421 protein-coding genes, 9 pseudogenes and 3 riboswitches (2 of these 433 running past the window's edge) are annotated in these 461,373 nt (G+C 55.5%); of the genes and pseudogenes, 205 read left to right on the top strand and 225 right to left on the bottom strand.

Annotated features, from left to right (window positions below; genetic code table 11):
* Together fliD and KO116_RS04300 are read right to left on the bottom strand one after the other, a co-directional pair.
* On the bottom strand, positions 1-277 hold the beginning of the coding sequence (gene fliD, locus KO116_RS04305; RefSeq protein ID WP_035561503.1) for a flagellar filament capping protein FliD. It extends 1,094 nt beyond the left edge of the window; only the first 277 of its 1,371 coding nucleotides appear in the window; it begins with the start codon at positions 275-277; its stop codon lies off the left edge, out of view.
* A 181-nt stretch (positions 278-458) separates the two neighbouring features.
* On the bottom strand, positions 459-1,787 hold the full coding sequence (locus tag KO116_RS04300) for a UDP-glucose dehydrogenase family protein (RefSeq protein ID WP_035561500.1): 1,329 nt from the start codon (positions 1,785-1,787) through the stop codon (positions 459-461).
* A 171-nt stretch (positions 1,788-1,958) separates the two neighbouring features.
* On the opposite strand from KO116_RS04300, the gene KO116_RS04295 reads away from it, so the two are divergent.
* Positions 1,959-2,330 (top strand): hypothetical protein, encoded by a 372-nt coding sequence (locus KO116_RS04295; protein WP_235272503.1) that lies wholly within the window; start codon positions 1,959-1,961, stop codon positions 2,328-2,330.
* 272 nt (positions 2,331-2,602) lie between these two features.
* On the opposite strand, the gene KO116_RS04290 is transcribed toward KO116_RS04295, so the two are convergent.
* Both KO116_RS04290 and KO116_RS04285 read right to left on the bottom strand, forming a co-directional pair.
* On the bottom strand, positions 2,603-3,841 hold the full coding sequence (locus KO116_RS04290; protein ID WP_035561497.1) for a type II toxin-antitoxin system HipA family toxin: 1,239 nt from the start codon (positions 3,839-3,841) through the stop codon (positions 2,603-2,605).
* A complete protein-coding gene (locus KO116_RS04285; protein ID WP_035561493.1) occupies positions 3,838-4,134 on the bottom strand; it encodes a helix-turn-helix domain-containing protein in 297 nt (98 codons plus the stop codon). The genes KO116_RS04290 and KO116_RS04285 overlap by 4 nt, the downstream gene beginning before the upstream one ends.
* Before the next feature lie 209 nt (positions 4,135-4,343).
* Here KO116_RS04285 and KO116_RS04280 point away from each other — a divergent pair, with 209 nt between their 5' ends.
* Positions 4,344-5,366 (top strand): serine hydrolase domain-containing protein, encoded by a 1,023-nt coding sequence (locus tag KO116_RS04280; protein ID WP_035561490.1) that lies wholly within the window; start codon positions 4,344-4,346, stop codon positions 5,364-5,366.
* Positions 5,367-5,404: 38 nt separating this feature from the next.
* On the opposite strand, the gene KO116_RS04275 is transcribed toward KO116_RS04280, so the two are convergent.
* The 16 genes and pseudogenes from KO116_RS04275 to KO116_RS04200 form a co-directional block, all read right to left on the bottom strand.
* Positions 5,405-5,998 carry an exopolysaccharide biosynthesis protein gene (locus KO116_RS04275; RefSeq protein ID WP_035561488.1) on the bottom strand — a complete coding sequence of 198 codons (594 nt, stop codon included), beginning with the start codon at positions 5,996-5,998 and terminating at the stop codon, positions 5,405-5,407.
* The gene (locus tag KO116_RS04270; protein ID WP_035561485.1) at positions 5,991-6,455 is read right to left on the bottom strand and encodes a tellurite resistance TerB family protein; all 465 of its coding nucleotides are present in this window, start codon (positions 6,453-6,455) and stop codon (positions 5,991-5,993) included. Before KO116_RS04270 ends, KO116_RS04275 begins: the two co-directional genes overlap by 8 nt.
* Before the next feature lie 21 nt (positions 6,456-6,476).
* The gene (locus KO116_RS04265) at positions 6,477-7,427 is read right to left on the bottom strand and encodes a hypothetical protein (protein ID WP_035561483.1); all 951 of its coding nucleotides are present in this window, start codon (positions 7,425-7,427) and stop codon (positions 6,477-6,479) included.
* 62 nt (positions 7,428-7,489) lie between these two features.
* A pseudogene (locus tag KO116_RS04260) lies at positions 7,490-8,502 on the bottom strand (nucleoid-associated protein).
* 47 nt (positions 8,503-8,549) lie between these two features.
* Positions 8,550-9,311: an ABC transporter permease gene (locus tag KO116_RS04255; RefSeq protein WP_008959452.1), complete on the bottom strand. Its 762-nt coding sequence runs from the start codon at positions 9,309-9,311 to the stop codon at positions 8,550-8,552.
* On the bottom strand, positions 9,308-10,243 hold the full coding sequence (locus KO116_RS04250; RefSeq protein ID WP_035561476.1) for an ABC transporter ATP-binding protein: 936 nt from the start codon (positions 10,241-10,243) through the stop codon (positions 9,308-9,310). Before KO116_RS04250 ends, KO116_RS04255 begins: the two co-directional genes overlap by 4 nt.
* Before the next feature lie 83 nt (positions 10,244-10,326).
* A complete protein-coding gene (locus KO116_RS04245) occupies positions 10,327-10,605 on the bottom strand; it encodes a peptidylprolyl isomerase (RefSeq protein ID WP_035561473.1) in 279 nt (92 codons plus the stop codon).
* 48 nt (positions 10,606-10,653) lie between these two features.
* Complete coding sequence (locus KO116_RS04240) at positions 10,654-11,742, bottom strand: serine hydrolase (protein ID WP_045812227.1); 1,089 nt, start codon at positions 11,740-11,742, stop codon at positions 10,654-10,656.
* Between the two features lie 72 nt (positions 11,743-11,814).
* Positions 11,815-12,939, bottom strand: coding sequence for a heparan-alpha-glucosaminide N-acetyltransferase domain-containing protein (locus tag KO116_RS04235; protein WP_035561470.1), 1,125 nt, complete (start codon positions 12,937-12,939; stop codon positions 11,815-11,817).
* A gap of 351 nt (positions 12,940-13,290) precedes the next feature.
* The gene (locus tag KO116_RS04230) at positions 13,291-13,677 is read right to left on the bottom strand and encodes a hypothetical protein (protein WP_035561467.1); all 387 of its coding nucleotides are present in this window, start codon (positions 13,675-13,677) and stop codon (positions 13,291-13,293) included.
* Between the two features lie 252 nt (positions 13,678-13,929).
* On the bottom strand, positions 13,930-14,700 hold the full coding sequence (locus KO116_RS04225; RefSeq protein ID WP_035561463.1) for an SDR family NAD(P)-dependent oxidoreductase: 771 nt from the start codon (positions 14,698-14,700) through the stop codon (positions 13,930-13,932).
* Positions 14,701-14,742: 42 nt separating this feature from the next.
* Complete coding sequence (locus tag KO116_RS04220) at positions 14,743-15,906, bottom strand: Gfo/Idh/MocA family protein (protein WP_035561460.1); 1,164 nt, start codon at positions 15,904-15,906, stop codon at positions 14,743-14,745.
* Between the two features lie 58 nt (positions 15,907-15,964).
* Entirely contained in the window at positions 15,965-17,017 is a 1,053-nt protein-coding gene (locus tag KO116_RS04215) for a sugar phosphate isomerase/epimerase family protein (RefSeq protein ID WP_035561456.1), read from the bottom strand.
* A gap of 73 nt (positions 17,018-17,090) precedes the next feature.
* Entirely contained in the window at positions 17,091-18,056 is a 966-nt protein-coding gene (locus tag KO116_RS04210; RefSeq protein ID WP_035561454.1) for an ABC transporter substrate-binding protein, read from the bottom strand.
* 75 nt (positions 18,057-18,131) lie between these two features.
* Positions 18,132-19,157: an ABC transporter permease gene (locus KO116_RS04205; RefSeq protein ID WP_035561643.1), complete on the bottom strand. Its 1,026-nt coding sequence runs from the start codon at positions 19,155-19,157 to the stop codon at positions 18,132-18,134.
* On the bottom strand, positions 19,150-20,661 hold the full coding sequence (locus KO116_RS04200) for a sugar ABC transporter ATP-binding protein (RefSeq protein ID WP_035561451.1): 1,512 nt from the start codon (positions 20,659-20,661) through the stop codon (positions 19,150-19,152). The genes KO116_RS04205 and KO116_RS04200 overlap by 8 nt, the downstream gene beginning before the upstream one ends.
* Positions 20,662-20,824: 163 nt before the next feature.
* Between KO116_RS04200 and KO116_RS04195 the strand changes: the two genes are divergently transcribed.
* Complete coding sequence (locus KO116_RS04195) at positions 20,825-22,054, top strand: ROK family transcriptional regulator (RefSeq protein ID WP_035561640.1); 1,230 nt, start codon at positions 20,825-20,827, stop codon at positions 22,052-22,054.
* On the opposite strand, the gene KO116_RS04190 is transcribed toward KO116_RS04195, so the two are convergent.
* Positions 22,051-23,796 carry an IlvD/Edd family dehydratase gene (locus tag KO116_RS04190; protein ID WP_035561448.1) on the bottom strand — a complete coding sequence of 582 codons (1,746 nt, stop codon included), beginning with the start codon at positions 23,794-23,796 and terminating at the stop codon, positions 22,051-22,053. The genes KO116_RS04195 and KO116_RS04190 overlap by 4 nt on opposite strands.
* Positions 23,797-24,022: 226 nt before the next feature.
* On the opposite strand from KO116_RS04190, the gene KO116_RS04185 reads away from it, so the two are divergent.
* The 5 genes from KO116_RS04185 (at position 24,023) to KO116_RS04165 (ending at position 29,664) form a co-directional block, all read left to right on the top strand.
* Positions 24,023-25,042, top strand: a complete 1,020-nt coding sequence (locus tag KO116_RS04185; protein WP_035561446.1) for a TRAP transporter substrate-binding protein — start codon at positions 24,023-24,025, stop codon at positions 25,040-25,042.
* A gap of 83 nt (positions 25,043-25,125) precedes the next feature.
* On the top strand, positions 25,126-25,737 hold the full coding sequence (locus KO116_RS04180; protein WP_035561443.1) for a TRAP transporter small permease subunit: 612 nt from the start codon (positions 25,126-25,128) through the stop codon (positions 25,735-25,737).
* A complete protein-coding gene (locus KO116_RS04175; RefSeq protein ID WP_008959428.1) occupies positions 25,737-27,038 on the top strand; it encodes a TRAP transporter large permease in 1,302 nt (433 codons plus the stop codon). The genes KO116_RS04180 and KO116_RS04175 overlap by 1 nt, the downstream gene beginning before the upstream one ends.
* Before the next feature lie 34 nt (positions 27,039-27,072).
* A complete protein-coding gene (gene araD1, locus KO116_RS04170; protein ID WP_035561437.1) occupies positions 27,073-28,059 on the top strand; it encodes an AraD1 family protein in 987 nt (328 codons plus the stop codon).
* A gap of 30 nt (positions 28,060-28,089) precedes the next feature.
* Positions 28,090-29,664 (top strand): aldehyde dehydrogenase (NADP(+)), encoded by a 1,575-nt coding sequence (locus KO116_RS04165; RefSeq protein ID WP_035561434.1) that lies wholly within the window; start codon positions 28,090-28,092, stop codon positions 29,662-29,664.
* A gap of 19 nt (positions 29,665-29,683) precedes the next feature.
* On the opposite strand, the gene KO116_RS04160 is transcribed toward KO116_RS04165, so the two are convergent.
* The 4 genes from KO116_RS04160 to KO116_RS04145 form a co-directional block, all read right to left on the bottom strand.
* Entirely contained in the window at positions 29,684-30,613 is a 930-nt protein-coding gene (locus KO116_RS04160; RefSeq protein WP_035561431.1) for a Gfo/Idh/MocA family protein, read from the bottom strand.
* Positions 30,614-30,683: 70 nt separating this feature from the next.
* Positions 30,684-31,454, bottom strand: coding sequence for a FadR/GntR family transcriptional regulator (locus KO116_RS04155; RefSeq protein ID WP_035561428.1), 771 nt, complete (start codon positions 31,452-31,454; stop codon positions 30,684-30,686).
* 31 nt (positions 31,455-31,485) lie between these two features.
* Complete coding sequence (locus KO116_RS04150; RefSeq protein WP_035561426.1) at positions 31,486-32,430, bottom strand: DMT family transporter; 945 nt, start codon at positions 32,428-32,430, stop codon at positions 31,486-31,488.
* A gap of 17 nt (positions 32,431-32,447) precedes the next feature.
* Entirely contained in the window at positions 32,448-34,250 is a 1,803-nt protein-coding gene (locus KO116_RS04145) for an IlvD/Edd family dehydratase (RefSeq protein WP_035561423.1), read from the bottom strand.
* A 305-nt stretch (positions 34,251-34,555) separates the two neighbouring features.
* Between KO116_RS04145 and KO116_RS04140 the strand changes: the two genes are divergently transcribed.
* Positions 34,556-35,632 carry a TRAP transporter substrate-binding protein gene (locus KO116_RS04140; protein ID WP_035561420.1) on the top strand — a complete coding sequence of 359 codons (1,077 nt, stop codon included), beginning with the start codon at positions 34,556-34,558 and terminating at the stop codon, positions 35,630-35,632.
* Between the two features lie 650 nt (positions 35,633-36,282).
* Here KO116_RS04140 and KO116_RS04135 read toward each other — a convergent pair.
* A complete protein-coding gene (locus tag KO116_RS04135) occupies positions 36,283-37,179 on the bottom strand; it encodes a substrate-binding domain-containing protein (RefSeq protein ID WP_235272501.1) in 897 nt (298 codons plus the stop codon).
* 366 nt (positions 37,180-37,545) lie between these two features.
* Here KO116_RS04135 and KO116_RS04130 point away from each other — a divergent pair, with 366 nt between their 5' ends.
* The 14 genes from KO116_RS04130 (at position 37,546) to KO116_RS04060 (ending at position 51,992) form a co-directional block, all read left to right on the top strand.
* Positions 37,546-38,634 (top strand): Gfo/Idh/MocA family protein, encoded by a 1,089-nt coding sequence (locus KO116_RS04130; RefSeq protein ID WP_035561415.1) that lies wholly within the window; start codon positions 37,546-37,548, stop codon positions 38,632-38,634.
* A gap of 138 nt (positions 38,635-38,772) precedes the next feature.
* Positions 38,773-39,953 (top strand): IS3 family transposase gene (locus tag KO116_RS04120; protein WP_144408557.1). Its coding sequence is split into 2 segments (ribosomal slippage): positions 38,773-39,040 and positions 39,040-39,953, totalling 1,182 coding nucleotides; the frame shifts between segments, so codons are not numbered across the junction.
* Positions 39,954-40,029: 76 nt separating this feature from the next.
* A complete protein-coding gene (locus KO116_RS04115; protein WP_235272500.1) occupies positions 40,030-40,830 on the top strand; it encodes a sugar phosphate isomerase/epimerase family protein in 801 nt (266 codons plus the stop codon).
* An 84-nt stretch (positions 40,831-40,914) separates the two neighbouring features.
* Positions 40,915-42,093 carry an aldose 1-epimerase family protein gene (locus KO116_RS04110; RefSeq protein WP_035561404.1) on the top strand — a complete coding sequence of 393 codons (1,179 nt, stop codon included), beginning with the start codon at positions 40,915-40,917 and terminating at the stop codon, positions 42,091-42,093.
* Positions 42,090-42,878, top strand: a complete 789-nt coding sequence (locus KO116_RS04105) for an SDR family NAD(P)-dependent oxidoreductase (protein ID WP_035561402.1) — start codon at positions 42,090-42,092, stop codon at positions 42,876-42,878. Before KO116_RS04110 ends, KO116_RS04105 begins: the two co-directional genes overlap by 4 nt.
* Positions 42,879-43,250: 372 nt before the next feature.
* Complete coding sequence (locus KO116_RS04100; RefSeq protein WP_035561400.1) at positions 43,251-44,234, top strand: TRAP transporter substrate-binding protein; 984 nt, start codon at positions 43,251-43,253, stop codon at positions 44,232-44,234.
* A 26-nt stretch (positions 44,235-44,260) separates the two neighbouring features.
* On the top strand, positions 44,261-44,809 hold the full coding sequence (locus tag KO116_RS04095; RefSeq protein WP_035561398.1) for a TRAP transporter small permease: 549 nt from the start codon (positions 44,261-44,263) through the stop codon (positions 44,807-44,809).
* Positions 44,810-44,812: 3 nt separating this feature from the next.
* Positions 44,813-46,090: a TRAP transporter large permease gene (locus tag KO116_RS04090; RefSeq protein ID WP_035561396.1), complete on the top strand. Its 1,278-nt coding sequence runs from the start codon at positions 44,813-44,815 to the stop codon at positions 46,088-46,090.
* Between the two features lie 12 nt (positions 46,091-46,102).
* Entirely contained in the window at positions 46,103-47,299 is a 1,197-nt protein-coding gene (locus KO116_RS04085) for a CaiB/BaiF CoA transferase family protein (RefSeq protein WP_035561394.1), read from the top strand.
* Positions 47,300-47,349: 50 nt separating this feature from the next.
* Entirely contained in the window at positions 47,350-48,402 is a 1,053-nt protein-coding gene (locus tag KO116_RS04080) for a LacI family DNA-binding transcriptional regulator (protein ID WP_052703723.1), read from the top strand.
* An 18-nt stretch (positions 48,403-48,420) separates the two neighbouring features.
* On the top strand, positions 48,421-48,870 hold the full coding sequence (locus KO116_RS04075; RefSeq protein WP_035561392.1) for a MaoC family dehydratase: 450 nt from the start codon (positions 48,421-48,423) through the stop codon (positions 48,868-48,870).
* Positions 48,871-48,898: 28 nt separating this feature from the next.
* Positions 48,899-49,669: an enoyl-CoA hydratase/isomerase family protein gene (locus KO116_RS04070; protein ID WP_035561389.1), complete on the top strand. Its 771-nt coding sequence runs from the start codon at positions 48,899-48,901 to the stop codon at positions 49,667-49,669.
* Positions 49,670-49,701: 32 nt separating this feature from the next.
* Positions 49,702-50,859 carry a CaiB/BaiF CoA transferase family protein gene (locus KO116_RS04065; protein WP_035561386.1) on the top strand — a complete coding sequence of 386 codons (1,158 nt, stop codon included), beginning with the start codon at positions 49,702-49,704 and terminating at the stop codon, positions 50,857-50,859.
* Positions 50,856-51,992 carry an ABC transporter substrate-binding protein gene (locus KO116_RS04060; protein WP_035561384.1) on the top strand — a complete coding sequence of 379 codons (1,137 nt, stop codon included), beginning with the start codon at positions 50,856-50,858 and terminating at the stop codon, positions 51,990-51,992. The genes KO116_RS04065 and KO116_RS04060 overlap by 4 nt, the downstream gene beginning before the upstream one ends.
* A 171-nt stretch (positions 51,993-52,163) precedes the next feature.
* Here the strand turns inward: KO116_RS04060 and nanR are convergent, their stop codons facing one another.
* The 8 genes from nanR to KO116_RS04020 form a co-directional block, all read right to left on the bottom strand.
* Positions 52,164-52,886: a transcriptional regulator NanR gene (gene nanR, locus KO116_RS04055; protein ID WP_035561380.1), complete on the bottom strand. Its 723-nt coding sequence runs from the start codon at positions 52,884-52,886 to the stop codon at positions 52,164-52,166.
* Positions 52,887-52,950: 64 nt separating this feature from the next.
* Positions 52,951-54,027 carry an Ldh family oxidoreductase gene (locus tag KO116_RS04050; protein ID WP_035561377.1) on the bottom strand — a complete coding sequence of 359 codons (1,077 nt, stop codon included), beginning with the start codon at positions 54,025-54,027 and terminating at the stop codon, positions 52,951-52,953.
* Positions 54,028-54,089: 62 nt separating this feature from the next.
* Positions 54,090-55,469, bottom strand: coding sequence for a TRAP transporter large permease (locus KO116_RS04045; RefSeq protein WP_035561374.1), 1,380 nt, complete (start codon positions 55,467-55,469; stop codon positions 54,090-54,092).
* Between the two features lie 38 nt (positions 55,470-55,507).
* Positions 55,508-56,041, bottom strand: a complete 534-nt coding sequence (locus KO116_RS04040; protein ID WP_035561371.1) for a TRAP transporter small permease — start codon at positions 56,039-56,041, stop codon at positions 55,508-55,510.
* Positions 56,042-56,150: 109 nt separating this feature from the next.
* Positions 56,151-57,152 carry a sialic acid TRAP transporter substrate-binding protein SiaP gene (locus KO116_RS04035; RefSeq protein ID WP_035561368.1) on the bottom strand — a complete coding sequence of 334 codons (1,002 nt, stop codon included), beginning with the start codon at positions 57,150-57,152 and terminating at the stop codon, positions 56,151-56,153.
* A gap of 159 nt (positions 57,153-57,311) precedes the next feature.
* Positions 57,312-58,508 carry a four-carbon acid sugar kinase family protein gene (locus KO116_RS04030; protein ID WP_035561365.1) on the bottom strand — a complete coding sequence of 399 codons (1,197 nt, stop codon included), beginning with the start codon at positions 58,506-58,508 and terminating at the stop codon, positions 57,312-57,314.
* A complete protein-coding gene (gene pdxA, locus KO116_RS04025) occupies positions 58,505-59,506 on the bottom strand; it encodes a 4-hydroxythreonine-4-phosphate dehydrogenase PdxA (RefSeq protein ID WP_035561362.1) in 1,002 nt (333 codons plus the stop codon). Before pdxA ends, KO116_RS04030 begins: the two co-directional genes overlap by 4 nt.
* Positions 59,503-60,267 (bottom strand): SDR family NAD(P)-dependent oxidoreductase, encoded by a 765-nt coding sequence (locus KO116_RS04020; protein WP_035561360.1) that lies wholly within the window; start codon positions 60,265-60,267, stop codon positions 59,503-59,505. The genes pdxA and KO116_RS04020 overlap by 4 nt, the downstream gene beginning before the upstream one ends.
* A 237-nt stretch (positions 60,268-60,504) precedes the next feature.
* On the opposite strand from KO116_RS04020, the gene KO116_RS04015 reads away from it, so the two are divergent.
* From KO116_RS04015 to KO116_RS04005, 3 genes are read left to right on the top strand one after another with little or no spacing between them, the layout of a single operon-like run.
* Positions 60,505-61,668, top strand: coding sequence for a fumarylacetoacetate hydrolase family protein (locus KO116_RS04015; protein WP_035561357.1), 1,164 nt, complete (start codon positions 60,505-60,507; stop codon positions 61,666-61,668).
* A gap of 31 nt (positions 61,669-61,699) precedes the next feature.
* The gene (locus KO116_RS04010; RefSeq protein ID WP_035561354.1) at positions 61,700-63,001 is read left to right on the top strand and encodes an L-fuconate dehydratase; all 1,302 of its coding nucleotides are present in this window, start codon (positions 61,700-61,702) and stop codon (positions 62,999-63,001) included.
* Positions 63,001-64,428 carry an FAD-binding oxidoreductase gene (locus KO116_RS04005; protein ID WP_035561351.1) on the top strand — a complete coding sequence of 476 codons (1,428 nt, stop codon included), beginning with the start codon at positions 63,001-63,003 and terminating at the stop codon, positions 64,426-64,428. Before KO116_RS04010 ends, KO116_RS04005 begins: the two co-directional genes overlap by 1 nt.
* Positions 64,429-64,456: 28 nt before the next feature.
* Here the strand turns inward: KO116_RS04005 and hpaI are convergent, their stop codons facing one another.
* The 5 genes from hpaI to KO116_RS03980 form a co-directional block, all read right to left on the bottom strand.
* Positions 64,457-65,227, bottom strand: coding sequence for a 4-hydroxy-2-oxoheptanedioate aldolase (hpaI, locus tag KO116_RS04000; RefSeq protein WP_035561348.1), 771 nt, complete (start codon positions 65,225-65,227; stop codon positions 64,457-64,459).
* A 16-nt stretch (positions 65,228-65,243) separates the two neighbouring features.
* A complete protein-coding gene (locus KO116_RS03995) occupies positions 65,244-66,539 on the bottom strand; it encodes a TRAP transporter large permease (protein ID WP_035561344.1) in 1,296 nt (431 codons plus the stop codon).
* Positions 66,536-67,078: a TRAP transporter small permease gene (locus tag KO116_RS03990; protein ID WP_035561340.1), complete on the bottom strand. Its 543-nt coding sequence runs from the start codon at positions 67,076-67,078 to the stop codon at positions 66,536-66,538. The genes KO116_RS03995 and KO116_RS03990 overlap by 4 nt, the downstream gene beginning before the upstream one ends.
* Before the next feature lie 106 nt (positions 67,079-67,184).
* The gene (locus tag KO116_RS03985; protein WP_035561336.1) at positions 67,185-68,165 is read right to left on the bottom strand and encodes a TRAP transporter substrate-binding protein; all 981 of its coding nucleotides are present in this window, start codon (positions 68,163-68,165) and stop codon (positions 67,185-67,187) included.
* A 321-nt stretch (positions 68,166-68,486) separates the two neighbouring features.
* Entirely contained in the window at positions 68,487-69,386 is a 900-nt protein-coding gene (locus KO116_RS03980) for a LysR family transcriptional regulator (RefSeq protein WP_035561333.1), read from the bottom strand.
* A 151-nt stretch (positions 69,387-69,537) separates the two neighbouring features.
* Between KO116_RS03980 and KO116_RS03975 the strand changes: the two genes are divergently transcribed.
* Both KO116_RS03975 and KO116_RS03970 read left to right on the top strand, forming a co-directional pair.
* Positions 69,538-70,743 (top strand): CaiB/BaiF CoA transferase family protein, encoded by a 1,206-nt coding sequence (locus KO116_RS03975; protein WP_035561330.1) that lies wholly within the window; start codon positions 69,538-69,540, stop codon positions 70,741-70,743.
* Positions 70,744-70,754: 11 nt separating this feature from the next.
* Positions 70,755-71,684, top strand: coding sequence for a hydroxymethylglutaryl-CoA lyase (locus KO116_RS03970; protein WP_035561328.1), 930 nt, complete (start codon positions 70,755-70,757; stop codon positions 71,682-71,684).
* A 27-nt stretch (positions 71,685-71,711) separates the two neighbouring features.
* Here KO116_RS03970 and KO116_RS03965 read toward each other — a convergent pair whose 3' ends face one another.
* The 6 genes from KO116_RS03965 to speB (KO116_RS03940) form a co-directional block, all read right to left on the bottom strand.
* A complete protein-coding gene (locus KO116_RS03965) occupies positions 71,712-73,184 on the bottom strand; it encodes an aldehyde dehydrogenase family protein (protein ID WP_045812070.1) in 1,473 nt (490 codons plus the stop codon).
* 12 nt (positions 73,185-73,196) lie between these two features.
* Entirely contained in the window at positions 73,197-73,931 is a 735-nt protein-coding gene (locus KO116_RS03960) for an MBL fold metallo-hydrolase (protein ID WP_035561326.1), read from the bottom strand.
* Positions 73,928-75,238 carry a purine-cytosine permease family protein gene (locus KO116_RS03955; protein ID WP_035561323.1) on the bottom strand — a complete coding sequence of 437 codons (1,311 nt, stop codon included), beginning with the start codon at positions 75,236-75,238 and terminating at the stop codon, positions 73,928-73,930. Before KO116_RS03955 ends, KO116_RS03960 begins: the two co-directional genes overlap by 4 nt.
* The gene (locus KO116_RS03950) at positions 75,228-76,886 is read right to left on the bottom strand and encodes a 5-guanidino-2-oxopentanoate decarboxylase (RefSeq protein WP_035561320.1); all 1,659 of its coding nucleotides are present in this window, start codon (positions 76,884-76,886) and stop codon (positions 75,228-75,230) included. Before KO116_RS03950 ends, KO116_RS03955 begins: the two co-directional genes overlap by 11 nt.
* A 10-nt stretch (positions 76,887-76,896) precedes the next feature.
* Positions 76,897-78,279: a YjiH family protein gene (locus KO116_RS03945; RefSeq protein ID WP_035561317.1), complete on the bottom strand. Its 1,383-nt coding sequence runs from the start codon at positions 78,277-78,279 to the stop codon at positions 76,897-76,899.
* A 139-nt stretch (positions 78,280-78,418) separates the two neighbouring features.
* Positions 78,419-79,369: an agmatinase gene (gene speB, locus KO116_RS03940; RefSeq protein ID WP_035561314.1), complete on the bottom strand. Its 951-nt coding sequence runs from the start codon at positions 79,367-79,369 to the stop codon at positions 78,419-78,421.
* 220 nt (positions 79,370-79,589) lie between these two features.
* Between speB (KO116_RS03940) and KO116_RS03935 the strand changes: the two genes are divergently transcribed.
* The 3 genes from KO116_RS03935 to KO116_RS03925 all read left to right on the top strand — a co-directional run bounded on the left by KO116_RS03935 (position 79,590) and on the right by KO116_RS03925 (position 83,009).
* On the top strand, positions 79,590-81,014 hold the full coding sequence (locus KO116_RS03935; RefSeq protein WP_035561311.1) for a sigma-54 interaction domain-containing protein: 1,425 nt from the start codon (positions 79,590-79,592) through the stop codon (positions 81,012-81,014).
* A 96-nt stretch (positions 81,015-81,110) separates the two neighbouring features.
* Positions 81,111-81,323, top strand: coding sequence for an ATP-binding cassette domain-containing protein (locus tag KO116_RS03930; protein WP_035561308.1), 213 nt, complete (start codon positions 81,111-81,113; stop codon positions 81,321-81,323).
* 303 nt (positions 81,324-81,626) lie between these two features.
* The gene (locus KO116_RS03925; protein ID WP_235272499.1) at positions 81,627-83,009 is read left to right on the top strand and encodes an aminotransferase-like domain-containing protein; all 1,383 of its coding nucleotides are present in this window, start codon (positions 81,627-81,629) and stop codon (positions 83,007-83,009) included.
* A 240-nt stretch (positions 83,010-83,249) separates the two neighbouring features.
* Here the strand turns inward: KO116_RS03925 and KO116_RS03920 are convergent, their stop codons facing one another.
* From KO116_RS03920 to KO116_RS03885, 8 genes are read right to left on the bottom strand one after another with little or no spacing between them, the layout of a single operon-like run.
* Positions 83,250-84,557, bottom strand: coding sequence for a TRAP transporter large permease (locus KO116_RS03920; RefSeq protein WP_035561302.1), 1,308 nt, complete (start codon positions 84,555-84,557; stop codon positions 83,250-83,252).
* Positions 84,550-85,128: a TRAP transporter small permease gene (locus KO116_RS03915; RefSeq protein ID WP_045812069.1), complete on the bottom strand. Its 579-nt coding sequence runs from the start codon at positions 85,126-85,128 to the stop codon at positions 84,550-84,552. The genes KO116_RS03920 and KO116_RS03915 overlap by 8 nt, the downstream gene beginning before the upstream one ends.
* Positions 85,129-85,166: 38 nt before the next feature.
* Complete coding sequence (locus KO116_RS03910; RefSeq protein WP_035561299.1) at positions 85,167-85,568, bottom strand: dehydratase; 402 nt, start codon at positions 85,566-85,568, stop codon at positions 85,167-85,169.
* A gap of 5 nt (positions 85,569-85,573) precedes the next feature.
* Positions 85,574-86,029: an FAS1-like dehydratase domain-containing protein gene (locus KO116_RS03905; RefSeq protein ID WP_035561296.1), complete on the bottom strand. Its 456-nt coding sequence runs from the start codon at positions 86,027-86,029 to the stop codon at positions 85,574-85,576.
* A gap of 49 nt (positions 86,030-86,078) precedes the next feature.
* On the bottom strand, positions 86,079-87,230 hold the full coding sequence (locus KO116_RS03900; RefSeq protein WP_035561292.1) for a C4-dicarboxylate TRAP transporter substrate-binding protein: 1,152 nt from the start codon (positions 87,228-87,230) through the stop codon (positions 86,079-86,081).
* A gap of 47 nt (positions 87,231-87,277) precedes the next feature.
* The gene (locus tag KO116_RS03895) at positions 87,278-88,507 is read right to left on the bottom strand and encodes a CaiB/BaiF CoA transferase family protein (RefSeq protein WP_035561289.1); all 1,230 of its coding nucleotides are present in this window, start codon (positions 88,505-88,507) and stop codon (positions 87,278-87,280) included.
* Positions 88,504-89,454 (bottom strand): hydroxymethylglutaryl-CoA lyase, encoded by a 951-nt coding sequence (locus tag KO116_RS03890; protein ID WP_045812068.1) that lies wholly within the window; start codon positions 89,452-89,454, stop codon positions 88,504-88,506. Before KO116_RS03890 ends, KO116_RS03895 begins: the two co-directional genes overlap by 4 nt.
* Positions 89,454-90,737, bottom strand: coding sequence for a hydroxymethylglutaryl-CoA reductase, degradative (locus KO116_RS03885; RefSeq protein WP_035561627.1), 1,284 nt, complete (start codon positions 90,735-90,737; stop codon positions 89,454-89,456). Before KO116_RS03885 ends, KO116_RS03890 begins: the two co-directional genes overlap by 1 nt.
* Positions 90,738-91,179: 442 nt before the next feature.
* On the opposite strand from KO116_RS03885, the gene KO116_RS03880 reads away from it, so the two are divergent.
* The 7 genes from KO116_RS03880 to KO116_RS03850 all read left to right on the top strand — a co-directional run bounded on the left by KO116_RS03880 (position 91,180) and on the right by KO116_RS03850 (position 98,472).
* Complete coding sequence (locus tag KO116_RS03880; RefSeq protein WP_035561287.1) at positions 91,180-92,310, top strand: ABC transporter ATP-binding protein; 1,131 nt, start codon at positions 91,180-91,182, stop codon at positions 92,308-92,310.
* A gap of 29 nt (positions 92,311-92,339) precedes the next feature.
* Entirely contained in the window at positions 92,340-93,620 is a 1,281-nt protein-coding gene (locus tag KO116_RS03875; protein WP_035561284.1) for an ABC transporter substrate-binding protein, read from the top strand.
* 60 nt (positions 93,621-93,680) lie between these two features.
* A complete protein-coding gene (locus tag KO116_RS03870; protein WP_035561281.1) occupies positions 93,681-94,565 on the top strand; it encodes a carbohydrate ABC transporter permease in 885 nt (294 codons plus the stop codon).
* The gene (locus KO116_RS03865; RefSeq protein WP_035561278.1) at positions 94,562-95,404 is read left to right on the top strand and encodes a carbohydrate ABC transporter permease; all 843 of its coding nucleotides are present in this window, start codon (positions 94,562-94,564) and stop codon (positions 95,402-95,404) included. Before KO116_RS03870 ends, KO116_RS03865 begins: the two co-directional genes overlap by 4 nt.
* A gap of 62 nt (positions 95,405-95,466) precedes the next feature.
* Positions 95,467-97,299: a DNA helicase RecQ gene (recQ, locus tag KO116_RS03860; protein ID WP_035561274.1), complete on the top strand. Its 1,833-nt coding sequence runs from the start codon at positions 95,467-95,469 to the stop codon at positions 97,297-97,299.
* 94 nt (positions 97,300-97,393) lie between these two features.
* Positions 97,394-97,795 carry an MbcA/ParS/Xre antitoxin family protein gene (locus KO116_RS03855; RefSeq protein ID WP_035561271.1) on the top strand — a complete coding sequence of 134 codons (402 nt, stop codon included), beginning with the start codon at positions 97,394-97,396 and terminating at the stop codon, positions 97,793-97,795.
* Positions 97,792-98,472, top strand: a complete 681-nt coding sequence (locus KO116_RS03850; RefSeq protein WP_035561267.1) for an RES family NAD+ phosphorylase — start codon at positions 97,792-97,794, stop codon at positions 98,470-98,472. The genes KO116_RS03855 and KO116_RS03850 overlap by 4 nt, the downstream gene beginning before the upstream one ends.
* 3 nt (positions 98,473-98,475) lie before the next feature.
* On the opposite strand, the gene mtnA is transcribed toward KO116_RS03850, so the two are convergent.
* On the bottom strand, positions 98,476-99,501 hold the full coding sequence (gene mtnA, locus KO116_RS03845) for an S-methyl-5-thioribose-1-phosphate isomerase (protein ID WP_035561264.1): 1,026 nt from the start codon (positions 99,499-99,501) through the stop codon (positions 98,476-98,478).
* 102 nt (positions 99,502-99,603) lie between these two features.
* On the opposite strand from mtnA, the gene mtnB reads away from it, so the two are divergent.
* The 5 genes from mtnB to KO116_RS26030 all read left to right on the top strand — a co-directional run bounded on the left by mtnB (position 99,604) and on the right by KO116_RS26030 (position 102,707).
* Positions 99,604-100,191, top strand: a complete 588-nt coding sequence (gene mtnB, locus KO116_RS03840) for a methylthioribulose 1-phosphate dehydratase (RefSeq protein ID WP_052703722.1) — start codon at positions 99,604-99,606, stop codon at positions 100,189-100,191.
* Positions 100,192-100,205: 14 nt separating this feature from the next.
* A complete protein-coding gene (mtnC, locus tag KO116_RS03835) occupies positions 100,206-100,892 on the top strand; it encodes an acireductone synthase (protein ID WP_035561261.1) in 687 nt (228 codons plus the stop codon).
* A 35-nt stretch (positions 100,893-100,927) separates the two neighbouring features.
* Positions 100,928-101,476 (top strand): 1,2-dihydroxy-3-keto-5-methylthiopentene dioxygenase, encoded by a 549-nt coding sequence (locus KO116_RS03830; protein WP_035561258.1) that lies wholly within the window; start codon positions 100,928-100,930, stop codon positions 101,474-101,476.
* Positions 101,477-101,652: 176 nt separating this feature from the next.
* Entirely contained in the window at positions 101,653-102,087 is a 435-nt protein-coding gene (locus KO116_RS26035; protein WP_052703721.1) for an IS110 family transposase, read from the top strand.
* 17 nt (positions 102,088-102,104) lie between these two features.
* Positions 102,105-102,707 (top strand): IS110 family transposase, encoded by a 603-nt coding sequence (locus tag KO116_RS26030; RefSeq protein ID WP_144408555.1) that lies wholly within the window; start codon positions 102,105-102,107, stop codon positions 102,705-102,707.
* A gap of 343 nt (positions 102,708-103,050) precedes the next feature.
* Here the strand turns inward: KO116_RS26030 and mtnK are convergent, their stop codons facing one another.
* Together mtnK and KO116_RS03815 are read right to left on the bottom strand one after the other, a co-directional pair.
* Positions 103,051-104,313, bottom strand: coding sequence for an S-methyl-5-thioribose kinase (gene mtnK, locus KO116_RS03820; protein ID WP_035561255.1), 1,263 nt, complete (start codon positions 104,311-104,313; stop codon positions 103,051-103,053).
* A 114-nt stretch (positions 104,314-104,427) separates the two neighbouring features.
* A complete protein-coding gene (locus tag KO116_RS03815; RefSeq protein ID WP_035561252.1) occupies positions 104,428-105,360 on the bottom strand; it encodes a LysR family transcriptional regulator in 933 nt (310 codons plus the stop codon).
* Between the two features lie 89 nt (positions 105,361-105,449).
* Here KO116_RS03815 and KO116_RS03810 point away from each other — a divergent pair, with 89 nt between their 5' ends.
* Together KO116_RS03810 and KO116_RS03805 are read left to right on the top strand one after the other, a co-directional pair.
* Positions 105,450-105,878: a DMT family transporter gene (locus KO116_RS03810; RefSeq protein ID WP_008959383.1), complete on the top strand. Its 429-nt coding sequence runs from the start codon at positions 105,450-105,452 to the stop codon at positions 105,876-105,878.
* A 26-nt stretch (positions 105,879-105,904) separates the two neighbouring features.
* On the top strand, positions 105,905-106,381 hold the full coding sequence (locus tag KO116_RS03805; RefSeq protein ID WP_035561247.1) for a DMT family transporter: 477 nt from the start codon (positions 105,905-105,907) through the stop codon (positions 106,379-106,381).
* Here the strand turns inward: KO116_RS03805 and KO116_RS03800 are convergent.
* On the bottom strand, positions 106,317-107,564 hold the full coding sequence (locus KO116_RS03800; protein WP_035561244.1) for a GGDEF domain-containing protein: 1,248 nt from the start codon (positions 107,562-107,564) through the stop codon (positions 106,317-106,319). The two genes, KO116_RS03805 and KO116_RS03800, sit on opposite strands and share 65 nt — an antisense overlap.
* A 195-nt stretch (positions 107,565-107,759) precedes the next feature.
* Here KO116_RS03800 and KO116_RS03795 point away from each other — a divergent pair, with 195 nt between their 5' ends.
* Positions 107,760-108,044, top strand: a complete 285-nt coding sequence (locus KO116_RS03795; protein WP_035561241.1) for a YrhK family protein — start codon at positions 107,760-107,762, stop codon at positions 108,042-108,044.
* Between the two features lie 43 nt (positions 108,045-108,087).
* Here KO116_RS03795 and KO116_RS03790 read toward each other — a convergent pair whose 3' ends face one another.
* The 3 genes from KO116_RS03790 to KO116_RS03780 all read right to left on the bottom strand — a co-directional run bounded on the left by KO116_RS03790 (position 108,088) and on the right by KO116_RS03780 (position 109,873).
* Positions 108,088-108,369, bottom strand: a complete 282-nt coding sequence (locus KO116_RS03790) for a DksA/TraR family C4-type zinc finger protein (protein ID WP_035561238.1) — start codon at positions 108,367-108,369, stop codon at positions 108,088-108,090.
* 98 nt (positions 108,370-108,467) lie between these two features.
* Entirely contained in the window at positions 108,468-109,043 is a 576-nt protein-coding gene (locus KO116_RS03785; protein ID WP_035561236.1) for a YgjV family protein, read from the bottom strand.
* Positions 109,044-109,120: 77 nt separating this feature from the next.
* Positions 109,121-109,873, bottom strand: a complete 753-nt coding sequence (locus KO116_RS03780) for a DeoR/GlpR family DNA-binding transcription regulator (RefSeq protein ID WP_035538847.1) — start codon at positions 109,871-109,873, stop codon at positions 109,121-109,123.
* 134 nt (positions 109,874-110,007) lie between these two features.
* Between KO116_RS03780 and KO116_RS03775 the strand changes: the two genes are divergently transcribed.
* Genes KO116_RS03775 through KO116_RS03755 form a run of 5 tightly spaced genes read left to right on the top strand, consistent with a single transcriptional unit; the run spans position 110,008 to position 115,346 of the window.
* Positions 110,008-111,012 carry an ABC transporter substrate-binding protein gene (locus KO116_RS03775; protein WP_035561233.1) on the top strand — a complete coding sequence of 335 codons (1,005 nt, stop codon included), beginning with the start codon at positions 110,008-110,010 and terminating at the stop codon, positions 111,010-111,012.
* 2 nt (positions 111,013-111,014) lie between these two features.
* Positions 111,015-112,745 (top strand): ABC transporter permease, encoded by a 1,731-nt coding sequence (locus KO116_RS03770; RefSeq protein WP_035561230.1) that lies wholly within the window; start codon positions 111,015-111,017, stop codon positions 112,743-112,745.
* Positions 112,733-113,824: an ABC transporter ATP-binding protein gene (locus tag KO116_RS03765; RefSeq protein WP_035561227.1), complete on the top strand. Its 1,092-nt coding sequence runs from the start codon at positions 112,733-112,735 to the stop codon at positions 113,822-113,824. The genes KO116_RS03770 and KO116_RS03765 overlap by 13 nt, the downstream gene beginning before the upstream one ends.
* Positions 113,821-114,912 carry an MBL fold metallo-hydrolase gene (locus KO116_RS03760; protein ID WP_035561224.1) on the top strand — a complete coding sequence of 364 codons (1,092 nt, stop codon included), beginning with the start codon at positions 113,821-113,823 and terminating at the stop codon, positions 114,910-114,912. Before KO116_RS03765 ends, KO116_RS03760 begins: the two co-directional genes overlap by 4 nt.
* Positions 114,900-115,346 carry a phosphatase domain-containing protein gene (locus KO116_RS03755; protein ID WP_035561221.1) on the top strand — a complete coding sequence of 149 codons (447 nt, stop codon included), beginning with the start codon at positions 114,900-114,902 and terminating at the stop codon, positions 115,344-115,346. The genes KO116_RS03760 and KO116_RS03755 overlap by 13 nt, the downstream gene beginning before the upstream one ends.
* Here KO116_RS03755 and KO116_RS03750 read toward each other — a convergent pair.
* The 3 genes from KO116_RS03750 to KO116_RS03740 all read right to left on the bottom strand — a co-directional run bounded on the left by KO116_RS03750 (position 115,343) and on the right by KO116_RS03740 (position 118,304).
* On the bottom strand, positions 115,343-116,506 hold the full coding sequence (locus tag KO116_RS03750; protein WP_035561218.1) for an MFS transporter: 1,164 nt from the start codon (positions 116,504-116,506) through the stop codon (positions 115,343-115,345). The two genes, KO116_RS03755 and KO116_RS03750, sit on opposite strands and share 4 nt — an antisense overlap.
* Entirely contained in the window at positions 116,497-117,501 is a 1,005-nt protein-coding gene (locus KO116_RS03745) for a GlxA family transcriptional regulator (RefSeq protein ID WP_035561216.1), read from the bottom strand. Before KO116_RS03745 ends, KO116_RS03750 begins: the two co-directional genes overlap by 10 nt.
* A gap of 119 nt (positions 117,502-117,620) precedes the next feature.
* On the bottom strand, positions 117,621-118,304 hold the full coding sequence (locus tag KO116_RS03740; protein ID WP_035561213.1) for a GntR family transcriptional regulator: 684 nt from the start codon (positions 118,302-118,304) through the stop codon (positions 117,621-117,623).
* A 156-nt stretch (positions 118,305-118,460) separates the two neighbouring features.
* Between KO116_RS03740 and dctP (KO116_RS03735) the strand changes: the two genes are divergently transcribed.
* The 19 genes from dctP (KO116_RS03735) to KO116_RS03645 all read left to right on the top strand — a co-directional run bounded on the left by dctP (KO116_RS03735) (position 118,461) and on the right by KO116_RS03645 (position 138,788).
* Complete coding sequence (gene dctP / locus KO116_RS03735; protein ID WP_035561210.1) at positions 118,461-119,456, top strand: TRAP transporter substrate-binding protein DctP; 996 nt, start codon at positions 118,461-118,463, stop codon at positions 119,454-119,456.
* A gap of 100 nt (positions 119,457-119,556) precedes the next feature.
* The gene (locus KO116_RS03730) at positions 119,557-120,078 is read left to right on the top strand and encodes a TRAP transporter small permease subunit (RefSeq protein ID WP_035561208.1); all 522 of its coding nucleotides are present in this window, start codon (positions 119,557-119,559) and stop codon (positions 120,076-120,078) included.
* 2 nt (positions 120,079-120,080) lie between these two features.
* Complete coding sequence (locus KO116_RS03725) at positions 120,081-121,415, top strand: TRAP transporter large permease (protein ID WP_035561206.1); 1,335 nt, start codon at positions 120,081-120,083, stop codon at positions 121,413-121,415.
* 11 nt (positions 121,416-121,426) lie between these two features.
* Positions 121,427-122,794, top strand: a complete 1,368-nt coding sequence (locus KO116_RS03720) for a malonyl-CoA decarboxylase (protein WP_035561202.1) — start codon at positions 121,427-121,429, stop codon at positions 122,792-122,794.
* Positions 122,791-124,320 carry a malonate--CoA ligase gene (locus KO116_RS03715; protein ID WP_035561199.1) on the top strand — a complete coding sequence of 510 codons (1,530 nt, stop codon included), beginning with the start codon at positions 122,791-122,793 and terminating at the stop codon, positions 124,318-124,320. Before KO116_RS03720 ends, KO116_RS03715 begins: the two co-directional genes overlap by 4 nt.
* Before the next feature lie 143 nt (positions 124,321-124,463).
* Positions 124,464-124,922 (top strand): DUF2170 family protein, encoded by a 459-nt coding sequence (locus tag KO116_RS03710; RefSeq protein ID WP_235272498.1) that lies wholly within the window; start codon positions 124,464-124,466, stop codon positions 124,920-124,922.
* A gap of 83 nt (positions 124,923-125,005) precedes the next feature.
* The gene (locus KO116_RS03705; RefSeq protein WP_035561193.1) at positions 125,006-125,701 is read left to right on the top strand and encodes a PspA/IM30 family protein; all 696 of its coding nucleotides are present in this window, start codon (positions 125,006-125,008) and stop codon (positions 125,699-125,701) included.
* A gap of 45 nt (positions 125,702-125,746) precedes the next feature.
* Positions 125,747-126,469: a DUF2491 family protein gene (locus KO116_RS03700; RefSeq protein WP_035561188.1), complete on the top strand. Its 723-nt coding sequence runs from the start codon at positions 125,747-125,749 to the stop codon at positions 126,467-126,469.
* Between the two features lie 56 nt (positions 126,470-126,525).
* A complete protein-coding gene (locus tag KO116_RS03695; protein ID WP_035561186.1) occupies positions 126,526-126,939 on the top strand; it encodes a DUF350 domain-containing protein in 414 nt (137 codons plus the stop codon).
* Positions 126,940-126,953: 14 nt separating this feature from the next.
* A complete protein-coding gene (locus tag KO116_RS03690; protein WP_035561183.1) occupies positions 126,954-127,562 on the top strand; it encodes a DUF1190 domain-containing protein in 609 nt (202 codons plus the stop codon).
* Positions 127,563-127,581: 19 nt separating this feature from the next.
* Positions 127,582-128,748: a glutathionylspermidine synthase family protein gene (locus KO116_RS03685; protein WP_035561180.1), complete on the top strand. Its 1,167-nt coding sequence runs from the start codon at positions 127,582-127,584 to the stop codon at positions 128,746-128,748.
* 217 nt (positions 128,749-128,965) lie between these two features.
* Positions 128,966-131,008: a methyl-accepting chemotaxis protein gene (locus KO116_RS03680; RefSeq protein WP_035561176.1), complete on the top strand. Its 2,043-nt coding sequence runs from the start codon at positions 128,966-128,968 to the stop codon at positions 131,006-131,008.
* A gap of 12 nt (positions 131,009-131,020) precedes the next feature.
* The gene (gene cheB, locus KO116_RS03675; RefSeq protein ID WP_035561173.1) at positions 131,021-132,088 is read left to right on the top strand and encodes a chemotaxis-specific protein-glutamate methyltransferase CheB; all 1,068 of its coding nucleotides are present in this window, start codon (positions 131,021-131,023) and stop codon (positions 132,086-132,088) included.
* A complete protein-coding gene (locus KO116_RS03670) occupies positions 132,085-133,512 on the top strand; it encodes a CheR family methyltransferase (protein WP_035561170.1) in 1,428 nt (475 codons plus the stop codon). Before cheB ends, KO116_RS03670 begins: the two co-directional genes overlap by 4 nt.
* Position 133,513: 1 nt before the next feature.
* Positions 133,514-135,622: a hybrid sensor histidine kinase/response regulator gene (locus tag KO116_RS03665; protein ID WP_035561167.1), complete on the top strand. Its 2,109-nt coding sequence runs from the start codon at positions 133,514-133,516 to the stop codon at positions 135,620-135,622.
* A 54-nt stretch (positions 135,623-135,676) separates the two neighbouring features.
* Positions 135,677-136,033, top strand: a complete 357-nt coding sequence (locus tag KO116_RS03660) for a response regulator (RefSeq protein WP_035561165.1) — start codon at positions 135,677-135,679, stop codon at positions 136,031-136,033.
* Positions 136,034-136,107: 74 nt separating this feature from the next.
* Positions 136,108-137,787 carry a diguanylate cyclase gene (locus KO116_RS03655; RefSeq protein ID WP_035561162.1) on the top strand — a complete coding sequence of 560 codons (1,680 nt, stop codon included), beginning with the start codon at positions 136,108-136,110 and terminating at the stop codon, positions 137,785-137,787.
* Positions 137,777-138,337 carry a chemotaxis protein CheW gene (locus tag KO116_RS03650; RefSeq protein ID WP_035561160.1) on the top strand — a complete coding sequence of 187 codons (561 nt, stop codon included), beginning with the start codon at positions 137,777-137,779 and terminating at the stop codon, positions 138,335-138,337. The genes KO116_RS03655 and KO116_RS03650 overlap by 11 nt, the downstream gene beginning before the upstream one ends.
* Before the next feature lies 1 nt (position 138,338).
* A complete protein-coding gene (locus tag KO116_RS03645) occupies positions 138,339-138,788 on the top strand; it encodes a hypothetical protein (protein WP_045812067.1) in 450 nt (149 codons plus the stop codon).
* Here KO116_RS03645 and KO116_RS03640 read toward each other — a convergent pair.
* The 11 genes from KO116_RS03640 to KO116_RS03590 form a co-directional block, all read right to left on the bottom strand.
* The gene (locus KO116_RS03640) at positions 138,763-139,968 is read right to left on the bottom strand and encodes a molybdopterin molybdotransferase MoeA (RefSeq protein WP_035561154.1); all 1,206 of its coding nucleotides are present in this window, start codon (positions 139,966-139,968) and stop codon (positions 138,763-138,765) included. The two genes, KO116_RS03645 and KO116_RS03640, sit on opposite strands and share 26 nt — an antisense overlap.
* Positions 139,961-140,482 carry a molybdenum cofactor biosynthesis protein B gene (gene moaB / locus KO116_RS03635; RefSeq protein ID WP_035561152.1) on the bottom strand — a complete coding sequence of 174 codons (522 nt, stop codon included), beginning with the start codon at positions 140,480-140,482 and terminating at the stop codon, positions 139,961-139,963. Before moaB ends, KO116_RS03640 begins: the two co-directional genes overlap by 8 nt.
* Positions 140,483-140,487: 5 nt before the next feature.
* The gene (locus KO116_RS03630) at positions 140,488-140,820 is read right to left on the bottom strand and encodes a DUF1244 domain-containing protein (protein ID WP_007112728.1); all 333 of its coding nucleotides are present in this window, start codon (positions 140,818-140,820) and stop codon (positions 140,488-140,490) included.
* A 103-nt stretch (positions 140,821-140,923) separates the two neighbouring features.
* Entirely contained in the window at positions 140,924-142,024 is a 1,101-nt protein-coding gene (locus KO116_RS03625; RefSeq protein WP_035561149.1) for a formate dehydrogenase subunit gamma, read from the bottom strand.
* Positions 142,025-142,035: 11 nt separating this feature from the next.
* The gene (fdh3B, locus tag KO116_RS03620; protein WP_008959355.1) at positions 142,036-142,650 is read right to left on the bottom strand and encodes a formate dehydrogenase FDH3 subunit beta; all 615 of its coding nucleotides are present in this window, start codon (positions 142,648-142,650) and stop codon (positions 142,036-142,038) included.
* Positions 142,651-142,756: 106 nt separating this feature from the next.
* On the bottom strand, positions 142,757-145,609 hold the full coding sequence (locus KO116_RS03615; protein WP_035561146.1) for a molybdopterin-dependent oxidoreductase: 2,853 nt from the start codon (positions 145,607-145,609) through the stop codon (positions 142,757-142,759).
* A gap of 24 nt (positions 145,610-145,633) precedes the next feature.
* Positions 145,634-145,834 (bottom strand): twin-arginine translocation signal domain-containing protein, encoded by a 201-nt coding sequence (locus tag KO116_RS03610; RefSeq protein WP_052703719.1) that lies wholly within the window; start codon positions 145,832-145,834, stop codon positions 145,634-145,636.
* Positions 145,835-145,916: 82 nt separating this feature from the next.
* On the bottom strand, positions 145,917-146,531 hold the full coding sequence (locus KO116_RS03605; protein WP_035561143.1) for a TorD/DmsD family molecular chaperone: 615 nt from the start codon (positions 146,529-146,531) through the stop codon (positions 145,917-145,919).
* A 4-nt stretch (positions 146,532-146,535) separates the two neighbouring features.
* Positions 146,536-148,263 carry a 4Fe-4S dicluster domain-containing protein gene (locus KO116_RS03600; RefSeq protein WP_035561138.1) on the bottom strand — a complete coding sequence of 576 codons (1,728 nt, stop codon included), beginning with the start codon at positions 148,261-148,263 and terminating at the stop codon, positions 146,536-146,538.
* A gap of 198 nt (positions 148,264-148,461) precedes the next feature.
* Positions 148,462-149,088, bottom strand: a complete 627-nt coding sequence (locus tag KO116_RS03595) for a DUF3306 domain-containing protein (RefSeq protein WP_035561135.1) — start codon at positions 149,086-149,088, stop codon at positions 148,462-148,464.
* The gene (locus KO116_RS03590) at positions 149,088-149,525 is read right to left on the bottom strand and encodes a DUF3305 domain-containing protein (protein WP_035561132.1); all 438 of its coding nucleotides are present in this window, start codon (positions 149,523-149,525) and stop codon (positions 149,088-149,090) included. Before KO116_RS03590 ends, KO116_RS03595 begins: the two co-directional genes overlap by 1 nt.
* Before the next feature lie 177 nt (positions 149,526-149,702).
* Here KO116_RS03590 and KO116_RS03585 point away from each other — a divergent pair, with 177 nt between their 5' ends.
* The 5 genes from KO116_RS03585 to KO116_RS03565 are packed head-to-tail and all read left to right on the top strand — an operon-like array spanning position 149,703 to position 154,511.
* Positions 149,703-150,572, top strand: a complete 870-nt coding sequence (locus KO116_RS03585) for a formate dehydrogenase accessory sulfurtransferase FdhD (protein WP_035561129.1) — start codon at positions 149,703-149,705, stop codon at positions 150,570-150,572.
* The gene (mobA, locus tag KO116_RS03580) at positions 150,569-151,180 is read left to right on the top strand and encodes a molybdenum cofactor guanylyltransferase MobA (RefSeq protein ID WP_008959347.1); all 612 of its coding nucleotides are present in this window, start codon (positions 150,569-150,571) and stop codon (positions 151,178-151,180) included. The genes KO116_RS03585 and mobA overlap by 4 nt, the downstream gene beginning before the upstream one ends.
* Complete coding sequence (gene moeA, locus KO116_RS03575) at positions 151,177-152,448, top strand: molybdopterin molybdotransferase MoeA (protein ID WP_035561125.1); 1,272 nt, start codon at positions 151,177-151,179, stop codon at positions 152,446-152,448. Before mobA ends, moeA begins: the two co-directional genes overlap by 4 nt.
* The gene (gene moaA, locus KO116_RS03570) at positions 152,445-153,485 is read left to right on the top strand and encodes a GTP 3',8-cyclase MoaA (RefSeq protein ID WP_045812066.1); all 1,041 of its coding nucleotides are present in this window, start codon (positions 152,445-152,447) and stop codon (positions 153,483-153,485) included. Before moeA ends, moaA begins: the two co-directional genes overlap by 4 nt.
* A gap of 3 nt (positions 153,486-153,488) precedes the next feature.
* On the top strand, positions 153,489-154,511 hold the full coding sequence (locus tag KO116_RS03565) for a CobW family GTP-binding protein (protein ID WP_035561120.1): 1,023 nt from the start codon (positions 153,489-153,491) through the stop codon (positions 154,509-154,511).
* Here the strand turns inward: KO116_RS03565 and KO116_RS25655 are convergent.
* Together KO116_RS25655 and KO116_RS25650 are read right to left on the bottom strand one after the other, a co-directional pair.
* Positions 154,508-155,002 (bottom strand): annotated as a pseudogene (locus KO116_RS25655) (EAL domain-containing protein); the annotation flags it as partial. The gene KO116_RS03565 and the pseudogene KO116_RS25655 sit on opposite strands and share 4 nt — an antisense overlap.
* 194 nt (positions 155,003-155,196) lie before the next feature.
* Entirely contained in the window at positions 155,197-155,484 is a 288-nt protein-coding gene (locus KO116_RS25650; protein WP_035561116.1) for a hypothetical protein, read from the bottom strand.
* A gap of 203 nt (positions 155,485-155,687) precedes the next feature.
* On the opposite strand from KO116_RS25650, the gene KO116_RS03550 reads away from it, so the two are divergent.
* Entirely contained in the window at positions 155,688-156,590 is a 903-nt protein-coding gene (locus tag KO116_RS03550; protein ID WP_035561112.1) for a LysR family transcriptional regulator, read from the top strand.
* A gap of 39 nt (positions 156,591-156,629) precedes the next feature.
* Here the strand turns inward: KO116_RS03550 and KO116_RS03545 are convergent, their stop codons facing one another.
* Positions 156,630-158,147 carry an NCS1 family nucleobase:cation symporter-1 gene (locus KO116_RS03545; RefSeq protein WP_035561110.1) on the bottom strand — a complete coding sequence of 506 codons (1,518 nt, stop codon included), beginning with the start codon at positions 158,145-158,147 and terminating at the stop codon, positions 156,630-156,632.
* Positions 158,148-158,700: 553 nt separating this feature from the next.
* On the opposite strand from KO116_RS03545, the gene KO116_RS03540 reads away from it, so the two are divergent.
* The 5 genes from KO116_RS03540 to KO116_RS03520 all read left to right on the top strand — a co-directional run bounded on the left by KO116_RS03540 (position 158,701) and on the right by KO116_RS03520 (position 164,816).
* Positions 158,701-159,567 carry a nitrilase-related carbon-nitrogen hydrolase gene (locus KO116_RS03540; protein ID WP_035561107.1) on the top strand — a complete coding sequence of 289 codons (867 nt, stop codon included), beginning with the start codon at positions 158,701-158,703 and terminating at the stop codon, positions 159,565-159,567.
* 32 nt (positions 159,568-159,599) lie between these two features.
* Positions 159,600-161,039 carry a dihydropyrimidinase gene (hydA, locus tag KO116_RS03535; RefSeq protein WP_035561104.1) on the top strand — a complete coding sequence of 480 codons (1,440 nt, stop codon included), beginning with the start codon at positions 159,600-159,602 and terminating at the stop codon, positions 161,037-161,039.
* Between the two features lie 39 nt (positions 161,040-161,078).
* A complete protein-coding gene (locus KO116_RS03530; protein WP_035561102.1) occupies positions 161,079-162,458 on the top strand; it encodes an NAD(P)-dependent oxidoreductase in 1,380 nt (459 codons plus the stop codon).
* Positions 162,455-163,798, top strand: coding sequence for an NAD-dependent dihydropyrimidine dehydrogenase subunit PreA (gene preA, locus KO116_RS03525; protein ID WP_035561099.1), 1,344 nt, complete (start codon positions 162,455-162,457; stop codon positions 163,796-163,798). The genes KO116_RS03530 and preA overlap by 4 nt, the downstream gene beginning before the upstream one ends.
* A gap of 166 nt (positions 163,799-163,964) precedes the next feature.
* Positions 163,965-164,816: an ABC transporter substrate-binding protein gene (locus KO116_RS03520; protein WP_035561097.1), complete on the top strand. Its 852-nt coding sequence runs from the start codon at positions 163,965-163,967 to the stop codon at positions 164,814-164,816.
* A gap of 8 nt (positions 164,817-164,824) precedes the next feature.
* On the opposite strand, the gene KO116_RS03515 is transcribed toward KO116_RS03520, so the two are convergent.
* Both KO116_RS03515 and KO116_RS03510 read right to left on the bottom strand, forming a co-directional pair.
* Complete coding sequence (locus KO116_RS03515; protein ID WP_035561094.1) at positions 164,825-167,869, bottom strand: efflux RND transporter permease subunit; 3,045 nt, start codon at positions 167,867-167,869, stop codon at positions 164,825-164,827.
* 1 nt (position 167,870) lies between these two features.
* Positions 167,871-168,965 carry an efflux RND transporter periplasmic adaptor subunit gene (locus tag KO116_RS03510; RefSeq protein ID WP_052703718.1) on the bottom strand — a complete coding sequence of 365 codons (1,095 nt, stop codon included), beginning with the start codon at positions 168,963-168,965 and terminating at the stop codon, positions 167,871-167,873.
* 180 nt (positions 168,966-169,145) lie between these two features.
* Between KO116_RS03510 and KO116_RS03505 the strand changes: the two genes are divergently transcribed.
* The 4 genes from KO116_RS03505 to KO116_RS03490 all read left to right on the top strand — a co-directional run bounded on the left by KO116_RS03505 (position 169,146) and on the right by KO116_RS03490 (position 173,172).
* A complete protein-coding gene (locus tag KO116_RS03505) occupies positions 169,146-169,769 on the top strand; it encodes a TetR family transcriptional regulator (RefSeq protein ID WP_035561609.1) in 624 nt (207 codons plus the stop codon).
* A gap of 70 nt (positions 169,770-169,839) precedes the next feature.
* The gene (gene codB / locus KO116_RS03500; protein WP_035561090.1) at positions 169,840-171,105 is read left to right on the top strand and encodes a cytosine permease; all 1,266 of its coding nucleotides are present in this window, start codon (positions 169,840-169,842) and stop codon (positions 171,103-171,105) included.
* Between the two features lie 16 nt (positions 171,106-171,121).
* Positions 171,122-172,378, top strand: coding sequence for a cytosine deaminase (gene codA / locus KO116_RS03495; protein ID WP_035561087.1), 1,257 nt, complete (start codon positions 171,122-171,124; stop codon positions 172,376-172,378).
* A gap of 32 nt (positions 172,379-172,410) precedes the next feature.
* A riboswitch (FMN riboswitch) is annotated at positions 172,411-172,570 on the top strand.
* A gap of 104 nt (positions 172,571-172,674) precedes the next feature.
* The gene (locus KO116_RS03490) at positions 172,675-173,172 is read left to right on the top strand and encodes a 6,7-dimethyl-8-ribityllumazine synthase (protein ID WP_035561084.1); all 498 of its coding nucleotides are present in this window, start codon (positions 172,675-172,677) and stop codon (positions 173,170-173,172) included.
* A gap of 48 nt (positions 173,173-173,220) precedes the next feature.
* Here the strand turns inward: KO116_RS03490 and KO116_RS03485 are convergent, their stop codons facing one another.
* On the bottom strand, positions 173,221-173,670 hold the full coding sequence (locus KO116_RS03485; protein WP_035561082.1) for a GNAT family N-acetyltransferase: 450 nt from the start codon (positions 173,668-173,670) through the stop codon (positions 173,221-173,223).
* A gap of 104 nt (positions 173,671-173,774) precedes the next feature.
* On the opposite strand from KO116_RS03485, the gene KO116_RS03480 reads away from it, so the two are divergent.
* From KO116_RS03480 to KO116_RS03470, 3 genes are all read left to right on the top strand, one after another.
* Complete coding sequence (locus KO116_RS03480) at positions 173,775-174,380, top strand: DNA-3-methyladenine glycosylase I (RefSeq protein ID WP_035561079.1); 606 nt, start codon at positions 173,775-173,777, stop codon at positions 174,378-174,380.
* Between the two features lie 144 nt (positions 174,381-174,524).
* Positions 174,525-175,190: a phosphatidylcholine synthase gene (gene pcsA / locus KO116_RS03475; RefSeq protein WP_035561075.1), complete on the top strand. Its 666-nt coding sequence runs from the start codon at positions 174,525-174,527 to the stop codon at positions 175,188-175,190.
* A gap of 34 nt (positions 175,191-175,224) precedes the next feature.
* Positions 175,225-175,917 carry a uracil-DNA glycosylase family protein gene (locus KO116_RS03470; protein WP_035561073.1) on the top strand — a complete coding sequence of 231 codons (693 nt, stop codon included), beginning with the start codon at positions 175,225-175,227 and terminating at the stop codon, positions 175,915-175,917.
* Between the two features lie 16 nt (positions 175,918-175,933).
* Here the strand turns inward: KO116_RS03470 and KO116_RS03465 are convergent, their stop codons facing one another.
* Positions 175,934-177,382: an aminotransferase-like domain-containing protein gene (locus KO116_RS03465; protein WP_035561070.1), complete on the bottom strand. Its 1,449-nt coding sequence runs from the start codon at positions 177,380-177,382 to the stop codon at positions 175,934-175,936.
* Positions 177,383-177,546: 164 nt separating this feature from the next.
* On the opposite strand from KO116_RS03465, the gene KO116_RS03460 reads away from it, so the two are divergent.
* Together KO116_RS03460 and KO116_RS03455 are read left to right on the top strand one after the other, a co-directional pair.
* Positions 177,547-177,759: a DUF1127 domain-containing protein gene (locus KO116_RS03460; protein ID WP_035561067.1), complete on the top strand. Its 213-nt coding sequence runs from the start codon at positions 177,547-177,549 to the stop codon at positions 177,757-177,759.
* Positions 177,746-178,618, top strand: a complete 873-nt coding sequence (locus KO116_RS03455; RefSeq protein ID WP_035561064.1) for a PhzF family phenazine biosynthesis protein — start codon at positions 177,746-177,748, stop codon at positions 178,616-178,618. The genes KO116_RS03460 and KO116_RS03455 overlap by 14 nt, the downstream gene beginning before the upstream one ends.
* A 71-nt stretch (positions 178,619-178,689) precedes the next feature.
* Here the strand turns inward: KO116_RS03455 and KO116_RS03450 are convergent, their stop codons facing one another.
* From KO116_RS03450 to KO116_RS03440, 3 genes are all read right to left on the bottom strand, one after another.
* Positions 178,690-179,088: an Hsp20/alpha crystallin family protein gene (locus KO116_RS03450; RefSeq protein WP_035561059.1), complete on the bottom strand. Its 399-nt coding sequence runs from the start codon at positions 179,086-179,088 to the stop codon at positions 178,690-178,692.
* Positions 179,089-179,125: 37 nt separating this feature from the next.
* On the bottom strand, positions 179,126-179,587 hold the full coding sequence (locus KO116_RS03445; protein WP_035561055.1) for an Hsp20/alpha crystallin family protein: 462 nt from the start codon (positions 179,585-179,587) through the stop codon (positions 179,126-179,128).
* A 208-nt stretch (positions 179,588-179,795) separates the two neighbouring features.
* Positions 179,796-180,848: a class I fructose-bisphosphate aldolase gene (locus KO116_RS03440; RefSeq protein WP_035561606.1), complete on the bottom strand. Its 1,053-nt coding sequence runs from the start codon at positions 180,846-180,848 to the stop codon at positions 179,796-179,798.
* A gap of 254 nt (positions 180,849-181,102) precedes the next feature.
* Here KO116_RS03440 and KO116_RS03435 point away from each other — a divergent pair, with 254 nt between their 5' ends.
* From KO116_RS03435 to KO116_RS03420, 4 genes are read left to right on the top strand one after another with little or no spacing between them, the layout of a single operon-like run.
* Entirely contained in the window at positions 181,103-182,161 is a 1,059-nt protein-coding gene (locus KO116_RS03435; RefSeq protein ID WP_035561054.1) for a FecCD family ABC transporter permease, read from the top strand.
* Entirely contained in the window at positions 182,158-182,955 is a 798-nt protein-coding gene (locus tag KO116_RS03430) for an ABC transporter ATP-binding protein (RefSeq protein WP_035561052.1), read from the top strand. The genes KO116_RS03435 and KO116_RS03430 overlap by 4 nt, the downstream gene beginning before the upstream one ends.
* A gap of 35 nt (positions 182,956-182,990) precedes the next feature.
* Positions 182,991-184,136: an ABC transporter substrate-binding protein gene (locus KO116_RS03425; RefSeq protein ID WP_035561050.1), complete on the top strand. Its 1,146-nt coding sequence runs from the start codon at positions 182,991-182,993 to the stop codon at positions 184,134-184,136.
* 44 nt (positions 184,137-184,180) lie between these two features.
* Positions 184,181-186,301 carry a TonB-dependent siderophore receptor gene (locus tag KO116_RS03420; RefSeq protein WP_035561046.1) on the top strand — a complete coding sequence of 707 codons (2,121 nt, stop codon included), beginning with the start codon at positions 184,181-184,183 and terminating at the stop codon, positions 186,299-186,301.
* Here the strand turns inward: KO116_RS03420 and KO116_RS03415 are convergent.
* The gene (locus tag KO116_RS03415; protein ID WP_045812065.1) at positions 186,273-187,235 is read right to left on the bottom strand and encodes a LysR family transcriptional regulator; all 963 of its coding nucleotides are present in this window, start codon (positions 187,233-187,235) and stop codon (positions 186,273-186,275) included. The two genes, KO116_RS03420 and KO116_RS03415, sit on opposite strands and share 29 nt — an antisense overlap.
* A 159-nt stretch (positions 187,236-187,394) precedes the next feature.
* Here KO116_RS03415 and KO116_RS03410 point away from each other — a divergent pair, with 159 nt between their 5' ends.
* The 7 genes from KO116_RS03410 to speB (KO116_RS03380) are packed head-to-tail and all read left to right on the top strand — an operon-like array spanning position 187,395 to position 193,425.
* A complete protein-coding gene (locus KO116_RS03410; RefSeq protein WP_035561043.1) occupies positions 187,395-188,222 on the top strand; it encodes a transporter substrate-binding domain-containing protein in 828 nt (275 codons plus the stop codon).
* 49 nt (positions 188,223-188,271) lie between these two features.
* Positions 188,272-188,928: an amino acid ABC transporter permease gene (locus tag KO116_RS03405; protein ID WP_035561039.1), complete on the top strand. Its 657-nt coding sequence runs from the start codon at positions 188,272-188,274 to the stop codon at positions 188,926-188,928.
* Positions 188,929-188,941: 13 nt separating this feature from the next.
* A complete protein-coding gene (locus tag KO116_RS03400) occupies positions 188,942-189,637 on the top strand; it encodes an amino acid ABC transporter permease (protein ID WP_052703717.1) in 696 nt (231 codons plus the stop codon).
* Positions 189,624-190,442 carry an amino acid ABC transporter ATP-binding protein gene (locus KO116_RS03395; protein WP_045812064.1) on the top strand — a complete coding sequence of 273 codons (819 nt, stop codon included), beginning with the start codon at positions 189,624-189,626 and terminating at the stop codon, positions 190,440-190,442. The genes KO116_RS03400 and KO116_RS03395 overlap by 14 nt, the downstream gene beginning before the upstream one ends.
* 40 nt (positions 190,443-190,482) lie before the next feature.
* Positions 190,483-191,202: a DUF1989 domain-containing protein gene (locus tag KO116_RS03390; RefSeq protein WP_045812063.1), complete on the top strand. Its 720-nt coding sequence runs from the start codon at positions 190,483-190,485 to the stop codon at positions 191,200-191,202.
* 20 nt (positions 191,203-191,222) lie between these two features.
* Positions 191,223-192,512 (top strand): M20 family metallo-hydrolase, encoded by a 1,290-nt coding sequence (locus KO116_RS03385; RefSeq protein WP_052703716.1) that lies wholly within the window; start codon positions 191,223-191,225, stop codon positions 192,510-192,512.
* Positions 192,513-192,522: 10 nt separating this feature from the next.
* Positions 192,523-193,425 carry an agmatinase gene (gene speB, locus KO116_RS03380; RefSeq protein WP_235272497.1) on the top strand — a complete coding sequence of 301 codons (903 nt, stop codon included), beginning with the start codon at positions 192,523-192,525 and terminating at the stop codon, positions 193,423-193,425.
* 174 nt (positions 193,426-193,599) lie between these two features.
* On the opposite strand, the gene KO116_RS03375 is transcribed toward speB (KO116_RS03380), so the two are convergent.
* The gene (locus tag KO116_RS03375; protein WP_035561036.1) at positions 193,600-194,571 is read right to left on the bottom strand and encodes a membrane protein; all 972 of its coding nucleotides are present in this window, start codon (positions 194,569-194,571) and stop codon (positions 193,600-193,602) included.
* 126 nt (positions 194,572-194,697) lie between these two features.
* Between KO116_RS03375 and KO116_RS03370 the strand changes: the two genes are divergently transcribed.
* Complete coding sequence (locus KO116_RS03370; RefSeq protein WP_035561033.1) at positions 194,698-195,156, top strand: Lrp/AsnC family transcriptional regulator; 459 nt, start codon at positions 194,698-194,700, stop codon at positions 195,154-195,156.
* Between the two features lie 16 nt (positions 195,157-195,172).
* Here the strand turns inward: KO116_RS03370 and KO116_RS03365 are convergent, their stop codons facing one another.
* The 5 genes and pseudogenes from KO116_RS03365 to KO116_RS03345 all read right to left on the bottom strand — a co-directional run bounded on the left by KO116_RS03365 (position 195,173) and on the right by KO116_RS03345 (position 200,332).
* Positions 195,173-196,105: a nucleotidyl transferase AbiEii/AbiGii toxin family protein gene (locus tag KO116_RS03365; RefSeq protein WP_035561030.1), complete on the bottom strand. Its 933-nt coding sequence runs from the start codon at positions 196,103-196,105 to the stop codon at positions 195,173-195,175.
* Positions 196,092-196,631, bottom strand: coding sequence for a type IV toxin-antitoxin system AbiEi family antitoxin (gene abiEi, locus KO116_RS03360; RefSeq protein ID WP_035561028.1), 540 nt, complete (start codon positions 196,629-196,631; stop codon positions 196,092-196,094). The genes KO116_RS03365 and abiEi overlap by 14 nt, the downstream gene beginning before the upstream one ends.
* Positions 196,632-196,702: 71 nt before the next feature.
* Positions 196,703-197,323 carry a TetR/AcrR family transcriptional regulator gene (locus KO116_RS03355; RefSeq protein ID WP_035561025.1) on the bottom strand — a complete coding sequence of 207 codons (621 nt, stop codon included), beginning with the start codon at positions 197,321-197,323 and terminating at the stop codon, positions 196,703-196,705.
* 94 nt (positions 197,324-197,417) lie between these two features.
* Positions 197,418-198,914: pseudogene (locus KO116_RS03350) on the bottom strand (CoA-acylating methylmalonate-semialdehyde dehydrogenase).
* 44 nt (positions 198,915-198,958) lie between these two features.
* On the bottom strand, positions 198,959-200,332 hold the full coding sequence (locus KO116_RS03345) for an aspartate aminotransferase family protein (RefSeq protein WP_082072544.1): 1,374 nt from the start codon (positions 200,330-200,332) through the stop codon (positions 198,959-198,961).
* Positions 200,333-200,526: 194 nt separating this feature from the next.
* On the opposite strand from KO116_RS03345, the gene KO116_RS03340 reads away from it, so the two are divergent.
* Positions 200,527-201,807, top strand: coding sequence for a Zn-dependent hydrolase (locus tag KO116_RS03340; protein WP_035561021.1), 1,281 nt, complete (start codon positions 200,527-200,529; stop codon positions 201,805-201,807).
* 35 nt (positions 201,808-201,842) lie between these two features.
* On the opposite strand, the gene menE is transcribed toward KO116_RS03340, so the two are convergent.
* Genes menE through frdA form a run of 7 tightly spaced genes read right to left on the bottom strand, consistent with a single transcriptional unit; the run spans position 201,843 to position 208,450 of the window.
* Positions 201,843-203,240, bottom strand: a complete 1,398-nt coding sequence (gene menE, locus KO116_RS03335) for an o-succinylbenzoate--CoA ligase (protein WP_035561017.1) — start codon at positions 203,238-203,240, stop codon at positions 201,843-201,845.
* Positions 203,237-204,181, bottom strand: a complete 945-nt coding sequence (gene menC, locus KO116_RS03330; protein ID WP_035561013.1) for an o-succinylbenzoate synthase — start codon at positions 204,179-204,181, stop codon at positions 203,237-203,239. Before menC ends, menE begins: the two co-directional genes overlap by 4 nt.
* Positions 204,181-205,041, bottom strand: a complete 861-nt coding sequence (gene menB / locus KO116_RS03325; RefSeq protein WP_035561010.1) for a 1,4-dihydroxy-2-naphthoyl-CoA synthase — start codon at positions 205,039-205,041, stop codon at positions 204,181-204,183. Before menB ends, menC begins: the two co-directional genes overlap by 1 nt.
* Before the next feature lie 47 nt (positions 205,042-205,088).
* A complete protein-coding gene (frdD, locus tag KO116_RS03320; protein WP_035561585.1) occupies positions 205,089-205,469 on the bottom strand; it encodes a fumarate reductase subunit FrdD in 381 nt (126 codons plus the stop codon).
* Between the two features lie 17 nt (positions 205,470-205,486).
* A complete protein-coding gene (locus KO116_RS03315; protein WP_035561008.1) occupies positions 205,487-205,882 on the bottom strand; it encodes a fumarate reductase in 396 nt (131 codons plus the stop codon).
* A 16-nt stretch (positions 205,883-205,898) separates the two neighbouring features.
* Entirely contained in the window at positions 205,899-206,666 is a 768-nt protein-coding gene (locus KO116_RS03310) for a succinate dehydrogenase/fumarate reductase iron-sulfur subunit (RefSeq protein ID WP_200897129.1), read from the bottom strand.
* On the bottom strand, positions 206,663-208,450 hold the full coding sequence (gene frdA / locus KO116_RS03305; RefSeq protein ID WP_035561005.1) for a fumarate reductase (quinol) flavoprotein subunit: 1,788 nt from the start codon (positions 208,448-208,450) through the stop codon (positions 206,663-206,665). Before frdA ends, KO116_RS03310 begins: the two co-directional genes overlap by 4 nt.
* Positions 208,451-208,718: 268 nt before the next feature.
* Between frdA and KO116_RS03300 the strand changes: the two genes are divergently transcribed.
* Positions 208,719-210,188 (top strand): anion permease, encoded by a 1,470-nt coding sequence (locus KO116_RS03300; protein WP_035561002.1) that lies wholly within the window; start codon positions 208,719-208,721, stop codon positions 210,186-210,188.
* A gap of 6 nt (positions 210,189-210,194) precedes the next feature.
* On the opposite strand, the gene menH is transcribed toward KO116_RS03300, so the two are convergent.
* From menH to KO116_RS03285, 3 genes are read right to left on the bottom strand one after another with little or no spacing between them, the layout of a single operon-like run.
* Entirely contained in the window at positions 210,195-210,959 is a 765-nt protein-coding gene (gene menH / locus KO116_RS03295) for a 2-succinyl-6-hydroxy-2,4-cyclohexadiene-1-carboxylate synthase (protein WP_035560998.1), read from the bottom strand.
* Positions 210,949-212,685, bottom strand: a complete 1,737-nt coding sequence (menD, locus tag KO116_RS03290; RefSeq protein ID WP_035561579.1) for a 2-succinyl-5-enolpyruvyl-6-hydroxy-3-cyclohexene-1-carboxylic-acid synthase — start codon at positions 212,683-212,685, stop codon at positions 210,949-210,951. The genes menH and menD overlap by 11 nt, the downstream gene beginning before the upstream one ends.
* A gap of 5 nt (positions 212,686-212,690) precedes the next feature.
* Positions 212,691-214,016: an isochorismate synthase gene (locus tag KO116_RS03285; RefSeq protein ID WP_035560995.1), complete on the bottom strand. Its 1,326-nt coding sequence runs from the start codon at positions 214,014-214,016 to the stop codon at positions 212,691-212,693.
* Positions 214,017-214,248: 232 nt separating this feature from the next.
* On the opposite strand from KO116_RS03285, the gene KO116_RS03280 reads away from it, so the two are divergent.
* Positions 214,249-215,175, top strand: coding sequence for a 1,4-dihydroxy-2-naphthoate polyprenyltransferase (locus tag KO116_RS03280; protein WP_035560992.1), 927 nt, complete (start codon positions 214,249-214,251; stop codon positions 215,173-215,175).
* Here the strand turns inward: KO116_RS03280 and KO116_RS03275 are convergent.
* From KO116_RS03275 to KO116_RS03240, 8 genes are all read right to left on the bottom strand, one after another.
* Complete coding sequence (locus tag KO116_RS03275; protein ID WP_035560989.1) at positions 215,125-216,441, bottom strand: sensor histidine kinase; 1,317 nt, start codon at positions 216,439-216,441, stop codon at positions 215,125-215,127. The genes KO116_RS03280 and KO116_RS03275 overlap by 51 nt on opposite strands.
* Complete coding sequence (locus KO116_RS03270) at positions 216,428-216,817, bottom strand: response regulator transcription factor (RefSeq protein ID WP_200897127.1); 390 nt, start codon at positions 216,815-216,817, stop codon at positions 216,428-216,430. Before KO116_RS03270 ends, KO116_RS03275 begins: the two co-directional genes overlap by 14 nt.
* A 14-nt stretch (positions 216,818-216,831) precedes the next feature.
* The gene (locus KO116_RS03265; RefSeq protein WP_035565389.1) at positions 216,832-217,848 is read right to left on the bottom strand and encodes an IS30 family transposase; all 1,017 of its coding nucleotides are present in this window, start codon (positions 217,846-217,848) and stop codon (positions 216,832-216,834) included.
* A 37-nt stretch (positions 217,849-217,885) separates the two neighbouring features.
* The gene (locus KO116_RS03260) at positions 217,886-218,212 is read right to left on the bottom strand and encodes a response regulator (RefSeq protein ID WP_045812220.1); all 327 of its coding nucleotides are present in this window, start codon (positions 218,210-218,212) and stop codon (positions 217,886-217,888) included.
* Positions 218,212-221,361 (bottom strand): efflux RND transporter permease subunit, encoded by a 3,150-nt coding sequence (locus tag KO116_RS03255; RefSeq protein ID WP_035560881.1) that lies wholly within the window; start codon positions 221,359-221,361, stop codon positions 218,212-218,214. Before KO116_RS03255 ends, KO116_RS03260 begins: the two co-directional genes overlap by 1 nt.
* Positions 221,354-222,523: an efflux RND transporter periplasmic adaptor subunit gene (locus KO116_RS03250; protein WP_035560878.1), complete on the bottom strand. Its 1,170-nt coding sequence runs from the start codon at positions 222,521-222,523 to the stop codon at positions 221,354-221,356. Before KO116_RS03250 ends, KO116_RS03255 begins: the two co-directional genes overlap by 8 nt.
* Positions 222,520-223,881, bottom strand: a complete 1,362-nt coding sequence (locus KO116_RS03245; protein WP_035560875.1) for a TolC family protein — start codon at positions 223,879-223,881, stop codon at positions 222,520-222,522. The genes KO116_RS03250 and KO116_RS03245 overlap by 4 nt, the downstream gene beginning before the upstream one ends.
* 266 nt (positions 223,882-224,147) lie before the next feature.
* Positions 224,148-224,450, bottom strand: coding sequence for an antibiotic biosynthesis monooxygenase family protein (locus KO116_RS03240; RefSeq protein WP_035560873.1), 303 nt, complete (start codon positions 224,448-224,450; stop codon positions 224,148-224,150).
* A gap of 137 nt (positions 224,451-224,587) precedes the next feature.
* Between KO116_RS03240 and KO116_RS25645 the strand changes: the two genes are divergently transcribed.
* The 4 genes from KO116_RS25645 (at position 224,588) to KO116_RS03225 (ending at position 227,297) form a co-directional block, all read left to right on the top strand.
* Positions 224,588-225,478: a deoxyribodipyrimidine photo-lyase gene (locus tag KO116_RS25645; RefSeq protein WP_235272496.1), complete on the top strand. Its 891-nt coding sequence runs from the start codon at positions 224,588-224,590 to the stop codon at positions 225,476-225,478.
* Entirely contained in the window at positions 225,406-226,182 is a 777-nt protein-coding gene (locus KO116_RS25640) for an FAD-binding domain-containing protein (protein ID WP_327050452.1), read from the top strand. Before KO116_RS25645 ends, KO116_RS25640 begins: the two co-directional genes overlap by 73 nt.
* 150 nt (positions 226,183-226,332) lie before the next feature.
* Entirely contained in the window at positions 226,333-226,512 is a 180-nt protein-coding gene (locus tag KO116_RS03230; protein ID WP_035560870.1) for a hypothetical protein, read from the top strand.
* A 557-nt stretch (positions 226,513-227,069) separates the two neighbouring features.
* Entirely contained in the window at positions 227,070-227,297 is a 228-nt protein-coding gene (locus KO116_RS03225) for a hypothetical protein (RefSeq protein ID WP_035560866.1), read from the top strand.
* A gap of 280 nt (positions 227,298-227,577) precedes the next feature.
* On the opposite strand, the gene KO116_RS03220 is transcribed toward KO116_RS03225, so the two are convergent.
* From KO116_RS03220 to KO116_RS03200, 5 genes are all read right to left on the bottom strand, one after another.
* Positions 227,578-228,471 (bottom strand): hypothetical protein, encoded by an 894-nt coding sequence (locus tag KO116_RS03220; RefSeq protein ID WP_035560863.1) that lies wholly within the window; start codon positions 228,469-228,471, stop codon positions 227,578-227,580.
* An 83-nt stretch (positions 228,472-228,554) separates the two neighbouring features.
* Positions 228,555-229,259, bottom strand: a complete 705-nt coding sequence (locus KO116_RS03215; protein ID WP_035560860.1) for a hypothetical protein — start codon at positions 229,257-229,259, stop codon at positions 228,555-228,557.
* A 91-nt stretch (positions 229,260-229,350) separates the two neighbouring features.
* Entirely contained in the window at positions 229,351-229,962 is a 612-nt protein-coding gene (locus KO116_RS03210; RefSeq protein WP_045812062.1) for a hypothetical protein, read from the bottom strand.
* Positions 229,963-230,329: 367 nt separating this feature from the next.
* Positions 230,330-231,601, bottom strand: coding sequence for a 4-aminobutyrate--2-oxoglutarate transaminase (gabT, locus tag KO116_RS03205; protein WP_035560858.1), 1,272 nt, complete (start codon positions 231,599-231,601; stop codon positions 230,330-230,332).
* Positions 231,602-231,612: 11 nt separating this feature from the next.
* The gene (locus KO116_RS03200; RefSeq protein WP_035560855.1) at positions 231,613-233,064 is read right to left on the bottom strand and encodes an NAD-dependent succinate-semialdehyde dehydrogenase; all 1,452 of its coding nucleotides are present in this window, start codon (positions 233,062-233,064) and stop codon (positions 231,613-231,615) included.
* A gap of 139 nt (positions 233,065-233,203) precedes the next feature.
* Between KO116_RS03200 and KO116_RS03195 the strand changes: the two genes are divergently transcribed.
* The 9 genes and pseudogenes from KO116_RS03195 (at position 233,204) to KO116_RS03160 (ending at position 241,531) form a co-directional block, all read left to right on the top strand.
* Positions 233,204-234,622, top strand: a complete 1,419-nt coding sequence (locus KO116_RS03195) for an aminotransferase-like domain-containing protein (protein ID WP_035560850.1) — start codon at positions 233,204-233,206, stop codon at positions 234,620-234,622.
* A 113-nt stretch (positions 234,623-234,735) separates the two neighbouring features.
* Positions 234,736-235,428 (top strand): transglycosylase SLT domain-containing protein, encoded by a 693-nt coding sequence (locus KO116_RS03190; protein WP_045812061.1) that lies wholly within the window; start codon positions 234,736-234,738, stop codon positions 235,426-235,428.
* A gap of 11 nt (positions 235,429-235,439) precedes the next feature.
* Positions 235,440-236,180, top strand: coding sequence for a sulfite exporter TauE/SafE family protein (locus tag KO116_RS03185; protein ID WP_035560847.1), 741 nt, complete (start codon positions 235,440-235,442; stop codon positions 236,178-236,180).
* A 70-nt stretch (positions 236,181-236,250) separates the two neighbouring features.
* Positions 236,251-237,438 carry a M24 family metallopeptidase gene (locus KO116_RS03180; protein ID WP_035560844.1) on the top strand — a complete coding sequence of 396 codons (1,188 nt, stop codon included), beginning with the start codon at positions 236,251-236,253 and terminating at the stop codon, positions 237,436-237,438.
* A 133-nt stretch (positions 237,439-237,571) separates the two neighbouring features.
* Positions 237,572-237,943, top strand: a complete 372-nt coding sequence (locus KO116_RS03175) for a hypothetical protein (RefSeq protein ID WP_035560841.1) — start codon at positions 237,572-237,574, stop codon at positions 237,941-237,943.
* Between the two features lie 173 nt (positions 237,944-238,116).
* The gene (locus tag KO116_RS03170) at positions 238,117-239,511 is read left to right on the top strand and encodes a YfcC family protein (RefSeq protein WP_144408554.1); all 1,395 of its coding nucleotides are present in this window, start codon (positions 238,117-238,119) and stop codon (positions 239,509-239,511) included.
* Positions 239,512-239,517: 6 nt separating this feature from the next.
* Positions 239,518-239,862 (top strand): annotated as a pseudogene (locus KO116_RS26255) (DUF1028 domain-containing protein); the annotation flags it as partial.
* Between the two features lie 134 nt (positions 239,863-239,996).
* Entirely contained in the window at positions 239,997-240,218 is a 222-nt protein-coding gene (locus KO116_RS26250) for a DUF1028 domain-containing protein (RefSeq protein WP_082072542.1), read from the top strand.
* A 53-nt stretch (positions 240,219-240,271) separates the two neighbouring features.
* Complete coding sequence (locus KO116_RS03160) at positions 240,272-241,531, top strand: allantoate amidohydrolase (RefSeq protein WP_045812060.1); 1,260 nt, start codon at positions 240,272-240,274, stop codon at positions 241,529-241,531.
* 20 nt (positions 241,532-241,551) lie between these two features.
* On the opposite strand, the gene KO116_RS03155 is transcribed toward KO116_RS03160, so the two are convergent.
* Positions 241,552-242,307 carry a FadR/GntR family transcriptional regulator gene (locus KO116_RS03155; protein WP_035560830.1) on the bottom strand — a complete coding sequence of 252 codons (756 nt, stop codon included), beginning with the start codon at positions 242,305-242,307 and terminating at the stop codon, positions 241,552-241,554.
* A gap of 182 nt (positions 242,308-242,489) precedes the next feature.
* On the opposite strand from KO116_RS03155, the gene KO116_RS03150 reads away from it, so the two are divergent.
* The 3 genes and pseudogenes from KO116_RS03150 (at position 242,490) to KO116_RS03140 (ending at position 244,895) form a co-directional block, all read left to right on the top strand.
* Positions 242,490-243,608: an alkene reductase gene (locus KO116_RS03150; protein ID WP_035560826.1), complete on the top strand. Its 1,119-nt coding sequence runs from the start codon at positions 242,490-242,492 to the stop codon at positions 243,606-243,608.
* A 132-nt stretch (positions 243,609-243,740) separates the two neighbouring features.
* A pseudogene (locus tag KO116_RS26245) lies at positions 243,741-244,207 on the top strand (TspO/MBR family protein).
* 88 nt (positions 244,208-244,295) lie between these two features.
* Positions 244,296-244,895, top strand: coding sequence for a cell division protein ZipA C-terminal FtsZ-binding domain-containing protein (locus KO116_RS03140; protein WP_035560820.1), 600 nt, complete (start codon positions 244,296-244,298; stop codon positions 244,893-244,895).
* 6 nt (positions 244,896-244,901) lie between these two features.
* Here KO116_RS03140 and KO116_RS03135 read toward each other — a convergent pair whose 3' ends face one another.
* On the bottom strand, positions 244,902-246,491 hold the full coding sequence (locus KO116_RS03135; RefSeq protein ID WP_035560816.1) for an ABC-F family ATPase: 1,590 nt from the start codon (positions 246,489-246,491) through the stop codon (positions 244,902-244,904).
* A gap of 97 nt (positions 246,492-246,588) precedes the next feature.
* A complete protein-coding gene (locus tag KO116_RS03130; RefSeq protein WP_035560812.1) occupies positions 246,589-247,443 on the bottom strand; it encodes a sirohydrochlorin chelatase in 855 nt (284 codons plus the stop codon).
* A gap of 130 nt (positions 247,444-247,573) precedes the next feature.
* Here KO116_RS03130 and KO116_RS03125 point away from each other — a divergent pair, with 130 nt between their 5' ends.
* The gene (locus tag KO116_RS03125) at positions 247,574-248,146 is read left to right on the top strand and encodes a gamma-glutamylcyclotransferase (RefSeq protein WP_035560809.1); all 573 of its coding nucleotides are present in this window, start codon (positions 247,574-247,576) and stop codon (positions 248,144-248,146) included.
* 2 nt (positions 248,147-248,148) lie between these two features.
* Here the strand turns inward: KO116_RS03125 and KO116_RS03120 are convergent, their stop codons facing one another.
* Both KO116_RS03120 and KO116_RS03115 read right to left on the bottom strand, forming a co-directional pair.
* Positions 248,149-248,676: an HPP family protein gene (locus KO116_RS03120; RefSeq protein ID WP_035560806.1), complete on the bottom strand. Its 528-nt coding sequence runs from the start codon at positions 248,674-248,676 to the stop codon at positions 248,149-248,151.
* 123 nt (positions 248,677-248,799) lie between these two features.
* Positions 248,800-249,093 (bottom strand): hypothetical protein, encoded by a 294-nt coding sequence (locus KO116_RS03115; protein ID WP_008959277.1) that lies wholly within the window; start codon positions 249,091-249,093, stop codon positions 248,800-248,802.
* 187 nt (positions 249,094-249,280) lie between these two features.
* Between KO116_RS03115 and KO116_RS03110 the strand changes: the two genes are divergently transcribed.
* Both KO116_RS03110 and KO116_RS03105 read left to right on the top strand, forming a co-directional pair.
* Positions 249,281-250,951 (top strand): acyl-CoA dehydrogenase family protein, encoded by a 1,671-nt coding sequence (locus tag KO116_RS03110; protein WP_035560801.1) that lies wholly within the window; start codon positions 249,281-249,283, stop codon positions 250,949-250,951.
* 103 nt (positions 250,952-251,054) lie between these two features.
* Positions 251,055-251,156: riboswitch (glycine riboswitch) on the top strand.
* A riboswitch (glycine riboswitch) is annotated at positions 251,157-251,261 on the top strand.
* A 56-nt stretch (positions 251,262-251,317) separates the two neighbouring features.
* Complete coding sequence (locus KO116_RS03105; protein WP_035560799.1) at positions 251,318-252,583, top strand: D-amino acid dehydrogenase; 1,266 nt, start codon at positions 251,318-251,320, stop codon at positions 252,581-252,583.
* A 41-nt stretch (positions 252,584-252,624) separates the two neighbouring features.
* Here the strand turns inward: KO116_RS03105 and KO116_RS03100 are convergent, their stop codons facing one another.
* From KO116_RS03100 to KO116_RS03085, 4 genes are all read right to left on the bottom strand, one after another.
* On the bottom strand, positions 252,625-253,392 hold the full coding sequence (locus KO116_RS03100) for an amino acid ABC transporter ATP-binding protein (RefSeq protein ID WP_035560796.1): 768 nt from the start codon (positions 253,390-253,392) through the stop codon (positions 252,625-252,627).
* Positions 253,385-254,050 (bottom strand): amino acid ABC transporter permease, encoded by a 666-nt coding sequence (locus KO116_RS03095; RefSeq protein ID WP_035560793.1) that lies wholly within the window; start codon positions 254,048-254,050, stop codon positions 253,385-253,387. Before KO116_RS03095 ends, KO116_RS03100 begins: the two co-directional genes overlap by 8 nt.
* A gap of 22 nt (positions 254,051-254,072) precedes the next feature.
* Positions 254,073-254,714 carry an amino acid ABC transporter permease gene (locus tag KO116_RS03090; RefSeq protein ID WP_035560790.1) on the bottom strand — a complete coding sequence of 214 codons (642 nt, stop codon included), beginning with the start codon at positions 254,712-254,714 and terminating at the stop codon, positions 254,073-254,075.
* 65 nt (positions 254,715-254,779) lie between these two features.
* Positions 254,780-255,637, bottom strand: a complete 858-nt coding sequence (locus KO116_RS03085) for a transporter substrate-binding domain-containing protein (protein ID WP_035560787.1) — start codon at positions 255,635-255,637, stop codon at positions 254,780-254,782.
* Between the two features lie 196 nt (positions 255,638-255,833).
* Here KO116_RS03085 and pdxR point away from each other — a divergent pair, with 196 nt between their 5' ends.
* Positions 255,834-257,321 (top strand): MocR-like pyridoxine biosynthesis transcription factor PdxR, encoded by a 1,488-nt coding sequence (gene pdxR, locus KO116_RS03080; RefSeq protein WP_035560784.1) that lies wholly within the window; start codon positions 255,834-255,836, stop codon positions 257,319-257,321.
* An 8-nt stretch (positions 257,322-257,329) separates the two neighbouring features.
* Here pdxR and KO116_RS03075 read toward each other — a convergent pair whose 3' ends face one another.
* Entirely contained in the window at positions 257,330-258,679 is a 1,350-nt protein-coding gene (locus KO116_RS03075; protein ID WP_045812059.1) for an aspartate aminotransferase family protein, read from the bottom strand.
* Between the two features lie 268 nt (positions 258,680-258,947).
* Here KO116_RS03075 and KO116_RS03070 point away from each other — a divergent pair, with 268 nt between their 5' ends.
* Positions 258,948-259,709 (top strand): SDR family NAD(P)-dependent oxidoreductase, encoded by a 762-nt coding sequence (locus tag KO116_RS03070; RefSeq protein WP_035560777.1) that lies wholly within the window; start codon positions 258,948-258,950, stop codon positions 259,707-259,709.
* A gap of 296 nt (positions 259,710-260,005) precedes the next feature.
* Here KO116_RS03070 and KO116_RS03065 read toward each other — a convergent pair whose 3' ends face one another.
* From KO116_RS03065 to ltnD, 10 genes are all read right to left on the bottom strand, one after another.
* Positions 260,006-260,884 (bottom strand): NAD(P)-dependent oxidoreductase, encoded by an 879-nt coding sequence (locus KO116_RS03065; protein ID WP_035560773.1) that lies wholly within the window; start codon positions 260,882-260,884, stop codon positions 260,006-260,008.
* 30 nt (positions 260,885-260,914) lie between these two features.
* Positions 260,915-262,375, bottom strand: a complete 1,461-nt coding sequence (locus tag KO116_RS03060) for an aldehyde dehydrogenase family protein (protein WP_082072540.1) — start codon at positions 262,373-262,375, stop codon at positions 260,915-260,917.
* A gap of 51 nt (positions 262,376-262,426) precedes the next feature.
* Positions 262,427-263,704 carry a TRAP transporter large permease gene (locus KO116_RS03055; RefSeq protein ID WP_035560770.1) on the bottom strand — a complete coding sequence of 426 codons (1,278 nt, stop codon included), beginning with the start codon at positions 263,702-263,704 and terminating at the stop codon, positions 262,427-262,429.
* Positions 263,701-264,264, bottom strand: coding sequence for a TRAP transporter small permease (locus tag KO116_RS03050; protein WP_035560768.1), 564 nt, complete (start codon positions 264,262-264,264; stop codon positions 263,701-263,703). Before KO116_RS03050 ends, KO116_RS03055 begins: the two co-directional genes overlap by 4 nt.
* 71 nt (positions 264,265-264,335) lie before the next feature.
* A complete protein-coding gene (locus tag KO116_RS03045) occupies positions 264,336-265,349 on the bottom strand; it encodes a TRAP transporter substrate-binding protein (RefSeq protein WP_144408553.1) in 1,014 nt (337 codons plus the stop codon).
* 104 nt (positions 265,350-265,453) lie between these two features.
* Positions 265,454-266,416 (bottom strand): D-erythronate dehydrogenase, encoded by a 963-nt coding sequence (denD, locus tag KO116_RS03040; protein WP_035560764.1) that lies wholly within the window; start codon positions 266,414-266,416, stop codon positions 265,454-265,456.
* Positions 266,417-266,494: 78 nt separating this feature from the next.
* Complete coding sequence (otnI, locus tag KO116_RS03035; protein WP_045812058.1) at positions 266,495-267,280, bottom strand: 2-oxo-tetronate isomerase; 786 nt, start codon at positions 267,278-267,280, stop codon at positions 266,495-266,497.
* 43 nt (positions 267,281-267,323) lie between these two features.
* Positions 267,324-267,983 carry a 3-oxo-tetronate 4-phosphate decarboxylase gene (gene otnC, locus KO116_RS03030; protein ID WP_035560758.1) on the bottom strand — a complete coding sequence of 220 codons (660 nt, stop codon included), beginning with the start codon at positions 267,981-267,983 and terminating at the stop codon, positions 267,324-267,326.
* Entirely contained in the window at positions 267,980-269,278 is a 1,299-nt protein-coding gene (otnK, locus tag KO116_RS03025; RefSeq protein WP_035560755.1) for a 3-oxo-tetronate kinase, read from the bottom strand. Before otnK ends, otnC begins: the two co-directional genes overlap by 4 nt.
* A gap of 1 nt (position 269,279) precedes the next feature.
* The gene (gene ltnD, locus KO116_RS03020; protein WP_035560751.1) at positions 269,280-270,215 is read right to left on the bottom strand and encodes an L-threonate dehydrogenase; all 936 of its coding nucleotides are present in this window, start codon (positions 270,213-270,215) and stop codon (positions 269,280-269,282) included.
* 154 nt (positions 270,216-270,369) lie between these two features.
* On the opposite strand from ltnD, the gene KO116_RS03015 reads away from it, so the two are divergent.
* Complete coding sequence (locus KO116_RS03015) at positions 270,370-271,449, top strand: LacI family DNA-binding transcriptional regulator (RefSeq protein ID WP_035560946.1); 1,080 nt, start codon at positions 270,370-270,372, stop codon at positions 271,447-271,449.
* A 13-nt stretch (positions 271,450-271,462) separates the two neighbouring features.
* On the opposite strand, the gene KO116_RS03010 is transcribed toward KO116_RS03015, so the two are convergent.
* The 6 genes from KO116_RS03010 to KO116_RS02985 all read right to left on the bottom strand — a co-directional run bounded on the left by KO116_RS03010 (position 271,463) and on the right by KO116_RS02985 (position 277,342).
* Positions 271,463-272,863 (bottom strand): amidase, encoded by a 1,401-nt coding sequence (locus KO116_RS03010; protein ID WP_035560747.1) that lies wholly within the window; start codon positions 272,861-272,863, stop codon positions 271,463-271,465.
* 20 nt (positions 272,864-272,883) lie between these two features.
* Complete coding sequence (locus KO116_RS03005; RefSeq protein WP_035560744.1) at positions 272,884-273,351, bottom strand: RidA family protein; 468 nt, start codon at positions 273,349-273,351, stop codon at positions 272,884-272,886.
* Between the two features lie 40 nt (positions 273,352-273,391).
* Positions 273,392-274,666: a TRAP transporter large permease gene (locus KO116_RS03000; RefSeq protein WP_035560741.1), complete on the bottom strand. Its 1,275-nt coding sequence runs from the start codon at positions 274,664-274,666 to the stop codon at positions 273,392-273,394.
* 15 nt (positions 274,667-274,681) lie between these two features.
* The gene (locus tag KO116_RS02995; protein WP_035560738.1) at positions 274,682-275,203 is read right to left on the bottom strand and encodes a TRAP transporter small permease; all 522 of its coding nucleotides are present in this window, start codon (positions 275,201-275,203) and stop codon (positions 274,682-274,684) included.
* Positions 275,204-275,265: 62 nt separating this feature from the next.
* Positions 275,266-276,267: a TRAP transporter substrate-binding protein gene (locus tag KO116_RS02990; RefSeq protein WP_035560735.1), complete on the bottom strand. Its 1,002-nt coding sequence runs from the start codon at positions 276,265-276,267 to the stop codon at positions 275,266-275,268.
* 79 nt (positions 276,268-276,346) lie between these two features.
* Positions 276,347-277,342: an asparaginase gene (locus tag KO116_RS02985; RefSeq protein ID WP_035560732.1), complete on the bottom strand. Its 996-nt coding sequence runs from the start codon at positions 277,340-277,342 to the stop codon at positions 276,347-276,349.
* Positions 277,343-277,618: 276 nt separating this feature from the next.
* Here KO116_RS02985 and KO116_RS02980 point away from each other — a divergent pair, with 276 nt between their 5' ends.
* Positions 277,619-278,317 (top strand): FadR/GntR family transcriptional regulator, encoded by a 699-nt coding sequence (locus KO116_RS02980; protein ID WP_235272493.1) that lies wholly within the window; start codon positions 277,619-277,621, stop codon positions 278,315-278,317.
* A gap of 37 nt (positions 278,318-278,354) precedes the next feature.
* Here the strand turns inward: KO116_RS02980 and KO116_RS02975 are convergent, their stop codons facing one another.
* The gene (locus KO116_RS02975; RefSeq protein ID WP_035560727.1) at positions 278,355-279,248 is read right to left on the bottom strand and encodes a LysR substrate-binding domain-containing protein; all 894 of its coding nucleotides are present in this window, start codon (positions 279,246-279,248) and stop codon (positions 278,355-278,357) included.
* A 184-nt stretch (positions 279,249-279,432) separates the two neighbouring features.
* On the opposite strand from KO116_RS02975, the gene KO116_RS02970 reads away from it, so the two are divergent.
* Positions 279,433-279,768, top strand: coding sequence for a hypothetical protein (locus KO116_RS02970; RefSeq protein WP_035560725.1), 336 nt, complete (start codon positions 279,433-279,435; stop codon positions 279,766-279,768).
* 68 nt (positions 279,769-279,836) lie between these two features.
* Here the strand turns inward: KO116_RS02970 and KO116_RS02965 are convergent, their stop codons facing one another.
* Entirely contained in the window at positions 279,837-281,972 is a 2,136-nt protein-coding gene (locus KO116_RS02965; protein ID WP_035560722.1) for a PhoX family protein, read from the bottom strand.
* Positions 281,973-282,181: 209 nt separating this feature from the next.
* Here KO116_RS02965 and hemP point away from each other — a divergent pair, with 209 nt between their 5' ends.
* From hemP to KO116_RS02935, 7 genes and pseudogenes are all read left to right on the top strand, one after another.
* Complete coding sequence (gene hemP / locus KO116_RS24475) at positions 282,182-282,352, top strand: hemin uptake protein HemP (protein WP_082072539.1); 171 nt, start codon at positions 282,182-282,184, stop codon at positions 282,350-282,352.
* Positions 282,353-282,471: 119 nt separating this feature from the next.
* Positions 282,472-284,445, top strand: coding sequence for a TonB-dependent receptor domain-containing protein (locus KO116_RS02960; RefSeq protein WP_035560720.1), 1,974 nt, complete (start codon positions 282,472-282,474; stop codon positions 284,443-284,445).
* A gap of 31 nt (positions 284,446-284,476) precedes the next feature.
* The gene (locus tag KO116_RS02955; protein WP_045812057.1) at positions 284,477-285,532 is read left to right on the top strand and encodes a ChuX/HutX family heme-like substrate-binding protein; all 1,056 of its coding nucleotides are present in this window, start codon (positions 284,477-284,479) and stop codon (positions 285,530-285,532) included.
* On the top strand, positions 285,529-286,413 hold the full coding sequence (locus KO116_RS02950; RefSeq protein ID WP_052703712.1) for a heme/hemin ABC transporter substrate-binding protein: 885 nt from the start codon (positions 285,529-285,531) through the stop codon (positions 286,411-286,413). The genes KO116_RS02955 and KO116_RS02950 overlap by 4 nt, the downstream gene beginning before the upstream one ends.
* Positions 286,410-287,450: a FecCD family ABC transporter permease gene (locus KO116_RS02945; protein WP_082072538.1), complete on the top strand. Its 1,041-nt coding sequence runs from the start codon at positions 286,410-286,412 to the stop codon at positions 287,448-287,450. The genes KO116_RS02950 and KO116_RS02945 overlap by 4 nt, the downstream gene beginning before the upstream one ends.
* A gap of 53 nt (positions 287,451-287,503) precedes the next feature.
* A pseudogene (locus KO116_RS02940) lies at positions 287,504-288,205 on the top strand (ATP-binding cassette domain-containing protein); the annotation flags it as partial.
* 111 nt (positions 288,206-288,316) lie between these two features.
* Positions 288,317-288,691: a YbaN family protein gene (locus KO116_RS02935; protein ID WP_035560713.1), complete on the top strand. Its 375-nt coding sequence runs from the start codon at positions 288,317-288,319 to the stop codon at positions 288,689-288,691.
* A 7-nt stretch (positions 288,692-288,698) separates the two neighbouring features.
* Here the strand turns inward: KO116_RS02935 and KO116_RS02930 are convergent, their stop codons facing one another.
* The gene (locus KO116_RS02930; protein ID WP_035560710.1) at positions 288,699-289,205 is read right to left on the bottom strand and encodes an Lrp/AsnC family transcriptional regulator; all 507 of its coding nucleotides are present in this window, start codon (positions 289,203-289,205) and stop codon (positions 288,699-288,701) included.
* 203 nt (positions 289,206-289,408) lie between these two features.
* Between KO116_RS02930 and KO116_RS02925 the strand changes: the two genes are divergently transcribed.
* The 3 genes from KO116_RS02925 to mgtE all read left to right on the top strand — a co-directional run bounded on the left by KO116_RS02925 (position 289,409) and on the right by mgtE (position 292,173).
* Entirely contained in the window at positions 289,409-290,425 is a 1,017-nt protein-coding gene (locus KO116_RS02925) for a 1-aminocyclopropane-1-carboxylate deaminase (protein ID WP_035560707.1), read from the top strand.
* 129 nt (positions 290,426-290,554) lie between these two features.
* Positions 290,555-290,749, top strand: coding sequence for a hypothetical protein (locus KO116_RS02920; protein ID WP_035560704.1), 195 nt, complete (start codon positions 290,555-290,557; stop codon positions 290,747-290,749).
* Between the two features lie 68 nt (positions 290,750-290,817).
* The gene (mgtE, locus tag KO116_RS02915) at positions 290,818-292,173 is read left to right on the top strand and encodes a magnesium transporter (protein WP_035560701.1); all 1,356 of its coding nucleotides are present in this window, start codon (positions 290,818-290,820) and stop codon (positions 292,171-292,173) included.
* 64 nt (positions 292,174-292,237) lie between these two features.
* Here mgtE and KO116_RS02910 read toward each other — a convergent pair whose 3' ends face one another.
* From KO116_RS02910 to KO116_RS25625, 10 genes are all read right to left on the bottom strand, one after another.
* Positions 292,238-293,362, bottom strand: a complete 1,125-nt coding sequence (locus tag KO116_RS02910; protein ID WP_035560698.1) for a Gfo/Idh/MocA family protein — start codon at positions 293,360-293,362, stop codon at positions 292,238-292,240.
* Positions 293,363-293,437: 75 nt separating this feature from the next.
* Positions 293,438-294,940 (bottom strand): CoA-acylating methylmalonate-semialdehyde dehydrogenase, encoded by a 1,503-nt coding sequence (locus tag KO116_RS02905; RefSeq protein ID WP_035560696.1) that lies wholly within the window; start codon positions 294,938-294,940, stop codon positions 293,438-293,440.
* A gap of 12 nt (positions 294,941-294,952) precedes the next feature.
* Positions 294,953-295,864: a myo-inosose-2 dehydratase gene (gene iolE, locus KO116_RS02900; protein ID WP_035560693.1), complete on the bottom strand. Its 912-nt coding sequence runs from the start codon at positions 295,862-295,864 to the stop codon at positions 294,953-294,955.
* Positions 295,865-295,895: 31 nt separating this feature from the next.
* Positions 295,896-297,743: a 3D-(3,5/4)-trihydroxycyclohexane-1,2-dione acylhydrolase (decyclizing) gene (gene iolD, locus KO116_RS02895; protein WP_035560689.1), complete on the bottom strand. Its 1,848-nt coding sequence runs from the start codon at positions 297,741-297,743 to the stop codon at positions 295,896-295,898.
* 1 nt (position 297,744) lies between these two features.
* On the bottom strand, positions 297,745-299,703 hold the full coding sequence (locus KO116_RS02890; RefSeq protein ID WP_035560686.1) for a bifunctional 5-dehydro-2-deoxygluconokinase/5-dehydro-2-deoxyphosphogluconate aldolase: 1,959 nt from the start codon (positions 299,701-299,703) through the stop codon (positions 297,745-297,747).
* Positions 299,704-299,803: 100 nt separating this feature from the next.
* Positions 299,804-300,601, bottom strand: a complete 798-nt coding sequence (locus KO116_RS02885; RefSeq protein ID WP_035560684.1) for a TIM barrel protein — start codon at positions 300,599-300,601, stop codon at positions 299,804-299,806.
* Positions 300,602-300,610: 9 nt separating this feature from the next.
* Positions 300,611-301,501, bottom strand: a complete 891-nt coding sequence (locus KO116_RS02880; RefSeq protein WP_035560681.1) for an ATP-binding cassette domain-containing protein — start codon at positions 301,499-301,501, stop codon at positions 300,611-300,613.
* Position 301,502: 1 nt separating this feature from the next.
* Positions 301,503-302,633: an ABC transporter permease gene (locus KO116_RS02875; RefSeq protein WP_035560679.1), complete on the bottom strand. Its 1,131-nt coding sequence runs from the start codon at positions 302,631-302,633 to the stop codon at positions 301,503-301,505.
* A 54-nt stretch (positions 302,634-302,687) separates the two neighbouring features.
* Positions 302,688-303,407 (bottom strand): substrate-binding domain-containing protein, encoded by a 720-nt coding sequence (locus KO116_RS02870; RefSeq protein WP_235272491.1) that lies wholly within the window; start codon positions 303,405-303,407, stop codon positions 302,688-302,690.
* The gene (locus KO116_RS25625; RefSeq protein ID WP_235272489.1) at positions 303,380-303,631 is read right to left on the bottom strand and encodes a hypothetical protein; all 252 of its coding nucleotides are present in this window, start codon (positions 303,629-303,631) and stop codon (positions 303,380-303,382) included. The genes KO116_RS02870 and KO116_RS25625 overlap by 28 nt, the downstream gene beginning before the upstream one ends.
* A gap of 238 nt (positions 303,632-303,869) precedes the next feature.
* Here KO116_RS25625 and KO116_RS02865 point away from each other — a divergent pair, with 238 nt between their 5' ends.
* The 4 genes from KO116_RS02865 (at position 303,870) to KO116_RS02850 (ending at position 307,508) form a co-directional block, all read left to right on the top strand.
* Positions 303,870-304,733: a MurR/RpiR family transcriptional regulator gene (locus KO116_RS02865; RefSeq protein WP_035560676.1), complete on the top strand. Its 864-nt coding sequence runs from the start codon at positions 303,870-303,872 to the stop codon at positions 304,731-304,733.
* Positions 304,734-304,776: 43 nt separating this feature from the next.
* Positions 304,777-305,772, top strand: coding sequence for an inositol 2-dehydrogenase (gene iolG / locus KO116_RS02860; RefSeq protein WP_035560674.1), 996 nt, complete (start codon positions 304,777-304,779; stop codon positions 305,770-305,772).
* 86 nt (positions 305,773-305,858) lie between these two features.
* A complete protein-coding gene (gene iolB / locus KO116_RS02855) occupies positions 305,859-306,665 on the top strand; it encodes a 5-deoxy-glucuronate isomerase (protein ID WP_035560671.1) in 807 nt (268 codons plus the stop codon).
* 102 nt (positions 306,666-306,767) lie between these two features.
* The gene (locus KO116_RS02850; protein WP_035560934.1) at positions 306,768-307,508 is read left to right on the top strand and encodes a sulfite exporter TauE/SafE family protein; all 741 of its coding nucleotides are present in this window, start codon (positions 306,768-306,770) and stop codon (positions 307,506-307,508) included.
* Between the two features lie 48 nt (positions 307,509-307,556).
* Here KO116_RS02850 and KO116_RS02845 read toward each other — a convergent pair whose 3' ends face one another.
* The 13 genes from KO116_RS02845 to KO116_RS02785 form a co-directional block, all read right to left on the bottom strand.
* The gene (locus KO116_RS02845; protein ID WP_035560666.1) at positions 307,557-308,450 is read right to left on the bottom strand and encodes an EamA family transporter; all 894 of its coding nucleotides are present in this window, start codon (positions 308,448-308,450) and stop codon (positions 307,557-307,559) included.
* Positions 308,447-309,265: a phosphonoacetaldehyde hydrolase gene (phnX, locus tag KO116_RS02840; protein ID WP_035560663.1), complete on the bottom strand. Its 819-nt coding sequence runs from the start codon at positions 309,263-309,265 to the stop codon at positions 308,447-308,449. Before phnX ends, KO116_RS02845 begins: the two co-directional genes overlap by 4 nt.
* A complete protein-coding gene (locus tag KO116_RS02835) occupies positions 309,265-310,413 on the bottom strand; it encodes a 2-aminoethylphosphonate--pyruvate transaminase (protein ID WP_045812056.1) in 1,149 nt (382 codons plus the stop codon). Before KO116_RS02835 ends, phnX begins: the two co-directional genes overlap by 1 nt.
* A 64-nt stretch (positions 310,414-310,477) precedes the next feature.
* The gene (locus tag KO116_RS02830; RefSeq protein WP_035560655.1) at positions 310,478-312,172 is read right to left on the bottom strand and encodes a putative 2-aminoethylphosphonate ABC transporter permease subunit; all 1,695 of its coding nucleotides are present in this window, start codon (positions 312,170-312,172) and stop codon (positions 310,478-310,480) included.
* The gene (locus KO116_RS02825) at positions 312,169-313,314 is read right to left on the bottom strand and encodes a putative 2-aminoethylphosphonate ABC transporter ATP-binding protein (RefSeq protein WP_035560652.1); all 1,146 of its coding nucleotides are present in this window, start codon (positions 313,312-313,314) and stop codon (positions 312,169-312,171) included. The genes KO116_RS02830 and KO116_RS02825 overlap by 4 nt, the downstream gene beginning before the upstream one ends.
* 44 nt (positions 313,315-313,358) lie before the next feature.
* Positions 313,359-314,402: a putative 2-aminoethylphosphonate ABC transporter substrate-binding protein gene (locus tag KO116_RS02820; RefSeq protein WP_035560649.1), complete on the bottom strand. Its 1,044-nt coding sequence runs from the start codon at positions 314,400-314,402 to the stop codon at positions 313,359-313,361.
* 108 nt (positions 314,403-314,510) lie between these two features.
* Positions 314,511-315,221, bottom strand: a complete 711-nt coding sequence (locus tag KO116_RS02815; RefSeq protein ID WP_035560648.1) for a UTRA domain-containing protein — start codon at positions 315,219-315,221, stop codon at positions 314,511-314,513.
* Positions 315,214-315,945, bottom strand: a complete 732-nt coding sequence (locus KO116_RS02810) for an HAD family hydrolase (protein ID WP_035560645.1) — start codon at positions 315,943-315,945, stop codon at positions 315,214-315,216. The genes KO116_RS02815 and KO116_RS02810 overlap by 8 nt, the downstream gene beginning before the upstream one ends.
* A gap of 89 nt (positions 315,946-316,034) precedes the next feature.
* Positions 316,035-318,710: an EAL domain-containing protein gene (locus tag KO116_RS02805; protein ID WP_035560643.1), complete on the bottom strand. Its 2,676-nt coding sequence runs from the start codon at positions 318,708-318,710 to the stop codon at positions 316,035-316,037.
* A 127-nt stretch (positions 318,711-318,837) separates the two neighbouring features.
* The gene (locus KO116_RS02800; protein ID WP_035560640.1) at positions 318,838-320,142 is read right to left on the bottom strand and encodes a TRAP transporter large permease; all 1,305 of its coding nucleotides are present in this window, start codon (positions 320,140-320,142) and stop codon (positions 318,838-318,840) included.
* A 44-nt stretch (positions 320,143-320,186) separates the two neighbouring features.
* Positions 320,187-320,750, bottom strand: coding sequence for a TRAP transporter small permease (locus KO116_RS02795; protein WP_035560637.1), 564 nt, complete (start codon positions 320,748-320,750; stop codon positions 320,187-320,189).
* Between the two features lie 81 nt (positions 320,751-320,831).
* On the bottom strand, positions 320,832-321,815 hold the full coding sequence (locus tag KO116_RS02790) for a TRAP transporter substrate-binding protein (protein WP_035560634.1): 984 nt from the start codon (positions 321,813-321,815) through the stop codon (positions 320,832-320,834).
* A gap of 36 nt (positions 321,816-321,851) precedes the next feature.
* Entirely contained in the window at positions 321,852-322,835 is a 984-nt protein-coding gene (locus KO116_RS02785) for a LysR family transcriptional regulator (protein WP_035560631.1), read from the bottom strand.
* Positions 322,836-323,195: 360 nt separating this feature from the next.
* On the opposite strand from KO116_RS02785, the gene KO116_RS02780 reads away from it, so the two are divergent.
* Genes KO116_RS02780 through KO116_RS02770 form a run of 3 tightly spaced genes read left to right on the top strand, consistent with a single transcriptional unit; the run spans position 323,196 to position 325,608 of the window.
* The gene (locus tag KO116_RS02780; RefSeq protein ID WP_035560627.1) at positions 323,196-323,948 is read left to right on the top strand and encodes a 5-oxoprolinase subunit PxpA; all 753 of its coding nucleotides are present in this window, start codon (positions 323,196-323,198) and stop codon (positions 323,946-323,948) included.
* A 35-nt stretch (positions 323,949-323,983) separates the two neighbouring features.
* Positions 323,984-324,661 (top strand): 5-oxoprolinase subunit PxpB, encoded by a 678-nt coding sequence (gene pxpB / locus KO116_RS02775; protein WP_035560931.1) that lies wholly within the window; start codon positions 323,984-323,986, stop codon positions 324,659-324,661.
* Entirely contained in the window at positions 324,658-325,608 is a 951-nt protein-coding gene (locus KO116_RS02770; RefSeq protein WP_035560625.1) for a biotin-dependent carboxyltransferase family protein, read from the top strand. Before pxpB ends, KO116_RS02770 begins: the two co-directional genes overlap by 4 nt.
* Positions 325,609-325,620: 12 nt before the next feature.
* Here the strand turns inward: KO116_RS02770 and KO116_RS02765 are convergent, their stop codons facing one another.
* From KO116_RS02765 to KO116_RS02735, 7 genes are all read right to left on the bottom strand, one after another.
* A complete protein-coding gene (locus KO116_RS02765) occupies positions 325,621-327,120 on the bottom strand; it encodes a sodium:solute symporter family protein (protein WP_035560622.1) in 1,500 nt (499 codons plus the stop codon).
* Positions 327,113-327,301 (bottom strand): hypothetical protein, encoded by a 189-nt coding sequence (locus KO116_RS02760; RefSeq protein WP_035560619.1) that lies wholly within the window; start codon positions 327,299-327,301, stop codon positions 327,113-327,115. Before KO116_RS02760 ends, KO116_RS02765 begins: the two co-directional genes overlap by 8 nt.
* Before the next feature lie 140 nt (positions 327,302-327,441).
* Entirely contained in the window at positions 327,442-329,595 is a 2,154-nt protein-coding gene (gene katG / locus KO116_RS02755) for a catalase/peroxidase HPI (protein ID WP_035560616.1), read from the bottom strand.
* A gap of 237 nt (positions 329,596-329,832) precedes the next feature.
* Positions 329,833-330,837 (bottom strand): aldo/keto reductase, encoded by a 1,005-nt coding sequence (locus KO116_RS02750; RefSeq protein ID WP_035560613.1) that lies wholly within the window; start codon positions 330,835-330,837, stop codon positions 329,833-329,835.
* 28 nt (positions 330,838-330,865) lie between these two features.
* The gene (locus tag KO116_RS02745; RefSeq protein ID WP_035560610.1) at positions 330,866-332,632 is read right to left on the bottom strand and encodes an ABC transporter transmembrane domain-containing protein; all 1,767 of its coding nucleotides are present in this window, start codon (positions 332,630-332,632) and stop codon (positions 330,866-330,868) included.
* A gap of 163 nt (positions 332,633-332,795) precedes the next feature.
* On the bottom strand, positions 332,796-334,238 hold the full coding sequence (locus KO116_RS02740; RefSeq protein WP_035560608.1) for an NAD(P)(+) transhydrogenase (Re/Si-specific) subunit beta: 1,443 nt from the start codon (positions 334,236-334,238) through the stop codon (positions 332,796-332,798).
* Positions 334,239-334,254: 16 nt separating this feature from the next.
* The gene (locus KO116_RS02735; RefSeq protein WP_035560606.1) at positions 334,255-335,826 is read right to left on the bottom strand and encodes a Re/Si-specific NAD(P)(+) transhydrogenase subunit alpha; all 1,572 of its coding nucleotides are present in this window, start codon (positions 335,824-335,826) and stop codon (positions 334,255-334,257) included.
* A 392-nt stretch (positions 335,827-336,218) separates the two neighbouring features.
* On the opposite strand from KO116_RS02735, the gene pqqA reads away from it, so the two are divergent.
* From pqqA to pqqE, 5 genes are all read left to right on the top strand, one after another.
* Positions 336,219-336,290 carry a pyrroloquinoline quinone precursor peptide PqqA gene (pqqA, locus tag KO116_RS26025; protein ID WP_009722990.1) on the top strand — a complete coding sequence of 24 codons (72 nt, stop codon included), beginning with the start codon at positions 336,219-336,221 and terminating at the stop codon, positions 336,288-336,290.
* An 80-nt stretch (positions 336,291-336,370) separates the two neighbouring features.
* On the top strand, positions 336,371-337,294 hold the full coding sequence (pqqB, locus tag KO116_RS02730) for a pyrroloquinoline quinone biosynthesis protein PqqB (RefSeq protein ID WP_035560604.1): 924 nt from the start codon (positions 336,371-336,373) through the stop codon (positions 337,292-337,294).
* 28 nt (positions 337,295-337,322) lie between these two features.
* On the top strand, positions 337,323-338,111 hold the full coding sequence (pqqC, locus tag KO116_RS02725) for a pyrroloquinoline-quinone synthase PqqC (protein ID WP_035560602.1): 789 nt from the start codon (positions 337,323-337,325) through the stop codon (positions 338,109-338,111).
* 31 nt (positions 338,112-338,142) lie between these two features.
* Positions 338,143-338,427, top strand: coding sequence for a pyrroloquinoline quinone biosynthesis peptide chaperone PqqD (gene pqqD, locus KO116_RS02720; protein WP_035560600.1), 285 nt, complete (start codon positions 338,143-338,145; stop codon positions 338,425-338,427).
* Entirely contained in the window at positions 338,420-339,640 is a 1,221-nt protein-coding gene (gene pqqE / locus KO116_RS02715; protein ID WP_052703711.1) for a pyrroloquinoline quinone biosynthesis protein PqqE, read from the top strand. The genes pqqD and pqqE overlap by 8 nt, the downstream gene beginning before the upstream one ends.
* Before the next feature lie 24 nt (positions 339,641-339,664).
* Here pqqE and KO116_RS02710 read toward each other — a convergent pair whose 3' ends face one another.
* The 3 genes from KO116_RS02710 to KO116_RS02700 form a co-directional block, all read right to left on the bottom strand.
* The gene (locus tag KO116_RS02710) at positions 339,665-340,261 is read right to left on the bottom strand and encodes a rhodanese-like domain-containing protein (protein ID WP_045812055.1); all 597 of its coding nucleotides are present in this window, start codon (positions 340,259-340,261) and stop codon (positions 339,665-339,667) included.
* A 7-nt stretch (positions 340,262-340,268) separates the two neighbouring features.
* The gene (locus tag KO116_RS02705) at positions 340,269-340,955 is read right to left on the bottom strand and encodes a pentapeptide repeat-containing protein (protein ID WP_052703710.1); all 687 of its coding nucleotides are present in this window, start codon (positions 340,953-340,955) and stop codon (positions 340,269-340,271) included.
* Between the two features lie 72 nt (positions 340,956-341,027).
* A complete protein-coding gene (locus tag KO116_RS02700) occupies positions 341,028-342,929 on the bottom strand; it encodes a methanol/ethanol family PQQ-dependent dehydrogenase (RefSeq protein ID WP_035560597.1) in 1,902 nt (633 codons plus the stop codon).
* A 260-nt stretch (positions 342,930-343,189) separates the two neighbouring features.
* On the opposite strand from KO116_RS02700, the gene pedF reads away from it, so the two are divergent.
* From pedF to KO116_RS02665, 7 genes are all read left to right on the top strand, one after another.
* On the top strand, positions 343,190-343,696 hold the full coding sequence (pedF, locus tag KO116_RS02695; RefSeq protein ID WP_235272487.1) for a cytochrome c-550 PedF: 507 nt from the start codon (positions 343,190-343,192) through the stop codon (positions 343,694-343,696).
* Positions 343,697-343,716: 20 nt separating this feature from the next.
* Positions 343,717-344,544 (top strand): quinoprotein dehydrogenase-associated SoxYZ-like carrier, encoded by an 828-nt coding sequence (locus KO116_RS02690; RefSeq protein WP_052703709.1) that lies wholly within the window; start codon positions 343,717-343,719, stop codon positions 344,542-344,544.
* Positions 344,541-345,485: a quinoprotein relay system zinc metallohydrolase 1 gene (locus KO116_RS02685; protein ID WP_035560594.1), complete on the top strand. Its 945-nt coding sequence runs from the start codon at positions 344,541-344,543 to the stop codon at positions 345,483-345,485. Before KO116_RS02690 ends, KO116_RS02685 begins: the two co-directional genes overlap by 4 nt.
* A 13-nt stretch (positions 345,486-345,498) precedes the next feature.
* Positions 345,499-347,274, top strand: coding sequence for an alpha/beta hydrolase family protein (locus tag KO116_RS02680; protein WP_035560591.1), 1,776 nt, complete (start codon positions 345,499-345,501; stop codon positions 347,272-347,274).
* A 96-nt stretch (positions 347,275-347,370) separates the two neighbouring features.
* On the top strand, positions 347,371-348,534 hold the full coding sequence (gene ercA / locus KO116_RS02675; RefSeq protein ID WP_035560912.1) for an alcohol dehydrogenase-like regulatory protein ErcA: 1,164 nt from the start codon (positions 347,371-347,373) through the stop codon (positions 348,532-348,534).
* Entirely contained in the window at positions 348,531-350,228 is a 1,698-nt protein-coding gene (locus KO116_RS02670) for a PAS domain-containing hybrid sensor histidine kinase/response regulator (protein ID WP_035560587.1), read from the top strand. Before ercA ends, KO116_RS02670 begins: the two co-directional genes overlap by 4 nt.
* On the top strand, positions 350,221-352,383 hold the full coding sequence (locus tag KO116_RS02665) for an insulinase family protein (protein WP_045812054.1): 2,163 nt from the start codon (positions 350,221-350,223) through the stop codon (positions 352,381-352,383). The genes KO116_RS02670 and KO116_RS02665 overlap by 8 nt, the downstream gene beginning before the upstream one ends.
* A gap of 6 nt (positions 352,384-352,389) precedes the next feature.
* On the opposite strand, the gene KO116_RS02660 is transcribed toward KO116_RS02665, so the two are convergent.
* The gene (locus KO116_RS02660; protein ID WP_035560584.1) at positions 352,390-353,061 is read right to left on the bottom strand and encodes a response regulator; all 672 of its coding nucleotides are present in this window, start codon (positions 353,059-353,061) and stop codon (positions 352,390-352,392) included.
* Positions 353,062-353,157: 96 nt separating this feature from the next.
* Positions 353,158-354,111 carry a LysR family transcriptional regulator gene (locus KO116_RS02655; RefSeq protein ID WP_035560581.1) on the bottom strand — a complete coding sequence of 318 codons (954 nt, stop codon included), beginning with the start codon at positions 354,109-354,111 and terminating at the stop codon, positions 353,158-353,160.
* A 164-nt stretch (positions 354,112-354,275) separates the two neighbouring features.
* On the opposite strand from KO116_RS02655, the gene speB (KO116_RS02650) reads away from it, so the two are divergent.
* Positions 354,276-355,178: an agmatinase gene (gene speB, locus KO116_RS02650; RefSeq protein WP_035560578.1), complete on the top strand. Its 903-nt coding sequence runs from the start codon at positions 354,276-354,278 to the stop codon at positions 355,176-355,178.
* Between the two features lie 109 nt (positions 355,179-355,287).
* Here speB (KO116_RS02650) and KO116_RS02645 read toward each other — a convergent pair whose 3' ends face one another.
* The 8 genes from KO116_RS02645 to KO116_RS02610 all read right to left on the bottom strand — a co-directional run bounded on the left by KO116_RS02645 (position 355,288) and on the right by KO116_RS02610 (position 365,946).
* Positions 355,288-356,670 (bottom strand): L-serine ammonia-lyase, encoded by a 1,383-nt coding sequence (locus KO116_RS02645; protein WP_035560575.1) that lies wholly within the window; start codon positions 356,668-356,670, stop codon positions 355,288-355,290.
* Positions 356,671-356,981: 311 nt separating this feature from the next.
* Positions 356,982-357,848 (bottom strand): formyltetrahydrofolate deformylase, encoded by an 867-nt coding sequence (gene purU / locus KO116_RS02640; RefSeq protein WP_035560573.1) that lies wholly within the window; start codon positions 357,846-357,848, stop codon positions 356,982-356,984.
* Positions 357,849-357,923: 75 nt separating this feature from the next.
* On the bottom strand, positions 357,924-358,559 hold the full coding sequence (locus tag KO116_RS02635; protein WP_035560570.1) for a sarcosine oxidase subunit gamma: 636 nt from the start codon (positions 358,557-358,559) through the stop codon (positions 357,924-357,926).
* Positions 358,552-361,614: a sarcosine oxidase subunit alpha family protein gene (locus KO116_RS02630; RefSeq protein ID WP_035560567.1), complete on the bottom strand. Its 3,063-nt coding sequence runs from the start codon at positions 361,612-361,614 to the stop codon at positions 358,552-358,554. The genes KO116_RS02635 and KO116_RS02630 overlap by 8 nt, the downstream gene beginning before the upstream one ends.
* Positions 361,611-361,952 (bottom strand): sarcosine oxidase subunit delta, encoded by a 342-nt coding sequence (locus KO116_RS02625; RefSeq protein WP_035560565.1) that lies wholly within the window; start codon positions 361,950-361,952, stop codon positions 361,611-361,613. Before KO116_RS02625 ends, KO116_RS02630 begins: the two co-directional genes overlap by 4 nt.
* Positions 361,953-361,976: 24 nt before the next feature.
* Positions 361,977-363,227 (bottom strand): sarcosine oxidase subunit beta family protein, encoded by a 1,251-nt coding sequence (locus KO116_RS02620; protein WP_035560561.1) that lies wholly within the window; start codon positions 363,225-363,227, stop codon positions 361,977-361,979.
* Positions 363,228-363,239: 12 nt separating this feature from the next.
* Complete coding sequence (glyA, locus tag KO116_RS02615) at positions 363,240-364,553, bottom strand: serine hydroxymethyltransferase (RefSeq protein ID WP_035560558.1); 1,314 nt, start codon at positions 364,551-364,553, stop codon at positions 363,240-363,242.
* A 286-nt stretch (positions 364,554-364,839) separates the two neighbouring features.
* Positions 364,840-365,946, bottom strand: coding sequence for a hybrid-cluster NAD(P)-dependent oxidoreductase (locus tag KO116_RS02610; protein WP_035560555.1), 1,107 nt, complete (start codon positions 365,944-365,946; stop codon positions 364,840-364,842).
* Positions 365,947-366,310: 364 nt separating this feature from the next.
* Here KO116_RS02610 and KO116_RS02605 point away from each other — a divergent pair, with 364 nt between their 5' ends.
* Together KO116_RS02605 and KO116_RS02600 are read left to right on the top strand one after the other, a co-directional pair.
* Entirely contained in the window at positions 366,311-367,597 is a 1,287-nt protein-coding gene (locus tag KO116_RS02605) for an aromatic ring-hydroxylating oxygenase subunit alpha (protein ID WP_035560552.1), read from the top strand.
* 133 nt (positions 367,598-367,730) lie between these two features.
* The gene (locus KO116_RS02600) at positions 367,731-368,357 is read left to right on the top strand and encodes a TetR/AcrR family transcriptional regulator (RefSeq protein WP_035560549.1); all 627 of its coding nucleotides are present in this window, start codon (positions 367,731-367,733) and stop codon (positions 368,355-368,357) included.
* Between the two features lie 53 nt (positions 368,358-368,410).
* Here KO116_RS02600 and KO116_RS02595 read toward each other — a convergent pair whose 3' ends face one another.
* Positions 368,411-369,241 carry a pyrroline-5-carboxylate reductase family protein gene (locus KO116_RS02595; RefSeq protein ID WP_045812053.1) on the bottom strand — a complete coding sequence of 277 codons (831 nt, stop codon included), beginning with the start codon at positions 369,239-369,241 and terminating at the stop codon, positions 368,411-368,413.
* A 173-nt stretch (positions 369,242-369,414) separates the two neighbouring features.
* On the opposite strand from KO116_RS02595, the gene KO116_RS02590 reads away from it, so the two are divergent.
* Positions 369,415-371,466, top strand: coding sequence for an NADH:flavin oxidoreductase (locus tag KO116_RS02590; protein WP_035560546.1), 2,052 nt, complete (start codon positions 369,415-369,417; stop codon positions 371,464-371,466).
* 40 nt (positions 371,467-371,506) lie between these two features.
* Here KO116_RS02590 and KO116_RS02585 read toward each other — a convergent pair whose 3' ends face one another.
* The 7 genes from KO116_RS02585 to fdhA all read right to left on the bottom strand — a co-directional run bounded on the left by KO116_RS02585 (position 371,507) and on the right by fdhA (position 382,267).
* On the bottom strand, positions 371,507-372,358 hold the full coding sequence (locus tag KO116_RS02585; RefSeq protein ID WP_035560543.1) for an ABC transporter permease: 852 nt from the start codon (positions 372,356-372,358) through the stop codon (positions 371,507-371,509).
* A 3-nt stretch (positions 372,359-372,361) separates the two neighbouring features.
* Positions 372,362-373,615 carry an ABC transporter permease gene (locus tag KO116_RS02580; RefSeq protein WP_035560540.1) on the bottom strand — a complete coding sequence of 418 codons (1,254 nt, stop codon included), beginning with the start codon at positions 373,613-373,615 and terminating at the stop codon, positions 372,362-372,364.
* 90 nt (positions 373,616-373,705) lie between these two features.
* Positions 373,706-374,815 carry an extracellular solute-binding protein gene (locus tag KO116_RS02575; protein WP_144408552.1) on the bottom strand — a complete coding sequence of 370 codons (1,110 nt, stop codon included), beginning with the start codon at positions 374,813-374,815 and terminating at the stop codon, positions 373,706-373,708.
* A gap of 105 nt (positions 374,816-374,920) precedes the next feature.
* Complete coding sequence (locus KO116_RS02570) at positions 374,921-376,060, bottom strand: ABC transporter ATP-binding protein (protein WP_082072537.1); 1,140 nt, start codon at positions 376,058-376,060, stop codon at positions 374,921-374,923.
* Between the two features lie 312 nt (positions 376,061-376,372).
* Entirely contained in the window at positions 376,373-379,207 is a 2,835-nt protein-coding gene (fdhF, locus tag KO116_RS02565) for a formate dehydrogenase subunit alpha (protein ID WP_235272485.1), read from the bottom strand.
* Positions 379,208-379,218: 11 nt separating this feature from the next.
* Positions 379,219-380,937, bottom strand: a complete 1,719-nt coding sequence (locus KO116_RS02560) for an NAD(P)H-dependent oxidoreductase subunit E (RefSeq protein WP_035560538.1) — start codon at positions 380,935-380,937, stop codon at positions 379,219-379,221.
* Between the two features lie 139 nt (positions 380,938-381,076).
* Complete coding sequence (fdhA, locus tag KO116_RS02555; protein ID WP_035560536.1) at positions 381,077-382,267, bottom strand: formaldehyde dehydrogenase, glutathione-independent; 1,191 nt, start codon at positions 382,265-382,267, stop codon at positions 381,077-381,079.
* A 243-nt stretch (positions 382,268-382,510) separates the two neighbouring features.
* Here fdhA and KO116_RS02550 point away from each other — a divergent pair, with 243 nt between their 5' ends.
* Entirely contained in the window at positions 382,511-384,091 is a 1,581-nt protein-coding gene (locus KO116_RS02550; RefSeq protein ID WP_035560534.1) for a BCCT family transporter, read from the top strand.
* Positions 384,092-384,248: 157 nt separating this feature from the next.
* Here KO116_RS02550 and etfB read toward each other — a convergent pair whose 3' ends face one another.
* The 9 genes from etfB to KO116_RS02505 all read right to left on the bottom strand — a co-directional run bounded on the left by etfB (position 384,249) and on the right by KO116_RS02505 (position 395,501).
* On the bottom strand, positions 384,249-385,091 hold the full coding sequence (gene etfB, locus KO116_RS02545; RefSeq protein ID WP_035560531.1) for an electron transfer flavoprotein subunit beta: 843 nt from the start codon (positions 385,089-385,091) through the stop codon (positions 384,249-384,251).
* Complete coding sequence (gene etfA, locus KO116_RS02540) at positions 385,081-386,385, bottom strand: electron transfer flavoprotein subunit alpha (protein WP_035560529.1); 1,305 nt, start codon at positions 386,383-386,385, stop codon at positions 385,081-385,083. Before etfA ends, etfB begins: the two co-directional genes overlap by 11 nt.
* Positions 386,382-388,370 carry a (Fe-S)-binding protein gene (locus KO116_RS02535; protein WP_035560527.1) on the bottom strand — a complete coding sequence of 663 codons (1,989 nt, stop codon included), beginning with the start codon at positions 388,368-388,370 and terminating at the stop codon, positions 386,382-386,384. Before KO116_RS02535 ends, etfA begins: the two co-directional genes overlap by 4 nt.
* Before the next feature lie 83 nt (positions 388,371-388,453).
* Positions 388,454-390,538 carry a dimethylglycine demethylation protein DgcA gene (gene dgcA / locus KO116_RS02530; protein WP_035560525.1) on the bottom strand — a complete coding sequence of 695 codons (2,085 nt, stop codon included), beginning with the start codon at positions 390,536-390,538 and terminating at the stop codon, positions 388,454-388,456.
* A 23-nt stretch (positions 390,539-390,561) separates the two neighbouring features.
* Entirely contained in the window at positions 390,562-391,107 is a 546-nt protein-coding gene (locus KO116_RS02525; protein ID WP_035560522.1) for a DUF5943 domain-containing protein, read from the bottom strand.
* A gap of 229 nt (positions 391,108-391,336) precedes the next feature.
* Positions 391,337-392,314 (bottom strand): dipeptidase, encoded by a 978-nt coding sequence (locus KO116_RS02520; protein ID WP_035560516.1) that lies wholly within the window; start codon positions 392,312-392,314, stop codon positions 391,337-391,339.
* Between the two features lie 199 nt (positions 392,315-392,513).
* The gene (locus KO116_RS02515; RefSeq protein ID WP_035560514.1) at positions 392,514-393,656 is read right to left on the bottom strand and encodes a GlxA family transcriptional regulator; all 1,143 of its coding nucleotides are present in this window, start codon (positions 393,654-393,656) and stop codon (positions 392,514-392,516) included.
* Between the two features lie 394 nt (positions 393,657-394,050).
* Entirely contained in the window at positions 394,051-394,734 is a 684-nt protein-coding gene (locus KO116_RS02510; RefSeq protein ID WP_035560510.1) for a LuxR C-terminal-related transcriptional regulator, read from the bottom strand.
* A gap of 209 nt (positions 394,735-394,943) precedes the next feature.
* Positions 394,944-395,501, bottom strand: coding sequence for a response regulator (locus KO116_RS02505; RefSeq protein ID WP_035560507.1), 558 nt, complete (start codon positions 395,499-395,501; stop codon positions 394,944-394,946).
* Positions 395,502-395,752: 251 nt separating this feature from the next.
* Here KO116_RS02505 and KO116_RS02500 point away from each other — a divergent pair, with 251 nt between their 5' ends.
* Together KO116_RS02500 and KO116_RS02495 are read left to right on the top strand one after the other, a co-directional pair.
* Positions 395,753-397,639, top strand: a complete 1,887-nt coding sequence (locus tag KO116_RS02500; protein ID WP_235272483.1) for a putative bifunctional diguanylate cyclase/phosphodiesterase — start codon at positions 395,753-395,755, stop codon at positions 397,637-397,639.
* A gap of 53 nt (positions 397,640-397,692) precedes the next feature.
* Entirely contained in the window at positions 397,693-398,619 is a 927-nt protein-coding gene (locus KO116_RS02495; protein ID WP_052703708.1) for a sensor domain-containing diguanylate cyclase, read from the top strand.
* An 89-nt stretch (positions 398,620-398,708) separates the two neighbouring features.
* On the opposite strand, the gene KO116_RS02490 is transcribed toward KO116_RS02495, so the two are convergent.
* From KO116_RS02490 to dctP (KO116_RS02460), 7 genes are all read right to left on the bottom strand, one after another.
* Positions 398,709-400,463, bottom strand: coding sequence for a sensor domain-containing phosphodiesterase (locus KO116_RS02490; protein WP_035560496.1), 1,755 nt, complete (start codon positions 400,461-400,463; stop codon positions 398,709-398,711).
* Positions 400,464-400,655: 192 nt separating this feature from the next.
* A complete protein-coding gene (locus KO116_RS02485; RefSeq protein ID WP_035560493.1) occupies positions 400,656-401,417 on the bottom strand; it encodes an SDR family NAD(P)-dependent oxidoreductase in 762 nt (253 codons plus the stop codon).
* A gap of 36 nt (positions 401,418-401,453) precedes the next feature.
* Positions 401,454-402,386: a 3-keto-5-aminohexanoate cleavage protein gene (locus KO116_RS02480; RefSeq protein WP_035560490.1), complete on the bottom strand. Its 933-nt coding sequence runs from the start codon at positions 402,384-402,386 to the stop codon at positions 401,454-401,456.
* A 47-nt stretch (positions 402,387-402,433) separates the two neighbouring features.
* Entirely contained in the window at positions 402,434-403,207 is a 774-nt protein-coding gene (locus KO116_RS02475; protein ID WP_035560486.1) for an SDR family oxidoreductase, read from the bottom strand.
* A gap of 68 nt (positions 403,208-403,275) precedes the next feature.
* Positions 403,276-404,610 (bottom strand): TRAP transporter large permease, encoded by a 1,335-nt coding sequence (locus KO116_RS02470; protein ID WP_035560483.1) that lies wholly within the window; start codon positions 404,608-404,610, stop codon positions 403,276-403,278.
* Positions 404,607-405,107 (bottom strand): TRAP transporter small permease subunit, encoded by a 501-nt coding sequence (locus KO116_RS02465; protein ID WP_035560890.1) that lies wholly within the window; start codon positions 405,105-405,107, stop codon positions 404,607-404,609. The genes KO116_RS02470 and KO116_RS02465 overlap by 4 nt, the downstream gene beginning before the upstream one ends.
* A gap of 92 nt (positions 405,108-405,199) precedes the next feature.
* Positions 405,200-406,309 (bottom strand): TRAP transporter substrate-binding protein DctP, encoded by a 1,110-nt coding sequence (gene dctP / locus KO116_RS02460; RefSeq protein ID WP_035560480.1) that lies wholly within the window; start codon positions 406,307-406,309, stop codon positions 405,200-405,202.
* Positions 406,310-406,544: 235 nt separating this feature from the next.
* On the opposite strand from dctP (KO116_RS02460), the gene KO116_RS02455 reads away from it, so the two are divergent.
* Complete coding sequence (locus tag KO116_RS02455; protein WP_035560478.1) at positions 406,545-407,588, top strand: AraC family transcriptional regulator; 1,044 nt, start codon at positions 406,545-406,547, stop codon at positions 407,586-407,588.
* Positions 407,589-407,627: 39 nt separating this feature from the next.
* On the opposite strand, the gene dctP (KO116_RS02450) is transcribed toward KO116_RS02455, so the two are convergent.
* The 6 genes from dctP (KO116_RS02450) to KO116_RS02425 form a co-directional block, all read right to left on the bottom strand.
* Entirely contained in the window at positions 407,628-408,737 is a 1,110-nt protein-coding gene (dctP, locus tag KO116_RS02450) for a TRAP transporter substrate-binding protein DctP (protein WP_035560475.1), read from the bottom strand.
* A gap of 70 nt (positions 408,738-408,807) precedes the next feature.
* On the bottom strand, positions 408,808-409,059 hold the full coding sequence (locus tag KO116_RS02445) for a 3-hydroxyacyl-CoA dehydrogenase family protein (protein WP_035560472.1): 252 nt from the start codon (positions 409,057-409,059) through the stop codon (positions 408,808-408,810).
* A 73-nt stretch (positions 409,060-409,132) separates the two neighbouring features.
* Positions 409,133-410,728, bottom strand: a complete 1,596-nt coding sequence (gene tnpC / locus KO116_RS02440) for an IS66 family transposase (protein WP_035560460.1) — start codon at positions 410,726-410,728, stop codon at positions 409,133-409,135.
* A gap of 56 nt (positions 410,729-410,784) precedes the next feature.
* The gene (gene tnpB, locus KO116_RS02435) at positions 410,785-411,120 is read right to left on the bottom strand and encodes an IS66 family insertion sequence element accessory protein TnpB (RefSeq protein WP_035560887.1); all 336 of its coding nucleotides are present in this window, start codon (positions 411,118-411,120) and stop codon (positions 410,785-410,787) included.
* Positions 411,121-411,152: 32 nt separating this feature from the next.
* Entirely contained in the window at positions 411,153-411,473 is a 321-nt protein-coding gene (gene tnpA / locus KO116_RS02430; protein WP_035560457.1) for an IS66 family insertion sequence element accessory protein TnpA, read from the bottom strand.
* 78 nt (positions 411,474-411,551) lie between these two features.
* A complete protein-coding gene (locus KO116_RS02425) occupies positions 411,552-412,196 on the bottom strand; it encodes a 3-hydroxyacyl-CoA dehydrogenase family protein (RefSeq protein ID WP_052703707.1) in 645 nt (214 codons plus the stop codon).
* A gap of 128 nt (positions 412,197-412,324) precedes the next feature.
* Here KO116_RS02425 and KO116_RS02420 point away from each other — a divergent pair, with 128 nt between their 5' ends.
* The 7 genes and pseudogenes from KO116_RS02420 (at position 412,325) to KO116_RS24465 (ending at position 418,929) form a co-directional block, all read left to right on the top strand.
* Entirely contained in the window at positions 412,325-413,365 is a 1,041-nt protein-coding gene (locus tag KO116_RS02420; RefSeq protein ID WP_035560452.1) for an AraC family transcriptional regulator, read from the top strand.
* A 99-nt stretch (positions 413,366-413,464) separates the two neighbouring features.
* Positions 413,465-413,779 (top strand): PAS domain-containing protein, encoded by a 315-nt coding sequence (locus tag KO116_RS25620; RefSeq protein WP_235272481.1) that lies wholly within the window; start codon positions 413,465-413,467, stop codon positions 413,777-413,779.
* 36 nt (positions 413,780-413,815) lie between these two features.
* Positions 413,816-414,327 (top strand): annotated as a pseudogene (locus KO116_RS25615) (diguanylate cyclase domain-containing protein).
* Positions 414,328-414,451: 124 nt separating this feature from the next.
* Positions 414,452-414,928 carry an NYN domain-containing protein gene (locus tag KO116_RS02410; protein ID WP_035560884.1) on the top strand — a complete coding sequence of 159 codons (477 nt, stop codon included), beginning with the start codon at positions 414,452-414,454 and terminating at the stop codon, positions 414,926-414,928.
* 340 nt (positions 414,929-415,268) lie between these two features.
* Complete coding sequence (locus tag KO116_RS02405; protein ID WP_035560449.1) at positions 415,269-416,576, top strand: ATP-grasp domain-containing protein; 1,308 nt, start codon at positions 415,269-415,271, stop codon at positions 416,574-416,576.
* Between the two features lie 160 nt (positions 416,577-416,736).
* A complete protein-coding gene (locus KO116_RS02400) occupies positions 416,737-417,540 on the top strand; it encodes a M48 family metallopeptidase (protein WP_035560446.1) in 804 nt (267 codons plus the stop codon).
* A 374-nt stretch (positions 417,541-417,914) separates the two neighbouring features.
* A protein-coding gene (locus KO116_RS24465) for an IS630 family transposase (protein ID WP_144408548.1) occupies positions 417,915-418,929 on the top strand; the annotation gives its coding sequence in 2 pieces (ribosomal slippage) (positions 417,915-418,310 and positions 418,312-418,929; 1,014 coding nt in all).
* On the opposite strand, the gene KO116_RS02380 is transcribed toward KO116_RS24465, so the two are convergent.
* Positions 418,891-419,526, bottom strand: a complete 636-nt coding sequence (locus tag KO116_RS02380) for a PRC-barrel domain-containing protein (RefSeq protein ID WP_045812051.1) — start codon at positions 419,524-419,526, stop codon at positions 418,891-418,893. The genes KO116_RS24465 and KO116_RS02380 overlap by 39 nt on opposite strands.
* Positions 419,527-419,753: 227 nt before the next feature.
* Complete coding sequence (locus KO116_RS02375; RefSeq protein WP_035563912.1) at positions 419,754-420,509, bottom strand: PRC-barrel domain-containing protein; 756 nt, start codon at positions 420,507-420,509, stop codon at positions 419,754-419,756.
* Positions 420,510-420,962: 453 nt separating this feature from the next.
* On the opposite strand from KO116_RS02375, the gene KO116_RS02370 reads away from it, so the two are divergent.
* From KO116_RS02370 to KO116_RS02360, 3 genes are read left to right on the top strand one after another with little or no spacing between them, the layout of a single operon-like run.
* On the top strand, positions 420,963-424,745 hold the full coding sequence (locus tag KO116_RS02370; protein WP_035563915.1) for an AsmA family protein: 3,783 nt from the start codon (positions 420,963-420,965) through the stop codon (positions 424,743-424,745).
* Positions 424,745-425,062 carry a BON domain-containing protein gene (locus tag KO116_RS24065; protein WP_052703706.1) on the top strand — a complete coding sequence of 106 codons (318 nt, stop codon included), beginning with the start codon at positions 424,745-424,747 and terminating at the stop codon, positions 425,060-425,062. Before KO116_RS02370 ends, KO116_RS24065 begins: the two co-directional genes overlap by 1 nt.
* Before the next feature lie 39 nt (positions 425,063-425,101).
* Positions 425,102-425,686 carry an exopolysaccharide biosynthesis protein gene (locus tag KO116_RS02360; protein ID WP_035563917.1) on the top strand — a complete coding sequence of 195 codons (585 nt, stop codon included), beginning with the start codon at positions 425,102-425,104 and terminating at the stop codon, positions 425,684-425,686.
* A 58-nt stretch (positions 425,687-425,744) separates the two neighbouring features.
* On the opposite strand, the gene KO116_RS02355 is transcribed toward KO116_RS02360, so the two are convergent.
* Entirely contained in the window at positions 425,745-426,941 is a 1,197-nt protein-coding gene (locus tag KO116_RS02355; RefSeq protein WP_035563919.1) for a toxic anion resistance protein, read from the bottom strand.
* Positions 426,942-427,075: 134 nt separating this feature from the next.
* Positions 427,076-428,017, bottom strand: a complete 942-nt coding sequence (locus KO116_RS02350; RefSeq protein ID WP_035563922.1) for a cobyrinic acid a,c-diamide synthase — start codon at positions 428,015-428,017, stop codon at positions 427,076-427,078.
* Positions 428,018-428,353: 336 nt separating this feature from the next.
* Here KO116_RS02350 and KO116_RS02345 point away from each other — a divergent pair, with 336 nt between their 5' ends.
* Both KO116_RS02345 and KO116_RS02340 read left to right on the top strand, forming a co-directional pair.
* Positions 428,354-429,976, top strand: coding sequence for a BCCT family transporter (locus KO116_RS02345; RefSeq protein ID WP_035563925.1), 1,623 nt, complete (start codon positions 428,354-428,356; stop codon positions 429,974-429,976).
* A gap of 458 nt (positions 429,977-430,434) precedes the next feature.
* On the top strand, positions 430,435-430,659 hold the full coding sequence (locus KO116_RS02340) for a BBE domain-containing protein (protein WP_035563928.1): 225 nt from the start codon (positions 430,435-430,437) through the stop codon (positions 430,657-430,659).
* A 349-nt stretch (positions 430,660-431,008) separates the two neighbouring features.
* Here the strand turns inward: KO116_RS02340 and KO116_RS02335 are convergent.
* Positions 431,009-432,309 (bottom strand): annotated as a pseudogene (locus KO116_RS02335) (IS1380 family transposase).
* Positions 432,310-432,803: 494 nt separating this feature from the next.
* On the opposite strand from KO116_RS02335, the gene gdhA reads away from it, so the two are divergent.
* Both gdhA and rnk read left to right on the top strand, forming a co-directional pair.
* Positions 432,804-434,156 carry an NADP-specific glutamate dehydrogenase gene (gdhA, locus tag KO116_RS02330; protein WP_035556615.1) on the top strand — a complete coding sequence of 451 codons (1,353 nt, stop codon included), beginning with the start codon at positions 432,804-432,806 and terminating at the stop codon, positions 434,154-434,156.
* Positions 434,157-434,266: 110 nt separating this feature from the next.
* Positions 434,267-434,680: a nucleoside diphosphate kinase regulator gene (rnk, locus tag KO116_RS02325; RefSeq protein ID WP_035556612.1), complete on the top strand. Its 414-nt coding sequence runs from the start codon at positions 434,267-434,269 to the stop codon at positions 434,678-434,680.
* A gap of 310 nt (positions 434,681-434,990) precedes the next feature.
* Here the strand turns inward: rnk and KO116_RS02320 are convergent, their stop codons facing one another.
* Positions 434,991-436,277, bottom strand: coding sequence for an MFS transporter (locus tag KO116_RS02320; RefSeq protein ID WP_035556608.1), 1,287 nt, complete (start codon positions 436,275-436,277; stop codon positions 434,991-434,993).
* A 184-nt stretch (positions 436,278-436,461) separates the two neighbouring features.
* On the opposite strand from KO116_RS02320, the gene KO116_RS02315 reads away from it, so the two are divergent.
* From KO116_RS02315 to KO116_RS02240, 17 genes and pseudogenes are all read left to right on the top strand, one after another.
* Positions 436,462-437,316, top strand: coding sequence for a sensor domain-containing diguanylate cyclase (locus KO116_RS02315; RefSeq protein ID WP_035556605.1), 855 nt, complete (start codon positions 436,462-436,464; stop codon positions 437,314-437,316).
* Positions 437,317-438,036: 720 nt separating this feature from the next.
* The gene (locus KO116_RS02310; protein WP_035556602.1) at positions 438,037-438,870 is read left to right on the top strand and encodes a transporter substrate-binding domain-containing protein; all 834 of its coding nucleotides are present in this window, start codon (positions 438,037-438,039) and stop codon (positions 438,868-438,870) included.
* Positions 438,871-438,893: 23 nt separating this feature from the next.
* Positions 438,894-439,556, top strand: coding sequence for an amino acid ABC transporter permease (locus tag KO116_RS02305; RefSeq protein ID WP_027959182.1), 663 nt, complete (start codon positions 438,894-438,896; stop codon positions 439,554-439,556).
* Positions 439,557-439,564: 8 nt separating this feature from the next.
* Positions 439,565-440,227: an amino acid ABC transporter permease gene (locus KO116_RS02300; RefSeq protein WP_035556599.1), complete on the top strand. Its 663-nt coding sequence runs from the start codon at positions 439,565-439,567 to the stop codon at positions 440,225-440,227.
* Positions 440,228-440,235: 8 nt separating this feature from the next.
* Entirely contained in the window at positions 440,236-441,003 is a 768-nt protein-coding gene (locus KO116_RS02295; protein ID WP_246362475.1) for an amino acid ABC transporter ATP-binding protein, read from the top strand.
* A gap of 13 nt (positions 441,004-441,016) precedes the next feature.
* On the top strand, positions 441,017-441,406 hold the full coding sequence (locus KO116_RS02290; RefSeq protein ID WP_144408551.1) for a RidA family protein: 390 nt from the start codon (positions 441,017-441,019) through the stop codon (positions 441,404-441,406).
* Positions 441,407-441,457: 51 nt separating this feature from the next.
* Positions 441,458-442,306: an IclR family transcriptional regulator gene (locus KO116_RS02285; RefSeq protein WP_045812050.1), complete on the top strand. Its 849-nt coding sequence runs from the start codon at positions 441,458-441,460 to the stop codon at positions 442,304-442,306.
* 60 nt (positions 442,307-442,366) lie between these two features.
* Positions 442,367-442,861 carry an alanine racemase gene (locus KO116_RS25425; RefSeq protein WP_200897125.1) on the top strand — a complete coding sequence of 165 codons (495 nt, stop codon included), beginning with the start codon at positions 442,367-442,369 and terminating at the stop codon, positions 442,859-442,861.
* Positions 442,861-443,427, top strand: coding sequence for a hypothetical protein (locus KO116_RS25420; RefSeq protein ID WP_200897124.1), 567 nt, complete (start codon positions 442,861-442,863; stop codon positions 443,425-443,427). Before KO116_RS25425 ends, KO116_RS25420 begins: the two co-directional genes overlap by 1 nt.
* Before the next feature lie 51 nt (positions 443,428-443,478).
* Positions 443,479-443,703, top strand: a pseudogene (locus tag KO116_RS02275) (PLP-dependent transferase); the annotation flags it as partial.
* 534 nt (positions 443,704-444,237) lie between these two features.
* Positions 444,238-445,215 carry a TRAP transporter substrate-binding protein gene (locus tag KO116_RS02270; RefSeq protein ID WP_035556586.1) on the top strand — a complete coding sequence of 326 codons (978 nt, stop codon included), beginning with the start codon at positions 444,238-444,240 and terminating at the stop codon, positions 445,213-445,215.
* Between the two features lies 1 nt (position 445,216).
* The gene (locus KO116_RS02265) at positions 445,217-445,690 is read left to right on the top strand and encodes a TRAP transporter small permease (RefSeq protein ID WP_035556584.1); all 474 of its coding nucleotides are present in this window, start codon (positions 445,217-445,219) and stop codon (positions 445,688-445,690) included.
* A complete protein-coding gene (locus KO116_RS02260) occupies positions 445,687-446,970 on the top strand; it encodes a TRAP transporter large permease (protein WP_035556582.1) in 1,284 nt (427 codons plus the stop codon). The genes KO116_RS02265 and KO116_RS02260 overlap by 4 nt, the downstream gene beginning before the upstream one ends.
* A gap of 6 nt (positions 446,971-446,976) precedes the next feature.
* Entirely contained in the window at positions 446,977-447,729 is a 753-nt protein-coding gene (locus tag KO116_RS02255) for an HpcH/HpaI aldolase/citrate lyase family protein (protein WP_052703705.1), read from the top strand.
* A complete protein-coding gene (locus KO116_RS02250; RefSeq protein WP_035556580.1) occupies positions 447,726-449,456 on the top strand; it encodes a thiamine pyrophosphate-binding protein in 1,731 nt (576 codons plus the stop codon). The genes KO116_RS02255 and KO116_RS02250 overlap by 4 nt, the downstream gene beginning before the upstream one ends.
* Complete coding sequence (locus KO116_RS02245; protein ID WP_035556578.1) at positions 449,449-450,705, top strand: Zn-dependent hydrolase; 1,257 nt, start codon at positions 449,449-449,451, stop codon at positions 450,703-450,705. The genes KO116_RS02250 and KO116_RS02245 overlap by 8 nt, the downstream gene beginning before the upstream one ends.
* Before the next feature lie 22 nt (positions 450,706-450,727).
* Positions 450,728-452,230, top strand: a complete 1,503-nt coding sequence (locus KO116_RS02240; RefSeq protein WP_035556574.1) for an aldehyde dehydrogenase — start codon at positions 450,728-450,730, stop codon at positions 452,228-452,230.
* A gap of 9 nt (positions 452,231-452,239) precedes the next feature.
* Here KO116_RS02240 and KO116_RS02235 read toward each other — a convergent pair whose 3' ends face one another.
* Complete coding sequence (locus KO116_RS02235; protein ID WP_045812049.1) at positions 452,240-453,226, bottom strand: LysR family transcriptional regulator; 987 nt, start codon at positions 453,224-453,226, stop codon at positions 452,240-452,242.
* Positions 453,227-453,636: 410 nt separating this feature from the next.
* Between KO116_RS02235 and dctP (KO116_RS02230) the strand changes: the two genes are divergently transcribed.
* Genes dctP (KO116_RS02230) through KO116_RS02215 form a run of 4 tightly spaced genes read left to right on the top strand, consistent with a single transcriptional unit; the run spans position 453,637 to position 457,127 of the window.
* On the top strand, positions 453,637-454,614 hold the full coding sequence (dctP, locus tag KO116_RS02230; protein WP_035556571.1) for a TRAP transporter substrate-binding protein DctP: 978 nt from the start codon (positions 453,637-453,639) through the stop codon (positions 454,612-454,614).
* A gap of 8 nt (positions 454,615-454,622) precedes the next feature.
* A complete protein-coding gene (locus KO116_RS24060) occupies positions 454,623-455,132 on the top strand; it encodes a TRAP transporter small permease (protein ID WP_052703704.1) in 510 nt (169 codons plus the stop codon).
* A gap of 2 nt (positions 455,133-455,134) precedes the next feature.
* A complete protein-coding gene (locus tag KO116_RS02220; RefSeq protein WP_035556569.1) occupies positions 455,135-456,439 on the top strand; it encodes a TRAP transporter large permease in 1,305 nt (434 codons plus the stop codon).
* A 16-nt stretch (positions 456,440-456,455) separates the two neighbouring features.
* The gene (locus KO116_RS02215; protein WP_035556566.1) at positions 456,456-457,127 is read left to right on the top strand and encodes an RraA family protein; all 672 of its coding nucleotides are present in this window, start codon (positions 456,456-456,458) and stop codon (positions 457,125-457,127) included.
* Between the two features lie 34 nt (positions 457,128-457,161).
* Here KO116_RS02215 and KO116_RS02210 read toward each other — a convergent pair whose 3' ends face one another.
* Both KO116_RS02210 and KO116_RS02205 read right to left on the bottom strand, forming a co-directional pair.
* Positions 457,162-457,482 (bottom strand): transposase, encoded by a 321-nt coding sequence (locus KO116_RS02210; RefSeq protein ID WP_035556564.1) that lies wholly within the window; start codon positions 457,480-457,482, stop codon positions 457,162-457,164.
* Between the two features lie 12 nt (positions 457,483-457,494).
* The gene (locus KO116_RS02205) at positions 457,495-458,151 is read right to left on the bottom strand and encodes a hypothetical protein (protein WP_144408550.1); all 657 of its coding nucleotides are present in this window, start codon (positions 458,149-458,151) and stop codon (positions 457,495-457,497) included.
* A 139-nt stretch (positions 458,152-458,290) separates the two neighbouring features.
* Here KO116_RS02205 and KO116_RS25610 point away from each other — a divergent pair, with 139 nt between their 5' ends.
* From KO116_RS25610 to KO116_RS02190, 4 genes are all read left to right on the top strand, one after another.
* Positions 458,291-458,776: a hypothetical protein gene (locus KO116_RS25610; RefSeq protein WP_235272479.1), complete on the top strand. Its 486-nt coding sequence runs from the start codon at positions 458,291-458,293 to the stop codon at positions 458,774-458,776.
* Between the two features lie 40 nt (positions 458,777-458,816).
* On the top strand, positions 458,817-459,080 hold the full coding sequence (locus KO116_RS25605) for a hypothetical protein (protein WP_052703702.1): 264 nt from the start codon (positions 458,817-458,819) through the stop codon (positions 459,078-459,080).
* 404 nt (positions 459,081-459,484) lie between these two features.
* Positions 459,485-460,921 (top strand): IS1182 family transposase, encoded by a 1,437-nt coding sequence (locus KO116_RS02195; protein WP_035556560.1) that lies wholly within the window; start codon positions 459,485-459,487, stop codon positions 460,919-460,921.
* Positions 460,922-461,219: 298 nt separating this feature from the next.
* Positions 461,220-461,373 carry the 5' portion of a hypothetical protein gene (locus tag KO116_RS02190; RefSeq protein WP_035556558.1) on the top strand. Its footprint extends 515 nt past the window's final position, so only the first 154 of its 669 coding nucleotides appear in the window; it begins with the start codon at positions 461,220-461,222; the stop codon falls past the right edge of the window.

Here is a 461,373-nt window from a genome sequence, read left to right as displayed (position 1 = left end):
CCGGCTGCGCTTCTGCATCGGCGGTAGCGGTGATCGCTTCTCCACCCACGTTGGTCGAAAGGCTCTCGTAAAGTGCGCTGTCATTGAGCGCATCAGCAGAATCTTGAAACGCTGAAAGCGCGCTTTGCAGCTGGCCGTAGGCAGAAATTTTGGTGTCCTGGGTTTCCAGTTGCCGCTCAATGGGCTCAAGTTTCTCGCGTTCGGCGTCTTGCAACTGATCCAATAAGCCGTTGAGGTCGAGGCCTGAGCCAATACCGAGTGATGAAATGGAAGCCATGCTGTACCGTCCTTTTTTATAACGTCGTGACGCTAATGCTTTTACTGCCCATGCAGAAACTCATCAATGTGTTAACTAATCTTTCGGCCATTTAACATCTAACTTAAGGATTTGTCGCTTTTGTTGCGTGTCAAAAAGTAACCGAAGGTGTAGCACTTTCTCTTAATTTCACGTTAGCCGCCTAGTCACGGCTTCTACGCCCTACCCCAATGTAACGCAGCCCTGCCTCTTGAACGGCGTCAGGCGTGTACAAATTACGCCCATCGATAACGACGTTGTCGGCTAGCTGCTCGGCTAGCCAAGTGAAGTCGACACTGCGAAACTCTTTCCACTCGGTGCAAATCACCAGGGCATCGGCGCCTTTCACGGCTTGAATCCGGTCACCCGCTAGCATCAGGTCATCCCGTTCGCCATAAATGCGGCGGCATTCGGCCATTGCTTCTGGGTCAAACGCTTGCACCTTCGCGCCCGCTTGCCAGAGCGCTTCCATTAAGGTGCGGCTTGGGGCTTCGCGCATATCATCGGTGTTGGGTTTAAACGCCAAGCCCCACACCGCGATGGTCTTGCCACTTAGATTGCCTAGGTTGTCTTGCAGTTTTGTGAATAGGGTCTGCTTTTGGCGCAAATTAACCGCTTCGACGGCGCTGAGCAGTTCCGGCGTATAGCCTAACTGGCGCGCGGCACGCTCTAACGCCTGCACATCTTTGGGGAAGCAGGAGCCGCCGTAGCCACAGCCTGGGTAAATAAAGTGGTAGCCAATACGTGGGTCGCTGCCAATGCCCCGGCGTACGTCTTCGACATCGACTTCCAGCCGTTCAGCAAGGTTGGCGATCTCGTTCATAAAGCTAATTTTGGTGGCGAGCATGGCGTTGGCCGCGTATTTGGTCAGCTCGGCGGCCCGCACGCTCATAAACATCAGTTTTTCGTGGTTGCGATTGTAGGGGGCATAGCACTCTTGCATCCGCGCTTTCACCCGCTCGCTTTCCGTGCCGACAATAATGCGTGCGCCACGGGTAAAATCTTCAATCGCCGCTCCTTCTTTCATAAACTCCGGGTTGGAGCAAACGTCAAAGGCGTGAGAGACGCCGCGCTGTTCAAGAACCTCGCTAATAGCGGCGTGGACTTTTTCGGCGGTTCCCACCGGCACGGTCGATTTATCAATCACCAGCTTGTAGCTATCCATATGCTGGCCAATGGTGCGCGCCACTTCTAACACATAGCGCAGGTCGGCACTGCCGTCTTCATCGGGCGGTGTTCCCACGGCGATAAATAACAACTCGCCCTCCGCTACGGCTTGAGCCGCATCGGTTGTAAAGCGTAAGCGCCCTGCGGCTACGTTGTGGGTAACGATAGTGCTAAGCCCTGGCTCAAAAATCGGTACGTCGCCCGCATTAAGCTGCGCAATCCGCTCGGCATTAACATCCATACAGGTAACTTGATGGCCCACATCGGCTAAACAAGCGCCCGCGACAAGGCCGACATAACCGGTTCCGAATACACTGATATGCATGACACATTGACTCGATAAGATACGTGGCAGCGAGCGTAGCACATCGGCTTGCGGTTGATGAGCGCTAGCGCACGACTGCTGCCGTAGATTATAGACCTTGGTCTAACATCGCCCTTAGTCTATAATGCGCTGCAACACGCCCCTATTGGGCTGACCGCAGGAGATCATTCGATGCCTCCAGAACTAATGTCTTTAGAGCTTAGTCTTCCCGAGCTGGCAACTGAACGCCCTCTCCAAGCGTCTCGTGGGCTGCCAACCGCTGCGAACGTTCAACGCAGCCTTCGCCAATGTTTGTCGATTGCCGCTGAACTGCTTTACGACCACGGCCATGTGCTAGAAACCATTACGCTGCCCCAGCGCGGCTTAGCCCAACGCGAGCTTGTCGCGCTTAGCGCAGCTGCGCCCACCTGGGCGACCTGCCAGCAAGTGATGGAAACGAGCGAAGCCGCCACTTTTAATGAGTATGGCCGCTTTGTATTGACCAGCCTTGGCCGCGAGCTGATGTTTGATATGTTTGGTCAGGGTGCTGCTGATTGCGCATAAAAAACCGCCCACAGCTTTCGCTTGTGGGCGGTTTTTTGCTTGGCTTATTGCTTGGGGCTTAGCGCAGGCCAAGCATTGACAGAATGAACAGCACAACGACGATCAGGCCAATAATGTAGATAATATTACGCATAGGGCACTCCTTGCTTATTGCGTTTTAGGTAAAATCAAAGGGTTGCTTACCCATGAGCCAACACCCCCATCCTAGCAGGCTTTTTCTTGTTTTGCGTAATTCCACTGCCTCCCTCTAGTCGAAAGTGACTACTCTTGTGCTATCCAAGGCGTTGGTATTTTTCGTCAAAGGCGCGCTGAATAAGCGTCTGCTGCTGGTTATCGATCTCTAATTCATGACAAAGGGTCGGCCACCCAGCAAGGGCATCAAGGGTTTGCTCAATGTAGAGATCCGGATCTAAGTACCGAAAGGGTGCGCACACCTGTTTTAGCTTCTTCCGGGTAGCCACACCTGCACCGCTGATAGAGGTGGTGTGTTCATCGGCATAACCCCGAACAGGGGCATAAGTAAGGTCATAAGCTGGCGCCAATTTCCACCGCCCCTGATCATGCAAAAAAGCGAAGTTCTTTGCGTGGTCATCGTGGTTGTGGGTTAGGGCATTGAACACCATCAGCCTCGCCATTCGCTCAACGTCTTCTGAATGACGGGTGAACGCATTAGTTGCCTTCAATAGGTCTGAATAGTCCAGCGATGGAGCGCTGTAATCAGCATAGAGAATACCGCTAGCCGTCATCATGTGAATTTTGCTATTACCATTGCGATCAAAACGCTGAGCGGAAAAGAAACGTTCGATGCCCGTTGCAGAGCTGATCTCAATCAGCCTACTCGCAGCCATTTTCACCCCAGCAAGCTCTGCCAACACTGAATAAGCGTACTCAATGGCACCAGTGTCCCGATGCTCGGTTGGTGCACGAAATTTCACTAGCCAGTGCTGGTAGCCCGCCGAAAGGTCTTTGAAAGAGGTACTGCAATGACGTCCATTAGGAGATAAAGCGACGACAACCTTGGGCCGGGCACCGGCCGGAGAACCACCAGCCAACCTTAGGACATCCAGAGTGGAGGAAGTCTCACCTTCATAGACAGCATGAGAGGCCTGATAAAGTTGTTCCAAGTCGATATTGTCTTCATCGACGGTACGCTCGAGAACGGGGCGATACTCTAGCGCTCCCATTCCCCTGTCGGCCATGTAAGCCAACCGGTCAAGAGGAGAAATGTCTCTCCGGTCTTTTTCATATTCGGCAAGAAAATAACGATCCATGAGCAGCATTCCCCAACCATCTGGCAGCGAGTCAGCAAATGCCCCCGGCAGACCAGCAAAAAGAAGTGGATCGGCCGCCTTTTGTGGTTGAGTAGTAAAATCCATATTCAAGGGCGACAAATTGAAGCCTTCCGCCACCCACTGGGGGTAATAGGCAAAGTAGATCCCCTGTCGACTAGCGACCAGTTCCCCTACTGGGTTACCTGCTAGCAGCACCTCTACGGTGTTGATCCGCTTCATTTTCGCCCCCGGGTGCGACCTGTCCGTTTGATTTCTTCAAGGGATACTGGGTGTTCATGCTTGAATAGTTCGGCAATTTGACCTGTTGCGCCCAGTGCCGTGGCAATGAGCACAAGTCCTTCTAGGGTTATTTGCCCATGAGACTCGAATCGTTTAATAGTGGACTCGGAAACACCCGCCATCTGCGCCAAAGTTCTACGGGAAAGGTTCTGCGCCAATCGGGTTGCCCGTGCGTTGGCACCGACCTGCTGGGCCAGTTCGCCAGGAGCAAGCAGAGAGTGAATCAGGGCCATAATAGCTCTCTAAATAAAGGGTCATTTATAAACTACTATATACTAAAATTGGCTATAAAAGCTCAAAAATGAGCCATTCATATAAATATTCAGTTCCAGTCACAGGCGCAGAAAGTACCACCTAACCTTAATGCTCGCGGCTATCTGTTGCGGAACCTCTTCGGCTTCTTAGCCTCGAACCCTTGCCACTTATTACTGAAGGTATTGCGATGCGCGTTACTGCTTTACTTGTTTCGTTTGCTGTTATGTCGTTGTTCGCTACTTCTGCCGCAGCAGCAAATAAACCATCAGCAACAGCACTTCAGGCACTAGACCAACAAACCAGCCTGCTTGAACGCATTCACAGCCTGGTAGTGGCCTACGATGGAGAGATTATCCATGAGCATCATCAAGGTGGGCCGGGTGTGGCATCGCCTGCCAATATTAAATCGCTGTCCAAAACCGTGCTGGCAGCGATCACTGGTGCGGCGATTGAGGCGGATATTATCGACTCCGTCGAGCAGCCCATGGTGGATTTGTTTGGTGAGCATCTTCCTAGCGGTGTTGATCCAAAAGTCAGCGAGATCACGGTGGCCCATCTACTCGCACTGCAAGCGGGGCTTGAGCGCACCTCCGGCAGTCACTATGGCGCTTGGGTAGCCAGTGACAACTGGGTTAACGATGCCATTACTCGCCCTTTTGTGGATGAACCCGGCGGGGAAATGCTCTATTCAACCGGCACCAGCCATCTGCTTTCCGCCGCGCTTACCCATGCCAGCGGCGAGACGACCCATGCGCTTGCACAACGCCTGCTGGGCGACCCGCTCAATATCACTATCCGCCCTTGGCTGCGCGACCCGCAAGGCATCTATTTTGGCGGTAATGATATGCAGCTTTCTCCACGCGCACTGATTGAGGTGGGTGAGCTATATCGCAACAATGGGTTAGTCATTGATGAGTCTGGAAATGAGCAGCGGGTTCTGCCGGAAGGCTGGGTAGAAACATCGTGGCAGCCCCGCGGCACCTCTCGCTGGACCGGCGACGGATATGGCTTCGGTTGGTTTATTACCCAGTTGGCGGGGGAAGATGTTTACTACGGGCGCGGCTATGGTGGTCAAGCGCTGTTTGTTATTCCCGAGCGTGAAATGACAGTCGTGATCACCTCAGACCCCAACCCACCCTCGCCGGGCGGGCAGTTCCAGCAGCGGCTGAATGGGCTGGTGGAGGAGCTATTGGCGCAAGACCCGCAGTAGCTCCCGGTTAAACGCCGGACACAATAAAACGCTTCAATTTATAACAGATTCATCGCGATAAAGGCGCAGGTAGCGCCAAACAGCGCAAACCCCAGCAACAGCGCCACCCCATCGCGGGCAACCAAGCCTAGCCCCAGCAACGACAGCGCCAGCCCCGCGCCGTTGGCTGAAAAGGGAATAAACTCCATGGGCGGCATGGCGAGTGCGATAAGCAGGCACACAACCGCCGTTACGCGGATACCGATATACCCGGTCAGCCACGGCAGACGAACCTTCAGCAGCCCGTCCACCCAGCGGGCGGGCTTTTTCATGTAATGAATGCCTTTATCAAACTTTTGGCGCGAAATTGAGCGCTTTAATAGCCATTTAGGCAGCCAAAACGTTTCACTACCCGCTAATAATTGCACTGACACCAGCAACACCAGCGCGGCCATCAGCGTGGGCATACCGGGTATATCGCCAATAATCGGCGTCAGGGTAATTAAGCCAGCCACCAGCAGGAGCGGCCCAAACGAGCGCCGACCTACGGCATAAACCACATCATCAACGCTGATTCGAGGAGCGTCCTGCTCCATGTTCTCTATTGAGTCAATTAGGTCCATTAAATTCGAGTCTTCATTGCGGTTATGCATCGTGGTTATTGCGCTCCTCTACGTGCAGTTTGGTGCGGATAAAATCACTGTGGCTGACATGTAGCAAATCCGCGAGGCGGCGAATGCGGTGCTCTTCTAGCGGGTCAACATTGCCGTCGGCCCAAGCCAGTTGCCACATTTGTGCCACCAGCTCACAGCGCTGGCCGTAGTTATAGTGCTCTTTAATCAGGCTAACGAACTGGTAGTGATCAACGGCCTCATCTACTTCCGCCTGAGCAAGCGACATTAGCTCTTCTACATCGCTTTCGCTTAGTCGGTAGCGCTCAATTAGCATGCTGCGCAGTGTGGCCAGCTCTTCGTCGGTGGTGTCGTAATCAGCGCGGACGATTTCACACAGCAGCGCGGCGGTGGCAAGCTCCAGCGTCAGCGTTTGGTTTTCACGCTGTTCAGGTTGCGCCAGCGTGCGCTGGAAAAAATCACTAATGGCATTCAGCATTGGGGTCTCCATTTAGCATGGTTAGTGCTGATCAAGCAGAACTTCCAAGCTATCTGCCGTCAGAATCTGCACTACCCATTCATCTAGCTGTGCGTCTGAAGCCAATGTTAGGCGCTGATCTGCCCAATCGGGCATCTCGCCAAACTTTAAGGCGATTTGCTTACGCAACGTTCCTTCCACTCCTTCATGACGCCCTTCTTGACGCTCTTTCTCTCGCTCAAAGCGCTCAACAGTGTTGACATAAGGCATGTGTTTTTCCTCCTGTATGGCGTAGACCGCCTGGACAAACTCGGACTCCAGTGCTCTCGGTAGCTGGAGCATCCAGTCGATAATATTGAACAACCGTACAATCTGTTCACGGCTGTAGCCCCGTTCATACAGCAGCCGAATGAGAGCAATCTTGACATCTTTGCGCGTAGCGCCGTCCTTCAATCGCTTGGCGTAGATCTGGGCCATCACCACCAGCGCAAAGACATTGTCGCTGGTTTCCAGCTCCGTCCAGCGAGCTTCCCAATCAATCAGTTTAGCCGTGGGGAAGGTAAAGATCAGCTCGCACCCCCAACGCTGATAGCGGAAAGTAGTGGGTCGGAAGCTATCGCGGGTATCAGCCAGCACCGCCAGGCTCACCACGTCCACCCCGTAGCGGTCACGGAGCCGGTACTGATAGGTGTACATTCGCTCAGCAAAAGCCTCCTCCGGCTCTCCCTGCACTTCAACGTGGATCAGCACCCAAGTCTCGCTGCCATCTTGTGCATAGACCTTGATCAGCTTATCAGCGTAACGCCTACCACTGTTGGCATCCGCCGTGATCTGCTGTAGCTCCTTATCGAGAAAGCTAAAGCCTTTCGCCCAATCCACTTGTTCATGAATGGCTGGGAACAATAGCGCCAAAAACTCTTGGAAGTACCCTTCCAGCGCCATCTTCCAAGGGCTGTCGTGGTCGGCGGGTCGGGAGGTATCCGCTTCGCTCATGCAAGCTCCTATTTCAACTACTCGAATCTAGCATAGAGCTCTTCTGGCTAGATATCCTTACCTCAATCCTGCTTGGTGAGCTGCTCTCTTAATTGCTTGGGCACTTGCTTAATGATCAAGCGATCCTGGGCAGCATCGTACTCAATGCTTGAACCAAGCAGGTGGGAGTCAAAACTAATCGAGACGCCGCCCGCACGCCCGGTGAAGCGGCGAAATTGGCTCAAGGTGCGCTTATCGGGGGGATTTCCGGCGAGAGCCCGTAATCGGCGTTGCGGATATGCTCATAAAACGCTTTGGGCTGCTGTTCGTTGACCAAGCCGGAAAGTTCTTCCAGGGTCATCGGCTCGCCACGGCGCAGCTGTTCATTGGCGTAGTCCACTAGCGTGTCGGTTTTTTCACGGCTCACTTCGTCGTCGTAATCCTCTTTCTCGACATAGTCGCTAAACGCTTTTAGTAGCGTGCGGGTTTCCGCCGGGGCATCAACGCCCTCTTCCATGCCCAGTAAGGCAACCAAGCCCTCGGCGAGTTTTTTGCCGCCGCGATCTTTTAGGAACGAGACATACTGCGCACTCGGGGCATCGCTCTGCCACTGGGTAAGATTGATGCGCGCCGCCAGCGTAAGCTGGCTGGTATTGAGCTGGGCCGCGGGCACCGCGTGGTGCTCCGAATTAATGCCAATACCTTCGCGCTGGTGCACCAAGGCTATCAACAGGGTTTCCGTATCGCCCTGGCGCTGGTGGCTGATCACTAGGTAACCACTGACTGACAACTGCTCTTGAAGCTGCTTGGCCAGCCGTTCGGCCAGTGCCACAGAAAGCTCAGCAAAGCTCTGTTCATCGGCAAGATAAGCACGCAGCCACACCGCAAGCGGCCCTGCTGATTCGCCCTCGTCGGCAAAGCGCCCCCAGCCTTTGGGCTTGGTGTTGTAGGTGTCGTTCAGCGCACCGACTAGGCCCGCCATCACCGGATCATCGCTGGGCGCCGCCTGTTCCGATTGCGGGGCGGCGGTTAGGGTTAGGCGCTCACCGTCCAGCGTGGGATCAAGGCGGTGCACAATACTCTGCAGTAGCGGCATAAGAGTTGACTAACATCCTGGTTTAAAGAGAGAAATAACGGCCGAGCTTACGGTTTAAGGCGATAGCCGGTGCGGAAAATCCAGCCAATCGTGGCCAAGCAAGCGACCAGGAACAGGGTGATCATGCCAACGCTGGCCGCTAGGCTAACATCGCTAATACCGTAAAAGCTCCAGCGAAAGCCGCTCACTAGGTACACCACAGGATTGGCTAAGGTGATGGTTTGCCAAAACGGCGGCAGCATATCAATAGAGTAGAAGCTGCCGCCCAAAAAGGTCAGCGGCGTGATCACCAGCAGCGGCACCAGCTGTAGCCGGTCAAAGCCATCCGCCCATATACCAATGATAAAGCCGAGCAGGCTAAAGGTGACCGCCGTTAGCACCAGGAAGAAAAGCATCCAAAATGGATGAGCAATCTCCAGCGGCACAAAGAAGTTTGAGGTCGCCAGGATAATCAGCCCCAGCAAGATCGATTTTGAAGCTGCCGCGCCCACGTAGCCAATCACTATCTCTAAATGTGAAATAGGCGCTGAAAGCAGCTCATAAATACTGCCGGAAAACTTCGGGAAAAAGATACCGAAGGAGGCGTTGGAAACGCTTTGCGTCAGCAGCATTAGCATAATCAGACCCGGCACGATAAAGGCGCCGTAGCTAACCCCATTGACCTCACTGATCCGCGAGCCGATCGCGGCACCGAACACCACAAAATAGAGCGATGTGGAGATGACAGGCGAGACAATGCTCTGCAGTAACGTACGGCGCGTACGGGCCATTTCGGCCATATAGATGGCGCGAACGGGATGAAGGTTCATGCGCGCTCCTTAACCAAATCGACAAAAATATCTTCAAGCGAGCTTTGCCGAGTATTGAGATCTTTAAAAGTGATCCCTTCCCGCTCCAGCGCAGTTAAAAACTCTGAAATCGCGTGACCGTCCTCTTCCTGGCTGCCATCGTAGGTATAGATCAACTCAAACCCTTCAGCGGCTAAGCTTAGCTCAAAGCGTTGTAGGTTCGCAGGTATCTCTGTCAGCGGACTGTGCAAGTTCAGTATTAGCTGCTTGCTGCCTAATTTGCTCATCAAGGCGGCTTTCTCTTCCACCAACACCAGTTCACCACGATTAATGACGCCGATGCGGTCGGCCATCTCTTCGGCTTCTTCGATGTAGTGGGTGGTCAATATGATCGTCACGCCGTTATCGCGCAGTTGGCGCACGACGTCCCACATCTCGCGGCGCAGTTCAACGTCGACCCCGGCGGTGGGCTCATCCAGAAACAGAATGCGCGGCTCATGGGAGAGCGCTTTGGCGATCAGCACACGGCGTTTCATGCCGCCCGAGAGCGTCATTAGCCGGTTGTTGCGCTTATCCCAGAGCGCCAGCGATTTAAGCACTTTCTCGATATGGGCCGGATTAGGCGCTTTGCCAAACAGACCACGGCTGAAACTGACGGTGTTCCAGACGGTTTCAAACGCTTCGTTGGTCAGCTCTTGGGGCACCAATCCAATGCGTTCACGGGCCTGGCGGTAGTGGGTAATATTATCGAACCCATCCACCAGCACATGACCGGCTGTAGGATTGACCAACCCGCAGACCACGCTGATCAGCGTCGTTTTTCCTGCCCCATTGGGGCCAAGCAGGGCAAAGATTTCACCGCGCTGAATGGTTAAATCAATGTGGGTTAACGCCTGAAAGCCACCTTCGTAGGTTTTGTTCAGGGCATTAATGGTAATAATCGGGTCGTTCAAGGCGTACTCCTCACACCGCGATTGAACAACCGCGGTGCTTGACGGCCTTTTAGGCGAAATTAAGAGCGTTTGGTTAGGAAAAGTTAAGTGCGGCTGGTGATTTCTAGCAGGTGATAACCAAACTGGGTTTTCACCGGGCCGTGCACTTGGCCGACCTCGTCATTGAAGACGACCTTATCGAACTCAGGCACCATTTGACCGGGGCCAAAGCTGCCGAGGTCGCCGCCTTGGCGGCTGGAGGGGCAGCTGGAGTGCTCTTTGGCGACTTCAGCAAAATCACGGCCGTTTTCGATTTCTTTCTTGAGTGCTAGGCACTGCTCTTCGCTGCTGACTAGAATGTGGCGGGCGCTGGCTTGTGTCATCAATTGCTCCTGACTAAGTAGGTTCTGAGAATCATTCGGGGCAGTAGTTTACCACGGCTTACCCAGGGCTCCGCTATAACGCAACGCTTCACCGACACTGGCCAAGGCGCGTTCGTGAGCGCTTACCGCCACTGGCCCGCGAGCACAGCTAACGATCACCCACGGCCCTTCGGTGGTTTTCTCAACGTTGTCACGCTTGGCAATACCGGCATCGCAACTGCGCCGCTGCTGAGTGCCGGTTTTATGGGCGAAGCTTACGCCGCTGCCCAGACCCGCTTTAAGACGCCGCTTGCCAGAACTGGTTCGCTGCATCACCGCTAACAGCGTTTGCCGCTGCTCGGCGCTTAAGTCATTCATGCCGCCGTGCAGGCTAGCTAGAAGGTCGCCAAAGGCGCGTAAGGTGCCCACGTTTTCGCCGGTGGCTTCATAGGCATCAAAGGCGTGATCGTAATCAGGCTGGGTGAAAAATTCTGTGCTAACGCCTAGCGCGCGGGCCAACGCCTGAGCACGCTGGCTTACCGCATGCTGGCGCAGAGCGATAAAATCCATTCCACCAAGCGCGCGCGCATCAGGGTGAAGCTCGCCATAAACACCCTGGCGCACACCGACCAATTTTGAGATAGGCCCGATCTCGTCAGGGTTGCCGCCGCTTGCCGCGATCATGGTACGAGCGCGCTCGTTGACGGCATCCAGCCCCACTCGATCAATCAACATATCGGTAGCGGTGTTATCGCTGACGGTGATCATCTGCTCCATCAAGTAACGGATGGAGATAGGCGTACCGGGGTCGTGCCAATTGGTGGGGCCCGCGCCATCGACAAAGTCACTCTGGGCAAGCGTTAGCCGCTCATCCAGCGTCAGGGTGCCTGCCTGACGTTCGGCCAGCACTTGCGCCGCCACCGGTATTTTAATCAGCGAGGCTAAATACCAAGGGGCATCGGCACGCCAGGAAAACGCTTCGCCATTGGCAAGGTTTTGTACATAAACGCCGAGCTCGCCCTCAAAGACGCCTTCGATAGCCTTCAAGCGCACCGTTAAATCGCCCTGCCAGGGGCTCTTTTTATCTACCTCGTAGTACCAATGAGCATCGTACCCGTTTGTCTCGTCACTGTTTGCATAAGCAGGTAGAGCCAACATCAACGCTACCGCGACCAGTCCGCGTTTTATCCAGTATCGCAAACCATAAGCTCCCTAAATTATTAATCGCGCTTAACGATGGGCCGCCATCCAGCGAGTTAACCAAATCCACGCGGCGGCGCCAACTATCAACAGCCCGCCAATGCCAAGCGCCTGTGGATAGCTATACATTCCTTCGCCTTCTAGCAAAAAGCGCAGCACCAAAAAAATCATCACAATATGAAAAATAAACGCTTTAAGGGCATCTGAACCGACTATCGTCAGCGGCAAAAGTGCCTTTGCAGCTTTGGTGCCTCCGGCTAACGCCAGCGCTAACAGCACCAGCGCACCGCCCAAGCTAAACAACATGAACTCAAGCCCTGGTGGGTGTTTACCGACATTGTTGGCCACGGCGAGCATCGCCGCATCGACATCGCCACTGGCAAACGCCAATGCATAAAACCCCGCCACCATCAGCGCACCCAGCCCCAGTAGCGTAAGCACTAAGCGTCGGCGAGAGGTGGGTTCAAAATAGCAGCGGAGTAGCGCCTCGCCGATAAGCAGCCCGACTAGAATCAACGGCGCACGGTTAATTTGCCCCCAGGTGTAGTGGTCTTCATGATCCACCAATAAGGCTTTCAGAATATCGTTGCCACCAAACGTTAGACTCTGCAGCCAAATAGTCAGCGCGGCTAACACACCAATCGTCGCTAGGCGACTCCACAGCGGCGCTCGCGCCCATAGCGGCAGCATCAAAGGCACCCATAACAGCGCAATGGCGTAGAAGCCTAAGATTTCGACCCAAATCGCAAAACGCCCATAGAGCAACGCATCGACAATTTCACTGGGTGGATAGTAAGGGAGCATTTCAAAAACAGTCAGCGCTTTGTACCAAAACCATACTTCTACGGCACGTAGCCAGAGCTTTAAGCGGCGCCTTGGCCAATCGTCCCTTTGGGTATGCGAAAGAAACGCCACGGCCAGCGCGATGCCAAACACCATAATAAACAGCGATGAGGAGAATTTGGTCAGAAAATGGATCGGCACCATTCCCCAATCGGGCACATTTCGAATGCCGACGAGACCGCTAATGGCATGACTCAAGATCATCAAGCCAATGGCTATGCCACGGGCCAAATCAATCGCTTCTATACGGCCTTCAGCTTTGGGCAGTTGGGGCTTTTCTGTCCAGTTCAGAGGCATCCAATTCAGCGGCATCGAAACATCCTTGTAGGGGCAAGGATCAAATCATTACGCAAAACGAGGCGTTACACCATAGCGAGGCTTCTCCTAAACCCCACCCCGCATCTACCGTTAGTTCCTGGCCGGTAATAGCCTAGCTTTCGGCGCTGGCTAAAACAGCACGCGCGCATCCCCCTGAAAGCTGCGCTCTGCATGGCGCTAAACGCAAAATGCCCCGCTAGGGCGGGGCATTTGAGACTTATCATGGGTATTTGAGGAATTACACTTTTAAATAAATAGCATTGCAACAAATAACAGATCGAATCTTTATTGGATTCATCTAAAACAATTGCTGCTAATAATATCCTCAAAACCTATAACAAAGTCTTATTCTTCATCATCATCTTCATCAAGATCAGGCTGGCCACGCGTTCCGGTATCTACGTCAGTTTGCCCGCCAGTACCAGGAATAGGTTCGTCGTCGCCTTCATCGCCAGTGGAAACCTCTACACCTTGCTCATCTAGATCAGATTGCTGGCGAGTCCCTGTTTTCGGTTCGTCCACATCGTGACCGATGGTAGGATCTTGGTCTGAGCCTTCTTCAAATTCAGAAGAATTCGTTAAACCTTCCTCATTATTTATATCAGTTTCTTGCGTAGTACCAATTTTCGGCTCGTCTTCATCCTGCATCTCTGCAAAAGCTAACGGGCTGGCCATCAAAGCAAAAGATACGCCTAGAATGCCTAGTTTTTTGAAAGAATCCTTCTTCATCATGATACCTTCTCCTATTTGGCTTCACTTGCAAGGTAAGATTTAACTTACTCTACCTGTACAGAAGTTAAACTAGTAGATGAATCTGTATCGGTCAAGCGATAGTAGGTAGTAATTTAAAATTTCCATCACCTACCACAGTCGATATGTCACCACTAACAGCATGAGATAAATACTCACTGTAGTAACTCATCAAGTAGCCATCCACTCCTTTCTTAACGCCAAGATTATTTACATCATTGCCTGCATTTTCACCTAACCCCAGCCAGCATCTACCGTCAATGCCTGGCCTGAGATTGCCTGGCTTTCGTTGCTGGCTAAAAACAGTACGGCAGGTGCGATATGCTGGGGCTCAAGGCGTATTTTTAGGCACTGGCGCTCTTGAATGGTGATTTCGTCCTCGGGACTAATCCACTTTTCGAGCTGACGTTCGGTCATCACCGCGCCGGGCACCAGCGTATTAACGCGGATATTATGCTCACCCAGGTCGCGTGCCAGGCTGCGGGTTAAGCCGTGCACCGCCGCTTTGGCCGTTACATAAGCGGGCAAACCACCCAGCGCCATTTGCACGCTAACCGAGCCAAAATTGATGATCGAACCACCACCCGCTTGCATCATCTGTTCAGCGGCTGCTTGAGCAGCAAAGAACATCGGCCGCAGATTGAGCGACATGCGCTCATCCCAATAGGCAACATCCACATCCTGCCAGGCGTGGCGGTCATCACTAGCCGCATTGTTAATCAGGGTATGTATTGGCCCGAGGTGCTGCCCGGTCTCGGCGATGACCTGCTGTAGGCTTGCTACGTCGCGAATATCACAGTGATGAAAGCGCGGCGCTTCGCCTGTCTCGACGCGGAGCTCTTCGACCAGCGCCTCACTCGCTTCATCGTCGATATCGACAAATACCACCCGTGAGCCCTGATGATGAAAGGCGCGTGTAAGCGAAGCCCCGATGCCACTGCCACCGCCGGTAATAAAGACCACCCGCTGCTCAAGGCTCGCATAGCGCGCTGAAGGTTGGTTCATAGGTGTCTCTCTTCCATTTATTGTTATTGCCGAAGACCTTTTCTACATATCCACCCACTGCCCACCGGCGGCGGACGACGCCAGGGCGCGGGTAATGAATGTCAAACCATCGACACCATCGGTGACGCCGGGCGTTGGCATCGCCAATGCGTGGGCACTTTCCCCGCGTTGATGGGCATGGATTTGCACAGCGAAATCACGATAGAGTTGAGCAAAGGCTTCGAGATAGCCTTCCGGATGCCCTGGTGGAATACGCGCGGCTGCCAAGGCGGCATCCCCCAGGCCGGGGCCGTTGCGAGTCAATAGCCGCGTGGGCTCACCCAGTGGTGAGTGCATTAGCTGGTTGGGATTTTCCTGGCGCCAGGCAAGGCCACCCTTGCTGCCATAAACGCGCAGTTGCAGACCGTTTTCGTTGCCCGGCGCGACCTGGCTCGACCACAGCATGCCCCGCGCGCCGCCCTTGAAGCGCAGCAGCATATGTACGTTGTCATCCAATGCTCGCCCTTCGACAAAGGTGTGCATATCGGCGGCGAGTGATTCCAGTTGCAACCCTGTGACATAACGCGCCAGGTGATACGCATGAGTGCCGATATCCCCTAAACAACCCGCCGGGCCGCTGCGTTTGGGGTCGGTGCGCCACTCAGCCTGCTTGACGCCGCTCTCTTCTAAGCGGGTGGAGAGCCAATCTTGCGGGTACTCCACCTGGACGACGCGAAGATCTCCCAGCTCACCATTGGCCACCATCTCGCGCGCTTGGCGAACCAACGAGTAGCCGGAGTAGTTATGGGTCAAGCCGAAGAACAGCCCCTTTCTTTCCACCAGCTCGGCCAGGGTTTGCGCCTCGTCCAGGGTGATCGTCATTGGCTTATCGCAGATCACGTGAAAACCCGCTTCCAAAAAGGTGCGCGCTACGTCGAAGTGCACATGGTTGGGGGTCACAATGGCGACCACATCGATGCCATCCGATCGCTTGCGCTCCGCTTCGGCCATGGTTTGGTAGTCGGGATAAGCGCGATCTGCGGCCACGTGCAGTTCTGCGGCCGCGGCCCGGCTGCGCTCGGGGTCCGAGGCAAAAGCCCCGGCCACCAGTTCATAGTGGTCATCCAGCCGTGCGGCGATGCGGTGTACCCCGCCGATAAACGCTCCCTGGCCACCGCCGACCATGCCCAGGCGCAGCCGACGCGGCGTGTCGTGTTGAGTGCTCATGTCGTGTTGCTCTCCGCTGTCGTTGAATTAATGGCATTTAATTAATTGAGGCACGTTATTAAACACCGAGGATGCGGCGATTGGCGGCTTGGTCGGAGCCGCCGCCGGCGAAGTCATCAAACGCCCGCTCGGTTACCTCAATAATGTGGTCGCGAATAAAGATTGCGCCTTCCCGGGCACCGACTTCCGGATGCTTCAGGCAGCACTCCCACTCCAGCACCGCCCAACCGTGGTAGTCGTTGGCCGCCATCCAGGAGAAGATCGACTTGAAGTCGATTTGACCATCGCCCAGGGAGCGAAAACGCCCTGCGCGCTCCGTCCACGACTGATAACCCGAGTAAACGCCCTGTTTGGGGCTGGGATTAAACTCGGCATCTTTAACATGAAACATCTGAATGTGATCGCGATATACATCCAGAAAACCACGGTAGTCGAGCTGCTGCAGGATCAGGTGGCTGGGGTCGTAAAGGATGTGACAGCGCGGGTGGTTGCCGACCCGCTCGAGAAACATCTCAAAGGTAATGCCGTCGTGGAGATCTTCGCCAGGATGAATCTCGTAGCAGAGGTTAACCCCTGCCTCGTCAAAGGCGTCCAAGATCGGGCGCCAGCGTTTCGCCAGCTCATCGAACGCGGTTTCGATCAATCCTGCCGGGCGCTGGGGCCAGGGATAGATGAACGGCCACGCCAGCGATCCAGAAAAGGTGCCGTGGTCGGTGAGGCCGAGGTTTTGCGATGCCTTGGCGGCCAGCTTGAGCTGATCAACTGCCCAGGCCTGGCGCGCCTTGGGATTACCGCGCACTTCGGGTACCGCAAAGCCGTCGAACATCTCATCGTAAGCGGGATGCACGGCGACTAACTGACCCTGAAGGTGGGTGGAGAGTTCGGTGAGCGCCAGCCCGTGTTCGGCCAGAGTACCTTTGATCTCGTCGCAGTAGGTGCGGCTCTCGGCGGCACGCTTGAGATCGATCATGCGTGCATCCCAGCTGGGGATCTGCACGCCTTTATAACCCAGCCCCGACGCCCAGGCGGCAATGCTGTCGAGGCTATTAAAGGGGGCTTCATCACCGGCAAACTGGGCGAGAAAGAGCGCTGGCCCTTTGATGGTTTTCATAGGACTCTCTCAGTGAAATCTAAATGGCGTGAGTAGAGGAACGCGGGCGACTTCACCCGCGCTTTAGGTCAGATCAGAACGGCGAGTCGGGGAAGTAGTACTGCTCGGCGTTCTCCTCGGTGATCAGCGGCGAGCCCAGAATGTACTCACCCAATACCGGGCCATTGGAGACAAAGTGCTGCACGGTAAGATCCATGGCCGTGGCGATCATGGCGGGCGGATAAAGCACGTCCACCGGGACCAGCTCGTCGCCTTCCATGACCCGCTTGATGATGTCCTTCATGCCCGCGCCACCAACGATAAACAGCTCGTCTTCACGATCTGCCTGGCGCACGGCTTCAATGACCCCTAGCGCGATATCGTCATCCTGGGCCCAGACTGCGTCGATATTATCGAAGCGAGACAGGTAGTCCTGCATGACTTCAAAGCCATCGTCGCGGTTCCAGTTGGCGTGCTGCATATCGAGAATATTGACGTTGGAACCTTCGATCGCTTCCTGGAAGCCTTGCACGCGCTCATCGTCGATCACCGTGGGAATGCCGCGCAGCACGACAATGTCGCCTTCATCATCAAGGCGTTCGCGGATGTACTCGCCGGACACGCGGCCTAACTCATGATTGTTGCCCGCCACATAGAGATCCTGGATTCCCTCTTCAGTCAGCCCCCGATCCACCACGGTAACGAACACCCCGGACTCTTTAACCCGGCGTACCGGATCGGTCAGCGGGCCAGACTCAAACGGCAGCACCACCAGCGCGTCGATGTTGCGCAGCGATACCAAGTCCTCTAGGTCATTGGCCTGCTCGCCAGCGGTGCCCGCGGTGGAGATGGTGATTTCAATATCGGGATAGAGCTCTTCAAGGCGTTTTTTGGCCTCTTCGGCGTGGTAGTTAACGCCGCCTGTCCAACCATGAGTGGCGGCCGGGATGGAAACACCGATGGTATACTCCTGGGCAACGGCGGCGCCGGAAAGCCCTATCGCTGAAGTAAGTGCTGCGGTAGTGACGCAGGCCTTCACTGCTGTCTTGATGCTTCGCATGGTGATGCTCCTTTCGTGTTTGTACTTGTTATGTTTCGCTGCTTGTCATTGATGTTGCGCTATTAGTGAGTGTGTTTATGGTCCTGTTTTCCTCCACGATGCACGCTGCAGATAGACCGCCACAATAATAATGATCCCTTGCACCGTGCCGTTGAGATAGTTGGAAATGGCATCGGTCAGATTAAGAATATTGCCAATCATGGTGAGCATGATGGCGCCCACCACCGTGCCCCATATGCGCCCATGCCCACCCTTCAGCATGGTGCCGCCAATAATCACCGCGGCAATCGCTTCAAGCTCCCAGAGCACCCCGGTAGCCCCCGAGGCAGAACCCAAACGCGGCACATAAATAATCGTTGCTAGCGCCACACACACGCCTTGCAGCATGTAGGTCAGGGTTTTCACGCGATCCACATGGATGGCACTGTATTCGGCGACCTTTTCATTAGAGCCGATGGCAAAGCAGTAGCGACCAAAGCGCGTATGGTTGAGCAAGATGTAGCCGATGACGGCCACTGCCAAAAATACCCACACAGGTATGGTGATGCCCAAAAAGCTGCCGTAGTACACCGGGCGGTAGATATCGCGCACGGCCCAATCCAGCGTCAGCGTTCCGCCATCAGAAAGGTAGGTCACCAGCGAACGGTAAATCCCCATGGTGCCAAGGGTGACAATAAACGCTTCGATCTTGCCTTTCGTCGTCACAATGCCGTTGATAAAGCCTGCGCAAATCCCCAGCAACAACGAAGCGCCAATACCCAGCAGTATGGTGGTCCACCCCGCGCCGAACTGCTCGACGAGGCTATTCATCAGAATAATCATCACTCCGGCAATAAAGGCCGCCATGGCCCCCACCGAAAGGTCCAACCCACCGGCGGTAATCACAAAAGTGGCGCCAATGGCGATAATGCCGATAAAGGCACTGCGGGTGAGCATGTTCGAAAGGTTATCCAGCCCCAGAAACGCCGGGTTAATCAGCACGCCGAGTAGCCCTAAAGCCACCAGCGCCACAAACGGCCCCCAGGTTTTCAGGTCAATCGCGAAGCCTTTTTGAGTAATCATTTTATTCGCTGCTTTATTAGTCGTTTTGTTATTAGCCATGACACTGCTCATCGACCCCTGCTCCTTTAATACCGGATGCGTACTGCATGATTTCTTCTTCATTAATTTGCTCGCCTTCAAGTACGCCAGTGAGCACGCCGGCACACATCACTGCCACTCGATGGGATAGACCAATCAGCTCACCCATCTCCGACGAGATCAGAATCACCGAGCAGCCTGAATCCGTTAACTCGCGGATAAAGTGATAAATCTGGTGCTTGGTACCCACATCGATGCCCCGCGTCGGCTCATTGATAATCACAATTTCCGGGTCGATAGACATCACCTTGGCGAGCAGCAGCTTTTGCTGGTTGCCGCCGGAGAGCTCAGCGGCGGTGCGTGCAGCGGTGCGCAGTCGAATATCGAAGCGCTCAATCGCCTGTTGAAAGGCTTGCTCTTCACGGCGATGATCAATCAGCGGGTGGCAGTGAGCGCGCAAGTTGAGCAAGGTAACGTTGGAGCGCAGATCCATGTTGAGCACCAGACCTTTGCCCTTGCGATCCTCGGTGAGATAGGCAATCCGCTGATGTACCGCATCGCGAAGATGGCGCAACACCACCGGCTGCCCGTTGCGCAGCACTTGACCGGCACTTTTACTACGCAGACCTAGCACGGCTTCAAGCAGCGCGGTTCGCCCGGCCCCCACGATGCCACCAAACCCCAATACTTCTCCCCGGCGCAGGGTAAAGCTGGCCTGTTTAACGGCGCCGGGCACCACCATATTCCGCGCTTCCAGCACCACCGGCGCATCGTCAGGAAGCTGCGTGCGCGGTGGGTACATGTCCGTGATTTCACGCCCCACCATCAGTCGCGCCAATTCCTCTTTGCTACGCCCGGCCATGGAGCCGCTATCCACCAAATGGCCGTCGCGCAGCACCGTCACGCGGTCGGCAATCTGCTCAATTTCACGCAGCTTGTGGGAGATATACAGAATCGCCACGCCCCGCTGGCGCAAACGGTCGATGAGTGCGAACAGCACTTTTACTTCATTTTCCGTGAGGGTCGCGGTGGGTTCGTCCATAATCAGCACGCGCACATCGCGGGTGATCGCCTTGGCGATTTCCACCATCTGCTGGTCTGAGGTGCTGAGATCTTTCACTCGAGCGCGTGGATCGACGTCGGTTTCGAGTTCTGTCAGCGCCTCACGGCTACGCTCCCGCATGGCTCGCCGATCCAGAAAAAGCCCCCGGCGCAGTTCGCGACCCAGGAAGATGTTCTCCTCCACGCTGAGCTGTTCAGCCAACGCTAGCTCTTGATGGATCATCACCACACCGTCGGCTTCCGCCTCACCACTGGAGCGGTAATGCCGTTGGCGGCCGTCCACCAACACGTCGCCAGATGTCGCGCTAAGGTAGCCGGCCAGAATTTTGACCAGCGTCGATTTTCCAGCGCCGTTCTCACCCAACAGGGCATGCACTTCACCTGCCTGAAGGTCGAGATCAACGTCGAATAAGACCTGGTTTTCGCCAAACGAGCGACAGAGTTTGCGCGCTGATAAGAGCATGGAGCCACCTGTTGTTACTGTTGTTATTATGCGTTTAAGGCTTACCAATATTATTTATATGCCGTGCGATGCTTTATTTACTTTAGGTGCTAAAATAAATAAACGCATATGCAACTTAGGTCGCATTTTGCGATTTTTCACCTCAAACAATAACGGCATTTTTATGGCGCTTACGTCGACTGATACCAGCCGCTATGACAACACGCTGGCGGTTATCCGTACCCTGCGAGACCAAGGACCGGTTGCACGTGTTGACCTGGGTGCGCTGAATGGCATCAGCTCCGCCACGGTGACCTCCATCAGCGCCGAGCTGCTTCAGCAGGGCCTGATCAAGGAACGGCCGCCAGAAACACCCCGCCCCTCCGGGCGTGGGCGGCCCAAGACGCTGGTTGAGCTCAACCCGCAAGCGGCCTGCGTGGTGTGCATCAAGCTATCGATCAATGAGATTCAGTTAGTGGTGGGCGATTTTTCGGGCCAGGTACGCCATAGCGAGCACCACGCGGTGCCCACCCTGACGCTGAGCGCCAACGACCTGGAAACGCTGCTGGAAGAGAAGATCAGCGCTATTTGTGCGCAACAGCTAAACGGATTTAAACGTTTGGCGGGGATCTGTTTGGCCGTGCAGGGGGTGGTATCTTCGCAAAGCGGGTCGATTATCTGGTCACCCGCGTTAAGCTTTCGCAACGCACCGATATCGGCACAATTAGCCGATCGTTTTCACTGCAGCGTTCTACTGGAAAACGATGCTAACTGCATTGCCGGGGTGCTCGCGGCAAAACCTGACTATGCAGACTGCCCCAACCTGGTGGTCATTATGCTGGGCTACGGTATCGGCATGTCGGTACTGATTAACGGCGTGCCTTATCTTGGCGCCAATGGCTCAGCGGCCGAGTTTGGACATAGCAAATACCAACCCGATGGCGCCCTGTGCGCCTGCGGCCGACGAGGCTGCATTGAAGCTTATGCCAGCGACTATGCGCTTTATCGCGCCGCCGCCGACCATATAGCATTACCTAGCGGTGGCGACAGCGCTCACCCTTCAGAGCAGCAGATGCAGGCGCTAACCCAACAGGCGTTGAACGGCGACCCGGCGATGCAGCGTATCTACGCCGAAGCGGGCCGCGCGTTGGGCTATGGCATCGCCAATATTCTGGCGCTGTTTAACCCCGATCTAGTGCTGATTACCGGCGCCGGCGTGCGCGGTTTTGACGCCATGCAGACCACCATGCACAGCGCCATTGATGAAGCCCTGGTGGCCGAACTGAGAGGCACCACCCGCCTCGAAAGCTGCGCCTGGGATCGCGACATGACCTGCATGGGCGGCATCGCCATGGCGCTACACGCTACCGATGGCGAGACGCTGTCGGAGAGCCAGGCCAGCTTCGTCAGTTAGTGCGAATGACGCGGCACATCAGACCCGCGGCAGCCCACCAGGAAGTCAAAGTCGCAGCCCTCATCTGCTTGAAGCACCCGCTCGATATACAGCTGACGGTAGCCGCCCTGGCTGGCAATCAGCGTCGAGGCGGCGGTCGGGTCGCTCTCGGCCAGACGCGAGGCCAACTCTTCGTCACTGAGCTCCAGATGCAATCGGCCGCTTTCGCAGTCGAGCTCGATCCAGTCGCCGTTACGTACCGCGGCCAGCGGCCCACCGGCGGCGGCTTCGGGTGCCACGTGCAGTACCACGGTGCCGTAGGCGGTGCCGCTCATGCGGGCATCCGAAATACGCACCATATCGGTGATGCCCTGAGCAAGGATCTTGGGCGGCAGGCCCATATTGCCCACCTCGGCCATGCCGTGATACCCCCGCGGGCCGCAGTGCTTCATGACCAAGATGTCGTTGGCTTCCACGTCGAGATCCGGATCGTTGATGCGCGCCTTGTAGTCGTCGAAGTCCTCAAACACCACCGCACGACCGCGGTGCTGCATCAGTTCGGCGGTCGCCGCCGAAGGCTTGAGCACCGCGCCGTTGGGGGCCAGGTTGCCGCGCACCACGCAGATACCACCGTCCGCGGTAAGCGGGTTGTCCAGCGGGCGGATGACCTCGTCGTTATACAGCGGGGCGTCCTGGACGTTTTCCCACAGGGTTTTGCCGTTGACGGTCAAGGCGTCCTTGAACGGCAGCCGGTCGGCCTCGCCCAGTCGCCTGAGCACTGCGGGCAGGCCACCGGCGTAGTAGAACTCTTCCATCAGAAAGCGCCCCGAGGGCTGCAGATCGACCACCGTGGGCGTGCCGCGCCCCACTCGGCTCCAGTCGTCCAGGGTCAGATCCACACCGATCCGCCCGGCAATCGCCTTGAGGTGAATCACCGCGTTGGTGGAGCCGCCAATCGCGGCGTTGGTGCGAATGGCGTTGTCGAAGGCTTCCTTGGTGAGAATTTTGGAGAGTCGCAGGTCTTCATTGACCATCTCGACAATCCGGTTACCCGAGAGGTGCGCCAGCACATAGCGGCGAGAATCGACAGCCGGAATCGCCGCGTTGTGGGGCAGCGACGTACCCAGCGACTCGGCCATACAGGCCATGGTGGAGGCGGTGCCCATGGTGTTGCAGGTGCCCGCCGAACGCGACATGCCCGCTTCGGCGGCCATAAAGTCGTGCATCGATATTTCGCCTGCCTTGACCTGCTCGGAGAGCTTCCACACCACGGTGCCGGAACCAATGTCCTTGCCCTTATGCTTGCCGTTGAGCATCGGCCCGCCGGTGACCACGATGGTGGGGATATCGCAGCTCGCCGCGCCCATCAGCAGCGCCGGGGTAGTCTTGTCGCAACCTACCAGCAGTACCACCCCATCCATGGGGTTGCCGCGAATGGCTTCTTCGACGTCCATGCTGGCCAGGTTGCGGGTAAACATCGCCGTGGGGCGCAGATTGGATTCGCCGTTGGAAAAGACCGGAAACTCCACCGGATAGCCGCCCGCCTCCAGGATGCCTTTCTTTACGTGCTCCGCGAGCTTGCGGAAGTGGGCGTTGCACGGCGTTAGTTCCGACCAGGTGTTGCAAATGCCGATAATCGGCTTGCCCTGAAACTCATGATCAGGAATACCTTGGTTTTTCATCCAACTGCGGTACATAAAGCCGTTTTTATCAGCTGTACCAAACCATTCAGCGCTGCGTAGTGGACGTTGACGTTGGCCCATGAAGTTAACTCCTTGTTTTAGTTCGGTGACAGCTGACGGCCTAGTGGTATATGTCGATGGCTGTTTTGAATTTGCACGACACTAAACCACCTTCAAGAGATAGTCGACCATACAAAAGTATATGTTGAACAATTGCTCTTAATGTTCAACATTACCCTCTCCATATGGGTCGCTGACCCCGTTCACCACCACTTTCTCCACAACAAGAATCTTGAGGAATAGTGCCATGCTCACATCGAAATACAGTTTGCTACTCACTGGCTCAGCGCTGCTGCTAGGCCTTTCAACGGCTCAGGCGGCCGAGTACGAGTGGAAGTTTCAGGCGTCAGAAACCTCGGGCGAGCCCAGCTTTAAGATCAAACAGGAGTGGGCTGATAAGATTACGGCAATGACCGATGGTCGTGTTGAGATTGAGGTAATGCCGATTAACGCCGTGGTTGGCCCCACCGAAACGCTCTCGGCGGTCAGTGCCGGTATCCTGCAGGGTCATATGACCGACCCCAGTTACTTCTCTGGCCAGGATCCCGCGTTCGGCATGCTCGGCAACCTTGTTGGCGCTTGGCAGAATCCCTACGACTTCTTGGAGTACATGAAGTACGGCGGCGGCGAAGAACTGTACAACGAACTAGTCGAACCTTATGGCGCGCATTTGATCAGCGCAGCGACCTTTCCGCTGGAGTCAGTACCCTCCACGGTCCCTATCGAATCCATCGCTGATTTTGAAGGGCTAAAAATCCGCGCTCCACAAGGGATGGTCTACAACATCTTCGAGCGCATTGGCGCCACGCCCGTCAATCTGCCGGGCTCTGAGGTGTATACCGGCTTGGAAAAAGGTGTGATCGACGCCGCGGACTCCACGGTGCTCTCCAATAATGACGCCATGGGCCTGCACGCCTTCGCCCCTTACCCGCTTTACCCTGGCTTTCACTCAATGCCGATGATCGCTGTCTCGATTAACAAGGACATCTGGGATGGTCTGTCCGAGGAGCTACAAACGACTCTAAACACTGCCTTTGATGGCATGGCGTATGACCTGATTGCGCGCCTCAAAGAGCAGGATATTGAGACCCTGCAGCGGCTTCAGGATGACCCAGACGTTCATCCCTTCAACTTGCCTGAAGAAGAGCGTCAGAAATTCCGCACGGCAGCTGAGCAAGAGTGGCAAGAGTGGGCGGGCGAAAATGCAATGACCCAGAAAGTCTATGACTCGGCGACCGCCTTTTTGCGCTCGCGTAATCTGCTCTAACTTTCTGCCCCCAACTCTGCCTCATTAACCTAACCAACGCATCGCTCGGGAAACATCCCGAGCGATGCGCGTAGAGTCGCGCCATGTCTCAAAAAACGCCTGACAATCAATCTTCTTCGCCGGACACACAGGATCTCCCCGGGATCCTCGAAACGGTGGAGGAGGTATCTCCCGAACGTAATGCGCTTGACCGATTGATCGCACGTGGCGGCCACGCTGTTTCCTGGTTGGTGCTGGTGGCAATGGGTATCAGCGTCGTCGAAGTTTTTATGCGTTACGGCTTTAACAACCCGACCTCGTGGGTGCACGAAACCGTCGTGTTTCTAATCGCCGTCATCTTTGTGCTGGGCGGACCAGCGGCCATGGCGCGCAATAGCCATATCCGCGTCAAAGTGCTCTACGACAGCGCCGGGCCACGCTTGAAATGCTGGATGGACCGCTTTAACGACCTGCTCACCCTGATTTTCTGCCTGTCAATGAGCTACGCCGCTTTTCATATGTTCTGGGGAGCGTCGCATAACCCGCTTGGCGAATGGTCGCTGGAGCGCTCCGGCACCTCTTGGAATCCGCCCTTTCCCGCCATGGTGAAGGGCATGATTCTATTTGCCCTGGCATTGATGACCCTCCAGGCCACCCTGCACCTGTGGCAATCGCTTAAGGCGAAGCCCGACACCACCACTGAGGAGCCTCGCTGATGGATATCTCAACCGCAACGATCCTCATGGTAGGGGCAATTTTCGCGCTGCTGGTCACCGGTCTGCCGCTGGCGTTCATTACCGGCTTGGTGGCGATGGCGTTCACCTTCGGCTGGTTCGGCGAAGCGGCGCTGCCGCTAGTTACCAGCCGCGTCTATGGTTTTATCACCGAGTATTCGCTGGTAGCGGTGCCCATGTTCGTTTTGATGGCATCGCTGCTGGATCGATCCGGCATCGCTAAAGATCTGTTCAACGCCATGCGCGTTTTCGCTGGCCGCTTGCCGGGCGGCGTTGCTGTGCAAACCATCGTCGTGGCGTTTTTCCTGGCTGCACTCTCGGGCATTATCGGCGGTGAAATCGTACTGCTGGGGATTTTGGCGTTGCCGCAAATGCTGCGTCTCGGCTATGACAAGCATCTCTCCATCGGGGTAGTGTGTGCCGGTGGCGCCCTGGGCACCATGATGCCGCCCTCAATCGTACTAATTATCTACGGCCTGATCGCCAGCGTATCGATTGCCGACCTGTTCGCCGCGGCCGTGACGCCAGCGGTGATTCTGATGGGCTCTTATATTGCCTATGTCCTGGTGCGCTGCTTAAAAAATCCAGCCCTAGGGCCGCCGTTGGATAAAAATGCTCAAGATAACCCCTTCGCCACCAAGCTGGATGCGGCGAAAGCCATTTTGCTGCCTGGGCTGATTGCCTTTTTGGTGCTAGGCACTATTTATGGTGGGGTCGCCTCGGTTACTGAAGCAGCGGCCATGGGCGTCTTCGGTGTACTGCTTGCCACCATTATTCGCGGCGAATTCACCCCAGGCATGCTGCATCACAGCCTCGGCCAAACCATGAATACCTGCGGCATGATCATCTGGATCGGCATCGGCGCCGCCGCTCTGGTGGGGGTCTATAACCTGATGGGGGGCAATCGCTTTGTCTCAAGCTTGATTCTGGGGCTTGATGTAGCGCCGATTGTGATTATCCTGGTAATGATGGCGATTATGCTGGTGCTAGGGCTATTCCTCGATTGGATCGGGATTGCCATGCTGGCCCTGCCAATCTTTCTGCCCATCGTTATTCAGCTCGGTTTCGACCCGATCTGGTTTGGCATTCTGTTCGCCGTCAATATGCAGGTGTCGTTCCTGTCACCGCCCTTCGGGCCCGCCGCTTTCTACCTTAAAAGCGTGGCACCCCCGGATATCAGCCTGAAGGATATTTACCTATCCGTACTGCCCTTTATGGCTATTCAGCTGTGTGTACTCGCGGCGCTATTGATGTGGCCGCAACTCGCCATCTGGCCGCTTTGATAACGACTACAATAGGTTTCATAAGGAGATCACTATGCGACTGATTCAGTGTGACTACCAAGGCCAGGTTCGCGCCGCGCTGGTAGAGAGTGAACAGCAAGTTAGGCTGCTCAACTGCGACACCTATACGCTCGCCAATCGAGCCATTAACGCGGGTCAGTCACTTAGTGACTCAGTGACCGCCGCGCTGACCGACACGCGTTTGGATTACCAAGCGTTAGTCGACGATAAGCATCTGCTGCCACCATTGACCCATTCCGATCCGGCCCACTGCCTGGTGACCGGCACTGGCCTCACCCACTTGGGCAGTGCCGACACCCGCTCGGCGATGCATGCTAAAGCCCAAGCGGCGGATGAAGACCTAACCGACTCCATGCGAATGTTTAAGCTAGGGGTGGAAGGCGGCAAACCCAACGCGGGCGAGATCGGCGCGCAACCTGAATGGTTCTACAAGGGTGATGGCCAGTGTGTGGTAGCGCCGGAAGCGGCGATCCCCTCGCCAGCGTTCGCTCAGGATGCAGGCGAGGAGCCCGAACTGGCAGGCCTTTACGTGATTGGCAAGGACGGTCTACCCTGGAGAGTCGGGTACGCGCTGGGCAACGAGTTTTCTGACCATGTCACCGAGCGCTTTAATTATTTATGGCTGGCTCACTCCAAACTACGCGCCTGCAGCTTTGGGCCCGAGCTATTGATTGGCGAGCTGCCAGCCCATTTAGAAGGCTCAAGCTCGATTCAACGTAACGGCGAGACCGTATGGGAAAAGCCTTTCTTGACCGGCGAAGCCAACATGGCCCACAGTCTGGCCAACCTTGAATACCATCACTTTAAGTACCCAGGTTTCCGGCGCCCTGGCGATATCCACGTACATTTTTTCGGCACTGCTACGCTAAGCTTTGCTGACAACATCAAAGTGCGCGAAGGCGACCGCTTTGAGATCCGTATCAACGAATTTGGCCGGGCTCTGCGCAATCCGCTTCAGGTGGAGGCAGACGCACCGGCGGTTACCGTTCAATCGCTTTGACACTATTTTTTAGCACCAGCAGGAGGTTATATGAATTTGGAAGGCAAACTACTAATTGGTCAGCAGGCCATTAGCGGCCAACAGGCTGACATTCAAGCCGTTAATCCCGCCACCGGTGAAAAGCTAAGCCCCGCCTACCCTGGCGGCAGCAAAGCCGAAGTCGAACAGGCCTGTGCGTTAGCCGAAGCAGCATTTGATAGCTATCGCGAAACCGGCCTAGAGGCGCGGGCAACGTTTCTTGAGACGATTGCCGCTGAAATTGAAGGGATCGGTGATGAGCTGGTTGAGCGCGCCATGGCCGAAACCGGTCTGCCCCGCCCGCGCATAGAAGGCGAACGTGGCCGCACCTGTGGTCAGCTTCGCCTGTTCGCCTCGGTAGTCCGCGCCGGGGAGTGGTTGGATGTGCGTATCGATCCGGCCATGCCCGATCGTGAGCCGCTACCCCGCGCCGACCTGCGTCAGCGTCATATTGCGCTAGGCCCGGTGGCAGTGTTTGGCGCCAGCAACTTTCCGCTCGCCTTCAGTGTGGCCGGTGGCGATACCGCCTCTGCGCTGGCGGCTGGCTGCCCGGTCGTGGTCAAGGGTCACTCTGCCCACCCCGGCACTTCCGAGCTGGTAGGCCGCGCGATTCAGCGCGCCGTGGCCAAGTGCGATCTCCCCGAGGGCGTTTTCTCACTGCTATTCGGTTCTGGCAAAGAGATCGGTCAGGCACTGGTCGCAGACCCGCGCATTCAAGCCGTTGGCTTTACCGGTTCACGCAGTGGTGGTACGGCCTTGATGGCCACCGCCCAGGCACGGCCACAGCCGATCCCGGTGTATGCTGAAATGAGCTCGATCAACCCGGTCTTCCTGCTGCCCGAAGCGCTCAAGGCGCGCGGTAAAGCGATTGCCGAAGGGTTTGTCGGCTCGCTCAACATGGGCGCTGGCCAGTTCTGCACCAACCCTGGGCTGGTCATTGCGGTGGAAGGCCCTGAGCTGGATGCCTTTGTTGCGGCAGCCGGTGAAGGCGTTAAGGGTAGCGCAGGCCAAACCATGCTGACGCCGGGCATTCATGACGCCTATCAGCAGGGCGTTAGTCGGCTCGCAAGCCATGACAAGGTCACCGAGGTGGCGCGCGGTCAGGCCGGTGAGACAGCGCACCCCTGCCAAGCGGGGCTGTTTGTCACCCAGGCTGAGGCGTTCCTGAGTGACCCTGCGTTGCAAGAAGAGGTGTTCGGTTCCACGTCACTGGTCATCGCCTGTGCCGATGCTCAGGAAGTGGCCCGTGTGGCGGCTCAGTTGGAAGGTCAGCTCACGATTACGCTGCAGATGGATGACGGTGACTTGGCGACTGCCAAGCAGCTGCTGCCGACGCTAGAACGCAAGGCGGGACGCATTCTGGCCAACGGCTGGCCGACGGGCGTAGAAGTATGCCACGCCATGGTACATGGCGGCCCTTATCCGGCGACGTCGGATTCACGCACCACCTCGGTAGGTAGCGCAGCGATCTTCCGCTTCCTGCGCCCGGTGTGCTACCAGGCGCTGCCGGAAGGCCTGCTGCCGGAAGCGATTCGTGATGGTAACCCGGCTGGCGTATCACGCTTGGTCGATGGTAAGCGGGAATAAACCAGCGTCACTCAAGACGTTACTCAATGAAGGCGTCGGTGGTTTCTCGATGACCATATAGAAACGCATCGGCGACTTGGCGTAGCGGGGCAACATCCACCTCGCTGCGCCTGTTTGCGATTAGCTCAGCAAAACGTGCGTAGAGGCCTTGGTACTCGCGCTCTTCGGCTTCCACCACGAGCTCGCCGTCAATCATCAAGCAGCAGCCGCCTTGGGTAAGACTCAAGCGACTGCCATCACTACTCTCGACATGCATATCCCAGGTGGGCGGACCGCTCTGACGAAAGTCAAAGGCTGCCGCAATGGCTGCGCCTTCAGGATCTGTAAAGAAGAGCTCCGCCGCAATCGGCGTTTGCGCATTGCTCGGCACTATCAGCCGCGCCTGTTGCAGGAAAAACGGCTGAGGCAGAATTTCAGTCGCAATCGATAGCGCGTTAATACCAGGATCAAACACGCCCATGCCACCCGGCTGCCAGATCCATGCCTGACCCGGATGCCACACCCGTACATCCTCCTTCCACTCGATCTCAACCCGCTGCACCTGACGGTCGGCTAACCACTGCTGTGCGTGCGCTACGCCGGGCGCAAAGCGCGAGTGCCAAGCCGCGAACAGACTGACGCCTTGTTGCTTAGCGCAGGCAATTAAGTCCTCTACTTCGCTTAACGTCGCCCCTGGCGGTTTTTCCAGCAGTACGTGTTTACCGCGCATCAACGCTGCTCGCGCCTGTGAATAGCGCAAATGCGTTGGCGTACAAATGGCGACGGCGGTGATGTCAGGATGTGCGTCAAGCATCGCCTCCAGGCCTTGATAAGCGGGTAAATCCGGCAGTGAGGCGTGAGGGTCTGCCGTGGCAACAAGGTGGCAGTTTGGAGTAGCGGCGATTGCCGGTAGGTGTTGGTCGCGAACAATCTTGCCCACGCCCACCAGGCCAAGGGTGAAGTCAGACATACGCTTGCCTTTTTAATGGAAAAAACGAATCAAGAATCGCTTAACTGAAAGTGGCTAAGAGGGGGCAGAGTCAATGGGTGTTATGCGGCAACTCGACACTACGGCCCAGTGAGCTGGCGCTGTGCTCTAAGCCCAACGCAGCGGCGGTGCCTGCCAATACAGCCTGAGCCGCTAAAAATGCTTCGCGGGGGCGGCGCAGGCGAATGCTCTCCATCAGCTGACGATGACGCTCCAGGCTTTCATCGGGGTCAACGGCATTCTCGTTGGACATGGATACCAGCATAAAGATAGAGGGCCGCAGGATATGCGATAGCTGCGCCCAGACAATATTGTGGGTCGCTTTGAAGATCGCCTCATGGAAGGCAACATCACACTCGCTATGCAGCCGCCGCTCCTCTTCGCAGGTGGCATTGCGCAGGTTCTGCCCCAGCCCTTCAAAGGCTTCTTCGATGGCCACCAGATCCCGCGCCTTGGCGCGCTTGGCGGCGGTCATCGCCACATAGGGTTCTACATCCAAACGAAAGGCGAGGATTTCGCGCTGTATTTCCGGATTGGGGGCGGCGTAGCGGGTCAGCCAGTCGGTCACCTGAGCGTCGAGAATATGCCACTCTGAATACTCGCGTACTTTGGAACCATGCCCAGAGATACGCTCGATAATGCCCGCCTCCACCAGTTGGCGCAGGTCGCTGCGCACCGCCGAGCGATTGATCGCAAAGCGTTCACATAGATCCATTTCACGCGGCACAAGATCGCCGGGATGATAGCGCCCGCCAAAGATCTTCTCGGCGAGGTATTCGGCGATACTGGGGCGAGCGGCTGGCTTGCTGAGAGATGACGTCACTACGTTAAGACCCTATTTCGATTCCTGCCCATCATAACGTACTTGACCGGTCTACTGTTATCGGTGAGGCAGGTTCAAATCCGGCGCGCATGCGTAGCTCAAGGCGCCTTTCATAGAGGCCCTTCGCACTCAGTGTGCCCAGTACCAGAAGGCCGCCGACCATGGCGATCGGCGCGGGCTGCTCGCCTAAAATCCACCAAGCTAATAGCGTCCCCACCACCACTTCAAGCAATAGCAGTAGGCCCACTTCCGCAGACGGTAGATAGAGCGGCCCGCGCTGTAGTAGCGTCACCCCGCAGGGCACGATAATCAGACACAGCAGGATAACCACGGCGAGTTGGTTGGTGGCTGGCAGGCTCGGTTCACTGCCCGCCAGCCAAAAGATTCCCGCAACGCTACCGACGACAAGTCCGTTAAATACTAGCATCGGGCTCATGTCCACCCCCGGCCGCGTGCGGCAGAGAGTGAAGTTAATGGCCAGGGTGGTTGCTGCCATCAAGGCGAAAGCGTTCCCCACCCACGAGCCGGCACCCGCATCATCCAGCGCGATCATCGCTATACCCACCATGCAGAGACAAATTGCCAGCCAAGTACGCCTGGGCAACCGCTCTTTGAGGATAATCCAGGAGAGAACAGCGGCGATAATCGGCGAACTAGCCAGTATCATCAGCACGTTGCCTGCCTTGGTGTACTGGTTGCCCAGCACGAAGCCACAGGTGGTCAGGCTGAATAGCAGCGCCACGGCGATGCCGGTCCAGCCACAGCGACGGTAGGCTGCCAGCGTGCCTCGGCCATAGCGCGCCAAGGCAATCAGCAGAAAACCCAGCCCGGAGAGAAAACCGCGCCACATCAGTATTTCCGCGTCGGGCAGGTCAGCTACCTTGATCAGCAAGGCATCCGGCGCCATGATTATCGCGCCGCCGCCGGTCAACAGCAGCCCCTGCTGACGATGCGAAAAGGTACTCCAACGACTCATGTGTGGTAACAAATCCTTTAGTGATTGTCTCTAGGCGGATGCTGGCGAGCGACATCGCGATACTTGGTGGCGGGCTCCAGGGTCATCCCGCGATCCAGCGGCTCGACCATACTGCGCTGGATCTCTTGCCAAGGAGTCTGGTGGCCGGGGTAGCGGTAGCCACCCTGCTCAGCCAAAAGCGTCCGGCGTGCTTCTAGCTCACTGGCTTCAATCAAAAGCTGTACCTCACCACGTTTGAGATCAACCCGCAGCCGATCACCGCTTTCCAGCAGCGCCAGGCCGCCGCCGGTAGCGGCTTCTGGGGAGGCATTAAGGATCGACGGCGAGCCAGAGGTGCCTGACTGACGCCCATCGCCCAGGCACGGCAGCGACTCGATGCCTTGCTTGATCAGCGCCTCTGGCGGCTGCATGTTGACGACCTCGGCACCGCCGGGGTGGCCAACCGGGCCTGCGCCGCGCATCACCAGAATAGTACGGGCATCAATGTTAAGCGCCGGGTCATCGATACGGGCGTGGTAATCCTCCGAGCCGTCAAATACCACAACCTTACCTTCAAAGGCTTCCGGGTCGTTGGGATCATTCAGAAAGCGCTCGCGGAAATCCCGGGAGATCACGCTGGTTTTCATCAGCGCCGAGTCGAACAGGTTGCCCTTGAGATTGAGGAAGCCCGCATGCTCGACCAGCGGATCGCCGTAGCGACAAATCACATCGGGGTCCTGGGTTTCGCGACCCTGTAGATTATCGCCTATCGAGCGGCCGTTGACCGTCAGCGCATCGCCGTGCAGTTTACCCGCCGTTTGTAACTCGTGGAGAATCGCGGGAACGCCGCCAGCACGGTGGAACTCTTCGCACAGAAAGGCACCCGCAGGCATCACGTTGGCCAGCAGCGGGATTTCATGGCCCAGACGCTGCCAGTCGTCGTTATTAATCTCGATACCCGCATGGCGGGCAATCGCATTAATGTGCACCGGTGCGTTTGAAGAGCCGCCCAGCGCGGAACACGCCACAATCGCGTTCTCAAACGCTTCGCGGGTTAGGATATCCAGCGGGCGCAGATCTTCCCAGACCATATCGACAATCCGCGTGCCGGTGTCGTAGGCGACCATCGCCCGCTCTTTATAGGGCGCGGGAATCACTGCGGAACCGGGCAAGCTCATTCCCAGCACTTCCGCCATGGAGTTCATGGTGGAGGCGGTGCCCATGGTATTGCAGTGGCCAATGGAAGGTGCCGAATCGCTGGCGCGGGAAAGGAACTCCGCGTAGTCGATATCACCCGCTGCTAGGCGCTTGCGTAGCTCCCAGATAATCGTACCCGAGCCGACCCGCTCGGCGCCGCGCCAGCCGTTGAGCATCGGCCCGCCGGAAAGCACGATGGCCGGGATATTCACCGTTGCCGCTGCCATTAGCGCGGCGGGAGTAGTTTTATCGCAGCCGGTGGTCAATACGACGCCGTCTAGTGGGTAGCCGTGGAGCACTTCCACGATGCCCAAATAGGCGAGGTTACGGTCCAGTGCCGCAGTGGGCCGCCGCACGTTCTCATGAATCGGGTGCATGGGAAATTCAAACGGCACGCCGCCTGCGGCGCGAATACCGTCCTTCACCCGCTTGACCAAATCAATATGGTGGCGGTTACATGGGGTTAAATCCGAACCCGACTGACAAATACCAATAATCGGCTTACCGCTGGTCAACTCATCCAGCGTGATGCCGTAATTGAGATAGCGCTCAATGCACAGCGCCGTGGTACCGGGGTGATCAGGGTTATCGAACCAATAGCGTGAACGCAGCTGCTCAGGCGTTATGCGTTGAAAATTGGCCATGGGGACACTCCACGCCTAAAGTAAAGGTTGTAAGAACGTTTATAAGAACAGTTGTAAAAACTGCTATAAGAACGAAAGAAAGATTGCCACGAAGGTACGCTTTCTTTATTGCGGCGTCGATACATACAAAAGTATATGTTGAACATATACGAAAAACGTTACACATTCACCTAAGGGTCGCGGTGCTGACGCGTTAAAGCCAGCGCCGCTGCCAGACAACAACAACAGCCACCAAGCTGTAGCTCGCTTAGAAGACTAGACTCCCTTAGTAAAGCGGCCTACAGCACGCCAGGAGAATGACGATTATGCATCATCTTTGGAAGCGCACTCTGTTAGTGACCGGCGCTACGCTGCTCAGCTCAGGCATGGTTTACGCGCAAACACCCGATCTATCCGACCCACCGGAGATTGAGGGCGACACCGTAGGTGACCACGGTAGCGTCACGTTACGCATGGGGCTTGGGTTGGCCGAAAGCTCGCCACAATACCTCTCTAGCCAATATTTTGCGGATATTCTTGACGAGCGCAGTGAGGGGCGCATTACCGTTAATATTTTCCCTAATAGCCAGCTTGGCGATGACGTGCAGATGATGGAAATGCTGCAGACCGGCACGCTGGATATGACCTATCCTTCTTCTTCTCCCGCCACGGGCTATGTGGAAGAACTGGCGGTTTTCGACTTACCGTTCTTGCTGCCCACCCGTGAAGCGGCCGTTAAGGCCATGCGCAGCGATGCTGCCCAGGAGATGCTTGACGCGTTCGATGGCACCGGCTTGAAAGCATTAGCGTTCTCTGAAAATGGTTTCCGCCAGCTCTCCAATAGCGCCCGGGAAGTCACTTCACCAGAAGATGTGGCGGGTCTAGATGTTCGCGGCTTGTCGATTCGCACCATGGAAAACCCGGTGCACTTAGCCATTTGGGAAGCGTTGGGCGCCAACCCCACCCCCATGGCATTTGGTGAACTGTTCTCTGCCATGGAGCAGGGCGTAGTGGATGGTCAGGAAAACCCCTGGAGCACCATTCTGACCTCCAACTTCCATGAAGTGCAGGATTATGGCTCCGAAACCCGCCACGTCTATACGCCCTTCATCAAAATGATCTCTCAGCGTACTTGGGACGAACTCGACCCTGAATATCAGGAACTTGTTCAGGAAGCCGCGCTGCAGGCTGCCGATTACGAAATCCAACTCTCCAGCGAGTACGACGACTGGGCGCGCGAGCAGCTTGCGGAACGTGGTATGCAAATCACCCGTCTTAATGACGAGCAGATTGCCGCTTTCCAGGAAGCCGTGCAGCCTGTTTACGAAGAGTGGGCACCGCGCATTGGCGAAGATCTCGTAGCTGAATTCCAAGAGATTGCTGAATCGACAATGACTGAGTAGTGACGTATCACTGTTAGGCTTTCTGCTGCTTAACATTTGCTTACAGGAACAGGCAAGAGGTAAACACCTCTTGCCTGTTCTTTACTCATACTTGCAGTGTAATCATGGCTATGCCCACTAACACGGTTGCTTTGCTCTACGATTTTCATCACCAACCGCAGCAACTCGGTACTGAACAACACAGTGGCTCGGCATTTGATAGTCAATACTTGCCATATAACACATTATTGCGGCCCTGCTAGCAGAGCTCATTACCCTGATGTTGGCCAATGTGATCGGTCGCGCCCTGTTCAATAATGTAGTGCCCTAAGCCAATAAATTCGTGCGTATACTGTTTATTTGGCTGATTTTTATGCTCTTGGGCAAGCTTATGGACAGGACTGCGTGACCGGATCATGTTGGCCAGATAAGCCTGATTACGATATGGAAAGCCCTGGGACGGTTGGGATTAGCATTGAAAAACAATGTACGCCGCCGATTACAAACGCCCTGATAATGCCGAAGCAATATCCCGCTTGGCAGCAAAACGCACTCATCTCGCGACGTAGCAGCTGGTTTGTAGTTCCGAACGTATCCACTTCTTTCAGAATTTGTCTATTGCCGCTACAACAAATTAACCTCTGATCTTGAATACCTGCATTCGTACCGGCTCAAACAGGTGGTATATTTTCCCTGAATACCACTTGCAATCGTGGCGGGTACTCGGGCTCTCTTGAGCCGCGAACCGCAGAGGAAAGCAGCTTGATGATCTCACGCGCTTCTACCCTAGGGTTCTGATCGATGATGGCATCAAGGGTCCGGTCCAGTAACATCATCTTAGTCGCTTCAGTCAGGTCATGGGCAATGAAAACGATATTTTTACTAGCACCGCTTTCTTGTAGTGCGCGGCTAATGCCTTGATTGCCGGAGCCGATGTTATAGATAGCGCCTGGGGGATCACTTTGTAGAAGCTGGCGCGTTTCTTCGTACGCTCGGTCTCGATCATCGTTAACTTGAATAGTATGTGATATCCGCAAATTTGGATGCTCTTGGGCCAGAATGGCGCGAAACCCCATTTCTCTCTCTTCATGACCACGGTAGGAGGCAGAGCCGATGAAAACCGCTACATTGTGATTACGATCGTCTTTGAGAAAACGTCCCAGCAGTAAGCCAGCCAAACGGCCAGCGGCACGGTTGTCGATACCCACATAACCGACTTTCTCCACCAATGGTAAATCTGAGACAAAGGTTCCTACATGAATGCCCCGGGCAGCCAGTCTGTTGATCGCTTCACGCACCGCGGGGTGATCAGGTACCACTACCGCGATTGCATCGGTACTGCCCTCCAAAGCCAACAGTTTAGCGGACAGCTTATCGGGTTCTAGCCCCTCATAAAGATGGAGGTTGGGGCTTACTCCACCGTAACTATGTGCCTCCTCAAGAATAAATTTACGTAGCAAAACCATAAACGTGTTGTTGCCAGCAGGCAGCATAAAGTCCATACGGATATCTGCAGGTGTATCCGCCTCAATCGGCCCAAAATAACCCAGCTGAGAAGCTGTATGCATAACGATTTCCCGAGTGCGGACCTTGACTCCTAAGCGATTGTTTAACACTCGGTCTACTGTGGCCGTGGACAGGCCTGCGACTTTCGCAATTTGGCTGACAGTGGTTCTCACGCCCTACCCTCCTCGATTTTTACTGACGCAACACCTAACACCCCTCAAAAAACATCTTTTTAAATATCTTTCGCTTAAAAACGATAGCCAAAATAAAAAAATGCCAAAAATGATTAAAAATGATGGATAAAGATGAAAAAAGGCGTTTGAGATAACCTCATTATTAATCAAACATAAAGTACGCGAAACAATAATACTCGTTGGCGCTGACAAAAGCGGATGGCGAATAGGATATAAAACAAGAAGAGGTCGGGAATGAATGACATCGTTTTCAAGCCAGATGCCGATATTAGAGTTCGCAAATATCGTATTGGGTGTATTGGCGCAGGCATGATCATGTCCGAGTGCCATCTTGCAGCTTATGCCGAGGCAGGCTTTCCTGTAACAGCGATTGCCTCACGTACCTATGCGCATGCCCAGGAAGTAGCAAACAGATGGTCAATCCCCGTTGTACACACTACTCCAGAGGCTTTAATCGCCGACGATACGGTAGACATTGTCGATATCGCCTATCCTCCGGATCAGCAGCCAGCCCTTATTCGTGCCGCACTGAAGGCGCGTCATATCAAGGCCATTTTGGTACAAAAGCCGCTTGCATTTACTCTGGTTGAAGCTCGCTCATTGCGCGACGAAGCCGCCGCTTCCGACAAAATTTTGTCGGTGAATCAGAACATGCGCTATGACCAGTCAATAAGAGTTCTTCATCAGCTCCTCAGTAATCACGCTTTGGGAGATCCTGTATTTGCCCAAATCAATATGCATGCAATTCCTCATTGGCAAGGTTTTTTACACGATTATGATCGCTTAACTTTAGCCAATATGAGCGTACATCACTTAGATGTACTGCGCTTTCTGTTTGGTGATCCTAAAGAAGTGACAAGTGTCACTAGAAAGGATCCACGCACTACCTTTAAACATTCCGATGGTATCGTTGCCACCACCCTGCGGTTTCCATCAGGGTTGTTGGCATTATCACTGGAAGACGTATGGTCCGGCCCCCGTGAAAGTGGCTTTCAAGATGACCAATGCATTACATGGCGGGTTGAAGGCACGGCTGGTGTAGCCAAAGGCACTATCGGTTGGCCAGGAGGCGAGCCGTCTACGCTTACCTACGCGAGCAAGACACACACCGATGGCAAGTGGGTATCTCCACATTGGGACACCATGTGGTTCCCACACGCATTCATAGGCGTAATGGAACAATTGCAATACGCGATTGAATCTAACACTCCCCCCGTACTTCACGTCGCCGATACTGTGCGAACCATGGCGCTAGTAGAGGCAGCTTATCAGTCGATTGATGAGCAGCGTACTCTGCGCTTTAACGATTTTATCCAAGAATAAAATAAGGAGTTTTCGCTATGATGCAGACAGGCATTTTCTCAGGTTACTTTCCCTACTCACTTGAAGTGTAGTGGCATAGTGAATTTGGCCACCTACTTAGAGGTGCTAATATGCACCAAGACATCACTAGGTGGCAGCATGGTAACAAGACCAAAACGTAACTTTAGCCCTGAATTCCGACTCGAAGCAGCACAGCTAGTCGTCGATCAACACTACACGGTTCGTGAAGCGGCTGAAGCCATGAATGTGGGGTATTCGAGCATGGATAAATGGGTTCGTCAGTTACGCCAAGAGCGTGATGACCAAAGCCCTAAAGCAACGCCCATGACACCCGATCAGCTCAGGATTCGCGAGCTTGAAAAGCGCATCCGTGACATTGAGATGGAAAAAGACATCCTAAAAAAGGCTACCGCTCTCTTGATGTCGGACTCCCTGAACACTTCTCGCTAATCGAGAAACTCAAGACGAGCTACCCGGTAAAAAAACTGTGTGACGTGTTTGGCGTGCATCGCAGCAGCTTTAAATACTGGAGACAACGTTCAAAAAGACCTGTGTGTGCCACGAAGACTAAGGAAATAGCCAAGGTCAGAGAGCTCTTTCGCGAGAGCGAAGGCTCTGCAGGGGCGCGCAGCATCGCAGAGATGGCGACAAGGCAGGATGTGCCGTTAAGTCGCTATCGCGCTGGCCGCCTGATGGAAAAGCTTGGCCTAATTAGCTGCCAAGTGCCTGGGCACACCTACAAGAAAACAGGTGATGAACATGTTGAGGTACCGAACCACTTAGCGCGTCAGTTTAACGTTGAGGCGCCCAACCGCGTTTGGTGTGGCGACGTCACATATATCTGGACTGGCAAACGCTGGGCTTATCTAGCCGTTGTCATGGACTTATTTGCTAGGAAAACGATTGGCTGGTCGATGTCGTTATCGCCCGATAGCGAACTCACCAGCAGCGCATTGAAAATGGCTTATGAGAGCCGTGGGCGGCCAAAAGGGGTTATGTTCCACAGCGACCAGGGCAGTCATTATACGAGCCGTAAGTTTCGTCAGACACTCTGGAAATGCCAGGTAAAACAAAGCCTAAGCCGACGTGGTAATTGCTGGGATAATGCGCCAATGGAGCGTTTCTTCAGGAGCTTAAAGGTTGAATGGGTGCCAACGTATGGCTATCGCTCATTCTTGCAGGGGCAGCATCATATCGTGAACTATTTAATCGGGTATTACAGCCAGCTTAGGCCTCACCAGCATAACGGTGCTATGAGTCCGAACCAGGCAGAGGAAAAGTACTGGGTTAACTATAAAGCGGTGGCCAGTTTTACTTGACCACTACAAAGAGTCCGCCAAGACAATCCGAAGTCACAACTTCAACACTGTGCAATTGGATATGCACTTCAGAGACATGGATTTATCTGCTGGCCAAATCACTCAACAGAAATGCGATAAAATTCGTAACACATTCCGTGATCACCACTTACCGATTTGTGCAATTTCCGCCTATACCAATATCGTTCACCCTGATGCAGACGAACGTCGTAAACGAAATGGGTTACTTAAAGAGATTATTGCTAACGCGCAATATCTTGGTACACCCTATGTCATTTCAGAAACAGGCACCTTCAATACTGAAAGCGATTGGGTACACCACCCAAAAAACAAAACCGAAGAAGGTTGGGCAGACTGCCGTGGAGTCATCGCTAATCTCGCTCAACACGCCTATGACCATGGCGCGGTTTTCCTTCTTGAAACCTATGTGAACAACGTAGTTGGCTCCGTAGAGGAAACGCTACGTATGTTCGTCGAGGTCAATCATCCTGGCTTGGGTCTGTTGATGGATCCAACTAACTATTTCGAAGCGCATAATATCGGCAAGATGGATGAAACTCTCAATAGAGTTTTCGATGCACTGTCAGACAAAATCTGTATTGCTCATGCAAAGGATGTAAAACGCTCTGGTGACGACAAGGGCGAAAAGCACAGCGATATCGGTGATGAGAGCGCAGCGGAGAGCCATACATTCCGTGGCGTTGGCGAAATAGAACTCCCTGCACCAGGCCTGGGTGAGTTGAACTACGACCTTTATTTAAAGCGTCTATCAAAAACACATCCCAATATCCCTATCATCATTGAGCATTTGGATGAAAGTGATGTACCCCGTGCGAAAAAATTCATTGACGGCAAACTTCGCGCGAACGGCGTCTGAACACTTAGGCCCGTTAACGACGGGCCTACCATCCATATGTTAAATGCAGAATGCTGTCCCCAGGCGGCATTTAAAGGAGAAGTTATGCCTGAACTCTATGGTAAAGAGCTAACTCGACGGGACATTGAGGCAAGTAGTGGCTCTCTAGGACAGTTTGCTGGCGTGCGACTGATGCAGTTAGAGGACGGTTTAGAGCGTGGCATTCGCATGCTTGAATTTCGTTCAGGAACGGGCTTGCGGTTCACCGTATTAATTGAGCGGGCTATGGATATCGCCGATTGCGAGTATCGCGGTCATTCGATTGGATGGCACTCTCCATCGGGCTTTCGCCACCCAAGTCTGCATGAATATGAAGGCGAAGATGGGCTCGGTTGGATGCGCTCTTTTTCAGGATTAATGGTCACCTGCGGGCTAGATCACATCCTTTTTATGTACGATGCGCCAGCGGACAATTACATTTATACACCCCGTAAATTGGTTAAGCAGTCTATCCATGGCCGAGTGGGGACTATCCCTGCCCGCCTCAGTGGTTATGGTGAACGCTGGGATGGGGATAGCTGTGTACTTTGGGCAGAAGGGGTGGTGACTCAAGGCACCGTTTTCGGCGAACACCTTGAGCTACATCGTCGTATTGAAATCAACGTTGGTAGTAACGATATCTCCATCAGCGACCGTGTGGTAAACCGTGGTTTCTATCGTACACCGCATATGTTCTGTTACCACATCAATGTGGGCTACCCAGTGCTCGATGAAGGCACGCGTTATGTGGCACCTATCACAGACGTAATATGGGCCGCTCATCATGAAACTTACCGATCGCAAGATGTCGGCTACTGCACCTTCCCGCCCCCTCAGTTAGGTTTCCATGAGCAGGTCTGGCAACACGAAATGAAGCCCAATGACACAGGGGAAGTATCCGTCGCCTTAGTTAATGACCGACTTTCTTTGGGGTTGGAGGTAACTACTCGCAAGGATCAATTTCCCTGCCAATACCAGTGGCAAAACCTGCAAGCCGGCCAATATGCGGCAGGTATAGAACCCTCTACCAATCACGTTCTTGGTGAAGGTGCTGCCCGAGAGCGTGGCGAACTAATCTGGCTTCATCATGGCGATGAGCGTCATTATGACATCCGTTTTCGCGTACTAACGGATAGGCAGGAAATCATTAACTGCGAGAAGCGCATTACAGCAGTTGCTACCCAGCCTGACGAAAACTTTCCGGTACCCTCTGGCAAGTTCCCTGTTATAGGAGGCCGCTCATGAGCGATGTAAACCTTACTCACTCTCTTGCTGCTCAATTTTCCATTAAAGGCAAACGGGTACTCTACACGGGCGCCGCCGGTGGGTTAGGCCGTGAAACCACTCTAGAAATCCTTGCCCTGGGTGCAAGCGTGGTAGCCATTGACAATGACACTCGCAAAATAGCAGAACTACGCAACGCCACACCGGAACACCTACAGTCGCAGCTAGAGATTATCGAGTTGGATCTGGCCGATCATCAAGTGCTTGAACAACAGCTCGGCGAGTTGGTTAAAGAAAGGCCCATTGATGTGGTGATAAATAATGCGGCTATTTATCCGTGTAAGCCTTTTGAAGACTTCACCATTGAGGAAATGCGCAACGTTCATGCGGTGAATGTAGAAGCTGCTTTAATCTGCACCCGTATCGCCTTGCCAGGGATGCGAGACCAGAAATGGGGAAGAATTATTAACATTTCGTCTATTACGCTTTCTGGTGGCTGGGAACAACTGGCGCCTTACGTTCAATCGAAAGGTGCTCTTGTTGGTTTGACCAGAGCCTGGGCGCGTGAGTTTGGTAAGTGGGGAATCACCTGCAACACCATTTCGCCGGGAGCGTTTCCTACTGACGCGGAAAAAATACACGACAATTCTGAGCAATACGCTCAGTTTGTGCTCGATCATCAATCCATCAAACGACGTGGCTGCGCCACTGATATCGCATCGGTAATTCTGTTTCTAGCATCAGATGCCTCCTCATTTATTACGGGGCAAGACATCGCAGTGGATGGTGGCTGGGTAATGAGATAGTGAATAACTAGCAGTTGCAGTTGGCCTTTGCTTAAGCAAGCATAAATATTAACTAGCTAAGTGGTTGAGCACGTGCCGGATTTCGATGCCCAAGCTTAGCCTCAATTGCTAATTTCGACAGAACCACAGCGCCGCAAGTCCTACTATTAGTTTATGACACATAAAAATTTATCTTCTTGTTAAATATAGATTAAAAGCTACTAAAAATTGCTTTTAAGCTTTTACGTGACCCGCTCTCTATCTCTTCAGAGACTTGCTTGGCTATACCTTCGTCTAAGTTAGAAACAACATAATTGCGGTATCAAAAATCTCGTGCTAGATTTAATGTTAGCGCTAACGTGAGCGCTAACATAATGACAAAAGGAATATATGATGACCTTGCTATCTCCAAAACGTCTACTGATTGGGATTGCTCTTACCGCAATTTCTTCAGCAGCAACTGCGCAGCAGTCTGCGACTTTTGGCGGCTCAGATGCGCTGGGGTCGCTCTATGATCGCCAAAATCGCTTATTCGTTGATTTAGTAAACGAAAAAGCCGGCGATCAGTTAAAAATTAATTTTATCCAAGGCGAGCAATTGGGTAATGACGTCCAAGTCATTGAGCAAACAATGGGAGGATCAGTCCAGTTATATGGAGACGACCTTTCCTGGTACGCCAACTGGGTGAATGATTTTTCTATTCTAGGCTGGGGCTTCACTTTCCATAGCCTTGACCATATGGCCACGTTCTTCGAGAGCCAAGCCTATCAGGATATGGCTCAAGAGCTTATTGATGAGCAAGGAATTCGAATTCTTGCTCAAGCCCCCATTCAACCTCGCATGACATTTACTAATAAGCCCATTGAATCGGCTGACGATATTGATGGGCTCAAAATGCGTGTTCCTGAAATACCGACTTATCTCGAATTATGGGAAACCCTTGGTGCCAACCCTACGCGTGTAGCATGGGGAGAAGTATACCTAGGCTTACGTTCTGGCGTTATCGAAGCGGCGGAGGGGCCAGTATCAGCAGCATATGCTGCTAAATTCCATGAAGCAGCGCCTTATGTACTGCGTACAGATCATATTTTGACGGCTACCCATATCTTAGTAAATGAGAGCTTTTATCAATCACTCTCTCCTGAGTTGCAAACAGTACTTGATGAAGCTGCAGAGGAAGCTACTGCTTGGGCTCAAGAGCAGGCTATAAACGAGACCGATGAATTGGTGGCAAAGATGGAACAAGAAGGTGCCACCATTATAACCATTGATCTTGAGCCAGTGCGTGAAAAGGCCTTATCAGCTGTTGAACGCGTCGAAAGTGATGGCATGTGGACTCAAGGCTTATGGCAGTCGATTCAGGATATGGCTGAATAAACTGCTACCTCAATGGAGAGCCGCTTATGGAATTCTATCGTAAAACCTTGAAAATTATCGAAAGAATTGAACTCGCGACTGCTATGGCACTGTTTGTCGTGATCGTTTTATCGATCACGCTGCAAGTGATCAGCCGCTATGGCTTTGGACGCCCCTTTGTCTGGGTTGAGGAGTTAGCCACCTACTCCTTTATTTGGATTGTATTTTTGGGAGCGGCAGCGGGCATGAAGCGGCTCGCTCATATCAAGATAGAGGCAGCATCGCTGCTGGTTTCTGTCAGAGTCCAAGCTTTAATGCGTCTATTTGGATACGCCGTGATGCTTTTCGTTCTTTATTGGCTAGTTGTAAAAGCACCAGGGGTCATGAGCATTGAAGCACGATCAAACTCAATATCACTGCCAATTCCCATTTCGCGTATGTGGTTCTATTCGATGCCTCTGTTTTACGCATCGCTGTCGATGGTACTTACCTTGGCCTTCTATACCGTTGCTGACATTGTAGCGTTGATTAAAGGGGAGCCAATGACTTACATCAACGGTGAATCGATCACTGATTTTGCTCGTGAAGGAATCTGAGTCATGCCCATTGGCTTTCTACTCGTTATTTTTCTGGCGTTGATTGCACTAGAAGTGCCTGTTGCTTTTGCAATGCTGTTTGCAGCTTTCATTTTTATCATTACCGGGCCCGGCCTGCCTATGGAGATCGTGATCCAGCGCATGTCTGGTGGGCTAGACAGCTTTCCATTGTTAGCTATCCCACTTTTTGTGCTTGCTGGTCATCTATTCAATCGTGCAGGTATTTCTGAGCGAATTTTCGATTTTGCATCAGCTCTGGTCGGACATATGCGAGGTGGGTTGGCTCAGGTCAATATTGCCGCCTCTATCATTTTTGCAGGAATGTCAGGAGTGGCTCAGGCCGATGCCGCCGGTTTAGGGGCAGTCGAAATTCGGCAGATGAAGCAGCGTGGTTATTCTGCAAGTTTTGCTGCGGCAGTCACCGCTGCTTCTTCCATTATTGGGCCAGTCATTCCCCCCTCCGTGATAATGGTTATTTATGCCGTGACGGCCCAATTGTCGTTGACTGATTTGTTTCTCGCAGGAATTGTGCCCGGCCTACTGATGGGGCTCTGCCTGATGGTAGTCGTTTATTATCTGGTGTGGTCCGGCCGTGAAGCGGCACCAAGGGATGAGAAGAAATCTCTAAAGGTTCTTGGCGTTACATTTTTGAGAGCTCTGCCAGCTTTGGTGGCACCGGTGTTACTTGTGGCAGGTATGCTCAGCGGCGTTGCAACACCCACAGAACTTGGCGCGTTAATCGTAGTTTACGCCGCAGCTCTGGGTTTCATTAACAAAGAGCTGGACTTCAAAGGCTTGATTGACACCTTGGCAATGAGCGCTATTACCACTGGAGTACTAGTGTTCATTATTGCAGCAGCCTTCCCGTTCGGCTGGCTTATTTCGGTACAGAATTTGCCAGGGCTGCTAGTAGATTTCATGCAGAGTCTTACTGACAATCCTCTGCTGCTGCTACTGATACTCAATATTTCATTACTGCTCGTGGGTCTCTTTATGGAGACCACTGCGATCATTCTTATTGCCACACCCGCCCTACTTCCACTCGTGGCCGCGTATGAAATTGATCCGATACACTTCGGGATTGTAATGATTCTTAACCTTTTGATTGGATCTTTAACCCCGCCATTTGGAGTGATCTTATTTATTTGCAAGCACATTGCCCAGATCAGTTTCTGGCAGATGATTCGCGCAATACTTCCTTTTTATATTCCTTTATTGCTGGTTTTACTTGCGCTTACTTACTTCCCACAGCTCGTACTGTGGCTACCCAATAAATTTTAATAGGATTTTTAAATGTCTGGAATCTTAGCTGGTTACAAAATAATTGATTGTACTATCGCAATGGCAGGCCCCTTCGCAACACAGCGCCTTGGAGATCTTGGTGCAGATGTTATTAAGGTTGAGCCTATTACTGGCGAATGGCAGCGCCATGTGGCTGCTGGTGGGGCTAATGGCAATAGGATTAACGTTTCTTTTACAGCATTAAATCGCAATAAAAGATCTTTAGCCGTTGATTTAAAAAATGAAGAAGGCAAAACAATTGTCAAAGACTTAGTGAAAAGCGGTGACGTCTTCGTACAGAATTATCGCCCCGGTGTCGCTAAAAGATTAGGCGTTGATTATGAAAGTCTTAAAGAGATTAATCCTAAAATCATCTATATATCCATGTCTGGTTATGGTGAGGATGGTCCTTATATAAACTGGCCTGGCCAGGATATGTTACTCCAGGCGATGAGTGGCGCTATGTACAACGTGGGCCGCGATGGAGAGGCACCGCTTCCTTCAGGTAACTACCTTGTTGATGCCGTCACTGCCTATTCTGCGTTTGAAGCGGTAATGGCCGCCCTCTTACACCGCGAGCGTACTGGTGAAGGTCAAAAAGTCGACGTCAATATGCTCGACTCGATCATTTCTTTACAGATGCAGGAACTCTCGATCTTTAGCATTGGGGGCGTTCCTCAAACTCGCTCGAAAGAGCCGGATGGTCACACATACATTCGAGCTCCTTATGGCGTTTTTAATACAGCAGATGATGCAATTGCTCTCGCTTTCCCGCCGTTACGCAAGTTCGGAGAAATTGCAGATATCCCTGAATTTCTGAACATGGAGGATGGCCGCGACTCTTTTACACAAAAAGATTTGATTATTGCCAAGACCCGCGATGCGATGAAGAAAAAAACCACATCGCAATGGCTCATTTTATTTAGGGAAGCCGATATTTGGGCGGGCCCAGTCTATACCTATGCTGATCTAGTAGAAGATCCTCAGGTGAAGCACAACGGTTCTCTCGTCGAATATGTTCACCCTACTGAGGGCCTAATTCGCACACCAGGTTTTCCTTATAAGTTTTCCAAGAGCCCATGCGAGATTCGCCGCGGCGCTCCTCTAACAGGGGAACAAAGCAAGGAGATTCTTAGAGAGTTGGGATATGAAGAAAGCCAAATTAATCATCTTCTCACCAATGCCGTTATCGCCAGTGAAACACTATAGTTTAGTGGCAGAGAATGCCTCTAACCATTAAGCAGGGATTATTGCCAGGTATGGATGAGAATACTAAGTCTCCACTAGTCAAGCGCCGTCGTCGTACGACTTCAAGCCGTGTGACGATGGCCGATGTCGCCCGTAAAGCTGGCGTCTCAGGGCAGACCGTATCACGAGTACTTCATCAACCTGAATTAGTCGGTGAAGAGGTGGCACTCCGCGTTCGCGATGCAATCGAGTCCCTGCAATATGTGCCAAATTTAGCTGCAAGTCAGATGGCCTCTAATCGAAGCGGCATTGTGGCTGCCATCATTCCGTCTATTTCGTCATCTGTATTTGCAGATACTATTCAGGCTCTCTCCGATACGCTCGTTCCAGCTGGCTACCAAATTCTACTCGGTAACACCGAATATGATCCCGATAGAGAAGAAGAGTTGGTACGTAGCTTTCTTGGCCGTGGGCCAGACGGCATCATGCTAGCGAGTACACATCACAATCCATCCCTCATTAAACTGCTATCTCGCTCACGACTACCGGTTGTAGAAACTTGGGACTGGCTGGAAAACCCTATCGATCTGCTAGTGGGATACTCAAATGAAAGAGCCTCCTATCAAATGGTGCGCTATCTCGGTGAAAAAGGTTACCGCAAAATCGTTTTTGCTGGAGTAACAAATGTTGGCGACTATCGTGCAGAGGCCCGTTTGCAAGGCTATCAAGCGGCAATAAAAGCGATGGGACTAGATAAACCTCGCGTACTTACTCTGGCGGGCCAGCCGTTAACGATGCAAGTTGGTGCCCAAACGCTCATCAGCATTTTGAAGCAACATCCCGATGCTGATGCCGTATTTTTTTCATCAGATGTATTCGCGTCCGGTGCCCTACTCGAGTGCACACGCCGAGGTATAGCGGTGCCTAAACAACTGGCAATAGCTGGATTTGGAGATTTTGAAATTGCGAAAAACCTAGTGCCAAGCTTGACCACAGTGTCAGTCCACGCTGCTCAAATTGGTCAGAATGCAGCAGAACTGCTGCTTGCGCGCATGGAAAATAATCCGATTGATAATAAATGTATAGACGTCGGGTTCGAGTTGATTTTTCGTCAAAGTACCTAGCCCAAAGGAGTCGTCATTATGAAGTTTAGCGACAAAAATTATTTTGAAGATTTAGAAATTGACTTTACGTACGAGACTCCAGCTATAACCGTGAGTGAAGCACACATTTTAGGCTTTGCAGGTTTGACCGGCGACTTCACTGATGTGCATGTTGACGAAACGTTTGCTCAAGAAATGGGATTTAAAGGTCGTCTTGCCCATGGACTATTGGTGCTTGGACTTATTGACGCACTCAAAAACCGTTGTCTAGTTAGTTTTCATGTTGTAGCCGCACTTAATTGGAATTGGCAATTTTCTGAACCTGTTTATATAGGTGATCGACTTCGAGCCAAGCTTACAATCAAAGAAAAACGTCTAACGAGCAAAGGTAATCGCGGGATAGTAACGCTAGGAATTCAAGGCATCAACCAAGATGAAAACGTCGTTCAGGAAGGTACTAATCAGATCATGGTATTAACCCGACCATAAGTTTTTAAATACTAAGCGGGAGATCGATATGAGCGAGCATATTTACACAGAACAAGATGGCTATCTTCTGATTATTACTCTTGCCAGGCCAGAAAAACTAAATTCAGTTACTCCTGAAATGGCTGAAGCGCTGATATCTATAGTAGATAATTGCAATAGTGACGATAGCGTACGCTGTGTAATTTTGACAGGGACGGGAGACAAGGCTTTCTGCGCCGGTTCAGATATCCGTACGCTAGATAATTACGATACACCATGGAATTTTCGTAATAGGCGCGACTATTGCGATGCACTTCGACACGCGACCAAGCCCGTTATTGCTGCAGTTAATGGGTACGCATTTGGAGGCGGGTTTGAAACGGCGATGAGTTGTGATATTCGCCTTGCTTCGAAGAATGCTAGTTTTGCCGCACCCGAGGTCAAGCTCGGCTGGATTGGGGGCGGGGGTATGGCGGCGCATTTAACCCATACAATCGGCTCCTCTAATGCCGCGATGATGATTATGACGGGTGACTCCATCGATGCTCATACCGCTTTAAATTGGGGCTTAGTATCACGCGTAGTAGACCGTGCTGAATTATTGAGCGAAGCAAAGGAGCTTGGCCATACAATTGCAGCACGTGCGCCTATCGCTACTGAAACCGCCAAAGTAAATTTGAGAGCGGCATATGGTATGAATATTGAAGATGCAATCACTTATGAAAGGGATCTTCAAACAATTTGCTTTGCCACAGAAGATGCCGCTGAGGGAAGAGAAGCTTTTAAACAAAAGCGGGCTCCACTTTTCAATCGACGTTAAAGGGGGCATTTCACTGAATAAAGGAATTTATTATGTCTGAGAATCTACCGCTGAGCGGACTAACGGTAATCGATCTTAGCCAGTTTCTTTCAGGACCGTATGCTTCATTGCGACTGATGGACTTAGGCGCACGTGTTATCAAAATAGAGAGACCTGAAACAGGCGATATTGCAAGAACGCTTTATATGAGTGACACAGATATTGGAGGAGACTCGACGCTATTCCATGCCATTAATCGCAATAAAGAAAGCTTGGCGCTAGACCTTAAGTCACCTGAAGACTTAACTGTATTACGTAAATTACTTTCGAAAGCAGATGTGCTCATTCAAAATTTTCGACCCGGCGTGATTGAGCGGCTTGGCTTAGATTATCATTCTGTAAAAGCGATCAATCCTAAATTGATCTATGCATCAATTTCAGGCTATGGAAAAGAGGGGCCGTGGTCAGGCACTCCAGGACAAGATTTATTGGCGCAATCGCGTTCTGGAATCATGTGGTTAACAGGAGATGACACCCAAGGCCCTGTTCCTATGGGGTTAGCTGTAGCTGACATACTTGCTGGTTCAGCTATCGTACAAGGCGTTTTAGCTGGCTTAGTTCAAAGGGGTGTTAAAGGGGTTGGCTGTCATGTGGAAACAAGCCTCATGGAAGCACTTATAGACCTGCAGTTTGAAGTACTTACTACTCATCTAAATGATGGTGGTCGACCGCCAAAGCGCGCTAAGAGTCGCAATGCGCATGCGTATTTAGCGGCGCCTTATGGGGTATATCCAACAAAAAATGGTTATTTAGCGATTGCTATGACGCCCATTGGGGATTTAGCTGATCTTCTCGGAATACCCGCTCTAACAGTTTATCGAGACAACCCCAAAAGTTGGTTTACTGCTAGAGATGAAATTAAAGAAATTCTATCTCATAAACTTAAAGAACAAGATACAGAGCATTGGCTTTCCATCCTCGAACCCATGGATATTTGGTGCTCTAAAGTTCTTCAATGGGATGAACTAATAAATCATGAGGGCTTCTCCTCCCTTGATATGCTTCAGGTCGCCGAGCAAGAGGGTGGTGTGTCGATTAGAACCACACGCTCACCGATAAGAATTAACGGTGAGCGCCCCATTACGAATTTGCGTGCGGCCCCTCGTGTTGGTGAGCATAGCGACTTAATAAGAATGGAATTAGGAATATGACATTAAAACTTAAGGGTATGACTTGGAGCCACCCTAGAGGCTACGACCCAATGGTCCACTGCTCCACTCTCTTTATGCAGGAGACTGGAATTGAAGTCTCTTGGGATAAACGCAGTTTACAAGATTTTGAATCGTTTCCTGTTGAAGAGTTGGCAAAAAACTATGACCTGATAGTGATCGATCACCCTCATGTAGGACAGATTACGGCTAGCGAATGTCTTGTGCCACTTGATAGTGGCAATCAACAAGGCATCCTGGATGAATATCTACAGCACTCGGTGGGCCCTTCTTATAAAAGCTATTTCTGGAAAGGGCAACAGTGGGCACTGCCAATTGATGCTGCAGCCCAAGTACAAGCCTATCGCCCAGATATTATTTCTCAGCCTCCTAAATGTTGGGAAGAAATAATAGAGCTGGCGAAAAATGGGCAAGTTATTTTACCGCTTCGATCCCCTCATGCACTGATGTGCTTTTATACTTTAGCCGCTAATCAAGGTTGCCCATGTAATACTGGAGATGGTGATCTTATAAACATGGCTGAAGGGGTCAAAACTTATCGCTTATTAGATGAGTTGGTAAGCTTACTCGATCCACAATGCTTTGAAATGGATCCAATTGCTGCACTTGAAGCGATGTCGGCACCTAATAGCTCTTTTGCTGTGATGCCTTATGGTTATGGCTATGTAAGCTACGCACTTGAAGGATTCAGACCTAACTTACTCGCGTTTTCAGATATACCTAGTATTGTCAGGAATGGCGTGCCTGCCGGCTCAGTATTGGGTGGAACAGGTATCGCCGTATCTGCCTTAAGCGAGCATCGTGAAGAGGCTATGAAGTTTGCTTATTGGATCGCCAGCAGTGAAGTTCAGCGCTTATCCTATGCGGCGTCAGGTGGTCAGCCTGGGCATGCGATGGCTTGGCACGATAAGCATGTAAACCTTGCCACCCATGGTTTTTATTCGAATACGCTATCTACTTTAGAGACATCATTTGTTCGTCCTCGACATAATGGATATATGCACTTTCAGAATGCAGCATCAGAACGGCTTAGTCTTGGGCTGAAAAAACGTGAGCAGGCTGAAACGGTGATTACGGATATTAACGCCCTGTACAAGAGGAGCAGAAATAGGTAACAGCTATAACTCATAGTGTACTTAACAAGCCTATCCAAGCCACCCTTATTACCACCCTCCCTGGCATTGTGACTTGGCTACCTTGGCCTAACTGCCATATGACAATCAGTGTGACGTTTCCCGACTTATGGATGGTAAACGCGAAAGCTAGCTAGCACGCATATACAGACGCTAGGATGCATCCGAGAGGCGCTTTTTTAGTTGCATATAAGTGCCGTAATGGCGATCAAGGTGGCGCTGCATGGCCGCCTCGGCCGCGTCCGGGTCGCGGGACTCAATGGCAGCAATGATTTCGGTGTGGGCGGCGGTCGCGGCTTTATCTTCATCTTTTTGCTGCAACACCAGCGCACGGCGATCATCCAGCCATTCGGAAAGTGCCACGTGGATGGCATCGAAAATGGGGTTACGGCCAATACTCGCCAACACGCCATGGAAGTCGTTATCAGAGCGTTTGAAGCGAGCCTCGTCGCCAATCGCATCGCGATTATCCGCCAACGCAGCATGAAGCCTAGCAAGGTCCTCCTCGCTGGCGTGGCGGGCCGCGTAGCGCGCCAACGAGATTTCAAACATGGCCCGCGCTTCCTGAAAATACTGCTGGCCATCGGGCTTGGAAAGCAGTTGCCGGGTAACGCCGGAAAGCCTCGCCATCACCGCCTCAGCAGTGGGACGAATCACCCTAGCGCGCGTGCCGCTATTAATGGCGATAAGCCCAAGCTGCTGCAGGTGGAAAAGCGCCTCGCGCACAGCAGGCCTGCCAACGCCAAACTGCTCCATCAATTCCCGTTCTGACGGCAATTGATCATTTTCACTTAGCCGCCCTTCGAGAATCTCCGCCTCGAGCTGTTCAGCGACCTGTTCGGACAGCGTTTTACGCTCGATCCGGTATCTGCTCATAGGCAGTCACCCCTGGTTAACCTGGAATTCGCCGCCATTTTACTGCATTTCTCGTCATTATCCTTCAAACCAGCTGAGAGAGCGGCGTTATTTGGTACTGCTCGGCGATCTCGGCATAGGCTATTTGATTGGCAGAATCGAGCGGAATGCCTTCGGCGTCGCGCAGAGCCTGGCAGCGCCATTCTCGATCCCCAGGCGCCATCACCTGGGCGTTGGGTGCAGCAGGCTGGGCACGCAGGTCGGCCAAATACTCGGCCATTCCGCGGGCAAAGGTGCCAGCATCCACGAAGGCATCCGGTTTCATAACCAGAAAAAAGTGGCCGACGCCGCGCGGTGTCGACATATCAGGCCCGCCCATCGGCAGCAGCCGAAAGCCGTGCTGCATACCCGACAGCATTGAACTCAGAACCTCCACCATGCCACCCAGCCCCGCACCCTTGAAGCCGAAGCCGCTGCCGCCCAGCGGCAACAGTGCGGCCACTTCACTAGGAACGCGGCTTACCTGCCCGGCAGCATCCGCCGCGACTTGATCCGGAAGTTCACGGCCAATCGCACCGAACTGCTGCACGCGATTCCAGGGCACCGAGCTAGTCGCCATATCCAGCAGGTAAGGCGACTCGCCCGCCACCGGCGCTGCAAAGGCGATTGGGTTGGTGCCATGGAACGGCTTGGCACCCTCATGCAGCAGCACAAAAGGGTCCGAATTGCAGAACGCCATGCCGAGATAACCGCGCTCGGCCGCTGCCAACGCATAGCACCCCGCTGCCCCAAAGTGCGATGAGTTACCCACCGCGACGGCACCCATGCCCACCTTTTCTGCCATTGCCATGGCATGCTCCATGGCGGTATACCCCGCGAGGTGCCCTAACCCGTTGTCAGCGTCCAGAAAACCGGTCGCTGCCAGGCGCTGGTGGAACTGCATGTCGGGCGCGCCGTTGATCCGCCCGCCCTTGAGCACCTGCAGATAGTGGGGCAGCAGACGCAGGCCGTGGCTGTCGGTTCCCATACGTGAGGCGGTAATCAGCGCGTGAGTGACCGCGTTCGCCGATGCCTGATCAGCACCTGCTGCCTTCAGAGCGGCTTGCATGAAGCGGGCAAGGTCTTCACGAGCGACGCGAAAATTTGACGATGTATCTCTCATTAATCAATAGCTCCTGGCTTCAGTCGGGCTATTGGCTGACCAGTGGTCAGCCCCGGTAATGCTTAACGGTAAATTAGCGTCGGTAGCCACAGCGAGATGGCCGGAATAAAGGTCACTAACAGCAAGGCGATGACCAGCGGCACCAGGAAAGGCAGCGTGCCACGCATGCACTTTTCAAAAGAGATGCCGGACACTCGCGACAGTACATACAGCACCATACCGACCGGCGGCGTTAACAAGCCGATCATCAGGTTGAGCACCATGATTACGCCGAAGTGCACCGGATCGACACCGGCGGTAACGGCCACCGGCAACAGTACCGGCACCAGGATGGTGATCGCCGCAATGGTCTCCATAAAGCAGCCCACTACGATCAGCACCAAGTTGATAATGATCAGCGTGGCGATGGGATTGTCGGCAAATGGACCGAGCAGAGTAACCACATGCTGAGTGACCTGGTTGCTGGTCAATATCCAGGCAAATATCGAGGCACCAGCGACGATCAACAGGATCACGGCAGTGGTTTCGATCGTTTCCATGCTCACCTTGAGCAGGCGGCGCCAGGTCAGGTTACGATAAACCACTCCCCCCAGCACCAAGGCGTAGACCACCGCAGCAATCGCCGCTTCGGTAGGCGTGAAGGCCCCCGTCATGATGCCGCCAACGATGATGACCGGCGTTAATAATGATAAAAAGGCACGCTTGAACGTATGACCAAGCACCGGAAGCGAGAACACCGCATCGCGGGTATAGCCGCGGCGCCGGGATATGATCGTGATCATGGCCATGAGCACCAGCCCCATCAACAGGCCCGGCACCAGACCGGCGACGAACAGCTGGCCGACCGACACTGAAGCCATTACGCCATAGATAACCATTGGCAGACTCGGCGGAATAATCGGGCCGATGGTCGAAGACGCCGCGGTGATCCCCACCGAGAACCCCTCGTCGTAACCGGCATCTTTCATGGCCTTGATTTCAATGGTACCCAGCCCCCCAGCATCGGCGACTGCGGCGCCGGACATGCCGGAAAAGACGATGCTGGCGCCTACATTGACGTGACCCAGGCCGCCCCGCATCCAGCCCATCAACGCCTTGGCAAAATCAAATATCCGCACGGTAATGCCGCCGTTATTCATCAGATTACCGGCGAGTATAAAAAACGGAATCGCCAACAGGGGAAAGCTGTCGACGCCGTTGATCATGCGGTGCATCACCACCACATCGGGCACTCTGCCGGTCAGCAGCACATACAGCAGGCACGAGCCAGCAAGACTAATAGCGATCGGCACCCCCATCACCAGCAGAGTGAAGAGCGCCGCAAACAGGAACAGTAAATAGTGCTGAGTGGCGGCCAGGGCGATACAGCCGAGTATCGCGACAGCCGCAACCAATGGCGGCACTATCGCACCGCCGCGCCTCACAGCCAGAATGTTGGGCATTGGGGTGATCTCCGAGAGAGTAGCGTGTTGGCGTATTGTTATTGGGTATTGAGCAGTTCACTGGTGCCCGAGCGCCAGTGACGAATAGCCACCTGCACCCCTCTCACCAGCATGAGGATAAAGCCCACCATCACTAGGTAGTAAAGCCAGCTTTTAGGGATGTCCACCGAGGCCATCATGGCACTGGTGCGATTAGCCAGTTTGAAGGTGATCCAGGCCATGCTGGCGAAGAAAGCAATATTGATCAGGTCTACCAGTGTCGACATTACGCGACCCAGCCACCCCGGCATGTAGCGATAGAAAAATTCCACAGCGATATGCGACCCTTTTCGCACCGCCATGGTGCTACCCATAAAGCCCACCATGACCAATAGATAGCGCGCCATCTCCTCCGTCCAGGCGATGGAATTACCCAGCACATAGCGGCTGAAAAACTGCATAAAGACATCCAGTGCCAGCAGCCAGAAGATCCCAAGCGTCAGGAAATCCTCCAGGGCATAGTCATGGATGTTGAAGGAATCATCGTCGAGACCTGCGAGGCTGGTCTCGTCAGTGGGCTCAGTTTGGCTCATGGAAGGCTCCCGCTTCGCCCCACCCAAGGCTTGGGCGGGGCGAGTCTTGGTCTACGAAAAAAACGATCCCGGAAACGTATGGCTTCTGGAAAAACCAGGCCTCACGGCATTACTGGCCGATCGCCTGAAGACGATCGTAGGTTTCCTGATCCCATGTCGCCGCTTCACCGTTATGGGCCGGAATCGTAGCTTCGCGGAAGGGTTCGATATCCACCTCATTGACGGTCACACCCTGCTCTTCGAACCAAGCCACCAGCTCTTCCTCGGATTGAAGAATGTCCTGGGTGATGCGCTGACCCGCTTCGGTGTAGACCTCACGGAAAATCTCGCGGTCTTCCTCGGAAAGACGGTTCCACAGCGGGCCACCGGCAATGGTAATCAGCGAGTCGGTAATATGTCCGGTCAGGTTGATGTAGTCCTGTACCTCATGAAACGCTTTGGCGCGAATGGTCGGCAGCGGATTCTCTTGGGCATCCACGACGCCCTGCTGTAGCGCCAAATAGACTTCAGCGAAAGCGATAGGGGTTGGGTTAGCGCCCACCGCTTCGGGGAACATCATGTACATGGGGGCATTGGGCGTACGTATTTTTAGGCCTTCCATGTCTTCAGGCGTATTGATCGGTTCGTTGGACGTTACATGACGGCGGCCGTAGTAATTCATGGCTAACGGTACGTTACCAGTTTCATCCTGGTAGCCCTGGGCGATTTCATCGAACAAATCGCTATCGGCGTAAGCCTGCCAATGCTCAAAATCGCGGAACATATAGGGTGCGCCAGCAATGCCTACCGGGCCATAGAAGCGCCCTGCAAACTGGTTGCCGGTGTAGATCAGATCGACGGTACCCAGCTGTAGCCCTTCGTTGATATCCGATTCCTTACCAAGCGACGACGCTGCATGCACATTGATTGCATAACGGCCGTCAGTGCGTTCCTCGATTTCATCCGCTGCCCAAAGCGCCCACTCGTGGTAGGGCTCGGATGTCTCGTAGACGTGAGCGAAGTTGAGTTCTTCCTGCGCATGCACAGCGCCGGTCACTGAGAGCCCCCCGGCGATTAGCGTGGCCGTTAGCAGGCGGGCCATTTTCAGCGAGTGTTGGCGTTTGTGGCTCATCGTGTACTCCTCATAACCATTGGATTTATTGTTGGCTATTGTGATCTGTAGTTAATTATTAGGTGAACAGTGGTATACGACGTAACCGACCATAGAGCTGTATACGTGTCATACCACCCATTTCAAACCTAGTTGGTCGCCTACCATTGCGCAACCTTCTCACTCAGGATTTTCATCGTGCCGATGACGATTTAGGCGAAGACTGAACTGATCATGTAAGCGCACGAGCAGCTGTGGATCGCCAAAGCCACCCGCTTTGGTCATCACACGGCGCCGGGGGTCGCCATCGATATAGCCGAGCGCCACGCCAGGTGAACACTCGGCTTCAACGCCAATATGGCTCACGCCTAGCCGAGACAGCACGGCCATGGCGATATCTCCACCGGTTAAAAACAGCAGGCTCTCCTCATCCTGCTGCCAGTGCGAGGTGATCGACGCCACCTGGGCGGCCATCGCCCCGGACACTTCACCGGCCGTACGCTGGGTGCCGGATTCTGGCACCACCACGCAGGCATTTGAAGCACGGGTAGCGAACTTATCAGCGCTCACTTCAATAACGCTCAAATGGGAGAAGTGCTGGCGCAGCTGCATCAGTTGCTCCGCAGCGCGAGCGCTTCTCGACCCCACGGCATAAAGCACTTTATTGACGTTGTGGAGCGTTCGACACGGCGACTCAGGTGCTCCAAAGCAGCGTTGAGCCATCGCCGTTGCCAATCCCGCCGCACCCGCCATGGCATGGTGACTGTCGGTATCCATAAGGTTATAAACTGCTGCAAGCTCCTCATCGCTCTCGGCATCAGCGATATAATCTTCGCTGGGGAGCGATGTTGCCTGCCCCGGGCGATAGCGCTGCAGGGGCAAGCCACCGGCGGCAAAAGCGACATCGATGGGGCCTGCCAGCGGCGCTGAGCGGGCATCCTGCTGGTAGTCTGTTTCTGCCAGTGGCAGACCATCCACCCATACTTCTGCGTCGCGAACGGTCCTACCCTGGGCGGGCACCGCAGGCGCCAGCAGCAGGGGCAAACCAAGCGCTTCTCGCAGCGCTTTACACTCAGCCACTACTTGGCCACGCAGGGTCGAATCGACTTTCTTGAACCACTGCTGAGGCGCTACTCGCCTGAGTAAACACACTGCTTCACTTACCCGAAGCGCCGACTCCTCGGCCTTTAAATGACGGGATTCGGTATTCACGGCGATAACCGCTGGCCACTGCCCTTGCCACGCATCAAGCGTTGTTGCTAATGCCTCCAGGCTGATCACCACGCGGGCATCTGCGCCCCGCGCGGCAAACGGAGCGGCAGTATCCAGCGCGCCCGAAAGATCGTCGGCAATAATCGCCAATCGGCAGCTACTCATGCTTTGGCGCCACTGGCTAACCGCCGGGCATAGGCAATCGCAGACCCCATATTGGTGGCATCGGCTTTGCCCTGCCAGGCAATATCAAAGGCGGTGCCGTGATCCACCGAGGTGCGCTGAAGCGGTAAGCCGAGGCTGACATTCACCGTAGTATCAAAAGCAATCAGTTTGACGGGGATATGGCCCTGGTCGTGATACTGGGCGATAACCAAATCGAACTCGCCTTTTGAGGCGCGGTAAAACACCGTATCTGCCGAGATAGGCCCGCTCACATCAAAACCACGCTCGCGCAAGCGCTCCACCGCTGGGGCGATACAGCGGCTATCTTCATCGCCAAAAATACCGCCTTCGCCGCAATGCGGGTTGAGGCCTGCCACGGCAATGCGCGGCGCCTTCATGCCCAACGCTAGCAAGTGCGCATGCCCCGCCTCAACGGTGGCAATGATGCGTTCGGGGGTGACTCGATCGATCGCATCGCGTAGTGACACGTGGGTGGACACATGCAGCGTCGAGAGCGTCTTAGATGCCAGCAGCATAAACGATGAGGGCGCGCCGGTCAGCGACGCCAGCATCCCGGTGTGGCCATCATAGTGGTGCCCGGCTTCATGCAGCGCCGCCTTGTTCAGCGGCGCGGTGACGATCACCTGGGCCTGCCCCGACTGCACCAATTCCACGGCTTTGTGAACGCAGCGAAACGCCATATCCCCCGCCCCGGCGCTGATTTGGCCATCGGGAATCTCAGCACCTTCTGGCATCTCGACCATACCAACCGCTACATGGTCCTTACCGCTTTCTGCCTGCTCTAGTGGCACGAATTCAAGCGCGGCGCCAATACTTGCCGCTGCCCGGCGATAAATCGCTGGGTCACCGATGACCATCGTTGTGGCGCGCTCAACAGCGGACATAGCACTCAAGGCGCGGCAAATGATTTCGGGGCCGATACCGGCAGGATCGCCCATGGTGATCGCGATTTCATAACAGCGTGGAGAGCTATTCATGGCATTAGCTGCCCGCCGTTGACCTCGATGATCTGACCGGTGACATAACCACTCAGCGTTTCTGTTCCGAGGAAAACATAAGCCCCGACACACTCTTCCGACGTGCCTAACCGGCCCATGGGGATCGATGCCCGCGCTGCGTTGAGATGCGCCTCGCTTGAGTGACGATCATGAAAATCGGTAGCAATCGTGCCAGGGGCAACGGCATTAACGCGAATATTATCTCCCGCCAGTTCCTTGGCCATATTACGCGTGATCGTACTCACAAAGCCTTTTGCTGAGGCGTACAGGCCAGCGCCACCCCCGCCGCCATTGCGTGCGGCAATCGAGGTGGTGTGAATGATATTTCCGCCGCCTGCGCGGCGAAAATGCGGCAGCGCCGCCCGGCTGGCCATAATCACCGAGCGGACATTAAGATCCATGACCCGGTCATACTGGTCATCGTCCATCTCATCTAAGCCAACACGGCCCAGCATGTCGCCAGCGTTATTGATCAACAGGTCTAAACCACCCAGACGTTCGGCGGCATCGTCGACGAGTTTTTGGGTCTCGCGGGTGTGGCTGACGTCTGCTTTCAGGGTAAAAGCGTCCCCACCCGCATCGCGAATCGCCTGAGCCACTGTTTCAGCGGGGGCTTCACTGCTGTGATAGTGCACCGCTACGTGGGCTCCTAATGCCCCCAGCTGTTTCGCAACCGCCGCGCCAATGCCACGGCTGGCACCGGTGATCAATACTCGCTTACCTTTCCACTCGTCTAACATGAAATTCTCCTTAACACTTTTTGTTTTATGGTGAGCGCTGTGCTTAGCGCCACCGTCTTTATCCAGATAGATTTAACTATCGACCCGAAATGGAACGGTGCGCTAAAGTAAGCCATGAACTGGCATACCTGTCATACAACACGACATCTATAACATGATAGGCGATGGCTTGTTTAGCGCCAGTCGCCTACCACTGCTAACGATTAAAACTAATTCTAAGAACGAATGGAGAAGCACATGAAGCCACTTTCATCGACGGATACACTTCCCGCCGACCTGGGTAACGCGCTGCTGGTTGGCCGCGTTTGGCTGGAAGGCAGCCATCCCGGCCCCGCGCTAGTCACTGTCAACAACGGCCAGGTGATCGACATTACCGCCTTTGGCCCCACCATGGCTGACCTGCTGGAACGCGACGACCTACAAGCGGTAGTGCAGCAGGCGGAAGGCCCCCATCTGTGCAGTGTTGAGGCACTGCTGGAAAACTCTCAGCTACCCCAGCCACAAGCGCCCTACCTGCTTGCGCCTTGTGATGTGCAGGCCGTTAAAGCGTGCGGCGTCACCTTTGCCGTTAGCCTTTTGGAGCGAGTGATCGAAGAGCAAGCGGGCGGCGACCCGGCGCGGGCAGTTGCACTGCGTGAGGATCTTCAAGCACTGATCGGCACAGATCTTTCCAAGATGGTGCCGGGTTCTGAAGAGGCGATGTCGCTGAAAAAGGCGCTTCAGGCACGCGGAGGGTGGTCACAATACATGGAAGTCGGCATCGGCCCCGATGCGGAGGTGTTCACCAAATCCCAGCCGCTCTCATCGGTGGGTTTTGGCACGCCTGTAGGCTTACACCCCTCTTCTCAATGGAACAATCCTGAACCCGAAATCGTGCTGGCCGTCGATAGCCGTGGGAAAGTTCGCGGTGCCACTCTGGGCAACGACGTCAACCTGCGTGATGTCGAGGGGCGTAGCGCCTTGTTGCTGGGTAAGGCGAAAGATAACAACGCCTCCTGCTCACTCGGCCCGTTCATTCGCCTGTTTGACGATCACTTCGATATCGACAGCGTGCGCAACTGCCAGGTATCGCTACGTATCGAGGGCGAAGACGACGACTTCCTGCTCCAGGGCGAAAGCGATATGCGCGAGATCAGCCGCGACCCGTTGGACTTGGTTAGCCAAACCATCGGCGCCCACCACCAATACCCGGACGGTTTTATGCTGTTCCTGGGCACTATGTTCTCGCCGATTCAGGACCGCGACGGCCAAGGCCAGGGCTTTACCCATCACCTGGGTGATCGCGTCACCATTGCCACCCCAGCGCTGGGCGCACTGGTCAACCGGGTAGGCAGAAGCGATCAGCTACCGCCCTGGACCTACGGCATTCGCGAACTGATGCGCCACCTAGCGCGCCGTTAAATTTCACCCCCACCACGCCAAGGAGAGCACAATGACAACGATTACTCGCGTCGAGATTCAAGACATTCGCTTCCCCACCTCGCGCTCGCTGGATGGCTCGGATGCCATGAATGCCGCGCCGGACTACTCCGCCGCCTACGTCATCCTACACACCGATGACGGCAGCCCCGAAGGGCACGGTCTGACCTTCACGATTGGTCGCGGTAACGAGATTGTCGTCACGGCACTGCAGTCGCTGGCGCCGCTGATTGAAGGGAAAACACTTTCCTCGATAACCGACAATATGGGCACCTTCTGGCGGGAAATCACCGGCGACAGCCAGCTACGCTGGATTGGGCCCGATAAAGGCGCGATTCACTTGGCGACCGCCGCCATCGTCAACGCCGTGTGGGATATGTGGGCGAAGAAAGAAGGCAAGCCGGTATGGAAACTGCTGGTGGATATGACGCCCGAACAGCTGGTGCACTGTCTCGACTTCCGATTTGTGACGGATGCATTAACGCCAGAAGAAGCGATCTGCCTGCTACGCCGCCAGTCATCCGGCAAAGCGGCACGGGAAGCAGAAATGCGCAGTGACGGCTACCCCGGCTACACCACATCAGCGGGCTGGCTGGGTTACAGCGACGAGAAAGTGCGCGGCCTGGCGCGTGAAGCGCTGGCCGAAGGCTGGACGCACTTCAAACAGAAAATTGGCGGCGACATCGAAGAAGACGCCCGCCGTGCAGCGCTGCTGCGCGATGAGATCGGTTGGGACAACGTGCTAATGATGGACGCCAACCAGGTGTGGGAAGTCGACGAGACGATCACCAAAATGCGCCGCCTAGCCGAGTTTGACCCGCTATGGATCGAAGAGCCCACCAGCCCTGACGACATTCTCGGCCACGCCGAGATCCGCCACCGCGTGGCGCCGATTGGTGTCGCCACCGGCGAACACTGCCACAACAAGGTGATGTTCAAGCAGTTCTTCCAGGCGGATGCCATCGACTACTGCCAGTTGGATGCCGCACGCTTGGGGGGGCTAAATGAGGTTATCCTCGTGGTGCTGATGGCCGCTAAATTCGGCGTACCGATTTGCCCCCATGGCGGCGGCGTAGGGCTATGCGAATACACTCAACATATCTCGCTATTCGACTACATTGCGGTATCCGGCAGCCTGGAAGGCCGCGTGCTGGAGTACGTAGACCACCTTCACGAGCACTTTATCGACCCGGTAGTCATCAACCGTGGCCGCTACCAAGTGCCTGAGGCGCCGGGTTACAGCATTGCCATGCACGCAGAATCCCAAGCACAGCACCGCTTCCCCGAAGGCGCAGCCTGGCAGGAAGAGCGTTAATGACCGACACCACCACCTTTTTAAATGAGTTAACCAGCCTGCTCGGCGAGCGCGGTTTACTGCGCGAACCGCACGCCATGGCGCGCTACGTTAGCGACTGGGCAGGCGATACGCTGGGCATGCCGTTGGCCGTGGCTCGCCCAGCTAATACCGCTGAAGTCGCCGAGGTTGCAAAGCGCTGCTATCAACAAGGGATCGCGATGACGCCTCAGGGCGGCCATAGCGGCCTGGTGGCAGGCGCCTTGCCCGCCGCCAGTGGTCAGGAGCTGGTGATCAGCTTGGAACGCCTAAACAATGTGCGCGCCATTGATCCGGTCAACTTCACTATCACGGTAGACGCGGGCTGTATCCTTGAAAACGTTAAGCTGGCCGCCTTTGATCATGACTGCGACTTCCCCCTCTCGCTAGGGGCTCAAGGCAGTTGTCAGATTGGCGGCAATATCGCCACCAACGCGGGTGGACTTAACGTGTTGCGCTACGGCATGATGCGCGAGCTGGTGCTGGGCCTTGAAGTAGTGCTCCCCGACGGCCGTATCTGGGAGAGCCTAAGTGCGCTGCATAAGGACAATCGCGGCTACGACCTTCAACAGCTGTTTCTGGGTAGTGAAGGTACCTTGGGTATCGTCACTGGCGCGGTGTTAAAACTATCACCGCGCCCCACCCAAAACCGGACGGCGCTGCTGGGACTGCCCTCCGTTCAGGCAGTCATTGACCTTTACGGTTTGGCTCGCCGAGAGTGCTGCGATCTGCTAACGGCTTTTGAGCTGATTCCTCGCCGCTGCATCGAGCTGGCAATTGAAGCGACGCCCGAGCTACGCGATCCGCTGGATAGCGCCTACCCCTGGTACGTGCTGATGGAAGTCGCCGCCACAGGCCCCGTGGACCTTACCGCCTTGCTGGAAGCGCTGCTGGAAACCGGCATGGAGCGCGAGCTGGTGCTGGATGGTGCGCTAGCCTCTAGCGACACCCAGTCCGCCCAGCTGTGGCAGTTCCGTGAAAGTATGCTGGAAGGTCAACGGCGGCGCGGCGAGCATCTGCGCACCGATATCTCGGTACCCATTTCGGCGATTCCGGACTTCGTTAGCCGGGCAAGCGAGGTGGTGATGGCGGCGTCCCCCGAGTGCGACATTATTGCCTACGGCCATGTGGGCGACGGCAATCTGCACTTCAATATCCTACCGCCCACGGCAATGGCGGATAGCGATAAGAAAGCCCATCTGCACGAGCTTGAAGAGCGTCTTTTTGAGGTGCTGGATGACTTCCAGGGCAGCATCAGCGCTGAACATGGCATTGGCCGCACCAAGCAAGCACCTTATTTGGCGCGGCTATCGCCGATTGAGCGGGAGATGGTCAGCGGCGTTAAAGCGCTATTCGACCCCAAAGGATTGATGAACCCAGGAAGGATTTTGCCTGCTGCTGGGGAGTAATCCCCAGCATGGTTCACCACTATTTGGTTCATTCGTGCTTGAACCGCTCTGCTAGACCGCGCAGCGCATTGGCGTAAAGCAGCGTATCAATCCCGACACCAACGAAGGTACAGCCCGCGGCGAGATAGCCGCGGGCTGCCTGCTCATCCACCGTGACGATACCCGCTGCCTTCCCCGCAGCGCGTATCTTGTTAATGGCGTCACTAATCGCTTCTGTCACTTCAGGGTGGTTGGCATTGCCGAGATGCCCCATAGACGCCGACAAATCCGCCGGGCCAATAAACACCCCATCGACACCGTCTACTGCAGCGATAGCCTCCAGGTTAGCAAGCGCCTGGTGGCTCTCCACCTGCAGCATGAGGCAGATTTCGTCATCAGCGCGGGAGAGGTAATCTTCTGCCTGCCCCCAACGCGAGGCGCGTGCCAGCACATGACCAACGCCGCGAATACCCTGGGGTGGGTAACGCGTAGCCGCCACTAACTCAGCCGCTTGCTCGGCGGTCTCGACCATGGGGATGAGCAGGTTCTGCACGCCAATATCCAGGTAACGCTTGATCAATACCGCATCGCCGGTGGGCGGGCGAACCACCGGGTGGCTTTGATAGGGGGCCAGCGCCTGCAGCTGAGCAAGCAGGCTGGCGAGATCATTAGGCGTATGTTCTGCGTCAATCAACAGCCAGTCGAAGCCCGCCGTGGCGGCAATCTCAGCGGTATAAGCACTGGTCAAGCCAAGCCAAATGCCCGTTTGGGGTTGGCCCGCCAGTAGCAGTTGCTTAAACGCGTTGTGCGGCATTTTCATACGGGCTCCTTCTGAATTAGTACCCCATGATATCTGGCAGCCAAGTGGCCAATCCAGGCACGGCGATTAACAGCAAAATGGTCGCAATGATCGGCAGCAAGAACGGCAGTATCGCGGTCACCACTTGGCCATAACGCAGCCGGGTAATGCCCACCATTAAAAACAGCACCGTGCCAAATGGCGGCGTAATGACCCCCACCGATAGCGTGATCACCATCACGATACCAAAGTGAACAGGGTCTAATCCGGCGCTTAGCGCTGCGGGCACCACAATGGGGGTAAAAATCAGGATGCTTTCGATCACTGACATAAAGCAACCGATCAATAGGAAGAACAGCGCAAAACAGAGTAGCAGCGCAAACATCGGCATATCGATGCTGGCGACCTGACCCGCTAACGCCTGAGGAATGCCCATGCGCACCAGTATCCAGCCATAAAAGCTGGAGACCGCAATAATCAGCAAGATAACTGCACTGAACATCAGCGTGCGACTGAAGGCGTTAAACAGATCCTTCCAATTCAAATCGCGGTAGATCAGTCCACCTAGAATGGTCGCGTAGAGCGAGGCAATAGCGCCCGCCTCGGTGGGCGTGAAGAAACCGCCCCAAATACCGCCGACGATAATCGCTGGCATCATCAAAGGCAAAATAGCGCGTTTACCGGTGCGGACAACTTCGCAGGCGTCAAAAGGCGTGGGTTTAGGCATCACCACCCTACCGCTGGCAGAGAGCAGCACGGTCATTCCCATCAGCAGCAGTGCCATCAAGATACCCGGCAGTAGCCCCGCCATAAACAGCCCACCAATACTCACATTGGCCAGCCAGCCATAAACGACGAGCGCGATACTGGGCGGCAGAATTGGCCCGATGACGCTAGAGGCGGCAGTGATGCCGGTTGAGTAACCCAACTCGTAGCCACGCTCTTTCATCGCCTTGATTTCGATACTACCCAGCCCGGCAGCATCGGCCACCGCGGTGCCCGACATCGTGGCGAAAATGGAGCTGGCCACCACGTTGGCGTGACCCAGGCCACCCTTGGTAAAACCTACTAAGGCAGTCGCAAAATCAAAAATCCGCGTGGTGGTGGAGCCAATATTCATGATGTTGGCGGCCAGAATAAACAGCGGAATCGCCAGCAGGGTAAAGTTATTGAGGGTTTGCACCATGCGCAGCGGGAGTAACTCGACGGGTAGCCCGCCGGTACCGGTCGCTACCAAGGCGATAAAGGAGGTCACGCCAATGGCGACCACCACGGGCAAGCCAATGGCCATCAGAACTAACAAGCCACCGACGAAAATCAGTAGTTCGGTCATGGTTGAGAGACCTCCTCTTCATGGGACGTTTCCAACCACGCCACCGGGCCGCGCAACGTTTGCCAAAAGGCAATCAGCGCCATGCCCACAAAGCTGAAAAAGATGCCGTAATAGAGGTAGCTGAAACTGATACTTAACGAGACAGTTTTATTGTTGGCGCTCATGTCCGACATGATCCAAGCCCCCCAGGCGGCCAGTGCAAAAAAGCCGCAGGAGATCAGCGCAGTGAGCCGGTACTGGATATTCTTACCCAGCCCGGAAAGCTTATGGCTGAACAAATCGACCACCAAGTGCTCGCTGCGTACCCAGGCGGATAGCGACCCGAAGCCAATCGCGTAAATCGCCAGCATAGACGCCACCTCTTCGGTCCAGGGCATCCCCAGCCCCAGCAGGTCACGGGCAATCACGGCCGCCACGATCAGCAGCAGAATGGCTGCCATCAGCGCCACGCCCACCCCATCGCACAGGCGTGTAACGCCGCGCAGCGTATAGAAAGCAATTCGATCTGGCCCCTTACTGGGCGCTACCGCGTCTTCCACTGGAGAACTCCTTACCCTGACTGCTTTTTAGTCTTACATGAAAACTTATTTGTAATGAAGAAAAGCGACGGCCCGATGGGCCGCCGCAATTTCTGTCCAGCGCGTTTTACTCGCTGTCGTTACCCAGCGCATCTTCACGAACGCCCTCGGCCATGTCAGCCATGACACGATCGATAGCCGGTAACGCTGCCTCGCGGAAAGGCGCAACATCCGGCTCAATGACGGTCATGCCTTCATCCTGCAGGGCTTCCAGATAGAACTCATCGAGATCGCGTTCTTGCTCTGACCCGTACTGGCGTGCCACCTCAATGGCTTCTTCGATCAGCGCTTGATCTTCCTCTTCTAGACCATCCCACCAACGAGAACTAGCTACCCAGCTCCACGGAAACTGCACGTGACTGGTCATGATCAGGTAGTCCTGCACTTCCCATAGACGACGGGTATAAGGCGAGGAGAGCGAGTTCTCGTGGCCATCGACCTGGCCGGTCTGCATGGCGAGATAAATCTCTGGCGCCGGTACGTTGACTACCTGAGCCCCAATCTCTTCCCACACTTCCAACCATACCGGCAACGAAGGCAGGCGCAGGCGGAAGCCATCCAGATCCGCCGGGGAGTGGATCTCTTTATTGGCGGTCATGTGGCGGGGCCCGCGGTGCTGCAGACCAAAGTACTTCAGACCGCCCTGACTTTCTGCTTTCTCGACCAGTGCTTGGCCGGAAGGACTCTCCATATAGGCGTCGACTTCATCCCAAGTAGTGAACACAAAGGGAACCGTAATGGCGTCGTATTCAGGCGCATACTGTTGACGCCAGTTACCACCGGTCAGGGAGAGCTGGGTTTGGCCCAGGTTTAGCAGTTCCAACACTGCATTTTCACCGCCAAGAGAGCCCGCCAAAAAGGGACGCACTTCAAAGCGGCCTGGCGCCTGCTCTTCTAGATACTCAGCAAAGCGTTCCACCGCGGCGCTTTCCGAGCCGCCTTCGCTCATGGTGTTGTTGACTTGAATTTCGATGGGGTTAGCTAAAACGAACGGGGCCGTCGTTAGCATGCCTAGGGTAGCCAGCGTGGCAAGCAATTGTTTCCGCATGGGATCACTCTCTACGGTTGTCGTTATTGGGTGTGCTACTCGTTCGATCTTGAAACAACCCGCCGAGGGGCTCAAATCGACGTTCAAGAAGGCTGGCTTCGTAAAATACGATGGCTAGAAACGCCGGTATGACGCGCTTTTTAACCGAGGCGCTTGCGGCCATACGACCAAAGATGAATACCTGACCGCCTTCGCTGCTCTTTCAAAAGCCCTCTCGATAGGCTGTGAAGGCATACTTCAGCGCCACCGCTCAAGGCATTTTGCCATCACAAAATATTTGCCAGCTTTCACAAAATACGAAGCCATTTGCAGATTCTGCAGCTAGCTCTCAACTGCTTTCTGGGTGAGGTGATCGACCAGATGCCGCGCCGTCACATGCAACGAGGCGTAGCGGCGCATGCCAATCACCAGCTCACGCTGGGCCCAGGGATCGCTAAGGGGGATGCTTTTGAGCTGCAAATCACCCAGATCACGATAGATGGTCTGCTCGGGGAGTACGCCAACGCCCATACCGTGGTGAATCATCCGGCAAATAGCGTCAAAGCTACGTACCTGAATGCGCATACGCAGCGCTTTGCCTGCTAGGTTAGCTTGTTCATTCAACAGTGATTGCAGCGAGGCGTCCTGCTGTAAGCCAATAAAATCGAAGGCCAGCGCTTCGTTAAAAGCGATGCTTTCACGCTCAGCCAAGGGGTGATCCATGGGCGTCATTAACATGAGACGGTCATGTCGATAAGAGAGCTGCTGAAGGTCTGGCGCTGGCACATGCCCGGCGAAAATGCCTATATCCGTCAGGCCATCGCGCACGGCGGCAATGATTTCACTGCTAACCCGCTCCTGCAGATCAATCTTGATTTCAGGATAGAGGCGGGTAAAGGCACTGAGATCCTGAGGGAGAAAAGCAATGATCGCCGAGGTATTGGAGTGGATACGCACATGGCCGCGCACGCCTTCTCCGTACTCGCTGAGTTCCGCATGTAGGCGCTCGATGTTATCCATAATGCGCCGAGCATGGTGCAAAAACGCCTGGCCCGCAGGAGTGAGCTCCACACCTCGCGGGCGGCGATACAGCAGCGACGTGCCGACCAGCGCTTCCAGATCGCTTATTCGCTTGCTCACTGCAGCGAGTGCTAAGTGTTCTCGCTCGGCTGCAGCGGTCAGGCGGCCTTCGTCCGCTACGGAAATAAACAGCTTGAGGGTGACAAAATCGAAGCGGCGCATGACACATGACTCCCAAAGGACAGGCGGATTATGCTAACGCACCCCTTCGCTAACCACGAACCCTTTGTTACCGATTGCCTAATTGTCGCTCTGGATCGGCTCACGCATGCTGACAATGAATGATGATAACGATAAATAGAGGAAAGCCTTAATGAATGCTCCCGAAGCCCGCCAGCTTCCGCTCCAAGGCTTGAAAGTGCTTGAGCTTGGGCAACTGATTGCGGGGCCTTTCGCCACCAAACTACTGGGTGAATTCGGTGCCGATGTGATTAAAATCGAACCACCCGGCACCGGCGACCCACTTCGCAAATGGCGAATGATAGAGGATGGCACCTCGCTCTGGTGGCACGTCCAGACCCGCAACAAGCGCTCGGTGGCGCTGGACTTGCGCAGTGAAGAGGGCCAACAGCTGGTGCGACAGCTCGCCGCCGAGGCTGACGTGGTGGTGGAGAACTTCCGCCCCGGCACGCTAGACAACTGGGGGTTGGGCTGGAAAGCACTCTCCCAACTCAACCCACGGCTGATCATGGTGCATATTTCCGGCTACGGGCAAACGGGTCCCTACCGCGACAAGCCCGGGTTTGGCGTCATAGGCGAAGCCATGGGCGGACTGCGTTACCTCACCGGTCAGCCGGGCGAGCCTTCGGTGCGCGTAGGAGTCAGCATTGGTGACTCGCTTTCCGCGCTCTACGCCGTGATTGGTACCCTGCTGGCACTCCAGGAGCGCAACCGCAGTAACCTGGGTCAAGAGATCGACGTCGCGCTGTATGAGTCGGTGTTTGCGATGATGGAGAGCCTGCTGCCGGAATTCGATGCCAGCGGCCAGAATCGCGAACCCAGCGGCAGCGCCCTGCCCGGCATCACCCCTTCCAACGCCTACCGCTGCCAAGGCGGCGATTACGTACTAATCGCCGGTAACGGCGATAGTATCTTCAAGCGCTTAATGGGCGTTATTGGCCGTGATGATCTCGCCAACGACTCGGCCCTGGCCCACAACGATGGACGCAGCCAGCAAGCCGAGATGATTGATGCCGCCATTCAAGCATGGACGGCAGAGCGCCCACGGGATGCCATTTTACAGGCGCTGGATGAAGCCCGTGTGCCCGCAGGCTACCCCTACACGGCGGAAGATATCGCCTTTGATCCCCACTATTTGGCGCGGGAGATGATTCAAACCTTCACTCGCCCCAACGGTAAACCGCTAAAAGTACCCGGCGTATTGCCAAAGCTTAGCGCTACGCCAGGGCGAATCGGCGACGGCGGCCCCACCCTTGGCCAGCATACCGACGACGTGTTGGATGAGCTGGGTATTGATCACGAAACCCGCGCCAAGCTGCGCCAAGCGGGCATCATCTAGGGAGCTTTTTTATGAAGTTGGTAACACCTTGCCCCACCAAAATCGAGATTAACGAAGTTGCCCCCCGGGACGGCCTGCAGATTGAGGCTCGGTTTGTGCCCACGGAAGAGAAGATCCGCTGGATTGACGCGCTTTCTACCACTGGTCTGCGCCGCATTGAGGCAACCTCGTTTACGTCGCCTAAAGCGATCCCCAACCTGCGTGATGCCGCTGAGGTGGTGACCGGCATTCAACGCCAGGAGGGCGTCGATCTCACCGTACTGGTACCCAACGTAAAAGGCACCGAACGGGCGCTGGGCTGCCAAGTGGATGAGATTAATCTGGTGATGTCTGCCAGCAATAGCCATGGCTTAGCTAACCTGCGCATGGCGCCGGAACAATCTCTTGAACAGTTCGCAGCTATTTTGGAACTGACACAGGGTAGCGGCGTTTTTATCAATGCATCGCTTTCCACGACCTTCGGTTGCCCCTTCGAAGGCGAAGTGCCCGAAGCGCGGGTACTTGAGCTCATTGAACAACTTATCGACCTTGGCATTCAGGGAGTTACACTCTGTGACACCACCGGTATGGCTAACCCTGCGCAGGTCAAACGCCTGTGTGAAGCCGTGCTTAAGCGCTGGCCAGAAACGCCGTTCACGCTGCACTTCCACAACACCCGCGGCATGGGCTTAGCCAATGCACTGGCGGCGTGGCAGGCGGGCATCAACCGCTTTGATGCTTCATTAGGTGGGCTAGGCGGCTGCCCCTTCGCCCCCGGCGCTAGCGGTAATGTATGCACCGAAGATCTGGTGCATATGTTTGAAGCCATGGGCGTCGATACCGGTGTCGATCTGGATGCACTGCTTGAAGTCGCCGCCACCCTCCCCAACCTTATCGGCCACGATGTGCCGGGGCAGGTGGTCAAAGCCGGGAAATCGACCCGGCGTTATGCGATGCCATAAGTTCATGCCTAATGCTCAAACCTGAGGTTAGGCAGGCCCAATCACATGCTTCACTTCCAGATAAGCACTCAACCCCCAAGGGCCAAGTTCACGCCCAATGCCGCTACGCTTAAAGCCGCCCCAGGCGGTTTCAGGTAGCACGAGTTGCTCGCTGTTGTACCAGATGCTACCGGCTTTCAACTGACGGCCAATGCGCTTGGCACGCTCTGGGTCACCGCTGATGACAGTTGCCGCTAGGCCAAAAGCACTGTCGTTGGCGAGTCGAATCGCTTCGGCTTCACTTGTCACGCTGCGGGCGCAGAGCACCGGGCCGAAAACCTCCTCTTTCCACAGGCGGCTCTCAAGCGGTACATCGCGATAAAGCGTGGGGGCCAGGAAGTAGCCCTGGGTCGGCAACGTGCGGTGCGTCGCATCGCGCACGACTGTCAGTCCTTCCTGTTCGGCCAGATCCAAATAGCGTTGCACGGCGTCGCGCTGTTTGGCGCTGGTCAGCGGGCCTAAGTCGATGCCTTCGGCTAGCGGGTCGCCTAGCGTTAGCGCATCCATTCGCTCTCCAAGCGCGGCATAGAGTGCTTCCGCTACGTCTTCGTGTACCAACAGGCGCGAAGTTGCTGAGCAGATTTGTCCGGCATTGAAGTAAATGCCCGCCATTACCCAGTCAGCGGCTTGCGCCGGGTCGGCATCTTCCATCACTAAAATGGGGGATTTGCCGCCTAGTTCCAGCGACACGCTCGCGGTGCGGGCACTAGCCGACTGCATGACCGCTTCACCCACGCGATTACTTCCGGTAAAGGAGATTTTATCCACGCCTGGGTGGCTGGTGAGCGGTGCGCCGATACCCTCACCGTCGCCGTTAAGCAAGTTGAGCACACCCGCGGGCAGGCCAATCTCCAGGGCGATTTCTGCCAGCACTAACTCAGGGAGCGGTGTCACTTCGGATGGTTTAAGCACAGCGGTACAACCGGCTGCCAAAGCAGGCGCTAGCTTCCAGGCGCTGGTGACGAGTGGGAAATTCCACGGCGCAATCAGCCCCACCACGCCCACAGGGTCATGATAGGTACGCGCTTCAACACCCCCCATTTCCACACTGACTAACTCACCCTGACGGGCATCCAACGCTTTAGCCTGCTTGGCATAGTAGCGGTAGCAGGCAATAGCATCTTCCAGGTCGATCCCCGCCTCCGCTAATGGCTTGCCATTGTTGGTCGCCGACAGCGTGATAATCGAGTCACGGCGGGCTTCCAGTGCATCGGCGAACCCTTCCAAATACTCTGCACGTGCGGCACCACCCAACGCCTGCCAATCAGGCTGCGCCTGCTGGGCCGCTGTTACGGCGGCGGCTACATCCGCGGCATCTCCCGCAGTAACCTGAGCAATGCGTTCTTCGCGGTAAGGGTTCATCACATCGAGGAGTCGAGTGCCCGCTGAAGCGACCCACTGGTTATTGATAAATTGCTTATCAAGTATAGAAGCGTGTTCTATTTTAGATGTCGTAGGCACGATTAAGGCTCCTTAAAGCTCGTGTTGGCGAAGCCAATCATCGATGAGCGTTGTGAGATGCTGGCCGCTAAAGCTGGGGAAATGGCCGCCGTGCACGGTGCGGACGGGCAGCGTGCGCAGCCGCCGCATGCTGGCAGCGTAGTCGGTAAGATCGCTGTGCCAGAGGTCTTCAATGAGCGGGCCATCGTAAATCAGATCGCCCGAAATCAGCGTCTGGGTGGCCGCCTCCCACAGGGCGATGCCGCCGGGGGAGTGACCAGGGGTATGGATCACCTCCCACTGACGGTTCCCCAGGTCCAGTATTTCGCCATCCGCCAGCGGGCACACCTGCTGCGGTGCCGTGATGCGGTAGCGGCTGTGCGAATAAGGCTTGGCAGGGAGCGCCTCAAACATGTCATCGCTGAGAAACTGGTCAGCCAGGGTGCGCGTGTTGTCAGGTGAGGCCAGGATGTCCTCCTCGGCGGCATGCACATGGCAACAGCCAAACTCGTGGGCAGCGCCGATATGGTCAAAGTGCGTGTGGCTGGCCACCGCCAATAGGTCACGCTCGGCAAGCTGCGCCACGTGCTGGCGTAGCGGCACCGCGCCCAAGCCAAAGTCCACGACCATGCCCCGCTTGCTGCCCTGGACATGCCAGATATTGCAGCGATAAAACGGCTTGATCCACGGTTCGTCGATCAGGGTGATACCGTCCGCCTTGCTGTCGGTACGGTACCACTGCTGTGCATTGATGCGCTCAAGGCTCATGCGGGCACCCGCTTGGCGAGCGCAACCTTGCTGATCACAAAATAGAGCGCGCCGGTGATCACGAAAACCGGCAGCGACGCGCCAAAATCAAGCGGTGCGACCCAGTTCCAGTAGTAAGCCAGTAACGCGCCGACCGCGTAGCTGCCCAGCGCCAGCCAGTTGAAGGCGGGAAGGCTATGTTCAGCCTGGATCAATTGTGCCGAGGTATAGCGTTGGCGACCCAGCAGGTAGTAATCCACGATCATCAGGGAAAAGGCCGGTATAAAGACGCTGCCGATAATCAATAGGAAGGTCTGGAACTGGTCAAGAATGCCGGGGATCAGCGCGCCTACCACTGACACCACGCCAATGATCAACGCCGGTTTCCAGAACGGCACCTTGGGACGCACGCTCATAAACGAAAGCGTCGCGCTGTAAACACACATCACGTTGGTGGTGAGTACCGAGAAGAAAATCACCAGCGCCGCTGGCAGCCCAAACCCGAAACCACTCAGCAGGGCCGTGGGATCGTAGGTCTGCTCCATGCCTTCCGCGATGGATAGCGCCGAGACCGTGGCACCCAACCCCATGGCAATCAAGGTGGCCGTCACATAGCCGCCCCAGGTGCCGACGACCGCCGCCTTCAGTGTGCGGCAGTGGCGATTGTAGTCCGCCGCCAGCGGTATCCAGGAAAAAGCAGTGGCCACGACGATATCGAAGATCACGCCGCCACCCAGTACACCTTCCGGCTCTAACTGGGTAATACTCGGCAGGTCGTAATGGCGATTGAGCGCAAAAAGCACCACCGCCGATAGCCCCACCATTAACAGCGCCGCGATTTTCTCGACCTTTTCAATGCCCAAGTGTCCGCGAAGCGCGATCAGCACCACCAACGATTCGCACAGCACCGTAAACAGCGCCACGTTGGAGTAACCGGTCAGGCTTTCCACGGCGTAGTCCAGACTCATGCCGGCGAGTAGCGCCTGAATCCAGCTCCAGGCGATCAGCGCCAATAGATTCACCCAGGCGGGGAAATTAGCGCCTTTTCTGCCAAAAGTCCCTCGCGCCAGCACCATGGTGGTCATGCCGGTTTGCTGGCCCATCACCCCGATCAATACCAGCGGGATAATGCCGATCGCCGAACCAATCAATATCAGCAGCATCGCATGCTGAAAGGTCAGATCAGGGACTAAAAACATGCCGGTCAGGATGGTGGTGACCACCACATTGGCGCCGAGCCACAGCGCAAAGGTTCCCGGCAGCCCAAGGCTGTGTTCAACATCGTCGGCAGATAGGGTGTCTTGGCCGAGCACATGATTATTCTTCATTGTTATCTCCTGTTGATATCAGGCTTTTCTGCCAAGCAGCGGCGTCAATTTCGATCAGTAAAGGCCCGCTCGTTTCGCGATTGGCGAGCGCCTCGGCAAACTCGGCGGGGCTTTCTACCAGTATGCCGGGGCAACCAAAGCCTTCGGCCAGGGTGAGAAAGTTGGGTGCCTGAATATCCACGCCTAAGCGGGCCACACCGTTGGCGTCCATATAACGACGGATCTCTTCGTAGCCGGCGTTGTGCCACAGCACAATCACCACCGGCAGGCGCGCTTCTACGGCGGTTGCCATTTCCGAGAGGGTAAACATCACCCCACCATCACCAACGAGAGCCACCACGGGCAGCTCAGGCCGTGCCAGCTGGGCACCCAACGCCGCCGGTAGCCCATAGCCCAAGGTGCCGTAACCCGTTGAGGCATTGAAGTAGCGCCTGGGCGCCGGCTGGCTGACCAAGTGATTACCGGCATATACCGGTGCGGTGGAATCGCCCACCAGGATCGCCTCGGGGAGATAATCAGCCAACGTTTTATAAAGCGGCACAAAGTCAGTAAAGGCAGGGTCGTTGACCAAATTAAGCGCGCCCAACGCTGCGGCGGTTCGCTCCATGCCTTGACGCTTCAGCGGCTCAGGACAGTGACCAAGCAGAAGCGCCAAGCTGCGCCCGGCATCGCCCACCAGTCCCAGCGTTGTACGCTGATTGCGTACCAACTGCTCGGGATCAAGGTCGATACGAATCAGCGTGCCGTTGAGGTGGAAGCCATCGTCAAAAACGACGTCATAGTCAGTCTCACCCAGCTCGGTACCTATCGCCAGAATGACATCCGCCTTGGCAGCTAGCTCACGAACGGCGGGCAGCGCGGCATTGGCGCCTAAGTCCAGAGGGTGATCACGGCCAAGCAGCCCCTTGGCGTTGATGGTTGTTACCGTGGGGGCATCCAGTTGTTCAACTAATGCTCTTGCGGCTTCCGGCGCTGAAGCGCAGCCCCCGCCCAATAGCACCAGAGGCTGCTTCGCCGCTTTTAGCAAGCGTGCAGCCTCGGCCAAGCCTTCTGGATCAGGCGCCGCGCGGTAAAGTGTGGGCGCTTGCCAACTGGCCGGCACATCCACTGGGGCATTAAACAGATCGATAGGGATTTCGATATGCACCGGGCCTGGACGCGCCCCGTTAAAAATGGCAAAGGCGCGGGCCAACACGTCGGGCAGTGTGTTGGCGTCCAGCAGCGTGTGGCTAAACCGCGCCACGCCGCTGATCATCTGCTGTTGGCTGGGCAGCTCGTGCAGCCGCCCTTGGCCTAAGCCCAGCGTATCGCGACGGTTGACGCTGGAGATCACCAGCATGGGGATGGAGTCCGCCAGGGCTTGGCCCATAGCGGTAGCAATGTTGGTCATGCCCGGGCCGGTGATAATCAGGCACACTCCCGGTTGGCCGCTGGCACGGGCATAGCCGTCGGCCATAAACCCCGCGCCCTGCTCATGGCGCGGCGTTATATGCTGAACATCGCTGCCTTCCAGCCCGCGATAAAGCTCTACCGTATGCACGCCGGGGATGCCGAACAGAACGCTCACCCCGTAAGTCTCCCGTAGCAGCCGAATGAGTAGCTCAGCACAGGTCACTGTGGATCGTTTACGTGCTTCTTCAACGCTCATTAAAGTCCCCTTAGAAGAAAAACGTATGGGCCATAAAGGCGATGATTGGCAGCGTAATCGCGGTACGCAGTAGAAAGATTGCCACCAGTTCCCAGAATTTGATGGGGATTTTCGACTTGAGCAGCAGCGCGCCTATTTCAGACATGTAAATCAGCTGGGTTAGGGAGAGACAGGCAATCACAAAGCGAGTGAGTTCGCTTTCAATATTGGTCGCTAATACCGCCGGTAGGAACATATCGGCAAAGCCTACCAGCGTTGCGGGCGCTGCCGCTTCTGCCTCTGGGATACGCAGCAGCTCCAGCACCGGCACCATCGGGTAAGAGAGCCAGGTAAACAGCGGGGTAAACTCCGCCAGAATGAGCGCCACCGTGCCAATGGCAAACACCAATGGTAGTAAACCTAGGAAAATATCCATCACGTTGAGCAGCGCCAAACGTGCTAGCTCGCGAGGCCCGGGAGCGCCAGCGGCGCGATTGGTGGCTTGAATCAAGCTATAACGGAACAGGCCGACTTTTTCGGTACGTTCTTCGTTTAACTGACAGCCGACCGGCTCATAGTAATCATTGGACTTGCGCGATAGCGGTGGGATTCGCGGCACAATGACCGCAGCGATTAACCCTGCTACCACGACCGTCGTGTAAAACTGTACAAACAGATGGTTAATATCGACGAAGCTGGTCACTAACAGCGCAAAGGCAATGGAGACCACAGAGAAATTGGTAGCAATGACGGAGGCTTCGCGACCATTGTAATAGCCCTGCTCATACTGCTGCGTGGTAATGAGCACCCCAACGGTACCAGACCCCATCCATGAGGCAGTGGCATCAATGGCGCTGCGTCCCGGCAGATTAAAAATTATCCGGAACGGCTTGCGTACCATGCTGCCGATAAACTCCATAAAGCCAAACTCGACCAGAAACGGTAGCAACAGCGCGGCAAAGAAGAAGAAGGTTAAGAGCACCGGCGCAAGGTCATTGAGCATGACGCCACCGGTAAAGGAGGCAGTGACGAACTCAGGCCCAAACTGGAAATAAGTCATCACAGCAAACAGTGCGCCTAAAGCGCGCATTGCCAACCACAGCGGCCCAACATGAAACATCTCATGCAACATGCCTTTTTTGGCCCAGCCAGGGTCAGCTAGCTTGGCGTAAACAGTGGCTACCACTGAAAGACAAAGCACGACTACCGCGATAGCAGGCAGCGCTGAGCCTAATAGCGTTTGCAACCCCTCCGCCATGAGGCCCATACCAATATTGATAGTATCGCCAAATTTAAAAGGGACGAGAAACAGCAAAACCCCAATTAAAGAGGGCACTATAAACTTCAGTAAATGCGCCTGGGGGATCGGCCCCGACGAGGTCGGCGCTGCGGTCTTAACGTTACTATTCGACATAGGGTTCACCTATTGGAAGTGATTATTGGAGGTGGGCTGGCGGCGTCGTGGCAGGAAGCAGTGCTTCCTGCCATATGTCTTTTTTATTAGCGCCTTATCAGGTCGGCGCTTTTTAAATCAAAACTGTCTTAAGAGCGGCTTAGTCGCCACGCTTCACGCCCGGCAGGACGCAGAGCATTTCATACAGCAGCGTGGCACCCATCAGCGCGGTGTTGCCGCTGGGGTCGTAAGGCGGGGATACTTCCACCAGATCACAGCCGACAATATTCAGGCCCAAAGCACCACGGACAATTTCCAATCCCTGAGTAGACGTTAGGCCACCCATCTCGACCGTGCCGGTGCCGGGAGCAACGGAGGGGTCCAAACCATCAATATCGAAACTGATGTACACCGGAATATCGCCCATCTGTTCACGCACTTCGGCCATCAGCGGCGCTAGCGAGCGGTACCAGCACTCCTCGGCGGGCACCACACGGAAACCTTGATCGCGGCACCAGTCGAAATCCTCAGCAGCGTAACCAGTACCACGCAGGCCGATTTGTACGACCTTGCCGTGGGCCAACAAGCCCTCTTCCTGAGCACGTCGAAATGGCGTGCCATGAGCAATCGGCTCGCCGAACATGTGCTCGTTCACGTCGGCATGGGCATCGATGTGAATCAATCCCACCGGGCCATGCTTTTTGGCAATGGCGCGTAGAATCGGCAGCGTCAACGTGTGCTCGCCGCCCAGCGTCATCGGGATGCAGTCATGCTTCAGCACGTCGTCGTAAAAAGCGGTGATGATGTCGACGCTTTTCGGCAGGTGGAAGGTGTTGATGGGTACGTCGCCGATATCGGCTACCTGGAGGCTTTCAAACGGCGCGGCGCGGGTTGCCATATTGTAGGGGCGCAGCATGCGCGACTCATCGCGGATCTGGCGGGGCCCAAGACGGGTGCCGGGGCGGTTCGAGGTACCAATATCCATGGGAATGCCGATAAACGCCGCATCTAAACCTTCAGCGGTGTCTTGGGTAGGCAGGCGCATCATGGTGGCGGGGCCTGCAAAGCGCGGCATGGTGTTGCCGCCCAACGGCTGGTTGAACTCCGACATACACATCTCCTTGGATTTGTTGTGACGCTTTAGCCTGTGTAGCTTTCCTAACTTGCGGCCTTAGCTATCTCCTATAGGCGTTGCACAGATCATGCCAAGTCGTAGATCCCTATAAAGTGGTGGGATTACCGGCCAAACGATGCAAAAATGAATCAATCTGATGTTTAAATAATTCATTTTTGAATCAAAAATTCAAAAATGAATTATTTAAAGGGAGTCGATGGCAGTGAGTGAAATAGACAGACGTGTACTGCAAACCATTGTAGAGACCGCTAACGATCACTTCTTTATCGTCAGTGGCGATGGGCAAATAGTCGACATTAGCCCAGGGGCCGAAGCGGTTTACGGGGTATCACGAGAAGAGCTGCTCTCCAGCAATGTGCAGCAGCTGCAAGCGGCCGGGGTGCTCAAGCCCTCCATCACCATGGAAGTGATGCGCACCCGCCGACCAGCGCAGCTTATGCAGGTCACCGGAACAGGCCGCAGGGTCATTGCTGAAGCCTACCCCGTGTTTGTCGACGACAAGCTAGAGCGGATTATCAGTCGTTCCAGAGACTTAACCGATCTTCAACTGCTGCAAGACGAATACGCGCTGCTACAAAAACGCTTTAGCGAGCACTTAAAACGCAGCCAGGCCGCCCCGGATGCGGAAGAGCAGGCGCTGGATGATGCCCTGGATAATCTGCAGGTGCGCAGCAGCGTCATGCGTGAAATTGCGCTACTGCTCAAGCGGGTCGCCCCTTCAGATGCCAATGTGCTGATGCTGGGTGAATCGGGCGTGGGTAAAACCGCCTTTGCCAAACAGCTACACCGCTGGAGCCAGCGCTGTGACGGGCCATTTATTGACGTTAACTGCGCGGCGATTCCTGAGAATCTGTTTGAGTCCGAGATGTTTGGCTATCAGCCCGGCGCTTTTAGCGGTGCGGCGCGGCAAGGTAAGGCGGGACTGCTGGAGCAGGCCGAGGGCGGCACGTTGTTCTTGGATGAAATAGGCGAGCTGCCGCTGCTAATGCAAACCAAACTGTTAAAGGTCATTCAAGATGGCAGCCTGACTCGGTTGGGTGACACTCGCTCCCGCAAGGTCAACTTCCGCTTGGTTGTGGCCACTAACCAAGACTTGGCTAAACAGGTTGAGGCTGGGCGGTTTCGTTTAGACCTTTACTACCGTCTCAATGTGATCCCGGTCACCCTGCCCCCCCTTCGCGACCGCCGGGAGGATATTCCCGACCTTGTCGAAGCCTGTTTAAACCGGTTAAACCAGCGCTATGGGCGGCAAAAAATTCTCGACACCCGCGTTTGGTCAACCCTGATGGGCAGTGAATGGCTGGGCAACGTTCGTGAGCTGGAAAACTGGCTGGAACGTGCTTGGCTTTCCAGCCCCACCGATCAAATCGAGGTGCCTGCCGCTCAACCATATACCGATCAACACCATGCAAGCCTGCCGAGCTCGTCACCAGCAACGTCGATACCCGCACTAGAACCTCATGAAACACTGAAGCAGTACATGGCCCGTTTAGAGCGGGAAACGCTTGAGGCGCTGTGCACCACTCACCCCAGTACCTATGCCATCGCCGAGCGGCTGGGCATCAGCCAATCCAGCGTGGTGCGCAGGCTTCAGCGCTATGGCATTAAGGTGACCAAGTAAATTTTCGCTTGACACAGCGGCTGTCATAAACGATCCAAGTGTCATGAAACAGAACACCTTCAACACAAGCTGAACCAACAGCCGGTGATGTGTGCTATGTCAAACCAATCGCGTATCCGCCTGGAACGCGTTACCAAACGTTGGGACGCGACCGCTGCCGTCGATAATATCTCCTTCGACGTCATGCCTGGGCAATTTGTCATTCTGCTAGGCCCTTCGGGCTGCGGCAAATCAACCACGCTGCGTATGATCGCAGGCTTGGAAGAAGCCAGCGGCGGGCATATCTATATTGGTGAGCGCGACGATTGAGTCATTGCTCATCAGGCCTTGAGTATTACTGAGTACTTTTTATCGGCATTCATATTAGGAAATTGGTCAATTTCCCTATGGAAGCTTTGGTAATAAACTCTCTTATAACTTAACGCCATAACACGCTATACTGAACGTTGGAATAGAATTCTAGCTGTGATAACAGTGAGCAATAAGACCAATAAAATAATTGCAGCTTAATGTTGGTTGTGACTACATGTGAGTAAATCACGGAATAGTCCCCTTCTAGTGTTCATCATACTCAACACCAGAGACCACATAGGCGAAAAGTGGGAGCTAAAATTGCCTATATCAATGCAGCGCCAGACTAGAGCTCAAAGAATCGCATCTGACATAGCAAGCCAAATCACTGAAGGCATTTTACGTAAAGGAGATAAGCTTCCTTCCCTACGTGAACACATGCGTTTGCACTGCGATTCCAAGAACACCGTCATTACGGCCTACGATTACTTAGCAGCACAAGGCTTGGTGGAAGCACGCCAAGGGCGCGGTTTTTTTGTTATGGCAATGCCTACACAAATAAATTGCGAGACACAACCGCTCCCTTACACTCGCGCACTCGACACTACTTGGATGATGCGCCAACAACTTGTACGCGAACCAGGGCATTCCCATCTGGGTGAAGGGTTCCCACCAGTCAACTGGCTTATGGATATGCGCCTGGATAAATTTCATCGCCAAGTTGTCCGCGGTGGCATTACCTCCCTATTCCGCTATGGCAACCGCTTCGGTAACGCCAGCTTACGAGAGCAATTGAGCAAAAAAATAGCTAGCTATGGCATTAACGCATTACCACAGCAGATTTTAACCACCTATGGTGCAAACCATGGAATGGATTTGATTATTCGGCGCTTTACCCAACCCGGTTCGACTGTACTAGTAGAAACTCCAGGCTATTACCCACTTTTTGGGAAGTTACAGCTCAGCGGTGTGCGCATGCTGCCCGTACGTCGCGAGGTGGATGGCCCAAATATAGATGATTTAAACAGTTTACTGATTAAGGAGCGGCCGACGCTGTTTTTCATGCAGTCTGTGTGTCACAACCCGACTGGAACTGACATTTCGGAGCATAAAGCACGCCAGATATTAGCCCTAGCAGAACGCCACGATTTAATCGTAGTTGAAAACGACGCAATGGCTGACTTCAAACTTAGCTCAGCATCCAAGCTCTCAGCGCTTGATCAGCTTGGCAGGACGCTATATTTGGGAAGCTTCTCCAAGTCGGTATCAGCGGCTTTGCGGGTTGGTTTTATCGCCGGTAGCGAAAAACTAATCTCCGAGTTGGCAGATATAAAAATGTTACTCCATATCGCTGGGGCAGAATATGCTGAACGTACAGTAGATGTCATATTACGTGAAGGGAACTATCTTCGTCATCTTTCCAAGTTACAGGCTCGGCTACGCACAGCTACCGCTGTCGCGCTAAAAATTCTAGAAGAACTCGGGGCGGAAGTCTTCTGCAAGCCAGAACAAAGTTTATACCTTTGGGCTCGATTTCCTGGTATAGAAGATGCTAACGAACTTACGCGCCACTGCATGAAACAGGGAGTTATGCTAGCACCCGGTGCTATTTTTTCGGTAGACCGGAATAATGTAGTTCCTTGGACGCGGTTAAATGTAGCCTATGTGGATGACCCAGCATTTCGTGCGAGCTTAAAATTCTGAACCAGGTTTTATATTAATCATGTTTTAAAAGTTATCAACCATCATCAAACCAAAATTTTAAAAGCAATATACCTTTTCTTCAAACAGAAAAGACCAATAAGACACCGGCCATATAAAATACTCAAGATAAGAGCCACTGCCTATTCAGACAGCAGCTCTCAACACCAACATAAACTTATAAAAAATGCTTTCAGGGAGGACTCACGAGTTTTAAATAATGACAAGCCTTATGTTGATAAATCATCCTAACTTCTCAGGTAAGAAAAGTATTATCTCTGGAAAGCTCATCAAAAGAATTAGCACTAGTACGTCCATTACAAGAAACCAGAAAACACCTTTAAAGATCGCACCAGTAGTTACTAAGTTCCCCACCACGCTTTTTATCACAAAGATATTCATACCTATGGGGGGGGTTACCATCCCTATCTCAAGCAGTTTGGTAAGCACTACGCCGAACCAGATTAGGTTAAGTTCTACGCTGTCAACGATAGGTAGAACAATAGGAAGGGTCAGCAGCATGGCTCCGATCGGCTCTAAGAACATACCTAATAATAAGTAGATCAGCACAATAATTAATAGGATAATAAATGTGCTAGCGCCAGCCTCAATAACCATCGAGGAGAGATAGTCACCAGCACCAGAGAGCGATAGAAAACGGGTGAGCAGGCTAGCCCCCATGGCAATGATGAGAATCGTTCCCGTAGTAAGTAGGGTTTCCAAGACAGCGCTACGCAAACGATCCCACGTTAAAGTGCGCTTACATAGCGCCACGACACATGCGAGAAATGCACCCACAGCCCCTGCCTCGGTGGGGGTGAAAAGGCCGCTGAATAGGCCACCAAAGATGCCAAACATAATCATCACCACAGGCCAGACTTCCCACAGCGCCTTGAAACGCTCTTGCATTGAGACCGACTCTTTTGGTGACGGAGCTAACTCAGGGTTAAGCTTAACTCTCACAATTACCACGATGATATAGCCAAGCACAGTGAGCAGACCGGCGGCAATACCGCCAAGAAACAGCTTGGTAATCGGTTCCTGGGCAATAATACCGTACAGAATCATGATGATTGAAGGGGGTAACAGTGCCCCCACGGTACCTGCAATAGCTACAGTGCTGGTGGCCAATCCTGGGTTATAGCGATGCTTGATCATCTCTGGTACAGCGATACGCCCCATAGCAGCCGAGCAAGCCACTGATGAACCGCATACGGCAGCGAAGCCAGTAGTGCCAAATATGGAGGCCACCGCCAACCCTCCAGGGACTCGAGATAACCATAGCCGAGAGGCCCGAAACAGCCCCTGAGTCAGCTGGGCATGGTAGCAAATATAGCCAAGCAAGAGGAACATAGGTACCGAGCTGAGCACCCAGTTGGCGGAGAACTGATAGGGAATCAAACCAAGAGAGCCCCAAGCGATCCCCCATCCCATTAGGTACCAAAGACCGCCAAACGATACTCCGATCAATGCCAACCCTACGGGAATACGCAGCGCAATTGAAACAAACAGCACAACAAGACCACAGAGCCCGATCTGTACATCACTCATGGGATCCTCCTCGAGGTTCTTGCATCTCAGGAAGAACATCCCATGCAATGGCTTGTTCTTCATCGTTCACTACCAGGCCGCTACACGCTCCGGTCAAATAGATGGCAAACTTATAGATCATCACAAGCGCCAGCATGCCCAGCCCCAAGGGCAACATGAAGTAACCAGGCCACGTGATGATGGTGGTGCCCCCCTCTACTAGAGAGGCATTAATTTCAAACTTAATCATTGCCTCAGCCCAGGTCTTTATCGTCATTAATATCAACACTGCGACACTGAGCGGTAGCAACCAATGTGCTAAATGATACTGCACACGCAATGGCAGCCTCTCTGTGACCACTTCCACGGTTATATGAGCATTCAGCTTTTCCGCATAAGCGAGCGGTACAAAGGTAGCAATGATCATGTAGTAGTTAGCAACATAAGTAATCGTGCCCGGTAGCGGCGCTGAAAATAGATATCGTAATATTACGTCTGCAGTAATATGCAACATCATCAGCACAATGGCACAGCCACCTAGCAGCGTAGTAACGCTCGTTAATCCGGAAAGCCAACGTCCGAGCCGGTACATAACAGTTCTCCTGAAAGTTGTTACAGCCCACTAAAGTCTCAAGTGAACCGAACATTGGCGACAGCCACGGTTGTAGTTATACCGTCCTGTTTTGTAAGACACAGAGAAAGCTCAGCAACCATGCCATCGCAAGATGTGACCCTGCCCTCAGCAATGAGCACCTCCCCGATATAGGCGGCTTGGCGATTGCTATAACGAAAAGCAGTCAGCTCTCCCTCTCCATCCAGCCACTCCTCAACCATTTGGGTCAGCCAATCCCCTTGAAGCGGACCATCAATAAGCAGTTGAGGGTGCCCCTCATGTTCCTGGGTATAGGAAAGATCGTAGTGAATACGGTGGGGGTTCCAGATCGCCGCGTTATAAAGGAAAAGCTGAACCGTATCTGCCTTGAAATCCCGGCGAGGCAGCGCGCCGCCTTCTCTAATGTTGAAACTAGGCATCGCTCTCATCTCGCAATACGTGTCAGATATTCTGTAACGACTGGCTCGCCGACACTGGTTTCAAAGCGGTTTTCGAATACCATGAAAATCAAAGGGCCTGAGCCACCCTGTTTTTCGTAGAGATCCGTTAGTTTTTGGGTGCAGACCAGTACGTCCCCCGCGTAGGCACGCCGATAGATTTGGTAGTCACTACCTCCCGCCATAATGCGCTTGAGCGGCAATTCAGGGATCAGTGAGCTATCCGGTTGGCGCCCATCAGGCAGCAGCTCACTTAAAGGAATAACCGGCATCATGGCGCTGAAAAGAAACAGCAAAGGGGCTTCATCACCCTCAAGATAACGACGTTGGCGCTGACCAGTGGCAACAGCATATTTCTTGATATCATTCCGAGTAACTTCGAACTCGAATGGCGCTAGCTCCGTGCCAATGAGTGCCCGGAGCTCATCTGTAAGAAGATTCATGACTTCCTCCTAATCGAGAGAGCTGGGCTCAATGTGCCCAGCTCTGGTCTCATAGACCGTGTTTCTCTACATCGACTTTGGAGAAAATCTCTTCCCAGTAGAGATCAGCCAGCTCCTGCTCAGTTTCCACGTTCTGCACTAAATCGGTCCACTTCTCCAGTAGCCCCTGGAAGTTCGCAATCATTTCCTCACCATTCTCGACACCATAACGCGTGCGGTAACCCTCAGCGATGTGCTGCATGTCGTCTCGGATAAACGCTTGAGTCTTGTCGATTAGAGCTTGATCAGCATGGTGGATCGCCACGCCTCTTTGCTTGGCCTCGGACAAAATACGATCTTCTTGCTGGTGATAAATCCAAGGAACCCCAGCAGAGAACACACTTGCAGCACGTAGCATTACTTCGCGCTGCTCCAGGCTTAAGCTTTTCCAGGTATCGGCATTGATATTAGTGCCAGCGATGGGCATTGGGCCGCCAGGTACGTCCATATTAATGTCGGTTACTACATCAGTGAGGCCGAAATTATGGATCTCTGGGGAGGCAAGTACGATACACGAAACCACACCCTGGCCGAGTGCCTCAAACATCTCATTAGCCGACATAGTAACGGGAGATGCACCCACCGACTCAGCCCAGCGTGACCAGTTGGAAGCACCCACACGCAGACGCATACCTTTTAGATCCGCTTCAGTTTCAACCGGTTCATTACAGACTAACCCGTAGGAAGTGCCGCCGGTGCTACCGGTATAGACTTGATTCTGTGCACTAAACTCTTGGCTACATTCTGGGCAATTAAAAAAAGTGAATTCAGATAGCGCGCCCATAAAGATCATTCCTTCCCGGCCTTGCGCTTTCTCGCCCAACAAACCGACCAACATAGATGCCTCAACGGCCATGTTGCTGTGCGGATATTCTGATGGGAAATAGGACGTCAAAACAAAGCCAATATCAGCCATACCATCACGTACGCCTCCAGACGTTTCTGCGAAATTCAACAGAGACATAGGGAAAATGCGAACGCTGAGCTCACTATCAGATAGCGCTTCGACTTCGTCTGCGTATTTTTTGGTCACGTCCACTACAGAAGAACTCGGCGGATGACCGATCGCATAACGAAGTGTCCGTGCTTCAACGTTAGAAGCTAGACCGCAAAACACAAGAGTTCCAGACATGACCAAGCTTGCCATGGATTTGATATTCATATTGTCACCTTGTTGGATTTGTTATTTGAAATTTCAGTATCAAAAAATCAAATTACCCCGTTCTCACGTAGTAATGAGATTTCCTTTTTAGAGCGGCCTAACCAGCCTTCGTACACGACTTCGTTAGATTCGCCCGACCTTGGCGCCTGTGCGCCCTTCTCGTTGGTGCCCAAAGACATTTTTATTGGATTACCAAACACCTCGAAGCTTTTTCCTTTGTATTCCACCGGTATAATCATGTCGCGTTCACGCACATGAGGATCGGCGACTACTTCATCAATCGTTTTGATGGGTGAAAGAGGAAAACGAGTACCGGTCATTTCCTCCAACTCCGCCTTGGTATGGCTAGCACACCAACGCTCCACCACGGGCCGTACCCGGCGCTCATAGATGGCGTTATCAAAGCGCTTGGCCATGGTGTCGATCTCTGGATCCTTGATCAGCTCTTGGTCACCAAACACTTGGCATGCTTCACGCCAAAACTTATCGGTATAGGCACCAAAAAATACATGGCCGTCTTTACATACAAACCGCCCATAGGGCTTCACAAAGGGATGGCCGTTTCCCTCGGGCACTGCGACTTTGCCGGTGGCTGTGTAGTTAACCAAAGCGTTTTCAGTCAGCGATATGATGGAATCCTGTTGAGAGATATCTACATGCTGGCCGAGGCCTGAACGCTCTGCCTCGCGCAGTGCGCCTAGCGTTCCTATGGCACCATATAAGCCCGCACTGAGATCGCCCAACACGGTGCCTACTCTCATAGGTTCCTCAACAGTGCCATTTATAGACCACAGCCCGCCCGAAGCCTGTGCGCTGCTATCGAATGCAGGGCGGAGAGCATTTGGCCCCTTTTGGCCGAATCCACTTATACTGGTCATCACAATGGCCGGATTAATATCACGAAGCGCTTTAAAACCCAGCCTTAACTTCTCCATAGTTCCAGGACGAAAGTTTTCAATCACGATATGAGCCTTGCGCACCATATCTAGGAAAAGCTCGTGCCCTTCCTTTGCCTTGAGATCGAGACTGACAGCCATCTTGTTTCTATTGTATTGAGCAAAGAAACCACTAATGGCTTCATTCGTTACATCTATGGCGGGTGGAAACTCCCGTGTGAGATCAGGATCTTTAGGATGCTCAATCTTAATAACAGTAGCGCCCATATCAGCGAGCATCATGGTGCAATAGGGGCCAGCGACCACACGGGTAAGATCAAGGATAATGACTCCTTTAAGAGCCCCTTTCGCCATTAGCGGCATGCCGGTTGTTTCCGTCATTTGTCCTCCAGATTTGTTGTCGTATTGTTATACTGGCTGCTAGCGTGCTCATGTGTTGCCTTCCAGGCTCGTGCTACATGGGAAGCCGTTTTGCGGCCCAGATATTGATCCGCGAAATCACCTGCGTTGACAACACTTTCCAGATCAATACCGGTAGCCAAGCCCATACCTTCAAATAGATAAACTAAGTCCTCAGTGGCGACATTTCCTGTGGCCCCAGGGGAGTAGGGGCATCCTCCTAAGCCGGAGACCGAGCTATCGAAGGCCCGAACGCCTGCTTCGAGCGCAGCCAAACAGTTCGCGACTGCCATTCCCCAAGTATCGTGAAAATGAGCAGCGAGTTGTTCAACTGGCACCTCCTTGGCACAGGCAGAAACAAGGTTTCGCACATCGCTGGGCACACCAGCGCCTATGGTGTCGCCAAGACTTATTTCGTAGCACCCCATGTGATAGAGACGTTTCGACACCCGAACTACATTGGCAATAGGCACCGCTCCATCAATGGGACAACCCAAAACGCACGATACATAGCCACGCACACGAATTCCGTTGTCCTTTGCCGCAGCTATCACCGGTTCGAACCTCGCAAGGCTCTCGTCAATGGAACAGTTAATGTTGCGTCGATTAAACGTCTCCGAAGCCGCAGTAAAAATGGCAACTTCGCGGCAACCATTTTCAATCGCCATCGCCATGCCATGCTCATTGGGAACCAAAACGCTATAAGTCACACCGTCGCGAATGGGTAACGCCTTCAGCACCGCATCAGTCTCTGCCATCTGCGGCACCCAGCGTGGTGACACAAATGCACCTGCTTCAATATGATGTAAACCGGCATTGGCCAACTTCTGAATAAACGCAGCTCGGATACTGGGAGGCAATATTTGGGTTTCATTCTGCAGCCCATCGCGGGCTCCAACCTCCATTAGGCGCACGGCTGGTTGACTCATTATTTACGCAACTCGTTGAGTAGCGCTTCGGCTCGATCGGAGCGCACATCATGATCCATAACCATCTGGCGCACTAGCTGATCCACCTCCTCACCCCGAGCCCCCGCAGATAACGCAATATTCCGCGCATGCAAGGCCATGTGACCGCGCTGAATACCTTCCGTGGCAAGCGCACGTAAAGCGCCAAGGTTCTGCGCTAGCCCAACGGCTACCGCAATCTCAGCCAGCTCCTGTGAGCTTTTAACACCTAGTATTTTCAATACCAGTCTGGCTAGTGGATGCGTCTTGGTCGCCCCACCTACCAGCCCTACAGGCATCGGCATTTCTATCGTCCCGACCAAGTGGTCTTCCCGGTCTTTTTCCCACGTGGTAAGCGAGCCATAGTGGCCGTTGCGGCACGCATAAGCATGCGCGCCCGCCTCTACTGCCCGCCAGTCGTTACCGGTGGCGAGAATCAACGGGTCAATACCGTTCATAATGCCTTTGTTATGTGTGGCCGCTCGATAAGGATCAATCGCCGCGAAGGTATAGGCGTCAATAATACGGTCTATAACGTCTGTACCTGTAAACTCACTCGTCTCGAAACACTCCGGAGCGATGCGCACCTGCGCCCGCGCCAGACGTAAATCAGCTAAGTTAGATAAAATACGAAGCCGCACCGTGCCGCCGGTGACTTCTTCGATCAAGGGAGCAACCGTCTCGGCCATTGTATTAACAGTGTTAGCTCCCATGGCATCACGTACATCCACTACCAAGTGAACCACTACCATGGGGCCTCTAGGGCTTTCCATGAAAGTATGCACCTCTAAATCGCGACAACCGCCCCCAAGTTTGTTAAGTAGTTGATCCTTAGTGTTGGCCAGATCGATCAGCCGATGCTTATTACGCAGCAAGCTCAGCCGTGCATTGGCGGGATCGCCGAGTCCGACGATTTGAATTTGTGCGCGCATTAATGGAGCGCTACTAGAAGTTAGAAAGCCGCCACCAGGGCGCGCCAGCTTCGCCATATAGGAGGCAGCGGCAACAACGGAGGGCTCTTCCACGACCATTGGCACGAGTACATCACGGCCATTGATCATAAAGTTACTTGCTAAGCCAAGGGGCAGCTCAAACTTACCGAGCACGTTCTCAATCATGCCATCAGCAATCTCGATTGAAAGCGCGCCGTCATCACGAAGCAGAGCTACTTCCTCTATATCCAGATCAATATGCTGAGACAGAACATCAATACGCTCTGACGGTGAAAGGTTGCGAAAGCCGGGAAGTTGGGAACTGTTGCTCACTATATCCCCCTTTTGGGATGTGTTGTTATTAGAAGCGCTAACTTTCGCGCTTATACTGGCTTCTAACATATCCGCACCTGTACCCATAAAAAAGGTACAGTTAAGACGGACAGGAGTAACGAAGGAAACGATAATTAATGGGGTGATAGCCCTCTGCTCTGTCTCAGGACATGAAGAACTATCAGTGCATCCGGCTAATTGATTATTCGAGAGAGAGGCAAAGAAAGAAAACTCTTCGCATGCGCTAACGAGAGTTTTGAATATGAATAGTTATGCAGGTTGCTAAGCAGAGGAATAGGTAGCTGTATGACGCCAAAGCCGCCAAATGATTTTCTGCTTGACACAGCTGCTGTCATCAACCATCCATGTAAGTGTCATGAAACGGCAACACCTTCAACACAAGCTGAACCAATAACAACCAACAGCCGGTGATGTGTGTGCTATGTCAAACCAATCGCGAATACGCTTAGAGGGCGTCACTAAACGCTGGGGCGCCTCTGCGGCTGTCGATGGTATTTCGTTTGATGTGACCCCAGGGCAGTTTGTCATTCTGCTCGGTCCTTCAGGCTGCGGCAAATCCACCACGCTACGCATGATCGCGGGCCTGGAAGAGGCCAGCGACGGCCAAATTCATATTGGCGAACGCGACGTCACGCGGCTGCCGCCCGGCGACCGTGGGCTGAGCATGGTGTTTCAGTCCTACGCGCTGTTTCCGCATTTGAGTGTGGCTGACAATATCGTGTTTGGCCTGCGCAGCCGCAAGGTACCCCAAGCCGAGCAGCGCGAGCGGCTAGCCAAAGTGGCCGAACTGGTTGATTTAACCGATTATCTGAACCGCAAACCTGCCCAGCTTTCCGGCGGCCAACGCCAGCGGGTTGCTTTGGCGCGCTCGGTTATTTCCGAACACCCCATCTGCTTAATGGATGAGCCGCTCTCCAATCTGGATGCGCGGCTGAGAAGCGATATGCGCAGAGAAATCAAAGCGTTGCAAAGTCGCCTAAATATGACGGTGATTTACGTCACTCACGACCAGGTGGAAGCCATGAGCATGGGCGATCGCGTTATTCTGATGCAGCATGGCAAAATCGTGCAGGACGGCACCCCAGACGAGCTTTATAACCGCCCCGCTAGCGCTTTTGCCGCCAGCTTTATTGGCAGCCCCGCCATGAACCTGCTGCCCCTAGTGGCCGGTGAGAATGGCGCCGTTATCGAAGGCGAACCAAGTACCCCCGTAGCCCCCTTGGATGCCGTTGGTGGCCACTTGGGCATCCGCCCGGAAGATATCGAGCTGCGAATCGAACCCGGTTCCGGCGTGCCCGCTAACGTATTAAGTGAAGAGTACCTGGGAGCAGACACTATTGCTTATGTGGCGGTGGGATCGCACACCCTACGCGTGCGGCTTAGCGGCAAGCAGGCACTGACAGGCCAGCCATGCAGCCTCTATTGGACTCCACAGAATACACATCTTTTCGATGCCGAAGGCCTGCGGCGTGATGACCTGACGCCGACCCCCTTACCCAGCTCATCTCGAAGCATACCTCGTCCACCGGCGGTGGGCTCTTTCCAACACTGACAGCAGTATTGACACTTGCGGAGTCTCTTATGCGTTTGCGTATCCCTTTTGCTATGACCGCCCTGGCAGCAGGCTTGTTAAGCGCCGCCCAGGTAAACGCGGATAGCGTCGATCTGACCATGTACTACCCGGTCGCGGTGGGTGGTGCACTCACCGATGTCGTTGATAACCTGGTGGAAGAGTTTGAAAGCGAATACCCCGATATCAACGTGGAAGCGATCTACGCCGGCAACTACGACGACACCCGCGTGCGCGCCATGTCGGCGATGGAAGCGGGTGAAACGCCGCAGTTGTCGGTCATGTTCTCCATCGACCTGTACGAGCTGATTGAGCAGAACGCCATCGTCGCCTTTGACGACCTGGTCGAAACCGATGAAGAGCGCGAATGGCTCGATGGCTTCTACCCAGGGCTGATGGAAAATGGCCAACTGGACGGTAAAACCTACGGCATCCCCTTCCAGCGCTCCACTATCGTACTGTTCTGGAACAAAGACGCCTTTGAAGCCGCCGGCCTAGACCCCGAAACACCCCCGGAAAACTGGGAAGAGATGGCCGAGATGGCGGCGACCGTGCGCGAAGCCTCAAACGGCGAACAGTGGGGCGTCATGGTGCCCTCTACCGGCTACCCCTACTGGATGTTCCAGGCCTTTGCGTTTCAGAACGGCCATCGCTTGATGAGCGAAGATGGCACCGAGGTCTACTTTGACGACCCCGCCGCGGTGGAAGCGCTAGAGTACTGGGTATCACTGGCCACCGAGCACAATGCCATGCCCGACGGCACCATCGAGTGGGGCACACTCCGCCAGAACTTCCTGGAAGAGTCCACGGCAATGATGTGGCACACCACGGGCAACCTCACCGCCGTACGCAGCGAAGCCAATTTTGATTTTGGCGTCGCCATGCTGCCGATGAAAACCCAGCGTGGTAGCCCCACCGGCGGCGGCAACTTCTACATTTTTGAAGACGCCACTGAAGAAGAACAGCGCGCGGCGATGACCTTCATTCGCTGGATGACAGACCCCGAGCGCGCAGCAGCTTGGTCAATTGAGACGGGCTATATGGGCGTTAGCCCCGCCGCCTACGAAACCGATGCGTTACAAGGCTATGTGGAAGAGTTCCCGCCCGCCGCGGTCGCCCGCGACCAGCTCGAACACGGCACGGCAGAGCTCTCCACCTACCAGGGTGGCCGCATTCGCCGCGCCTTGGATAACGCCGTGCAGGCGGCACTCACCGGTCAAATGACACCGCAAGAAGCGCTTAGTCAGGCGCAGCAAGAGGCCGACAGCGTGTTGCGCCGCTACGCCCGCTAATATAGGCATTTCACTGTCGCCGGGGCATGCCCCGGCTTTTCCAACGTGCGGTACGTCTTTATGTCATTCACCAACCACCGCAAAATGCAGCTCTATGGCGCGCTTCTGCTGCTTCCCGCTGCGCTACTGCTGACGACGTTTGCTTATTTTCCGACCGTAACAACGGTCATTAACAGCCTGTTTTTACCCGGCTTTCGCGGTGCACCCACTGAATTCGTAGGCCTTGAAAATTATCAGGTGTTGTTCGATGACCCGACGTTTTGGAAAGTAGCGCGTAACAATTTAATCTACGCCGTCGGTACGATTCCTACGTCTATCGCGCTGGCCTTGGGTATGGCGCTGTTCGTCAATGGCAAGCTTCGCGGGCGGGGCTTTGTGCGCATGGCTTACTTTACGCCGACGATTCTACCCATGATCGCCGCGGCCAATATCTGGATGTTTTTCTACGCACCGCAGATTGGCCTATTCAATAAACTGCTCGGCATGTTGGGCTTTTCCGGGGTGAACTGGCTAGGCGATCCAAGCGTTGCGTTAAGCTCGGTGATCGTGATGTCGGTGTGGAAAGAAGCCGGCTTTTTTATGATTTTCTACCTGGCGGCGCTACAGAGCATGCCACCCGAGTTAAAAGAGGCGTCTGACTTAGAAGGCACTAGCCGCTGGAGCTTCTTTTGGCGGGTCACCTTTCCGCTACTCATGCCCACCACGCTGTTTGTACTCATCAATGCGCTGATTAACTCGGTGCGGGTCGTGGATCACCTGTTTATCTTGACCAAGGGCGGGCCCAACAACGCCACCAACCTGCTGCTTTATTACGTCTACGAGAATGCGTTCTCGTTCTTCGACCGCACTACGGCCGCCACCATTACGGTGGTTATTCTGCTGGTGCTCGCGGTAGTGGCCACGCTTAAGTTCACGATTTTAGATCGCAGGACGCACTATCAATGAATACAACGACTACCTATGCGCCCCGCTCCCGTTTCTTCTCAATTCCAGCACTGGAAACCGTGGCCGCGTGGCTACTGGCGATTATTTGGATTTTTCCGCTGCTGTATGCCTTTTGGGCCGCCTTCCACCCCAGCGAGTTTATGGTGAACTTTGAGCTCTTCGCTCCGCTGACGTTGGAGAACTTCACTAGCGCCTGGTCTCAAGCGCCCTTTGCCCGCTACTACCTGAACACCTTTGCATTGGTGACAGGGGTGGTGATCGGTCAGTTTGTGGTCTGTACCCTGGCGGCGTTTGCCTTTGCGCGCTTTCCGATTCCCGGCAAGAACGTTTTATTTATGCTGGTGCTGATTCAGCTCTTTGTGTTCCCAGAAGTGCTGATTGTCGAGAACTACCGCATCGCCAGTGTGCTGGGCCTGATCAACACCATCACCGGGATTGGCCTGCCCTACGTGGCCAGCGCCTTGGGTATTTTTCTACTCCGCCAAACCTTTAAAACCATCCCAAGGGAGCTGGAAGACGCCGCCCGCATCGAAGGCTGCAACTGGCTGGAAATTTTGTGGAAGGTGTATGTACCGCTCGCCAAGCCTACCTACCTTGCTTACGGGCTGGTCTCGATTAGCCACCACTGGAACAACTTTATCTGGCCGCTGGTGGTGACCAACTCGGTAGAGAGCCGCCCGCTAACGGTAGGGTTAGGCGTTTTCTCCGCCCCGGAAACCGGTGTCAACTGGGCCACCGTCAGCGCCGCCACGCTGCTGAGCATCGCGCCGCTTCTGGTGGCCTTTTTGCTTTTTCAACGCCAGTTTGTGCAGTCGTTCCTGCGCGCCGGGATTCGCTAGGCAAAATCCCGTGAGTTTTCGTGCGACAATTCTCCCTCAAGCACGCGATAAGGAGAGCATTGATGCACGGCGACCCGGCAACCCTCAAGGTACTGCAGGAGGTATTTGGCTACGACAGCTTTCGCGGCCCGCAGCAGGCCATCATTGAGCATGTGATCGCCGGGGGCGATGCGCTGGTGCTGATGCCCACCGGCGGTGGCAAGTCGCTGTGCTATCAGATCCCGGCACTGCTGCGGGAAGGCACCGCAATTGTGGTCTCGCCGCTGATTGCGCTGATGCAGGATCAGGTTGCAGCGCTTAAGCAGAACGGGGTTAGGGCGGACTATCTTAACTCCAGCCTCGATTACCACGAGGCGGTTGAGGTAGAGAACCGCCTGCGGGCGGGCGAGCTGGATCTTTTATATGTCGCGCCCGAGCGGCTGGCCACGCCGCGTATGCAGATGCTTTTGGAGCAGAATCAGATTGCGCTGTTCGCCATTGATGAAGCCCACTGCGTCTCCCAGTGGGGCCACGATTTTCGCCCCGAGTATCGCCAGCTCTCCCAGCTGCATCAGCGTTTCCCCCAGGTGCCGCGCATCGCCCTCACCGCCACTGCCGATGTGCCCACCCGGGGCGATATCATGGAGCATCTGCAGCTCCAGGAAGCGGCGCTTTACAACAGCGGCTTTGACCGACCCAATATTCGCTACCATATCGCCGAGAATCAGGGTAACGCCAAGGAACAGCTGCTGCGCTTTATTCGCGAGCACCACGACGGCGAGGCGGGTATCGTCTACTGCCTTTCCCGGCGCAAGGTGGAGGAGACCGCCGCCTGGCTGGAACGCCAGGGGCTGACGGCACTGCCCTACCACGCGGGGCTTCCCCCCGAGCAGCGCCAGCACCACCAGACCCGCTTTCTTCATGAAGATGGCGTGGTCGTCGTCGCCACCATCGCCTTCGGCATGGGCATCGACAAGCCGGACGTGCGCTTTGTGGCCCACCTCAACCTGCCCAAGAGCATCGAGGCCTACTACCAGGAGACCGGCCGCGCCGGGCGCGACGGCCTGCCCGCCGATGCCTGGATGGCCTTCGGCCTTCAAGACGTGATCACGCTGCGCCAGATGCAGCAGGACTCCAGCGCCGCCGACCATCAAAAGCGCATCGAACAACAGAAGCTCGACGCCATGCTGGGGCTGTGTGAGATCATCAGCTGCCGCCGCCAGGCGCTTTTGCACTACTTTGGCGATCATCTGGACACCCCCTGCGGTAACTGCGATAACTGCCTGACTCCACCCGAGACCTGGGAGGCCACCGTGGCGGCGCAAAAGGCGCTCTCCTGTGTCTACCGCACCGAGCAGCGTTTCGGCGTGACCTATCTCGTGGACGTGCTACTAGGCAAAAGCAACGAGCGCATCACCCGCTTTGGCCACGACCGCCTCAGCACCTACGGCATAGGCAAAGACCTCGCGGCCAGCGAGTGGAAAGCGCTCTTTCGCCAGCTGATTGCCAGCGGCTTTTTAAGCGTGGATATGGAGGGGCACGGCGGCATTAAGCTCACTGCCAATGCCAAGCCGGTGCTACGCGGCGAGCAGACCCTCACCCTGCGCAAGCCAAGCAACAAACCCAGCAAAGCCAAAACCGCTCGACGAGGAAGCAAAAGCACCTCTGCGCCGCAGGGCCACGGCCCGCTATGGGAAGCCCTTCGCCAGCACCGCAAGGAGCTTGCCGAAGCCCAGGGCGTGCCAGCCTATGTGATCTTCCACGACGCCACTCTGGCTGAAATGGTCGAGCAGAAACCCCAAAGCCTAGCGGCACTGGGCGCGATCTCCGGCATCGGCGCACGCAAGCTGGCGGATTACGGCGAGGGCTTTCTGGATGTGATCCTGCAGCATCAGGAAACCGGGCAAAGCAGTTGAACCAGCGCGCCGGGAATTAAAAAAGCTCAAATGGTCGATATTTTCAAAAAACGCTCACTTGGCGTATTCTAACCATAAGTGAGGAGGAAAATAGATGGCTATTCAGCACAAAACCGCCGACAAACGCCGTGAAATGGGGGCCGCTGCGATGCGCACCTACCCCAACATTTCACACGCATGGGGTTTGAAAGAGAGTGAAGCTGCCCTTCTGCTCGGGGTGCCTGATTCCACCTATCGGCGTTGGAAGCAGGCACCAGAGAATGCCCGCCTGGATGCTAACCACCTGGAGCGGATGTCGTTGATTCTGGGTATCTACAAAGCACTGCATATACTGTTGCCCAACAAAGAAGCGGCTAACCGTTGGTTGCAGCGAGCCAACCGCAACCCTCTTTTTGCCGGCCACACACCAATGGAGCGCCTGTTAAACGGACAAGTCTCCGACCTCTACGTTGTTCGCCAGCATTTGGATGCCGCGCGTGGCGGGGGGCATGCGTGACATTCCCGTTGAGCAACGTTACGTGGCGGCCCAGTTACCGCGTTATTCCCTCGCGTTTTCCTCCCATTGATTTATTCGAAGGCGCCAACAGCAACGCTGATGACTGGGACTTACTCAATGAGCTGGAGGGTGAAACCTCCGCAAGGCTACGTGAGGAAGCGGGAGCTATTCACTTGGTTCGTGATGACGACCGTCGCTACGGCCCCGGCTGGACGCCCGTCATGGCGGCCTTCTGCCACTTCCCCATGACCGGTTCGCGTTTTAGCGATGGCACCTTTGGCGCCTACTACTGCGCACTCACCGAAGCCACCGCCATTGCCGAAACCGTTTACCACGCGGAGCGCTTTATGGGGGAGTCAAACGAGCCGCCCATGATGCTTCAGCAGCGCGTTTATCTGTCGGATTTAACGGGCCAACTACTTGATTTACGTGGGCAGGATGCTGCCCAAGCGCATCTCAGACCGGATAGCTGGGCGGCTGGGCAAACCTTGGGGAGAAAAGCCTGGGAGGAACACACGGACGGCATCGTTTACCCTAGCGTTCGAGACCCGGAAGGCGAGTGTGCCGCTGTGCTACGGCCGCCCGCGCTCTCCGCCACCAGGCAAGGACGGCATCTTGGCTATGACTGGGATGGTCAGCATATCCGCCATGTCTATGAGCTAACGCTATTGGGCTAGCAATTAACTTTCGCCGCGCCCCAGGCAGTGTTCACCGCGTGCTATAGCGGCGGCATCAAATACGCCAGTATCCAACACCCAAGCCGTCACGAGTTTGGCGGGAGTGACATCAAAGGCGGGATTCCACACCGGTGCATTATCGGGTGCCCAGATAACCTCACCAAAGGCACCAGCGACGCCGCGGATCTCGGCGGGGTCACGCTGTTCAATAGGAATCTCGGCACCAGTGGCACAAGCGGGATCAACCGTGGTGTAGGGAGCCACCACATAGAACGGCACCTGGTGGTAGTGAGCGACCACTGCCAGCATGTAAGTACCCACTTTATTGGCGAAGTCGCCGTTGGCGCAGATGCGGTCGGCGCCCACCATCACTTTATCTACCTTGCCCGCAGCCATAAGGCTAGCCGCCATGCTATCGGTAATTAGCTGGTAGGGAATGCCCAGGTCGGCCATTTCCCAGGCGGTTAAACGGCCCCCTTGCAGTAGCGGGCGGGTTTCATCTACAAACACATGCAGCTCTACACCGCGCTGTTTGGCTACCGCTAGCGCGCCAATCGCGGTGCCCACCCCTGCAGTGGCCAGCGCCCCGGTGTTGCAGTGGGTGAGCACACGGTCACCCGTTTTCAGCAAGTCAGCGCCCCGTTCGGCCATGCGTTGGCACAGCGCACGATCCTCTGCAAACAGCGCGGCGGCGCGCTCGGCTAGAGCATTGGCGCCTTGCTCAAAGCAGGCTTCCATGGCATCCAGGCAGTACATTAGGTTGACGGCTGTTGGACGCGTGGCGCGCAGGCGATCGCTGACTTGCTGCCAATCATGTTCTGGATGGCGCGCGGCGAACTGCGCCAGCACGAAAGCGGCGCTCAAACCAATCAGTGGTGCGCCACGAATGGCTAGGTTCTTAACCGCCCCCTGCCACGCCTCGGGAGAGTCACAGGGCACCCACTTTTCAGCTTGCGGCAACTGAGTTTGATCCAAGTACTCAAGCGTATCGGCATGAACCCGCAAACTGCGTGACTGAAGTTGAGGCATCGATGGACTCCTTAAGCACTTGATCGGAACAGCTACACGGCTTATCAGCCGCGAAGCTTATCATATAGAATGGCTGCCAATAGAAGAGGCGACGCAGACCCTATGATGACGCTACAAACTGAACTGCTGGCCGCTATTTCATGGGCGGCGCAGCAAGGCTGGACGCCCGCTACCGGCGGCAATTTTTCCGCCCGCACCGAGGCGGGCTATCTTGTGACCGCCTCTGGCCGGGATAAAACCCGCATTCAAGCCGATGATCTATTGCTGTGTGACCTGGATGGCAAGGTGCTATCAGGTGATGGTAAGCCGAGCGCGGAGAGCGATCTGCATGCCGCGCTCTATCGCTTAGACGCTTCGATTAACTGCGTGCTCCACACTCACACCGTGGCCAGCACGGTGCTATCGCGGCGCTTTCCAGAGGGTGTCGAGCTAAGCGGCTTTGAAATGCAAAAAGCGCTACAGGGCAACGCTACTCACGACGACACCATCCGTTTGCCGGTAGTACCCAACTCCCAGAATATGGAAGAGCTGGCCGAGCATGTGCGCAGCGGCTGGCCAATGCCTTGGGGCTTTTTGGTTGCGGGGCACGGCATTTACGCCGTGGGTGATAGCATTGCCAGCTGCCGACGCCACTTGGAAGCGATTGAGTTTTTACTAGCCTGTGTTCTTGAAGAGAGTCGCTGGTCTTAAATGAGTAGCCTTAAATGAGTAACCCAACTGTTCGCGCCATTGTGACCGATATTGAAGGCACCACCACGGATATTAACTTCGTCCATAAGGTGCTGTTTCCCTACGCCCACAATAAGTTACCTGAGTTTCTACGCGCTAAGGCAGAAACCCCAGCCATCGCCGAGCAGATCGACGCCGTGCGCCGCGAAATGGGTGACCCTGATGCCACGCTGGAAGCTGTCATTGCTGAGTTGCTGCATTGGATCGAAACCGACCAAAAAGTGACCCCGCTAAAAGCACTGCAGGGCATGGTCTGGGCTGACGGCTACCAGCGCGGCGATTTTAAAGGCCACCTATATAGCGATGTAGCACCTGCACTGCGCCAGTGGAAAGAGGCAGGCAAAACCCTTTACGTTTATTCGTCAGGCTCCGTACAGGCCCAAAAACTGCTCTTTGGTTACAGCGATGAAGGCGATTTAACCCCGCTGTTTAGCGGCTACTTCGATACCCATATTGGCCATAAGCGCGAGGCGTCTGCCTATCAGCGTATTGTCGCCGAGCTTGACCTACCTGCGCATGCGGTGCTGTTCTTGTCGGATGTGGTCGAAGAGCTGGATGCCGCCAAACAGGCGGGCATGCAAACGCTGCAACTGGTACGCGAAGGTACTCAGGCCGGTACCCATCATGCATGCGTCATCCGCTTCGATGAAATCGTTCTGTAACGTTCATCGCCCGTCACTTTTAAGGAGAGTTGTTGATGTCGCAACTAAAAGTATTTGCTGATCAAAACCCGAACGACGCCCTGACCGACACCACTGACGGCGAACAGATGACCGCTGAGCTCAACAAGGTAGGCGTGCTGTTTGAGCGCTGGGCTGCGCCAGGCGAGATTGCTGACGATGCCACCCAGGAAGATATTTTGGCGCTTTACCAGGAAGATATTGACCGGGTCAAAGCGAAGGGCGGTTATCAGACCGTGGATGTGCTGCATATGGTCCCCACGCACCCTGAGAAGGACGCCATGCGGCAGAAGTTCTTAAACGAGCATCGCCATCACGAAGATGAAGTGCGTTTCTTCGTTAAAGGCCAGGGGCTATTCTGCCTGCACATCGATGACAAGGTGTATCAGGTGCTGTGCTCTCGCAATGACCTGATCAGCGTGCCTGCCAACACGCCCCACTGGTTCGATATGGGCCCAGCACCGGAATTCACCGCGCTACGTTTCTTCGATAATGTCGAGGGTTGGGTGCCCCACTGGACCGAAAGCGATATCGCTGGGAAGTTCGATCGCTTGGACCAGCTTTAAACTGGGGGCGCCGTTTATGTCATCGCGAGCGAAGCGCGGCGATCTCGGGCCGACTTGCTACCACCGGCAGAGATTGCCGCGTCGCTGCGCTCCTCAATGAAAGGGACTCCTCCCCTCTCGAAGCTTCAGAGAGCTACATTGATAGTTGAACCACTTCAATGCGGAGGGGAAGAGTCATGAACAAGCATAAGACAATAGGGTTGGATCTGGCAAAGCGTGTTTTCCAAGTGTGTGTTGTCGACACTCGCCGCCCGCGTGTTCAGGTCAACAAAGAGCTTAAACGGCATCAGGTCTTGGATTTTATGCGCCGCCAACCGGCCTGTCGGGTGTTCATGGAGGCGTGCGGTGGATCGCATTATTGGGCGCGACAGCTGCAGGCCCTCGGCCATACCGTTGCCCTCATATCGCCCCAGTTTGTAACGCCCTTTCGCAAGGGGCATAAGACAGATGCCAATGACGCGCTCGCCATTGTAGAGGCCGGGTTGCGCCCTGATATGCGCTTTGTACCGCTCAAAAGCGTCGAGCAGCAGGATATTCAGAGCCTGCACCGCATTCGGGAAAGGTACATTCATCAGCGCACCCAGTTGATCAACCAGATTCATGGCTTATGATATGACAGGAGTACGGGATTATCAGCGGTCGTGGTCAGAAGGCATTAAAGCAACGTGTCTGGCTCGCCCTGGAAGATGCCGATAACGAGCTTTCGATGCTGATGCGTGACTTGATTGCCGAGCAAATGGCGGAGCTGGATCGACTCAACGAGCGCATTCAGTCACTGGATAAGCGCGTGGAGCAGATGAGCCGTGCGGTGATGCCTTGTTGCCAACTGTTGGCGATTGAGGGAGTGGGGCCGGTGGTCGCCACCCAACTCTATAGCGCCCTCGGTAACGGCGACGCGTTCAAGAAAGGTCGCCAAGCGTCAGCCTATCTGGGGTTAACGCCGAAGCAACACAGCAGTGGTGGCACCGCGAGCATCAAGGGCATTGGCCGGACGGGTCAAGTCTCACTGAAAGCCGCCCTGATACGTGGCGCGCATTCGGTCATCAACACCATGGGTGACAAACAGGATGCTAAAAGTCGTTGGCTACGATCCCTGGTCGCTCGCGCTGGCAAGAACAAAGCGGCTGTCGCGTTAGCGAACAAGACAGTACGAACCGCCTGGGCGGTTCTGCACAGCGGTCAGTCCTATTGTAGGGAGTTTAACGACGGTTCAGCGCTGATGGTGAGCTAAGCGGTAGCACCATCAGCGGCTAAGCGCCGACAGGCGGCTACCTTGTTGCCGGGCAACGATCGATGAAAAACAGGTCAGACCGACCTTCTCAAAACCTGCTCATTGCGATGGCTGAAAAAGCCTACGCCTCGTTGAGGAGAGAAGGTGCGCGACGTTCATCAGGGTCAGGGGATAGCGTCCCCATTGAGAGACCGACTATACGCACGCATCGGCTTATGTTGTTCATCATCGTCGCTTGCAACCGGGGAGGAGTCCCTATACGCAATGACAGCGGCGTCTGAGTCACTCTTCGCTCATTAAAGCTGCTATTAGTGAGTGCTGAACTGTTAATAATGTGCCTTTGTTACAAAACCTCTTGCTGGTTATACGCCTTAGCTAAATCCGCCAGCGCGTTCAGGTCACAATAGGCTTCCGGCTCCATAATCAGCGTTTGTCCCATCAGCACGTTGCGCGCTTCAAGCTTGGCGCGCAGCGCGGTGTCTTTAATCTCTTCGAAGTCGGCATTATGGGCCAGCGATAATACCCGGCGGTGCATTTCAATGCCGCAGTAGGCCAGCGCGTCCAGGCGGATCTCTTCAAGCAGCGCATCGCAGGGGTCGTCGGCGCTATTGCCCTGCTCTTCAAACAGCGACTTGGGAAATAAAATGCCCGTCCGCTCGGTTTGCCAGAGGTGGCGGAATTCGGCATCAAAACGGGTAAAGCAGGCTTCAATCACCTCCAGAATCCACGCCTGATACGCCTCAAGCTCATCTTCTAGGCGATGTGCGGGTTGGCTGAAGTAAGCCATCAGGAAGTTGGCTACCGCCATGCCCAAGTCAAAGGCCATCGGCCCGTACTGGGAAAACTCAGGGTCAATCACCCGCACGTCATTATCCGTGGCCATAATCGAGCCGGAGTGCAGATCACCGTGCAGCATGGTTTCAGTGTTCGAGGTGAACTTCATTAACAGCCGCTGCACCTTGGCTTTTAGTCGCGCATTGCGGCGAAGCTCATCCACCACCGGCGAAAGCTCCGGCGTATGGTGGTTCATTTCAGCGCCGTAATAGGGGTCGGTAAATACCAGTGATTCCGTGATCGCGGGAATCGCTACATTGCCTGAGAACAGTCCTACGTCCGCTTTTTTCTCGGGGCTGCTCAGCGAAAGTTCTGAGCCACGAAACGCCGTGCGGGCACAGAATTGGCCGATGGTTTCGCCAAGCTGGGCAACTCGCTCACCGTTGATTAACTTGCGGCGCAGAATCGTGTGCGGGTGAAGGTACTCCATCACAAACAGCGCCTGGGGTTTGTCGAAATAGTACACCTCGGGGGCAATGCCGGGCGCACGCTTGGCCTGGCGGACCAGCGCATAATATTCAAAGTGGGCGCGATAAATCGGTAGCGGCCAGCTTTCGCCCACCATGCGTACATAGGGAAGCGCCTGCTTAACCACGACACTGCCTACGTCACCGGAGACGATAAACACTAGGTTGAGGTTACCGTCACCCACCTCGCGAATGTCCCAGCTAGTGGGTTCTCCGCCCACTCGACTCGCCACCGCCTCAACCCCTCCCAGCCGTTGGGATAGAGTGTCGACGCCGAGCGCACGGTAATGTTGATCAATCTCCACAGGCCAATCCTCACCAAAACATTGCATATATTCAGGCCCGAATAGGGGTCTTTAAGACGTTTATTATCAGAGAGTAACGTTTAAACGTTAATAAGGGGACTATCGTCATCGCTCTTAATGGTGATCCCAATAGGGTCGTTCGCCAATCTCCGCGAACAAATGCTCTAAAAAGGCGGCCACTTTCTGCGAGCGCAGGCGGTTTTCGGGGTAGATAGCATGGATTCCTTCTCGCGTCGCTTCGCCTAGGGCTTCATAGGTTTCCAAAATAGGCGTTAGGCCGCCATCGCGCAGCGCATCGAATAGCAACCATGTGGGGAATAGCACAATACCTTGTCCTTGCAGAGCGGCTTCCACAAGACTCTCGGCATTGTTGCTATGCAAATTGCCTGTTACCGAATAACGCTGCGCTTGAGGATTGCCAGCCCCCTGGAAATACCAAGGTTGAGCCCCGCGTGTTCCTTTATAGACTAAGCAGTTATGGTCACTCAATTGTTCAGGATGGTGGGGCTCGCCGCACCGTGTTAAATACGCGGGGGAAGCGCAGGCGACAAAGCGCTGGGTCGCGAGTTGCCGGGCCACCAGGCTTGAATCCCCCAGCGATCCCACCCGTATTACGACATCGGCGCCCTCTTGTACCGGGTCGATAAAGGCATCGCTCAACGTGAGCTCTATTTCCACGGCCGGGTTTGCCTGCTGAAAACTAGCCAATAAAGGCGCGATATGCCGACGCCCAAACGCCACAGGTGCATTAAGACGCAACAATCCCTGCGGTTGCTTAGCGCCGCTGATCACCTGCTCGGTAGCGGCATCCAAGCTTTCTAATATGCTTCTTACCTCCCGATAGTAGCGCTCTCCGGCATCGGTGAGCCTTACCGCTCGCGTATGACGGTAGAGCAACCGCTGGCCTAGCGAACGCTCTAACCCTGCAATGTGCCGCGAGACCGAAGAGGCCGGCAAATCAAAGTAGCGCGCGGCTTCAGCGAAGCTGCCACTTGAGGCCACTCGCACAAAAAGACGTAACGCTAACAGGCGAAGCGAGTTGTCCAAAATGCAATAGTCCTTTGCTGTTTTGACGCATTGTAGCAATAACGCTAACTCTCTACAGTACGCGCTTCTTTTACTTAGCGGAGCCACCTATGCGTCACGCACTTATTCTGCTCGGCGTGCTAATTGCCGGGATGGGGCTATCGGTCGAAGCCGGCTTGCTAGGCCCGCTTGGCGAGCAGGTTGGGCACTTATCGGCCACCTTGTCAATTTTTATGGTGGGCGCGCTACTGCTCTCGCTAGCACTGGTGTTTGCGCCTAAACGACAGCTGGGAGCCCTTTTTAAGCAGCCGCGCTGGCTACTGACGGGCGGCATCTTAGGCCCGGTCTACGTCATTGTGCTAACACTTGCGACGCCGCTGGTAGGTGTTGGAATGACGATGGTGGGGATTTTGTGCGGTCAGGTAGCGGCCAGCGTCGCTATCGACCACTTTGGCTGGCTGGGAAGCGAACAGCGTAAAGTCGACGGCTACCGTATTGGCGCCTTGGCGATGATTCTTGCCGCCCTGTGGTTAATGTAACGGCTAACGTATTCAGGAGCTAAACCATGCTACTCCCTCTTATCTTTATCTTACTGCTCGTCGGCGGTGCGGTACTGGCAGCTCAGTCCTCCATCAATGGCCGTTTGGGTGCAAAAGCAGGCGTCATCGAGAGTTCTTGGCTGACCTTTGTGATCGGCGCCGTCCTGACCTTTTTATTGATGTTCTTTTTTGAGCCAGCACAGCAAGCAACGCTCTTCAGCGTACCCAAATGGCAGTTAACCGGGGCGCTGTTTGGCGTGGTCTATATGTTGGCAATTGTGTTTGCCGTACCCCGGGTAGGCACCGCCGCGGCCACGGTAGCGGTCATTTCTGGCCAACTATTGATGAGCCTACTGATTGATCATTTCGGCTGGTTAAGCAATACCGTGCGACCGTTAGATGCGTCACGCTACATTGCGATGGCGCTGCTCATTGGTGCTATCGGCTTAATCTATCTAAGTCACCAGCAGCGTCACCGTCGGATGGTGAACCAGCCAAGTTAGCCATACGAATGACGTTGCGCCCCTGCCGCTTGGCTTCATAAAGCGCTCGATCCGCCGCCGATAATAAGTCGGTAGGGGTAAGCTCATCGGTTGGGCTCAGTACGGCCACACCAACGCTGACGGTAATATAGGCCTGGTGGGAGACACCAAAATTAGGAATACGTAAGGCCTCTATACTAGCGCGAATACGCTCTGCGGCTACGTTTGTTGCCTCGCTCGAGGCATTCACCATTAGCACCACAAACTCTTCACCGCCAAGACGCACCACTAAATCGGCGTCGCGGCTATTATCGTGCATGGCCTTGGCCACCTGCTGTAAGCAAATGTCTCCTTGAAGGTGCCCATAAAAGTCGTTGTAAGCTTTAAAATAATCGATATCGATCACCATCAGCCCCATACACATCCCTTTATCAATGGCCTCTTTCCACCGCACAGGTAACACCGCATCGAACTGACGACGATTGGCGAGGTTGGTTAATGGGTCTGTGATCGATAACTGAGATAGCTTTTGGTTATCTTTTAAGTAGTAGCCAGCGCGGATTTTCTCTTTCAGCACATGCAAGTAAGAGGTTCGCTCACTGAGCTCGAAACGGTAGTTAGCGACAAGGCTAAAAATACCCATCGCGATAATCGTAAAGATCGCCAACCGCTTGGCTTCAACAGGCATTGGCTCATAAGGCAACACAAAGGCCAAGATGATGACTATGCTCGCCGCGGAGGATGCACAGGCATAGCTGAACCGTAGCGAGTAAACAATGTTACCCACCAACAAAATCAATCCAAACGAAAAAACATCTAAATAGGAGTAGGGCGCTACCGATTTAGCAAAAATAAGACAGGAAACCACCGTGGCTACGACCACGGTACTCGCCATCAAGGTTTCACGCAGCACCGGCGATACACCCCGATACACCCACCACAAGACGGATAAACCAAAGGGAAGCATTACCCCCATGCGCAGTTGAACAGCGGTAGCAAAGGCCTCAGGACGAAAGCTATAGTCATTGATTAAGAAGAGGCAATAGATAATCGCTGAGATCACCCCCGCCAACACCATATTACGGCTGCGCTGACGCTGGGTATCTGCTTCGAACCGCGCTTCAACGTCATCAGCAAAACGTAATCGGCAATGTGCGCCATCCAACTCATCCTCGACAGCTTTCAGCAGTGCATCATTGACCATTACGCTCCCTCAACTGCTTACTCCATTACTAACAACCTTCACGCAGCATTAATCACTACTAAAAAATCAGCTTTCCCTTTGCCTGTATTGATAGTGTGCCAGACTAACGTTTAGTTAAAATCAATATTGCTTTAAATATTAAACGATAACTTACCAACACATTTTTAAAAGAATAGTTACACAAGGAGACATTGAATGCGGCGCGAGCAGAACCCACAAACCCGTGACTGGACGTTTACCATCGGCCACAAAGAGCTAGTGGTGCATCAGCGCTATGAGGTGTTGAGCATCCTCAATGATTTTTTATTGGGCCTTTGGTTCACCTTCGGCAGTATCTGCTTCTTTTACGAGGGCAGTCTGAAGACCTTCGGTGTTTGGTTATTCTTGATTGGTAGTGTGCAACTGCTTCTACGCCCCACTATTCGCTTACATCGCTATATCTATTTCAAGCGCCTGCCGGATACGGATCACGACGCTTAAACGCAAACAGCCCCCTGTAGTCACTCTGCTTAGAGAAATACGCTCAACGCAACTGGCTGTCTTTGCTGCCGCGGCGGTTATAGCCGCTAAAAGCGGACTGTGCTTTATCCTGCTCTGCCTGACACGCCACACAGAGACGCACACCGGGAATAGCCTTGCGACGCGCCTCAGGAATGGTGCCACCGCACTCCTCACATGCCTCAAGGCTATCCCCTGAGGGCAGTTGGCTACGCGCACGCCGCACCGCACCGCACCGCACCGCATCGTCCAGTGTGCTTTCCATCTGTTCTTGCTCGGCACCGTCTTTTGCCCATCCACCTGCCATGGTCTCCTACCTCCTTTTAAAAAAACAACTGTTCAACATCAAACCTTTAGCATAGCAGTTACGCTCGTTGTTAATGCAGGATGCAAAGAGCTAAGGGGTTAGTCCTGACCAGCTTTGGTGATAGCACCAGGCTCCTCTCCCCCCTCAAACACATCAGGATATTTTCGCTTGGCCCGCACTAAGCGAATAATGGTGATGATGTTGGTGACCACGATCAGCCCTTCTGCAACAGTACCGCCGATCGTGCCAATTAGCAGGTTGTTCAGCATCCAGGCGAAGGCAGCCAGCCCCAAAAAAAACCGCATGGCAATGCCGCGCATTAGAAACATGCCAACGGTTCCCAGTACCATGGCCGCCACCGGCAGAATATCCACCCAGCTTTGCCAAGTGAAGGCCGCGGCGATACCGCTGGCCAGCAAGACACCCGCCATCACGGCTTTACTTCCCAGGTAACGGCGAGCCAATACAATCCTTACTATCACCAGCACCGTTAGCGCAGCCGCTGTCCAGCTCTCGAAAAAGACAAATTGCAGCGCAAACGCCACATTGGCAGAAATCAGTAACACCAAGAGGCGATCGTCGTTTTTACTGGCAAAGGCCACTACGCATATCACCAGGGCCACCAAGCCACAGAGCTGACCAGCCAGGGCACTATGGCTTAGGTTGTCTAACATTAATAACGCTCCTCTTTTGTATGCTGTCGTTTTTAAAAGCTGCCGTTAGCCCCATACTGGCACAGTTAGCGTTCGCCCTAACCCAGAAACCGAACGCCTTGGGCGGCCAACGGGCTGCGAAGCTTGTCTGGCAGCGGCACATCGGTCACTACGGCATCATAATCACCCAACTGACCCGCGGCGCAGCGTAGTGGCAGGTCGAACTTGGTTTTATCCAGTACTAACACGCGATAACCGGCATGGGCCAACAGCGCCTCACGGGCCATCACTTCGTCGTCGTTATAGTCATAAAGCTGGCCATGGCTATCCATTCCCCCCACCGAGACAATCCCCACATCGGCACGGTAGCGTTGAAAAAAGCGCCAGGCATCGCCGCCAATCACGTCCTGGTCACGACGACGCACTCGTCCACCCGCCACCACTAACTCACACTTCAACTGGCACAGCTTAATCAGCGCATGCAGGTTATTGGTCATGATATGCAGGCCTTGCTTATCACTCAGCGCATCGGCCAACTGCTCAACCGTGGTGCCCGTGCCTAAAAATAGTGCTTGATGATCCTGTACCAAGCTCGCTGCCCGCGCCGCGATCTGCCGTTTACCCGCCACGTTCACGATCTGACGCTGGTCGTAGCCAATGTTTTCCTGCTCGGGAAACGGCAGCACCTCCCCTTGGCGGCGCAGCACCAGGCCTTTATCAGCCAAGTGGCGAATATCCCCACGCAGGGTTTGCACAGAAACCCCAAACTCGCCTGCCAGGCTGTCTACCGATTGGCGCCCCTGTGAGTGGATTCGCTGTAATAGCTGTTGTCGACGTTCGAACTGGCGCATAGCCCCTCTCAGCACAACGAAAGTAAAAAGCGTGACAAACGAAAGCCACAAAAGGTTGAACGAAAGCGTACTGTCACTTTGTTGTAAGCAGATGACAGTAGCTTAGGTGGGGTTCACTCACTGGAGGTTTACCCATGTTGAAGCGCCCCCTGTTATCTATTCCGACATCTGCCCTTACTGCTGCCGTCGCGGTAGCCAGTTTTTCCCTTTCAGCTCAGGTAGCGGCGAACGAAACGCTGACGCTCTACACCAGCCAGCCCAATAGCGATGCACAGCAAACCGTTGACGCCTTTGAAGCAGCCTATCCCGACATTGAAGTGGAGTGGGTACGCGACGGTACCACGCGCTTAATGACACGGCTGCGCTCGGAGCTTTCAGCCGGGGTGAGCAACCCCGACGTACTGCTGATTGCCGACAGCATGACCATGGAATCACTTAAGCAAGAGGGCCATTTACAGCCTTACCTAAGCGATGAGCGTCAGGCCTATGACGCCGACCTGTATGACCCGGAAGGCTACTACTACGGCACCAAGCTGATCACCACCGGGATTGTCTATAACACCGGCGCCGAGCATCAGCCGCAAAGCTGGCAAGATCTGCTGGGGCCTGACTACGAAGGGTTGGTCACTATGCCCAGCCCGCTCTACTCCGGCGCGGCACTGATCCATATGGCGGCAATTAGTGCTAATCCAGAATTAGGTGCCGAATACTACGACGCCCTGCACGACAATCGCACCGAAGCACAGGGCGGCAATGGTGGCGTCTTTAACGCCGTGGCCGCAGGCACCAAGCCTTACGGCATCGTGGTGGACTTCCTGCCGATCCGTGAAGCCGCCAAAGGTTCGCCGGTCGAATTCGTGTTCCCGGAAGAGGGCGTGAGCGCGGTGACCGAGCCAGTCGCTATTATGCAGGGCGCAGAGAATGTCGATGCCGCGCAAAAGTTTGTTGATTTCGTGCTTTCCCAGCAGGGCCAGGAACTGGTCAGCCAGCAGGGCTACCTACCTGCCCACAACGACGTTACCCCTCCGGAAGGCTTCCCCGAGCGCGATAGCATTACCCTGATGCCGGTTGATACCGAGCAGGCATTGGCGCAGGAAGAAGAACTCAAACAGCGTTTTAGCGACCTCTTCGGCGGGTAATCATGACGCCCGCTCTCAACTATGACAATAAGGACGGCAGCGACAACAAGTACGGCAGCCAGCACCGCTGGCTGCTTTCAAGCCTGTTGATTGCCATTGTGCTGCTCAGCCTGGCACCCAGCCTGCGCCTCCTGTTCGAAGCGTTGAGCGATCTTACCCAGGGCCGCCAATCGCCGCTGTGGCAGGTGCTCAACAGTGCCAGCACTTGGCGAGCACTCTGGCATAGCCTGTATACCTCGGGGCTCGGCATGCTGATCGCCCTGATCCTGGGTAGCCTGTTCGCCTTTGCCATCACGCTCACCAATGTGCGCGGAAAAGCGTGGCTGGTGTTCTGCTTTATGCTGCCGATGATGATTCCGCCCCAGGTTACCGCCTTGAGCTGGCTGCAGCTCTTTGGCCCGGCCAGCCCGCTGCTGAAAAGCATTGGCATGGCGCCGCCGCTAGGCAGCCCACAGCCGCTCTACTCCGCGGAAGGCATCGCTTTACTGCTGGGCATCCAGAGCGCACCACTGGTGTTTCTAGCCCTGCGTACCAGTCTGCTTTCGCTGCCCCAGGAACTGATCGAAGCCGCCCGCATTAGCGGTGCCAAACAGACCCAGGTATGGGGTCATATTATTCTACCCGTGACCCGTAGCGGCTTGATCGCCGGGGGCGCGATGGCGTTTATCTCGAGTCTCGGCAATTTCGGCATCCCCGCCATGCTGGGTATTCCCGCCGGCTATTACGTGCTGCCCACGCTGATCTACCAGCGTATGGCCAACTTCGGCACCGGGGTGTTGGCAGAGATGGCTGCGCTCTCCTTGCTGATTGGTTTACTGGCATTGGCTGGGGTGGCGTTGCAACAGCAATTGATGAATCGCAGTCGCTTCGGGCTTGGCGGCCATAGTGGGCGCTCTCATGATTTCACCCTGGGAAGTTGGCGCTCGCTGGTGACCGCCACGCTCGTCGGGATCTTACTGATTATTCTGGTCGCGCCGCTGCTTGCGCTCATTATCAGCTCGCTGGTACCCGCCATGGGCGTGCCATTAAACGCCGAGACCGCCACCCTGAACGCTTACGCCGAAGTGGTGGGTCGCCAAGGCGCCACATGGCGAGCGGTAAACAACAGCCTGTGGCTGGCGGGCAGCGCGGCAGTGGTGTTGATGCTGCTGAGTCTGCCACTGGCTTACCGGCTACAGCGTCTACCGGAACGCTGGCGGGGCGTGGTCCTCAGCGCTATCGAGATTCCTTATGCGCTTCCCGGCGTGGTCTTGGCCATTGCCTGCATTCTGCTCTTTGTTCGCCCGCTACCGATTATCAATGTGGCGCTCTACGGCACCCTGGGGCTGATTTTTATCGCTTACCTGGCGCGCTTTCTAGTGGTCTGCGTTAAGCCTGTCGCCGCCAGCCTGGCGCAGCTGGATCCTTCCCTTGAAGAGGCGGCACAGCTCGCGGGTGCAGGCCCCTGGCGACGCCTGGGCAGCATTATTTTACCCCTGGTGGCGCCCGCGCTGTTCGCAGGCGGCCTGCTGGTGTTTCTGCTGGCGGTCAACGAACTGACCGTGTCAGCCCTGCTATGGAGCGCCGGTAACGAAACCCTCGGCGTGCTGATTTTCAACCTCGACGAAGGCGGCGAAAGCGTGCTGGCCTCTGCGGTGTCAGTGCTGGTGGTGATCATGGTCGCCTCGCTGATGCTGACACTCAGTTTACTGGCGCCGCGTTTACCTAAAGGAGTCATTCCATGGCAGAGTTAGGCATGGCAGTGCCATCTAGTGCAGGGCTATCGATCGATCGTGTTACCAAGCGCTTTGGCGAACAGACGGCCGTTGATGCGCTGTCGCTGACGATCAATCCAGGCGAATTTGTCGCCCTGCTCGGCCCCAGTGGCTGCGGCAAAACCACCATGCTACGCATGCTGGCAGGCTTCGAGACGATCAACGACGGCACGATTCAATTAGCCAATCGCACCCTGGCCAGCGCCGATATCCATGTGCCGCCTGAACAGCGCAATATGGCCATGGTGTTCCAGTCCTATGCGCTATGGCCGCATATGAGTGTGGCGGACAACGTCGGCTACCCGGTCAAACTGCGCGGCCTGCGCGGGGCGGCGTATCATCAAAAGGTGCAGCAAGCGCTGGCATTGGTTGAGCTTGAAGCCTATGCCGATCGCATGCCTCAGGCCCTTAGCGGTGGCCAACGCCAGCGGGTGGCCCTGGCACGCTGCCTGGTTAGCGACCCGTCAGTGGTATTGCTGGATGAACCGTTGGCCAACCTTGACCGCCATCTGCGCGCCACCATGGAACACAGCTTTCGCGATTTTCACCAACGCACGGGCGCCACGCTGGTCTACGTCACCCACGACCAAACCGAGGCCATGGCGCTGGCGGATAAAATCGCCGTGATGAAAGCGGGCAAGCTGGTTCAGTGGGGCGCCCCCGAAACCCTTTACAGGCAGCCAAGAACCGCATGGGTAGCGGGTTTTATCGGCCAGGGCGGCCAATTAAAGGTCGCCGCCGGCCACCCTGGGAAGCGCCTTGAGAGTGCGGCCCTGATGCGCGGGCTGAACGCCATCGAGTCCGAACGAACCCAAAGCGTGCTGGTGCGCCCGGAACATATTCAGATCAGCGCAGCACCCGCTTCCTCCGCAACTCCCACTCATAACCAGCTTGCCGCACAGGTGGAAAACGTTATTTTCCGCGGCGAGCGCTATGAGCTCACCCTGCGCCTACTCAGTGGCGAAACCCTGCTGGCCTACCATCACAGCCCGCCTGATCTGGGTAGTCAGGTTGCCGTCGACCTTCATCAAGGCTGGTGTCTGGAGCCCGACCAATGAGTGCCACCATCGAGATTCTCAGTGGTTTAGGCGCCAAAGGCCCAGCCGCGATAGTGGTAGAAGCCCAAGGAAAACGCCTGCTGCTAGATGCAGGCGGCGCGCTCCACCCGGATGACACCATCTCCTGGGCGAACAATCTGGATATCGACGCAGTGCTGATTAGCCACGACCATATTGACCATATCGGCGGTGTGGCTGAGCTGCCTGGCAACGTGCCACTTTACTGCACGGCGCTGGTAGCTAAATCATTGCCCAAGAACCGGCTATGGCGCCCCCTACCGGAACGCGGCTCGCTAGAGGTGGAAGGTATTACCGTCACCACCGGTCAAGCAGGGCACTCGTTAGGCGGTGTTTGGCTACATTTAGCGGTGGAAGGTGGCGTTTTCTACAGCGGCGATGTCTGCTTTGAGTCGTTGGTGTTTCCGTTTGATACACCACCACCAGCGGGTCTTGCGCTGCTGGATGCCTCCTACGGCAGCTTTGATCAACCCCAACCTGCGTGCATTCAAGCAATCAGCAAACACTTTACCCAGCCTTTGGCATTTCCCGTGCCTGCCACCGGCCGTGCACTGGAAATGGCGCTGTGGCTGCTTGAGGAAGCTAAATCACGTGGGTTAACGCTCGCGATTGATGCGGAGATACGCGCCAACCTCACCGCCCTGCTGGCAATGCCTGCCGCTCTGCGTCGCCCAGGCATTGATGCTGCTATCAACAATGTGTTGGCACGACAAAATGATGAAAATGCCACGCTGCGGCTGATAAGTGATCACGATGACACCCCCCAACAGTGGCCCGACCACCGGCTACTGCATACCGGTTACTTAACACCTGAACGCCAAGTCCAGCTAGCAGCAGGGGAAATAAGCTGGCAACGCTGGAATGTGCATCTGCGCGCCTCGCATCTGGTGGCGCTAGCCGATCAGTTGGACGCCTCTCAAGTGGTGCCGCTATTTACCCAGCTAAGAGATAACGAATTAAAGGCGTGGCAAGGGCTTCTAGGCAATCGCCTTTACACTTCTCAGCGCTTCAAAACTGATTCTCGTACAAACCACCTTTCCTCTTTAAGGAGTTTTGCATGTCCGCAGTGATTGTCGATGTCGATGGTACCTTAGCCGAGTTTCACCCTCACCAAGTCAGCGACTGGGTACTCGGTAGCCAAAAACAGTGGGAGCCCTTCTTTGCCCATATGGCCGAAGCACCGGTGATTGAAGCAGTGGCCAAGCTGGTCAAAATTCTCAAGGCCCAGGGACAGCAGATCGTGATTTGCAGCGGACGCCCGGACAGTCATCGTGAGCATACCCAGCGCTGGCTGGAGCGCCACACGATTCCTTTTGACGCCATGTACCTGCGCCCAGAAGGTGACGACCATGTAGATGATGAAGCAGTAAAAGAGGCGCTTCTGGAGCGTATGCGCAGCGATGGTTTTGCGCCTTGGCTGGTGCTGGATGACCGCGACGCTGTGGTCGCCCAATGGCGTGCGCTTGGGCTTACCTGTTTACAGTGCGCGCCGGGAGATTTTTAAGCGTTTGCCAGACTGGCTCGGTATTGCCAAACCAGCACCGCCAAGGGCACCAGCGCGACAGGGAGCAACACTAGGTTTAGCGTCGCCCAGCCTAAACCGCTGACCAAGGGCCCGGCGAGCAGCGCAGTGATGGCGGCAGTGCCAAACACTAAAAACTCGTTGGCAGCCTGGGTGCGCGCTTTATCCACCGGGCGGTAGCTCTCGGTGAGCAGCCCAGTAGCGGGCAAAAAGGTAAAGTTCCAGCCCAACCCCAGCAAAATAAGAGCCACGTTAAACCCCGCTAAGCCGACACCCCATTGGGCGACCAGAGCACTCGCTACCAGCAGCAGGCAGCCGGCCACAATCACCTGCTTGGCACCGAAGCGGGTGGCTAAATGGCCAGTGAAGAACGAGGGTAAAAACATCGCGACCACGTGCCACTGAATGGTCATGGAAACGTGGTTAAAGTGGTGCCCTGCCCCCGCCATGGCGAGCGGTGTGGCGGTCATGGCCAGGTTCATCACGCCGTACCCGACCGTCGCCGCGCTCACCGCCACAATAAATTCAGGTTGGCGGAGTATCTTACCCAGCGGCAGTGCGACGCCTTCGCCGTGGGTGCGGGATGCCGGCGGTAGTTGCGTCAGCATCAGCACCACCAGCGCCAGTGCATAAAGCGCGGCCAAGCCCACAAAGCTGCCCAAAAATGGCACCTCGCCCAGCTCACGGCTCACCCTGGCCAGCCACGGCCCGGCAAACGCCGCCAGCACACCGCCCCCCATCACCAAACCAATCGCCCGATCTCGCATCGCGGCGGGGGCGGCTTCCACCGCAGCAAAGCGATAGAGCTGACCAAAGCCAATGCCGATGCCAATTAGCCAAGTGGCCAACAAGAACAGGCCAAAGCACTCGCCGATCAGTGCCTGCACGGCGACCAGTGCACCCACCAGTCCCACCAGATTGCCCAGTATAAAGCCGCGTTTTCGGCCCAGCCTGGCCATAATTAATGAGGCGGGAATGGTGGCACACATCAGCCCCAGCCACTGGGTGGCAACCGGCGCGGTCGACCATGACGCACTTGGCGCCAAAGACGCCCCAATCAGCGGCGAAACGGCAATCAGCAAAACGTTTCCGGTGACCAGAAGCGCTTGGCAGAGCGATAGCAGTGCGACGGTTAAAGGCATGGGGCACTCTCCTGAAGTGAATCGGTGCGGGAAGACGCAAAGCGTTGACGATAGACCGAGGGTGATACGCCGTAGTAGCGCTGAAACTGACGGCGCAGTTGCTCCGCGCCGCCCAGCCGCCAGCGTTGTGCCAGACGTTCAAGGGAGAGCTGCTCGCGCTCGTTAAGCAGCGCCAGGCGCGCTTGCTCAAGGCGTAGTTGGGTCAGGTAAGCACCGGGGGTGGTATTTAAGTAGCGCCTAAATAGCCGGGTTAAATGGCGCGGTGAGACGGCCATCAGGTCGGCCATGCTCTCAAGCTTGTGATCTACGCTGGGGTCGGCGTGGAGCTGATCCAGCAAGCGGCGCAGCGGGCCCGCCTCTTGCTGATGCCGGAGTATCTCGCTGAACTGCGACTGCCCACCTGGGCGCTGCAAAAACACCACTAGCTCACGGGCCACCCGCCCGGCTAGATCAGCACCGTGATCTGCCTCTACCAGCGAAAGCGCCAAATCAATCCCCGCCGTTACACCGGCGCTGGTGTAGCGGCCGTTGCTTTCGATATACAGTGCATCGGGCTCAACGCTTAGTGCGGGGTACTCATCTGCCAGTTGAGGTGCATGGCGCCAGTGGGTGGTGACGCGGCAGCCATCCAACAACCCTGAAGCGGCTAACAAAAATGCCCCGGAGCAGATAGAGCCTAGCCGCCTCACCTCTGGGGCGACCTCACAAAGCACCTGCTTCACTGCGGCTATTTCACGCTGCTGAATCACGCCACTGCCGCCCGCCACCAACAGCGTATCCAAGGGCAGTAAATGAGTAAGTTGGTGGTAGGTGTGCGTAGCATGCACGGCTAGGCCGCCGTTGGTGATAACCGGGCCGACGGCATCAGCGGCAAGGGTCAATTGGTAGAGCGGTTGAGGGCTTAACGCATTAGCGCTGGCAAACACTTGCCAGGGGCCGCTGACATCCAGCAGTTGGCAGTCGGGGTAGGCAAATAGAGCAACATGGCGAGTCACAGTCTCTCTCCGCTAACGGGGAATCGAAGCATTAGAGAGAGTGTCAGCGCTGTGCCCTATGTCGGCAAGGACCATTACCCCACCGATTCAGACATCTTTATAAAAGCGCTACATTCGCATCAGCCCGTCCTTTCTAACGGCGCCTCCATCCTGCGTACGCTGGAAACGAAATCACTAAAGCGCTCGCCTTGAATTAATACATGATCGCTCAGCGCTTGCTGCGCCGCCACAGGGTCGCCCCGTTCGATGGCTTCCACGATGGTTTGGTGCTCGCTGAGGGAAGTATTTACCCGTTGGCGCACCTGAAGTTGAAGGCGCCGGTAGGGCTTTAGGCGCTGCTTCAGTTGACGCGCTTCGCTGGCCAAAAAGGCGTTGTGGCTAGCGGTGTATATACAGTCGTGAAAGCCTTCGTTTTCGTAGTAATACTCGTCGCTGTCGCCGGCCAGGGCCGCCGCTTCGCAGCGCTGATGCGCCTCTCTTAACGCAGCCAGCTCTGGCTCGGTAATCCGGCGGGCCGCCAAGCGTCCGCACATGCCTTCAAGTTCCGCCATCACCTCAAACATTTCGATCAACTGATCAATGCCTACTTTTGCCACGAAGGTGCCCTTCTTCGGCGAAACGGTGACTAAACCGCTGGCCACCAATTGCTGAAAGGCTTCGCGCACTGGCGTTCGCGAAACCTGAAACTCACGGCCCAAGGCTTCCGGGTCCAGGCGCTCTCCTGGCACACGGCGGCCATTAATAATGTCATCCTCAAGAGAATCTCTTAATCGCTGAGCGTTGGAACGCTTGGTGCCCGTCATATTTTACCTCCTTGGATCGCGACTCACCTTAGCCGTTTTAATGCTGTCATACAGTTGACATTAGCATACGTAGCGCCTATTGATATATATATCAGCTCGACTGATAGATACATAAAGTCAATCCAAACACACAACAACAATTGTTGGAGACGCCACATGCAACGCTATTTGATCTCAACTGCTGCCGCCCTCGGTCTCGCTATTGCGGCTTCCCACGCTTCTGCCGATACCGTGCTTCGCGCGTCGCATCAATTCCCTGGCGGCCAGGGGGATGTTCGCGATGAAATGGTGCAAATGATGGCCCGTCACGTAGCCGATGCCGACGTTGGCCTGACCATTGAAGTCTACCCCGGCCAATCGCTGTTTAAAGCGCGCGAACAGTGGGGCGCCATCGCCCGGGGCCGCCTGGACATCACTTCGCTGCCGCTGGATTATGCCAGCGGGCGGCACCCTGAGTTCTCTGCCACGCTGATGCCAGGCTTAGTGCGCAACCAGGCACATGCTCAGCGTCTGAATGACTCCGAATACATGGAGATGATTAAAGCGGTGATCCTCGAGGGCGGTGCTCGTGTGCTCTCAGACGCGTGGCTGTCGGGCGGCTTTGCCTCTAGTGAGCAGTGCATTACCTCACCCGATACCGTCGAGGGCCAGAACCTGCGCGCCGCAGGCCCCGCGTTTGAAGAGATGCTGGAAGCCGCCGGCGCCTCCATCGCCTCAATGCCGTCTTCTGAGGTTTACACCGCCATGCAAACCGGCGTTCTGGACGCCGCCAACACCTCGTCGATGTCGTTTATCTCTTTCCGCCTCTACGAGCAGGTCGAGTGCTTGACCGAGCCGGGCGACTTCGCGCTGTGGTTTATGTACGAACCGATTCTAATTTCCGAGCAGGTGTGGCAAGGACTTAACGAAGAGCAGCAGGCGGCGCTGACGGAAGCTGGTGAAGCCGCAGAAGCCTTCTTTGCTGAAGAGGCCGCCGCCATTGATCAGGAGATGGTCGATCTTTACGAAGAGAACGGTGTAGAGGTCGTTAGCATGAGCGAAGACGATTACAACGCCTGGCTGGAAATCGCCCGTGAAACCTCCTACAAAAACTTTGCCGACAATGTTCCCAATGGCCAAGCCATTATCGATGCAGCACTGGCCGTCGAGTAAGCAACCTATGAACGCCTAACGGCTCGGCTGCCCTTCGGGGTGGCCGTTTTCAACTGATGCTTGCTTAGCTTGGCGAAATAACCAGCTTGTCGAGGGAATTATGGCACCTGCAACGACTCACAATGCCCTTGCGCGAGGGGGCATCATTGGCGGCTACATTCGCGTCATGGATAAGCTCTCGCGGCTTTCCGCCTATTTGGCCTGCGCCATGTTTATCGCTGGCGTATTAGTGATTTGCCAGATGGTCTTTATTCGCTACTTACTCGGAATGAGTACCAGTTGGCAGACCGAATTTACCATCTTCTCAGTAACGGCAGCGATGTTGATGGGGAGCCCTTATGTGCTGATGACCGGCGGGCACGTGGCTATCACCATTGTTCCCGATGCGCTGGGCGGAATTACCCGCACCATCATGCGCTTGATCGCTTCGCTGTTTGGATTAGGTTTTTGTGCCGCCTTGGCGTACGCCAGCTGGGTCTATGTTTTTGAGGCGCTGCATGGCGAGTGGACCACTGGCTCGGTATGGAATCCCCCGCTGTGGCCCGCCTTACTGCCCATGGCAGTCGGTTCCACCCTGCTGTCGCTGCAGTATGTGGCTGAAATTCTGCGTGGGGAGAGCTAAGCATGGATCCCATTACCTTAGGCATTATTGTCGCCATCGCGCTGATTGGGCTGATGGCCATTGGTACCCCTATCGCTTTCGCCCTGGGCGGTGTGTCGCTGCTGGCGCTGATTTACGACCGTGGCCTTTCCGAGCTCACCTACTTCGGTGAAACCTTTTTTGACCGCATCGCCGAGTTTGGTTTTGTCGCCATTCCGATGTTTATACTGATGGGCGCCGCGGTGGCTTCCTCCCCCACCGGGCGCGATCTGTATCGCTCGTTGGATCTATGGATGGGCAAGCTGCCCGGCGGCTTGGCGGTTTCCAATATCGGCGCCTGCTCTATTTTTGCCGCACTATCGGGTTCATCCCCCGCCACCTGTGCGGCGATTGGCAAAATGGGCATTCCTGAAATGCGCATGCGCGGCTACCCGGATGGCGTTGCAGCAGGCTGTATTGCCGCGGGTGGCACCCTGGGCATTCTGATTCCGCCGTCGGTCACCATGATTATCTACGGCATCTCCACCGAAACTTCTATTGGTCGGCTGTTTATCGCCGGGGTAGTGCCAGGCTTTATGCTCGCGGGCCTGTTTATGATCTGGACCATGATCGCCTGCAAGATGGCCGGTGGTTATAACAACCCGATGGCGGAGTCCGTCGAACGGCTAAAACAGAACGTTAAGCAGAATGTTGATACCAACCTGAAAGCCCTCGTCCGTGTTCTGCCTTTCATGGGTGTCGTCGCGGGTATTCTGTTTGCCTTGTATGGCGGGGTGGCAACACCTTCAGAAGCAGCAGGTGTAGGCGCATTTCTGTGTTTGGCGCTGGCTATTCTGATCTACCGCATGTGGCAGTTGGGGCCGATCAAACTGATCATGCGCGACTCGCTGCGTGAAAGCGTGATGATCATGCTGGTGATCGCCACCGCCGAAGTGTTCGCCTACGCGCTCTCCTCGATGTTTATCACCCAAACCGTCGCCGCTGCGATTGCTGACTTGGACATCAACCGCTGGGCGCTGATGGGGGTGATTAACCTCTTTCTGCTGGTGGCCGGGTTCTTCTTGCCGCCCGTGGCCGTGATCGTGATGACTGCGCCGATCTTGTTGCCCATCATTCTGGCGGCCAACTTCGACCCTTACTGGTTTGCGGTGATTTTGACCATCAACCTGGAGATCGGCCTGATCACTCCGCCGGTGGGTCTCAACCTGTTCATTATTAAAGGCATCGCGCCGGATATCTCGCTGCGCGACATTCTGATGGGAAGCTTGCCCTACGCGCTGTGTATGGTGCTGGGTATCTTGCTGCTGTGTCTCTTCCCAGGCATCGCGCTTTGGCTACCTAACTTGATCATGGGTTAAGGAGTTCGACCATGAACATGCTGTTTTTGCAGGAGCTGTTCAACAACATCACCCAACGTGATGCGTTGTTACGGCGCCGCCATCCAGAGACGTTAACGCCCGACCATGGGCAGTTGGTGAAAGCCTGCCAAAAGTTGCTGGAAAGCGATGGTGAGGCCTCCAGCATTGCGCTGGCAAGCCGCGCTTTGGCGATTTATCAGCGCCTGTCACCGGCGGAGAAAAGCAGCTTCTTTGCCCGCCTAACGACGGACTTTTCGGCCGAGCCCGGCCCCATTGACGCGGCCTATCTGGCGTACCAAGAGGTTCGCGACAACCAATCGCTACAGCGCCTGTTTGAAGCTTGTGAGCCACGCAGGCAGGAGCTTTTCCGGCGTTTAAACCTGGCCAGCGACGGCACCTATGAGCTGGTTAAAATGCGTGAGGATCTATTGGCGCTGCTGCGTGAACAGCCCGAACTGGCGGCCATCGACGACGATTTCGCCCATCTATTCGGCTCCTGGTTCAATCGCGGCTTTTTGATGCTCAAGCGTATTGACTGGAACACGCCCGCGTCGATTTTAGAGAAGATCATCCGCTACGAAGCGGTGCATGAAATTCAGGATTGGGACGACCTGCGCCGGCGGCTAGACGCCCGCGACCGTCGCTGTTTCGCCTTCTTCCACCCGGCGATTGGCGATGAGCCGCTAATCTTTGTGGAAGTGGCCCTCCATAAGGGGTTGCCAAGCCGTATTCAGCCCATTCTTTCTGGCGAAAGCAGCTATAGCAAAAAAGGTATCGATGAGGCCGAGGAGGCCGATACTGCGGCGTTCTTTGGCATCAGCAACTGCCAGACCGGCCTGCGAGGCATCTCCTTCGGTAATTTTTTGATCAAGCAGGTGGTGCAAGAGCTCTCCCAGGAGCTGCCGCAGCTGAAATACTTCGTCACCCTCTCGCCGGTGCCCGGCTTCGCCCAGTGGTTGCAAGAACAACGTCATGACGAGCAGCTTCCCTCGTCGCTGCGTAAATCACTCAAGGGGCTTGAAACCCCTGGATGGCATCAGGACGACGCGCTTGAAGAGCAGCTTAAAGCCGCGATCCGACCGCTGGCTGCACGCTATCTCATCGAAGAGAAGAACCGCCACGGCCTACCACTCAACCCAGTGGCTCGCTTTCACCTCGGCAACGGGGCCGAGCTGCACCGCATTAACTGGTTGGGCGATATCTCCGAGAAGGGCTTTAAACAAGCCGCAGGGCTAATGGTTAACTACCTGTATGTGCTGGACGATATCGAACGCAACCACGAAAACTATACCGCCAAGGCGACCGTTGCTTGCTCAAATGAGGTGCGTGACCTCGCCAAACGCGCCCGCAAGCTGGCCAAGGGAGAGACCACCAAATGAGCCACAACCTATTTGAAACCTTTGCGGCCAAAATGCGTGAGCGCGCAGAGGCCGATTTTATTACTACCCGCGATGGCCGCCGCTATCGCTACACCGATGCGCTGACCATCAGTGCGCAGCTTGCTGGCGCACTAACCGAGTTAGGCGTTAAGCAAGGCGACCGGGTCGCCGTGCAGGTGGATAAAAGTCCTGAGGCGATACTGCTTTACCTGGCCTGCCTGCGCATCGGTGGCGTCTATTTGCCCCTCAATACGGGCTATACCGGCGATGAGATTCGCTACTTTTTAAATGACGCCGAGCCGGCGCTGTTTGTTTGCCGCCCCAAGATAGAAGAGCAAGCGCTGTCGCTTGCCGCTGAAACCGGCTGTCCGGCGGTGGTCACCCTGGGCGGCGCTGCCGATGGCAGCCTGATGGAAACCGCCCAAGCGGCAACGCCACGTGAGGATATCGTGGCACTTGGCGAGCGCGACCTGGCCGCTATTCTCTATACCTCTGGCACCACCGGGCGCTCCAAAGGCGCCATGCTAACGCACAAAAACCTCGCCTCTAATGCCGAGACCCTGGCCAAAGCGTGGCATTTCAGCGCTGATGATAGGCTGATCCATGCACTGCCGATTTTCCACACCCACGGCTTATTCGTCGCCTGCAACGTCACCTTGATGGCGGGCTCCAGCATGCTGTTCCTGTCCAAGTTTGACGCCGATGTCATCTTTGAAGAGTTGCCCCATGGCACGGTGATGATGGGCGTTCCTACCTTCTACACGCGCTTGGTTCAGGATGAGCGCCTAACGCCTGACGTTACCGCCAATATGCGGCTGTTCGTTTCCGGCTCCGCCCCGCTTACCGCCGAAACTCATGAAGCCTTTGAAGCCAAAACCGGCCATGCGATTCTTGAGCGCTACGGCATGACCGAAACCAATATGAACCTCTCCAACCCCTATGAAGGCGCAAGGCGAGCAGGCACCGTGGGTATGCCGCTACCCGGCGTGGAGATGCGCATTACCAACCGCGAAACCGGCGATGAGGTGGCTTTGGGCGAGATTGGCATGCTGCAGATTCGCGGCCCAAATGTGTTTATCGGCTACTGGCGGATGCCCGAAAAAACCCGCGAGGAGCTGTTAGACGACGGCTTTTTCATTACCGGCGATCTCGCCATGGTCGACGAGCAGGGCTATGTGCATATTGTGGGTCGCGACAAAGACCTAGTGATTTCCGGCGGCTACAACGTCTACCCCAAAGAAGTGGAGCAGGTGATCGACGAACTCGATCAAGTGGCTGAATCCGCGGTCATCGGCCTACCCCATCCTGACTTTGGCGAGGGCGTGACCGCCGTAGTGGTGCGCCAGCAAGGTCTTGAAGATCAGCTTAATGAAGATAAGGTGATCAGCCACTTAGACGGTCGGCTAGCCAAGTATAAGCAGCCCAAACGGGTCTTCTTTGTCGATGAACTACCCCGCAATACAATGGGCAAAGTGCAGAAAAATGAGCTGCGCAAGCAGTTTAACGATACCTATCGCACTCCTTAATAGCCCGTCCTACCAGCATACTTTTAACAGCCTTTTGCCCCGCCGCGTGCGGGGCTTTTGGTACGGCTTTGCTGGGAAAAGGAACCATTTGCTCTACTAAGTGTTAAGGTGAAACTACTTAACGAACGATGGAGCAAATCACCTTGACTACGCCTACCGTCACGAGCGGCATTACTGCCAGCGAACTCTATAAGTTAGTCAGCCAGCCAGCATCCGCCAGCAGCGAAAACACGCCCGTTGAGTGGCCCGAAGCGACCATTAGACTGGATGAGGCGAATCAGACGCTGATCTGGGAGCTCAACGACTACGGCAACTTGCCGATTACCCTCTCGCGCAGCGAAAATGAGTGGATCGCGATGGCGCCCATTGTGTCCGTCGACAGCGTCAAAAACAGCGCCGAACTTAACGAAGTGCTGCTGCGCCAGGGCATCTCGTTACCGCTGGCCTCTGTGGGTATTGTCGAGATCGACGGGCACGACTTTTATGTGGCATACGGACAGCTGTTTGGCGACTCCAAGCTTGAATCCATTTGCGCTGAGCTGCACGCCACGGCCAGTGCGGCCATGGACGTCGCCGAACTGATACAAACGCACTTCGCCTAACGTTTACCCATTGTTCGTCTATTATCCAAATCACCGTTATCAATTAGTGTCACCTCTCAGGTGACGTATAAGCGAGATTATTTATGTTAAGCAAAATCATGACCGCCCTGCGTGGCAAAGCGACTGAAACCGGTCAAACAGTGGTAGATTCCCAGGCACTGCGCATTTTAGACCAGGAAATCCGCGACTCAGAAAATCACCTGAGCCAGTCTAAAACGGAACTGACCCGCCTGATGGGCCAGCGCCAGCTGAACAGCAATAAAGCCGACACGCTGGAAAGCAAAATCGCCGAGCTGGAAAAAAGTGCCGAAGCCGCGCTGGATAAAGGCGAGGAAGCGCTTGCAGTAGAGGTGGCTGAACGCATGGTCGCGCTGCAGGATGACCTGGAAGCAGAGCGTGCGATTGTCAGCGAGTACGATGCCAGCATCGAAAAACTGCGCAGTGCCATTCGCGGTACCGATAACCAGCTTCGCCAGCTCAAGCAGCAGGTCAGCGTGGTGAAAGCCACCGAGTCAGCACAAAAAGCCCAATCTGCCGTCGCGTCTCGCCACTCAGGCCAGAACAGTGCGATGAGCAGCGCCATGGAGTCTCTGGAGCGCATCAAAGAGCGTCAGCAGCTTAATTCGGCGCAAATGCAGGCCGCTGACGATATGGCCGCTGAAGAGAGCGGTAGTTCGCTGGAAGCCCGCCTCAAAGCAGCCGGCGTGGGTGGCCAGGAGCGCAAGGCAGACGACGTGTTAGCACGCCTGAAAGCGAAGAAAAATGCCACACAGGAATAAGCGTTAAGAGCAAGTCAGCGTTTAAATTTATTAGGGAGCCAGGCCATGTTTAACACCCTCAAGGCACTTTTTCGCGCTACCACGGAGAAGGCGCCCGAGCCGAATACAGGCCGTCCGGTGGCCGCGGGCCTGCCTATGGGCATCAGCCAGGAAGACCTTGAGGGCCTGCGCCTGGATGGGCGCGTGAATATTAAGCTGATCGGCCTGCGTGCCCATCCCGATGCGCTGTTTCGCTGGAACGACGATGACTACCATCATATTGCCGCCGTGGGGCACGTCGACCTTGGTCAAGGAGCCCACCTAGTGCGCTTCTATCTGGATAACGACACATGGCTGCAGGCCAACATTGAAAACGGTCAGGTGCTTGAATATAAGCTGTTCGACTTTTACCGTGTTGCCCATCTCTCGGATGCCGAATTTGATAATTTGATCAACGGTGAAGATAAGCAGCCCGACAGCATCGGCGCCCAAACCATCGCGCTCACCTCAACCACTGAGGAAGCGCGCACTTGCACCTATCAGCGAGTGTGGGGGAATGGCGACAGCCTGTGGTCGCCGCCGGTGGTGTTCGAAGAGCAGGTAATGACCACCGAGAGCGTGTCAGCCCGCCATGTGGCCCACCATGCAATGCTCTATGAGCGTACCATCGAAGGCGCTGAGCGTATGGAGTACTTACTGCTGAGCGCAGAAAGCGATGGCGAAGGCAGCTTTATGGTGGTGCACAACGTGGGGGTAGATGTGGCCTCCGTCGATATTGACGCTATGTAATCATTACCACCGTTTTTTTAAATACGTTTTACCTACTACAAAAGGAAACCGCCACCATGGTGAACTACCTGTACGGCTTGCCATCATTTATCGCCTATCTAGTCACGGCGATCATACTGCTCGCCGCCTTTATGTACTGCTACAGCCGAATTACCCCGCACCACGAGTGGACGCTGATTCGCGAAGGTAACGCAGCCGCCGCTTCTGCCTACGGCGGCTCCATTTTAGGCTTTACCATTCCGCTATATAGCGCGATGGCACACTCGATCAGCTTTATCGATTTTGTGCTCTGGGGCGTCGTCGCCTTTATCGTTCAGTTGGCTACCTTCTTCGCGGTTAAGCTGTTTCTACGTAAACAGGGTGAAAGCCTGTCGCAGCACATCACCGAAGGCCACCAGGCCTACGGCATTTTGATGGCCAGCGTGGCCGTGGCCGTCGGCTTACTCAACGCCGCTTCGATGACGTGGTAAAGGAGAAAGCCTGCATGTCTAAACACGATCACACCCCTCATTTGCCACGCCGCAAGCGCAGCGGACGCTTGTCATTAGCGATGATGGGCGCTAGCGCCTTTGGTCTTACCGCCTGTGGCCAACCGCCCCAGGAAGAGCAAATCACCGAGATAGAATTTGACGAGCCGCGCAGCTTTGAAAGCGTCGAAGCCTGCGTCGCTGAAAATGTCTATACCCGCAGTGCCTGTGAAGATGCCTACGAAGCGTCCCTGGAAGCGGTGCCGCGCTATAGCACCCTGGAAGAGTGCGAAGCTGAGAATGGTGAAGGCGCTTGCACCGCGCCAACCGAAGAGCAGTCACAAGCGGCGACGGGTAGCACCGGTGGTAGTTGGTTTATGCCCGCCATGATGGGCTATATGGTCGGCAGCATGATGTCCAACACCAACCGTGGACGCTCCTTCGAACGGGTCTACCAAGAGCCGGTTTACCGCAATCGTCAAAACCAGGGCAACTGGAACACCGCTACCAATCAAGCGACCCAGCGCGTCACCCAGCGTAATGATGCAATGCGCAGCTCAGTGGCAACCTCTCAGCGCCGTGGCTTTGGCTCGCGCTCTTCTGCCCGCGGCGGTTGGGGCTCCTAACCCCTAGGCAAACATTACTATGCTGCGAATCGATATCCCTGAACGAAGCAACTGGAAAGCCCTCGCTCACGAGCTGGGCTTTCATTTTCATACCATCGACGGGGAGCCTTACTGGAAAGAGGACGCCTACTACCAGTTCACCCTCGAGCAGGTAGAGCGTGATATTGAAGGCCCTACCGAGGCAGTGCATGAGATGTGCATGGAGCTGGTGGATAAGGTCTGCCACTCCAATGCGCTTATGCAGCGTTTGGCGCTGCCCGAACATATGTGGGACAGCATCCACAACTCCTGGAAGTCGGGTCAGCCGCACCTCTATGGACGAATGGATTTTGCCTATTCAGGCGATGGCCCGGCGAAACTGTTGGAGCTCAACTACGACACCCCTACCTCGCTCTACGAAGCGGGCTTTTTTCAGTGGGTATGGCTTGAGCAGGCCATTGCCCAGGGCATCCTGCCCCGCCATGCGGATCAGTACAACTCGATTCAAGAGCGCCTGCTCAATGCCATGGCGCACCTTGGTGACCGCATAGAAGCGCGAACGCTCTACTTCTCCTGCATCAAAGATAACCCCGAAGAGCGTGCCACCGTGCACTACTTACAGGATGTCGCGGTACAGGCCGGTCTTAACGCGCCGTTTATCTACACCGAAGATATTGGCCTGCGCCCTGGGGCTGAGCACTTTGTAGACTTGGATAACCAGCCCATCCACGCGCTGTTCAAACTCTACCCCTGGGAAGAGATGGCCGACGATGCGTTTGGCGAGTATATCCCGCAGCTAAACACCCACTGGTTTGAGCCGCCCTGGAAAGCGATTCTCTCTAATAAGGGAATTCTGCCCCTGCTATGGGAGCACTTTAAGGGCCACCCCAATCTGCTACCGGCGTTTTTCGAGGATGCCAATAGCCCGCCGCTGCCAGCAGGCTGGGTGCGCAAACCGTTTTTTTCCCGGGAAGGCAGTAACGTAGAACTGATCACCCCCGCCGGGCAACAAGAAGCCGTTGATGGCCCCTATACCGACAGCCCATGGATTCGTCAGGCGTACCACCCCATGCCGCGCTTTGGTAACAATCACGCCTTAATTGGCAGTTGGGTGGTGGGTGACCGCGCTTGCGGTATGGGCATTCGCGAAGACGTTGGCCGCATCACCAAAGACTCTTCCTGCTTTGTGCCCCACGCGATTGTCTAAACAGACGCACCAAATTCCACTTATTAGCGCTGGACATTGCTCCCTAAAAAAGCTGAAATCATCCGTACTACTTTAAGTATTACTTTCGTGAGCAGAGGGGCATCACCCCTTCACTTTTTTATCCTGAATATTACCCAACAGCATTAACACTAGGGTTTGAAAGCCTAGATGTCGTTGCGTCTTCAGGGCCACCGTTTACTTTGGAGCAACGGCGAACATGATGGCGCGTTGGAAATCCCTACCTTTACGGCTTCGGCTATTTCTCTCCTTTGGGACGGTCTTAGCGCTCGCAATGCTCCTGGCGCTCTATCTTCAAGCGCGTACCCACAGCCAAGCACAGCTGAACAACCTGCTTAATCAAGAGCTACCGGCACAGGTTGAAGGGCTAGCAGCACATGTGAACCTTAACCTTAGCCAGGATCTAGCCATTTCCGAAAGCCTGGCCAATAGCTATTTTATTGAGCAGTGGGTGCGCGACGGTCTGCCTGAAGAGCGACAAAACGACATTACCCGCTACCTTGAGCGCCTTATGGAGCAGTTAGACACCGAACTGCTGTTTATCGCCGCTCAATACCGGGGGCGTGGCTACTATTTTCAATTGCGCGATGGCGAATTTCTGCAGCGTGTTATTCAGCCCCCCGGCAGCGAAGATGACTGGTACTACCACTTTACTGACAGCGGCAACGCTTATGAGCTAAATTTAGATAGCGACACCTTTTCACCCGATGATGCCTTTGTGTACGTCAATTATCGCAGCGCGGTAAATGCGACCAACGGTCGACCGCTAGTGGTGGCCGGCGCGGGGCTTGATCTCTCCCAAATGGCCAGCTTAATTGATGACTTTCGCTTAGGTGACACCGGCCACGCTTCGCTGCTCAGCGCTGAAGGCGAGCTGCTCGTTCGCAGTGGTGGAAATATTCGTAGTGATGAAACAGCGCCTATTGGCGGGACAGCGGTGGAGTCCTTAACAGAGCAATCGGCCCAGCGTCTGCTGCGTGATGAACGGCTCCAGGTACAAGAGATTGAGCGCGACGGCCAAATTTTCCTGATTAACACACGCTGGCTGCCCGAACTGCAGCGCTACCTGATGGTGGAAGTCGATAAAGAGGCGTATCTGGCGTCCACCCGTGAGCGCTTCCTGGAGTCCAGCGGTATAGGCCTGCTCATTTTGCTCGTCGGGTTACTGGTGCTCTACCCGCTGACCGGCAGACTCATCCGCCCGCTGATTGATTTCCAGCGCCAGTTGAAAGATATCACCCTCAGCCTGGACCTTTCGCGGCGGGTCAGCACCGACGACAAAGCAGAGCTTGGCGACTTAGCGGATCAAACCAACGAGCTCCTTGAGCGCCTCTCCCGCGCGATTGCGGCGGTGGCCAAGAACGCTCAGGCGCTAACCCAAGTCGCCGACCGGCTCGCGAAAACGGCCGGGCTTTCCGGTGTGCACGGCAGTGATATTGACCAGGAAGCGAGCCAAACCATGGCCGCAGCGGTTGAGGAGATGGCCTCTTCGGTGGCTGAAATCACCTCCACCATGGAAGAACTCTCAACCTCATCAACCCAAATTGCCGACCACTCCCAATCAGTGGTCGACGTTGCCAACCAGACGCTGGAACGCAGCCGAAAAGGCAGTTCGGCTATGCAGCTGCTACAGTCAAAAATGCAGGATATCCGCAGCGACAGCGAGCAGAGCCTGACCGAGATCATGACGCTGGGGGCGAAATCCAAACAGATTAACAAAGTCATGGAATTGATCAACACCCTGGCCGCCCAGACCAAACTGATCGCCTTTAATGCTGCCTTGGAAGCCTCTAGCGCAGGGGAGTCGGGGCGACGCTTTTCCGTCGTTGCCAGCGAGATACGCCGCTTGGCTGACAGCGTGACCGACTCTACCCAAGAGATTGAAGCACATACCGATGATATTCAGACAGCGATTAATCGCTTGGTGGTGGCCTCTGAAAAAGGCGCCTCCTCCATCGAGCAGGGCGTTGAAGCCAGCATGAGTACCGCCCAGGACCTGGAGGCACTGCTAAAGGCGGCGAGTCAAACCAGCAGCGCGGCCCAACAGATATCGCTGTCTACTCAGCAGCAAAAAACCGCCAGTAGCCAGGTGGTGATGGCGCTGCGTGATATTGATACGGCCAGTTCACGCAACGCACACTCGGTGCGCAGCATTACCGACATCAGCCAGGACATGATCCATATGTCGGCTGAGCTTAACGCGCTGGTGCAGGAGTTCACCCTAACAAATAAAGACCGCTGATAAGGATACCGGATGAGTGTAATTCGGGTAGTCATTACCGACGACAGCCAAGTAGCCCGCGACGTGCTACGCGATATCCTCAGCCGAGACGATGATATTGAGATCGTGGGTGAAGCCACTAACGGCCGCGAAGCGGTGGAGCTGGCCAAACGCCTTGCGCCACAGCTGATCACCATGGATCTCAACATGCCGGTGATGGATGGCCTAAGCGCTATCGAAGAGATCATGTACAGCAAAGGCGTGCCCATCCTGGTGATTAGCGACCGCTCCGATGCGCAAACGGCCTACCAAGCCCTTGAGGTGGGCGCGCTGGAAGTGATGCCTAAACCCGCATTGGAAGGGGCCGATGCAGAGCGCCTTTTGGAGCGGGTGCGCCTGCTCGCCGGTGTTGCGGTGATCACTCGCCTGCGGCGGCGCGTTACAACGCCCGCGCCCCTACTCGCCCTACCAACCCTGCCAGCTACCCCAGGTGGGGTACCGCGGGATTTCCAACACGTGGTCGCGATCGCATGCTCAACCGGTGGGCCGCAAGCCTTAGTGCGTCTGTTGCGCACGCTACCTGCCGGGTTTCCAGCACCTATTGTGATCGCCCAGCACATCAGTCATGGGTTTATCGATGGCATGGCGCAATGGCTGGCATCGCTGTGTGCCATGCCGGTGAGTGTTGGCCAAAAGGGTGAGCAGCTGCGCCCTGGGCATATTTACTTATCGCCGTCAGAAAGCGACTTATGTGTGACGCCACGCCATCGCTTCCAGCTTCAGTCCAGCCCCGAAAACTCACTTTACCACCCCAGCTGCGATGTACTGTTGCAAAGCGTCGCCGAGGTCTATGGCAGTGATGCGATTGGTATTATTTTGACCGGTATGGGCCGCGATGGCGTTAATGGCATGCGGGCTATTTATCAGGCAGGCGGTATTACTTTCGCACAAGATGAAACCAGTTCAGTAATTTACGGCATGAATCAGGAAGCCGTCAAAGCCGGTGTCATACAGTATGTATTACCCCTTGATAGCCTTCCGGATCGACTGCTGCGCGATGTGCGTGGCTACTCATATAGCCGGCCGGGGCCTCTGGCATGAGCGCATTGGCCCCCTTTAAAGCCTTGGTGCATCAACGTTGTGGTTTACACCTTGAGGGCTTAGCCGAAGCCCGGCTATTCCGGGCGGTGGCCAGCTTACAAGCCTCCACGGGGCTAACCGGCACCACCCAGCTCCTCGGGCAATTACGCCGCGACCCGGCGCTATTCGATCAATTTGTCAGCCAGCTAACGGTCAATGAAACCTATTTTTGTCGCGAGCCAGATGCTCTGAACTGGTTGGTCAGCACCTACCTGCCCGAGCGTTTAGCGGCAGAGCAACCGCCGCTCTCTATCTTCAGCGCAGGCTGTTCATCCGGCGAAGAGCCCTATAGCGTGGCGATGATGCTGTTCGAGCGCTTTGGCGAGCGGGCCAAAGCGTTGTTCACCCTCACCGGCGGCGACCTGGATCACCAAGTCCTTACCAAGGCGCGCCAAGCGGTGTATGGGGGCATGGCGTTTCGCGCGCTCTCTCCCGACTTTAAAGCGCGTTACTTTAGCCCCTACCAGGGCCGCTACAAGCTTCACGAATCTTTGCGTCAGTGGGTAACCTTTCGCCCATTTAATCTATTAAACGCCGATGAGAGCAGTGCAGGCGGCCCCTTTGATGTAATTCTTTTTCGCAATGTGTCGATCTACTTTGACCAGCAGACGCGGCGCCGTATTCATCAGCAGCTTGGCCAGTTGCTGGCCCCGAACGGCATTTTACTCTGCGGCGTCACCGAAACCTTGGGTAACGATCTCGGTGTTTTCGAACTGGTCGAAGCCCAGGGCGTATTTTACTTTCGCCATGCAGAGCAACCCGCGGCAGTGCCAGCGGCTCCCCTTCAGCCTTTCTTGCCCACGATGGGCACCAAAGCTGATGAAAGTATCAACGACGGTGAGGGCGCAAATAAAAAGCTAGCGTTAGCCAGCAGCGCTGATTTAGCGCCCGAGGCCCCACTTGAGCCCGCAGCGGAAAATGAACGACTTGACAGCATTACCCAGCAACTGCACACCGCCCACCAGTTGCTCGATCAAAACGCCTTTAACGACGCCGCTGCAATGCTAGAAGCGCTGCTTAAGCACCAGCCGTGGTTGATCGATGCGCTGGTACTGGCCGGGCTGGTCGCCCGTTGGCAGCAGCAGCCCAATCAGGCCTACGACTATTTTAAGCGGGCCATTTACGTTGCGCCGGAGTGTTGGCCCGCGCACTTCTATTTAGCTGAACTTTATCGCCAGGGTGAACTGACCGACGAGCCATTACAGCGCAAACAGCGCTATGCCGCGGTGGTGCGTTTGCTGACCACCGTGCCCACCTCAAATGGTGGGCTAGACACGATCGCCCCGCCGTTACCGCCAGGCGATGCGCGCTTTCTAGCCGAACGTTATCTAAAAGCGGCCAACACCACACTGGCATCGACCAGTACCACACAGGGAGTGGGTTAATATGGCGCTGGATATTCACCGCTTTATACAGCGCTTTGTGGAAGAGGCAGCCGACCACCTACCCCGCCTGCGTGAAGGGATCAGCGCATTGGAGCAAGGCCAGGCTGAACGCGAACAGATCAACGAGCTGTTCCGCGCAGCGCATACGCTGAAAGGCTCGTCGCGAATGCTGAAACTGGTGCCGATTACGGCGCTTTCCCATAGCACTGAAGAGTTGCTCAGCGCGCTGCGCGATGGCACCCTAACCGCAACACCAACGGTTACCAGTTTGCTCAACCAGGCGGTTGACGGGCTTTCTGACTTGGTCAGTCGGCTAGCCGACGGGGCGACAGGCGACGACTTACCCGCAGCTGATGAGGCGTTGTGTAGCGCCCTTGAAAATGCTGCTCACGGTCAACCCCCAACCCAGCACAGCACCCCCGATACGCCCACGCCACCTTCGTCCTCATCAACGTCCTCCGCTACGCTGGTGACCGAGAACGAACTGCGTCTTAGTGACACCGTGCGGGTTCGCTTGGATCGCCTAGACGATGTTATTCGTTTGATGGGTGAAGTGCTTTCCGGCCACCATCACTTACATGGGTTAGTTGACCAAGCCCGGGAGCTAAGCACCACGCTCCCTGCCGAGCAGCAGGTGCCCTTTCACGCCTTTCACCGTGAGCTGAAAGATAGCGTGTTAAGCCACGAGTCGTTGATGAGCGACCTACACGACCGGGCACTGCAAATGCGCATGCTGCCGCTAAGCGTGGTGTTTGACCCGCTGGCGCATATGTCCAGAGAGCTGGCCCAGTCACTCGGCAAACAGGTCGACTGCCGCGTGCAGGGTAGCGAGATCGAACTTGATCGCCAGATGATTGATCGCCTGTCAGACCCGCTCATTCACCTGCTGCGTAACGCCTTGGATCACGGCTTAGAGCTTCCTGCCGAACGCCAGACAGCAGGCAAGCCTTCCCGCGGGCAGCTGGTTATCGAAGCCTGGCAAGACGCTGATTGGGTAGTGGTTGAGATGCGTGATGATGGCGCGGGAATCGCACTGGACGCGGTGCGTCAGAAAGCACTCGCCAAACAGCTGATCAACGAAGAGCAGTTGAATGCGCTAAGCGAACAGGAGACGTTGGAGCTTATTTTTCTGCCAGGCTTCTCTACCAAAAGCATGATTACCGACTTTTCTGGGCGTGGCGTGGGCATGGATGTGGTCAAACGCACCGTGGTGGACGAGTTTAACGGCGACTTGCAGCTTGCCAGCGAACCCGGCAGCGGCACGCGCTTTACCCTGCGCCTGCCGCTCTCGCTGGCGATGATGCGGGTACTGCTGGTCAGCGTCGGCGGTGTCAACCTAGGCGTCACCGCGCCTTACGTATCAGAATTGGTAGAGTGCTCATCACACTCATTCATTGATGCCGCCGGACAGCGCACGTTGATTTTACGCAACGAATTCGTGCCGGTGGTATCGCTTGCCCAACTGCTTGAGCTACCCACGACGACTGCCGCTACTGATAACACCCTACTGCTGGTCGTCCACCAGCGACACCAGAAACTCGCCCTGATTATCGATTCACTGATTGATGAACGCGATATGGTGATCAAGCCACTACCCGCGCATCTACGTTATTTACCCTTGGTATCGGGCATGGTGTCAATGGGCCGCAATGCGCTGGTTAGCCTGCTGCATGTGCCCGCGTTACTGGAAGCCACCCGGCACAATGCCCTGCGTCCTAGCCATGAGCGGGCATCCCCCACTCTCGCGAAACGTATTTTGGTGGTCGATGACTCACTGAATACACGTGAAATTGAAAAAGACGTGCTCGAAGCATGGGGCTACCACGTCACGCTGGCCGAAAATGGTCGTGACGGCTTAGCCAAAGCACTGGCGGAACCGTTTGATGCGGTACTTACCGACGTCGAGATGCCGGTAATGGATGGTTTTGCGCTGACCTCCCAACTGCGCGAAAATGAGGTTTATCGTCATCGGCCGATTATTATTATCACCTCGCGGGAAAAAGAGGCGGATCGGCGTCGTGGCATCGAGGTCGGTGCCGACGCCTATATCGTCAAGGGCAGTTTTGATCAAAACAATTTAATAGAGACGCTCCAGGCCCTATTGGGCTAACGAGAAACGTTATGAACACCACCGTTAATGACACAATAATCATGAGGTCAAGGAATGCATATCCTGGTCGTAGACGACGATCCGCTTGCCGGAGAAATGACGGCGGCACTGCTTGAGTCTCAGGGTCATGAGCCTCTGCTGGCCAATGACGCGATGGAAGCCGTCGAGCAGTTAGACGCTCACAGTGATATCAAACTGATCGTCAGCGATATGCATATGCCCCTGGTCAGTGGATTAGCGCTGTTGGCGATGCTGCGCGAGCAAGATAATCACCTGCCGTTTATTTTACTCACTGGGGACATCCCGGATGCAGCCCTACGGCAGACACCGGGCCTTGATGCCTGTTTGTGTAAAGATGCCGAGCTGGCCTGCAACCTGGAAGCTGCCGTGAAACAGGCTCTCGACAGCTAAGCAACGCTGAATGCGATGGAATGGACAATTGATGGAATGGACCGCCGCTTTCGATCACTTACGTAGGTAGTTTGATGTCTAAGCCCGCCCCTTCGCTGCACGATAAGCTGAACCAGCTGCGTGAGCGTTTTATTGAGCAGCTTCCGTCCCGCTTAGCGCAAACCGCCGAGCTGTGGCAGCAGAGTCGCACGACGAGCGAAGAACAGGCGCGGCTCGCGCCAGAGCTGCACCGCTTCTTTCATAGTTTGAAAGGAACCGGGAGGTCGCTGGGGTTTGAGCGGCTTGCCCTACTGGCAGATCAGGCGCAGGAGGCGCTCACTACCTCCCCCACCCGCGCCGATATCGATACGTTTATCAGTCAATTGCTTCTCCAGCTGGGTCACGAACAGCAGCACCTGCGTTCCCGCCACGGTCAACAGCAGGCACTGGCGGCCGTACACAGCTTCGAGCTTACCAGCCCGGTTGAACCGCTTAGCAATAAGCGCCAGCGGTTAATCTACCTGTGCGACGATGAGCCAGAGCAGGTCGATCAATTAATCCATCACTTGCGCTGCTTCGGTCATGAAGTCGAGCATTTTATCGACACGGAGACATTCTTTAACGCCGTGCTCACGCGTCGCCCTGACGCGGTGATCATGGATGTGCAGTTTCCCCAGGGCCAGACGGCAGGCACTGAAACCCTGACCAGCTTGAATAAACTGACCGGCCAACCACTCCCCGCCATCGTTTTGTCGGCCCACAGTGACTTTCACTCGCGCCTGAGTGCCGTTCGTGCAGGCTGCGGCGGCTACTTTACCAAGCCGGTAAAGCCACTAGATCTTATGTTGGCAGTGGATGAGCTCACCGCGCCGGCGACGGAAGAGCCGTTGAAGGTGCTAGTGGTGGATGATGAGCCTGAAGCAGCTGCCTACCACGCCTTGCTGCTTGAAGAGGGCGGGATGAGTACTCATCAGGTGCACCATCCCGCCGATGCGCTCAATGCCATGGAGCGCTTTAGCCCTGATTTACTGCTGGTCGATGTGTATATGCCAGTGTGTTCGGGTGAAGAACTGGCGACGATTATTCGTCAGCAGCCGGAATACCTGGGGCTACCGATTATCTATCTCTCCAGCGAAACCGATAGCCAAAAGCAGATTTCCGCCATGTCCGCAGGGGTTGAAGCCTTTCTTACCAAACCCGTACAGCCCGAAGAGCTAGTCTCTGCTGTGCGGCTACGCGCCGAACGCCTACGCTTGCTGCGTTCATTAATGACTCGCGACAGCATGACCGGGCTATATAACCACAGCACTACCACAGAGCTGATCAATAAAACCCTTGCCCAAGCCCACCGCGAAGATAGCCAGCACGCCATGGCAATGATCGATATCGATCACTTTAAACAGGTTAACGATACTCATGGCCACTTGGCGGGCGACCAGGTGATTATCACCTTGGCGAGGCTATTGAAAACCCGCCTGCGGCTATCCGACATTATCGGCCGCTACGGCGGTGAAGAGTTTGTCGTGCTGCTGAAAGACATCTCTGCAGAAAAAGCGGCTACATTAATCGACAGCCTGCGCGAGGATTTTGCACTGGTCGATTTTCATGCCGGTGACGTTCGCTTTCGCTGCACCTTCAGCGTGGGGATAGGCAGTTTCCCCGCGCAACCCTCTACCGAATCCATGCGCTTAAGCGCCGACCAAGCGCTCTACCGTGCCAAGCACCAAGGCCGCAACCAAGTAGTGCTAGCAACGGAGCTAACCGATGACCGCTGAAGATCCCCGCGACGGCGTGGCGAATGACCGGCCGTTGGCCACTCTAAGCTTGAACGATGCCTTAGCGGCGCAAAGCGATAGTGAAACGGTGGTGGATGTTGATGAGCCCACCCAGCAGCTAGTGCTCTTTCGTCTCGATGACCAGCGGTTTGCGCTGCCCGGTAGCGCGGTAAGCGAAATTTTACCCAGCGACCAGCCCGTCTATTATGTACCAGGGCTGCCCGCCTCTACCGAAGGCGTACTGCACCTACGCGGCAAAATTGAGTCCGTTATTAGCCTGCATCAGCTACTCGGTTTACCTACACCGGAAGTCACCTCTAAAGGTATGATTTTGTTAGTCCGCGCAGCGGGGGTGACGAGTGGCGTGCGTATTGAGCAACTTGACGATGTCTGCGAGGTCACCCAGAGCATGCTGCAAGCTCCGCCAGAAACGCTTCCCGGCACGTTGCGCCCGTATGTCAGCGCACTGTGGCAGATAGATGAGCGCCAAGCGCTTGCCCTGCTTGACCCTGAAGCGCTGTTCGACGCCTACCGGCAGGGGTTGGGTTAAGGTGCCCCAGCAACTAGACCAGCATGCGCAGGCCCAGGTTGCGCTGGTGGTGTTTCGCGTAGGGCCTTACCGTGCTGCCCTGGATGCATGCCATGTGCTCGCCATGACGAATCACCCTACGGCATCGCGCACAGCCAATGCTCAATCGCTGCTCGACGAAGATGACGACCATGCCCCGCCTACCCGTTGGCTCACCCTGCGTGACGCTCAAACAGCCAGTGACAACCAAAACACTTGGCAACTAGGCGTAAGCGGTGACATTACGCTGCAGCAACTCCCTGCCAACAGGCTCTACCCGCTGCCTAAACTGCTGCTTTCCCGCCGATTTTCAACGGCGCTATGCGGCTTAGCCTTCGACCAGCAGCAGTTGGTGCTGCTACTGGATGCCCGCAAGCTTAATCCTTCGCTTTCTCAGGCCCCTGCTCTTAGCCAGCCAACCACAAACAGCTAATGGCATCGCCCTCGGCTATGTCGCTATTGGCCGGAATCACCGCAAAGGCGTCGGCGTTGATACACGACGAAAGCACGCCAGAGTTCTGATCATCAAAGGCCGTCGCCGTTACGCCGCTGGGCGAGAACTCAAGCGTTACGCGCATATAGTGCTCACGTGGGCCGGTGGAGGTAGCAAACTCAGCTTTCGCGGTCACCGCTGGCAGTGATGTTAGCGCCGGACAGCCCAGCATTGCGCCTAGCAAGGGGCGTAAAAACAGCCAGGCGCCGACAAACCCCGATACTGGATTGCCCGGCAGGCCAACAAATCGCGCCTGGCTGCCGTCACCGCGGGGTAAGCGGCCGAGCGCTAACGGCTTACCGGGGCGAATCGCCAGCTTCCACATATCGAGCTGGCCAATCGCTTCCAGCGCGGCTTTGACGTGATCTTCTTCGCCGACGCTCACGCCCCCGGTGGTGACCACCAGGTCTGCTTCAGCAGCGGCGGCCGTTAACAGTGCCACGGTGCGGTCGTAGTCATCCGGCACGCTAATGGTACTCACCACCTCAGCGCCAAAGTTCTCTAACAGGCGCCTAAGCATCGGCCGGTTTGAGTTGTAGAGCTGCCCCGGCTTTAACGGCGTGCCGGGATCGATAATCTCATCGCCCGTCGAGAGCAGCGCCACACGGGGGCGTCGGCGCACGCTGACCAGGGTAATCCCCTGACCTGCCAAGTGGCCAAGGGCCGCCGCTTCGAGCCGCTCACCGGCATTTAACAGTACGCTGCCTGCGCACACGTCGCGTCCTTGGCGGCGGACATTATCACCCGCTGGGATATTGGCAGGTATCAGCGCACGATCACCGTCGACTTCTACGCGCTCCTGCATCACCACGCAGTCAGCCCCAGGAGGGATCTCACCACCGGTAAAAATACGCGCGCAGCTTCCAGGCACAAGCGGTTTCGCCTGCGTGCCAGCGGCAATGCGTTGACTGACCGGCAGCCACTTCCCCGCATCAGCGGCGCGCAAGGCGTAGCCGTCCATCGCGCTATTATCGAAGGGTGGCACATCCAACTGGGCGGTGACGGCCTCGGCCAACACACGTCCACCGGCGGCTTCCAGCGGGATACTCTCTGCGTCGAGTGCGCGGACGCCTGCCAGTAGCGCTTCAAGCGCGGCTGATATCGGCTGTAAATCAACCATGCTGACCTCGGCCTGGGATGACCAGGTTGGCGAAGTTGCAGGGTTTGTGGCGGCTATCTAACTGCTCGGCCAGAATGCCGTCCCAGCCGGTTCGGCAGGCGCCGGTCGAGCCAGGTAGGCAGAACACTACCGTGGCGTTAGCTAGGCCACCTAGGCAGCGGCTTTGAATAGTGGAGCTGCCGATTTCCTCACCGCTTAGCTGACGAAAACGTTCGCCAAAGCCTTCAATGCGCTTATCCAGCAGCACAGAGATCGCTTCAGGGGTGGAGTCTCGGCCAGTAAAGCCGGTGCCACCGGTGGTGATCACCACCTGCACATCCGCTTCGGCGATCCAGTTCGCGACCACCGCGCGAATACGATAGACATCGTCTGGCACGATACGCTTTTCAGCGAGAGTGTGACCGGCACTGGTTAGCCGTTCGACCAGGGCTTGGCCGCTGCGATCCGTCTCTTCCGTGCGGGTATCGGAGACCGTGAGTACGGCTATGTTGAGGGGCACCATTGGCTCACTCATTGACGTCACCCTTGTTTGGCTGCTTTCTTTTTGGCGTGGTGTGCTTCCCAAGCCGCCATTTGCTCTGGCGTGGCTTCCGGTTGGTAAAGCTCCTTCCACTCGCTGTAAGGCATGCCGTATACATACTCTCGGGCCTCGTCGTAGTTGAGGCTTTCATCCCGCGCTTCAGCGGCGCTAACCAGCCATTTCGATAAGCAATTGCGGCAAAAGTCCGCCAGAATCATCAGGTCGATATTCTGGACATCTTTGTTATCGTCCAGATGCTGAAGCAAGCGCCGAAACGCGGCGGCTTCAAGCTCGGTGCGCGTGGTTGGGTCTAACTGATCAAACGCTGACATAACCGTTCCTCTCATACATGTCTTGGGTTATTTAGTAACTTAAGGTGAAGCATAACAAAAGACACCGCCGGAAGGCGGTGTCGAAAGTCTCAATAAACGTTTATCAGCTGGTTCGAGGCGCCGACGGTTCACTACTACCGCCAGATGACTTTCGAGCCGCCACCTCTTCTTCCGATAGCGTTTGATCCTTGACCTCTTCGTACCACAGGTTGTGATGCTCTTTAGCCCAGGTTTCATCTACATAGCCCGTGGTCATACCCTCTAGCGCGCCTTCGGTACCCAGCGTGCCGATATAGATATGGCCTAAGGAGATGGCGGTGAGTCCTAGCGCACCGACTGCGTGGATAATGTTAGCCCACTGCATGGTGTCGCGCCCCTGATTGAAGTTGGGGAAGTCGAGCACAAAGCCACTGGCAATCACTAAGATACCCACCGTCGCTAAAAGCCAATACCACGCCTTCTCCCCACCGTTGGCAAAGCCTGCATCCACATGCTTTTTGCCAATCATGCCGCCGCCTTTCTTAAACCATACCCAGTCGTGCTTTTTGGGGATGTTGTCTTTGATCAAGCTGACCAGCAGGATCACCAGCAGAATGCCAAAGATCGGCCCCAAGTAGTTATGCAGCACTTTCGTGGCCGCAATCATCCAGGCCCAAACACCATCGCCAAACAGTGGGCGGAATACAAACTTGCCAAATAGCAGCGTCATCCCAGTCAACGCCAGAACGATAAACAACGTTGCTACCGTCCAGTGCAGCGCGCGCTTCATCAGCGTCCAACGCAATAGCAGACGACCCGTGCGCGGCGCCTCAAGCTCCTTACGCCCGACAATGAAGTAGAACAGCGCGATCAGCGCCGCCATGCCAAATACCGCGATCAAACCAAACGGCGATACCCAGCGGTTACGAATCTGCCGCCAGGTTTCACCGCTTGCATTGATCAAGCTGTAGTCACTTTCATAACGCGAGTCACGGTAGTTAGGCCCGGTCTCTCCACTGCGTACCTGACGCCACTGGTCGGCGGTAATGCCGGGGGCGGCAGTGGTCATTTCGCGGTCAGGATCCGCTTGAGCAACGGCCAGTTGCGTGAAGCCGAGGCTTAGCACCAAAGCAAGCGCTACCAACATAAAACGCCAAATGCCCAGGGCGAGCCCTTTACCTGAGCGCGGCACCCCACCGGGTGCCTGTGCAGTCAACAGGTTCATGACACGCCTCCTTACCCTTTATGGGCAGCATCATAGGCTAGGTTGTCGGCACTGGCCTGGGGGTTGTTGGACCAGCCGCCATCTTTATGGCCGCGATGGACAACGCGCTGGCGGAAGATATCAGCCACGTCTTGGGCATCACCGGCAAGCAGCGCTTTGGTAGAGCACATTTCCGCACATAGCGGCAGCTTACCTTCGGCAATACGGTTGGAGCCGTACTTCTCGTACTCCTCTTCTTTGCTTTCGGCCGGGCCGCCCGCGCAGAAGGTGCATTTGTCCATCTTGCCGCGCTCACCAAAGGCATCCTGCTGGGGAAACTGCGGGGCGCCAAACGGGCAGGCGTAGAGGCAGTAGCCACAACCGATGCAGAGGTCTTTATCGTGCAGAACGATGCCGTCATCGGTCTTGTAGAAGCAGTCGGTCGGGCAGACGGCCATGCAGGGGGCGTCGTCACAGTGCATACAAGCGACGGAAATGGACATTTCATCCGCTTCGCCATCATTCAGTGTCACCACGCGGCGGCGCTGGATACCCCACTCGACATCGTTGGCATTTTTACAGGCGGTGACACAGCCGTTGCATTCAATGCAGCGTTCTGCGTCACACATAAATTTCATTTGAGCCATGGTGTTCTCCTCATGCCGGTGCGGGATGGCTCCCGCACCGCCGTACTGTCAGGTCGGTCGCGTCTTTTGTTCTAAACTCAGTTTTCTAGACTCAAGTTTTCTAGACTCAGGCGCGCTCAATGCGGCAAATGGTGCACTTGGTCTCTTGCATCAGTGTCACCGGATCGTAGCCGTAGGTGGTGGCGGTGTTAGCCGCTTCACCGATGATGTACGGGTCAGACCCATCCGGATAACGGTCGCGCAGGCTTTCGCCTTGGAACATGCCGCCAAAGTGGAACGGCATGAATGCGACGTTACGATCAACGCGAGGCGTGACCAGCGCTTTAACTTTCACCCGGCCCCCTTCAGCCCCTTCAACCCAGACATCATCACCATCTTTGATACTGAGGTCGTTGGCATCGGCCGGATTGATCTCGACAAACATCTCTTGCTGCAGCTCGGCAAGCCACGACATGGAGCGTGTCTCTTCCCCACCCCCTTCGTACTCAACCAGACGCCCGGAGGTGAGAATCATCGGGTACTCGCCGGTGTTGTCGCGATCCTGAATGGTTTTGTACATGGTCGGCAGGCGCATGATCGAGTCGAAGTCGTCCCAAGTCGGGAAGCGTTCAACCAAATCACGACGCGTGGTGTAGAGCGGCTCGCGGTGCTTCGGCACCTGGTCGGGGAAAGTCCAGACCACGGCGCGTGCCTTGGCGTTGCCGTAGGGCGCACAGCCATGCTCAATGGTGACACGCTGGATACCGCCAGAGAGGTCGGTTTTCCAGTTTTTGCCTTCCGCCGCCTGCTTCTCTTCGGCAGTCAGGTCGTCCCACCAGCCTAGATCTTTGAGCAGCTGGTCGTTGAACTCCGGATAGCCGTCGTCGATATCACCACCCACCGGCGCGGAACCTTCCGCTAGAAGGTTGATGCCATCACGCTCAATACCAAAGCGGGCACGGAAGCCCATGCCACCCTCCATCACCGGAATACTGGTGTCGTAAAGATTGGGCGAACCTGGGTGTCCAAACTCTGGGGTACCCCAACATGGCCACGGCAAGCCGTAGTAATCCCCATCCGCCGGGCCACCCTCTGCGCGCAAGTTCTCGAAGCTGAAGGTGTGCCAGTTTTTCTGGTGCTCTTTGAGGCGTTCGGGGCTTTGCCCGGTATAGCCTACCGTCCACATGCCGCGGTTGATTTCACGCAGAATATCGTCGATTAACGGCTCGTCGCCGTTCATTTGATAGTTCTTGACCAGCTCATTACCGAAGCCCAGCTTACGGGCGAACAGGTACATGATTTCGTGGTCAGGCTTGGATTCAAACAGTGGTTCAATCACGCGGTCACGCCACTGAATCGAGCGGTTGGTGGCGGTGACACTGCCGGTAGTTTCGAACTGGGTGGCCGCTGGCAGCAGATACACGCCGTCGCTGCGGTCGTGCATTACGGCGGCAACGGTGGGATAAGGGTCAACGATGACCATCATCTCCAGTTTCTGCATCGCTTTTTGCATTTCCACGCCGCGGGTCTGGGAGTTAACCGCGTGCCCCCAGTAGAACATTGCTTTCAGGGCGGTGCGCTGGGAGATGTTTTCATCATCCTCAAGTACGCCATCGACCCAACGCGACACGGTAATACCGGGGCTGTACATGGGCTTACCATCGGCGTATTCGGTATCGTCATAGCGGCCTTTAAGCCACTCATAGTCGAGATCCCACACCTGCGCCCAGTGCTGCCAGGCACCTTCCGCCAAGCCGTAGTAACCCGGCAAGGAATCACAGCCAAGGCCAAGGTCGGTCGCGCCCTGTACGTTATCGTGGCCGCGCAGGATGTTAGCGCCGCCGCCCGCCACGCCGATATTCCCCAGCGCTAGCTCAAGAATGCAGTAAGCGCGGGTATTGTTGTTGCCGGTAGTGTGCTGGGTGCCGCCCATACACCAGACCACACAGCCCGGCCGGTTGTCGGAGAGGCGTTTGGCGACATCGTACATTTCGGCTTCGGGAACGCCGGTGACTTCTTCGACGACACTGGGCGGAAAGTTGGCGACTTCGGCGCGCACTTCATCCATCCCGTAAACGCGCTGGTTGATGTACTCGTTATCTTCCCAGCCGTTCTCGAAAATGTGCCACAGCAGGCCCCAGATATACGCCACATCAGAGCCAGGACGCAGACGCACGTATTTATTGGCTTTGGCGGCAGTACGGGTAAAGCGCGGGTCGACCACGATGATGTCGCAATTATTGCGCTCTTTGGCGATCAAGAAATGCTGCATCGCCACCGGGTGGGCTTCACTAGGATTAGAACCGATAAACAGCATCGACTTACTGTTATGCATGTCATTGAGCGAGTTGGTCATCGCCCCGTAACCCCAAGTATTCGCCACGCCTGCCACGGTGGTGGAGTGGCAGATACGCGCCTGGTGGTCAGTGTTGTTAGTGCCCCACAGCGAAGCGAGCTTGCGCATCAAGTACGCCTGCTCGTTGTTGAACTTCGCCGAGCCAAGCCAGTAAACGCTGTCCGGGCCATGCTCTTCGCGCAGCTCGAGCAGCTTGTCGCCAATTTCGTTTACGGCGTCTTCCCAGCTCATGCGCTCCCACTCACCGGCCACGAGCTTCATCGGGTACTTGAGGCGCCGCGTGGAGTGACCGTGCTGGCGCAACGAGGCGCCTTTCGCGCAGTGTGCACCACGGTTGATGGGGTGATCAAAAGCGGGTTCTTGCTTCGTCCAAATGCCCTCTTGAACTTCGGCGTAAACGCCACAACCCACTGAACAGTGGGAGCAGATGGTGCGTTTGGTCTCCACCGGCGAGTCCAGCACGGGTGTTTTGTCGGCTGCTTCTGAGCGCTGCATCATGGGCGCACCCATAAAGCCAACGGCGGCCACACCGCCGGTGGCAGCACCGCTGCGTTTGAGGAACTGGCGACGGGAAATACCCAGCCCGGAGGCCTTGGGGGTGTCTGTTTTGCGAGTTAAGCGCATGGCAAATCTCCTGGCATTCCGCCGTCAGTCACGCAGCGAGGCGTAATAAGCACGGACGTGATCAGTCTCACGGTAGTTAACCGTTGGTTTTTCGTTTTTCACCGGGGCAGTGTCAGCCTGTGCCAGAGTGACATGACCGACTGCCGCTGCGGCGCCAGCAGCGGCGGTTCCCAACCCAACGGTCTTCATAAAACGGCGGCGCTCAGGATTGTGTGACGGGTGCATGGGTTTCTCCTCTTGCATGCCTTTATAGCGGGTCTTTTTATGCTGTTTTTTTGATTTTACTGATTTTTTTATGGAGCCTTCGTTAAGGCTCAACAATACGCACCAGCGTATGACCCGCATCAACACTCAAGCGAGCCTCCTCACTCTCCATAAAAGCGCCACCCAACTGCCCCAGCGCTGCATAGAAAGCGGTGTCTACCTGCCCCAGGTCGGCAAAACAGCTGGCCGCCCAAGGGGCTAAATGTTGGCTAAAGAAATAGGCCTGCTCGTGACTAGCTGAGTCAATCAGCATTGCCATCACTTCGCATAGTGCCGCCAAGTGATCTTCTGGGTCACGGGTATGTTCACTACGCACAAAGCCGAGCACCTTCAAATCTTGACGCAGCGCCACCAGCGCCGCTTCCATTAATTCGCCATTGCGGTACCAAGAAGCATACGGCACCACCTCACCCTGAATCACACCGACCAGGAGGCGGAAGTGAGCACGCTGCAGTCCCTCGATGTCGGTCTTCTTGGCGGTGGCTGCCAGCGCATGCCAACACTCGGCCAAACGGCTACCGTCTTGTTCGATGTCCAGTTCAGCCAACCAATCTAGCAACTCGGCATCTGGAGTCTGGCGTAATAATGTGGCCAATAGCCGGTAAATATCGGCGCGTAGCGCATCCGCTTCTTTAAGCGTGGGCAGTGCATCCGTCATCGGCTTATACCTTCAGTTGCGCGTCGGGATCGCGAATCATGGTTTTCCAGACATCCTTAACGCGGCAGTCTTCACACATTTCCAGACGAATCATCGCTTCGCCAGCAAAGTAGGGGTGGTTGGCCAGCTTCTCTTTAATAGTAGCTATCGTGCTGACAGTAGCAAACGGCTTGCCGCAGTTGATGCATTCAAAGGCTGCTTCTTCGTGACAAATATGGCGCGTTTCGCGAGCCTCCGAGGCCAAGAAGCCGGGCATCAGGGTAATCGCATCTTCGGGGCAGGCTTGTTCACACAAGCCGCACTGCACACAATCCGCCTCAAGGAAACTCAGCGCGGGGGTTTTACCACCTGACTTGAGCGCGGGGGTTGGGCAGTTGCTGACGCAAGCGTGGCACAGCGTACAGGCATCGCGATCCACCTGAATGGCGCCGTAGGCAGCGCCCACCGGCATAGCAACCCGCTCGTCGCTGGGGCTACCCAACTCTGCTAACCGTGCCAGCACGCGGTTCAAGCGTGCCCGCTTTTCGGGCTCAGGTAGACTAAGCGGCGCCTCAGTCAGTGGAGTAAGCGCCGGAAGCGCGTCGCGAGCGGCGTGGTCGGCTACCTCAATCAATGTCACACGAGCGCAATCATGACCCAGCGCGTCCAACAAGGCATGTACCTGGGCGACTTGGTCAGTCAAAAAGGTTCTCAAGCGGGCAGGCATATCAGGGTGCAGCTGGATACGCACTTCAGCGGCACCGGCAGCCAAGGCGGTTAGCCACTGGTCGTGGCCTGCGGCTCCCAGCTCTTCTAACGGTGCGTCGATGATATGACCTGCGGGCACTACACCCGCAGCGCGCTCGGCATCTTGTGAGTCATGGGTAATAAAACGCAGCACCGGCACCTGACCACCAGCTTCACGGTAGGCTGCCAGCCAAGCGGATAGGGTGTCTTGCTGGCGGCGCGTTTCCGGTAGACGAAATTCGATAGCGCCCGTAGGGCAAGCGCTGGTGCAGCTGCCTACGCCTTGGCAGAGGAAGGGATCAATCTCAATATGGGACTCAATCCGCCCCTGAATGCTGGAGATGGCATCCGCCGGGCAAACATCCAAACAGCGGGTACAGCCAATGTTACCGCTGGTGGAGTGCGCACACAGATCACTGTTGACTTGGAAATAGCGCGGCTTATCGAATTCGCCCACTAGCCCCACAAAATCGTCGAGAATATCGCTGCGCTGCTCAACGTCCTGCCACTGCAGTACTACATAGCCAGGAGGCGGCAGCTCCCAGCGCAGGGTATGAGAAGTTGGAGCAAGGTCGAGGATTAAGTCAAAGCCGTCGCGCTCAATCAGTGCGCGAGCAATATCCAGCGGCGCATCTTCATCGTCAAGTTGAACGTTAAAGGCGCCCAGATAGCCATTGATACGCAGTTGGCTGAGTTGCCCCTGGGTCAGCGTCTGGGTGACCAGCGGTTCGCTAGACCCGAGAGGATCGACAGTGTCGTTTCCTGGGCTGTTCGCGTCAGACTCAGTGACAAGTAGCGTCAGCGATGCCAAGCCGCGCCCCTGTAGAGCGCGAGCGGCAGGATAAACGTCGGCTTCGGTACCTATTAACAGCGCATGACCACGGCTGTGATAGGTCACATTGGCAGGCGTTAGGTTAGCTGGCCACGAGATACGTCGGCGTACCGTTTCCCGAGCCTCGGCATTGCGCTGGTCGTCTATCGACGCCAGTTGGATTCGTTGGTTCATGCGCTCTCACGGTCAGGGAATCATTCTTATTATATTTTTGAGTTATATATTTAACCATTGTGGCATAACAATGCGTTGAAGCTAAGTTCAGCCTATGTGCAATGCTAATATTTGCCAACCTTATTACCGTCAACGCTGCCAACGCTAGCAACTAAATCAATTCTCAACTTATTGATTTCTATAAACTAAGGAATAATTTCATAGTTTGGTATGAGTGTCAGATAAATAATCAGACTGGTCGTCTAGTGAAGTCTCTTTTACAACGTTGTTACTGGGCGTGCAAGGTGCGGCGTGCTCTTCGTCTGCGGCTGTCGATGGCTCACTGGCTGTCACTTCAGCCGGGGACTCGGTGCTGCTTTCATCCACTGGTTTATCAAGCGCCTCTTCCACTTTATGCGTCCAGCGGCGCAGTTTACCGGCGAGATCTGCCGCCATCGGTTTCAACAGCTTATTGTAGTCGGCGTCGTAGTCGTCCAAGCCATCGCGCACGTTGTAGTTACCGGTGGCCCATAGGCGTTTTAATGCTTGTCGGCGTAAAGGGCCGCTAACGCCCGGCGCCATATACGCACTGAAATCGCTGCCTGCTTCCAGCGTGTCAGGGTCTGGCAAGGTGTGGTCGAGACTGCCGGGTTCTGGCTCCTCAGCTGGTGTTGCCAGGGGTTGGTCATTCTCAGCGTTAGGTTGCTCGGCCTCATTATGAAGCACTGCCTCCTGGTCAGCAGATGCCTCATCAACGGGCGTAGTATCTGGTGAAGAGGACGCCGACGCGTCCTCTTCTTTTTGCACATGGCGCTTTAGTCGCGACCAGCGTTCCAGGCGACTCATTACGGCTGCTCCTTGGAGGGCGTGTCTTTGGCGCGCCCAGCCCCTTTGCGTTTTTTCTTGCGCATTTCCATTGGCGCTTCCCCATGGCGTGCCAGATAACTCTCAAGCCAGACCTGAATGGCCATGGGCATCGGTGCTTCGAGCACCTGCTGCTCGCCATCCATCCAACCAGCCGCAACGTCCTGGCTAGCGGTAATCGCATCCGGCTTGGGTGTTTGCCCGGTAAAGCCTGCTCGCACAAACAGTCGCGGAGTAGTCGAAGTTAGATTGAAACGATAGGCAGCACGCTCGGTCATCGACAGCTGCAGGTTAAGGACATTATCACCCTGATCGCCCAGCGTTAGCTCAGCAATGCGCCACTGGGTCAACGTAAAACGCTTCACCTGCTTGGCCTCAGCCACCAAGGTAATGCTGATTGGGCGTAAGTTATCGTTCATAATGTTGAATACCCTGAACCTTACATGGATGGCACGTGAAGAAATGACACTCGAAAAAATCGTCGTTAGAAAAACGCACAGATAAGCATAGCGCTTGAATGGGTAGACAAGTAAGCATCCCCAGCGCCATCATCGTCAACCCTGTCGTTTTGCGAGAACTATTTCGCGAGGATTACCATGCCCGCCCTTCAGCCTGCCCTTCAGATAAGCCGAGCCCGCTTACCGGCCACCACCGAGATCAGCATCGTTGATGAATATGGCGATGCGCGTCAGCAGGCCATCGCCGCTGAACGGGCACTCACCGTGTATCTCAACAAACGTGAAATCGTCACGCTGATGACGCTGGGCGATGACCCTGAAGCGCTGGTGGTGGGCTATCTACGCAACCAGGGGCTACTGCGTGCCGCGGCTGATTTAGCCGCCGTGCAGGTCGATTGGGAAGTAGAAGCCGCGGTCGTCATTACACGCCACTTGCCCGAGGATTTAGAGGCGCGCTTAAGCACCCGCACGGTGACAACCGGCTGCGGCCAGGGCACGGTCTTTGGTAAACTGCTCGACCAAACCGCTCTGACGGCGCTTCCCGATACGCAGTTAGCACAGTCCACGCTCTATCAACTGCTGCAAAATCTCAACGCCTATAATGAGACCTACCGCAGCGCGGGCGCCGTTCACGGCTGTGCGCTTTGCCGCCAAACCGAGGTGCTCGACTTTGTTGAAGACGTGGGGCGGCACAATGCGGTGGATACCCTGGCCGGTCGCCAATGGTTGCAACAAGCCGACAGTGCCGATGCCGATATTTTCTATACCACTGGGCGGCTGACGTCCGAAATGGTACTCAAAGTGGCGCAAATGGGCATTAGCGTACTGGTCTCGCGCTCCGGCGTTACCCAAAAAGGCGTGGAGCTGGCTGAACGCTTCGGCGTGCTGCTGATTGCCCGCGCCAAGGGCCGCCACTTTCAGGCGATTAATACTCAGAATCGCTTGGCGCTGGATGCGATACCTAGTCGACCATCCCAGTCCCGTTCATCTAAAGAGGCAAGCTCATGATTCCCACTCACGAACTCACCGGCATGATTCTCGCGGGCGGCGAAGGGCGCAGAATGGGTGGCCGGGATAAAGGGCTTGAGCCGTTCGCGGGCCTGCCATTAGTCGGCCATGTCGTAAAACGCCTTGAAGGCCAAGTAGCCGAGCTGCTGATTAACGCCAACCGCAATGCTGACGCCTACCGCTTCTTCGCCGATCGCGTGATTGCCGATGAAGAAGGCGGCTTTAAAGGCCCACTGATGGGTATTTACAGCGGCCTACGCGCGGCAAAAACGCCTTGGTTACTAGTCGCCCCCTGCGACTCCCCCGCCCTGCCTGACGATCTAGTCGCGCGCATGGTGGCAGGGATTGGCGATCATGATATCGCCGTGGCCTTTGATGGCGAACGGCTGCACCCGGTTGTTGCTCTACTGCGCACGTCGCTAGCGGATGATTTGGCCGCCACGCTTGCCGAAGGCGAACGCAAGATTGACCGTTGGTACGCCCGCCATGCGTGGTGCAAGGTCGATATGTCGGACTGTCCCGATGCGTTTGCCAATCTTAATACCGAAGAAGAGAAGCTGCGTTTGGAAAGTCTGCTGGCAGCTGCCTCAGGGAAGGTGTCGACATGACGCTTTCGTGCTTTGACCTTGGTGAGCAGATGCTTAGCGTGGATGAAGCGCGCCAAGCACTCGCCACCTTGATTGAACGCCCGCTGGACAGCGAACAGATTCCGCTGGCGCAGGCTCACCGCCGCCGGTTGGCCACAGCCATTCAGGCCCCCATTAATGTGCCGCAAAATACCAATGCTGCCATGGATGGCGTAGCGCTCGCCTTGGCTAAAGAAGGTGTTGGGGCCAAGCAAACCCTTTGGCCGCTGGCCGGTGAGGTATTGGCCGGGCAGTATCGCAGCGAATTAGTACCTGCCGGTCACTGCGTGCGCATCACCACCGGCGCGCCCTTGCCGCCTGGCACCGATACCGTGGTAATGAGTGAACAGCTGCGCGAACCGTTAGATGATAAGCCTGCGCATGTGATCATTGAGTCGCCCGAGCTTCTCAAACACGGCCAGCATGTCCGCCAGACCGGTGAAGATATTGCTCTCGGCGACACAGCCCTTTCTGCGGGAGCACAGCTCGATGCCGCCTCGCTGGGGCTTTTGGCGTCACTGGGTTATGCCGAGATCAGCGTGAGTCAGCGCCCAAAGGTAGCGATTTTTTCCACCGGCAATGAAGTCACGGCGCCTGGTGAGCCGCTGCCCCAGGCAGGCATTTATGATGCCAATCGCTTCACCCTGATGGGCTTGCTTGCCGAACACGGCGCCGACGTCATTGACCTGGGCATTCTGCCAGACGATTTAAACGCTATTAAAACGGCCCTTGAAGACGCTGCAGAGCAGAGCGATTTGGTGATCACCAGCGGCGGCGTTTCCGTTGGCCAGGCTGACTTTACCCGCGACGCCCTGGAACAGTTGGGCCGTTTAGCCTTCTGGCGCGTAGCGCTGCGACCTGGCCGCCCCATGGCTTGCGGCTGGCTGGGTGAGAAGCGCACGCCGTTTGTTGGCTTGCCCGGCAATCCGGTAGCGGTCATGGTAACCTTTCTACAGTTTGTTTCGCCGCTGCTAGATCGGCTTAATGGGCAGCCATTGGCGCCACCACACCGTCTTTATGCCGTTACCGAAAGTCTCTTAAAAAGCCGCTTGAAGCGTACTGACTTTATTCGCGGCGTTTACCATACTGATAGCGAAGGACGGTTACTCGTGCGCAGTACCGGTGCCCAGGGTTCGGGCATTTTGACCTCAATGGTGGCTGCTAACTGTTTGATTGAGCTTGCCGATGACCAGGCAGGCGCGCAACCGGGCGAGGTAGTCAGCATACAACCACTTACGGGATGGCTATGACCGAGCAACGACACGCTAATCCACAGCGATCTGCCCAGCCAGACACTGACCAGCAACTGATCGACGACTTTGGTCGGCGCATTAGCTATGTGCGTATCTCGGTCACCGATCGCTGCGACTTTCGCTGCGTGTACTGCATGAGCGAGGAGATGACGTTCCTGCCCCGCGCCCAGGTACTCACGCTGGAAGAGCTGGCAATGGTCGCCCGCGCCTTTACCGAACTCGGCGTGGAAAAAATTCGCCTGACCGGTGGTGAGCCGCTGGTGCGCCGTGATATTACCCAGTTGGTCGACGAAATCGGCGCGATGCCAGGCCTTAACGATTTCACCATGACCACCAATGGTGCGAGCTTACGCAAACACGCCAAGCAGCTTTACGCCGGCGGTTTACGACGGCTAAATATCAGCCTGGATTCGCTGGATGCCGAACGCTTCAAGCAACTCACCCGCACCGGTGATTTAGCCAAAGTCATCGACGGTATTCATGCCGCTCAGGAAGCAGGCTTTAAGCGTATCAAGCTTAACGCGGTGATCTTGAAGGGGCGTAATGACGACGAAGTCATCGATCTGGTCACTTTTGCCCGCCGGGAAGGCCTCGATATTAGCTTTATCGAAGAGATGCCGCTGGGCGATGTTTCCGATCATTCGCGGGCGGAAACCTTCTACTCCAGCGATGACGTTCAGACGCTGATTGAATCACGCTACCCGCTGATCCCCACGACCGAAACCACCCCAGGGCCCTCGCGCTACTTCCGGATGGCCGATAGCGACAGTCGGGTGGGGTTCATCTCACCGCATAGCCACAACTTTTGCGATACCTGTAACCGGGTGCGCGTGACCGTGGAAGGCCGCCTGCTGCTTTGTTTAGGCAACGAACACTCGGTGGATCTGCGTGCCGTGCTGCGCCGCCACCCCGGCAATATGCAGGCACTGAAAGAGGCGATTATCAATGCCCTGCCGCTAAAGCCTGAGCGCCACCACTTCACCACCGATGGCGATGTTCAGGTAGTACGCTTTATGAATATGACAGGGGGGTAGGCATTGGCAGCGTCAGAAAGGTTGGCAAAAGTGCCGGTGCATATCATTACCGGCTTTCTCGGCAGCGGCAAAACCACGCTTATCCACAGCCTAATCGAGCAAAAGCCTGTGGATGAAACCTGGGCCATTCTGGTCAACGAGTTTGGTCAAATCGGCATCGATCAGGCCATGTTTGACGCGCGTGACGATGTGGTGGTGAAAGGCCTGCCCGGCGGCTGCCTGTGCTGCCAGCTCGCCTTTGTACTGCAGGCGGCGCTGGTGAATTTACTCGCGCGCAGCAAGCCTGATCGCGTCATCATCGAGCCCTCAGGCCTTGGCCACCCGGCAGGCCTGCTGGATCTACTGCGTGGCGAAGCCTTTCTTGAGGTGGTCGAGGTACGCGATATTATTGCCACCCTCGACCCACGTCGCCTGGACGATCCTCGTGCACGCCAGCACGACACCTTCCGCGACCAGCTCGATATGGCCGACGCCGTAGCGCTCACCATGCTCGACCAGAGCACGCCCGAACAGCTCAGCGCCGCCCACACCTTTGTGGCGCAGCGCTGGCCGCCGCGTAAATGGGTGCAGGAAGCCCCGCAAGGCGAACTACCGATAGCGCTGTTGACTCAAAGCGGAAGCGCCGAAGCAAGCGATATCAGTGTGCCCACCAGCCATCAACAGCTGGCGGCAGCGCCCAGCATAGCCGGGTCGTTTTTTGATTTTCCGCCCCCGCCTGGCCAGCCCCAACGTGAGACCGGCACCTCGCTGGGCTACACCAGCACGGGGTTACGTTGGCACCCAAGCGAGCGCTTCGATCTGGATAACTTGGCCGCCTGTTTGGGAGAGCTACCCAGCGAGGCGCGCATTAAAGGCGTGTTTCATACCAACAGCGGCTGGAAACGCCTTAACCGCGCCGGAGGTACGCTCAGCGTTGAAAGCAGCGCGTGGCGGCAAGACTCCCGGCTGGAAGTTATCCTTCCCGATACGACCCCCGCTCCCGATAACAATATAGAGGGCCGGCTCCGCTTGCTGACGCTGGATTAATCGCCCGTAACCAATTTTTCAATGGCCTCTACGGTGACCGGACGCCCAAACAGATAACCTTGATACGCGTGGCAGTCGTGCGCCAGTAGCCACGCCTGCTGCGCTTTGATCTCTACCCCTTCCGCAATAACCTCTAGATTGAGGCTCTCAGCCAGGGCAATGGTACTCTCGACAATCGCCGCGTTGGCTTGGCTTTCGAGCACCTGCTGCACAAAGGATTGGTCGATTTTTAGCTGATCCAGCGGCGGTTGCGCTAAATAAGCCAGGGAAGAGTAGCCGGTGCCGAAATCATCCAGAGAGAAACGTACGCCGCGCGCTTTAAGGGCAAGCATTTTATCCCGAGCGTCATCTCGCGCTTCCACGCCAGTGATCTTGCCGTGGTGATCCACCTGGGGCTGGTAATAGAGCTGCCACTGTTGACTTGACTGCGCCTGACGCAGATCCGCCTCTAATTTCACATGGGCCAACTTTTTGACCAGTAAAGCGGCGTCACCAACTCCAGCTGCTGGCTATGCTGAAAGACTTTAAAAAACACGTCTCGCTGATATTTATATCGGCAGCCTGACCGGCTCTACTGCTGGCTAGCAAGCGTCCTGTCGAATCAAATAGCCCTATCTAATCAACCATAGGTAGGTATGAGGCGAGGTTTCCCAGCAAGCGTTGTAATAACTGAGTATTGTCGTTATCAGATATCTCTTGTAACGCCAATATTTCGGTTAGCCCAAAAAGAGCTTGTCCACTTTAGTGCAAAAATCCCTTTTGCCCACTCGGTCACTACATTGGCCCGCGCGGTAATGCGGGATTCAGCAGCTTTAATTTCCTGCTGATACTGTTTATTAAGTAACCAATCAAACAGTGCCACCATGACCAAAATTGACAGCACATAGAGCGTAAATACGCTGCGCCGCTGTTGGCGGTAAGTGTTTGGTGCTTTAAGAACATCATCATATACATCAGTGGCAGTGACGGACATCGCGCAGAGGCCTTATCCAGGCATCCCCTGAGGGCACCTGATACAGTGTAAAAATAACTAGAAACGATACACCTCACGCGCTCACACGTGGTTTACCTCGATAGTGCCGCGGTGCTTTTATGATGTATATCAGTTTTTATCGCAGGTAATACGTTAAAAAGCGTGACCTTAACCGTTGATTGTCTACATACCAAGGATTTGTCATGGCATCGCTGGGCCAAATGAGTGATTACGAGATACGTCTAGTCCGTATTTTTAAGACAGTGGTTGAATGCGGCGGCTTTACGGCTGCAGAAACGACGCTCGGTATCAGCCGCTCAGCGATTAGCCAACACATGAATGATTTGGAGGGAAGGCTGGGCTTTTCACTCTGCCAGCGGGGGCGCGGAGGGTTTAGCTTAACGGAGGAAGGTAAAGAGATTTATCAAGCGGGACTAACGCTACTAACGGCGCTGGAAACCTTCAAAAGTGATGTAAATGCCCTGCATCAAACGATTAAAGGTGAGCTGAATATCGGTATTACCGATAACTTGGTGACACTACCCGCCATGCATGTCACCAACGCGCTGGCTGAACTTAGCGCGCCGGAAAATGAAGTAATGCTGCATATCCATATGGAGCCTTCGGATGCCGTCATTCGAGGCGTGATGGACGGCCACTTGCATGTCGGTGTAGTACCCGCAGTCAACCTACCGACCAGTTTAGAAAACCGACACCTTTACGACGAGCCTTCTTACCTTTACTGCGCAGCGGGTCATCCACTGTTTCATCAGCATGACGATACGCTTAGTACTGAGGATATCGCCCAACACTTCGCTATTTCGCCTCGCTATCCGCTACCGTTCGAGGCACGCCAAGCCCATGATGCTCTCTCGCTTCGCGCTTCGGCCTCTGATCGGGAAGGCGCAGCATTTTTAATTCTGACCGGGCGTTTTATCGGCTTTCTTCCAGAGCACGTGGCCGAACAGTGGGTCGCGGCAGGCAAAATGCGCTCTCTGCTGAGTGCTACACAACACTATCGCATTCCCTTTGTGCTGATCACTCGCCACGACCGCCGCCCCAACCGAGTGGTGGATGCGTTTTTGAATTTAATTAAAAGCAGCTAAGGTAAAAAACCCGGCACGATAAAGCCGGGTTTAAACGGCTTAACGCTGCTCGGTTGCTTCGCTGGCCATGATGGGCTCGGGCCCCGCCTGAGGCGATGACGCCAACACCTGGCTTGCAACAAAATAAACAATGGCCCCCAGCGCCGAGCCGGTAAACCAGCCGTAGTCGTAGAACCAGTTCATCGTCCCTGTCACCAATGAAATTAAGGTGAGTAGTACCGGCACGCCAAAGGCGATAAAACCAGCCATGTTCACCGCAGGGTAGGCATGGTTATCCATATACAGGCTCGGTATATCGAGGCGCTGCTTTTTAATCAGAAAATAATCGACCGCCATAATGCCTGCGATAGGGCCAAGCAGGCTTGAGTACCCGAGCAGCCAGTTCGAATACATCTGTTCAAGTGACACGCCTGGAGGAATGACCCCCGCTTTTTGTAAAAGATCGTAGCCCATCAGCAGCACGCCCACCGCACCGGTCATCAGCACACCGCGGGTCTGATTGATCAATTTGGGCGCAATATTCTGAAAGTCGTTGGTAGGCGAAACAATATTCGACGCCGTATTGGTCGAAATGGTGGCGATAATGATCAACAGCATCGCCATGACTACCCAGAAGGGACTGTCGATATAGCCAATCAACCGCACCGGGTCAGCAACGGTTTGCCCCACCAGCGTCTCAGACGCCGCGGTCAATACAACGCCGAGCGCGGCAAAGAAGAACATCGTCAACGGCAGCCCGATGATCTGGCCAGCAATCTGGTCTTTCTGGCTTTTAGCAAAGCGGCTGAAGTCAGGGATATTAAGTGACAACGTGGCCCAAAAGCCCACCATGGCGGTTAAGCCAGCAAAGAAGTAGCCATACACCGGCGCTCCTTCAGGACGCGACGGCGGTTGTGCCAACAGCTCGGTCATTGACATGTTCGGCCACGCCCACATCATCAACCCGACGCCCACCGCCAACAGTAACGGCGCGGCTAACGTTTCCAACCACTTAATCGATTCGGCCCCACGAATCACTACGTAGAGATTCATTGCCCCGAACACAAAAAAGCCAATCACCTCCCCCACACCGCCAAGCGCCGCCCAGGCGGGAATCAACTCAGACAACAGTAAATGAATCGCCAACCCGCCAAACATAGTCTGAATACCGAACCAGCCGCAGCCCACCAATGCCCTCACCAGGCAAGGCACATTGGACCCTAAGATACCGAAGGATGAACGTAAAACGACAGGAAAAGGAATGCCAAATTTAGTGCCAGGAAAAGCGTTTAAGGTCAGCGGAATCAGCACAATGATATTCGCCAATAGAATGGCAAACAGCGCCTCTCCAACGCTTAGACCAAAATAAGCGGTCAATACGCCGCCTAGCGTATAGGTAGGCACACAAATCGACATACCCACCCATAGCGCTGCGATATTCCACTTACTCCAAGTGCGTTCACTGGCTTGGGTGGGAGCAATATCTTTGTTAAAGCGTGAACTGCTGCGTACATCGTTGCCTACATCAAGTTCAATCAGCCCGTCTCTATCCACCATCTGAGAGGTTGTTCCCGTCATTTTATCTATCCTCTGCAATGCGTTACCCAGTCACGCTCTCTTAAGGACCTTCACGGTCAGTGGAGCTTCTAAACAGAATCAAAAGCAATAAACGTGCCTACTTATAAAAGTAGAGGCATTAACTCATTGATTAAAAAGCTGCCTTACTGGACAACAATATTATTGTTAGCTGGTTAACTTTATCGATCATACTCCCAAAACAAAAATCGATTCAACAAAACTAGGTCAAAAAAAATATTTGCACCAACTTTAAACGTAATAATTTTCAAATGACCGCCAATATTACTATTAAGTACATGATTTACAATAATTAGTTAAAAAACCCAAAACAGTGCACTGGCTCACCAAAAGAGTGAATAAACTTTTTAAAAATAATAAAAACAAACAAACTCAACAGGTTAAATGAAAATTAAAAAACATAAGGTACAAACTTGATAAAACTACCCAACCAGCGATACTTTCAACAAAAGCTGTCTTATTTGTCAGCTTTATTAATTGTTTCTCCACACCCCATAGCCAAGCGCTTTAAACCAACAATCAGAGTGAGCGTCTCATGCAGAAGATGAAAATCGGCCTGATACAAATGGGTCTCAAAACCAGCACCGATCTTGAACCTGACGCTATTCGCGACGCCATGAACGAAGCCCACCTGCCGATGATTCAACAAGCGGCTGACCAGGGTGTGCAGGTGCTGTGCTTCCAGGAAGTTTTTAACCAACCCTACTTTTGCCCCAGCCAGGATGGCAAATGGTACGCCGCCGCCGAGCGAGTCCCCGAAGGCCCCACTTGCCAATTGATGCAGAAGCTCGCCGCGCAGCACCGTATGGTCATCATCGTTCCCATCTATGAAGAGACCGAAACCGGTGTTTACTACAATACCGCGGCCGTGTTCGACGCCGATGGCAGCTATCTGGGCAAGTATCACAAAACTCATATTCCCCAAGTGGCCGGTTTTTGGGAGAAATTCTTCTTTAAACCGGGCAACTCCAACTGGCCAGTCTTCGATACCGCCTACGGCAAAATCGGCGTGTATATCTGTTACGACCGCCACTTCCCCGAAGGCTGGCGGGCCCTGGCGCTCAACGGCGCCGAGGTGATCTTCAACCCCTCCGCCACCGTTGCAGGGCTGTCTCAGTATTTATGGGAGCTGGAACAACCCGCTTCAGCCGCCGCCAACGGCTGCTTTATCGCCGCAATCAACCGCGTGGGCACCGAGGCACCCTGGAATATCGGCGACTTCTACGGCTCCAGCTACATCGTTAACCCGCGCGGCAAGATCGAAGCCCAGGCCAGCGACACCGACGATGAACTGCTGGTGCATGAGATTGATTTGGATATGGTGCGCGAGGTGCGTAACAACTGGCAGTTTTTCCGCGACCGCCGCCCAGAGACCTACACCCGCCTAACCGATGGCGAATAAGCCCCCTCAAACAATTATCTAAGGAGCGAACCATGAGCTTATTGATCAAGGGCGGCACCGTTGTCACCCACGCGGATACCTACCGCGCCGATGTGCTGTGTGTAGACGGTAAAATCCACGCCATTGGTACCGATTTAGCTATCCCCGACGATTGCGAGATCGTCGATGCCAGCGACCAGCTGGTAATGCCCGGCGGCATCGACCCGCATACTCATATGCAGATGCCGTTTATGGGCGCGGTGGCCAGTGAGGATTTTTATACCGGCACCGCCGCGGCCATGGCGGGCGGCACCACGACCATTATTGATTTTGTGATTCCCAGCCCCGGCCAGTCGCTGCTGGAAGCCTTTGAAACCTGGCAGGGCTGGGCAGAAAAAGCCGCCACTGATTTCGCCTTCCACGTGGCGGTCACCTGGTGGGACGAGAGCGTCAAAGAGGAGATGGGCACACTAGTGCGGGAACACGGGGTCAACAGCTTCAAGCACTTTATGGCCTACAAAGGCGCCATCATGGCCACCGATGATATTTTGGTGGAAAGTTTTTCGCGCTGCCTAGAGCTAGGCGCAATCCCCACGGTACACGCTGAAAACGGCGAGCTGGTGTACCACATGCAGCAAAAGCTGCTCGCCCAGGGTATTACCGGCCCAGAAGCCCACCCGCTTTCCCGCCCGCCCCAGGTAGAAGGCGAAGCGGCCAGCCGGGCGATTCGCATTGCCAGCACGTTAGGCGCACCGGTGTACTTGGTACACGTGTCGACTAAAGACGCCGTGGATGAAATTGCCTACGCCCGCCAGCAAGGCCACCCGGTATTTGGCGAATGCTTGGCGGGTCACTTGGTGATTGATGACAGCGTTTATCAACACCCTGACTGGGCAACGGCGGCGGCCCACGTGATGAGCCCTCCTTTCCGACCCAAAGGCCATCAAGAAGCGCTGTGGCATGGCCTGCAATCCGGAAATTTACAAACCACTGCCACCGACCACTGCTGCTTCTGTGAAGAGCAGAAAGCCGCCGGTAAAGATGACTTTACCAAGATCCCCAACGGCACTGCGGGTGTGGAAGATCGCCTCGCCGTGCTATGGGACGAAGGCGTGAATACCGGCAAGCTCTCGCCCCAGGAGTTTGTCGCCGTCACTTCCACCAATACCGCCAAGATCTTCAACCTCTACCCGCGCAAAGGGGCAATTCAGGTGGGATCGGATGCCGACATCGTGGTCTGGGACCCTAACGGCACCCGCACCATTTCCGCTAAAACCCACCATCAGAACGTCGACTTCAATATCTTCGAGGGCAAAACGGTGCGCGGCATAGCACGCCATACGGTTAGCCAGGGCAAGTGGACGTGGCGCGACGGCGAGCTGCACGCCGAGCGTGGCGCGGGCCGCTACCTAAAACGCCCCGCCTACCCTGGCGTATTCGAGTTACTCGCCAAACGTGCCGAGCTGAATGCGCCAATGGCCGTTAAGCGCTAACCCCGGCCTTCATAAGAACAGAGCAATGGAGAAACGACCGTGACCCATTCACTTGATCACCTACCCAGCGCAAAAGAGGTCGGCACCTACGACCCAGCGACGTTGGCACATAATTTCAGCGACCTTCATCCACCGCTGACGCCGCGTCAGGCCATCATCGAAAGCCAGCGCTGCCTCTACTGTTATGACGCGCCCTGCGTCGAGGCCTGCCCGTCGGACATTGATATCCCGAGCTTTATTCGCCAAATCAGTGATAGCAACATCAACGGAGCAGCGCAAACCATTCTGGAAGCCAATATCCTGGGCGGCAGCTGCGCCCGGGTTTGCCCCACCGAAATCCTCTGCGAGCGCAGCTGCGTGCGCAACCACGACACCGAGTGCCAGCCAGTGCTGATCGGCCTGTTACAGCGTCACGCCACCGACCATATGCAGTTCGATGGCCATCCGTTCAAACGCGCTGCCAGCACTGGCCGCCACATCGCCGTGGTCGGCGCCGGGCCTGCCGGGCTCTCCTGCGCCCATCGCCTGGCGATGCTGGGCCATCAGGTAACGATTTTTGAAGCTGAGCAAAAGCCCGGCGGGCTCAACGAGTACGGCATCGCCCGCTATAAAATGACCGACGACTTTGCCCGCAAAGAGGTCGAGTTTTTACTGGAGATCGGAGGCATCGACATCCAGTACGGGCAGCGCCTAGGCGATCACCTCACCCTCGATACGCTGCGCCAGCAGTACGACAGCGTTTTCCTAGGCCTGGGGCTCGGTGCCAGCCGCGCGTTAGGGCTCACAGGAGAAGACGCCCCTGGCCTGATGCCCGCAGTGGATTACATTAAAACCCTGCGTCAAAGCGATGACCTGGGCAGCCTAGCCGTGGCGAAACGCTGCATTGTGATTGGCGCAGGCAATACCGCGATCGACATGGCGACCCAAATGGCACGCTTGGGGGCAACGGAGGTTACGCTGGTCTACCGCCGGGGCATCGAGTCGATGTCCGCCACCGGCCACGAACAGGAGATCGCCAAGGCCAACGGCGTGCGCATGATCACCTGGGCACAGCCCGACGAGATTCTGCTGGATAATCAGGGCCGTGTGGCAAGCATGCGCTTTGCCAAGACCGCCGATCAAGCAGGACGATTAACCACCAGTGGGGAAACCTTCGAGATTACCGCCGACGCCATTTTTACCGCTATCGGCCAAAGCTTCGAGGGCGAAAGCCTCCGCGATACTACTGCCGCCGAGCTTGCTCGCGACGGCGAACGCATTCACGTCGATGAGATGTTCCAGACGTCACTACCCAATGTTTACGCTGGCGGCGACTGCGTAAAACCCGGTCAGGATCTCACCGTACAAGCCGTGCAACACGGCAAGTTGGCGGCCCACGCCATTCATCAAGCGCTCGCCGCTAAGCAGGAGGCCGCATGAACACGACACCTTTTACTCCCCTCTCTTTTCCAGGCAAGAAAAACAGTGGCGACAGTGTCGTCAACGGCGTTGATCTATCGGTTAACTTTGCCGGTATTAAAGCCCCTAACCCGTTCTGGCTGGCCTCCGCACCGCCCACCGATAAAGCCTACAACGTGGTGCGCGCTTATGAGGCCGGCTGGGGCGGCGTGGTTTGGAAAACCCTCGGTGAAGAGCCACCGGCGGTCAACGTCTCTTCCCGCTATTCGGCCCACTACGGCAAAAACCGCGAAGTGATCGGCTTTAACAATATCGAGCTGATTACCGACCGCTCGCTTGCGATCAACCTTCAAGAGATCACCCAGGTGAAGAAGGATTGGCCCGACCGCGCGCTGATCGTCTCCATCATGGTGCCCTGCAACGAGGAGGCCTGGGCGTATATTCTGCCCCTGGTGGAAGCCACTGGCGCGGACGGCATCGAGCTCAACCTGGGCTGCCCCCACGGCATGCCGGAGCGCGGCATGGGGGCAGCAGTGGGTCAAAACCCTGATCTGATCGAAAAAGTCACCTACTGGTGCAAAAAGCACTACTCCAAGCCAGTGATCGTGAAACTGACGCCCAATATCACTGATATCCGCGTAGGCGCCCAGGCAGCACTACGGGGTGGCGCCGATGCGGTCTCGTTGATCAACACCATCAACTCGATCACCAGTATCGACCTGGATAATATGGTTGCCAAGCCCACGGTGGGCCATCAAAGCACCCACGGCGGCTACTGCGGCAGTGCGGTGAAGCCCATTGCGATGAATATGGTGGCGGAAATAGCCCGCGACCCGGCGACACCAACGCTGCCAATTTCCGGTATTGGCGGCATCTCCACCTGGCGGGATGCGGCGGAGTTTATCGCACTCGGTTCCGGCAGTGTGCAGGTGTGCACCGCGGCAATGCTCAACGGGTTTCGGATTGTGGAAGAGATGAAAGATGGTCTTTCCCGTTGGATGGCGGAAAAAGACTACAACTCCATTGAGGCGTTTTCCCGCAAGGCGATACCGCAAACCACCGACTGGAAACACCTGGATATCAACTTCAAGACCATCGCCAAAATCGATCAGGATTTGTGTATTGAGTGTGGCCGCTGCTATATCGCCTGCGAGGACACGTCCCACCAGTCGATTGCCAAGCTCACCGAGCAGGACGGCGCGCGCCGCTATGAGGTGATTGAAGAGGAGTGTGTAGGCTGCAACCTGTGCCAGATCACCTGCCCGGTGGAAAACTGCATCACGATGGTACCGCAAGAAACTGGCCAACCCTTCTTGGCCTGGGATAACGACCCGCGCAATCCTTTCCGGGTCGCTTCTTAAGCACGCTCTTCAACAGCTGCTAGTGCTACCCGCCGCCCTCAATTTTTGAGGGCGGTCGCGTTTTCTGCAACATGTTGTTCCGACACCGAGTAGCGACAAGAGACCACTTCCCTGAGAAAATGAGAAATTATCGCATATAAAATATTTTCTCATAAAAGGAATACCAATGAAGTTCGCTATCACTACCGCCGCTCTACTCTTAGCAACTGCCAGCGCTAGCGCGGACGCCGACCAGCGTATCGCCACCTTCGATTTAGGCAGCTTGGATACACTCGACGCGCTCGGCTTGAGCACGAAAGTGGTGGGTGTACCTAAAGCCAGCTTGCCAAACTACTTAGAGCAGTACGCAGCAGATAACTACACTGATATTGGCGGGCTGCGCTCGCCGGATATGGCCGCCATCGAAGCAAGTGCGCCTAGCCTAATTTTATACACTGGTCGCCAGGGTGACTGGGAAGCAGAACTCGGCGACATCGCCCCGCTGCTCAACACCAGCCTACAGGGTGACGACTATCTGACTGCTTTTAACGCCAATGTGCGCGAACTGGCAAGCCGTTTAGAGGCGGAAAGCGAAGCTGAGGAGGCGCTTAAAGCGCTGCATGCTGAGATAGAAACTCAGCGCGAAGGGCTAAGCGATGCTCCCCGCACGCTGGTAGTAACCCATAATGGCGGTAACCTGATGCTTAATCAGCACCCGGTCGTGTACGACGTGCTGGGTGTAGACGCACTAGAAATGCCGGATAGCGTAACCAGCGAAGTCCGTGGCACCCGCACTTTTACGCCGCTTTCTGCTGATGCCATTGCCGACATCAATCCAGACGTTGTGCTAGTGATCGACCGCAGCGCCGCCATTGGTGATGAACCTGCCAATGCGGAGGCCTTGACGCAAACGCTGTCAGACGCCGGCACCGACAATGCGCAGATTGTTATGCTAACACCTGCACTGTGGTATCTCTCCGGCGGCGGCCTACAGAGCCTTGCGCTGCAGGTCGAAGAAGTCGCTGCAGCGCTGAACTAATCTCTCGGCTAATCGGCATGTATCTTAATACGGTAAAGCACGCAGTAAACCACCGGCAGAACGACCAGGGTTAACAGCGTGGCGACACCCAGGCCACCGATCAACGCCACCGCCATGCTGGCGAAGAAGGCATCGCTGATCAGCGGGATCATGCCCAGCATGGTGGTTAACGCAGCCATGGCGACCGGACGCACACGGCTGACGGCGGCTCGCACTACCGCGTGGTAGCGGTCTTGGTGCAGCGGCAGCTGCACGTTGATCTCCTCCACCAGTACGATGGCATTTTTAATCACCATACCGATCAAACTCAGCGTGCCCAGCAGCGCCATAAATGAGAAGGGCATCCCGGTAACCAGCAACGCGCCCACGACGCCAATAATCGTTAGTGGTACCAGCGACCAAATGGCCAGCGGCTGGCGGAAGTTATTGAATAGCACCACGGTGAGAATAAACATCATCACTATGCCCAGCGGCAATGAGGAAAATAGCCCACTCTGCGCTTCGCCTGCGGTCTCAAACTCACCGCCCCACTCCAACCGATAGCCTGAAGGTAGATCCAAGGCTTCCACCCTTGGGCGAATGTCGGTCAATACGCTGGCCGCGGTCACGCCGCTTAACGGGTCGGGTTCCCCGTACACCGCCAGCATACGTTCGCGATTGCGGCGCATAATCAGCGGATCTGCCACCTGTGTGGTGATATCGCTGATGACTTGATCGGCGGTAATGTAGCGGCTCTGCTCTGCGCTCCATACGTTAAGTGAGCCAAGGTTATCCACATCGTGGCGCTGCTCTGGAATCGACCGCGCCACTATCGGAATCAGGTCGCTGCCGTCGCGGTAAACGCCCACCTGGCTGCCACTGGTACTCAGCGCAAGAGTGCTGGCCAGGTCTTCGCGGGTCACGCCCAACCTACGCGCAGTATCCTCAAGAAAGACGGGCTCAATCGCCTGCACGCGGTTACGCCAACTGGTGCGCACGCTGGTCATATTCGGTGTATCGCGGAACATGGCCTCAACCTGATCGCCCAACTGGCGCAGCACCGCTGGGTCGCTGCCGTAGAAGCGCGCCTCTAGCTTGGCTTTCGGCGCGGGGCCGACTTCCAACGGGACGATTTTAAAGTCGATATCGCTGTGGTCGCGCTCAAGCACTTGCTCAACGTCGGCCATACGCGCTTGCTGGATCGCTTTATCGTCGGTTTCGATAATTAACTGCGCATAGCTTGCGTAGCGGTCTTCCGGTGAGTAGGTGAGAGTAAAGCGCTGCGCCCCACCGCCCACGGTGGTGGTCAGGTGGCGAACGCCCTCCATCGCCATCACGCTTTCTTCCAGTTCGCTAACGCGGCGTTGGGTTTCGAGAATATCGGTGCCTTCCGGCGTGCGGTAGTCGACAAAAAAGATCGGCGTATTCGAGGCTGGGAAAAAGGCATTTTTGACCGAACCAAAGCCGACTACCGCGCTGGCCAGTATTGCCACCATCACCGCTAAGGTTACCCAGCGCCAACGAATACCGGTGATAATGACGCGGCCTACAAAACGATATACCACGCCTTTATAGGGATCATCCTGTCCATCGCCAGGGGCAACGCTGCGGAAAAACAGCTTGAAGTAGAACGGTGTTAACGTCAGCGCCGTGACCCAACTCAGCAGCAGCGAGTAGAGCAGCACGAAAAATAGCGAGCCGATGAACTCACCGGTGGTGTCGGGCGATAAACCGATGGGCGCAAAGGCAGCAATCGCGATTAGCGTGGCCGCCAGCAAGGGCCAGGCGTTTTGGCGAATCACTTGGTGCGCAGAATCACGAATAGTGCCGCCGCGCTTTAACCCCACCAGCATGCCTTCGGTGACCACAATGGCGTTGTCCACCAGCATGCCCAGAGCAATAATCAGCGCTCCCAGCGAGATTTTCTCCAGCTGCAAACCGTGAAAGCGCATCAGCATAAAGGTGCCGATAATGGTGATCAGCAGGATAAAGCCCATTAACAGACCGCTGCGCCAACCCATAAACAGCATCAGCACCACAATCACGATGGCGACCGCCTGGATCAAGCTGACCAGGAAACCGGATACCGCGTCATCGACCACCTGGGGCTGGTTGTAAACGACGTTCAACTCCATACCCAGTGGCGTGCGGGTTTGCAGTTCATCCAGACGCTGCTGTAGCCGTTCGCCCACTTCGACCACATTCACACCGCTTTCAAAGGAGACGCCCAGCGAGATGGCTGGCCTCCCCATATCGCGGTAAAGCTGCTGGGGCTGCTCCGCCAGCTCTCGGCTCACATCGGCAATATCGCTCAGCCGCACCAGCTCGCCGTCGCCCTCGCTGACAATCAGCGCGCGCAGATCGTCAATATCTGCCGCACTGCCCGTTGGCGTGATACGGAAGCGTCGACCATCCTGTTTGAGATGCCCAGAATCCGCCACCGCATTTTGGGTATCCAGCAGCTGCTGTAGCCGGGTTAGCGGAATATTGAGTGCGCGCAGGCGTTCGCGATCAACTTCGATATAGATGCGCTCTTCGTGCTCACCGCTTAGCGACACCTTCGCGACGCCTTTCACCAAGGCGAGCTCACGCTTGAGAAAATCAGCGTGGTCAGCCAGATCCGGCATGCTATAGCCGTCGCCCGTCAGGTTGACCATAAAACCAAATACATCGCCAAAGTCGTCATTAACGCGGGATTGACTCGCACCCGGCGGAAGCGCGGCCTGGGCATCCTGTACTTTACGCCGCAGCGAATCCCATAATTGCTCCAACTCCTCGTTCTGCACCGTACTTTCGAGTTCAACGGTGATCTGCGATAGGCCATCGGAGCTCACCGAGCTAACCCGTTTGATCGATGACATCGCCTGGATAGACTCTTCCAGTGTCGAAGTGACTTCCTGCTCGACCTCTTCAGGCGTCGCACCGGGGTACTGCGTGGTGATCAGCGCATTGCGGATAGTAAATTCGGGGAACTCCAGCTGGCCCATGCCTAAAAAAGACAGCGCGCCGCCCGCCAGCAGCACCACGGTCATTAAATAGCTGGCCGCTCGGTGGCGTAGAAAGTAGTCGACCATTTTAAAGCCCCTGCTCTTTTTCCCACGGGGTCACCTTGGTGTCCTCGGTTAAGCGGTGGGCTCCCGCAGCCACAACGCGATCACCCGCCGCCAGCTCTCCGCTGACTTCCAGACCGTTTGAGGTTAGCCGACCGACCTCGACCGGTACCGCTTCAACGTTTTCTGGCTCAACGAATCGCCATACCAAGGCCTGGTCGGGATCATCACCGGCATAGCTCACCGCATCAGCGGGTAGGTGCCACAGCGGAGCGCTATTGTCGGTTTGCAGCGAGCTCAAATCGAGCCGCACGTTGGCACTCATGCCGTCTAGAAGAGTGATATCGTCCGGCTGGGGCAGCGTTAGCGTGACTTCATACGCCAAACTCTGCGCGCTGGCCTGGGTGGTGTAAGAGGCGAGCTGGGCGAGGTAAGGTTTATCGCTATTGCCAAAGCGCACTTCAAACGCCAACGCGTCTCCGAAGGGCGTTCCATTGCTTCGCGGTATGCGCTGCACGATCTGCTCCGGCAGATGAAACACCACATCTAACTGCCCTGGCTGCTGGATCACCGCAACAGTTTCCTGCACCTGAACAATCTGGCGGTTATCCACCGGCACTTGGGCAATCACCCCATCGTAAGGGGCGCGTAGCTTGGTATGCTCGACCTGCTCTTGGGCCTGTTCAAACGTTGCCCGGGCGGCCCGCCACTCGCTTTGCGACTCATCAAACTGGGATTGGCTGACCGCACCACGTTGCAAGGTATAGCGCATGCGTTCTAGCGTTGCCTCGGCTAGCTCCAAGCGCGAGCGGGCGCTGTCCAGCTCGCTTTGGACATTGCGATCATCAATGCGCGCGATGACTTCGCCCTCGCTCACCTGCTGGCCGGGGCTGACATTAAGCGCCAGTAACTCCCCGGCCATACGAAATGACAAATTGCTGCGCGTAGAGGCTTCCACCCGGGCCGGAAACTGCCGTAAGGCCGTCGCATTTGCCGACTCCAATACCGTCAATTTCACCGGCCGTGTGGCATCAGGTGACTGCGCTTGGGGTTGCTCACAGCCGGTTAGCACGAGCAGGGCCAGTAGAATGGGCAGTGAACGGAGAAGAGTAACGGCCACGAGAGGCTCCTTGATAGCGGACAGCACGAATTTTCAAACCTGCATTCAAAACATGAAGTGCGTAACATGGACACTTCACTGACATTCATGAATGTCAGTGAAGTGTATAATAATCACCATGCGGCGACTTTGCTATTTATCAGTGCCAAAATGCCGCTAATTCTATTAACAGGAGCCGCCATGTCCCGTCGTAAGGCTGACGCTGAACGTACCCGAGAAGCGATTCTCGACGCTGCGGAAACTACCTTTCTTGCTCAAGGCGTTTCGCGCACCACACTGGCGCATATTGCTCAGGAGGCGGGAGTAACAAGGGGGGCCATTTATTGGCACTTTGAAGATAAAGCAGCGGTATTCGATGCGCTGCTGGAGCGTGTAAGACTTCCATTGGACGGCATTGTCGATGATGCAGTGCAGCGCCTCGGCACCACGCCGGTTGAATGCCTCCGCGATATCGCTCAACGCTCACTGGCAGGAATTTGTCACGACCTTCCGCTGCAGCGGGCAGCCACCATCGTGCTCCACCGCTGCGAAAAATTGGAAGATAAACACCCTCGAATTTGCATGATCACCCAGCTCCCCAAACATGCTGAAGCACAGGTGGAAGCACTATTTGAGCAAGCACAAGCAGACGGCAACTTACGCGCTGACCTAACCCCAGCCAGCGCCCGCCGCCAGTTTCATGGCTTTTTGATCGGGGTTTGCTTTGATTGGCTGCAAGACCCGCAACAGTACTCTCTGGCAGATGAGTGCGACGCCATCGTAGAGACATTAATGCGCGGTTTGTTGGTGGAAAATACGCCGTGAAACAATGAGTATGACTTGGCACGCGGGTTGCTTGTATCACCAGGAGAACCTAACTAACCTGGAGCGTGCCATGCACCACTCTGACTACCCCCTTAGCGAAGTCCCTACCAGCGCCCGCAAGGGCTTGCTATCCACCTCGGCAGTGCTGCTCGGCTTTACCTTTTTCACCGCCACCATGTGGGCAGGTGGCACCTTAGGCCAGGCCTTTCCGATTGGCCAACTGCTATGGATCATACTGATTGGCAATCTGCTGCTGGGGGGTTACGCAGCAGCCCTCGCCTATATTGCGTGTAAAAGCGGGCTCAATTCGGTACTGATGGGACGCTTCTGCTTTGGCGAGAAAGGCAGCAAACTCTCCGACTTTATCCTTGGTTTTACCCAAATCGGCTGGTACGCCTGGGGTACAGCGACGATCGCACTGGTGTTAGTGCGCACCACTGAAATGCCTGAATGGCTGGAAATCCCCTTAATGGTGCTCTTTGGGTTTGGCTTCTGTGTGACCGCCATGATCGGTTACAAGGGGATGGACTGGCTGTCACGCTTTGCTGTCCCGGCAATGATGCTGTTTATTCTGATTAGCCTGTTCACCGGACTGGTGGATGTGCGCGGCTTTGCGGGCCTTAGCCAGCAAACACCCACAGAAAGCATGAGCGTGGCAGCGGCCATCACGGTCATTATTGGTACCTTTATTAGCGGCGGCACCCAAGCCACCAACTGGAGCCGCTTCGCCAAGACGCCGAAAATTGCCGTCATCTCCACCATGGCGGCTTTTTTTGTAGGTAACGGCTTAATGGTGCTGACCGGCGCGCTGGGCACCATGATTTACCAGCAGGCAGATATCGTGGATGTATTGATCGCCCAGGGGTTTGTCACCATCGCCGTGCTGATGCTGTTTCTGAATATCTGGACGACCCAGGACAACACCATCTACAACTTCGCCGTGGCGGGCTGCAATTTACTGCGTACCGAAAAACGCCGGTTGGTGACGGTGGGCGGCGCAGCGATTGGCACTGTGCTCGCGGTAGGCGGCATGTACAACCTGCTTATTCCGTTCCTGGTACTGCTCGGCACCTTTATTCCGCCCATGGGAGGGGTCATCATGGCGGACTTCTGGCTCAAGCATAAAGGCCGTTACCCCGCTTTGGATGCCGCTCAACTGCCCGACTTCAACCGCAGAGGGCTGGCTGCCTATGCGCTGGGTGCCGGGGCTGCCTACTTTTCTCCGTTACTACCGCCATTGGTAGGGGTCGCGGTGGCAGCGGGCAGCTACGCCGTGCTGCTGCGTTTAAACCACGCTACGCTGAGCGATACGCTTCCTTCACCCGCTAAACAATAAGTGAGCCCTTTTTCTTATGCCCATGCAGATCATTAACGCCCGCCTACGCCAGCGCCCAGAACTTTATCGGCTGGAAATTGAGAACGGCACGTTCACCGCCATCACCGCACAAGATGCACCACAAACAGCGAGCGCGGGGCAGGTTGATGCAGGCGCCAAGCTCGTCTGCGCGCCGTTTATCGAGCCCCATATTCATTTAGACGCAGCTCTTACCGCGGGCGAGCCCAGCTGGAACCAAAGCGGCACGCTGTTTGAAGGCATTGAGCGCTGGGGTGAGCGCAAACCCATGCTCACCGAAGCCGATATTCGCGAGCGCGCTCTGAAAACGCTTAATTTATTAATCGGCAATGGCGTTCAGTTCGTGCGCACCCACGCTGACACCAGCGACCCAAGCCTGATTGGCCTTAAAACGCTGTGTACCTTGCGGGATGAACTGAAGGATAAAATCGATATTCAAGTAGTCGCCTTTCCCCAAGACGGCCTGCTCTCCTACCCCGGCGGAGAAAAGCTAATGGAGGAGGCGCTGGAATTCGGTGCCGACGTAGTGGGTGGCATCCCCCATTTCGAATACACCCGCGAACTGGGCGTGGCGTCCATGAAGCGGGTAATCGAACTTGCGATCAAGTACGACCGCTTGGTGGATGTGCACTGCGACGAGATCGACGACCCCAATTCGCGCTTTCTTGAAGTGCTGGCCTGCGAAGCGCTCTTTAATGATTTAGGCAGCCGCGTGACCGCAAGCCACACCACCGCGATGCACTCTTACGATAACGCCTACTGTTCCAAGCTGTTTCTGCTACTCAAGCGCTCGGGCATTAATTTCGTCTCTTGTCCCACCGAAAGTATTCATTTGCAGGGGCGCTTCGACACCTACCCCAAACGGCGCGGCGTCACACGGGTAAAGGAACTCAACGAGGCGGGCATCAACGTCTGCTTTGCCGAAGACTCCATTTTTGATCCTTGGTATTCGTTGGGTAACGGCAAGCTTTTGCGAACACTGGATTTCGGCCTGCATATCTGCCAAATGATGGGTTATCAAGACTTTAGTCAGGCGCTTTCGCTGATTACTGACAATAGCGCTCGCACGCTGAACATCGAAGAACGCTACGGCATTGAAGTGGGCAAACCGGCCAGCTTCAACCTGCTGGAAGGCGAGGATGATTACAGCGTGCTGCGCAATCAAGGCGAGGTGCTGCTTTCGGTGCGCCACGGCGAGATCATCATGCAGCGCGACCCCGCCAAAATCACCACGCCGCCTTGGCTCGGCTTTTAGAATAAGCGTAAAATGGCTGGGCTGATATTCAGCAAAGTTCTCAGGGCGGGGTGAAAGTCCCCACCGGCGGTGATACGGCCTTTGAACCAGGCCGCTAAGCCCGCGAGCGCTCAAGCAAGCAATTGCTTGAGGTCAGCAGATTCGGTGAGAAACCGAAGCCGACGGTGATAGTCCGGATGAAAGAGAACGGCACCTTAGACACGCAACGTTAACAGTGGCTATGCCATCTGTTACGGCTGCCTGACGACCGGTTCCGCGTGCCCTGATTCTGGTACAACTTATCCAAGAGAATGACCATGAATCAGACATTTCCGCTGACACTTTCTACCCACACCACGTCTCAACGCATCGCGTTTATTCAAGGCCACTGGCATCAGGATATCGTCGAGAAGGCCTATGAAGCCTTTATTGCTGAAGTAGAACGCTGTGGTCTTAACGCCAAACAAGTAGACCCCTTCACCGTTTCCGGTGCTTACGAAATTCCCTTGCAAGCAAAAGTACTCGCCCAAAGTGGCCGCTATGGCGCCATTGTCGGGGCTGGCTTTGTGGTCGATGGCGGTATTTATCGCCACGACTTTGTGGCTCATGCGGTGATTGATGGCTTGATGCGTGTGCAGTTAGACACGCAAGTGCCGGTGATCTCGGCAGTATTAACACCGCATCACTTCCATGAGCACGCCACGCATCACGACTTCTACACCCAACACTTTGTTACCAAAGGGAAAGAAGCCGCCCATGCGTGTCTGAACACGATGGAAAACCTGCATAGAGCGCGCAAGCTAAGCGAGGCTTGATGCACTGCGGTTCAGGCTCGGCTAGGCGCCGAGCCTGAACTGCTTAATTCACTTCACATCAAGCAAGTAACCATAAAACGCCGTATTGCGCTGCCAGCCCAATGACTCATAAAGGTGCTGGGCACGCTCGTTCTCTACCTGCGTCATTAATATCAAGCGTGCCACGCCATGCTCTTTGGCGAGTTTTGTAGCGGCTTCCATTAACGCCCTTCCCGTGCCCTTATCGCGAGACTCTGGAAGCACAAAAAGATCATTTAGCGTCCAGCGCGCGTTTAAGCCCACCGTGGAAACCCCAGGGTAAAGCTGAACAAAACCAGTGAGCCGACCATTCTCACTCTCACTAACGAGAATGCGTGAATCCGCTTGCCCAAATCGTTGGCGCAAAAAGGCACGAGCGGCCTCCACATTACTAGGCTGAGCGTAGAATTGCCGATAACCATCTAACAGTTCCGTTAGCGTATCAAGGTCATTAATCGTGGCAGGGCGAACAAATGTCATACTCATCTCCAGGCTCGTTTGCTATCACGCCAATAACGTTATAGTGAGTTAACACCTAATTGCTAACTGAAAACAGCTTTTATCACCTGCTCAGGAAACGCTCTATGCCCGACTTCATCGCCCCTGATGGTCATCCCCGCTGCCTATGGTGTGGGGGCGCGGCGGAGTTTTTGCCTTACCATGACAACGAGTGGGGCTTTCCAGTGGCTAACGACCAGCGGCTGTTCGAGAAGCTGTGCCTGGAGAGCTTTCAGTCCGGGTTGAGTTGGCGCACCATTCTCAATAAACGCGAAAACTTCCGCGCCGCTTTTCACCATTTTGATTTTCATCAGGTTGCCCGGTTTGACGAAGACGATGTGCAGCAATTGCTGCAGAACGCAGGTATTATTCGCCATCGCGGAAAAATCGAAGCGGTGATTAATAATGCTTTAAGGGCGCAAGAAATGGTCGAACAGGAAGGCTCGTTAGCCGCCTTCTTTTGGTGTTTCGAGCCAGACACCAGCTCCCTCCCTCCGCCGCAAACCCAGGCCACCTCGCCTGAATCCATCGCGCTATCCAAAGCGTTAAAAAAGCGCGGTTGGAAATTCGTTGGTCCAACAACCGCTTTTGCCTTTATGCAGGCGATGGGGTTGGTCAATGACCACTCGCTAAACTGCATCACCCGCGTGCAGGTTGCACAGGCACGGCAGCAATTTAAGCGGCCGATATAAAAAAACAGTGATAGGGTATGGTTTTTGACACGCTTATCAATAAACCGAACAGCAAGGGGACGACACGTTCCCAATGGGGTCAACGTGGTTCAATCATTCTCTTCACCTACAGAATCCCGCACCTCACGATATAAAGCTTGGAGTGTGCATATATTCACCGCCAGCGGTGTACTACTCGGCACCATGGCGCTGCTTGCACTGGTCGATAATAATCCCGTCGCCTGCCTCCTCTGGCTGGGTGCTGCGATGATGATTGATGGTATTGATGGCACTCTGGCGCGTAAGTATGAAGTGAAGACGATACTGCCCCACTTCGATGGCTCAACGCTCGATATGGTCATTGATTACCTGACCTGGGCCTTTATTCCTGCCCTCTTTATCTACTACTTTATTGAACTGCCGCCCTATTTTGCACTGCTCTCAGTATTCATTATTCTGCTGTCGTCGATGTTCTGTTTCTGCAATGTCGATATGAAAAGCCAGGACAACTACTTCGTTGGCTTTCCAGCCGCCTGGAACATCACCGCCGCCTATTTTTACATTATTGATTTACCTCCTTTTATTACCTTTGCCACTATCGTTGTTCTCGCCATTCTCACCGTGACTAAAATGAAGTTTCTTCATCCCTTTCGCGTGCGTTTGTTCATGCCACTCAATATCGCCGTCACCCTGCTATGGTGCGTGTGTGCGACGTCACTGATACTTTCCAGCCCTGAGCACGCCGCTTGGGCAGTATGGGGGTGGGGCATTGCCTCTGTTTACTTCGCCGGCATGTGCCTATGGCGCACGGCGCAAGAGTGGTTTGATTGAACCAGCCGACTGGCTGTAGCAAGGAGCATGGAAGATGTCACTGACCCCGCGGCAACAGAAGAAATTCAGAGCGCTGGCGGCAGAAATCGAAGGAGTCGATGTCGAAGTCTACCAGCGTTTTGAGCGCGACCCTCTGGAGCCGATCATCGGCCTTGGCAAGCCGAACCTACGCATTGGCTTTTTCGGACGCGACCCAGGGCGCGATGAGGTTCGCCATGGGGAGCCCTTTATCGGCGCTGGCGGGCAGTTGGTCAGAAAGGCGCTGCATGAGCACCTTTATGATGAAAAAATGTCTGACTTCGAGGCCTCGCGCGCCGTGGGCGAGCACTTTTTCTGGATCAACACCGTGCCCTACAAACCCATAGGCAACAAGGCGTGGTCCATGAAGGTCAAGCGCCACTTTCACGGCTTGATGAACGAAATCCTGATCTCCCGCTGGGAAGGGCGAACCCTGATCACGCTGGGTCGCGAGGCTTTTCTATGGTTCGGCATCGGCCGCTCAAAAGAGGAGCGTGCACGCCTGGAGGCATTCTGGAAGCGCGAGGATCGCTTTGAAAGTAGTATCGAAGTAACGCTAGAGGATGACCGGGGCGAAGCACAAACCTTTCAACTCTATCCGCTGCCTCACCCCTCTCCGCTCAATCAGACCTGGTATGCACGCTTTCCAGGTCTCCTGAAACAGCGCTTAGAGCAATTGGATGTGCGCCAGGGTAACCTCACCTTATGAGGCTGTGATCGCGCCCTCATCCCAGCACGGCTGCATGCGCCTGCGCGTCCTCCACCATCTCAGTAGCCAGCTCACCCACCGTACGTACGGCCGCTTCAATCGCGGGCGTTAGCGTAAACGCGTAGTTCAGGCGCAAACATTGGCGAAACTTGCCCGAAGCTGAAAACAGTGACCCCGGCGCTACATGGATAGCATGCTGCGCTAAGCGCTGATTGAGCTTCACACAATCCACCGCAGCGGGCAGCTCCACCCAAAGCAAAAAGCTGCCTTGCGGGTAACTGATACCCGCCCCCTTGGGGAAGTAGCGCTGCACCCAGCTGATCATGATATCGCGCTGGCGCTGATATTGGCGGGTGGCGTAACGGACATGGCGCTCGTAGTGCCCTTTGGCGACGAACTCCGCTACGGCCAGCTGCGGCAATGTCGCCGAGGCGCCGGTGGAGACATACTTCATATGCAACGCTTGGTCACGATAGCGCCCTGGCGCCAGCCAACCCACTCTTAACCCCGGCCCCACCGTTTTGGAAAAGCCACTGCACAGCATCACGCGCCCGTCGTCATCGAAGGATTTGACGGTGCGCGGCCTGGGCAGGGTAAATGACAGGTCACCGTAGATATCGTCTTCGATAATCGCCACATCGAAGCGTTGAGCAAGCTGAAACAGCGCCCGCTTACGCGCCTCGGGCATGGTGTAACCCAGCGGATTGTTGTAAGTGGGCGTGACCTGTATGGCGCGGATTGGCCACTGTTCCAGCGCCAGCTCTAGAGCTTCCAGACTAATACCGGTTTGTGGGTCGGTGGGTATCTCCAGCGCTTTTAAGCCGTTGGCCTTAAGGATTTGCATGGTGCCGTAAAAGCTCGGCGAGTCGACAGCTACCACATCGCCAGATTGGGTGAGGGTGCGCAACGCAATCGACAGCGCCTCCTGGCAGCCAGTCGTAACCACAATGTCGTCCGGGTGTAGCAGGCAGCCCGAGGCAATGGCCAATCGCGCCACCTGTTGGCGAAGCTCGGGGCTACCGCTTAGTTTGTCGTAGTTGAACCCGTGCAGGTCACTGCTGCGATGCAGCCCGGCGAGAATCTTCGACAGTGGCCGCAGCGTCTCATACTCAAAATTCGGTATGCCACGCCCCAGCAGCAGCAGCAGCCGCACGTCATCACGTTGGGTAGCGACGAGCTCCAGCACTTGATCCCATTGGGAAATATCCAGCGGGCGCTGTGCGGGTCGTGAGACCGACGGTAGCACTGATGGCACGCGGCTAGGCAGCACGAAGTAGCCCGATTTTGGTCGAGACTCGATCAACCGCACGTCCATCAGCTGACGGTAGGCCTCCTGGGCCGTCGAAATGCTAACGCCCAACTCCTGACAGACCGCACGAATAGAGGGTAGGCGATCACCTACCCGGTAAATGCCGTGCTCAATACGCTCCCGCAAAACCGTGGCGACTTCTTCATAACGTGTCATGACACTATCCCGCCCACACTCGAATATCAATACAGATGCCCTATTCTGTGGCCATACAGAGCGCCAGAACACCCTTCTGTATTCTAAAAATATTAAATACTATATCTGTATTGATATAGTAGCACTAAGTAAGCTGGTTGAGCAGATAATAAGGAGGATTAGCCATGCCGCGCTTCAGCCTTACCCAGCTTCGCTATCAGTTGCGTTATCAACTGCGCCAGTACCGTCACTACCGCCGTAGCCGCCGCCAACTGCTATCCCTTGATGACAGGCTACTTGACGATATTGGCATTGACCGCACACAGGCGCTCAAAGAGGGACATAAAGCGTTTTGGAAGCATACACCACTCGATGAGGGGCCTTATGAAAACCGCTGAGTATTACCTACTCGACGTCTTTACCGACCAGCCGTTTACCGGCAACCCATTGGCCGTTTTTCTAGAGGCTGATGGGTTGGCAGCCAGTACCATGCAGGCGCTGGCTAATGAGCTTAACCTGGCCGAAACGGTGTTTTTAAGTGCCGCTACTGGGCCGAATCACTACCCGATGCGTATTTTTACACCAACGCGAGAGCTGCCTTTTGCCGGTCACCCCACGGTTGGCACCGCGCATCTGCTAAGGGAACTGGATGTAGTGAACCGCGGGCAAGGCGTTGTGCTCCAGCCTCCCATCGGCGAGCTCGTGGTTAATTATGAACAAGGTAGGGCAACGTTTAAGACCGCCCAACCCGCCATGATCACAGACAGCACTATTGATCGCACCACGGCCGTTGAGCTGCTGGGATTGGACATCCATCAGGTGATGGGTGATCCGGTGATTGCCTCCTTCGGGCTGCCCTTTCATTTGATCGAACTCACTGACGTGGCAGCGTTAGAGAACGTGCGAATTTCTACAACGGCTTGGGCAAGTGCTGTTGCAGCCAGCAGTGCCGTCCAGGTTTATCTGTATGTGATTGAACAACAAGGTGGGGCAGAAACAGTGGTCAAAAGCCGCATGTTCTGTATGCATGCCAGCATTTGCGAAGACCCCGCTACCGGCAGCGCCGCAGCCGCTTTAACCGGCTATTTGGCCTCACTTCAACCCGATACCTTGCAGTGCAAGATTCACCAGGGTGTTGAAATGGGTCGTCCCAGCGTTATCTACACAGCAGCAAATGGCGGTATCAAACCCGGTTTTGTACAGGTGGGCGGTAACGCAGTGATAGTGGGTAAGGGAGAGTTTTACCTAGAACTGTAACCAAAAGCTGAAACAAAAAAGAGTGCCCACGATATCGCGGACACTCAGCATCTGTTCTCAGTTGGCTAACGTTATGCTGCCTGTACCTCAATACGACGGGTACGGTGGCTATCTTTCTTGGGCAGCGTTAGCGTCAGTACGCCGTTGACGAGAGTGGCGCTAATGGCATCACTGTCCACTTCGTGACTGAGGTTGAAACGCCGCGCAAAACGCTGGCCGCGAACTTCGGCGTGCAGCGCGCTCAGCCCTTCGGGCATATTCAGCGCTATCTCACCCTCCAAGCTCAGCACGTTGTTGTCGAGCTCTATTTTCAGCGTCTCATTAGTAACGCCGGGCATATCTGCCAACAGTTTGAGCGCGTTAGACTCCTCAATGATATCCACCGCTGGCAGCAGGGTTTCTTCACGGCGTTGCTCTTCGCCACCTTGTTGCAGCGGGGAGTGGTTGGATGAACGAACAACGTTATTCATGATTTATCCCTCCTTATTCAAGGTTAACAAACATGATTTACGCCGCCTGAACATCAATACGCCGCGGCTTGAGCTCTTCGCGCTTAGGCAGCACGATCTCAAACACCCCATGGGCATGGCGTGCCTCTGCCCGTTCGGCATCGAGACCGTCGGGAAGCGCAACCGCTCTCACAAACTCACCGCTGGCGCGCTCACGACGAAATACCGGGCGCGAGCTGCCATCGTCATTACTACCCGTCACAGCATCGCGTTTGCCACGCAGTGTCAGCACATTGTCCTGAACATCGATGGTCAAATCCGAGGGTGCCAGACCCGCCGCAAACACATAGACCCTCACGGCATCGTCGCTACGCGCCACGTTGATCATCGGAAAACTACCACGTGGCACCGCGCGAATATCCATCGCATTGCTGTCGGGCAAGAAGCCATCCAGCAACTGGCTAAACCAGTCAAACTGGCGAGGCAAGCCGGTTTCAAAACGCTTGAGATCATCGAACATATCGAACACCTCCTACGTTAAGCAGACTATGAAAATCGTCATAAGAGGCAGCCTCTTACTCTTACACAACTTAAAGAAGCAGCCTCTACGCTGTAAAAATAGGAGCGGTCAGTCGATTTTCAAGGGTCTGGATGGCAATTTTTTTGGACTTTTAAACCTGCCAAGGACAGCACATTAAGGCCGCTTTAAAAACCGATGCTCACAGCGGTTAAGCGACCGTTACATCGGTAGAGAGATAGACATCCTGAATAGCATGCAGCAACTCAACGCCTTCCTGCATGGGTTTCTGGAAGGCCTTGCGCCCTGAGATCAAGCCCATACCACCGGCGCGTTTGTTGATCACCGCCGTGCGCACTGCTTCGCCGAGATCAGAGTGCCCCTTGGAGCCCCCGCCGGAATTAATCAAACCCGCGCGACCCATAAAGCAATTGGCAACCTGGTAGCGGGCCAAATCGATGGGGTGGTCAGTGGTTAGCTCGCTGTAGACATTATCGTGGGTATGGCCAAAGCCTACTGCACGGTAACCGCCGTTGTTCTCAGGCAGTTTCTGTTTGACGATATCCGCCTTGAGGGTTGCGGCCATGTGGTTAGCTTGGCTGGTGAGGTCGGCGGAGACGTGATAATCGGTGCCGTCCTGCTTGAAGGCTGGATTGCGTAAATAAGCCCACAAGACCGTTACCATTCCCAATTGGTGAGCGCGCTCAAAGGCCTCGCTAATCTCCATGATTTGTCGACGGCTCTCATGGGAGCCAAAGTAAATCGTCGCCCCCACCGCCACGCATCCCATGTCGTGGGCCTGGTCTACATCGGCAAATAGCGTTTGGTCGTATATCGCTGGATGGCTCAACGTCTCGTTATGGTTCAGCTTGAGCATCATCGGGATTTTGTGGGCATAACGCCGCGCCACCGACGACAAAACACCCAGCGTCGATGCTACGCCGTTACATCCCCCTTCAAGTGCCAGCTCAACAATGTTGGCTGGGTCAAAGTAGCGCGGATTGGGTGCGAAGGAAGCACCCGCTGAGTGCTCAATACCCTGATCCACCGGCAGCAAGCTAAGGTAACCGGTACCTGCCAAGCGGCCGTGATTAAAAAAGCTCTGCATACTGCGCAGCACCGCTGGGCTGCGGTCGCTATCTGCCATAACACGGTCAATAAAGTCTGGGCCCGGCAGGTGCAAGCTATCCCGGGGTACGCCCTGGCACGTGTGATTAAGCAAACTATCGGCGTCACTGCCGAGCAAAGCGGCTATATCAGTCATGATGAGCTCCTTTATGTTCATATGTAACAAAAAGTAAGTGTATGCCAAAAACTGCTGAATGAAGTGTATCGATTTAATAAAGCCTAGCGCTTCAATAGAGCATAGGGGAAGCACCGCTGCAATCATGTGGCGCTAGGTTTCCTGACAGTTGACAAAGCTATGACTAAAGGATGAAAATTCAATCACGAATGAGTTTTAGTCGCAAATAAGACTCCTCTTATTTCCTTCGTTTCCCACTTGGAATCACCTTTATAATGCCCGTCTCTTCGCCGCTTATTGCGCCGCTGGCATCCAGCTATCGGCGTTTTATTGTTACTCGTTTACTGATTGTCGCAGGGTTAGCTATCGCTTTGGTCATCTCCCTGCTGGCTGATATCGCCAGTGGCCCCGCACACATCTCGGTGGCTGATTTAATCGCGCTACTGTTTGATGCCCATGCTCAAGGCCCGATTCAGCAGGCCATTGTCTGGGAGATCCGCATGCCTGCGGCGCTAATGGCGGTACTGGTAGGCGCCACCCTGGGCCTGGCCGGTGCGGAAATGCAAACGGTACTCAATAACCCCCTGGCCAGCCCATTTACCCTGGGCGTTGGCGCAGCGGCCACCCTCGGCGCATCGCTGGTGATTGTCTTCAACTTTTCCCTGCTTGGCTTGAGTGCCCACTACGCCACCGCCCTGATGGCGTTTGTGTTTGCGGCGGCTTCGATTTTGACCATCAATGCGCTGTCGCGCCTCTACGGTGCCAGCCGTGAAATCATCGTGCTGTTTGGTATTGCGCTGGTCTTTGTACTGAACGCGCTGGTCGCGCTTTTGCAGCTCATCGCCAGCCCTGATGCGTTACAGCAACTAGTCTTCTGGACGATGGGCAGCTTGTCCCGTGCTTCTTGGGAGACGGTGGCCATCGTGGCAGCCGTGCTGGCTGTTTGCCTGCCCTTCTCGCTGCGCAGCGCCTGGGCAATGACGGCACTGCGTTCGGGCGATGAACACGCCCGCAGCTTCGGCATTGCGGTTGAACGCCTGCGGCTTATCTCGCTACTGCGGGTGAGTTTACTTGCCGCTGGGGCGGTCGCGTTTGTGGGCACTATCGGCTTTATCGGGTTGGTGGGGCCGCATATGGCCCGGCTGGCGCTGGGTGAAGATCATCGCTTCTACCTACCGGGCAGCGCGCTGGCGGGAGCGCTGGTGCTTTCGCTTGCCTCTATCGCCAGTAAAACCCTGGTCGATGGGTTGGTACTGCCCGTGGGTTTGGTGACCTCGCTGGTGGGAATCCCCTTCTTTATGGCGTTGATTATGATGCAGGGGCGTGCGCGATGAAGTCAGGTTTTACACTCAGTAACTTCACGACCGGCTATCGCAAACGGCGCGTATTCGACCAGCTCAGCTTGCCCACACTGCCACCCGGTTCGCTGGTCGCGGTGCTGGGGCCCAACGCGGTAGGTAAATCAACCCTGTTAAAGGCCATCGCGGGCTTACAACCGGCCAGCGGGCGAATGCAGCTCAACAATATCGACCTCGCCAGCCTCAGCGGCACAGCGCGAATGCGCCATGTGGGCTATTTACCGCAAACGCTCCCTCAGGCCACCACATTAGTCGCTTATGAAGCGGTACTAAGCGCCTGCCGTGCGGTGCGCCCCGACCTAAGTCGTACAGAAATAGAAGCGTTAATCGAACGTGTTTTCGATGCGCTGGCCATTCGGCCGCTAGCCCTGCGCCCGCTAAGCGAACTCTCCGGTGGTCAGCGCCAGATGGTCGGCCTGGCCCAGGCGATTGCCCGTCAACCAGCGCTATTACTGTTGGATGAGCCCACCAGCGCGCTGGATTTGCGTTGGCAGCTGGCACTGATCGATACCGTTCGCACAGTGATTGCGCAACGTCAGTCGGTCTGCCTGATGGCTATCCACGATATCAATCTGGCCCTGCGCTTCTGCGACCAGGTGCTGCTGTTTGGCAACGGCGGCCTACTAGCTGCCGGCGACCCTCACACGGTAATTACCCCCGACGTACTGCACGCCGCCTACGGGGTCGAGTCGCGGGTCGAGCGATGCTCGCTGGGGCGGCCCATTGTGCTTAGCGATCGCGTCAGTGAGCATTCAGCGAGCTCTATTTAGCGCCCCCTTTAGCAAACACCATTTAGGAAAACCCAATGCGCCGCCTGGCTATCAATCTGTTGTGTTGGATCAGTCTGTTAAGCGCTACCGCCTGCTGGGCAGCCGATTCACAGGCGGGCTTTCCCAAACAGCTTACCGACCTCGCCGGGCGCCAGGTGACGCTTTCAGCGCCGCCATCACGCCTGTTCCTTACCCAGCCGCGCCAGTTCTACGCACTGGCCAGCCTGCTGGATAACCCCACCGAGCACTTGGCGGGCTGGGCTTATCCATTGGCCATGTTCGATCCCGCCATGGCCCAGCACTTTGCTAGCCAGTGGCCTGCGCTTGCCCAACTGCCCACGCTTTCACACGCGCCAACCCCCCAGCTCGATAGCGAAGCGCTACTGATCCTGGCGCCGGATCTGGTGCTGTTTGATCTCTCACGTGCCAGCAGTGTTGAAGGCTCCCCGCTGGCGCAACTACTCGACGAGTTGGGCATTGCCTACCTGTTTATCGACTTTAACCGTCACCCGTTGGAAAACACGCCCAAAAGCCTAACTCTTTTAGGCGAGGCATTAAACGCGACGCCACGGGCCAACCGTATGACGTCCCTGATTGAACAGCGTTTGGCGCGTATCGACCAGGGTTTGGCAGCGCTGAAGCTGGCAGAGAATCCCACTGAACCGCCCAGGGTACTGATCAATATTGCCCCTGGGGTGAAAGTTGACTGCTGCCGCACCAATTTAAGCAATGGGCTGGCCGACCTGGTCGCACGGGCAGGCGGCGATAACGTCGCCGATGCATTAACGCCCGGCGCTTCGGCGACGCTAAGCAACGAATGGGTACTGAGCCACCCGCCCGAGGTCGTTATCAATACTGCGGGGCAATGGAGAGCCGGTGATGGCTTACGCGCCGGACTGGGTATTAGCGCCGACGACATTAACCAGGATTTACATCTCCTCAGCCAAACACTCCCCGGCTGGACGCATCTTAATGCCGTTCAGAATGAACAGTTTTATGCCCTTTGGCACGGTTTCCACCAAGGCCCCTTCGCCATCGTGGCACTGGAGCGTATTGCCCAGTGGCTGCACCCCGCGCTGTTTAGCGATCTCGACCCGACCGCCACTTTCGACACCCTGCTACCCACCGCGCCAGCGCTCAGCCGCGAGGGGCATTTCTGGGGCGCACTCAACGCTCAATAACGCTTGCTCACTCAACCCACTGTCAACAAAAGGATCGAACACCCATGTTCCGCTCTCGAACCATTGCGCTGTTTTCGCCGCTGCTGCTTCTGAATCCACTGCCCTATGCCTATGCTCAACAAACCAATGAGACCGCATCAGAAACAGTCTCAGAAACATTAATCGTCACCTCGGATCGCCTCACTGACGTGGCGCCGCAGAGCTATCGCGCCCAACACTCTAGCCTGGCCAGCAAACAGCCGGTGTCGTTTTTAGAAGAAGCCCGTACGGTGGAAGTCGTCACCGCCCAGGTGATGACCGACCATAATATCGACAGCTTGGATGAGGCGATGGCGATGGTCGCAGGGGTCACCGAAGGCAACAATATGGGCGGTACCGAAGACGGCTATATCAAACGCGGTTTCGGCAGTAACAGCGATGGCTCGATTCTGATCGATGGCATCCGCCAGCCCCGGGGCACCTTCTCCATGGCGACGGTGGATCATGTCGAAGTACTCAAGGGTCCGGCATCGCTCTTCCAAGGCCAGCAGGATCCTGGCGGGGTGATTAACCTAGTCACCAAACGTCCTGAGTATGAGTGGCAGCGCGAAATCAGCGCCGAAGCGACCTCCTTGGGTGGCGGCAACGCCAGCGTCGATGTCACAGGCCCGCTTGCCGATACCGGGCTTGCCTTCCGCTTTATCGTCCACCATGAAGATGAAGACTCCTTTCGAGCCTTCGGTAACAATCGACGCACTATCGTTGCCCCCTCGCTACGCTGGGAAGGCAGCGACAGTCGCGCGCAGATCTCCTATGAATATCGCGATTATGACTTGGATCTGGATCGCGGCACGGTGATTGTCGACGGTGAGCCCGCCAAGGTGCCCGATGAGCGCCGCTTCGATGAACCCTGGTCGCGGGTATTTGGTCACGACGAAGCGGTCACCGCTTGGTGGGAGCAGGATATCAACAACGACTGGTCAACAAGATTGACCTACGGCTGGAACCGCCGCCAGTACAGCGATGGCCAGCCGCGGGTGCTGAGTGTGGATGAAGATACCGGCGCGCTAACCCGCCGTGCCGACGCCAACTACGGTTTTGACCGCCGTGTGCAGTACACCGCCTGGGATACCACCGGCACCGCCACTCTGGCAGGCATGCGTCACGACATCACCGTGGGAATTGATCACGAACGACGCCGGGACTATCTGGCCGAGGTGTATCGCGGCACGGCGGTGACCGACCAAAATATATATGACATAAGTTACGGTGGCCTGAATCTGAATAGCGACAGCCTTAACAACTCGCTTAGCCAGCGCTTAGATGAAATCAATACCACCGGCGTCTACTTGAATGACCGCTGGCACTTCAACGACCGCTGGACGCTGGGGCTAGGCGGGCGCTATACCCACTATGAGCAGTTTGGTGGCCGTGGCCGACCCTTCGTGACCGCCACCGATATCAGCGACGATATTTTCCTGCCTTCGGTCAGTTTGCTGCATCGCCTGACGCCGGATACGTCGGTTTATGCCAGCTATAGCGAGGCTTTTGTGCCCAATGGCGCCGACAGTGATACCGGTAAGACGTTGGATCCCGAGCACAGTATGGGCAGCGAAATTGGCGTCAAGCACCTGTGGAACGACCAGTTCTCGTTAGCCGCTGCGCTGTTCGATATCCGCAAAGAGAATGTGGCCGTCTCCGACAATGGTGTCACCCGCACGGTAGGCGAAGCGGGCTCACAGGGTGTGGAGCTAACGGTTTCCGGCCAGTTGACCGATCAGCTTTCGCTACTAGGTGCTTACGCCTACACCGACACCGAAGTGCTCAAGGATACCGAAGGCACCCAAGGCAACCGGCTAACCAACGCCGCACGGCATACCGCCAGTCTCTACTTGGCTCATGACCTAAATACCGGCCCGGAACTGGGCAACTGGTGCCTGGGCGGTGGAGTACGCTACGTGGGCGAGCGCGAAGGCGACGCGGACAATAGTTTCCAGCTGGATGCCTATACTGTCGCTGATGCCTTTGTCGGTTGGGATACCCCTTGGCTGGGCGACAACCTGCACCTGCAGCTCAACGCCAAGAACCTGTTTGATACCACTTACTACCCCTCCAGCGGCGGCAGCACGCGGGTAGTGGTCGGCGACCCTCTGGAAGTTAGCCTTCAGGCGTTGGTGAGGTTTTAAACAGCTCATCCCCATTATAAGCCTCGACCAGATGCGACTGCTGCCATAGCCGGGCCACCAACTCTTGAATAAAGCTGCGCACAATAAGCGAGGGCCGCCGACCAGCCCGGGTGACGACACAAAACGGCGAAGCGATCTCAACCTGATCCGGTAGCAACGCTTTAAGTTCGCCCCGCTCAACCCAGTGGCTGGCGTAATAGTGGGGCAAATTGCCAATAAAGTGGCCGCTTAAAATCAGTAGCGCCTGGGCTTCCATATTGGAGGCATGAGCCCCCACCTGGGCATTGGGGAAGCTTTTAAGCTCTTGCAGGTTGGCATAGGGGCGTACCACAAAGGGGTGTTTGATGACTTCCTCAACCGTTAATTGAGCACTGTCGCGGGCAAACAGTGGATGCCGTTTTGCACAATAAATGCCGTGCACCTCCGTGTAGACCTGGCGGTGCTGCAAGCCTTCCATTTGCGCCGTTTCCGGCAGTATACCGAGCTGTACGGCGCCGTTTGCGATCTCGCCGATCAAGCGATCAGGGCTGCCCACAGTAATATTGAGGCGCGCTTTGGGGTTCTTTCGCAGGAACTCACCAATCACGCTCTGCAGATCAAGATCGACATCCATAATGGTGTTGTCGACTACGCCCAAGCGCAGCGTGCCGTAAACGGAGCTGCGTAACTCGCTCATCTCGCTGTCGAAATCGTCTACCGAAGAGAGCAGCTGTTTAGCGCGTTCATACACAATGGTGCCCCGCTCGGTTAGCTCAAACCCCTGCCGCCCCCGATGGCAAACGGTGAACCCTACCCGCTCCTCAAGGGCACGAATATGAAAACTGATGGCGGACTGGCTCATATGCAGCGCCGTTTGCGCACCGGCAAAACCACGATGCTCGGTTACCGCAAGGAATACAGAGAGGCTTTTCAGATCAGCAGCGGAGAGTTTCATTAGCGTGCTCTACGTTAGTGCAATTCACATCAATAAAACGGGTATGAACATCGAAAGATAACAGTTTTATTGTTGCATAACGCCTGCTTAACTCAAGGGGTTCTTGTTCAACAGGCCTTCGCCTTTGTTTCGAGTATCACTACCCCGAGGAGCATCCCCATGCAACGCATCCCCACTATCACCGCTGGCCTCCTACTTGGCGTTAGCTTCGCCACTACCGCTCACAGCGATTTGCTTGAAGACATTCGCACTGATGCCACCTTTACTGTTGGCACAGAAGCGCGTTTCGCCCCGTTTGAATATATCGAGGATGGCGAAATTGTTGGCTACTCCGCCGACATCATGGAACACATCATGCCCGAGCTTGAGGGCGTCGAACTGATCCGCATGGATCTGCCTTGGCAAGGCATTCTGCCGGGGCTGGAGCGCGAGCGCTTTGACTACGTGATTACCTCTGTCACCGCCACCCCAGAACGCATGGAGCGTTATCACTTAAGCGCCCCCATTGCCGATGCCACCATGGCCATTCTAAAACGCGCTGGCGAAGAAGATATCAACTCACCTGAAGATATCGCCGGCAAAGTAGCCGCCGCTCAAGCAGGCTCCGCGCAGTTAGAAGCGCTGGAAGCGTTGGCCGCGGAGCTAGAGGAAGCGGGTACTCCCGTTGAAGATATTCGCACCTACACAGGCGTTGATGAGGCCTATGCCGAGCTAGGGACGGGCCGTGTCGATGTGGTGATCAATAGTCTCCCTAACCTGCTCGAAGCCGAGCGTACCCGTCCGGATGTGTTTGAAGTGGTCGGCACTTTCGGCGACCCGGTTTACTTCTCCTGGGCCGGACGCGATGACGAAGAGAGCGCTTCCCTTAACACCTTTATGGACGAGCAGATTCAACGCCTCAATGAAGACGGCACCTTAACTGAGCTACAGGAAAAATGGTTTGGCAGCCCGATGGAGCTACCGTTAGAACTGCCTGCAGCCGAGTAAATCGGTACGACGTTCGTTAAGCCGATTCACTTCTCCCGACGGGTGCACCATGTTTGAGATTTTACTCAACCACTACCCTGTGCTGCTCAAAGGCTTGACCACCACCTTGGTGGTCTCGCTTTCCGCTATCGCATTGGGCCTGGTGTTAGGTGTTTTGCTGGCCTTTGGTTTGACCAGCCGGTATCGCCTAGTGCGCTGGCCCTGCGGGCTTTACCGCAGCTTTTGGCGTGGCACCCCCATTTTGCTGCAACTGCTGTTGGTCTATTACCTACTGCCCGAAATCGGCATTGAGATAGCGCCTATCTCAGCTGCCATTTTGACCCTAACGCTGAATACAACGGCCTTCCAAGCGGAAATCTTCCGCAGTGGTATCAGCCATATTCCCGCTGGGCAAATAGAAGCGGCGCGCATGGCGGGCATCTCCGCTTGGCAAACCCGCAGGCGCATCATCATGCCTCAGGTATTTCGTTTGACGTTGCCACCACTGACCAACGAGATCATCACGATTCTCAAGAATTCATCGCTGATCTCAGTGATTGCCGTCACCGAGCTAATGCGCGTTAGCGAACAAATCGCTTCACGTACTTTTCAGCCGCTGGAAACCTACCTGGCCGCTGCCGTGCTGTATCTCGCCGTCAATCTTGTGCTGGCACGCATCAGCGCTTACTTGGAACGCCGCATGGCCGGCGGCCTAGCCACCGAATAGGGGAGTGTCAGCTATGTTAGATATTGCCCTGATATGGGAAATGCGTGACCTGATGCTGCAAGGGTTGTGGAACACGCTGTGGATCTGCTTATTAGGCTGCTTACTGGCACTTTCATTAGGACTCGTACTGGCAGCGCTGCGGCTGGCCAACCCACGCCTGTTCAGCTATCCGGTGGCCTGTTATGTGGAAATTTGCCGCGGCATACCACTGCTGGTTCTGCTGTTTTTGCTCTATTACGGCGGCCCCAGCATTGGCTTGACGTTAAGCGCCAGCGTCGCTGGCGTGGTGGGAATCGGTCTCTACGGTGCCGGCTATTTTGCGGAAATTTATCGGGGCGGTTTCAAATCAATCCCTAAAGGCCAATTGGAAGCGGCGCGAATGCTCGGCATTTCCCCCTGGCACGCACTCGTCCGTATACAGATTCCACAAATGGCGCGTTTGATCGTACCGCCAAGCACCAATCAACTGATCATTTTAGTGAAAGAGTCCGCGCTAATCTCGATTATCTCGGTGGATGACCTGACCAAAAACGCCACCACCATCGTTAATCAGACTTTTCAGGTCATCGAGCCCTACCTGGCGGTGGCGTTGCTCTACTGGCTGATGATTGAACTGGTGGCCCGGGGTGGCTATGCGCTGGAAAAACGCTTGGCAAATCGTCAACCGCGCCATATCGCTCAAAAGGATAACGCCCATGCCAACGGCTGACACACTCGCGCCGCCTGCGACTACTCAACAAAAAGCCATTGTTGAGGCACACGGTATCAGTAAGCAGTTTGGCGATCTGGAAGTGCTGACCAACATCGACTTCAGCCTCGCCCCTTCCGAAGTGGTTTGTGTAATTGGCCCCTCCGGTTCAGGTAAATCCACCCTGCTGCGCTGTCTGGCGTTTTTGGAGCCCTACGATCACGGTAGCGTCTATATCGACGGTCAATTATTGGGCTATGAAGACCGCAGTGGTCAACGTGTGCGCACCAGCGAAAAACGCGTAGATGAAGTGCGCGCGCCAGTGGGCATGGTGTTCCAGCACTTTCACCTATGGCCCCATCGCACGGCACTGGAGAACGTGATCGAAGCCCTGCGTCTGGTCAACGGCCTTTCCCGGCGGCAAGCCGACACGGAAGGCATCGCGATGCTCGAACAAGTTGGCCTTGCCGACCGTGCGGGTCACTTTCCAGAGAGCCTTTCCGGTGGCCAGAAACAGCGAGTGGCGATTGCTAGGGCACTCGCCATGAAGCCCCGGGTGATGTTCTTCGATGAGCCTACCTCGGCGCTTGACCCGGAACTGGTCGGCGAAGTGTTGGATGTCATGAAGAAGCTGGCCGCAGACGGCATGACCATGGTGATCGTCACTCACGAAATGGGATTTGCCGCCAAGGTCGCCGACCGGATGATTTTTATGGATCAAGGCCGCGTGGTAGAGAGCGGCCCGCCCGCGACCCTGTTCCGCCAGCCAAAAAGCGAACGCCTTCAACAGTTTCTTAACACTTGGCGCGAGCGCCATATCAACTGATTCAGTCACCTCAACACGATTAAAACACCTGGAGCATCCCATGAGTTCTGATACACGCTTTGATCACGCCCGCATTGAGCAACTGCCGCGCAGCAACAGCGAACCTTGCGGCCATAATCACAGCTTGGAAAACCCTATCTCCCCCGACGGCACGCCGGTGCTGGGCGAGCGCTACGAAGTTGCCGCTCGTGGCGGGCGGGCGGTGCGTCTGAAAGCCGGGCAAACCATCCGTATTATTAATACTCATGGCACTCAAGTGTGCGACACCTGGGCGTTTAGCACTGACAACATCAACGAGTTCATGTCTTGGGAACACGGGCGCGCCTGGTTGAGCGCGCTGATTCCCCAGGTAGGCGATCCGCTAATCAGTAACCGCCGCCGCCCGATCATGACCCTCACCGCTGATACCTCGCCGGGTATTCACGACACGTTAATGGCCGCCTGCGACCTGTTCCGTTACATGACGCTGGGTGTCGAGGGCTACCACGACAGCTGCGCCGACAACCTGCGTTTAGCCATGAAGGCGATAGGCGTTGTCACTCCTGAGGTGCCCCAGCCGCTCAATCTATGGATGAACATTCCCGTTAATGACCAGATGAAAGTCGACTGGTGCCCGCCTGTGTCCAAACCCGGTGACTATGTGGAGCTACGCGCTGAGATGGACTGTATTGTCGTGATGTCCGCCTGCCCGCAAGACATTATTCCCATCAACGGTGCAGACTGCGTGCCTGTCGAGGTACATTTTGAAGTCTACGAATAAAATCCCCTAGGGAGAGCCTGATGGAAAGCCACCTTCATTATCCAACCGACAAGCCCGTCATTGATTTAGCGGCGATAGTAGCAGCGGTAAACCCGGAACGACTCGCCAACGACTTAGCCACGGTGGCGAAGATGGGTGGTCGTTCAGATGGCGGCGTGGCACGTCTGGCGCTTGATGACAACGACACCCGCGCCCGGCTTTGGCTGATTGAGCAGGCCAGCGCCCTGGGTGCCAAGGCAAGCGTCGACGCTATCGGCAACGTGTTTCTTGATGTGCCCGGCAGTGACCCCGCGCTTGAGCCTGTCGTCACGGGCAGTCATTTGGATAGCCAACCAGCAGGTGGCAAGTATGATGGTGCGCTGGGCGTGCTGGCAGGGCTTGAAGCACTACGTGCGCTGAAACAGGCGGGCTTTACACCGCGCCGCCCTCTATCGCTGGTGAGTTGGACCAATGAAGAGGGGGCGCGCTTCTCACCTGGCACTTCTGGCTCAGCGGTCTTTTGCGGTGCGCGCAGCCTGGATGAAACGCGCTTAGTTGAAGACAGCGACGGCGTCAGCCTGGGGAGTGCCTTGGATACTTGCCTGGCTGAACTGGACGCTGCAGGCGTTCCCCGCCGCCCGTTGGCAACCCCGATGCATGCCTTTCTTGAGCTACATATTGAGCAAGGCCCTATTCTGGAGCGCCGGGGTGTGTCGGCAGGCATTGTGGAAGGTATTCAAGGCGTTAGCTGGTATGAAGTCACTGTATCGGGAAGCGCCAACCACGCGGGCACCACCCCACGTGCCATGCGCCGCGATGCGTTAGAAGGCGCCTGTGCGCTGGCAACAGCGCTGCGGGAGGCCGCCCGGGATAGCGAAGACCGCGTGCGTTTTACCATTTGCAAGTTTGCCGTTAGCCCTGGCTCGGTGAACACCATTCCCGACCAGGTCACCTTCACTATTGATTTACGCCACCCGGAAGCCGCGACGCTAAAAGCGCTGGAAGCCGAATTCAATGAGCTCGCCCAGCAGACCTGGGCAGGCTGCAAAGCAACACTGACATCGCTATCGCGCGTTGAGCCAGTGGCGTTTCCCGCCACCCTCACCGCCCTGCTTGATGACACCGCCCATGTGCTGGGGATTACGGTACCGCGATTAGTATCGGGTGCCTTTCACGATTCGATTCACCTCGCCAACCACTGCCCAACGGCGATGCTGTTTGTGCCCTGCCGCGATGGCCTTAGTCATCACCCCGATGAGCATACTGAACTTGATGATGCCGTCGCAGGCACTAAGCTACTGGCCGCCAGTCTGGCGAGTTTAACCCGATAAGGAGAGCGACATGGCCAAGGGCACCGACGGCACTCGCCGCAATACCGCCACCGGCGAAAGCTACCTACCGCGTCAGGAGCCACGCTATCGTGAAATAGCCAGCTTTTTACGCGCTCCGTTAGCGGACTCATTGGAGGAACTTGATATTGCCCTGGTCGGCATTCCCTTTGATGGCGGCGTCAGCAATCGCCCAGGCGCCCGCCATGGCCCTCGTGAGATTCGCAACCAGTCGAGCATGATGCGCAGCCTGCATCACATTACCCGTCTAGATCCCTTTGCTCATGCACGCATTGCCGACATAGGCGACGTTCGCTTTTCATCGATCTACGACCTTGAACAGGTCTCTCATGATATTGCCGCTTATTACTCAGCTATTCGCCGAGCAGGCGTTATCCCGCTAAGCGTTGGTGGAGACCATTCGATTACCTATCCCATCCTGCGCGGCTTGGCAGCCGATGGCCCGGTGGGCTTGATCCATATTGATGCTCATACCGACACCTGGGACGAGTTTCAGGGCTCAAAATTTCACCACGGCGGCCCCTTCCGGCTTGCCTGTGAACATGGATTGATTGATCCCAAACGCACGGTACAAATTGGTATTCGCGGTGCCCAAAACACCACCCAGGGCTGGGATTACTCCGCAGCGAACGGCATGCGGGTCATGTTTATGGAGGAGGTGGATGCGCTGGGTATTGAAGCGACGGTCGCCGAAGCACGCCGCGTTGTGGGCAGCGGCCCAGTGTATCTATCCTTCGATATCGATAGCATCGACCCCGCCTTCGCCCCGGGTACCGGCACACCAGAAGTCGGCGGCCTCACCAGTTTACAGGCACTTAAGCTGGTGCGCGGTTTTCGCGGCTTACCGCTGATCGGCGCCGATGTAGTGGAAGTTGGAAGTCTCACCACCCTTTGACCCCAGCGGTAATACCGCGCTGCTTGGCGCTACCATTATGTACGAGCTGCTGTGTTTGATAGCTGAGCAGGCAGGCTCGGAGAGGGATTAATCTCCAGCAAAACGCTACGAGCAAAGTGGCTGGATCGAATAGTGGACAGTGTTTTTTATCAGCTTGGACATATTTATTTTGCGTTAATGGTAGCCAGTGTATTTGCCTACTTGATTGTTGATCGTGGTTTTAGGCCAGCGGGCAATCATAGCGGTGACAATAACGGCAAAGAGTAGCCGTGCCCATAAAATGCCCGCTATATCGGCCCCCAGCATCAAGATCAGCAGCGTGTCTTCTATAACGCTATGGCAGAGGCCGAGAAAGCATAGAGCAAGCGTGCTATCGCGCTTGCTGAGGGTGCCGTTTTGCACATCCCGAATCAGCAGCCCTGCGCCGTAGCTTAATCCCAACGTAAAACCAATCACCGTTACATTAGCTGCCGAACGGCCAATACCTAATAGCTTGAGTAGCGGTAGCAAGCCAAGATGAATCCAGCGCTCCAGGCCGAGCTTTTTCAGAAGTTTTAGGAGCACAATCAGCGCTAAAATAATCACAAAGATAAGCGCTAGCGTTTCAAGCTGTGCGATCGCCCAACTGCTTATCGTTGGCGCTGTCGACAAACTTGGTTGCCATACCAATGCTGCTGGCGCTTGCAACAAACCAAAATACGAATAGAAACAGTGCAAGAGCCAAGCAAGCAGCAAAGCCCCACCTACGCGCAGGACTAATGTAGCCCACCACGGTACGCCAGCGCGCTTGGCGACGGCCCCTTCAACAGGAATCGAGTGCCCTACCAGCATCAACGCACCCAGCACCGTTACTTGCTCAATACTCAAGTGCATATCACCAGCTACTTGGAGGAATACCGCAATGGCGGTGTACAAGTTGGTAAAGAGCGCCGCCGCCCACACAACACCCATTTGTTCGGGCAAACCAAGCACGCCCATTAAGGGGGCTAATGCCGTTCCAAACCAGCCGATTACACCCAAGAGCTCAAATCCTTTGACGATGAGCAGCGCTGGAATCAAGATTTTAAGTAGCGTCAGATAGACCCTCAGCGCATCTTTTAAAATGCTAACTAAGTCGCCCAATAGGTGACGAATGCTCGTCTGCATCTAGCTCTCCATTGCCATCGTTTGAATAATTGTTATGGTAATAGAGGCAATGCAGAATCTTCTTTCCAATACAGATCTAACAATCATTTTTCGTTCTTTATAAGTATAGGAAGAGCATTTTATTTCATGGACGCCATTGATCGACGCATTCTTGACCAGCTTCAACGCGACTCCAGCCTGACCAATCAAGCATTAGCGGATGAAGTGGGCCTCTCTCCCTCAGCTTGTTTAAAACGAGTTAAGCAATTGCGCGAAGAAGGAATCATTGAGCGGGAAGTAGCAATACTCAACCCTGACGCCCTTGGGCAGTGCCTGCATATGGTGGTGGAGGTGACGATGGAGCGCGATAATAAGTCGCTCTACCAGCGTTTTTTAACAACAGCGCTAAGCGCCCCTGAAGTGAAGCAGTGCTATCAGGTAACCGGCGAGTGTGATTTTGTGTTGATAGTGACAGTCGCTGATTTAGATGGGTACGACCGCTTCTGTGATCGCGTGCTCTATGGCGATGACAACCTGCGCAAGTTCCGCACGCTACTGTCGCGTAAGCGGCATAAGTTTGATACATCCGTTCAGCTCAGTCGTTGAGAAAATAAACTGGCTTTCAGAGCTTAAATTCAGGTGGTGCTGTATTTGAACCACGCCCCTCAAGCGTTGCCACGGCGGTACTAAGCATTGTGGTAAGTTCACGCGACAGAAAGCCAGCGAACCGCGGATTATCCAGCGTTCTCGCCAGCGTGTCAGCAGGTAGAAACCGAGTCATTTCTGAGTGAAAGGCAGAGCCTGAAATGATGGCTGGCAGCCTCTCAATTATGCTACGCGCCTTGGTTGAGTAATCATCAACACGGTAGTCCGCGAGTTTGCGCTGAAGTAAATCAAGGTTGGGGGCTGCGCCCTGCTGCTTTAACCACTGCAGATCCCAGATATCCCGGTGGCGCACATACTTTTTCGTATTCACCAGCGAGACGAGCTTATCCGCCATAATCTCATCGTCGCTCTCAGTGACCACCAAAAGATCACTATATCCATCCGGCAGAAAAGGGTAATGAATCTGGATCGCATGTGCCTCACGGGTATAAGCAGGAATATTCGCAATCTCCAACTTGATTCGCTGCTTCGGAATGTCTGGCCTCATGGGCGAGGTCACAACAGCAACCTGCCACTTGTCGACATGTATATCGGCGTATCGAGGATCGTCTTTGAGCTCTTTGGGTGCTTTCACCGTGACCTCAAGGCGATAGCGTCGGCTAATGTACGCTTCAATACATTCTTTGATCCGCATAAAATCTTCGCGTTTAAAGTCTTGGCCTCCTACAAAATCCAGATCTTCACTAAATCTTGGCGATCCTCGACAAAGCCGTAAGCAAGTCCCGCCCTGAAACGTCAACGCGTCGAGCAGCCCCTCTCTATCAAGCGCATATAGAATATCGAAGTGGAGCAATTCCTTTTCAATCACCGGCCGCATCGCTGTACGGGCTGGATCCTCCATGGCTTGCGCCACTAGCTGTTCATAATCCCCAGGCTCAATCCGGTTCATTCAACACCTCGGTATCCACTAGATGAGTATTTCTACCTACGCGCTTTAGATCCGCCCAAGCGGCTTCAGGCGTCGCGATTTTGAGGGGGCGGCCAATATCTTTCATGCGCCCCATCAGCTCGGTGACTGGGCGGCGTGTATGGGTGAACTCAATGGTGCCATAAGGCGTGTAATAGGTTCCCTTTCGGCCGGTGGTCATAATGGTCAGTCGATCAACCGGAATCTGTGAGATGGCGCCGTATTCAGATAAGGCAGACTCTAAAGAAACATAGCTGTATTCGCCGCGCCGCATGGCCCGGGCGATACGCTCCAGCCGATAAGCATCTGGGGTTCGAGACAGTGCATAGTGATAGATTCCCCGCGCAACCCTTTCCAGTACTCCATGGCGGCGAAGACGGTTCACGCCCTCTTGTAGCGTTTTCGGGTTATCTTCATGGAACAGCTTGGCGAGATCTCGCAACGTGAAGATATTACGCCCCTGGCGATCCCATGCATCCAATCGTTGGCGGGCTACCATATGATCCATAAGTGTACGCCTAAACTATGTATATATAGTCTAGGCGTACACTTAAATGTCTTCAAGCCATCTTTGTTCGCTCACGCCGTCAACCCAATCCCTCGCAAAATCACCGAGGTAACCGACTGAACGGCTTTTTCGAACTGTAGATCGTCCAGCGGCTGGTTATCGTTGAGCAGGTAGATTTGGTAGTCGAAATCAGCGTAGTGCTGGGTGGAGGCCCAGATCATATAGAGCAGGTAGGAAGGCTCGACGGGGGTGATCTGGCCTGATTCTACCCATTCGCGGATTTTCGACTCTTTCAGCTTGGCCCATTCGTAAAGATTGTCGCGAAGGCGCTCCTTAAGCATCGGGGCGCCCTGCATCACTTCGGCCGCCCATACTTTTGAGCCGTGGGCGCGGTTGCGGGAGTGGGTCATCTTGGCGCGAATATAGGTGGAAAGCACGACGCGAGGATCATCGTAAAGCTCGAAACAGAGCGCATCCTGTTTCCACACTTCGAGAAGCTCTAACAGAACATCTTGATACAGCGCTTTTTTGGTCGAGAAGTAGTAGTGCACATTGGATTTGGGGATCTCTGCCAGTTGGGCGATTTCACCCATGGAGGCACCTGCGTAGCCTTTTTCGGCAAACAGCTGCTCTGCCGCCTGGAGAATCTTTTTTACATTGGTTTGCCGAATTTCGTCCTGGGTTCTCGCCACGCTGTCCTCGTCCCTATACGTCTGAAGTACGCACCAAAAAAAGCACCATCGCAGGGCGACGGTGCTGAGAAGATGTCCTAGTTACCCTAAGACGTCAACTTTGATTGTTGGGGAACGAGAACTCTGCCCGGGTCGCTTCGCTAACCGATGGCCAGCGCTGGGAAACCGCTTTACGGCGGGTATAGAAGCGCACCGAGTCCGGCCCGTAGGCGTGAAGGTCACCAAACAGAGAACGTTTCCAGCCACCAAAGCTGTGATAAGCCACCGGCACGGGCAGCGGTACGTTCACCCCCACCATGCCAACCTCAATAGCGTCGGTAAAACGGCGGGCGGCCTCGCCATCGCGAGTGAATAGGCAGGTGCCATTGCCATATTCATGATCGTTAATTAGCTGCATGGCGTCGTCCAAACTGCCGACCCGCACGATGCAAAGCACTGGCCCGAAGATCTCTTCCTGGTAAATACGCATCTCAGCGGTAACGTTATCGAACAAGCAGCCACCAACAAAATAGCCCTCTTCATGCCCCGCCACTTTAAGGCCACGGCCATCGGCCACCAGCGTTGCACCGGCGTTAACGCCATCTTCGATGAAGCCGAGCACTTTATCGCGGTGCTCTGCCGTTACCAGCGGACCCATATCCAGGCCTTTGTCAGTGCCAGGGCCCACTTTGAGCTGAGCGATTTTAGGCAGCATGGTTTCGACCAGGCGATTGGCCGTTTCATCGCCGACGCATACCGCCACTGAAATCGCCATGCAACGCTCGCCACAGCTACCGTAAGCCGCGCCCATAAGAGTATTGGCGGCGTTTTCCAAATCAGCATCCGGCAGGACGACAGCGTGGTTCTTCGCCCCACCCAACGCCTGAACACGCTTACCGGCTGCGGAACCGCGTGAGTAAATCGCTTCCGCCACGGGCGTAGAGCCAACAAACGAAATGGCTTTAACGGCCTTGGCATCCAAGAGTGTTTCCACTGCTTCGCGACCGCCATGAATGACGTTCATCACGCCTTTAGGCAGCCCCGCTTCTTGCAGCAGTTAGGCCACGGCCATTGAGGCGGATGGGTCTTTCTCAGATGGCTTGAGGATAAAGGTATTACCGCAGGCAATCGCCATGGGGTACATCCACAGCGGCACCATGGCGGGGAAGTTAAACGGGGTAATGCCCGCGACCACGCCTAAGGGCTGGAAGTTTGACCATGCATCAATGCCTGGCCCTACGTTGTGGGAATACTCGCCTTTGAGCAGTTCCGGTACACCGCAGGCGTACTCGACGTTCTCAATGCCACGCTTAAGCTCGCCCATGGCATCTTCTGGGGTTTTGCCATGCTCTTCGCTGACCAGTTGCACTAGACGGCCAGCGTGCTCTTCCAGCAACTGCTTAAAACGGTACATCACCTGGGCGCGCTTGGCGGGTGGCGTATCGCGCCAAGCAGGGAAAGCCGCCTGGGCGGCGGCAATGGCGCGCTCTACGTCGGCGGCATCCGCATCAGCGACTTGGCGAATCACTTTTCCCGTTGAGGGATTGGTGACATCCAGCGTGCGCTTACTCTCGACTAACTCACCGTTAATCAGGTGGGAAACAACACTCATAGTTAAACTCTCTATAGTTAAACTCGCTGAAGTTGATCAGTAGATTAGGCTAACGAATCCAAGGTGGTCGCAACGGCATCGAACAGCCGCTCTAGCTCAGCCTCAGTGGAGCCAAAGGGAGGGCCAAACTGCATCGTGTCACCGCCGTAGCGCACGTAGAAGCCAGCCTCCCAGAGCGCCATGTGCGCATCGCGGGGGCGGATCGTTGGATCGCCGTCGCGGGGGGTTAGCTGAATAGCACCGGCCAAGCCGTAGTTACGAATATCGACAATATGATTGCGGCCTTTTAAGGCGTGCAGCTTCTGCTCAAAAGTCGGCGCGATCGCGTTCACCTGAGCGGGGAAGTTTTCACGCTCCATCATTTCAAGGGCCGCTAGCCCCGCCGCGCAAGCTACGGGGTGGGCGCTATACGTGTAACCATGGGAGAACTCAACGGCGTGTTGGGGGCCACCGGCGTTCATGAAGGTGTCAAAAATCTCACTGGAAGCAATGACCGCACCCATAGGAATGGCGCCGTTAGTGATCTGCTTGGCCACGTTCATGATATCCGGCGTCACGCCAAACGCTTCCGCGCCTGTCGTTGCGCCGCTGCGGCCAAAGGCGGTGATCACTTCATCGAAAATCAGCAGAATATCGTTAGCGGTACAGATCTCGCGCAGCCGATCCAAATAACCTTTTGGCGGTACGATCACCCCCGCCGAGCCGGACATTGGCTCAACAATCACCGCCGCAATAGTAGAAGCATCGTGAAGAGCGATTTGATCGAGCAGCGCATCGGCAAGCTCAGCACCGGTTTCCGCTTGGCCACGGGTGAAGGCGTGGCCCGCCTGAAGGGTGTGCGGCAGATGCGTTACATCCAATAACTGGCCGTAGTGTTTCCGGTTGCCACCGATACCGCCCAGGCTGGTGCCACCGATATTCACCCCGTGATAGCCCTTGGCACGGCCAATCATGCGGGTTTTCTCAGGCTTACCTTTTAACCGCCAGTAGGCCTTGGCCATTTTGATAGAGGTATCAGCGGCTTCAGAACCTGAGTTGGTAAAAAACACGTGATCTAGCCCGGCAGGTGTGAGGCTGGCAACCTTTTCCGCCAGTTTAAACGCCAGCGGATGGCCAAGCTGAAAACCTGGCGCAAAGTCGAGGCTGCCTAACTGCGCCGACACGGCCTTTTGGATCTCTTCGCGGTTGTGCCCCGCGCCGCAGGTCCATAATCCGGAAAGCGAATCAAATAGCTTACGACCCTGATCATCAATGTAGTAACGCCCTTCCGCTCCGGCGATAACCCGCGGGTTGGCATGGAAATCGCGGTTGGCGCTAAAAGGCATCCAGTAGTGCTGATTAAGCGCCGTTTTTGAGGGTGATTCCCCCATCGAAGAAGGTGAGGTTTGCGTCTTGGTTTTGCTTTTTATTCCAAACATGGTGTCTAGCTCCATCGCTATAAGACATGGTCTCAGCATGCGCCACCACACACGTTTGTAAAATTACGCTTTTCTTTTGTTCACGTTAGATAATGTATACGTATCACGGGCTTTTTTGTCTCTACTCTAGCAATGAGCCAAATAATAAATCGGGGAGTCGCCAGCTTCCTCCGTGCTCAATAAAAGGAATTGATATGAACTCGCTTATTGAACCGAAAATCGCCATCGCTGACTTACGCACTGACAGCGATCGACTTTGGGAATCGCTTATGGAGTTGGCCAAGCTAGGTGCCACCGCCAAAGGCGGCGTTAACCGTCAGGCACTCACCGATTTAGAACGCCAGGGGCGGGATCTGTTTATTCAATGGTGCCGCGCTGAAGGCTGCACCATTCGCATTGATAATATCGGCAATATTTTTGCCCGCCGAGAAGGCAGCGACCCTGATGCCAAAACCGTGATGGCGGGTAGTCACCTGGATAGCCAGCCTACCGGCGGCAAGTATGATGGGTGCTTCGGCGTGCTCTCCGGCTTGGAGGTGATTCGTACCCTTAACCAGTACAACATCACTACTCAATCCCCTATCGAAGTCGTCGCCTGGACCAACGAAGAGGGCTGCCGTTTTCCGCCCTGCATGATGGGTTCGGGCGTATTCACTGGCGAGCTTGCATTTGACGCCATGATGGCGCGCACTGACGCAGAGGGCGTCACAGTAAGCGATGCTCTGGACGCCATCCACTACCGCGGCAGCGACAGCGTCTCGCCAAGCGAGATAAAAGCCTACTTTGAGCCGCACATTGAACAGGGCCCGATCCTGGAAGATACCGACACTACCATTGGCGTGGTGATCGGCGGGCTTGGTCAGAAGTGGTTCGACTTAACGCTGACCGGACTTGAAGCCCACGCGGGCCCTACGCCGATGAACCTACGTCGGGATGCCATGATGGGGGCAGCCGAAGTCACCCAAGCACTCAACCGTATCGCCTTTGATCATCAGCCCCACGGGCGTGGCACGGTGGGCTGTATGACGCTGCATCCTGGTTCGCGTAACGTGATTCCCGGCCAAGTCAAAATGACATTAGATATGCGCCACTGGGAACCGGAAGCGCTTATCACGATGGGCCAAGCTGTCGCGGCCGCCGTGGAAGAAATCTGCCAACGCCATGGCCTGGCGTATGAATTAACGCCTACGGCGGATTTTGCCCCGGAATACTTCAATAAGGAATGTGTTGATGCTGTACGTGATGGGGCTGAGAAGCTCGGCCTATCGCACATGGATATCATCAGCGGTGCGGGCCATGATGCGATGTTTGTTGGCCGCGTAGCCCCCGCCGCCATGATCTTTATTCCCTGCAAAGATGGCATCAGCCATAACGAGATCGAAAGCGCGACGCCGGAGCATGTCCATGCAGGTTGCAACGTTCTGCTCCACGCCATGCTGAATGCCGCTGGCACTGACGCTGACCTAGCTGGATAAGCCGAATAAAGAGAAAAGTTTAAAAGGTCGCGTCGCTAAACGACAAAATTTACGTGTGTCCGTGCCAGCTCAGCAAACTGCTTACGGGAAGGTTTAAAGCCTACCCTAGGCGGCCAAGCTAACCAGGCATCGGGCACCATAAAGCCGGGCAGCACATCACGCACCCAGGCGGCTAGCGTCTTGCTTGATACGGAGTTCGCATGCCAGTCGATAAATGCCACCGGACGCTCACCCCACTCGGGGTGAGGCACCGGCACCACTAGCGCCTGAGCGACGCTGGGATGATCGACCAAACGCTGCTCGATAGCTTCCGGCTGAATATTCTCGCCCCCGGAGATAAAACCGTTATCGAGCCGCCCCTCCACCACTAGCGCACCTTTCGAAGTTAAGTGTCCCTTATCCCGGGTAGCAAACCAACCCTCATCGTTGAGGGCTGGATCCATCCTGCCGTTATCCAGATAGCCGCAGAATAGGGTCTCGCCGCGCACCTGTATCTCACCCTCAACAACCCTCACCTCACGGCCTGGCAGCGGCCTACCGACAACGCCAGGTGCGGTGGGAATACCGGTGCAGACTTGGCTGGCCATCTCGGACAGCCCATAGCTGACTTTCGGTGTTAGCCCCAGTGATGTCATCTTCGCCACCAGCGGTGCGGGAATCGCCGCGCCGCCCAGTAGCAGCTCGCGCAGTTGCGTGCGCTGGGGCGCAAAGCCCGCTTGCAGCAACCGCCAGAGCTGGGTGGGCACCAGTGAAAGGTGGGTAATCGACTGATGTTCAAGGCGTGCTGGCAGCGTTTGCGGCTCGTCATCAAGAATAATCCGCCCACCTGCCTTAAAAACGCGAAACGGGATAGCGTAGCCACCGATATGAAACAGCGGCAGCGACAACAGCCAGCCACTGTTTTGATCAACCGGAATAAACCCTGCCGATCCCCGCGCCGAGGCCAAATGATTGGCCAAGCGATGTAGCACCGCCTTGGGTGTGCCGCTGGAGCCTGAGGTAAAAATCGTGTTGCACAGCTGGCTGCCATTAAACGACGGAGTCTCACCTGCATCAGCTTCCGCCAGAAAATCGAGGGTGACCGGCGTTAGCTGTGAAGCGTAATCATTGTCACTTTCCGTCTGGCAAACGCGGCCAGCCTGCAAGCGCTTGGCCAGGCCAAGCTGCTGAGTAACAGGAAATGCTGGGTTAAGCGGGCAGAAAATCACCCCGACCCGCAGGCAGGCCCACGCCAGCAGCAAGGATTCAAGCGAGCCTTTGGCAGGGACGACTAGCCGATCACCTGGCACAAAACCTTTCCGAGCCAGTTGCTGTGCTAAACACGCTACGCGGCGGTTGAGCGTTCGGTAACTAAGCTTCGCCGAACCCGCCTCTATGGCGATTTTCTCAGGGGTCTCTTTGGCCCAGTAGTGAATGGGGCAGGTGTCTATCACGCTGAATTTTCCAATTTAGAGAGACAATGCATGTTTTCTGTCATCACTTCGCCCATGGCAGTGGTCACGCGCTCGGTGAGCCAATGCCCCGTATCCAGCCCTGGCGGATCATGGGGTGCCCACTCGCCGGCCAACCGAGCAAGCAACCCAAGTCCCAAATCGGATTCAAAGCTGGAGGAGATCACCACGCGTAGATTACCCGCACTTGCCCGTTGAACGAGCACTTCACAGGCACTTAGCGAGCCGATCAGCGTGGGTTTGATTACCAGGGCTTTGAGTTGTGGGTGGCAGTGCCACTCTTCCCGGCGCGATAACGTTTCATCCAGAGCAATGGCCACCCCAGTCGCTTCTGCCACGGCGATGGTGTCATCAAAAGCAGCACAGGGTTCTTCCAGGTAGTCGATTTGCGCAAGGGGTAGGCGCTCACAGAAGCGCTGGGCCTCTTCCCGCGTCCAGCCGCCGTTGGCATCCAGAATCAGCTTGGTGGAGGGCAGCCGAGCGGCAAGCTGTTCGATCAACGCCAGTTCTTCCTCCATAGCATAGCGTGCCACTTTCAGCTTGAGCCGAGACGGCGGCGACGCTAGCCAACCGGCGGTTGAAAGAGACTCTATCAACTCCGCGGGTGCTCCCTGGAGCAGCGGGTAAGGCGACAAAGGCGTAGGAAGATTGTTTGGCCACGAGCGCTGGGCGCAGTCGAACCCAAACTGCACCGACGGAAGCGCTGGGGAGGCTATCTCACCGCGCTTTAAAGCAGCCAGACAAGACAAACTTTCGGCTTCTACTTCCGCCAGGGTTTCAGTCGAGAAACCAGGTAGCGGGGCAATCTCGCCCCACTGCCCGTTAATAGAAACTAACAGCCCTTCTCTGTTCGTCAGCCGCTGTCCTTTAAACATTAGCGGCTGGCGGAACTGGAGGGAGTAGCGGTAAAGGGCCAGCTGCATTAAGGGTTGCGCGGGTAGCGGGAGAAGTCCGGGCGGCGCTTTTCGTTGAAGGCGTTACGGCCCTCCTGCCCCTCTTCGGTCATGTAGTAGAGCATGGTGGCGTTACCCGCCAGCTCTTGAAGCCCGGCCTGGCCGTCGCAGTCGGCATTGAGTGCAGCTTTCAGGCAACGCAGTGCCATAGGGCTATGCTGCAGCATCTCGCGGCACCAACGCACACTCTCTTTTTCCAACTCTGCCAGGGGCACCACATGATTGACCAGCCCCATTTCAAGCGCTTGGGCGGCATCGTACTGGCGGCACAGAAACCAGATTTCCCGGGCCTTTTTTTGGCCCACAATGCGCGCCATATAAGAGGCGCCGTAGCCGCCATCGAAGGAGCCAACTTTGGGTCCGGTCTGGCCAAAGATGGCGTTATCGGCAGCGATGGTCAGGTCGCACATCATATGCAGCACGTGACCGCCACCGATGGCGTAGCCCGCCACCATGGCGACCACCGGCTTGGGGCAGGTGCGAATATCACGCTGGAAGTCCAGCACGTTGAGGTGGTGGGTGCCCTCTTCATCCTGGTAACCGCCGTAGTCACCGCGAATGCGCTGGTCACCGCCGGAACAGAACGCTTTGTCGCCTGCACCAGTGAGCAGAATGGCGCCAATGGTGCTGTCGTGGCGAGCGCGGTTAAGCGCTTGGGCCATCTCGCTAACCGTTAGCGGGCGAAAGGCGTTGCGTACCTCGGGCCGGTTGATGGTGATGCGCGCAATGCCATCGGCAGTGGTGTGATACAGAATATCCTGATAGCCATCTGAGCGATCCTGCCACTCTACCGGCGCATAGAGTTCCGTTTCAGTGAGTCCGTTGATCATGCCAGTCTCTTTTTATCGGTTGGGGCGAAATGCTGACAGCGAGCCTTTTAATTCAGCATACCTGTGACGACTAAACCCAGCGCCACAATACTGAGCAGCGCAGTGCCGCCGTACATCAGCTTTTTGTTGAGTGCGTCATTGCCCACGCTGATATCAAACATCCCATGGCGCAGGCGGTGGGCGGCATGAAATAGCGGTAAACACACTACCGCCCCAACAAACAGAAAGCCCGGTACGCTGAACAGCAGCGTTGATGCCCGCTCATAGCTCAGTGCATCGGCGGGCAGCAGGCCAAGGGGCAGTAGAACGGCGATAAAGAGAATAACGGCGGGTAGCAAGACGGCAAAACAGACGCCGCCCGCGCTAAACAGTCCCCACCAAAGCGGCTCATCATAGGCCTGTTTGTGCTGAGTGCTGTGTTTATTCATGGCTATTTTCTCCATGTTCAAGCCCTCCCAAATAGCCAGAAAAACAGTAGCGCGACCGCTACGACTCCCGCCCACTGCCCAGCAACAATGACTTGGTCAGGCAGGCTATGCCCGGCGATGCGTAGCGGCATGACCCGCGGAAACAGCACAAAGAAGGTGGCAGCGTGAAACAAGCTGGCGGCCAGTGCGAGAAGATTCAGCACTAATACGATGGGAGAGCCCATAAAGGCGATCCACCCTTGCCAGCTTTCTGCCCCTTGAAGAAGAGTAACCATACCGGCGAGTAAGCAGAGCGTGAAAAACAGCAGCGGTAGCACCGTGGCTTCACGCAGCATATATAGCTTAAAAAAGCGGTGTTTTAGCCACCAGTTGCGCTTTAGCGGTGGCAGGCGTTGCGATGTCGACTTATCCATATTCGTTCTCCTCACTCTACCCTTTAAACAACGCAATAAGCGTGTGTTTGGCCGCCTCGACCTTGCCCTGATTGACCGCAGCGGCGGGGTCAACGTGTTTGGGGCACACTTTTGAACAGAAGCCCACAAAAGTGCAGCTCCACACCCCCTCATGACGGTTAAGTTCGGCCATACGCTGCTTCTTGCCGTGGTCGCGGCTATCCAGGTTGTAACGGTGGGCCAGCGTTAGCGCCGCTGGGCCAAGGAACTCAGGGTTAAGCCCGAACTGCGGGCAGGCCGAGTAGCAGAGGCCACAATTAATGCAGTTAGCGAACTGCTTATAGCGGGCGAGCTGTTCGGGTGACTGCTGATAGGTTTCCGGCGCCTGTGGGTCATACGGTTTTACCGGATTGTCATCGATAAGGTAGGGCTTAACCGCGGCCAGGTGCTCAAGAAATATCGCCATATCCACCACCAGATCCCGCTGTACCGGGAAGTGGGCCAGCGGCTCGATACGAATATCGCCTTCATAATCGCGCAGGAAGGTTTTGCAGCCCAGCTTGGGAATGCCGTTCACCATGACCCCGCAGGAGCCGCAAATCGCCATCCGGCACGACCAGCGGTAGCTCAAGGTGCTATCGAGCTGCTCTTTGATATGGTTGAGGGCATCCAACAGAGAAGTGCTGTCGTCCACCGGCAGTTCGTACTGCTGCCAATAGGGTTCAGCCGAGCTGTCGGGCATGTAGCGTTTGACGCTAATGTGCTTGGTGCTGACGTTCTTAGCATTGATCTGCTCGGTATTCATGCCTTGCCCCCTTTGCCTGCATCGCCATAGGCCCGCTCAGCTGGTGCAGAAAACCGCACATCGACATCCTGCCAGTGCAGTTCGGCCGGAGCTTCGCCTTGATAAAACACCTGGCTGTGCTTGAGGTAATTAACGTCGTCGCGTTTTTGCATGCCTTCATCCAGGCGCTGATGAGCACCGCGGGATTCACGGCGCTCCAGGGCACTCAAGCATGAGGCTTCGGCGATATCCAAGCCATAGCCAAGTTCAATGCACTCCAGTAGCTCGGTGTTGAATATCTTGCTGGTATCTTTAACGCGTATTTCATTGAAGCGAGCGCGCAGCTGACGCATGGTCTCCAGAGAATGGCGCATGCCCTCTTCGGTGCGGTAAATACCGCAGCCGCTCTCCATGGCCTGCACCATGGCGTGCTTGAGTTCGACCCAGTTCTCCCCGCTCCCGGTGCCGTCACAGAGGCGCAGCAGCTTAGCTTGCTGACGGTCACCCTGGGCTTCCAGCAGGCGCTCATCGGCCCACTCGGTTTGTGCCGCACGCTTGCTGGCTTGCTCACCGGCCAGTCGGCCAAACACCAGTAGCTCGGTAAGCGAATTGGAGCCGAGGCGGTTAGCGCCGTGCAACCCCACCGAAGCACACTCCCCGGCGGCGTAGAGCCCCGCGATTGAGGTTTCGCACTGGGGGTTGGTTTCAATTCCGCCCATGGTGTAGTGAACCGCCGGGCGAATGGGGATGGGTTCTTTCACCGGATCGACATTGATATAGGCTTTGGCTAGCTCGCAGATAAACGGCAGGCGCTCCAATATAGTCTTTTCACCCAAGTGACGCAGGTCGAGATACACCACGTCGCTGTCGCCAAACTTGCCGGTGCGGCCTGCCTGCTGCTCCTGCCAGAAGGCTTGAGAGAGTTTGTCTCGCGGCCCCAGCTCCATGTATTTGTTTTCCGGCTTGCCCAGCGGCGTTTCCGGGCCAAGGCCATAATCCTGCAGATAGCGATAGCCCTCTTTATTAAGCAAAATGCCACCTTCGCCCCGGCACGCTTCGGTAATCAAAATGCCAGAACCGGGCAGGCCCGTAGGGTGGTATTGCACAAACTCCATATCCCGCAGCGCCACACCATGACGATAGGCCATCGCCATACCGTCGCCGGTGACAATGCCTGCGTTGGTATTGAAGCGGAACAGGCGCCCAGCGCCGCCGGTGGCAAGAATCACCGCTTTAGCGCGCAGCAGGGTCAGTTCACCGGTGGCGATCTGCAGGGCAATCACGCCAATCACGGCACCTTCATGTACCGCCAGATCGAGCACAAAGAACTCATCAAAGCGCTCGATCTCTGGGTACTTTAGCGAGGTTTGGAACAGGGTGTGGAGCATATGGAAGCCGGTTTTGTCAGCCGCGAACCAGGTGCGGGCCGTTTTCATGCCTCCAAAGCGCCGCACCTGCACTTGGCCATCGTCTTTCCGGCTCCAGGGGCAGCCCCATCGCTCCATCTGCACCAGTTCTTGATAAGCGTGATGGACAAAGTAGTCGACGACGCCCTGCTCAACCAGCCAGTCACCGCCTGACACCGTGTCGTCGAAATGCGCCTGATGGGAATCCTCGGCACTGGTAACGGCAGCAGCGCCGCCTTCAGCCGCCACGGTGTGGGAACGCATGGGATACACCTTGGACAGCAGCGCAATGCGCTGGGAGGTGCCCTGCTCCTTGGCCTGCTCGGCAGCACCAATAGCAGCGCGCAAACCTGCGCCACCCCCACCTACAATGACGATATCGAAATCTCGCTGCTGCATGACAACCCCTTCCGTTAGCCAGGTCAAAGGTGTTACTGGCGGCAATCTTCGCTGCCGTCTTCTTTATTCGAACTTACCATGCCCGTTGCAGACCTTGCTCATTAGTCGAAAAGACTATTGACGCACATCAAGTAAGCAGTGAATCGAGCGGGTATTGCTGTTCCCCTCGTGCCGCACCCCCTACTCTTCAAGCCACTCACTGCAGGCAGATGGCTGCCTACCAAGCGACAAAGAAGTCCTTACTGCAAAAATTGAAGAGAGGTGCCGCATGACGTCCAATGCCCAACCCTCACCGCGATGGAAACTATTAGCACCGCTAGCAGTTACTATTATCATCGCGCTGATACCCACTCCCCCGGGGCTAGCGCCTCACGCGTGGTACTTCTTGGCTATTTTCCTGGGCTGCGTTATGGGCCTGATTCTTGAACCATTACCAGGCGCAGTGGTGGGGCTTATCGGCGTTACCCTGGTGGCACTTCTTTCCAGATGGGTGCTGTTCTCTCCCGAGCAACTAGCGACCGAAGGATTTAATGCCGCGGGCCAAGCTTTTTCGTGGGCGGTTTCGGGCTTTACCAACTCCACTGTGTGGCTGATTTTCGGCGCTTTTATGTTTGCCCTGGGGTACGAAAAAACCGGCCTGGGCAGGCGAATATCGCTCTGGCTGGTCAAGGCAATGGGGAAACGCACCTTGACCCTCGGCTACGCGGTGATGATTGCCGATGGCATTCTGGCGCCTTTTACACCTTCCAATACGGCGCGCAGTGCGGGCACGATCTATCCAGTCATTCGTAACCTACCGCCGCTTTACGATTCGCTCCCCAATGACCCCAGCATGAAGCGCATGGGCAGCTTTTTGATGTGGACGGCGCTTGCCTCTACCTGTGTGACCAGTTCACTATTTTTGACCGCCCTGGCACCCAATCTATTGGCGATCGCGCTAACCGAGAGCGCCACCGGTATCCATATCAACTGGGGGCAGTGGTTTATGGCGGTAGCGCCAGTGGGCATTCTGCTACTGCTGCTAGTGCCGCTGCTGAGCTACTGGCTATGCGCTCCTGAAGTGAAAGCGGGCCATGAAATTTCCGACTGGGCGGGTGAGGAGCTGACTAAGCTGGGGGCACTGACTCGCCATGAAATAATGCTGGTTATTATGGTGGTCACTGCCCTGCTGCTGTGGATTTTTGCCGGCGACATTATCTCTGGGTCGCTGGTGGGTCTACTGGTGATCTGCGGCATGTTGTTAACCGGTATTGTGACCTGGAGCGATATTCTCGATAACCGAGCAGCCTGGAATACCTTTGTATGGTTTGCCACCCTGGTGGCACTAGCGGGCGGGCTTAGCCAAGTAGGCTTCGTTAACTGGTTTGGCAGCGTGGTCGGCGGGCAGATAAGCCACTTCGACCCGCTGATGGCCATGGTGGCGCTGGTGGTGATTTTCTATCTACTGCACTACTTCTTTGCCAGTGTTACTGCCCACGTTACCGCCCTGCTACCCGTGATTCTGGCGGCGGCTACGGGGATTGCCGGGCTGGATATGCAGATGTTTATTCTGCTGCTGCTACCCACGCTGGGCTTTATGGGCATTCTCACCCCCTACGGCACAGGGCCAAGCCCGGTTTACTACGGCAGCGGCTACCTGCCCAGCGCACTCTTTTGGCGCCTAGGGGCGATCTTTGGACTGCTATTCCTGGTGGTTTGGCTGGTGATCGGCCTACCCTGGTTAATGCTGATCAGCTGATAACCATTAGCCTAGCGTGCGATACCAGGCATTGAGCTGTTGAGCAATCATCTCTGGTTGCTCAGCATGAAGATTGTGGCCCCCTTCCAGCGTGATATGGCGCAGGCGGGGGGCCATCATTGCTAGATGAGACGCCAGAGTGTGGAATTTGGCGTCCCGCTGCCCCGAAAAGTAGCTCACCGGAAGCGTGGTATTTTCCAACCACGACCATAGTGACGGCTGATGACCCAAGGAAGATGACCGCAGCATGCTGGCGATGGCTGGCCCACGATTCGCTAGCCGACGTTGAATCTGCCGACCGCGCTGGGCGCCGGTTAAGTCGGCAAATACCGGCTGCTGGTACCAGTCGGCAAGTACGTTTCCCAATAGTTCCTGCTCGAAGCGTGTTGCCCAGCGTTCATCGTGAGCAATTCGGGCAGAACGCTCACTGGCGGGCAGCCCTGGGTGGGCACTTTCCAGCCAGAGCGCTTCCAGCCCCGGTGGCTGACGGCTGGCATGGTACAGCGCCAAGCGCCCGCCCAGGGAGTAACCCAGCAGGCAGTAACGGCGAACACCGTGAGTCAACAATGTGTCACTGAGCCAGTGATGAAACGCTTCGAAAGAGTCTACCTGTATCTGTTGATTTTCACCGTGCCCAGGCAAGTCCAACGCTAGGCAATCTATACCTTCCAAACCAGCGTTCACTCCCGCCCAGTCGTGGCGGTCGCCCAGCAGGCCGTGCAGCAGGATCAGGGTTGGTTTGGGTAACTTTTGCTTAAACTCACTGCTCACCCTGTTCCTCCCGAAGCATTACCCCAAGGGCTATCAGATCATCGGCCACCTGCTGGTGGGGCACCTTAATCTCAATCAACGTAACGCCCGCCTGCAGAGCCTGGGTATAGGCCGCCGAAAAGGCATCCAATGAGTAGGGTGCTGAGTAGCCAAGCCCAAACATCTTTGCCGCATATTCAAAGCTCAAACCGTGGGGCTGGCGGTAATAGCGCTCCAGCAGCTCGCCCTCTTTGGGCACCGGCAGCAAATGGAAAATACTACCGCCATCATTATTGAGAATAACCACCACCAGCGGCTGAACCGCCTGCTTTAACAGCGCCAAGCTGTTGAGATCATGGAGTGCGCTGGTATCTCCCAGCACGATGGTGGTTGGCCCTAAGTGGGTGAAACTCACGCCGTAAGCGGTGGCAATTAATCCATCGATACCAGACGCGCCGCGATTGGCAAATACCTGCAGCGGCGTTCGGCGATCCGTTCCCAGCATATTCATTAGCCGCGCGGGCAGGCTGTTGCCTATGAATAGCTGCCCTTCAGCCAACTGCGCTAAATGGTGACAAATACTCACTTCTGAAAATGTCTTACAGCGCTCTTCGACAAGCCGGCTAGTGCGGCGTTGGAGGCTAGTCAGCTGATGCCAGGAGAGTTGTTCAGATATCGTTGGCAAAGCGGCTATAAAGTCGGCAGGCGAGCCTACCAAACGGCGCTTAACGCAGTAGTCGGGATCCAACCGCTGGGACAGCGGATCCACCAACCAGACATCCTGCCAGGGCTTCTGGGCAATAAATTGCGTTAGCCGCTTGGAAATTAACCGGCCACCGAACTGCAGCAGCACCTCGGCTTTAGCGAGCTCAGCGCTAAACCGCTCATCATGCAGCGCCAGATCGAAGTGAACCAGATTGTGAGGGTCAAAATGAATTTGGCTCTGTATGTCGGCCAGTAGCGGCCAACCCAACTGCTTGGATAGCTCAACAATCTGCTGCGCCTGCTTGTGGTCATCAACACTGCCTACAACGATCAGGCCGCGCTGCTGGGCAAACGTTTCCCACGCGTGGTTGAGCGCTGGAACCGCAGTACTGGATGACCAATCACTCCACGGTTTTACAGTCGTCAGCCAGTCCCTCAGCGGGGCGAGATAGTCACTGGCATCCACCAGGCAGTTGCCGGGGTAAAGCGGTTCGCGATAACGGCAGTTTATGTGAATAGGCCCAGGGGTACGACGCTGCTGGTCGACGGCTTGATCAAGCGTGCTGAGTAGAAACGATGCTTTTATTTCAGCATCGGGTGGCGGCAGGTCGTGGTGAACAATGGTGTAGCGGGAGAAAATATCCCGTTGGTCAATCGCCTGGTTGCTGCCGTTATCCAGTAGCTCAATGGGGCGGTCGGCAGAGAGCACAATAAGCGGGACGCCGAGTAAATTTGCTTCCACCACCGCCGGGTAAAGGTTGGCCACGGCAGTGCCTGAGGTGGTAATAATAACGACCGGACGCTGGCTGCCCCGGGCAATACCCAACGCCATAAACCCCAGCCCACGTTCGTCAAAATGGCAATGGCAGCGCAGCCCGGCGTGTTCGCTGGCGACCATCGTCAACGGCGATGAGCGTGAGCCCGGCGCCAGTGCGATATCACGCACACCCAAGCGGTAAAGCTCTTCTAACATCAACGCCGCCCACACATGATTGAAGGTGGCGTGCGCTTTCGCAAAACCGCTCGATGTCGGTGCTGTCATATGCATTATCCCATCCCTAGTAGCGACATAATGTCAGCGATTTTCGTATCCAGTTCGCGCCACTCCTCGTCCGACTGGGAGCCTGCCACTATGCCTGCACCGGCATAAAGGCGAATCGCTTCTGGGCCGATATGGGCGCAGCGAATAGCCACCGCCAGATCGCTGCTGGTGTGACTGATTCGGCCGAAAACGCCCGCATACCAGCCGCGTTGATGACGCTCATGCTGGCGAATAAATGCCAGCGCCGACTCGCGGGGAACGCCGCCTACCGCCGGGGTAGGCGGCAGCACTGCCAGCAACTGCTGATCAGTGACGTCTCGGTGCAACTCGGCGTGAATCAGGCGACGGATATGCTGCACCGAGCGCAGCTTAACAATATGCGCCTCGCCCATCTGGACTTGAGAAGAGAGCGGCTCAAGCTGAGTCAAAAGCTGCTGATAGACGCACTGGTTTTCCAGACTGTTTTTCTTATCGGCCAGCAGTGCATCAGCAAGCGCTTGATCTTGCTGGGCATCCTGCCCACGACGCGTGGTGCCCGCTAGTGCTTCGGTCATTAAGTGCCTACCTTCGCGCTTATAAAGCCGCTCTGGCGGGCAGCCAATAAACGCCTCATGCGGAGTGAGCTGGATACCAAAGTGAAAACAGTCGGCGGCACCGGCCTGCCAGTGTGCCAGCAGCGCCCAAGGGTTGGGCATTTCCGGTGCGGTTAGGCACGTCTGCCGGGAAAGCACCACCTTGGGCGTGTGACCCAGATGGTTTGGATGAGTAACCCGCTCTACCCACGCCGCCCACTCTCTTTGTGCAGGACGGTCTTCACGCTGGTAAATATAAGGTAGCAGGCGTGGTAGCGCTTTCTCCGCTTTCAGAACAACTAAACAGGCGTGAGCCTGGGCTATTTCAGTATCAGGGCAACGATCATCGAAACGCAGGTTGAGTGACAGCGTTCCCACGCCTTCCTGGCGCCTAAGTTCTATACGCGGCAGCAAAAAGTGACAGCCAGGAAAGTGCTGCCAACCAGGCGAATCAGGGTCAAAGGCCATACCCCCGAAGTAATCCGGCTGCTCGCCACCAATACCTGCCAGCGCGGCAAGGTCAGCCTGAAGCGCCACCAGCGAATCAAACGCTTTAACAGCCCCCAGCGTCACATGCTCGACGGCGTCAGCATCACGTGATTTCCAGTAAATGTGGGGTAACACGCTTTGCACGTTTAGCCACCCTATCAAGCTATCTACCTGGCAAGGGGTATTAAGGCGAACAAACCCCTTTTTAGCGGTTTCACCAAGCGTATCAAGCTGGTGCTTAAGAGCTTCAATAGGGTCGGTGAGGTACATAAATAACCTTTTAGGTAAGCGTTGCTAGCGCCTCATATTTGTATTGTCTAAATAACTCGGCCGATTCTCACGTAGACTAAAGGTGTATGGAGTATTTGCAGTGTGGCGTAAAGCGAGGATGTTTTTTTGACTTAGATCTGCTTTTCAGCAATTAATCATACATACTTGCATGTTTCTTACTGCTGCACTTTACCCGTTTTTACCCGCGAATAGTTAATAGGATATCGACGTAATGGAACCACTCGCTACGCAGCGTCAACGCCAGGCTTGGCTACTTGCAGCTCGCCCTCGCACCTTACCACTGGCGTGCGCATCTATTCTGTTGGGCAGCGGACTGGCGGCGACGACCCAGGCCTTTAATCCTGCCGTGCTGCTGCTTGCCCTGTTAACGGCTGTTGCGCTGCAAGTACTCTCAAACCTAGCTAACGATTATGGTGATGCGGCTTCGGGTGCTGACGACGCACAACGTATCGGCCCTGTGCGTGCAGTCTCCTCTGGCCTACTTAGCCCCCAAGCAATGCGCAAGGGAATGGTGATAACCGCGCTTGCTGCCACGCTGTTGGGGCTACTCTTATTGGTGACCGCCTTTGGCAACCAGTGGGGCGAGATTCTCACCTTCGTGCTGCTAGGGGCGGCTTCTTTATTGGCTGCAGTGACCTATACCGTTGGGCTAGGTGGCACGCCCTATGGTTATCGGGGGCTGGGGGACGTTGCGGTCTTTATTTTTTTCGGGCTACTGGGGGTAATAGGCACTTACTACCTTCATGTACAGCAGCTAAGTTGGCTACCGTTTCTACCCGCGGCGGCGTGTGGGTTGCTGGCAACCGCCGTGCTCAATGTCAATAACGTGCGCGATATCGAAAGCGATGCACGCAACGGGAAGAGCACCCTCGCAGTGCGGCTGGGCCGCGCGAACGCTATTAGGTACCACTGGGCGCTGCTGGGGATGGCGCTGCTGCTTACCCTTATCTACCTGCTGGTACTGCCGGTGCCATTAGCGGGATGGAGTTGCCTGCTGGTGGCCAAGCCGGTGACGGATGCCGCCAGGACATTACACCGCACACGTAATGGAGAGACTCTGACAAGCATGTTGAAGAAAACCGCCATCTCAACGCTGCTTTACAGCGTGCTGCTGTCTATTGGCTTGGTCTTTTTCTGAGTTTAAACATACGCAGACGATCGCCTGGCTTTGCTTAATCGTATGATGATAACCCCACCCAAGACGGTGGGTAAGTTTTGCAGTCAACTCTAAGCCCAGCCCAAAACCAAGGCTGTCAGCCTCCTCATTCTCTATGTTGAGATCATTAACTATCTCAACAACACTATCCCTCTGCGTAATACAAATACCGCCTTCCATCGTATGTTGAAAAGCATTGCGAATGAGATTTCCTAGCACAATCTGAACAGCAGCTTCCGGCAACTTACAACTATAGGGCTTGGTCACTAACGAAACCGTAATATCTTTATATTTCAAAAGATAGCCTAAATCATCGACCAAACTCTTTATCAGTAAATCTAACCTGAAATCTTTAATGAAAAGTGGTTCATTATCAGTCTTTCCTAGCCATAACAAGGTTGTCGTTAAGTCTTTCATAGTTTGGCTTGCGCGTTCTATACGTTCTACTACAGCTATTTCCCGCGGGTCGTTCCGCAATATAGCCTGATGCTCTTTTAGCTTGCGAAGTAACTCAATATTATTTTGTATCACACTAATAGGCGTACGCAATTCATGACTAGTATGACGTAAAAAAGATTGTTCCCTATCGAGTCCTTCTTTTACTGAAATCAGACTATTGCGTACCAGCCGGGCAAAATCGTTTAGGTCCCGGAATCCAAAATCTGGAATGTGGTCATCCAGAGTTTTTTCATTCAACTCTCGGGCCCAAACACCAAGGCGGGCTACGGGACGAGCTAACTGATATAAAAACCACCATACCACCAGTGCTACTGAAGCAGCGGATCCCAGCCCAATAACGAGCAGCGTTATTAGTGATTCTCTGGCGTGGCTCTTCACCATTTCGGAGACCGTATCGGGTGAAATGTAAAAACTCACATAAAAGATTTCTCCACGGACATCCACAGCCATATAAAAAAACATTAGATTAAAGGGCTCGGCCTCACCTTTCATATTTAATTTTTGTAACTGGTTATCGATAGGTGGTGTAGGTTCTGACTCAACAATGAAGGCTGGCTGATCGTGCCATTCACGAGTTACTTTATAGTTATCGAAACCTTTGAGATTAGAGCCGGACTCATCATCGGCATATACAGTGGCGGCCCAGTTTAGGTTATCGACAATAATGGTATCCATACCACTCATGAAATACCGTGTTGATAAGAAACTATAGCCAGTGATGAGCACAAAAGCGATGACGGTAAATACTAGAATCAAGGCTCCACGAAGGCTGGGATTAGCCTTGCTCATGATTTTCACGTAGAGCAAAACCAAAGCCTGGCACGGTATGTATTAACCGCGAAACGAAATCCGAATCCACCGTCTTGCGCAGATAATGCATATGAACTTTAAGCACATCGCTGTCAGGAATTCTGTCTCCCCAGACTGCCGCTTCTAGCTTTTGCCTGTTTACTGCTTCTGGAGCGGCTCTCAGCAACGTTTCAAGAAGCTGCCAGGCCGTAGGCGTTAACTTCAATCGTTGACCAGAACGGTAAACTTCGCGCCTATTCAGGTTCATTTCCAGCCCTCCATAGCTTAGAATTTGGGCTTGTCCGCTACGACGACGAGTCAGCGCCTGCACTCGGGCCACCAACTCATCAAGTTCAAAAGGGGCGGATGCAGACACTGAGTGCAACACCGTCAATGTATAGATGACAGGGCCTCATGGTACTTCGCCATCTGCTCGCTCATCACCTCAATAGGGCACTTGAAGTCGAAGCGCTTTCGGGGGCGCATGTTCAACTCAAGTGCGATCTCATCCAGTTCTTGCTGGGTATAGACCGATAGATCCGTTCCCTTGGGCAAGTACTGCCGTATGAGACCATTGATATTTTCGTTGGCGCCTCTCTGCCACGGACTATGTGGGTCGCAAAAATAAATGGCAATACCGGTATTCTGGGTAATCTTGGCGTGCTGCGTCATCTCGCGCCCCTGGTCATACGTCATGCTCTTCCGCGCAGCCAATGGCATCCGGTTCAGCGCAGCGCTAAAGCCTTCCACGGCCGAGGTGGCGGTCGCATCGTTCATCTTCGCCAGGATCAGGTAACCGCTTTTCAGTTCTACCAGGGTTCCGACAGCCGATGCGTTGCCCTTGCCTTTGATCAGGTCGCCTTCCCAGTGCCCGGGAAATTCACGTTTCTCTACCTCGGGAGGGCGGAGGTGGATGCTGACCATATCAGGAATCTGGTTGCGTCGATCAACTTGCCCACGTCGGGGCTTACGGGTGGATTTTCCTTGCCGCAAGCAGTGAATCAGTTCCTTTCGCAGCTCACCGACGGGCAACGCGTAGATAGCACTGTAGATCGTTTCACGGCAGACGTAGGCGTCTCGGAGGTCAGGGATATTCATATTCCTGAGCTTGCCGCTAACCTGCTCGGGTGACAAGCGCCGACGCAGCATGTACTGAATCAGTGCGAACCGAGGGCTGCCCGGAAACAGTTTTCGCCTTGGTCGACAATTGTCTCGGCGGTCATGACGGCGCTGTTGCGCGTGTGACGGGCGGTAATGGCCATCGGACGATCCATTGCGCCGTATCTCTCGACTGATCGTCGCCGGGGACCGCTCAAGCAGGGCTGCTATCTTCCTGATGCTCAAGCCTTGTGCGAGGCTGACTTGGATCGTCGCACGCTCTTCTATGCAAAGTTCAGAATATGACATGGGGTCAACACCTTACCGGTTTGGTCAGGTGTTGCACTCAGAATTTGCGGCCAAGAGGTTTTACGAGAAAATCGTCGGTACCCGCTCGAAAACCATCTAGCTTGTCTTGAAGCCTATCGCGAGCGGTGAGCATTAGCACAGGAATATCCTTGCCCTCATTGCGGAGCTTTTGGCATAAGGTTAATCCATCAAGTCTAGGCAGATTAATATCCAGCAGCAAAGCGTCATAATCATGTTCTTGCAGCAGATAAAGTCCTCTTACACCGTTGCTGGCATGATCACAGTGGATGTTTTCCAGCTCTAAATATTGCACAACGGTTTCTGCCAGATCATGATCATCTTCTACCAATAATATATCTAGCATTACTCCCGCACTCCCTCATTCGCTTTACCGCTTACCAATCGCTTCAATCGGATAGCCATATCCTCTTGAATGGCAATCAGTGATGGTATCAACACTAGGATAATGATTGTCGAAAAAAGAATACCATAGGCAAGCGAAACGGCTGCGGGGATCAAAAACTGTGCCTGTATCGACGTTTCACTAAGCAAAGGCACCAATCCGGCAAATGTCGTCATTGACGTAAGCAGTACAGGGCGTAAACGACTGGTACAAGCCGACACCATCGCCTGCTGGTGGTCGTCATTTTCTAGGCTTTCCTGATTATATTGGCTCACCAGCAATAGGCTATTATTGATCACCACGCCACTAAGGGCAATGACGCCGTTTAGCGATAATATGCTCAAAGGCAAATCATACAGCCAGTGACCAATAATAGCGCCCATGATGCCAAACGGAATAGCGCTCATAATGACTAATGGTTGAATATAGGATTTCAGTGGAATAGCTAGCAACATATAGATTGCCAGCATCGCTAGCAAGAACATGGTTATCATTGATGAGGATGTTTCTTGCTGCTGTTCAGCTTCACCTCCAAAATGGATATCTAGATTTGGATATTTCTGTTGCAGGTCATTGGCGATAGTTATTTGTAAACTGCTCACCAAATCAGTGACAGATTTCACTTCTTTATCTACATCGGCGGTAACATAAATTGCTCTCTGACTATCAATTCGCGTAATACTGTCTTGGGAAAACCCATAACTGACTTTGGCTACAGAAGAAACGGGTACGACATCACCCGAGGGCGTACGAACATTGGCATTTAATACATCGACGGCACTTCCTCGCTCATTTTCTGGATAACGAACTTTAACTTCAACTTCATCACCACCACGTTGATAACGTTGCACTACCTGGCCGCTAAACGCTTGGTAAATCTGCGAGGCTAACTCATCAGTTGTCATACCCAGACTCTTTCCTTGCTCAGTCAACGTTAAACTAAGCTGGGGTTGAGTGGGGGTAAGGTTGTCTTCAATACCGCTGATAGCACTAATACCTTGAAGGTACTCTTTTAGTTCGTCACCTGCTTGGCTGAGCACTTCATCATCACTGGAACGCAGCTCTATTCTTAAAGCATCTACCATCATCTGGTTACTTTGAATACTTAAGGTTTGCGTGCCTTCTGGTGTATTCGTCTTTTCCCGCCAGCTACGGGCAAACTGTTCCAATGTATAGGGAGCATTTCCAACAAGCTCTAAGGTGACCGTGCCACTTTGGTCATCTTCTGATATCACTTGCAAGTTGGCGATTGCGCTCTCGTCGCTACTGCTTCCTTCCCGCAATGCTTCGTCTACTTCGAAAGCGCGGGTCTCTAGCAGACTAAGAGCAGCATGGGTTAATCCATAACTAGCATCTTTGCGCATGGTTAAATTAGCAGTAACAGTTTCCCCAGGAACATCAGGAAAGAAACTCATACGCACCGTGCCATTGAAGGGCATCGACATCACCAACACTAGAAAACCTATGCCAACTATCACAACGGCATAACGATGACTGATGGCTTGATGTATGGCTGGGGTATAAACCTGAAGGTTGAACCATGCCAAGCCCCTGTCTGCGCCGTTCTGCACTTTTTGCCAAGTCGCCGCCACTCGGTTGCTGCGCTCACCATTACGGTGTGTTTTAAGGTGAGCCAAGTGAGCAGGCAGTATTAACTTAGACTCTACGACCGATAGTAATAGGCAAATAGTAACGACCACCGCAAACTGCGCGTATAACTGTCCTAGCATGCCACTTGTCTGTGATAGAGCTGCAAACGCAGCCACAGTGGTAAACGCACCAAAGAGGGTAGGAATAGCGACGACCATAGTACCTTTAATAGTATTTTCCAGGGTATCACCATCTTTTTCCCGAGTGGTATAAACACTTTCACCAATCACTACAGCGTCGTCCACAACAATACCCAACGCCATGATAAAACCGAAGGTCGTAAACTCATTTAGTGAAAGGTCAGCAAAGCTGCTGCCCATAAAAAAGAAAGTGCCAAAGAAAATAAAAGGTAATCCTGCGGCCACCCAAAAAGCCACTTTCAAATTTAGAAACACCGCCAGCAAAAAGAATACCAGTGCTATGCCCATCACAGCATTTCCCACCAGCAGGTTTAAACGACTTGAAATATTTTCACTATTGTCATCCCAACTAACCAACTCTACGCCAGTTGGCAATGTGCCATCCCTATGCCACTTTTCAATCACTTCTTCTGTGGCGGCTACGGTGCGCAGAACATCGTCTTTTCCAATACTTAAGACACTCAGCGCAAGACTTTCCTCACCATTAAATCGAGACAGTACCGGTGTTGTGTCATCATAGGTATCAAGAATGCTAGCCACATCGCCTAATGTAACAGTGCCGTGCTGAGCCGAAGAAATTAGTGGGATAAGGGCAAACTCTTTAGCGTAATACGCCTGCTCTGACGCTTTAAGCTGAAGAAACAGACGCTCGTGTCGCAGTATCGCCGTCGAGGTATTAGAAGAGAAATTGTTGATGGCATCTTGTACATCAGTCAAAGACAAACCGTAGGCTTGCAAACGAGCTTCATTCACCTCAACTGATATAATGGGATCAATCCAGCCAGAGTAAGTGACGCGGCTAATATCAGGTTGGGCCAAAAGATCTGTTTTCAACTGATTACCCAACTGCTGCAAGGTGTAGCGACTGGCATCTCCATATAGTTGCAGCGCAATGGCATCAGACTCCTGCTGACCTTTTTCCACTGATGGCGCTTCAGCTTCCGCAGGAAAGTTAGAGACGGCATCTACTTTATTTTTAACATCGCTCAGTAAGGTATCGAGACTATAATCTGATTGCCCTTCCACAGTGACGGTAACACCCTGGCTATCAGAGGTCGACGTGACGGATTTGATGCCAGTGACGCCTTCTAGAGCCTCCTCAATCTTAATCGCAACCCCCTCCTCGCTTTGCTGAGCGGAACCACTAAGGTAGGTAACCGAAACAGTGAGGCTATCAGGTTCAGCGGCAGGAAATGCTTCTTTACGCAGATCAACTACGGTCAGCAGGCCAGCAACAATGACGATCATAAGCAGCAAGTTGGCCGCCACTGGATTGGCGGCAAACCAAGGAATCAAACCTTTATAAGTACGTTCAGTCATCAGACAACTCGCTTTGTGGCGTCACAGCCATGCCTTCGCTGTAGCTACTGAGAGGCTGGATGACGACCGTTGCTTGGTCATAACCTTCTGGGCGCTGAACATAAAGGTGCTGTTGGTCGGAAAATATAATATTGGCTGGATGTGCTGTTAGGAGGCCTTCTTCCGAGACGGTTAAAATTTCTTCACGCTGGCTTAGTGCTGAGGCTGGCAGCTTCCAAAGGTTGGCAACGGAACGCCCAGGAATTTGTGCTTTTAAGAACGTACCGGGGTAGAGGTTGGGTTCCTGTACAAGCGGTTCATCTACTGCGACGACCAATGCCCGCTGACGCGTATCACTATTCAGATTCTTCTCGGTGCGAATCACAGAGCCAATCCATTGCTCTCCGGTTTCTATTTGCGTCAGTTCCACTGAGAGACGGCCTGAAACTAACTCATCTTCATCAGGCAGAACCGACCAATCACTCGCAGAAAGAGGGATGACCACTTCCACTCTGTCCGCACTCAACAATTGGCCAATCTCATTACCCGCCTGAGCATAACTGCCTGGTGAGATACTTCGGCCGATGACGATCGCATCAAAAGGGGCCTTAATTTGAGTACTAGCGAGGTTTTTCTCTGCCTCTGTAACGGCTTGGCGCGAGCTATCCAAGGCAGCTTGAGCGGCGGCTAGCTGAGGTTCCCGTAAAGCTAACGTAGAGAGCGGAGATCCTGATATTCCTGAAGAAGACCATTCCTGCTCAGCTTGTTGCGCTTCCTGCTCCTCTTCTAAATAGCTGACTAACGCTTCTGCCTGGGCTTCACGCGCAGACGCTAATTCCGCTTGCCACTGACTATCTTCAAGCGTGGCTAACACCTCTCCCTGCACGACCAACCGGCCAGAGTTAAAGCTGTCGCTGACACTGATCACTTGCCCGTTAATGCGACTATTTAGGTCTAACTCGAATAGGGCTTCAGCGCTACCTACTCCCTCAACCTTGGCTCGATATGTGCCAGGCGTTACTTCTACAACATTGACAGTGGGTCTTTGTGGCTCCTGAATAGGGGGTGTTTCCTGCAGGTTATTCATGTTTTCGGCCATTCGAACACCGCTATAGACAAACACCACTACGAGAAATAATAAGGCCAGTACCAACACTAGCCTGCGCACATTTTTACGGCTCATTCGTCAATCCCCAAACCCAAGGCGAGCGTTAAAGTAATTCGGTTATCAAGCTGGTTATAAATTAGCGAGTCGAGCTGAGACTCAAGGTCGTAAGTCTCTTGTTGCACACTGAGTAGTTCCAAGATGGTGGCGTTGCCCGCTCGATATCTTTCTTGATACCTCTCCAATGCAAGACTCTGCTTATCCAGGGCTTGGCGGATATAGGCCCGTCTTTCAGCAAACGCTTGTTCTAGACCTAACGCATTGCGTACTTCTTCTACTGCGGTTAACAAGGTTTCACGATAGGTCTCATACTGAATAGCCGTATCAAGCGATGCTATTTCAGCGGCAGCGTAGAGCTGCCCTCCTTGAAATAGCGGTGCGGTTAGTTGTCCTAACAGGCTCCATACAGGATCAGTAAGCAACGCGTCACTGGGTGATGTCGCCACATCTTCCAGGGCGGCTTGGATATCAATTCGTGGAAGCAAATCTTTGTAGGCGACGCTTGTGTTATAGTCCGCAGCGGCAATAGCGTACCAAGCTGCTTGTAAATCAGGGCGTCGCGCCAAGGTCTGCTCTGGCAAGCCAGACAGCGGCCGTTCTACTGAGGGGTATTGATCCGGCACTTGGTAGGGATTGTCATCCATACGGCCTAACAGGCTGTTCAAAGCCCGTTCGTCTTGTTGAATGGTATCTTCAAGTTCTCGCACAGAAGCGAGCGTACTGTAGGTTAGACTGCGCGCGCTATCCAAGTCGTCCAGACCGCCCAAACCCCGCTGATAGCGTTGCTGAATCAGCTGCTCGTTTAGCTCTAACGTGTCCAGTCTTCGACGCTCTATTGCTAAGGAGCGTTTTTGCGCCACGAGATTTAGCCAGCTACTCATCACTTCAGCGGCTAACGTATCCCTCACTGCCTGATAAGTGGCCTGCTGCTGAAATTGGCTCTGTTCATCGGCATTGATACCATCTTCGATTTGCTGCCACACATCCACTTGCCAACTCAGCGTTAGCGAGCCTGTGTACTGTTCCTCCGAGTCCTCAGTATCGCTGGCACTAAAGCCAGCTTCCAGCTCTGGATATCGTTCGCCGCGACGTTGACGCAATGTCGCTTGGCTCTGTTCAAGGGCCAAGAGGGTTTGCTGCAGACCAGGGTTATTATCTAGCGCTTCCTGCACAAGAGATTGTAATTCGCGACTGTCAATGAGCGCGGTAAGACTTGTCGCCGTACCTGGCAATTCATCAATTTCTGCAAATGACACTTCTGCTGGTAAGCGTTCAGCCTGCCGCAAATAATCCTGCCGCTCGCCCGTACTGGCACAACCAGCCAGTAACGCAGCGCTGAAGACAAGCAAAAGAAGAGAAGAGAAGCGGCGCGCCATAAGGTAGTTATCCGTAATTAACGTTGACTACCAGGCAACCTACAGATGGCGAGGTTAAGAGATGGTTAAGTTGACATGCACACCGGCGGCACTTAATAAATTTCTAAGTCCATTCATCCGTTACAGGAAAATTGAATACCCATTTTAGTTGTGAGTAACTCGGATTTTTTAGCCTGATCCCTCAGAGTCTATATCTCATGAATTAGGTACAGCCGAGCGGCCGTACCTATTTTCATCTTATTTATTGGTTACTGTTTTATGAGTGCTTACAAAACCACCTCATAGCCTTCAAATTTAGGCGGCCCTAAATAGATGCCTTCCGGCGCTTTAGCATTGGCATGCGCTTTGCGGAAAGCGTCTGACTTGGTCCAGTCGCGGAAGGCCTCTTCGGATTCCCATACGCTGTGGGAAATAAACACAGTGTGATCTTCCTGGCTTTCACCCTGCAGCATCTTAAATTGCTTAAAGCCCGGCACTTCATCCAGGTGAGAATCGCGGTTGCGCCACACCTCTAAAAAGTCCTCTTCGCGGCCTGGGGCAATCCGAAAACGGTTCATGGCGATATACATTATGACGCTCCTGTTCAACGGTGCTGCTAGGTAAGTGGCTCAAGTAGTGGCTTGATGGTAACGTTCTGAGGTTATGACGAATAGCTCCCATCACGAATAAGCTTCCCGGCGAATAGCCCGCATCGCCCAGGTAACAAATGGCTAAGGCACCCATTCAGGTCGTTTGGTTCAAACGCGATTTACGTATTCATGATCACACGCCGCTTTCAAACGCAGCCGCGGCTGGCCCCGTGTTGCCCGTATTCGCCATTGAACCTGAGCAGTGGCAGGCGCCGGACAGCGCGTTGCGCCACTGGCAATTTGCTGCCGACTCACTGGCCGATCTCTCTCAAGCACTGGGAACGCTGGGTTTGCCGCTGTGCCTATGGCAGGGCAGCATGCTGGACCTGCTGGCCGCGCTTAAAGCGCACTATGGCGAGATTGCCCTTCACTCCCACGAGGAGACCGGCAACGCCTGGAGCTTTGCCCGCGACCTTGACGTCAAGTCGTGGTGCCAGCAGCACGAAACGCCATGGCATGAAGCACGCCAGCACGGCGTCGTGCGTGGCTTAAAATCCAGAGTAGCCGACCTCAACGCATGGGAAAAGCAGTGGGAAACGTTAATGACGGCGCCCACCGCCACTGCCCCACAAAACGCCCAGGCGGCCCAGGGCTGGCAAGCCTTTCACCATATTGACGTTAAACACCTTCACGGCCTGACGCTAGGGTTTGATACCACGCCCTGCCCCGAGCGTCAGCAAGGAGGGCGGAGCGAAGGTCGCGCAGTGTGGCGCAGCTTTGTAAACCAGCGCGGGCGGCGCTACCGCGGCTCGCTTTCTAAACCGCTGCTGGCCTGGGAATTTGGCTCACGGCTTTCGCCCCACTTGGCCTGGGGCACCCTCTCCATGCGCGAAGTGGTGCAGTCGCTGCGCCGCCAGCGAAAAAGCATGCAGAAGACACGCCCTGGTCACGCTCACTGCGCGCCTTTGCTTCCCGGCTCCACTGGCCCTGCCACTTTATTCAAAAGCTCGAAAGTGAGCCGAGCATAGAGTCGCAAACCCTTCACCCAGCGCTGCGCGGCCTGCGGGAGCGCGACCCCGAACACCCCAACCTGACCGCCTGGAAGCGCGGCCAAACCGGGGTGCCACTGGTGGATGCCTGCATGCGCAGCCTGATCGCTACCGGTTGGATCAACTTTCGCATGCGCGCCATGCTCATCTCCCACGCCACTTTTGGCTTAGGGCTGCACTGGTACGAACCAGCATTGCACTTGGCACGGCTATTTACTGACTTCGAGCCCGGCATTCATTACCCCCAGGTGCAGATGCAGGCAGGCGCCACGGGCACCAATGCGCTGCGGGTGTATAACCCCATCAAACAGGCGGAAGATAACGACCCAGATGGTGAGTTTGTCGCCCGCTGGGTGCCAGAATTAACTGCCCTGCCGTTAGAGTGGCGAGCCAAGCCGTGGGCACTACCCGAAAGCCTACGCCAACGGTTCGGCTTTCAGCCCGGCGAGCACTACCCGCTGCCCCACGACTTTGAGGCAGAAGCTCGGCACTGGAAGAAGATGCTGTATGAGCTTCGCCGCACACCTGATGCCAGAGAAGCCAGCCAAGCCATTGTGGATAAGCTCGCCAGCCAGCGAAGACCGCCCGCTCAGCGCGCTAAAAAAGCAAAACCCGCCAATCGCCAGCAGCTTTCGCTGTTTGAGAATGGCGGGTTAGAAACAACACCCGACACGCACGATTAGAGAAATCGGTCTGCTATTTTCCAAGCCCCACATAGGCCGTTCTGGATACCTTTGAATGCTGAGCAACGCCTGGTTAATTTTTGACCTGTTTCATGATTTTGAAAGCTGCTATAATATTATTGGCAACCACTTATAAGGAGGTGCCAACCAGTGGCTACTGCATCTTTTGATAAAACCTTTGTAGTCAACGATAAGCAATCCATTGACCGGATTCACCGGGATTTGGCGACCCCCCGCCATATCAAGGTTCAAAAACGTGACTACAAGGCCGAAAACAAACGGGGAATTCAGCTATTAAAACAACGATTGTCCAACTCGGAGGCCTGCTGAAGGAGCTTGGTGAAACATCTACCATCAGGCTTCTCAGTACATTTTCCTGTCACCGCAACACTGATGTCGAAAGTTTCCTCACTCAGCCTGCTAAAGCCATACGATTTGAGCAGACAGGTAATGCTAGAACTTACCTGATCATCAGCGACGGCACTGCTGATATCCTCGCGTACTTTTCCTTATCTTTTAAAGAATTAACACTTGAAGGAACCAACGTCAGCAAGTCCAAGGTTCGGCAACTGGATGGTATCTCTAAGCGCGCTGAACGTATCCGCGCCTTTCTGATTGGTCAAATTGGTAAAAATACTGCCGTCATAGATAACCCTATATCGCTTGGTGCCATCCTGGATGAGACTTATGCGGTCATTTCAGAAGCAAAGGCTCTCATTGGTGGTCGTGTCATTATCCTTGAGTGTGAAGACTGCCAGACACTGATACGGCTTTACGAACAACACGGTTTCACACTTATTGAGACACTAGGCGACGAACAGCCTCGGTTGCGTACAATGTATATTCACGTCACTGAATGAGCCTGCTTAGAAGTGTAACCAGATGGCGTGATCATTCTCTATCTTGCTGATTCTCCACGCATCAAGCTAGATCAGCGCGCCGCCACTAAAAGAAGGTGCTGTGTTAGCTTCGCCGCACTCCAGCCTCCAGAAAAGCAAAACCCGCCAAATCGGCAGCAGTTTTCGCTGTTTGATGATTTTACAATTGGCTCACACCACATCGAGGAAAACCACGGCGTAAGCGAAGCGATCTTGCTGACCAGTCCATCGTCCTAGTAACTCTAAACCCACGTTCCGGTACCCGGCTTAACCTTACACTTGGCATGACATCTGCGTCATGAGAAGGATCATGTCGTGCGCCATATTTTTGATATTATTAGCGAGTTTCTTCAGCAGTGCCGTCAGACATTACCGATCCTGCGTCTCGTTTGAGAAGCGGCAGATATATGCTTATCCAGTTGACAGAAAAGTGCCTAATGCCACCAACACGCGCGACTTTGTAGTTTAGGCGAAGCTGGAACGGAAAAGCCATCGCAGCGCTTGGCTTGGTTAAATTTCATCTGCGCTTGTGCTCCGTCCTAGAGGCGATATCTGGGATAGAGTCAGCAGGACTAACTACTGTTTGTACTTTCGCGCGATCTTTCAGCCTGTTCTGGGCAACATACGCAAAAGACTTACCAGTTCTCTCCGCCTCTTCTTGCATATCATAGATCTCTTCGCCAGAAAGCGGATTATCACTTGCATCGATCATGGTCGAAAAGTGATAGACCGCTTCATCTTCGTTCTCTGACCGAGTTGTATGTTCAAGAATATCATCCAAGTCGACGCTTACGGCTTTTTGCATACCGGAGCCTATCGCTCCAAAGTCCTGTTTGAACCAATCAGATTGCTCAATACTATTTTTCAAGACAAACAAGTCGTAGTCAGTAAAAGGCACATGAAAGTCGTTAAAGTTTATAAACTGGCGACCATCAATACGCATTTGAAAGTGGTAATGGGGATAATTTATCGTGGTTCCTTTGTGCCCTTCTAAATCATTTTTAGAGCAGTCAAAGGTCCATTCAATATTTTTCCACTTCACCGTGTAGGATAAAACTTTCCGCTCAGACCTTTCGTAATCTAAATCGTTAATATTCGAAAGCAATTTTTCTTGATTCGCACACCATCGTACGAATGCAGCTATATTTCCGTAGCCGTATTTCTCATAAACTTTTGGGAAATCCTTTTTCTTGAACTTGCACTGCCTCAGGAGCCAATGCAAACAGGGGTTATCCTTACTTATAGTTTTGAAAGGCTTGTCGCACAAATAGCAGATACCTTTTTCGTATCCTGCCTTGAAGGCATGGACTTGTCTTTGGTGCTCTTCATCATTGCGGCGGTTCATGTCCTCTATTTCCTCAGGAGACATGCTTTCGAAAATCTGTCGATATCTATCAGAATCTTTTTGCACGAAATCTTCCCGTGAAATTTAAAGCCTTGAATAAGCCGCCGATTTGGAGCGGCAGCGGAAAATCGGTCGGCTTAATTCACTGGTTATGTGCCGAGTTCCGATATGGGTTTTCCCGTATATATCCGATTATGTGTTTCGAACGATTTTTCAAATAGTTTTGAGTGGTAAGCCGCATCGTAATCTTCAAAATTGTCGCTTAAAAAGTTGGCAGCCCACACATAGTATTCAAAAGCACTCAAAATTAAATGCTGTAGTGAAACGTATGCGTTCTCCTGAAAATCAGGGTACACCAAAGTGTAAACACCCGACTCGTAGTCCCTGCGGCCTAAGAGCTCCATTACCTTGGGGCTCGCAGAATGCGCAACTTCCGAGTACTCAGAATACAGCCGTTTAAGCCCAGATTTTAGATGCTTGATGTTAGGTGTCTTCCGAATTAATCGCTCAATATCAGCGCCACTTTTGAGCTCATTGAGCCTCGCGAGGAGCTCCATCTGCTTCCTAATGATGACAGCGCCATCTACTAAATCTCCCCCCAGCACAAGATCAGAAGCTATAAAGTGAGAGCGACAGAAAGACACCATGAGGTCAGCACAATAAAGACCATTATCGATTTCCCTAAAACTTCTCCCCGAGCAGAACAAAGTGATACTTGCGATCAATTCGTTAGTCGATGCAATGAGTAAGTTTGAGTGCTCATTGAACTCTAGGAATTTGTGCTGCGCCAATTTCCTGAACTGATCCCGTGAGTACAGGTATTTCTCAGCGTTTGTTTTGAAATCTTCACTCATTCATCAAACTCGATTAGTTGGCAGCACATAACGTCTAAGCTGTGCGGTGCAAACGAAGCGCAGCGTAGTTTGCATCCTAACAAGCACCTTGTTAGCTGCCTGCTTCATTAAGAACACCATTCTTTCTCAAAGCCCGTAATAAGTTAGATATTTCTTGTTTTAATGCTTTATGACTTTCCTTTAAGATTTTTGCATACTCAACAAGCGAATTGTAATGTGCTGTCGCGTGCTGTTGATGAACCTCTTGTTGTGTTTCTTGAAATATTTTATGTGAGTGCTCAAATTTACTTACAAGGTCGTTATTAAGCCTGAATGAATCTACCATTCCCTTAGCAAGGGTATATGTTTTGATAATTTGTTTTCTTAGATCGTTACTTGGGATGCGACCGATGAGAAAACTATTGCCGTTGTAAACAGTAAAGAAATCACTTGCCAGTGGATAGTAAAATGCCAATGCCTCCCCATCGGCTATCGAATCAATTCTGGCACCCATAGTGTCTTGGTAGCGCTCGTTTACCGTCTCTATTTCGTCATGAATAGCTTGAAGCACTCCTTTGATTAGCTTTGCTTCATTTTCATCAGCCTGTTCTTTCTGATGTTTAAATGAGTTCTGGGTTGACCTAAGTGCAAAATATCCAGTAATTAAACCGCCAACAATTGCACCTGTTATTGCGGATCCAAATGTTGTCCAATCAAAGCTCAATTGATTCTCCTTTTGCAGCTAACAGGTATTAGACAGCGCGTCCTATGATTGGGTGATCGCACCGACATGATTGTCCGAAAAATGCAGCTGGCCATATTTCTCTAATCCTTTGATTTTTATATTTATTAATTTTTACTAGGCTGCATATCCAAAACTCGCGCTTCTGCTGCATTTGACAGTACCTCTACGTTAGGAGGTCACGTGTCTTGCTATATTTCTAATCCACAATGCCAAATCCAGCTTAGCACAGGGTTCTTTGGGCGACTGACCATCTCAGCTGTGGGCTTTCAACGCATAAAAAAAACCCGCCAATCGCCAACAGCTTCGCTGTTTGACGATGGCGGGTTAGGTAATGCTTAGAAAAGTATTAGCTAAGCGCTTCCAACGACTCCTCAATAATGCTCAAGCCTTCTTCCAACACCGCAGAAGAAACCGTCAGCGGCACCAGAATCCGTATGCTGTTGCCGTAGAAACCGCAGGAGAGCAGGATCAGACCTTTCTCACGGGCTTTGGCACAGAGCGCGCCGGTCATCTGAGTATCTGGTTTTCCTTCGCTATCGAGCAGTTCAAACGCCGCCATTGCGCCGAGCTGGCGGCCGTGGGCGACGGCGGGGAAGCGCTCTTCCCATACCGCGAAACGTTCGGCCAGCATCTTACCCATTTGCTCGCTGCGGGCCAGGATATCTTCCTCTTCAATCACCTCAATCACCGCCAGCGCCGCGGCGCAGGAGAGCGGGTTACCGCTGTAGGTGCCGCCTAGTGAATTGGGGCCGGAGGCGTCCATTACCTTGGCGCTACCTACCACGGCAGAGAGCGGCATGCCGTTGGCGAGGCTCTTGGCGGTGGTGAGAATATCCGCTTCAATGCCGCTATGTTCCAGGGCAAATAGTTTGCCGGTGCGGGCAAAGCCGGACTGCACTTCATCGGCGATCAGCAGAATGCCGTGCTCGTCGCATAGGGCGCGCAGCGCTTTAAGGTAGTCCGGTGAGGCGATGTAGAAACCGCCTTCGCCCTGCACCGGCTCGATCACGATGGCCGCCGTGCGGTGCGGGGCGATATCGGTTTTGAACAGCGTGCGAATGGCGTTCAGAGAGGCTTCTTCGCTAATACCGTGCAGCGGGTTCGGGAACGGTGCGCGGAAGACGTCGCCCGGCATCGGGCCGAAGTCGTTCTTGTAGGGCAGCACCTTGCCGGTCATCGCCAGGGTCATCATGGTGCGGCCGTGGAAAGCGCCGTCGAACGTAATAATGCCGGTGCGGCCAGTGGCAGCACGGGCAATCTTCACGGCGTTTTCCAGCGCTTCGGCACCGGTGTTGACCAGCATTGCTTTGCGCTCAGGGCCACGCACGGGGCTCAGTTCGCAAAGCTTTTGGCACAGCTGCACGTAGGGCGCGTAGGAGATCACCGCGGCGCTGGTGTGCATGACTTTCTTGAGCTGCGCTTCAACCGCGGCAACGATTTTCGGGTGGCGATGGCCCAGGTTGAGCACGCCAATGCCGCCCGCGAAGTCGATCCAGCGGTTGCCATCGGCGTCCCACAGCTCGGCGTTTTCAGCGCGCTCGGCAAACTGGGTCGTTGGCGTGGCGGCACCGTTGGCCACGTAGCGGATTTTCAGGTCGTTCAATTCTTGGTTAGTCATCATCGTTCTCTTTATAAGCCGCCAACGCAGACGTATTTCAGTTCGGTAAATTCATCGAGGCCATGGTGTGAACCTTCACGGCCCAGACCGGACTCTTTTACACCGCCAAAGGGCGCAAGCTCGGTGGAGATCAGCCCCTCATTCACGCCGACCATGCCGTACTCCAACTGCTCCATGGTGTGCCAAATGCGGCGATAATCCGTGGCGTAGAAGTAGGCCGCCAAGCCAAAGGGCGTATCGTTGGCCATCTGGATGGCCTCTTCGTCCTGCTTGAAGCGGAACACCGGCGCCACGGGGCCGAAGGTCTCTTCATCAGCCACGGCCATTTCAGTGGTGACGTCGGCCAGTACCGTGGGCGTATAGAAGCGTTCACCGGCAGCGTGGAGTTTGCCGCCACACATAAGACGTGCGCCCTTACTTTGGGCGTCGTCCACGTGGCGCTGCACTTTATCTACCGCTGCTTGGTTGATCAGCGGGCCGATGATGTTGCCTTCCGCTAGGCCATCACCGACTTTCAGCGCGTTCACTCGCTCGGTCAGCTTGCTGACGAACGCATCGTAAATGCCGTCCTGCACCAGGAAGCGGTTGGTGCAGACGCAGGTTTGTCCGGCGTTGCGGAATTTGGAGGCGATGGCGCCATCAACAGCGGCATCCACATCGGCGTCGTCAAAGACGATAAACGGCGCGTTTCCGCCCAGCTCCATGGCGGTTTTCTTCACCGTGCTGGCGCACTGGGCCAGCAGGTGTTTGCCCACCGGGGTCGAGCCGGTAAACGAGACTTTGCGCACTCGGGGATCGGTGGTGAGCACTTCACCCACGGCGGCGGGTTTGGAAGCGGTGACCACGTTAATGGTGCCTGCGGGCAGGCCCGCTTCCAGCGCCAGATACGCGGCGGCAAGCGCCGTTAACGGCGTGGCTTCTGCAGGTTTAATCACCACGGTGCAGCCAGCGGCCAGGGCCGGGGCGCACTTGCGAGTGATCATCGCCAGCGGGAAGTTCCAGGGGGTGATTGCCGCCACCACGCCGACCGGCTCGCGTAGTACCAGCAGGCGCTTGTCGGCGCCGTGGCTGGGCAGGGTTTCCCCGGCCATGCGTTTAGCCTCTTCAGCGAAGAACTCAATAAACGACGCGCCGTAGATCACTTCGCCTTTGGCTTCTGCCAACGGCTTGCCCTGCTCCAGGGTCATCAGGCGGGCCAGGTCGTCGGCGTGCTCATTGATCAGCTCAAACCAGCGACGTAGCAGCGCGGAACGCTGTTTGACGGGCGTGGCGCGCCAAGCAGCGCCTGCTTCGTAAGCGGCGGCTACGGCGTCGCGGGTATCGTCAGCCCCCATATCGGCTACGCGGGCAATGGTCTCACCGGTAGCGGGGTTATCGACAGCAAAACTCTGCTGACCTTTGCGCCACTCGCTACCCACCAGGGCAGGTACTGCGTCGTGCAACCACTGTTCGATAAAGCTCATGGTCTTCTCCTAGATTAATAACACTGCGTGCACGCTAGCAGTAATGTGGTTGTCGGCGAATACACCACTTTTGCGTTCAACCAGACCACTTTTCTGTTTTACTGGAAAATTGGTGAACATCGTGACGGTGAGGATAAGGATGGATGGCCAGTCAGCTTTACAACAACTTGTAAAACACTATGCACAGCAACCTGAACGCTTAAGTAAACAAGTGCGAATAGAGCAAGCGCTGAGACAAGCGATTACCCAGGAGTGGCCTAACCAGACTCGCCTACCTTCTCACCGGCAACTAGCGTCAGCGTTAGGCGTTGCTCGGCATACACTGTCACTAGCCGTTGCGACGCTGCTTAAAGAGGGTCTGCTTACGACTTCTCATGGCAGTGGTACTTGGAGCTGCAAAGTGTCGGCCCCTGCTGTCTCAAAACCCAGAAGTGTGCAGCTATCAAAACGTGCACAACGAGTGTTGCGTTGGCCGGGTGCGAGCACTGTTCAAAGCGGGGCCTTCGTCCCCGGTATTCCCGATATCGCCCAGTTTCCAATGCGTAAATGGCGGCAGCTCTACGCCAGCGTGACAGTGCCGCAGAATGCCCTGCTGCTCTCTTACTCCACCGGTGGCTACGGCCCGTTGAAGCGCGCGATACGCGATTTTTTGGCGCGCTGGCGCAATATTAATTGCGACACTGAGCAGATTATCATCACCGACGGCACCCATAACGGCATTGAGCTATGCGCCGTGGCGCTGGCCGATGTGGGTGACACCGTTGCCATGGAGTCGCCCTGCTACTGGGGAGCACGCAACGTGTTTACCGCTGCGGGTTTAGAGATTCAGATGCTGGCGTGGCAGCCAGGCCAGGGTCATGCGCTACCGCCTGCCCCTGACCCAGTAAAGCTGGCCTACCTCACAGGCTCGCACCACTATCCACTCAGCGTGCCTACCCGAGCTGCCGACAAGCAACGTTTATGCGACACCTTAGCGCCTACTTATATTATCGAAGACGATTACGAGTTCACCCGCGACGACCACCCCAACTTGCTCTTCGACCCACACTCAGAGCGCCACTTGCTGGTGGGCTCGTTTTCCAAGATGATGTTTCCAGGTTTGCGGTTGGGCTATTTAGTGGTACCGCACCATTTAGCGGGGCCGATGAACCGCCTACGCAGTGAGCTTTTTCGTGAAGGTCGTATGCTGGATCAAGCCGTGCTGGCGCAGTTTATTTTTGATGGCGATTTAGATACCTGGTGCCGACGCATTCAGCGCGACTACCTTGGACGCCAGCAGGTGCTGCATGACCAGCTGCGCTCGCTGCCTCGAGTGCGCAGCGTTTCACCGCCCAGTAGCGCCATTAGCCTATGTGTCGAATTTGAACCGGACGTTGACGACGTAGGGATCGCTCAATCGCTGCTGAAAGAGCATTTAATCGTGCGTCCATTAAGCCCTGTTTGTGCACCAACCGATCTGCGAGTTGGCTTGGTGATGGGCGTCGGCATGCTGTCAGGGGAAACGCTGGTGCGTGAAGCACAGCGCCTGCGCCGCGGCCTGGAAGCGCTGCTGCGCTAGGCGCTATGGATAGCACATGGGTAATAGCTCATTTGTTATGCCGGAAGCTCTTCTTAACACCTTATCCACAAGCTTTATAACGCTTATTCACAAACATATTCACAAGGACTTTTATGCGTTCCCCTGTTGATGATTTTATAGGCTGTTTTACCTTAAGCTCTTCAGTGGCTCTCGCTAGGCTACGCCTATGGGCATCGCTAAGTTTTGTACTGCTTCTCTCTGGCTGCGCCATCTTTGCCCCCAACCCGCCCCAGGATCAAAGCAATATCTGCGAAATATTCCGCGAGCAGCCCAGTTGGTACGACTATGCCCAGGAGTCCGAGGAGAAATGGGGGACGCCGATTGCCACGCAAATGTCGTTTATCCAGCAGGAGTCCTCGTTTCGCAGCCATATTCGTCCTGATCGAAAATACTACTTAGGCTTTATCCCGGGCCCGCGCCCTTCTTCTGCGAAAGGCTATGCTCAGGCGCAGGACCCTGTATGGGAAGAGTATGAAGATCAAGCAGGCAGCCTTTTCTCACGGCGTACCCATATGAAGCACGCCACGGATTTTATTGGTTGGTATAACCGCCGTTCTCAGCAACAGGCGGGGATATCACTCAGTAATCCAGAGCACCTTTATTACGCCTATCACGAAGGCGCTGGCGGCTATCAACGCGGCACGTATCGCGGCAAACCGCAGGTCTTGAGGGCAGGTCGAGAAGTGGCGGCGCGCGCTAATCGTTACCAGGCCCAACTCAACAGCTGTGAAGCGGAGTTTCAGTGCCGCAAGTTTTACCAGGTCTGGCCGTTTTGCCGTAGTTAAGGGATCTGACGATGTCACTATGGATTGGTGCAGCCCTGGTTAGCGTGGTGTTTTTCACATCGATGCTCTCCGGGGTATTTGGTATGGCGGGCGGCTTGGTACTGTTATGGTTTTTGCTGCTGATTTTCCCTGCGGGCACTGCAATGGCGGTGCACGGCGTGATACAGCTAACGGCGAATGGGTCACGAGCATGGCTTTCGCGGCGCTATATTGTCTGGCGCATCGTCGCGTTTATGACGCTGGGGGTACTGAGCGCCGCAGGCCTACTGTTGCTATTCAACTACAGCCCTAATGCCGCCAGCGTCTCGCTGCTGATTGGCTTGCTGCCGATACTGGTGTGGCTGCCCAAGCGCTGGTTTCATCTCAATGCCAACCGCGCCAGCCATGCGTTTTGCTGCGGCATTGCATCAGGCGGGTTAACCATTGCCGCTGGGGTTTCCGGGCCACTCATCGATATTTTCTTTGTGCGCTCACGCATGGACCGCCGCCAAGTGGTGGCGACCAAGGCGATGATTCAGGTAGTCGCCCACAGTATTAAAATTATTTTCTATCTGGGCGCTGCGATGGCACTGAGCGCCGGTGAATGGGGCATCGTATTGCTAGCGGCACCGTTTGCCATGCTTGGCACGCAAGCGGGGAACCGCATTTTACATCGTCTCACCGATGCCAATTTCCGCACCTGGACCCGGTGGATCGTTACCGGCATTGGGGTTTTCTACTTTGCACAAGGGCTATTCCTGCTCACCCGCTAGCGTTGATGAGTCTAGAAGCACACCTTTGAGAGATGCCTATACTGACCTTACCTAAATATTGGAGGTCGCTATGGATTATCACCACTACCGCGAAGCCCTGACCCAAACACTCGCCCAGAGTGAAGTGCCTTTTCCTGCTGCCGAATACCAAGCGCGCCTGGACAAGGTGCGTCAGGCGATGACCGAGCAAGGGTTAGATGCGCTGCTGCTCACCGACCCCGCCGACATTAATTACCTTACCGGCTACCACACCTTTGAAGTCTCGGTTCATGCCTGTTTGATCTGCACACAAGAGAAACTCGTGCTGCAAGTTGCTTCGATTGAAACCGGCGCGGCGGTAGTCACCGCTCGGGTCGATGAGATTATCGGCTACCGCTGGGAAAACCTGGATGAAATCATCACGCCGCTGGCGGATCTGCTTACCCCCTGCCAGCACATCGGTATAGATGGCTGGAGCAGCGGGCTACGCTTTGGCGTTATCGATGCACTGTTGCAGGCCATCGGCCGCGAACGTTTCAGCGAAGCAGGCGCGCTAGTCGACGCCATTCGGATTGTCAAAAGCCCTGCTGAACTAGAGATGCTGCAAGAGAGTGCCCGTATCACGGCGCTCGGTTTAGAGACCGCGATTCAGAGCATTCGCCCGGGCATGACCGATAACGATATTGCCGCCGTGGGTGCCAAAGCGCTGTTGGAAAACGGTAGCGAGTTTATGAGCCTGCAGCCCATCGTGACCAGCGGGCATCGCATTGGCGTAATACACGTTAACCATAAGCGGCGTGTCATCCAGCCAAACGAGCCAGTGTTTCTGGAGTTTGGCGCTGCGTATCAGCGTTACACGGCCCCCATGATGCGTACCGCGGTGACGGGCACTCCCAACGCGGCCCTCTCAGCTACTCGCGACCTTTGTCGTTCAATATTCGAGGCGCTGTGCGACACCATGCGCCCAGGCAATACCTTTGATGCCGCTGCCCAGGCGGCTGATACCTTACTCGCCCCGCAGCGAGACCAGTATTTTTTCTCCGGCGTGTTTGGCTACGCCGTGGGCGCACAGTTCCCGCCTAGTTGGGTGGAGGGCACCGGCTTTATCGCCAAAGGCCAGACCCGCACTTTTGAAGCTAATATGGTCTTTCACCTACCGCTCTGCCTGCGGGTGCCCGGCCAGTGGGGCGTAGGAATAAGCGATACCGTGGTGGTGACCGAGCAGGGGGCCAAACCGCTAACCAATAACGACTGGAAACTGTTTGAGGCACACTCATAGCGATTGCATTGACACTTCTATTGAGTAGCGCTATCGTCACCACAGATGCAAATGAGAAACACTCTCTTTATTTTATCGAGTAGATGATGGGATCTGAGCCCATCGATAGCCACCAGTGTGAGGTATCAGTGGGATGACTAGCGAGCAGCGACAACTTCGCCAAACAGTCATGTTTTTGCGCACCTCTTTTGAAGCGGTTCAGCACTCTATTGCTGGCCGCCTGGAAGACCCGCTGCCCTGCTGGCTTGATACCAGTATGCTCACTATGCTTTCGCGGGAGCTCACTCGCTGCTGCCAACAAGCCAAGCCGCTGTTCGCCCCACCGGTCACCGAACAGCTGTTTATCGCCTCCCAGCAGTGCGAGCTGCTGCTCAAACAGTGCCCCGGTGTACTCAGTAGCGCCGTTTGCCACCGCCAGCTAGCCGCTATTATGTTGCCGCTCGCCACCGCGCTTCAGCAGATCGACAACCCTGCCAAGCGGCGTTGGCCCTGGCAGCGGCGCTAATTCCCTCTCTTCACAAACAAGCGTGCGATTAAGACTTCCAAATTTGCCTAGTCGGCACGTTCCTGGCGTTTGAAAATTCGAACGTGCTTGACCCTGCTATTTATCATGATAAATTCAAAGTGAGGCGCCAACGAGCGTCCACGCTGAGACACATCACAAGCAAGGGTATGCTCATGGCTGAACAACAAACCGCGGCAGCCTCTGGCTCGCGTAAAAAGTGGTATCAGGCGGTTCCCGACCCCATGGTGCTAATCTTTATCATCCTGGTCGCTACTTATTTTTTGACCTTCATTATCCCCGCCGGTGAATTTGAACGCGTTACCCAAGATGGCCGAACGGTCGTGGTGCCAGGCTCTTTCGCCTACCTGGAAGACGTCGCCAATATTCCGCTGTTCAATATTTTCGTGGCGATTCCTGAAGGCCTTATCTCCGCCTCTCGATACCTGTTTATCGTCTTTATCGCCGGGGGGCTTTTTCATATCCTGCAAAAGACCGGGGCGCTGGAAAATGCAATCGGCGTGGCGGTTAACCGCGTTGGCGTTGAACGACGAAACATGATCATCGTCGTCGGCACTTTTATCTACGGTTTTTTTGGTGTCGCCGTTGGGTTTGAGAACAACATTGCATTAGTCCCTATTGCGGTTCTCATCGCCAGCGCCATTGGATGCTCCAGTTTGGTAGGCACCGCCATGGCCGTCGGCGGCATCGGGATCGGCTTTGCGCTCTCGCCCATCAACCCTTATACCGTGGGAGTTGCTCAAGGTATCGCGGAGCTGCCGACGTTCTCTGGTGCATGGCTACGCACGCTGCTAGTGCTTTCATCACTGGCACTGCTCTCCCTGTATATCTGCAAACGCGTCGTCAAAATGGAGTTTGAAGAGCCGGATAATGCGGAGGCACTGAGCAAACCGCTCAGCGAATACCGCCTGACCAAACGCAATATCCTGACCATGGTGGTGTTTGTAGGTGGGTTGATCGCCATGTTGATCGGTGTATTTACCCGTGGCTGGTACATCAACGAGATTGCAGGCACGTTTCTGCTGCTGGCGATCATCATTGGTGCCTTGAACGGCCTGTCGGCCAACGGCATCGTCAAACAGATGATGGAAGGTGCTGCTAGCGTTACCGCCGGCGCGCTGGTGATCGGGGTAGCGGCCTCTATTCAGGTCATTCTTGAACAGGCCGTCATTATCGACACCATCGTCAATTCTCTGAGCGCGCTGATTGACGGTATACCGTCGATATTCTCTGCCATCATGGCCAGTGTGGTGCAGGGCATCATCAACCTGTTCATTCCCTCTGGCTCCGGCCAGGCATTGGTGACCATGCCAATTCTTATCCCTGTGGCAGACCTTGTCGGCATGAGCCGCCAACTAATGATCACTGCGTTCCAGGTTGGCGACGGTTTGACGAACCTGATTGTGCCGACCTCCGGCGGTACGCTGGCCATGCTGGCACTTGGTCGCGTCTCCTACGCCCAGTGGCTCAAGGCAATTCTGCCCTTTATGGTGCTGGTCTATGGCTTGTCCTGGATTGGGCTGGTGATTGGCCACTTGGTGGGCTATTAAGCCACGATGACGCTTTCACTGGTTCACTGCCACCCGGCTACAGGCACTGTCGCCACTATTACTGCCACCGGTGGAGTGGCGGTAGGTGGCTATGTGCATCACTGCTGGCGCGGCGTTGGAGCGTGCGTCACCCAAGGGCGGTTTACCAATCCCTGGTACCCGGCTCAAGTGCATGGCGCACTTGTCGATGGCGCCACCGCTAAGCAAGCCCTTGGCGCGGCTATCAGCCAAGATAGCGACGCCGCGCTACGCCAATGCCTGGTGATGGATGCCCATGGCCGCTCGTCAGTGCATTCGGGAAGCGAGAACATCGCTAAAGTGGAAGACGTGCGCTTTCCCGGCGTCGCTGCGGTCGGCAACATGCTGCAGAGCAGCGATGTCGTGCAGATCTTGGCAGAGCATTTCTTAAGCCTTAGCGCCACCAACAGCGGCGCCGCCATCAAGCGCAGCGAGGCCCCCGCTATCCGAATCATCACGACCAGCACTTGCTGGCGCATCTCATTGACGCCCTTAATGCCGCGCTGGACGCGGGTGGCGATAAGCGTGGCACCCGCTCAGCCGCACTGCGTATCGAGTCGTTCCAGCAAGCCCCCATTGATTTGCGCGTTGACTGGTCGGAAGACGTCGTGGCTGCCTTGAGGGCGTTGGCTGACCAGTTCATGAGCGATGATTTCCAAGCCTTTTGGCGCCAACTGCCGCTACGCTAGACGCGCTTCCACGCTGCTGTGGTTGCTGGTGCCCATCGCCTAACGGAGAGTTTATGACCAAAGCCGCTGTTAATACTCCATTTGCCCAGGGTGAGTTGGGGCAGTTATTAATCGAGCGCCTGGACGAAGCTGCCCGCTGCTCGGCTCCTGGCGCCGGTGTTACGCGACTATTCTGCTCTCAGGAGCACCAGAATGTACTGCCGCTGATCAGCCGTTGGATGGAGCAGGCTGGGCTTGCCCCGCAACTTGATGCTGCTGGCAATCTCGTGGGTCGCTGCCCCAAGGCACAGGCAGGCGGAAAAACCTTCATCATGGGATCTCATCAGGATTCGGTGATCGAAGGAGGCAAGTACGACGGCATGCTGGGCGTTGCGCTGCCCATTCTGGCGTTGGAAGCGCTTAAGCGCGAAGGGGTGACACTCCCTTTCGGCATCGAGGTGGTCGCGTTTGGTGACGAAGAGGGAGTGCGCTTCCCTACCACGCTGGTTGGCAGCAAAGCGCTGGCGGGTAACGTAACGCCTGATCAGCTTGCCGTCCGGGATGCACAAGGCGTGACGCTTGCAGAGGCCTTGACCGCCTTCGGCTGCCAGCCAGACGAGATTCCCGCAATCGCCCGCAACCCTGCCAACACACTAGGTTTTTTAGAGGTCCATATCGAACAGGGACCTGTTCTTGAGCAGCGGCATCATGCGGTGGGTGTTGTCACGGCGCTAACGGGCATTGAACGCCACCGTGTCACGCTGCGCGGCAAGGCCGGACACGCAGGCACCACACCGATGCCCATGCGACATGATGCACTCGTTGGCGCGGCAGAGATGGTACTGGCCGTCGATAGCGTGCTGCAGAGAACCGATAAGCTGGTCGGCGTGGTGGGCAAGCTAGATGTCCACCCAAATGCCGTCAATGTCATTCCTGCCGAGGTCACTTTCACTGTCGAGCTACGCTCACCGGAGCGCAACCTCCGGCAACGAGGTCGCGAAGCTGTCTACGCCGCAATGGAGGAAGTGGCGACTCGCCGAGGGCTGGTACTGGAAATGGAAAACACGTACAGCGCTGATGCCACTGCCTGTGCCGACTGGATAATGACATCCCTAGAAAAGGCCTGTGCCGATGTTGGCCAGCCTGCAGAACGACTGTTCAGTGGTGCGGGGCACGATGGCTTGGCCATGCAGGCATTAACCGATATCGGCATGTTGTTTATGCGCTGCAAGGAAGGGCTGAGTCACCACCCGGATGAAGCCATTACCGCCGAAGATGGTGAAGCAGCAACACGGGTGGTCATGGCATTTTTACGGCAACTTGCACGCCCATAGCGTTTTACGCCCTTAGCTCGTTATGCTAGTGGCTCAGGTAAAAAGCCTCGGCGCACCTGAGCCTCTTGCCGATTCATCACGCGCTGGGCATCCAGCATATGCTCACGCATGATGTTATAGGCGCTTTCGGCATCGCCCTGCTCAATGGCATCCAAAATTTCTGCATGATAGCGACAGCCAGTCTGCCCTAAATCACGAGTAACTGGCTCATAGAGACGGTGATAAATCGTCAGATCCGAGAGCACCTGTATGGTGAACCGGATAATAAACGTCAGCAGTTGATTACCCCCGGCTAACTCAGCGAGCATCAAGTGAAAATGCAGCGAATCAAGATGTTGCTGACGCTCAGTCTCGCTATCGTCCGCGGGGCCTGAATAGCTATGCAGGCTTCCACGCAAGCGCGCTAAATCGACAGGACTTACTTTCCCCGCTAGTGAAGCAGCCAGTTCAGGCTCTAATGCCAGGCGTATCTGATAGATATCCTTGATCGAGATATCTTTAAAAAACAAATAATTACTCAGCAAGGACACCGCTTTTGCATCACTCATCTCGCGTACAAAGGCACCGCCGCCAGGCCCGGTACGGGTTTCGACCAGGCCCTGCGCCTCCAGCACCCGCGTACTCTCGCGCACTGTGCCTTTCGATACCTGCAACGTGTCCATTAACTCCGACTCGCTCGGCAGCCGGTCTCCTGGCTTTAACTGCCGATCCACAATCCAGCACTTGATGGTTTCCGCCACCTGATAAGGGCGGCGCTGAGGCGCGTTTTTTAACATGCTATCGAGAACATCCTTGGTAATAAGCAGCAAGAGTACCAGAGAGAGTCTGATTTTGGATGCCTCGTAAGCGGTTACCTAGTGCATAAATACGTTTTAAAATATCCGGTTGGCGTTAACTAGTAAACTGGTCTATTCTGATGCGTACTATTTCATCGAAGCATTCAAAAGGAGCTTAATTGATGGCTTTCGAAACACTGTTTACTCCCCTCCAACTGGGTAGCCTATCGATTCCTAACCGGGTTGTTATGGCGCCACTGACACGTGCGCGTACACCCGATAGCGTACCGGGCAAAATGCAGGAAGCTTACTATGGCCAGCGCGCAGGAGCGGGGCTGATCATCAGCGAAGCCACCAATATCTCTCCCACTGCCCGTGGCTATGTGTATACACCCGGTATTTGGACGGATGCGCAGGAAGCCGGCTGGAAAGGCGTTGTTAACGCGGTACACGCCAAAGGTGGCCGTATTGCATTGCAGCTGTGGCACGTTGGGCGTGTTTCTCACGAAATGGTTCAACCTAACGGCCAGCAGCCGGTAGCACCGAGTGCCTTGAAAGGCGAAGGCGCCCAGTGTTTCGTCGAGTTTGAAGATGGCACCGCCGGTCAGCATCCCACCAGCACACCGCGTGCGCTGGAAACCGACGAGATCCCCGGCATTGTCGAAGACTATCGCCAAGCGGCCGAACGCGCTAAACGTGCTGGTTTCGATATGGTCGAAGTTCACGCCGCCAACGCCTACCTGCTCAACCAGTTTCTGGCGACTGGCACCAACAAGCGTACCGACCAGTACGGCGGTTCATTGGAAAATCGCGCCCGCTTCCCGCTGGAAGTAATTGATGCGGTGATTGAGGTTTATGGTTCAGACCGAGTCGGCATCCGTATGACGCCGTTTATTGAGCTATTTGGTTTGACCGACGATGAGCCGGAAGCGATGGCGTTCTACATGGCTGAGCAGCTTTCAAAGCGTGGCCTTGCCTACCTGCACCTGAACGAACCGAACTGGGCCGGTGGCGATATCACCTTTCCTGACGGTTTCCGTGAGCAGATGCGCGAGCGCTTTAGCGGCAGCCTGATCTACTGCGGTAACTACGATGCAGAGCGCGCTGAGGCCCGCATTAGCGAAAACACTACCGATGCAGTGGCTTTCGGCCGCCCCTACATTGCTAACCCCGATCTACCCGAGCGCTTCCGCGTTAACGCACCGCTCACCGAGCCGAATCACGAAACGTTCTACGGCGGTGACGAAAAGGGCTATACCGACTATCCGTTTATGGATAATGGCTATGATCGTCGGAGTTAAGAAAGTACTCATTTAGCAAATTGCTGAACTCTTACGACTGAAAAGCATCACTTAGGTGATGCTTTTTTATGTCTGATTATTATCAAACACTGCTAGGCTATTGATTCTTTCGTTTTAACACACGGGTGATACATGCTTGGTTCGCTGCTGGTGCTGCTGCTGTCTATCCTGTTAGTTGGCCTTACCGCCAGTACCGGTGCGCGTTTTCGTCCTGATAACTGGTACCGCGAACTGCGTAAGCCTACCTGGACACCCCCGATATCGCTTTTCCTATCGCGTGGGGCATACTTTATCTATTGATGGCGATCGCCGCCTGGCGAATCTACATGGCCGATGACTCGGCGTGGCGCACCGCCAGCTTAGCGGTTTACGTGCTACAACTTTTCGCCAATGCGGCGTGGTCCTGGCTGTTCTTTGGACGCAAACAGATAGCCGCGGCACTAGCCGATATTGTGGTATTACTAGGGTTGATTACTGTCGCCATTGCGCTATTTTCCCAAGTCAGCACACTCGCCGCGTGGCTGATGGTGCCTTACTGGCTATGGGTTGCGCTGGCGCTGGCACTCAATGCAACGATTTGGCGATTTAACCGGCGCTAATAGCATTTCAATCAACAACTTAAGCTCTGCCGCCATAATAAAATGCTATTAGCGGACCTACTTTAGGTTCACAGGAGGGAGTAGAGAGATGGAAAACACATCAATGGTGACACTGCTGGCTGGCGGATCCTTGATTTTGGGGCTGGTGGCGGCAGCGCTGTTTCTCTACTTTATGCTTTCTCAGCGCCGTAAACGTTCACAAAAAGAGTTCCTTGCTTCCACTGAGACGAAACAGGCGACGACAACCGCGCCTCCTGAGCCTGCTAAAGAACCCCCGGTGCCCGCTGATGAATCGAAAACAACGTTTAAGCAGCATTCACTGTTTGTGGTGTTCGCCAACCCTTCCCCTGACACCACGCAACAATTGACCGATTGGCTGCGTCAGATAGAGGCTAAATACGATCCACTCACCAAGGTTTACCATGTTCCAGGTAAGCAGCCTTCCAACCCAGTGACCATCGCTAATGCCTTTCTACCCGGCGAAATGCCTGATCTCTACCGGGATGCCAATCACGAAGTAAAAGGCATAAGCCTGCTGGTTAAACCCCCACTGCATAAGCGGCGCAACCAGCAGATGATTGTGTTCGTAGATATTGCCAAACAAGCCGCTGAGATTTTTCAGGGCGAATTACTCGATGGTGACCGAGAACCCGCCACAGAAGCCACCTATCAACGCATTATCGGTTAAACGCGTTTATACAACGCCTTGGCTGCGCAAGTAATCGTCATAGTTACCGCTGAAGTCGATAATACCTTCCGGCTGCATATCAATAATGCGCGTCGCCAGTGAAGAGACAAACTCGCGGTCGTGACTGACAAACAGCAGCGTGCCTGGGTAGTTCTCCAGGGCCAGGTTCAACGCCTCGATAGACTCCATATCCAGGTGGTTGGTCGGCTCATCCATCAGCATTACGTTGGGCTGAGTAAGGATTAACTTACCGAACAGCATGCGCCCCTGCTCGCCACCGGAAATCACCTTCACCGATTTACCAATATCGTCGCTGGAAAACAGCATCCGTCCTAACGCGCCCCGAACCACCTGCTCGCCGCCGGTCGTCCAGCTCGACATCCACTCAAATAGCGTGGCATCAACGGCAAAATCATCGCTATGATCTTGGGCAAAAACCCCGACGTCAGCGGCTTCGGTCCACTTCACTTCACCGGCATCTGGGTGTAACTCGCCCGCCAGGGTTTTCAGTAGCGTGGTTTTACCAATGCCGTTAGGGCCGATGATGGCAATACGCTCGCCGGCTTCCACGGTCATGGAGAGGCGCTCAAACAGCGGCTTCTCGCCGTTATAGCTTTTAGTGATGCCATCTACGTTGACAGCATTACGGTGAATTTTCTTGGCCTGATCAAAACGAATAAACGGACTGACACGACTGGAAGGTTTGATATCTTCCAGCTTAATTTTGTCGATCTGACGCGCTCGCGAGGTAGCCTGTTTGGCCTTTGAGGCGTTGGCAGAGAAGCGGCTAACGAACTGCTGCAGCTCGGCAATCTGGGCCTTTTTCTTGGCGTTATCAGAGTGCTGGCGCTCGCGAACCGCGGTGGCGGCGGTCATGTAGTCATCATAGTTACCCGGAAACAGGGTAATTTCTCCGTAATCCAGATCCGCCATGTGGGTGCAGACGCTATTCAGGAAATGGCGGTCGTGAGAGATGATGATCATGGTGCTGCTGCGCGCTTTAAGAATGTCTTCCAGCCAGCGGATGGTGTTGATATCCAGGTGGTTGGTGGGCTCATCCAGCAGCAGCACATCGGGGTCGGAGAACAGTGCCTGGGCCAGCAGCACGCGCAGTTTCCAGCCGGGCGACACTTCGCTCATCGGGCCGGTGTGCTGCTCAATAGGAATACCCAAGCCCAGTAGCAGTTCACCTGCGCGGGGCTCAGCGGTGTAGCCATCCAGCTCGGCAAAGCGCACTTCTAGATCAGCAACGGCCATGCCGTCCTCTTCGCTCATCTCTGCCAGCGAGTAAATACGCTCGCGCTCGGCAGCCACCGACCAGAGCTCGACATTGCCCATGATCACGGTGTCGATGACGCGCTCGTTTTCAAACGCAAATTGATCCTGACGCAGCTTACCTAACCGCGTGCTGCTATCCAGCATCACCTGGCCGGAAGAGGGCTCCAAATCACCACCGAGGATTTTCATAAAGGTGGATTTGCCGCAGCCGTTCGCGCCAATCAGGCCGTACCGGTGGCCGTTGTTGAATTTAACGGAGACATTTTCAAACAGGGGCTTAGCCCCAAACTGCATGGTGATATTGGCGGTTGCGATCACAAAAGGAGCCCGGTTAACGTGTCATTGATAATCAATAGAAAGGCTCGCGATTCTACGCGCTATTTGGCCTGTATTCACCCATCAGACTTTAGTCACATCAAGTGATGGCAGGGATATCGAGCAGAAAGCGTTCATCATCAATCGCTTGACGCAATCGAGAGTGCAAAATATCGACAATACCTGGATGTTCGCCTACCAGCTTAGTCGTGGTCACAGAAAGCCCAGGATGCTGCTGCTCAGCCGCCGCGCATATTTCAGCGATATCGCCACCCTCCCCCGCATGGCGCCCCGGCGAAAGAAACAGCATCGCCAGGATGACCGGGCCTGCATTGAACTCGGGTGACACCAGCAAGTTTTCCAGCAGCGGCTCGTTAAAGCGGTACTCATCACCCTCGCGGCGTTCCATAGAAGCAGCAGCAACACACGCTACGTCATCGGCTAACAGCACGCTAAGCTGCCCTGCTAAGCGGTTGCGCACGGCGGTGACGTCAGGAATCGGGCTGCCGTGATCTACCAGCGCCACATGAGGTTTAGTAGCTGGTTGAAGCTTCTCGCGCACATTGTCTGCCAGCAGATGGGCTAGGCGCAGGTCGTTATCCCCCAATTCATCCACCAAGGGCGGGGCTACACGCATCTTCACATGGGGAAAGCGCTCTTGCAGCGTGGCCATGCGCTCGGGCAGATAGCTAGTCAGTGCCTTGCTGGGGCCAAAAAAGAACGGCAGGATCAGGATCTCTGTCGCCCCTTGTTCGGCACTGCGTTCAGCGGCGGGGCCAAGGGTGGTAGCGGGAATGCCATCGACCTCTTTCACTGGAATCTTATTGGAGTGCAGCAGTGAAGCCGCCTGTACGGTTTCACCCATAAGCTCACTAAGCGACGCCGCCACGCGACGTAAATTAAGCGTTGCCTGCGCTCGTAGCGAGCCGTTATCGACCAAAAAAATCGCGCGCATGGCAGCCTCCTATTATGGCCTTGGCGATCAAGTGGGTGATCAACCATGACATGTTAAGATGGTGGTTTTACACCGTCGTTGCCCACCATGTTACTTGAAAAATGTGACTTAAAAACGTTGCCGGATACCGATGCTTGATACCACTGCGCTTAACCAGCAAAGAAATTTCTTCGATGGCCATGCCGAGATTTGGCTATTTGGCTATGGTTCGCTGATCTGGAAGGCGGACTTTGCCTATTTAGAGCGCCGCCCGGCGTTTATCACCGGCTGGGAACGGCGATTTTGGCAAGGCTCCCATGACCATCGCGGTACGCTTGAAGCACCGGGACGGGTTGCCACCTTAATTCCCGCTGAGGGCGCGGTGTGCCATGGCATGGCCTACCGGATTACACCGGAAGTACTGGCACCGCTGGATGTTCGGGAGAAAAACGGCTACCTACGGGAGAAAGTTCCGCTGACGTTTACCGATGTCAGCAGCGAAACGCCTGAACAGAGCGAAGGGCTTATTTATCTCGCCAGCGAAGATAACCCGGCCTTTCTAGGCGAGGCGACACTGGACGAAATAGCGTTACAAATAGCTAACGCGCACGGCCCCAGCGGCCCTAACCGTGAGTACCTGGTCAATCTGGCTGCCGCTCTACGTGAACTAGGGGCAGAGGATGCTCATATATTCGCACTGGAGTATCAACTCAGCCGCGTATGACCTCACCAGTACCGGGGATAACGGCGGTGCCGAGCAAGGTTATTGACCAAAACAGCAATGATCAGCATCACAACACTGCCTGCGCCAATCGGTAACAGCGGGTACCACCAACCCAATTGGTGAACGCTAGCCCCGCCACCTACTGCAATCAGTGCAGCCGCGGCTCCCGGTGGGTGAACCGTGTGGGTTAATTGCATAACAAGTATCGACAGCGATACAGCCAGAGACATCGAGAGCGGTGTCGCCCCCAGCAGTTGGTAGCAAGCGACGCCGATACCCGCTGATAGCACGCTGCCAAACAGCACGTGGCTTGGCTGAGCAAAAGGACTTTCAGGAGCAGCATAGATAAGCACTGACGTCGCCCCGAAGGAGCCTACGATCAGTAGCTGTTGCGAGAGCCAAGCCGAGCTTAACCAGCAGATAACCGCCATACCGCTAAAGGCGCCGATCCAGGACCACACCGCATCCTGCCAACCCACTCGGTTGCGCTTAATTCGTTGCCCCCGCATCTTGCCAAGATAAGTTTTCATTGCACTCGCTTTGCACAAAATGAGTGCAGATGATGGCAAAATGCACCAAATAAGCAAATGACAATCCGTCATATCCTTGATGAAACTGGCTCAAGGGCGCTACTTCAAGGGTAAGGCAACGCTTTACATCATCAGCCAAGAAAGAATAAACAGCCCCAATAAGGTACGAAATATCCCCCCTATCAGCGATCCGCGCAGAAATGCACGGACACCGCCAAACAGGATCAATAGGCCAACGACCAGCACAGCAATGCTAAAAAAAGAATCGTTGATTCCCAGGGAACGGGTCAAGCCATCGATAAAATCGCCAAAGGCACCAAAGAAATTGGTGAATATGCCCAATAAGAACTCAACCACCACGCGGATTGCCTCGCCGATGGTCTCGCCTATTTCGTCAAAAAAACCGTTTGCTTGCATTGATAGTACCCAAGGCTGAAAAGGATAAGCTTGGCATTGTCGGTTAAATACGCTGGCTGAGCAAAGCAGAACAAATCCCGCTTCTTTTTACGCTAAATTTTTAGCGCCCTCCTCGCCAAGCAACTACTATAAAAGAGATAAAACGATCGTTTAAATAAATATAATTATCTGACACTAGGTTCTCACCATGACGCACCATTATCCACTTGCCGACAAACTCCAGACCAATACCCATCAGGTGGAAAACCAGCCACCAACGCTTGCAAACTACAACAGCTACACCGCTGACCGCGCACTTCAAGAGGGCGTTAAACGCGAAGGTGGTACTAACGATAGCGCTCTCAAGACGTTTGGGCAGTGGGCGGGCTCCGCCGAGGCCATTGCCCTGGGCTTTGACGCCAATCGTTACGCACCTCAGTTGGTCACCCATGACCGGCAAGGGCATCGAGTTGATCTGATCGAGTTCCACCCTGCCTACCATCAGCTGATGCAAACGGCGGTAGAGCACGGCTTGCATGCCAGCCCCTGGCGAAACCCTCAGCCCGGTGCGCATGTTAATCGGGCCGCCAACTACTTTTTACAGGCCCAGGTAGAAGCGGGCCATGGTTGCCCCATCACCATGACCTTTGCCGCCCTGCCCGCACTGCGCCACCAGCCCAGCTTGCTTGAGAGCTGGGGCGATAAAATCACCGCCCCGCATTATGACCCGCGCAACGTGCCTTATTTTGAGAAACAGGGCGTCACTCTCGGCATGGCAATGACCGAAAAGCAGGGCGGCTCCGATGTGCGCCTGAACACCACTCGCGCCTACCCGATTGGCCAAAGCGGGCCGGGTGAAGCTTTTGAGCTGGTGGGGCATAAGTGGTTTGTCTCGGCACCGATGTGCGACGCCTTCCTGGTACTCGCCCAGGCGCCCGGCGGTTTGAGCTGCTTTCTGCTGCCGCGCTGGCGGCCCGACGGCAGCAAGAACCCGCTGCATATTCAGCAATTGAAGCGCAAAATGGGCAACGTGGCGAACGCCTCCAGCGAGACGGAACTGCGCGGTGCCTTTGCCTGGATGGTGGGCGATGAAGGTCGTGGCGTGCGTACGATCATTGAGATGGTCGCCATGACCCGCTACGACTGCATGATTGGCTCAGCTGCAGGAATGCGTCAAGCCACCGCCCAGGCGATTCATCACGCCTCCTATCGGCATGCCTTCGGGGCGCGCCTAAGCGAGCAGCCGCTGATGCAAAATGTGCTCGCGGATTTGGCTATTGAGAGCGAGGCCGCCACCACCCTGATGCTGCGCATGGCCCGGGCTATGGATCATCAGGACAACGAGCATGAGCGTTTGCTTTCGCGCATAGCCACCCCCGTCGGCAAGTACTGGATCTGCAAGCGCACGCCCCACCACGCTTACGAGGCAATGGAGGTGATTGGCGGTAGCGGCGTAATGGAGACCCACATAACGGCGCGCCTGTTTCGCGAGTCGCCCATCAACGCCATCTGGGAAGGCAGTGGTAACGTACAATGCCTGGATATCCTGCGCGCAATTGAAAAACAGCCCGAGGTGCTCGACGCCTACTTCGCCGAACTCGGCCTTTCACAGGGCGCCAATGGGCATCTTGACCGCTTTATCCACCAATTACAGCGGCAGATGCAGGATACCCAAGCGCTCCAGTACTGCGCTCGCCAGTTGGCGGACGGCATGGCCCTGGCGTTACAGGGCGCGCTGCTGGTACAGCACGCTCCCGCTTATGTGGCCGATGCGTTCTGCGCTGGACGGCTTGCTGACCGCAGCAGCCTCAATACCGGTACCTTACCCACCGGGCTGGATTGCGCGGCAATCATCGAGCGTGCCCAGCCATTGGAATGAGCCGCGTGGAATAAGCGTTCACGACCTTCGTCGACTTCCATGCTAAAACTAGTCACGTTAAAACTGATCTTGTTAAAACTATTTGCATTAGAACAAAAACAGCAAAGTAATAGCGGGAGAGCTTGGTGCGTCAAACTATGATGACGCCAGCGCCGAAGGAGCAACAGCCCCGGAAACTCTCAGGCAACCGGACCGCTATTACCCTCACTTTCCGAAGAGCGGCTGGTGACTGCGTCACTCAGCCCACCGAAGGAGCAAGCGAGCCCAACGGGCACGTGAATCTCTCAGGTTCCATGACGGAAGGGGTACGCCAACAGCTACGCCGTTAGGTGGTATTCCCGACGCTCATACAATCTGGAGAGACTCATGCAACGCATTGCCGTTATCGGTGGTGGTATCACCGGCATTACCAGCGCCTACGCCCTGGCCAAACGTGGCTATCATGTCACCGTCTTTGAAAAGCATCGATACGCCGCCATGGAGACCTCGTTCGCCAACGGCGGTCAACTCTCGGCTTCGAATGCCGAAGTGTGGAACCACTGGCCCACCGTGATCAAGGGCATGCGCTGGATGCTCAAAAACGATGCTCCGCTGCTGGTCAACCCTCGCCCAAGCTGGCACAAACTCAGCTGGTTTGGCGAGTTTATCGCCTCGATCCCCCGCTACGCTGCCAACACTACCGAAACCGCCCGCCTGGCCATTGCCGCCCGAGAGCACCTGTTTCAGTGGGCAAAAGACGAGCAGATCGGTTTTGACCTCAAGCAGAAAGGGATTTTGCATATTTACCGCGATAAAGCGGGCTATGACCACGCCGCTAAGGTATCGCAACTGCTCAGCAAAGGCGGCCTTGAACGCCGGGCGGTCAGCCCCGACGAGATGCGCGCCATCGAACCAACCCTGGCGGGCAGCTACTACGGCGGCTTCTATACTGAAAGCGACGCCACGGGTGATATTCATAAGTTTACCCACGGCCTGGCGCAAGCCGCCGAGCGCCGCGGCGTAACGCTTAAATATGGCCACAGCGTGCAGGATCTCGGCGCAGACGAACAGCACGCATGGATCACCGCCACCATTGAAGGCGAGGCTGACGGTGAACCGGTGCGTGAAACATTCGATAGCGTGGTGGTCTGCGCCGGGGTAGGCAGCCGTGCTCTGGCTGCCAAGCTGGGAGACCGGGTCAATATCTACCCGGTCAAAGGTTACTCCATTACCGTGCAGCTCGATGACGCCGCCTCTCAACAGGCCGCCCCCAACGTGAGCCTACTCGATGATGAAACCAAACTGGTGACCAGCCGCCTGGGCGACGACCGCTTTCGCATCGCGGGTACCGCCGAATTCAACGGCTTCAATCGCGATATTCGCGACAACCGTATCCGCCCGTTAATCCGCTGGGTGGAGGAGTGCTTCCCTGGCGTTAGCACCCGCCGCGTGGTGCCCTGGGCAGGCTTACGTCCGATGCTTCCCAACATGCTACCCAAAGTCGGTCGCGGAAAATCACCCACGGTCTTCTACAACACTGGTCACGGTCACCTGGGCTGGACGCTCTCCGCGATTACCGCGGATATGCTGGCAGATGCTGTACAAGCGGAGGAAGAAGCTTCCGCGTCGGCAAGTACAACGCGGTCAGTGTGATGTACTCACGTTATTAAGGAGGGAAACTTCTTCCTTAATAATTAAGCCACGGGTACTTCAAGCTCCAAGAAGCGCCGTACTCGCTCTGTTTTAGGATTGACGAAAAACTCGCTAGGGTGGGATTTTTCGATAATGATACCTTTATCGAGAAAGACCACCTGATCGGAGACTGCCCGGGCAAACTCCATTTCGTGGGTCACCAGCACCATGGTGTAGCCCTCTTTTGAAAGGTCTTTAATGACGCCTAGCACTTCGCCCACTAACTCTGGGTCAAGCGCTGAAGTGGGCTCATCAAATAACATCACTTTAGGCTGCATGGCGAGCGCTCTGGCAATTGCAACTCGCTGTTTTTGCCCACCTGAAAGCGTATACGGGTAGTCGTTTCGCTTATCGACCATGCCCACCTTTTCAAGCAGCGCCATGGCCCGTTCCTCGGCTTCGGCTTTGCTTACGCCCTGAACATGAATGGGTGCCTCGGTGACATTGCGCAGTACGCTTAAATGAGGCCAGAGGTTAAAGCCCTGGAAAACCATCCCTAGGCGCGCACGCATACCCGCCAGTTCCCGGCGCGACATAGGCTTACCGCTGTCGCTGACACCAATGCGGTCGCCGTCGATACGGATATCACCATGGTCAGGCCGCTCCAGCCAGTTGATACAGCGTAGTAAGGTAGATTTACCCGAGCCGGATGAGCCCAAAATGCTCACCACCTCTCCAGTCTGCACTTCCAGCGAAACGTCCCGCAACACCTCGGTGCCATCAAAACTTTTAGATAGTTTGCGAATACTAACGGCGGCGGTCTCAGGCATTTTCGAATCCTCGCTTGGCGCCAAAACGGCCAATCATATTGATAAGTAGCTCTAAACCAATGCTGATCATCCAGTAGAAGCCGATCACCACGATGAAGGCCTCCATGGGAATGAAGTAGGTGCTCGACAGGCTGCTCGCCGCCGCAGTGAGTTCGCGTACGGTGATAATCACCAAAAAGGCGGTGTCTTTGAGCAAGATAATCAGTTGATTACCCAACAAGCCTCGTGTCTTCAATATCAGCTGCGGCAAAATAATACGCATAAACATCTTGGGCTGAGAAAACCCCTGCGCAATGGCAGCCTCCACCTGTCCTTGTGCGAAAGTAGCGCGGCAGCCACGCAGTATTTCTGCGAAGTAAGCGCCATGATAGATCACCAGAGCAATAATCCCCGCCGTCCAGGCGCTCATGCGGATGCCTGCGCTGGGCAGGCCGTAATAGAGTAAATAGGCCAGAATCAGAAACGGCAGCATGCGCATGGCGTCAATAAAGATGCGCAGCGGTATTTTTAAACGCGGGCGCGAACCCTCTAACAAAAATACGATCCCGCTACCCAAGATAAACGCCAGCACTGCAGATAAACCAAACAGTTTTAAGGTGTTATAAAAACCGTTTAAAAACACATCGTACGATGACCAAAGAATATCCCAATTGCTCATAATGGCTCCCTAAATGACCACGTCAGACGGCCAGTCGGCTGGCTTTGCGCTCAGCCACGCGCTGCAGCCATACCAGCAGGCTGATGATCAGCATATACAGGGTCGCTGCGGCTAAAATAGGCGGTAAAGGGTCGTAGGTAACCGCTGAAATGCGATTGGTCACCCGCGTAAGGTCGACCACACCGATCACCGCAATGGCGGGGCTGCCTTTGATCAAAAACGACATCTCGTTGACTAAGCCCGGTAGGCTGGTAATGGTAATTTGCGGCAGCATGATGCGGCGAAAGTAGACCCATGGGGTCATGCCAATCGCCAGCGCCGCTTCGCGCTGCTCTTTGGAGAAGTTATTAAATGCTGAGCGCCAAATTTCGGCGTTAAACGCAGTGGTATTAAGGGTTAGCGCAATAATGCCCGCCACATTGCGATTAAGGTTAACGCCCATGGTCGGTGCGGTTAAAAAGATGAACAGCACCAGCGTGACCAACGGTGTTGCCCTCGCCAGGCTAATGTAGACGCCTAGCAGCTGGTGCAGAACAGGGATTTTAGCCACTCTTAGCAAGGCGATCAGCAACCCCATTACTACACCGATGGCAATGGATATGCCCGAGATCCAAAGCGTTGTCCAGGCACCCTGGACAAGGAGCCCCCATGCGCTACTGTCCATACTCACCCCCTAATTCGCGATAAGAAAACTGCCGCCCAGGCCGGGCGGCAGGCGAATATGATGGCTTACATACCGGCCATTTCGTGGAATTCTTCCACTGAGGTGATGGGGGTTGTCGGTAGGTCGTCAAAGGACTCGCCAAACCACTCTTCCTGTAGTTCGGCCAGGCGGCCAGAGTCACGCAGATGGCTCATAAAATCGGTGATATAGGTCAGCAGTTCTGGGCTGTCCTTGGGCATTGGCCACGCCACATAGCCAGGACCGGAAACGGCTTGGCCCGCCTCAAACACGTCGGGGCGCTCACGAATCAAGTCATTCACCGGGACGATGGAGTTGATCACATAATCGACACGACCATTGGCGAGATCCGCATAGATTTCGGGGTAGGCTTCATACTGCATAACATCCCCCAATTCGCCACCGCTCTCCTCGAGCATGACTTCCAGCTCAGGCAAACGCGAAAGCAGGGCGCTGCCCGCTTGGACGCCCAGAGTCATACCGCTTAAATCTTCGACGCTGTTGATTCGGTCATCGCCCGCCCGCTTGATGTAGAAGTGCTGGGCAGAGGCGAACGGCGGTGCGTAGTTAAATACACGCAGCCGCTCATCGGTCACCGAAGCGCCGGTAAGCGCCATGTCGTACTGGCCCGAAGAAACCGACGCGAGAAGACCTGTCCACGGCAAAATATCCTGGCGGATCTCGAAGTCAGCGTACTCCTCCAGTTCAATCAAGATATCTTTGATAAAACCATCTGGGTCGCTACCGCTCATAAAGTTAAACGGCGCGTAATTATCTTCGGTGGCCACGCTCATGTAGCCACGGCTCTCGATTTCTTCTAAGTCCGCGGCCATCGCGGTTAATGACATGCCTAAAGCAAGGACACCAACGCTAATGGCAGAGGTTAAAACTGCTACTTTTTTCATCGCCTTATTCCCCTAGAGTGGACAATCATCGCTAACCCAACGGTTGCAAGTTGAAAGTGACTTCACCCTAGTTTTTTATCCTCCTCTCGATTAGAGCCAGTTGGCGTAAAGTAAAAGGACAGTTGTCCATCATCAAACTGGCACGGAAGATGCTTAGGTTAAATAGAGAAGAAAGTTATCTGAGAGGAAGGGGTGCATGACAACACTGTGTCTTGAGGTCGATCCTAATGCTTCCACCTGCCTGCAAGAACAGCTGCGCGAAACGCTGCTGGAAGCCATTCGCCTAGGCAGCTTACCCTTTGACGATGCACTCCCCTCCTGCCGTAAGCTCTCCCAACAGCTGGGTATTTCACGCAATACGGTATCTATTGTTTACGAAAAACTCGTCGAAGATGGGTACCTAATTAGTCGACCTCGTAGCGGTTACTATTTACACCCTGATTATCACGATCCGCACTTGGCACTAAATTCACCTTTAACCCTATTAGCAGAGAACAGTACAGACGCTACAACTGCACCAAACTGGCACAAACGCATTGCTCAGCGCCCGACTAACTATCAAGGTATTCTCAAACCAGGCAATTGGTCAGAGTATGCGTACCCTTTTATTTATGGCCAGTTAGATACGCGACTCTTTCCGTTAGCCCAGTGGCGCGATGTTTCTCGGCGCTTGTTAAGTTCACAGCGTGATAAACCGTGGTTGCGGGATCGTATCGATCAGGATGATCCGCTGCTGATTGAACAACTGCGTAAACGCATTTTACCGCGCCGGGGTATTTTCGCTCGGCCTGAAGAGATCCTCATCACCATGGGGACTCAAAATGCGCTCTACTTGATTGCGCAACTGCTCTGCCATCGGGGCACCCGTGTGGCGCTGGAAACCCCCGGTTACCGCGAGGCAATGAACGTATTTGCCCAGCGCGGTGCCAGCCTGCAGTTTCAAACCATGGATGCAGAAGGCATGAAGCTGGAAGGCACCCAGCAGAGTGATTATCTGTATGTTATGCCCAGTCATCAGGTGCCGACGGGCATTACCATGAGCCGCACACGGCGAGATGCACTATTGGCTCAACTCCCTCACCGTGACCAGATCGTCATCGAGGATGATTATGACGCTGAAATTCACGGTGATCAGTTCGCACTACCGGCGCTGAAAGCCAGTGCGCAGAGCGCGCGAATTATCTATATGGGCAGCTTATCTAAAGCGCTCTCGCCAGGGCTGCGTATGGGCTACGTGGTGGCGGATGCTGAATTGATCGATGAGCTGCGCGCGCTACGCCGTATGATGTACCGCCATCCGCCTGCGGCCTTGCAGCACCAGTTGGCGCAGTTTATTTCTCAAGGCTATTACGAGCGCTACCTCAAACTGCATGTGGAAGAGATTGATCGACGACGCGACGCCATGCGATTGGCCATTGATCACTCAATACCCGGCTGCCTCAGCCACAGCAGTAGTCGTTCCAGCGCTTTTTGGATGGAGACCGATCCTGGCATCGATACCCAGCGCCTTGCGTGGCATGCTGCTCAGCGTGGCGTGCTGATTGAACCGGGCTTCCAGCACTTTTTCGATGCCGCTCCCCCGCGCCACTTTTTCCGTTTGGGATTCGGCGCTATTGAAATGCAGCGTATCGACCCAGGCTTACAGCGCCTGGGCCTTGCCTACGATAACGCTTTAGCTACGTAGCCAATATGTCACTCCCGTGATGCGGCGTAGCTTTCAAACACGCGCTCTAGAATTGCCAAGCCCTCCTCCACTTCCTCCGGGGTCACAATGCACGGTGGCACCACATGAATACGATTTTCGACAGTAAATACCAGCAGTCCCTGCTTCATCAGTAGCTGCTTGAGTTTCAGTACTTCTGTGCCGGGTAGCGGCGTTTTACGCACCGGGTCGCTGACTAATTCCAAGGCATGGAATACGCCCACCCCCCTCCAATCACCTATGATAGCGTGGCGCTCGGCAAGCTTTTTCAGCCCTTCAGCTAGCGGCCCATTTCCGATTTTATCGGCATTCTCTACGATGCCCTCTGCTTCCATAGCGTCAAGCGTGGCAACAATGGCCGCCATCGCCAACGGGTGGCCGGAATAGGTCAGGCCGCCGACAAAAAAGTGGTCATCGAAATAGCGTGAGATAGGCTCTGAAATAATCACCCCACCGGCAGGTACGTAGCCTGAGTTAACCCCCTTGGCAAAAACGATCAGGTCCGGTGCCATATCGTAATGTTCAAAGGCAAACCAGCGCCCCGTGCGACCAAAGCCAGCCATCACTTCGTCAAGAATCAGCACGATGCCAAACTCGTCGGCGAGTTGCCTAACGCCACGCAGATACGCTTTAGGAGGTAATAGCACACCTGCCGTACCGGGAATGGTTTCCAGCAGAATGGCCGCAACGGCATTGGCGCCTTCGCACTCAATGACTCGACGCAGATGGGTTAACGCCCGCTCACACTCTTCATCCTCGTCCCGCGCCCAAAACTCGCTGCGATACAGGTAGGGATTAAAGAAGTGCACGTGCCCACTGGCATACTCGTTGGGCACCCGCCGCCAATCGCCGGTGGCCGCAATCGCTGAACCGGTATTGCCGTGATAGGAGCGGTAGGCAGACAGTATTTTGGTGCGCCCGGTATAAAGCCGCGCCATGCGAATGGCATTTTCATTGGCATCAGCGCCCGCATTGGTAAAAAATACTTTACTAAAACCGGCCGGCGCTTTGGCGATAATACGCTTGGCCGCCTCACCGCGGGCCAAATTAGCATGGGCTGGGGCTATGGTGCATAGGCTGGCGGCTTGCGCTTGGATCGCGCTCACGACACTGCGGTGTTGATGGCCGATATTGGTATTGACTAACTGGCTACTAAAATCCAAATACTCACGCCCCGCGTAATCCCATACACGGCATCCTTGCGCGCCCGCGATGACCATGGGGTCTAAACTGCCTTGCTGAGCCCATGAGTGGAACACATACTGACGGTCCAGGCCGTGCACATAGCGATTATCTACACTGTGAGTAGTGGAATCAGAAACGGCAACATTGGCATTCATAACAAGCACCCTGTTTAATCCATAAGGAGATAGCGTGCTTGCCAGCCTAGTGAGTCCGATCCATTAAGCTGTAGGGCCAATCGTTACGAGCAAGAGGGACAGACGCACCAGAGAGTGCCAATGTCACACTATCGAGTGCTAACTGGCTCTAACCGTTTTTTCCTACGCTGCTTAAAGTAACGAAATGCACCGTCTATCATCGAAGATAGCTTAATAACTAAAAACGAATATTTATCTACACATTGTTAACTACAAAGGAGATACCCCAATGCCCAGCGTACTTATCACGGGAGCCACGTCAGGATTTGGTAAAGCCGCAGCGCAACGCTTTGCCAAAGCGGGTTGGTCATTAATTTTAACCGGCCGTCGCGAAGAACGCTTGAAGGCGCTGAAGGATGAGCTTTCAGAGCAAGTAGACGTTTTAACGATAGCCCTAGATGTTCGCGACAGTGAAGCGGTGACTCAGGCCATCAGCAACCTGCCGGAAAAATTTCTACCGCTGACCTGCTTGATTAACAATGCGGGCTTGGCGCTAGCGCCGGAACCAGCGCAAAAAGTAGCACTGCAGGATTGGCATACGATGATCGATACCAACATCACCGGGTTGGTCAATGTAACCCACGCAGCAATGCCGCTACTGCTTAAAACCGGCGAAGGGGCGAGTATTCTCAATCTTGGCTCAGTGGCGGGACAGTGGCCTTATCCGGGTGGCCATGTGTACGGCGCATCGAAAGCCTTTGTTCAGCAGTTCAGCTACAACCTGCGCTGCGACCTGCTAGGCACGGGCGTCCGCGTGACCGACCTTGCTCCCGGTATGGCGGAAACGGAGTTCACCCTAGTCAGAACCAAAGGCAATCAGGAGGCTTCGGACGCGCTTTACAGGGGAACGTCACCTCTGCAAGCAGAAGATATTGCCGAGCAGCTTTTCTACCTAGCGGCACTGCCCGCCCATATCAATATTAATCGTTTGGAAATCATGCCAGTGCGGCAAGCGTGGTCCGCGTTTGCCATTGACCGCGACCCAACCTAAGCCTGTTTAGCTGAAGACAACAAGCCGCCTGTTGATACCCGATCACGCCCTTTATTTTTTAGCGAGATAAAGGGCGTGTTTGCACATTTCAGACCGTTGGCTTATCTAAGCGTGCACCACATCTACCATGTGATGTTACCTCACAACCAACAAGGCTACTTAAATAGTCATTTAATTTAAGAATTGATTACAAAAAGAGTGCTATAACTACCTTGAAAAACAGACTATCAATGCTGACAGCATTTCTTTGAACTCAATTTTCAGTAGCTGTTGCATCCTGGCAACCTACACCAATTTCACTGTTTTCGGCTCTCTAGTACGCCAATCACTTCAGGCACCGCCAGCGAACTGTCGTCGATTGATGTATAAAGCGCATGAACAGCCCCGGCAACACCGCGCTCCACCCCCAGCTCATTGGTCATGGTGTGGTAGTAACCAAGATCCTTGCTGGCATTGGCCACTGTAAATTTGAACCCCGAAGGATCTTTTTCAGCAATATAAGGGCGTAAGCGCTCAAGCACCACGCCGCCGCCGCCACCTGCGCCCAATACTTCCAGCAGTGCTGTATCGCTAATCCCTGCTTTACGAGAAGCCGCAGTGGCCTCGGCCAATACTGCCGAAAACCCGAGTGACACGAAGTTATGCAACAATTTAAGGGTATGCCCCGCGCCTACATCGCCCGCATGGGCAATATTTTCGGCAAACCCCTTCAACAGAGGCAACGTTTCATCGAACAGTGCCTGCGGCGCTCCGACAATCAAGTTAAGACGCCCTTCTGCCGCTTCTTTAGGTGTGCGCGTCATTGCCGCATCCATAAAGCGGCCACCCGCGTCAGTCACTCTGGCAGCGACTTTTTCGGTTGAACTGGGCAAGGCGGTAGAACAATCCACCACGACACAACCGGGCTTTAACCCATCCAAAACACCGTTGGGCTCAAACAGCACCGCTTCTACTTGAGGCGACCCCGTGACGCATAAAATCACCACGTCAGCGCTTTTTGCCACTTCACTACCGGTACTCAGCGCGGTAGCACCGGCAGCAATAAGGTCTTCCACCGGTTGGTTACCTGGGTGCTCAAGAAAACTGACCTGATGGCCAGCCCGTAGCAGGCTGCTGGCGATCCCATGGCCCATCAGACCCACGCCGACGATGCCTACCTGGCGAGATGTTGTCATTGTGATAGCTCCTTTTAAGTAGATGTCGTGCTAGCCGTGCTTGATAGCGATGGTCTTGATACGTGTATAGCTTCTCAGCCCTTCAAAGCCCTTTTCCCGGCCATGTCCAGAGCGACCAACGCCACCAAAAGGTAGTTCAACACCACCTGCTGCACCGTAATTATTGATAAATACTTGGCCACTGCGTATCCCTTTGGCCAAGCGTAGCTGCCGCCCCCCATCCCGCGTCCAAATGCCTGCACATAGACCAAAATCAGTGGCATTAGCGAGTGCAAGCGCTTCGGCTTCGTCCTCAAACACCTGTACCACCAGTACCGGGCCAAACAGCTCTTCGCGCAACACTTCATGGCCTTCAGGGATATCGGTCAGCAGTTGAGGCAGTACAAAGTGACCACCATCCGCTGCGCTCGACGCTAGCTCGCCTATGGCCGCAACGCGAATGCCATCGGCTTTGGCCGCCGACAAACGTTCTTCCAGTTTGGCTTTTTGGCGTGCATTGATGAGTGGCCCACAGTCGGCATCGGCTTCGCCTGCATCACAGCGCAAAGCAGCAAAGCGCTCACACAAATTGGCCACCACACTATCAGCGACTTCACGCTGCACCAGCAGGCGGCTACCCGCCGAACAGGTCTGCCCGGCGTTCTGAACAATACCGCGCACCACTGCCGGAAGCGCTGCATCAAGATCCGCATCGGCAAACACAAGTTGAGGTGACTTCCCACCTAGCTCCAACGTGACCGGCACATGGTGCTGGGCAGCCGCTTGGGCGACATGGGTACCGGTCTCCGGTGAGCCGGTGAAGGAGAGATGATCAATTTGGGGATGGGCGGCGAGCGCTGCGCCTGCTTCATAACCAAGCCCGGGTACAACGTTGAGTGCTCCCGCCGGAAGCCCATGGCTCACCGCCAGTTCTGCCAAGCGCAGCACGCTCAAACAGGCATCTTCGGCGGGCTTAAGTACCACGCAGTTACCTGCTGCCAGCGCGGCAGCCACGCAGCGTCCGAATATCTGAGAGGGATAATTCCAGGGAATAATTTGCGCACATACGCCGTAAGGCTCGCGCAGTGTCATAACCGCGAAGTCGTTTTCAAACGGAATGGTTTCACCGTGAAGCTTGTCCGCCGCACCGCCATAAAAGCGGAAGTAGCGTGCACAGGCGGATATATCCCCTTTGGCTTGCGTCATCGGCTTACCGGTATCGGCACACTCGAGCTGTGCTAGCTGTTCATGATGCGCTTCGATCACATCGGCAAAACGCAACAGCCATTCACTGCGCTGCCGGGCCGACCAGCGAGCCCACTCGCCTAACTGGCCGGAAAAGGCCTGACGCGCTGCCTGAACGGCGGCATCGACCTCTTCCACCTGGCTACGCGCAATCCGCGCTAAAGGCTCACCCGTGGCAGGGGCTTCTACCTTTAGCTTAGCGGTTGTTGTTACCCACTCTCCACCAATCAGCGCCTGCTGTGGCGGCAAGGTCATTGAATGCGACATTAAATACTCCTTTTATTGTCGTTGTTTTTGCTCACTTTACATAACGACTGACTAATCATAGAAGGTGTTCACCAACCCCATGGAAATCCACGGCATATAGGTAATCGCCATCAGGCAGGCCAGCACCACCAGCACAAAGCGCACCAGCCATGGCAGCATTTGATCGATCGATATTTTGGCGACCGCACAGGCAGCAAACAGGTTCACGCCCAACGGCGGGGTGATCATGCCAAGGGCCAGGTTAACCACCATGACCAGGCCAAAATGAACCGGATGAATACCGAACTGAATAGCGATTGGTGTCAAGATCGGCGCCAGCACTAAAATAGCGGCAGAGGTTTCGATAAACATGCCGACCACCAATAGCAAGACATTGACCACCAGCAGAAACATCAGCGGGTCATTGATGGTGTTGGTGACAAGAGTGGCAATTTGCGCAGGCAGCCCCGTTCGGCTAAGCAGAAAGCTGAAGAGCGAGGCCGCAGCAATAATTAGCATAACGGCGGCTGTAGAAATAACGCTCTGGCGCATAATCGGCCACATGTCATCAAGCTTCAGCTCACGGTAGTAAAAACCGCCGACGATCAGGGCAAAAAATACCGCCACAGCGGAAGCTTCAGTAGGGGTAAATATCCCGCCGTAGATACCGCCGATAACGACCACTGGCATCAGCATGGCCACCCAGGCACGCTTCACCGAGACCATAAAACCGGTGCTGTCTTTATAGTCGTCTTTGCCGTAGCCCCGTATCTTGCAGAATAGATACAGGAAGATAATCAGCGCGCTGCCGATCAATATGCCGGGGCCAATACCGGCGAGGAACAGCTGGCCAATGGACGTATCGGTACTCACGCCATACAGAATTAGCGGAATCGACGGGGGTATAAGCACGCCCAGCTCAGCGGATGACGCCTGAATGGAGGCAGCCAAGGGCTTAGGGTAGCCATGTTTTACCATCGCAGGAATCAAGATGGCGCCAATCGCAAAGGTAGTTGCCACGCTGGAACCGGACACCGCTGCAAACATCATGCAGGTCAACACGCAGGACATCGCTAGCCCGCCCTGCACGCGCCCAACGATGGATTTGGCCAAGTCGACTAACCGTTGAGATATCCCTCCCGCCGCCATCAAGTTACCGGCAAGAATAAAAAAGGGGATCGCCATAAGCGGGAATTTATCGATGCCGATAAACATCTGCTGCGGTACTAATAGCAGCGGCAAGCGGGTAAAAAATTCAATACCGATAATGGATGCCAGAATAATAGAAACGGCAATCGGCACCCCGAAGGTAAATAGAATGATCAGCGACAGGCCAATAACCATATTCATGGCTGTACCTCCCGCTCAGGCCGCGGCGCATCCAGGATTGTTTCAGCCTCCGGCACGATCTCGCTATTTTCAGGGCCTACCTTTTCCCGGCCAGCAAGCTGTGCAAGCAGCCTCGCCACCACGGCAACAATGGCAAAGCTAGAGCCTGTCGGAATCGCCGCATACGCCCACGCCATCGAGATGTTCATTCCTGACATGGTTTGATTGCTTACCCGCAGGGTCATTTGGATGCCGTAATGGATCAGCACACCAAGCACCAGCAGACAGCACACCACAATGGCGACTTCCAGTAGTGTCAGAAAGCGCGCGGGCACTAGCTTATAAACCACCTCCACTGCCATCATGTAGCCACCCCGAAACGTGGCAGCCGCCGCCAGGAAGACACACCAGATCATTGCCGCTCGGGAAGCCACTTCCGTCCAGGTCGAAGGGGCATTGAAGACGAAACGGGTGAGCACCTGATAAAAACTGAGCGTCACCGAGATCGCCAGCATCGCCACGGCAAGCAGCATAGCGAGCCGGGTTAACTGCTGCTCAAAACGAAGAAAGACCGCTAGCATAAGAAGTCACCATGCCAATGCGGCCTCCGGGATGCCGGAGGCCGAGGTGGGGAAGCGCTCGACAGGGTTACTTAACAACCGCTGGCTGTTTCCTGAACGCGCTCAAGCATTTCAGTGCCGTATTCCGAGGTAAATATCTCGTAGGCGGGCTGTACCGCTTCCTGGAAGGGGGCAATATCGATATCGGTTTTTACCGTCATGCCGTTCTCTTCCAGCAGCGCTACCCCTTCACGCTCTAGGCGCGACACTTCTTCCCGGGTTGCCTGTGCAGAGGCCGCCGCGGCCTCCATAAACCAACCACGCTCCTCATCACTCAAACCGTCCAGCAGAATGGGCGACCCCAGCACGATGGCCGGTGAGTAGACGTGCCCAGTGAGCGAGAGGTAGTCCTGCACTTCCCAGAAGTTAGTGGCGACGATGACGGTAATAGGGTTTTCCTGGCCATCGACGGTGCCCTGCTGAAGCGCGGTGAACAGCTCAGGAAACGCCATTGGCGTTGGGCGGGCGCCCATCTGACGGAACGCTTCCTGGTGTACCGCGTTCTCCATGGTGCGTACGCGCAGGCCCTCGGCATCCGCGGGCGTGGCGATCTCGCGCTGGCTATTGGTTAGGTGGCGAAAACCATTCTCAGACCACGCCAAACCCACCAAGTCATGCTCGCCCATTTTTTCCAACAGCTCATCGCCCAGTTCGCTATCCAACACGCAGCGAGCCTGGTCGTAGTTTTCAAACAGGAACGGCAGGTCGAGCACATAGCTTTCCGGCACAAAGTTACCCAGCGGGCCAGTGGAAGTAATCACCACGTCGACCGTGCCGATCTGCAGACCTTCGATCATCTCCCGCTCGCCGCCCAGCGACCCAGAAGTGTGCTCGGTAACCGTGAACTCGCCATCGGATAATCGCTCCAGCGTCTCCTTAAACGCATCGGCACCTACCGAGTAGTGCGAAGTCGAGGAGAGTGTATGGCCCAGGTTCACTTCCGTCGCCGCGTGGGCCTGAAGTGCGATACCCGCCGTGGCGATACCGCTAATCGCTGCCACCAGAACACGGCGCTTGAGTGTTGGTGTCATGTGTTGCTTCGTCATTGTCGTGCCCTCTTTATATTGTTGTGAGGGTGGTCGTTGGGGCAACTTACCCGCCTGCGGGTGTCGCCCAGGCAGTTTCCTACCGCTTACGGCAGGGCAGAAACTCACTTCGATTCAGTAACGAACACATCAATAATCTGCTTGAAGTTGTCATCGCCAACAAAGCCGAGCTGTTTGGCTTTCGTGGTTTCAAACCGGGCGGGCCAGCTCGCCACAATAGCTTCAACGCGTGGGTCGGGTTCATGGCGTACCAGGGAAAGCGCTTTTTCTCCCGCGACGTCACCCAGCGCTTCCAGCATTTGGGCCACCGTGACGGTGATGCCCGGCAGCATAAAGGCTCTAAAAGGCGCCAGCGCTTCACTCGGCACCTCAGCGCCATGGATTAGCGCATCCACCACCTTGCCGGGCGACATCACAAACATCGGCAGTTCAACGGGCACCGGGCAAACCGCTTCTTCGCCATTGAGCGGCTCACGCAGAATGCTGGAAGCAAAGCTGGAGGCCGCGGCGTTCGGTCGGCCAGGACGAATCACAATGGTGGGTAGGCGCAGCACTAGGCCGTCGATAAGCCCACGGCGGCTGTAATCGTTGATGAGCAGCTCACACATGGCTTTTTGGGTGCCGTAGGAGTTTTGCGGATGGAGGGCCGTCATATCATCCAACACTTCCGGCAGCTCACCGCCGTATGCCGCCACGGAGCTGGCCATAATCAAGCGAGTATCGGTCAGTGACTGCTTCCGGCAGCCTTCCAACAGCGCCCGCGTGGCATCGAAATTAACCCGCATACCGAGTTCCAAATCGGCTTCTGCGGCAGAGCTCACGACCGCCGCGAGGTGATAAATAACGTCAGGGCGTTGTTCCAGTACGCTATCCAGTGCGCCGGACTCGGTAATATCCAGCGCCCTTGATGTCACAGTGACGTTTCCCGCATTAGGCAACGGTGCTTCTATCTGATCAATCAGTGTTAGCCGAGTAATCGGCTGCTGGCGAAGCTCACCTCTAGTCAGCAGCTGTTGCACTAACCGCTGGCCTAGAAAGCCTGCCGCACCGGTAATGGCTATATGCATCGTTTTGCTCCTATGCACTGTTGTTATTGTTTGCGTTTTTCTCGTTTGTTATTTGGCCTGGCGAATATCAGTGAGTGGTTAGCCCCAAGCTTTGCCCCACCCTAGCCCCGCACGGGTTTCTGCTTTGGGGCGATACTCACAGCCGATCCAGCCGGTGTAGCCCAGCGCACTCAATCGCTCAAAAATGGCGGGGTAGTGCACTTCTCCAACATTCGGCTCGTGGCGCTCTGGCACACCTGCGACTTGGATATGGCCGATAGCGCTGAACTGGCGTTCAAGGTGGCGAATCAAATCGCCCTCCATGATCTGGCAGTGGTAGAGATCAAACTGTAACTTGAGATTTTCCGCCCCCACTTCGTCCAGCACTGCCATGGCTTGCGCTTGGCGAGACAGGAAAAATCCCGGCATATCGCGGGTATTAATGGGTTCGATGAGTACCTCTCGACCGACTTTCGCCGCCTCACCCGCCGCAAAACGCAAATTGCGAATATAGGCCACCTGATGCTCAGCTTTCGTCGCGGCATCGGCACCTTCAGGTAACAGGCCAGCCATGGCATGCACGCGGGGGCAGTTGAGCGCCTCGGCATAACGCAGTGCCTCTACCACCGAGTCACGAAATTCCCCTTCTCGGCCAGGTAGGCTCGCCAGCCCCCGTTCCCCGCCATCCCAATCTCCCGGCGGCAGGTTGAACAGCACCTGTTCCAATTGCGTTTCCTGCAGCGCATGGCGCAACTCTTCCGGGGAAAACGCATAGGGAAATAGATATTCGACACCTTTAAAGCCCGCGTCCGCAGCGGCAGCAAAGCGATCGATAAAGGCGTGCTCGTTAAACAGCATGCTGAGGTTGGCGGCTAATCGAATCATCGTGGTGCTCTTGTTGTTAAGTACGTCATTGTTAAACGCGTCGCTAATCCCGTGGAAAGCGTGCTTCCAGCTCAGCCACCTGCTCCGGCGTCAGCCCCCGAGGGTTCTCGCCTCGCAATAGCAGATAGAGCTTGGCGGTCTCTTCCAGTTCTTCGGTGGCGTACACCGCCGCCTCGAGGTTTTTCCCCGCTACCACCGGGCCGTGGTTGGCCAACAGTACCGCGCTGTGTTGACCCGCTAAGCCCCGCACTGCATCGCCCAGTGCTGGATCGCCGGGGATGTGATACGGCACCAGCGGTAGCTTGCCCACCCGCATCACGTAATAGGCGGTCAGCGGCGGAATGCAGTCGCAGGGATCGACTTCCGGCAAACAGGAGACCGCCACCGAGTGCGTGGAGTGAAGATGCACGATGGCACCGGACTGCGGGCGCTCTTCGTACATTGCCATATGCAGGAACTGCTCTTTGGTGGGCTTATCACCACTCAACAGTTGGCCGTTGTTATCCAGATGGGAAATGCGCGCCGGGTCTAACCTTCCCAAACAGGCGTTGGTCGGTGTCATCAGCCAGCCGCCATCGTCTAGCCGTACGCTGATATTGCCGCTGGAGCCCATGGTCAGGCCGCGGTCAAACAGCGATTTGCCCAGGGTGCTGATCTGCTCCCGCACTAGGTTCTGAGGATGGCGATGCAAGTGGAGGCTCATGCCAGCACCTCAAACGCCCGGGTAAAGAAATCGACGCCACCGAAGTTGCCGGACTTCAGCGCTAGCGACAGCGGTGCTTCGCTGCCTGCTAGCGGGGCTTGGGTCCAGGGCACGCCGGGATCGATCTGCTCGCCGATGCGCAGAGTGGTAATGCCCAGCGCCGAGACCACAGCACCGGAGGTTTCGCCCCCCGCCACCAGTAACCGGCCTACGCCTTCATCGACCAGCGTCACCGCCAGTTGGCTCAATGCTTCTTCCACGACCTGCCCGGCACGCGCGGCCCCTAACGCTTGCTGTGCCGCGGCTACGTTGGTTGGCTCTGCCGAGGCGTAAATCAGTACCGGCGCCTGTTCAGATAGCCGCTGCCGAGCAAACGCCAGCGCCTGCGTCTGCTGTTGTTCACCTTCCGCCAGCGCCAAGGGATCCAGGGCAAAGCCACCATCAGGGTGCTTGGCCAGAAAATCCGCCACCTGGGCCAGTGTGGGCCGTGAGCAACTGCCGGACAGCACCAACCCCCCGCCCGAAGCAGGCGATAAACGCCCCGGTTCAGTGATGGTGGCTAACCAGCCCTGAGCACGGTACTGGGCAGGTAATGCCTGCCCCAGGCCAGAACCACCGGTGACTAAAGGCAGTAAAACCGTAGCTTCGGCCAGTACGTCCAGATCCTGCTCGTCCAGGGAATCACAGATCACATGGCGAATGCCTTGTGCTTCCAGCGCAGATAAATGAGCACGGGTTGCCGTTGATCCTTGGGCAAGCACTGCGCGGTTGGCCAACCCCACCGGGTGCGGCGTTTGGCGGGCAAGCACACGCACTAAATCCGCGTCCTGCATGGGGTTCAATGGATGGTGCTGCATGCCGCTGTCGTTGAGCAAACGGTCGCCCACAAACAGATGGCCTTGGTAAACCGTGCGGCCATTGATCGGGAAGGCAGGCACCATCACCGTCTGGGAAGCGCCCAACGCTTCCAACAAAGCATCCGCCACCGGGCCGATATTGCCCTGATCGGTGGAATCAAAGGTGGAGCAGTACTTGAAGAACAGCTGGCGGGCACCCTGCTTTTGCAGCCAATTTAACGCAGCGAGCGAATCATTAACTGCTTCCTCTACCGGGCAGGAACGGGATTTGAGTGCCACGACCACCGCATCGATATCAGCGAGGTCGATCTCTTCTTGCGGTACGCCAATCACCTGCAGGCAGCGCATGCCGCCGCGCACCAGGTTATTAGCAAGGTCAGTGGCCCCGGTAAAGTCGTCGGCGATGGCGCCCAGTACGATGTTCGCTCCTGTCCCCATTTTATTCGGCTCCCTGGGCATCGTTAGCGGCTTCGGGCAACGCGATGCCCGATAGCCGCTGATAAACCTTAATGACCGCTGAATCATCTTCGCGGCCAAAACCTGCGCCGCTGGCCGCGGTAAACTGCTGCAGTGCGCTTGATGCAACGGGAGTTGCCAATGCCAGCTCGCGGCCGGTTTGATGCACGATATTGAGATCTTTAACGAAGATATCCACCGCCGAAAGCGGCGTGTAGTCACCCCTCAGAATATGCGGCACCCGGTTTTCGAACATCCAGGAGTTGCCCGCCGAGTGGGTAATAACGTCATATATCACCTCTGGGTCGAGCCCCATGCGAATGCCCAGCGCCATGGCTTCAGCGGCGGTGGCAATATGTACACCTGCTAACAATTGGTTGACTAACTTCATGCTGGAGCCGACCCCAGGTGCATCACCCAGCTGATAAACTTTAGCGGCCATGGCATCAAGTGCTGGCTGGGCAAAGCTGAACGCCTCAGGTGTACCGGACGCCATGACCGAGAGTTCGCCGCTTTTGGCTTTCGCCGCGCCGCCGCTAATCGGCGCATCCAGCATCATTAAACCCTGCGCCGACAAGCGCTCACCCAATTGCTTGGCTTGACTGGGCGCCACCGTGGCACACTGCATAATCAGGCTTCCCGGTGCCAATTGGCTGGCCACGCCCTGCTCTCCGAACAACACCTGCTCAACCTGAAGGTCGTTAACCACAACCACCAACACAATGTGGCAGTGAGCAAGCTCAGAAGGAGTGGCAACACTGCGGCCCCCTGCCGCCACGAAGTCATCGCGCGCCTCTGTAGAAATATCGCAGCCCGTGACGTTAAGCCCGTGTTGGAGCAATACGCTAGCAGTGCCCATGCCCATGGCACCCAGGCCAATAACGCCTACTTGAAGTGATAGTTGATCGTGTTGACTCACCTGCCGACACCTCGCTTTGTTGAAAGTGTTGTTTTTGTTGCTATCGTCGCGGTGTTATTAAAAGCGCCATGGTAGCGCTGTCATGATAGCGCTACCATTTGTTTTAGATTATTCTCTGCGTAACGACAAGCTGAACATTAGGGCCGTGCGACCAATGTCTAAAGACTCACCTAACGCTGACTCGCGCGCCAAAAATGTGACAACGCCTGCCCTACCTAACAACGCTAGGCAGCGACGAAGCTCAGACCAAGTCACGCTCAGCCAAGTGGCACAAGCGGCAGGGGTATCGCCGATTACAGCATCGCGAGCACTGAACTATCCCGATAAAGTTAGCGATAGCGCAAGGCGAAGCGTTCTTCAGGCCGTGGAGAACTTGGGGTACGTACCCAACTTGGTTGCCGGTAGTCTGGCCTCTTCCCGTTCACGGCTGATTGCGGTGATCGTGCCGTCACTGATCAATAGCGTGTTTGTGGAGGTCATCAAGGGGCTGCAGGAAACGCTGGAAGCCGAGGGTTATCAGATACTGCTGGGTAACACCGACTACGATCTAGACCGTGAGTATCAGTTGGTGCGCACGTTTTTAGGCTGGTCATGCTCTGCACTGGTCACCGCTGGGCTGCGCCATAACTCGGCGTGCCATACGTTGCTGGCGAACTGGGATCACCCCATCATGGAAGTCATGGAACTGGGGCAGGGCATGGATCTTAACGTCGGGCTGGATCACGTGGCCGCCGGCCGCTGTATGGCTACCCATCTGACCGACAAAGGCTACCGCCATATTGTTTATGTGGGCGCACGGCTAGCTCAGGACTACCGCGCCAGCATGCGTTTTGATGGACATAAAGCGGTGCTAAAGGAGAAAGGGATCGACGCCCCACTACTGGAACTAGACACCCTGGGCAGCCTGCAAGCGGGCGCGGAAGGGCTGGCCCAAGTGCTCGCGCAACATCCTCACACCCAGGCCATTCACTTTGCCAACGACGACTTGGCGGCAGGCGCCCTGCTGGCTGCTCAGCGCCAAGGACTTCACGTACCGGGGGATATCGCCATTGCCGGGTTTAACGGCCTGCCGCTTGGCCAACATGTAACCCCTCAGCTCACCACTATTCTCTCCCCCAGAGAGGAGATGGGCCGCTTAGCTGCCAAAGAACTCATTCGGCGGCTAAGCGGTAAAAACGTCTACCGCCGCCAGCACGATGTGGGGTTTACACTGCAAATTGGCGGCAGTACTTAGGCCACCTCAGCGTTCACACCGCTGGCGGTTGACCAAGAATTTCCAAGCCTGATCCCAGTTCGTTTTCAATCGCCTGACCGATTGCCAGCAGTTTGGCGTCTTGCCACGGCCCGGCCAGCACTTGCAGTCCTACAGGCATGCCTGCAGCATCTTTTCCCACCGGCAACGTCAAGGCACACAGACCAAGGAAATTAGCGATCACCGTGTTGCGCAGGGCGTGCATGTTGGCTTTGGGATAGGCGCCTTCTGGCTCAAGACTTTCGATAGTGGGCGGGGTAATCGCCACCGTAGGCGTCAGCACCGCATCTACATCGGCCATGCGAGCGGCGGCCGATTGATAGAGCGAGTCCAAAATCGTGCGACGACGTACATACTCCCAGGCGGGCATGTCATCTGCCGCTTTGACGCGGGCGGCGACGTTAGGATCCAGGGAGTCAATCATCTCGGGCAGTTCAGTTTTTAGAAACGCTGCCAATTCCGGCGCAGCCACCCCGCCCAGTTTGAAGAGTTCGTACGCTTCGCCGATGCCGGGTAATTCTAAGGTGATGATTCGCGCCCCAGCGGCTTCCAACTGCTTTATGGCAGCGCGTACCGTTTCCGCGATCCCTGGACTGCAGTCGTCCCAGAAAAACGTTTCTGGCACCCCAAAGGTCAAACCGGCAAGCGTTGGTGTTGCGGGTACTCGGTCGTCCTGACCGCAAAGGCCGCCATCCAACGCATCGAACGCAAAGGCAAGATCATCTACCCGACGCGCCAGTAACCCTGGGGTATCCAGCGTGCTTGAAAGTGGCACAATCTGCTCGGTCGACCAGCGCCCAGCGGTGGTTTTCAACCCCGCTACGCCGGTCATTGAGGCAGGGATACGCACCGAACCCGCGGTGTCGGTGCCCAACGCCAGGCTCGCCGTGCCGCCCACTAACGAAACACCCGCGCCGGAGCTGGAGCCTCCAGGCGTGCGGTGCTGATGAACATCCCATGGATTGCGCGGCGCACCCCAGTGGGCATTGGTACCCAAACCGCCAAAGGCAAACTCAACGGAGTGGGTTTTACCCATCACAGAAGGCAGCTGTTGCAACAGCGCGCTCACCACCGGGCCGGGCCGCTCCCAGCGTTTAGGTAGCCGCTGAGAAGAGCCCGCATAGGTGGGCAGCCCCGTCACGGCATAGATATCCTTGATCGATATCGCCATGCCCATGAGCGCCCCCGCATCACCGCCCTGAGCGAGCACCGCATCGGCCGCTTTTGCCATTGCCAGTGCCTGCTCGCCGTTCCAGGTGAGGTAGGCATGATCGCTCTTACCGCGTTGTTGGTACGCCGCTATAGATGCCTCAGCAAGCTCGGTCGCGGTGAGGGTGCCTGCACGTAAGCGTGCGCGCTGCTCACGTAAAGGTAGAAAAATGGGTGAATCCTGCATCGTGTACTCCCTCTGGGTGCTTAGCGCACTTCAAAAATCGCTTCGACTTCCACCGCCGCATTGCCGGGCAGTGTCGCCACCCCAATGGCGGTTCTAGCGTGACGCCCTGCATCGCCAAATAGCGCGACAAAAAGCTCGGATGCCCCGTTGATCACCAGCGGCACATCGTGAAAGCCCGGCGCCACATTGACGAAACCATTCATGCGCACGCAGCGCACCACGCGGGAGAAGTCGCCATCGACAGCATCGCTCAATTCAGCCAAGAGGTTCAAAGCGCACGCCTGGGCCGCTAGTTTTCCGGTTTCAAGATCGAACTCACCGCCCACCTTGCCAGGATAGAGAACATCACCGTCACGCTCACAGATCTGGCCCGCTAAAAACAATTGGTTGCCCAACCGGGACCAGGGCAGAAACAGGCCGCGCGGTGTTGGAATCGCCGGTAACGTAAGGCCCTGCCCTGCCACCGCTTGTTCAATCGTTTTGCTCATGGTTCGTTGTCCTTATTGATTAACGTATTCAAGCAATTAATTAATAAATCAGCGAGGGCAGCCAAGTGCTTAGCCATGGAACGTAAGTAATAATAATCAGCGCGATCAGCATCAAACCAATCAGCGGCAGGCAGGCCTTAAACACTTCCTGCAGCGACATCTTGGATATCGCCATGGCGACGAACAGGTTCAACCCGACCGGCGGCGTAATCATCCCCACCGAGAAGTTAATCAGCGTGATCACCCCAAAATGCACCGGATCCACGCCCACCTGGGCTGCAATCGGCTGCAGCAACGGCGAGAGCACAATGATGGCCGAGGCGCTATCAAGGAAGAAGCCAGCAACGATCATCACGACATTAAACAGCGCCATGACCTGAAACGGATCGTCTGTCCACGACAGCACCTCGCCTGCCAACTGGCTGGGCGTACCGGTAATCGCAAGCAGCCAAGAGAAAGCAGAGGCACCCGCTGTAATCAGCAGCAGTGTCGCGGAAATCAAACCAGAGCTTCTTAACGTTCCCACCAGTTCCATTACGTTAATGGTGCGATAGACCACCATGCCGACAAACAAACCATATACGCAGGCCACCGCCGCCGATTCGGTCGGGGTAAAGACACCACTGTAGATCCCCCCCAGCAGAATCACCGGCAGCCCAAGGCCCCAGGCAGCATCTTTAAAGGCGACTAAAATTTGCCGCAGCGAAGGGAAAGGGGCACGCTCATAGCCTTTGATGCTGCTAAAGACGATGCAGTAGGCGATGAGAATCGAGGCAATCACAATGGCGGGTAGCAGGCCCGCTGCAAATAGCCGCCCTACCGAAGTACCGGTCACTGAGCCGTAGATAATCAACGCAATGCTCGGTGGCACGATTGGCCCCAAGGTTCCGGCGGTGGCGATCAGCCCAATCGCAAAGCGTTTATCGTAGCCAGCAGCGACAAGTGCGGGGAACATGATCGAGCCAATCGCCACCACCGTGGCCGGGCTTGAACCGGAAATAGCCCCAAAGAAGAGACAAGACAGCACCGTGGCCGCTGCCAAGCCGCCTGGCACCCACCCTACCAGCGCCTTGGCAAGATTGATCAACCGGTCGGAAAGCCCGCCAATCCGCATCAGCTCCGCCGCCAGAATAAAGAACGGAATCGCCATCAGCGAAAAGTTGTTCATGCCGGTAAACATGCGCATCGGCACGATGACCGGATTGGTGGCGCCAAAGAATTCAATGGCAAGAAACACCGCCAGTGCCAAGGAAGCAAAGATGGGCAGCCCGAGCAGCAGCACGGCAAAGAAGATCGGTAATAATGCTGTAATCATGGTCGCTCTCCAGGGTTAAATGAGCTTATCCGAACCGGCTACAAGCTCTTCGGAGAGTCCTACCGGAGGCTTTTTCCAGACTTCAGTGATGACCCATAGATAACGCAGAACCAGTAGCACACCGGATACGCCAATCGGCAGATAGAACCATGCCATCGGCAGGCGAAGTGCAGCGGTTAATTGCCCGCGATCCAGCGTGCTGAAATAGAGCACAAAGCCGTAATAGGTCATAAAGCCAGCGAACACGATACCGATCAGTGCTGCGATCATGTGCAGCCAGCGGTTCACAGCGGGCGAGGCAATGGCATTCAGCACATCCACCGAAATATGCGTGCCATGGCGCACCCCCATACTGGCGCCTACAAAACTCATACAGATAATGGAGTAAATAACGACTTCTTCAGCCCAAAATAGCGAACCGCTAAAGCCGTAGCGATACACGACTTGGATGGTAGTGAGGATGGTCGCAATCGACATGAAAACGACCATCGCCACACTTTCCAAGCGATCAAGACATTTGTTGAGCGCTTCGAACATGAGATATCCACACCCTGAAAGGGGTAAGAAGAGAGGAGCCAGGTCTTAGCCGACCCGCTGGATCAATACTCGATACCCACCGCGTCATATACCTTATGCAGCAACTCGGTAGTGACGATTTCTTCATACTCTTCGTGCACCGGCATGCTGGCTTCAATAAAGGCGTCGCGCTGCTCAGGGGTGAGTTCGTTAATCGCTATCTCGTCTTTGATTTCTTCCATGATGGTCTCTTCATCCTGCAGCGTTAGTTCACGAGAGGTGTCTCGACCATTTTCAAAGGCTTCCAGCATGACCGCTTGCAGATCTTCCGGCAGTGAATCCCAGGAATCCTGGTTCATTACCGCCGCATAGGCGTGATAAGCGTGATTGGTCAGCGAGAGATAATCCTGCACTTCATGGAAACGCATGGTGTAGATATTGGCCAGTGGGTTTTCTTGCCCCGACACCACGCCCTGCTGCAGGCCGTTGTATACCTCGGTGAAGGCCATTGCGGTGGCGTTAGCGCCCAGGTTTTCATAGGTGGAGATGATGATCGGCGCCTGCATGGTACGCATGCGGATATTCTCCATATCCTCGGGGTTTTCGATCGGACGGTCGTTATTGGTGATATGACGGAAACCCGCGCCCCAGAAGTTGACGCCATACATGTTATGACCATTCAGAGTGTCGAGGATTTCGCGACCCACTTCACCGTCCAGGGTTTCCACCATGGTGTCGTAATCGGCAATCAAGAACGGCAGATCCAAAATCTGCATGCGCGGCTCAAAGTTGCCCAGCGTAGCCGTGGGCGGAATACCGATATCGACAAGGCCCATTTGAATCTGCTCAATGATTTCAACGTCGCCCCCCACTTGAGCAGCGGGCAGTACGTTAATCTCAATACGACCGTCGGACTTCTCCTCTACCTCCTCTTTAAAGCGCAGCGCCGCTTGGCCGTTCGGCGTTTCTTCAATCAACACGTGGGCGAAGCTGAAGGTATAGTCGGCCGCATGGAGTTGAGCCGCACTTAGAGAAGCGACGGCAATAGCAGCGGAGAGAGTGGCTTTTGTCAGCGTTAGTTTCATGTCCAGCACCTTATTTAGTTATGGTGAATTGCTTTTTTAGTTTCCTGTTACCGCATATTGAGCAAGGTTGAGAGGCCGCTCACGCCATCAAGCGTTCCATCGCATCCCCCAGCGCTTCGCGCGGGGTACTACTCAGCAGCAAGGCAAGGGCAAGCCTTGCCTTGCGTGCGCTGATATCGTTGAGCGCGACCACCCCAGCAGACATTAAATCAGCCAGGCTGCCGCTAAACTCATAGCTGGTGTTCACCGGTCCTTGAACGCAACTACTTACGACCGCGATAGGGACGCCGGCGCTAACCAATGTTCGTATGTCGTTCATCCAGCTAGGTGGCACATGGCCCCGGCCTAAGCCATCGATCACCACCCCCTTCGCCCCACTCTCCACGCAGGCGTTCAGCAGTGTTGGCGAGGCATCCAGATAGGCGGGCAAAAGATCGACCCGAGGCAGCGGGGTAGCCCACCCTTCAATGGCGGGCTCAATCGCGGTTGCCGCGTGATAAAGCTTTAGCCGTTGCCCGTCGATATACCCCAGCGGACCAGCGCCAGGGGCGTCAAACCCATGCAACTGGAAACTGCTCACCTTGCGGGCATGGCGTGCAGCAAACAGTGACTCGTTGAACACCACGACACAGCCAAGCTGACTCAGTTGAGGGCTGGCCGCCGCGACAATGGCATCGCAGATATTTTTAAAGGCGTCGGTACCTAACTGATGAGGCGCCCGTTGGGAACCAGTGATGACACAAGGTTTATCCGCTGGCAGCGTGAGCGATAAAAAATAAGCGGTCTCTTCCAAGGTATCGGTACCGTGGGTGATGACCAGACCGTCCACATCCGCCCGCAACAATGCTTTCCGCCCTTGATAATGGAGTTCAGCAAGATCGGCGAGGGTGACGGCATTGCTGGGTTTCTGCAGGATCGATATCACTTCTAACGTAACGTCGACGCCCTTCGGCAGTGCCACCTGATCCAGCAACTGCTCGCCGCTTAAAGCCCCTGACTGGCTTCGCCCTGAGTCACTGGGCTTGCTGGCAATCGTGCCGCCCGTGGTCAATACCACGATGTGCTTTTTGGTCATTCAGGTTCTCGTGTTTTATATCTTTCTGAACAAACAACAGACATCAGATGTCTGATTTCAGACTAGACTAAAGAACAACCTGTTAGCAAGCCAGACTCACCAACCAATGAAACATAACTATATTTCTTTTAAATATATGCAATCGAATGGCTTAAGCCGCTAGGCTTAGGACATTGATAAAATGCAGAAAACACCGATGAGCCACGCGAGGCCCACATGAGTTTTAAACGCCAGCCCGAGATTAACTCGACCAGTACAACCTCTTTTGGAGATTCGATGGATCGCAGTTCAGTTGCGCTGCAGCTGCTAGAGCGTATTAAAAGCGCCCTAATACGAGGCGATCTTAAGCCAGGGGATTACCTACCCTCAGAAACGGAGCTCACTCACACCCTGGGCATTGGTAAATCCAGTGTGCGCGAAGCCATCAAGATGCTGCAGGCGATAGGGATTGTCGAAGTCAAACGAGGCCAAGGCACCATGATTCGCCGCGAACCCGGCACACCGCTCGTCGATCCAATGGCGTTCGGGATGATCCTGGCGCGAGGTATGACACAGGATGTACTGGAGTTTCGCCGCATGTTTGAACCGGCTTACACCCTTCAAGCAATGAGCGGGGCAACGGCAGAGGATCATCAGCGCATTCAGCAAAGTATCGATGCAATGGAAGAAGCCATACGCTTAGGAGCACAAACATCTCAACATGACATTGCCTTCCATCGCGCCATTCTGCATAGCACCCATAACCCCATGACCATTCGCGTTGGTGAAACCTTACTGCAACTAATTGAAGCCGCGCTGGAAACCTCCATGCGCTCACTGCCGGAAACCGCCTTAAAAGACCACAAAGCGATCTATAAAGCCTTCAAAGCGGGCGATAGCGCAGGCATTCATGCAGCCATTGCCATTAGTAGTGAAAGCTGGGAAACCAATCTAACTTATGAAAGTGACAGCGAATTAAGTGCAGCACCCCGTTAGCCGACTTGGCAACCTCTTCAGATGACATGACGTGGGCTCAACTCTCCCGAAATGCCTCTACCACCCGCTCAGCCAATACCTCGCTGGCATCGCCACTGCCTGCACGCTTCACCAGCGCCACTTGATAATCACCTAGCGGTGGAAGTGAATCGTTATGAAGACGTTTGAGCGGCGGCCGAATCAAGCTTTTTGGGAAGGCCGTCACGGCCAAGTCAGCCAGCATAGCGGCTTCCTGCCCGGCGCAGTGGTCGCAGGAGTAAGCGATCCGGTAATTAATCCCGGCATGATTAAGGGCGTTGAGCGCGATCCTACGCCACGCGCACCCCTGTTGGGCCAAGGTCACCGGCAATGGCGTTCGCTGAACGGCAACCCCATCCTCACGGCCCGCCCATACTAACGGTTCGCTATGGACTACGTCGCCGCGCGCCGCCTGACCAGGCTCTAAGCTCATCACCAGGGCCAGATCCAGCTCCCCCTCGTCCAGCTGGGCGAGCAAATCTTTGCTGCGCCCAACCACCACATCGACCTGCACCGCTGGATGCGAGCGGGCGAACTGAGCTAACACCGTGGGCAGAATTCGCCCTACCACGTCGTCAGTTATCCCCAAACCCACGCGTCCTTCTATGGTGGGGGCTAAAAATTGGGTAACGGCTTCCGCATTGAGTTTAAGCAGTCGCCGTCCATAGCCCAGGAGGACCTCACCTTCGGTAGTCAAACGTACGTAACGTGCCTCGCGCACAAACAGCGTTTGCCCGAGCGTTTCTTCCAGGCGTTTGATCTGCATGCTCAGCGCGGAAGGGGTTCGAAATAGCTGCTGGGCGGCGCGGGTGAAGCTACCGCTCTCCGCAATCGTCACAAAGGTGCGCAGCACCTCGCTATCCAGTAGCGGTAAGGCAGCCCGGCTGGGAGCCATGGTCGACAGTTGGTTCATCACGCCCACCTTTCAGAAAAACTTAACCCTCAGCGTAGTTCTTTTCGTTTGATTGATCCAAGGCTAAGCGCCAAGCTGATAACCAGAGGTCGCGACCCTCCCACTTATTCATCACAGATCACAGCTGCCCAGTTGGCGTTCTGGCGCCGTTGACTGCACAGCTGATGTGAAATGGAGGTGCGCAATGAAGTCTGAAGTTCCAACCCAACATGCCCATCACGCCTGGGAAAAAGCTAGCCGTTTGGCGCCGCCACCCAAGCCACCCCAACTACATTTTTGCATGCCTGCCATGCCGTCGATGAGGCTAATTCGCGCGGTCGATATGGGCTGGTGGCACTGCAGGCGGCGTTGGCTTTTCCGTCGCCATATAGTGCCGCTACTGGCCTGCGACGACCAATTACTGCGGGATATGGGTCATAGCCGCGAAGATATTCGCTGGGCTAGCCAGCTGCCATTAAGGGTCGATGCCATTCAGGCGTTAGAAGCCCGACAGAAAAAGCGTCAGGCTCACCCAGCCTAGAATTAAAAAGCTTCGAACCCGGGAGAGGTCGAAGCTTTTAATGAAACCCTTAAGAACGCTTGGTATTTTTAAACCCCAATCGGCCCGCCGTCGCGTTTCTGAATCACAACGGTCGATGCCCGAGGACGTACTTGACCATTAGCTGCAACGGTGGCGTCTTGCACAAGCTCGCTACCATCGGCGGGCCAGTTACCCGGATGCTGAATGTTAATAAACAGCGCGGTTTTATCCGGCGTGGCAAATATGCCGGTGACTTCACAGCCGTTCGGCCCCACCGCAAAGCGCTTGAGCTGCTGCTGATTGCTATTGTTAATCACCGGGCCGGTACCCTGGATATCGTCAAGACCATTAGGTACCACCGCGAGCAGCTGGTCGTTGGTGTACTCCGTGATGCCGTCATAACCATTATCGGTCTGAATCCAGAGAATGCCCTGACCATCATCGCGCTCGTCAAACCAAAGCCCATCGGGGCTGGCAAACTGGTTCATTGCGGTTAAGCCCGAGTGGTTATCAGCATCGTCAACCGCCGCGCCAAACACAAATACCTCCCAGGTAAAGGCATTCGGTAAGCGGCTTTCGCGCCAGCGGATAATGTGCCCAGCCTCGTTATTGGCACGTGGATTAGCCGCATTAGTGGGTGCCAAGTCGTAACCTACCCCCACCTGCTCCAAGCTATCGCCACCGTTGGTATAAGTCGGTGCTGTTTCTTCACCTGTGCGTTGCGTGTTGTTGGTTAAGGTGAGGTAAACATCCCCCGAAGCCGGATCAACGGTCGCCCATTCGGGACGATCCATCGGCGTGGCGCCCATTAAGTCTGCCGCGTCGCAGGTATTGATAATCACACCGGCTAAATCGTCCTCAGCCAGGCCTAAGGCCGCTGCCAGCGTTCGGCCGTCCTGTGATTGCGCAGCAGGTGTCAGCGGCAGCCACTTACCACTGCCATCGGCGTGAAAACGGGCCACATAGAGGGTGCCGTTATCCAAATACTTGCTGCCGATGGCAAGACGGTCATAGTGCTCACCGGGACGATTGGCATCGGCGGGATCCCAGGCGGCATCGGAGACGTATTTATATACGTACTCGTTTCGGGAATCGTGCCCCGAGTAGTAAACCACTGGCTGACCGGCTTCCAGCTTGCCTAACCAGCACCCTTCATGGCGGAAACGCCCAAGTGCCGTACGCTTAACCGCAAGGGCATCGCTGTAAGGATCGACTTCTACCTGATAGCCGAAGGTACGCGCTTCGTTACGGTAGTCATCCTCGGCGCGCTCGCCGCGGGGGGTAATATCGAAGCGGGCAAACTCATCGTTCTGCTCTGAAGCGTCACCCGCCGAGGTTTCCCAGGCATAGCGGCCGCGTTCAGTGGGAATACCGATGCGCGCGTCGTCCTGGAAGCGCTCGCCAGTATGAACAAAGACGTTTGGCCAGTTCTCTTCACAGGCAATATAGGTTCCCCAGGGCGTTACCCCGTGACCACAGTTATTGTTGGTACCACGGGTTTGGTTGCCCTCAGGCGAAAAGCGCGTTTTGACGTAGTCACTGCTTGCCACGGGCCCGGAAAGCTCCATCACCGTCGCGCTGGTGAAGCGGCGGTTATAGCGCGACCCCGGCACATGCGCCCATTGGCCGCTGGCGTCCTTTTCGACCTCGACAACGGTGACACCGTGAGCGTTGATTTCGGTGCGCGACTCCTCTGCTGGCCGCTTACCCGCTTCAGCATTGGTGGGGCCGCCCTGAGGTGCCCATAGTGCATCTTGATCGATATATTCGTTATTGAGGGCCAGTATAAATCGACGTGAGGCGTTGTCAGCATCCAGGGAAAAACCGGCCATACCGTCATGATGCATGCCCACACTCTCCGCCTGACGCTCCGCAGTCATCGGCTGTTCGGGCTGCCAGGTAACATTTTGGTTAAGCGGCGTGCCCCACGGCACCAAGACTTGGGCCACATAACCTTCCGGCACCACCACGGCATCGGTGAGTGACCCATGAATCGCCTCAAACGCCAGCGTCAGGGGTGTTTTTTGCGCGCCGCTTGAGGCAAGCGCTTGAGCAGCACCGCCAAAGCTAAGCATTGAGGCAGCCGCCATGCTCAAACCACCGCGCATCACGTCGCGCCGTGACACATGGCGCGCCAATACTTCGGCAAAAGGTTGGTTGCCGCTGTGGTTAAACAGGCGATGGTCTTCGATCTCTTTACTCATTATGGTCTCCCCCTGATCGTTTGTAGGCCAACGATTAAACGTTAGGAGACACTAAAGAAGCTAAATGACAGCAAGATGACGGAGCGCCTGCATTTAGATGAAGAACGGTCGAATGCTAGCCACCTTTACTCCCCAAACCTATTGAGGGATGTCTGCAACTCTGCTAAATTAACGCTAATAGTTATCATTAACATAGGAGTTGCTCTCTCATGCAGTTACCCGCAAAGGGCACTGGTCAGGGAGATACGTCGGCCTCGACGCCCCGCGAGGTGGATAGCCAAGAATTACTTGGCAGCTCAGGCCAGTTGGTTATTCACCATGAACAGCGCCGCTATGTATTGCGACGTACTAAAAGCGGTAAGTTAATCCTTAACGCCTAACGTCCTTAACATCTAAGCACCTAATTAAATTAAAAATTTATATAGCAAAGCCAGCCAGGTAGCCCATCGCACCCAGCCAGCGACCTCTTCTACTTATCCCTGTTGGAACTCTCTGGCTCATGAACCACACACGCACTTTTGGTGGCCTCTATTTAACGCTGCTCCCACTGCTAGCCGCCCAAGCAGACGACGCCGAGCTTAATCCAGTGACGGTCACCGGCACCCGAGCGCCTACGGATCTTTCACAGGCGCCGCTAATTATCGATGTTATTGATCGCGATGATGCTGTGCTGACCACCGCCAGCCGGGTCGAAGACGTGCTTAGCCGCCAACCCGGCCTGCACGTGGCGGGTCAAGGGCGCCGAAATGGCCAAACGTTGAGTATGCGCGGCTTTGGCAGCAAAGGGGTGCTGGTACGTTTGGATGGCGTTCGCCAGGATATCTCCACCGGCCACATCGGCAACTTCTTCCTCGACCCTGGTTTGATTCAAGAAGTACAGATAGCGCGCGGCGCACTCTCCAGCCTTTACGGCAGCAATGCCATGGGCGGCGTGGTTAGTTTCACCAGTGTGGATGCCAATGACCTGCTGGCCCCCGGCAAAGATAGTGGTGTACGCCTTTCCGTAGGCGGTGCGACGGCCAGCGACGAACTGCGCGGCAGCCTAACCGCCTTTGGCCGCCGCGATACCGCCAATGGCCGGGTGGATGGCCTGTTTTCAATTGGCCGGAGTGAATCCGGCGATATTCGCCGCGCCGGGGGCGATGAAGCCGAAGAGGATGCCACGCTCAATAGCCTGCTGCTAAAAGGTGGTTGGGAGCCAAGCGACGACCAGCGGCTGTTTATGAGCTGGCAGCACTACGACGAACGCGCCACCCAGCCCGCCAACCCACAGCAGCTTTCCACCGATGCCAGCAATCCGCTGCATGACCGCGATGTGGAAAGCAACAACGTCCAGTTGGGCCACCGCTGGCAACCCAGCGCTGCCACCGAAGTCACTTCGCAGCTTACCTTTAGTCAGCAGGATATCGACGAGCCCCAGGCCAACCGCACCCTAGAGCGGGTCGGTCTTCAGAGCGACGGCTTCCACACTATGGATCACGGCTGGCTCTCGCAAACACTGGTGTTCGGCGCCGAATTGGAGCAAGCACGCCAACGGCCAGATGGCGAAGCGAATGGCTTCCCCAACGCCGATATCGACACCCAGGCCGCCTATCTCGACACCACCCTTACCGCTGGCAGCTATCTAGCCGATGGTGGGGCTGGGCAGTTTGATATTGGCTTGGGAGCCCGCTACGACCGTTACGACGCCAGCGGTAATGAAGCCGATAGTGTCCACGACCAAGTGTCACCGCGTTTTCGCCTCGCTTGGCGACCCGACGATGCCCTGATGCTGTTCTCCGGCTACGCCGAAGCCTTCCGAGCCCCCAGCCTTTCTGAGCTTTACGCCAACGAGCGCCACTTTGCCGGTTTCTGCGCCGGGCCAGCCTTCTGCACGCCGGACAATTACTGGATTCCCAATCCCAACCTCTCGCCTGAATCCAGCCACACCTGGGAAAGCGGCGTGGTCTGGCATCAGGGCGACTGGCAGGTTCGTGCCAGCTACTTCGACACCCGCGCCGACGATTTTATCGACACCCACGTCGACATCATGGCGGGCACCACCCAGGCGGTGAACGTTCAGCGCGCCCAGCTATGGGGCTATGACGCCCGGGTGACCTGGCAGCCCAGCGCTTTCCCGCTACTCACCAGCTTTGTGGGTCTTTCGGAAGTCTCCGGCAAAGACCGTGATTCTGGCGAGCCCCTAGGCAGTCAAACACCCCTGGAAGCCACCCTGGGTAGCGAGGTGGCGCTGTACAGCAGCGATATCCGCCTGGGCTGGCAAGCACGCTTTGCCCAATCTTTCGATAAGCAGGGCGATGACGAGCGCCTTCCCGGTTACGGCCTACACGATGTGCATCTCGCCTGGCAACTCACCCCGGCCGTGGATACCTCGCTGCGCCTTGCCAATGTTGGCGACAAGGTATGGTACCGCCCCGACGGCAGTCTGGGCGATGGGCGCAGTCTTTTCGCCACCCTTAACTGGCAGTGGTAAATCCATACAGTCAACCCGATAGAGGTGCATCATGATTCCATCCCAACAGATCGCGATTATCGAAGCCTTTGACGCGGCACGCTGCGCGCAGCCGCGGCTACCTGCGATTGAGATTGCCGAGCGCTTATCGATCAGCGAAGGCGAGCTGCAGGCCGCCCGGTTAGGGCGCGACGTTTGGACGCTGCCGCTCTCGCCCAGCGATGTCGCCGCCTACCTGCCCCAACTGGGGTGGGTGAAGGCGTTGACTCGCTCCCGGCTGGCCGTGTTAGAGCAAACCGGCGATTACCCTGAACTTGGCGGCGGACCACAAACAGGCCTGTTACTCGACCCAGGTGGCCTGGATCTCCGCTTGCTCTACACTCACTGGCACTGGGCCTGCCTGATTCGTGATCCTATGCCTGACACCAGCGTGGAAGAAGCGCAGTGGCGCTGGAGCCTACAGATATTCAACCAGCATGGCTGTGCCGTTCACAAATGCTTTGCCCTGGAGAACCCGCTGCCGCGCCCCTGGGGGGCCTTAGCGGCCTTGGGCACTCGGGACACGCCAGCGTTTACCCAGAGCATGCCCCGCCTAAAGCGCCCGCTGCCCGAAGCGCCAACCCTCGCTAGCGAGTGGGGCGCGATGCGCGACGTGCACCAGTTCTTTGCCCTCCTCCAGCGTCATCACCTGGAGCGCATTGAGGCCAACCAACTGATGGAAGGCCGCTATACCCGCTCGCTGCCTGTGCAGGCGCTGGAAACAGCGCTTCAGTACGCCAGCCTCCGCGCGCTGCCGTTGATGCTGTTTGTCGCCAGCCCCGGCTGCGTGCAAATCCGCACCGGTAAATTACCCACCCCGCAACGCGCACGCGGCTGGCTCAACTTGTTTGGCGAGCAGTTCACCCTGCACCTGAATGACACCGCTATCGACCAAGTGTGGCAAGTCAGCAAACCCAACCGCGACGGCGGCGTGACCAGCATTGAGGCCTTCGATGCCGAAGGTTCGTTAGTGCTGCAACTTTACGCGGAGCGTCAGGAAGGCCGCGTGGAACGTCGCGAGTGGCGGCAACTACTGGGTGAACTCGGCAGCCAAGAGGCGGTGGCATGACCTCCTACTATATAAAGACGCGATTGTTGGGGATAGCTGTATTGGGCTGGCTACTGGCTGGCACACCTTTGGCCCATGCTGACGAGCGTTGGGTGGTGCTGGGCGGCGATATCGCTGAAACCGTTGCCGCCCTGGAGGCCGACATTAATGTCATTGCTCGGGATGACACGGTGGTGTATCCAACGGCTATGGCGGCGCTGCCCTCGGTGGGTTATCTGCGCCAGCTCTCCGCTGAAAGCATCCTGTCGGTTAAACCTGACCAGGTGTTAGCCGCCGGGCACGCAGGCCCCAAGGAAGTGCTTGAGCAGTTGGGGGCTGTCGGTGTCAGCGTAGAGCTCATCAGCGCCCCGCCCACCCTTAATGCGATTGCCGATAAAGTCCGCGCCGTCGGACAAGTAACTGACCGACGCGACGCGGCAGAGGCCTTGGCAAATGCGTTGAACGCCAAACTTGACCGGCTAGCTAGCCTGCCCGCTCTACCCCCCACTCGCGCCATGTTTATCATGCAGCATAGCGGCTTAACACCCCGGGCGGCAGGCAGCGACACGGCAGCGCATACCGCGCTCGAAGCGGTGGGCCTAGCAAATGCCTTCGCCGAGATGCAGGGCTACCACAGCGTGGGCGCCGAAGCCCTGGCTCGGCAGGCACCGGAGATTGTGGTTGTCTCGGAACGGGGCTTGGCGGCAATGGGCGGTGAAGCGGCGCTATGGCAACTGCCCGGCATGGCGTTAACACCCGCAGGCCGCGCACGGCAATTTATCGTGATTAACGACCAAGCGCTGCTGGGCTTTGGCCCTCGTGCCCCTGATCAATTGCTCACCTTGCGTCAGGACGTCGAAGCGCTATTAGGCATAACCGCCACTGCTCTGATAAGCCCATGATTGCACTACTTAATGCCTACCGCTATCGCATGCTGATTCCAGTTAACCGCACAACCCGCGTGCTCGCAGGATTAACCGCTGCGCTGTTGCTGGCCTTAGTCTGGGCGGCCGCCTCTGGCGCGCTGGGTATCTCGCCCTGGGAAGTACTCCGCGGCCAGGAAGACCCGTTCAGTGTGCAAGTTTGGTGGCAGTTGCGCCTGCCGCGCTTACTGCTGGGTGTAGCGGTGGGGGCGATGCTTGCCGGTAGCGGCGCCGCCATGCAGGGGCTGTTTCGTAACCCGCTGGCCGATCCCACCCTGCTCGGCCTTGCCAGTGGTGCCGGGCTTTTCGTAGCAGTGTGGATCGTGCTCTTTCAAGACAGCGGCGCAGGTAGCCTTTACGGTCAGTTCGCGGCAGGCTTTCTGGGGGCTTTGTGCGTCTGTTTGATCGGATTTGGTATCGCCAAGCGCCAGGGCGGCGGCAGTGCGGCGGTCATGACCCTGCTACTGGCTGGTTTGGCCATCAACACCCTAGCCGGGGCTGGCGGCGGGGTTTTAGCCTTTATCGCCAGCGATGAGCAGCTACGCCAGCTTAGTTTATGGGGCATGGGTACGCTGACTAACGCCCTGTGGCGCACCACGGCGCTCGCCCTGGTACTGATTGCCGCTGCCCTGTGGCTGTTAATGCGTAGCGCTCGTGAACTCGACCTGCTCCAGCTAGGCGAAGCGACTGCGCATGCGGCGGGGCTGGATGCAAGCCATTTAAAACGCCGGGTGGTGATCGCGACCTCATTGGGAGTAGGAATCTGTGTGGCGCTTACCGGCGTCATTGGCTTTTTGGGCCTGCTGGTACCCCACTGCCTGCGGCTTTGGTTAGGACCTGGCCATCGGCTGCTGCTGCCCGCCTCAATGCTCGGCGGCGCGTTGCTGCTGGTCGTTGCTGATACGCTAGCTCGCACCGTCGCTGCCCCGGCAGAAATCCCCGTGGGTCTGCTGACTAGCCTGCTCGGCGGCCCCTATTTCCTGTACCTACTGATGCGCAGGAACCGAGCATGCTAACGCTCCATCAGGCTGGTTTGACTAACACTCCCGCTATCGCCCCACTAGACGGCACGATTCGACCCGGCGAGCTGCTTGCCATTGTTGGCCCCAACGGTGCGGGCAAGAGCACGCTGCTCAGTATGCTGTCGGGCTTTCGCAGCGCCGAACAGGGCGAGCTACATCTGGATGGCAAACCCTTGCGCGCATGGCCCATCACCGAGCTTGCCAACCGGCGGGCGCTGGTCGCCCAGCAAGAGTTGCCCGGTTTTGACTGGCAAACCGATGAGCTGGTGAGTCTAGGCAGTAACCCAGCCAAATCACTGGTGGGAGCGCTACTGGATGACCTGGACTTAACCCACCTCGCCAAGCGCAGCGTGCTCTCGCTTTCCGGCGGCGAACGCCAGCGGGTGATGATCGCCCGAGGCGCCTGCCAGCTACTTTCAAGGTGTTCTCCCACTGCCAAGGAGGGCGGTATTTTACTGCTGGACGAACCGACCAGCGCACTGGATATCGGCCAGCAGCAGCGTCTGATGCGCCAACTACGCAGCTGGGCCACGCAGCACCACATGGCCATTGTTTGCGTGCTTCACGACCTGAATCTCGCCAGCACCTACGCTGACCGGGTATGGCTGCTGAATCAAGGGCAGCGTATTGACCATGGCCTACCCAACCAAGTGCTCAACCCCGCGACCATTGCGAAGATTTACGCGGCCGAGCTGCAGCACATTGAGGGCGGCACCCACGGCAAGCCCCTGCTTGCCCTGGCGCCTTAAGACACCTTTCAGCAGCCAACGAATCGAGTGGCAAAGCCCTCATATAAGTCCATACTTATCCATACGTAACGGGCAATATAGGCATCACCGTGTGCCAATTGGGGAGCAAGAATGAGACTGATCAGCCTCATGTGGGTAATGCTGGCAGGGGTGAGTTTTAGCATCGGTGTATTAGGCATTTTTCTACCCCTGCTGCCCACCACCGTGTTTATGCTAATGGCTGTTTACTGTGCCTCCAAAGGCTCACCGCGCTTTGAAGCCTGGATCCGCTCCCGTCACTATGTCGGCCCGCTACTGGTTACCTGGGAACAAGAACGCGCCATACCCCGACGTGCTAAGTTGGCGGCTGTTAGCATGATAGCGTTGAGTGCGCTGATCACTGCTTGGTCACTCGGCCCCGGCTGGACACGCTGGGGGGTGATCGTTCTCCTGATGCTGGTTGCCGTTTGGCTGGCCACCCGGCCAGAGCCCTCCTCTTCGCCTTAACACACGACTAAACCAGCACCTTATGGGTCGAGACCACCTGTCGCAGCCCCATAAACGAGCGGATCTGGCGCACGCCGGGTAGATAGAGCAGTTGTTCGGCGTGCAGCCTGTTGAAGCTTTGGCTGTCCCGCGTGCGTACCAACATGAAATAGTCAAACTCCCCGGTAACCACGTGGCACTCCATACAGCCTGACACCTTCTGGGCCGCCTCCTCAAAGGCGGCGAAGGATTCCGGCGTCGAGCGATCCAATACGACTCCAATCAACACCACCATACCTGCCTGTAGCTGCTCCGGGTCTAAATGGGCCACCACCCTGCTGATTACCCCATCCCGCTTGAGCCTTTCCACCCTGCGTAAGCACGCCGCCGGGCTCAAGTTCACCTGCTCTGCCAGTGCCACATTGGAGAGCATGGCATCGTCCTGAAGCAGTTTAAGGATACGCCGATCTGTTCGGTCTAGTTCAGCGGCCTGATCATCAGGCTCAGGGCGTGAACGGGAGGTTTTTGAGCGCACTATTATTTACCTTATTCATCTATAAACACTATTTAAACCCACAAAAAACATGTCTTAGCAACTTTTATTGCTTTAAACCAGCCAACTTTGCAACACAAAAATCATAGCTAACACTTACTATAAATAGCAGAGAGCACGCCAATTGTTCACAACAACTTTAGCCACCCTATATCGCACCCAATGTTTTAAAGCTGGAGATTGCTATGAACCTCGAACGCTTCCCACGTTACCCACTCACCTTTGGCCCCTCTCCCATTACGCCGCTCAAACGGCTAAGCGAACATTTAGGCGGTGAAGTAGAGCTCTACGCCAAGCGTGAAGACTGCAACAGCGGCCTGGCCTTTGGTGGCAACAAGACCCGTAAGCTGGAGTACTTGATTCCTGAGGCGCTGGAGCAAGGTTGCGATACGCTGGTCTCCATTGGCGGCATTCAGTCGAACCAGACCCGGCAGGTCGCTGCTGTCGCCGCTCACTTGGGCATGCAGTGCGTACTGGTGCAGGAGAACTGGGTCAACTACTCCGATGCAGTCTATGACCGTGTAGGCAATATCGAGATGTCGCGCATCATGGGCGCCGATGTGCGCTTGGATGACGCGGGGTTCGATATCGGCATTCGCCCCAGCTGGGAGCAGGCGATGGAGGATGTGCGCCAGCGCGGCGGCAAGCCCTTCCCGATTCCCGCTGGCTGCTCCGAGCATCCTTACGGCGGTTTAGGCTTTGTAGGCTTTGCCGAAGAGGTGCGCCAGCAGGAGAAAGAGCTGGGCTTCACATTCGACTATATCGTGGTGTGCTCGGTCACCGGCAGCACCCAGGCGGGCATGGTGGTGGGGTTTGCCGCCGATGGCCGCGCCCAGCGAGTGATTGGCATTGATGCCTCTGCCAAGCCTGAGAAAACCCGTGAACAGATCCTGCGCATCGCGCGCAATACGGCTGAGTTGGTGGAATTGGAAGGCGGTATTAGCGATGACGATGTCATTTTGGATACCCGATACGGCGGCCCCGAGTACGGCCTGCCCAACGAAGGCACGCTGGAAGCCATTCGCCTGTGCGCCCGCCTGGAAGGGGTACTTACCGACCCCGTTTACGAAGGCAAGTCGATGCACGGTATGATCAACATGGTGCGCAACGGTGAATTCCCAGCAGGCTCCAAGGTGCTCTACGCCCACCTAGGCGGCGTCGCCGCGCTAAATGCCTATAGTTTCCTGTTTAGAAATGGATAAGGAATAAAACACCCACCTCGAACCGTCTGATCCAGCGCCTCAATAACGCCGATCAGACGGTTACTGCTGTACACATAATGCACACCCTATAGTCTTGGCGTATAAGATGTTCACTCATGAGGATACGCCATGTCTTCAACCCTCCCCACTCATCTCCCCCTTGACGAACTTGTCCAATACCCGGCGCCGCTAAATTTCACCCACGGCACGCTCACCTGGGCCGACGCCGATGATGAGATGATTGGCACCGACATACCGCCCGTTTCTGCCCAGCAGCGCATGGCCTATGGTGTTCGCGTGGCGTTCAACCATACCTGTCTATAACATTCATAAAGCGAGCCACCAGGAGTTTGCACTTCTTTAACACTTAGCTTCCAACAAGGACGGACTCTATGCGCGATGATGAAAAATACACCAATTCCGAAGAGCAGCTACTCCACCTTCAAAATCTGCTAGATGATCCAGACACAACGGCACTAAAAGCGTATTTCTCTGAACTCGATATTTTAGACATCGCGCGAACACTGGAGTCCTTCCCGGCTAAAACGCGAGATTTCCTTTGGGAGTATGTTCCCGACGATTTTATCGGCGAGGTTCTCGCCGAAGTTGACGAAGACATCCGCGCTGACTACATCGAAGACTTATCGGCCAGCGATGTAGAAGAAATTGTTAAAGGCTTGGATGCTCAAGAAGTTGCTGAAGTTTTAGATGTTGCTGATGAAGCCATAAAAACCAGCGTCTACGCTAGCCTAGAGCAAGAGATCCGCGCCCAGGTTGAGAATCTTCACGCCTATGAAGATGACGTGGTTGGCCGTTACATGGATCCCGAGACGGTCAATGTAAAACAGGGCGTGTCGTTAGAGGCCGTACAGCGCTATATCCGCATTCACCATCTGCTCGACGATGAGTCGCAGCAGATCATGATTACGGATAAAGACAAACGCTTACTCGGCACTTTGACCCTGATTGATTTAATCAAGCAACCACAAGATGCGATGGTTGATGATTATATGGATGACTTTTTCACCCTAAATGATCAAATGAAAGTCAGTGATGCGGCGGCGTTATTGCGTTCTAAAGAGCTGCACTTTGTGCCCGTGTGCGATAGCGATGGGTTATTGGTAGGCCAGCTAAACGCCGCCGACGTACTTGAAATCACCCAAGACGACGCTGACATGACGCTAAAGCATATGTCCGGCGTCAGTAACGAAGAGGAAGTCTTCACGCCCGTTTTACGCAGTGCGAAAAGTCGCGGCATTTGGCTGGGTATTAATCTGTTAACGGCTTTTTTAGCCGCCTTCGTTATTGGTCAATTTGAAGCGGCATTAGATCAAATTGTAGCCCTGGCCATTTTGATGCCGGTGGTGGCGAGCATGGGGGGTATTGCGGGTAGTCAAACCCTCACCGTGGTTATACGCGGCCTGGCGCTGGGCCAACTGGCGGGCAACAACGTCCGCTGGCTGTATAACAAAGAGATGTGGGTGGGTATGAGTAACGGCTTGGTTTGGGCATTAGTGGTCGGCTTGATTGCCCATCTCTGGTTTGGCGACGCCATGATCACACTGGTGATCACCCTGGCCATCTTTATCAATATGAGTCTCGCCAACTTATCCGGCGTACTCATTCCCATGGTGTTGAAAAAGCTCCAGATCGACCCCGCGTTATCCGGTGCGGTAATCTTGACGACCGTGACCGATGTGGTCGGCTTTTTATCATTCCTTGGGCTCGCGACGCTGATTATTCTGTGACTTTTTTCTCCCGTCAGGCGCCTGGGCGTTTATTGAAAAGCCCAGGCGCTCAAGGCAGAAGCAACTACGAGACCGTCACCCACTGCCCCATCCGATCTGATGCTTCGATGGCCTCAATAAGCCGATTAACCCGCGCGGCTTCGCGGAAGTCTGGATAGAGGGGGCGGTCGTTGATGATGCCCTCCACCAGATCACGCACCTCGATAATCTTTTGATCGTTATAGCCCAGGCCGTGCCCTGGGGCGGGGCTGAACGCCGCATAGTCGGGGTGTTCGGGGCCCGCTAACAGGGTGGTGAACCCGCGCCTGCCGTGGGCATCGCCGTGACGATATAGCTGCAGCTCGCTCATGCGCTCCTGATCAAACACAATGGCACCCTTGGTGCCCGTTAGCGTGTAGGCCAAGCCCATCTTGCGGCCAGCTGCCACCCGTGAAGTTTCGATATTACCGATTAACTCCTGATCAAAACGCAGCATGGCCTGGGCTTGATCATCGTTCTCTACCGCCGCCATACCGTTGCCGTCGGCCGTGGGGCGCATGGGAATGACGGTTTGTAGTTGGCCGCAAACCTCGGTAATGCGCTGCCCGGTTAAAAACTCGGCCATATTGAGAATATGCGAGCCCACATCGCCTAACGCACCGGCGCCTGCGGTCGCCCGCTTGGTATGCCAATCGTGGGGCTTTTCCGGGTCGAGCAGGTAATCCTCGTTGTGCCGTCCACGAAAATGAATCAGCTCACCAATTTCACCGCTGGCAACAATCTGGCGGGCCAGCTGGGTGGCGGAATTGCGAATGTAGTTAAAGCCCACCAGGGTTTTGACACCCGCCTTTTCAGCCGCGGCGACAATCTCGTCGGCGTCTGCCGTGCTCAGCGCCAGCGGCTTTTCAGCGTAAACATGCTTGCCCGCCGCAATGGCGGCCAGTGCCATCTCTTTATGCAGGAAATTGGGCGCGCAGATATCCACCACGTCCACGTCACTGTCGGCCACCAGGGCGCGCCAATCGCCGGTGGCGCGGGCAAATCCCCAGGCCCGCGCTCGGCTCTCTGCCGTGGCGAGGTCGACATCCGCCAGCAGTTCGCAAACGGGTTTAGCGGGCAGTTCAAAAACGCTGGACGCCGCATTAAAAGCAATGGCGTGGGCTTTGCCCATAAAACCGGTGCCGATTAGGCCAATCTTGAGGGTTTTCATTGTGATTATCCCTGTTTGAAAACAGTAACGCCGGGCTGGGCCCGGCGTTGAATGGTGGCGTGCCCCGTAGACTGTTTACATGGTCGGCATGGTGAAGTGGTTGGTCTCTTCACGAATGCCGCTGGGCCAGCGCTGGGTGATGGTTTTCATACGGGTATAGAAACGCACGCCGTCCGGGCCGTGCATATGCAACGGGCCAAACAGCGAGCGCTTCCAGCCGCCGAAGCTGTGGAACGCCATGGGCACCGGAATCGGTACGTTAACGCCGACCATGCCGACCTGGATCTGCTCGCAGTACTGGCGCGCCGCATCGCCATCGCGGGTAAAGATCGCTGTGCCATTGCCGTATTCATGGGCATTGATCATGCTGACCGCTTCGTCGAAGCTGGCCACGCGAGCAATCGCCAGCACTGGGCCGAAGATCTCTTCGGAGTGAATACGCATGCTGGGCGTGACATGGTCAAACAGACTGCCGCCGATAAAGTAGCCATCGCCTGCGCCGTCAATCGTGGTCTGGCGACCGTCGACCACTAACTCTGCGCCTTCATCCACGCCGGTTTGGATATAACCCGCCACTTTTTCGCGGTGCTCGCGGGTGATCAGCGGCCCCATATCGTTATCCGGGCCATCGACCAGGCCAGGCCCGACTGTCAGCTTATCAAGTTCGACCACCAGTTTTTCGCGCAGACGGTTGGCGGTCTCTTCGCCAACGGGTACGGCCACCGAAATCGCCATGCAGCGCTCGCCTGCCGAGCCATAGGCCGCCCCCATCAGGGCACCCACGGCCTGATCGAGATCCGCATCGGGCATGATCACCATATGGTTTTTGGCCCCGCCCAGGGCCTGAACACGCTTGCCATGGGCTGATGCGGTAGCGTAGATGTACTCGGCAATTGGGGTAGAGCCCACAAAGCTAACCGCTTGAACACGCTCATCAGTAAGCAGTACATCCACCGCTTCTTTATCACCATTGACGACATTAAAGACGCCATCCGGTAGGCCCGCTTCTTTAAGTAGCTCAGCTAAGCGCAGCGGCGTAGAGGGGTCTTTCTCCGAAGGTTTCATGACGAAGGTGTTGCCGCAGGCCAGAGCAATGGGGAACATCCACATGGGTACCATGGCGGGGAAGTTGAACGGCGAGATACCGGCGCACACGCCCAGCGGCTGCATCATCGAGTAACTATCAACGCCGGTGCCGACGTTCATGGAGTGCTCGCCCTTCTGAAGGTGGGGAATGCCGCAGGCAAATTCGACCACTTCCAGGCCCCGGGTCACTTCGCCTTTGGCATCTGAAAATACCTTGCCGTGCTCGCTGGAAATCAGCCGCGCCAGCTCATCGGTACGCTCCTCAACCAGCGCTTTAAACTTAAACAGGATACGCGAACGCTTTAGCGGCGAGGTTTTTGACCAGTCGGCAAAGGCCTCGTCGGCGATGCGCACCGCTTCGCGGGTTTCGTCAGCGGTGGCGAGCACTACTTGTGCGCTCTGCTCACCGGTGGCCGGATTATAGACCGGCGCAGTACGTTGGCTCTGACCCGCGGAGAGCTGACCATTGAGATAGTGGGATAGCGTCTTCATACGAGCTCCTGATTAATTAGTGGCGTCAGCAACGTCGAAGCCTGCCTGCTCGGCAAGTTGGCGTAAGTTGCGATAACCCAGGCGGGCGTAAGTCAGCGGGTGAGCGACTTCCGGGTCTTGTTCGGCTTCAACCACTAACCACCCCTGGTAGCCCTGTTCGCACAGGTGGGTTAAGGCGGGCAGGAAATCCACATTGCCATCCCCCGGCACCGTAAACAGGCCGTCTAACACGCCGTTTAAAAAGCTTTTGTCGCGGTTGCGTACCGCGTCCAGCACTGGGAAGCGCAGATCTTTGCAGTGCACATGATGGATACGTTGGCTGTAGCGTTTGGCGACGGCGAGAGGGTCACCGCCAGCACCTCGCAAATGACCAAAATCAAGCAGCAGCCCCACGCCTTCGCCAGTGTTGTCCATTAAGCGTTCAACGTCGGCCTGGCTTTCGATCACCGTGCCCAGGTGGTGGTGATACACCAGTTGAATACCCTGGGATTTCAGGTAGTCGCCCACTACCTCCAGGCCATGCAGCAGTCGCTGCCACTCTTGCTCGGAAAGGTGCGGACGCTGGGAGAGCGGTCGCTCCTGAGCGCCGTGCACACAGTGGGTGACTTCACACAGCACCATTACCTTCGCACCGCATTCCTTGAGCAGGTTCATGTGATCCTGAATGGCGTCAATCTCTTCTTCAGGCGTGCGCTCCAGCAACTGCGCGGAATACCAGCCCGACACAAGCGCCAAGTCGTGGGCACTCAGCACCTGATTCAAGGCGTCGGGGGTGCGGGGAAATTTATTGCCCAACTCGAAGCCGCTAAACCCCGCTTCGCGGCCCTCTTGCAAGCAGGTTTCCAGTGGTGTTGCGCCGCCCAGGCTGGGCAAGTCGTCGTTCGTCCAGGTGAGCGGGTTGATGCCTAAAGTAACCGTTGGCATAGCGTATTCCTTGTGATTATGTTTGTTGGTATTAATGGCGTTGGCGCTGCTTGGCTTTGCGGTACCCTTGATAGGCTTTATTGACGGCTTCACGCTCGGAAACCTCGGGCACGGCCACCTCCCACCAGGCGCCGCCTTCTTGGGTGCTGGGTAACGGGTCGGTGTCCAGGGCAATCACATAGGTCGAGGTGGCGCTGCGAGCACGCACCAGCGCCTGCTCCAATTCCGCAATACCGGTCACCGATTCAGACTCACAACCCAACGCTTTGGCGTGAGCGGCAAAATCGGTTTTGGGAGCGCCGGCCTCCACAGTGCGGCAATCTTGCAGAAGGTTGTTGAACCCCGCGCCGCCTGTGGCCTGCTGCAAGCGGTTGATGCAGCCATAGCCGCGGTTATCCAACACCACCACAATCAGCTTGTGGCCCAGCATCACCGAGGTTGCCAGCTCCGAGTTGTGCATCAGGTAGCTACCATCGCCCACCATCACCACCACTTCGTTGTCGGGCTTGGCCATCTTGACACCCAGCCCGCCCGCAATTTCATAGCCCATGCAGGAGAAACCGTACTCCACGTGGTAGCTGCCGGGGCCGGAGCATTGCCAGAGCTTATGTAGCTCGCCGGGCAAGCCACCGGCGGCACATACTACGGTGGTATCGTTGCCTGCCTGGCGATTGACGGCGCCGATCACCTGGGCATCAGTGGGCAGCGCCAGCCCTTGGTCGGCGGTCACGTTGTGCACGATTTCGACCCACTCGCGCTTGAGCGTGCCGGTCTGCTCGCGCCATTCATCGCTGCCGCGCCATTCGCCCAGCGCCGCGTCGAGTTGGCCAAGCCCGACCAAGGCGTCGCAGCTTAGCGGCAGCGCTTGATGCTTCAGGCTGTCGAAGCGGCCAACGTTGAGGGCGATCAGCGTTTTTTCGCTGCCTTCAAACAGCGCCCGGGAGCCGGTGGTAAAGTCCTGCAGCCGCGTGCCCACCGCCAAAATGACATCCGCCTGCTCCGCCAACTGGTTGGCGGCTGCGCTACCGGTCACCCCAATGGCACCTACCGCGCAAGGGTGGCTATCGGCCAGTGCGCCTTTCCCCGCCTGGGTTTCAGCTACCGGGATGCCCCGTGCTTTGGCAAACTCGGCCAAAGCGTCACAGGCAGAGGCGTAATGCACGCCGCCACCGGTGATAATCAGCGGGCGTTTGGCCTGTTGTAGCGCGGCGACTGCTTGGCGTAGCTCATAAAAATCCGGCGGCGGACGGCGAATGCGATGTACCTTGGGGGCAAAAAAGGCCTCTGGGTAATCGTAGGCAAAGGTTTGCACATCCTGGGGCAGCGCCAGGGTCGCAGGGCCGCAATGCTCCGGGTCAAGCAGGGTGGCAAGCGCCTGGGGCAAACTGGTCAGCAGCTGCTCGGGGCGGTTAATACGGTCGAAATAGCGCGACACCGGGCGAAAACAGTCGTTAACGCTAATGGTCGGGTCGCCGAAATGCTCCACCTGCTGGAGTACCGGGTCGGGTTCGCGGGTGGCGAAGGTGTCCCCCGGTAGCAGCAAAATTGGCAGTCGGTTGGCGTGGGCGAGCGCTGCGGCGGTGACCATATTGGTCGCCCCCGGGCCTATCGAGCTGGTCGCGGCCATTAAGCGCTGGCGATTATTGGCTTTGGCAAAGGCAATCGCCGCGTGGGCCATGGCCTGTTCGTTGTGAGCGCGAAAGGTCGGAAGCGTGTCTTGCACGTGGTAGAGCGCTTCACCCATTCCGGCCACATTGCCATGACCAAAAATCGCAAACACGCCTTCAAACAGCGCCACTTCTTGGCCATCCACCTCTATACGTTGTGCAGCAAGGTACTTGACCAACGCCTGGGCCATGGTGAGTCGAATGGTGCTCATTTTACGCCTCCTCCGTGTGAGACAGCGTTTGCGGCTGCGCCTGCCTTAATTGCCGCCACGCCTTTATTAGCTCGGCATAGTTCTGGGCGACCCGCTCTACCAAGCGGGCATCGTCGATACGCCCGGCTAGCCAATCACGACTCGCGCTGGCAAATAGCGTGCGCCCAACGGTGAAGCCTTTACAGCAGGCATGATTGGCCGCTGCTTCAAAGCCGCGCTTCATGTCGTCCATGGGGGCGTCGAGCCCAAGCAGTACGACCCCACGGCAGTAGACATCTTCACGCTCAATGGTTTCACCTACCGCCTTCCAGGCAGCGTCTGACATGGCAGGTAGCTTCCACCAGTCTGGGCGAATACCCAGGTTGTAGAGCCGCTGAAGGCTGCGCGGCAAGGTGGTGTCGTCATTGGGCATGTCGGCGGGCGGAATGACTTCAATCAGCAGCTCCAGCCCATAAGCACAGGCCGCCTGGTAGAGCTGACGCAGACGCTCCTCCTGCTCCAGGCGCAGCGAGAGTTCATCGTCGGGATGATAGAACACCAGACATTTAATGATCTGCTCTCTAGGCCAGTTGCGCAGGCAGGCACCTAAATCATCGCCATGCTGGAAGCGCAAAGGTCGTGAGCCAGGAAGCTCCACCGGTCGACCAATCCACCAGCCTTTGCCACTGGCTTGATTGAGCGCGTCCTGACCCAGCACATCGTCGACCAGGATCGCAGGGGTGGTAATGCCGCCCAGCTTTGCGCCCTCTTCAGCGGCGGCGACCAGGAGTTTTTTAAGTGCTGGCAGTCGCGCGCTGTCGGCATACTCTTCGCGGGCCATATCGGTGAGCTGGCGGCGGTGATCAAATGCCAGACCCAACACTTCAGGCCACTGCGCAGGCACTCGGGTAGTGACCCGGTGCAGATGATTAAGGCGTTGATCGATATCCGGACGGGATACCGCGTCGCGGCGCGCCAGATAATCAAATAACTCGTCTTCGGTGGGCATGGCCGGGGCACAGCCGTGGCGGGAGACCACCAGCGCGCCACAGGCGTTGGCATAACCCGCACTGGTTTGCCAGGGTTCATTGCGTAGCCAGCCGCGTAGCAAGCCACTCATAAAGGCATCTCCGGCACCCAGCACATTGAGCACCTCGACCTGTACGCCCTTGACTAAAGTGCCGTCTTCAATACGGTCAGGAATGGCGCCTTCAAACACCACACAGCCCATGGGCCCCAGCTTGCATACCAGAGTGGCTTCGCTAACCTCACGTACCGCGCGCAGAGCCGCTAAGGTGTCCGTGCAGCCGCCGGCAATATGAAACTCTTCTTCGGTACCTACAATCAGATCAAAATCTGGCAACCAGCGCTGCAGGTCGGTGGTCACTTTATCATCGGCGATAAAGCGGGTTTCACCATCGCCAGGGTTAGTCAGCCCCCACAGTACGGGACGGTAGTCGATATCCAGCACCCGCTTCACGCCATAATGGGCGGCAGCGTCCAGTGCCTTGCGGCAGGCTCGGCGGGTGGTATCGGTAGAAAGATGCGTGCCGGTAATCGCCAGCGCCTTGGCCCGGGCGATAAATTCAGGGTCGATGGCGTCGGCGTCGATGGCCATATCGGCGCAGTCGCGGCGATAAAACAGCAGCGGGAAACTTTCGCGGTCTTTTAAGGCTAGCAGCACCAGGCCAGTGTGGCGCTCGGGGTCGGTTTGTAGCGCGGTGGTATCCACCCCCACCCGCTCCAGCTCTTCGCGCACGAAGTTGCCCATCTGCTCGTCGCCAACTCGCGAGAGCATGGCGGATTTCAACCCGAGACGAGCAGTGCCGTAGGCCATATTCCCCGAGCTGCCGCCTAGGTACTTGGCAAAGCTGGCCACGTCTTCTAAACGGCTGCCAATCTGCTCGGCGTAAAGATCGACCGCCACGCGTCCAAGACAAATCAGGTCAAGCGGTCGGTGTTGACTATTGTTATTCAGCATAAATGTCTCCCCACGTCACAAATTCGTGGTACTGGTCACAGGATGGCACTGGGCATAAAAGCGTCTTGGCTGGCAATCGATAAGGCTTATCAACCGTGGCTTAAAGTGAGAAGGCGGCACGGAATCGGTCGAGCGCGAGGTCGTCATCCCCAGAGGCCCAGCCTTCCAACCCCACGGTGCCGCGATAACCTATGTCGTTCAGCGCGTTGGCAATGGCTGGATAGTTAATCTCGCCAGTTCCCGGCTCGCAGCGCCCCGGCACATCGGCCACCTGTACTTCACCAATGTACGGCCCGCAGCGGCGAATCAATTCGATCAAATTACCTTCGCCAATTTGGGCGTGATAAACGTCCAACATAATGCGCAAGCTGGGTCTATCGACACTCTCCACCAGCGCTAGGACATCTTCCAAGCGCGCAAACGGCACACCTGGGTGATCAACGTCGGTATTGAGGTTTTCAAGCACAAAGGTGACACCGTGCTGCTCGCCGAGATCCGCCAACCGATTGAGTGTGTCACAGGCTTTTAGCCACATAGCGCCGGTCATCTGCTGGCAAGGCTGAACGGGCAACCCATTACCATCTAGCCCGGTGCCGTGAAGGTTAAGGCGCGGAATGCCAAGGCGCTTTGCTATCTCAACCGACTCAGCGGCGGTGCGTAGCAGTTCATCTGCCCCGGCTGCATCCGCCAGGGAGCCGGTGACATAGCCGGTCATGGATGAAAACGTCGCCCCGCTGTTGGCCAGGGCGCCAATGTCGTGCTTCGTCCAGTCCCATATCTCTACTTGAAAGCCCAGTTCAGAAATACGCTTAACACGCTCCAACACAGGCAAGTGGCGGAACACCATTTCAGCGCAAACGGCCAGCGTGAACGGGGATGATGGGCTAGGTTTATTCATCATGGCTCCTTAATAGCCGCTCGCCGTTCGCGGTGAAGGGGGTTCAGTGCTGCTTGTTTCATCCGATGGTTGAGTGTCTTGTTCGGCTAAGTTGGCCTTCTTGGCTTTATCGTCACGCTGGAATTCCGCAAGCTCTGCATCCAGGCTTTCAAGCTCAGCGCCACCCGCCATCATGTTGAGCACTTCTTCGCGGCTGACTTCTTCTTTGCGGAATGAGCCCAAACTGCCGCCGCGTGACAATAAGGTGAACGCATCGGCCACTGGGTAAGCATGGTGAACATTGTGGGTAATAAAGATGACCGCCAGGCCATCCGCGCAGGCTTTAGCAATGTAACGCAGTACGACAGAGGCCTGCTTAACCCCAAGCGCTGACGTAGGTTCATCAAGAATCAGCACCTTGGCGCCAAAATAGACGGCACGAGCAATCGCCACACACTGGCGCTCCCCGCCAGAAAGCGTGCCCACCGGCTGGCTTGGATCGCGCACATCAATACCGATTTTAGCCATTTCCTCTTTGGCAACCCGGTCGGCATATTTCCAATCAATCCGCTTTAAAGGCCCCCACCCCACCGTCGGTTCGCGGCCCATAAAGAAGTTACGGGTAATCGACATCAACGGCACCATCGCCAAATCCTGGAAAACTGTCGCGATACCGGCGTCGAGTGCGTAAGCCGGGGACTTGAAACGAGCGGGCTTGCCATCCAGTAGCATCTCGCCATGGGTGGGCTGGTGAACACCGGAAAGGGTTTTAATCAACGTTGACTTGCCAGCACCGTTATCCCCCAGCAGGCACATAACCTCACCGGAATAGACCTGCATCGAGATATCACTGATGGCAATAACGCTGCCGAAGTGTTTGCTAACACTGCGCATTTCAATCATTGGAGTGCGTGTAGTCATGTTATTTAGCCTCCATCGCCTTTTTGCGCATGTAATTGTTGAATAGCACCGCCACCAGCAACATCACGCCCAGGAAGACCTGGAACCAGTCGGTATTAACACCGGTGTAAAAGATGCCCATTTGCACCATGCCGAAGATCAGCGCCCCCAGTGCGGCACCTATAGCGGAGCCATAACCACCGGTTAGCAAAGCGCCACCGATTACTACGGCAATAATGGCTTCCAGCTCTTTTAACAGGCCACGAATGGTGTCCGCCGAACCGGTATCCATAACCTGTATGCAGGCAAAGATGGTGGCGGAGAAAGCGGTGAACATGAACAGTGAAATCTTGACGCGGTGGACGGGGACGCCCGAATTGCGCGCCGCATTGGCATCGCCACCGCTGGCGAAGATCCAGTTGCCGTAAGGCGTGCACAGCAGCACCCAAGTCGCTACAGCGGTTAAGCCCAGCCACCAGACAATCGAAACGGGAATACCGGTGACCGTGGGGTTGCCTGCAAAGTTGGTTGCCATCCAGCCATTTGCCGCCATCCAACTAAATAGGCCCGTAGCGACTTCTCCAGAGAAAAGCGCCGCGAACCAATCGCCGGGGATATGATCCTGAACGCCCCCCACCTGAGTACGTCCCGTCAACAACCGGCTAGTACCGATAGCCAAACCACGCAGAATGAACAGGAAGCCCAGGGTAACGATAAATGACGGCAACCCCGTTTTATTGACCAGATTACCGTTAATCCAGCCCACCAGGCCCGCACAGGCGAACGCCAATAAAATTGCGGCCCACAGCGGCCAGCCATACTCCACCGCAGGGATGGCAATCAGAATGCCTGCCAAGCCAATCATCGAACCTATCGAAAGATCAAACTCTCCGCCGATCATCAGCAACGCAGCCGCCGTGGCGATAATGCCGAGCTGAGCGGCGACTTCAAGGAAATTAATAATACCCGCTGGGGTAAACATCCCAGTGCCGCTGGAAGCAGCGATAAAAAAGGCAAGCACCAACACGGCACCGGCCAAAGCCCCCAGTTCTGGGCGATTAAGCGCTTTCTTCCAGAAAGAGACTCTCTGGATACGCTCATCTTGATCAGCCGCTGCTGGCGCAACCGATTGTTTCGTTTCAGTGGAATTCATGGTGACCGACTCCCAAGGCTCGACACCGCCGAGCCTTTTCCGATTAGGTAGTTATCAACGGATGCCCTGACTACTCAGCTCAATAACCTGTGCAGCGTTTTCTTGAGTGACAAACCCTGGGCCGGTGGCAACATCCCCTGCGGGTAGCAGTCCGTTCTTGACGAACTGATCTAGGAACATGACGGGCAAGTAGCCCTGCATGTACTGCTGTTGGTCGATCGCGAAGTCCAACTCACCCGCATCCAAGGCCTCCAAAATGCCGGGTGAAAGATCAAAGGTGCCGAGGGTGAACATATCGGTTGCCCCCTGTTCACGCATGGCCCGAATCATCGGATCAGCGGCCAATGCGCCCAAGGTCAGTACACCACGCACGTCACTGTTCTCGTTGAGGTAAGCGATAATGGCATTGCGAATGTTGGTGGGGTCGTAGGTGGTCGCTAGCTGCTCAGCATTGCCGTCAAAGCCCTCTACAAATCCATCACAGCGCTGATCAAGTCCCTGGTTGCCTTGCTCATGGTTAACGCAGACGCCTTTCTCGACGCCCAGTTCCTGCATGCGCTCGGCGGCCTGTTTGCCCGCCTCGTATTCACTCTGCCCAATGTGCAGCCGGGCACCATAATCCCTTGCCACGTCGCCGCCGGAGTTAATGGTGATCACTGGAATGCCGTTATCGACAGCATTTTGAACAGCGCCACCCAGGGCATTTTCGTCGGTGAAAGAAAGGATCAAACCGTCTGGTTGAGACGCTACCGCCGCTTGTACGAGCTGTTGCATCTTGGCCATGTCAAAGGTGGACGGTACTCCAGCTCTGCACCTACGAGATCAGCGGCTGCCTCTGCGCCGTTTTTCACCACGGACCAGAAAGGATCAGAGGGAACACCATGGGTCACCATGACGAAACGGCTCTCTTCTTGTTCCTGCTCTTGTGCTTGTGCGCCACCTGCCATTAACGCCGTGGTGGCGGCAGAGGCTAGAAGCCATTGAGATAGACGTGCCATAAATAATTCCTCATAACGTTATCGTTGTTGGTAGGGAAGTGGCATTAAATGCCTTGGCGCTATGGAATATAGGTTCCAAATAGCAATTATTGCAAATTATTTATTCTATACTTTGGTATAAATGGAATATTTATTCCAATCAACTAGACTGCACAACAACCAGCCACTTTGTTCAGCGCTACTACCCAGGCGTACATGAGTGAATGAGTGGTACATGAGTTAACGCGAAGGAATTTGTATGCCACAGCCACCACAAAGCTACCGCGAGCTGGAAACGCTGATCACCGCCGAGTACGCCACGCTAAGCAAACGCTTACAGCAAACCGCGCGTTTTGTGCTTGATCACCCCCAGGAGGTTGCTCTGGCAACCGTGGCCAAAATTGCTGAGCAGGCAGATGTCACTCCATCCACCTTAATCCGCTTGGCCAATAGCTTGGGCTTTAAGGGTTTTTCCGAAATGCAGCAGCTGTTTCGCAGCCGCTTAGTCGACGAATTGCCTAACTACACAGAGCGGATTCGCGCGGTACGCAGCGCCACCGGTGAAACACCGGATAGCACCCAGCTGTTGTGGGAGTTCGCCGACGCCAATCGCGCTGTTTTGGAGCAGCTACCCAGCCGTATCGATCCAGAGAGCCTAGAGAAGGCGCTGGATATTTTTGAAAAGGCGCATGCGATTCATGTGATGGGCGCCCGGCGAAGTTTCATGGTCGCGAGTTACATGACCTATGCCCTCGCGCATGTGGATAAACCTGCGTTGCTGGTCAATGGTTTGGGAGGAATGTACGGCGAGCAACTGCGCGCTATGAGCCAACACGACGTCCTAATGACCATCAGTTTCTCCCCCTATGCAGAAGAGAGCCAAAAAGCCTGCGAAGACGCCCATCAGCGTGGCTTACCTATTGTGGTGATTACCGATTCGAACCTCAGCCCGCTGGCCCGTTTCGCGGATGTAACCTTCGTTGTCAACGAAGCCGAAGTGAAAAGTTTCCGCAGTTTGACCGCGTCACTGTGCTTGACCCAAGCCCTGGCAATTGCTCTGGGTGTGCGGCAAGACAAAACACGCGACAAAGAAAAAGGCCAAGACAAAAAGCGCAAGGCCTAAACACCAGAAGCAAGCCAACAGCAAAAACAAAATAGGAGAGCTTATGAAACTCGCACTCATCGGCGCAGGACGCATCGGCAAGGTGCATGCCCAGGCCATTTATTCACACCCAAACGTTACCCTGGCCGCCGTGGCCGATTTTCATCAGCCTGCCGCAGAAGCGTTGGCCGAGCAGTACGCCAGTCGGGCTGCTTCGGTGGATGAAATCTTCGCGGATGACACCATTGACGCCGTACTGATTGCTTCAAGCACGCCTACTCACGCGGAGTATCTGGAGCGTGCCGCCCGCGCGGGCAAGGCTGTTCTGTGCGAAAAACCCATCGCCCTGGATTTAGCCCGCACACGAGATGCTCTGCAGGTACTCAGTGAACATCCGGTGACCTGCGCGTTAGGCTTTAACCGTCGCCACGATCCTCAGTTTGCGGCACTTAAACAGGCCGTCACCCAAGGGCGTATTGGCGCGCTGGAAACGCTGACGATCATCAGCCGCGACCCCTCTCCCCCGCCTGCCGAGTACGTGGCTGAGTCCGGCGGCCTGTTTCGAGACATGATGATTCATGATTTCGACATGGCTCGCTGGCTACTCGATGAACCAATTGAAAGCGTCTTTGCCGTCGGCAGTAGCATCATCGACCCAGCGATCGGCGAAGCGGGAGACGTAGATACCGCCATGGTCACCCTCACCACGGCCAGCGGAAAGCTTTGCCAGATCAGCAACTCACGACGTGCCTGCTACGGCTACGATCAGCGTATCGAAGCCTTTGGCAGCCAAGGCATGCTGCAGGCCCAAAATGAGAGCGACACCCGGCTGCGCTTCACCGGTGAAGCAGGCCAAGTGGAAGACAAACCCAAGTGGTTCTTCCTGGAGCGCTATGCCCAAGCCTACCAACTGGAAATTGGCGACTTTGTCGCCGCATGGAAGGAGAAACGTGCGCCACTCGCAGGTGCCCAGGATGGCCTAGAGGCGTTGCGCTTAGCCGATGCAGCGGAGCTTTCATTGCGTGAAGGTCGCAAAATTCTGCTCGACGCCTCGATCTAAACAGACGCAAACGGGTCTGTGGAGACCCTTCATATCGTAAACGGTTAGCTGCCAACAGAGCAGCTAACCATCAGAAGGAGCGACATATGGCTTCCCTACTGGTACGCCCCACCGCCCCAGATGCCCAAGGCACCGTGATTGACGTGACCCCTGAATCGGCTGGCTGGATGCACGTTGGCTTTCGGGTGCATAAACTCGCCAAGGGCCAACGCCTGGAGGCCAGCAGCGATGATCAGGAAATCTGCCTGGTGCTGCTCACCGGTCGCGCCACGGTAACCTGCGGCGAGCACCGCTTTGAAGATATCGGCCAGCGCATGGATATCTTTGAACAGATCCCGCCCTATGCGGTTTACCTGCCTGACCATGTTAGCTACGCGGTGGAAGCGACTACAGACTTAGAGCTAGCGGTGTGCGCCGCCCCTGGGCATGGCAACCATGCCCCACGGCTCATCACGCCTGACAACATCAAGCAAAGCACCCGTGGCCAGGGCACCAACACCCGCCATGTTCACGATATTCTGCCGGAAACCGAGCCCGCAGATAGTCTACTAGTGGTTGAAGTATTCACACCCGCGGGCAATTGGTCGAGCTACCCGCCCCACAAACACGATGTGGATAACTTACCCCACGAATCACATCTGGAAGAGACCTACTACCACCGCATTAACCCTGAACAAGGGTTCGCCTTCCAGCGCGTTTACACTGATGACCGCAGCCTTGATGAAACCATGGCGGTGGAAAACGGCTGCTGCGTGTTGGTCCCCAAGGGTTACCATCCGGTGGGCGCCTCCCATGGCTACTCGCTCTACTACTTAAATGTGATGGCGGGGCCCAAGCGGGCATGGAAATTTCACAACGACCCCGACCACGAATGGCTGATGAACGCTGGATAGATCGACACTTCGCCCGCTAACGTTTATCTAATGTTATGCTAACGAGCCCCGCTAATGCGGGGCTTTTTTGTGGTTCACTTTTTTGAATATCTTGAGGCGACCATGCTCCCCGACTATACCGTGATTGCCTGGCTGTTGATCGTGTTTTCCGTTTATCTAACCGGCGTATCAAAAGGCGGCTTTGCAGGTGGTTTCGGAACACTCTCGGTGCCGTTAATGGCACTAGCGATTAGCCCAACCCAAGCGGCAGGGCTACTGCTTCCGCTGCTGCTGGTGATGGACGTGTTTGCGGTGAAGGCGTGGTGGGGCAAGCAGTCGAATGCGGAAGTGTGGCGCTTTGTGCCAGGCTTGTTCATCGGCGTGGCGGTGGGAACAGTGCTATTTGGCAGCTTGAGCGAGCAAGGCGTGCGCTTGGCATTGGGAATTCTATCCGTCGTGTTCGCCGCTTATATGCTGCTAAAACCTGTCGCTAAAAAGCCGATTTCCAGCCGCTGGGCGCTGCCTGCGGCAAGCGTTTGTGGGTTTACCAGTTTCATTGCCCACGCGGGCGCGCCGCCAATGAACATGTATCTAATGCCGCGCAAGCTCTCCAAAGAGACCTTTATTGCCACCTGCACGATCACTTACGCAGTAGTCAACACCATCAAACTGGGCCCATATGTGTGGCTTGGCGAAGTTAATATGACCAGTGCCTGGGCCTCGCTGCTGCTAGTGCCAGTGGCCTGGATCGGCGTGCGTAACGGCCTTTGGCTGCAAAGCCGAGTCAATGAAAAGCTGTTTTACCGCTTAGTTATCCTGGCCATGTTCTTGGTGGGTATCAACTTGGTTTGGCAGGCACTCTAACCCAGGGGCGCTAGATTAGAGTGAAGCGGCCTAAAAAGGTGGTGCTGCTTACAACGCCACTATGATCAACCCCGCCAACATCACCAACGTGCCAATGGCTTTTGCCCTGGAAGCAGGCTCTTTTAGCCATAGTACGCCCATCAAGACGCCCACCGGAATTGAGAGCTGACGCAGTGCGACCACGTAGCTCACTTCATCGGTGAGCGCCATGGCCATGAGCACGAGACCGTAGGTGCAGGTCATCATCAGGCCAGTGGCGACTAGCATGGGCAGGCCCTGCCGACGAAGCGCGGGCAGGCGGCGGCGCTCTGCGGGCAACAGCGCCAGCAGCGGTATTGCCCAGGTCAGCGTCATCACCGCCTGCAGCACCATAAACACCGCCCCGGCGGTTAACCCGCTGTGCCCTGCCCCCTGCATCAGCCCCAGCGCCTGTTTATCGATCAGCGAATAACCCACCGTCCCCGCCGCCGCCAGCAACGCAAACCCCATGGCCGGTGTTAGATAGGTCGACAACCTGCGCGCCTGCGAATGACTAAGCGGCAGGCAGAGCGCACCAGCCACGACCAATGCCATTCCCAGACCGTCCCAGGCATCCAACACGTGGCTGCCCAGCAGCGCGATGGAGACCAGAGGCACCAGCACCACCGGAAGTGCCCGGGCGATGGGATAAAGCACGCTCACCTCCCCACGTGCATAGGCCCAGGCCAAGCCGCCCATATAGAGCATCTGACATAGTCCAGAGAGTGCCAGCCAGCCCCAAAAGGAATTTGGTAACGCCGCGAGTGAGGGCCCAAGCAACACCAGCGGGAGCATCACCAACCCACCCGCGCCGTAGGCAAGGGTAAAGGAAGACAGCGAAGGCGCATTGCGTTTGCCCAACACATTCCATCCGGCGTGCATACACACCGACACCAGCACTAGCGCAAGCGCGGCTGGGCTCAAGGACGCTCTCCTTGTTGAAGGCGAGCATTAATGTCATCTATTACGTTGGGCAGCTCGGCAATGGTCGGAATGCAGTAGTGCGGCCCTGAGGGAGCAAACTGGGCGCTCACCTGATCGTGAGAGGCTTCGCGCTCGGCATCGCTTAGCGCCTGATACTGCTCAAAGGTTAACCCCAGCGCATTGCCCGAACAGGTAAGCGCCACTGTCCACATCCCCGCACTGCGCCCTTCAAGAATGCCCGGCGTGGTGTCGTCCACTTTCACGCAGGCCGCCACATCGCTAACGCCTAGGGCAACCACATTGGCCAGCGCCTGAGCAGGATGCGGGCGACCATTGGGCACCTCATCGGTGGCTACTACGTGATCGACTTGCAGACCATTGTCGATGGCCAAGGCCACCACTTTTTCCATTACCACCGCCGGGTAGCCGGAGCAGGAACCGATTTTCAGCCCCTGGGCGCGCAGCGTAGTTAAGGTGTCGAGCGCGCCGGGAATCACCGCCGAGTGGTCGGCAATTTTGGCAATCTGCAGCGGCATAAAGCGCTCGTAAAGCGCCGTTACATCGTTATCAGCAGGCGCGTGGCCTACCGCCTGAACAAAGCGTTCGGCGATGTCCGGGTGATTGCAGAGTGTCCGAATATGATCCCACTTGCCCATACCCATGGGGCCGCGCGCTTCTTCCAAGCTAATCGCTACGTCCAGCTCAGAAAATGCTTCGACAAATATCTGGGTCGGTGCAAAGGAGCCAAAGTCGACCAGCGTGCCCGCCCAGTCGCAGATAACCGCCTGAAGGCATTGGGGAGATTGATACTGCATTAGGCGCTCCCTGATTGTGAAGATAGGTGTGGTAAAAGGCTAACGCCCATCTCGGTAAGTGTGTTTTGAATGGCGCTTAGCAGTTCCGCGATCACCGTGGTGCCTAGCTGGCCAATGCAGCCGATACGAAAACTCTCCACTTCGGTCAGCTTGCCGGGGTAGATCAAAAACCCGCGCGCCTTTAGCGCCGCGTAGAAAGCGTTAAACTCAAACGCTGGGTCAGCGGGGCTTAAAAAGGTGGTGATGATCGGCGATAGCCACTCGTCTTCTAACAGCGTGCTGAAGCCTAGCGCTCGCATGCCGTTTACCAACGCATCACGATTGCGGGTATAGCGCGCGCAGCGCCCCGATACCCCGCCCTCTTCCCGGTGTTGGGCTAGCGCGGCCTGAAAGGCCACCACGGTATGGGTCGGCGGGGTAAAGCGCCACTGGCCGGTGCGTTCCATATACGCCCACTGGGCGTGCAGATCCAGGCTCAGCGAGTGGGCGCGCCCCTTGCCTGCTTCAAGCAGCGCTTTATGAATAATCACAAAACCAAAGCCCGGCACGCCCTCAATACACTTGTTGGCCGAAGAGACCAGCACGTCGATGGGCGTTTTTGAAAGACTAATGGGGATGCCGCCAAAAGAACTCATCGCATCCACGATCAGCGTTTTGCCTCTGGCGTGCACCACCTCGGCGATGGCGTCCAGCGGATTCAAGATGCCGGAGCTGGTTTCGCAGTGCACCAGAAATACCGCCGTAACCTCTGGGTCCTGCTGAAGCAACGCCGCCACCTCATTGGGCTGGGGCGGCAGATAGTCGCCCTTATCCAGCGTCACGTAGCGACGGCCCATCATCTGAAGCAACTGCGCCGCACGCTTGCCGTAGGCACCATTCGTCAGCACCAACACTTTGCCGTCCGGATCGGTGGCGCAAGCCAGCGCGCTCTCCACGGCGAAAGTGCCGCTACCCTGCATGGGCACGCAGGCGTACTCATCGCTTGCGGCTTCCGCCATAGCAAGCAACTGGCTACGAATGTCGGCAGTGACCTGGTTAAAGTCATCGTCCCAGGAGCCCCAGTCGCGCAGCATGGCGGCTTTGGTCGCGTAAGAGGTAGTCAGCGGCCCTGGCGTCAGTAGATAGGGCTCTTTTACGTCTTTATTCATTTGACTGATCATTTTGGTCTATACCAGATATTTTAAACACTTTAATCGCAAGCGCAGCGGTCGTCTAGGTCGCTTGACGCCAGCGCTGGGCGTTATTTAACAAAACGTGGGTCAATGCAGCATGCAGCAACTTCACCACCAGTGAAGTGAGGAAAATCAGCACCGCCATGGCCGCCGCGCTGGCAAAGTAGCCCGCTTCATCCAGATGCAGCACCGCCACTGAGGCCAGCCGGGTATCGCTGTTATAGAGAAACACCACTGCAGAGACGGTAGTCATCGCATTGACGAACAGGTAAACCGAGATATCCAGCACTGCGGGCAGCGACACCGGCAGCGTCACCCGGTAGAAGGTCGTCCAGAACGGCACTTTAAGTGAAGCCCCCACAGCTTCAAACTCAGGGTCGAGTTGCTTGAGCGCGGTGACTGAAGTGAGGTGACAGACCGTATAGAAATGCACCAGGGTATTGAGCACTAAAAGCATCATCGTGCCGTACAGCCAGTTCAACGGGTTACCCGCCTGGTTGAAAAAGAAGATATAGGCAAGGCCCAATACCATACCCGGTACCGCCATGGGCAGCATGGCCATAAAGTGCAGCCCCTGGCGCAGCGGGCGAAAGCCTTCGCTCTTTTCGATCAGCCAGGCGTTGAAAAAGATCACCAGGGTGCCCACCAACGCGACGCTAAACGCCAGCTTGAGGGAGTTGAACCATGCCCCCCAGCCGCCGTCGGCCATGCCTTGGAAGGTATAGTGCTCAAAGGTGATCGATAAGTTGTAGGGCCAGAACTGCACCAGCGACGCATACACCGCCGTGCCGATCACTAGCACAATGGCCCCCGCCACTGCATAGCAGAGTAGCGCGAAGACCCAATCCCGCAGCGGGCTCAGCGTAGGCTGCCATGGCACCGCCCGGGCCGAAAGTTGCGCTACCTGGCGGCGCTGTATCCAACGGTCCACGATAAACGAGAGCACCGCTGGCAGCAGCAAAATCACGCTGACCACCGCACCCATCTGAAAGTTCTGCTGCCCAACCACCTGGCGGTAAACGTCCGTGGCCAGCACACTGAACTGGCCGCCGATGATTTTCGGCACGCCAAAATCGGTAATCGCCAGGGTAAACACCACAAACAGGCAGGAAATCAGCCCGTAGCGCACGCCGGGCAGCGTAATGGTCAAAAACGTACGCCACTTGGGGGTGCCCAGTGCTTCGGCCGCTTCGTAGAGCCGCGCATCACTGTTGGTCAGCGCAGTGGTCAGCAGCATTAGCGCGTGGGGAAATATCCAGAAGCTCATGCCCATGACAATACCGATGGGGCCATAAATCGACTGACCTGCCAGCACCTCGCGCAGAAATCCCTGATTACCGAATAAGTACACTAGGCTTATGGCAGGCAGCAGCGACGGGGCCAGAATGGGCAGAATCGCCAGCATCCTAAACAGCCGTTTGCCCGGCATGCAGGTGCGGGTGATCCCGTAAGCACATAGAAACGCCAATCCAACCACCACGCCGGTGGTCATCAGCGCCACCCGCAACGAGTTGGCAATCGAGTTCACCAGCGCGGGGGTTTGAAAGTAGTGAGCAAAGTTAGCCAAGCCAATAAAATCGCCAGCGCGGTCTTGCAGGCTTTTGAGCAGCATGGTCACCAGCGGGAACAATAGCCCGACCACTAGCAAGGCAACGCCAGCGAGTAACACCAACAAGCGGATCAGCGACTCCAGGGACGGTTTGGTCGCCGCTTTTATTAAAGACTCGGCCATCATTGCTGACTACTCCCGGCCGCGTAGAGTCGGGCGGCCTCAGCAGGCAGGTGAATCGCCAGCAACTGCCCTACATACAGGCTAAGTTTACTGCTATCACGGCTAGGCACGTCGGCTATCAGCGTTTGGTGATCTTCCGGCAGGCGCAGCGTGACTCGTTGAAAGGCGCCTAAAAACTCGATGGAGACCACCTCCCCGTTTAGCGCCCCTGCTTGGTGCTTAAGTGCCCTTGCTTGAAGGCTAAGGGCTACCGCTTCAGGCCGAATAGCCAGCTGAGCAGCTTGGCCCACTGCTATAGTGTGCGGCAGGCAGGCACAGGGAGTGTTGCCCAAAAGCGCTTGGCGATTGGCCTGGGCGGTCACTTCCAGGAAGTTCATGCTACCAATAAAGGAAGCCACGAACGCACTGGCGGGCTGATGGTAAATCGCGGCCGGGGTGCCCACCTGTTCGATCACACCGTGGTTCATCACCACAATGCGGTCGGCCATGGTCAGCGCTTCTTCCTGGTCGTGGGTGACCATGATGGTGGTCACTCCTAACCGCGCCTGCAAAGCTTTGATTTGGCTGCGCAGATGACCGCGCACCCGGGCATCCAGCGCCGAGAGCGGCTCATCAAGCAACAGCAAGCCTGGCTCTGTGGCTAACGCCCGGGCCAGCGCCACTCGCTGCTGCTGGCCGCCGGAAAGCGCCGCCGGATACTTCGCTTCACTGCCGGTTAGGTTCACCAATGCAAGTAATTCAGCGACGCGGTCATTAATACGCGCGCGCTCTACCCGACGGTTGCGCAGCCCGTAAGCCACGTTATTAAACACCGTCAGGTTGGGAAACAACGCATAGGACTGAAATACAATGCCAAAGTCCCGCGCTTGCGGTGGAAGCATGGAAATATCCTTCCCACGCTGAGTCAGCCTGCCCGCACTCTGGCGGGTGAGCCCGGCAATCGTGCGCAGCAAGGTGGTTTTGCCGCAGCCCGAGGGCCCTAGAAAACAGACAAACTCGCCTTCTTGAATCTCAAGCGCAATATTATCCAGCGCGGTAAAGCTGCCGAAGCGCTTGCTGACACCATCAATACTGAGATGCGTGGTGGTTGCGCGAGGGGTCGCCGCTGTGGATACCGATAGCGGCGATGTCATTGTCGGGGGCATAACATCTCCAAGCCCCGGCCGGAGCCGGGGCAACTGATCACAGCTTATTGTTCGGTTTTGCCGTCGTAGCGACGCTGCCATTCGGTCAACACACGCTCGCGGTTCACTGCCGCCCACTGGAAATCAGCGTCGATCATGCGATCAGTAATATCGACGGGATAGTTTTCAATGGGCTGGGCAACACCGGGATAAGCCACGACCGCATAGCCTTCGTTATACAGCTCGTTGGCCTCGCGGGAGATTGACCAATCCATGAGCGTTTGCGCAGCTTCCTGCTTGTCGGTACCCGCGACAATCGCGGATGCTTCCATATCCCAGCCCAGGCCCTCTTCTGGGAAGACGACCTCAATAGGCGCTCCCTGGGACTTCAGGCGCGCACCGCGGAAGGCAAAGGACACACCCACTACAGTTTCACCGGTGGCTGCCAAGCTGCAGGGCGCGGAACCCGAATGGGTGTAGCGGGAAATATTGTTATGCAGGCGATCCATATAGTCCCAGCCCTGCTCTTCGTCCCACAGCTGCAGCCAGCTGGCCACATCCAGATAGCCGGTACCCGACGAGTTGGGGTTGGGCATAATGACATGGCCTTCAAACTCAGGCTTAGTCAGGTCTTCCCAGGAGGTCGGCATCGGCACGCCCTGGCGTTCGCCCTCAATGGTGTTGTAGCAAATGGCCGCTACCCAGGCGTCCATGCCCACCCATGCCGGGTCTTCGCCGTCCCGGTAGGCGGCATCGACAAATTTCGGGTCGAGGTTGTCCACGCCCTCAGGGGCGTAACGCTCCAGCATACCCTCCTCTTCCAGCACTAGCAGGCTAGTGGCGGCCAATCCCCAAATTACATCCGCTTGAGGATTATCTTTTTCCGCCAACAAGCGAGCGGTAATCACCCCGGTGGAATCACGCACCCAGTTAATCTCGATATCCGGGTGGGCGGCATTAAAGCGTTCAGCGTATTTTTGCAGGTCATCCGACTCAACGGCGGTGTACACCGTTAATTCAGTGGCCAGCGCATTGGAAGCAAGGACAGTGGAAGCAAGCGCAGCGGCACTCGCTAGTAACGTGGAAGGGAACAAACGGCGTGGCATCATGATGGTGACCTCCTGGCTGGTTGGTATAGACCAGAAGTTTGCCGTTGTTAAATGACAGTGCAATGACGCTTGTTTGACCGATTTTTTAAGTTGTGATGTCTGCACCAATCATTGCTGGCCGGATAGCTCCACGCTGATGCACAAAGAGTCGTGCAGCCAATGCTCTTCGTCATATTCAATGGGGCGCTGCTGATCGTCCAGAATGGCGCGGTTAATGTTCAACCCGGCGGTGCCTGGCGCCACCAGCAACTCTTCGGCATCCCTTGGTGATAGCGCTTCAGACACCATGCGGATAGAGCGGTTGGCCAGGTAATGCCCCCAGCGCTCCCGCAACAGCCCCCACAGCGACTGCCCAGCGTAGATGTCGAGCAATTCCGGGGCACAATTCGGCACCACCCACAGCGACTCCACCAGCACGGCGCGGTCGTCCACATAGCGGCGGCGGCGAATATGGTGAAACGGCTGGTCATCCGGCAGGCCCAGCGCGCGTGCAGCGGGCAGATGGGAGCAGGTTTCCAGTTTCAGGACAGCAGTGCGTGGCCGTCGTCCCTGGGCACGCACATAGTCGTTGAAGCCTGCGTCTCGGGTAGGGTCATAGACCAAGCGGGCGGGGGAAATAAACCACCCGCGCCGGTTGCTGCGGTGGATCAACCCCTCGCCCTCCAGCTGCGCCAGCGCCTGGCGCAGGGTGACGCGAGTGGTGGCAAAGCGTTCCGCCAGCACCCGTTCAGCGGGTAGTTTGCCTTCCCACTGGGTGGCGTTGATGTCGATTAACGAGCGAAGCTGTTCGGTCAGTTGTAGGTAGTAGGCATCAGACATGCGCCGATTTTCCTGGCAGAGCGTTGGGCGACGAAGCGCTCACAGGCGCTGGCGCCCGCCAGTCTAAGCGCCGCCACCCTTCAACGCTAGCTACCTCAGCCAGTACCGGATCAGGGTTAACCGCCACAGGGCAATCCACATACTGCAGCAGTGGGAGGTCGTTGCGGGAGTCTGAGTAGAAAGTCGTGTGACTAGGGGTGACCTGCTGTTCGATCAGCCACTGTTTTAAGCGCAGCACCTTGCCGCCGCGATAAGAAAAAATTCCCTCACTGCCGCCGGTATAGCGCGCATCTTCATTGATACCGTGCTCCACGCTTAACTCTACCGCCAGCACATGTTCAATGCCCAGGGTGGTTGCAATCGGCTCGACCAAATGACGTGACGAGGCGGAAATCAGCAGCAGGGTATCGCCAGCTTTACGATGCGCTTCCAGGCAGACCCAGGCTTGTTCAAAAATACGCGGCAGAAGGTGCGTGGCGACAAACCGCTCGACCTCTTTTTGAACATCCGTTACCCGGCGCCCGCGCAGCGGCGCCAGGGTCATGGCTAGATACTCTTCGAGCTTTAGCTTGCCCGCATGATAAGTCCGCTGCATCTGCTCGGCACGCGCCATGAAGGTCTCGGCATCGCTGATCCAACCTTGCTCTATCATCCATAAATTCCAGCGGTCGCTGCAGTCTCCATCCAGGAGGGTGTCATCAAGATCAAACAGGGCCAGGCGCATGGGAGCACTCCTTTCATCGCGGGTTGGCGGCGCGTAGGGTATGCCAAAGGTGATGACAAGACGATGACGCTGGCGGTGATATTGCGTGGCTACTTGTTCAACCACGCTGCGGCAAAATCATCGGCCGGTAGCGGCCGCCCAAACCAGTAGCCTTGCGCTTCATTACAGCCCATTTCGGCTAGTAGATTTGCTTGCTCGTGGGTCTCAACCCCCTCCGCCACTGTTTTCATCTCTAGCGCTTGCGCCATGGCAATAATGGTTTGCACGATGGTGCGGTCGTGGCGATTATCGAGCATTTCACGCACAAAGGAGATATCGATTTTCAGCGCGTCGGCGGCAAAGCGCCGCAAATAAGAGAGTGACGAATACCCCGTGCCAAAATCGTCGATGGAGAGTGCATAGCCCGCTTGCCGCATGGTGTGGGTAATCTCCACCGCCTGATCAGGGTCGCGCATAAAATCGCTTTCGGTGAGTTCCAGCGCAATCGCGCTCGGGGAAACTCCCGCCGTGAGGTGCGCAATGTGGTGGGTAAGCTGTGGGTCGGCGAACTGCTGAGCGGAAATGTTGATCGACAACCTGCCGGGCAGTGGCATGGCGCACTGTTGGCGCCATGCCATCAGTTGCCTGGCAGACTCCTCCAGTACCCAATCGCCCAGGGCACGAATCAGGCCACGCTCTTCGGCCAAAGGAATAAACTCACTGGGACTCACCCACCCCCACTCCGCGTCATGCCAGCGGCAGAGAGCCTCAGCACCTGTCAGCTGCCCGCTGGCAAGGTCTACCTGGGGCTGAAAGTAGAGTTCCAACTGGTTTTCGCTGATCGCCACGCTGAGCCGCTCGGTCATCCGCTGGCGGCGCTGTAGCGCGTGATGCATTGCTTGGGTATAGGGGCAGGTACTGTTGTCGCGGCGTTTGGCGTGGTGAAGCGCAATACTAGTGGCATTGAACAGCTCACTCGCTTGCGTCACATCGTGGGGATAACGGGCATAGCCAATGCTGACATCAAGGTTAAACACACGGCGCTCCAGCTGCAGCGGCTGAGTCACAGCTGAGCGCAACTGCTCGACGAGAGCATTTATGTTTCTGATATCGGCGTCGGCCACCAGCATGGCAAACTCATCACCGGATAAACGCGCCAGTGGGCCATAGGCGTGGCTGATCTTCTGCAAGCGGTCCGCCACTGATACCAGTAGTTGGTCACCTACTTGGTGGCCGTGCAGGTCATTCACTTCTTTAAAGCGACGAATATCCAATAGCAGCAGCGAAAGCCCCTGCCCAGTATAGTGGGCCTCTTGCCACATCTGCGCTAACAGCTCCATGAAGCGGGTACGGTTAGGTAGCCCGGTAGTGCTATCCGTGTAGGCCAACTGATGCATATGACGGTGGTCCCGGCGGCGTTCAAGCTCTGCCGCGGCGCCAGTAGAAAGGATTTGCAACACTGAGGTAGCGAACGCATTAGTCGTCAGCGGTTGGCGGTAAAACACCATCATCACGCCAATTGCCTCGCCGTTGGCGTTATCTAAGCGACGACCAATCCATGCCCTGACCAGTAGCTGCGTGCCCCCTAACAGCAGCGGCGGCCCGTCATGTATCACCGCTTCACGCTCCAGCACCACCTGCTCGCTAGGCGAGCCGCGCAGTGCGAAAGCGTGCTGCTCACGCTGTTCGCCACTGACCACCATGCTAACCGTGGTTGCCTGGCCATACTCTTTTTCCTCGTCCTGAGGGGAGGTATGCAGTAGTGCAATGAAGCCTGCGTCGGCTTCCAGCACCTCGACCAGAGTGGCAATCAGCTGCTGAAAATAACCGTCACCCACCCGCGTCGTGACCGTCGAGGCAACCTGAAGCACGGCGTTTTGTACCCGTTGCGACTCTTGCTGGTCGGTCACATCCGAGATAAAGCCTTCCAGGCAGACAATCTCACCATCAGGATTCATAACAGCCTGGCCCTGCTCCCACATCCAACGTCTCCCCCCGTCGCGATGCTTTAACCGATACACCACCCGGTAAGGCCGCTTGCTGGCAATGGCCAACTGCACCTCGTCGAAGAGTTTTTCCTGATCATCAGGATGAATCAACGCGGCGAAGCTGGTCACCCGGTTACCTTGCAACTCATCCGGGCGGTACCCGGTCAGCGCCTCGGCCCCTTGGCTTACCACCTGCATGGTCCAGTCACGGTCATTGAAGCAACGGTAGGCCATGCCAGGCAAGTGGTTTAGCAGCGTATCCAGGCGTCGCTCACTCTCCCGTGCGACTTCTTCGCTTGCTCTTAATGCCTGCTCTGCTTTTTGGCGGCCTAGCTCCGCTCCGGCCTGGGCGGCAGCAATTTGCAAAATTTCATTGGCTAGCTCATCCAACTGCATAGGAGAGTTCTTGAGCACCGCCAGCAGGCCAATCAGCGCGCCATCGGCAGCGTAGAGGGGGCGCCCCAGATAACTCTCGGCGCCGAGTTCGCCAAGTAGCTTATCGTCTGGAAAGCGCAATTGGACATCATGCGCATAAAGACAAAATTCACTGTTTATCGCGGTTTCGCAAGGAGTCCCCGCCAGCGGATAAGTAACATTGCTAAGCAAACGCCCATTGGACCAGACCGCTAACGTCTCAGCCTGATGCAGCTGAGTAACATCGGCCACCAGCACATGGTCAACGCCCACCAAGTTTGCCAATCGTTCGACCAGCGTGGCATAAAAGCCAGGACTTCCACTATGCCCCATCCCTTCTGCCAACTGGCGAAATATCTCTGTCGCGTTATTCCTCGTGCGCATTGGTGGAGCCACCTATTCCCGCTTTTTCTTCAGCTTAGCTCGAAGCGCAGCCACAATGAAGCACCCGTTAACCATCCAGGCCTGCATGACAGCCGCCTGGATGGTTAAATGTGGTCGATAGTGGCCGTTAATGGGTCATCGCCTGGGGCAGGTAGAGAGCAATGCCGGGAAAGAGATGCATCAAGGCAATCGCCAACAGCATCAGCAGGAAGAACGGCAGCGTGGCCTTGGTAATGGTCAGGATATCCTTCCCTGTCAGCCCCTGAATCACGAACAGGTTGAAGCCAACGGGCGGCGTAATCTGCGACATTTCGACGACGATGACCAGATAGATGCCAAACCAGATGAGGTCAAACCCTGCGGCACTCACCAGCGGCATGATAATCGCCGTGACCAGCAGAATCAGCGAAATACCGTCGAGGAAGCAGCCCATGATCAGCAGCAGCAAGGTGAGCGCGATCAGCAGCATGGTGGGTGAAAGCCCCATTTCACCAATCGCCTGCGCCAGCTTCATCGGTACCTGAGTAAAGCCCATGGCCGAGGTCAGGAAAGACGCCCCCGCAATGATGAAGGCGATCATGCAGGCAGTACGCACAGCGGCAAACAGCGAGCTCTTGAAGATCTCGCGGTCAAAGTGACCATTGAAGCGGGCAATCACGATCGACAGCACCACACCGACCGCTGCCGCCTCCGTGGGTGACGCCAAGCCGCCATAGATCGAGAAGATGATGCCGCCGATCAGCAGCAGAATGGGCACCAGCGACCAGGTGTTGCGCAGCTTTTCGCCAAAACTCATGTCTGACTCATCTTCACCGGTCAGGCCTTCGCGGTTGCCTTTCAATAGCGCCCACAAAATGAGATAGCTCATGAACATCGCCAGGATCATCAAGCCTGGGCCAATACCCGCCATAAACAGTCTGGAGATCGACTGCTCGGTGACCACGCCATAAACAATCAGCACAATGGAAGGCGGAATCAGCAGCCCTAGCGTCGAAGCACTAGCCAGCGTTCCAATCGCCATATTGCTGTCGTAGCCACGCCGTTCGAGCTCAGGCAGGGTCATCTTGCCTACCGTTGCGCAGGTGGCAGCCGAAGAGCCGCACACCGCTGCAAACATGCCGCTGCCAATAATATTGGTATGCAGTAAACGCCCCGGTAGGCGGTTTAACCAGGGCGACAGGCCGCGGAACATATTATCGGCGAGCCCCGACCGAAAGAGTATCTCGCCCATCCAGATAAACATGGGTAGCGCGGTAAGGTCCCACCCATAGCTTGCCCCCCAGAAATCAGAGGCCAGGATAGAAGCTGGTGAAAACGAGCTGAAGAACTCGAGTGCTATCCAGGCAGTACCAATCAGCGCAAAGGCGATCCATACCCCGCTCCCCAGTAACAGCACAAGCGTAAAAATGGTGGCGAGACTTAGTAGCAGCACGAGGAGCTCTCCGATTTAGGGGGCAGGTGAGTGAAGGTCGCCATTTAGCGGCCTTCGCTTTCGTCTGGGGCCGTCGCTTCGCAAAAACTTGAAGGGTCGCGAATGGCAATACGGATCGCCATGAACAGTGCTTCAGCCAGCGCCAGGCACAAAAGCCCTACGCTGGTCGCAAGTACAAGCTGGGGAATCCAGAGCGGAATCGACACAAATCCTGAAGACACATCATTGTATTGAATGCTCTCACGCGCCAAACCAACCAAGCCGTAACTGAGCATCAGGCTGATCGCCAGCGCGATAATCAGGCCGAGTACTTCAAACCACACTCGAATTGCCGGTGGCAGCCGAGTAATCAACAGCGTCACGCGAATATGGGCGTGATGCACAAAGGTGTAGGCCAAGCCCAGAAAGGTCGCACCCACCAACAGATATGAAGCAATTTCCGAAACGCCGGTAATACTCAGGCCTAGTCGGCTCAAGCCAACCAGCACCAGCAGGGCATCTACCAGGCGGAAAGTCACCTGAAGCGCTATCAGCGCACAGATGGCCACCATGCACGCCGCCGCACCCCAAGCCCCCAGGCGATAGAGTTTGTCGAATTTAAACGTCATGTTCGCAGCCTCATGAAGCGCACGGGAAAAGCAGGGACGGAGACGTTGCCCCGCCCCTGCAAGAGACATTGAAGCCGGAGATTAGCTGTCGCGTTGCTCGCGGTAGTTTTCCAGCGCCTGCTTGGCTTCGTCGTCAGCACGGGACTGCCAATCTTCAAACAACTGGTCACCGGCTGCTTGCAGCGCCTCTGAAACGGCTTCGTTTGGCTCAGAAACTGAAATACCGTTCTCTTGCAGTGCAGCCAAGCTGGCGTCGTTATCTTCGCGGCTCATCTCCCAACCACGTTTTTCAGCCTCAGCGGCGGCTTCCATCAGTGCTTCCTGGGTTGCTTCATCCAGGGCATCGAAACTGCGCTGGCTGATGAAAACGATGTTTTTCGGCAACCATAGGTTAGCGTTGGTGTAATCGGTAACATAATCCCACGCCGCCATGGAGTTGCCGGTAGAGCTTGAGGTGATCATGGCATCCACCCGGCCAGTGCTAAACGCAGTGGGTATATCAGACTCTTCGGTTTCAGTGGGGCTACCGCCCAGGTTATCGACAAAACGCTGGGTATTGATGTTAGGTGCACGAACGCGCAAGCCTTCAAACTGCTCGGGGTCAGTAAGAGGTTCAGAGGTATAGATACCTTGCGCAGGCCAAGTGACGGCGTAGAGCGGAATCAACCCTTCATAGGCAAACAACTCGGTGATCATCGGCTTGGTGGCTTCCCACAGCGCGTAGGCATCGTCATAGCTGCCTGCCACACCGGGCAGAGTATCCACTTCGAAAATGGGGTCATCATTGGAAAGCACGGAGAGGAATACTTCGCCCGCATCAATGGTGCCACGACGAACCGACGGTTTGATCTCCCCATGGGCGACAAGAGAGCCACCGCTATGCACGGTAATGGTTAGCTCGCCATCAGTGGCTTCTGCCACATCGTCGGCAAACTGCTTGGTGTTTTGGGTATGAAAGCTGGCATCACCGTACGGCGTGGCCATGGTCCACTCAGCCGCGTGAGCCGTCACCGTCAGACCGCAGGCTGTTGCCAGTAGCAGGGTGGAAGTTAATGTCTTGCGCATTGTGAAAACCCTCTTGTTTCTATTAATAGTATGGAGCTAATGGTGTGTTGCGTCGGTGGTGCCAGAGGAGGCGCTGCTGGGTACCCAGCGCCCAGAGAAAAGTGTTGTTGTCATATCGGCACGGCGCGCCTGGGCATAGCGGCTGGCACATTCCTGTGCCAGCCGAGCAACGCCCCGACAAAAGCGTGGGTGGTTAGCGTTGCGCCATATCACATCATAGTGCATGGCGGGTAACGGCACCGGCAGTGACAAGCGGTAGAGCTCCCCCCGCTGCCACTCTTCCAGCACGGTGGCGACCGGCAGCGCGCCAATTCCCAACCCTTCGGTAGTCATACGCACAATCGTCATTAATGTACTAACGCAATGAATACGCGGGCTGGCTACGCCCTGCTCCGCTAAGTACCGCACCAACTCTGAGTGGGGGCGCGCCTGTTTACCAAACGAAATAAACGGCAGTTGCTTAAACCACAGTTCGGCACTGTCGCTCAGCAGCTTGGCATGCCGCGGGGAAACGAACATGCCCATTTCATAAGGGCTCAGCGACTCGTACTCGATCTGCTTTTGAGGCGAATAGCCATTCATCGCCAGCACAATATCCAATTCATTACTCAGCAGCCGCTCATTCAGAACCGACGAGTAATCAACCGTCAATTCAATAATCAGCCGCGGATACCGCTCGGTGAGCAGGCGCATAAAATCGGGGAACCAGCTATGAGCGATGGTTTCAATTGTGCCGAGCCGCAATGGTGCAGAAAACGCCTCTTCACTATCGAATAGCTTCATCGCCTTATCACGTTGGTGCAGCATGCGTTCAGCGTGCATAAAGAACTCGCGGCCGCGCATGGTGGGCTGGATAGGCCGAGCGGCGCGCTCCAAGAGCAGTTCCCCTACCGTGGTTTCAAGACGCGAAATACGCTCGGAAACAGAAGGCTGAGTAAGGTGCAAGCGGGTCGCTGCCTTACGGAAAGAGCCGAGCCTCACCGCCCATACAAACGCCTCCAGTTCTTTAAAATCGAGCATAATGACTCGCCTACAAATGACTTTCTGGGATAAATCAGCATCGTCGTGCTGATACGTAAAGCTGGCTGCAGAGAGCTAACCCCTTGGCTATCGGGTAACTGTATATTTATTTAACTATGCAACTTTGAGACCACTCCCTGCAGGGTTATCCCACCAACGCTATTATCACGCCCCGCCCTTACTGTGATAAGCGTATCGTGCCCAAGCGTCAACCATTTTTCCACCAAATAACAATATGATAGGAGTGACCGATAGTTAGTATCGTCAAAAACGATTGGCACTGAGCTTGCCGTGTTCATATATTGGTGGTGGATTACAAATCAGCTTCAGCCAACCACAGCATCAACGACAGGAGTCGCTATGGCCATTCCCCTGCTTAATTGCGATATGGGCGAAAGTTTCGGCAACTGGACGATCGGCCTAGATGCCGATGCGATGCCTTACGTCGACTGCGCCAACATCGCCTGTGGTTTCCACGCGTCCGATCCTCATGTGATGCGCCGCACCGTCAAGCTAGCAGTTCAGAATGACGTTCGTATTGGCGCCCACCCTGGTTACCCAGACTTGATGGGCTTTGGGCGACGCTCCATGGCCTGCTCGCCGGAAGAGGCTGAAGACATGGTGCTCTACCAGGTAGGCGCCCTGGCGGGCATTTGCCAAGCCGAAGGCACCCAGTTGAGCTACATCAAACCTCATGGCGCGCTTTATAACGACATGGCCGCCAACCCGGCGCTGCTCGAAGGCGTCATGCGCGCCGTGCGTGCTTACGATCCGAGCCTGCCGCTAATGATCATGTCGACTGCTGACCCCGAACCACATCGCGAGCTGGCTGCCAAACTGGGCATTACCCTCTGGTTCGAAACCTTTGCCGATCGCGCTTACGACGCCAATGGCCACCTGGCCTCGCGCCGGCTACCCAACGCCGTGCACCACGACCAGAACACCATTGTGAATCAGGCCATTAAGCTGGCCAAAGGCGAGCCGCTCACTGCACTCGACGGCACGCCGCTGCACCTAGCCTGCGATACGCTTTGCGTTCACGGTGATAACCCTGAATCGGTGGCGGCGGTGCGCGCTATTCGCGAGGCCTTTCAGGCGCTGGAGCAGGCGTGAATCCCATTAGTGAAAGAAGAGTTGAAACCGCCGCCATGGATGCCTTGATGGTGAGACTTTTCGACACCATCGACGAGGTCAACATGGCCTGGGTGATCGCCGCCGACCAAGCGCTGCGCGGTGCTTTCGGGGCTGCCTTGATTGATTTAGTGCCCTCTTACACCACACTGCTAGTCCATTACGACTGCCAGCAAATGAATCACGCCGAGGCGCTCGGTCTGATCAATAAGGCACTTTCCGGCCTCGAACCTGCCGACACTCAGGCGGGTGAGCTACACGATATTCCCGTGTGGTATGACGAAAGTGTCGGTCCCGAACTGCCTCTGGTCGCCAAACGCGCTGGCTTGAGCGTTGACGAGCTGATACAGCAGCACTGTAACCATGACTACTGTGTCTTCGCGCTGGGTTTCGCGCCCGGCTACGGCTTTATGGGCTTAGTCGATGAAGCAATAGCGACGCCGCGCCTAAAAACACCGCGCCGTAAAGTAGCCGCAGGCAGTGTGGGCATTGCCGATCGGCAAACCGCGATTTATCCGCTGCTCTCACCCGGTGGTTGGAACATTCTTGGCCGTACCAATGTGCCGCTATTCGAATACGCCAAGCGCGGCGAACCGCTGTTCCGCCCTGGCGACAAGGTGCGCTTTAGAGCGATCTCCCGTGCGGAGTTTGAAGCGGACGGTGGCGATACCACCCCAATGGAGGAGCGCCCATGAGCCACGTCGCCATCAATAAAAAACAAAACGCCATGGTCGTTAAACAAGCGGGGCCACTCGCACTGATTCAGGATGCCGGCCGGTTTGGGGTTGGTCATCTAGGGGTTACCCAGGGCGGTGCCGCCGACTGGATCTCATTTCGCTGGGCCAACTGGCTACTCGGCAACGCCTTAAACAGCGCCGCGTTGGAAATTGTGATGGGCGGCGGTTTGAGTTTTGAAACCGAAAGCGAAGTGCGCCTGGCCTTGACCGGTGCCGATCTAGACGCTCAGTTGGATGGCAAACCGCTCGCACCCAATACCAGCTTCAAGCTAATGCCCGGTCAGTGCCTAGTGTTTCGCCAACCGCGCCAAGGCCTGCGCGCCTATCTCGCCTTTCCTGGCGGGCTAAATGCACCGGAGGTGCTTGGCAGTCGCGCCTGCACCGCCCGCGAGCAACTGGGCGGCCTGCACGAAGATGGTAAACCGCTAAAAGTGGGCAACCGCTTGACCTGGAAAGGCACCGCTTCGGTGGTTCGCCGTATTGCGGAAGGCCAAGGCCCGCAGATGCCAGCATCAAACTGCCGCCTACCCATCGTGCTCGGCTCGCAAATCGCCGCCTTCAGCGGCCGCTCCCTTTTCCAAGCTTTCAACCAACCCTGGACAGTGGATAATCGCGCCGATCGTATGGGCGTACGACTGACCGGCCCTGCCTTGCATGGCTCGCTCACCGGCATTATTTCCGAGGGCATTCCCTTGGGGGCAGTGCAGGTTCCACCGGATGGTCAGCCTATCGTGCTGATGAATGATCGTCAGACAATAGGCGGCTACCCACGCCTGGGAGCCCTCACGCCGAGCGCCTGCACCGCCCTGGCCCAGTGCCTGCCCGGCTCCCAGGTATGGCTGACGCCGGTCAGCGCCAGCCAGGCGCAAGATGATTATCGACAGCAGCTAACGGTTTGGCGCTAAACCTGAAAAGCCTCAGTTAAAAGCCTTATGCCGACGATTTTTACCCAGCTCTTCAGCAATGGCGCTAAAGAAAGCATCCGTGGTGGCTTGATGAGGTTTGGTTACAAGGCTAACGCCAACAAACAGCACACTAGCGACTACAATGCCCCATACACCGGCAGGCAGCCCCAGCAGCGAGTTGCCGGTGGCGTACATCAGCAGCACAAAGGCACTGGTGCCCACCACACTGGTCAATGCACCGGCTGAAGTGCCGCGCTTCCAGTAGAAGGCGCCGATCAGGGCGGGCACCATGGCTACCAGACCAGAGGAAGCAGCCACCGACAGCACCGCAATAAGGTCAAGCTGTAGCTCGGCGAAGGCCAACGCCATTAACGCAATCACCGGCACCACAAACTTACCTACCAGCAGTTGGCGCTTTTCACTGACATTCGGTTTGACGTTGGCATAGACATCACGGGAAACCATGGACGCCAGCGTCAGCATAATCGAATCGATAGTAGAAACGGCGGCCGCCATGATCCCGATCATTACAATCACGCCTAACACTGGTGGAACAAACTCCGAGGCCAGCAGCGTGGGCGTGGCTAAATCTGCACTTTCAAGACTTGGGAAAGCCGCTAAAGCAGAGAACCCCCACAGCACGGAAACAATGGTGTAGATAAAGCCAAACACTAGGAAACCAAGCAGCATTTGACGCATAGAACGCAGCGACGAAGGCATAAACAGGCGCTGGCTGACTTGAGGGTTAGAAAGGCTAAAGAAGAACCACGGGATAGTAAGCCCCAAGAAAGTGACAAAGCTAAATAACCCAGGCCCAGGTACCGTCAGTGACTGCGGGTGTTCCGTTGCCAGCGTATTGAACAGCGCGCCAAAGCCGCCCAGGCCTTGAATCACCAGGCAGGCCACGAGTGTGGAAACCACGATCATCATGATGGCCTGGAGCGAGTCGGTCCACATGACCGAACGAATTCCAGCGATATAAGAGAAGAAGATAGCGACCACCGTAGCTAACACCACTCCGGTGGTAAAAGTAATTGCTCCATCGGTGATCCCTTGAAGCAGATAACCGACGCCAGCGAGCTGAACGGCCGAGTAAGGAATCAAGAAAATACAGCTGGCAATCGATACGGCCATGGCAACATGCTTGCTATTATAACGGTGACCCAGCATTTCACTTGGTGTCACAAAACCAAATCTTTTGCCGACGGCCCAGAATTTAGGTCCAAAAACAGCCACCAGGGAAACACCGGCAAAGTAGATAATTTCGAAACCTAGCGCCCCAACGCCACCAGCATAGGTAAGGCCAGCCAGCCCCACCATCATAAAAGCACTGTAAGTGGTGGCACTGTAACTTAGCGCGGAGACAAAGCCGTTCATTTGTCGGTTGCCTAAAAAGTAGCCCGACATGCTTTCTGAACCACCTTTCGCCGGGCCTTGGCGCGACAGAATGGCAATGCCTATAGCGACCAATAAGTAGATAGCAATGGACCACCAAATTAGCGATTCAGTCATCGCTGCGTTCCTTGAAATCTTTAGTGATAAACACGTTCAGAGCAATGATGACTAAGCCGGCACATGCCCAAAACAGAAAGCTGCCGTACCATTGCGATACATGGCCCAACAAGGTGTAAGGCACTACATAGCAAAGCAAGACGACTGCCCATACTAGCCATATCCATTTACTGCGTTTCATAAAGCGTCTCGTGTTGTTACGGCAAAATAACCAGGGAGCCTCTGATTAACGTTCATTCCTGCATTGAGCATATAAACACGCAATAAAAAAACCCGCATCCTGGGATGCGGGTTATTTGTTAGCACTAACGTATTTAGTGCTTAGGCGACGTCAAAGCGATCCGCGTTCATCACTTTCGTCCAGGCAGCGACGAAGTCTTTAACAAACTTCTCGTCGTTGTCGTCCTGGGCGTAGACTTCCGCGTAGGAGCGCAGCAGCGAGTTAGAACCGAACACCAGGTCAACGCGGGAGGCGGTCCACTTAACGGCATCCGTCTGACGATCACGAATCTCGTAGGTGTTTTTACTCACCGGCTTCCAGGTGTTGCCCATATCGGTCAGGTTGACGAAGAAGTCGTTGGTCAACTGACCTTCACGGTCGGTGAATACGCCGTGCTTGGTGCCACCGTAGTTGGTACCCAGCACACGCATACCACCCAGTAGCACGACCATTTCCGGCCCTGTCAGCCCCATCAACTGCGCGCGATCCAGCAACAACTCTTCCGGCTTCACGACATAGTCTTTCTTCTGCCAGTTACGGAAACCGTCAGCCAGCGGCTCTAGTGGCTCAAACGATTCGCCGTCGGTCATCTCGGCAGAAGCATCGCCACGCCCTTTCAGGAATGGCACGCGAACGTCGTAGCCTGCGGCTTTGGCGGCTTTTTCGATCGCTACGCTGCCGGCCAGAACGATCACGTCGGCAAGGCTTGCGCCAGTGTCAGCAGAAATCTTCTCGTACACGGCTAATACGCTGGCGAGACGCGCAGGCTCGTTGCCCTCCCAATCCTTCTGTGGCGCTAAGCGAATGCGTGCACCGTTGGCACCGCCGCGCATATCAGAACCACGGTAAGTGCGCGCGCTATCCCACGCGGTGCTAACCATATCGCTGATGCTCAGGCCGGCGTCGGCGATTTTCTGTTTAACCACTTCTTCGCTGTAGTCGGTGCTGCCAGCCGGAATTGGATCCTGCCAGATCAAGTCTTCAGCGGGTACTTCCGGGCCGATATAGCGTGCTTTCGGGCCTAGGTCACGGTGGGTCAGCTTGAACCACGCCTTAGCGAAGGTCTTCTTGAAGTACTCCGGATCCGCCATGAATTTTTCACAAATGGCGCGGTAAATCGGATCCATCTTCATGGCCATATCCGCATCGGTCATGATCGGATTGTGGCGAATAGAGGGGTCGCTGGCGTCAACCGGCTTGTCCTCTTCTTTGATGTCGATGGGCTCCCACTGGTGAGCACCAGCCGGGCTCTTGCGCAGCTCCCACTCATGGCCGAACAGCAGGTCGAAATAGCCCATGTCGAACTGGGTGGGGTGAGTGGTCCAGGCACCTTCAATGCCAGACGTAACGGCATTGCTTGCCTTGCCACCCATGGTCGGGTTGCCCCAGCCAAATCCCTGGTTTTCAACGTCAGAGGCTTCTGGCTCAGCCGCCAGCGCTGCCGCATCGCCGTTACCGTGGCACTTACCCACGGTGTGTCCACCGGCAGTCAGGGCAGCGGTCTCTTCGTCATTCATCGCCATACGGGCGAAGGTTTCACGCACTTGCTGGCCAGTTTTCAGCGGGTCGGGCACGCCGTTCACGCCTTCAGGGTTCACGTAGATAAGCCCCATCTGAACCGCAGCAAGCGGGTTTTCCATGGTTTCAGGCTTTTCAACGTCGCCGTATCGCTCGTCGGAAGGCGCCAGCCACTCTTTCTCATCGCCCCAGTAGATGTCTTTTTCCGGGTGCCAAATGTCTTCGCGACCAAACGAGAAGCCGTAAGCAGGCAGACCCATGGATTCGTAGGCAACGGTACCGGCCAGGATCATCAGATCGGCCCAGCTGATCTTGTTGCCGTACTTCTTCTTGATCGGCCACAGTAGACGACGCGCCTTATCGAGGCTGACGTTGTCCGGCCAGGAGTTGAGGGGTGCAAAACGTTGGCTACCGGTACCACCGCCGCCACGGCCGTCGGCAAGCCGGTAGGTGCCCGCAGAGTGCCATGCCATACGAATCATTAGACCGCCGTAGTGACCCCAGTCAGCTGGCCACCACGACTGGCTGTCAGTCATCAACGCGTGGACGTCTTGCTTGAGCGCGTCAAAATCGAGCTTTCTGACCTCTTCCCGATAGTCAAAATCTGCATCCATCGGGTTCGTTTTGCGGTCATGCTGGTGCAAGATATCCAGGTTGATTCCTTCAGGCCACCAGTCTTTATTCGACGTACCTGTGGAAGTATTACCACCGTGCATTACAGGACATTTACCACTCATCGCGCTCTCCCATCACTCTATTTTGTGTTAGTTGCTTTTTTTCTTGGTGGTGCTCGCTTTCTAGCGACCAAGTCAACTGACGTTGAGCGTCGTGTACGTTGCCTTTCTGACTAGCACGGACACCTCACTCACTTGGTACTGTTTTAAAGCAGATCAGTCATAGGCACAATTTGCTTTTTGCGACCGCTCTAATAGTTTTTACCCATCACCCCTGTTAATACCCACTCCTAGTCGCTGCTAACGGGTGAACTCCTCGGTGTCAATATCCGCTTGCTGCGCCTCGCTGTAGCGAGCCCCTGCGACCTGATCGGGCGTCATCATGGCATCCAACTGCTGCATTGTGGTGGCATCAAGGCGCAGTGTTTCCGACGCTAAATTTTCGCGCATATGGTCAGGTGAGCGTGTCCCCGGAATGGGAATAATGTCGTCGCCTTTCGCTTTCAGCCAGGCCAGTGCCAGTTGCCCCGGCGTTACGTTTAAAGCCTGCGCCAGCGCCGCAAGGCGTTCAAATAGTTTTATATTATGCGGGTAGTTTTCGGCGCTGAAGCGCGGCATATTACGGCGCATATCGCCCTCTTCAAGACGCGCTGGGTCTTGAATGGCGCCGGTTAAGAAGCCGCGCCCCAGAGGGCTAAACGCGACCATGGCCGCGCCCACCTCTCGGCACGCATCGATCAGGGCGATTTCAGGGTTGCGCGTCCACAGCGAGTATTCCGACTGCACCGCGGCGATGGGATATTCAGTTGCCGCACGACGTAACGTTAGCGCAGAAACTTCAGAGAGCCCCACGCCACCAATTTTTCCCTCTTCCATCAAGCGCCCCAGCGCGCCGACGCTCTCTTCAATGGGGACTTGGCGATCCAAGCGGTGCAGGTAGTAGAGATCCAAATGGTCGGTACGCAGGCGCGCAAGGCTTGCTTCGCACTGTTTGCGCAGGTTTGCCGGACGGCCGTCAATCACCCGTTTGCCTGACTCAGGGTCCATCGCCATGCCGCATTTACTGGCCAGAAACAGCTGATGCCGCTTGCCCTCCAAAGCGCGCCCGACCACTTTCTCATTGGCCGTAGCGCCGTACAGGGTGGCGGTGTCAAAGTGGCGATAGCCCATATCAAAGGCCTCATCCAGCGCTCGTAAAGCCGCGCTTTCCGGCACGATGCTGCCGTAGCCGTGGGAGAGGTTCATACAGCCCAGGCCAATCGAAGGGGCATTTACGGCGTTAAGGCGCTGAAAGAAGCTCGACATCGATATTCCCATCATTAAAAGGACCGTTTTATAACGTTTCACCGCCGAACTGCAACGCGGCTAAATGACGATAGAGCGGGCTAGTGGTGATTAATTCATCGTGGGTGCCCGCTGCGATTAGCTTTCCACCATCGAGCACCAGCAAACGATCAGCGGCGATAACTGTGGCGAGCCGATGGGCAATGACGATGCTGGTGCGTCCTACCATCAGCCGATCCAGCGCCTGCTGTACTAGCCGCTCACTCTCCGCATCCAAGGCGCTGGTGGCTTCATCCAACAACAAAACTGCAGGGTTTTTAAGCAGCGCCCGGGCGATAGCGAGCCGCTGACGCTGGCCGCCGGAAAGCTGCACCCCACCGGGCCCCAGAGGCGTATCAAAGCCTTGAGGCAGCGCCTCGATAAAGTCGAGGGCACTGGCATCCTGGGCAGCAGTGCGCAGCCTTTCAATGCTCGCTTCGGGGTCACCATAGCGTAGGTTCTCAGCCACCGAGCCGCTGAACAGCACAGGCTCTTGCGCCACCAGCCCCATGACACTGCGCAAGGCAGCAAGCTCTAAGCTGCGGATATCACAGCCATCAAGGCTGATACGCCCTTGGCTAGGATCATAAAAGCGCAGCAACAACGCCAAGAGGGTGCTTTTACCCGCCCCCGAAGGCCCCACCACCGCTACCCGTTCTCCCGGCTTAATATGCAGATCAAACCCTTCCAACGCTGGGATTGCCCGGCCGGGGTAGGTGAAGCTGACGCTCTCCAGCACAATGTCACCTTTTGATGGCATCGGTAGGGGATGTGGATTCGCAGGTGACTGGATTGCGGGCTGAGTATCGAGCAGCTCCAATAAGCGCTCTGCCGCCCCCGCTGCGCGCTGCACATCACCCGCGACTTCAGCCAAGGTGGCGATAGCCCCCGCCGCCAGCACGGCATAAAAAATAAATGCTGATAGCTCGCCCGCGCTCATAGTGCCATCTAACACCGCCTGACCACCCTGCCAGAGCATTAATCCAACCGCGGTAAACACCACTAGCATGGCGATACCGGTCAACCAAGCACGCTGCTGGGTGCGCTCTACGGCGCTGCCGAACGCCTGCTCCACGCGCTGACCGTAGTGGGTTTTATCCGCCGCTTCGTGGGTAAACGCCTGGAGGGTTCGAATGCCGCTCAGCGCCTCCTCAGCATAACGGCCAAGTTCGGCCACGCGATCCTGGCTAGTGCGCGAAAGTCGCCGTACCCGGCGGCCGTACCAGACAATCGGTAGAAGCGTAGCGGGGATGCCAATCAGCACCATCGCCGAGAGCCACGGCTGAGTCACCAGCATGAGCACCACGGCGCCTACCAGCATGACCAGATTGCGCAGCGCCAACGAGACCGAGGAGCCAAACAGGCTCTGTAGAACGCTGGTGTCCGCGGTCAGCCGAGAGGCGATCTCTCCGGCAGCACGGCCGGAGCTGGCGCTCTCGAAGAAACTCGGCTCTAAAGTGAGCAAATGATCAAACACGCGCTGGCGCAAGTCCGCAGCCAGGCGCTCGCCAATCCAGGTCACTTGGTAGTAACGAAGTGCAGAAGCAAGCGCCAGCACCGTGACTACGGCCAGCATTAAACCCAGTGTTTGGGCCAACGCCTGTTGATCAGCGGCGAGAAAACCTCTGTCGATGACCAGACGCAATCCATTCCCTAGCAGGAGCACGCTTCCCGAGGCCATAAGTAGCGCCAGGCCAGCCAGAGCCAACCGCGTGCGGTAGGGGCGCAGTAGACCCAGCAAACGCAGCAGTACTCGGGGATTGGGGCGTTGATTCATAGTCGCGATTGCTCAACACATAAGGTGGTAGTCGACCATAGCAGGAGTAGCAGCGCCCTGCACAGAAACTAAAAAGCCCGCGATTGCTCGCGGGCTCAGTCCCTAATAGCTCTTAGTAGCCTAGCGTCCAGCTAAGTTACGTGGGTAGCTAAAACGCAAAGGCCTAATCAATCAACGGCAGCAGCGTATTTAAGCTATCACGGGCATCGCCATAGAACATGCGCGTGTTCTCTTTAAAGAACAGCGGGTTTTCGATACCAGAGTAGCCGGTGCCCTGGCCACGTTTGCAGACAAACACCTGCTTGGCTTCCCATACCTTCAATACCGGCATGCCAGCAATCGGGCTATTGGGGTCTTCTTCGGCCGCTGGATTAACGATATCGTTGGAGCCAATCACGATCACCACGTCGGTGGTAGCAAAATCGTCGTTGATTTCATCCATCTCCAGCACGATGTCGTAAGGCACCTTGGCTTCCGCCAGCAGCACGTTCATATGGCCCGGTAAACGGCCCGCGACCGGGTGGATACCGAAGCGCACGGTCTTGCCCGCTGCACGAAGCTTGCGCACCAAATCGCTCACCGCCGTTTGCGCCTGGGCCACGGCCATACCGTAGCCCGGTACGATGATCACGCTGTCGGCATCGTTCAGGGCGCTCGCTACGCCACCGGCGTCAATCGCCACCTGCTCGCCTTCGATCTCCGCCGCGGGCCCTTGGCTGCCACCAAAGCCGCCCAAAATGACGTTGATAAAGTTGCGGTTCATCGCCTTACACATAATGTAAGAGAGAATCGCACCGGAGGAACCCACCAGCGCGCCGGTGACAATCAATAGATCATTAGAAAGCGTGAAGCCGATAGCGGCCGCCGCCCAGCCGGAGTAGCTGTTGAGCATGGAGACCACCACGGGCATATCCGCACCACCAATGCCCATGATCAGGTGGTAGCCGATAAAGAATGCCAGCGCCGCCAGCACAATCAGCGTCCAGAAGCCTGCGCCGTTCAGGTAGAGAATGGCCAGCAGTAGCGACAGTACCGCCGCCCCAGCGTTAAGCATATGCCCGCCGGGCAACTGACGAGGCTTACCATCCACTTTACCCGCCAGCTTACCAAAGGCGACCACCGAACCGGTGAAGGTGATGGCGCCAATAAAGATGCCTAGCACCACCTCAACCTGCAGGAACATTAGCTCGTCGGGGGCTTTGGTGGCGACCAGCGCGGCGAAGGCGGAGAACTGATCCAAAGACGCTTCGGCGGCACGCGCGGCCATCACCCTGCGGCGCTCTAAATCTGCGCTCCAAGCCACCAATACCGCCGCTAAACCGACAAAGCTATGCAGCGCTGCGACAAGCTGAGGCATTTCGGTCATTTCGACCTTGCCCGCTACGTAGGCGCCAATACCCGCGCCAATCAGCATCATCGGAATCAGCCACCAGTAGCCGCCAATGCCTGGGCCGAGGGCAGTGAAGAACACCGCTACCGCCATGCCCACGATGCCGTACCACACGGCCCGCTTGGCTTTCTCTTGGTTACTCAAGCCGCCCAGCGACAGAATAAACAGTACGCTCGCCGCGATTGCCGCGGCAGATACGAATCCTTGCTCTAACATATCGTCTCTCCGCCGCTTAGGATTTTTGGAACATGGCCAGCATCCGGCGTGTCACCAGGAAGCCACCCACGATATTGATTGACGCGATAAGTATTGAGATCGCCGCCAGTACGCTAACCACTGCGCTGCCGGAGCCAATCTGCAGAATCGCCCCCAAAATAATGATGCCTGAGATCGCATTGGTTACCGCCATTAGCGGCGTATGCAGCGAGTGACTCACTTTCCAAATCACCTGGAAGCCGATAAAGCAGGCCAGTACAAAGACAATAAAGTGCTGCATAAAGGACGCTGGCGCCACTTGGCCCAGCAGCAACATCAGTACGCCGCCAACAGCCAATAGGCTCACCTGGCGCTTGGTTTGCGCTTTAAAGGCGGCTAGCTCAGTGGCCTTTTTCTCTTCCGGCGTGGGCTCTTTCTCTTTTTTCTTGGGTTTTGAAGCGCCAATCGCTTTCACTTTAGGGGGCGGCGGCGGGAAGGTGATTTCGCCATCGTGAGTCACCGTAGCGCCACGAATAACGTCGTCGTCCATATTATGATTGATCACGCCGTCTTTCTCAGGCGTAAGATCGGTCAACATATGGCGGATATTGGTGGCGTAGAGCAGCGATGACTGCGTTGCCATGCGCGAAGGAAAGTCGGTGTAGCCGATCACTACGACACCATTATCCGAGACCACGCGCTCATCTGGCTTGGTCAGGTCACAATTACCGCCCTTCTCGGCGGCCAGATCAATAATCACCGAGCCCGGCTTCATCGCCGCGACCATATCTTCCAGCCACAGCTTGGGCGCAGGCTTGCCGGGAATCAGCGCGGTGGTAATCACGATATCTACATCTGGCGCCTGCTCGCGGAAGCACTCCAGCTGTTTCTCGCGGAACTCTGGGCTTGAGGGCGAGGCGTAGCCACCGCTTTCAGAACCGTCCTGGCTATCCTCGAAATCGAGGAACAGGAATTCGGCGCCCATGGATTCGATCTGCTCAGAAACCTCGGGGCGCACGTCAAAGGCACGTACCACGGCGCCCAGGCTGGTGGCGGTACCGATCGCCGATAAACCGGCCACACCGGCACCAATCACCAGCACTTTGGCGGGGGGCACTTTACCTGCTGCCGTTACCTGCCCAGTGAAGAAGCGACCAAAGTTATTGCCCGCCTCAATCACCGCGCGGTAGCCAGCGATGTTGGCCATGGAGGAGAGCGCGTCCATCTTCTGTGCCCGCGAAATCCGCGGCACCATATCCATGGCAATAACGGTAGCACCCTGGGACTTACACTTCTCCAACAGCGCTTCGTTTTGCGCGGGCCAGAAGAAGGCTATCAGCGTTTGACCTTCACGCAGCCGCTCGGCCTCTTCATCAGAGGGCTCGCGGACTTTAATGACCACCTCAGCGTCGCGCCAGAGCGCGTCAGCCCCGTCCACCACGGTAACGCCAGCATCGCGATAAGTGTCGTCATTAAAGCCCGCGGCCAAGCCAGCGCCGGTTTCCACTACACACTCGTGGCCTAGCTTCTGAATCTGTTTGGCGCTCTCTGGGGTCAGCGCGACACGCGCTTCCCCCCGGGCACTCTCCTTCGGTGCACCTATTTTCACTCGCGTTCTCCTTTGTTTTTTCTGCTGCGGTTACCTTCCTACAGCGCCGCCGTACAGCGATTAGGCACTGCCCATTTTCGACGTTAGTCATACACCTGTTAGCTATCTAGGATCTAACGGAGCGGCTGCCAGATGCTATTCAACCTTTGATACAACAGGGTTGTTTAACTACAACACGGCTTGGTTGAGGCTTCAAGCCCCAACAAAAGAGCGAGGAAATTACTCCCAAAGTACCACAGGCAGTTGGCCCTACCGGTGCTTAACTGAAGAAGCGGCCATGGCAGTGATGCTTAACCGCTGACAGTGCCCGCACCAACATGTGTAGTAACACTTGTAACGACAGTTGCAACACCACTCACGACAATATGCTTACCAACGCAGGAGAGTTCCTTATGTGGACGAAACCGACCTATCAAGATATGCGCCTTGGCTTTGAAGTAACACTTTATATCTCTACTCGCTAAGACGCGGCCCCTGCCTTTATTAGGTTTATAGCAGGTAGGGGCTTTATTTACATCGCAGCACCGACTTAAGAGGCCAGCCTATGCAGGTTCTAGTTCTTGGGGCTGCCGCAGGGGGCGGTTTTCCTCAGTGGAATTGCAACTGCCCGAACTGCTTTCACGCTCGCCAAGGCAGCGGCGGCCATCAACCACGCACTCAGTCATCCATTGCGTTAAGCGTTGATGGCAAACAGTGGCTGCTATGCAATGCCTCCCCTGACATTCGCGCCCAGCTCAACGCCAACCCGGAATTATGGCCAAGCGAACTGCGGGGCAGCGGTATTCGTGGCGTGCTGCTGGTGGATGCCCAGATCGACCACGTCACCGGGCTACTTTCCCTAAGAGAGGGCTGCCCGCTGGATGTATGGTGCACGCCCAATGTACATAACGATTTATCTACTGGGTTTCCACTGTTCACGATGTTGGAGCACTGGGGCGGGCTGCGCTGGCAGCCGCTTGGCTTGAAAGAGCATCAGGAGGTTGTCGAGTTTTCGATTCCCTTCCTGCCGGATATCGCGCTTACCGCCTTTGCGCTACACAGCAATGCCCCGCCCTACTCACCACGGCGTGGAGCGACTTCCTGTGGCGATAATCTAGGGCTGTATATGGTCGACCGCCGCAGCGGTAAGTCGCTGTGCTACGCCCCAGGACTTGGCAACCCCACACCACTGGCCATGCGCTTCTTACACGCCGCCGATGTGGTGATGGTGGACGGCACCCTGTGGGAAGACGACGAAATGCAGGCACTAGGCGTTGGCACCTCAACAGGTCAACAGATGGGGCACCTCGCGCTCAATGGCAGCGGCGGCATGTATGAGTTACTTAACGAATTGCCCTGCAGTACGCGGCGCATTTTGATTCATATCAACAACACCAACCCGATTTTAGACCGCACCAGCGAGGCGGCAAAAACACTTCAGGGCGCAGGCATCGAAACAGCCTACGACCGTATGAAACTCACGCTATAGCCCTATCGCCAATATTAGGAGATTGATCATGGCGCTAACCGCGATTACCCCCTGCGCTGCTGCCACCCCGCTCAATCGGGAGGCGTTCCGTGAAGCGCTGATGAATAAAGGGCAGTACTACCACCTTAACCACCCCTTTCAGCAGGCGATGGCCAACGGCGAACTTAGCCGAGAACAGTTGCAGGGCTGGGTGGCTAACCGCTTTTACTACCAACTGATGATTCCCCAAAAAGATGCCGCGCTACTGGCCAACTGCACGGATGTAGCCACCCGCAGACGATGGGTGCAGCGCCTGCTAGACCACGACGGACACGCTGGCGATGAGGGTGGGATTGAAGCCTGGCTGGCCCTCGGTGAAGCCGTGGGATTGCACCGCCATACGCTGCTGTCCCAGGAGCGCGTGTTACCCGGCGTGCGCTTTGCGGTGGATGCTTACCGCCACTTTGTAGCCCAAGCCCCCTGGCAGGAGGCAGCAATCTCATCGCTTACCGAGCTGTTTGCTCCGCTAGCCCACCAAAACCGCCTGGACACCTGGCCCCAGCACTATCCGTGGATTAACGAGCAGGGCTATCGCTACTTTCGTAAGCGCCTCAGCGAAGCCCGCCGAGACGTTGAGCACGGGCTGGAAATCGCCTTAAGCGTGTGTACAACGGTGGCGCTGCAGCAGCGTGCGCTGGACATCCTGCAATTCAAGCTCGATGTGCTGTGGAGCATGTTGGATGCCATGACCATGGCCTATCAGTTAGACCGCCCGCCTTACCACACCGTCACCCGTGAAGCGGTGTATCACCGTGGGCTTGAGCACTCACTTTACTAGACCTTGATTGACTAGCGCCGGGGAGTTCAACATGGCACAGCAAGACATTTACCAACTGCGACGCGGCTGGCGGTTACAGTGGGAGGCCATTCAGGGCTGCCACGTCATTCTTTACCCCGAAGGTATGGTCAAGCTCAGCACGACTGCCGGGGCGATTCTTGAACAGGTCGATGGTCGCCAATCCGTCGCCGACATTATCGCCACCCTACAGCGGCGCTACCCAGGCGCAGAGACCTTAACAGACGATGTCGTGCAGTTTATTGAAGAAGCCCGCAGCAACGGCTGGCTGACCGTGAAGGAGGTGCACTGTGGTTAATGGTAATACGGTTAATCAAAACAGAGCGAGTCCAACCGCCGAAGCTATCTCACCGCCCTTATGGCTGCTGGCAGAACTTACCTACCGCTGCCCGCTGCAGTGTGCCTACTGTTCTAACCCGCTGGCATTTACCCGCTACCAAAACGAGCTGGATACCGAAGCTTGGTTTAGTGTACTGCGTCAGGCGCGGGCCATGGGGTCGGCTCAGTTGGGCTTTTCCGGCGGCGAGCCGCTGATTCGCCAGGACCTCGAAGCGCTGGTCAGCGAAGCACGCACGCTGGGCTTTTATACCAACCTGCTGACCTCTGGCGTGGGCCTTACTGCCCAGCGGGTAGACGCCCTGGCAGAAGCGGGCCTGGATCATATCCAGATTAGCCTGCAGGCTGCCGACCCCGAACTGGCTCAGGCGCTGGCAGGCTCCGCCAAGGCCCATGCCAACAAGCTAGCTATGGCAAAAGCCGTCAAAGCCGCTGGCTACCCCATGGTATTGAACGTGGTGCTGCATCGGCACAATATCGATCAAGTTGGCGATCTGATTGCCCTCTGCGATGAGCTAGGCGCGGATGCGGTTGAACTGGCCAACTGCCAGTATTACGGCTGGGCGTTTTTGAACCGCCAAGCGTTGATGCCTACCCGTGAACAACTGGTACGTGCCGAAGCGGAAACCAACCGCTGGCGGGAAACACTGGCGGCAAGGGGCCGCGATATGTCGTTGTTGTTTGTGGTGCCGGACTACTTTGAACAAGCGCCTAAAGCGTGCATGGGCGGCTGGGGGAGCATTTTTATGACCGTCGCCCCGGATGGCGCCGTGTTGCCCTGCCATAGCGCTAGGGAACTGCCGATGGCGTTTCCCAACGTAAAAGAGACGTCGCTAAAGGACATTTGGTACCAAAGCGATGCCTTTAACCGTTTTCGCGGCACCCAGTGGATGCCAACACTCTGCCAGCAGTGTGACGAGCGCGATAAAGACCATGGCGGCTGCCGTTGCCAAGCTTATTTGTTAACCGGCGATATCAACGCCACTGACCCGGTGTGCCAGCACTCTCCCCAGCATGGGTTGCTAGAGAGCCTGATCGCAGAAAACGCCCAAAGCACGCCTGAGCAAGCGTCCCTGATTCCCCGCAATACCCGCCAATCCAAATGGTTACAGAGCCAGGATGGTTCAGCGGAGCCTTCTCCCCGCCAAACGCCCGAGCTGATTTATCGGCAATAAATCTATTTATCAGTAATACACTCATTAAGGCTCGCAGGTGGCTCGCTCAGCATGGGCAGGCAACTGCGGGCAAACAGCTGCTAATGAATGACCGTTCGCTTGCCAGCCATCCACCCCATCGGGGTACCAATATAGCTCTTCATAGCCCATTGCCTCAGCGCGTCGGGCAGCATTCCAGGAAAGCCAGCAGTCGGTGCGGCAAAAGAACACCAACGGCGCTGCCTCCGCGTTCTCACGCTGCGCATCGAGTGTTTGTGTGAAGTAATCACGCCACTCATCTTCCAAAGTAGGGGCGCCCACGTTAGGCAGCCAAATACTACCGGGGATCGTTAAGTGAGGACTATCCTGCAGAAAAAGGCCGTTATGCCAAGTTAGCGCGTAAACATCCACCAGGATGACCGACGATGATTCCAGCAATACTTGAAAAGTATCGTCATCTAACGTGGTCACCCCGGGTAGCGGTGCAGTGACGGGTGCTTTAAATGGCGGTAACCGATAGCCTTGTTGGTTAAACGCCGCGGCAGGTACGTCAGCACCCGCCACTCCGCTAACTATTCCACTTATCCACGCCAAACAAATGGTATAACGGCGCACAGAGTGCGCCGAGTGTTGTGTCGACATGATGACATTACTCCCAATCAAACGGGCAACCGGTACATCCCTCCATTTGGGCCATTTGGAAGTTACCGTAGTGGATACGTGCACCGGTCATATTGGCATCGTTAAGACGGGCAATGTTCATTTTGACTTCTTGCAGGTTAGCATCACGCAGATCCGCCCCTACCAGGTTGACCTTATTCATCCAGGCCATTTCCAGGTTGCTGCCCATCAGCTTCGCTCCCTGCATACTGGCCCCAGACAGCCGGGCGAACGCCAAATTGGCCCCCGTCAGGTCGGCATGGTCAAACGTCGCTCCCTGGGCATAAATGCTCCAGCTATCCAACCCAACCAGACTGGCATGGGAAAGATCGGCACCACGCAAGTGGGTGTTGGGCATACGCGCGCGATTAAGGTTAGCGTTGCGTAGCGATGCACCTTCAAAATCGACGCTGCGTAGATTGCTATGGCGAAAATCCGAGCCGTCTAAGTTGCTGCCCGCAAAGTTAGCGCCTTGCAAATCAAGGTTAGAAAAGTCACCGCCGGATAAGTCCCTATTGGCGCACTGGGCGCCTGGCACCAACTCGCAGCCGTTATGCACTGGCGGTTGATACTCTTCAACATAATCGTCGGCAACGACACTGCCTATCGCGCTAAGGCAGAGAAAAATCGCCGTTGTTTGGCGTCGCCATAAAGGCACAGTATTAGGCGTTATCATTATTGTTCTCTCCACTACCGTTATCTTCCTTCAAAAAAGGGCGGCAAAGGCCGCCCAAGAGGTGTTAATAAATTAACGGTTAGCCAGATCTTTAACGAAGGACGGCAATTTGAAGACCCAGAACGAGCCGCCCTGGGCAATCGGTCGCGTCAGTTCCGCCATATCACCGCCCCACAGCGGAACTGCACCACCATAACCTGCAGTGACACCGATGTACTGCTCACCGTCCATTTCCCAGGTAACCGGTGGTGAAATGATGCCGGTGCCTACCTGGAACTTCCAAAGCTCTTCCCCAGTTTCAGCATGGAATGCTTTGAAGTAGCCATCGCCCGTACCGGTAAACACCAAATCACCGTGGGTGGCTAGCACGCCTGCCCATAGCGGCATAGGTTCTTTATGCTCCCAAGCATACTCGCCGGTAACCGGGTCTACAGCGCGCAGAATACCCACATGGTCGTCGTACATACGCTTAATACGGAAGCCCATACCCAAGTAAGCGGCGCCTTCTACATACTCGACTTCCTCAGTCCAGTAATCCTCTTTCCAGTGATTACCCGGCACGTAGAACAGCCCGGTATCTTCGCTATACGCCATGGGGTTCCAATTTTTACCGCCCAGGAACGGAGGCGATACTTCAACAGGCTCCGAGCGGGTTTGGCCTTCTTCCAAACGCGGTGGACGCTGGCCTTCAGCCTCAACCGGGCGGCCGGTTTCCAGATCGATATGGGTCGCCCAAGAGATGTTATCGACAAAGGGAAAAGCGTTGATGAGCTCGCCGTTAGTGCGGTCAGTGACATAGAAGAAGCCATTACGGTCAGCGTGGGCGCCCGCATTCACCGTTTGGCCATTCTCATCTTCGTATTCGAACAATACGATTTCGTTATTGCCTGAAAAGTCCCAGGTGTCGTTGGGCGTGTGCTGATAGAACCACTTCACTTCGCCGGTCGAGGGGTCGATACCCAGTTGACCAGAGGTATAGAGGCTATCGTAGTCAGCCGGGTCGCCGTCTTCCGAGGTGCGTGCCCAGCCGTTCCAGGGGGCCGGGTTACCCGCACCAATGATAATGGTATTGGTGTCAGGGTCGAAGCTGGCGCTCTGCCATGGCGCACCGCCGCCTTGGCTCCAGGCTGGTACTTTGCCGGTGTCGCTGTCTGGGTCATCGGGCCAGGAGGGTGCGCTGGCATCACCCGTTGGGGTGCTCTCCTCACCGTTCAAACGCCCCATATGACCTTCAACAAAGGGGCGCATCCAAATCTCTTCACCGGTATCAGGGTCACGGGCATAGAGCTTACCCACAATGCCGAACTCATCCCCTGAAGAGCCATGAATCAGCAATACGCGACCCGTTTCGCTATCTTCTACAATCGTTGGTGCGCCCGTCATGGTGTAACCCGCGCGGTGGTCACCAAAGCGTTCGCGCCACACCACTTCACCAGTATCTTTATTTAGCGCCACAATCCCCGCATCCAGCGTGCCGAAGAATACCTTGTCGCCGTAAATGGCCGCGCCGCGGTTCACTACGTCACAGCAAGGGCGAATATCGCTGGGCAGTCGATGGTTATAAGACCACAACCTCTTTCCGGTACGTGCATCAATGGCAAAAATACGTGAGTAGGAGCCGGTAACATAGATAACGCCTTCATGGATCAGCGCCTGCGACTCCTGGCCACGCTGCATTTCATCGCCAAAGGAGTGAGACCATGCAGGGGTTAGCATCTCTACATTGTCTGCGTTAATTTGATCCAGCGGGCTGTAGCGTTGGGCTTTCACGCCCATGCCGTACATCAGCACCGTTTCAGTGTTGTTATGGTCATTGAGAATATCGTCCCAGGTCACCTCGCTGGCGTGGGCTGTCAATGCAACGCCCCCAATACCTAGGGCAGAGGCGTAAGCAACGGCGGCGGTGAGAGTACGCAGGCGAAAGGGCCACGAAATTTTGCGGGCTGACGTGTTGTTATTGATAGCGTATGTCATGGTTTTTCCATCCGAGTAATGATCACAATGCAATGGCTGCAAAGCGGCCAAGCTGCTGCTTGCGTGGTGCCAGCAAGACTAAGCTCAGCTTAGAAGCCCAGATCAAAAACCAACCTACCTCTCCAGTCGCGTTCTCATCCTAAATTAGCACTACTTCCAAAGGAGGAGGCTAGCGATGCCTAAGGTGCTATAGGTTCGGCAAGATTACCTGCCTATGCTCACTCAAGTAACGATACATTGAGCCCCTGAGGAGCTATTCCATGACAACGCTTACAAAAACAATCTCAAAAACAATCACAACGGCAATCTCAAAAACGGCCGCTACCAAAACACCCATAGGCCAAGCGGGGGCTATCGCCCTTGTGGCTTTGCTGGCTGCACCACTGGCATGGTCCCATGGCAGCGTAACCCCGCAAGCCGTTGATACTAAAGATCTTGAGCGCTTAGGTGACGAATGGCGGGAAGAGAATCCTTACCGTGATCACCCCCAACATGATCTAGCCGTGGACATTGGTGCCCGCGCTTATAACAGCAACTGCGCCGCTTGCCACGGCCTGGAAGCAAAATCCGGCGGCATCGCCCCCGACCTACGCGAGCTGGAGAATGGCCCGTGGGGCGATGAGTGGTTCAAAGAGCTGGTCACGAACGGTGCCGAGCGCAATGGCCGTGTGCTAATGCCGCGTATGTCCGACTACGTCAGCCAAGAAGCACTGTGGGCCATCCGCACCTGGTTAGAAACGGTCAGCATAGAAACGACCGGACAGTAATCGCTAAGCTGGGAGGTACTATGGCAACCCCAACGCCCATCATCACGTTACCACGGCTCGCCGCGGCTCTTCCTGCATTCCTCGCAGCGTTTATCTGGCTAACAGTTATGTTGCCCTCCCCCGCCTTGGCCACCGTGAACACCGCTGAACAGGATCCGCTTGATTCCTTTATGTGGCCTGTGTACCGCGAGCGCTTTTTGGGCGACGCCCCGGTGGTGTTTGATGAGCGGGTCATTGTTAGCGCGCCAAGTTTCGCCGAAGACTCAGGCCAAGTACCCATTGAGTTAGACGCCCGCGGATTAGCAGCCAACGGCGAGCCGATAACCGACATCATCGCCTGGGTGGATCTCAATCCTATTCCCCGCCTGTTTCACTACTCACCGATGAGCCATGGTCTCGCCAAGCTTTCGTTAAATATTCGCTTGGAACAAGCCTCTGCGGTGCGCGTAGCAGTGAAACAGGGGGATACTTGGCACGTGGGCGGCACCTACATTGAAGCAGAAGGCGGCGGCTGTACCACGCCGGGTATTGCCGGCGCTGACAACGACTGGGAAAACACCTTCGGCGAGCTGCAGGGACGGCTGTTTGCCACTGAAAGCGAACAGCGCCTACGGGTGCGTCTCTCTCACCCCATGGACAGCGGTTTAATTCCCAGCCTGCCCGCCTTTTACGTACAGTCGTTTGAGCTGCTGGATCAGCAGGGTCAGAAAGTGGCCGCGCTGGATATCGAAGCCTCGGTGAGCGCCAACCCCACCCTGGGGCTTCATATGCGTCCCTCTGCGGAGGGCTATGTGATTGGCGCCCGGGACAACAACGGCAACCGCTTTTCTATTGGGCTGCAACCATGAAAACGCGCTTATTTGCGAGCATAGCGGCGCTGCTGAGCACACCGCTAGCAGCCAGCGAGCCGGTCATGTTCTGCGAACGTCCGCTAACGGCCCAGCCGATTGCAGAGAACACCTGGATGGTGGAAGGCTTAAGAGAAGAGCTTTCCACCAGCAACTGCGGCCATATCGGCAACCAAGCATTTATTGCCACACCCAACGGTACCATTCTCATTGACAGCGGCAGCAGCCCACGCTTTGGCGAAACACTCAAAACACTGATTGCGCAGCACACCTCCCACCCCGTACGCTGGGTTTTGAATACCCACCACCACCCCGATCACTTTTTCGGTAATGCCGCCTTCGACGAGGCAGAGCACCTCACCTTAGCCAGCACTCGTGCGCTGATGGCCCGCGACCGAGAAGCACTGATCGATAACGTAGAGCGGCTGACCGGGCGCAGCTTGGCGCGCTCGCATATTGCCCTGCCCGACACGATTGAGGCAGGCGAGGTAACGCTGGGAAGCTACCCACTCACGCTATACGCCATGCGCGGCCACAGTGGTGGCGACCTAGTCATTATGGATCACGCCACCGAGGTTCTGTTTTTGGGCGATATGGGCTTCTACCAACGTGCTGCCGCTACTGCTCACAGCCCTGGCTTGCAACAGTGGCAGGAAGAACTTAACGATCTACGTGGTCTCAACGCCCGCATCGCCGTGCCCGGCCATGGCCCCAGCGCGCCGTCCAACACGGTGTTAGAGCAAACCGCTCACTACCTCGCATGGCTAGACCAGCGCCTCGGTAACGCGGCTAGCGAAGGGCTGGGGGCCAACCATATCTTGGCCGTCGAGATTCCTGACGCCTTTAACACCATAGCGCTCACTGAATACGAGTTTACCCGTAGCGTGATGCAGCTTTATCCTCGCTATGAAGCACGGCTGCTGTGGGACACCCCACAATAAGGAGCACACACCTATGTGGCTTACCCTGGCAGATGCCGCCGAACCCACTGACACATTGGGCGAACTGCATAGCGACTCCCAGGCCGTTTACTGGCTGGCTCGCTGCCCGCAAACGGTCGACATGCAGCTTTGGCGATGGGCGGCTGACAGCAACGAGGCGCCGCAATGTTTGATAGAGGACGCTGTGGGCAGCCGCGTGAACCAGTACGGCGGCGGCAGCTATACGCCACTGCTGGAGGGCATCGTGTGGGTGCGCCAGCACGACCAGGCGATTATGCACCGCGACCACCACGGCGCCAGCCACTGCTGGCAGAAGCGGCCACAAACAGCCTACGGTGGGCTGTGCGCAGATTCTAAGCGCCAGCGTGTATTCGCGGTTGAGGAAGATACCCATGGTCAGCGTCTTATCGCCATTACTGCCAGCCATCGGTACGTATTGGCAGAAGGCCGCGATTTCTACGGCGCGCCGATATTAAGCGACGACGGTAACTATTTAGCGTGGGTGAGCTGGTCACTGCCTGATATGCCTTGGCAGCGTAGCCTGTTGCACCTCGCACAGGTGACGGCTAACGGTAGGCTTACCGCCTTTGAGCGCTGGGACTTCGGCGCAGCGATTAGCCAGCCGCAGTTTGGCCCTCATAACGCGCTGATCTGCATGAGCGACCCCGCTGGCTGGTGGCAACCCTGGCAGGTTAGCTTGGCCACTCCCCTTTGCCTGTGCAGCACCCCAGTTGATCACATCACCACACCGTGGCAGCTAGGTGAACGCCAGCACGCCTGGAGAGACAATCGGCAGGTTTACTGCCAACTGCACCAGGGGGCGGCTCAGCTTTACCGCCGTACCGGCGAGCAGGTCGAAGCACTGCTATCAGCCCCCGGCCGCGTGGTAAGCATTACGCTGGCAGAACACGGTGATTACGCCATAGTGCAAAACGCCTGCTGCGGCGCCCGGCTGATACGCTTCAACGAAAATGGCTCACGCAAATGCCTAGTGGGTAAGGTCGTGAGTAACGTAACGAAAAATCTAGTGACTGAACCTCCCGCCACGGCACAATGGTTGGAAACACGCGTTGGCAACGCAGGCGAAACGGTGCACGGCTTTTTCTACTCGGCGCTTGAAAGCCGCTTCGCGCCGCTGATTGTACGCGTTCACGGCGGACCTACCGCCGCCACTTACCCTATTTACGACCCGCTGGTAGCCTACTGGCAGCAGCAGGGCTTTCATGTACTAGATATCAACCCACGGGGCAGCGGCAACTTTGGCCGCCGCTACCGTGAGTGTTTAGCGGGCCAGTGGGGCATTAGCGATACTGACGATGTGATCGCCCTGGTTAATGCCGCCTGCGAACGCTTTGCAATAGATACAGCGCGCTGCTTTATCCGTGGCCAAAGCGCTGGCGGGTTTACCGCCCTCAATGCCCTGGCCACCACGCCCCTGTTTGCTGCGGCCACTAGCCTGTACGGGGTAACCGATGCGTTATCGCTATCCGCAAAAACACATCGCTTTGAATCCGGCTACTTGGCCTGGCTAATCGGAGACGAGACCCAGCTCGCCCAGCGCAGCCCTACTTACCACGTCACCCGTTGCCAGCGCCCTTTACGGGCACTATTTATCCAGGGTGGCAAAGACGCCGTGGTGGTGCCAGAGCAAACTCATGCCATGGCGCGGCATATCGAACAGCAGGGTGGTGAGGCGCAAACACTGCTATTCAGTCACGAATGCCACGGCATTCGTGACCCTCAAGCGCGCCAAACCATGCTGGCTCGCGAGCTGGCCTTTTATCGATAAGATGACTTGCCACCTAACGACGGCACCAAGGTCGTAACGCAACAATCTCCTAAGGTGCTTAAGATAATGGTTAACAATTATAAACGAGACCGCCCCATGACTTCGCCGCTCACGCAACTTCGTAAGTTTGTCGCGCCTGAAATTATTTTTGGCGACGGTGCGCGCCACGCGGCAGGCAATTACGTCTCTACTTTTGGGGCAGAAAAGGTACTTTTGGTCTCTGATCCGGGTGTACTACTGGCGGGCTGGGTGACCGATATTGAAGCCAAACTGCTGGAAGCCAACATTGCCGTTGAGCGTTTTACCGCCGTCTCCCCCAACCCCCGGGTAGATGAGATTATGGCCGGTGCCGCGATCTATCGTGAAACCGGCTGCAAGGCGATTGTGGCGATAGGCGGTGGCAGCCCGATGGACTGCGCCAAGGGGATTGGTATCGTCACGGCCCACGGCGGGCATATTCTCGATTTTGAAGGCGTTGATACAATTCGCGTGCCGATTCCTCCGCTGATTTTTATTCCTTCAACGGCGGGCACCTCGGCGGATATTTCCCAGTTTGCGATTATTTCTGACCAGCAGCGGCGCATGAAATTCTCGATTATCAGCAAGGCCGTCGTGCCGGATGTGTCGCTGATCGATCCTGAAGTCACCATGACCATGTCGCCCTACCTAACCGCTTGTACCGGGGTCGACGCGTTAGTGCATGCCATTGAAGCGTTCGTTTCAACCGGCAGCGGCCCGCTCACCGATACCCACGCCTTGGAAGCCATGCGTTTGATCAGCAGCCACCTTGAGGCGCTGGTGGCGAATCCTACCGATGGCGAGCTGCGCGCTCAGGTAATGCTAGGCAGCATGCAAGCGGGCTTGGCGTTCTCAAACGCTATCTTGGGTGCAGTACACGCTATGTCGCATAGTTTGGGCGGCTTCTTGGATCTCCCCCACGGTTTGTGCAACGCTATGCTATTAGAGCATGTGGTGGCCTATAATTATGATGCCGCCCCCGATCGTTTTAAGCGGGTCGCCGAAGCCGTCGGTATCGACTGCCGGGGGCTGTCACAGCAGCAGATCAAAAAAGCGCTGTTCCGGTACTTAGTCGATTTAAAACATGCGGTTGGCCTGGGAGGCACGCTTGGCAAGATGGGCGTCTCACGCAGCGACGTGCCGTTTCTCACCAACCACGCGCTGGGCGACCCTTGCATTTTGACCAACCCGCGCCGTTCCAACTCAAGGGATGTAGCGGTGGTGTACGAAGAGGCGCTATGAAAAAAGCCAACGATCCTTCGGGCTTTTCGGTCAGCGATCTGCTCGGGCTTGGCCAACAGTCGGCGCGCAAAAGCTATTATCGCGAGCTGTCAGTGCGCTTAGAAGAGCTTGAAGTTGAGCGCAATCGCTATAAATGGCTGTTTGAAAACGCGCTACACGGTATTTTTCAGGCATCGCTCTCCGGCAAACTGCGCGCCGCCAACCCGGCACTTGCCGCCATGCTCGACGATAGCAGCGTAGCGCATACCCTGGAGCGCTGTGCCCGCTTTGACGCGCTCTTTGTTAACGCTGCCACTGGGCAACAGCTGCGCGACCTGCTGCTCATTCAAGGGCACGTAACAGGCCAAACCACCTTGTTGCAAGGAGCTTCTGGTCACCAAGTTCCCGTCGCCATTACGCTGATCAAAAAGCCCGCCGAGCTTGCCGGAGACGAAGACCTGATCGAAGGCTTTGTGGCAGATATTACTGAGCGTGAGCGCGCCCGCCAACACTTAGAAACACTCAACGCCCACTTGGAAGCCCGGGTAGCTGACCGCACCCAGGCACTGGAACGTCTCAACGAGGCGCTTAGAAACGCGCGCGATGCTGCCGAGTTTGCCAACCACAGTAAAGACCGCTACCTAGCCGCCGCTAGCCATGATCTGCTGCAACCCATGAACGCTGCACGCTTATTGGTGGCCTCACTACAGGAGCGGTTGAACGACAGCGATAATCTAGTCCTGGTTGAGAGGGTGCAAAACTCGCTGGAAAGCGCCGAAGCGATTCTTTCCGACCTCTTGGATATTTCAAAACTGGATCACGGCCAAGTACAGCCGCAACTACGCCACTTTAATCTCGACGATATTCTTAGCAATCTCGCTGACGAGTTTGCCCCCGTGGCGCAACGAAAAGGGTTAACGCTGCGCTATGTGCCCTGCCATCAAGCGGTGACCAGCGACCCTCATCTACTCAGTCGTATTGTGCGCAACTTTCTGGCTAACGCTTGCCGCTATACCCAGCATGGCGGCATTTGCCTAGGCGTGCGACGCCACAGTGACACTAGCCTGACCATAAACGTCGTCGATAGCGGTATTGGTATTCCCGAAAGCGACTACCAGCTTATTTTCCGCGAGTTTCATCAACTCAACGCCACCCGCGCGCGCGATCGCCAGGGCGTTGGCCTAGGGCTTGCGATTGTGGAACGGATTAGCCAGCGCCTTGAGCACCCGCTTTCTGTGCGTTCTGCCCCCGGCCAAGGCTCCTGTTTTGCGGTTAGGGTGCCCCGTGCCAGCGGTATTTCCTTTAGCCAAGCTCCCACCCCCAGCGCGCCGTTTTCCGCTGACGCCGAGTTCGAAGGGGTGCGCGTACTGATCCTGGATAACGAACCAGCCATTCTTGAAGGCATGGCGCTGTTGCTCAGTGAATGGCAGGTCAGTTGCGATACCGCGCTGGATGTGACGGCCGCCAAAGCCTGCTCGGAGGCGCCGGATATGCTGCTAGTCGACTTGCACTTAGACGATAGCGTGACTGGGCTGGAGGCCATTCGACAACTTCGACACCACTGGCATGACCCGCAGTTACCTGCCGCCATTATCAGTGCCGACCGCTCTGACCACTGGCAAAGGCGGTTACGTAATGCCAGCGTGCCGCAGTTAAACAAGCCGGTACGCCCCGGCAAACTGCGCGCACTACTACGTAGCCTGCTCAATGGCTAACCCACGCTTCCCACAGTCCTGTATCTCCCTGCCTAACGGCGTGCAGGGCATGCTGGCCCACGCACCCCATTTAACCCATGCTCACGTTAGCATCACTATTGCAGCGGGCTATTTGGATGAGCCCTCCACCCTGCCAGGCCTAGCTCACTTACTGGAGCACGTGCTCACCACCGCACCACTGACAACCTCCTCTAGCACCAGCCTGCTCACGTGGCTTGCCCAGCACCAGGGCGGGCTGAACGCCCACACCGATGACTACGTCACCGATGTGCATTTCTCGATACCGGCAGACAGCCTGGAAACGGCGGCTCTCACTGTTACCAGCCAGCTCGCCACGCCCACTATTTCGTCGCCGACCATTCACACTGAAGTCGCCGCTATTGACGCCGAATGGCAGGCCCGCCAGCACAGCTCGGCGATGCAACGGCTATCAGCCATCGCCACACTCAGTGACCCGCAGCATATCGGTGCAGGCTGCCGCCACGGCAACGCACAAACGCTGGGCCATCACACTGGGTTACTTCATGAGGCGCTGACCGCGTTTCACCACGACCACTACCACGGCGGCCGCGTTAGCATTGCAATTATCAGCCCCAGGACCACAGAAGCGGTGACCCGCCTTATTCAACGTATGGCAACGCTGTTTAACCCGCTACCGCCCAACGCTCCGGCGCTTGCTATTACACCCCGCTGGGGCAGTCTGCCCCGCGCTAAGGTGGTCGGGACGGCCAACGCCGTTGAGCTATTGTGGCCGCTACCCTCGTCCGTTTCGCGTCATCAGTTTAACGCCCTTAGCGACACTGCCGATTCGTTAAACCAAGGCCACCTGGTGGATCAGTTAGCTGACTCGATTATCGACTACCACGCGACTGCCGCCCCAACCGGGGCTTCAGACGCTTTCAGCTTGGCACTAACCGGTACCGCATCGCAGGAGCGGCTGGACGTGCTGGCGGCTTCCCTCAGCGAACGTCTAGCAGCCCCGCTCGCGACGGCCCCTATCGATCACCGCACCGTTTGGCAGCCCCCTGCCGGTACCGTGCAACTAGCGTCGGCGTGGTTTGTCTATGCGCGCCAGCAAACATTGGCACGGCGGCTTGCTGCCAATACAGCGGCTCGGCCATATTTTCCCACCAGAGATCCCAGGCCAGTTCCCCGCTGGCTTGTTTATAACGCGCCTACAACGTTCCAGCATGCTGACGATGCAGCACAATTGGCGGCCAGCCCTCATGTGCAGCGTTGGTGCGGCCAGTATGGTGTCAGCGATGATTTCGCCTCCCTTGCCGACACCACCTGGGCAGCCTGTTTTATTCCCAACGCAATGTTCCTTCCCGCCCCCCTGGCTGCCAAACGGTGCGCCCGCCGCGGCGTGATATGTCAGCACATGCAACTTGCGCAGGGCAGTTGGGTGATAACCGTGGGGGAGGGAGCGGCCGTTGCCATGCAAACCTTACTGCAAGAAGCGCATGTCAATACGGCCATTGTTCCCCAAGGACTCCTGGCTCAGCGGTTGATCCAGCGCCTGACACCGCTGCCTACCACACCGGCGGTATGGGTTTCCCATGAAGCAGAGGCAGAGGTCGTTTGCCACGCGCTGGCAGGGTTGGCCAGCCGCATGGCAACACGCTCTGTGCAGACGCCTGCTACCAATGCGCCGGCCAGCACAGCCATCATGCGCACACTGAGCTTACCGGGCACGCCCACCCAGCGCTGGCTATTAGCGCTGGTTGAGCAGCACCACAGCGCGGCCTTTTTTCAGCAGGCGCGATATGACCATCACTTGGGGTATGTCGCGGCGGTACGCAGAAGCGACGGTGCGCCCTGCTCACTTGGCTATGTGGTGCAAACCAGCGAAGACACTGAACCAGTAGGCGAAAAGCTACTAGCCATCACCAATGCCCTGTGGCAAGCGGCGGAAGATGCCCTAAAGACGCCAAACGCCCTTAAACGCTCGCTCACACCGCCTGAAACGCCCCTGGCCGCGCTGATCATCCAGTGGCAAAGCCTCTTGTCAGGCACTGATCAGCCACTGCATCGGCTTGGGCAGCACAGCATCCATTCACAGGCGCTGACCGATTTGCCCGCTCTGATAAACACCCACGGTCACTGGCAAACCCACTGGTTGGATAGTGCTGGCCACTATCGCATTAACGATTGAGGCGAGTCAGCGTTTGAGGAACTGAGAAAAATCGATATCGTTGGCCGATAGAATAGCTTGTACGCGGCTGGTCACCCCCAGCTTGCGCAAGATCGCCGACACATGGGCTTTCACTGTGGTTTCCGCGATATTGAGGTGATAGGCAATCATCTTGTTAGACTCACCGCGGGTCATGTGTTCCAACACCTGTAGCTGTTTGCGGGTCAGTTGGCGCAGCTGTTCCGCCTTAAAACCCTGCTCCTGGTGGCGACGCTTACGAATACTGTCCGGCGCGCGCATCGCATCGGCGGGTAGAAAGATATTGCCTTCCAGTACCTGGGCAATGGCGTGGCGCATCTGATCACGGGACAATGATTTGGGGATAAACCCCGCTGCACCACAAGAGACCGCCTGAAGAATAATCTGCTTATTCTCTTCCGCAGAAACAATCACCACCGGAATCGTAGGATGCTCATTACGCAGCTGCAAAAGCCCCGTTAACCCGTTCATGCCAGGCATATTTAAATCCAGCACTATCAAGTCAAGATCAGGATCCTGCTGGGCATGAGCGAAAGCCGCTGCAAAATCTTCCACCTCGATAACCTCAGCACCTGCGTAAGCTTCACGGATCACGCGCGCCATAGCGTCACGTACCAGAGGGTGATCGTCGGCAATCAGGAGTTTATACGTTGCTGTCATTATTATGGTTGCCTGTGGTTTAGCTAAATCCCGCTTACTGCCTCTTTGCTGACACTCTACTAAGTCACCCGCCTTTATTGAAGCAACTTCCAACCATCAAGCGGGTCGCAGTGCCCCTGAAGAGGCTTGCTGTCGGAAGGTGCCGGCGAACTCAACCAGTGATTGAGTTAGCCAGGTGAGCGCAGGTTCATTGGCAAACAGCCCATGCTGAATCAGCGTCATTTGCAGCGTTGGGAGCTCTTTGGGCGGCTCCACCATACGCACCGGCAGCATCATGACAAAGCGCTCAGCCATCTGACGTGGCAGCGTCATGATCGCTTCCGTCAGCGCCACTACCCGCGCTGCGGCGATGTAGTTGAGATTTTTAGAGATTACCCGGCGGGTTAAGCCGTGTTGAACCAGGCAGCTATCGATATTACTAGGGCGCAACCCGCTAATATCCGCCAGCTCCACATGGAGCGCACCCGCAAACTGACCAATATTCAGCCCTTCGCCCACGCGGCCATTATGGGTAGCGGCCAAGCAGACCAGTTCCTCATCCATCCAGGGAGTCTGAATCACGCCACTGGGCAACGCGCTTTGGCTATCCAGCCCTACCACCATATCAATTTGGCGCTGTTCCAGCCCCTCACTCAGCACGTCCGGGGTAATCAGCTCAATGGAAAAGCTAATGCCCGGCGCATAGGCCAACAGCTGACTTAAAAAGAGCGGGTACATGACCTCTTCAAAGTAATCCGTGGTGGCGAGCGTAAAGCGTCGCGTGCTGTTGGCAGGCGTAAACATTGCGGGGGGCGCAAGCCCTTGCCGCAGCATCGCCAGCGCCTGTTGCACCACGGGCAGCAGCTCAAGTGCCCGGGGTGTCGGCTGCATACCGTTTTCGGTACGCACCAGCAGCGGATCATCCAGCGACTCACGCAGCCGTTTTAAGGCATGGCTCAAGGCGGGTTGGCTTAAATGCAGCGTTTCTGCCGCGCGAGTGACGTGACGCTCGTGCATCAGCACCTCAAACACCAGCAGCAAGTTTAGGTCGAAATGGCGAAGTAAGCGCATAGCCTCTCATTATTCACATCACGAATGATTAAATTCTAAACATTCATTTAATTTATCACCAGAAATTGCTTATTGTCTGCTGCTTATTCGCCCACCCGCAACTATCAACGATAATCCAGCACGCAAGGAGAAGCACACCGGTGACCCACCCACAAACACAAACCATGCCCAGCCTTTATGGCGATGTGATTTCTACCTTTATGGGCGTAGCAAAAGCAACGGATCCTAAGACAACCGACGCTGACGTTGTGGTGAGTGGCGTTCCCTTTGACCTTGCATGTTCGGGCCGTTCAGGCACCCGCATGGGGCCGAATGCTATTCGTCAAAGTACCGCTAACCTGATCTGGGAAGGCAAGCGCTGGCCTTGGGATTTCGCCCTAGAAGATCGCCTCAAGGTGTGCGATGCAGGCAACGTTGATTACGCTTATGGCGAGCCCGAAAGCCTGGTCGATAACCTGGAAACCCACGCCAACCGCTGGTTAAAAGCGGGTAAAAAAATGCTTACCCTGGGCGGCGACCACTACATTAGCCTGCCGCTGCTGCGCGCCCACGCCCGAGAGCACGGCCCGCTGGCGCTGATCCATTTCGACGCCCACACCGATACCTACGAGCAGGGCACACGCTTTGACCACGGCACCATTTTTCACCACGCTTTAAAAGAAGGCTTAGTGGTGCCTGAGCACTCGCTGCAAATTGGCATTCGCACCAGCTACGACCGTCACAACCATCCTTACGAGGTACTGGATGCGGACTGGGTCAACGACCACGGTGCAGCCGCTGTACTGGAGCGAATTCGCGCTAAAGTGGGTCATCATCCTGCTTACGTCAGCCTGGACATTGATGGCCTGGACCCGGCATACGCCCCCGGTACCGGCACGCCCGTCTGTGGGGGTATGTCGACTGATCTAATGCTGAAAGTGATTCGCGGTATGGTGGGAATGGAGTTAGTTGGCATGGACGTGGTGGAAGTCAATCCTGCCTACGATCACGGCGACATTACGTCGCTCGCTGCTGCGACATTAGGGCTTGAGTTTTTGTATGCGCTGGCGGCGTCTAAACGGGGATAATTGCCGAAAACGTGATGGTTGGTTTGATAAGCCCCTGAATAAGCAAACTATATAGGTCACATGCTGCTTAAGAAGGGGCTAAATTTCCAAGAGTTCACGTTAGAGCTACTTAACACTCAATAGCATTAACCGCTAACCCTCCTTTGGATGTCTCTTTATACTTATCCAGCATATCTCGCCCTGTATCGCGCATGGTACGAATGACTTTATCCAATGATATAAAGTGAGTGCCATCGCCGCGTAATGCCATTTGAGCGGCGTTGATCGCCTTTACCGTTGCGATAGCGTTGCGCTCGATACAAGGGACTTGAACCAACCCGCCAACGGGGTCACAGGTTAACCCTAAATTGTGCTCCAAGCCGATTTCGGCCGCATGCTCGACTTGTTCGGGCGTGCCCCCCATCACATCAGCCAAGCCAGCCGCTGCCATGGCACAAGCCGACCCGACCTCCCCCTGGCAGCCCACTTCGGCGCCGGAGATCGAGGCATTTTTCTTGCACAGAATGCCAATGGCGCCTGCCGCCAGCAAAAAATCCACCACGTTTTTCTCACAGGCGTTGGGCTGAAACTTCATATAGTAGTGTAAGACGGCGGGGATGATGCCTGCGGCACCGTTGGTGGGCGCCGTGACCATGCGCCCCCCTGCAGCATTCTCTTCGTTAACGGCGAGGGCAAAAATATTCACCCACTCCATCGCTGAGAACGTTGAGGCGATCAGGCAGTCATTCTGCTCTGCCGCTTGAAGACGCTGGTGAAGCAGCTTAGCCCTTCGCTTAACGTTTAAACCGCCCGGCAGTATCCCTTCGTGGGTTAATCCATTATCGATGCATTCACACATCACTTGCCAGATACGCCACAGTTCGTTTCTGACCTTCTCCTCCGTCCGCCATACTTTCTCATTTTCCAGCATCAGCCGGCTGACACTGAGCTGCTCTTTTTTACATAGCGCCAGGAGTTCGTCTGCGGTATCGAAGTTGTAAGGAATGGTAACGCCACCCAAATCGTCCAGCGGCATATCCACCTGGGCCTGTTCAACCACGAAGCCGCCGCCCACCGAGTAATAGGTATTTTGATACACCAAGTCGCCCTGATGCGTGAAAGCTTTGAGCCTCATGGCATTAGGGTGGTGGGGCAAGCTCTCTTCATGAAAAAAGAGGTCACTCTCCCAAACAAACTTCACTGTTTTTTGTCGACCCAGCTGTAATGACTGGCTCTCTTTAAGCGCCTGAATGGCTGGCTCAATAATCGAGGGATCTATTGTGCTAGGGCGTTCACCCATTAATCCCATAATAATTGCGTTATCGGTGGAATGTCCGATACCCGTGGCGGACAACGAGCCATAAAGATGGACTTCAAGATGCCCTACCTCATCGAGCAGGCTGTTTTCGCGCAGGGTGGTGACATACTTAAAAGCCGCCTGCATGGGCCCGACGGTATGGGAACTGGAGGGGCCTACTCCAATCTTAAAAAGGTCGAAAACACTGATAGGCATTGGCGCACCTCTTGACGTATAAACAGGGGAAAGTCAGGCGGTGCCTGACAATTTCAATAAGTTATTGATGTGATGATAAATAAAACTAAGCTATCTTTTATTGATGATATTTTTATATTTATTAAATGATACTTTTAGGCACGGCTTATCACACATAACTTCTCACACATAACAAGGGGTTACTTATCGCTCTGGCAAAAGCTTAGTAACGACAGCAACCCAATTATCATAGCCAGCTCAAACTGTTTGCGTTTATTAACAATCGCATTAGGTAAAAAGCATTAGTCACAAAAAAGGCTAGTTACCAAAAACTAGTTGCCAAAAACGACTGTGCGCCCTGAGTAAAAGAACACGCGGCGTTCTAAGTGATAGCTAATCGCTCTAGCCAGCGTTAGGCACTCGATATCACGCCCCTTGGCCACCAGATCCTCGGGGTAGTGGGTATGATCCACAGGCTCGACCCCTTGAGCAATAATCGGCCCTTCATCAAGGTCATTATTAATGTAGTGTGCCGTCGCGCCGACCAGCTTAACCCCTTTCTCATACGCCTGATGATAAGGCTTAGCACCTTTAAAACCGGGCAGCAACGAGTGGTGAATATTGATGGCCCGTCCAGCTAATAGCTCACACATAGAGGGGGAAAGTACCTGCATATACCTTGCCAGCACCACCAGTTCCGCGTCGGTATCCGCGATGATGTCGCGTACCTGGGCCTCCTGCTGCAATTTCGTCTCGGGCGTGATCGGCAGGTAGTGGTAGGGCAAATCGTGCCAGGCTGCCAATGGCTCCAGATCGGGATGATTGGAAATCACCGCTTTGATATCCAGCGGAAGCTGCCCTGTCCGATAACGGTAGAGCAGATCATTCAAGCAGTGATCGGCCTTGGAGACCATAATCACGGTGCCGGTGCGTTTGCCAGGGGCCGTCAATTCGAACTGCATATCGAATTCGCTTGCCCGCGCTGAAAAATCGGTGTGAAAGCGCTCTTCATGAAACTCATCTTGCTCTGGGCGAAACTCGGCGCGAATGAAAAAGCGCCCGCCGAGCCGATCATCGAAAGAGTTGAGTTCAGTGATATAGCACTGCTGCTCTTTTAGAAAGCGCGTGACGACGTCCACCGTTCCCAAGCGGCTAGGGCATTGGGCGGCCAGTATCCAGGTATCACTCATTCGGCTCATAGTGCATGCTTCTCAGTTAGCGGCAGACCGTTGCGGAAGATCATAGCGGCCGGAACAGCGTTCCGGCCTGCCCGCTTATTGTTGTACGTTGACGCCATACTCTGCCGCTGCATCCAGCAACCAGCGATAGCAGTAGTCGGCAAAGCTGCGTCGCACCACTAACTCCCAGCGCTCTTCACTGGGACGACGCAGGATAGTGGTCGCCTTGGCGAAGACGGTAGTAACACCCTTTCCCACCGGGAAATTGCTGGGGTGAACATCGTAGATCACTGTTTTCATCAATAGCTCTCGGGCTGCTTCGCCGGAAATCTCCAATAGCGTCTGACCACCGCTGACGTCGCTAATCGCGAAATGGGCGCTGCCCAAATACTCGCGCAGCTTCGTCTCCAGCGGGAACTCCTCTCCACCGGGGACGATCACCAGCCACTCGTCCGGGGAGAGCCACTGAATGGAGCGCTCGCCGCTGGCATCTTGCACCAACGCCTGGGGTTGTCCAGGCAAGCTAATGCCGAGCACGTCACGCACCGCCTCGTCGAGCACGATGGCGCCACCGCGCAGGATCAGATGCCCAAGCATTGCCCGCTCGCGTAGCTGAAGTCGGCTTGGGCCGCCGGCCTGGGGGGCACCGCTGCGACGATAGCTATAGGCTAACGGGGACTCTACCGGAATAGCGGTATCAGTACGGGTGTCGAAGGTGGCCGCGTTAGACATGCTGGCGCTCTCCCTTGGGGTCGTAGAAAACGGTGCTGACGATTTCAGCCTCATGGGTTTGTCCATCCGCCATGGGCAGGTAGACCGTCTCGCCTAGTTTCTGATGGCCACCCTTGACCACCGCTAGCGCAAAGCCTGAATCCAAAATCGGGCTGTAGTAGCTGGAGGTAACATGGCCCACCATCGGCATAGGGATCGCATGCTTGGGATCAAGCACGATCTGGGCCCCCTCTTCGAGGACCACCTTCGGGTCCTTCGGTCTGAGCCCCACCAACTGCTTGCGGTTCTCACGCTTGGTGTCACTGCGCGTCAGGGCACGCTTGCCAATCCATGAGTAGGGCTTGTCATAGCCTACACACCACTGCATGCCTAAGTCTTCCGGCGTCACGGAGCCGTCGGTTTCCTGACCCACGATGATGAAGCCCTTTTCAGCGCGCAGAACGTGCATGGTTTCGGTGCCATAGGGCGTCAAGCCATACTTCTCGCCATGCTTGAACAGGGTCTGCCACACATGCATGGCGTAGTTTGCCTGCACGTTGATCTCAAAGGTCAGCTCGCCCGTAAAAGAGATGCGGAAGACCCGTGCTGGCACCCCCGCCACTTTCCCGGATCGCCAATCCATAAACTTAAAGCTATCGCGGTCAAGATCGAGATCACTGATCTCAGCGAGCAGCTTGCGCGCTTCCGGGCCAGTGATGGTCATGGTGGCCCAGTGGTCGGTCACTGAAGAGAAGTAAACATCCAGTTCCGGCCACTCGGTCTGATGCCACAACTCCAGCCATTCCAGGATCGCTGCCGCGCCACCGGTAGTGGTGGTCATCAAAAAGTGGTTATCGGCCAGGCAGCTGGTCACACCGTCGTCGGTGACCATGCCATCGTCTTTGCACATCAGACCGTAACGGCACTTGCCGACTGCCAACTTCTCCCACTTGTTGGTGTAAATCCGTGCCAGAAACTCACGCGCATCTGGCCCTTGGATATCAATTTTGCCAAGCGTCGAGGCATCGAGGATACCGACCTTCTCGCGCACCGCCAGGCACTCGCGAGCCACTGCCTCCGCCATACTCTCGCGTTCGCCATTGACGGCCCCTGCGCGTTTTTGTGGATAGTACCAGGGGCGCTTCCACTGGCCGACGTCCTCGAACTCGGCGCCGCGCTCTACGTGCCACTGGTGCAGCGCGGTGTAGCGTTCGGGGTCGAACAAATCACGGCAGTGGCGACCAACAATAGCGCCGAAGGTGACCGGGGTGTAGTTAGGACGGAACACCGTGGTGCCCACCTCGGGAATGGAGCGATTCAAGCAACGGGCGGCAATCGCCATGCCGTTGATGTTGCCCAGCTTGCCCTGATCCGTACCGAAGCCCATCGCGGTGTAGCGCTTGATGTGCTCAATAGACTCAAAGCCCTCCCGGGTCGCAAGCTCGATCCCCGCCGCGGTGACGTCGTTCTGTAGGTCGACGAACTGCTTGGGACCACGCAGGGTAGGCTTCTCGTGAGGCACCTGGAAGAGCGCCACCGCAGGCCCTTGCTGCAGACGTTCAGCGCTCGGCAGAGTGACCGTCTGAACGGCATGGCCCATGGCGGCAGCTGCCTTGATGCCCGCCTCGACACCTTCCGCCAGCACGTCACCCAGGGCATAGGTGCCATTGACACCGCCACACGCCTGAACACCCTTCACCAGTCCCGGCACAAAGCCGAGAATATCGTCGCGCCAGGTAGGCCGCGCGCCAGTGTGGGACGCCAAGTGAATCACCGGGCTGTAGCCGCCGGAGCTGGCGATGGTGTCGCAGGCCAACTCCTGAACCGGGCCGCTCACTTTGAAAGCGACAATATCAATCTTGGCGACCCGTGCCGCGGTGACCCGATTGCTGCCCTTCGCCTCGATAACGGCGCTGCCCGTAATAATCTTGATGCCCTGGGCGCGGGCGGCATCCACCCAGTCGCCCGCCGGCGCCTCGCGGGCGTCCACGATAGCGACGACCTCGGAGCCGGCCTCTTTCCAGTCCAAGGCAGCGCGGTAGCCGTAGTCGTTGCTGGTGGAGAGCACCAGTTTGCGGCCCGGTGCCACGCCATAGCGGCGAATGTAGGTCGACACAGCGCCAGCCAGCAGGTTGCCCGGCACGTCATTGCCCGCGTAGACCAGCGGACGCTCGTGGGCGCCCGTGGACAGAATCACCTGGCCAGCGCGTACCCGGTGCAGGCGTGCGCGCACCTGACGGTGGCCATTTTCCACCGGCGCCGTATCGCTTAGGTGCTCGGTACGCCGCTCATGCAGCGTCACAAAATTGTGGTCGTGATAACCGTTAGCCGTGGTGCGCGGCAGCAGCGTGACGTTTTCGCAACCGGCCAGTTCATCCAGCACCCGGGCCACCCACTGATCCGCCGGCTTGCCTTCTAGGGTTTCGCGGCTGGCCAGCAGCGAGCCGCCCATCTCTTCCTGCTCATCGGCCACCATCACCCGGGCGCCGCTGCGCGCGGCGGCCAGCGCCGCCGCCAGACCCGCGGCGCCTGCACCGACGACCAGCACATCGCAGTGCTGATTGAAGTGGTCATAGTTATCTGGATCGGCTTCCATGGGGCTGCGACCCAGCCCCGCCGCCTTGCGGATGTACTTCTCGTAGGTCAGCCACATCGAGGCCGGCGCCATGAAGGTCTTGTAGTAGAAGCCCGGTGGCATAAACTGCCCGCCCAGCTTGCCGAACAGGCCCATCAGGTCGCGCTGTACGTTCGGCCAGCCATTGGTACTGCTGGCGGCCAAGCCTTCATATAGCGCCTGCTGGGTGGCGCGTACGTTCGGCACCTGAGCCGCTTCACTGCTACCCAACTGCACGATGGCATTCGGCTCCTCGGCACCGGCGGCAACGATGCCGCGGGGCCGCGAGTATTTAAAGCTGCGGTTGACGATATCCACGCCATTAGCCAGCAGCGCCGAAGCCAGAGTATCCCCGGGGTGTCCTTGGTAACGCTGACCGTTAAAGGTAAAGCTCAACGTGCGGGAGCGGTCGATACGCCCGCCCGTGTTAAGGCGGAACACTTGTTGCTTGGACTGGCTCATGCCCGCACTCCTTCTTGTTGGTTTACCGCGGCGGCTTCGCGAGGCTTAGTCTGGCTGTCAGCGGTAATCGACGGCTGCTCGCCCATTTTGTAAGTCTCGAGAATCTCGTAGCTCACGGTGTGACGCGTCACGTTGAAAAACTTGCGGCAACCCACCGCATGCACCCACATTTCATGGTGAACGCCACGGGGGTTGTCACGGAAGAACAGGTAATTCCCCCACTCTTCGTCACTACACGCCTCGGGCTCCTTGGGGCGCTCGATATGCGCCTGGCCCTTGGGGTGGAATTCCTCTTCCTCACGGTGTTCGCCGCAGTAGGGGCAGTAGATATAGAACATGCGAATACTCCTCTCGTATGAACCCTAGTGGGCAACGCCGGCAGCGCCGTGCTCGTCGATCAGCGCACCGCTGTGGAAGCGGAACATGGAGAACGGCTCGGCGATGGGATGCATTTCCCCCTTGGCCAGGCTGGCGGCAAACACATGCCCCGACCCTGGCGTCGCCTTGAAACCGCCGGTGCCCCAACCGCAGTTGAAGTACAGACCTTTCACCGGTGTTTTGGAGATGATCGGGCAAGCGTCCGGGCAGGTATCGACGATGCCGCCCCACTGACGGTTCATGCGCACCCGAGAGAAGATTGGGAACATTTCAACGATCGCCTGGAGCGTGTGCTCCACGGTGGGATAACTGCCGCGCTGGCCATAGCCGTTATAGCCGTCGATGCCCGCGCCGATCACCAGGTCGCCCTTGTCGGACTGGCTGATGTAGCCATGCACCTGGTTCGACATCACCACCGTATCGAGAATAGGTTTGATCGGCTCAGAGACTAAGGCTTGCAGCGGATGGGACTCCAACGGCAGGTTAAAGCCGCCCATATTGGCCAGCACGCTGGAATTACCGGCGGTCACACAGCCCACGGTCTTGGCCTCGATGTCGCCACGGTTGGTGTGTACGCCGTAGATCTGGCCGTCACGAATCTTGAAGCCGGTGACTTCGGTCTGCTGAAGGATATCCACCCCATGCGCATCGGCACCACGGGCATAGCCCCAGGCTACCGCATCGTGGCGCGCCACGCCGGCGCGCGGCTGCCAGGAGGCGCCCATCACCGGGTAGCGAGCGTTCTTGGAGCAGTCCATAATCGGCACTAGCTCCTGCACTCCTTTGGCGTCTAAAACTTCACCGTCGATACCGTTCAGCCGATTGGCATTCACCCGACGCTGGATATCGCGCATGTCCTGCAGGGTATGCCCGAGGTTGAGCACCCCACGCTGAGAGAACATCACGTTATAGTTCAGATCCTGCGAGAGCCCTTCCCACAATTTCATGGCATGTTCGTAAAGGACGGCCGATTCGTCCCATAAATAGTTGGAGCGCACGATAGTGGTATTACGGGCGGTGTTGCCGCCGCCCAGCCAACCTTTCTCAATCACCGCCACGTTCTTGACGCCGAACTCTTTCGCCAAGTAGTAGGCCGTGGCCAAGCCGTGACCGCCACCACCGACGATGATTACATCGTACTGCTTCTTGGGTGTGGGGTTGCGCCACTGGCGCTCCCAGTTCTCGTGGTGGCTCAGCGCGTGCTTGACCAGGCCGAAGCCGGAATAGCGTTGCATAGGGGTCTCCTCTCAAGCGATGGCTTCGACGGCTTCAGCGACAGTTTCAGCGTAGACAGGATGCCGGGCACACACATCAGCCACTTTGGCTTGCACTTTAGCTTCAATGGCAGCGGTGTCTTTGCCTGCAGCCAACTCGTCCAAGATGTCGCAAATCCATCCCGCCAGCTCACTACATTCCTCGGCATCGAAACCGCGTGTGGTGACCGCTGGGGTTCCAATACGCAGGCCGGACGTTACGAAGGGGCTTTGCGGGTCGTTGGGCACCGTGTTTTTATTCACCGTAATATGTGCGCGGCCAAGTGCAGCATCCGCATCTTTACCGGTAATGCCTTGGCGGATAAGCGAAACCAAAAAGAGGTGGTCGTCGGTGCCGCCAGACACTACGTCGTAGCCACGCTCCATGAACACCTTGGCCATCGCCCGGGCGTTATCGATCACCTGCTGCTGATAGCGCACAAACTCCTGGTTCATGGCTTCCTTAAACGCCACCGCCTTAGCGGCAATCACATGCATCAGCGGGCCGCCCTGCTGGCCTGGAAAAACCGCGCCATTGAGCTTTTTATACAGCGCTTCGTCACCATGAGCGGAGAGAATCAAGCCACCCCGTGGGCCACGTAGCGTTTTATGGGTGGTGGTGGTGACCACATGAGCGTAAAGCAGCGGGCTCGGATAGAGACCAGCGGCCACCAGGCCAGCGACGTGGGCCATATCGACCATCAACCAAGCGCCTACCTCATCGGCGATGGCACGAAAACGCCGCCAGTCCACCACGCGAGAGTAAGCGGAGAAACCTGCGATGATCATCTTCGGCTGGTGCTCGCGAGCTAAGCGCTCGACTTCTTCGTAATCGATCTCACCGGTTTCCGGCTTGAGGCCATACTGTACGGCGTTGTAATGCTTACCCGAGAAGTTGGGTGCAGCACCATGGGTTAAGTGGCCGCCGTGGGCTAGGCTCATACCCAATACCGTATCGCCCGGCGATACCAGTGCCATGAACACAGCGGCATTGGCCTGGGCTCCGGAGTGCGGCTGCACATTGGCATAATTGGCGCTAAACAGGTTACAAGCTCGCTCAATGGCGAGAGCTTCAACCTTGTCAACGAACTCACACCCGCCGTAGTAACGGCGACCTGGATACCCTTCTGCGTACTTATTGGTCAGCTGTGTACCTTGCGCTTCCATGACAAGTTTGCTGGCGTAATTTTCGGAGGCGATCAATTCAATATGTGCTTCTTGGCGAACCGTTTCTTCAGCAATTGCCTCAGCAAGCAACGCGTCGTAATTGGCCAAGCGGGCGTTGGGCGAAAAATTATTTTGAAGCATTACCGCCTCCTGATGAGTCACTTTTTTATTAAGTGCTGAACATACTCTTTAATGCTGATAAACCCAGGTCGCTTGCAACCAAAGTCCCTATCAACGCGTTGTTACCGCGATACTATCGTTGGTGTCCGGCCCCAAGATGCTTACCGACGTCACCACACGATGTATTTGCGACATCGGCAACATTTAGCCGATACCACGCCTGACGCCGCCAAAAAAGCAAAGCGCCCTTGACGGACGAGTAACCGTTTAGGGCGCTTATGACTCAGCAGCAAGATACTTGTATGGGCTAAAAATCCACCACCAGATCCCCTTTAGGCCGACTACAGCAAGATAGAATGTAGCCCTCTTCAACATCTTCTTCGGTAATACCGCCGTTATGTTCCATTTCCACCTCACCTGATTTGAGTTCTACTCGGCAAGTACCGCAAATCCCCATACCGCAAGCTTTGGGAATATGCAGGCCCAGCTTCGCTGCTGCCGCATGAACCGTCTCACCCGGTTGGATACGGACACTTTTCCCTGAAGACGCAAATTCAATGCTGTGCAATTCACTGGTATCGACATTTTCGGCGTCAACCTCTGCCTGCTCGGCCAGCTCACGTACCTCCTCACGAACGTCGACCGGCGTGGCGCCAAACAACTCTTCATGGTAGTGGTTCATGTCAAAGTTGTGGTGTCGCAGGATACGTTTGATGGCATCCATGTAGGGCGCCGGCCCACAACAAAAGATCTCCCGCTCCATAAAATCCGGCACCATTAGCTCGAACAGCGGCTGGGTGAGATAACCACGATAGCCAGCCCAGGCCTCACCAATATCTTCCTTGCTCTCGCAAATGATATGCAGCTTGAATTCAGGGATGCGCGAAAACATATGCACCAGCTCACGATGATAAATCACATCACGCGGGGCGCGGGCACTGTGTATGAACTCAACGTCGACAGCGGCATTGGTATCGAAAAGCCAGCGCGTCATGGACATCAAGGGCGTAATGCCGACACCGCCGGAGAGAAACAGCACTTTCTCGGCGGGGTAATCGATAGAGTTAAAATTGCCGACCGGCCCGTGCACGGCCAGCTCGTCGCCTACCTTTAAATTGGTATGCAGCCAATTGGATACCTTGCCCCCCGGCACCTGTTTGACGGTGATTGAAAAGCTGTAAGGAATCGAGGGAGAGCTGGAAATCGTATAGGAGCGCATGATCGGCTGATGATCAATCTCAAGCTCCAGCGTCACGAACTGACCCGGCTTGAAGAAGAACAGCACAGGCTGCTCGGCCATAAAACAGAACGTGCGTACATCCTGGGTTTCCTGGATCACCTTGACGCACCGCACCTGGTGACGGCCATTGGTCCAGGTTTGGGTCGTGACCGGATTGAAGAAATTAGTTGTCATTATCGCCTCTGCCTGAACAGGCTTCATCACTATGCATCGCCGAACCGTATTTGCGATACAGCCAGCACCTTTGAGCTGCATTTTGGGTATGCACTTGCTAACCGACTTACCTGACAGCGACTCACACTTACCTCGTGCCACTCTCTATCGTTTAGAAACCTCTTTTTTAGTCGCCGCTACGCCATCGAATGTCGCGGGCAGATAATTGGCAGTGCAGCGCCTGCAACACAATCGGTGCCTGACGTCAGGCCACATTTAAATCAAACGCCAGGTTACGCAACAGAACAACAAGAGACGCAATCTTGACTATCGGCCGATTCGCAGCCCTTTGAGGGGGGAGCGGAGGTTTACGAGGATACTGGTAATGGAAAAAAGTGTTTCTAACCGGATGGATGACCCACTCGCCGAGGCGCGGGCGGCAACGGTCCAGATGCTTCAGGAAAGAGGGCGTACCTTTTCGCTTCCGCAACCGTTTTATAACGATGCCCGCCTGTTCGCGCTTGATATGCAGGAGGTGTTCGAGAAGGAATGGCTGTTTGCTGGCATGACGTGCGAGATCCCGGCCAAGGGTAACTTCATGACACTGGATATTGGTGATAACCCCATTGTCATCGTGCGCGGCAGTGAAGGCATTATTCATGCGTTTCACAATGTATGCCGCCACCGCGGGTCGCGTCTTTGCACGAAAGATAAGGGCAAGGTGGCCAAGCTCGTCTGCCCCTACCACCAGTGGACCTACGAACTTGATGGTCGATTGCTGTTTGCCGGCAGCGACATGGGCACTGACTTCGACCTCAACCAGTTTGGCCTCAAGCCGGTCAACCTGCGCACTGCCGGCGGCTTCATCTTTATCAACCTAAGCGATGAGCCGCCCGCCATTGATGACTTTCTGACAACGCTTGAGCACTATCTCGAGCCGTACCAGATGGACAACGTCAAGGTCGCCACCGAGTCCAGTATCGTCGAGCAAGCCAACTGGAAACTGGTTATCGAAAACAACCGTGAGTGCTATCACTGCAACGGCGCTCATCCTGAGCTACTAAACTCGCTGCAGGAATTTGATGACACCGACGACCCGCGCGCAACGCCCGCCTACAAAGCGCTGGTGGCCCGCAAACAGGCCGACTGGGACGGGGAGAAGGTTCCTCACCAGTTGACGCGGCTTGGCAAGCGCAACCGCTTGACCCGCACGCCGCTGCTGGATGGCATTGTGTCGATGACGATGGACGGCCAACCCGGCTGTCAGAAGCTGATGGGGCGCTTATCAAGCCCTGACATGGGCTCCCTGCGCATTCTGCATCTGCCCAACTCATGGAACCACTTCATGGGCGATCATGCGGTGGTATTTCGCGTGCTGCCGCTTGGCCCGCAACAAACTGTGGTGACCACCAAGTGGCTGGTTCACAAGGACGCCGTGGAAGGCGTTGACTACAACCCTGAAAAGTTGCGCCGCGTGTGGGATGCTACCAACGATCAGGACCGCCAACTCGCCGAGGAGAACCAGCGCGGCATTAACTCCAAGGCTTACCAACCCGGTCCTTACTCTGAAACCTATGAGTTCGGTGTTATCGACTTTATCGACTGGTACGCTGCTCGTATGCTTGAGAATTTAGAACACGATGCGCCGATGTTACATTTAGCCCGAGGTTAAAACGTGAAGGATCAAGGCAGCGACGTTTACCGTCACTAGGACTTAGCCAGAGTAGCTGACAACGTGTACACATAAGAGACACCTGTGTACACTTTGCCACACTATTCCTAGACTATTCTTAGAGACCTGCTCAATGCCACCCACCGATACGCCCGCCGCTAAGGGCTCCCAAGACGTCTGGCTTGATGCGGCGTTTGAGCTGCTACTGGAATCCGGCGTCGATAGCGTGCGCATTCTTTCCCTTGCCAAGCGACTAAAGCTTTCTCGGACCAGTTTCTACTGGTTCTTCAAGGATCGCGAGGCACTGCTGGAGGCACTGATTGCACGCTGGCGTGAAAAGAATACCCAAGGGCTAGTGCATCAGACCGAAGCCTATGCCGAGAATATCGTCGAGGCGATGCTCAATGTCTTCGACTGCTGGCTGGACCCTAAACTGTTCGACTCCCCGCTAGAGTTCGCCATGCGCAGCTGGGCGCTACAGTCAGCATCCGTAGTGAGTGAAATCGATGCGGCTGATGCCACCCGTATCGAAGCACTGGCGCGAATGTTCCAGCGTTACGGCTATGATCCGCTGGCGGCCAACGTTCGGGGCCGCACCATCTACCTAACCCAGATCGGCTATATCTCGATGAAGACCCAGGAACCGCTCGAGGTGCGCATGCAGCGCATCCCCGCCTATGTCGAAATCTTCACCGGCCAGCCGCCTGGTTCCAGGGAATTGCAACGCTTCCATGCCCGCCATGGTTATATAGAGGAATAGAGGAATAAGGACGCTTAAGAGACGCAATGTTCCGTTCTGCGCTCTCCCAAACCTCAGCCTTCAGTTAGGGTGTTACGGCTATGGGGCGCTTTATCCGTGCCATTGGCTACCCGATGGGCCGCCTCAAGCCCACGATGAACCGCTTGGTCGATTCCCTCATCCAGCATTGTTCGCAGCCCCTGGGCCGTGGTGCCGTCATAAGCAATCAGTCGCTCAACCATATCACCGGGATCGGTTCCCAGCCTTTCCAGCAGCAGGCTGCCGCCTACCAGGGTCTGCATGACGGCCTCAAGTGCGATATCGTCGGCGATCCCCATCTGCTTGGCGTGCTCCAACATTGATTGCGCCAGCAAAGCGGGGTAAGCAGGCCCAGCCCCACTCAAGGCCGTCAGATAATCGAGATCACGCTCGTTGGCGACCTCCCGTGCTTTGCCGCAGCTCTCCAACAACGTTTGAACTAGTCGCTTGTCAGCCTCTGTGACCTGCTGGGCGGCAAACCAGGGAAAATAGGCCCGACGGATTTCCGCCGCCGCGTTCGGCATGGCACGCACTACCCGGCTACCCCCCACTCGACTAGAGACCTCCTGCAAGGAAGCCATCGCCAACAGGGAGATAACCAACTTCCCGCCAGCATCGATATCGACGCTGGCGAGATCTTGCGGACGTACCGAAAGAATGACGACGTCAACCAACCCGACCAATTCACGGTTGTTCTTAACACAGCGAACGCCACGCCAATCACGGTAAGCATTGCTGCTCCCGGAGCGCGATGAAACGACTAATCGATCAGCAGACACAATACCCTGCTCCAGGAGGGCAAGCCCGAGAGCCCGCCCCATCCACCCCTGTCCACCGATAATTCCAATCACAAAGTTTTGCTCCATTTCCCCGCCTCCTAGCCCATAAACCAACCTCGTGCCAGCAGCGCTCCTACTATGTGATGACGACCTGCTCTGTCCACAGCTTTGCCGCCATGTACATATATGAACATTATATTGACAACTATGAACATGGACGCCTAAATTTGTCAAATACACAATAAAATAGAGCGCTTCCCATGGATAACGATCCGCTGCTGCAGCCCTTCCAGCTCAAGCATCTAACCCTGAAAAACAGGCTTATGATGACAGCCCATGAGCCCGCTTATCCTGAGGATGGGATGCCCAAGGCACTCTACCGTGCCTACCACGTCGAGCGCGCCAAGGCAGGCCTTGGCCTAACCATGACGGCAGGATCCGCGGCGGTGGCCAAGGACAGCCCACCCGTGTTCAACAACATCCTCGCCTATAAGGATGAAGTAGTGCCCTGGATGCATGAGCTGACCGACGCCTGTCACGAGCACGGCACCGCAGTGATGATCCAACTCACCCACCTGGGCCGGCGCACCCGTTGGGACAAGGGCGACTGGCTGCCAGCGGTGTCGCCTTCTCATCGTCGCGAGGCGTCCCACCGCGCCTTTCCCAAGCAGGTAGAGGATTGGGATATCGAGCGCCTGATCCGAGACTACGCCGATGCCGCCGAACGCATGCATGCCGCCGGCCTCGATGGCATCGAACTGCAGGCCTATGGCCACCTGATGGATCAGTTCTGGTCGCCACTGACCAATACCCTTGAGGGGCCTTATGGCGGGGATCTCGATAACCGGCTGCGTTTCACCTTCGACGTGCTGCGCGCCATTCGCCAGCGGGTTGGCGAGGCGTTCATCGTCGGCGTGCGCTACACCGGCGACGAGATGCTGCCGGGTGGGCTGACGTCCGGCGACGGGATGGAGATCTCACGGCGCTTGAAGGACAGCGGTTTGGTCGACTTTCTCAACGTGGTTCGTGGCCACATCGACACCGATGCGGGGCTCACCGACGTGATTCCCATCCAGGGCATGCCCAGCGCCCCGCACCTGGATTTCGCCGGTGAAATACGTCGCGAGATCGACTTTCCCACCTTCCATGGCGCCAAGATCCAGGATGTCGCCACTGCCCGTTATGCCATCGCCTCAGGCAAGGTCGACATGATCGGCATGACCCGCGCCCACATGGCCGACCCCCATATCGTGCGCAAGATTGCCGAAGGGCGAGAGGAAGAGATTCGCCCCTGCGTCGGCGCCAACTACTGCCTTGATCGCATCTATCAAGGCGGCGCCGCCTACTGTATTCATAACGCTGCCACCGGGCGCGAAACCACCATGCCGCACACCATTCCCAAGGCGGCACAGCAACGGCGATTCGTGATTATCGGCGCGGGGCCAGCAGGGTTAGAAGCCGCTCGTGTTGCCGGTGAGCGTGGCCACTCGGTGGTGGTGTTCGAAGCCGCCAGCGATGCTGGCGGGCAGATACGTCTCACGGCGCAGAGTGAGCGACGTCGTGAGATGCTGGGCATCATCGATTGGCGCCTGGCGCGCTGTGAAGCACTCGGCGTCGAGATTCGCTACAACGTCTGGGCCGAGGCCGAGGAAGTGCGCGCCGAAAAGCCGGATGTGGTGATCGTGGCCACCGGCGGCTACCCCATGGAAGATCAGCCCGCGGTCGGCAGCGACTTAGTCGTCAATACCTGGGATATTCTTTCCGGGCACGTGCCGCCGGGCAAACGGGTGTTGCTGTTCGACGATGCAGGCGACCATGCCGCCCTGCAGGCGGCGGAGATCATTACCGCCGCGGGGGCTGAGCTTGAGATTATGACGCCGGATCGCACCTTCTCCGCAGAGATCATGGCCATGAACCTAGTGCCCTACATGCGTTCCCTGCAGCGTGCCAACGTCACCTTCACGCCGACTTACCGGCTGAAGTCCGTGCAGCGCGACGGCAGTGAACTGCTCGCCGAAATCACCAGCGATTATGCCATTCATGGCCAGCAGGATAGTGGGCATGAGCGGCGTATCGACCAAGTGGTCGTCAACTACGGCATCACACCGATGGCCGATATCTATTTCGAGCTAAAACCGCACGCCAGCAACCGCGGCAAGGTGAATTACGATGACCTGATCGTGGGCGCCCCCCAGAGCGTGACTAGCAACCCGGATGGCCGCTTCCAGCTGTTTCGGATCGGTGATGCTGTCGAGTCCCGCAACACCCACGCGGCTATCTACGACGCGCTCAGGTTGGTCAAAGACCTTTAGTTTTCGCATCAAACCGGCGCGCTACCAATGCTGCTTGGGCTTAGTCTGGCGAGAGCCCCCGCAGACGCTCACTGCGCCGGCGTAATAGCTCAAGGGTAGTGAGCAGCAACATCGAGAGCAGCACCAGCATGGTCGCCACGGCTAGGATCGTCGGGCTGATCTGCTCGCGAATGCCCGACCACATCTGGATCGGCATGGTGCGCTGTTCAGGGCCTGCAATGAACAGCACCACGACGACTTCATCGAATGAAGTAATAAAGGCAAACAGCGCCCCTGACACCACCCCCGGCGTGACCAGTGGTAGCACCACCTTGAAGAAGGTCCGAGTGGGATTGGCGCCGAGGCTATGCGCGGCGCGGATCAGCGTGGTGTCGAAGCTCGATAGCGTGGCCGTCACGGTGATGACCACGAAGGGAATGCCGAGCGCCGTATGCGCCAGGATAACGCCTACGTAGGTCTGGGCGAGATTGACCTTGGAAAAGAAGAAGAACATCGCCGCCGCGGAGATGATCAGCGGCACGATCATCGGCGAGATCAACAGTGCCATAATTGCGCCACGCGCCGGCATGTGCCGACTCGACAACCCCAGCGCCGCAACGGTCCCCAGCACCGTGGCCAGCAGTGTGGACGCGATACCGATGATGAAGCTGTTCTTGATAGCGTTGAGCCATTCGCTTGAGGTAAAGAAATCCTGATACCAGCGCAACGAATAACCGGCCGGGTCGAAGGCCACCATTTTTTTACTGAAAGTGAAGTAGGGCTCGGCATTGAACGACAGCGGGATGATCACCAGTAGCGGCCCTATCAGGAACAGAAAGACCAGGCCACAGATAAACAGAAAGAGATAGTGCCAGATGCGCTCGCCACGGGTGGCGTAGGAAGGAATGGCCATGGTTTACCCCAGCTTGACCTTGTCGACGCCGATCAGACGGTTGAACACCAGATAGCAAATAATCACCACGAACAGCAGGATGGAGGCAATCGCGGCGGCCAGCCCCCAGTTGAGCGATGTCTGCATATGGTAGGCAATGTAATTAGTGATAAAGCGCCCCGACTGCCCGCCCACCAGCGCTGGCGTGATGTAGTAGCCGATCGACAGGATAAACACCAGGATCCCGCCAGCGGCAATGCCCGGGATCGTCAGCGGAAAGTAGACCCGACGGAAACTCAGAAACGGTTTGCCTCCCAACGAGCGTGCCGCGCGCATGTAGCTGGGCGGGATGGTCTTCATCACCGAGTAGAGCGGTAGGATCATAAACGGCAGCAGGATATGCGTCATGGCGATGATCGTGCCCATCTTGTTGTGGATCATCTGCCACCGCGCCTCATCGGCAATCACACCAAGGGCCACCATCACGTCGTTGAGCACGCCCTGTGACTGCAGGATAGCGATCCAGGTAGTGGTGCGCACCAGCAGTGAGGTCCAGAACGGCAGCAGTACTAGAATCATCAGCAGATTGGAGTGACGCGCGGGAAGACTCGCCAGCAGAAAAGCCACCGGAAAACCAAGCAGTAGCGTTAGGCCAGTGATAACGGCGCTCATCCACAGCGTTCGCCAAAATAGCGTGGCATGAATCTGCATATGCTCTGGCACTTGGACGATCTCACCGTCCGGGCTCAACTGGAGATCGACCGCCGCCAGATAATACGAAATCGTATAGGGAGACGCTTCGCGCTGGATCAGCTTCCAGGTATCGAGTTCCCCCCAGGTGTTATTGACCTCAATGAGTGACTCGCGATAGGGCGGTTCCAACGTGCCGACACGGCGCGCCGTGCGGCTGATGGTCGAACGCATGCCCGACTTTTCGTAGTTCAGTCGGCTGGACAATAGGCCCAGATTGCGTTCCTGCTGGCCTTCGCGGAGATCCTCGGCCAAGGCCGCAAAGACGGCTTCATCGGGTAACGACTCACCGTTCCAGCCTTCCAGCGCGGAAACGGTGCGGGATAAATGGGTAGACACTTCCGGGTTATCGACACTGCGCCACAGCATTTCGAACAAGGGCATCAGAAAGGCGATAAACAGGAATACCAGTAGCGGCGCCACCAGCAACAGCGCCTTTATTTTCGAGCGTCGCACGGTACGACGCAGACTGACCTTGAGCGGCACACCATCAGCCGTTGTCAGAGGAGCTGCAGGCGGTTCGGACACGTAGGTCTCTCCATCTGGCGAAAGAAGTGATCAGCAACGATCGGCTATCGGCATACCGCCGCCCAGTTTTCACCGAGCGGCGGCAGGAGCTTACTGGGACAGCCAGGCGTTAAAACGCTGGGTCAGCTCATCGTTGTAGTCGGCCCAGAACAGGTCGTCTTTTTGCAGCGCCGTTTCAAAGTTCGGCTCGTAGGTTGGCATATGCGGCGTCATCTCTATGCCGGTTTCGGCATGGGTGGACACCAGTTCAGAAGAAGACAGACGTGCCGGACCATAGGAGATGTACTGGGCCTGATCGGCGAGGCGCTGGGTATCGGTGGCGAAGTGGAGGTAATCCTTCACCTTGTCGAGCTTGCCGGTGGGCACAACCCAGCCATCCAACTCGAACACCTGCGCGTCCCAAATGATCTCGAAAGGTTGGTCTTCAGTGACCATGGCATTGAAGATCCGGCCATTGTAGGCGGAGGCAAAGGCGACTTCCTGATCGGCCAACAGCTGAGGCGGCTGGGCGCCTTCTTCCCACCAGATGACTTCGTCTTTGATGGTATCGAGCTTGTCGAAGGCACGCTGTACGCCCTCTTCGGTCTCGAGCATGGCGTAGACCTCGTCACGCTCGACGCCATCGGCGATCAAGGCCCATTCCATGTTGTTGATCGGCTTACGCAGCAGGGCTCGCTTGCCGGGATAGTTTTCCAGGTCGAAGACATCCTCGATGGTGCTGGGCTGGTCGTCTTCGGGAAACATCTCGCTATTAAAGGCGACGATATTGGAATAGACGATGGAGGCCACGAAGCAGTCACCCAAGGCACCGTCGACGAAATCCTCGCTGGGCGGCGTGCCATCCGGGGCGTCGGCCAGCAGCTCATCGTGATCAAGCGGCTCGATAAGCCCTTCGGCACAGGCGATCATGGCATCGGCGGGAAGCATGTCGACCAGATCCCAGGTCACGTTGCCAGCCTGGGATTGAGCACGCAGGCCCGCCAGGGCGTTACCGCTGCGGTCAATGTTGACGATCTCGTCGCCGGTCTTCTCCATCCACGGTTTATCGTAAGCTTCGTGCTGGCTCATGCTGTAAGCACCGCCCCAGGACACAATGTTCAACGTCTGCTGGGCATGGGCGCTGACCGCCACGGCGAGAGTCGACAGCCCCACGACAGCGATACCTGTCTTGAGAACACGCTTGCGGATAATAGCCTTCATAGAGTTTCTCCGTTTGTTGTTGCACTTGCCGTCGGCACCAGGGGATGCCGCGATACTAATAGCTTGGCTACCGATTCTGACTGACGAACTTGACGACCGTCCTGCTCAGACATCCAGCGCGCGGCAATCGGCACTCGACCAGCCAACCTGAATGTGCTGACCAGGGCGCATAACACCAACACCTTGCGCATTGGCCGTCTTCAGAATGAAGTCATCGTTACCGCACACCGTTACCCGCGTACGCAGGTGGTCGCCCAGGTAGATGACCTCCTGCACGGTGGCGGTGAACTGGTTGTCGAATTGTTCTTCGGCATCCCCCGACAGAATGCTGACCCGCTCAGGTCTTAGCGACAGCGTCGTGCGCGAGCCTACGCCGCCCACGGCTATCGGCTTGGCAATCACCGTGTCGCCGCTATCCAGGCGCACCTTGCAGTTATCGCCGAGGTGCTCGCTGACCTCGCCAACCAATCGATTGTTTTCGCCAATAAAATAAGCGACGAAAGCGTTTTCTGGCCGCTCGTAAAGTTCATCCGGCGAGGCTAACTGTTGCACAATGCCGTCGTTGAAGACCGCAATACGGTCAGACATGGTCAATGCTTCGGTCTGATCGTGGGTGACGTAAATCATGGTGACGCCGAGGCGGGCGTGAATGCGTTTGATCTCGTACTGCATCTCCTCGCGAAGGTTCTTGTCCAGCGCGCCCAGCGGTTCGTCCATCAGCACCAGTTCAGGCTCGAACACCAGTGCGCGAGCCAACGCCACGCGCTGCTGCTGGCCGCCAGAGAGCTGCGCCGGTCGGCGATCGCCAAACTCCTCCAAGCGCACCATAGCCAGTGCCTTGGCCACTTTTTCCTTAATCTCTGCCTTGCTGAGATGGCGCACCTCAAGCGGGAAGGCAAGATTCTCGGCTACCGTCATGTGTGGGAACAGCGCATAGTTCTGGAACACCATGCCGATGCCGCGCTTGTGCGGCGGCAAGCCACTGATCGGCTCGTCTTTCAGCAGAATTTCACCGTGGGTGGGGGTTTCAAAGCCTGCCATCATCATCAGGCAGGTGGTCTTACCGGAGCCCGAAGGGCCTAGCAGGGTAACGAATTCGCCCTTGCGGATATCAAGATTGAAATCCTTGACGACCAACTCGACACCGTCGTAACTCTTTTGGACATTGACGAAGCGGGCAAAACACGACGACGCGTCTGACGTCACTGCCGTTTCTACCCCAGCGTCTGCAAGGGTCTCGTTCATGCAAATTCCCCGTGAAAGTCCCGTTGCGGCAAGGCGAGCGCACAATCCAACGCGCACTCACACCCCGACACGCATCCCCTAGAACCTGATTGATTTATATTTTTTTCTTAATGCTTGTTAACGACCATAAGGGTTGCTCGTAGCGCATGACAATTTTCGTTAGGACAATTAGCGTTGAATATCAACATGCCACAGGCACAGCAAAGTCAACTACGGCCGAGTGCCTTTAACGTCGAACCATGGCATCACCCATGGAGGTTTCTTCCTGGGCGATAGGTCGTTGCGATAGGTCGTTGTCATTGATCAGGCCTCCTAACCCGCAGGGCTCAAATGACAGGCCGCGTACTTGAACTCTGGTATCTTGCCGAACGGGTCCAGCGCCGGGTTGGTCAAGAGATTCGCCGCCGCTTCCCCATAACAGAAAGGCACGAAGACCATGCCCTCGGGCATCCCGGGATCCGTTCTCGCCTTGAGGGTAATGGAGCCTCGCCGGGTGGCAATCGTCAGGTCATCGCCTGGTGCCATCCCCAGCCGGATAAGCTCAGCGGGCGCCAGGCTCGCCACGGCTTCCGGCTCCAGGTCGTCGAGCACTTTGGCACGCCGGGTCATGGAGCCGGTATGCCAGTGCTCCAGCTGGCGTCCGGTGGTCAGCACCGTCGGGTAATCAGCGTCTACCGGCTCATCCGGGGGCAGCGGGCGGGTAGGCGCAAACTTTGCTCGGCCACTGGCCGTGGGGAAGGCCTCAGAAAAGACCACGTCTTGCCCCGGCGCATCTTCTGCGGAGCAGGGATAGGTGACCGACTGCTCGCGCTCCAGGCGCTCCCAGGAAATATGATTCAGCGAGGCCATGCCGCGCTTCATCTCGGCAAACACGTCCCGCGGGTGCTGATAGTTCCAACCCAGACCAAAGCGTTTGGCGATTTCCTGAATGATCCACCAGTCCGGCTTGGCCCGGCCGGGGAGCGGCACCGCCGCACGCCCCAGCTGTACCTGACGATTCGTATTGGTGACCGACCCATCCTTCTCCGGCCAGGCAGAGGCTGGCAGGATGACATCGGCGAACTGGGCGGTCTCGGTGACAAACAGATCCTGTACCACCAGATGCTCCAGCTTGGCCAGGGCAGCCCGGGCATGGGCGAGGTCCGGGTCGGACATGGCCGGGTTTTCACCCTGGATATACATGCCACGAATAGTGCCTGCGGTAATGGCATCCATGATTTCCACCACGGTGAGGCCCGGCGTGGGATCCAGCTTGGTATTCCACAGCTCTTCAAACGCCGCGCGTACCTGGGCATCGCTGACCGGCTGGTAGTCCGGCATCACCATGGGAATCAGCCCGGCATCAGACGCGCCCTGAACGTTGTTCTGCCCCCGTAAAGGATGCAGGCCGGTGCCAGGGCGGCCTGTCTGGCCACAGGCCAAGGCCAACGAGATCAAACAGCGGGCGTTGTCGGTACCGTGAGTGTGCTGGGAAATACCCATTCCCCAGAAAATCATCGCTCGCTCGGCGTTGGCATAAAGCCTTGCCACTTCGCGGATGGTTGCGGGCTCCACACCGCACAGGCCGCTCATCGCTTCGGGGGTCATGTCGACGGTATGAATTTTCAGGGCCTCGAAGCCCTCGGTATGCTCGGCGATATAGGCCGTATCATAAAGCTCTTCGCTGATGACCACATTCAGCATGGCATTAAACAGCGCCACGTCGGCGCCCGGTGAAAAGCGCACGCTCAGGTGGGCGTAGGCATCCAGCGCCTGACCACGGGGGTCGATTATCACGATCTTGGTGCCGCGTTTGGCGGCCTGCTTGAAGAAGGTGGCCGCCACTGGATGGTTTACCGCGGGGTTGCAGCCGGTAAGAATCACTACGTCGGCCTGACTGGCCTGCATAAAGGAGGCGGTTACCGAGCCTGAGCCAATACACTCCATGAGTGCCGCCACTGAGCTTGCGTGGCATAAGCGAGTACAGTGATCCACATGATTGGAGCCAAAACCGGTGCGCACCAGCTTCTGGAACAGCCACGCTTCCTCATTGGAGCACTTGGCGCTGCCGAACCCCGCCAGGGCGTCAGGGCCATGGGCCGCTTTAATATCCATAAGCCCACTGGCGGCAGCCTCCAGAGCTTCATCCCAGCTCGCCTCGCGGAAATGAGTTAGGGGCTTGCCGGGGTCGAAGTCCGGATCGAGCCCTTTAGCGACGCCCTCTCGACGAATCAGCGGGGTGGTAAGCCGTGACGGATGGCGCGGATAGTCATAACCGAAGCGCCCTTTGACACATAGCCGGTTCTGGTTGGAGGGGCCGTCACGGCCTTCCACATAAAGGATCTCGTCGTCCTTGATATGGTAGGTGAGCTGGCAGCCCACTCCGCAATAGGGGCATACCGAGTCGACCTTGCGGTCAGCCACCGCAGAATCGCCGCGCCCTGCCTCATCCACCAGGGTAGCGGGCATCAGGGCGCCGGTGGGGCAGGCCTGAACGCACTCACCACAGGCCACGCAGGTGCTATCCCCCATGGGGTCGTCGAAATCAAACACGATCTTGGACGCCGCCCCGCGATGTGCCAGGCCGATAACGTCGTTGACCTGTACTTCGCGGCAGGCGCGCACGCACAGGTTGCACTCGATGCAGGCGTCAAGATTGACGCGCATGGCAGAGTGGCTGCTGTCTTGCGCCTGGCTATCCGCCCGGGAAGCCACATGGTGCACGGTGGGTGTTTCGCGCTCGTCGCGCCGGGGTAGCTTGCGGCGCACCGCCGTGGCATCAATAGCCAGTTGGTCGGCCATGGCCCAGAAATGGCTGGCACGGTCGGGGCTATCCTCCCGCTCGGGTTGGTCAACCAGCAGCATCTCCATGACCATTTTACGGGCCGTGTGCGCGCGTTCGGAGCTTGCACTATTAACCACCATGCCCGGGGCTGCTTCGCGCAGACAGCTGGCAGCCAGGGTGCGCTCGCCCTCAATCTCTACCATACAGGCGCGGCAGTTACCGTCGGCGCGGTAGCCGCTGGCGTCCTTGAAACACAGGTGGGGAATGGTCTCGCCGGCGCGCTTGGCCACCTGCCAGAGGCTTTCACCGGGGTAAGCGCTGACCTCAACGCCGTCCAGCGTCAGCGTGAAGCTGGTGCCTAGGGTCTGTTCATTCATGCTCATGTTCATCTCCCCTACCCCTTGACGATGACGTTCTGGGCGGCAAGTTCGCCGCGAAAATCCTTGAGCAGCCCCAGCACCGGATTGGGAGCCGCCTGGCCCAGCCCACAGATGGAGGCATCGATCATCACCTGGGAGAGCTGCGTCATCAGCCCGGCATCCCATTCGTCGCGTTCGAGCAGCGTCAGCATTTTTTCCGTGCCCACCCGGCAGGGGGTGCACTGGCCACAGGATTCATCGGCAAAGAAAGCCAGCAGATTGGTCGCAACCCCGCGCAGGTCGTCCTGATCAGAAAGCACGATCACTGCGGCCGAACCAATAAAACTGCCGTGCGCCTGAAGCGTATCGAAGTCGAGGGGAATATCGGCCTTGGCTGCGGGCAGAATACCGCCAGAGGCGCCGCCGGGCAGGTAGGCTGCCAAGCGGTGGCCGTCGGCCATACCGCCGCTATACTCGTCAATCAATTCGTTGAGGGTGATGCCCGCAGGCGCCAAATATACGCCGGGCTGTTTGACCCGGCCTGAGACCGAGAAGCTACGCAGCCCCACGCGGCCGTTGCGCCCTTGGCTTGAGAAGGCCTCCGCGCCGCGCTGCCAGATCATGGGAATCCAGTAGACGGTCTCGACGTTATTGACCAGCGTTGGACGGTCAAAGAGCCCCTTCTGGGCCACAAACGGCGGACGATGGCGAGGCTTGCCCGGCTTGCCTTCCAGAGACTCGATCATCGCCGACTCTTCGCCGCAGATGTAAGCCCCCGCACCACGGCGCAGCACGATGTAACCCGGCGCCACCCACCCAGCGGCCTCAAGCTCGCCAATCGCCTCGCGCACCACGCCATGCAAGGCCGGGTACTCATCACGCAGATAGATATACAGCGCCTCGGCGTCTATCGCCCAGGCACTGACCAGGGCCCCTTCAAGAAACTGGTGCGGCGAGCGTTCCAGGTAATAGCGGTCTTTAAAAGTACCAGGCTCGCCCTCGTCGGCATTGATGGCGCAGTAGCGGGGCCCGGCCTCCTGGCGCACGAACGTCCACTTCTTGAAGGTAGGAAAACCCGCACCGCCCAGGCCGCGCAGGTTGGCCTGCTGCATCGCTTCCATCAGCGCTTCTACCGTAACGTCGCCGTTGTGGCAGGCCTGGAGCAAGGCCAATCCGCCCTCGCGGCGATAGTCGGCAAGTCGCTGCCAGTCGATGGGGTCGGGGTGAAAGTGCGCCGCCTGGATCACTGAGGCGATGCGTTCCTGGGTGGCGAACAGCACATGATGATGTCCCACCTCGGCCACCGGTGCTGTGTCGCAGCGCCCCATGCAGGGCGCTCGCAGCACCCGCACCTGCTCGATATCCATGTTCGCGTCCAGCTGTGCTTTAAGCGCCTCGGCACCGGCTAGTTGGCAGGTCAGGGAGTCGCAGACGCGAATGGTCACTGCCGGCGGCGGCAGCTGATCGTCGTGAATGACGTCGAAGTGCGCATAGAAAGTGGCGGTCTCGTAGACCGCTGCCATGGGCAGGTTCATATAAGCCGCCAAGGCACGCAGTTCCGCCAGCGGCAGATGGCCCCGGGTGTCCTGAATGACATGCAGGTGTTCAATCAGTAGGTCGCGGCTGTGCAGCGTGGCGTCCTGGCGTTCGTCGCCCAGCAGCTCACGTAACCCCTCAAGAAGGCGGGGATCAAGTTCACGGCCACGGGGTTTACCGCGGAAGCGGCGCTTGGGGGTCACGGTATGGACGGTCATTGAATACCTATTATTATCTTGATCGGCTTTATGCCGAATGAACGAAGACGGCACCCCGCGGGGCGCCGTCTAGGGTCGCACTATCACGCCCTCAGGCAGGGGGCCAGGGCTTATTACTCAGTGCTTATTAAATAAGTTATTAAGCCACACTGCCATGGGGGTCAATGACAAATTTCTTGGCAGCACCGCCATCGAAGTCGGCATAGCCCTGAGGCGCCTGATCCAGAGTGATCATCTGAACATTCACCGCATCAGCAATATTAACCTTGCCGAACAGGATCGCCTGCATCAGCGGCCGATGGTACTTCATCACCGGGCACTGGCCGGTGTGAAAGCTATGGGACTTGGCCCAGCCGAGACCAAAGCGCATGCTCAGGGCGCCCTGTTTGGCGGCGTCGTCAGCCGCGCCAGGGTCTTCGGTCACGTAGAGGCCCGGGATGCCGATCTGGCCACCCGCACGGGTCAGCGTCATCGCAGAATTGAGCACAGTGGCGGGCGCTTCTTTACCGTGGTTACAGCCACAGGCATGGGCTTCGAAGCCGACGCAGTCGACAAAGGCATCAACCTCACGTTCGCCGAGAATCACCTCGATCTTATCCGCCATGTCACCGTCCTGGGTCAAATCGATAGTCTCACAACCAAAGCTGCGCGCCTGAGCCAGTCGCTCTTCGATCATATCGCCGACGATCACGCAGGCCGCACCCAACAGCTGAGCGGAAACTGCTGCCGCCAGCCCGACGGGCCCAGCACCGGCAATATAGACGGTGCTACCAGGCCCCACACCGGCGGTCACGCAGCCGTGGAAGCCGGTGGGAAAGATATCGGAGAGCAAAGTCAGATCCTTGATCTTCTCCATGGCCTGATCGGCATCCGGGAATTTCAGCAGGTTAAAGTCGGCGTAAGGAACCATCACGTATTCGGTCTGGCCGCCGACCCAGCCGCCCATATCCACGTAGCCGTAGGCGGCGCCAGGGCGGGCGGGATTGACGTTGAGGCAGATACCGGTGCGGCCTTCTTTACAGTTGCGGCAGCGACCACAGGCAATATTGAACGGCACCGAGACTAGATCGCCCGGACAGAGGTACTCAACGTCGCGGCCGCACTCGACAACCATGCCGGTAATCTCGTGGCCGAGTACCAAACCCGACGGCGCAGTGGTGCGGCCACGCACCATGTGCTGGTCGCTGCCACAAATGTTGGTGGTCACGACCTTGAGAATCACGCCGTGCTCGCATTTGCGATTGCCTAGAGCGAGCTCAGGATAAGCGATGGACTCAACGGCGACTTCACCCGGCCCCTTGTAGATCACTCCGCGGTTGGCTGCATTCATGGCTGGCTCCTGTGATTATTGTTGTGTTTGTCATGGTTGATGGCGCTTTTCCACCCTAGCCCCTCCGCGTCTTAGGACTTACCCCAAAAAGGCACTCACATATCTATTCAAGACATCCTAGCCAAGATGAATAGCTGGAGGTCGCTTTCACGACACTGCTGCTTTGAAACAGGCTCAACACTTCCTAGCGTCGTCGATATGACGCAACACCGACGCCTAACAAGAGCCAACCAAGGACCCCCAATGAAGAACAATGACGACCCGGTTCTGTCGCCTGGACAGGACAATACCCAGATAATGGGGTTGGATTTTCATAACCCCGTCTTTCCACTCTCCGCTCTCGCTATTTTGCTGTTCATTCTTTACGCATTGGTCTACCCGGATGCGGCTAATACGCACCTAGGGCTTGCCAAAAACTGGTCGATTGAACACTTCGACTGGTTATTTATGATTGCAGGCAATGTGTTTGTGGTGTTCTGCCTTGTACTGATCTGCTTGCCGCTAGGGCGGATTCGTCTGGGCGGCAAGGATGCAAAGCCGGAATACACGCGCACCTCCTGGTTTGCCATGCTGTTTGCGGCAGGTATGGGAATCGGTCTGATGTTCTGGAGCGTGGCCGAGCCGGTGGCCTACTACACCGATTGGTACGGAACGCCCTTGAATGTTCCAGCAGGCACGCCGGAAGGCGCCAGCGCCGCCATGGGTGCGACCATGTTCCATTGGGGCCTCCACCCCTGGGCCATTTATGGAGTGGTAGCCCTCTCACTGGCCTTCTTCTCCTATAACAAGGGCTTGCCGCTGACGCTTCGCTCCGCTTTCTACCCCATCCTAGGCGAAAGAACGCGTGGCTGGGCAGGCCATATCATCGATATCCTTGCCGTGCTGGCCACTATTTTTGGCCTGGCTACCTCGCTTGGTTTTGGCGCGACCCAAGCAGCTAGCGGCCTCGCCTATTTGTTCGACATTCCTAATACCATCGGCACGCAGTTGGCAATCATCGTGGTGGTCACGGTGATCGCGCTGATCTCGGTATGTCGGGGTATCGACGGCGGCGTCAAGCTATTCTCAAACATCAACATGATTATCGCGGCGGTGCTGCTCCTGTTTGTGGTTGTAGCAGGACCTACTCTAATGATCCTGACCGGCATTGGCACCACGGCGATGGACTACGTGGGCCACCTTCTGCCTTTGTCGAACTGGGTTGGTCGCGATGACGATACTTGGTATCACGGCTGGACCATCTTCTACTGGGCGTGGTGGATCTCCTGGTCCCCGTTTGTCGGCATGTTCATCGCCCGCGTATCCCGGGGCCGTACGGTGCGTGAGTTCCTGATCGCGGTGCTGTTGGTACCCACACTGGTCACGCTAGTATGGATGAGTGCCTTTGGTGGTACGGCGGTTTATCAGGCTTCAAACGGCGTTGGTGAACTGGCCAACGGGATTGGCGACGTTTCACTTGCCATGTTCCACATGCTGGAGCAGCTCCCCCTGACCAGCATCACCTCGACGCTGGCTATCATCCTGGTGCTGGTGTTCTTTATTACCTCATCGGACTCCGGCTCGCTGGTCATCGACAGTATCACCGCCGGCGGCAAGACCGATGCCCCCAAGAGCCAGCGGGTTTTCTGGGCCACGCTGGAAGGCGTGATTGCCGGTGTGTTGTTGTACGGCGGGGGAAGCACCGCCCTAAGCGCGCTACAGGCGGGCGCGGTGGCCACAGGGCTCCCTTTTACCGTGGTGCTTCTGGTGATGTGTTTCAGCCTTTACAAAGGGCTCCACAAGGAGTGGGGAGAGCTCAACGCGGTACCAAAAACCGCTAGTTAATCCCCTTTCAGCTGCCCGTCTACACGGCGGGCGGTTGTCTTCTTGGTTATTCAGGCCTTGCTGGCCAATCGACAATAAAAAAGACGTGGACCACCGTTCAAGCCCGCCACAAAAGGCGGGCTTGAACGGTGGTTAAAAGCCTGAAGAGCAAAAAGCTTTAACGCAGCACATCCTCTTCCTTGAGCAGCTTGTAAATCGCCTCGGCACCTTGCTCGGGGGTCACATCGGTGAGCACTTGCCCGCCCTTGCCCTCAGACTTGGAGGCCGCCGCCTTGAAGCGATCCCTGGCCGACGCGGCTTTGACGATTTTTAGACGCTTTGGCCGTTTACGAGCAGGTGCCAAGTACCACTGCGCCAGCTCGCTGTCGGCTTCAGGGCTAGTGGGCGTAATCTCAAAGGTGGCTCGACGCGCCGGACCGAAGGCACTTTGACGCGCCGCTGGAGCCGCTTCATCCACACTAATAATAGCGGGCAGGAGCACTTTGAGGCGACGACGCTGGCCCCGTGGCAGCGCCTGAAGCAGCGTTACCACGCCATTTTCCACCTTTTCTACCGACGCCAAACTATTAACCAATGGCCAGCCGAGATGTTCTGCCAACGCATAGGGCAAAAGCCCAGAGCCTTCACCGCGCTCTGCGCGGGCGCCGGTGATCACTAGCTGAGGAGAGGTTGCGGCCAGGTGCTTCGCCAGAGCAGGAATGGCGTCACTGCCCTCGGGCTGCTCGAGCAGGGTCATGGACTCAAGCCCCATGCCGACGCCTGTGGCCATACCTAAGTAGCCGCGCAGAGCTGCTTCGCTGCTATCGTCCTGGGAACCCGCGTGGAGCATGCTGATCCGGGTGCCCGGCAGCTCGGCCTCTATGGCCAGCGCAAGCTCCAGGCCCCGGGCATCCTGATCTGCGCGCCTCGGGCGGCCGGTGGTAGGGTGACGGCCTATGGAAACCAGCACCGCCACGTCGATTCCCTGTTGTTGTTGCTTTTGGTGTAGATCAGGCTGCATCGCGCTGCCCTCCCCGCTGCTGTTCCACCATGGCCACTAGCGCGGCCAGAATTTGCGTGCTGTCGCCAATCACCGCCAGATCGGCGCGCTTGATGATGTCGCACCCCGGATCGAGATTGATCGCCACCACCTTGTCGCAGCGCTGAATACCCTGCAGGTGCTGGATAGCGCCTGAAATACCCACCGCCATATAGACTCGGGCGGTTACCCAGGTGCCGGTCGCGCCCACCTGACGATCGCGGGCCATAAAGCCGTCGTCCACCGCGACACGCGAGGCCCCTTCGGTAGCGCCGAGGACTTTCGCGGCATGGTGGAAGGCGTCCCACTGCTTGACGCCGTTGCCGCCGGAGAGGATGAACTCAGCCTCGGCCAGCGCCACGCCAGCGGGATCCACCGCCACCTGCCCCAGATCTTCAATACGCGATAGAGTGGTGGGAATTGACGCTGCCAGGGTCAGGTGCTCGGCCGCATGCCGCGTCTCGTCCACCGGTTCGGCGCACTCGGCCAGCGCCAGGGCAACCCGCGGCAGAGGGCGCTGGATATCCAGGCTCCCAGCGGCGCCACGGGCCGTACAGCGCCAACCCAAACAGGCCTCATTATCAGCTTCCACCTGCCACACCCCCGTGGCAGCGCGTTCACCCAGGCGTAATGCAAGGCGCCGCCCCAGGTCGGCTCCGCCCAGGGGTGAGTCCGGCAACAGCCAAAAGCGCGGCGTCATCTCCCGTTCGACGGCACTTAAAGCCGCCAGACGCGCTTCAGGCGCAAACCCTGCGTAAAACTCGTCATCAAGATGCACGACGCGATCGATCCCGGCTTCGCCCAGCGCCTGCTCCTTAAGCTCGCAGCCGCCCTCGCCCTTATGCTCGCCAAACAGGATCGCCACCACGGCGCCGGGCTGTTCAGCGTCGGCATCCGCCACACGCCGGGCCAAGCCCAGCAGATCCTTGTCATGCCCGGAGAGACGCCCGCCGGTCAGGTCGGGCACCACGGCCACCAGGAAAGCAGGCTGATCAATGGTCACCGTGCGGCGGCTATCGCGGGCCGCCGTGGTGGTGGCGGTGGCCTGCCCCCCTTGTTGGAGACCACTACGATCAATCCGTTTGACTTCATTGGGGCCGATAAAGCCGACGGCACGAGGGTTCTTGCGCACCACGCCGTTGGGGCCCATCCATTCGCTGGTCGTTCCGCCGCCCCTGTGTACACCCAGGGCGGCCAGCACCGTGGCGTACTCGGGGTGCAGACGATTCCGGGCGATCCACTCGCGACGCGGATCGCGACGTATAATCTCGCTCATACGGTAACCTCTTCAGCCGTCGTCGTTGCAGCAGGCCGGCGGGGCCCATCAGACGCATCACCCGCGGGACGCTCTACCAGGGCATCGGCCACCAGCTCGGCGATATCACGCACTTCGGCGCTGGCATCCACCACCCCTTCCAGCATGGCGGTACATTGAGGACAGCCCACTGCGACCAGCTCGGCGCCGCTCTCTTTGACGTCATTCATGCGCATGTCGGGAATCCGCCGTTCGCCGGGAATATCGGTAATCGGTGCCCCACCACCGCCGCCGCAGCAGCGCGAGCGGTAGCCGGAGCGCGCCATCTCCTTGACCTCGATACCCAGCGCCTTAAGTACGTTGCGCGGTGCCTCGTATTCACCGTTATAGCGCCCCAGGTAACACGGGTCGTGATAGGTGACGCTGCCGCCTTTCCAAGGTGCGAACGCCAGTCGACCGGCCTCGTATAGCTCGGCAATGAAGGTGCTGTGGTGGCGAACCTGATAGTCGCCACCCAGTTCGCCATACTCGTTGCCCAGCACATGAAAGCTGTGGGGATCGCAGGTAACAATCTGCAAGAAGCGATACTTGGCCAGAGTGGCAATATTGCGCTTCGCCAGAGACTGGAACGTCGCTTCATCGCCCAGACGCCGCGCCACATCGCCGCTATCGCGCTCTTCAGTACCCAACACTGCGAAATCGACTTCAGCGGCGCGCAGCACTTTGACCAGTGCGCGCAAGGTACGCTGGTTGCGCATATCAAAGGCGCCATCCCCCAGCCACAGCAGCACATCGACCTGCTTAATATCTGACATGAGCGGTAGGTTAAGATCCGCCGCCCAGTTGAGCCGCGAGCCAGGATCGAAACCGCCTGGATTGTCGGTGGCGATCAAATTGTCGAGCACCTCGGCGCCTTTATTGGGCGTTTTGCCACGCTCCAGGGTCAGGTAGCGGCGCATATCGACAATCGCATCCACGTGTTCGATCATCATCGGGCACTCTTCCACGCAGGCGCGGCAGGTCGTACACGACCATAGGGTATCGGCGTCGACCAACGCCTTCCCCTGCAGCACCACGATGGGCCCATGAGGAGAGCCGGCGTGTTCACCTACCGGCTTGCCGGGGTAGGGAGAGCCAGCATAGGCGGCATCACTGCCCCCGGCCATGCCCACCACCATGTCCTGGATCAGCTTCTTGGGATTGAGCGGCTGACCGGCGGCAAATGCCGGGCACACCGCCTCGCAACGACCACACTGCACGCAGGCATCGAAGCCCAGCAGTTGGTTCCAGGTAAAGTCAGCAGGCTTTTCCACCCCCAGGGGCGCCGCTTCATTCTCAAGATTGAGCGCCTTGAGGCCCGTTGACCGGCCGCCCCCAAAGCGCTCGGCGCGGCGATGGAAAGCGAGATGCAGGGCACCAGCGAAGGCGTGCTTCATGGGCCCGCCCCAGGTCATGCCAAAAAACATTTCCCCCAGGCCCCAGGCCACGGCGCCCGCTAATACCAGCGCCAGCAACCAGCTACTGCCTCCTTCAAGCATACCTTCGGGCAGCAGACCTACCGTGGGCAGCGTGATCAGGAAGACGCTTATCGAAAACGCCATCAGACTCTTGGGCAGGCGCATCCAGGGGCCCTTGGAGAGCCGAGCAGGAGGGTTAAGCCGTCGCCGCGCCACGAAGAGGCTACCGACGAACATGGAGGCGCTCGCCAGTAGCAGTAATCCGCCTAGCAATGGGTTGGCGATCCCCAAACCGTGCACCAGGATCATCAGCACGGCAGCGGCCACGAAGCCACCGGCGGTGGCCACATGGGTGTTGGAGATCATTTTGTCACGCCCCACTACATGGTGCAGATCTACCAAATAGCGGCGCGGCAGGGCCACCAACCCCTTGAACAGGTTCACCCGCGATGGGCGCCCCTGACGCCAGAGGCGAATACGGCGAACGGCGCCGATCGCCGCCAGGGCCAAAGCGGTGAAAATCAGTATCGGCAAGAGCGTTTCGAGCATGGTGCTCACCTCATCTTTGGTGCCATTGGCTTTGGCGGCGGGGCTGCTCTAGCGCCCCGCATTATTGTTGGCTTTTGCCTAAGTCAAAAGTCCTTGCAGATTCGCAAGGCATCGTAGATGGCCGCATGGGTATTACGCGGTGCCGTGCAGTCGCCCAGGCGGAAGAGCAAGAAGCCATCCCCTTCCTTGCCTCTCTCATCAACCAGGCAAGGCTGCGGTTTGATGGCATAGAGTGCCTCCAAGTCGACCTGCCCTTTGTTGCGGGACTGCTCCTTCAGGGCGTAGTAGAGCGCTTCATCAGGGCGTACGCCGTTCTCGACCACTACCTGATCCACCACGCGCTCTTCCAAAGCACCGGTGTACTCGTTTTCGAGCACCGCCACCAGGCCATCGCCCTCGCGGTAAACCTTATGCAGCATCAGGTCGGAGGACATGATCACCTCCTTCTCGTAGAGGCTGCGGTAGTAGGTGGGGAAGGTGGTACCGCCCACCGCCGCGCCGGGCTTTATATCGTCGGTGACGATCTCCACCTTGGCGCCCTTATCGGCGATAAAATCCGCCGCCGAGACGCCGGAGAACTCGCAGATGGCGTCATAAATCAACACGTTTTTACCTGGCGCCACTTTGCCAGAGAGAATATCCCAGGTGCTGACTACCAGGCTCTCCTCAGCATTCTCCGAGTAGCCCCACTCGGGGTGCTGGCTAAGGAAGGGCTGGCCACCGGTGGCAAGCACCACGATATCCGGGCGCAGATCGAGCAGCGTTTCCTCATCGGCGCGAGTACCCAGACGCAGATCGACTTTAAGACGCGCCAGCTCCAGCTGAAACCAGCGGGTGATACCGGCGATCTGGTCACGCTGGGGCGCTTGGGCGGCAATCGTGATCTGCCCACCCAAGGCGTCAGCGGCTTCAAACAGAGTGACATCGTGGCCGCGCTCAGCGGCTACCCGCGCTGCCTCCATACCGCCGGGACCACCGCCCACCACGACGACTTTGCGTTTGGCGCCCTCGGTTTTCTCAATGATGTGGGGCAACCCCATGTATTCCCGGGATGTCGCGGCGTTTTGAATACAAAGTACGTCAAGGCCCTGGTACTGGCGGTCGATGCAGTAGTTAGCACCCACGCACTGTTTTATCTGATCGATCTGGCCCATCTTGATCTTGGCGATCAGGTGAGGGTCGGCAATATGTGCCCGGGTCATGCCCACCAGGTCTACGTAGCCCCCTTCGAGGATACGCTGGGCTTGATTGGGGTCTTTAATGTTCTGGGCGTGGATCACCGGCACGTTCACCACTTCCTTGATCCCCGCCGCCAGGTGTAGGAAAGGCTCCGGCGGGTAGGACATATTAGGGATAACGTTGGCCAGGGTGTTGTGAGTGTCGCAGCCAGAACCGATAACGCCGAAGAAGTCCACCATACCGGTGGCATCGTAGTAGGCGGCGATCTGCTTCATATCGTCGTGAGAAAGACCGTCCGGGTGGAACTCGTCGCCGCAAATGCGCATGCCGACGCAGAAGTCGTCGCCCACTTCAGCACGCACGGCTTTAAGTACTTCCATACCGAAGCGCATACGGTTCTCGAAGCTGCCGCCCCACTCGTCCTCACGCTTATTAACTCGTGGGCTCCAGAACTGATCGATCAAATGCTGGTGCACGGCGGAGAGTTCAACGCCGTCGAGGCCCCCTTCCTTGGCTCGGCGCGCAGCCTGGGCAAAGTCGCCAACGATACGCCAGATTTCCTCTTCCTCAATGGTCTTGCAGGTAGAGCGGTGCACCGGCTCGCGGATACCAGAGGGTGATACCAGGGTCGACCAGTCGAAACCGTCCCAGCGGGAGCGGCGCCCCATATGGGTAATCTGGATCATGATCTTGCCGCCATGCTTATGCACGGCTCTAGACAAATTCTGGAAGTGCGGAATAATACGATCGGTGGAAAGGTTTACCGAACTCCACCAGCCCTGAGGGCTATCGATGGAGACCACCGATGAGCCACCGCAAATACATAGACCACAACCACCTTTGGCCTTCTCCTCGTAGTACCTGACGTAGCGTTCAGTGGTCATACCGCCGTCGGTGGCATGCACCTCAGCGTGAGCGGTGCTGACCACACGGTTGCGGATGGTCAGCTTACCGATCTCGATCGGCTCGAAAATTGCGTCGAATGCCATGTTTGTCTCTCCTCGTACCCCAGTTAGCGGGCAGCTTCGGTCAGCGGCTGGACGGCGAAGATGCCTGCATCACAGCCAGGTTCGGCGGCACTCTGCGTCTGCTCGGCAACGGTACGCAGTGAACTTTCGCGGGCAGCGAGGATTTGATCCATGGCACCGGCGAACCAACCGGTGAACATGTACTCAACTTTGCGGCCCACCTTACCCATCTGGTAGACAAAGGCGCTGTGTTCTAGCCGTACCCGCGCGGTGCCCGCATCGAGATCAATCTGTTCAGTGATGAACAGCCCCCAACCGCGCTGGGATAGGCGTAGCATGTAGTGCTCAAAGACGGCCACGCCCTCAAGGCCATGGCATTCAGCCTCTTTCTCGCACCAGTGCCAGGCGCTCTTGTAACCTGCGTGATAAAGAATTTCGGCATATTTCCCGGCACCTAGCGCCTCCTCTACCGCCACGTGGTTATTGATAAAGAAGTGCCGTGGCACATAGAGCATAGGCAGCGCATCGGTCGTCCAGACACCTGTTTCGCTATCCACTTCGATGGGCAGTGCGGGGGCCAGTTTGGTCACGGTTGTATTCCTCAAATCTTGATTGTTATGGAGTAGCTAAGCAGCCGTTCTGCAAGGGGAGCGGCGCCGGGGATAGGCCGTAGAGGGGGTCTTTTGCCACGGATGGCAAAAGTAGCGTCCAGGGAGGGATTCACAGCGCCCCCTCGTAGGCCTATCGCCGGTAAAGCCGTGTGTTAGGGCACTACTGCGGTTTTACCTTTGGCGCCCGTCCCTCGCTATGGCGGTACCCTCAGGCGCTCCACACGTCCTTGAGCACCCGTACCCAGTTCTCGCCCATGATCTTGCGCACCTGGGTCTCACTCATGCCACGCTTGAGGAGCGCCTCGGTGAGATTGGGGAACTCACCAATGGTGCGGATTCCTTTGGGATTGATGATCTTGCCGAAATCGGTCAAACGACGGGCGTAGCCCTTGTCATGGGTCAGCCACTCGAAGAACTCCTGACCGTGCCCCTGGGTGAAATCGGTACCGATGCCGATAGCGTCCTCACCGACGATATTCATGACGTATTCGATCGCCTCGCAGTAGTCTTCGATGGTGGAGTCGATGCCCTTTTTGAGGAACGGCGCAAACATGGTGACACCCACAAAACCGCCGTGGTCGGCAATGAACTTCAACTCTTGATCAGATTTGTTGCGCGGATGCTCTTTGAGGCCGGAGGGCAGGCAGTGTGAGTAGCAGACGGGCTTTTTGGACTCAAGAATAACCTCTTCCGAGGTCTTGGCACCGACGTGAGAAAGGTCGCACATGATGCCAACCCGGTTCATCTCGGCAACGATTTCGCGGCCAAAGCCAGACAGGCCACCGTCACGCTCGTAGCAGCCGGTACCCACCAGATTCTGGGTGTTGTAGCACATCTGTACGATACCCACGCCCAGCTGCTTGAAGATCTCAACGTAGCCGATCTGGTCTTCAAAGGCGTGGGCATTCTGAAAGCCGAAGATGATGCCGGTTTTGCCCTCTTCTTTCGCGCGAGTAATGTCAGCGGTGGTGCGAACAGGGCGCACCAGGTCACTACACTCCGCCATCAACTGGTTGGACTTGACGATATTATCGACCGTGGCCTGAAAACCTTCCCACACGGAGACGGTGCAGTTGGCAGCGGTAAGACCGCCGCGACGCATGTCCTCAAGCAGCTCACGATTCCATTTGGCGATGATCAGGCCATCAATGACGATAGCGTCATTGTGCAGTTCAGAGGGGGTCATAGCTAAGCTCCAACATTGGTTAATGCAGCGAGCATAGCGCTGACGTTGGGTTTAGCTGCTATTGGAAACGACGGCGGAAATTCCAAAAGCGTCATCGTGTCGAGAACACGACAACTACTCGCGCCATAAAAAAACGTGCTGCCCGTCACCGAGCAGCACGTTTCAAGCATGTCTCAAATTAGTGATGACGCTGTGGGTATCAGCTTAATAGCCGCACGCTGGCAAAGGTGGGTTCGCCTTGGGCGTTTGCCAGAGCCTGGCGAGCGCACGAGGACGGCTCGTTGGCAGTGGGCGCCTCTCCCCAACGCTTTATAAAAGGCGGTGATTTGCTGCTATTTCCCTGCCTGTCATGGCTACCCAGGCGCTCGTTTCTCGGCGGTACACCAAAGTATTCGCGGTAGCACTTGGAGAAATGGGGCGTGGAAACGAAACCGCAAACAGATGCTATCTCGATGATCGACAGCGGCGTTTGCTTGAGTAATTGTCGCGCCCGTACCAGCCGCAGCTTAAGATAATAGCGAGACGGTGAGCAAAGCAGGTAGCGTTGGAATAATCGCTCTAACTGACGGCGCGACACATTTACATAGCATGCCAGTTCATCGAGTTCGATGGGCTCTTCCAGGTTGGATTCCATCAAGGCGACGATTTCCAACAGCTTGGGCTGAGTAGTGCCCAACACGTGCTTAAGAGGCACCCGCTGCTGATCCTGCTCGTTACGCACGCGTTCATAAATAAACATCTCGGAGATGCCTGCCGAAAGCTCGCGCCCATGGTCGTGAGCAATCAGGTTGAGCATCATATCGAGTGGCGCAGTGCCGCCAGAGGCGGTGAATCGATCACGGTCAATAGAGAAAAGGTGCGGCGTCAGGATGACGTTGGGGAACGCCTCCTGCATGGAGGCCAAACACTCCCAGTGCACACTGGTTTGATAGTGATCCAGCAATCCCGCCTGACCTAGTGCCCAACTGCCAGTACAGACCGAGCCTAACCGCCTTAGCTTACGCGATTGCGACTGAAGCCAGCGCACATGCTCACGGGTAACGCTGTGCTGCGGGCCTACTCCGCCGCAAACGACCACCCACTCCAATGACAGCGGCGCGTGCATGGAGGCATCAGGCGTCACCTGCACCCCATCGCTGGCACGCACCGGCAAACCATCTTGTGTCAGGGTGTACCAGCGATACAGTTCACTGCCAGCCAGTTGATTGGCCATCCGCAAGGGCTCTATTGCCGACGCCAGGGAAATCAGTGTGAAGTTATCTAACAGTAGAAAGCCAAGGGTCTGCGGTTCGCCTACACGTTTGGGATTTACTGCCGGGTTTGCTGCTTGATTTGAAATCATCGTTTTACCCTCCGTCACCTTTGAGCATTATATTTTTTCTTGTTAGCGTAGGTGTCGCTGGCGTCTTTTAGTTGCCCTTTACTGCGTTAAACTCTCACACGTTCAGGGGCGCATTGCTCTTTGGTCGTATATTGGCACGAACAGGGCGGATAGCGACAAAACTATCGCGTAGATCGAAGTTTTTGTCGTAAATGAAACGCCAGACGTCGCTCCCGAAACCGTTGTCAGTTACGAAAATTACTTTTTCGCAGTCTCAACGTCAGGGCTGGAATTTTTATATAAGTTACGCGCGTCTAAAGCTTTTAAGCGCTATAAAGTACGTAATCTTACAAAGACTAATAAAATTAGGGTGTTGAAAATTGTTAGCGTGGTTTCGCCGAACAAGCAGTCAACCTCAGCGAGTTTCATCCGTGTCTTGAGGCGTCATAAATAGGCCCAGCCGAATGGCTTCGTGGACCAAGCCAGCGGTGTGTCTGACGCCTAGGCGGCGCATGATATCGGCGCGGTGGGTCTCGACGGTTTTGATACTGACATTGAGTTGATCGGCAATGGCTTTACTACGAAAACCGCTTGCCACCAGCGTGAGTACTTCACTTTGTCGAGTCGTTAAAGGGTTTTCCTGAATGGCCGCAGCCCCCACGACGGAAGCGGCATCGACAAACTCCTCCGGCTCCATCGCTGTGAACACAAAACGTTCACCCCGCGCTGCTTTTTGAATGGCCATTTCCAAAGCATTCACACCCGCATTTTTGTGTAGAAAGCCATAAGCTCCCTCTTCAAAAAGACGCCGAATAAAGCTATCGCTAGAGTAGGTAGAGAGAACTACTACACGAATACCGGGACAGGCACTCCGCAGCTGACTTAAAGAACCGAGCCCGTTTGAAGAGATAACCGCTGCGTCAATGAGCGCCACATTAACGTTATCGTGAGCTGCCGCTTTCATCAGTTGATCCTCAGATTCCACTTCAGCAACCACCGACATGTTGTCGAAGGTTTCGATAAGGGAACTGATCGCGGAGCGCACTAAGCGATGTTCATCGGCTAGTAATATCCGGATGATATCTTCTGAACGTTTCATGGCAATATGGCACGGACCTTGAAAAGGTAAAACCTGACGTAAAACCCCTTCGTTAGCGCGGGTTCAATCGCTATCAATGGATATTTATGGTTTCACCCTTTCTCAGCTGCAAAAGCTAGATTGAAACCAATAAGAGAAATTCGGTGGCGCCTGCTCGACCCCGCACGGTACCGCACTGCCCACCAAATCAGTATAAGTAAAAACCCTGATTATTTTTCTTGTTGCAGGATGCCTAAGCGCAACGCTTTGCTAATGATATCGTCAATTGAATAGCGGCCTTGAGCAGCATTGATAGAAAAGCGCTCACCTTTGGGCAGCTCTTCGATATCCAAGACCTTAGACAATCGCTTGAGTATCGTAGGACATAAAAAGATCTTCCCCTCTACGGCAGCCTGCAGCGCTATTTCAAGCTCGCTGACGCCAGCCTCGCGTAACAGAAAACCATTGGCTCCGGCCTCCAACGCTCTTTTTACCTCAGTAAGACTAGGATTAATCGAGAGAAAAACTACGCGCGTTATTCCGCCACTTTCGCGCAAACGCTGGGTTGCTTCAAACCCTTCTTGGCTAGGAAATTGTGCATCAATCAAGACGACATCTGCATGCACTTGTTGCGCTATTTCACTCAGCCTGTGCGAGTCAGGAATACTAGCCACCACCTTTATATCTTTGAAACGCTCAATGACCCGGCAGAGCCCCTCTCGAATGAAACCGCTTTCATTGACGACCACTACTCTGATGGATAACTCAGAATTGCTTTGTGGATTCATTCACGCACCTCCACCCATGCCTGCCTGTGTCGTGGCGCGCCCTGCCAATTAGAACGTTCCCTGTAACCATTCAGCAAAAAACAATAACGTTATATTACGATGCGAATACCCACTTCCGCTAGCCTGTTGAGATTTATTTCAGCAAAAGACGTAATAACTCACCTACACAAAAACACTTATATAAGTTTGAAAAATACCAGTAGGAATGATTAAATCAAACAAACATCTCGTTTAAAGAACGAGGGCGATGAATGTCATTGGCTTCATCACTCTCGTGGTCAGTACCTCATCAGGCCCACTCTATGGATGACAATAGCGCCCGCTTCACCCGTCTTAAAGACGAGGATGCTCGGCTGACCGAGTTGCGTTCGCTCGACCTCCTGGACACCTGTCAAGAAGAGCATTTTGATCGTTATACCCGTCTGGTATCGCAAGTCTTCAATGCCCCTATCGCCGTTATTTCGCTCATCGATGAAAATCGTCAGTGGCTTAAATCCTCGATAGGTATGGAGAACCGCGAAATCTCACTTGAGCACTCATTTTGCGTACATGCCTTAAAGCATGGATATCTAGAAGTCTCTGACACCCTGACGAACGATTTTTTTCGTCACCATAAAGCGGTGACGTCATATCCTCATATTCGCTTCTATGCAGGCGTTGTACTTTACGGCCCGGGAGGTCATGCCATTGGCACTTTGTGTATTAGCGACACCCAGCCCCGGTCGTTAAATGAAGTGGAACGCTCCTGGCTAATTGCTTTTGGTAATATCGTCGAAGAACAGATCCACCTGACGTCACAGCTTCTCAAAGTCCGTCACCAGGCCAGTCGTATCAATCAACGCGACACTCGAACTGGCCTACCCGATGAAACGCTCTTTGGAGAAACCCTCGAAAATTTAATTCAGCTTGCTCAAATTGAGTCATACCATTTGGTCGTTCTGCACTTACGTATGAATAACCTTGACGAAATCAGCCGCTTGTATGGACGCGAAAACCGTAACGCCATTCTGAAATGTCTGACTGATCGCCTCACCTCTCCTGATATAGGTATCCTGGCCGTCGGCAATATGGATATTGACCGCTTCGGCGCTGTAGTCTCTATCTATTCGTTGCGCGATCTATTTGGTGTGATTAAGCCCATCATCAATAAGTTGGATGCTGCCATTGACCTGAACGGCCTCACTATACGGCCCAACATAGATGTGGGTATTAGCGTTTCACCTGAAGACGGCATTAGCCCAGATGATTTACTGGAAAGAGCACGGGCAGCCCTCAAGGGGCCCAAAACGTACGAGAGTATTCATATTTTTACTCATCGCACCGAAAAGTGTGCGTTACGTCGACACAGGGTTGAACAGCGCCTAGAGTCGGCGCTACTGGGAAGCAAGCTACAGCAACATTACCAGCCGCTGGTGCTTGCCGATGGCAGCGGAGTCATGGGGTTTGAAGCGTTAGCTCGTTGGCAGGATAAATCACTAGGAACCGTCAGCCCTGGCGAGTTTGTGCCCATTGCTGAAAAAAACTCCCGACTGTCACGGTTACTGACTGACTGGTCATTAGGGTGCGTTTGCGAAAAAGCTCACCGATGGCCCATCAAACCTAGCGATCCCCCGCTGAAATTGAGTATCAACATTCCTGCCAACCAGTTTTATCAGCGCAACTTTGTCGGTCATATCCTTCAAACGCTTGAAGAGCACGATTTAGCACCACAACGGCTGACGCTTGAGCTTACCGAAGAGAGTCTGCTGACAGATATCGACAGCGCCGTTCTCACCATGCGCAAATTACGAGATTGCGGTATCTCCTTAGCACTGGACGATTTTGGTACCGGATACTCCTCCTTGAACTACCTTAAACGCCTTCCTGTCGACGTACTCAAAATTGATAAAAGCTTTATTGATGACCTCCCCCATGGCACAAAAGCAGTCAACCTGGTCAGCGGCATTATTCGCATTGCTCACGGCTTGGGGTTAGAGGTGGTTGCCGAGGGCGTCGAATGCGAAGCGCAGCAAACAGTATTATACGAACTTGGCTGCGATGTGCTGCAAGGCTACCTTTTCAGCCGACCCGTTGACGCGGAGCGTGCATTAGCTTTTCTAACCACATGGCCTAAAGGCCCTCATCCGGCAGCCATATAATGGCTTCGAGGCACTCCATTCTATTTTCCAGTAACAGCTCCTCCGACTCACAAATGTTTAGCAAACACTTAACACAGGAAGAGTGGCAGGCTTATACACGCACGCTTCAAAAGTTACATAAAGTAGGTCGCTTAGGCTATTGGCAGATGTCGCTAGCCACGGGCGATGTCTATTGGTCTGAAGTAGTTTATGAGTTCCTGGATGTCGATCCTCGCGACTTTACCCCCAGTCACGAAGCCTTTATGTCGATGGTCCATCCCTTAGACCAAGCAAAAGTCGCTAAATCGCGCCAAGAGATGCTGGAGGTTGGTTTTACTGACATCAAATATCGAATTATTCAGCCCAGCGGCTGTATTCGCTGGCTCCATGAAATGGCCGATAACACATCACCGGATGACCCCAATATCCTCCTCGGCACCCTGCATGACATCACCGCACACAAAGCGTTAGAGGAAAAACTACGCAAGCAGGCTATTACCGATGACTTAACGGGCGTTTTTAATCGGCGTTACTTCATGAAGCGACTTCGACAAGCCTTTTCCCACTACCTTCGCAGTGATCAGAACGCCGCCGTACTTCTCTTCGATGTCGATTACTTCAAAACCGTTAATGATACCTACGGTCATGCAATGGGTGATCAGGTCTTGCAGCAAGTCTGCCGGCTGTTCACGAAGCGTTTTCGAGAGACCGATATTGTCGGTCGTTTGGGTGGCGAAGAGTTTGCCGTACTACTGTTTGAAGTTTCATCAGAAGATGCAGTGGCCATCGCTGAACATATCAGACAAGCACTGGCAGCCCATACGTTCAAAACCGAAGCCGGCAGCACCTTTCACATCTCCATCACCTGCGGCGTCTCCAGTTTTGCTGAGGATGACCCAACAGAAGACAGTGTCCTTCACCGCGCAGATAAGTCCCTTTACTTAGGCAAGCATCACGGCCGGGATCAGGTGGTGGGCGAAGAACAGAAACGAATAGAGTAACGCGTTGGGCGATGGCTCAGCGGCACGTGGCTATCGCTTCACGGCGACCCAAAAAGCGCTTAAAAAAATGGCATTTAGATGACTAGTAACTACGCCTGCCTCTCTTGCAACCACTCCTCAAACACCTCAGGCAATAGCGGTCTGGCAATGAAATATCCCTGGGCCTCGTCGCAGCCCAACTGGACAAGGCGTTGATAGGCAGCATCACTCTCTACGCCTTCCGCCACTACGCGGTAACCCAGGTCGTGTGCCATTGAGATCATCGAGTTGACCAGCGTCTCGGTGCGTTTATCTTCGCCAAGGTCGGTGATGAAGCGGCGATCAATCTTCACGGTATGGGCAGGAATCTCATGTAAATAAGAGAGACTGCTGTAGCCAGTACCAAAATCATCAATGGCAATGCGTAAGCCAGCGGCTATTAGTGCCTTGAGCTGGTCAGCGGCCACTTGCCCCTGCCCGATCAGAGCACTTTCAGTAAGCTCTATCTCAATGGCGGTAGTGGGTAGTGCCCAGTTTGACATCTCCTCCAGCAGTCGCCGGGCAAAATCTTCCTCTTCAAGATTGGTTGCCGACACATTGACCGAAACCTGCAGCACCTCACCTTGCCGATACCAAACCGCTGCTTGGCGAATGGCATGACGCAATACCCACTGGGTAAGAGGTTCAGCCATCGGTGTATTTTCGATCAAGGGAATAAACTCCCCAGGCGATACTTCTCCCAAAGTGGGGTGGTGCCAGCGCAAAAGCGCTTCTGCCCCCAAACACTCACCACTCGCGAGAGAAATACGAGGCTGAAAGACTAAATAAAATTCTTGGTCATTTTCTAACGCGCGACCAATGTCGCCGAATAGAATGAAGCGCCGTTGATAACTAGCATCGAGTGACGAAGAGTAAAGCCCCGCGCCCTCTCCCGCCTGGCGCGCATCCAAGCAAGCGGCGTAGGCACTGCGTAAAATATCGGCGGTGGCGACTTCGCCCAGGCAAAAGGGCGCAATACCGATGGTCGGATAAACCAATACGGGAACAGCACGCGTAGTTTCGAGCGTTAACAGTGCCTGACGTAGACGCAATGCCTCTGCTAGCAGTTCTGAATCACTCGTTTGATTTACCAGATGCACGAATTGACACCCGCCCAGATGATAAAGCTTCTCTGCGGGGCCAATGGCCTGTTGTAGGCAGCGAGCGGCTACACGCGCCATCTCGTCAAGAAAAGCGGGACCCATGGTTCGGTGCAGCGCACTTAACTCACTGGCATCGAGCACCTCGGTAAACAGCGCGGCTCTCCGGTGGCTTGGTTGATCCCGCGCCATATCCTGAAGGTCTTCATCGAACTGATTACGGTTGGAAAGGCCGGTCAATGGATCAACTCGGCCAAACGCGTGCTGCAACTCAATCTGCGCCATCACCATGGCCGCTAGATCACGAAGCGTCGTTTGCTCCTGTTCAGAGACCTCACGTGGTTGGGTACCCAGCACGCACATGGCACCCAGGGTATGACCTTCCCGTGTCACTAGCGGTGCGCCCGCATAAAAACGGATACCGGAACGCGCCAGGTGGCTATTTTGATAACATGCAGAGGTGAGAAGGTCAGGAATAACTAGTATTTGCGAGGAGGCACAAACAGCCGCACAAGGTGCCTTTTCACGCGGTATTTCCCAATGATCGACCCCTACTCTTGATTTAAACCACTGGCGGTTCTCATCGGTCAGCGACACGGCTGCGATCGGTAAGTCAAACAGTTGGCTTGCCATCCGCGTGATTCGATCAAAACTTTCACTCGACGGCGTATCCAGCAAATTTAGCTGGCGAAGAGCAAACAGGCGTTCCTGTTCCTGTGCATTCATTAACGTATCCGTACTCTGCTACGAACCTCAGTCCTTTATAAATTAATATACCAGCCTTTTGTATGGCAAGAGCATGTGATAAAGCTTATTTTTTTATTTTTATGTTGGTCTAAAGCGGCTTTAACCAAGCTGAGAGCGATGGAAGGTAATTGCTCTCAGGTATTTTCACACGGCGGGCAGAACAGTGGTGAGCTACATTCTTAAACCACCATCACACTCAATCATCCTGCCTGTGAAATAATCGTTCTCCATAATAAACGCGACGCTCTGGGCAATATTATCCGCTTGGCCAAATTGTTTAAGCGGTATACCGCTGGCAAGTTTTTCTTGCATGTCAGGGCGCATCGCCGCCGTCATGGGGGTCACGATAAACCCTGGCGCTACGCTACCGGTGCGAATCCCGTATTTCGCCAACTCTTTTGCCCACGTTACCGTGAGGGCATGAACACCCGCTTTGGCAGCCGCGTAGTTGCTTTGGCCCATGTTTCCCGCGCGGGAAATACTTGAGATGTTGACGATGACACCCCCTTTTCCTGATTCCATCATGTGACTAGCAGCTTCGCGTCCACACAGAAAAATGCCGGTTAAATTGACATCGATGACTCGTTTCCAAGCAGCCAGCGACATACGCTTGGTCACCACTCCGTCTTGGGCTTTTATTAATAAGGCATCATCAGTAATACCGGCGTTATTAATGCATCCTTCTACCGGCCCTAACCGAGCCGCAATATCAGCAAATGCAGTAATGACGGACTGCTCGTCTGATACGTCTAGTGGAAACCCGTGGGCATTGATCCCCTGCTCAGTCAGCTCGGAGACAGCATCATCCAGCGTAACGGCATTTCTATCTAATAAGGCCAGTATCGCCCCTTGCTTGCCTAAACGCTGGGCCATGGCATAACCAAGCCCGCTCGCCCCGCCGGTAATCGCGATAACTTTGTTGGTGACTTCCATTAGTGATTCCTTTGTCGTTCTTATCGTCTTGCGTCTTTAGAAACCGACGTTGCTGGCACCTTTCAGTTGCAACATTTCACGCGCCTCATCAGGCGTCGCTATCGCAAAGGAAAGCTCTTCAAGAATATGACGCACCTTGGTGACCTGGCTGGCATTACTCTCAGCAAGTTGGCCGGGTGAGAGCCATAGCGAATCCTCAAGCCCCACCCGCACATGCCCGCCCATGGCGGCAGACTGCGCGGCGATACGCATCTGATTGCTACCAGCACCCAGCACCGACCATTCGTAGCTATCTCCAAACAGCCGATCAGCGGTACGCCGCATGTGGATCACATCTTCAGGATGCGGCCCGATGCCACCCAGAATACCGAACACGCTTTGCACGAAAACGCGCCCGCTGATAAAGCCACGATCCATCATATGACGAAGGCTGTAGAGGTGGCCGATGTCGTAGCACTCGCATTCAAAGCGGGTGCCATTCGCAGCGCCCAGTGTCATGGCCTTCTCAATGTCAGCGAAGGTGTTCTTAAACACCAAATCGCGACTATTCTCCAGGTGCTCCCTCTCCCACTCGTGCTGAAAGCTGGCATAGCGGCTGAGCATGGGAAATAAGCCGAAGTTGATCGACCCCATGTTCATTGAAGCAAGTTCGGGCTTGAACTCCATGGCCGGACGCATTCGCTCCTCCACACTCATGTGAGGGCTACCGCCAGTGGTGAGGTTGATCACCGCATTGGTGGCACTCTTTAGGCGAGGCAGGATACGTTCAAAAACGGCGGGATCCTGGGTAGGTTTGCCGGTAATTGGGTCGCGTGCATGCAAATGAATAATAGCGGCGCCCGCCTCGGCGGCGGCGATGCCTGCCTCGGCAATCTCTTCCGCCGTAACCGGCAGGTGCGGCGACATGGAAGGCGTATGAATGGCACCGGTTAAGGCGCAGGTAATGATGACTTTACGTTGGGTAGCCATGAAGGTGTCTCTAATAAGTAAAGTGACGCAAAGAAAGCTCGAACCGGTTAAATCGTCTCGACGTTGGCGCAAACGCTCAGCGCCTGGCCCGAGATATTGCTGCCGCCAGGGGCAGACAAAAACAGCGCCATGGCAGCGATATCGGTGGGTTCAACCATCCGCCGCATAGAAACATTAGAGAGGATCTCCTGCTCCATCTCGGCGAAGCTGATGCCTCGCTTCTCAGCCCGAGCGGTGATGACTTGCTCGATGCGAGGCCCACGCACGATACCGGGCAGAATGGCGTTGACCCTTACACTGTCGGGGCCAAGCTCGTTGGCTAAGCTCTTGGTAAGACCGACAATCGCCCATTTACTCGCCGAGTAAGGGGTGCGATAGGCTAAGCCCAGGCGGCCAGCAACCGAGGCCATATTGATCAGCAGTCCTTGGCTCTCACGGAGCAGGGGCGTAGCCCGAGAAGCAACTCGGTACTGGCCATTCAGATTGATATCAATGGTGCGGCTCCAGCTCTCACCATCGATCTCTTCGATGCTGGCGGTAGGGCCTGCAATTCCTGCGTTATTGACCACGACATCAAGCCCACCTAGATAAGCAGCCTCTTGAAACAAGCGATCAACATCCGCTTCCTGGCTAACGTCGGCGTGGGTATAGGTGATGCCAGCGGGCAGCGCAGCCAACGCCTGATCATCGATATCGCAGACATGGACACGGGCACCCGCTTCCTGAAAGGCCTGGGCAATCGCCAAACCGATACCGTTAGCACCGGCGGTAATCAGTACTCTGAGTTCCGACCGTGGAATCAAGCTGTCTATCACTTTCATAGTCTAGTTACTCCATTGAAACTTACTGCAGGCCCTGCGATGTCAGAATGGGCCTGTCGTGGTTCGGTTTATCTGCTCATCAGCAAAGAGGGCAAGCCTGTTACCAATACCGGGAAGATGGCCATTAAAATGCAAGCCAGCACGATTAGAGCGACAAAAGGCACGACAGCTCGGTAGAGATCAAGCGTCTCCACTCCGGGTGGTGCAACGCCTTTCAGATAGAACAGCGCATAGCCAAAGGGGGGCGTCAGGAAGGAGGTTTGCAGCACTACCGCCACCATGACCACAAACCACAGCACATCCACGCCCATATCGGCGACGATCGGTAGCATGATGGGAAAACTCAGCAGCACGATGCCCGTCCAGTCGAGGAACATGCCTAGAATGAAGACCAGGAACAGCATCAGGATCAATGCCCCCACGGTGCCTCCGGGCATCGCCATCACCACATTGTGAATAACCTGCATACCACCGCCGCGCGAAAAGACACCGGTGAAAGCGGTCGCACCCACGAGAACCAACATCACCATGGTGGTGGTCTTGCTCGCGTCAATCAGCGTTCGATAACAGGTCGATACTTTCCGGTCACCAAAGATCAGGAACAACAGGAAAGCGATAAAGACACCAATCGCCGAGGCTTCGGTGGCCGTAGCAATACCGGCGAACAACGACCCCAGCACACCCAGAATCAGGGTCATGGGGGGCAGTACGTACTTCAGCAGCATGACCAACAGCTGACGCGTGGAGACTTGGGCGCGCTCCTCAGCCGGTACCGGCGGGCCGTAGCTCGGTTTGAGATAGCAAATCACCAGCACATAAAGGGCATACATCGCGCCCAGCATGACCCCCGGCACCAGCGCACCGGCAAACAGTGCGCCTACTGAAACCGGCGAGTAGCTAGCCATTAGTATCAGCATGATGCTGGGTGGAATCAGGATGCCCAAACAGCCGCTGGCCATTATCACACCGGTACTTAGCTCTTTGTTATAGGAGTGCTTGAGCATGGGAACCAGCGCGATCATCCCCATCACCGCAATCGAGGCGCCAACGATGCCCGTGGTCGCAGCCAGCAGCACCGACACGATGACCACGGTGAGTGCCAAGCCACCGCGCAGATTAGCGAGCAGCAGGCGCATGGATTCAAACATCTTCTCAGTGACCCCTGAGTCATTGAGAAAGCGCGCCATGAGCACAAACAGCGGAATGGCCACTAAGACATAGTTATCCATGGCATTACCATAGATGTTGTTGATGATGGTGCTAAGTACACGCTCGCCGGGGCCCAAGAAGGCGCCGATAACGGCCACACCGCCCAGTACGAAGGCCAGCGGATGCCCCATAAACAGGCCGATCAGTAACCCGCCGAACATCACCAGCGTAAGCAACTCGGGACTCAGGCTCATACGGTTTCCTCCCGCAGCTGCTGGGTAGCACGTATGACGATCGCGGTAGCCTGTAGCAGGATCAGTACCGCGGCCACCATGATCACCCCTTTAATGGGATAAACGGGAAGCGAGACCATGCCGTAGGTCGTTTCGCCGCGGCTAAAGGAGCGCTCAAAAAACGCCCAGCCGAAGGTGATCATCAGCCAAATAAAGGGCACGAAGAAAACCAGATAGCCGAGGAGTTCGAGCACTGCCTGCTTGCGGCGGGACAATAACCGCTTAAGCACATCGACTTCGACATGGGCGTGATGGCGTAACGCATAAGCAGCCATCAGCATGAAATGAGCACCAAATAACATCTTGGTAATATCAAACGCCCAATCACTTGGGCGGCCTGCTAAGAAACGCATGGCGATGTCATAAATAACGATAATGGTGATGACAGCAAGAAGCGGGGCTATCAAGCGACCGAATCCTTCGTTGAGGGCGTCAATGGCCCTGGCAATGGCATTCATGATGAGGATCTCGGAATAGGTCAGATCAAACAGGTCGTCAGTGAACTCAGCAAGCTCGCAGGGTGAGCCCACTAGGGCTCACGCAAGCTTGATTACTGATTCATGCAGGCTTCAAGATCTTCAAGCGAGGGAAGATCATCAGTGACACGGCTCATGTTGAAGGGCGCCGAGATGTCACGCCAAGTTGCATAGTGCTCCATGTAACTGATCATGGAGTGATAGACCTTGGCGTGGTCTGGATGCTCGCAAGCACCGCGTACAATCACCTCATTGGTAATCTCTTGAATGTGAGCCAAATCCTCTTCAGAGAATTGATTAATGGTAATGCCCGCATCGATGAACTTCTGGGTAGCATCGGTAGACTCTCGTTCCGACCACGCTAGCGACCAGCCCATGGTGGCATCAGCCGCCATTTGAAGCTTTGTCTGGGTGTCTTCAGAAAGTGCATCCCAGGCATCTTTATTGATCATGACCCCGAATACCGTGGCCGACTGATGCCAGCCCGGCGTCGCCCAATAATCCGCCACTTCAGCTAAACCAACGCTATAGTCAATGCCCGGCGCTGAGAACTCAGCGGCGTCGACCACACCGCGCTCGATCGCCTGGTAGACTTCACCACCAGCCAATGTCACTTGAGAACCTCCTAGTTGCTCCATCACCCGGCCCTGGTCACGGCCGGCAATGCGCAGGCGCTTGCCTTCAAGGTCAGCGATACTCTCAATCGGTGTGCGGCCCATAAAGCCGGACTCGTTATTCAATACACCGTAAGGAAGATAAACCAACCCAAACTGGCCATAGATCTCTTGATAAAGTTCTCGTCCACCCCATTGCTGAATCCAGTTGAAATAATCCAAGGCATTAAACAGGCTAGTGGTCGTCGCTAACGGTGAAAATGCCGGGTTCAGGCCCGCCCAATAACCTGGCCAATCGCCTGAGGCCTCGATGCTACCGGTTTCCGTTGCATCAAAGACTTCGGTGCCAGGCATTAGTGTGCCGCCTGGGTGAAACTCGATCTGTAACGCATCACCAGCGATATTGTTGACCATATCGACCCAATGCCGATCAATTTTTACCGCATCGATGTTCTCCGGCCAGGTAGAGGTCATTGTCCAGCTTTGTTGATCTTGCGCATTAGCGGTAAGAGACACCAGGCTGGCACCGAGAGCAATACCAGTGAACATAAGGGCGCGCTGCGTTTTCATATTATTTTCCTTCCAATAACCGTCAGCTTTAAGCTGATTTTTGTTGTAAAAAATTCTTCGATAGCGATGCATTTCAGGCTTTCACACTACCCATAAGTCTAACGAGTGGTCATTAGCGGGTAGGGTTAGAGGCACCTTATTGCGTGAGGCTACTCTACAAAGTTACGCTAGCTGCAAGGAAGGTCTAAAACGGTCTTCGTGAGGTCTTTTTCGGACATTTCAGTGAGCGATGATAATGGCCAGCTTCCAAGCTAACCTATTGAATCAAAAGATATATGCGCCTTATAAAATCGCTGCTTTGCTCGACACGGTCGCTGAGCAGGATATTTCGGCTGAAAAAGTACTTAGAGGCCTTGGCTTAAACCAAGCGGCACTGACAGACCCCGCCACACTGGTTTCGATTAAACAGTATGTCGACGCTTGCACTAATGTAATTGAGGCAGGTGCCAACCTCTCAACACCTTTTGAGACGGCCACGCGATTACATTTAACCGCTTACGGTATGTACGGTTACGCCCTGCTCACCAGCCCCACCATGCGGGACTACTTCAACTTCGGGGTGAAATATCATCCTTTAGCCACACCCACGCTTTATATGACGTGGCGTGAAACGGATGAGTCTGCCGTCTTTGAATTTAAAGAGACTTACTCTTATATAAAAAGCATCAAAACGCGTAATTTTTTAATCCAGCAGCAGATGGCTCAAAATATTACCCACATTCGCGATGCCGCTGGTTCAAGTCTTTTTCCTATCAAAGCGCTGCTATCTTACCCAGGAAAAGACGTTGAGCAGATCCACGAAAAGCATTTATTGTGCGACTGTTACTTCAATCAAGACGTCAACGAAATCCATTACCCGAAACAAATACTCGACCAGTCCCCTCTACTAGGCAACCAGCTTTCCATAAAGTTACTTCAAGAAACCTGCAACCAACTGCTTGGCCGAACAAAGATGTCATCGGGTATTACCGGCGAGGTATATCAAATACTGTTGATGTCACCGAATAGTTTTCCCACCATGGAAGCCGTCGCCAACCTGCTGTGTATCACCACACGCACCTTAAGAAGAAAACTGGACGCTGAGCTAACGAGCTATCGAGAAATACTCGATGACGCCCGCTGCACGCTGGCAACGGAATACCTGCTGGTTACCAAAATGAGTACCGAGGATATCGCAGCAAGGTTAGGCTTTAGCGATAGCGCCAATTTCCGCAGAGCCTTTAAACGCTGGACGGGTAAAACGCCCCATCAAGTGCGCGACGAGTCACAACAGAATTAGCCGAGAAGGGTGGGCCCAATTGGGCCCACCCTGGCATGCTTATTGGTTCATACAGGACTCAAGTTCATCCAGCGAAGGAAGGTCATCGGTTACGCGGCTCATGTTGTAAGGCACAGACACATCACGCCAAGTCGCATACTGCTGCATATAGCTAACCATCGAGTGGTAAACCTTGGCATGCAGTGGATCTTCACAGGCTCCCTGAAGGATCACTTCGTTGGTCATTCGTTGGATCTCGGCCAAGTCCTCCTCAGGAAGCTGATGGATTTCTACACCCGCATCAATAAACTTCTGAGTTGCCTCAGTTGATTCACGCTCGGACCATGCCAACGACCATGTCATGGTAGCTATCGTAGCGACTTTCAGCTTCTCTTGCGTCCCCTCGGAAAGAGCATCCCAGGAATCTTTGTTAATCATTACACCAAACACGCTGGCAGATTGATGCCAACCAGGCACGGACCAATGGTCGGCAACTTCGGCAAAACCGGCAGAGTAATCAACCCCAGGCGACGAGAACTCTCCAGCATCCACCACACCGCGCTCAATTGCCTGGTAAACCTCACCGCCCGCCAGCGTTACCTGTGATCCGCCCAGTTTTTCAAGCACCCGACCTTGATCGCGACCTGAGAGACGCAGCCGCTTACCATCAAGATCGGCGATGCTTTCGATCGGCGTGCGCCCCATAAAACCTGATTCATTGTTAAGGATACCGTAGGGCAGGTAAACCATATTGTATTCACCGTAGACCTCCTGATAGAGCTCCCAGCCGCCCCACTGATTAATCCAATTAAGATAGTCAGCGGCGTTAAACAGACTAGGAGTAGAAGCCAATGGAGAAAACGCGGGGCTGAGCCCAGCCCAATAGCCGGGCCAATCGCCGGCGGCATCAATGCTCCCTGTTTCGGTGGCATCGAAGACTTCGGTGCCGGGCATAAGGGTGCCGCCAGCACGGAAATTGATCTGCAACTCGTCGCCAGCCAGTCGGTTGACCAGCTCAACCCAATGACGATCTACCTCGACGAGCGCAATATTGTCTGGCCATGTAGTTGTCATCGTCCACTGTTCTTGAGCCAGGGCCGCAGTGCTAACAGACGCAAGGGCCGTACCAACGGCGATTCCGGTCAGTTTAATGGCGCGCTGATTTTTCATATTGTTTCCTGCCTTATCAAAGTAGCTTGAATCAGTTTATTGTTGGGTAGAAATTAGGCATTACGATTATTTAGTCCTTTAAAGAATCAATGAGGCGATTGCTCAGATTTTTACGCACGTTCTCCGCTTTTTCTGGGGGCCAGTTTTGCAGTCCCTTTCCACTTTCCATGCCTAAAAAACCTTGTTTAATAAGGTCTTCAATCATGGGTCTTGGGGATTGCTCATTACAAAGATGAGGAAAGATAAACTGATGAACCTGCTGAATAAGTTTAAGACCTACTAAATCTGCATTTTCCATGGGACCAAGAAACGGCATACGCATACCGAAACTATTCTTGACCACAAGATCGATGTAAGCGCCAATAAATCGACACACTTGACCTAGCTGTGTTCTGTCACTTTTTTTCGACGGGCGCCAGGTTCACATTCCAGGGCAGCAGCGTTTCCAGTGCCTCCAGCGTATCAGCGGTGGCGATGCGCTCCAGCACATGGTGGATATAGGCAGCAGGCTCCAAGCCATTGGCTTTTGCCGTTTCGATGAGTGAATAGCAGGTGGCACTGGCGTGCGCTCCGCGGGAGGTATCGGCGAACAGCCAGGCTCTTCGGCCAACGGCAAACGGGCGGATAGCGTTTTCTGCCAGAACGTTACTGATGTGCAGGTCGCCGCGCGCGCAATAGCCGATGAGGAAGTCCCATTGGTTCAGCGTATATTCCATCGCCTGACGCGTCAGGCTGCCTTTCATGACGCGGGTGACATTGGCCTCTAGCCAGGCCTTGAAGGCCTCAAGGCGCGGCAGGCTCAGCTCCTGGCGGATACGGTAACGTTCCGCCTCGCTGAGGTCCTTGATCTGCCGTTCGATGGCGTAGAGTTTATTGATATGGCTAAGCCCTACCTCGGCCTTGGCTGGCGTGGCGTTCTTGCCTTTTGCGTTGACCTTGGCCGCCTTAGACGCTTCCACGAACTTGCGCCGCGCATGGTCCCAACAGCCAATGCGGGTAATGCCGTTGGCACGGCATACCTGGCCGTAACCGGCGTAGCCATCGGCTTGTAGGATCCCCGCGAAGTCGTCGAGTAGACGCACCGGCACGCTGCCGCCGCGGGACGGGTCGTAGGCAAAGAGCACTGACGGTTGATCCGGCGGGCCACCTCGGGTGACCCACATCCATTTATCTGACTGAGCGGTCTTGCCGTCTTCCTTGAGCACTTGCAGCCGCGTTTCATCGGCTTGGAGATACGCGCTGCTGTTTTGCACTTCGCGCATCAGCGTGATCAAGGGCGTGAAGACGTCATTCAGGCGGATGATCCAGTTGGCCATCTGCGTGCGGCTAACGGCGTGACCTAACCGCTTGAACATGCCTTCCAAGCGGTACAGCGGTAAACCGTCGGCGTACTTGGACGTGATCACGTACGCCAGCAGTGACGTCGACGCCGTGCACTTGCCTAGCGGATGAACCGGACGCTCCGCAGCGAGGAGGTGGTCGTTGCCCTCAAGTGGGAACACTGCTTTTTCCTGCCAGTATTCGAGGACTTTCAGCTGCGCGGGGATGAACTGGAGCTCTTCTTTTACCTTGGCGAAGAAGGTCTTGGTCGCCCCGACTTTTTCTTCTTCGCTGAGCGTAAGCTCAATACGCTCACGGACCAGCGTGTCGGAGAAGCCACGTTGGCGACGCTGACGTGAGGGACGCGGCGCGTCTTGCTCTTCGGCATCGTCCGGTAACTGATCGCGTAGCGCTTCGATTTCAGCTTCCAGCTCTACCTCATCGAACAGATGGGCCTGATCCGCAGACTTTTCACTGCGCGCGGCGAACTGCTGAATGCGCTGCAAGCGCAGCTTCTCTTCGAGCAATTGAATATAGAGATTACGCTGCTGTAACGCTGTCTGTTGGGCCGCCACCTGTTGCTGAAGCCCCGCCACAAGCTCCCTTACCTCAGCGGCTGAGAGGCCACTGAGATCAGGCATTTGGGAAGGGGCTTCAGCGTGTTTTTTCATGCGTCGATGATAGCAAAATCGACCTGTTAAAGCACTGAAAATCAGAGCTTTATGGCCTACCCGACGCTGTCGTAATGCAGGGTTTTATGGCCGTGCATCAGGGTAATATCGTAGCCATCCAACAGCCAGTTGATCTGCTCGCCGGTCAGCGCCATGATGTCATCCGAGGGGCCGGGCCACTTGAAGCGCTCCTCGGCCAGTGCCTTGTAATAAAGCACGAAGCCATTGTCTTCCCACATCAGGCACTTGATCTTGTTCCGCTGTCGGTTGGTAAAAGCATACAACGCCCCGCTAAAGGGGTTGTGTCCCAGCTCTTGCTCCACCAATAACGCCAGGCCGTTGGCTTGCTTGCGAAAATCGACCGGCGCGCGGTACAGGTAGATCTCGGGCATTTCCCACGCGGGGCGTAAATAGCGCGACCGCTTCACAGCTGCCTCAGGATGTCGCCCAGTAACGCCACATTGCCCGCGTGCAACCCCGTGACCGTAATGCCACCGGGCAGTGAGACTGCAAGTCCCGTGGAATCTATTTCGTTTGCGATGACGGTATTGGAATACGCGACGGTGGCAAAACCAGCGACCGGTTCTTGTGTTGACGATGGACTGGCCAAGAGCTTTTGACGCCAGTAAGCAAACTGATGGTACGTTAGCGCTTGTTGCTTGCAAAACGCCATGCCGGACAAGCCAGAGGTTTGCCATTCGGTTACTTGTTGCTGCCAATATTGCTCACGTTCTTGATGCCTCATGTAACCCCCTCACAAAGTTCTGATGGCATCAGTGTGAGGGGGTAAAAGCGAGAGCGGTAGATGTCGGTTTAAGGGCGCTTACAGATCGATTGTTTCGGCATCACAGACACCTGTTGAGACCAAGTATAAAGCTTCGCGCCACATAGCATGTTGGAGTCTATTACCGATAAATCCCGGCACATCTTGAAACACCTTCACAGGCTGCTTTCCCAAACTAAGTATCAAATCGAAAGTCGTTTCAAAAACAGCATCGTCAGTGAAAGATGTTTTTATAATCTCAACCAGCGGGATAAGATGAGGTGGGTTCCACCAATGCGTACCAACCAGCCGTGACCGCACTTTATCGCTTAGTTTTTCACCAATATCAGTGATAGGTATAACGGAAGTATTACTCGCCAAAATGGCATGTGAAGGTGCCAGCTCTGCCAACGAAGAAAACAACGCTTGCTTTAACCAAAGGTTTTCCGTAATCGCTTCGATTATAAAATCTGTAGAAAAGACAGCGCTGGCAATATCAGAGCATAACTCTATATTATCGAGCACTGGTTTAGGATCGATGCCCATTTGGCGAAGATTCTTTTCAATAAGCAATGGCGCAAGTTCAAGCGTATTCTTGTCAACATCAAAAAGAAAGATAGCGTGGCCGGCCTGCGCAAACGTTTGCGCAATCCCGTGCCCCATTAGGCCTGCACCAACAACGCATACATTCACAGGTGTGTTCATGAAAATCCTTCTCGTAGGGCTTTGGAAGCCTTGTTTTGTAGCGCTACTCTACAAAGGTATCCTCGCCCTGGGGAAGGTCGAAAACGGCCTTAAAGGGGCCTTTTTCGGACATTCAGAAATAATTCATTATGACTAACTCTCAAGCTAAACTGCTGAATAAAAAGATTTATTCGCCCTATAAAATTGCGGCGTTAGTGGCAACGGCCACTGAGCAGGGAATTGCGGCTGGTGGAATACTGAGGGGGCTTAGACTAAATCAAGATGCGCTTATAAACCCAGCAACACTGGTATCGATAAAACAGTATATCGACGCTTGCACAAATGCTATTGATGCGGGGGTCAATTCTTCGACTCCTTTTGAGACAGGCGCTAAACTGCATTTAACCGCTTATGGAATGTATGGGTATGCTCTTCTCTCAAGCCCAACTATCAGGGACTATTTCAACTTTGGAGTAAAGTACCATCCCTTAGCCACACCAACGCTAAAAATGACTTGGCGGGAAACAAAAGAGTCTGCCATTTTTGAATTTAGAGAGACCCACTCTTATATTAAAAGCCTAAAAATAAGATATTTCCTCATACAGCAACAGATGGCCCAAAATGTTACTCACATACGCGATGTCGCGGGTGAAAGTCTATTGCCTACAAAAGCCTTATTAACTTATTCAGGAGAAGGAATCGAGACTACGCATGAACAATATTTAGGCTGCGAATGTCACTTCAATCAAAAGGCAAATGAACTACATTTCCCACAGCCAATTCTCGATCAGTCTCCTTTGCTAGGTAATCGACTTTCTATACAGCTACTTCAAGAGACCTGCAATCAACTGTTGGGTCGTACCAAGATGTCATCCGGTATCAGTGGCGAAGTTTATCAAATTCTAATGATGTCTCCGAACAGCTTTCCAGATATGGAAACCGTCGCAAACCAGCTGTGCATTACATCACGTACCCTAAGAAGAAAACTGGTTGCGGACTCGACCAGCTATAGCGCAATACTGGATGATGCTCGCTGTACGTTAGCAATCGAGTACCTTCTGGCAACAAGGATGAACACCGACGATATAGCGAAAAGGCTAGGCTTTAGCGACAGCGCGCATTTTCGAAGAGCATTCAGGCGCTGGACGGGAAAGTTGCCTTCTCATATCAGAAAAGAATCAAAAACTTAACCTGCAGTATTACCCTCTTTCTTAAGTTACAAGATTTCATATCGCCCCCGTTCACGTTTGTTTTATAGTCGAGCAATACTAACAGGATACTCCTAGCCTATGGCCGTTGACCTACAAGCGCTCTACACCAAGCTGATTCATCTGATGTTGGAGACCATTTTCGTAGTCGATGAGCACAACCAGATCGTTTTTATAAGCGATGCCTGTGAGTCACTGCTCGGCTACCGGGCCGACGAAATGATAGGCACTTTGATTACCCATTACATGCCCCCTGACGACCTAGCCTCCACTCAGGACTCAATTCACTGGGTAATGAACGGCCAACCCCACATTGATTATCGTAATCGCTATCTCCGTAAAGAGGGCGGTATCGTCCACATATTATGGTCTGCTCGCTGGTACGAAGAGGAGTGAGTTCGCATTGGTGTTGCACGAGATATAACAGCACTCATGCAGACCGAGGAAGAGTTACGTTTTCTTGCCCATCATGACCCACTGACAAAGCTGACCAACCGATCACTGTTCTACGATCGATTAGCCCTTGGCCTGAGTTCCGCTCATCGCCATCAGACCTTTTTGGCATTACTGTACTTGGATGTTAATGATTTCAAAGTGATTAATGATACCCAAGGACACGCGGTAGGTGATCGGTACTCTGCACGGTGGCTCGAAGACTGGAAAACTGCGTGAGAGAAACCGACACGGTGGTCCGAATGGGTGGCGATGAGTTCACAGTTATGCTCACGGATATTCAATCAAAAGAGGCTATTACAGCGAAGGTAGAGCACATTCAAAGGATTATGAGTGAGCCACTGGGCGCTGAGTTCGGTGAGCTAACAATGCCCTCCTGCAGTATCGGCGTGGCCTGCTACCCAATGGATGGGGAAGATGCCAATACCCTGCTAAGCCATGCGGATAGCCATATGTATCGGATTGAGAGAGATCGCTCAATAGTGGTATAAAAGTCTGCAAGCTAAGAAGCCACTCATTAACGTGACGGTCATCGAATGTTGACTTTTGAAATTAAAAAAAGATTATAGTCAATTAAAAAATCATTCAAAAATCAACAAGAGACAATCAAATATGATGGAAAAAGTAGCGATATTTATCGATATTCAAAATGTCTATTACACTTCGCGCGAAGCTTATGGCCGAAACTTTGACTACAATAAGTTTTGGAAAAAAGCCACTGAAAATAGAGAAGTCGTGCAAGCTTTTTGCTACGCCATCGATAGGGGTGACAAAAAGCAAAGAGAATTTCAAAACATACTCAGAGCTATTGGGTTTAAAGTAAAGTTGAAACCTTTTATTCAACGTTCAGATGGTTCTGCGAAGGGTGATTGGGATATAGGTATTGCGCTAGATGCCATGGAGTACGCTGAGCAGGCGGACGTTATTGTGCTCGTGTCCGGCGATGGAGACTTTAATCTTTTAGTCAATAAAATACGCGTTAAGTACGGTAAAAAAGTTGAAGTGTATGGCGTCCCTCAGCTTACCGCCGCATCTTTGATTAATGAAGCCAGTGAGTTTATCGCAATAGATAAGTCGCTTTTGCTAGATTAATTAAACATTAATACCTAACAGCATATTCGATAATGACCTAGCTACTGCTCTATTCATGCTGACGTTGTATGAGAATTTACTGATATTAATCATGTGCGTTTGAAAAAATAATCAACTCCCAAGCAGAAGAAAAAGTTCTACAGCTGTTCAACAATAACTCTACAGTTTAATTGCCATTTGTAACCATATCGACTAGGTTAGTTACAACGGGTGCGCTAATAACTTTTCTAATGCTGGCTGACTCAATCGCTCCTGGACACTTCTGACTGTGGCTCAGCTCACTTGGTGCGCTCCAATCTCAGCACAGTCAGTTTGGGTCAACCAGCAAGGAGGACATCGAATGTCGATTACATCAGAAAAGCAATTACCCGAAGCAGTAGCGTCTTGGCGTGATCCAGAAATGGACTCGGTCAAAGGCACAGAGACTCCCAAAAACCCCAATAAAGGCTATATCGCCTTACTTGGCTGGAGTATCAACGCGATCAAGGCTGCGCAGAAATTCGACCGTCGATATATCGTTGTTGCTCCTGAATGGGCAGCGGATTTCTGTACCGCGAACAACATCCCTTTTCTTCCGTGGGACTTTATCCGGTTAAACGACCGCTCCATGGAAATCGCCGAAAGGCTAAAAGAGGAAGGCGTCGATATCGCCATCCCACTGTTTGAAGAAACCGTTGAATGGTCCGGTGCGATCAACTCGGTTCTTCTCGACAGTCCTCGTATGTTCGGCCAGTCCATTTTGTTCCGTGACAAGGCGTTAATGAAGCGTCGTGCCCAGCTTGGCGGTATTCGCGTCGGTATTTTCGAAGAGGCGCATGAGAAAGAAGACATCGTTCGCTTCATGAAGCGCGTCAACCAAACGCTGCTTAAACTCGATGGCGACCCGGATGACCCGATTCACGTCAAAGCATTCGACAAAGCCGGTTGCCTCGGTCACCGAATGATTCGCAAGATCGAAGAGATCGACAACATTCCGGACGAAGAATATCCCCTGCTAATGGAAAGCCATCTGGATGGCTGGGAGTTCGCCGTTGAGGCCTGGATACACGATGGCAAAATCCAGTTCCTGAATATTTCAGAATACGTGACGCTTGGCTATTCGGTATTCGTACCCGCGACGGCGGAACTCGAGAGCTGGCGCACCGCGATCACTAAACAGATCGAGCTGCTGATCAAAACGTTCGATATTCAGTTTGGCTTGATTCACCCCGAGTACTTCGTCACAGCTGATGGCGAGATGTACTTTGGCGAGGTTGCCTACCGCCCACCCGGCTTCAAAGCCTTCGAGCTGATCGAAAAAGCCTACGGATTCAACGCCTATCAAGCATCGATGCTAGTGTTCGATCCGAAAAGCACAAAAGAGGAAGTCGCAGCGTTCTTCCCCCGCGAAGTGGTCGATGCGAAAGGCTACGCCGGTTGCTTCGGTGTGTACCCACGCCGCCGGGTGGTCAGCAAGCTGGAAATGCCCAAAGAAACGATTGAGCATCCCTATTTCGAGTCCCACGAACTGGTCGCGCCAGCAGAAGAAACCGTTCCTGACCGCTCAGCCTTCGGGACACACTGGGGCCTGCTCTTCTTCTTTGGAGACGACCCCATCAAAATGCGCGATCTATTGAAAGCGCAGGAAGATCTGGATTTCTACGTCTAAAAAGCTTCAAAACAACAGGTTTCATTATGGGCGCCCTATCTGCAATAGTTGCTGATAGGGCGCCCTTTTTTACCCGCGCTAGCTCTTTCAGCATTGAGGTTTGGTTCTCCCCTTGGCTAAGGCCAAGGTATACTCGCTTGATTTATTGATGAGAGATGCGATGCGCCCACGACGCCTGTTGCGACTATTATTACTGCTCCCTCTGGTACTGCTAACCGGCTGCGATGAAACGCCGACTGGTCGCTCCCAACTGACATTGGTACCTGAAAATTTAATGACACAGATGGGCGAGGATACCTTCGACCAACTACGCCGTGACCAGCCGGTGTCACGTGATGCAGCCGCTAATCGCCAGGTAGCGTGTGTGGCCCAGGAAATAATAGCCGCCACCGAGGCCATCTATCCGGCTGACGAGTTACCGGAGGTCTGGGAGGTTGTCGTCTTTGAAGATGATTCTCCCAACGCCTTCGCCCTACCAGGCGGACGCATCGGCGTGCATACCGGCCTACTCCAAGTCGCCGAGACGCCAGACCAACTGGCGGCGGTGATCGGCCATGAAGTTGGTCATGTGCTGGCTGACCATGGCAATGAACGCCTTACTCAGCAGCTTGGCATTAAGGCCGGGATGCTAGTGGTAGGATTGTTAGGCGAGGGAGACATGGGACAGCAGCAGTTAATGCAGGCATTGGGCCTCGGCGCCCAGCTCGGCATCACCCTGCCGTTCAGCCGCGCCCACGAGGAAGAAGCCGATCTGATGGGCCTGGCGATCATGGCGCAGGCAGGATTCGACCCGCAAGAAAGCGTGGCACTGTGGCGCAACATGGCAGCGGCTGGTAGCGGTCAGCCTCCTGAATTTCTCTCTACGCATCCCGCCCATGGGTCGCGCATTACGGCATTACAACAGGCAATGGAAGAAGCCATGGCGACCTATCGCGCTACTACCCCGGCGGATTGTAATGGGTGAAAGAGGTGCTAATGGCTATCACAGAGTGCCCGGTAGCGCTTCATAGAGAAGATTGATAAGGACAACACTGATAAGCACAGCACCATGCGTTTTAATCCAATACGCTCTCGTAGTTGTCATAGTCAAAAACAGGAAGCTCTTTAACCTCATCACTAGCGTAAGGAAGCTGATAGTGAGAACTGCCAGACCGCCAGCCTTCAGGATAACCGTAAAAGGGGAATGCGCGGGGGCCTGAGCCAAACTCCTCCCTCAATGGTTTAACAATAATAGCCTGCATAATGCCATTATTTGTAAATAGGGCGTCCGTAATAAGTAGCCGAACACAAATTTTCCGCTATGCTTATAATTCTGACAATTGAACCAGGACGATGAGCATGACATTCCGCTTTGTACTACCTCTGTCCGACACCGACCTTCAGGCGCTCATGACCACCCATACGTATGGAAAAAAGCCTGCCTTGCGTCGCCGTGCCCATGCCATCGTGTTGAGCCATCAAGGACACACTATCAACCAGATTTGCAACATCCTGTCTGTCACACGAGAGACGGTCTCGCTCTGGTTCGATGCTTGGGAAGCACAGGGACTCGAAGGACTCAGTGATAAGCCTCGTACTGGTCGTCCTTCTATCTACAGCGACGAGGAGAGAGAACGGTTACGGGCGCTTATAGAAGAACAGCCTCACCAGCTGAAAGCGATCCAGGCACAACTCCAGCAGGAAACGGGAAAATGTTCGAGCACCATGACGATCAAGCGAGCATTAAAAAAAACTGGGGTATAGCTTCAAACGCGCTCGGCGATCTCTTAAGGATCGGCGTGACGAGACGGACTTTCGTAATACCCAAGGCCTACTGGCCGAGCTTCAGCGCTGGGAAGCGCGAGGCGAAGCTGACCTGTACTACTTCGATGAGTCTGGCTTTTCCCAGTCGTCGGTCTTGCCTTACGCTTGGAGTCCCGTCGGATCTCCTCGAAAGATGCCCGCTTACTCACGCAGTCAGCGTTTGAATGTACTGGGCTTCCTGAGTCGCCAAGGCAAGCTGATTTACCATTCGACAACAGACACCGTCACCACCGAGGTTGTTATCGAAGCCTTTGATCACTTTATTACCTGCAAATCGCCGGATACCTTTGCCATTGTGGTGATGGACAACGCCAGTGTTCATCGCTCGGCCCTGTTTCAACGCAAGCGACAGGAGTGGCTGAATCAGCGGGTTTATGTGATCTACCTTTCCTCCTATTCGCCAGAATTGAACCTAATCGAGATTCTCTGGCGCAAGGTAAAGTATGAGTGGTTGCCACTAACGGCTTATGAAAGCTTTCAGTCCCTGAGACAACATGTGCAGAAGGTGTTGTCAGGCTATGGCAGAGAATATCGGATTTCTTTTGTATAGGTACTTATAACCATAGCCCTTTTCGCTTTCTATGCTGGCGTAATCATCAATGATGTCAGATATTTTCCATGTCTGTGGTCCCGTCGCAACGTCCTCTTCCACAGTGCTCACTCGCTCCATTTCTTGTTTATAAATATAGGCTTCATCAATCGTAACATTCGTAAAAAGGTCATACTCCTCGACGTTCTCCTGCCGTACAGGGACTTTGACCCCCGCTTCATACAGTTCGACTTCATCCCAGGGGATGGCAACATGCCTGTCTCCGCTATCCCACATCCCGCCTACTTCGGCGATCACTGTGACAATTTGGTTCTGCTGGTCTAACACGATGTTTACTATTTCTCCTATTTCATCTTCTTGGGGGGAGAACACCGTTGCCTCTAACAATGCTTCTGCCCGAAACCCGCTCTGTTCGTAAATAGCACTGTAATCCCATTCATTGAGCGGCCTAGTGGCTTGAACATGCTGTGTCTGGCTTAGATTATTTGGGTCGGTTTGCTGTTGAGAGAGTGAACTATCAATGTCTGCATAGACATGCATCGGCAGAAGGGAAGCCATCGTGAGTAGCATTAAGCGAGATAAATTAGCTGTTTTCATCGACAGTCACCTGTTTCTTGAATAACGTTTTTAATATCTGTGCTCTGACCGTTTCTCAGCAAATCCATTATCAAATAACGCAACGCTGCGAAAATAAAGGATCGATAAGCTTATGCGCTTTACATACCGCGCACAGGCCGGTTCCTTAACGGCGCCTCGGTAGCTACCAACGCACTCGTTAAGAAACCGGCATTTCTATTCGCGAGAATGAATTAAGCCATTAACGATTAATCATCTAATAAGTCTTCATATTGATCGAAATCGAAAGACTCCATGCCACCTACTTCATCTTCATTATACTGCGTATAATAAGCTGTCTGGCCTGGGTTCCAGCCATAGCCATACCCATAAAAAGGATATGCGTAGGTGCCAGCACCAAAATCAGCGCCTGTCTCTACGATGACCGCTTGCACTTCGCCTTCACGCGAGAAGAGAATGTTGTCGATATAGCCGTAGCCAATGCCATCCCCTACCGTTGCATAGTCGTCAAGCAAGTCAGTCAGCTTCCAGACACCCGTTCCAGCTTCAACATCATCCTCAACTTGCTGGGTTCGGCTAAGGTCTTGCTGCGAAATATACTCTTCAGCGTCAAACAGCCCATAATCATCGGCGTTGTCCTCAGTGACAGGTACCCTTACGCCGTCGTCATGCAGCTCAACCTCTTCCCAAGGCACTAGCACGTGGGTATCACCAATGTCCCACAAACCACCTACCTGGGCGATGATGGCAGCAATCTTATTGTCCTGGGTCACTAGCACGTTTTCGACACTGCCGATCTCATCCTCATTTTCACCAAAGACCTCAGCATCTAAAAGGTTGTCGGCTTTAATACCGCCTGTTTGATAAATCTCTTCATAGTTCCAATCCCCAAGGGGTTTCACGCTCTCTTGCTGAGACTGGGTTTGCTGAGCATTCGCTTGTAAAGCGGCGGCAGTGGCCGTTACTGCTAACGTGGTGACACAAACATTCCGTTTGATCGACATTTTCTATCTCCCGTCTGTTGGTGTATTTTCACGTTAGAAAAGAGCACTCTTTCTGTAAAGCGTACTGCTTTAAGCGTTACCGAACCGCAGCAACTTAACTTACAGCTCTCAATCAGCTCCCAAGCCGCTGATATTAAATGACTTTAAAATAAAAACAAAAATATCTTCGCCCCTTTTGCGTATTTTCTCTCAAATTAGTCAGGCTGTTTTTTAAAAAAAGTTATTAAGTCAACATCACTCTTTAATCTTTCTTTAAATTATTTATTAGTAGCCTAACAAAAATAGCTTTAACCATTATTAATCACATAACTCAAATGCAAATACTTACCTCAGCGACTACATTAATAACATAAGTGCAAGTAGTATATTAGGAACATTGTTCCGTATTCAGCTTATCAAAAGGTAGCCAATATAATGCTGCATCGGGATCCCAAACGTCTAAGGCGATGGTGGATGGCGCCGTTCATCGGTGTCGCGCTTATCATGGTTACCTTAGCGTTAATGCCCTGGAATTTTTTAAAGCCTGTCATCACTGACCGTATCGAGCAGGCAACGGGTCGCTCAGTGGCGATCCACGGTGACGTGGAAATAAGCCTGTTTCCACATCCTCAGCTTGCGCTTCATCAATTGGAAATAAGCAACCCCGATTGGACTACCGCTGACCACCTGTTGACTGCCGAGCAAGTCACATTGACGCCCTCGCTCATCGATTTGCTGCAAGGCGAATTGACGCTGGAGAAGCTGAATTTTTCTGGTTCGACACTTAACCTGGAGCAGCGCGACAACGCACCCGCTAACTGGGTATTGGTCGATGAGCGAACCACTCAATCAGCGCCGGCAGAAAACGACTCCTCTTCTTTCTCAATGCCCTCTCTAGCAGTCTCCGACTCAACGGTGCGTTATTGGCGCGCCAATGCTGACAGCCCGCTATCGGTAGCTATTTCGTCCCTTCAAACACAGGCGGGGGACGAGACTTTACGCACACAGGCGACCTTGAACGTTCAACAACGAGACATTGAGCTGAAAGCCCAAACGGATACCGTCGCTGCGTTCCTGGTTGAAACCAAGGGGTTCAGCGGCGACATTTCTCTCAGCGCTGGCGAGAGTCAGCTGACCACGACATTCGAGCTTCCCCAAGCGCCTTCATTACAACGCTTTCAAGCGAGTGGCGAGCTTAGCTTGCATCAACTTCGCGATTGGGCAGAATGGTTCAAACTGCCTCAGATCGCGCTTGAAAACCTTGAAATAGCGGCTGACCTAGAACGTCAAGATAACCAGTGGCGATTACATAACGTGGATGCCTCCACGGCCAACAGCCAGCTCAGCGGTGAACTCGCGATAGATACGTCCGGTGAAGCGCCCAGCCTTGACGGCCGCTTGCATACTTCGACAGTTGATGTGGCTGCTTTACGGTCAGCCTTGCCAGAAAGCGGGGAAAGTCAGGGCCTCTCGATACCCGTACTACCGGCCGTGCGTGGAAACGTATCAATCGCCGCCGACCGCCTAATTCTCAAACAAGCAACGCTGCTTAACCTGCAAGGGACGCTCGAGCTCGCTGATCACTCGGTCGCCCTCACCCCGCTCACCTTCGACATCGCGGGCGGCCATGCCCAGGCAGATATCGCGCTCACCAGCAGTCCCGAGAGCGTTCAAGCCGACGCCCAGATAGCCTTAACGCAACTCGATCTCTCGCAAATCGATCAAGCACTGCCGCCGGGTAACCTTGTAAGCGCTGATATTTCGCTTGAGCTTAAGCCCATGGAACAGCGTCCTACGCTAGCCACCGAGACCCTGCTTACCCACCTGCACATCGGCCACGCACGGTTTGATTATCAGCATCAAAACGCAGACACCCATCTTGAAGGCACCCTCGCGGCCAGCGAAGAACAAAATCCGCCTGAGCTACTGCTTAACGTCAACGGCACTTGGCGTAGTAAGCCATTGGAATTACAGGCCCAGGGAGCGCCATTAACGCGCTTGTTGGATCTGGAAAACACCACATTGCAGCACGATTACCCGCTGCACGTCGATGCCACTTCCAACGCTGTCCGGGTGCAGGCGGAGACCACCTTGGCATCGCTACTATCGCCCCAAACGTTTGCCGCCGACATGACCCTCACCGCCGACAGTGCCCAGCAGTTGGAAGACTGGTTCGGGCCGGTGCTGCCTCCACTGCCTGGCTTTAGGCTTACCGGCGAGTTAGTACGCGATCATGATCAGTGGAGCGCCACGGGCCTTGAAGGACGCATTGGCTCCACCCAGGTGAACGGCAGTATCGAAGTACTCAGCGGTGAGCGGCCGTTGGTCGAGGTGGATCTTGAAGCCGGGCGGATCTACCTGGCGCAACTGATTGAAAGGACGACCCCCACCGAGAGCGAAGAGGCAGAGAATGAATCTTTCCTGGCGCCACTGCGAACCTTCGATGGGCAACTGTCACTTAACGCCAATACGCTAGTATTACCCAACGGCTTGGCCCTGAACGACTTGACGCTCGCCGCCAACCTGGAAGCAGGCCAGCTGGAAGCCGAGCCGGTTCGGTTTCGCCTGGGTGACGGTTCGCTTAGCGCCAGCTTAACGCTGGATGCAGCGCAGCCACCTGCGTCGGGGCATCTTGATATCGATGTAGATAATATCGCCCTATCCAGGCTGAGCGACACCTTCACGCCCATCGAAGATCGGCTCGGCAGAGTATCAGGGGAACTCCATCTGGAAATGAGCGAATCGCTACCAAGCGAGAGACGTGATGACCTGCTGTTGCCGTTCATCGGTCGCCTAAAGTTCGAACCCTCAGAGCTAAGTTTCAGTGACCCGCAAGCCGACACTGACTTGACGCTAAGCATTGAAAGCCAAGCGCAAACGTTTCACATGCAAGGCGAAGGTCACTACGACAGTGCCCCCGCCTCTTTTAACCTACACGGCGATCCACTGCTTAATGCGCGCGACCCGAACCGCCTCTATGCGGTGGACCTCGAGGCAGATATCGTCGATACGCACATCCGTTTAGACGGTACGCTTCTGCGCCCCCTGGAACTGGAAGGGCTGAATCTTCAGCTCGCTCTTGAAGGGCCGAACCCCCAACGCCTGAGCCGCCTGCTAGGCATCTCCCTGCCGGAGCTTCCCGCCTACTCGGTCACCGGCGAACTTGACCTGGAAGACCAACGTTGGACCTTCACCGATATCCAGGGCGTCATCGGTGGCAGCGATCTCAATGGCCATCTGGCACTCGACACAAATGTAAGCCCCCTTCACGTGAGTGGAGAACTCAGCTCAACACATCTCAATATTGAGGACCTGGGCTTGCTCGCAGGGGAAACCCCAGAGGAGACCAGCAACAAAGACCGCTTCATCTTGCCCGACACCGAAATAATCACCGAAGCATGGCAAGGTGTATCGGCAGATGTCAGCTACCGGGGGCAATCGGTGCGTGCCGACGGTATTCCACTGAGTAACGTGGTTATCGATTTTGTGCTTAAAGAGGGGCGGGGGCGCTTTGAGCCCATCGGTTTCGGCGTCGGGGAGGGAAAGGTTGATCTCATACTCGATTTGAAAACTAAAACTCACCCTCCCAGCGGCACGCTGCAAGTGGAAGTGCAGCGAGTGGATCTCAACGCTGCCTTACGCCATTGGAATCTGGCTGATGAGAGCGTGGGTATCATCGGAGGGCGCGGCAAACTTTGGATAGAAGGCTCCTCGATTGCAGAGTTGCTGGCCTCGGCCGACGGCGGCGTAGTTTTACTGATGAACGACGGAAGACTCGACGCCTTGCTGGTGGAGATCGCGGGGCTTGATGCTGGCCAGACATTTCTGAGCTGGGCGCGGGGACGCGACCCGATCCCGATTGATTGCGCTTATGCTGACCTCCAAGCAAGGGACGGCGTTACCCAGTTGGATACGTTCGTGGTGGATACCGGCGACACCACGTTCACCTTGGGTGGCCAAGTGGACCTGAATACGGAGCGCCTGGATATCAGCATCATCGCCCATCCCAAAGACCCCAGTGTCTTTGTCGGGCGTTCTCCGCTTCACTTGGGTGGCACCTTCGATAACATCGAAACGGGCGTGCACCGCGAAGCACTGGTGATGCGTGCGGGCGCCAGCGTGGCGCTGGGGGCCCTGACTGGCCCAATCACCGCCCTCTTACCGCTGGTAGAGGTGGGCACAGGCCCCAGCATGCAATATTGCCAAGGGTTAATTAGCCGTTCTCGTGACGCCATTCAAGAGGGAGATATGGAATAATGCGCCCATACTACTGGTTCAACAGCAGGCTATTAGGCTGTCTGCTGTTAATCTTATTGCTGGCTGGCTGTGCAGGCTCGCCGGTCAATGAATCAGCAAGACTTGAGCAGCAAGACTCTCTCGCAGCGGTTCAAATCAAGGCTAGGCTTCTCGAAGCAATAGAGCTGGCTGGCTCGGCCATTGATGTGGATCTGGAAGGTGATCGAGCCATTCTGAGCGGCTTTGTTGAAACGTCACAGCAGCGTGACCGGGCCGAAGCCATCGCGCATGAACAAGATCAGGTGAAGACGGTGGAAAACAACATTACCGTTAAATAGGAAGGATTGATTTTAAGGCTCATTACGCGGAGAACAGGGATGAACCAGCCGTTGCAAAACCTCGAACAACTGCTTGATCGAGTGGGCGAGTTAACACACCACAACGATCACGTCTCAATCGAGATGGTCGTTGAATCGATTGGCAGCCGTTCATTTGGGCCGCTGTTGATGCTAATTGGCATCACGCTATTTTCGCCTCTCAGTGGTGTACCTGGCATGTCGTTCTTCATGGGGTTGTTCGTATTGCTGGTAGCCGTACAGATGCTGATCGGCCGGAAAAAATTTTGGTTGCCCCATTTCATCCTCGACCGCTCGGTTGAGCATAACAAACTGCAGAAGGCTCTCGATTGGCTCAGCAAGCCAGCACGGGGCATAGATCGCGTTCTTAAACCACGGCTAACCTTCCTAGTACATAGAGGGGGCAGCTATGGCATTGCCGTGCTGTGCGTCATCGTCGGCCTATGTATGCCGATCATGGAACTGGTGCCCTTTTCTTCTTCGGCTGCCGGGCTGGCTTTGCTAGCGCTAGGGCTTTCACTGGTGGCCCACGATGGGCTACTCGCCCTATTGGCGTTTGTTATCTTCGTCGCCACGTTCACGCTTATCGCTGTCAACCTACTGTGATTGATCCCGACAGCAGCACTATGAGATAACGCGAAACAAGAGGCTCCTTAATGACGCATTAGCTGGGGGCTTGACCGTCCTGTGGTTGCGATTGGCTGCCCTCGCGGAGGCGCTCGATGGAGGCGTTTCCCTGCTTCGCCAAGGTCGCCAGGCGGTCGATTTGCTCATCCAGCCGCGGCAAGGCCTCCTGCCGATAGCTTGAGAGATCATCGATCGCCCCCATCACCTCGCTGAAAGCCTCCTCAAGCACTTGCATATCAAGCATCGCTGAGGAAGCGCGCTTCTGGATATCGACCCCTTGCTGGCGCAGCGCCTTGGCGGTCCCACCAATCATCTGCGACGTGGTGGTGTTGAGGGCTTCGATGCGGTCCAGCACCAGGCGCTGGTTAGCCATCGCCATGGCGACGGTCACCGCCACGGTAAGGGCTGAAACAGTGACGTTAATGGCTCTGTCTACACCGCGCATCAATTCCCGGTTATTGCGGATGATGACCTCTAGCGCCAGCACGCCCTGCTGACTCACCGCCAGTTGCTGTTGGAGGTCGACTATGCGCTGGCGCAGGGGAAAGAGCAGTTCCTCCTCAAGGAAGTGACGCCGCGGATCATCGGCATCGCGAGTGGCAATCTCTTCCTGCAGGCGGCTATCAATCAAACGGCCCAGCGCAATTTGGCGGTTCAGCTCAGCAAGGATTTTATTTAAAGCCTGCTGGTCATCGCTCAGAGTAACGTTGTCACGATGTAGCATATCGCGACCGCCTTTCAACTCCTCGATAATCGCGTCTAGCGCCTGTTGGGCATTTTCGAACTTCTGGAAGTAGCGCTGCAGGCGGCTGTCGACGCCAGGAATGAGCGCCATAACACGATCCAGCGCGCTCGGCGCTAGGCGATGGCGAGCGGGATCAAGGCCCTCCATGCGCCCGCGCAGATCGACCAGCGCCTTGGCTACCGGCCCACCTTCATCGCCCTGATGGGCTAACTGACACAGCGGTGTTTGCAACATGGCACTACGATGCGCGGCCTGCTGCTGCAACTCAAGCCCCATCTCGTCTACGGCCCGGCGCTGGCGAGCGATGGATTCCTCGTCATTCTCGGCGAGGATATCCTCGACAAAGCGGCCGGCCATCGCCTCAAGCTCAGGGTCGATGGCACGCTCATCGGGGTCGACCGATTCTTCCTGGTTAGCCCCCAGCTGACTGGCAATCTCGTCCACCGGCGGCAGGGAGAGGCGACGTTTGTCATCGGGTTGCTGAGCCATAAACATCTCCTGAGCTATTGAAAGAAGCCGTTGTGAAAACCGCATGACACCATTGGCACTGAACCATTGGCACTGAACCATTAACACAGAACCATTAACACAGAACTTTCGGCACAGTAGCATCGTCCGCTGGATTAATCCTTGCGCGTATAACGATCCGCGCCTTCGACGAAGCGGTGTAAATCCTCCAGTGCCTTTTCGGTGGTAACCGACGCCTGTGGGCGCGCTGTCTCGATGCGCGCCATGGAAACAGCGGTATCGTCGAGTACGGTCAGGGCCGATTCGATACGGGCAGAAAGCTTATTCAACCGGTGCTCGGTTTCCACCAGCAGATCCAGGCGCCGCACCAGGGCAGCGCGCTCTTCCTCGCCCAACTGTTTGCCCTCTTGGGCCAGGCGGCTGCGCACGTAATTACCGTCTACGCTAACCCCCCCTCGCGCCTGGGACGCCATAGATGTCAGCGTATCCACCGCGCCGAGACAAACCTGCGTGACCAGACCACGCGAGCGCTCGAAAGCCATCTCGCCTGTGTGGAATCGGCCGCTTAGCACGTCCATCACATGCCGATAGCGGCTATAGAGACGATCCGCCTGAATGGCGAGATCGGGGCGATGCACGTCAAGCAGGCTCTGCTTGGCCCGGCACATGGCGAGTACAAGATCATCGGCCCCCTCTGGCGGCCGACCAGGGTCGAGTACTGACACGCCAGCCTCATAGGCCTTGCGCTCCTCTTGAGCACGGCGCTTGCGTACCGCGGCCACTCGTTGAGCTTCCTGACGGCGCTCATGGCGTCGGGCCAGCCAGCCGCGCAGTGTTCGCTCGACTGGCAGCGCCACAGGAATAGCGACAATACCCGCCAGCCAGCCAAACAGGCTGGGACTGAAACCGCCCCATAGAGAAGTCAGCCACATCAGCATGCTGATAAAAGGAACCAGCAAGCAATAGCGGAAGATGACCTGCAGACGGCTGGGAGCCAGCACCGGAAGCGCCAGACCAGGGTTGAAAAGGCCGACCAATAGCCAGGGCAGGCAGGTCATAAACAGGCCATAGGAAAATCCCTGCAGGAATCCCAACATTGATACGGCTATCCTTCATTCATGAAACGCAAACACCAAGCGTAGAGTAACTGAGATGGCCCGCTCAGCACCAGTTGGGCACTCGCCAATGACTCTCTGAAGCCGGCCGATATCAATTCTCTTGGGTGCTTTGATCAGCGCGGATGAAGCATGCTGCCAAACACCTTCTATAACGAACAGCAGCCTATGGAGAAGAAGTACTCTACTTCGCCCAGCTTGGCGTAATCGGCCGACAACTCCTACGTTGTTTTAAGGACGGGTTGTAAAACCGGTTATAAAACTGTTTATAAGAACCGTTTATAAGAACTGGCTGTAAAGATACAGGGAGACGTAACGATGGATGCACTTGCGCGAAAGCTGGGCCTCAAGACGGACCCCACTATTTTTTTCACATCGGCAGGGATCATGATTATTTTCCTTGTGGCGCTGCTGATTGCGCCAGGCCCTATAGGGGAAGCCTTCGGCGCGGGGCGGCAATGGATCGTTACGAACCTTGGCTGGTTTTTTATTTTTGGGGTAACAAGTTGGGTGGCGTTTCTGCTGTGGGTGGCAATCAGCCGTTTCGGGGCAATACGCTTAGGTGGCAATGATGCGAAACCGGCCTATACCAACGCCTCCTGGTTCGCCATGCTGTTCGCTGGCGGTATCGGCACGGTATTAATGTTCTGGGGCGTGGCCGAGCCGATTTCCCACTTCGCTACTCCCCCAAGGCCGGGTGTCGAGCCCTTCTCGGTGACCGCCGCCGACGATGCCATGAGCTTCTCGATTTATCACTTGGGCCTACATACCTGGGCGATTTTCGCCATGCCGGGGTTGGCATTCGCGTACTTTATCTACCGTTACAACCTGCCGATGCGTTTCAGCTCGGTCTTCTTCCCGCTGTTAGGCGAGCGCATTCACGGCCCCATCGGCAAAACTCTGGATATCTTTGCCGTGCTCGGCACGTTGTTTGGCGTGGCGGTGTCTGTCGGCCTGGGCACCCAACAGATCAATGCGGGGCTAACGGAATTGTTTGGTGTTCCAGACGCGGTGCTGCCCAAGGTGGTGATCATCGCCGTCCTGACCACCGTCGCCGTGGGGTCGATCATCGCGGGCCTGGATTCAGGGGTGAAGCGGCTCTCTAATATCAATATCGGGATGGCCGTTGGCCTGCTGTTGTTTGTACTGTTTACCGGTTCAACCGTTTTCCTGTTACGTGCCGTTGTCGAAACCTTTGGCCTCTATATAACCAACCTGCTGCCCATGGCGTTTTGGAATGACACGCTGGCACGCTACTCCAGCGAAGGCGGCGCCTGGGGGTGGCAAGGCAGTTGGACGGTGTTTTATTGGGCCTGGACCGTCACTTGGTCACCGTTCATCGGTATTTTCGTAGCGCGGATTTCCCGCGGTCGGACTATCCGCGAGTTCGTACTCGGCGTGCTGTTCGCCCCCTCAATTTTTACGCTGATCTGGTTCGCGATCTTCGGCTGGTCGGCCATGGAGATTGACGGCATTGGGCCCGCGGCTCGGGAAGCCCTGGGTGACCAGGCAGGCGTTTTGTCCGCGGCCGTGGCCGAAAGCATTCCACTCGCCATGTTCGCGTTTTTCGATAACTTCCCCGCCGCAACCTTGATTCAGGGCTTGGCGGTGGTGATCGTCGCCATCTTCTTCGCCACCTCATCAGACTCCGCCTCCCTGGTCGTCGATATGCTGTGTACCGGCAGCGCAGACCCAGGCCCATGGCATCAACGTGTTTTTTGGGGTGTCTCCGAAGGCATGCTGGCCGCCATGCTTATCGTACTGGCAGGCGATGCCGGGCTCACCGCACTTCAAGAGGTGATCACCGTGGTCGGCCTGCCGATGTTTATTCTGGTGTTTATCATGATGTTCGCCCTGTACCGCGGCCTCTCCCATGAGGATCTGAGCGAAATTAAGGTAGGCACCCCACCCAAGCAGGAAGACCTAAAGCCGGAAGATTAGGTGGTATAAATTAGGGAGCTCTGAACCTGACATTCGATGCCGCTGTACCGCATGGGCCGGAGCAACGGTTAAAAAGTACCATTAAACTGCTCTCCATAATTCTTTTAATTCTTTACGACAATAAAGGTTAACGTCGCTTTGCTCGGATATAAATATTCACATAAACATGTCCAAATAAATAAGCGGCCTTATTGACAGGCGTGACCATACTGCGATTTGAGACTGGAGAAATATCCTAATACGGCCACTGTGAGGCATGCGGCTAATCCCCAGCCACATTGTCTTCCTCACTACCCCGTTCGGCGGTGCCTTCTGCGCACCGCCGAGCCCACTTAACGGTGGTGCGCAGAAGGCAGCTTACGTCAACCACAATCAAGGAGTTCAAGACCGGTTTCGCAGGAAGTGTCCTCCTTTCTGATACTCCTCCATACGACCAAGTGCGCCAGATATGGAACGCTATGATTGATCGCAGGCCTTCCATGTTGGCTCGCTGCACGTCACCTGCCGATGTCGTTCACGCCCTGAACTTCGTACGCCAACACAACGCGCCTTTCTCCATTCGTGGTGGCGGGCACAACATTGCCTTCGCCTATGGCGCGAGCTATGAGCGACTGGTGGCAATCAAGAAGCAGTACGACCTGGAAAATCTCTTCCGTATCAACCAGAACATCAGACCCGCCTGAGCTTTCCCCTGATCAACAGCGTGGTGACGATTTGCTCGGAGGGCTCCAGATGGCCAAAACGCCCGCTGGCCGGATCGGTAGCCTGATCACCTGAGAGTACTAACATCCGCTAGCGCGCTATGCCCTTTATATCCAGGCCATGGAAATCTTCATCAACTCGAGCTGGGAATCAAGCGACAACTGCCTAGCCTGGATTTCTCATAGTACCTCAGCCAGTACCGCACTCAGGCTGTAACACCGCTAAACACCTACTGGCTCGACTTACATCGGCTACTTTTTAACCACTTTCCGGCGTTCAGACACACTTCCCCCTTTCCCCCATTGCTTCGGGCCGGGGGCGCCCGAGCAGTCAGTTAGGAACCAACCGCCTGACGAGATCGGATAGCGCCGTTTTATAGGGGTAGCTGTCACTCATGAGTACTCGGATTCGACGCGTATTGCGGATGATGACCGCGCCTACTTTGATGAGCTTGAGCCTCAGGTTGCTCGGACTCATGCGCGCGAAGGGCGTGTGCTTCAGATAAGTCCGTAACCGCTCGAACAGCGTATAAGCGAAGCCCGACAAGATCAGCCGCCACTGATTGGCCCACCAGTGCGTGCTGGAGGTCCGGTCAGCAAACAGGCTCAGTTGTTGATCCTTGATCCGGTTCTCCATGTCACCCCGGGCACAGTACTGCTCGTAGTAAAGCTTGAAGCCATCATCGTAACGGGAACTGATGATAAACCGGGGATTAGAGCCTAACTCGCCTTCTTCTAGGCGGGCCACCACCCAGCGTGAGTATTTCCAGGAGTGGGCTTGATACTGGAAGCGGAACGTCCCCGCTACTTTCCCTCCCACCTGCCATTGGGTCTTGCGCACCAGCATCATGGGGACGTCCACTTCCTTGAGCAGCCGGCTGTTCTTGGCGATTCCCACGATGTAGTCGACGTGATGCCGATCACACCAGTTCAGCATCCGGGGACGACAAAAGTGGCTATCACCTCGTAACACGATGCGCGTATCGGGCCAGTATTGACGGATAAAGCGTACCAGTAAGGCGAGGATCGCCCAGCTATGGCGGCTGTCGCTGCGGTCACTGGTGCGCAGATAGCTCACCAGTAAGTGGCGCCCACAGAAGACATACAGTGGGAAGTAGCAGTGGTGATCGTAATAACGGTTAAAGAACTTGCCGGGTTGCTCGCCATGCACGGGGATGTCGGTGCCATCAAAGTCCAGCACGATCTCCTTTGGTGGTTCGTCATGCTGTTCAATGAAGTGATGCCACAGCAACTCATGGGCCTTCACTATTGCTTGCCGATCGGCGTTCTGCTCCACCCGGCACAGCGTCGACTTGCCTGCCAGCGTATCCTCTTCACCGAGCGCTGTCTGAAGGGCCTGATCATAGCGCAGGGCCTCATGGTCGTTGAAATCTTCATAGCCAGCGGCGACACCGAACACCCGCTGACGAACCAAAGTGTCGAGCTTATGACGAACCTGTTCCGGTGCGCGGGGATCATGAAGCACGGCGGCCAAGCGGCGTGTCAGGCGATGCTGTTTATCGACTTCACGAAGCAGGAGTAATCCGGCGTCCGACGTAATGTGGCCCCGGAGAAGTCGGCTTCAATTTGGCGGCGTGAGAGTGGCGAGAAGGTCAGCTTTTCAGGTACCATTTTGGAAGCGGCTGTTGGTGCTTGATGGATTGGTTAGGTTCTTGAAATCATAGCACTTTCAGCCGCTTTCTTTTATACCCTGTGAGAAATCCGGGCTAGCTACGCTTCGCCACATTGCCAAAGCAATATTGACAACGTCAACTTATAACTATAAATCAACACTCTTTAGTTTTAATGGTTCGCTTAATACATTACGGCCGCTTATAAGATTTACATTTATATAATCTCAAATATTATTTTATTAAATTGAACACTCCTAGCTTTCTGCATAGTAATTTGATTCACAAAAGACCTTAAATCGTTTAATAACCGTTTAACAGCTATTGAGAAATTAGTGCTTAAAACCGGTCGCTATCAAACTTTAGTCTTATTTTTATATAATTTTCTCATATACAGAACACGCATAGGCTATGCACAGAAGAGTGCTGCCAGTTAAATATTCCAACGCTCTGGCCAGCCAATACTCTGTTGAATAACGATGATGATATGCCCCTATGCCCTACGTTCACGATACGTTGACACGACTTAATAAAAGCAGCCCTGCACAGTCAGAATTTTACCAAGCCACCGAAGAAGTGCTCGAATGCCTACGCCCGTTAATCGAGCAGAGTGATTACTATCATCAACACAGCATTATTGAGCGGATAGTCGAGCCCGAACGGCAAATTATGTTCCGCATAAGCTGGGTAGATGATGCCGGCAGCGTACGAGTCAACAAAGGTTATCGCGTACAGTTCAACTCGGCCCTTGGCCCTTACAAGGGCGGTTTACGCTTCCACCCCAGTGTTACCTCAGGCACCATAAAATTTCTCGGCTTTGAGCAAATTTTCAAAAATGCGTTAACCGGTTTGTCGATCGGTGGTGGGAAAGGCGGCTCTGATTTTGACCCGAAAGGAAAATCAGATAACGAGATCATGCGCTTTTGTCAGGCGTTCATGAGCGAGTTATACCGTCATATTGGCCCCCACTGCGATGTACCTGCTGGTGACATCGGCGTAGGTACGCGGGAGATTGGCTACCTCTTTGGCCAGTACAAGCGGCTCACCGGGCACTATGAAGGCGTGCTAACAGGAAAAGGGCTTAACTGGGGAGGCTCGCTGGGCCGTAAAGAGGCCACCGGCTACGGCGCGGTGTACTTTGCGCAAAACATGCTGGCTGCCCGAGGAGATGAGCTTCGTGGTAAAGCCTGCCTCGTTTCCGGCGCGGGCAATGTAGCGATTTATACCATTGAGAAGCTGTACGAGCTGGGCGCTAAACCGATCACCTGCAGCGATTCACGTGGCACTATCCACGATAAAAGCGGCATTGATTTAGGCTTACTCAAACGGCTCAAAGAAGTGCAGCGCACCTCTTTAGAAGACTACCTGCATGAGTACCCTGACGCGCACTACATTTCTGCACGTGACTACCCCCAGGGTGGGCATGCCGTATGGCATATTCAAGCCGATGCAGCCTTCCCTTGCGCGACACAGAATGAGCTGACCGCAAGTGATGCGGAAACCCTGCTCGTTAATGGCATCACGTGTATTAGTGAAGGGGCCAACATGCCCTCTACCAAAGAGGCCGTCGACCTGTTTCTAAACGCTAAAATCGCCTATGGGCCTGGCAAAGCCGCCAATGCAGGTGGTGTCGCTACCAGCCAGTTAGAGATGGCGCAAAACAGCAGCATGGAGCAGTGGTCGCTAGAGAAAGTTGACCAGAAACTAAAACAGATTATGACCAATATCCACCGCCAGTGCGCCGACACCGCCGACGAATTTGGTGATAAAACCAATTTGGTACTCGGCGCCAATATTGCAGGCTTCAGAAAGGTGGCTGACGCCATGATTGAACAAGGCGTCACCTGATCGTCTTTATTTTATAAATCGCTTATACTGTAAAAAGCACGCAGTCCTTCCTTTATTGGGGAAGGGCTGTTTTTTATTGGTTTAAACTTATTGCTTTAAGGAGAGTCATCATGGGACAACGTCCTGCTATTATTATTAATCGTCTGGATGCCGAACGCCTCCAGCGCTTGATCGACAACGCATCCGATAAAGATATGGCCGTAGCTCAACTGCTTGAGGAAGAATTAGCACGAGGTGAAGTCTGCGATCCAGAGGATATTCCGGATGACGTAGTCAGCATGAATAGTCAGGTTCGCTTCACCGACCTCACTCGTGGGCTTAAGATGATTCGAACTCTGGTTTACCCGCACTCCCTGGAAAGCGTAGCGGACGGCATTTCGGTGATGGCGCCCATTGGCGCGGCGTTGATTGGCCTCAAGGTGGGCGACATCATCGAATGGCCATTACCCAACAATACCGAAACACGGCTCCGTATCGATGCCATTTATTGGCAGCCCGAACGCGAAAAGCAGTTCCACCGATAAGTCGCGCTAGAGAGTTCGCTAGTATCGGATAGAGAGAACTTCGTGGTATTAATGAAAAACTTATAAAGTATGAAAAATTGAAATTTATAACATCACTAATGCGTGATGCCAATGGGTTATAGAAAAAGAAAGTGCGTTTACTTGAACAAAAAAATATTAATAAAATATTAATAAAATATTAAATCAGCATAGGGAATCGTTAATTAACGATCATCAACCATTATCTGTTCAGCACCAAGGGCCGTATTGTCCGGCACGCTATCTGCGTGATAACTCGCTACACTTTATCACGCAGACCTCAACGCAATGATTAGGCTGTATTGGTTGCTTTTGTACCGGGCACAATGGGTTCGCCATCTTCGCCCAGCAATTGGTGGTCGTAGGCGGCCTGAAGGCCGGTATCTTCCACCGGTAGTGGCTGCGGCTCTTCCTCCTCGGCCCAGTAGTCAATGTGGCCTGGATAGAGTGGCGATAAAAACGCCACCAGAATGCCGATCACGGCGAAGATCGCAAAGGCGTCCGCATAGCCCAATCCATCGACCAGCACACCGACCACCGGAGAACCCACTGCCTGTCCAATTGCACAGGCCATAAAGGGCAGCACCGGCCCCATGGATAGCCGCCCCGGCAGTAGCCGAATGCCGGTCATCAAGTACAGCCCCGTTAGGCTCATATAGGCAAGCCCAAAAACCAGCGCAGAAAACATCGCCAGCACTAGCTGGCTTGGGCTAGCGGCCAACAATACCAAGCTTGAAGAGAGCATCATCAACATCAATGCCTGGGTGATGGGAGGGTTATTGCGGTCGGCTAAATCACTCACCACGGCACCGCCAAGCCCCGCAATACCCACTGCGAACCAAAGCCAGCCGGTTTGGCCAGGAGGCAGCGCTCCAATGGTAACCACCAAGTCGGGAGCGAAAAGCCAGTAAGGGGAAGAAACAAACCCCATGGCGAAGGCGAACAACGAAAGCCGAATGAGCCGCGACCACTGCAACCGGGTAATCGGCGGCGGCGGTGCTGCGTTGGCTGGAATCACTCGAGACACCGAAGGGATGAAATACCATGCCGCTAAGACGCCCATAGTGGTCAGCACGGCAAAGATGGTATAGGTCAAGCGCCATGCATCAGAGAGAAACACAACCGTTGGCACTGCCACAATAATACCGACGCTGGTACCTGCGTTCATGATGGAGCTGACTCGGCCGTGCATCGTCCGGCTTACCAGCGCCTGCATAGCAGCCGTTAGCGCGGGCATCATCAACCCGGTGCAGATCCCGCAGATAAACACACCCACACCGAGCGATAGTGCGTCCGAGGCCTGACTGATCAGCCCCAGGCCAGCAACACCGAACCCACCCGAAAGCACCGCCAGGTTACGTGCTCCGAATCGATGCGCAGCAAGCGGCGCGACCAGTGTGGCCAGCACGAAACTGACAAATGGCAGCGCCCCGATGATACCGATAAGGTAGGGTGTGAGTACCAGTTCGGCGCTGATGGAAGGTACAAATAGGCCAAATGCAAAACGCGCCAGCCCGTAACTGATGGCGACCAGCGCGGCACCGAAGATGGCAAACCCCATGTTCGATAACGTCTTCATACTGTCACCTCCACGGCCGCTTGCTGCATGAATAGAAGTCCGCTTGGCTCATTGTCGTAGCAACCTTCGTGATGAGCAATGCAGATGGACGGTCGTTTACCGAAGTCGTTTTCGAGATAATGGCTATCGCCTCCCTTTGCGATTGCTCTATAGTCGAGGGACGCTAACCGGACTCTACTCGCCTATGGCCGTTGACTTGCAAGCGCTCTACCCCAAACTGATCCATCTGATGCTGGACGCGGTCTTCGTTGTCGATGCAGACAACCAGATCATCTTTGTGAGTGATGCCTGTGAGTCACTGCTCGGTTATCTTCCCGATGAATTGATCGGCACCCTGATCACCCACTACATGCATCCTGACGATCTAGCAGCCACGAAGGACTCCATTGTCCGCGTGATGGACGGTAAGCCCCACGTCGATTTTCGCAATCGTTATGTCCGCAAAGATGGCGATATCGTCCATATCCTGTGGTCTGCTCGCTGGTACGAAGAAGAAGGCGTGCGGGTCGGTGTCGCGCGAAATGTGACCGCCCTTATGCAGGCCGAAGAGGAACTACGCCACCTCGCCCATCATGACCCGCTGACCAAACTAACTAACCGAGCGCTATTCTATGATCGGCTGGTCTCGGGCCTAACCGCTGCCCATCGCTACCAGAGCAACTTGGCATTACTGTTTCTGGATATTAACGATTTCAAAGGCATTAATGATGTTCATGGACATGCGGTGGGAGACCGAGTGCTCTGCACGGTAGCAAGACGGTTAGAAGGCTGTGTACGCGAGACGGATACCGTGGCCCGCATGGGCGGTGATGAGTTCACGGTGTTGTTAACGGACATTAAGTCGACGCACGCTGTCACCGAAAAGGTAGAGCAGATCCTCACCGTCATGAACGCGCCGCTAGGTGCTGAATTCGGCGAAGTCAGAATGCCATCCTGCAGCATCGGCTTAGCCTGCTACCCCACCGACGGCGAAGACGCCGACACCCTACTGAGCCATGCAGATAGTCATATGTATCAGGTAAAAAGGCGCGGGCGCTAATGCCTATACAAAAAAGCAACCCGATATTCGCTACCGTATCCTGAAACACCTCACGGACATGCTATTTCAGGCAAGAGAAGCTTTCGTAACGGTCAACGATAGCCACTAAAGCGTCACCGTTACGCAGGCGCGCCTCAAACTCGGGGCAACTCCGCTTGGAGCCGGTGACACGCTCCTCGAAAACCTGATCGCAGCCGGCTTCCTGAAGAGCGTCGCTCTGCAGTAGGGATTCTGTTCTTGAGTGCTGACTCTCGCATAGTCAATGACCATATGCCTCCCTTCATTGTGGTGCCCTAATAGAAAACAAATCTCCGTGTTCTCTACAGAATACTGAAAATGGGCAGTCATACTAAGGTTAGATTTTTGCATCGCATATACGCTAAACGTTGTCGAGCAAACACAAAAAATAGTCTAGCGAACCCGGCGCAACAGGAACTCAATAGTCTTAGCTAAGTACGGCCCGACGTCCATGCCGAACGCTGAGACAGCAATGTCAGGGCGGCGCTGTTCAGCTGAGAAAGGCTTAGATAGTTGCTTAAAACTATGTGCTTTCGGACTTGGCAGTCGAAGCACTTCAGTGAGCACACATCCGAAAATAACAGTTGACAAGCTCAGACAACCAATACTAATTTGAATCTGTAATTATAATCTGGCTTCCAATATACCGGAATATATCAAAATCTAACATAACGAAATATTCCAACCAGGAGACACATAATCATGTTCAAACCCCTAACCCAACTCGGTACCGCTGCGTTCGTCTGTAGCGTATTTGCTAGCGCAGCTCAGGCCGATAAACTTCAGGATGTTCTCGACCGCGGATACTTAATTGCGGGAACCGGAAGCACCAATTCGCCCTGGCATTTCATGGATGCCAACAATGATCTCGTGGGATTCGACGTCGACATGCTTCGGCTGATCGCCAAAGGCTTGTTCGATGATTCCGAGGCGATCGAATTTGTCAACCAATCTGGCGATGCGCGCATCCCAAACCTCGCGACCGACAAGGTTGATGTGGCCTGCCAATTCATGACAGTGACAGCCGGCCGCGCGCAGCAAGTTGAGTTCACGATCCCCTATTATCGTGAAGGCGTGGGCCTGATGCTGATGGCAGACGGCGAATATGCCGATTACGATGCGCTTAAGGCGGGTGGTAGTGACATCACAGTATCGGTACTGCAGAACGTTTATGCTGAGGAAATGGTGCATGCCGCCCTGCCCGAGGCTACGGTCGACCAGTACGATAGCGTCGATTTGATGTACCAAGCGCTGAATTCGGGGCGCGCTGATGCAGCAGCGACTGACCAGTCGTCATTGAGATGGTACATGACACAGAATCCGGATCGCTTTTCCGACGCTGGATACGGTTGGAATCCCCAAAGCTATAGCTGCGCTGTCAAGCCCGGCGAGCAACGCTGGCTGAACTTCGTGAATTCGGTTCTGCACGAAGCGATGACAGGTGTTGAATTCAACACCTATGCGGCCTCCTTTGAAGAGTGGTTCGGCGTACAGCTCGACCCGCCCCAGATCGGTTTTCCGATCGAGTATAAATAACACAAGACATCCTGGGGCGATTTATGGACTACGATTTCAATTTTGCAGCGGTGTGGCGAGACTTTGACATCTTGCTCTCCGGCTTGGGGCTGGGGTTGGTATTAGCCGTGATATCCATCGCGATCGGTTGTCTGATCGGGCTGTGTTTAGCCTTTGCGATGCTATCGAAAAAAAGGCTCATCCGGTGGGCTGCAACAGTCTATGTCTCGGTATTTCGAAACACGCCGATCCTAGTGTTAATCCTCTTTACCTTCTTCGCCCTGCCTGAGTTCGGTATTAACCTTGGCAAAATTGAAAGCTTCATCGTCACGCTTTCGGTCTACTCAGGTGCTTACTTAACCGAGGTCTTTCGTTCTGGCCTCGTCTCGTTGCCCCCAGGGCTGCGAGAGGCCGGGCTGACAGTCGGATTGACCGAGTTCCGAACCAAGATTTTAATCACAATTCCGGTCATGTTCCGTCGCGTTCTGCCTGCGCTCGGCAATAACTTCATTTCTCTGTTCAAGGATACCTCGCTCGCTGCGGTCATTGCCGTTCCTGAGCTTACTTTCTACGCCCGCAAGATCAACGTGGAGACTTTCCGTGTCATCGAGACTTGGCTGGTCGCAAGCCTTATGTACGTTATCGCCTGCTCAATCATTGCCGCAATTCTGCGGCGTACCGAAAACCGCCTGGCGATCCCGAAATAGGTGTCCGAATGGATATAATGCAAGCCCTTGATGCCATCTGGTCGGCGCGTTGGCCGCTTCTAGATGGCTTTGGCAATACAATCCTAATTTCAGCTGTGTCGATCCTGCTGGGCACGCCCCTCGGCGTCGGCGTCGGACTGATCCTCTCATATGGAAACAGAGTCTTACGGTTCATCGTACGCCTATATTCCGATTTCCTGCGTGGCACGCCGGTCTTCGTACTGATTCTTGCCTGTTTCTATATTCTATCGATAGTAGGAATTCAGCTTTCAGCCTTTCAAGCCGGTGTCTTCGCGCTCACACTATTCTGCTCATCGCATGTCGGAGAAATCGTTCAAGGCGCCCTGAAGACCATCCCCAAGGGGCAGACTGAGGCAGCGAAATCTGTGGGACTGACATTTTTTGGAACGTTCTTCTCAGTGCTCCTTCCGCAGGCACTTCGAATGATCCTGCCTACCTGGGTGACCACTGCCACTGAAATTGTGAAAGCTTCGACGCTGCTCTCGGTCATCGGCGTGGTCGAGTTATTGCTGGCGACGCAGCAGGTGATCTCCCGCACATATCTTAGCCTCGAACTCTATTTCTTTGCCGGACTTGTCTTCTTCCTTATCAACTTTGCGATTGAAAAAGCCGGACGCTTCGTCGAGCGCAAAGTCTCGCTGCCCAACTGAGGTTCACATTGACTATTCCCGTTCTAGAAATCACAAATCTGCATAAAAAGTTCGGCGAGGTCGAGGTGCTCAAAGGCATCGACCTAACCATGCAAAGTGGTAATGTCGTGAGCCTGATCGGCTCAAGTGGATCAGGAAAGACAACCCTGCTGCGCTGCGTTAACCTGCTGGAAGACTATGAGGATGGCGTCGTCGCTGTTGAGGGGGAACAGATCGGTTACAAGCAGCACAAAGGTAGGCGCATCCGGCTTAAAGAGAGAGAAATAGCCCGCCAGCGCGCCATGACCGGTATGGCTTTTCAGCATTTCAACCTTTTCCCGCACATGAGCGCGATACATAATGTCATGCTGGGTCTGATCAAAACGCGCAAGACACCAAAGGACGAGGCCTACGCTGCCGCCGAGGGTTGGCTGGATCGTGTGGGCATGAAGAATTGGAAGGATCATTACCCGGGCCAACTTTCCGGTGGCCAACAGCAGCGCGTCGCCATCGCCCGCGCGATCGCCATGAACCCGGTGCTCATGCTCTTTGACGAGGTGACCTCCGCGCTTGACCCGGAATTAGTCAGCGAAGTACTGGCAGTCGTCAAGGATCTCGCCTCCGACGGCATGACGATGCTCTTGGTTACTCACGAGATGCAGTTCGCTCACGACGTGTCGGACACAGTCGTCTTCATGCAGGATGGTCGCATTGGCGAGCAAGGCCCGCCCGAACAACTCTTCCACAATCCGAAGTCGGAGCGTCTAGCGGCATTCCTCAAAAATTCAAAGTTTTGAACAAGGATAGAACATGACCATTAAAAGATACGGTGTAAACGAAGCCAAGGGCTCCGGTCGTCAGGCGCTGCCTTTTGCTAAAGCGACAGAGGCCGACGGTTGGCTCTATGTTTCTGGCCAGACGCCGATGGTAGAGGGTGAGGTGATTGACGGTGGAATTGTTCCTCAGGCCCATCAGGCAATCAGCAACATGATTTCGATAGTGGAGGCAGCTGGCTATAGCGTTGCTGACATCATGCGAGTAGGTGTCTGGCTCGACGACCCACGCGATTTCTGGAGCTTTAACAAGATCTTTGCCCAGTACTTCGGCGACCACCCCCCAGCCCGTGCCTGTGTTCAATCCGCAATGGTCGTCGACTGCAAGGTCGAAGTTGACTGCATTGCCTTTCGCAAGACGACCTGACCAAAATGCCCTGCAGAGGGCACACCCAACGAAGAAATGGCCGGTACCTGAATGAGCAATGTGAAATCTGCCTCTCCCACCAGAACGAAGGAACGCGGGCTGGAGCGCGCCTTCTTGATCCTCGACTACCTTTGCACAACCAGCGAGCCACAACGCCCCATCGACATTGCAATCGGCATGGAGGCACCAAAGTCCTCCATATACGAACTGGTCGGCTTGCTGACGGCAGCGGGTTTACTGGAACGAACTGACTCTGAAGGACGGGTTTTCCTCGGACGCAAGCTGCACTACTGGGGGCTAAACTATTTGAAGCACTTCGACATAATAGGTCTTGCCCGACCAGTACTGGAATGGATCACGGATCAGACGCGGGAGACATCACAGTTATGTATGCTCGAGCGAGATAAGTACTTCGTAGCGATGATGAACGAGGGTAGCCGACCGTTCAGAATCAGTGCTGATGTCGGTGAACGGACGCCCATCCCCTGGACTGCGTCGGGCCGTTTGCTTCTCGGCAACCTTTCGGCGGAGGAGATCTTAGCGCTGATTCCACCTGAGGACTTTATAAATCCCCACGGGGGCCCTATTGATCCTCAAGAGTTTGTCGAAAACGTGCAGACGGCCTGGAAAGACCAATTTTTCTCTTTTGACAGCATCGCGGACAATTTCACCCATTGTTTTGCAGCACCAGTTCTAGATGCCGAAGGAATTTGCCAGAGCACCGTCTGTATCATCGCTCCCAAGCAAGACGCGATGGAAAACTATGCTCTTTATCGCGCAACTCTCATTCAGGCTGGAAAGAAATTGTCGCATCTGCCCAATTTTCAGACTCCTAAATTTAAGGCCCAGTTGCGAGGCAACCTGACAGCCAACTTAAGGCACTCTTTAGATGATGAGTAGAATTGTGAATGATCACAAACTTACCCTTCATCGATGCCATTACTCTCCTGAGATTAGCTGATGCATATCAACGATATCGACACTCCGTCTGTCCTAATTGACCTCGACCGGGTCGAAGCGAACTTGAAACGCGCGCAGGATTATGCCGATATGCATGACCTGCCTCTTCGGCCTCATGTGAAAACCCACAAACTTCCGGAAATGGCGCAGAAACAGGTAGCTCTAGGAGCAATCGGCATCACTTGCCAGAAGATCGGCGAGGCCACAGCAATGGCCGATGGTGGGCTGACCGATATTTTCTTGCCCTACAACATCATCGGCACGTCCAAGCTCGACAGGCTGGTCGACTTACATGCCCGCGTGACTTTATCAGTTACCGCCGATAGCACCGATACAGTCGCGGGTTACGCCGCCCGGTTCGGCGCAGCCAAGCCATTGAATGTCCTAGTGGAATGCGATACCGGCGCGGGGCGCTGTGGTGTGCAATCTCCAGAAGAGACGGTCGAGCTAGCCCAGCAAATTAACGATGCACCAGGATTGACCTTCGGGGGCTGATGACGTATCCACCCAGGGGCAACATCGCCCAAGCAGATGCATGGCTGCATAAAGCCAAGGCCGCGCTGGAGTCGGCGGGCTTGCCGCCCAAGGTGATCTCTTCCGGAGGCACTCCCGATATGTATCGCGCCGCCGAAGGAACGGCCACGACCGAGTACCGACCCGGCACCTACATCTATTCCGACCGGATGCAAGTCGCTTTCGGCGTCGGGACTCTAGACGATTGTGCGTTAACGGTGAAAGCCACGGTGGTCAGCCGCCCCAACGTAAATCGCGCAGTAATCGATTCCGGCTCCAAGGCACTGGCAGCCGATGCGGTTCCGGCTCCTTACACAGGCTACGGACATCTGGTGGAATATCCGAATGCTGTGATCATCGCTCTGTCCGAAGAACACGCGGTCGTTGATCTTTCCGCCTGCGTGGACAAACCATTAATCGGCGACACGGTACGTGTAATTCCGAACCATGCCTGCGTCGTCACCAACCTGTTCGACATGGTCTACCTGGTGCGCGGCGATACCGTCGAGCGGGAGGCCAAAATCACGTCACGCGGGAATATGCGATGATGGCCATGAATGATGATACCGCCTCCCAAAATGAAAAGGGGCCTCTGGCTTTATGATGCGCTGTCCATTCTGCGGCTGGTGAATATCGGCGATGCCAAGAGTTGTTCCTCTATTCCGGCATCTACCACGCACCGCCAGCTAAATGACCAAGAGCTGAAAACGGCGGGCGTTACCCCAGAGATGGTGCGCCTGTCGATTGGTATTGAGCATATTGACGATCTGCTGGCGGATATCGATCAGGCGCTAACTCTTCCCAAGAATAGCGGTGCGCTTTAGGTGCCTGACTATGACTAAGTCAGCCTAGCAGCTCACCCTTCCGCCTGCCTCAGGGATCGAGCGTCTCTATATAAAGATTTCGGCCAACATCAGAGCTGCATCCGCCCCATGTATGCAGGACTGTACAGGACATCAACCTCTAGTCTTATAATTTAGTAATAATTAATCATTTAAATACTCTTTATTAAACAGCAATGCAATGGCTCGACAAGTTAACGAAGAAAGCAACTAGTCATATATAATTAATTTATAAAAATATTTAGACACTGCCTCAAATTAAGATAAAAACCTCTCTTACAACCGCTAATAATAAGTATGCCATTTCCTGAAAAACTTAAAATTTTTCCACTCTGCACTAATTCAAGAACTTTAAAACCAATAAAGAAGCTCAAAAAAACTGAAAAACATTGTATAAAAAATATAAATATCAAAAATAAGAATTATAAAATTGCCATAAAAATACTATCCGTTGAGTCTGTTGTTTCCAGGTCGAATTCCAATCGACACAACTAAATAAAGACAGCAGGCATCATAATGAAACTGACTCCTCTTGCTTTCTCCAGTCTTATCGGTCTTACCGCCTTTACAAGTCATGCACAGGCCTTGGATATCAAGCTTGGCCATGTGTTGGCACCCACACACAATTGGCATGTTTCTGCCCAAGGTTTCGCTGATGATGTAAGGGAGGCGACGGATAGCCGAGTCAATTTCCAGGTTTTTCCCAGCGGCCAACTAGGCAATGAAACCCGGATGGTAGAGGGCATGCAGATCGGTAGCATGGATGCTGGAATTATCGGTTGTGGCTCCTTCCAGTCACTGGAACCCAAGTTCGGTATCGTTGAACTGCCATACTCCTGGGCGAGCCGAGAAGCGGCCTATGCCGCCTACGATGGCGAGCTGGGCGAAACGCTCGAAGCATTGGCGCAAGAGAAGAACATCAAGGTTCTCAGCTGGTGGGAAAACGGGTTTCGTCATGTGACCAATAATCGTGGCCCCATCGAGTCACCGGACGACCTTGAGGGCCTGAAGATTCGTGTCACTCCCGACAGAATGAGACTCGATACTTTCGAAGCTTTAGGCTCGAACCCCGCGCCTCTTGCTTTCGGTGAACTCTACTCGGCGCTACAGCAAGGCGTTTTTGACGCCCAGGAAAACCCCCTTTCTATTATCTACTCCTCTTCCTTTTACGAAGTTCAGGATTACGTTTCCTTGACAGGACATGTTTGGGCGCCGGCGTGCCTAACGATTGCCAATCTTACCTGGAATAAGATCAACCCCGATGACCAGGAAATCATTCAGGAACTCGCCAATGAGTGGCGCGACAAACAGCGTGCCATGACCCAGGAAGATGATGAAACCATGCTTGAAAACTTGACCGCTGAAGGTATGCAGATCAATGAAGTTGACACGGCGCCCTTCAATCAGAAGGTTCAAGACGTATGGAGCGACTATACCGAGGTCTTCGGTGAAGAGCTGATGGAGACCGTCAAACAGTACCGTACGGTCGAATGATATGACGTTTTCCAGACTTGCAACGCGCGTATCCAATCTCAGTCTGGCCGTGGCCGCAGGCGGGGCGGCCGCCCTGGCGGCACTAGTCATCTATACGGTTTTCATGCGTTGGGTTGTGGGACAAACGCCCAACTGGGCTGAAGAATTGCCGCGATTAGTGCTGATCTGGACCGCCTTGTTGGGTTCCATTACCTGTACCCATCGACGCTCCCACCTCAACGCCGGGTTGTTGCCGTTGATTGTGCGCTCCGCCGACGTCCGTCGAACCATCGGGAAGGTCACGGATTTTGTCCTGCTGGTGATGCTGCTGATGCTGGCCAAGGCTGGGTGGGACCTGACGTTATTGACCATGAGCATGACTACCACGGCGTTGAAGATGCCCGTCGGCTTTATTTATCTCTCGGTGCCAGTGGGCTGTGTGGGTATGGCATTGATGCAGTTGCAGCACTTGTTATCTTCAGGAGATACCCCATGACCTTCGGTGCACTCACCCTGCTAGGGGTCTTCGGATTCGCCATCCTGGTCAATATACCGATTGCCTTCGGCCTGATTCTTGCCGCCCTCGTCTACCTGCTCGTTTTTGGTGCAGCTCCCATGATGGTCTCCGCACAGCAGTTCGTCGGCGGAATGGATAGTTTCACATTGTTGGCGATTCCCTTGTTCATACTAGCGGCGCAATTGATGAACAGTGCCGGCCTGACCAAGCGTATCGTGCATCTTTGCATGTCTCTGGTCGGCGACATACGAGGCGGGCTGGCCGTTGTGGCGGTACTGGCGTGTATGCTGTTCGGCGCCTTGTCCGGATCGGGGGTGGCGGATGTCATTGCCATCGGCAGCATGCTGCTGCCAGCGATGCATAAAAATGGTTACCACAAAGGCTTCAGCAGTGCTCTGGTCGGGTGTGCCAGCTCCTTCGGCACGGTGATCCCTCCTAGCATCGTCATGATCGTCTACGGCACTACCTCCAATACGTCGGTAGGCAAGCTCTTTATGGGCGGCGTCATTCCCGGCCTGCTGTTGACCCTTTCGTTAATAGGCGTGGCGCTCTATATCTCCCGCAAGCATGGCTGGGCAGGGGTAAAGCCTTCCGATCCTGCCGAGCGGCGCCGAGCGATCATTGATGCGCTACCCGCTCTCATGGTACCGGTGCTTATCATTGGGGGGATTCGTTTTGGCGTCTTCACCCCCACCGAGGCGGCAGCCTCCGCCATTCTCTATGCCCTTGTTCTCGGTGTCGTCCTCTATCGCTGTCTCACATTGCGAGACATCCTCGACTGCGTTATCGCCACGGCAGAAACCAGTGCCGCCATCCTGGTCATTATCGGTGCTGCTGGCCTCTTTGCCTGGGGGTTGACCTATGAACAGGTCCCGCAAGCCATCGCTGGGATCATCGGCGACTGGACGAATAGCTCGCACAGCGTATTGCTGTTGCTAACCGCGGTGCTACTGGTGCTCGGTACCTTCATGGAAAGCATCGCCATCATCATCATCGTCACGCCGATTGTCATGCCGCTGCTCTCTCAATACGGCATCGATCCGGTGCATTTTGGTGTGTTGCTGACAGTTAACCTCGCGATCGGTGCCAATACACCACCCTTGGGTATCGATCTGATGGCGGCTTGTCGTATCTCCGGCATCAGCGTCATGGAAACGCTACGCCCGCTTTCGCTGATGCTGATGTCCATGCTTGCCGTTCTGATGCTCATCACTTTTGTGCCCGATATCGTGCTGTTCCTGCCCAACTTGATGGAGTGAACCAGCATGGCTCATAGCAAGTTAACACGCTGTCGAAGCTGGCTTTTTGTGCCAGGTCATGACACTGAACGCCTTGCCGATGCATTGGCTTCCGGGGCCGACGCCATCGTCGTCGACCTGGAGGAGTTCACCCCCGCTGCGTCAGGTGATGCGGCCTGTCAGGCGTTCACTGGCTTGGCCGAAAGCTGTCGGCAAAAGGGCCGCCTGCCCATGGCTCGTATCAATGCCCTCGATAGGGGCGGCCGACACGAACTGGCATTACTGATGGGCGCCGCTCCCGCTGCTGTTTTTCTGCCCCAGGTCGATGAGACCAACCAACTGGAAGCCCTTGCGTCAGCACTTGATAGCGAAGAGAGGCGTTGGGGCATACCGCCGGGAACCACCGCCATCGTCCCGACTTTAGAGAGCCGCTTGGGGGTCGAGCGGGCGAATGACTTGCTGCGAACCAGTCCGCGCATTGCGGCGGCACTGCTCGGCACCGGGGATCTGGCACGAGACCTCGGGCTCTCGGCAGCGGAGCGCAGCGCCGCCCTGGTGCCCTTCCGGCAGCGTTTCCTCAAGGCTTGTGATGATACCGATATCCTGGCCATCGACGGCCCGTGGCCGGAGACGCACGGGTTCGACGACGACCAGGTCTGGTCGCGCCAGTGCGGTTTCCGGGCGCGTTGTGTCGTCGATACTCGCCAGGTCGAGCCGCTGCATCGGCTGTTAACCACCCCGTCGTCCCTAACCATTCATTCAAAGAGATCCCGCACATGAGCCACTCCGCCCTCCCTTCCCGTAACGGGGGCCAGATCCTGATCCAGCAATTGCGCCAGCATGGTGCCCGGCGTGTCTTCCTGGTTCCCGGGGAGAGCTACCTGCCGTGTATCGATGCACTTAATGAGCATCGTGACGCCATCGAGCCCATCGTCTGTCGCCAGGAGAGCGGTGCCGGCTACATGGCCGAGGCCTATGGCAAGCTGACCAACGAACCTGGAATCTGCTTCGTTACCCGCGGTCCCGGTGCCACCAATGCCTCGATTGCCGTGCATACCGCCTACCAAGATTCGACACCGATGATCCTGTTCATCGGGCAAGTCGGCAACGACTTCATCGAACGCGAGGCCTTTCAGGAAATCGATTATCGGCGCATGTTCGGCCCGATGGCGAAGTGGGTGGCGCAGATCGACGACACCGCGCGGATACCCGAATACATCGCCCGGGCCTACTCGGTTGCGACCAGCGGCCGTCCCGGCCCGGTGGTGCTGGCCTTGCCGGAAGATACGCTGTGGGGAGAGGCGTGCGTGGCCGATGTAGCGCCCAGACCCCGTCTGCATAGTTATCCTAGCCAGCAACAATTGAGCGAATTGCACCAGCATCTTGAGCGGGCCGAACGGCCGTTCCTGTTATTGGGTGGTAGTGGATGGACCGAGCAGGCCCAGCGGGAGATTGCCGGGTTTGCCGACCGCTATGCGCTTCCTGTCGGTGTCGCCTGGCGCCGCCTGGAATGTTTTGACCACCGCCATGAGAATTTCGTCGGCCATGTCGGCAACGGTATGCATCAGGCCCTGCGTGAACGGCTCAAGGCGAGCGATCTGATCATCGCGTTGGGCACGCGACTGGGGGAGCCCACCACCGAAGGGTATAGCTGGATCGAGTCGCCGGTGCCGAGCCAGACACTGGTCCATGTCTACCCCGATCCCGAAGAGCTGGGGCATGTCTATCGTCCCGATCTTGCCATCAATGCTGATGTCGTCGGTTTCTCGGCAAGCCTGGCGACATTGGCTCCCACGAGGCCACCGGCCTGGCAGCAGGAGACAACTGCCGCACGACAGGCCTATCTCGACACACTGACACCGCTGGAGGCCCCCGGCCCGCTCAGCCTCGACCGTGTCACGAAGACGGTGGACCGAATGCTGGACGGCCATGGCTGCATCACTGTCGGCGCCGGTAACTACGCGCTCTATGCCCATCGCTATATCCGTTTTGGCGGGCTCGGCAGCTCGTTGGCCCCCACGGTTGGGGCAATGGGTTACGGCCTGCCCGCAGCCATCAGCAGCAAGCTTGAATATCCGCAGCGTCCGGCTGTCTGCTTCGCTGGTGACGGATGCTTCCAGATGAATTTGCAGGAGCTTGGCGTGGCCCTGCAATACCGCCTGGGTATCGTCATCCTGTTATTCAACAATGGCATGTGGGGCACAATTCGCGCCCACCAGGAGCATGATTTCCCTGGTCGTGAAATAGCACTGACTTTCACCAACCCCGAGTTTGATTCGCTGATCAGGGCCTATGGTGGGCAAGGAGAAATCGTCGAGGACGATGCCGTCTTCGAGGCTGCCTTCGCCCGTGCTCTGACCTTTACCGAGCAAAATCACTTACCCGCCTTGATTGAGCTGCGTTACGACGCCGATGGCATCGCACCAGGAGAACGTCTCAGTGCGATCCGCGCGGCGGCACTCGAACGTAGGGATTCCGCAATGCCACAGGAGCCTCCCCATGACTGAGCCTTTATCCACCACTCTGCGTATTGATGGACAACGCCTGTGGCGTTCGTTGATGGATCTGGCCCAAATCGGCGCCACCCCCAAGGGAGGCAACTGTCGGCTGGCATTGACCGAAGAAGACCGTCTTGGGCGCGAGCTGGTCACCGGCTGGCTACGCGACGCCGGCATGACGCTGGGGGTCGACCAGATGGGTAATATCTTCGCCCGCCGTGCCGGACGCCGCGACGACCTGCCGCCCGTAGTCACCGGCAGCCATCTTGACACCCAGCCCACCGGAGGCCGCTTCGATGGTTGTTACGGTGTCCTCGCCGGCCTTGAGGTCATACGGGTTCTCAACGATCACGGCATCACCACCGAAGCGCCGCTAGAGGTAGTGATCTGGACCAACGAGGAGGGATGCCGGTTCGTTCCCGTGATGATGGGGTCGGGAGTGCATGCTGGCATCATTCCCCTGGAGGATGCCCTTGCCGCCAAGGACCGTGATGGCGACACGGTGGCCGCTTCGCTTGAACGCATCGGCTACGCAGGCGATATCCCTATGGGTAGCCGTACCTTCGGTGCCTATATCGAATCGCATATCGAACAGGGACCCGTACTCGAGGCGGAAGGTATCGCCGTCGGTGCGGTGACTGGTTCATTGGGCCTGCGCTGGTTCGATGTGGTGGTCACCGGCCAGGAAGCTCACGCCGGCCCGACCCCGATGCTCTATCGCCGCGATGCATTGAAGCGGGCCGCCGAGTTGATCGGCGATATCCTGGCGCTGGCCGACCCCCATCAGCCTCACGGCCGTGTCACCTGCGGCGAGTTCGAGCTGTATCCCAACTCACGCAACGTCATTCCCGGGCGGGTAACCTTCAGTGTGGACATCCGCCACCTTGAGAGCTCGACGCTCGAGCAGATGGAGCAGGCCCTGCGTGATGCATGTGTCAGGCACAGCGAACTAGGCAAGGTGACGGTTGAGCTACGCGACGTACAGCGAGTACCGCCGACCCCGTTCGATGCCGACCTGGTGAACCTGATCCGAACCAGCAGCGATACGCTAGGAATTCCCTATCGCGATATCGAGACCGGCGCCGGCCACGACGCAGTATTCATCAGCCGCGTGGCGCCCACCGCCATGATCTTCGTGCCCTGTGAAGATGGCATCAGCCACAACGAAAGCGAGAACGCCACGCCGGAGGATCTCGAGGCCGGCGCCAACGTGCTACTGCACACCATGCTGAGCAAGGCCGGAGTCGCCGCGTCCTAGCACCATGTACAGGAGAAAAGGTATGACCATACACGACAAAGCCTACTGGCAAGAGCTTGCCAGCCGACTGCAACCGACCACTCAAGCCTTCATCAATGGTGAGTTCGTCGCTAGCCGTGACGGCGCCACCCTGAGCGCCTACAACCCCGCCACTGGGCAGGTGTTGGCTGAAGTGACCGCCTGCGGTAGCGTGGATATTGATCGTGCGGTACAGGCCGCACACCGTGCCTTCGAAGCGGGTGACTGGTCGCGCTGTCCTCCTCTAGAGCGCAAGAGGGTCTTGCTACGATTTGCCTCACTCATTGATACCCACGCCGAAGAGCTGGCACTGCTGCAGACACTCGAAATGGGCAAGCCAATCGCCGATAGTCTGGCTTTCGATTTGCCGGAAACGGTACGCTGCGTTGCATGGTATGCCGAAGCCATCGACAAGCAGTATGACGAAATCGCCCCCACCGGCGAAGATGTCCACGCCACCATTACCCGCGAGCCGCTCGGCGTGGTCGCCGCCGTGGTTCCGTGGAACTTCCCGCTGATGATTGCCGCCTGGAAATTTGCTCCGGCACTGGCAATGGGCAACAGTATCGTGCTCAAGCCCGCCGAGGCCTCAAGTCTCAGTGCTCTGAGGCTTGCCGCGCTAGCGAAGGAAGCCGGCCTGCCGGACGGTGTGTTCAATGTCACGCCCGGCCACGGCGCCGTCGCTGGTGAAGCGCTGGGCATGCACCCGCAGGTTGATGCATTAGCCTTTACCGGTTCCACCGCCACCGGCAAGCGCTTTATGCGCTATTCCAGCGAGTCCAACCTCAAGCGGGTGTGGCTGGAGTGCGGCGGCAAGTCCCCTCATTTGGTCTTCGCCGACTGCCCAGACCTGGATGCCGCCGCTCAGGCCGCCGCAGCTGCTATCTTTACCAACCAGGGTGAGGTATGTATTGCCGGCTCCAGGTTGTATGTGGAGGAGACCATCTTCGATGATTTCTTGCCGCGCCTAATTGCCGCTGCACGGGACATGCCGGCAGGCGATCCGTTAGATCCTGCGACGCGCATGGGGGCTCTGGTCAGCGCCGCGCATCATGCCAAGGTGCTTAAGTATATCGAGCAAGGTCTTAGCGAAGGCATGACCCTGCATCACGGCGGGCGACACGCATCGCCGGTCGAGGGAGGATGGTACGTCGAACCGACGATTCTGGAGGGAGGCCAAACCGCCACCTCCATGCGTGAGGAAATCTTCGGGCCGGTTCTGGGCCTGGGCCGCTTTTCCAGCGAGGCGGAAGCCATCACGCTGGCCAACGACTCGATCTACGGTCTGGGAGCTGGGCTATGGACGAGTGACCTTGGCCGCGCACATCGCGTATCAAAGCGTCTGCAAGCCGGCTTGGTATGGGTCAATTGCTATGCCGATGGCGATATCAGCGTACCCTTCGGCGGCGTGAAGCAATCCGGGTTCGGTCGCGACAAGTCGCTTCATGCACTGGACAAATACTCGGATCTCAAGACGACCTGGTTCAATCTGGCGTACAGCCGGTGATATCGCCAATCACAAGGGATGGTTGACATCAGACGTTTCGTCGAATAACTCAAGCCCGGTGGTAAGACGTTCTTCGAGGGGCACCTTGCCCAGGGCATTGAGGAAGAACTCCATGAAGATGGTCTCGGCGTCGCTGAAACGAGCGTCCTGATGCCACATTACGTGCAGGTCGATTTCAGCGACGCCGTCATAGGGCGGAAGGGGCCACAGCCGACCTTCCGCCACATCCCGGAGCACCAGATGCTCGGGTAGACAACCAATACCCCATCCGGCAAGTACCATCCTTTGAATCTCCTGGAGGCTGCTTGACTGGCCTACGACGTTGCCCTTAAGCCCATGATGGGCACGGAACACCGCAAGCGAAGAGAGCACGCCATCGAGTTGCTCGCTGCCAAAAGAGACATAGTTTTCACTCTTCAGGCTATCCATTGGCAAATTGTGTCGACCGAAAAGCGTGTGGCTTCTACCGCAATAAAGCCGGTATCGTTGCCGTGCGAGTATCTGACTGTTGAGGTTGCTCGGACACTGCAACGCCAGGCTGATACCCAGTGCGCCTTGACGCTGGGCCAATGCATGCTGCACTTCCTGGCTGGACATGTCCTCTATGCTGAACGTGATCTGGGGAAATTGCTGATGGAAACGTTCGAAAACGCTATCGAGAAACCGGCATTGAATTCCCGTGATGAAAAGTAGCGAAACATGGCCGACCACTTCCGGGTCAAAGTCTCCTACTGAGGCGGCTAGCCTAGCCACATTGGCATATATATCGATAGCTTCTCTATATACAAGGTGCCCTGCTTTTGTCACATTGAAACTATGACTGTCACGCTCTATCAAACGTTGACCTAGGCGCTCTTCTAAGCGTTTAAGGGACAAACTAACCGCGGGTTGAGATAGGTAAAGCCTATTGGCAGCCTTGCTGACACTCCCCTCTTGAACAATTACAATAAATGTTCTGAGAAGATTCCAGTCTAGTGTGTCATGGATAGGTCTCATAACGCCTCTCTATAACTTAAAATAGCATGTCTGCTGTTGTTTCTAATTGTAAATTATTAGCTTAAATAAACTATAAAATACTTAATATTAAACAATATAAAGCAATCATTTGTGTAAGTACTTTATATTATTAATTTTTTACTTGCACTGTAATGGTGCTTTCAGCTTTTAACTCAATTTTTTTTGCGCCAATAAAGTGCTTTATTGCTATTAATTAACATGGCTTCGTGTAGCGTCGTGAGGTTTTCATGACTAGAAATCTACTTGTATAAATTTCATTAATCTTAAACATAAAAATAAAAAAACACTAGCTTGCTGGATTCTATTGACCGAGCGTCACTGCCATGACTAGATTCAGTCATCCCATGCAAGAACCTTTAACTGATTAGTAAAACACAATGAGGTAAAAAATGAATCGCCCCCTTACTGCCATTATCCTTATGCTAAGTGCATCACAAGCCATGGCCACTGAGTTGAGAATGCTCACCAGCTATGACCAGACCAGCGCCTATACTCGTGAAGTCGCTCAGCGTTACATCGAAAGAGTGGAAGAAGCCAGCCAAGGTGATCTTACTATCGGCTTGAATGGCCCAGATGTCGTCTCACCCTTCGAACAGCTTCAGCCCGTGTCGGCCGGTGTGTTCGATCTGCTTTACACTCACGGTGCCTATCATACCAACACCACTGGCGTAGGGGCTGCCATGGATGCCGTCTTCGTCGGCCCTGATGCCACCCACGAATCTGGCCTCTGGGATTATATCGATGAACATTACAATGAGCTTGGCCTCAAGCTGATAGCGATACCTCCCCTGGGCAGCAGCGGCTTTCAATACGTACTCAAGGACCCCATTGAAGGTACACCGGGCCTAGAAGGACGTCGTATTCGCGGCAGCGCGACATACACCAGTACTACACAAGGGCTGGGAGGTACCCCCGTGCTCATGTCCGGGGGCGATGTGTACTCCTCCCTTGATCGTGGGGTGATCGATGGGGCTGCTTGGGGGCTCAACGGTGTCGAGGATTTTGGCTGGGATGAAGTGGCAGGATATTTCTCTAAGCCGACCTTTGGTCAGACCTATACCTACCTGTTCATGAACCTGGCTGCGTTCAATGCACTTGATGAAGAAGAACAGGCTGTGCTGCTTGAACAGGGCAGAGAGCTGGAAAACGAGACTGCCGGGATTCTCGATGAACTGGCACTGCAGGAGTGGGAGTCGTTGAAGGAAAAGGGCATGCAGGAAACGCACTTCCAGCCGGACGATGCCGAGCGACTGGACGCCCTCGTCAACGAAGGCATCTGGCAGCTGGGTATCGACAAGTCGCCCGAGGCAGTCGGCACCATGCGAGAGATAGCTGAACAAAACAACATGACAGCGACCTCCGAATAGGAATCAACATGCACCACCCGATAGCAAGACTTCATGATCGTATCACGCGATTCGGGTTCTACCTTGGCGGTGCCACCTTGTGTGGCATCGTCGCATGCTTCTGGATCGAAGTGGTCGCCCGTTATTTCTTCAACGCCCCGACCCTGTGGTCGAGTTCACTAGTGGCCTATTTCCTCTGTATCGCGGTGTCACTGAGCGTACCTGAACTGGCGCGCACCAATGGCCATATCGCGATTACCGTCCTGCCCGAAAGACTATCTCCTGCCAGCCGACAGCGTTATGACAGAATGATCGCCTTGGCAGCCGGCGTGGTCTGTACCGTCGCCGCCTGGATACTCATTCAGGAGACGCTTCGCCAATTCGGCAGTGGTACCACCACTGCACTGGGCCTGGATATCCCAAAGTACTGGGTATCAATCTTTATCTGCTATGCCTTTATCAATACCGCCTTGTATTTCCTGCGCTATGCCTTATTCCCAGGTATACCTCATGACGGCAACGAACAGCAGGAGGTTTGATCATGGAGTGGTATATCTCGCTAGGCATCGCGCTCACCCTACTGATGGGATTGTTTGCGCTGGGTGTGCCTATCTTCGTCGCCTTTCTTACCATCAATGTCCTGGGGACCATCTGGCTGATGGGCAGTGCAGGCTTCGGCATGTTCGCCAACAGCGTATACAGCACCGTCACATCGGAAACCCTCACTACCATCGTGCTGTTCGTATTGATGGGTGAGTTGCTGTTTCGGTCGGGCTCAATAGACGTCATCTTCGATGCGCTGGACACCCTGATGGGACGTATGAAAGGGCGCCTGTACTTCTTCGTCATCGTGCTTGCCACCCTGTTCGGCGCCCTGTCGGGATCGGCTTTGGCGGTAACCGCGATGCTGAGTCGTTCGGCATTACCCACGATGCAGCAGCGGGGATATGATGACCGTCTCTCCATCGGCTTAATCCTGGGCGGCGCCAGCCTGGCGCCGATTATTCCCCCGAGCCTGCTGGTCATCATTATCGGCTCCATGGTCGATATCTCGATCGCACGGCTACTGATCGCCGGCATCATTCCCGGTATCCTCCTGGCGGGGTTGTTTGTCGGCTATGTCATGTTAAAGCTGATGCTCAATCCCTCCCTGGCACCCGCTGCCGACGAGAGTGGGGGCGGAACTTGGCGCGCACGCGGCAAGGCGCTGCTGGACATGGCACCGTTCAGCATCATCATCTTCTCGGTACTCGGCCTGATCATGCTGGGGGTCGCCACACCTTCCGAGTCTGCGGCCACCGGCGTGCTCGGTGCCATGCTGGTTGCGGTCTATTACCGTCGCTTCACCCTCGACATGGCGAAACAGGCGATACTCTCGTCGTTAGGCATCAGCGCCATGATCATCGCTATCCTGGCCTGCTCGAAACTATTCAGTCAGCTGCTCTCCTTCGCAGGGGCGACGTCAGGCCTGGTCGGGCTGGCCACCAGCCTGGAGCTTGATCCCGCGTGGATGCTGTTGTTGTTGATGCTCGTGCCGTTCTTTGCGTGCATGTTCATCGATCAGATCGCGTTCATGATGGTCGTCATCCCCATTTATGCACCGCTGGTTAAGCTCTATGGCTTTGATCCGATCTGGTTCTGGACCCTGTTCTTGATCAATATTTCGGTCGGCAGCCTGACACCACCTTTCGGCTACAACCTGTTTGCGATCAAGGGTGGGGCGCCATCGGTACCGATGCAGACGATCTTCGCCGCCGCTTGGCCGATCGTTATCTGTTTCCTGTTCGGCATGCTAGTGCTGTTCTTCCTGCCCTCGCTCATCACATTTCTGCCCAGTTTGATCTGACCATCAGGAGATATCTATGTATCACATCGGTCCGATGCCTACAGCGATCGACGCCCATATCAGCCGGCAACTACAAGACTGCGAGACGGCCACTATCGGCCACTTTCGGGAAAGCGGATTCGTCGACCCGGCTATCCACTCTTTGCTTGCCCGGACGCGAGTGGTGGGAACCGCCGTCACACTTTCCCTACCGCCCACGGATGGCACCCTACTCAATCATGCGATGCGTCTGGTTCGGCCGGGGGATGTATTGGTCATCGACCGGCAAGGCGACGACCGGCACGCCTGCTGGGGCGGGGTAATGACCCAGGTAGCCAAGGGGTTGGGGGTCGCCGGGGTCATCATCGACGGTATGGCGACGGATGCACTATCCATCCGCGAACAGGAGTTCCCGGTATGGTGCCGCGGTGTGTCGGCACTGACCACCAAGCTGGCGGGACTAGGAGGCACCATGAATCTTCCGGTTAGTGTCGGGGGGCTCGTTATCCACCCCGGTGATATTATCCTTGCTGATGAGAACGGTGTTCTTGTAGTACCTGCTCAAGAAGCAGGGACTATTGCCTCAAAAGCCGTTTCACTGCAACAACAGGAAGAAGCAATACTCCAGCGCGTGGCCCAGGGAGAGTGCTTGCCCGACATTAGCGGAGCCACCGAGCTCATTGAGAGAATTAACAGCGGAGAATCTTGACGAGATGAGGATTTCTTTAAGGTTCTTCGTCACTTCATGTGGATTTGGCCTGATCGAACAGACGGCCCACCGGGCTGCCAATCAGGTAGATCATGGCGATGAAATTAGCCTCGCTACGATAGCCATGTGCGCATGACCGAGCCGCTCTGGGTGCCGGGGCCTTCTGGATCCAGCGTAGCTTTTCCTTGATCACCCAGGCATCGGCAGTGGCGCTCTGATCAGCTACCAACTCCTGGAGCGCCGCCAGCTGTTCGGGTGTCAGGTTCTCATTTTCCAGGTTCTTCAACAGTGCCCAACACAGCGACTTGGGGTGCCCTTGCTCACGGCGCTCTTTGTTGCGTACCTCGTCTATCAATTATGGTAAAGGTCAGGACTTAAAAACAACTTTGCGACTATTCTCCCACCGACTACAAAGCCACAGGAAAGTGCTAACGAAAAGAGATAAAAACAATGAAAGCCAAAAGGCAAAATTTGAAGGCAAGAACTCTACAGTTGCACTCAACACGGCACTAAAGGCTACTAAGCTGAGCATTCCAAGCTGCGTATTGGCTAACGTAACACGCGCTACTTCAACCCCATATCGCTGATGAAGCGTCAGAGCAATGGTTAACATGCCGATAGGGAAACTCAGCACAATACCCGAGATAGCAGGATCGATATTAACCAACAGAATTGTCGCTAAACAGACGACGCCTCCCGCTAACACACCGCGAACGAGCAAGTCTCCCCAACGTACTGGTGCCGAAGCGGTTTTGGAAGAAAGCCCAACTGAATTAATGTAAGCCCGCGAAAATAGTAACATTATGCCGAAAAGCGCCAAGGCTAGGAAAATGCCTCCTGGCAGCTGATCCCCTATTGCTGCGGCCAGCATCCAAATAAGTGCAGAGCAAGCAACACTCGCAAAAGCCCTCAATCGCTTAGCCAGCAGCACGTAGCTAAGACAAAATAGTAACGTTGCCAACATAGCATGCAAAGAGCCCAGAGCCGCATCAGCGACGAAGGGGTCGGATTGCTCGCGAATCATGAAAAAGTAGCCTGGGCCCAGCACTATTGGCGTACCTGCCAAAACACCGCCAACCTTAGGGCCCGCAAGTGATACGCAGACCACCACCAGCGTGGTGGAAAACCACTTTACAAAATAATAGTTTCACAACGTGGACTTCGTGTGGCCCGCTAATGCGATTCAACCCATTCAGGTGGATCGCATTAAACACTGGGACATGATCAATGACCTCCCCAAGACAGGTAGGCTGACGCCCCACGCGCCCCTGGGAGCAGGCAGTAACCCGGTCAACCTCCTCTATGTCCAACCCGATGGCAGCTACGGTTCTCGCCCAAGTGGGCATATCACCATGCTCCCTGTTAGCCACAATGTGGACAGCTTCGGTTATCGCACAGACATGCTCCCCAAAGGGCTGGATATCCACCAAGAGAGCTGGAGTTGGTTGTTGGACAAGCGCTGGAAAGGCATGGTCAGCCTGCAAAATGATAGCGCCATCGGCGCAATAGACGCCGCACTGGCAGCCAAAGCAGCAGGGCTCGAGTTCGAAGACCTTGGCAATCTCAGCCTGGCAGAGATCGACAGCCTTATTGATTGCCTTATCAATCTCACGCCATGTAAAGGGGCGTACACTAGATGCTGCCTATGACTATCTCAACGGGTGGATTTCTGGATGGCCCGGCGCCGTCATGGCCCGCCAGGGCTATTACATTTCCACCCCAGAACTGACTCGCCCTCACCTATCCGCTGCGGAGTGGGACTTTTGGTATGGCGGCAAACCCGCCGCCAAGAGCCTTCCAGGCCCCGATGGCACCGCTGATATGATTCATCGAGGTGAAATCCGCGACGGCGGAGACTATCAGACAAGAATGAGCCGTATCGCGGTGTGGAATACCGTTATGGATGAGCACAACTATTTGGTAAGGCGCTGGAACGACTTTATGTCGGCTTAAGAATTGTGCTTGATCTCGCATTTAGCCTCCTCTCGCCCTCAGCCCTCATACTGGCAGCTAACAGTGTGATGACCATAAGTACATGACCTCGCCTCTTGGCTTTCAAGAGCTTACGCGGGGTTCGTGTTGCTCCCCAGCTCCCATCTAATCAAGACTGCGTCGCACCAACGCTAGAAAAATGTATGCCCTAATCAGCAGGCCACGAAGGAGCGTTGAAAAGAAAAGCTTACGAGCCTCAGCCTACTTCGGCAGCTTGTGCTAGGCTAAATTCAGTAGAGAATGGGGGCTCGGCCCGAAAGCTCAAAGGCAACGTATGGCTACGTGGCATGAGACTGTAAACGACCGAGGCTGTGTGAAAACGTGATTGTCGCTATACTTTGACGAGGTTCGCTGAGGAAATAGTGATGAAGCGATTCGTGGTAGGCGAGGCCCGAGACCAAAGCACCTTGTTCCCTGCGCTATTGGACGACTTCATCGCAGACGATAACCCTGTCCGTGCCATAGAGGCATTCGTAGAAGGTCTCAATCTCAGAGAACTGGGTTTCAATGGCGTCGATCCGCATGCAACAGGTAGGCCCGCCTATCATCCCGCTGTACTCCTGAAGCTCTATATCTACGGCTACCTCAATCGCATCCAGTCGAGTCGCCGCTTAGAGCGCGAGACGCAGCGCAATGTCGAGCTGATGTGGCTGACAGAGCGTCTGACACCGGATTTCAAGACGATTGCAGATTTCAGAAAGGACAATGGCGATGCCATCCGCTGTGTGTGTCGAGAGTTCATCGTGCTTTGCCGACGACTGGAACTGTTCTCGCAAGCCATCGTGGCCATCGATGGCAGCAAGTTCAAAGCCGTCAACAACCGTAATCGCAATTTCACAGCGACCAAGATGAAGCGTCGCCTTGAGCAGATCGAAGAAAGCTTCAACCGGTATCTCAGTCAGCTAGATACAGCCGATCACACTGAGCCCGCCCTGGCCGAGGCCAAGACGAAACACCTAAAGGAGAAAATTATAAAGCTCAGGGAGGAAACGGCACGATTACAAGCTGTTGAGGAACAGAGACTGCAATCTTCGGATCAGCAAGTATCTTTGACGGATCCAGATGCTAGGTCGATGGCTACCAGTGGCAGAGGCACCGGGACAGTAGGCTACAACGTGCAGACAGCGGTCGATAGCCAGCACCATTTAATTGTGGCTCATGAGGTGACCAACGTCGGACATGACCGTGGGCAGCTTTTCAATATGGCGAAGCAAGCTCGTGAAGCCACTGGCATCAAGGAGCTGAAGGTTGTAGCTGACAGAGGCTATTTCAAAGGTGAAGAAATTCTCGCCTGCCATAAAGCAGGGATAACGACCTACCTGCCCAAGCCGATGACATCTCCAAACCAGGCAAAGGGCTTTTTCCCAAGAGACGCATTCCGGTACTTGCCTGAAAGTAATGAATATTCTTGTCCCGCTGGTCAGCGGCTCATATGGCGATATGAAACGATAGAAAAGGCAATGAAGCTGCATACTTACTGGAGCTCGGCATGTGCAAGCTGCGCCATGAAAGAAAAATGCACGACTGGCAAGCAACGGCGGATCAGACGTTGGGAACATGAAGATGTGCTTGAATCTGCACAGTCACGTCTCGATTGGAATCCAGAGGTGATGCGCCTAAGGCGACAAACGGTGGAGCATCCGTTCGGCTCGCTAAAGGCGTGGATGGGTGCGACACACTTCGCGACAAAGCGTTTTAGAAATGTGAGCACGGAAATGAGTCTTCATGTGCTAGCGTACAACTTGAAGCGCGTCATAAAGATTTTGGGAGTCAATGAGATAATGAGGGCTGCGAGGGCGTAACAGCCCTTTTTCTCTTTATTCTAGAGCCGTGATAGCGACTGTAGCTGGTTTCTGATGACTCCACGATTTTCAACATCAGTGGTCGGCAATTATAGAAGCCAAGGTTCAGATGAGGCTAACGGGCAGCTGAGGGCAAAGGTTCTTGAGTCGGGCCAGATTTTTCTGTTTTCACACGGCCAGGACCCAGAGCGGTCTTTCAGGAAAATGCCGCAGGTGCGTTCAACCTTATTATAGCGAGCACGTATTTCAGCCTGAAAACTGTTAAGCAGCGCAATGACCAAACATGGAGATCGTAGGCATGTCCACTGCCCCTCCACCCACCGATCCCCCAGAGGCTCCACGCATTCAGCTTGAGCATAAGCTTCTGGTCCGACGAATCTTGATTGACCGGGTTTTGATAGGAGCCCTGCTCATTGTCGCTGGACTGATCGCAAACATTGTATTGGAGAAGT

Origin of the sequence: Halomonas sp. KO116, assembly GCF_000734975.2 — a bacterium.
Taxonomy (GTDB): Bacteria; Pseudomonadota; Gammaproteobacteria; order Pseudomonadales; family Halomonadaceae; genus Vreelandella; species Vreelandella glaciei.
This window is presented reverse-complemented; position numbering and strand designations above follow the sequence as displayed.

Bases quoted from the DNA above. Each gene is read 5' to 3' on its own strand.
- KO116_RS04300 (WP_035561500.1), bottom strand. From the start codon at position 1,787: ATGCATATCAGTGTATTCGGAACCGGTTATGTCGGCCTTGTCGCGGGC.
- KO116_RS04295 (WP_235272503.1), top strand. From the start codon at position 1,959: ATGCCTCCAGAACTAATGTCTTTAGAGCTTAGTCTTCCCGAGCTGGCA.
- KO116_RS04290 (WP_035561497.1), bottom strand. From the start codon at position 3,841: ATGAAGCGGATCAACACCGTAGAGGTGCTGCTAGCAGGTAACCCAGTA.
- KO116_RS04285 (WP_035561493.1), bottom strand. From the start codon at position 4,134: ATGGCCCTGATTCACTCTCTGCTTGCTCCTGGCGAACTGGCCCAGCAG.
- KO116_RS04280 (WP_035561490.1), top strand. From the start codon at position 4,344: ATGCGCGTTACTGCTTTACTTGTTTCGTTTGCTGTTATGTCGTTGTTC.
- KO116_RS04275 (WP_035561488.1), bottom strand. From the start codon at position 5,998: ATGCATAACCGCAATGAAGACTCGAATTTAATGGACCTAATTGACTCA.
- KO116_RS04270 (WP_035561485.1), bottom strand. From the start codon at position 6,455: ATGCTGAATGCCATTAGTGATTTTTTCCAGCGCACGCTGGCGCAACCT.
- KO116_RS04265 (WP_035561483.1), bottom strand. From the start codon at position 7,427: ATGAGCGAAGCGGATACCTCCCGACCCGCCGACCACGACAGCCCTTGG.
- KO116_RS04255 (WP_008959452.1), bottom strand. From the start codon at position 9,311: ATGAACCTTCATCCCGTTCGCGCCATCTATATGGCCGAAATGGCCCGT.
- KO116_RS04245 (WP_035561473.1), bottom strand. From the start codon at position 10,605: ATGACACAAGCCAGCGCCCGCCACATTCTAGTCAGCAGCGAAGAGCAG.
- KO116_RS04240 (WP_045812227.1), bottom strand. From the start codon at position 11,742: ATGTTGGCTCTACCTGCTTATGCAAACAGTGACGAGACAAACGGGTAC.
- KO116_RS04235 (WP_035561470.1), bottom strand. From the start codon at position 12,939: ATGCCGCTGAATTGGATGCCTCTGAACTGGACAGAAAAGCCCCAACTG.
- KO116_RS04230 (WP_035561467.1), bottom strand. From the start codon at position 13,677: ATGATGAAGAAGGATTCTTTCAAAAAACTAGGCATTCTAGGCGTATCT.
- KO116_RS04225 (WP_035561463.1), bottom strand. From the start codon at position 14,700: ATGAACCAACCTTCAGCGCGCTATGCGAGCCTTGAGCAGCGGGTGGTC.
- KO116_RS04220 (WP_035561460.1), bottom strand. From the start codon at position 15,906: ATGAGCACTCAACACGACACGCCGCGTCGGCTGCGCCTGGGCATGGTC.
- KO116_RS04215 (WP_035561456.1), bottom strand. From the start codon at position 17,017: ATGAAAACCATCAAAGGGCCAGCGCTCTTTCTCGCCCAGTTTGCCGGT.
- KO116_RS04210 (WP_035561454.1), bottom strand. From the start codon at position 18,056: ATGCGAAGCATCAAGACAGCAGTGAAGGCCTGCGTCACTACCGCAGCA.
- KO116_RS04205 (WP_035561643.1), bottom strand. From the start codon at position 19,157: ATGGCTAATAACAAAACGACTAATAAAGCAGCGAATAAAATGATTACT.
- KO116_RS04200 (WP_035561451.1), bottom strand. From the start codon at position 20,661: ATGCTCTTATCAGCGCGCAAACTCTGTCGCTCGTTTGGCGAAAACCAG.
- KO116_RS04195 (WP_035561640.1), top strand. From the start codon at position 20,825: ATGGCGCTTACGTCGACTGATACCAGCCGCTATGACAACACGCTGGCG.
- KO116_RS04190 (WP_035561448.1), bottom strand. From the start codon at position 23,796: ATGGGCCAACGTCAACGTCCACTACGCAGCGCTGAATGGTTTGGTACA.
- KO116_RS04185 (WP_035561446.1), top strand. From the start codon at position 24,023: ATGCTCACATCGAAATACAGTTTGCTACTCACTGGCTCAGCGCTGCTG.
- KO116_RS04180 (WP_035561443.1), top strand. From the start codon at position 25,126: ATGTCTCAAAAAACGCCTGACAATCAATCTTCTTCGCCGGACACACAG.
- KO116_RS04175 (WP_008959428.1), top strand. From the start codon at position 25,737: ATGGATATCTCAACCGCAACGATCCTCATGGTAGGGGCAATTTTCGCG.
- araD1 (WP_035561437.1), top strand. From the start codon at position 27,073: ATGCGACTGATTCAGTGTGACTACCAAGGCCAGGTTCGCGCCGCGCTG.
- KO116_RS04165 (WP_035561434.1), top strand. From the start codon at position 28,090: ATGAATTTGGAAGGCAAACTACTAATTGGTCAGCAGGCCATTAGCGGC.
- KO116_RS04160 (WP_035561431.1), bottom strand. From the start codon at position 30,613: ATGTCTGACTTCACCCTTGGCCTGGTGGGCGTGGGCAAGATTGTTCGC.
- KO116_RS04150 (WP_035561426.1), bottom strand. From the start codon at position 32,430: ATGAGTCGTTGGAGTACCTTTTCGCATCGTCAGCAGGGGCTGCTGTTG.
- KO116_RS04145 (WP_035561423.1), bottom strand. From the start codon at position 34,250: ATGGCCAATTTTCAACGCATAACGCCTGAGCAGCTGCGTTCACGCTAT.
- KO116_RS04140 (WP_035561420.1), top strand. From the start codon at position 34,556: ATGCATCATCTTTGGAAGCGCACTCTGTTAGTGACCGGCGCTACGCTG.
- KO116_RS04135 (WP_235272501.1), bottom strand. From the start codon at position 37,179: ATGCATACAGCTTCTCAGCTGGGTTATTTTGGGCCGATTGAGGCGGAT.
- KO116_RS04130 (WP_035561415.1), top strand. From the start codon at position 37,546: ATGAATGACATCGTTTTCAAGCCAGATGCCGATATTAGAGTTCGCAAA.
- KO116_RS04115 (WP_235272500.1), top strand. From the start codon at position 40,030: ATGGATTTATCTGCTGGCCAAATCACTCAACAGAAATGCGATAAAATT.
- KO116_RS04110 (WP_035561404.1), top strand. From the start codon at position 40,915: ATGCCTGAACTCTATGGTAAAGAGCTAACTCGACGGGACATTGAGGCA.
- KO116_RS04105 (WP_035561402.1), top strand. From the start codon at position 42,090: ATGAGCGATGTAAACCTTACTCACTCTCTTGCTGCTCAATTTTCCATT.
- KO116_RS04100 (WP_035561400.1), top strand. From the start codon at position 43,251: ATGACCTTGCTATCTCCAAAACGTCTACTGATTGGGATTGCTCTTACC.
- KO116_RS04095 (WP_035561398.1), top strand. From the start codon at position 44,261: ATGGAATTCTATCGTAAAACCTTGAAAATTATCGAAAGAATTGAACTC.
- KO116_RS04090 (WP_035561396.1), top strand. From the start codon at position 44,813: ATGCCCATTGGCTTTCTACTCGTTATTTTTCTGGCGTTGATTGCACTA.
- KO116_RS04085 (WP_035561394.1), top strand. From the start codon at position 46,103: ATGTCTGGAATCTTAGCTGGTTACAAAATAATTGATTGTACTATCGCA.
- KO116_RS04080 (WP_052703723.1), top strand. From the start codon at position 47,350: ATGGATGAGAATACTAAGTCTCCACTAGTCAAGCGCCGTCGTCGTACG.
- KO116_RS04075 (WP_035561392.1), top strand. From the start codon at position 48,421: ATGAAGTTTAGCGACAAAAATTATTTTGAAGATTTAGAAATTGACTTT.
- KO116_RS04070 (WP_035561389.1), top strand. From the start codon at position 48,899: ATGAGCGAGCATATTTACACAGAACAAGATGGCTATCTTCTGATTATT.
- KO116_RS04065 (WP_035561386.1), top strand. From the start codon at position 49,702: ATGTCTGAGAATCTACCGCTGAGCGGACTAACGGTAATCGATCTTAGC.
- KO116_RS04060 (WP_035561384.1), top strand. From the start codon at position 50,856: ATGACATTAAAACTTAAGGGTATGACTTGGAGCCACCCTAGAGGCTAC.
- nanR (WP_035561380.1), bottom strand. From the start codon at position 52,886: ATGAGCAGATACCGGATCGAGCGTAAAACGCTGTCCGAACAGGTCGCT.
- KO116_RS04050 (WP_035561377.1), bottom strand. From the start codon at position 54,027: ATGAGAGATACATCGTCAAATTTTCGCGTCGCTCGTGAAGACCTTGCC.
- KO116_RS04045 (WP_035561374.1), bottom strand. From the start codon at position 55,469: ATGCCCAACATTCTGGCTGTGAGGCGCGGCGGTGCGATAGTGCCGCCA.
- KO116_RS04040 (WP_035561371.1), bottom strand. From the start codon at position 56,041: ATGAGCCAAACTGAGCCCACTGACGAGACCAGCCTCGCAGGTCTCGAC.
- KO116_RS04035 (WP_035561368.1), bottom strand. From the start codon at position 57,152: ATGAGCCACAAACGCCAACACTCGCTGAAAATGGCCCGCCTGCTAACG.
- KO116_RS04030 (WP_035561365.1), bottom strand. From the start codon at position 58,508: ATGAGTAGCTGCCGATTGGCGATTATTGCCGACGATCTTTCGGGCGCG.
- pdxA (WP_035561362.1), bottom strand. From the start codon at position 59,506: ATGAATAGCTCTCCACGCTGTTATGAAATCGCGATCACCATGGGCGAT.
- KO116_RS04020 (WP_035561360.1), bottom strand. From the start codon at position 60,267: ATGTTAGACGAGTGGAAAGGTAAGCGAGTATTGATCACCGGTGCCAGC.
- KO116_RS04015 (WP_035561357.1), top strand. From the start codon at position 60,505: ATGAAGCCACTTTCATCGACGGATACACTTCCCGCCGACCTGGGTAAC.
- KO116_RS04010 (WP_035561354.1), top strand. From the start codon at position 61,700: ATGACAACGATTACTCGCGTCGAGATTCAAGACATTCGCTTCCCCACC.
- KO116_RS04005 (WP_035561351.1), top strand. From the start codon at position 63,001: ATGACCGACACCACCACCTTTTTAAATGAGTTAACCAGCCTGCTCGGC.
- hpaI (WP_035561348.1), bottom strand. From the start codon at position 65,227: ATGAAAATGCCGCACAACGCGTTTAAGCAACTGCTACTGGCGGGCCAA.
- KO116_RS03995 (WP_035561344.1), bottom strand. From the start codon at position 66,539: ATGACCGAACTACTGATTTTCGTCGGTGGCTTGTTAGTTCTGATGGCC.
- KO116_RS03985 (WP_035561336.1), bottom strand. From the start codon at position 68,165: ATGCGGAAACAATTGCTTGCCACGCTGGCTACCCTAGGCATGCTAACG.
- KO116_RS03980 (WP_035561333.1), bottom strand. From the start codon at position 69,386: ATGCGCCGCTTCGATTTTGTCACCCTCAAGCTGTTTATTTCCGTAGCG.
- KO116_RS03975 (WP_035561330.1), top strand. From the start codon at position 69,538: ATGAATGCTCCCGAAGCCCGCCAGCTTCCGCTCCAAGGCTTGAAAGTG.
- KO116_RS03970 (WP_035561328.1), top strand. From the start codon at position 70,755: ATGAAGTTGGTAACACCTTGCCCCACCAAAATCGAGATTAACGAAGTT.
- KO116_RS03960 (WP_035561326.1), bottom strand. From the start codon at position 73,931: ATGAGCCTTGAGCGCATCAATGCACAGCAGTGGTACCGTACCGACAGC.
- KO116_RS03955 (WP_035561323.1), bottom strand. From the start codon at position 75,238: ATGAAGAATAATCATGTGCTCGGCCAAGACACCCTATCTGCCGACGAT.
- KO116_RS03950 (WP_035561320.1), bottom strand. From the start codon at position 76,886: ATGAGCGTTGAAGAAGCACGTAAACGATCCACAGTGACCTGTGCTGAG.
- KO116_RS03945 (WP_035561317.1), bottom strand. From the start codon at position 78,279: ATGTCGAATAGTAACGTTAAGACCGCAGCGCCGACCTCGTCGGGGCCG.
- speB (WP_035561314.1), bottom strand. From the start codon at position 79,369: ATGTCGGAGTTCAACCAGCCGTTGGGCGGCAACACCATGCCGCGCTTT.
- KO116_RS03935 (WP_035561311.1), top strand. From the start codon at position 79,590: ATGGCAGTGAGTGAAATAGACAGACGTGTACTGCAAACCATTGTAGAG.
- KO116_RS03930 (WP_035561308.1), top strand. From the start codon at position 81,111: ATGTCAAACCAATCGCGTATCCGCCTGGAACGCGTTACCAAACGTTGG.
- KO116_RS03920 (WP_035561302.1), bottom strand. From the start codon at position 84,557: ATGAGTGATGTACAGATCGGGCTCTGTGGTCTTGTTGTGCTGTTTGTT.
- KO116_RS03915 (WP_045812069.1), bottom strand. From the start codon at position 85,128: ATGTACCGGCTCGGACGTTGGCTTTCCGGATTAACGAGCGTTACTACG.
- KO116_RS03910 (WP_035561299.1), bottom strand. From the start codon at position 85,568: ATGCCTAGTTTCAACATTAGAGAAGGCGGCGCGCTGCCTCGCCGGGAT.
- KO116_RS03905 (WP_035561296.1), bottom strand. From the start codon at position 86,029: ATGAATCTTCTTACAGATGAGCTCCGGGCACTCATTGGCACGGAGCTA.
- KO116_RS03900 (WP_035561292.1), bottom strand. From the start codon at position 87,230: ATGAATATCAAATCCATGGCAAGCTTGGTCATGTCTGGAACTCTTGTG.
- KO116_RS03895 (WP_035561289.1), bottom strand. From the start codon at position 88,507: ATGACGGAAACAACCGGCATGCCGCTAATGGCGAAAGGGGCTCTTAAA.
- KO116_RS03890 (WP_045812068.1), bottom strand. From the start codon at position 89,454: ATGAGTCAACCAGCCGTGCGCCTAATGGAGGTTGGAGCCCGCGATGGG.
- KO116_RS03880 (WP_035561287.1), top strand. From the start codon at position 91,180: ATGTCAAACCAATCGCGAATACGCTTAGAGGGCGTCACTAAACGCTGG.
- KO116_RS03875 (WP_035561284.1), top strand. From the start codon at position 92,340: ATGCGTTTGCGTATCCCTTTTGCTATGACCGCCCTGGCAGCAGGCTTG.
- KO116_RS03870 (WP_035561281.1), top strand. From the start codon at position 93,681: ATGTCATTCACCAACCACCGCAAAATGCAGCTCTATGGCGCGCTTCTG.
- KO116_RS03865 (WP_035561278.1), top strand. From the start codon at position 94,562: ATGAATACAACGACTACCTATGCGCCCCGCTCCCGTTTCTTCTCAATT.
- recQ (WP_035561274.1), top strand. From the start codon at position 95,467: ATGCACGGCGACCCGGCAACCCTCAAGGTACTGCAGGAGGTATTTGGC.
- KO116_RS03855 (WP_035561271.1), top strand. From the start codon at position 97,394: ATGGCTATTCAGCACAAAACCGCCGACAAACGCCGTGAAATGGGGGCC.
- mtnA (WP_035561264.1), bottom strand. From the start codon at position 99,501: ATGCCTCAACTTCAGTCACGCAGTTTGCGGGTTCATGCCGATACGCTT.
- mtnB (WP_052703722.1), top strand. From the start codon at position 99,604: ATGATGACGCTACAAACTGAACTGCTGGCCGCTATTTCATGGGCGGCG.
- mtnC (WP_035561261.1), top strand. From the start codon at position 100,206: ATGAGTAACCCAACTGTTCGCGCCATTGTGACCGATATTGAAGGCACC.
- KO116_RS03830 (WP_035561258.1), top strand. From the start codon at position 100,928: ATGTCGCAACTAAAAGTATTTGCTGATCAAAACCCGAACGACGCCCTG.
- KO116_RS26035 (WP_052703721.1), top strand. From the start codon at position 101,653: ATGAACAAGCATAAGACAATAGGGTTGGATCTGGCAAAGCGTGTTTTC.
- KO116_RS03810 (WP_008959383.1), top strand. From the start codon at position 105,450: ATGCGTCACGCACTTATTCTGCTCGGCGTGCTAATTGCCGGGATGGGG.
- KO116_RS03805 (WP_035561247.1), top strand. From the start codon at position 105,905: ATGCTACTCCCTCTTATCTTTATCTTACTGCTCGTCGGCGGTGCGGTA.
- KO116_RS03800 (WP_035561244.1), bottom strand. From the start codon at position 107,564: ATGGTCAATGATGCACTGCTGAAAGCTGTCGAGGATGAGTTGGATGGC.
- KO116_RS03795 (WP_035561241.1), top strand. From the start codon at position 107,760: ATGCGGCGCGAGCAGAACCCACAAACCCGTGACTGGACGTTTACCATC.
- KO116_RS03790 (WP_035561238.1), bottom strand. From the start codon at position 108,369: ATGGCAGGTGGATGGGCAAAAGACGGTGCCGAGCAAGAACAGATGGAA.
- KO116_RS03785 (WP_035561236.1), bottom strand. From the start codon at position 109,043: ATGTTAGACAACCTAAGCCATAGTGCCCTGGCTGGTCAGCTCTGTGGC.
- KO116_RS03780 (WP_035538847.1), bottom strand. From the start codon at position 109,873: ATGCGCCAGTTCGAACGTCGACAACAGCTATTACAGCGAATCCACTCA.
- KO116_RS03775 (WP_035561233.1), top strand. From the start codon at position 110,008: ATGTTGAAGCGCCCCCTGTTATCTATTCCGACATCTGCCCTTACTGCT.
- KO116_RS03770 (WP_035561230.1), top strand. From the start codon at position 111,015: ATGACGCCCGCTCTCAACTATGACAATAAGGACGGCAGCGACAACAAG.
- KO116_RS03765 (WP_035561227.1), top strand. From the start codon at position 112,733: ATGGCAGAGTTAGGCATGGCAGTGCCATCTAGTGCAGGGCTATCGATC.
- KO116_RS03760 (WP_035561224.1), top strand. From the start codon at position 113,821: ATGAGTGCCACCATCGAGATTCTCAGTGGTTTAGGCGCCAAAGGCCCA.
- KO116_RS03755 (WP_035561221.1), top strand. From the start codon at position 114,900: ATGTCCGCAGTGATTGTCGATGTCGATGGTACCTTAGCCGAGTTTCAC.
- KO116_RS03750 (WP_035561218.1), bottom strand. From the start codon at position 116,506: ATGCCTTTAACCGTCGCACTGCTATCGCTCTGCCAAGCGCTTCTGGTC.
- KO116_RS03740 (WP_035561213.1), bottom strand. From the start codon at position 118,304: ATGACGGGCACCAAGCGTTCCAACGCTCAGCGATTAAGAGATTCTCTT.
- dctP (WP_035561210.1), top strand. From the start codon at position 118,461: ATGCAACGCTATTTGATCTCAACTGCTGCCGCCCTCGGTCTCGCTATT.
- KO116_RS03730 (WP_035561208.1), top strand. From the start codon at position 119,557: ATGGCACCTGCAACGACTCACAATGCCCTTGCGCGAGGGGGCATCATT.
- KO116_RS03725 (WP_035561206.1), top strand. From the start codon at position 120,081: ATGGATCCCATTACCTTAGGCATTATTGTCGCCATCGCGCTGATTGGG.
- KO116_RS03720 (WP_035561202.1), top strand. From the start codon at position 121,427: ATGAACATGCTGTTTTTGCAGGAGCTGTTCAACAACATCACCCAACGT.
- KO116_RS03715 (WP_035561199.1), top strand. From the start codon at position 122,791: ATGAGCCACAACCTATTTGAAACCTTTGCGGCCAAAATGCGTGAGCGC.
- KO116_RS03705 (WP_035561193.1), top strand. From the start codon at position 125,006: ATGTTAAGCAAAATCATGACCGCCCTGCGTGGCAAAGCGACTGAAACC.
- KO116_RS03700 (WP_035561188.1), top strand. From the start codon at position 125,747: ATGTTTAACACCCTCAAGGCACTTTTTCGCGCTACCACGGAGAAGGCG.
- KO116_RS03695 (WP_035561186.1), top strand. From the start codon at position 126,526: ATGGTGAACTACCTGTACGGCTTGCCATCATTTATCGCCTATCTAGTC.
- KO116_RS03690 (WP_035561183.1), top strand. From the start codon at position 126,954: ATGTCTAAACACGATCACACCCCTCATTTGCCACGCCGCAAGCGCAGC.
- KO116_RS03685 (WP_035561180.1), top strand. From the start codon at position 127,582: ATGCTGCGAATCGATATCCCTGAACGAAGCAACTGGAAAGCCCTCGCT.
- KO116_RS03680 (WP_035561176.1), top strand. From the start codon at position 128,966: ATGATGGCGCGTTGGAAATCCCTACCTTTACGGCTTCGGCTATTTCTC.
- cheB (WP_035561173.1), top strand. From the start codon at position 131,021: ATGAGTGTAATTCGGGTAGTCATTACCGACGACAGCCAAGTAGCCCGC.
- KO116_RS03670 (WP_035561170.1), top strand. From the start codon at position 132,085: ATGAGCGCATTGGCCCCCTTTAAAGCCTTGGTGCATCAACGTTGTGGT.
- KO116_RS03665 (WP_035561167.1), top strand. From the start codon at position 133,514: ATGGCGCTGGATATTCACCGCTTTATACAGCGCTTTGTGGAAGAGGCA.
- KO116_RS03660 (WP_035561165.1), top strand. From the start codon at position 135,677: ATGCATATCCTGGTCGTAGACGACGATCCGCTTGCCGGAGAAATGACG.
- KO116_RS03655 (WP_035561162.1), top strand. From the start codon at position 136,108: ATGTCTAAGCCCGCCCCTTCGCTGCACGATAAGCTGAACCAGCTGCGT.
- KO116_RS03650 (WP_035561160.1), top strand. From the start codon at position 137,777: ATGACCGCTGAAGATCCCCGCGACGGCGTGGCGAATGACCGGCCGTTG.
- KO116_RS03640 (WP_035561154.1), bottom strand. From the start codon at position 139,968: ATGGTTGATTTACAGCCGATATCAGCCGCGCTTGAAGCGCTACTGGCA.
- moaB (WP_035561152.1), bottom strand. From the start codon at position 140,482: ATGAGTGAGCCAATGGTGCCCCTCAACATAGCCGTACTCACGGTCTCC.
- KO116_RS03630 (WP_007112728.1), bottom strand. From the start codon at position 140,820: ATGTCAGCGTTTGATCAGTTAGACCCAACCACGCGCACCGAGCTTGAA.
- KO116_RS03625 (WP_035561149.1), bottom strand. From the start codon at position 142,024: ATGAACCTGTTGACTGCACAGGCACCCGGTGGGGTGCCGCGCTCAGGT.
- fdh3B (WP_008959355.1), bottom strand. From the start codon at position 142,650: ATGGCTCAAATGAAATTTATGTGTGACGCAGAACGCTGCATTGAATGC.
- KO116_RS03615 (WP_035561146.1), bottom strand. From the start codon at position 145,609: ATGCGCTTAACTCGCAAAACAGACACCCCCAAGGCCTCCGGGCTGGGT.
- KO116_RS03610 (WP_052703719.1), bottom strand. From the start codon at position 145,834: ATGCACCCGTCACACAATCCTGAGCGCCGCCGTTTTATGAAGACCGTT.
- KO116_RS03605 (WP_035561143.1), bottom strand. From the start codon at position 146,531: ATGACGGATGCACTGCCCACGCTTAAAGAAGCGGATGCGCTACGCGCC.
- KO116_RS03600 (WP_035561138.1), bottom strand. From the start codon at position 148,263: ATGAACCAACGAATCCAACTGGCGTCGATAGACGACCAGCGCAATGCC.
- KO116_RS03595 (WP_035561135.1), bottom strand. From the start codon at position 149,088: ATGAGTCGCCTGGAACGCTGGTCGCGACTAAAGCGCCATGTGCAAAAA.
- KO116_RS03590 (WP_035561132.1), bottom strand. From the start codon at position 149,525: ATGAACGATAACTTACGCCCAATCAGCATTACCTTGGTGGCTGAGGCC.
- KO116_RS03585 (WP_035561129.1), top strand. From the start codon at position 149,703: ATGCCCGCCCTTCAGCCTGCCCTTCAGATAAGCCGAGCCCGCTTACCG.
- mobA (WP_008959347.1), top strand. From the start codon at position 150,569: ATGATTCCCACTCACGAACTCACCGGCATGATTCTCGCGGGCGGCGAA.
- moeA (WP_035561125.1), top strand. From the start codon at position 151,177: ATGACGCTTTCGTGCTTTGACCTTGGTGAGCAGATGCTTAGCGTGGAT.
- moaA (WP_045812066.1), top strand. From the start codon at position 152,445: ATGACCGAGCAACGACACGCTAATCCACAGCGATCTGCCCAGCCAGAC.
- KO116_RS25650 (WP_035561116.1), bottom strand. From the start codon at position 155,484: ATGTCCGTCACTGCCACTGATGTATATGATGATGTTCTTAAAGCACCA.
- KO116_RS03550 (WP_035561112.1), top strand. From the start codon at position 155,688: ATGGCATCGCTGGGCCAAATGAGTGATTACGAGATACGTCTAGTCCGT.
- KO116_RS03545 (WP_035561110.1), bottom strand. From the start codon at position 158,147: ATGACGGGAACAACCTCTCAGATGGTGGATAGAGACGGGCTGATTGAA.
- KO116_RS03540 (WP_035561107.1), top strand. From the start codon at position 158,701: ATGCAGAAGATGAAAATCGGCCTGATACAAATGGGTCTCAAAACCAGC.
- hydA (WP_035561104.1), top strand. From the start codon at position 159,600: ATGAGCTTATTGATCAAGGGCGGCACCGTTGTCACCCACGCGGATACC.
- preA (WP_035561099.1), top strand. From the start codon at position 162,455: ATGAACACGACACCTTTTACTCCCCTCTCTTTTCCAGGCAAGAAAAAC.
- KO116_RS03520 (WP_035561097.1), top strand. From the start codon at position 163,965: ATGAAGTTCGCTATCACTACCGCCGCTCTACTCTTAGCAACTGCCAGC.
- KO116_RS03515 (WP_035561094.1), bottom strand. From the start codon at position 167,869: ATGGTCGACTACTTTCTACGCCACCGAGCGGCCAGCTATTTAATGACC.
- KO116_RS03505 (WP_035561609.1), top strand. From the start codon at position 169,146: ATGTCCCGTCGTAAGGCTGACGCTGAACGTACCCGAGAAGCGATTCTC.
- codB (WP_035561090.1), top strand. From the start codon at position 169,840: ATGCACCACTCTGACTACCCCCTTAGCGAAGTCCCTACCAGCGCCCGC.
- codA (WP_035561087.1), top strand. From the start codon at position 171,122: ATGCCCATGCAGATCATTAACGCCCGCCTACGCCAGCGCCCAGAACTT.
- KO116_RS03490 (WP_035561084.1), top strand. From the start codon at position 172,675: ATGAATCAGACATTTCCGCTGACACTTTCTACCCACACCACGTCTCAA.
- KO116_RS03485 (WP_035561082.1), bottom strand. From the start codon at position 173,670: ATGACATTTGTTCGCCCTGCCACGATTAATGACCTTGATACGCTAACG.
- KO116_RS03480 (WP_035561079.1), top strand. From the start codon at position 173,775: ATGCCCGACTTCATCGCCCCTGATGGTCATCCCCGCTGCCTATGGTGT.
- KO116_RS03470 (WP_035561073.1), top strand. From the start codon at position 175,225: ATGTCACTGACCCCGCGGCAACAGAAGAAATTCAGAGCGCTGGCGGCA.
- KO116_RS03465 (WP_035561070.1), bottom strand. From the start codon at position 177,382: ATGACACGTTATGAAGAAGTCGCCACGGTTTTGCGGGAGCGTATTGAG.
- KO116_RS03460 (WP_035561067.1), top strand. From the start codon at position 177,547: ATGCCGCGCTTCAGCCTTACCCAGCTTCGCTATCAGTTGCGTTATCAA.
- KO116_RS03455 (WP_035561064.1), top strand. From the start codon at position 177,746: ATGAAAACCGCTGAGTATTACCTACTCGACGTCTTTACCGACCAGCCG.
- KO116_RS03450 (WP_035561059.1), bottom strand. From the start codon at position 179,088: ATGAATAACGTTGTTCGTTCATCCAACCACTCCCCGCTGCAACAAGGT.
- KO116_RS03445 (WP_035561055.1), bottom strand. From the start codon at position 179,587: ATGTTCGATGATCTCAAGCGTTTTGAAACCGGCTTGCCTCGCCAGTTT.
- KO116_RS03440 (WP_035561606.1), bottom strand. From the start codon at position 180,848: ATGACTGATATAGCCGCTTTGCTCGGCAGTGACGCCGATAGTTTGCTT.
- KO116_RS03435 (WP_035561054.1), top strand. From the start codon at position 181,103: ATGCCCGTCTCTTCGCCGCTTATTGCGCCGCTGGCATCCAGCTATCGG.
- KO116_RS03430 (WP_035561052.1), top strand. From the start codon at position 182,158: ATGAAGTCAGGTTTTACACTCAGTAACTTCACGACCGGCTATCGCAAA.
- KO116_RS03425 (WP_035561050.1), top strand. From the start codon at position 182,991: ATGCGCCGCCTGGCTATCAATCTGTTGTGTTGGATCAGTCTGTTAAGC.
- KO116_RS03420 (WP_035561046.1), top strand. From the start codon at position 184,181: ATGTTCCGCTCTCGAACCATTGCGCTGTTTTCGCCGCTGCTGCTTCTG.
- KO116_RS03415 (WP_045812065.1), bottom strand. From the start codon at position 187,235: ATGAAACTCTCCGCTGCTGATCTGAAAAGCCTCTCTGTATTCCTTGCG.
- KO116_RS03410 (WP_035561043.1), top strand. From the start codon at position 187,395: ATGCAACGCATCCCCACTATCACCGCTGGCCTCCTACTTGGCGTTAGC.
- KO116_RS03405 (WP_035561039.1), top strand. From the start codon at position 188,272: ATGTTTGAGATTTTACTCAACCACTACCCTGTGCTGCTCAAAGGCTTG.
- KO116_RS03400 (WP_052703717.1), top strand. From the start codon at position 188,942: ATGTTAGATATTGCCCTGATATGGGAAATGCGTGACCTGATGCTGCAA.
- KO116_RS03395 (WP_045812064.1), top strand. From the start codon at position 189,624: ATGCCAACGGCTGACACACTCGCGCCGCCTGCGACTACTCAACAAAAA.
- KO116_RS03390 (WP_045812063.1), top strand. From the start codon at position 190,483: ATGAGTTCTGATACACGCTTTGATCACGCCCGCATTGAGCAACTGCCG.
- KO116_RS03385 (WP_052703716.1), top strand. From the start codon at position 191,223: ATGGAAAGCCACCTTCATTATCCAACCGACAAGCCCGTCATTGATTTA.
- speB (WP_235272497.1), top strand. From the start codon at position 192,523: ATGGCCAAGGGCACCGACGGCACTCGCCGCAATACCGCCACCGGCGAA.
- KO116_RS03375 (WP_035561036.1), bottom strand. From the start codon at position 194,571: ATGCAGACGAGCATTCGTCACCTATTGGGCGACTTAGTTAGCATTTTA.
- KO116_RS03370 (WP_035561033.1), top strand. From the start codon at position 194,698: ATGGACGCCATTGATCGACGCATTCTTGACCAGCTTCAACGCGACTCC.
- KO116_RS03365 (WP_035561030.1), bottom strand. From the start codon at position 196,105: ATGAACCGGATTGAGCCTGGGGATTATGAACAGCTAGTGGCGCAAGCC.
- abiEi (WP_035561028.1), bottom strand. From the start codon at position 196,631: ATGGATCATATGGTAGCCCGCCAACGATTGGATGCATGGGATCGCCAG.
- KO116_RS03345 (WP_082072544.1), bottom strand. From the start codon at position 200,332: ATGTTTGGAATAAAAAGCAAAACCAAGACGCAAACCTCACCTTCTTCG.
- KO116_RS03340 (WP_035561021.1), top strand. From the start codon at position 200,527: ATGAACTCGCTTATTGAACCGAAAATCGCCATCGCTGACTTACGCACT.
- menC (WP_035561013.1), bottom strand. From the start codon at position 204,181: ATGCAGCTGGCCCTTTACCGCTACTCCCTCCAGTTCCGCCAGCCGCTA.
- menB (WP_035561010.1), bottom strand. From the start codon at position 205,041: ATGATCAACGGACTCACTGAAACGGAACTCTATGCGCCGGTAGAGTGG.
- frdD (WP_035561585.1), bottom strand. From the start codon at position 205,469: ATGAATAAACACAGCACTCAGCACAAACAGGCCTATGATGAGCCGCTT.
- KO116_RS03315 (WP_035561008.1), bottom strand. From the start codon at position 205,882: ATGGATAAGTCGACATCGCAACGCCTGCCACCGCTAAAGCGCAACTGG.
- KO116_RS03310 (WP_200897129.1), bottom strand. From the start codon at position 206,666: ATGAATACCGAGCAGATCAATGCTAAGAACGTCAGCACCAAGCACATT.
- frdA (WP_035561005.1), bottom strand. From the start codon at position 208,450: ATGCAGCAGCGAGATTTCGATATCGTCATTGTAGGTGGGGGTGGCGCA.
- KO116_RS03300 (WP_035561002.1), top strand. From the start codon at position 208,719: ATGACGTCCAATGCCCAACCCTCACCGCGATGGAAACTATTAGCACCG.
- menD (WP_035561579.1), bottom strand. From the start codon at position 212,685: ATGACAGCACCGACATCGAGCGGTTTTGCGAAAGCGCACGCCACCTTC.
- KO116_RS03285 (WP_035560995.1), bottom strand. From the start codon at position 214,016: ATGTACCTCACCGACCCTATTGAAGCTCTTAAGCACCAGCTTGATACG.
- KO116_RS03280 (WP_035560992.1), top strand. From the start codon at position 214,249: ATGGAACCACTCGCTACGCAGCGTCAACGCCAGGCTTGGCTACTTGCA.
- KO116_RS03275 (WP_035560989.1), bottom strand. From the start codon at position 216,441: ATGAGCAAGGCTAATCCCAGCCTTCGTGGAGCCTTGATTCTAGTATTT.
- KO116_RS03265 (WP_035565389.1), bottom strand. From the start codon at position 217,848: ATGTCATATTCTGAACTTTGCATAGAAGAGCGTGCGACGATCCAAGTC.
- KO116_RS03260 (WP_045812220.1), bottom strand. From the start codon at position 218,212: ATGCTAGATATATTATTGGTAGAAGATGATCATGATCTGGCAGAAACC.
- KO116_RS03255 (WP_035560881.1), bottom strand. From the start codon at position 221,361: ATGACTGAACGTACTTATAAAGGTTTGATTCCTTGGTTTGCCGCCAAT.
- KO116_RS03250 (WP_035560878.1), bottom strand. From the start codon at position 222,523: ATGAGCCGTAAAAATGTGCGCAGGCTAGTGTTGGTACTGGCCTTATTA.
- KO116_RS03245 (WP_035560875.1), bottom strand. From the start codon at position 223,881: ATGGCGCGCCGCTTCTCTTCTCTTCTTTTGCTTGTCTTCAGCGCTGCG.
- KO116_RS03240 (WP_035560873.1), bottom strand. From the start codon at position 224,450: ATGTATATCGCCATGAACCGTTTTCGGATTGCCCCAGGCCGCGAAGAG.
- KO116_RS25645 (WP_235272496.1), top strand. From the start codon at position 224,588: ATGGCTAAGGCACCCATTCAGGTCGTTTGGTTCAAACGCGATTTACGT.
- KO116_RS03215 (WP_035560860.1), bottom strand. From the start codon at position 229,259: ATGAGTGAAGATTTCAAAACAAACGCTGAGAAATACCTGTACTCACGG.
- gabT (WP_035560858.1), bottom strand. From the start codon at position 231,601: ATGACTAACCAAGAATTGAACGACCTGAAAATCCGCTACGTGGCCAAC.
- KO116_RS03200 (WP_035560855.1), bottom strand. From the start codon at position 233,064: ATGAGCTTTATCGAACAGTGGTTGCACGACGCAGTACCTGCCCTGGTG.
- KO116_RS03195 (WP_035560850.1), top strand. From the start codon at position 233,204: ATGGATGGCCAGTCAGCTTTACAACAACTTGTAAAACACTATGCACAG.
- KO116_RS03190 (WP_045812061.1), top strand. From the start codon at position 234,736: ATGCGTTCCCCTGTTGATGATTTTATAGGCTGTTTTACCTTAAGCTCT.
- KO116_RS03185 (WP_035560847.1), top strand. From the start codon at position 235,440: ATGTCACTATGGATTGGTGCAGCCCTGGTTAGCGTGGTGTTTTTCACA.
- KO116_RS03180 (WP_035560844.1), top strand. From the start codon at position 236,251: ATGGATTATCACCACTACCGCGAAGCCCTGACCCAAACACTCGCCCAG.
- KO116_RS03175 (WP_035560841.1), top strand. From the start codon at position 237,572: ATGACTAGCGAGCAGCGACAACTTCGCCAAACAGTCATGTTTTTGCGC.
- KO116_RS03170 (WP_144408554.1), top strand. From the start codon at position 238,117: ATGGCTGAACAACAAACCGCGGCAGCCTCTGGCTCGCGTAAAAAGTGG.
- KO116_RS03160 (WP_045812060.1), top strand. From the start codon at position 240,272: ATGACCAAAGCCGCTGTTAATACTCCATTTGCCCAGGGTGAGTTGGGG.
- KO116_RS03155 (WP_035560830.1), bottom strand. From the start codon at position 242,307: ATGTTAAAAAACGCGCCTCAGCGCCGCCCTTATCAGGTGGCGGAAACC.
- KO116_RS03150 (WP_035560826.1), top strand. From the start codon at position 242,490: ATGGCTTTCGAAACACTGTTTACTCCCCTCCAACTGGGTAGCCTATCG.
- KO116_RS03140 (WP_035560820.1), top strand. From the start codon at position 244,296: ATGGAAAACACATCAATGGTGACACTGCTGGCTGGCGGATCCTTGATT.
- KO116_RS03130 (WP_035560812.1), bottom strand. From the start codon at position 247,443: ATGCGCGCGATTTTTTTGGTCGATAACGGCTCGCTACGAGCGCAGGCA.
- KO116_RS03125 (WP_035560809.1), top strand. From the start codon at position 247,574: ATGCTTGATACCACTGCGCTTAACCAGCAAAGAAATTTCTTCGATGGC.
- KO116_RS03120 (WP_035560806.1), bottom strand. From the start codon at position 248,676: ATGAAAACTTATCTTGGCAAGATGCGGGGGCAACGAATTAAGCGCAAC.
- KO116_RS03115 (WP_008959277.1), bottom strand. From the start codon at position 249,093: ATGCAAGCAAACGGTTTTTTTGACGAAATAGGCGAGACCATCGGCGAG.
- KO116_RS03110 (WP_035560801.1), top strand. From the start codon at position 249,281: ATGACGCACCATTATCCACTTGCCGACAAACTCCAGACCAATACCCAT.
- KO116_RS03105 (WP_035560799.1), top strand. From the start codon at position 251,318: ATGCAACGCATTGCCGTTATCGGTGGTGGTATCACCGGCATTACCAGC.
- KO116_RS03100 (WP_035560796.1), bottom strand. From the start codon at position 253,392: ATGCCTGAGACCGCCGCCGTTAGTATTCGCAAACTATCTAAAAGTTTT.
- KO116_RS03095 (WP_035560793.1), bottom strand. From the start codon at position 254,050: ATGAGCAATTGGGATATTCTTTGGTCATCGTACGATGTGTTTTTAAAC.
- KO116_RS03090 (WP_035560790.1), bottom strand. From the start codon at position 254,714: ATGGACAGTAGCGCATGGGGGCTCCTTGTCCAGGGTGCCTGGACAACG.
- KO116_RS03085 (WP_035560787.1), bottom strand. From the start codon at position 255,637: ATGAAAAAAGTAGCAGTTTTAACCTCTGCCATTAGCGTTGGTGTCCTT.
- pdxR (WP_035560784.1), top strand. From the start codon at position 255,834: ATGACAACACTGTGTCTTGAGGTCGATCCTAATGCTTCCACCTGCCTG.
- KO116_RS03075 (WP_045812059.1), bottom strand. From the start codon at position 258,679: ATGAATGCCAATGTTGCCGTTTCTGATTCCACTACTCACAGTGTAGAT.
- KO116_RS03070 (WP_035560777.1), top strand. From the start codon at position 258,948: ATGCCCAGCGTACTTATCACGGGAGCCACGTCAGGATTTGGTAAAGCC.
- KO116_RS03065 (WP_035560773.1), bottom strand. From the start codon at position 260,884: ATGACAACATCTCGCCAGGTAGGCATCGTCGGCGTGGGTCTGATGGGC.
- KO116_RS03060 (WP_082072540.1), bottom strand. From the start codon at position 262,375: ATGTCGCATTCAATGACCTTGCCGCCACAGCAGGCGCTGATTGGTGGA.
- KO116_RS03055 (WP_035560770.1), bottom strand. From the start codon at position 263,704: ATGAATATGGTTATTGGCCTGTCGCTGATCATTCTATTTACCTTCGGG.
- KO116_RS03050 (WP_035560768.1), bottom strand. From the start codon at position 264,264: ATGCTAGCGGTCTTTCTTCGTTTTGAGCAGCAGTTAACCCGGCTCGCT.
- KO116_RS03045 (WP_144408553.1), bottom strand. From the start codon at position 265,349: ATGACGAAGCAACACATGACACCAACACTCAAGCGCCGTGTTCTGGTG.
- denD (WP_035560764.1), bottom strand. From the start codon at position 266,416: ATGCATATAGCCATTACCGGTGCGGCAGGCTTTCTAGGCCAGCGGTTA.
- otnI (WP_045812058.1), bottom strand. From the start codon at position 267,280: ATGATTCGATTAGCCGCCAACCTCAGCATGCTGTTTAACGAGCACGCC.
- otnC (WP_035560758.1), bottom strand. From the start codon at position 267,983: ATGAGCCTCCACTTGCATCGCCATCCTCAGAACCTAGTGCGGGAGCAG.
- otnK (WP_035560755.1), bottom strand. From the start codon at position 269,278: ATGGGGACAGGAGCGAACATCGTACTGGGCGCCATCGCCGACGACTTT.
- KO116_RS03015 (WP_035560946.1), top strand. From the start codon at position 270,370: ATGTCTAAAGACTCACCTAACGCTGACTCGCGCGCCAAAAATGTGACA.
- KO116_RS03010 (WP_035560747.1), bottom strand. From the start codon at position 272,863: ATGCAGGATTCACCCATTTTTCTACCTTTACGTGAGCAGCGCGCACGC.
- KO116_RS03005 (WP_035560744.1), bottom strand. From the start codon at position 273,351: ATGAGCAAAACGATTGAACAAGCGGTGGCAGGGCAGGGCCTTACGTTA.
- KO116_RS03000 (WP_035560741.1), bottom strand. From the start codon at position 274,666: ATGATTACAGCATTATTACCGATCTTCTTTGCCGTGCTGCTGCTCGGG.
- KO116_RS02995 (WP_035560738.1), bottom strand. From the start codon at position 275,203: ATGTTCGAAGCGCTCAACAAATGTCTTGATCGCTTGGAAAGTGTGGCG.
- KO116_RS02990 (WP_035560735.1), bottom strand. From the start codon at position 276,267: ATGAAACTAACGCTGACAAAAGCCACTCTCTCCGCTGCTATTGCCGTC.
- KO116_RS02985 (WP_035560732.1), bottom strand. From the start codon at position 277,342: ATGACCAAAAAGCACATCGTGGTATTGACCACGGGCGGCACGATTGCC.
- KO116_RS02980 (WP_235272493.1), top strand. From the start codon at position 277,619: ATGGATCGCAGTTCAGTTGCGCTGCAGCTGCTAGAGCGTATTAAAAGC.
- KO116_RS02975 (WP_035560727.1), bottom strand. From the start codon at position 279,248: ATGAACCAACTGTCGACCATGGCTCCCAGCCGGGCTGCCTTACCGCTA.
- KO116_RS02970 (WP_035560725.1), top strand. From the start codon at position 279,433: ATGAAGTCTGAAGTTCCAACCCAACATGCCCATCACGCCTGGGAAAAA.
- KO116_RS02965 (WP_035560722.1), bottom strand. From the start codon at position 281,972: ATGAGTAAAGAGATCGAAGACCATCGCCTGTTTAACCACAGCGGCAAC.
- hemP (WP_082072539.1), top strand. From the start codon at position 282,182: ATGCAGTTACCCGCAAAGGGCACTGGTCAGGGAGATACGTCGGCCTCG.
- KO116_RS02960 (WP_035560720.1), top strand. From the start codon at position 282,472: ATGAACCACACACGCACTTTTGGTGGCCTCTATTTAACGCTGCTCCCA.
- KO116_RS02955 (WP_045812057.1), top strand. From the start codon at position 284,477: ATGATTCCATCCCAACAGATCGCGATTATCGAAGCCTTTGACGCGGCA.
- KO116_RS02950 (WP_052703712.1), top strand. From the start codon at position 285,529: ATGACCTCCTACTATATAAAGACGCGATTGTTGGGGATAGCTGTATTG.
- KO116_RS02945 (WP_082072538.1), top strand. From the start codon at position 286,410: ATGATTGCACTACTTAATGCCTACCGCTATCGCATGCTGATTCCAGTT.
- KO116_RS02935 (WP_035560713.1), top strand. From the start codon at position 288,317: ATGAGACTGATCAGCCTCATGTGGGTAATGCTGGCAGGGGTGAGTTTT.
- KO116_RS02925 (WP_035560707.1), top strand. From the start codon at position 289,409: ATGAACCTCGAACGCTTCCCACGTTACCCACTCACCTTTGGCCCCTCT.
- KO116_RS02920 (WP_035560704.1), top strand. From the start codon at position 290,555: ATGTCTTCAACCCTCCCCACTCATCTCCCCCTTGACGAACTTGTCCAA.
- mgtE (WP_035560701.1), top strand. From the start codon at position 290,818: ATGCGCGATGATGAAAAATACACCAATTCCGAAGAGCAGCTACTCCAC.
- KO116_RS02910 (WP_035560698.1), bottom strand. From the start codon at position 293,362: ATGAAAACCCTCAAGATTGGCCTAATCGGCACCGGTTTTATGGGCAAA.
- KO116_RS02905 (WP_035560696.1), bottom strand. From the start codon at position 294,940: ATGAAGACGCTATCCCACTATCTCAATGGTCAGCTCTCCGCGGGTCAG.
- iolE (WP_035560693.1), bottom strand. From the start codon at position 295,864: ATGCCAACGGTTACTTTAGGCATCAACCCGCTCACCTGGACGAACGAC.
- iolD (WP_035560689.1), bottom strand. From the start codon at position 297,743: ATGAGCACCATTCGACTCACCATGGCCCAGGCGTTGGTCAAGTACCTT.
- KO116_RS02890 (WP_035560686.1), bottom strand. From the start codon at position 299,703: ATGCTGAATAACAATAGTCAACACCGACCGCTTGACCTGATTTGTCTT.
- KO116_RS02885 (WP_035560684.1), bottom strand. From the start codon at position 300,601: ATGAATAAACCTAGCCCATCATCCCCGTTCACGCTGGCCGTTTGCGCT.
- KO116_RS02880 (WP_035560681.1), bottom strand. From the start codon at position 301,501: ATGACTACACGCACTCCAATGATTGAAATGCGCAGTGTTAGCAAACAC.
- KO116_RS02875 (WP_035560679.1), bottom strand. From the start codon at position 302,633: ATGAATTCCACTGAAACGAAACAATCGGTTGCGCCAGCAGCGGCTGAT.
- KO116_RS02870 (WP_235272491.1), bottom strand. From the start codon at position 303,407: ATGCAACAGCTCGTACAAGCGGCGGTAGCGTCTCAACCAGACGGTTTG.
- KO116_RS25625 (WP_235272489.1), bottom strand. From the start codon at position 303,631: ATGGCACGTCTATCTCAATGGCTTCTAGCCTCTGCCGCCACCACGGCG.
- KO116_RS02865 (WP_035560676.1), top strand. From the start codon at position 303,870: ATGCCACAGCCACCACAAAGCTACCGCGAGCTGGAAACGCTGATCACC.
- iolG (WP_035560674.1), top strand. From the start codon at position 304,777: ATGAAACTCGCACTCATCGGCGCAGGACGCATCGGCAAGGTGCATGCC.
- iolB (WP_035560671.1), top strand. From the start codon at position 305,859: ATGGCTTCCCTACTGGTACGCCCCACCGCCCCAGATGCCCAAGGCACC.
- KO116_RS02850 (WP_035560934.1), top strand. From the start codon at position 306,768: ATGCTCCCCGACTATACCGTGATTGCCTGGCTGTTGATCGTGTTTTCC.
- phnX (WP_035560663.1), bottom strand. From the start codon at position 309,265: ATGCAGTATCAATCTCCCCAATGCCTTCAGGCGGTTATCTGCGACTGG.
- KO116_RS02835 (WP_045812056.1), bottom strand. From the start codon at position 310,413: ATGAATAAAGACGTAAAAGAGCCCTATCTACTGACGCCAGGGCCGCTG.
- KO116_RS02830 (WP_035560655.1), bottom strand. From the start codon at position 312,172: ATGATGGCCGAGTCTTTAATAAAAGCGGCGACCAAACCGTCCCTGGAG.
- KO116_RS02825 (WP_035560652.1), bottom strand. From the start codon at position 313,314: ATGCCCCCGACAATGACATCGCCGCTATCGGTATCCACAGCGGCGACC.
- KO116_RS02820 (WP_035560649.1), bottom strand. From the start codon at position 314,402: ATGATGCCACGCCGTTTGTTCCCTTCCACGTTACTAGCGAGTGCCGCT.
- KO116_RS02815 (WP_035560648.1), bottom strand. From the start codon at position 315,221: ATGTCTGATGCCTACTACCTACAACTGACCGAACAGCTTCGCTCGTTA.
- KO116_RS02810 (WP_035560645.1), bottom strand. From the start codon at position 315,945: ATGCGCCTGGCCCTGTTTGATCTTGATGACACCCTCCTGGATGGAGAC.
- KO116_RS02805 (WP_035560643.1), bottom strand. From the start codon at position 318,710: ATGCGCACGAGGAATAACGCGACAGAGATATTTCGCCAGTTGGCAGAA.
- KO116_RS02795 (WP_035560637.1), bottom strand. From the start codon at position 320,750: ATGACGTTTAAATTCGACAAACTCTATCGCCTGGGGGCTTGGGGTGCG.
- KO116_RS02790 (WP_035560634.1), bottom strand. From the start codon at position 321,815: ATGCGCAAGACATTAACTTCCACCCTGCTACTGGCAACAGCCTGCGGT.
- KO116_RS02785 (WP_035560631.1), bottom strand. From the start codon at position 322,835: ATGCTCGATTTTAAAGAACTGGAGGCGTTTGTATGGGCGGTGAGGCTC.
- KO116_RS02780 (WP_035560627.1), top strand. From the start codon at position 323,196: ATGGCCATTCCCCTGCTTAATTGCGATATGGGCGAAAGTTTCGGCAAC.
- pxpB (WP_035560931.1), top strand. From the start codon at position 323,984: ATGGATGCCTTGATGGTGAGACTTTTCGACACCATCGACGAGGTCAAC.
- KO116_RS02770 (WP_035560625.1), top strand. From the start codon at position 324,658: ATGAGCCACGTCGCCATCAATAAAAAACAAAACGCCATGGTCGTTAAA.
- KO116_RS02765 (WP_035560622.1), bottom strand. From the start codon at position 327,120: ATGACTGAATCGCTAATTTGGTGGTCCATTGCTATCTACTTATTGGTC.
- KO116_RS02760 (WP_035560619.1), bottom strand. From the start codon at position 327,301: ATGAAACGCAGTAAATGGATATGGCTAGTATGGGCAGTCGTCTTGCTT.
- katG (WP_035560616.1), bottom strand. From the start codon at position 329,595: ATGAGTGGTAAATGTCCTGTAATGCACGGTGGTAATACTTCCACAGGT.
- KO116_RS02750 (WP_035560613.1), bottom strand. From the start codon at position 330,837: ATGTCGAGCTTCTTTCAGCGCCTTAACGCCGTAAATGCCCCTTCGATT.
- KO116_RS02745 (WP_035560610.1), bottom strand. From the start codon at position 332,632: ATGAATCAACGCCCCAATCCCCGAGTACTGCTGCGTTTGCTGGGTCTA.
- KO116_RS02740 (WP_035560608.1), bottom strand. From the start codon at position 334,238: ATGTTAGAGCAAGGATTCGTATCTGCCGCGGCAATCGCGGCGAGCGTA.
- pqqB (WP_035560604.1), top strand. From the start codon at position 336,371: ATGCAGGTTCTAGTTCTTGGGGCTGCCGCAGGGGGCGGTTTTCCTCAG.
- pqqC (WP_035560602.1), top strand. From the start codon at position 337,323: ATGGCGCTAACCGCGATTACCCCCTGCGCTGCTGCCACCCCGCTCAAT.
- pqqD (WP_035560600.1), top strand. From the start codon at position 338,143: ATGGCACAGCAAGACATTTACCAACTGCGACGCGGCTGGCGGTTACAG.
- KO116_RS02710 (WP_045812055.1), bottom strand. From the start codon at position 340,261: ATGTCGACACAACACTCGGCGCACTCTGTGCGCCGTTATACCATTTGT.
- KO116_RS02705 (WP_052703710.1), bottom strand. From the start codon at position 340,955: ATGATAACGCCTAATACTGTGCCTTTATGGCGACGCCAAACAACGGCG.
- KO116_RS02700 (WP_035560597.1), bottom strand. From the start codon at position 342,929: ATGACATACGCTATCAATAACAACACGTCAGCCCGCAAAATTTCGTGG.
- pedF (WP_235272487.1), top strand. From the start codon at position 343,190: ATGACAACGCTTACAAAAACAATCTCAAAAACAATCACAACGGCAATC.
- KO116_RS02690 (WP_052703709.1), top strand. From the start codon at position 343,717: ATGGCAACCCCAACGCCCATCATCACGTTACCACGGCTCGCCGCGGCT.
- KO116_RS02685 (WP_035560594.1), top strand. From the start codon at position 344,541: ATGAAAACGCGCTTATTTGCGAGCATAGCGGCGCTGCTGAGCACACCG.
- KO116_RS02680 (WP_035560591.1), top strand. From the start codon at position 345,499: ATGTGGCTTACCCTGGCAGATGCCGCCGAACCCACTGACACATTGGGC.
- ercA (WP_035560912.1), top strand. From the start codon at position 347,371: ATGACTTCGCCGCTCACGCAACTTCGTAAGTTTGTCGCGCCTGAAATT.
- KO116_RS02670 (WP_035560587.1), top strand. From the start codon at position 348,531: ATGAAAAAAGCCAACGATCCTTCGGGCTTTTCGGTCAGCGATCTGCTC.
- KO116_RS02665 (WP_045812054.1), top strand. From the start codon at position 350,221: ATGGCTAACCCACGCTTCCCACAGTCCTGTATCTCCCTGCCTAACGGC.
- KO116_RS02660 (WP_035560584.1), bottom strand. From the start codon at position 353,061: ATGACAGCAACGTATAAACTCCTGATTGCCGACGATCACCCTCTGGTA.
- KO116_RS02655 (WP_035560581.1), bottom strand. From the start codon at position 354,111: ATGCGCTTACTTCGCCATTTCGACCTAAACTTGCTGCTGGTGTTTGAG.
- speB (WP_035560578.1), top strand. From the start codon at position 354,276: ATGCCCAGCCTTTATGGCGATGTGATTTCTACCTTTATGGGCGTAGCA.
- KO116_RS02645 (WP_035560575.1), bottom strand. From the start codon at position 356,670: ATGCCTATCAGTGTTTTCGACCTTTTTAAGATTGGAGTAGGCCCCTCC.
- purU (WP_035560573.1), bottom strand. From the start codon at position 357,848: ATGAGCCGAATGAGTGATACCTGGATACTGGCCGCCCAATGCCCTAGC.
- KO116_RS02635 (WP_035560570.1), bottom strand. From the start codon at position 358,559: ATGTCTAACGCGGCCACCTTCGACACCCGTACTGATACCGCTATTCCG.
- KO116_RS02630 (WP_035560567.1), bottom strand. From the start codon at position 361,614: ATGAGCCAGTCCAAGCAACAAGTGTTCCGCCTTAACACGGGCGGGCGT.
- KO116_RS02625 (WP_035560565.1), bottom strand. From the start codon at position 361,952: ATGTTCTATATCTACTGCCCCTACTGCGGCGAACACCGTGAGGAAGAG.
- KO116_RS02620 (WP_035560561.1), bottom strand. From the start codon at position 363,227: ATGCAACGCTATTCCGGCTTCGGCCTGGTCAAGCACGCGCTGAGCCAC.
- glyA (WP_035560558.1), bottom strand. From the start codon at position 364,553: ATGCTTCAAAATAATTTTTCGCCCAACGCCCGCTTGGCCAATTACGAC.
- KO116_RS02610 (WP_035560555.1), bottom strand. From the start codon at position 365,946: ATGACAACTAATTTCTTCAATCCGGTCACGACCCAAACCTGGACCAAT.
- KO116_RS02605 (WP_035560552.1), top strand. From the start codon at position 366,311: ATGGAAAAAAGTGTTTCTAACCGGATGGATGACCCACTCGCCGAGGCG.
- KO116_RS02600 (WP_035560549.1), top strand. From the start codon at position 367,731: ATGCCACCCACCGATACGCCCGCCGCTAAGGGCTCCCAAGACGTCTGG.
- KO116_RS02595 (WP_045812053.1), bottom strand. From the start codon at position 369,241: ATGGAGCAAAACTTTGTGATTGGAATTATCGGTGGACAGGGGTGGATG.
- KO116_RS02590 (WP_035560546.1), top strand. From the start codon at position 369,415: ATGGATAACGATCCGCTGCTGCAGCCCTTCCAGCTCAAGCATCTAACC.
- KO116_RS02585 (WP_035560543.1), bottom strand. From the start codon at position 372,358: ATGGCCATTCCTTCCTACGCCACCCGTGGCGAGCGCATCTGGCACTAT.
- KO116_RS02575 (WP_144408552.1), bottom strand. From the start codon at position 374,815: ATGAAGGCTATTATCCGCAAGCGTGTTCTCAAGACAGGTATCGCTGTC.
- KO116_RS02570 (WP_082072537.1), bottom strand. From the start codon at position 376,060: ATGAACGAGACCCTTGCAGACGCTGGGGTAGAAACGGCAGTGACGTCA.
- fdhF (WP_235272485.1), bottom strand. From the start codon at position 379,207: ATGAGCATGAATGAACAGACCCTAGGCACCAGCTTCACGCTGACGCTG.
- KO116_RS02560 (WP_035560538.1), bottom strand. From the start codon at position 380,937: ATGACCGTCCATACCGTGACCCCCAAGCGCCGCTTCCGCGGTAAACCC.
- fdhA (WP_035560536.1), bottom strand. From the start codon at position 382,267: ATGAATGCAGCCAACCGCGGAGTGATCTACAAGGGGCCGGGTGAAGTC.
- KO116_RS02550 (WP_035560534.1), top strand. From the start codon at position 382,511: ATGAAGAACAATGACGACCCGGTTCTGTCGCCTGGACAGGACAATACC.
- etfB (WP_035560531.1), bottom strand. From the start codon at position 385,091: ATGCAGCCTGATCTACACCAAAAGCAACAACAACAGGGAATCGACGTG.
- etfA (WP_035560529.1), bottom strand. From the start codon at position 386,385: ATGAGCGAGATTATACGTCGCGATCCGCGTCGCGAGTGGATCGCCCGG.
- KO116_RS02535 (WP_035560527.1), bottom strand. From the start codon at position 388,370: ATGCTCGAAACGCTCTTGCCGATACTGATTTTCACCGCTTTGGCCCTG.
- dgcA (WP_035560525.1), bottom strand. From the start codon at position 390,538: ATGGCATTCGACGCAATTTTCGAGCCGATCGAGATCGGTAAGCTGACC.
- KO116_RS02520 (WP_035560516.1), bottom strand. From the start codon at position 392,314: ATGACCCCCTCTGAACTGCACAATGACGCTATCGTCATTGATGGCCTG.
- KO116_RS02515 (WP_035560514.1), bottom strand. From the start codon at position 393,656: ATGATTTCAAATCAAGCAGCAAACCCGGCAGTAAATCCCAAACGTGTA.
- KO116_RS02510 (WP_035560510.1), bottom strand. From the start codon at position 394,734: ATGAAACGTTCAGAAGATATCATCCGGATATTACTAGCCGATGAACAT.
- KO116_RS02505 (WP_035560507.1), bottom strand. From the start codon at position 395,501: ATGAATCCACAAAGCAATTCTGAGTTATCCATCAGAGTAGTGGTCGTC.
- KO116_RS02500 (WP_235272483.1), top strand. From the start codon at position 395,753: ATGTCATTGGCTTCATCACTCTCGTGGTCAGTACCTCATCAGGCCCAC.
- KO116_RS02495 (WP_052703708.1), top strand. From the start codon at position 397,693: ATGTTTAGCAAACACTTAACACAGGAAGAGTGGCAGGCTTATACACGC.
- KO116_RS02490 (WP_035560496.1), bottom strand. From the start codon at position 400,463: ATGAATGCACAGGAACAGGAACGCCTGTTTGCTCTTCGCCAGCTAAAT.
- KO116_RS02485 (WP_035560493.1), bottom strand. From the start codon at position 401,417: ATGGAAGTCACCAACAAAGTTATCGCGATTACCGGCGGGGCGAGCGGG.
- KO116_RS02480 (WP_035560490.1), bottom strand. From the start codon at position 402,386: ATGGCTACCCAACGTAAAGTCATCATTACCTGCGCCTTAACCGGTGCC.
- KO116_RS02475 (WP_035560486.1), bottom strand. From the start codon at position 403,207: ATGAAAGTGATAGACAGCTTGATTCCACGGTCGGAACTCAGAGTACTG.
- KO116_RS02470 (WP_035560483.1), bottom strand. From the start codon at position 404,610: ATGAGCCTGAGTCCCGAGTTGCTTACGCTGGTGATGTTCGGCGGGTTA.
- KO116_RS02465 (WP_035560890.1), bottom strand. From the start codon at position 405,107: ATGAATGCCATTGCCAGGGCCATTGACGCCCTCAACGAAGGATTCGGT.
- dctP (WP_035560480.1), bottom strand. From the start codon at position 406,309: ATGAAAACGCAGCGCGCCCTTATGTTCACTGGTATTGCTCTCGGTGCC.
- KO116_RS02455 (WP_035560478.1), top strand. From the start codon at position 406,545: ATGGCCAGCTTCCAAGCTAACCTATTGAATCAAAAGATATATGCGCCT.
- dctP (WP_035560475.1), bottom strand. From the start codon at position 408,737: ATGAAAAATCAGCGCGCCATTAAACTGACCGGAATCGCCGTTGGTACG.
- KO116_RS02445 (WP_035560472.1), bottom strand. From the start codon at position 409,059: ATGCGTATGCCGTTTCTTGGTCCCATGGAAAATGCAGATTTAGTAGGT.
- tnpC (WP_035560460.1), bottom strand. From the start codon at position 410,728: ATGAAAAAACACGCTGAAGCCCCTTCCCAAATGCCTGATCTCAGTGGC.
- tnpB (WP_035560887.1), bottom strand. From the start codon at position 411,120: ATGCCCGAGATCTACCTGTACCGCGCGCCGGTCGATTTTCGCAAGCAA.
- tnpA (WP_035560457.1), bottom strand. From the start codon at position 411,473: ATGAGGCATCAAGAACGTGAGCAATATTGGCAGCAACAAGTAACCGAA.
- KO116_RS02425 (WP_052703707.1), bottom strand. From the start codon at position 412,196: ATGAACACACCTGTGAATGTATGCGTTGTTGGTGCAGGCCTAATGGGG.
- KO116_RS02420 (WP_035560452.1), top strand. From the start codon at position 412,325: ATGACTAACTCTCAAGCTAAACTGCTGAATAAAAAGATTTATTCGCCC.
- KO116_RS25620 (WP_235272481.1), top strand. From the start codon at position 413,465: ATGGCCGTTGACCTACAAGCGCTCTACACCAAGCTGATTCATCTGATG.
- KO116_RS02410 (WP_035560884.1), top strand. From the start codon at position 414,452: ATGGAAAAAGTAGCGATATTTATCGATATTCAAAATGTCTATTACACT.
- KO116_RS02405 (WP_035560449.1), top strand. From the start codon at position 415,269: ATGTCGATTACATCAGAAAAGCAATTACCCGAAGCAGTAGCGTCTTGG.
- KO116_RS02400 (WP_035560446.1), top strand. From the start codon at position 416,737: ATGCGCCCACGACGCCTGTTGCGACTATTATTACTGCTCCCTCTGGTA.
- KO116_RS02380 (WP_045812051.1), bottom strand. From the start codon at position 419,526: ATGAAAACAGCTAATTTATCTCGCTTAATGCTACTCACGATGGCTTCC.
- KO116_RS02375 (WP_035563912.1), bottom strand. From the start codon at position 420,509: ATGTCGATCAAACGGAATGTTTGTGTCACCACGTTAGCAGTAACGGCC.
- KO116_RS02370 (WP_035563915.1), top strand. From the start codon at position 420,963: ATGGCGCCGTTCATCGGTGTCGCGCTTATCATGGTTACCTTAGCGTTA.
- KO116_RS24065 (WP_052703706.1), top strand. From the start codon at position 424,745: ATGCGCCCATACTACTGGTTCAACAGCAGGCTATTAGGCTGTCTGCTG.
- KO116_RS02360 (WP_035563917.1), top strand. From the start codon at position 425,102: ATGAACCAGCCGTTGCAAAACCTCGAACAACTGCTTGATCGAGTGGGC.
- KO116_RS02355 (WP_035563919.1), bottom strand. From the start codon at position 426,941: ATGGCTCAGCAACCCGATGACAAACGTCGCCTCTCCCTGCCGCCGGTG.
- KO116_RS02350 (WP_035563922.1), bottom strand. From the start codon at position 428,017: ATGTTGGGATTCCTGCAGGGATTTTCCTATGGCCTGTTTATGACCTGC.
- KO116_RS02345 (WP_035563925.1), top strand. From the start codon at position 428,354: ATGGATGCACTTGCGCGAAAGCTGGGCCTCAAGACGGACCCCACTATT.
- KO116_RS02340 (WP_035563928.1), top strand. From the start codon at position 430,435: ATGATTGATCGCAGGCCTTCCATGTTGGCTCGCTGCACGTCACCTGCC.
- gdhA (WP_035556615.1), top strand. From the start codon at position 432,804: ATGCCCTACGTTCACGATACGTTGACACGACTTAATAAAAGCAGCCCT.
- rnk (WP_035556612.1), top strand. From the start codon at position 434,267: ATGGGACAACGTCCTGCTATTATTATTAATCGTCTGGATGCCGAACGC.
- KO116_RS02320 (WP_035556608.1), bottom strand. From the start codon at position 436,277: ATGAAGACGTTATCGAACATGGGGTTTGCCATCTTCGGTGCCGCGCTG.
- KO116_RS02315 (WP_035556605.1), top strand. From the start codon at position 436,462: ATGGCCGTTGACTTGCAAGCGCTCTACCCCAAACTGATCCATCTGATG.
- KO116_RS02310 (WP_035556602.1), top strand. From the start codon at position 438,037: ATGTTCAAACCCCTAACCCAACTCGGTACCGCTGCGTTCGTCTGTAGC.
- KO116_RS02305 (WP_027959182.1), top strand. From the start codon at position 438,894: ATGGACTACGATTTCAATTTTGCAGCGGTGTGGCGAGACTTTGACATC.
- KO116_RS02300 (WP_035556599.1), top strand. From the start codon at position 439,565: ATGGATATAATGCAAGCCCTTGATGCCATCTGGTCGGCGCGTTGGCCG.
- KO116_RS02290 (WP_144408551.1), top strand. From the start codon at position 441,017: ATGACCATTAAAAGATACGGTGTAAACGAAGCCAAGGGCTCCGGTCGT.
- KO116_RS02285 (WP_045812050.1), top strand. From the start codon at position 441,458: ATGAGCAATGTGAAATCTGCCTCTCCCACCAGAACGAAGGAACGCGGG.
- KO116_RS25425 (WP_200897125.1), top strand. From the start codon at position 442,367: ATGCATATCAACGATATCGACACTCCGTCTGTCCTAATTGACCTCGAC.
- KO116_RS25420 (WP_200897124.1), top strand. From the start codon at position 442,861: ATGACGTATCCACCCAGGGGCAACATCGCCCAAGCAGATGCATGGCTG.
- KO116_RS02270 (WP_035556586.1), top strand. From the start codon at position 444,238: ATGAAACTGACTCCTCTTGCTTTCTCCAGTCTTATCGGTCTTACCGCC.
- KO116_RS02265 (WP_035556584.1), top strand. From the start codon at position 445,217: ATGACGTTTTCCAGACTTGCAACGCGCGTATCCAATCTCAGTCTGGCC.
- KO116_RS02260 (WP_035556582.1), top strand. From the start codon at position 445,687: ATGACCTTCGGTGCACTCACCCTGCTAGGGGTCTTCGGATTCGCCATC.
- KO116_RS02255 (WP_052703705.1), top strand. From the start codon at position 446,977: ATGGCTCATAGCAAGTTAACACGCTGTCGAAGCTGGCTTTTTGTGCCA.
- KO116_RS02250 (WP_035556580.1), top strand. From the start codon at position 447,726: ATGAGCCACTCCGCCCTCCCTTCCCGTAACGGGGGCCAGATCCTGATC.
- KO116_RS02245 (WP_035556578.1), top strand. From the start codon at position 449,449: ATGACTGAGCCTTTATCCACCACTCTGCGTATTGATGGACAACGCCTG.
- KO116_RS02240 (WP_035556574.1), top strand. From the start codon at position 450,728: ATGACCATACACGACAAAGCCTACTGGCAAGAGCTTGCCAGCCGACTG.
- KO116_RS02235 (WP_045812049.1), bottom strand. From the start codon at position 453,226: ATGAGACCTATCCATGACACACTAGACTGGAATCTTCTCAGAACATTT.
- dctP (WP_035556571.1), top strand. From the start codon at position 453,637: ATGAATCGCCCCCTTACTGCCATTATCCTTATGCTAAGTGCATCACAA.
- KO116_RS24060 (WP_052703704.1), top strand. From the start codon at position 454,623: ATGCACCACCCGATAGCAAGACTTCATGATCGTATCACGCGATTCGGG.
- KO116_RS02220 (WP_035556569.1), top strand. From the start codon at position 455,135: ATGGAGTGGTATATCTCGCTAGGCATCGCGCTCACCCTACTGATGGGA.
- KO116_RS02215 (WP_035556566.1), top strand. From the start codon at position 456,456: ATGTATCACATCGGTCCGATGCCTACAGCGATCGACGCCCATATCAGC.
- KO116_RS02205 (WP_144408550.1), bottom strand. From the start codon at position 458,151: ATGATTCGCGAGCAATCCGACCCCTTCGTCGCTGATGCGGCTCTGGGC.
- KO116_RS25605 (WP_052703702.1), top strand. From the start codon at position 458,817: ATGGCCCGCCAGGGCTATTACATTTCCACCCCAGAACTGACTCGCCCT.
- KO116_RS02195 (WP_035556560.1), top strand. From the start codon at position 459,485: ATGAAGCGATTCGTGGTAGGCGAGGCCCGAGACCAAAGCACCTTGTTC.